The following is a 461,373-nucleotide window of genomic DNA, read 5'->3' as shown; positions in this document are numbered from 1 at the left end:
CCGCGTTGTCCCACACCACCAGGGCCCGGCGCTGGCAGAGCACCGACCGGTACGCCGTGGCCCGCTCGTCGAGCCCGGCGGGGATCCGCCGCTCCGGCACACCGAGGGCGCGCAGCAGCAGGTGCAGCGCCTCGCCGGGCGGGGTGGGGACGTCGTCCATGCCGCGCAGGTCGACGAAGAAGCAGCCGTCGGGGAACTCCGGGGCCAGGTCGGCTGCGGCCCGTGCCGCGAGGCCGGTCTTGCCCACCCCGGCCGGCCCGGTGACGACGACCACGGTGGCCTGCCGCCGGTCGCCCGACGGCCGACGCGCGGCGTCGCCGAGGGTACGCAGTGCCGCCGCCCGCCCGGTGAAGTGGCACGGTGGGGCGGGTGGCTCGCAGCCGGCGGGCCGGTCGGAGGTGGCCTCGTCCAGCCGGTGGCGCACGTCGTCAGGCACGTCGAGGACGTCGCACAGGACGGTCAGGGTACGCCGCTGCGGGCGACGGACCCGGTCGCGTTCGATGTCGCTGATCGCCCGGACACTGACCCCGCAACGCTCGGCGAGCCCCTCGATCGACAGGCCCGCCGCCAGCCGGTGGGCCCGCAGCACCGCGCCCAGCGACGGCCGTTCGGGTGTGCTCGGTATCGGGTTCACCGGGCACACCCTCACAGATCGCCGACCCGCGGTGCCACACATCGACCAGTGACTTACCGCATGCCCGGGTCACCGACCATTCAGCCGCCACGTCTGGTATCCGTCGTCGGGCCGCAGCGGCACCGGGTTCCGGTTCGGAGCGTGGCCCTCGATCAGCTGCCACCGGCCGCCGTACTCCCCCCATCTCGACACACCGGCCCGACCTGCCGGTTGCGGCGCAACGGTCAGCTCCGCAGGCTCCACTGCTGGTTCTGTTGCCCGTTGCAGGCCCAGAGAACGAGTTTGGTGCCGTTGGCCGTGGCCGCGTTGGCGGCGTCCAGGCAGAGACCCGACTGCACGCCGGTGATGGTGCCGTTGGCGTTGACGTTCCACTGCTGGTTGGCACCCTCGTGACAGTCCCAGATGATCACCTTGGTGCCGTTGCCGGTGCCCTGCCCGGAGGCGTCGAGACACTTGCTGCCCGAGACCTGGAGCTGCCGGCCCGCCGTGCGGGTGAAGCGCTGCGCGGTTCCGCCCGTACAGTCCCACAGCTGGACCTGCGTGCCGTTGGTGGTGCTGCCGTTCGGCACGTCGACACAGCGACCCGACTGGGTGCCCACGAGTTGGACACTCTGCGCCGGGGTGCCGCCACCGGCCGGAGCGTATCCCGCCCCGGCGATGTTCGCCTGCACCGCGTCCTCCGTGGCCGGCGACGGGTAACCCGAGGTCAGCACGCCCTCGAAGAAGGTACCCCGGCCGGAGACGCTGTTGTCGCCGCCGATGCCGAGCAGAATCGCGCCCTCCTTCTTCATCGGGTGGTATCCGTTGGGCCGCCGCCCGTCGAAATAGGTCGTCAGGCCACCCGACTGGGCGTTGCCACCGCGGATCGCCCAGTGGTTCGGCTCGCCTTTGACCATGGCGGTCACGAAACGGTGGTTGATGGACGCGATGTTGTTGTAACCGGCGTTCACCCCGGAGAACAACCCCCACTCCAGATCGGCCATGACCCACGGGCCGGCGCCGGCACCGTATCCCCACTGCTTGTTGGCGCCGAAGTAGACCGTCTCCATGATGGCCGGCGAGTCGGCCTGGCCGTCGGTCTGCGCATTGCCGTAGTCGAAACAACACCACTGGTTGTAGTGCGTGCCGTCGACCACGGCGTAGATGCCCTCGGGCTGGTCACCGGTGGCGACGCCGTTGGTGTTGTTGTTGCGGTAGCCGGTGCCGGGCGAGACGTAGACGCCGTACGCCTTCTGGCCGCCGATCGTGATCGGGGCCGCCTTCGCGTCGGCCAGGTTGTCCCAGCCGCCCGGCGCGGGGCCGGGCCAGTAGCCGCCGGGCGCCTGGGTGAGGCGGTTGTTGCGGCCCGACTGGTCGTAGATGATCGTGATCACGCAGCTCGTGTTGGCACAGAAGGAGTCCTGGATCGCGGCGTCGACGACGCCACCCGCGCTCAGCACCCCGACGTCCCGGGTGGTGTTGTCCGACGTCCGGCGCACCTGGTACAGCGGCCCGTTGTACGCGCCGTACAGGGCGCGGGTGGTGCTGTGCGCGGCCACGCACGGTGTGCCGCCCGAGGCGTAGATGTCGCACGGGCCGGTGGTCGCGGCCTGCGCGCCCGGCGCGTCGGCCAGCACGGAGCCGCCGCTGACGACGGCGAGGGTCGCCATCGTCGCCACGGCGATCGTCATACGACTGGGCCTTCTCTTCACCTTCATCGAATCCCTCTCCGGAACGGTACGGGTGCGGTGGTGGCCGCCTCCGGCACGGCTGTGCTTCGCGTCCGAACGACCGGGGGTACGGAACCGATCCATCGGCCGTGCCTTCTCCTGACATAAAACGTCAGATCTTTAACATTAACTTCTGTCGATATATTGCGCTACCCCGCTGGCCCTGTCCGCCCCGACCTGCGCCCCACGGAACGCCGGGCATCGGCGGATTGCCCCCGGGGGTGGCCACGGAACTGTTCCTGCCCCGTGGGGAATTGCCGTACGGCTATGCTCCACGGGAAACACGACGCATTCCCGCGTCGGTGGCGGAATTCGGCGTTGAGGGCGGGCATGAACATCGGGGAGATCGCCCGGCGGGCCGGAGTGTCCCGCAGCACCGTGTCCTATGTGTTGAGCGGGAAGCGGGCGGTGTCGGCGACGACCCGGCAACGGATCCAGGCGGTCATCGACGAGCTGGGCTACCGGCCCAACGCCAGCGCCCGCGCGTTGAAGGAGGGGCGCACCCGCACCCTCGGGCTGGTGATCCCCCCGGCCAACCAGCGTCTGACCGACATGCAGCTCGGCTTCGTCGCCAGCGTCGTCGAGGCGGCGGCCCGGCACGATCTGGACGTGCTGCTGTCCCCGTCCGGCGGCGACCACGACCGGTCCTTCGAGCGGATCGTCACCGGCCGCCGGGTGGACGGGGTGGTGCTGATGGAGATCCGGCTGACCGACGAGCGGGTGACCCGGCTGGCGACGGCGGGAGTGCCGTTCGTGACGATCGGTCGGACGGCCGACCCGCACGCGATGAGCTGGATCGACGTCGACTACGCGACGTTGATCTCCCGCTGCGTACACCACCTGGCCGACCTGGGACACCGCCAGGTGGCCCTGGTGAACCGGTCCGCCGAGCTGGTCGCGGCGGGTTACGGCCCGAGCCACCGCGCCCTGGCCGGGTTCCGGGCGGCCGTCGCCGAGCGGGGCCTGACCGGTGTCGACGTCTGCTGCGGCGACGACACGCCCTCCGGTGAGGCGTGCGTGGCGCACCTGCTGGCGGCGCATCCGGAGGTCACGGCGGTGGCCACCATCAACGAGGCGGCGCTGCCCGGCATCCAGCGGGCGTTGAACGGCGCCGGCCTCTCGGTGCCTGGCGACTTCTCCGTCACCGGAGTCGCCGCCCAGCACTGGGCGGAGGATTTCCACCCCCCGCTGACCGCCGCCGACGTGCCGATGCGCCAGATGGGCGCCGAGGCGGTGGCGCTGCTGCTGGAGCTGATCGCCGCGCCCGGCGGCCCACCCCGGCACCGGCTCTACGCGCCACCCGTCTCGCTGCGTTCCAGCACGGGCCCGGTCCGATCCCGCTGACCCGGCTCCGACCTCCGGCCGGGGCGGCCGTCCCGGTCGCCGGCCGGGGCAGCCGGCACACCGCGCGCCGAACGTCCCCGCGCCGGGACCCCGCCCCGCCGGGCCCGGCGCGGGGTTCACGCGTCGCACGGCCCCGGGCCCGCCGACGCTGCCCGGCGTTCCTGCTGCGCGGCGGCCAGGATGAGATAGCTACTGGCCGTCCAGGTGTACGCCCGGTCGCGCAGGCCCGCACCGGTCTCGGCGTCGAAGTTCTCGGCGAAGCCGGACTTCTCGCACAGGGTCAGGAACCGCCTGCTGATCTCGTCGGCCAGCGCGGTGTGCCCGGCCCGGCGCAGCCCGTCCTCGACCAGCACGGTGGAGGGTGCCCAGATGGGGCCCCGCCAGTAGCCGTCGGCGAGGTAGTGCGGCGAGTCGGTCGGTTCGGTGGCCAGCCCGTGGGTCGTCAGGTGGGCCGCGACGCCCCGGGCCAGCGCACCGGCGACCGGGGCGGGCAGGTCCTCGCCGAGGATGACGGGCATCAGGTCGAGCAGGCTGCGGCTGGCCCGGCGTCGCCCGGTGTGCGGGCTGCGGGCGGTGAAGCGTTCGCCGTCCCACAGGTCGCGCAGCAGGGCGGTACGGACCCGGTCGGCCTCGGCCGACCAGCCGGCGGCGGGCCCGCCCAGTTCGGCGGCGAGGTCGGCCAGGCAACGTAGTTGGCTGACCAGGAGGGCGGCCAGGTCGGCGGTCTCCAGGACCCGGCCGTCGTCGAAGGTGGTGGCGTTGTCCCAGCCGCTGTCGTTGCCGTGCTGGTAGTGGGGCAGGTCGCTGCCGGGGGCGCGGCGTGCGTCCAGCCAGAACCGGGTCCACCGGGCCAGCCGGTCGTACGTCCGGGCCAGCACCGCCCGGTCCGGCGGGGTGGGCAGCCGGCGGCGCAGCTGGCCCAGGGCCCAGCCGTGCACGGGCGGCTTGACGAAGTTGTGCAGCACCTCGGAGTGGGTGACCGAGTCGGGCAGGGCGCCGGCGGCGTCCTGGTGGTCGAACGGCAGGTGGAACTGGTGCCAGGCCAGGTCGGGTTCGCCGGCGGCCAGGGCGATCGCGTTGAAGCAGTGGTCCCAGCTCCACACCTTGTCCATCCAGTGCTTGGACATCAGCACGGCCGGTCGGGTGACGAAACCGCCCGGCTCGACGGTGGCCGACCACAGCACGTACGCGGCCAGGTCGGCGGCGGGGGTGTCGGCGTCGCGCCAGGGGGCGACCGCGTCGACGAAGGCGGCGAACTCGGCCGTGCGCTCGCGGTACAGCTCGTCGAAGGTGCCGGTCGGCCGGTAGGGGGGCCGGGCGGTGGCGTACTCCTCGATGGCGATCTCCCAGGGCCGGTCGGCGGGGAGGTCCAGCCACCGGTCGGCGACGCCGAGCGCCTCGACGCCGACCACGTCGTGCAGCGGCGCGGACAGCCCGGTGACCCGGTAGCGGCGGCCCGTCTCGTAGGAGGTGAACACGGCCGAGCCGTCGACCGGGTCGCGGTAGAGGTAGGTCCCGCTGAACGGGGTGAGGGTACGGGCGGCGGCGGCGATCCGCAGGCCGAGCCCCCGGCCCCGCAGCCGCAGGGTGTCCGGCCCCTGGTAGCCGACGTCGATCCGGCCGTCGCCGTCGCGCCAGGTGAGCAGCGCGGGGGTGGCGACGACCGTGGCGTCGGCGTGCGGGGCCAGGCGCAGCACCGGGTGCATGCCGCTCTGGTGGGAGACCAGGTGCAGGTCGTCGGCGTACGTCTTCTCGGCCACCACCGGGGAGATGTCGAACCAGGAACCGCGGTAGCTGAACGGGACGTCCTGGAGGGAGAACTCCGGGCCGGACGGTGCGACGGTCATGTCGGGTGACGCCCTTTCGTGGTTCGGGTGGTCAGCCTTCGACGGTGCCACGTCGGCCCACCGGCGGCGGACGACGGAACCGAAGCCTCGAATCGGTTCGAACGAAGATAGGTCCGTCCGCGCCGGGTGGTCAAGGAGGACTCCTGCCGGTCCGGGCCAGCAGGCGCGACTGTCTGACCGGAACGCAGATCATCTGCGGAAACATCCCCTTCACCGGACCGTCATTACATTGACATCCTTCATCATGCCGCTCTACGATCCCTTGCGAATCGATTCGCCTGCGAAGCCCTCCCGGAGAGCGTCCCCACGCCCCACAAGGAGCCGCCGTGAACACCCCGTCCCACCGCCGCCCCGGACGAGCCCGCGCGATCGCCACCCGGATCGCCGTCGGCCTGCTCGCCGTCGCCACCACCGCCGTCGCCGCCACCCCGGCCCGGGCCGCCGACGAGTCGATCAGCGTCAACTTCGCCAGCGTCGACGGCACCCCCACCTACCGGGCCTCCGGCTGGATCTACGGCATGACCGAGAACGCCAGCGGCCCGGCCGACCACTTCTACCGGGACGTCAGGTTCCAGTACATGCGGGCCGGGGGCGCGCAACTGCCGGGCAGCGGTTGGGTCGGCGGCAACTACGACCGCCGGTGGAACTCCACGCTCGCCCAGGCCCGCCGCACCGCCGCCCTGGGCGGTCAGTTCATCATCCTGCCGCACGACCTGTGGGGCGCCGACGGCGCGGGGATCTCCCGCTTTCCCGGCGACAACGGCAACTGGACCGACTACGACAACTTCCTGACCCGGCTCATCGGCGACGTCCGGGCGGCCGGGCTGAGGGTGCAGTGGGACATCTGGAACGAACCCAACATCACCATCTTCTGGAACCGCCCGATCTCCCAGTACCTCGAACTGTGGCGGCGCACCTACCAGCGGCTGCGGGCGGAGTTCCCCGACCAGCTCATCGTCGGGCCGAGCTGCGCCTGCGTGCCGTCGACCAACCACGCGTTCTGGAACCAGTACCTGGACTTCGTCCGCTCCACCAACACGGTGCCGGACATCGTCAGCTGGCACTCGCTGCCCGGCGACCCGGTCGCCAACGTCGCCGCGGCCGACGCCACCCTCGACGCGCGCGGCATCGCCCACCCGAGGCCGTACCAGATCAACGAGTACGGCGCGTCCAACGAGCAGAACCCGGCGGACGGCGCCTGGTACGTCGCCCGGCTGGAACGGGCCCGCGCGGACGGCCTGCGGGCGAACTGGGCCAGCGCCGGCAACCTGCACAACGACCTGGGCAACCTGCTGGTGCGCAACGCCGCCGGCCAGCACCAGCCCAAGGGCGAGTGGTGGGTCTACCGCTACTACGCCGCGCAGACCGGGCAGATCGCCGCGGTGACCCCCAGCCCCTCCTACGACGCCTTCGCCACCAGGACGACCGGGACGGCGAAGGTGCTGGTCGGCGGCGGTCGGACCACCGGCAACCTGACGGTCAACCTGCAACGGCTGGACGCCACCAGCGGCATCGTGCAGAACAACCAGGTGCGGGTGCTCACCCAGCGCATCCCGTACAACAACGGCGGTGCGGTGCAGGGGCCGGTCACGGTGTCGAACACCGTGGTCACGCTGACCAACAACGCCGCCTCGGTGAGGCTGCCGTACGGCAACCAGAACGACACGTACACCGTCACCGTGCTGCCGCCCACGGAGACCGGCTTCACGTCGGTGGCGGTGGCCCAGCACTCCCAGCAGTGCCTGGACAACACCGGCTCGGGCGCCACCGACGGCAACCCCCAGCAGCAGTTCCCCTGCGAGGGCGGCGACCAGCAGCTGTGGAACTTCCGCCCGGTCGCCGGGGTGGCCGACACGTACACGGTCGTCAACCAGCAGAGCGGCAGGTGCCTGGACGTCAGCGGGGCGTCCACCGCCGACGGCGCGGCCGTCGACCAGTGGACCTGCCAGAACGGCACCAACCAGCAGTTCACCCTGCGCCGGGTGACCTACGGGGGCAACGATCCGCACGACTACCAGCTCGTCGCCCGGCACAGCAACAAGTGCGTCGACGTCAACGGGGTCTCCACCGCCGCCCAGGCGCGGATCCTGCAGTGGACGTGCAAGCCGGTCAGCCAGAGCAGCCCGCTGAACCAGACCTGGCGGCTCTAGGGCCGGTGACACCGCCGGCCCGCGCGCCGGGCCGGACCACCCCCCTTCAAATTGATTTCTGTCACTGTCTTGGGTGATCCTGGGAAGGCTGGCGAACCGATTCGCCACCACCACCCGAGGGCGGGTCCACCCGGCCCACCCCGTCGACGCACCAAGGAGCCGCCCCGTGCGTACCCCGTCCCCGAACGGACCGGTCCCCGGTCCCGTCCCCCGGTCCCGCCGCCGGCACCGGCTGACCCTGCTGGTCGGCGCGCTGGCCGGCCTCCTCGTCATCGCCGGGGCCGCCCCCGGCGTCACCTCTCCCGCCGCCGAGGCCGCTGCGGCGATGGCCGCCATCGAGCCGGGACAGAGCACCCGGATCGTCGGCACCGCCTCCGGGCGCTGCCTCGAGGTCCCCAACTCCAGCACCACCAACGGCACCCAGACGCAACTGTGGGACTGCCAGGGCGGCGCCGGACAGACCTGGACCTGGACGGCCAGCCGGCAACTCACGGTCTACGGCAACAAGTGCCTGGACGCCTCCGGTCGGGGCACCACCGCCGGCACGGCCGCGATCATCTGGGACTGCAACGGCCAGACGAACCAGCAGTGGAACGTCAACGCCAACGGCACCATCGTCGGGGTGCAGTCCGGCCTGTGCCTGGACGCGAACGGCAACGGCACCGCCAACGGCACCAAGGTCCTGCTGTGGACCTGCAACGGTCAGGCCAACCAGCAGTGGACCTCGCCGACCACCCCGCCCACCACCGCCCCGCCGACCACGCCGCCGCCGACCACTCCCCCGCCCGCCGGCGCCCTGCCGTGCGACATCTACGCCGCCGGTGGCACCCCGTGCGTGGCCGCGCACAGCACCACCCGGGCGCTCTACGCCGCCTACACCGGCAACCTCTACCAGGTACGCCGTTCCTCGGACAACACGACCCGCAACATCGGGCTGACCGGCACCGGCGGCACCGCCAACGCCGCCACGCAGGACTCGTTCTGCGCCGGCACCACCTGCGTGGTGACCGTCGTGTTCGACCAGTCCGGCCGCGGTAACGACCTGTGGTACCAGGGCTCCAGTGTGGTGCCCGGGTCGCCGCAGAGCCGGCCGGCGGTCGCGACCTCGGAGTCGCTGACGGTGGGCGGCGCGAAGGCGTACTCGCTCTACATCAACCCGGGCAACAGCTACTGGCGTGACGGTCACCTGACCGGGGTGCCGACCGGTGCCGCGCCGGAGGGCATGTACATGGTCACCAGCGGCACCCACGTCAACAACGGCTGCTGCTTCGACTACGGCAACAGCGAGACCACCCGTAAGGCCGACGCCGCCGGGGCCATGGACGCGATCAACTTCAGCAAGCAGTGCTGGTTCGGCGGCTGCTCCGGCTCCGGGCCGTGGGTGCAGGCCGACCTGGAATGGGGGCTGTTCCCCGGCGGCAGCAGCTCATGGAACCCCAACCAGCGGGCCTTCACCAGCAAGTTCGTCACCGCCACCCTGAAGAACAACGGCACCTCGCGCTTCGCCATCAAGGGCAGCGACGCCCAGTCCGGCAGCCTCTACACCCTCTACGACGGGTCGCTGCCGCCGGGCTACAGCCCGATGAAGAAGCAGGGCGCGATCATCCTGGGCAGCGGCGGGGACTGCTGCAAGCCCGACGGCGGCGCGAACCTCAGCGCCGGCACCTTCTACGAGGGCGCGATGGTCGCCGGCTACCCGTCGGACGCCACCGAGAACGCGGTGCAGGCCAACATCACCGCCGCCGGCTACCGCTGACGGATCTCCGCTGGTGCGCCGCGCCGGTCACCGTCCACGGTGGCCGGCGTGGCGGCCGTCGACGGCGGACGCCGGTCCGGCGCTACCCGGCCGGCGCGCCGAGGCGGTGGTCCAGGGCGGTGTGCCGGCGGCCCGCGCCGACGGTACGCACGGCGGCGGACAGCGCCCGGCGGGAACCGACCAGGACGACGAGTTGCCGGGCCCGGGTGACGGCGGTGTAGAGCAGGTTGCGTTGCAGCATCATCCAGGCACTGGTGGTCAGGGGTACGACCACCGCCGGGTACTCCGAGCCCTGCGAGCGGTGGATGGTCATCGCGTAGGCGTGGGCCAGCTCGTCCAGCTCGTCGAACTCGTAGTCGAGGTTCTCGTCCTCGTCGGTGCGTACGGTGAGGATCTGTTCCTCGGGGGTGATGGCGGTGACGATGCCGAGGGTGCCGTTGAAGACGCCGGCCTGGCCCTTGTCGTAGTTGTTGCGGATCTGGGTGACCTTGTCGCCGACGCGGAACACCCGCCCGCCCATCCGCCGCTCGGGTTGCCCCTCGCGGTGCGGGGTCAGGCGCTGTTGCAACAGGGTGTTGAGGGCTGCGGCACCGGCCGGTCCCCGGTGCATGGGGGCGAGGACCTGCACGTCACGGCGCGGGTCGAGGCCGAACCGGGCGGGGATCCGGGTGCAGGCGACGTCGACGGTCAGCGCGGCGGTGGCCTCGGTGTCCTCGCAGGCGAACAGGAAGAAGTCCGGCAGGCCGTCGAGCAGGGGCGGCCGGCCGGCGTTGATCCGGTGCGCGTTGGTGATCACGCCCGACTGGGCGGCCTGGCGGAACACCCGGGTCAGCCGCACCCGGGGGATGGCCGGCGCGGTGAGCAGGTCGCGCAGCACCTCCCCGGCGCCGACGCTGGGCAACTGGTCGACGTCGCCCACCAGGAGCAGGTGCGCCCCCGGCGGCACCGCCTTGACCAGCTTGTTGGCCAGGATCAGGTCGAGCATGGACGCCTCGTCGACGACGAGCAGGTCGACGTCGAGCGGGTTGTCCCGGTCGTGGACGGCCTCCCCGCCGGGACGCAGTTGCAGCAGCCGGTGCACGGTGGCGGCGGGGTGCCCGGTCAGCTCCGACAACCGTTTCGCGGCCCGCCCGGTCGGCGCGACCAGGGTGATCCGGGCCTTCTTCGCGGCGGCCAGCGCGACGATGGACCGCACGGTGAAGCTCTTGCCGCAGCCCGGCCCGCCGGTGAGCACCGCCACCTTCGCCGTCAGCGCCAGCCGGACGGCGTGCTCCTGCTCGGGGGCGAGGTCGTTGCCGGTGACCGCCCGCAGCCAGGCCAGCGCCCGGGGCCAGTCGACGTCGGTGAAGTGGGGCAGCCGGTCGGCCCGGTCGTGCAGCAGTCGCAGCAGGGAGCCGGCCAGCGACTGCTCGGCACGGTGGAACGGCACGAGGTAGACCGCCGGCACCGGCTCGCCGTCGTCGCCGGGCAGGAACTCCCGCACCACGCCCTCCTCGGCGACCAGGTCGTCCAGGCAGCGGGTGACGAGATCACCCGGGACGTCGAGGATCTTCGTGGCGTCGGCGACGAGCGCCGGGGCGGGCAGGTAGCAGTGGCCCGAGTCGGTGGCCTCGGACAGGGTGTACCGCAGACCCGCCATCACCCGCTGCGGGCTGTCGTGCGGGATGCCCACCGCCTGGGCGATGGTGTCGGCGGTCTTGAAGCCGATGCCCCACACGTCGGCCGCCAGCCGGTACGGCTCCTTCGTCACCACCTCGATCGAGGCGTCGGCGTACTGCTTGAAGATGCGCACCGCGAGTGAGGTGGACACCCCGACGCCCTGCAGGAAGACCATCACCTCCTTGATGGCCTTCTGCTCCTCCCACGCGGCGGTGATCTTCGCGGTGCGTTTCGGTCCGAGCCCGGCGACCTCGACCAGCCGGGCCGGTTCCTCCTCGATGATCCGCAGGGTGTCCAGGCCGAAGTGCGCCACGATCCGCTCGGCGAACACCGGCCCGATGCCCTTGACCAGGCCGGAGCCCAGGTAGCGCTGGATGCCCTGGATGGTCGCCGGCAGCACCGTGGTGTACGAGTCGACCTCGAACTGCCGGCCGTACTTCGGGTGCGACGACCAGCGTCCCGACAGCCGCAGGCTCTCCCCGGGCTGCGCGCCCAGCAGCGCGCCGACCACGGTCAGCAGGTCGGAGCCCCGGTCGGTGGCGACCCGGGCGACGGTGTAGCCGGTCTCCTCGTTGACGTAGGTGAGCCGTTCGAGGACCGCGTCCAGGGTGGCGAGCGGCGGGCGGGCGGGGGCGGTCACCCCCTCATCGTGCCGGGTGCCCGACGCGCCCCGTCCACCGCCCGGACGCCGACCGGCGTCCTCCCCCGCCCGGTGGGCGGGGAAGGACGCCGGGTGTCGCGGTGCGCCTGGTCAGCCGATGGTGAGGTTGCCGCCGGAGGCGGTCAGGGTGCTCTCCCGGGTCGACGCGCCGGTCCAGTCCGAGGAGAAGACCAACCGGTCACCGTCCCAGACGGTGATGCCGACCCCGTCGCGCCGGCCCGGCTCGCCCCGGTCGGTGGCGGTCACCCGCATGGTCAGCCCGGTGGCCACCGGGACCGGGTTCTGTGCGGTGGAGATGTCGTACAGGGTGACCTGGTAGCGCAGGTCGGCGACCGCTTCCCCGGCCACCGCGACACCGAACGACTCCAGCGCGGTGCTCTGGAACTTGTACCGCTTGCCGCCCGACTTGTAGCCGACCTTCGCGCTGCCGACCAGCTTCTTGCCGTTGTTGATCCGGCCGTCCAGGGTCACCTCGATGCGCCGGTCGTCGTCGAGCGGGTAACCACCGGCGGTGGCCCCGCCCTTCAGGTAGCCCGAGCCGGCGACCGTCCGGCCGTACCCTCCGGCCACCGTGACGGTGGCCGTCACGCTGCCGGTGTACGCCCCCGACACCGTGGCGGTGACCGGGTGCGCGCCGTGCGGCAGCACGGCACGGCAACTGGCCGAGCCGTCGTCCGCCGCCGCGCCGAACGGCGTCGCGACCGCCGTGCAGAGGGTCTCGTCGCCCTCGGTGAAGGTCACCGTCGCGTTGCGGACGTCACCGCCGCCACCGAGGACGGTGGCCCGCAGCAGCACGCCTGTCGTGTCGGCGTCGTCCACCGGGGCGGCCAGGGCGTCACCGGTGTAGGTGACGGTGGCCGCGCGGACCCGGGTGATGGTGAGGTCGGCGTCGCTGAGGTCGAAGAAGACGTTGCCGACCGCCTCGATCTTCAACCGGCCCCGGGCGGTGTCCACGTTCGGCAGGGTCACCGTCGCGGCGCCGGTGTTCGGCACGCTCTCGGCCAGCACGTGCGGGAAGGTCGCCCCGCCGTCGGTGGACAGCGAGATGCGCACCTCGCCCACACTGATCGGGGCGGTGTCCGTGCCGGCCACGTCCCAGGTGACGGGCATGGTGCCGCCGCCCAGGTGGGCCGTCGGCGTCGCCTGCGAGGTGACCAGGAACGGGCCGGCCGCCGGGGCGAGGGTCAACGCCACGTCGGCGCTGCCGATGCCACCGCCGCCCGGGTGGTGGTCCCGGCCGGTGAGCCGGAAGTGCAGGGTCCGGTCGTTCGTGACGCCGACCCAGTCGGCGGTGGGCAGGAACTCCGAGTAGCAGTCCACCGTCGCGGCGGGCACGTTGCTCGCCCCGCCGGTGGCCGGTGGGGCCGGCGCGGCCGGGCAGGCCCCGGTGGCGGCGTTGGTGTTGTTCGCCGCGATCTGCGCCAGGTCGGGGAAGTGCCGGGTCGGATCGGTGCTCACCGCGTTCTCCCCCGGCGAGTGGTACTCCAGGGTGTCGGTGGGGCTGACCGCCGCCGCCTCGCCGAACTGGCGGAACAGCGGCCCGTTGGTCTTGGTGTTGTTGACCAGCGCGGTGCCGGTGCTGCCGCCCCGGTCGTTCTGCTCCCACAGGTAGCTGACGGTGTCCCCGTCGGCGTCGGTGGCGCTACCGGTCAGCGCGAACGGGGTCCGCGCCGGGATGGTGTGCGCCGCCGCCGGCACGGTGACCACGGGGGCCCGGTTGCCGGTCTGCGCGGTCTGGAAACCGTTGTTGCCGGCCGCGCCGCCCCGGGCGGTCTCACCGACGAAGCCGGTCGTCCCGACGGTGTCGGTGAGACCGAGCGACGACACGTCGACCCCGGCCAGCGGGCCCGCACCGAAGGTGACCTGGAATCCGGTGTCGTTCGGGGCACCGAGCCCGCCGAAGGCCGACACGGTGACGGTGGCACCGGCCGGCCAGCCGGCGATCGCCTCGATGGCCGCCTTGATCCCGGCGGCGGTGTAGTTGCCGCCGCGCACGATCGGCACCGAGGACTGCCCCGCGTAGCTGAGGCTGAACGCGTCGCCGTCGGTGTCGAAGCCGGACAGCGAGACGGTCTGCACCTCGTTGAGCGCCGGCCGGGTGCCGGTGACGAACGTGCTGATCTCGGTGTAGCTGCGCTGCGACCAGTACGGGTCGCTGTGCGGCTGGAGGTTGTCCTGCTGGCAGATGCCCGCGTACGCCATGATCGACGAGCCGCTGCCCGGCTCGTAGGAGTTGGCGGCGCTGCGGTTGCTGCCGGAGCAGTTGTACTGGGTGCCGTTGAAGGTGTGGTTGCCGGCGAACTGGTGGCCGATCTCGTGCGCCACGTAGTCGACGGCGTAGAAGTCACCGACCGGGGTGGGCAGGCCGGTGCAGCCGCGTGCCTTGCCGTCCAGGCCGACCACGCCGAGGCCGGCCACGCCGCCACCGGGCAGGCCCAGGCCGATGTGCCCGACGTCGTAGTTGCCCGCGCCGACGAGCTGGCCGAGCACGATCCGGTTGCGGTTGAGCAGCGAGCTGGTGCACGACGAGATCTGTGTCGGGGTGTAGCAGGCCGCCGCGCCGCACGGCCCGTTCGGCTCGGTGGCCAGGGCGGCGGTGTTCAGGTTGGTCTTGTCGGTGTCGTTGACCAGCACCAACCGGATCGCCGTCTCGTCCTCGTAGATCTGGGTGACCCGGTTGATCAGGGTCACCTTCGCCGCGGTGACGTTCTCCGCGCCGAAGAAGGTGGCGTACGACGGGTCGGTGACCAGGGCCAGCCGGTAGGTGCGCAGGGTGACCGGCGGGCCCGCCGGCTCGTCCGCGGCCACCTCCGGCGACAGCGCCCCGGCCGCCGCCGCGACGTCCTCCCGCTCCACCATGGCCGGGTCGGTGTCGACCAGGTCACGGGCGTAGTAGCTGGCGTAGACGCTCTGGTCGCCGTGGTAGTACGGGTCGAGGTACCAGCTGCCGCCGGTCGACCGGACCGAGGCGTGGAAGCCCAGCGGGGTCAGGTCGGCGCGGATGGTCGCCGTCGGGTCGTCCAGGCCCCGACCGACGTACGTGCTGATCTCGGGGTGCCGGGCGGCGAGCCCCGGCTCCATCACCGGCGAGTCGACCAGGGCGAACCGCTGGAAGCCCCCGGTGGGGGTGGGCAGCGCGACGGTCAGCGCCGGCTGCGACCGTCGGGCGTTGCCGGCCCGCTCGGCCGGGGCGTCGGCCAGGGTGCCGGCCAACGCGCCCCGGTCGAGGGTGTAGGCGGCGAACCGCTCGGCGCGGATGTCGGGGGTACGCCCGTCCCGGGCGTTGGCCGACGGCTCGCTCGGCAGCTGCCGCCAGGGGCCGGAGTCGGCCGGCGCGGCGACCGCCGCGGTACCGCCGGTCAGCGGCAGCGCGGTGGCGACCAGCACCGCGGCGCACAGCCCGGCCAGTCGGCGGCGGCCGCGACCAGCGGGATCGGGGGGTGGAACCGTCATCGATTGGGCCTCACTTCACCAGGTATGGGGAACGGGCCGGATGGCGTGGCCTTCGTGGGCCACGCCGGGCTGTCCCGGGAAGCCCACGCTATGACGGGTCCCCTGTCGACAGACATCATCCGTAAAGTCGACGCGGCGACACGGCGCGGCGGTGTAGACCCTCCCCAGTGGAGTCCGGCGCGGTGGGCAGGCGACCAGGGACCGGTGCGCCGTGGTCGGACCCCGCTGAGGGTGGCGGGGTGCCACCGGCCCGCCGACTCGGGCACGGCCGGGACATTTGTCCTGGCCGGACGGGTATCGCCGGCTCTGCCCCCGGCAGCCCCGGCTGCCTAGCGTGACGGGCATGGATGACACCGCGGTACGCCTGACCGGGCTCACCCGGCGGTTCGGCCCCGTCCGGGCCGTCGACGGGATCGACCTGACCATCGCGTCGGGCAGCACGGTCGCCCTGCTCGGCCCCAACGGCGCCGGCAAGACGACCACCCTCTCGCTCCTGCTCGGCCTCGCCCCACCCGACGCCGGAACGGTGACGCTGTTCGGCCGGTCACCGGGCGAGGCGGTCCGGGCCGGCCAGGTCGGGGCGATGGTGCAGGACGCCGGTTTCGTCCCCGGTGCCACCGTGCGGGACCTGGTCGCCCTCGCCCGGGGGCTGTATCCCCGGCCGCTGGACACCGCCCGGGTGCTCGCGCTGGCCGGGCTGACCGACCTGGCCGACCGCCGGCTGGACCGGCTCTCCGCCGGCGAGACGCAGCGGGCGCGGTTCGCCTTCGCGTTGGCCGGTGACCCGGACCTGCTGGTCCTGGACGAGCCCGGCGCGGCGCTGGACGTCGCCGCCCGGCAGGCGTTCTGGACGGCGATCCGCCGGTACGCCGCCGACGGTCACACCGTCCTGTTCAGCACCCACCATCTGCACGAGGCCGACGAGCACGCCGACCGGGTGGTGCTGCTGGCCGGCGGGCGGGTGGTGGCCGACGGCCCGCCCGCCGAGATCCGGGCGGTGGCCGGCGGTCGTACGGTGGCCTTCGACCTCGCCGACGGGTCGGTGGCGGGCCTCGACCTGCTGCCCGGCGTCCGGTCGGTGCAGGTCCGGGGCGGTCGGGTGGCGCTCGCCACCGACGACGCCGACGCCACCGTGCTGGCGCTGGCCGCCGACCGGGGTTTCCGGGGCCTGGAGGTCACCGGCGTCGGGCTGGAGGCGGCCTTCCTCACCCTCACCGCCGCAGAAGGGAACCACTGACATGCGCGCCTATCTGCGCTTCGAGCTACGTCGCCTGGCCCGGGAGCCGCGGCTGGCGCTGTTCACCGTGCTGGGGCCGGTCGTCACCTACGTGATCTTCTCGGGCCTGCTTCCGGCGGGCGACCGGCTGGAGGGCGTCACCGCCGCCGCCGCGCTCATGGTCGGCCTGGCCGGCTACGGCGCGATGGCCGGGGTGCTCTCGGTGGGCTCGTCGGTGGCCCAGGAACGCGCGGTGCGCTGGCTGCACCAACTGCGGGTCACCCCGCTGTCCCCCCGCCGGGTGGTCGCGGTGAAGGCCCTGGTCAGCACCGTGAGCGGGGTGCCGTCGCTGGTCGCGGTGGGCATCGCCGGCCGCCTCCAGCACCACGTCGAGCTACCCGCCGGCAGGTGGGCGGCCCTGCTGGTGCTGATGTGGGTGGGCACGGTGCCGTTCGCGCTGCTCGGGCTCGCCATCGGGTACGGCCTCACCCCGCAGCTCGCCCAGCCGGTCAACTTCCTCGCCTTCCTCAGCCTGTCGGTGCTCGGCGGACTGCTGGTGCCGGCGGAGTACTTCCCCGACCTGCTGCGGCACCTGGCGCACACGCTGCCGACGTACCGGTTCGCCGAACTCGGCTGGCGTACGGCGGCCGGCCTGGCCCCCGAACCGACCGGACTGGCGGTGCTCGCCGGCTGGACGGTGGCCTTCGGCGTGCTCGCCGCGGTGGCGTACCGCCGGTCGACCGCGCGTCGCTGAGATCCCGCTACGGTGTCGACCATGTCCGGTGCCACGATCGCGGCTCCCGCCACCGGCCGCCGCCGACGGGGATTGCTGCTGGTGGCGTCGCACACGCTCTGGTTCTGGCTGCTGCTGCCACCGTCCACCGCGATCGCCCACGGGCAGGTACGCCCGACGGCGGTCGCGGCGGCCGGGCTGGTCACCTTCGCGCTGCTCTACCTCGCGCTGGTGGCGGTGCCGGTGGCCGACCTGGTGGTGCCGCCCGTGCTGTTCCACCTCGGCCTGTTGGTGTTCGCGGCGCTCGGGGTGGGCCTCGCGGGCGCGTACGCCGGCGGCCCGGAGGGCTGGCTGATCCTGCTGACGTACGTCGCGACGGCCGGTGCGGTCGGGCTGGTCCGGCCGAGCCGGGGGTTCGCCTGGGTCGGCGGCAGTGCCGCTGCCGTCCTGACGATCGGGCTGGCGCACCGGGTGCCGGTCGGTGACATCGCCGCCTCGGCACTGATCACGGTGCTGGCAGGCGCCATGACCCTGGCGTTCACCCGGACGGCCCGACTGGTGGCGGAGCTGCGCCGCACCCAGCAGGAGCTGGCCCGGACGGCGGTCGAGCAGGAGCGGCTACGGTTCGCCCGGGACCTGCACGATCTGCTCGGCCACACACTGTCACTCGTGGTGGTGAAGGCGGAGGTGGTGCGCCGGCTCGCCCCGGCCGATCCGGCGCGGGCAGCGGCCGAGGCCCGGGACATCGAGCGCATCGGCCGTACTGCGCTCGCCGAGGTGCGCGAGGCGGTCACCGGTTACCGGGACCGGAGCTTCGGTCGGGAACTGGACGGTGCCCGGACCGCCCTCGCCGACGGCGGAATCACCGTCACCGTGCGGCAACCCGGTCGGCCGCTGCCGGTGGAGGCGGACGACGCGTTCGGCTGGGTGCTGCGGGAAGGAGTGACGAACGTGCTGCGGCACAGCCACGCGTCGCGTTGCGAGATCGAGGTGCGCGTCGACGCCGAGGAGTCGGTGCTGACCATCGGCGACGACGGTGTCGGCGGCCGGGTCGAGCCGGGCAACGGCCTGCGGGGTCTCACCGAACGGCTCGCACGGGCGGGCGGGGAGCTGCACGTCACCTCCGTCCGTGGCGGCGGTGTGCGGCTCACCGCCCGGATTCCCACCGGCCCGGACGGGGCGGCGCGCGGATGATCCGGCTGCTGCTCGCCGAGGACCAGGGCATGATGCGCGGCGCACTGGCCCTGCTGCTCAACCTCGAACCCGACATGGAGGTGGTGGCCGAGGCCGGCACCGGCACCGCCGCGTTGGCGGCGGCCCTGCGGGTCCGCCCCGACGTGGCCCTGTTGGACATCGAGATGCCCGCCGGCAGCGGGCTGGACACCGCAGCGGCGTTGCGGCGGCAACTGCCCTCCTGCCGGGTCCTGATCCTCACCACGTTCGGGCGACCCGGCTACCTGCGCCGGGCGATGGAGGCCGGGGCGCGAGGCTTCCTGGTCAAGGACGGACCGGTGGAGGAGTTGGCGGTGGCGGTCCGGCGGGTGCTGGCCGGTGAGCGGGTGATCGATCCGGCGCTGGCGGCGGCGGCCCTGGCGACCGGCCCGAACCCGCTCACCGAACGGGAACGGGAGGTGCTCGTCGCCGCCGTGGACGGTGCCACGGTGGCTGACGTCGCCGCCCGGCTGCACCTGTCGGAGAGCACGGTCCGCAACTACCTGTCGGCTGCGATCGGCAAGACGGGCACCCGCAACCGGATCGAGGCGGCCCACACCGCCCGCGCCAACGGCTGGCTCTGACCGGCCCTGGCCCGGGGTGCCGGGGTCAGCCGGCCGGCCGATCGCCCCGGATGCGGGCGTGCAGGTGCATGTCGTGCCGACCGTCGGCGTGCACGGCGTCGCTGCGTTTGGTGCCCTCCAGCCGGAACCCGGCGCGCAGCGCGGTCCGGCAGGAGGCGACGTTGCGGGTCGAGTGGTCCAGGTGCAGCCGGTGGAAGCCCGCCCCGTCCAGCGCCCAGCCGGCCAGCGCCGTCAACGCCCGGGAGGCCACCCCCGCCCGGCGGGCGGCGGGAAGCACCCAGTACGCGCACCCGGCGACACCGTCGTCGAGATCCATGCCGGTCAGGGCGATGCGGCCGAGCACCTCGACGCCGTCGCGGGTCACCGCCCAACTGGCGCCGGTCTCCCCCGCCCAGGCCCGGCGGTAGCCCTCGAACCACTCCTGGACCTGACTCTCGGAGGCCGGATGACGGGTGTGCCAGTGCCGGATCTCCGGATCGCGGTAGGCGGCCAGGAACACCGGGGCGTCGGACGGCTCCCAGGGACGCAGGAGCAGGCCCCCCGGCGCGGCGAGGGTCGGCTGCGCACCGGTGGCGAGGGCCCCGGCGGGAATCGCCGGTGGCGTGGAGAGAGGGACCCGCACGCCTCATCCTCCCCCGGTGCCGTGGGCCGGTGTCAAACGCCGCCCGTCGACGTCGACGTCGACCCGGGCGAGGCCCCGGTGCGCGGCGAGGCGTTGCGCCTGCGCGACGATGCCGTCGTGGACGGCGGCGGACAGCCTGCGCCACGGCTGGACGGCGAGCGTCAGCGTCCGGCCGGCCTTACGGGGCCGCCAGGTGCCGACGATCTCACCGCCGGCCAGGACGGCCCCGGGGCGGCCCAGCACCGGCCACAACTGCTTGGCGTGGGCCGCGTCCGGCACCAGGGTCGCCCGGTCCCGCGCCTGCAGGAACAGGTCGAACGGGCCGAGCAGGCGCACGGCGGTGGTGTCGGCGGCACCGGCGAGCGCCGACTCGTCGGCGGCGAGCAGCGAGCGGGCCTCCCCGTCGACCCGTACCTCGACCACGTCCTGCGGCCAGCGGGCCCGCACGTCCCGGACCGGGGCGTCGAGGTAGTCGGCGACCTGCTTGGGGGTGGCCGGGCCGAGCAGCCGCAGGTAGGCGCGGACCAGGTCGAACCGGTCGCCGGGCGGGGCGGCCCGGGTGAATCCGGGGATGCGGTGCAGGACCGGTGGTGAGGTGCCGGGGCGCAGCTCCAGCCCGGCCCGCACGGCCGCCAGCCGGAACGGCATCTCGTAGAGGTGGGTGGCGGCGCAGGGACGGCAGAACCGCAGGTAGGGCTCGGGCAGCAGCTCGGCCAGCCGCCCCGAGACGTCGCCCTTGACCGTCGGGGTGGTGACCACCGCCCGCATCCGCGCCGCCACCTCGTCGAGGGCGGCCAGGTTGCCGATGCCGGCGGCCTTCAGCGGCCGGGCCGCGTCGTAGAGGCGTTTGCCCGCGTCCGCGTCGGAGTACGGCGCGACCGCCCCCGCCACCTCGGCCACGTCGGCGCGACGGTAGAGATGCGGCGCGCCGCGGACGGTCCAGAGCAGGATCAGGTCGTCCGTGACCGGTGCCGTCACCTCGACCCCGCGCAGCGCCAGGGCCCACCGGCCGCCGTCCGGGCCGGTGTCCTGCACCCCGATGTCGAGTACGGCGGTGTCCGCCGGGGTGCCCTCGGCCCGGTCGAGCTGCTGCGCCCCGACCCGGAACTGCATCACCTGACGGCGGTCGATCATCCCACCAGCCTAGGTGCCACCCCCGACAATGCCTGTCAGTCACACCCGACCTCGAGAGCTTCGGCGCGTCCGTGACGCCCCGCTCGTCGGCGGACACCGGCGGCGATCACGATCCGCACGGCAACTCCACCTCCAGTCTCGTCGGTCCGCCCGGTGGGCTGGTCAGCGTCATCCGGCCGTCGTACGCCCCGACCCGTCGACGGATGCCGGTCAGCCCCGAGCCGCCGCCCTCGTCGGCGTCGCCGTGCCCGTCGTCGGTGACGGTCACCAGCAGCCGGTCCTGCTCGCGACGGACGGTCACGTCGACCCGGCCGGCGCCGCTGTGCCGGACCACGTTGGTCAACGCCTCCGCCACCACGAAGTAGGCGGTGGCCTCCACCGAGACGGCGCAGCGGACCGGCACGTCGACGGTGAGGTGGCAGGGCACCGCGCAGCCGCCGGCCAGGCCGGCCAGGGCACCGGTGAGGCCCCGGTCGTCCAGCACGGGCGGCAGGATGCCCCGCACCACCGTACGCAGCTCACCGAGCGCCTGTTCCGCCGCGTCCTGCGCCTGCCCGAGGATCTCGTCGGCCCGGGCCGGGTCCCGCCGCACCGCCCGGCGGGCCGCCCCCAGCAGCACGCTGACCGCGACCAACCGGTTCTGGGTGCCGTCGTGCAGGGAGCGTTCGATGCGGCGCAGTTCGACCGCGTGGGCGTCCAGCGCCGCAGCCCGGGTGGCGGTCAGCTCGGCGACCCGCAGTGACAGGTCGAAGCCCGGCGGTGGGGGCAGCAGCCACCGGCCCGGCCGGGCCTGCAGGCGGGCCAGCACCGGACCGAACGCGACCGTGGCGGCCAGCCAGCCGAGACCGAGCAGGCCGACCAGCAGCGCGTCGGCCAGCCCCTCGACGCGCCACCAGACGATCCCTGGCGCGCCGGCCCCGGGCGGCAGCAGCCGGTACCACAGCGGGAACGTGAGGTCCTGCACGGCGTAGAGCGGCAGGGCCAGGCCGAGCAGTCCGCCGGTCAGCCCGGTGACCGCGTGCAGCGCGACCCAGCCGAGTTCCCGGCGGACGAACGGGTCACGCACCGCCACCCGCAGCTCGGCCGGCACCGGACCCGGAGCGGGGATCGTCGCGCCCCAGCGGGACAGCCGGGCCCGCTCCCGGTCGGCCACCGTCCGTACCGCCCGCAGCGCGCCGGGTGCCGCCGGCAGTCCCACCCAGACCAGGCAGGTCGCCGCGACGAACACCGCCCAGAGCAGCGCGGCCAACGCCAGCAGTGCGGTGCCGAGCCCACCGACCAGGTGTTCGAGGGCGTCGACCGAGGCACGGACCCGGTCCCGCAGGTGTGTCATCGGAAGACCTCCCGCGCCAACATAGGCCACCGGACGGCCGGCCCGGCACCGTCGGTGCGGAAAGTAGCGCCTGCTGTACCAGCGCCGGTCGTGCTGGCGGGATCGTGTCCGACCCACCCTCGCGCCTAGCGTCGAACTGGTCGAACACCCGCCACCGAGGAGGCAGCCATGACCGATCCGTACCGTGTCGCCGACGCCCCGGCCGACCCGACGCACCCGGCGACCGACCGGCTCCGCCCGCTGCTGTGGGTGGTGCTGGTCGTCAGCCTCGCCGCCAACGCGGCGCTGACGACCGTGCTGGACAACCAGTGGGCCGGCTCCGCCTGCGGCCTGCTGGCGGTGCTCTGCGCCGGGACGCTGGTCGCCCGGCACCGCCGCGCCCGGTGACCGACGCCCGGGACGCCGGGCCGGGGAGGGGCCACCGGTCGGCCCGCCCCCGGCCGGCGTTCAGCGGCCGTCGGGGGCGGTGCGCAGGGTGAGCAGGTAGCGCGCGGTGAGCGCGACGGCCCGGTCGTCGTCCCCGGTCAGCCCGGCCAGGCCCCGGGACGTCGTGTCCCCCGGGATACCCGCGAGCGCCTGGACCAGCCGGCCGCGCGCCGACGCCCCGGCGTCGCCCCCGGTGAGCAGCTCGATCAGGCGGGCGGCGATCCGGTCCGCCGTGGCGGGATCGGTCGCCAGCACGCTGAGCGCGTCGGCGGCGTCGACGTCGTTCACCTGGGCGACGATCATGTCGATGAGGATCGGCACGGCGGCGGGCTCGCCACGACTGCCCAGCGCCAGCGCCGCGCACCTGCCGACCACGGGGTCCGGATGGCGCAGGGCGTCGCGGAGCAGCGCGGTGGCATCCCCACCCGGGATCTCGACGACGGCCCGGACGGCACGTTCCCGCACCTCGGCCGCGGGTGCGCCGAGCCCCTCCGCCAGCAGGGGCAGGGCGTCGACGCCCGCGCGGGCCAGCGCCCAGCGCAGCGCCCCGGCGACGTTCGGGTCGGCCTCGTCCAGCGCCGCCGCGACCAGCGCCTCCACCGGCACCGGCACCTCACCGACCGAGGCCAGCGCCGCACGCTGACGCTGGTCCGCGCGCGGTGAGCCCAGGTCCCGCAGGAGCGCGACCACCTGCAGGACGTCCTGCCAGTCGGCGGGTCCGGCCGCGTCGATCCGCCGCAGGCGGGTGAGCAGCTCCCGCTCCGCGGCGATCCGCGCCCGCGTCTGCCGGATGAGGTCGTCGACGAGTTCCGCAGGGGTGAAGGCGGGGTCGTCGAGCGCCCGTCCCACCGCCCGCAGCGGCAACCCCAGCGAGCGCAGGCTCTCGATGTGGAAGATCCGTCGAAGGTCCGCGTCGGAGTAGTCGCGGTAGCCGACGCCGGTACGACCGGTCGGTCGGAGCAGTCCGAGCGACTCGTAGTGCCTGAGCATCCGGACGCTGACGCCGCAGCGCCGTGACACCTCGCCGATCAGCACCGCCTCACCCCGGCCCGCCGGTCCCGCCGAGAGCCACGACGCGCGTCGCCTCCCCGAGGGAGAATTCGAATCCGGCGTCCGGGTCGCGCACCAGCCGCCGCGTGGCGGCGGCGTGGGCGCGTACCCGGGGGTCCGGGTGCGTCCCGGCGGCATGCAGGACCGTCGTGCCGGCCTCGCCGAGGGTGGCCAACGCCCGGCTGAGGCTCAGCCACGTCGCCTGGTCACCCCGCCCGAGCTGGGTGGCCAGCACCTCGGCCAGTCCGGACTCCGCACCCTCGGGCACCAGGGCGACCGCCGCCCGCCAGGCGCTGCGCGCCACCTCGTCGTCGGGATCGGTCAACAGGGCCCGGGTGACCGCCGGCCAGGCCCGCCGGTCCCCGATCTTGGACAGCGTGTGCAACGCCTGGCTGCGGGCCTGTGCCCGGGTCGACCCCAGGGCGGCGACGAGCCGGGGCACCGTCGCCTCCGGCGGGTGACGGGTGAGCGCCCAGGTCAGCATCTCGCGGACGGAGAAGTCCGGTTCGGTCGCGCAGCGGGCGACGAGCGGGTCGACGAACGCCGGGTCGGGGGTGGTGCCGATCGCCAGCGCCGCCCGCAGCCGCACCGACGGGTCCCCACCCGCCAGCCCCCGCAGTGCCCGCGTCATGTCCGCATCCGACCTGGTCATCCGGACCACCTCCCCGACGCAGTGTCGACCCTGACACCGTGTCAGGGTCAACCGGCGGCCCGCCGTGTCCGCCCGACCGGTGGGGTCACCGGGTGCGCAGGGCGGCAGGTGCACCGAACCGGACCGGCACGCCGGGTGAGTACAGCACGCTGACCGGCGGGCCGGTCGGCGTCGGCAGCCCGGCGGCGGTGACCAGTTCGTCGTCCAGGTGCAGCAGCTCGGCCCGGTGCAACGGCCACTGCGGATGCCAGTTCGGCACGTGCCGGGTGCGCCCGTACGCCCGGGTGTGCAGGCCCCACCGGGCGGTGAGGAAATGCTCCACCGGGGTCGGCCGGCGGATCGGCGCGCCCACCCGGACCACCATCTCGCTGGTCGTCCCGACCGGCCCCGGCCAGCGCCGACGACACCGGTAGCTGCGCAGGTCACCGTCGTGGTCCACCCGCATCGCCGACCACAGGTACGGCAGCCCCAGGGTGAGCCGGGCGACCAGCACCGGGATCAGCCGGGACGCGTCGAGGGAACGGAACACCACGGCCCGCCGACCGGTGGGGTCGACCGAGTAGAGCCGCACGTTGGTCTCCCGGAACGTCCCCAGGTACGGCAGGGCCGGCCCCCTGCCGAAACCGAGGCCGACCATCCGGAAGCCGATCAGTCCGACGTAGGTGGTTCCGTCGAGGGTGTCCGGACGGGTGCCGGCCGGCAGCAGCGGCGCGACGAGTTCCGGGGCGACCGCCCAGTGCAGGAACGTCAGGTCCGCCCACCGCTGGCGCAGCAGCGTACGGCGGAACGTCGGGGCGGGCGCGGGGGCGACGGGCTCGATCGGCACGCACCCATCCTGCTGCGCCGCCGCCAGCCGGTCAGGTGGTCGGCCTGTCGGGCCGTTCCCCCGGCGGCGGGGGACGCCGGATCCACCCCGTCCAGAAAGAGGGATCCGCCTGTCCAGGAAAAATGGCTTGCCCCGTCGGCGGACGGCACCAGCCGACGCCACGGGCACCTCACCGCACGTCCACCCGCGACAGCCTGGGCGCCGGACCGGTCCGGCGCGTCGATGTCCGACCGGGGAACGGGCGGTCGGGGATGTCGGGTAGTTGACGCGGCGTAGTCGGGTGCCCGCTAGAGGCGGGTGCGGGGTGAGCGGAGTGTGACATCAGCCGACCCGCCACTGCGAGACGAGGTAGTCATGCCCGTCACCCCGACCTATCCCGGCGTGTACATCGAGGAAGTCGCGAGTTCCGTCCGCCCCGTGATCGGCGTGGCGACCGGGGTGACCGCCTTCGTCGGGTACGTGCGGACCGGACCGGAGCACCGTGCCGTCCGGGTCAACACCTTCGGCGAGTTCGAACGCCGGTTCGGCGGGGTCGACCGCGACTCCGAACTCAGCCTGGCCGTGCAACAGTTCTTCCGCAACGGCGGGGCCGCCGCCCTGGTCGTGCGGGTGCCCCGCGCCGACGCCCGGGCCGCCTCGGTGACCCTGCTGGACAAGGTCGGCGCCGGGGCGAAGTCCGCGCTGCTGCTGGACGCGACGAGCACCGGCGCGTGGGGCAGCGGCCTGCTCGTCGACGTCGACCACGACGGCGTCACCGACGCCAAGTCGTTCAACCTCACCGTCACCGACACCGCCACCGGCGACACCGAACGGTTCACCGGACTGTCCGCCGACCCGGCCAGCGCCGCGTACGCGGTGGCCCTGCTCAACGACCCGGACCGGGGTTCGGCGCTGGTCCGGGCGCGCGCCGGGGCCTCCGGGGCGGGCCGGCCGGTGCCCAGCGGCACGGTCGGCACCGCTCTCGGCACCCCCACCGTCGACGCGGCGAAGAACTACCGGCTCACCGTGCAGCCTGACCGGCCCACCAAGCCGGACCCGAACGACCCGGCCAAGACCGTGCCGGCGGTCGCCCCGGTGACCGTGACCGTGCTGGACAAGGGCGAGCGGTTGCCGTCCTCCCCCGCCGGGGTGGCCGCGCTGCTGCAACGGAAGGTCAACACCGCGCTGGGCGCCGCCGACGGCGCGGCCGGCCTGCGGGTACGGGTGGTCCCCACCGCCGCCGGCGGGTTGCGCGTCCTCGGTGACGTCGACGCGGTGGTCGCCCCGGCGGCGGTCGACGCGGCCTTCACCGTCGCGGGTGTCTCCCCCTCCGGTGACGTCGCCGACGGCGCTGCCCTGCTGGGCCTGGCCGGGACGACCGCCAACGTCGGCCGGTTCAGCCCGCTGGGCGTCAAGCGGCTCGGTCAGGGCGACCTGGTCACCGGCTCCGACGGCACCACCCTGCCCGGCACCGGCGCGCTGATCGGCAGCGAGGCCGCCTACACCGGCATCTACGCGCTGCTCAAGACCGACCTGTTCAACCTGCTCTGCATCCCCGACGCCACCCGCGCCCGGCACGGCGACCCCGCCGCCATCGACAACGGGCTGGACCCGGAGGCCGTCTGGTCGGCCGCCTACGACCTCTGCGAGCGCCGCCGGGCGGTCCTGCTGGTCGACCCGCCGCCCGGGGTGGACGACCCGGAGCGCGCCCTGGACTGGATCAACCAACTCGGGGTCAAGGGCCCCAACGCGGTGGCCCACTTCCCCCGGCTGCGTATCCCCGACCCGACCGACGGCTTCCAGCCCCGCACCGTCGCCCCCGGCGGCACCCTCGCCGGCCTGTACGCCCGGCAGGACACCGAGCGGGGCGTGTGGAAGGCGCCGGCCGGCACCGAGGCGCAGCTGCGCGGGGTGACCAACCTGGTCTATCCGCTGACCGACGCCGAGAACGGGGTGCTCAACCCGTTGGGGCTCAACTGCCTGCGCACCTTCCCGGTGACCGGCACGGTCAACTGGGGGGCCCGCACCACCGCCGGCGCGGACGCGCTGGCCAGCCAGTGGAAGTACACGCCGGTGCGCCGGCTCGCCCTGTTCATCGAGGAGAGCGTCTACCGGGGCACCCAGTGGGCGGTCTTCGAGCCCAACGACGAACCGCTCTGGTCGCAGCTACGGCTGAACCTGACGTCGTTCATGCAGGACCTGTTCCGCAAGGGCGCGTTCGCCGGGCGGACGCCCCGGGAGGCGTACCTGGTGCGGTGCGACGCGGAGACCACCACCAGCGACGACCGGGACCGCGGCGTGGTCAACGTGGTCGTCGGTTTCGCCCCGCTCAAACCCGCCGAGTTCGTCATCGTGCGGATCCAGCAGCTCGCCGGCCAGAGCCCGTCCTGAGAGGTGTGAGTCATGGTGCAGTTCGCGGTCAACCCCACGCGCTTCGACCCGTACAAGAACTTCAAGTTCCGGGTGAAGTGGGACGGCCGCTACGTGGCCGGGGTCAGCAAGGTCAGCGCGTTGAAGCGGACCACCGAGGTGGTCAAGCACCGCGACGGCGGCAACCCGTCGACCAGTCACAAGTCGCCGGGGCGGACCGAGTTCGAGGCGGTCACCCTGGAACGGGGGCTCACCCACGACGCCGAGTTCGCCCAGTGGGCGGGCCGGATCTGGGCGCTGCACGCCGGGGCCGGCGCGGAGGTGTCCCTGGCCGACTTCCGCCGGGACATCACCATCGAGCTGCTCAACGAGGCCGGGCAGGTCGCCCAGTCGTACCGGTTGTTCCGCTGCTGGGTGTCGGAGTACCAGGCGCTGCCGGAGCTGGACGCCAACGCCAACGCGGTGGCGATCGAGCACCTCAAGCTGGAGAACGAGGGCTGGGAGCGCGACGAGGCGGTCACCGAACCGGCCGAACCCCGGCTCGGGTCGTGACCGTCGCGGGCCCGCCGTCGACCGAGGTGGCGCTGGTCCACGCCTGGGACGACGCGCTCGGTCAGCCCGCGCCGCGCCGGGGGTTGCTGCTGCTCGGCCGGCCCGACGCCGACCGGCTGCCGGTGGGCGAGGTGACGGCGCTGCTGCTCGCCACGGCCGGTGGCTGGACGGGCGGCCGGGTGGCGACCACGGTGGACTGTCCGGCCTGCCCGGAACAGCTGGAGGTGACCCTCACCGTCGCCGACCTGCTGGCCGCCGCGCCGCAGCGGGCCGACCGGACCGCCGGCCCGTTCACCCTGCACTGGCGGGGGCACCTGCTCACCCTGCGGCTGCCCACCCCCGCCGACCTGGCCGGGGCGGCGCGGGCCGGCGACGCGGCGGCGGCCGAGCGGTGGCTGCTCGACGCCTGCCTGCTCGACGCCGATCCACCGCTGACCGACCCGTCCGCCGCGCTGCCGGCGGTGTCCGCCGCGATGGCCGGGCGTGACCCGCTCGGCGTCGTCGCGGTCGCGCTGACCTGCCCGGGCTGCGGCGGCGACACCGAGGCGCTGCTGGACGTCCCGGCCTGGGCGTGGCACGCCGCCGACGTCCGGGTGCGTCGGCTGCTCGACGAGGTGCACCGGCTGGCCCGCGCGTACGGCTGGTCCGAGGCGGAGGTGCTGGCGCTGGGTCCGCACCGCCGGGCGGCGTACCTGGAGCGGGTCCCGTGAGCGGCTACCTGGCCGCGCTGGCCGCCCTGGCCGTCGGGACCGCGCCCCGACTGCGCCCCCGCCCCCTCGGCCGGTTCGAGCCACAGGAGCCGGAACCGGACGGCTTCGCGGCCGAAGAGGCACAGTGGCCGGCCGTCCCGCCGCCGCCCGACCAGCCGGCTGACCCGCCGCCGTCGCCGGAGTCGCCGGCACCGCCGCCGCTGCCGCCGTCGCCGGGTGCGCCGTCGGTCGTTGCGGCGGCACCGGCCGTGCCGGTGGCGACGCCGCCCGCGCCGCCGGCCGGGGCACCGGTCCCCGGGCCGCCCCGCCCGCTGCCTCGACCCGGCACCCGCGCCCCGGCCGTGACCGGGCCGGGCCGGGCGATGGTGGTTCCGGCGGAGGCGACCCGACCGGACCCGCCCGCGCCCGCGCCGGCGCCCCGGGAGGCCCCGCCCCGACCGCCGGTCACCCGGACCACGCCGGCCGCGCCGGCAGGGACACCGGCGCGTCGCCGGGACGACCCGGACGATCCGCCGCCCCGGCCGGTCGCCCCGCCGCCCAGCGTGCCCGCCCCGGTCGCCGCACCGGTCCCCGCCGGGCCGGTGGCCCGCGTCGCGCCGACCGTTCCGCCCGCCCACCGGACGCCGGTCACCCGGGCCGACGCGCGGGCACCGGAGCCGGTCGCCGTGCACGTGCACATCGGCCGGATCGAGGTCCGGCTCACCCCGCAGCGGAATCCGGCGACGCCCCCGCCGGTCACCGCACCGACTGTCGCCCCGGCACCCGCCGTCGCCCCGGGTCCGGCACCGGAACTGGAGTCGTACCTGCGTGGAGCGGGGGCGTCGCGATGAGCACCGGGTACGCCCTCGCCGCCGTCACCGCCGTGCTGCGCGGGCAGTTGATGGCGTACCTGCGGGCCACCGGCGCGTCGTCGGCGGTCGGCGGGGTGTCCGTCTCCGCCGGCCCGCCCGACCGGGTGACCGTCGGCAACCAGGAGGGCAACCAGGTCAACCTGTTCCTGAGCCGGGTGACCCGCAATCCCACCTGGGCCAACCTGGGGCCGCCGCCGCGCAGCACCGGTGGGGACGACGTCGCCGCGCCGCCGCTCGGTGTCGACCTGCACTACGTGGCCAGCGTCTACGGTCACGACCCGCTGACCGGGGAGATCCTGCTCGGGCACCTGCTGGCGATGCTGCACGAGACGCCGGTGCTGACCCGGGCGGCGATCCGCCGCTCGCTCGCCCCCGACCCGCCGGACCCGACGCTGCCCGCCCCGGTGGCCGACTCCCGCCTCGCCGAGCAGGTCGAGCAGTTGCGGGTGAGCGTCACCAACAGCCCCGGCGGGGAGGAGAGCTTCCGGCTCTGGTCGGCGTTCAGCGCGCCGTACCGCAGCAGTGTCTTCTTCGACGTGTCGGTGGTGCTGATCGACCCGCTGCGCGGCGCGCGGGAACCGCTGCCGGTCCGCGCGGTCAGCGCCGGCACGATCGACGTCGACGGCCCCGAGGTCGACCAGGTCCGCGCCGACGGGCCGACCGGCACCCCGGTCACGGCCGGTGCGACCCTGGTGGTGACCGGCCGTAACCTCGCCGGGCCGGACGTGCGGGTGCGGATCGGGGCGGCGGCGGCCAGCCCCGCCACCGTCACCGCCGGTGAGCTGCGGCTGCCGCTGACCGCGTTCGACCGGCCCGTCGCCGCCGGCATCCGGGGTCTGGTCGTCACCCACGCGGTGGCGCTGGGCGACCCGCCCACACCCCGGCCGGCGGTCAGCTCCGACGCGGTGCCGGTCACCTACCGGCCGACGGTCACCGTCGCCCCCGCCGACGTGGTGGTCGAGTCCAGCCGCACGGTCGACGGGGTGGCACTGCGCACCGGCACGGTCACCGTCGACGTCGTCCCCGAGGTCGAGACCGGCCAGCAGGTCACCCTCGCGCTGACCGGGGCGGGTGGCACGGTGCTCGCCGCGCCCGCCGGCAACGGGGTGCCGCCCGGCGGGGAGCGCACCGGGCGGATCGGTTTCGCCTTCCGCGACCTGCCGGCCGGCACGTACCTGGCCCGGTTGCGGGTCGACGGGGTGGACAGTCCGCTGCACGCCGACCCGACCGGCCGGTACGACGGCCCGGCCGTGGTGCTGTGATGCCCGCCCCACGCCCGGCCGCCCGCTGGCCCGCCCCGCCCCCGGTCACCGTCGGCGGCGACGGGCTGGCCGGCGAGCTGGACCGCATCCGCCTGCTGCTCAAGGGGGAACCGGCGGCCGACGCCCCGACCGGCGGCTCCCCGCTGGACCGGATCGGCACCGGGTTCGGGCTGACCGGCTTCGAACGTGACGTGCTGGCCGCCACGGTCGCCGGGGAGCTAGGCCTGCTGGACCGGCCACCGACGTTCGCCTGGTGCCTGGACGCCCTGCCCGACGGGCACTGGGACGCCCTCGCCGCCGACCGTCCACTGCGCGCGGCCCGGCTGGTGGAGCTGGGCGAGGGCGCGTTGCCGCACGCCCCGCTGCGGGTCGACGAGCGGGTCCTGCACGAGCTGCACGGCGTCGGCCGGCTCGACGAACGGCTCCGGCCCTACCTGGTGGCGCTGCCTCCGCCGCCGGCCACCCTGCCGGCCAGCCGTCGTCGGGCCGTACGGCAGCTCTGCGCCACCTGGCAGGCCGGGCGACGCCCGCTGCGGGTGTGCGGGCCCGACCACGACGACCGGCTCGACGTGGTGGCGGCGGCCTGCGCGGCGGTGCGTCGGACCGGGCACCGGGTGGCCGCCGCCGAGCTGCCCCGGGCGGTGACCGACCGGGACGCCTTCGCCCGGCTGTGGAACCGGGAGGTGGTGCTCGCCGACCCGGTGCTGGTCGTCGAGCTGGCCGGCGACGAACCGCCGGAGACGCGGGCCGCCGTGGCGCAGCTGCTGGCCCGGCTCGTCGGTGACGTGGTGGTCAGCACGCCCCGCGCGGTCGCCCTCGACGGGGTGACCCCGGGGCCGACGGTGGACCGGCCGACCCGGGACGAGCAGCGGGCGCTGTGGCGGGAGCTGCTGCCCAGCCCCGCCGCGTCGGCCGCCGCCGGGCTGGCCCGGGAGTTCGACCTGGGGCACCGGGACATTCTCGACTCCGCGACCCCCGCCGTCGGGTCGGGCGGCGACCCGGTCACCCGGGCCCGGGAGCTGGTCCGTGAGCGGGTCCGCCGCGACCTGGACGGGTTGGCCGAGCGGATCGACGTGCGGGCCGGTTGGGACGACCTGGTGCTGCCCGCCCCCGCCCTGGCCCAGTTGCGGCAGTTGGCCGCCGCCGCGGCCGGTCGGGCGCTGCTGGTCGAGCAGGGTTTCGCCGGCCGGACCGGTCGGGGCCTCGGGGTGGGCGCGCTGTTCGCCGGGCCCAGCGGCACCGGCAAGACCCTCGCCGCCGAGGTGGTCGCCGGGGTGCTCGGGCTGGACCTGCACCGGGTGGACCTGGCGACCGTGGTGAGCAAGTGGATCGGGGAGACCGAGAAGCAGCTCCGGCGGATCTTCGACGCCGCCGAACGGGGTGGCACGGTGCTGCTGTTCGACGAGGCCGACGCGCTGTTCGGCCGCCGTTCCGAGGTCCGCGACAGCCACGACCGGTACGCCAACATCGAGGTGTCGTACCTGCTGCAACGGATGGAGCGGTACCGGGGCGTGGCGGTGCTGACCACGAACATGCGCACCGCCATCGACCCGGCTTTCCTGCGCCGGCTGCGGGTGGTGGTGCCGTTCGGGCACCCCGGTCCCGCCGAGCGGGCCGGGCTGTGGCGGCGGGCCTTCCCGCCCGGGGCCGCCACCGCCGACCTGGACCTGCCCCGGCTGGCCGAACTGGACCTCACCGGCGGGGACATCCACACCGTCGCGTTGCGTGCCGCGCTCGTCGCCGCCGGGGAGGGCGGCCCGGTCGGGATGCGGCACGTGCTCGACGCGGTCGCCGCCGAGTACGCCAAGCACGACCGGCCGGCCGACCCGGGGTTGTGGTCGTGAACGCCGACGTCACGACCGTCGAGGTCGACATCCGCCGGCTGGTCGTCACCGGCGTCGACGCGCCGGTCGACGCCACCCTGGCGGCCGAGGTGGGTGCGCGGCTGACCCGGCTGCTGGCCGAGCGGGGGCTGCCGTCGACAGTGACCCCGGTGACCGACGCGCCGGCCACCGCCGACCTGCCGACCGCGCTGGCCGAGGCGATCTGGGTCCGGCTGCGCCTGCCCGGGTGGCCCCGGTGACCGCCCCCGGCCCGGCCGCGCGGCGGGCCCCGCTCCCGGCGACGGAACCCGTCGCGGCACGGGACGACGCCCTCGCCACGCTGACCCGGGACCTGGTCGACAGGTATGCCCCGGCGCTGGGGCTGCGCCCCGACGCGGTGCGGGTACGCCTCGGCGGGGAGGGTCGCCGGGCCGCCAACCACGGCGCACGGGGCCTGCTGGCCGACCAGGTGGTGCACCTGGCCCCGGGTTTCGACCCGTCCCGGGCCGCCGGGCGGGCCCTGCTCGTGCACGAGCTGGGGCACCTGGCGCAGGCGGGCGGCACCACGGCGTACCCGGGGCGGCAGGTGGCCGACCCGGAGGCCGAGGCGCGGGCGCTGGCCGACGCGGCGGCGGCCGGGCGGGCCCTGTGGCGGCCGGTGGCGTGGCTGCCGGCCGGGGCGGTCGCCGCCGACACCGGTGCCGTGGCCACCCCGCCACGCCCGGCCACCCCGCCGGCCCCGGACCGCGCGCCGGCCGAGGAGGCCACGACCGGGCCGCTGGAGGCGGAGCTGGGCGCGCTGGTGGACCGCCGGTACCGGGCGGAACGGGCCCGGATGGTCGACCTGCTCGACGGGCTGTGGGTCTCCGGCGACGACGTGCGGGGCTGCCTGCGCATCCTGGACACCCTGCCGTTCGTGGTCGCCCGCAGCCTGGTGCACAGCCTGCCGGCGCCCCGGCGCACCGACCTGGCCGGCAACCTCGACGACGACCACCACCGCGCCTACCCCCGGGCCGCGCTGGCCGCCCTCGGTGGGCAGACCCCCTACCTGCTGCGGGTGCTGGAAGCCGACAACGTGCACGGGTTGGACACCGACGGGCTCGACCCGGTGCAGCGGCGCACCGCGCTGACCGTGCTGCGGGCCCTGCGGACCAGCGTGCTGCGGGAGCTGCTGGCCGGTGACCGCAAGGCGCACTTCCGGGCGTTGCTGGCCGAGCGGCCCCCGGCGGGCGACGACGCCGAGGCCCTGCGCGAGCAGGTCACCGCGCTGGGCGGGGCGTCGGCCGACGACGCCCGCCTCGACCGGGACACCGACCTGGCCGCCCGGCTGCGCCAGGTGCGCCTGTCGATCGACGACCGCCGGGCCGACGAGGCGCTGCGCCAGCTCGCCGATCTGGCCCCCGCCGCACCGACCGCCGGCACCCCGGCCACCGCCGCGCCGGCCGCCGCCGGGCCGCCCGAGCCGGGGCCCCGGCTGCGGTACGCGGTCCGCCAGCTCGACGACGGCGGCCACCTCGACACCCTGCTCGACCAGGTGCCGTGGGAGGAGAAGCGGGTCGACGCGCCGCTCGGTCCCCGGCTGTTGGTCGTCCTGGCCGCCCGCGCGGAGCACCGGATCCTGGCCCGGGTGGAGGGGCTGCTGTCGTACGGGCTGTTCGACTGGGCGATCCGCGACCACGAGGCCCGCTTCGCGTACCTGCTGCTGCGTAGCCTGCCGCTGGCCGCCCAGGACCGGTGGCGGCAGCTCGACCGGGGCAGCTGGTTCGACCGGTTGGAGGAGAACATCCCCGCTGCCGACGTGCTCGGCGGCAGCTACACCGGCGTCGGCACCCTCGCCGAGCCGCTGCAACGGCGGCGGCGCAGCGCCGGGCAGGTCGACGCCGACCGGCTCGTCGCCGACATCCACCGGATCGTGCAGGGCGGCCTGGACGGGGTGAACGCCGTCGAGCTGGTCCGCCGGCTGATCGGCTACGACCGGCCGACTGGCGCGACCGCCGGCCCGCAGGCCCAGGGGCGGGAGGCGCTGCGGACCGCCGTGCACCGGTTGGACGCCCTGCGCGATCTGGACCGCATCCTCGCCGCGCTGCCGGACGCGTACCTGACCCACGAGATGTGGCGGGCCGAGCTGCTGGACCTGCTCGCCCTGCGCGACCCGGCGCACCTGCAACGGCAGGCCCGCGGCCTGCTCGCGATCGGGCTGACCGACTGGGCGGTGAACCCCCGGGAGGCGTGGCTGGCCTTCCAGCTGGTGCGCAGCCTGCCGGTGGCCGACCAGACCCGGCTGGCCGCCGAGGACCCGGACCGGTGGGCCCGGATGCAGTCCGGGATGACCCCGCAGATGCGCGCCTCGCTCGCCGTCACCGCGATCTCCGGGCCGCGCCGCGTCGAGGCCCGCGACCAGTTGCGGGACCGGCTGCGGGACGACCGGCTCTGGCGGGCCGGGCGGGTCACCGAGCTGCGCTCGCTGATCATCCAGGCGTACGCGCTTGACGACCGGCGGTGGGTGTTCCTGCGGTCCCGGGAGGTCCGCGCGGATCTGCTGCCCGCCCTGGCGACGCTGGTGGCGGAGCTGCGGCTCTACCACGCGACCCGCAGGCCCTCGTTCGACCCGGAGTCGTTGCGCACCGACGGCACGCCGACGGTGGTGGGTGACCTGGCCCGGCTGGTCGCGGTGGGGCTGAAGCTGCTGTTCCTCAGCCGTACCGGGCTGAGTCTGTTCACCGACGAGGTCACCGTCGACGAGTTCGACCTGCACGACGCCCAGTGGATCAGCGGCGACCTGGGTGGCGCCCGGTTGCGCGACACCGACCGGGAACGCACCAACCGGCTGTCGCTGTCGCTGGACGCCCGGCAGGGGGTGCTGCGGATCAGGCTGCCCCGGCTGGAGCTCGACGGGGTGAACCGCACCTTCACCGGCAGTTCGCTGCGGACCGGCCGGATCACCCTGACCGACCTGGATATCGTCGCCTCGTTCTCCGACCGGGGCTACGAGCGGCCGGTCGGCGCGCAGGCCGGGATGGGCGCGTTGAGCGTCTCCGACGTGGTGTACGCCAGCGACGGGCTGCCCGGCGGGCTGCTCGGCCTGACCCGGTTCGGGCTGTCCACGCTGGCGTTGCGGGCCGGGGCGACCGGGCAGGAGAACCTGACCGAGCCGGGCCGGCACGGCTGGGTCGGCATCCCGATCATCGATCCGCTGATCCACCTGCTGCACAACGTCATCTCGTTCTACGGCGGGCTGCCGTTCCTGTCCAAGATCAGCGATGCGTTGCTGGCCCCGTACACGGCCGGCGCGCCGTTCCTCGCCCAGCAGTTCACCTCGCTGACCGCCGGGGAGATCTTCACCCCGCTGGCCAACGCGACGATCGGACTGCTCACCGACGGGGTGTTCCGTCCACCGAGGACGGTCGGCGAACGGGTCACCGACGCGGTGGAGATGATGCGCTCGCTGCGGGTCAGCTTCTCCAGCGCCACCGCCGAGGGGCTCTCCTTCGCCGGCCTGCAACAGGTCGGCCGGATCGAGGTCGGTCGCACCCTGATCGGGGTGGCCACCAGCCTGCCGGCCCGCCTGCGCGCCGAGCGGGAGTCGCTGCGGCTGCGCCGTGACACCGCCACCGGATCGCAACGCGCCGCCCTGGACGAGCGGCTGCGCGCCGTCGACAGCCAGCTCACCACGCTGGAGCCGGCGGAGCGGGAACTGGACCGGTTGGAGGCCCGGCACCGCTGGCACGCCGAGTCGCTGTCCGAGGCCGAACGTCGCCGGCTGGTGGAGCTGTCCGACCAGCTCCGCCAGTCCGTCGGCGGGGCGATCGACGTCGGCGGCATCCGGGTCACCGGGCTGACCGGCCGGGTCGAGGCCGCCGGTGTGGAGATCGACCCGATCCACGCCGAGGCGTCCCTGCCGTCGCGCGCCGGGGAGTACCTGCCCGACGACGAGCTGATCACCAGGTTCCGGCGCGACCGCGTGCCCGCCGACGCGGCGACGACGGCCCGGGGCAGCACCGGGTCGGCCACCGTCGCCGGGGTACGGCTGCTGCCCGGCCCGGCCGGCGCACCGGCGCTGCGGCTGACCGCCGGGGACCTACCCACCCGCGCCGACGTCACCGCCCAGCTCGCCGCACTGCCCGCCGAACCGCGCTGGGCGGACCGGCGGGCCGAGCTGACCCGCTGGCTGACCGACCTGGACCGGTTGCGGGAGTTGGAGTCCCTTTCCGCCGAGCCGGTCGACCCGGCCGGCCGCTACCTGCCGGGGCACCGCACCCGGGCCCAGGAGCAGGAACTCCAGCTGCTACGGGAGCGGGCCCGGCGGTACTTCGGTGTCACCGTCGGCGGGCTGACCGTCGGCGGGCTCGACGTCACCCTGGACCCGGCCACCCTCGGGGTGCAGGTGCGGCTGGCCGAACTGACCGCCACCGACGTCCGCGCCGGGGCCACCGCCGTGGAACGGCTGGCGGCGTCCCGGCTGCGGGTGCGCGCCGACCTCGACGCCGTCGGCGGCGGTCGACTCCCCGCCGAGCTGGCCGGCCCGGCCGCCGCCGCCGGCTTGCCGGTCGGCCGGGCGGCCGTCGGTTTCGGCGTCGGCGAGCTGGCGGTGACCGGGGTGACCGGGCCGGGCGTCGAGGCCCGACGGATCGCGTTCACCGCCCCGGCCCGCGCCGACGGCACGCCCGGTGAGGCGATCCACGGCCGGGTGCTGCCCGACGGCGACGGCCTGCGCCTGCCCGACCTGGTGGTGGAGCAGACCGAGCTGACCGGGCTGGCGCTGAACTCCCCCGGCCGCAGCGTCTACGCCCGGGGCAGCACCCGGATCGGCCGGATGAGCCTCGACGTGCGGGTCCGCACCGGCGTGACGGCCACCGGCCGGCAGGTCCGTGGCGCGCTGGTGCGCAACCTGGTCATCGAGCGGATCGACGCCGACCGGATCGGGATGGACGTCACCGACCCGGCACCGGGGATGAGCATCGAGGTGGTCTCCGGCGCGCTGATCGGGGTGCGGCTGCGGGACCTCACGGTGGACCTCACCGACGAGGGGCTGGCCTACGACGGGCGGCTGACCGTCGGCCAGCTCGACCGGCTGCGGTTCGCCCTGGTCTCCCGCGCGGTGCAGGGCGGCCCCACCACGATCACCGGCACCGTGGGTGGCCGGCCGGCCGTCCCGGACGCCGCCTCGGTCACCGTGGACCTGATCCGGTCCGGGCCGCACCAGGTCGACCCGCTGACCGGCCGGATCCTCAGCGACCCCACCGACAGCCAGCGCGTCCAGCTCGACGGGCTCACCCTCACCGACACCACCCTGCGGACCCCGGACGGCGCGGTCACCGTACGCCGGGCGGGACTGGGTGGCCGGCTGGTCACCGAGCGGGCCGGCGGGCTGCGCTTCGAGGACGTCGGCCCGGCCCGCATCGAGCTGGGCGCGATCGACTGGCGGGCCGGCGACGGGCGGATCGTCTCCCGGGGGCCGACCGTGCTGGACGGGCTGACCGCCAGCGGGCGCTGGGACAGCACGCCGGAGCAGCGCGACGCCGCCGGCCGGGTCGTCCCGGCCACCGCCGCGCTGCACCTGGAACGGCTGCACATCGCCCGGATCACCGGACGGGACCTGCGCTACCGCGACGGGGTGCTCGACGTCGGCCTCGGCCGGCCCGAACCGGTCCCGGCCGGGGAGCCGGACCGGCCGCCGCTGGAGATCCTCGACGTGGACCTGCGCGGCCTGCGCTGGTCGGCGGCGGCGGGGGTGACCGCCGGACGGCTCACCACCGGGGTGACCCGGGTGGAGATCGCCGGCCGGATCGACGCCGCGCTGCACGTCGACGGCTCGTTGTGGGCGGCCCAGCTCACCCTCGCCTTCGGTCGGGGCGGCCGGATCCAGGCCCGGGTGGTCGGCGGTGAGGCTCAGCTCGGCGTCGGACCCCGGCCGGGCGAGCACGACCAGCACGTCAGCATCCAGGGGCTGGACACCGGGGTGGTCAGCGTCGGCCCGGACCACATCGAGATCGGCCCGGACGGGCAGCCGGGGCTGAGCCTGGCGACCATCTCGGTGGACGCGCTGAACTGGCAGGGCGCGGCGCTCGGCCTGCGCATCCCGTCGGGCGCGGGGGCGATCACCCTGCTCGGCATCAGCGCGCGGGCCCGGGTCGACCTGTGGCCGGCGGGCACCCCCGGCGGCCGGTTCCGCCGGTTGCTGCTGCGGGAGCTGGTGGTGCAGCAGACCCGGGCCAGCGGGCTGCTGGTGGACCTGCACGACGGCGTCACCATCCGGCTCAACCCGGACGTCGAGGCGGTGCTCGGGGAGCTGCGGCTGGTGCCGGCGGCCGGGCAGGACGGCTTCCTGGTGGAGGCGACCCGCACGACGGAGGGGATGCGGATCCTCGGCGGCCTGCGGATCGGGGCGATCGAGGCGGCCCGGGTCGGCTTCGACATCGGCACGTTCCTGTCCGGCGGCACGGCCGACTTCGCCGCCGGTGGGCTCAGCGTCGACTTCCTCGACCACGGCGGGCTGCGGCTCAACCTGGCGCAGCCCACGCTGACCGCGATCAGCGCCCAGGTCACCGCCGACCCGCGTCGGCAACTGCTGTTCCTCGGCGCACCGACCGGCCGCCCCGAGTACGGGCTGCGGTTCACCTCGATCGGCTACGAGCAGGACCCGGCCGGGCCGGACGGCACGGCGGCCCCCGGCCGGCGGATCGCCGTACGCGGTGGCGAGGTGACCGGGCTGAGCTTCGCCGACAGCGGGCTCGGGTTGTACGTCTTCGTCGAGCAGGGGCTGCTCGGCGACCTCACCCACGACCTGACCAGCGGCTCGGGTGAGCTGCCGTCGCTGGACATCCGCAACGCCCGGTTCGTGCTGGACCTGGCCACCATGCTCGGCGGCGGCTCCCCGATCCCGGCCCCGCCGGCCCGGACCACCAGCGCGCAGCGGCGGGCGGCGCTGGCCGGGAAGTGGGACGCGCTGGTGCGGGTGCTGGACGCCTACCGCATCGGCGAGGTGCTGGACAGCCTCAACGGGCACATCGACTTCGACGTCACCCACGACGGGTTCCTGTGGGGCGAGCGCAGCTGGGAGGTGCGCCTGGCGTTGCGCGACGGGGCGGTGGACTACCGCCGGCTCACCGGCGCGCTGCCGTGGTGGACCCCGGGCCGGTTCCTGGTCGAGGGCGACGACCTGGTCTACCGGGTGCACCTGCCCAGCATCGGGCCGGAGGGCGCTCCCCCGCCGGACAACGACGTCGACGTCCTGCGGTGGCAGCTCGACACCGGCGAGGTCAGCCAGGCGCGCACCGCGCACCTGGTACGCCTCAACCGGCTGCTGCGACCGACCGCCGCCTCCCGTGACGACCTGCTGCACACCATCGCCGACGTGCAGAGCGACGAACCGTCGACCGACCCGCCCGGCAGGTTGGCGATCGGCAACGTCGACGTGGACCTGTCGGTCAACAACCCCCGGGAGATCACCCTGCCGCTGGGCGGCGGCAACGAGATCGTGCTGGCCCCCGACGCGCTGGTGCACCTCGCCGTCGGCGGTGGGGTACGCCGGGCCGCCGGTGGGGGCGGCCTGCCGGGCCGGCTGCGGCCGGTGTCGTTGCAGAGCGCCACGGTGGCCCGGGTGAACCTGCTCTTCGACGGGCTCGGCCTGTCCACCGGGCAGATCCGGATCACCGAGCTGACCGACTGCACCGTCGACTTCAGCGGGTTGGACCCGCTGCTGATGCAGGGCCGGATCACCCGGGCCGTGGCGGAGCGGATCCGCTGGCGGCGTCCCACCTCTGGAGGCACCCCGTGACCAGTCCCCTCAGCCCCCGACTGCTGCGCGCCGGCCTGGTCGTGCTCGACCCGGACAGCGGGCGCAGCCGCCGGGTGATCACCCTGCAGTACAACCCGGACGCGCTGACCCGCGGTTTCCAGCTCAAGACGGCCGGGGCCGAGGGTGGGGCCCGGGGCGAGGCGCTGCGGATCACCGGCCCCCCGGTGCAGACGCTCACCCTGGAGGCCGACCTCGACGCCGCCGACCAGCTCGCCGACCCGCAGACGGTGGAGCTGGGGCTGACCGCGCAGCTGGCCGCCCTGGAGTCGCTGGCCTACCCCAGCCTGGCCGCCGTGCAGGACGCGGCGGCGCTGCTGGCCGCCGGAACCCTGGAGGTGGTGCCGCCGCCGGCGCCACTGGTGCTGCTGGCCTTCGGACGACGCCGGCTCTGGCCGGTACGGATCACCGAGTTGACCATCACCGAGGAGGCGTTCGACCCGATGCTGAACCCGATCCGCGCCAAGATCCGGCTGGGTCTGCGGGTGCTGACCGTCAACGACGTGGGCACCGACGGCCGGGCCGGCGGCCTGGCCATGGCCGCCCACCAGCAGCTCGAACAGCTCGCCGGTCGGGCGCGCGGCGGGCGGCTGGCCGACCTCGGCATCGACCGGCTGCCATGAGCGACCCGACCGACACCGACCCGGCCCTGGTGGCCGCGCAGAGCCGGGTCGCGGAGACCCTCTTCGCCGCCACCGGCGCCACCGGCGGCCAGCCGACGCCCGGGGCGCTCGCGCCGGACAGCCGGTACGCCGCCGTGGGCACCACGGTCACCGTCGACCCGGAGACCGGCGAGGAGATCGTGCACCTGCGTCGCCGGTTCGTGCCGCCCGCCGAGCGGCTCGCCACCGCCGGCTGGGAACCCGTCGCCGACGGGGACCGGGTCGACCTGCTGGCCGCCCGTACGGTCGGCGACCCCACCGCGTTCTGGCAGCTCTGCGACGCCAACGGGGTGTTCGACCCGGCGGAGCTGATCCGCCCCGGCCAGGTGGTCCGGGTGGCCCTGCCGGAGGGGTTCCCGGGGAGCCTCGATGCCTAGCGGGGTGCGGTTGCAGGTGCTGGTCGGGCCGCTGACCTTCCGGCCGGCCCCGATGGAGCTGGTGGCGGCGGTGCAGGAGGCGCAGGTCACCCAGAACGCCGGGCAGCGCTCCGGGTTCCAGCTGCGGCTCGCGCTGGGCCGGGGGTCGCTGGTGGAGCGGATGCTCGCCGACGGCAGCCTGGACCCGCCGACCCGGGTGCTGCTGGTGCTGCACCTCGACGGGCGGCCGCAGGTGCTCTCCGACGGGGTGGTGACCCGGCACGACGTGGCCCGCAGCAACGACGCGGGTGCGTCGACGCTCACCCTCACCGGGGTGGACGTCAGCCAGATGATGGACCTGATCGACCTGTCGGACCTGCCGATGCCGATGCCGGCGGAGGCCCGGGTGCTGACCCTGCTCGCCCCGTTCGCCGCGTACGGGGTGGTGCCGATGGTGGTGCCCAGTGTGCTGGTGTTCGCGCCGAACCCGGTGCAGCGGATCCCGGCGGTACGCGGCACCACCTTCGCGTACGTGTCGCAGCTCGCCGACGAGGTGGGTTACACGTTCTACCTGGAGCCGGGGCCGACCCCGGGGATGAACACCGCGTACTGGGGGCCGGAGGTGCGGGCCGGTCAGCCCCAGCCGGCGTTGACGGTCAACGCCGACGCGGGCTCCAACGTGGAGTCGTTGTCGTTCTCCTTCGACGGGGTGCAGAAGACCGTCTACCTGCTCACCGCGTTCCCCGAGCAGGTACGGGTGCCGATTCCGCTGCCGGTGCCCGACGTCAGCCCGCTCAACCCGCCGCTGGGCCGCAAGATCCCGATTCCGCTGTCGTACCGGCGGATGAACGTCGGGCGGTCCAACCCCGACGGTACCGACGACGCCACCGCCCGGATGGACGTCGTGCAGACCCTCGCCCGGGGCCTGGCCCGGGCCGCCCAGTCGGCCAACGTGATCACCGGGTCCGGCTCGCTGGACGTGCTGCGCTACGGCCGGCTGCTGCGCTGCCGCCGGCTGGTCGGGGTGCGCGGGGCGGGCCGCGCCTACGACGGCGAGTACGTGGTGCGCAGCGTGACCACCACGGTCAAGGCGGGCGAGGTCAAGCAGCGGTTCACCCTCGGCCGCAACGCCCAGGTCTCCACCTCCGGAAGGGCACAGCCATGACGACGAGGTACTACGGCAAGTATCGCGGCACGGTGGTCAACCACCTCGACCCGTTGCAGCAGGGCCGCATCCAGGTGACCGTCCCGGACGTCACGCTCCCCCCGTCGAGCTGGGCGATGCCCTGCTTCCCGCTCGCCGGCATCCAGGCGGGCATGTTCGCCGTGCCGTTGCCGGGCACCGGGGTGTGGGTGGAGTTCGAGCAGGGCGACGCCGACCATCCGATCTGGACGGGCTGCTGGTACGGCTCGAAGGCGGAGATCCCGGCGCTGGTGTCGTCGGCCCCGCCGCCCACCCCACCGATCGTGTTGCAGACCCCCGGCCAGGCCACCCTGATGATCTCCGACGCTCCGGGCCCGACCGGTGGCATCCTGCTCAAGACACTGACCGGGGCGATGATCTCGATCAACGACACCGGGATCATCATCTCCAACGGCAAGGGCGCCTCGATCACCCTGGTCGGCCCGACGGTGGCGGTCAACCAGACCGCGTTGACGGTGACCTGATGCCCGGCCCGTTGCTGCACGTCGGTGCCGTGCTGACCTGCCCGCACACCGGCCCGGTCACCCCGCAGACCGGCAACGCGCGGGTGCTGGTCGGCGGCCTGCCGGTGGTCACCGCCACCGACGCGTACCCGGTCACCGGGTGCACCTTCCAGGTGCCGGTGGGTGCCGGCACGAAACCGCAGCCCTGCGTCCAGCTCCAGTGGACCACCCCGGCGGCCCGGGTGCTGGTCAACGGGCAGCCGCCGCTGCTCGGCACCAGCGTCGGGCTCGGCGTCAGCGCGGAGGGCATTCCGCAGGGGCCGCCGACGGTGGCCGGCGTGCAGGTCCGGGCGGTGGCGTCATGACGTACCCGGCGTTTCCGTGGCGGCCCGACAACCGGGGCCGCTCCGGGCTGGCCGGCCCGGAACGGCACGTCGCCGACCTGGTGGAGGCGGTGCTGTTCACCGCGCCCGGGGAGCGGGTCAACCGGCCCGACTTCGGCGCCGGCCTCGGCCAACTGCTGTTCGCCCCGGTCGACGACGCGGTGGTGGGCACCGCCGAGTTGCAGGCCCGCAGCGCGTTGCAGCGGTGGCTCGGTGAGCTGATCGAGGTCGACGACGTCCGCGTCGACCTGGCCGAGGCGGCGGTGCGGGTGCACGTCGCCTACCGGCTGCGGGCCACCGGCCGACCGGCACAGGTGTCGGTGGAGAGGGGTGCGGGATGAGCGTGCGGTGCGACGACGACGAGCGGCGGGCCGAGGTGGCCCGGCCGGGCAGCGCCTTCAACGGCATCGACTGGGTCGAGGTGGACGCCGCCGACCAGCGGCTGCTGCACGTGGGTTTCCTGCACCCGCTGCCCGGCCAGACCGGCGGGGTGCCCGCCGGTGCGCCGTTGGCCGTCGGCAACGTGGTGGTCGACGGCGGGGTCCGGATCACCGGCGTGCGGGTGCTCAGCGTCGCCGCCGCCGGGGCGGAGCTGACCGTCCGGGTGGACCGGGCCGGTGACTTCTCCCCGTACACCCTGCGGTTGGTGCGCTCGGCGGTGGACGACCGGGTGCCGCCGGGCTTCGACCCGGTGCTGTCGGCGCAGGACTTCTCGTTCAAGGCCAACTGCCCCAGCGACCTGGACCCGGCGCCGGCCGCCCCGCCGGTGCCGCCACCACCGGCGACCACCGCGCCGGCCGACTACCTGGCCAAGGACTACGCCGGGTTCCGGCGGCTGATGCTCGACCGGCTCGCCGCCCTGCCCGGCGGTGCCGACCGGCACCCGGCCGACCCGCTGGTCACGGTGGTGGAGGCGCTGGCCCACGTGGCCGACCGGCTGTCCTACCGGCAGGACGCCGCCGGCACCGAGGCCTACCTGGGCACCGCCCGCAGCCGGATCTCGGTACGCCGGCACGCCCGGCTGCTGGACTACGCGGTGCACGACGGCTGCGCGGCCCGCGCCTGGCTCAGCGTGCGGGTGGCCGCCGGGTCGGACGTGGAGAGCCGGGGCCTGCCCGCCGGGACGCCGGTGCTGGCCGCCGACCGGGCCACCCCGGCGGTACGCCCCGCCGACGCGACGGCGCTGTTGGCCGGCGGCGCGACCGGGTTCGAGACGTTGACCCCGCTCGCCCCCCGGGCCTCCCGCAACGAGATCGCCCTGTACGTGTGGGGTGGCCGGGACTGCGGCCTGCCCGCCGGGGCGACCCGGGCCACCCTGGTCGACCTGCCCGCCACCGGCCTGGCCGCCGGTGACCTGCTGCTGCTGGAGGAGGTGCTCTCCCCGCGCACGGGTCGCCGCGCCGACGCCGACCCCACCCACCGGCAGGTGGTCCGGCTGGTGTCGGTGCGTCCCACCACCGACCCGGTGACCGGGGTGGCCGTGCTGGAGGTCGGGTGGAGCGCCGCCGACCGGCTGGCCTTCCCGCTGACCGTCACCGCCTCCGTCGCCGGCACGGGCACCGACCATCTGGTGACCTGTGCGGTGGCCCGCGCCAACCTGGTGGCCGTGCAGCACGCCAGCGCGGTGTCCGGGCAACTCCCGCCGGCCGCCGAGCACCGGTGGCGGCCGGTGCTGACCGACGAACCGGTCGCCGCGGCGGTGCCGTTCACCACCGACACCCCGGCCAGCCAGGCCCTCGACCAGGACCCGCGGGCCGCGGTGCCGCTGATCCGGTTGGAGACCACCGAGGGCAGTTGGCGGCCCCGCCGGGACCTGCTCAACGCCGACCGTTTCGACCAGGGTTTCGTCCCGGAACGCGAGCGCGACGGCCGGGTGAGCCTGCGCTTCGGCGACGACGTGTCGGGGCGACGACCACCGGCCGGGACGGTCTTCCAGGTCGCCTGGTGGCGCGGCGGCGGAGCGGCCGGCAACCTCGGCCACGACGCGCTGACCACCCTGGTCACCGACCGGATCGGGCTGCTCGCCGCGACCAACCCGCTGCCCGCCGTCGGCGGCACCGACCCGGAGGACGTCGAGCACGCCCGGCAGCACGCCCCGGTCGCCTTCGCCATCCAGGAACGGGCGGTCACCACCGCCGACTGGGTGGCGGCGGCACGACGGCTGCCCGAGGTGGCCAACGCCACCGCCCGGGTCCGCTGGACCGGTTCCTGGTGGACGGTGTTCCTCACCCTCGACCTGACCGGCGGGCAACGGCTGGCCGACGAGCCGGAACTGGCCCGCCGGCTGGCCGGGCGGCTCGACCGGTTCCGGGTCGCCGGGTACGACCTGCAACTGCGCGACCCGGTGGACCTGCCGGTGGAGCTGCGGCTGTGGGTGTGCGTCACCGGCGGCGCGTTCCGCTCGGACGTGCGCCGGGCCCTGCTGGACCTCTTCTCCGCCCGGGACCTGCCGGGCGGGGCGCGCGGGTTCTTCCACCCCGACCGGTTCAGCTTCGGCACCCCGCTCTACGTCAGCCAGCTGCTGGCCGCCGCGGTCGCCGTCCCCGGGGTCACCGACGTACGGGTGACCGAGCTGCACCCGGTGGGGGTGGCCGCCGGCGGGGAACTGGACGCCCGGGTGCTGCGGGCCGGCGACACCGAGGTGATCCGCCTCGACAACGATCCCAGCGTGCCGGAGCACGGCATCCTGCACCTCGACCTGGTGGGTGGACTGTGACGTCACGAGTGGGACGGGAACCCAATCCGCCCGGCCGGTCCGCCGTCGGGTACCGGCTGGGCCGGCAAGCGGATTTCGCCGCCGAGCTGGTCGACCGGCTCTCCGGCCGGCCGGAGCTGGCCGGGCTGACCACCCGGGAGGTCGACGACCCGGCGGTGGCGCTGCTGCACGCCTGGGCGACCACCCTGGACGTGCTCGCCTTCTACCAGGAGCGGATCGCCAACGAGGGTTTCCTCGGCACCGCCACCGAACGCGGTTCGGTGCTGATGCTGGCCCGCGCGATCGGCTACGAGCTGCGCCCCGGGGTGGCCGCGACGACGTGGCTGTCGTTCACCGTCACCGCCACCCCCGGCGCCCCGGACGGGGTGCCGATCCCGGTGGGTAGCCAGGCGCAGAGCGTGCCCGGCCCCGGCGAGCTGCCGCAGGTCTTCGAGACGGTGGCCCCGCTGCTGGCCCGCCCGGAGCTGAACGCGGTGGGGCTGCGGGTCACCGCGCCCCGCGCGCCCCGACCCGGTGACGACACCCTGCACCTGGCCGGCGTCGACACGGTGCTCACCCCGGGCACCGCGCTGCTGGTGCTCGGCCCCGACTGGTACGACGTGCGCCGGGTGCGCTCGGCCACCCCGGTGCTGCCGGCGGTGGTGGCCGCGTCCGACGGCGGCGCGGTGGTGCCGGCGTACACGGTGGTCGGGTTGGACGCGGCGGTGGCCGCCCAGCCGCTCGGCACGGAGCTGCGCCAGTCGGGCCGGGAGGTGCAGGTGCACCTGCTGACGCAGCGGGCGGCGCTCTTCGGTTACCAGGCGCAGCCGTGGTCGGCGTTGCCGGTGGCGCTGCGGGTCGGCGAGTTGAACCCGGGCACCAACCAGGTGCTGCCGGGCGCGTACGCCACCCGCAAGGACAGCTGGGTCGACGCCGCGCTGGGCAAGGACGAGCGGACGCTGCACCTGGACCAGTCGTACCCGGCGGTGGTGGCCGGGTCGTGGCTGGTGCTGGAGACCGCCGGGGTGGCGCAGGTGCGTCGGGTCGACGCGGTGGCGGAGCTGCCGGTCGCCGACTTCGGCATCGCCGCCCGCACCACCCGGGTCACCGTGGCCGGCGGCGACTCGAACACGTTCACCAGGCGTAGCACCACGGTGCTCGGCGGCAGCCGGCTGCTCCCGACGGCCGCCCCGCCGCTGACCGCCCCGCTGGCCGCGACCGCGACCCTGGAGCTGGCCCGGCCGACGCCCGGACTGGAGCCGGGCCGGCCGCTGGTGCTCACCGGCGTCGACCCGGACGGCGTGCCGGTCGGCGAGGTGGTGACGGTGCTGCGGGTGCGGGACGCGACCACGGTGGACCTGACCGCGAACGTGACCCGCCGCTACCGGCGCGACAGCGTCCGGGTGCTGGGCAACGTGACACCGGCGACCCACGGCGAGAGCCGGGCCGAGGTGCTGGGCAGCGGCGACGCACGGCAGGCGTTCCCCCGGTTCACGCTGCGGCACGCGCCGCTGACCCACGTGCCGGCGGCGACCGCGAGCGGCTCCCGCACCACCCTCGCGGTCTGGGTGGACGGGGTGCGCTGGCAGGAGGTGCCGGCCCTGCTCGGGCAGTCCCCCACCGCCCGGGTCTACACCGTGCGGCGGGCCGACGACGGCGTCGTGACGGTCACCTTCGGCGACGGCCTGACCGGGGCACGGCTGCCCACCGGGCGGGACAACGTGGTGGCCACCTACCGCAGCGGCGTCGGGCGGTCGGCCGACCTCGCGCCGGGACGGTTGACGATTCCGCTGTCCCGGCCGCTGGGCCTGATGGAGGTGGGCAACCCGGTGCCGGCCGCCGGGGCCGACGACCCGGAGGGGGTGGACCGGGCCCGCCGCAACGCGCCGCTGGCGGTCCGCACCCTGGGCCGGGTCGTCTCGCTGGCCGACCACGCCGACTTCGCCCGCGCCTTCGCCGGGATCGGCAAGGCCCGCGCGGACCTGGTCTGGGACGACGCCCGGCAACTCGTCCTGCTCACCGTCGCCGGCCCGGACGGGGCGGAGGTCCCGCCGGACGCGGCGGTCCGCGCCGACCTGCTGCGGGCGCTGGACGCCGCCCGCCAGCCGGCGGTGCCGGTGCGCATCCTCGGCCACCACCGCCGCCGGGTGGCGGTGACCGCCCGGCTGTTGTTGGCCCCCGGGTACCGGTTCGTGGCGGTCTCGGCCGCCGCCCGCGCGGCGCTGGTCGCCGGGTTGAGCTTCGACGTCCGCGACTACGCCCAGCCGGTGCGCGCCAGCGAGGTACAGGCGCTGCTGCACCGGGTGCCCGGCGTCGCGGCGGTCGTGCTGGAGCTGCTGTACGACGCCGAGCAGTCACCGGCCCGGCTCGACGTGATCACCGCAGCGCCGGCCCGTCGGGTCGGTGACGTGCTGCTGCCCGCCGATCTGCTCACCGTGGACGCCGGTGACGTCACCCTGCTGGAGGCATCGTGAGGGTCGAGGAGATCTGGGACCTGCTGCCGGCCGCCCTGCGCAGCCAGGACGAGGTGGCCGGCGGGATGCTGCGCGCCCTGGTGGAGGTGCTGGCCACCCAGGCCGCCGCGCTCGACGCCGACATCGACCAGCTCACCGACGACTGGTTCGTGGAGACCTGCGCCGAGTGGGTGGTGCCCTATCTCGGCGAGCTGGTGGGGGCGGGTCAGCTGCATCCGCTGGCCGACGGCGGCGGGTTGTCCGACCGGGCCCGGGTGGCCGACACGATCCGGTTCCGCCGGCGCAAGGGCACCGCCGCCGCCCTGGAGGAGCTGACCCGGGCCAACACCGGTTGGAGCGCCGCCGTCGTCGAGTTCTTCGAACGGTTGGTCGCCACCCAGCACGTCAACCACGTCCGCGACGCGCCGGCCACCGCGTCGATCCGGGCCGCCGCGCCGTTGGAGCTGGTCGGCGGGCCGTTCGAGACGGTCTGCCGGACGGTGGACGTGCGGGCGATGGACACCGGGACCGGCCGCCCCAACATCGGCCACATCGGCCTGTACGTGTGGCCGTTGCCGTCGTACCGGTTGGACCGGGCTACGGCCGCGCCGGTCGTGACGCCTCCGGACGGCAGGTGGTGGATCGACCCGGTGGGGGTCGGCCGGCAGTTGACCGGGCCGACGGTGACCGAGCCGGACATCGACCACCGGGCCGACGAGGCGAACGTGCCCGGTCCGCTGCGCCGCCGGCCGTTGCGCGACGAGTTGGCGGCGCTGGCCTCGGACAGCCCGCCGTCGGCGGAGCAGCGGCGCTGGTTCCGCGACGACGACCCGTCGTTCGTGGTGTGGATCCAGCCCACCCCGGCCGACGAGCTGCGCCCGGTGCCGCTGGACCTGCTGCGGATCTGCGACCTGGCCGGCTGGGAGCTGCCGACCGGCAGCGTGGTGCGGGTCGACCCGGTGCGCGGCCGGATCACCGTCGCCGCCGGCCGTCCGGTGCACCGCCTGGCGGTCTCCTGGTGGTACGCGTTCAGCGCCGACGTCGGCGCCGGCCCGTACCCGCGCCGGGGTGACCTGGGGGCGGCCGACGGGCCGGTGGACTGGCAGCTCGCGGTGAGCGTGACCGAGCCGCCGCGGGCCGGGGAGGTGGTCGCCTCGCTGGGTGAGGCGGTGACCGCCTGGCACGACTTCCAGGCCGCGCACCCGGGCGGCACCGGCCGGATCGTGGTGCTGGACAGCCACCGCTACCGGGAGAACCTGGCGGTGCGGGTGGGGCAGGGCAGCCGGTTGAGCGTGCTGGCCGCGCAGTGGCCCCGGCCGCCGGACCGGCCCCGCCGGCAGACCGACCTCGACCCGGTCGGGGTGCGCCCCTGCCTGCTGGGCACGCTGGCGGCCACCGGGGTCGGCGTCGGGGACCGCCCGGGTGAGCTGGTCGTCGACGGGCTGCTGGTGGCCGGGACGGTGACCGTCACCGCGCCCGCCGGGGGTGGGCCGGGCCTGGGCCTGGTCGAGCTGCGGCACTGCACCCTCGGGCCGACGGCGACCGGGCTGACCGTCACCGCCGGCAACGACCGGACCCGGGTGGTGGTGCACCGCTGCGTGACGGGGTCGCTGGCCACCACCGACGGACCGCTGACCGTGACCGACTCGCTGGTGCACGGCACGGTGGCCGCCGGCGACGCGGCGGCGGAGCTGACCGGGGTGACGGTGCTGGGCACCACCACGGCGCGGGTGCTGACCGCCACGGACTGCCTGTTCGACCAGCCGGTGACGGTGGCCCGCCGGCAGCAGGGGTACGTCCGGTTCAGCTATCTGCGGCCCGGCTCGGTCACCCCGCGCCGCTACCGCTGCCAGCCGGACCTCGCCCAGCAGGCCCGCCCCGACGACCCGGACGTGGCCACCCGGGTCGGTCCGGCGTGGGCGAGCACCCGCTACGGCGACGCGACCTACGGCCGGCTGGCCGCCACCGCCGCCGTGGAGCTGCGTACCGGTGCGGAGTCCGGGGCGGAGCTGGGGGCGTTCCGGCGTGCCCTGACCCCGCAACGTCTGCACAACCTCACCCTCGCGCTGGCGGAGTACCTGCCGCTGGGGCGGGTGGCCGCTGCCCTGCCCGTCCTGCCGACCGGAGGAACCACACCATGAAGGGCGACATCAGCCGCGTCACGTTCGACCAGCGGCGGCACGCGACGAGCGTCCGCAAGCAGCAGGGCCGGGTCGACCTGGACGCCGACTGGAACGAACAGCAGGACATCCAGGCGCACCTGCGGGCCACCGCGCTGACCGACGTGGTCGGCGTAGCGGGCGCGCCGCTGGTCGGCGGGGCGTTCGGGTTGACCGGCGGGGCCGACCTGAAGCTGTCGGCCGGCCGCTACTACCTCGACGGGGTGCTCTGCGAGAACGACACCCAGGTCTCCGTGTTCGCCCAGCCGGACCTGCCGGCGGCCGGGCCGTTCGTCCGTAGGCTCGACGGCACCTGGCTGGCCGGCGGCGCCCCGGTGCCGCCGGGGGTCTACGCGGCGTGGCTCCAGGTGTGGTCGCAGCACGTGACGGCGATCGAGGACCCGGCGCTGCGGGAGGTCGCCCTCGGCGGACCGGACACCACCACCCGGCTGCGGACCGTGTGGCAGGTGCGGCTGTTGCAGGCCGGGCCGCCGAACACCCCGGTCGGCTGCGCGGACACCCCACCCGGTTGGGCGGAGCTGACCGCCGCCTCGACCGGCACCCTCGCGGTCCGCGCCGACCCGACGGGCAGCTCCGGCGGTGACTGCGTGATCCCGACCGGGTCGCCGTACACCGGGCTGGACAACCAGTTCTACCGGGTGGAGATCCTCACCGGCGGGGCGCCCGGCACGGCCGGTTACGTCTGGTCGCGGGACAACGCCGCCACGGTGGCGACGTGGGAGAGCATCGACGTCGACGTGCTGACCGTGAAGGTCCCCGGCCGCGACGGCAGCGCCGGTTTCACCAACGGTTCCTGGGTGGAGCTGACCGACGACGGCCGGGAGCAGAACGCCCTGCCGGGCACGCTCGTGCAGGTCGACCGGGTGGAGGGGGACCGGATCGTGATCCGGCCGGGCACCGCCACCGGCAGCCTCGACCGGGCGGACTTCCCGTCCCGGCCCCGGGTGCGCCGCTGGGACGGCCGGGGCACCGTGCCGGCCGGCGGCGTCGAGGTGGACCTGGAACTCGGCATCAAGATCCGGTTCTCGGCGGCGGGCAGCTTCCGCACCGGCGACTGGTGGTCGTTCCCCGCCCGCTCGGCGGTGCACGACGTGCAGTGGCCCCGGGTCGGCACCACGCCCGTCGCGCAGACCCCGCACGGGCCGCGCCGGGCGCACGGCCGGATCGGCGTCGTGAGCTGGGACGGCAGCCAGTGGAGCGTGCTGCGCGACTGCCGGCCGGTGTTCGCCCCGTTGACCGGGCAGGCCACGCTGAGCCTGCTCGGCGGGGACGGTCAGGAGGCGGTGCCGGTGCCGGGCAGCCCGGCGACCCTGGTGCCGCTGGGGCACGACCTGGTCACCGGGGTGGCCATGGGTGGCCAGCCGGTCGCCAAGGCCCGGGTCCGGTTCACCGTCACCGGCGGGGCGGGGCGGGTCACCGCCGGGGCGGTCACCGCCAGCACCGTCACGGTGGAGACCGGCACCGACGGGCGGGCCCGGTGCGCCTGGCAGCTCGACTCCGCCGCCGCCACCCAGGAGGTCACCGCCCAGCTCCTCGACGAGGCCGGCCAGCCGGTCCACCTGCCGGTGACGTTCACCGGCGCGCTGTCGCGTGCCGACCGGGTGTCGTACGACCCGACCGGGCGGCCGTCGCTGTCCGGGGCGACCACCGTGCAGGCCGCCATCAACCAGCTAGCCGCGTCCGCCACCGGCGGCTGGGCGACGATCACCATCCGGCCCGGCATCGACTGGGTGCAGGCGCTCACCACGCTGCCCGCCGGGGACGTGCTGATCTGCTTCGCCCCCGGCCTCTACACCAGCACCGTGCCGGTCACCTTCACCGGCCGGGCCAACATCCGGCTGCTGGGCAGCGGGCCGGCCAGCCGGATCCGGGTGCAGGGGCAGGAGTACGCGCTGATGTTCGTCAACTGTGGCACCGTGTCGGTGGCGCAGCTGGCGGTGGAGACCCCCGGCCCGGCCAACGTGCCGGGCCGGCTCGGACCGGTCTCGGCGATCAACTGCGCCGACGTGACGATCGACCAGTGCCAGCTCACCGGGGTGGCCGGCGCGTCACCGCAGAGCACCTGCCTGACCGTCCGCAACGACCAGGGCACCCCACCGGGGAGGGTCCGGGTGCTCGACTCGGACTTCCTCGTCGGTCACGGCCAGCAGGGGGTGCTGCTGGTGAACCCGGACCACGCGGTGGTCACCCGGTGCCGGTTCTCCTGCCCGCCCCGGCCGGCCTCGCTGACCCTGGCCGAGCTGGTCAAGGACGAGATGTTCCGGGGCCAGCTCGCCACCCAGCTGGTGGGCAGGCTCGTCCTGGACCGCGACGACCGGCTGGAGACGGGCGAGTGGAACACCTCGCTGCGGGTCGGCCGGTGGGGCGTCCGGATGAACTCGATGGTCCCGCAGAGCGAGTGGAAGACCCTGTCCACGCTGCGCCCGCCGACCACCGAGGAGCTGCGCACCGCGCAGGGCGCCGGGGCGTACGTGCTGCGGCTGGCCGACGTGGCCACCGAGGATCCGGCCCAGCTGCCCTCGTACAAGCGGCAACTGGCCTCGCTCAAGGGGCGGCTCGGGCAGAACGCCGGGCGGATCTTCGACACCGACGAGGGTCGCAAGACGCTGCGGGACTACCTCGTCGGTGAGGGGATCGACGTGCAGGAGGCCGACGACATCGCCCGCGACCGGCGGGAGGTGGCGTTGCCGGTGCCGGGGGCGAACCTGCGCTTCGACTCGGCGTTGAGCCAGGGGGCCTGGGAGGCGGCGGTGGCGGCGTCACCGCCGTCGCGTCCGGTGCAGACCCCGTCGGCGGCGGCCAGGCACCTGCGCAGCGTCGCCGACCGGATCCTGCTGGAGCCGGCCTTCGGTGAGAAGTACGCCGGTGGGTACCGGCGGGACCTGACCGCCGCGGCGGAGGTGTCGGTGGGGGCCTGCGCGGTGGTGATCGGCGGCGGCACGGCGGTCGGTGACGTCGAGGTCTCCGACTGCCGCATCGACCAGATCGCCGAGGGCGTGCACATCGGGGTGTCCTACCACAAGGGACCGCCGGTCCAGGCGCGCACGATCCGGGTCACCGGCAACGACATCCACCTCTACAAGGCGTGGTGGCGCGACGCGAGCACGATCCGGGGCATCAAGATCGGCAGCGTCCGCAACGTGTTCGTCTCGGACAACCGCATCTCGGTGGCCGCCGGTACGGGCGTCGGCATCTGGGCCTTCGCCGCGGGTGGCCCGATCATGGCGATCCGCGACAACCTGGTGCAGAACTGCGGCACGGCGATCCTGTGCAACCCGTCCTGGTCCGGGGCGCCGGCCAAGCGGCTGTGGTCGGTCACCGACAACGTCTCGCTCGACGGCGCCATCCAGGTGGGTGGGGGTGCGCGCAGCACCGGCAACGTCAGTTGAGCTGTCGCAAGGGCGACTGCGTCGGCCGGCGCGCGGTCCTACGCTCATGGTGACTGCCACTTAGCACGGTTGCGGATCACAGATGTGGTCTAGGGGTTCAAATCCTCTGGTAGTCGCCTACAAGCGGCGGGGCGGGCCTTCGGGCCCGCCCCGTTCGTCGCCTGCGCCCCGGCACCGGCGGGTCGGCGGGGGCACGGGGCTGCGGGTCGGACCGCCCGCGCACACCCACCGGTCGCGCCCGCCGTGACCACAACCAGGTTTATAAGCGGTGACGCGACCGTTAAATTCGCGCGGGTTCGTCGCACATAAAAGAATCGGCGGGACAAACCACTCCCGTGCGACAAACGTTTCACCACACCCGGTCACCGAGCCAGGCAGAGCCAACTGAGCTGCCAAAACGGCCGTTCACCGACCGCCAGATCGCGCAGCGCGACCGAACTATTGACCGTGCGCGATGGGTCGCATATTGTTCGCGGTGCAAGTTCCACCGGACGCGATAAACACCGCCGCAATCAGAAGCCAGCCGTCGGCAATCGACGCGGCCTTTCCGCTTCCCGCCGTGTCGGGTCAACCGCGCACGCATTCCGCCCGACCAGCAAGGAATCCCCGTGGAAATGCTCACCCCTTCCGGGCGCACCCTGGCCCTTTTCGACGGAATAGGTGGTCACCAGGGAAATCTGCTCCCCACCCTCGGGGCGCTGCACGCGCAACCGGAGAACGCGCTGTTCTTCGACCGCATGTTCCGGGCCCTCGACGACCTGCGGGAGCACGTCGGCCACGCGTCCGGTCCGGTCGTTCCCACCGGGGGCCGGCTGCGCCGGTGGTTGACCGACCCCGCCACCGCGCCGCCGACCGGCACCGACGACTCGGTCGTCGCCGGCGTCTGCGTCCACCTGATCCAGCTGTGCGACCTGCAGCCCCGGCGGGCCGCCCTCGACACCGTCACCGCCGCCATCGGGCACAGCATCGGGCTCCAGGCGGCCATCGTCGCCGGCCTGCGGCCGAAGCGCACGGACGCCTTCCTCGCCCTGGCCGAGACCTCACTCAGGCTGGTAGCGCTGAGCCTCGTCCGGGGACACCAGGCCACCACCGGCCGTCCCGTCCCCACCGAGCTGACCGAGCGGTACGCCACCTGCGGCGACCCGCGCCAGCGACCCGGCCCGATGGCGCTGGTCGACGGCCCCTCCCGGGCGGATCTCGCCGCCCTGGTCGACCGCTACCGGCGGGACACCCGACGGTCGGTCTCGGTCGGCCTGGTCAACACCCCCACCACCGGCGTGCTCAGCGGGCACACCGAGGACCTGCTGCACTTCCACGCCCACCACGAGGCGATGTTCCGCGACGGCGCGGCGACCTGGACGTTCCTCACCAACACCCTGCCGTTCCACAGTCCGTACCTGGCCGCCGCCGCCGACGAGGTACGCCGGGACCGGACCTTCGTCGGTCCCCTGCCCGCCGCCGGTGAGCTGCGGATACCGGTCTACGCGGCGGACGCCCCCCGGACCCTGCCACCCGAGGCCGACCTGCTCGACGAGTTCGTCGAGCAGGTGCTGGTGCGCCCGGTCGACTGGGCGACCGCCAGCGTCCACGCCGTCACCGACGCCGGCATCACCACCGTGCTGGACTGCGGCCCCGGCCCCGCCGCCCGCCGGTTCACCCGGGAGTGCCTCGGCGGCCGGACGCTGCGCTTCGAGTCGATCCGACGAGCCTCCCGGCGACCGTGAAAGGACACCACGTGCACTGTCTACTCTTCCCGGGCCAGGGGGTGCAGCGCCGCGGCATGGGCGCCGACCTGTTCGGCCTGTTCCCCGAGGCCACCGCCAGGGCCGACGAGATCCTCGGCTGGTCCATCGAGGAGCTGTGCACCCGGGACCCGCAGCGACGCCTGCGCGACACCCGTTACGCCCAGCCCGCGGTGTTCTTCGTCAACGCCCTGCTGGCGCAGCAGGTGATCGCCGAACGCCCCGGGCACTACCGGTACTTCGCCGGCCACAGCCTCGGTGAGTACAACGCGCTGGTCGCCGCCGGGGTGCTCGACCTCGACGTCGCCCTGCGGCTGGTCGACCGGCGGGCCGAGCTGATGTCCCAGGTCACCGGCGGGGGCATGTCGGCGGTGCAGGGCCTGCCGGTGTCGTTCGTCAGGCGGGCGTTGACCGAGACCGGCCTGCCCCGGGTGTTCGTGGCGAACCTCAACGCCGACACCCAGAGCACGATCGCCGGGGACCGCGCCGAGCTGGCCGTCGCGGCCAAGGCGATCGGCGCGCTGCCCGGGGCCCGGGTCGTCCCGCTCAACGTCAGCGGCCCCTTCCACACCCCGCTGATGGCGGCGGCGGAGCAGCGGTTCCGGGCCGTCCTGGACGGCTGCGACTTCGCCGCCGGGCACACCCCCGTGGTCTCCGGGGTCACCGGGGACGTCTTCGACACCGACCGCGCCGCCGAACTGCTCGCCCGGCAATTGTCCACCCCCGTGGAGTGGGTCCGGGCGGTCACCACCCTGCGCGCGGCCGGTGTCACCGGGTTCGACGAGGTCAACGGCAAGACCCTCAGCGCATTTCTCACCCGCATCGCGGAGAGGTGATTCACCGCATGGACACGGATATCGCGGTCGTCGGCCTGTCGGTCGAGGTGCCCGGGGCCGACGACCTCGACACCTTCTGGCAGATCATCAGTTCCGGGGCGAGCCTCACCCGACCATTTCCCACAAACCGTCGGGAAAAGCTCGCCGAATACATCAGATACCTCCGGGCGACGAGCATCGAACCGGTGAACGAGCCCGACGTCGAATACCACAACGGCTGTTTCCTCGACGAGGTCGACACCTTCGACCACACCGTTTTCGGAATGAATCCCCGGCAGGCCACGCTGACCGACCCGCACCACCGGATGGTCATGCGCGCCATGTTCCTCGCCTTCGAGGACGCCGGTTACGGTTTCGACCGGCTCCGGGGAAGCCGGACGGGGGTGTTCGTCGGTTTCGCGGTCAACCCCGGATCGACCTATCTGGACTACATCTGCCGCGTCGACCCGAACAACGGCCAGCAGGCCATCACCGGCAACATCCCGGCGATGCTGGCCAACCGGCTGTCGCACCTGCTCGACCTGCGCGGCCCGAGCCTGGTGGTGGACACCGCCTGCTCGGCCACCCTGGTCGCCGTGCACCAGGCCAAGAACGCGCTGCTCGCCGGGGACTGCGAGATGGCGGTGGTCGGCGGCGCCCGGATCGTCTTCTCCCCCGTCAGGCACCCGCACTCCACCATCGGCATCGAGTCCTCCGACGGGGTCACCCGCACCTTCGACGAGGCCGCCGACGGCACCGGCTTCGGTGAGGGGTCGGGTGCGGTCGTCCTCAAGCGGATGTCGCAGGCGGTCGCGGACGGCGACCGGATCTACGCCGTGATCAAGGGCAGCGCGGTCAACCACGACGGCAACACCGAGGGGATCACCAATCCCGATTCCGACTCGCAGGCCGACCTGCTGGACGCCGCCTGGCGCAACGCGGGCGTGCACCCGCGGACCCTCGGCTACCTGGAGGCCCACGGCACCGCCACCCGGGTCGGCGACCCGATCGAGCACGAGGGGATGAAACGCGCCTTCGCCCGGTACACCACCGACCGGGGGTTCTGCGCGGTCGGCACCGTCAAGGCCAACGTGGGGCACCTGTTCGAGGGCTCCGGCGTGATCGGCCTGATCAAGGCCATCGCGGTGCTGCGCAACCGGATGATCCCGCCGCAGGCCAACTTCAAGAACCCCAACCCGAAGCTCGACTTCGCCGCCGGGCCGCTGTACGTCTCCACCAGCCTGCGACCGTGGGAGTCCCCCGACGAGGGCCCACGGCGCTGCGGGGTCAGCGCCTTCGGCCTCGGCGGCACCAACGCCCACGTGGTGCTGGAGGAGTACGTGGCCGAGACACCGGCGGCCCCCGCCGGCCCGGGGCCGTTCCTGTTCACCCTCAGTGCGGCCACCCTGAAGTCCCTGGTCCGCCTCGGCGAGCGGTACGTGCGGTTCATCGACGCCGCCGGCCTCGACGGGGTCGACATCGCCGACGTCTGTCACACCAGCCAGGTCTCCCGCAGCGGGCACCGGCACCGGGCCGCGTTCGTCGTCCGCGACGTCGCCGACCTGCGCCGGCAACTGGTCGCCTCGCTGGCCGACGGGGCGTCGCCGCCGCCGGACGGCCCGCTGGGCGACGAGGCCCGCCGCTACCTGGCCGGCGCGCCGGTGGACTGGCGGCGGCTCTCCGACGGCCGCCGCCGGATCGTCCGCCTTCCCGGGTACGCCTTCGACACCACCCCCGCGTGGGTGCAGTTCCCCGACACCTGGCGGGCGCAGCTGTCGCTGGGCACCGTCGACGAGGACCACCCGGTCACCCACGACGTGGTGTTCGCCCCCGCCGCCGACCCGGCGCCGGCGACACCCGGGGCGCGGGTGCTGGCCCTGGTCGACCCGGACACCGACGCCGCACGGCTGCTCGCCGCGACCGGCCTGGACGACCTGCGGGTGCTGCGGCTCGGCGAGCCGGTACGCCCCGGCGGCGCGCCCTTCGACGCCCGCTCGGCGGACTCCTTCGCCGAGATCGCCCAGCTCGTCGAGGACGACGGCGTCACCCACCTGGTGCACGCGCTCGGTTTCGACGCCGTCCCCGCCGCCGACCTCGCCGGGCTCGACCTGCGGACCGGCAAGAACCTGCACAGCCTGTTCCACCTGACCAAGGCGTTGATGGCGGCGGGCGTCAAGCTGGAACTGACGGTGCTCACCCGACGCGCGGTCTGCGCCCACGACGCGGAACCCGACGTGGTGGTCGAGAACGGCGCGCTGGTCGGCTTCGGCAAGGTCATCGGCCGGGAGTACCCGTACCTCGGGGTCACCCATCTCGACGTCGACCCGGACGTGTCGCCCGACGCGGTACGGGCGGAGATCCTCTCCCCCGAACGCGGGGTGTTCCTGTGGCGCGACGGCCGACGCCTGCACGAGGTCTTCGTCGAGGTGCCGCAGGTCGACACCGACGGCCCGCAGAGCTACCTGCGGCCGGGCGGCACCTATCTGGTCACCGGCGGCACCGGCGCGCTCGGTCTCGCCGTCGCCCACGCGTTCGCCACCCGGCAGCCCGACGTGACCCTGGTGCTGCTCAGCCGGTCCGGCCTGCCGCCGCGCGCGCAGTGGCCGGACCTGCTGGCCGCACCGGCCGGCGACGCCCGCGCCGGGCGGGTGCGCGCGGTGCGGGAGCTGGAGGAACTCGGCGCGCGGGTGCGGGTGGTGGCCGCCGACGCCGGTGACCCGCAGGCGCTGGCCGCCGCGGTGGCCGACGTCCGGGGCGAGTACGGCCGCATCGACGGCATCGTGCACGCCGCCGGCCTGCCCGGTGGCAGCACCGTGATGTTCCGGGAGCTGGCCGACTTCGACGCGGTGGTGCGGGCGAAGCTGCACGCCGCTTTCCTGCTCGACCAGCTCACCCGGGCCGACCGGCCGGACTTCGTCGTGCACTTCTCGTCGGTGGCGTCGGTGTTCCCCGCCCCCGGTCAGGCCGACTACGCGGCGGCCAACTACTACCTGGACAACGTGGCCCGCAGCCGGGCCGGCGGGCCGACCCACGTGATCGCGCTGGACTGGGTCGCGTGGAAGGAGATCGGCATGGCCGTCGACCACGGCACCAGCGGCGACACCATGTTCCGGGCCCTGCCCACCCGGGTCGCGTTGGACGTCCTCGACGCGGGCCTGCGCTCCGGCCGGTCCCGGCTGTTCGCCGGGGAGCTGCACTACCGGGGGGAGCTGATCCACCTGCTGCGCTCCTACGACGTGCGGCTCTCCGCCGAGATCGACGCGAAGGTCGAGCAGGAGATGCAGGCGTTGGAACAGCGGCTGCGGCAGGCCGCCGACAAGATCCGGGCCACCGTCGACGCGGTCGACGTCGCGCTGGAGGGTCGGCCGGACGGCGGGTACACCGACGTCGAACGGTCCGTGGCGCAGTGCCTCGCCCTCGCCTTCGGCTATCCGACGCTCGACGTGGAGGCGGACTTCTTCGACCTGGGCGGCGACTCCATCATGGCCGCCTCGGTGGCCAACTCCATCGCCGTGCGGCACGGCGTGCAGTACGACGTCGCGGACCTGCTCGCCGACCGGACCGTCGCCGAGATCGCCTACCACGTCGAGGACCTCGTCGCGTTCGCCGACGCCGCCGCCTGACGACACCGATCGGAGGGTGGCATGTCGGACATGACTACGGGGCCGGCGCTGCGGCGCATCGTCGGCTTCGCCCTGCCGCTGACCGCGGCGAACCTGCTGCAACAGGGTTACCTGCTGGTCGACAGCGTCGTCGTCGGCCGGTACGTCGGGGTCGAGGGGCTGGCCGTGGTGGGTGCCTGCGGGCCCCTGTTCTATCTGCTCAACGCCATGTTCATCGGGCTGGGCACGGCGTTCACCATCCGGTTGGCCCACCTGACCGGCGGCCAGCAGGTCGACCGTCGCCGCGACGTGGTCGCCGCCCTCGCCGTCCTCACGGTCGTCTGGGCCGCCGGCTGTGTCGTGCTGGCGACGCTGCTGGTCGAGCCGGCGCTGGCGGTGATGGGCATCGACGGGCGGCTGGCCGCCGACTCGGCCCGGTTCTTCGGCACCCTGGCGCTCGGCTTTCCCGGGATCTTCGGCAGCGCCGCGGTCAGCGCCTACTTCCGTGGGCTGGGTGACTCCCGCTCGGCGATGTGGGTGCAGGGCGTCGGCAGCATCGCCAACGTCGTGCTGGTGCTGCTCTTCGTCGCCGTCCTGGACGGGGGTGTGGTCGGCGCGGCGCTGGCCACCGCCGTGGCCAGCACGATCGCCCTGGTGGTCGGGCTGGTCTGGGCGGCGCGCACCCACCCGGTGCGGCGCGACGGGCCGCGGCCGGCCCTCCGCCGGGAACTCGTCGACGCCGCCCGGCTGGGTCTGCCCCTGGCCAGCCAGCACATCGTGCTCGCCCTCGGGATCATGGTGCTGGTCGGGATCATCCAGTCCTACGGGGAGGTGGTCCTCGCCGCGTTCACGATCGTCTCCCGGATCGAGTTGTTCACCGGCATCCTGTTCCTCGACTTCTCCGGGGCGGTGACCGCCTTCGCCGCCCAGAACCTCGGCGCGGGCGACCTGGCCCGGGCCCGCGCGGGGCTGCTGCGCACGCTGCGGTTGACGGCCGTGCTGTCGGTGCTGGTCGCCGGGGTGGTGCTGGTCGCCCGTGCCCCGCTCGCCGCGCTGTTCACCGACGATCCGGCCACCCGGGAGCTGACCGGACGCTACCTGACGATCATCTATCCCTTCCTGCTCCTCTACACCGCCATGGTGGTCATCCACGGCTACCTCAACGGTGCCGGTCGGACGACCGCGCCGCTGATCTGCACGCTGATCGCCTTCGTCGCCGTGCAGATCCCCTTCGCCTGGCTGCTCAACGGGCCGTTCGGCATCGACGCCGTCATGTGGGCGGTGGTGGCCAGCTGGACCGCCGGGCTGACCTACAGCGTGTTCTGCCTGCGGCGGGTGCTGTTCGTCAGGCCCGCGCCGGCGGCGGTGCCCGCTTCGACCTGATGCCCCGTCCATCCCCCGCGCCCCGTGAGGACTACCAGTGATCAACAGTCGCACCGTCGAGGTGACGTTCCACGCGGGCCGCAGCCGGACCGCCCACCTGACCTGGGGCCAGCAGGGCACCTGGGACGTCCTGCGCCGCTGGCTGCCGGAGATGAAGCCGTTCTTCGTGCTGACCCGCTGGCTGGACGTACCCCTGCTGCTCGAGGTCGACGACGTGCTGGCGCAGCTGTCCCACCTGCTCCAGCGGCACGAGTCGCTGCGGACGCTCTTCCCGCCGGGGGTCGACGGCCAGGGCGGCCAGCACGTCCTCGGCGAGGGCGTCGTCACCGTCGAGGTCGTCGACCGGCCCGACGGTGACCCGGTCAGCTTCGCCGACATCGTCGCCGACTGTCTGGGCCGGGCCGGTGGCCGTCCGTTCGCCCACGACACCGAGCTGCCGATCCGGTTCGCGGTCGCCACCCACGAGGGCATCCCCGTGCTGCTGATGTTCGCCGTGTCCCACCTGGCGGCGGACCACCTCGGCGCGGACCTCCTGGCCGACGAGCTGGCCGCGCTGCTGCGGGCCAGGACCGACGGCGAGGCCCCACCGCCGGCCCGACCGGCGACGCAGCCGGTCGACCTGGCCGTCTTCGAACGCTCCCCGGACGGGCAACGCCTCAACGTCGACGCGCTGGCGTACCTGCGTCAGCAGCTCCGCCGGCTGCCGGCCGACCCGCTGCCCGAGCGGGTCACCCCGGTCACCCCCCGGTACTGGCGCGGTGAACTCGCCTCCGACGCCGCCGCCGTGGCCCTGCGGCTGGCCGCCCGACGGCTGCGCACCAGCACGTCGGTCACCCTGCTGGCCGTCGTCAACGCGCTGGTGCGCACGGTCTGCGCCACGCCGGTCTACCCGCTGGACATCATGCAGAGCAACCGGGTGGAACCGGAGCTGCGGTACACCGTGACCAGCCTCAACCAGGCCGTCCGTACCGCCATGGAGGTGTCCGGCGACACCGTGGGCGACCTGGTCGGGCACGCCCGTGCCGCGATGGGGGCGGCGATGCGGCACGCCCGCCACGACGGCCGGGCCGCCGCTCAGGTGGCCCGCGCCGCCGACGCCGCCGCCGGGCGGCCCCTGCCGGTCGGCGGCCAGTTCAACGACCGGTGGTCGCTGCAACCGCGACCCGCCGGCCCGGCACCGGGCCCGCAGGCGTTGGCCGGGCTGGCCGCGACGACCACCTTCGCGTGGCCGCAGCGGGCCGCCGCCGAGGCGATGCCGTTGTACGTCGACGCGGGCGGCACCGCCGAGCGGATCCACCTGTCGCTGATGGCCGACACCGCGCTGCTCGCCCCCGCCGACATCCGGGGTTTCCTGTACGCCGTGGAGCAGGTCGCCATCGAGCTGGCCCGGGACGACGTCAGCCTGCGCCGGGTGACGGAGATCTTCGACAGCCACCGGCTCTGTGAGGTCCCCGGCCACCCGGACACCCCGTGACCGGCCCGCCCCGGCCGTGAGCGGGCGGTCCGGTGCCCGGCCCGGCCGGGTCAGTGCACGACGACGACCGCCGAGGGCGGTTCCAGGTCGGCGAGCCGGGACGGACGGACCACGAGGAACAGCACCGCCAGCGCGGCCACCATGCCCCCGGCGACCACCAGCGCCATCGCCACCGCGCCGTTGCCCAGCACCCCCACCATCGGCGCGGCCACCGCGCCGACGCCGAACTGCACCGCGCCGAGCAGGGCCGAGGCGGTGCCGGCGGCCTCACCGTGGCGGGACAGCGCCAGCGCCGGGGCGTTCGGCATCGCCAGGCCGGCCGCCGCCAGCACCACCCACAGCGCCACCAGCAGGGCGGGCAGCCCACCGAACCCGGTCACGGCGAAGGCCAGCAGGGCCAGCCCGGCCAGGGTGCCGACGCTCAACGAGGTGACCAGGATGCGTTGCGGGGAGTGGCGGCGCAGCAGCCGCACGTTGTACTGGGCCGCCCCGATCAGGCCCACCGCGCCCGCCCCGAACGCCAGCCCGAACTGCTGCTCGTCGAGCCCGTACCGTTCCTGCAGGACGAACGACGAGCCGGCCACGTACGCGAACAGCGCCGCCATGGCCAGCCCGGCGACCACGACGAGCCCCACGAAGGTCCGGTCGCGCAGCAGCGCGCCGTACAGGCGCGCGGTCGACCACACGCCGCCGGGCTGGCGACGCTCGGCGGGCAGGGTCTCGGGCAGGCCGATCACGGCGACCACGACGAGCAGCACCCCGAAGACGGCCAGGGTCACGAAGACCCCCCGCCAGTCCGTCCAGCGCAGCACCCCGCCGCCGAGGGTCGGGGCGAGGACGGGGGCGGCACCCATCACCAGCAGCAGCCGGGACAGCAGGGTGGCGAAGGCGGTGCCGTTGAACAGGTCCCGCAGCACCGCCATCGCGACCACCGTGGCGGCGGCGACGCCGAGGCCCTGCACCACCCGCAGCGCGCCGAGGACGGCGATGTGCTGGGCGACGACGCAGAGCGCCGACGCCACGACGTGCAGGGCGAGGCCGGCGATGAGCGGGCCACGGCGGCCGACGGCGTCGGAGAGCGGCCCGATCAGCAGTTGGCCGAGGGCCAGCCCGGCGAGCGTGCCGGTGAGGGTCAGCTGGACCGCCGCCGAGGTGGTCATCAGGTCGGCGGCGATGGCGGGCAGCGCCGGCAGGTACATGTCGATGGTCAGCGGGCCGATGGCGATCAGCGAGCCGAGGACGAGGACGAGCCGTACCCGCTGCCGGCGGGTCATCAGGTCTCCGGGCGTCGGTGCGACCTTCGTCAGCCGGTCGGGGGCGAGATCGGTCATCGGGGAAGCTCCGCCCGGTCGTGGTGCGGCCGGGCGCGAGACGGTACGACTGTCACACCTGGCTTCAAATCCTGACCTGCTGCTCTGATTCCCGCTCCACGCAGAGGTAACGCGGGTCACAGCCGTCGGTCACGGCTCAGGCCGGGTCCACGCGCCCCAGCCGCCAGTACCCCATGAAGGCGACGGCGCGGCGGTCCACGCCCCGCTCGACGACGAGGTGCCGGCGCAGCGCGCGGATGACACCGGCCTCCCCGGCCAGCCAGGCGTAGACGGGCACGGGCGCGGTCGGGGCCGGCACCTCCCACAGCGGAGCCACGTCGACGTCGACGTCGACGACCGCCCCGGCGGGCGTCGTCCCGGTGCCCGACAGCAGCCGTTGCGCCGCCGCGGCCACGGCGGGCAGCAGCCTGCTGCCGTGGCCGCCGCCGGCGCGGGCCAGCCAGCTCACGGTGACGCCGGGCGGGGCGGCCACCGGCAGGACGTCGGCCGGGTCCGGCACCTCGAGCAGCACCTCGCCCCGGGCGTCGAGGGGCAGGCGTTCCAGGATGGCGCTGATGGCGGGCACGGCGGTCTCGTCACCGGCCAGCAGCAGCCGGCCGGCGGGCGGCGAGCGGAACTCGATGCCGCCGTGCTCGCCGTCGTGGCCGGCGTCGGGTCCGAGCAGCCCGGCCTCGTCGCCGGGGCGGACCCGCAGCGCCCACCGGCCCGCCGGGCCGTGGTCGCCGTGCAGCACCAGGTCCACGTCCACCTCGGCCAGGTGCTGCCGGACCGCCCGGACGGTGTACGTGCGGATCGGGCAGCGCTCCTGCTCGGGCAGGGCGCGCCAGTGGGTGTACCAGTCGTCGCCGCCGGGCAGGTGGACGCCGGGTCGGCCGGGCACCGGTAGCACCAGCTTGATCCGCTGGTCGTACCCGTTGTCGGCGAACCGGTCGAGGTCGGGGCCGGTGAAGGTGACCCGCAGAAACGACGGGCTGAGCCGACGCGCCGCGCGTACCTGGACGTCGAACAGCCGCCAGGGCGCGACGGGCAGGGTCCCGGTGCCGGTCGGGTGGTGCCGCTCCCCCGCCGGGCGAACTCGATCACTAAGCACGTAGGTGAGGCTAACCTAACCAACAACGTGAATGGCGACGTGGGTCACCCACCCCCCGTTCGGGGCACGTCACCCCCTGCCCGAGCGGCCCCGACCCTGGTCAACGGGCCCGGGCGGCGCGGTCGAGGAAGAGCAGCCGGGCCCGCTTCTCCGGCAGCTCGATCTCCGGACCGGGCACGAAGCCGGCCCGGACCAGCCGGTCGATGGCGCGGGCGTTGCGGGCGTCCGGTTCGGCGACGATCCGCAGCCGCGTCGGGTCGGCCAGCACGAACGCGAGGAACACGTCGAGGAGCACGCCGGTGAAGCCGGGTTCCGGGCCGTCGTCCGGCGGACCGATGAGCAGGTGGATACCGAAGTCGCCGGGGCGTACGTCGTAGCACCGCCCGACCGGGTCGGCCGCCGGCTCGTAGGTCTGGAACAGCGCCACCGGCCGGCCGTCCCGGTGGGCCAGGTAGGCGTGGTGGGTGGTCAACGAGTCGAGGTACGCGTAGATCTCGCGGACCCGCTCCCGGCTGGCCCCGCCCATGCCCCAGAACCGGGACCGCTCCCGGGTCACCCAGTCGTGGATGACCGCGACGTCCCGGTCGGGATCCACCGGCCGGAGGGACACCTCCCCGAAGCCGTCGACGCGGCACGAGGTGGAGGTCGGCGCAGTGGTCATGGCACTCCTTCCGGGCGACCGGCCCGGCGGGCCCGTCACGTTTCGCTGTCGAAACGGCACCCTCGGCGACGATTCCGCCAGACCCCATCACAACTTCGGAAAGTATGCAAACGACCACCCGGAGCAATGCCCCACCGGAGACGCCCCACACCGGCGGCGACACCGGAACGGCACACCGGAAAACCGCACCCGGTCACCGGCCGATCGGCGACCGCATCCCGGGCCGCCGACCTGTGACCCGTCAGGCACGCCATGGTATTGACTCACGTAATTAGTTCTGATAGCCGACCAGGATCCGATCGCAAAGGCGGCGATTCGCTCGGAGCGCCGAGGATCACTAATCGTGGAACAGGGGGTGACACATTGCCGTTCGTCGTTGAATAATTGCCGCTGTCGAGTGCCGGTCCCGTGCGCGCCGGTGTTCAGGAGAAGGGACAGTCGTGAAACGTGACCAGTCACCGGTACTGCCGGGCGACGGCTCCACGGACTACGCCCGTTACATGCGCACCGACGAGCTGCTCGCCCTGCAACGCCGCCCGGAGGAGATGCTCCACCGCGACGAGCTGCTCTTCCAGGTGGTGCACCAGTCCGCCGAGCTGTGGCTGAAGCTGGCCGAGGCCGAGCTGACCGCCGCCGTCGCGCGGACCGGGGCCGCCGACCCGGTCGCGGCGGCGGCGCTGCTGGCCCGCGCGACGCTCGCGGTGCGACTGGTCACCGACCAGCTGGAGATGTTCCGGCACCTGTCGCCCGTCGACTTCCAGACGATGCAACCCGCGCTGGGCAACGGTTCCGGCGCCGAGTCGCCCGGCTGGCGGCGGGCCGCGACGGTCAGCAGACAGCTCGGCCGGGTCTTCGCCGGGCACCTCGCCACCCGGGGCGGCAGGCTCGACGCGCTGGCACCGAGCGACCCGACCCGACGGCTCGCCGAGGCGATGATCGCCTGGGACGAGCAGGTCCACCAGTGGCGGGTACGCCACTACGAGGTCGCCCTGCGGGTCGGTGGGCACGCCCCCGGCGGCACCCCGGGCAGCGCGGCGAACGTGCTCGCCAAGCTCCTCGAACACCGGTTCTTTCCCGAGCTGCGCCCGCCCCGGCCGGACGCCGACGTCCCGGTGGCGGCGCATTCGGGCACCGCAGAGGCATGACGAGCCGCGCCACTCGAAAAATCGTCGGCGCTCCCTGTGACAGATACCCCCACGAGGTGCGGTTCGTGCGTGAGCTGACGAGCTGGTCGTCCGGTACGGCCGATCCCGAGCAATTCCCCTACCAGGCAGTGGTCACCGAATTTCATCGTGTCGGTAAACACTTCGTCAAAAAGGAACTCCTCGTCCAGCTGGACGCCGCGCGCGCCCGGGTGAACGCGCGGACCATCCCCGCCCGCGAGTTGTCCGCCTTCCTCGACGTGGCGCTCGACAAGTGGGACGGCCGGTACGACTACCGCAGCTACCTGGCCCTGCCCCTGCTCCCCCTGTCCACCGTCGCCCCGGAGGCCGGACCGGGCGGGCGGGCGGCCGAGGAGGTCGACAGGCCGGGGTCGGGCGGCGGGCGGCGGGAACGGGACCGGCTCCTGGTCGACCTCGTCGCCGACGCCCTCGCCTTCGAGCTGGCCGCCTCGACCGACGCCATCGACCTGCTTCCCGAGCAGCGGCCCGGACCGGCACTGTCGGCCAAGCGGTGCCGGCTCGGGGTCCGCGCCGTCGCGTCGGCCCTCACCCGGCTCGGCCTGGCCGGGGCGGTCACCGAGCGGGACCCGGTCGCGGCAGCGGTGGCGCTGCACCGGCTCGCCGTCACCGGCCGCGACCCCGCCCGGGAACGCACCCTGGCGTTGAGCATGCTGCCGGTCTACGTCTCCCACGACGAGTACCTGTTCATCCGGGTCCTCCAGGCCTACGAGTGCGTCTTCGCCGGGGTCGCCGAGGAACTGCGGGGCACCATCGCCGCGTTGGACACCGGCCGGCCCCGCCCGGCCGCCGGCCGGCTGGCGTACGCCCGGGAGCTGATCAGCGGCGCCGGGACGCTGTTCTCCCTGCTGGCCACCATGCAACCGGCGGCGTTCCGGACATTCCGCGAGTACACCGAGGGGGCCAGCGCCATCCAGTCCCGCTCGTACAAGCTCATGGAGTCGCTGTGCCGTACGCCGGAGCCGGAGCGGTTGGACTCCACCGCCTACCGGTCGGTGCCGGAGGTACGCGAGGTGGTGCGGGCCGGCCAGCCGTCGATCGACCGGGCCTACCGCGCGGCGGTCCGGGCCGGCTCGCTGCGGGGGCCCGACCTCGACCTGGTACGGCAGCAGATGGCGGCCTTCGCCGAGGCGGTGCTGACCTGGCGACGCACCCACCACCGGCTGGCGGTCCGGATGCTCGGTGCGCGCTCCGGCACCGGCTACACCGAGGGCACCCCCTACCTGGCGGCCGTCCGCGCCGTCCCGGTCTTCACCACCGTGTCCACCGACAACCGTCCACCCCGGACCGATCCGATCGGAGGCTGCTGCGAGTGAGCGCACCCGCGACCCACCCGGCGCGTTGCCTGGATGCCGCCGCACACGCCGCCCTGCGCGCCGAGTTCCCGCTGCTGGAAACCTGCGTCTACCTGGGCAACAACTCCACCGGCGCGGCGCCCCGGGGCGTCGAGGGGGTGCTCGCCGACTACTGGGCGACCCTGCGCGACTGGCGCGACGAGGTGTGGCACGGCTGGCACGTCGGCCTCGACCGGTACGCCGACTCGGTCGCCGCGCTGCTCGGCGCACCACCGGGCAGCGTGGTCACCGACGCCAACCTGAGCACCCTGCTGGTCCGGGTGCTGTCCTGCTTCGACTACCGGCCGCCGCGCGACCGGATCGTCACCACCGACCTGGAGTACCCGACGGTGCCGTTCATCGGCACCGCGTTCCGCCGCTACGGCGCGCGGCTCGACGTGGTCGGCACCGGCGGCCCCCGGTTCGACGAGGACGCCCTCGAAGCCCGCATCGACGAGCGGACGCTGCTGGTCTGCGTACCCCATGCGAGTTTCTCCTCCGGGGCCACCATCAACCTGGCCCGGCTTGTCGCCCGCGCCCACGCCGTCGGCGCCCTGGTGGTGGTGGACGCCTTCCAGACCGTCGGCGCGGTCCCGCTGGACGTGACCGCGCTCGGCGTCGACGTCGTCCTCGGCGGCGCGCACAAGTGGCTGTGCGGGGCCGGCACCGCCTTCCTCTACGTCCGCCCCGACCTGGCCGAGCGGCTGGAACCGGCGGCGACCGGGTGGCAGGCCGGCGACCGGGCGTTGACCTTCCGGGTGTCGACCGGGTGGGCGGCGGGGGCGCAACGCTTCGCCGGCGGCACGCCGTACCCGTTGACCTCACTGATCTCCCAGGTCGGCCTGGACCTGCTCGCGGGCGTCGGGATGGGGGCGATCCGGGCGCACTCGCTGGCGCTGACCCAGCGGGTCCTGGACCGGGCGGCGGCGGCCGGCGTCACCGTGGTCAGCCCCACCGACCCGGACCGCCGGGGCGGGGTGGTCTGCCTGGACGTCCCCGACGGCGAGGAGGTCAAGCGGCGGCTGGCCGCACGCAACATGATCTGCACCTGGCGGGGCTGGCTGCGGATCGGACCGCACGTCTACAACACCCTCGACGAGGTCGACGCGTTCATGGACGCGCTGGTCGAGGAGCTGGGCCGGTGAGCGTCACCCTGTCCCCCCGGGCGCTGATGAGCCTGCTCGTCAATGGTCCCAAGGCCGTCGACGTGCTGGAGACCGCGCTGGCCCTCGGCCTGCTCGACGCGCTGGAACCCGGCCCGGTCCGCCTGGACGCGCTGGCCGAGCGGTTCGCGGTGCGCCCGCTGCGGCTCTACAAGTTCCTCGACTGTCTGGAGAGCCTCGGCTGCGTCACCCGGCACGAACCCGACGACGACATCGCCGGAGCCAGCTACCGGGCGGTGCCGGGACTGCGCGACGCCGTGCTGGCGGTGGTCGGCCCGGACGCGATCGAACGGGACCGGGACCGCTACCCGTGGCGGCTGCTGCACGGCCGGCTCGCCGAGAGCCTGCGCGGCGAGGTCGGCATGAGCGACGACGACTTCGCCTGGCCGCCGAAGACCGACGCGCAGACCGCCGACTTCGAACGCAGCATGGCCGCCGGGCTCGGCCCGGTGATCGAGACGCTGCGTCGGCACGCCGACCGGCTCTGGTCGGACCGGCGACGCCTGCTGGACGTCGGCGGTGGTGACGGCACCCTCGCCGCACACGTCCTCGACACCGCCCCCGCCCTGCGGGCCGACGTGTTCAACCTGCCGGCGGTGGCACCCCTGGTGGCGGCCACCCGGGTCGACCGGGGGCACCCCGACCGGCTGGGCTTCGTCGGCGGCGACTTCCTGGCCGGGCCGCTGCCGACGGGCTACGACGCGATGGCGTTCGTCCGGGTGCTGCACGACTGGCCCAACGACGTCGCCCGCCGCCTGGTGGAGCAGGCGTACGCGGCGCTGGAGCCGGGCGGGTTGCTGCTCGTCGCCGAGGAGTTCCGCACCCCGGACCGGCTGGCCGTGCAGTTCTTCTGGAGCTACTTCCTGATCGGCGTGGACAGCTGCGTCAGCCGGCTGCGGGAGGTCGAGTTCTACACCGGGCTGCTCACCGAGGTCGGGTTCACCCGGGTGGCGGTGCTGCCCGGCGGGTGGGAACTGGTCACCGCGTACAAGCCGGGATGATTCCCCGGTGGACGCCGGGGCCGGCGGACGGTCCCGCCGGCCCCGGTGGGCCGGTCAGGGGCGGCGGGCCAGCACCGCGCCGTTCGCGCCGGGGGCCTCGAACGGCACCGTACGCACGTCGACGAAGCCGGCGTCGGTCAACCAGGCCCGGTACTCCGCGCCGGAGTAGTTCTTGCCGCCCTCGGTCTCGACGAGCATGTTCATGCCCATCAGGGCGGCCTCCGGCGGTCCGGTGCGCTCGTCGTTGAGCAGCAGTTCGGAGATGACGATCATCCCGCCGGGGGGCAACGCGGCGTGGCAGCGGGCTAGCAGCGCCCGGTTGGTCGGCTCGTCCCAGTCGTGCAGGATCATGCTGAGCAGGATCACGTCGTGCCCGTCGGGCAGGGCCGGGTCGGCGAGGAAGTCACCGGCGACCGTGCCGATCCGGTCGGTCAGGCCCGCCTCCGCGATCCGCTCCCCGGCCCGCACGCACACGTGCGGCAGGTCCAGGACCGTCGCCCGTAGCTCCGGCAGCCGCAGGCAGAACTCGATCGGGAACGCCCCCGCGCCACCGCCGACGTCGAGCAGCCGGCGGTGCGCGCCGAAGTCGTACGCGTCGGCCAGCGCGCGGGCGGTGAACCGGGAGGTGGCGAACATGGCGTCCCAGAACTGGGCCACCAGCTCCGGGTCGGTGGTGTCGAACAGGGAGTCCTGCTGCTGCGGGTCCCAGGTGAGCGGCCGGTTGCCGCGCAGCGCCTCGCCCACCCGGTGCCAGGGCAGGTAGGTACGCAGGTCGGAGTAGCGCACCTGGGCACCGAAGTAGTAGGGCCGCCCCTCGACCAGGAACTGTTCGGCCAGCGCGGAGTTGCGGTAGCCGTCACCGGCCTTGTCCAGCAGCCCCAGCGACGCGCTGGCCGACAGCAGCAGGTCGGCGGGGCGTTCGTCGAGCCCGAACTCGGCGGCGGCCTCGGCCACGGTGACGGTCCGCCCGCCGGCCAGCCTGGTGAACAGGCCGAACTCGACCCCGACGGCGAGGGTCTTGAAGCCCCAGACGCCGGCGACGAGGTGCATGAGAGGAGTGGGAGTGATCATGGGAACATAAGATCATGGAACGGTGACGCGGTGGCACGCACCCGTCACTATGGAGTAATGATTCGCTTCATCCTGAACCTGTTGTGGCTCATCCTCGGTGGCGGAATCGTGCTGGCCCTCGGCTACTTCATCGCGGCGGTGGTCTGCTTCGTGCTCATCATCACCATCCCGTTCGGGGTGGCGTCGCTGCGGCTCGCCTCGTACTCGCTGTGGCCGTTCGGCCGGACCCTGGTCACCAAGCCCGGGGCCGGCGTCCCGTCCGGGCTGGCGAACGTGCTGTGGGTGCTGCTCGCCGGCTGGTGGCTGGCGCTGTCCCACCTGCTCGCCGGGATCGCGCTCTGCGTCACGATCATCGGCATCCCGTTCGGCATCGCCAACTTCAAGCTCGTCCCGGCGGCGTTCTGGCCGCTCGGCCGGGAGGTCGTCGAGGCGCCCTGACCCGACCCCGAGGCGACGTGCGGCGCATCTGCGGCGATCCGGCGGTGTCGACGGGGTGGTCGATACCACTCGATCGGTCCATGAGCGGCCCCGCGGCGGCCGGGCCACGGGGCCGCCGGGGTCAGGGCCGCCGGTCGGCGTGCAGCCGGTCGAGGTGGGCGGCGAGTTCGTCGGTGACCAGCAGGTCGGTGCGGATCCGGTCGTGCGGGTAGCCGGCCCGGCCGATCATGTGCGCGGCGACCGGCGCGGTGGCCAACTGGAACGCGCCGACCAGCACCAGCGTGGTGACGTCCACCCCGGTCCGCAGCCGCAGCGCGCAGCCGAGCAGCACCAGCAGCAGGCCGAGCACCTGTGGCTTGGCGGCGGCGTGCATCCGCGACAGCAGGTCGGGGAAGCGGACCAGGGCGACCCCGGCGGCGAGACTGAGCAGCGCGCCGCCCAGCAGGCAGGCCGCAGCCACCACGTCCAGCACCGCGTCGACGCTCACCTGTCGTCCCGGCGGGTGGCGAAGCGGGCGACGCTGACCGAGCCGACGAAGCCGAGGATGGCCAGCACCACCAGGATCGGCAGCGCGGTCGCGTCCCGGCTGTACGCGGCCTCGGTCGCCACGGCGGCCACCACGATCGCCAGCAGCACGTCGGTGGCGACCGCCCGGTCGAGCACCGACGGCCCCCGGACGATCCGGGTGAGGGTGAGCGCGCCGGCCACCGCCAGCAGCACGGTGACGATCACGGCGACAGCGGTCATCTCGAACTCCCTTCCAGGGTGGACGGTGTGTGCTCCCGGATCAGCCGCTGCTCCTGCGCCGAGCCGATCGCCGCGATCAGCCGGCCCTCCAACTCCAGCACGCCGTCGCGGAAGCGTTCGACCTCGGCCCGGTCGCGCACCCCGAGCACGTGGACGTAGAGGATGCCGGCGTCCCGGTCGACCTCGACGATGAGGCTGCCGGGCACCAGGGACAGCGCCTCGGCGGTCAGCGTGAGGTTGAGGTCGGAGCGGACCCGCAGCCGCACCGCGATGATCGCGCCCAGCGGGGGGTGCCCGAACCGCAGCGCCAGGGCCGCGATCTGGACGCTGGCCACCACCAGGTCACGCAGGAAGCGCAGGGCGAACCGCAGCAGCGGCACCGGGTGCACCCGCCCGGCGAAGGTCACCGGGGGCAGCGGGAAGACGGTCAGCACCACCAGCCCCACGACCAGCCCACCGAGCACGTTGGCCCAGCTCAGCGTCCCCCAGAGCAGCACCCAGACGGTGACCAGGACGATCATCGCGACGGCCTGGTTGCGGCGGCGGGCAGCCCGGGTCAGCGGCCGGTCCTCCGGATGCTCCGGGGCCGGCCCACCCCCGGGAAGCGGCGGCGACGGCTCCCCGGGCGGCGGCGACCGGTCCGAGGGGCGCTGTGGTGGCGGATCGTGGCTCACGGGGTCCCCCCGGGGTAGACGGCCTCGACGTACGGGGTGCGCCGCAGCAGGTCGTCGGCGGCGTCGGAGCTGAGGTCGAACAGCGGCCCGGCCACCACGGTCAGCCCCAGCCCCAGCACCACCAGGGCGACCGTCGGCGCGATCATCAGGCGGGGCAGCATCGCGCCCGGGTGGGCGTCGCGGTCGGGCCCCCGGTAGGGCTGCTCCACCCCGTCGGTGCGGACGGTGTGCACGCTGTCCTGCGGCTCGGGCATCTCCGGGTGCGGACGACGCCAGAACGCCAGGTTCCACACCCGGGCGATGGCGTAGAGGGTGAGCAGGCTGGTCAGCAGCCCACCGGCGACCAGCACCCAGGCCAGCACGCCGCCGTCGTCCACCCCGGCCTGGACCAGCCCGAGCTTGCCCAGGAAGCCGGAGAACGGGGGGATGCCGGCCAGGTTCAACGCGGGCACGAAGAACAGCACGGCGAGCAGCGGCGACAGCCGGGCCAGCCCGCCGAGGCGGTCCAGCGCGGTGCTGCCGCCCCGGCGCTCGACCAGCCCGGCGGCGAGGAACAGGGTGGTCTGGATGGTGATGTGGTGCACCACGTAGAAGATCGCGGCGGCCAACCCGAGCGACGAGCTGAGCCCCACCCCGAACAGCATGTACCCGATGTGGCTGATCAGGGTGAACGACAGCAGTCGTTTGATGTCGGACTGGGCGACCGCGCCCAGGATGCCGACCAGCATGGTCAACGCCGCCACCACCAGCAGCAGGTCGGCGGTCCGGCCGCCGGGGAACAGCAGCGTCTCGGTGCGGATGATGGCGTACACGCCGACCTTGGTAAGCAGGCCGGCGAAGACGGCGGTGACCGGCGCGGGCGCGGTGGGGTAGCTGTCGGGCAGCCACGCCGACAGCGGGAAGACCGCCGCCTTGATGCCGAAGGCGAGCAGCAGCATGCCCTGCAGCACCAGCCGCAGGTCGTCGGGGAGCGCGTCGAGCCGGTCGACGAGCTGGGCCAGGTTGAGGGTGCCGGTGGCCGAGTAGACCAGCCCGATCGCCACCAGGAAGATCAGCGACGACAGCAGGCTGACCACGACGTACGTGGTGCCGGCGCGGATGCGGGTCTCGGTGCTGCCCAGGGTGAGCAGCACGTAGCTGGCGACCAGCAGGATCTCGAAGCCGACGTAGAGGTTGAACAGGTCGCCGGAGAGGAACGCGTTGCACACCCCGGCGGTCAGCACCAGGTAGGTGGGGTGGTAGACCGACAGCGGGGTCTCCTCGTGCCCGTCGGCCATGCCCTGCCCGATGGAGTACACCAGCACGCAGAGGGTGACGGAAGCGGAGACCACCAGCATCAGCGCGGCGAGCTGGTCGGCGACGAGCACGATGCCCAGCGGCGCGACCCAGCCGCCGACCTCGACGACGAGCGGCCCGTCGATCGAGGAGCGGACCAGCAGGGTGGCGGCCACCGCGACGGTCGCGGTGAGCACGGTGAGGCTGACCCACCGCTGCGCGCGGGGTCGGCTGGCCAGCAGCAGGGTCAGGGCCGCGCCGAGCAGCGGCATCACCACCGGCAGCGGGACGAGGTAGTTCACGCGTCCCTCCCCCGCTGGCCGGCCGCCGCCACCGAGGCCGCCGAGGGCCGCCGGCTGTCCGGATCGGGCCGGCCGTCGCCGTCGAGCTGGTCGTCGGAGTCGGGCTGGTCGGCGTCGTCGGTGCCCGGCCCCTCGTCCCGGTCGGCCAGGTCCATGATCCGGCGGTCCTCCACGTCGTCCTGCACCTCGTCGTGGCCGTTGAGGTGCCAGCTGCGGTACGACAGCGCCAGCAGGAACGCGGTCATGCCGAGGGTGATGACGATGGCGGTGAGCACCATCGCCTGGGGCAGCGGATCGCTCATCTCGGCGGCGTCGGTGGTGCCGACGATCGGCGGGCCACCGGCCCGACCCCCGGTGAGCAGCAGCAGGTTGGCGCCGTTGCCGAGCAGGATGACACCCATCAGCACCCGGGTGAGGCTGCGTTCCAGCAGCAGGGTCACCCCGGCGGCGAAGAGCACGCCGACCACCACGATGTAGGTGAGGTTGGGGGTCACACCAGCTCCTTGTCCCGTACGTCGTCGTGGGCGTCCTCCTGCTGGCGGTCCATCTCGGCGCCGAGGCTGCGCAGGATGTCCAGCACCAGGCCCACCACGATCAGGTAGACGCCGACGTCGAAGAAGACCGACGAGACGAAGTGGACCTTGCCGAGCAGGGGCAGGTGCAGGTCGAGCACCGCGCTCTGCAGGAACTCCCCGCCCAGCGGCATCGCGGCCACCCCGGTGCCCACGGCGAGGAAGAGCCCCGCGCCGAGCACCGCCCCGGCGTCGACAGGCGCGGCGGCGTTGAGTTCCCGCCGGCCACCGGCCAGGTAGCGCACGGCCAGGGCCAGGCCGGCGACCAGCCCGGCGGCGAACCCGCCCCCGGGGGCGTTGTGACCGGAGAAGAGCAGATAGACCGAGAACAGCACGATGGCGTGGAACAGCAGCCGGGTGACCACCTGGAGGATCACCGAGTGCCGGTGCGCCTCGAAGCCGGCGGTCAGCCAGCGCGGCCCGCCGGTGGCCGCCGGTCGGGGGCCGGGGACGGCGCTGCGCCGGTCCAGGTCACGGGAGCGGCGGAAGATCAGGCTGGCCACCCCGGTGGCGGCCACCACCAGCACCGCGATCTCGCCCATGGTGTCCCAGGCGCGGATGTCGACCAGGGTCACGTTGACCACGTTCTTGCCGCCGCCGTAGGAGACCGCCTCGTCGGGGAACCGCTCGGAGATCGGGGTGGCCAGCCGGCCGCTGGACGCGACCCAGGCCATCCCGGACACGACCGCGCCGACGGCGACGCCGATGGCGATCCGGCCGCGCCGGCTGCGGCGGATGGGCCGGGCCGAGAACTTCACCGGCAGCCGGCGCAGCACCAGCACGAACATGACGATGGTGACGGTTTCCACCAGGAACTGGGTCAGCGCCAGGTCCGGTGCGCCGTGCAGGACGAACATCAGCGCGGTGCCGTAGCCGGCGACACCGACCAGGATCATCGCGGTGAGCCGGCGCAGCGCGCGGGCGGCCATCACCGCGGCGACGATCACCAGGGCGGCGGCGACCGCCTGCAACGGGGTGTCCCAGGCGCGGAACTCCCGGGGCCAGGGCCCGCCGGTGAGCAGCGCGCCACCGGGCAGGACGACCAGCACCACCAGGATGATCCCGAGGTAGAACGGCAGCGAACCGCGCTGGGTGGCGCCGGTCAGCTCCACCGCGAGCCGGTCCACCCCGGCGACCAGCCGCTCGTAGCCGGCCGCGCCGTCGACCGGGGTCCACCGGGTCGCCCGCAGCCGTCGGAGGTGCAGCAGCAGGAACAGCCCGACGCCGGCCGTCACCGCGAGGGCGGACAGCCCCAGCGCGGGGGTGAGGCCGTGCCACAGCGCCAGGTGGTAGCCGGGCGCGGTCGAGGAGAAGCCGTCGGCGTACGGGGCGAGCAGCCCGTCGAACGCCGGGGCGGCGACGCCGACGGCCAGCCCCGCCACGGCGAGCAGCGCCGGGGCGGCGAGGAACGACCGGCCCGCCGGGCGCGGGTCGGTCGGCGCGACCCCCGGCTTGGCGGCGAACGCGCCCCACAGGAACCGCAGCGTGTACGCCACGGTCAGCGCCGACCCGGCCACCACCCCGGCCAGCACCAGCAGGTCGGCCGTACCCCCGTGCCGGAACGCCTCGAACGCGGCCTCCTTGGCGACGAAGCCGGCCATCGGCGGCAGCCCGGCCATCGAGGCGGCGGCCAGCACGGCGACCCCGGTCAGCACCGGCGCGCGCCGGCCGAGGCCACTGAGTTCGCGCAGGTCCCGGGTGCCGGTGGTGTGGTCGACGATCCCGACGACGAGGAACAGGGTGGCCTTGAACAGGGCGTGCGCCAGCACCATCGCCGCGCCGGCCAGCGCGGCGTCGCGGCTGCCGGCACCCAGGACCACCATCAGCAGCCCGAGCTGGCTGACCGTGCCGTAGGCGAGGAGCAGTTTCAGGTCGGTCTGGCGCAGCGCCACCCAGGCACCGAGGAAGAGGGTGGCCAGGCCGGTGCCGAGCAGCACCACCCGCCAGGCGGTGACGTCGGCGACGGCCGGGCCGAGCAGGGCGACCAGGAACACCCCGGCCTTGACCATCGCGGCGGCGTGCAGGTAGGCGCTGACCGGGGTGGGCGCGGCCATCGCGCCGGGCAGCCAGAAGCTGAACGGCACGATCGCCGACTTGCTGAGCGCGCCGAGCAGGATCAGCATCAGCGCGGTGACCAGGTAGCCGCCGCCGGGCAGGTCGGTGGCGACGACCGACCAGCGGTAGCTGCCGGCGTGCTGGCCGAGCATGACGAACCCGGCCAGCATGGCGAGCCCGCCCAGGGTGGTGACCAGCAGCGCCTGCATGGCGGCCCGGCGGCTAGCCCGCTTCGCCGGGTCGTAGCCGATCAGCAGGTACGAGAAGACGGTGGTCAGCTCCCAGAACACGTAGAGCAGCAGCAGGTCGTCGGAGACGACCAGGCCGAGCATGGAACCGGCGAAGGCGACGAAGACCGCGGCGAAACGGCCCAGTCCGGGGTCGTCGGAGCGGAAGTACCTGGCGCTGTACGCCAGCACCAGCGCGCCGACCCCGCCGACGAGCACCACCATCAGCCAGGACAGGGTGCCCATCCGCAGGGCCAGTTCCAGACCGATCCGGGGCACCCACGGCCAGGTCTCCACCACCGGTTCGCCGGCCCGGACCGCACCGGTACGGGTCAGTGCCCAGACCAGCGTGGCGGCCGGGGCGAGCGCGACGGCGTAGAGCGCACGGCGTCCGAAGCGACGTACCAGCCCCGGGGCGACCACGGCTGCCAGTGCGTGGACCGCCACCAGGACCAGCACATACCCTCCTCGAAGATCAGTGTCGGCGGCCACCGGCCCGTTCGGGGCGGTGCGGAACCGGCGGCTCGGGGACGGGCGTCCCCGGGTCGCACGGCCACCGCGGCGGTGGCGTCACCAGTGGTTGGTCGGTCGGTGATGGTGCCCGGTCAGTGACCGGCGAACACGTCCACGGCGGTCGTGGTGGTCGCCTCCGCACCCGCGACGACGACCTCGTCACCGGCGAGCAGGACGTAGTCGTCACCGGGGGTCGGCACGACCCGGCCGGCGCGGACCACCGCCAGCAGCGACAGCGGCAGGCCGGACAACGCGGTGTCCCGCCAACGCTTTCCGTCCCCGGCGCCGCCCACGGCGACGGGTATTCGCACGACGGTGACGCCGGGGAGCCGGCGTTCCAGCTCGGCGAGGTGGTCGACGGTGACCGCCTGGTTGAGCACCCCGGCGACGGCCTGCGCCTCGGACTGGTCGAGCACCAGCGTGCCGATCGCGGTGTCGGTGTCGTCGGGGTGGTATATCACGATGTCGCGGCGTCCGCCGGGGTGGGAGATGACGCTGGCCCACTGGCCGTGCGCGGTGGCGAAGCGCTGGCAGAGTCCGACCCCGTGAATGACCGTACGTTCGAACCGCACACCGACCTCCTTCGCCCAATATCGAAGGGGCGTCCGGCCGGTAACGGCCGCGCGCCCCTTCATCCCTATCATGATCAGGGCGTGATCGCCCACCTCCATCGTCCCATCATTCGGGAAACCTGGACGTCAGAGGCGGTGCCGACGGACCCTCGGCGGTCCTCGGGCCGAGGGTCGCGGTTGCGCCGACCGGCACCGGCCCGGTCAACGGCCGACACGTCCGCGGCGGGTGCCGACGCCCGTCGTCAACGGGCGTCGGTGCGTTCGGCCGACCGGTGCCGGCTCGCCGGGTCGTCCCGGTCGATGCGCAGCTCGCGTTCCAGCTCGGCGATCACCGCCCGCAGGTCGTCCAGGCGCTGGGTCAGGGCGATCCGGTCCACCTCGTCGGGCACCCCGTCGCCGTCCGCGTCGTAGCCGGGCGCCAGCCGCTCGGTCATCTCCAGCCGGCGGGCCTCCTCCATCGAGTTCACGATGACCGCGATCAGGATGTTCAGCAGCAGGTTGACCGTGATGAGCACGTAGCTGACGTAGTAGACGAGGGTCCACGGGGACAGCGCCATCCCCTGCTCCACCAGATCCGGCAGGGTCTCCAGGGACAGCAGCACGAACAGGGTCAGCAGCGACCGGCCGATGTCGCCGTACTGCTCCGGGTAGGCCCGGCCGAAGATCAGCCAGCCGGCCATGCCGTAGACGTAGAGGGTCACCATGGCCAGCGCGAGGAACCCGCCGACACCGGGCAGGCTGCGCCACAGCGCGGCCACGATGGTGCGCAGACCGGGCGAGAAACGCACCAGGCGCAGCACCCGGGCCACCCGGACGACCCGCAGCAGCGCCGAGTCGCCGTGCAGCCCGGGCAGGAAGATCGCCGCGATCACCACCAGGTCGAACACGTTCCAGCCGTGCCGCAGGAAGTCCTGCGGCCGACGCCCGTACGCCAGCACCCGGACGGCGATCTCGGCGACGAAGGCCGCCCGGAAGCTCAGCTCCAGCCAGTGCAACGCCGGTCGGGCCGCACCGAGATCCGGGTAGGTCTCCACCCCGAGGACCGCCGCGTTGGCCATGATGAGCACCACGATCGCCGCCTCGAAGGGGCGCGACCGGGCGATCCGGGCACACCACTGGGCGAGGCCGGCGGGGCCGACGGGGCCGGGATCGGCGGCACGCCGCCGGGTGGGAACAGGCACGGACGACACCGGTCACCCGGTCCCGGGGCGGTACGGGAACGCGGCGGCCATCCCGACACCCTACCGGCCACCCGGGACGATCACCGTCGGTGATGGACCGGGCACCCGACCACCGGCGATCACAGGTTCTCGTCCCGACATTGAACGACCGACGCCCCGGCTTCGTACCACCCGGTGAAGGGAGCTGCTCATGAAGCGCACGACCCCGTTGCTCACCCTGCTGACCGGGACGGGCATGGCCGCCGTCCTGTTCGCGATGAGCGCCCAGGCGGCGCCGCGTACGGTCGATGCCGGTGCGGCCGCGCCCGCGACGAGCCCGCCCGGTGCCACCGTGGCGTCGCCCGCCGCCCCCGCGGCCGAACCGGATGCCGACCCGGCCGCCGAACCGGAGGCCACCCCGGCGGCACCGGCGGGCGGCCAGCCCGGCCCGGCGCAGACCACGCCGCCGACCACGGCGCCACCGGCGAAGCAGGCCGACTCCAACTGGACCGGACGGCTCGACGGCGGTGCCACCATCGCGATCACCGTCACCGACGGCAAGGCGGTGGCGTACGTCTGCGACGGCAGGAAGCTGGAGGTGTGGCTCAACGGCACCGCCGCCGACGGCCGGATGAAGCTGACCGGCAAGAAGGGTGAGGTCCTCACCGGGTCGTTCGGCGACGGGGTCGCCTCCGGCGAGATGGTGGTCGGTCAGCGCCGGTGGAAGTTCACCGCCAAGCAGACCGGCAAGCCCGACCCGGTGCTCTACCGGGCCACCGCCCAGCAGCGCCGCGCCGGTGTCGACGGCGGCTGGATCATGCTGCCCGACGGCAGCCAGATCGGGGTGGTCACCCGCGACGGCGCGCCGGTGCCGGCCCCGCCGCTGGACCCCGCGTTCGGCACCACCATCCTCGACGGCCGGACCGTCACCGCGTCGCCGGTCGTGGCCGACCCGGGGTCCGGTGCGTGATGACGACGGCACGCCGCAGGTTCGAGACCGACGTGGGACGCGACTTCGACGACGGGCCGTCCGTCCGGGTCCTGTCCGACCCCCCACCCGCCCCGACCCCGCCCGACCCGGTCGCCGCGCCGTCCACCGGCTCCGGTGCCCCGCCCGCCTCGGTGCTCGTACCGCTGCTGGTCGGGGCGGCGGTCGCGGTGGCCCTCGGGGCGTACGGCCGGATGCACCAGCCCACCGGGATCGCGGTCAACGTGGCCGGCTTCTCCAGCCCGCAGGCGGTCAAGGTCTGGCTGGGCACCGGGGCGGCCCTCTTCGCCGTGGTACAGCTGCTCAGCGCGTTGGCGATGTGGGGCCGGCTCGGTGGCTTCTCGCCCTCCTGGGCGGGTGGGCTGCACCGGTGGAGCGGCCGGGTGGCGTTCCTGCTGACCGTTCCGGTGGCGGTGCACTGCCTCTACGCGCTGGGCTTCGCCGACTACGACCTGCGGACCCTGCTGCACTCGCTGCTCGGCTGCCTCTTCTTCGGGGTGTTCACCATGAAGATGCTGGCGCTGCCCAAGCGGGGGCTGGCCGGGTGGGTGCTGCCGGTCGTCGGCGGGTTGGTGTTCACCGTCCTGATGGGGATCTGGGTGACCTCGTCGCTGTGGTACTTCACCACCTTCGGGGTGGGGACGTGACGGGCTCGTGACACGGGAGAGGAACGACGGGCAGATGTGCGACGAGCGTGGGGCCGGTTGCGCGTCCCGACGGGCGGTGCTGGCCGGTGCCGGTGGGGTGGGCGTGACCGCCCTGCTCACCGGCTGCCAGACGTACGGCGAGCCGACCTCGCCGGCCGCGGCGCCGCAGACCGGCGGATCGGCCGCCGCGCCGGCCGACGCCTCGCCGGGCGGCAGCGCACCGGCCGGGCCGTCCGCCGGGGCGAGCGGCTCCCCCGCCGGGGGCGGCGAACAGCCGCCCGCCCCGGCGGCGCTGGCCGCGGTGGCGGACATCCCGGTCGGCGGCGGCAAGATCTTCAAGGCCGAGGGGGTGGTGGTGACCCAGCCGGCGGCCGGCACCATCAAGGCGTTCTCGGCGACCTGCACCCACCAGGGCTGCACGGTCACCTCGGTCAAGGACGGCACCATCGTCTGCGGCTGCCACAACAGCGTCTTCGGCATCGCCGACGGCGCGGTGCGCAGCGGCCCGGCCGGCAGCCCGCTGCCGCCCCGGGCGGTGACCGTCGACGGCGACGACATCCGGCTGGCCTGACCACGCCGGCACTCTCAGACCGCGAGCGCCTGGCGGACCGACCGTTCGGCGTCCCGGCCGCCGTCGCCGCTGGCGGTGACCCGGCCGGACTCCAGCACGTAATGCCGGGTCGCCACCCGCAGCGCGAAGCCGAGGTGCTGCTCCACCAGCAGCACCCGGATGCCGGCCCCGGTGGCCAACCCGACGATCCGGTCCTGGATCTCGGCGACCACCGACGGTTGGATGCCCTCCGTGGGTTCGTCGAGCAGCAGCAGCCGGGGTCGGGTGACCAGCGCGCGGGCGATGGCCAACTGCTGCCGCTGGCCGCCGGAGAGCAGGCCGGCCCGCCGCCGCAGCAGGGGACGCAGCGCCGGGAACAGGTCCAGCGCCTCGGCGGTGGCGGCGGCCCCGTCGCGCCGGCCGTCGGCCACCAGCCGCAGGTTCTCCGCCGCCGTCAGGTGCGGGAAGCACTGCTGCCCCTGCGGGACGTACGCCAGGCCCCGGGCGACCCGCTGGTGCGGGGCGAGCCGGGTGACGTCCTCCCCGTCGAGGGTGACCGTGCCGGCGCGGGGGCGCAGCAGGCCGACGGCGACCCGCAGCAGGGTGCTCTTGCCCGCGCCGTTGTGGCCGAGCACGGCGGCCACCCCGTCGGCGGGGACGGCCACGTCCACCCCGTGCAGCACCTCGCTGCGGCCGTAGCCGGCGTGTACGCCACGCAACTCCAACATCACGCCTCCGGTGCGGTGTCGACGCCGAGGTAGACCTCCTGCACCCGGGGGTCCGCCTGGACCTGGGCGACGGTGCCCTCGCTGAGCACCTTGCCGGCGTGCAGCACGGTCACGCTGCGGGCGAAGCGCCGCAGGAAGTCCATGTCGTGTTCGATGACCACCACGGTGCGGTCCCGGCTGACCGTCTCCAGCAGGGCGCCGGTGGCGTCGCGTTCCTCGTGGCTCATCCCGGCGACCGGCTCGTCGAGCAGCAGCAGCCGGGCATCGGAGACCAGCAGCATGCCGATCTCCAGCCACTGCTTCTGCCCGTGCGCCAGCGCGCCGGCCGGCTGGTCGCCCCGGTCGGCCAGCCCGATCGTCTCCAGCGCGGCGGCCACCTCGTCGGGCACCCGGTGCCGGCGGCGGGCCAGCGTCCACCAGTTCCGGGTGGCTCCGGCGGCGATGTCGAGGTTCTGCACCACGGTCAGTTCCTCGAACACCGACGCGGTCTGGAAGGTGCGGCCGATGCCGAGCCGGGCGATGCGGTACACGTCGCGGCCGAGCAGTTCCCGGTCGCCGAAGCGGGCCGAGCCGGTGGCCCGGACCAGCCCGGTCACCGCGTCGACCAGGGTGGTCTTGCCGGCCCCGTTGGGGCCGATCAGGAACCGGATGTCGCCGGGCGGCACGTCGAGGTCGACCCCGTCGACGGCGGTGAAGCCGTCGAAGGTGACCCGCAGGTCGCGTACGCACAGGCCGTCGAGCTGCGGGCCGGTCATGCCGCCGACACCTCCGTCCGGGTCTCGGCCGGGTCGACCGGCCGGCTCCGCCGCCACCACCGCGCCCCCGCCGGGTCCGACCGGCGCTGCCGGGCCAGCGCCCACAGCGACGCCAGGCCGCCCGGCAGGAACGCCACCACCAGCACGAACAGCAACCCCTGCAGGTACGTCCAGGTGCCCGGGAACCGTTCCGACAGGGCGGTCCGCGCCCAGGCCACCGCCACCGCGCCGAGCACCGGACCGAGCAGGGTGGCCCGGCCGCCGACCGCGACGCCGATGACGAACTCGATGGACGGCACGATCCCGATCAACGCGGGCGAGATGATCCCCACCGCCGGCACGAACAGCGCCCCGGCCAGGCCGGCCATGCCGGCGGCCACGACGTAGCCGACGAGCTTGACGCCGGCCGGGTCGTAGCCGAGGAAGCGGACCCTTTCCTCGCCGTCGCGGACGGCCACCAGCAACTCGCCGTACCGGCTGCGGATGAGTTGCCGGGCCAGCGCCAGCAACGCGAGCAGGCTGGCGGCGATGATGAAGTAGACCATCCGCTGGTTGACCGGGTCGTCCAGGTCGTACCCGAAGAAGCCCTGGATGTCGGTGAGGCCGTTGGTGCCGCCGGTGGTGCCCTGCTGGCCGACCAGCAGGATCACCATCGCGGCGGCGAGCGCCTGGCTGAGGATGGCGAAGTAGGCGCCACGGACCCGGCGGCGGAACACCAGCGAGCCGAGGCCGAACGCGACGGCCATCGGCAGCAGCACGGTGGCCGGCAACGCGATCCACGGGCTGGCGAACGGCCGCCACCACAGCGGCAGCTCGTCGAGCTGGCCGTAGAGCTGCATGAAGTCGGGCAGCTCGCCGGGGCCGGCGTCGGCGAGCTTGAGGTGCATGGCCATCGCGTAGCCGCCGAGGCCGAAGAACACCCCCTGGCCGAGGGTGAGCATGCCGCCCCGGCCCCAGGCGATGCCGATGCCGACCGCGACCATCGCGACGCACAGGTACTTGGCCAGCAACGACAGCCGGAAGTCCGACAGGGTCAGCGGGGCGACGGCGAACAGCAGCGCCGCGCCGAGGGCGAACCCGGCGGCGGTGCGGGCCGGGCCGTCGAACCGGCGGCCGCGCCGGCCGCCGGCCGGGGTGCCGGCCGCGCTGGCGGGATCGGTGCGGACCAGCGGCGCGGCGGTCATGCGAGGCTCCTGGTACGCAGGGTGAACAGCCCCTGGGGCCGCCACTGGAGGAACGCCACGATCGCCACGAAGACGATCACCTTGGCGACGCTGAGCGTGGTGAGGTACTCGCCGGTGGCCTGGAGCACGCCCAGCGCGAAGGCGACGATCACGCTGCCCTTGAGCTGGCCGATGCCACCGACCACGACGACCAGGAAGGCGTCGATGATGAGGTTGGTGCCCATCGTCGGGCCGATCGGCCCGAGCAGGGTCAGCGCGACCCCGGCGACGCCGGCCAGGCCGGAGCCGATGAAGAAGGTCGTCCGGTCGACCCGCGCGGTGGGGATGCCGGAGACGGCGGCGAGGTCGCGGTTCTGCACCACCGCGCGGATGCGCCGCCCGAGCGGGGTGAGCCGCAGCGCCAGGGTCAGCGCCAGCACGGCGGCCAGCGCGAGCGCCAGGATGAACAGCCGGTTGTTGGCGACGGTCAGCCCGCCGGGCAGGGACACGTTGCCGGTCAGCAGCGCCGGGGCCCGGGTCTGCACGTTGGGGCTGCCGAAGACGTCGCGGGCCAGTTGCTGCAGCATCAGCGAGACGCCCCAGGTGACCAGCAGGGTGTCCAGCGGGCGGGCGTAGAGGCGGCGGATCAGCAGCACCTCCAGCAGCACGCCCATGGTGCCGGCCACCGCGAAGGCGACCGGCAGCGCCACCAGCAGCGACCAGCCGGCGGCGGTCACGGTCTGCTGCAGGACGTAGGTGGTGTAGGCGCCGGCCATGATGAACTCGCCGTGCGCCATGTTGATCACGTTCATCTGGCCGAAGGTCAGCGCCAGGCCGAGGGCGATGAGCAGCAGCACCGCGCCGATGCTGACGCCGGTGAAGAGCTGACCGAAGAGGACTGTCACGTTCGCGCTCCGAAGTGGTGGGTCGGCCCGGGCGGGGGTGCCTCCCGCCCGGGCCGGGATCGGTCAGCTCAGGCCGCTCGCCCAGGGGTAGCTCTTCAGGTACGGGTCGGGCGTGATCGGCTTGCCCGAGTTCCACACCTCGGTGATCAGCCCGTCCGCGCCGACCTTGCCGATCCGGGCGGTCTTGGCGATGTGCTGGGTGGGGCCGTCCACCGTGACCAGGCCCTCCGGGGCGTCGTAGGTGATGCCGCCGGAGGCGGCCCGGACCTTCTCCACCTCGAAGGTGCCGGCCTTGTCGACCATCGCCTTCCACAGGTACACCGCGACGTAGGCGGCCTCCATCGGATCGCTGGTCGGCTTGTCCGCGCCGTACTTGGCCTTGTATGCGGCGACGAACTTCTGGTTGGCCGCGCCGGGGGTGGTCTGGTAGTAGTTCCAGGCGGTCAACTGGTCCTTGAGGTACTGGGTGCCGATTCCCTTGACCTCCTCCTCGGCGATCGACACCGACACCACGGGCATGCTCGCGGCGGTCAGTCCGGCGGAGGTGTACTCCTTGAAGAACGCCACGTTGCTGTCGCCGTTGAGGGTGTTGAACACGGCGTCGGCCTTCGACGAGCGGACCTTGTTGACGATGGTGCCGAACTCGGTGGAGCCGAGCGGGGCGTAGTCCTCGCCGAGCACGGTCATCCCGTTCGCCGCCGCGTACGCCTTGATGATCTTGTTGGCGGTACGCGGGAAGACGTAGTCGCTGCCGACCAGGTAGACCGACTTCTTGCCCTGCGCCTTGAGGTAGTCCAGGCCGGGCACGATCTGCTGGTTGGTGGTGGCCCCGGTGTAGAAGATGTACGGCGACTGCTCCAGCCCCTCGTACTGCACCGGGTAGAACAGCAGCGCCTTGTTCTTCTCGAAGACCGGCTTGACCGCCTTGCGGCTGGCCGAGGTCCAGCAGCCGAAGACGGCGGCGACCCGGTCCTGGGAGATCAGCTTCTCGGCCTTCTCGGCGAAGGTGGGCCAGTCGGAGGCGCCGTCCTCACCGACCGGGACGATCTTCTTGCCCAGCACGCCACCGGCGGCGTTGATCTCCTCCACGGCGAGCATGATGGAGTCCCGCACGGTGACCTCGCTGATGGCCATGGTGCCGGAGAGCGAATTGAGCAGGCCGACCTTGACGGTGTCGCCGGACACGTCGGCGCTGACCCCGGTGGTCGACTTCTCGTCGGAGGTCTTGCTGCCGCAACCGGCGAGCGCGGCGGCGGCAATCAGGGTCAAGGCGCCCGCCAGGATGCGGCGGCCCCGGAACTGTGACATTCATTCTCCCTGCGGAGCGATGTTCGCCGGATAATTTTCCGTGCCGGCCCGCACTGGCCGACAGGTATTGCTGGCAATGATTGGTAGGCGGTGCGGTCGTGGCGCAGTTCGGCGGGCTCGTCGAGCGACGTGTGGGGCGTCGCGGCGGCGGTCCGCAGTGGACCTTCGGGCAGCAAAAGCCTCTGCCCCTTTGATTGCCGCCACGTTTCCCGGCCCTTAATTGACTGTTTCCCGGACCGATCTCGACACATACGAAAAAGGCCACCGCCACAATGGACGATGACCGCTCACGACAATGCGCTACGCCTATCCGACACAGGACGGCCCATCAACCACCGAGCTCGCCCAACAATAGACGGGAATGGCGATTACTTCACGCAGGAAGCATCCTAGAACCCCCACCCACCCCCCTGTCAACACCCCGCCCCGCCGCTCCCCGCCCCGCCCGGCCCGCCCGCCCGGCCCGCGTGATCAAGAGGTTTGCGTCAGCCGTGGAGCTGGAGCTGACGCAAACCTCTTGATCACCGGGGACAACTAGGGGGCCGGAGGGGTGGGAGGGGGAGGGGAGGGTGGGGTCAGAGTTCGGCGAGGACGGTGAAGTCGAGGCCGTCGGCCTCGGCGAGGTAGATGCGTTGGCGGACGTGGCGGCGGCGCAGCTGCAACTCGCCCCGGGGGCCGTGGTAGGTGACCGCGTCCGCCGCCGCCCCGATGGCGCGGACGTCCAGCGTGCGGGCGCGGGCGATCAGGGCGGCGAGCAGCATCACGCCCTCGTAGCAGGACTCCCCCAGGCTGCCCAGCGGCGGCGCGTCCACCCCGAACCGGCGGGCGAACGCGCCGTGGAAGTCCAGGTTCTCCCGGGTGACCAGGCCGGCGAAGAACCCGGCCGTGCTGAACAGCCGGCGGGTGCCGCCGACGCCGCTGGCCAACAGCATGTTCTCGTCCATCAGGGTGCTCAACCGCAGGCACCGCTGGTCCAGACCGGACCGGCCGAAGGCCCGGTTGAACCGGACGGCGTCGGCACCGACGAGCAGCATCAGCACCGCGTCGGCCTCGGCCCGCTCGATCTCCCGCAGCACCGGTCCGAAGTCCTCGGTGCCCAGCGGCAGGAACGCCCGCCCGCACACCCGCGCCCCGTCGTCGCGGGCGTACCGCAGGGCCGCCTGCGCGGTGCGGCGCGGCCAGACGTAGTCGTTGCCGACCAGGTACCAGCGGCGGACCCCCTGCTCCCGGGCCAGCAGCCGCATCGCCGGGCGGAGCTGCGCGTCCGGCGTCTCGCTGGTCAGGAACACCCCCTCGGTACGCTCCCCGCCCTCGTACAGGGCGGTGTAGACGTACGGCACCCGGTGCGCGATCCGGGGCGCCACCGCCTGCCGGACCGAGGAGATGTGCCAGCCGGTGACCCCCTGCACCGCCCCCGTGGACACCAGCGCCTCCACCTCGGCGGCGACCTCGGCCGGGGGCGCACCGCCGTCGACCGGCACCAGCCGCAGCTCCCGGCCGAGCACCCCGCCGGCCCGGTTGACCTCCTCCACCGCCAACTGGGCACACAGCTCGCAGGTGGGGCCGAACATGCCGGCCGGGCCCCGCATCGGAAAGACCAGCGCGACACTGACCACCGACCGGTCGACGGTCAACCAGGGGGCCGCCCCGGCCGTGCCGCCCGAGCGGGGCAACGGCTCCGGCACGCCGTGGGGGCCGGGCACCGGCACGGACATGCTGACATGATTGCCGGCAACCCTGGCGGGCCACCAGACCCGACCGAAAACCGGGACGCTTCGGTAACATGGCAACCCACCGAACGGGGAGAGACATGGCCGACGATCCCACGACGCCCGTCGACCTGATGCGCGCGCTCACCCGCGCCGAACGGCTGCTCGCCCGCCGGGTCGGCGCAGTGCTCACCACCGAGGGGCTCACCGTCGAGGCGTGGCGGGTGCTCTGCCGCCTCGCCGACGGGCAGGGCCACCCGATGAGCGAGGTCTCCACCGAGGAGTCGTTGCCGCCGGGCACCCTGACGAAGCTCGTCGACCAGCTCGTCGACCAGAATCTGGTGCACCGCCGGATCGACCCGTTCGACAGGCGACGTATCCGGGCCTACCTGACCCCCCGGGGCCGCCGCGAACAGGAACGCATCGACGCCCTCGTCCGGGCCGAGCTGGCCGGGGTCCTCGACGACGCGACGCTGACCGGGCAGCTCGTCGACCTGGTCGCCCGGCTCGACCCGCGCCGGCAGCCGGTCCGGGCCGGCTGACCCCGGCCAGCTCCACCAGGGATTCCGCCCAGCGCCCGGCCGGTGGCCGCCGGTGCGGGGTGGTGGGGCCGCTAGGCGGCCGGCACCGCGTCGGCCCCGGTGCGGGTCGCGGGTCGGTGGAGACCCTCGGCTGCGCCCCCGGGCGGGGTGTTCGCGTCGACCGGGGCGGTGAGCAGGGTGCGCAGGGTGTGCGCGTCGACGGCGGTGGCGGTGAGCAGCGCCGCCGGGCCGCCCGCCAGCGGCAGCCAGGCGGCGGAGGCCCCGGGGCCGGCGGGGAGCAGCCGGCCCCGGGGTTGACCGCCACCGGCGTCCACGGTGGCCGGTCCCGACGCGGCGGCGGGACCGACCACCAGCAACGACCCGGTCGCCGTCGCCCCGCCCAGCACGGCCGGCCCGGCCCAGCCGGGTGCGGCCGGGCCGACCGCCAGGGACTGGCGCAGCAGCGGCCGGCCGCCGTGGTCGACCGAGGTGGCCACCACGACGTCGCCGGCGGGTTCGCCGTACCGGCCGCAGACCAGTTCCTCGCGCCAGAGCAGCCGGGCCCCCTCGGCGAGGGTCACCCGGGACCCGGCGACGTGGTCGCAGCCGGCCGCCGCGACCAACTGCTCCGGAAGCCAGTGCAGGGTGCCGCCGTCGTGCACGGTCGCGTCGACCCGCATCCGGGAGACCGCGCCGGGCCGGCCGGGCAGGGCCACCGAGGCCGCGACGGTACGCACCCGCACCTGCGCCCCCGGCCCCACCTCGACGCTCAACCGCAGGTCGTCACCGGCCAGCGGACCGGCCGCGCCGCCGACGACGTACACCGTGGGGACGCCGTCCTCGGCGGCGGCCTGGCGCAGCAGCAGCGGTGACTCGCCGCGCAGCTCGCGCAGCACGGTGCGGCCCCGACGGTCGGCCACCGCCACCACCCGGGCGACCGCGCGCATCAGGCGACGGCCAACCGGCCACGGTGGTGGGCCAGCTCGTGGCGGACCCAGTCGGCCACCCCGGTGGCCAGCGGATCGCCCACGATGGACAGGAACACCGTCGGCAGGTCCCCCCGCCGGGCGCGGGCGTCGCGGTCCATCACCGACAGGTCGGCCCGTACCAGCGGGGCCAGGTCGGTCTTGTTGATGACCAGCAGGTCGGCGGCGGTCACCCCGGGCCCACCCTTGCGGGGCACCTTGTCGCCACCGGCGACGTCGACCACGAAGATCTGCCTGTCGACCAGCCCCCGGCTGAAGGTGGCGGTGAGGTTGTCCCCGCCGCTCTCCACCAGCACCAGGTCCAGCGGCCCGACCCCGTCGACCAGCTCGTCGATGGCGTCGAGGTTCGCGCCGATGTCGTCGCGGATCGCGGTGTGCGGGCAGCAGCCGGTCTCCACCGCCCTGATCCGGGCCGGGTCGAGCACCCCGGCCCGGCGCAGGAAGTCGGCGTCCTCGGTGGTGTAGATGTCGTTGGTCACCACGCCCAGGCGCAGCTCGTCGGCGAAGGCCCGGCACAGCGCCGCGACCAGCGCGGTCTTGCCCGACCCGACCGGCCCGCCGATGCCGACCCGCAGTGGGCGGGCGGTGGACGGCAGCGGGGCGTGCGGGTCGACCCCCGGCTCGGGGTGGGTGTGCGGCACGGTCTCGTCGTGCGGGATCGACGCGTGCGGGGTCGGCGATACGGTTTCAGGACGCAAAGAGACGCACCTCCCAGGTGGTGTGGACTTCGGCGTGGATGTCGGTGAGCGGGGCGGCCGGGGACGGCAGCCACTCGGGCGGGTCGTCGGCGGTGGCGACCGCGCGGGCCGCCGTGGCGTCGCAGTCGACGGCCAGCGCCGCCAGCACCGCGTGCACCCGGTACGGGTCGAGGCCGAGCAGCCGGACCGCGGCGCTGGCCGGGCCGGTCACCGACCCGTACGCGGCGACGGTGGCGACCGCCACCGCGTCGAGGCCGCCGGCGGCGGCGACCAGGCCGAGCACCAGCGGCTGGTGCGGCCCGGACGGGCCGGTGGGCAGGTCGTCGAACCCGCCGCCGGGCCAGATCTCCCGGCCGGCCCGCAGCAGCGCCCGACCCTGCCGGCGGGAGACGGCCCGCAGCGCCGGGGCGGCGGTACGGGCGTCCAGTTCGGCGTCCAGCCGGGCCAGCGTCGCCCGCCGGTCGGCGGTGCCGGCGGCCCGGTGGGCCGCCACCGCGAAGGCGGCGGCGACCAGCCCACCGGTGGCCAACCGGCCGCGCAGGAACCCGGCCAGGGTGGCCGGGTCGGTGACCAGCCCGGCCGCCACCGCCGCCTCCAGGCCGCCGGAGTGGGCGTGCGCCCCGGCGGGGAACCTGCCGTCGGCCAGCAGCAGCACCATGCTCGACGGGGTCATCAGAACAGGTGGTACCGCTGGGCCATGGGCAACTCGGTGACCGGTTCCGGATCGACCACCACCCCGTCGATCCGGACGGTGAAGGTGTCCGGGTCGACCTCGATGCGCGGCAGCGCGCCGTTCTCGGGCAGGTCGGCCTTGCCCCGCGAGCGCACGTCGGCCACCGGGACCAGCGGGCGGCGCACGTCCAGCCGCAGGCCCGCCTCCAACGCGGCCGGCGCGACGAACGCCACGCTGGTCGCGGCGGGCACCACGCCGTACGCGCCGAACATCGGCCTCGGCAGCATCGGCTGCGGGGTGGGGATGGAGGCGTTCGCGTCGCCCATCTGCGCGTACGCGATCATCCCGCCCTTGATCACCAGGTGGGGCCGGACGCCGAAGAACGCCGGGTCCCAGAGCACCAGGTCGGCGAGCTTGCCCGGTTCCACCGAGCCGATCTCCCGTTCCAGCCCGTTGGCCATCGCCGCGCAGATGGTGTATTTCGCCACGTAGCGGCGGGCCCGGTGGTTGTCGGCCGGGCCGTCACCGGGCAGCGCGCCCACCCGGCGCTTCATCACGTGCGCGCTCTGCCAGGTCCGGGTGATCACCTCGCCGACCCGGCCCATCGCCTGCGAGTCGGAGCCGATGATGGAGATCGCCCCGAGGTCGTGCAGCAGGTCCTCGGCGGCCATCGTGGACGGCCGGATCCGGCTCTCGGCGAACGCCAGGTCCTCCGGCACCGACGGGTTCAGGTGGTGGCAGACCATCAGCATGTCGAGGTGCTCGGCGAGGGTGTTGCGGGTGTACGGCCGGGTCGGGTTCGTCGACGACGGCAGCACGTTCGGTTCCCCGGCCACCGTGATGATGTCCGGCGCGTGCCCGCCCCCCGCCCCCTCGGTGTGGTACGAGTGGATCGCCCGCCCGGCGATGGCGCGCAGCGTGTCGGCCACGAACCCGGCCTCGTTGAGGGTGTCGGTGTGGATGGACACCTGCACCCCGGACGCGTCGGCGACCCGCAGGCAGGCGTCGATCGCCGCCGGGGTGGTCCCCCAGTCCTCGTGCAGCTTGAAGCCACCCGCCCCGGCCCGCAACTGCTCCCACAGCGCCTCCGTGGAGACCGTGTTTCCCTTGCCCAGCAGCAGCACGTTCACCGGGAAGGCGTCCAGCGCCTCGTGCATCCGGGCCAGGTGCCAGGCGTTCGGGGTGACGGTGGTGGCCCGGGTCCCCTCGGCCGGGCCGGTGCCCCCGCCGACGAGGGTGGTGATGCCCGAGGTGAGCGCCTCGGTGACGATCTGCGGGCAGATGAAGTGCACGTGGGTGTCCACCGCCCCGGCGGTGAGGATGCGCCCGTTGCCGGCGATCACCTCGGTGGACGGGCCGATCACCAGGTCCGGGTGGACGCCGGGCATGGTGTCCGGGTTGCCGGCCCGCCCCAGCGCCACGATCCGCCCGTCGCGCAGCCCGACGTCGGCCTTCACCACCCCCCAGTGGTCCAGCACCACCGCGCCGGTGATCACCGTGTCCAGGGCGCCCTCGGCCCGGGTGGCCCGGGACTGGCCCATCGACTCGCGGATCACCTTGCCGCCGCCGAAGACCGCCTCGTCCCCGCCGACGCAGTGGTCGACCTCCACCTCGATCAGCAGGTCGGTGTCGGCCAGCCGGATGCGGTCGCCGGTGGTCGGGCCGTACAGGTCGGCGTAGCGTCGCCGGTCCACGGTGCTCATCGGCCCGCCTCCGCGTCGCGCGGGCCGGACCCGTCGGCGTCCGGCCCCGGGTCGAGGGGGCCGGCGACCTCGCCGCGCAGCCCCGGCACCACCCGGGCCCCGCCCAGCGGCACCAGGTCGACGGTGCGGTTCACGCCCGGCTCGAACCGCACCGACGTTCCCGCCGGCACGGCGAGCCGCTGGCCGTACGCGGCGACGCGGTCGAAGCGCAGCCCCGGATTGGTCTCGGCGAAGTGGTAGTGCGAGCCGACCTGGATCGGCCGGTCGGCGGTGTTGACCACCAGCAGGGTGGTCACCGGACGCCCCACGTTGATCCCGACCGGTCCGTCGCCGGGCAGGATCTCCCCCGGGATCACGGGATCGGGTGGTGCACCGTCACCAACTTGGTGCCGTCCGGGAACGTCGCCTCCACCTGCACCTCCCCCAGCATCTCCGGAATGCCGTCGAGCACGTCGTCGCGGCTGAGCACGGTTCGGCCGGCGGCCATCAGGTCGGTGACGGTCCGGCCGTCCCGGGCCCCCTCCAGCAGGAAGGCGGTGATCAGGGCGACGGCTTCGGGATAGTTGAGGCGCAGTCCGCGCTCGCGCCGGCGGCGGGCGACGTCCGCGGCGACGTGGACGAGCAGGCGGTCCTGCTCGTGGGGCGTGAGGAACACGGGATCTCCCGGGCGGCTCGGCGTGTTTCCCACCGTAACGGCCGGAACCGGGCCGGGGGCGCGGAACGGGCACGGGGCAGGAAGGACACACGGGACCGCCGTCGGGCCACCGGCAGGATGCTCCGGGGCCCCACCGGCCCCGGCCCGCCACGGGGCCACTCGGCGGTGGTGGTTGGGAAGGACCGCACCGCCAACCGCTGGACCGACCGTAGAGGATCACCCCGGGCCGTGGCAACGCCCCGGCGGGACGTCAGGCGAACAGCAGCAGCGGGTCGGTGTCGCCGCGCACCCCGACGAAACAGGCGGCGGACGTCCGGCAGCCCCGGCGCACCTCCCGCACCCCGTGCATCCGGCCCGCCTCGAACATGACCAGGTCACCCTGGCCGGGCAGCACCGTGTCGTGCGGCGGCCCGACCCGTTCCGGGTCGAGGCCGTAGTCGAACGGGTCGGCCTTGAGCGCCACGAACTCGTCCTCGCCGAGGCGTCCCCAGAAGTCGATCTCGCCGCCGTCACCGGGTGCCGGCACCTCCAGGTAGATGTTGACCCCGAGCCGTCGCCGCAGCCGGTAGGTGTCCAGCAGCGGGATCTGCCGGCGGTCGATGTGCGGGCGGCCCCGGCCGCCGGGGGTCATCCGGCGCAGCACCCCGGGGAGCATCATCCGCCCCTCGTGCCGGCCGACCGTCGCCCCGTACGGCCACATCTCGTCGAGGTCCAACCGGATCAGGTCGGTGGGCGACTGCCGTCCGGCGAACACCTCGTGCCGGATCAGCCGGGTGGTGGCCGGCGCGTCGTCGAGATACCGGCGGACGACGTCACCGCCGTTGGCGACCTGCCCCATCGAGGTGCCGACGCTGGTGAACTCCGTGGTGAGGGAGAAGTTCGCCGCCGCGACGGCGGCCACCACCCGGGGCAGGACGGCGTCGCACTCGGCCGGCGGGAAGTACTCCCGGTGCCAGATCAGGTCGATCTCCCCGGTGGCGAGGTCCCGCAGCGACCCGGGGGTCAGCCGGTCGCTGCGGCGCAGGTGTTGGCTCACGTCACTCCCTCGTCGGGCGGCTGCGGCACGGGCCGCGCTCAGCCGCCCTGTAGCTGTCGCAGGTCGGCCTCCGCCCGTACCGTGTCGGGGTGGTCGTCGCCGAGGACGCGTCGCCGGTCGGTGACCACCTTGGCCAGGACCTTCTCGGCCTCCACCCGGTCGCCGGTGGCGACCAGCGCCTCGGCCAGGGTGTGCCGGGCGGCGATCATCCCGAGGTGCTGGTCCTCCCGGCGGGCGGTGTCGGTGGCGAGGATCGCCCGCAGGTCGGTCAGGGCCTCGGCGGCCCGCCCCTCGTGCAGCAGGCACAGGGCCAGGGTGTGCCGGACGGTCAGCGTCTCCAGGTGGTCGGGGGCCCAGTGCCGCAGCCGGATCTCCAGGATCTCGGTCAGCTCGGCGCGGGCATCGGCGTACCGGCCCTGGGCGGCCACCGCGCGGGCCAGGCTGTGCCGGGCGGTCATGGTGTCCCGGTCCTCCGGGCCGCGGACCCGGAACTCCGCCCGGACGATGTCCCGCAGCTCCTGCTCGGCGTCGGCCCACCGGCCCTGCTCGAAGATGGTCCGGGCCAGCTTGTGCCGGCTGGCCAGGGTGTTGCGGTGCTCCCGGCCGAGCAGCGCCTCCCGGGCCGGGATGATCTCCCGCAGCTCGGTCTCGGCCCAGTCCAGCTGCCCCTGTTCCAACGCCGCCCGGGACCGCTCGTGGCGCAGGCTGAGCACCGCCCGCTCCCGGGGGTCGAGGCCGATCCGACGGCAGGCGGCCAGGCAGCGGTCGAGCAGGATCTCGGCCTGGCCGGGCAGGCTGACGGCCAGCAGGAAACGGGCGATCAACCGGGCCAGGTCCAGTGCGGTGGTGAGCAGTTCCGGCTCGGTACGGGGCAGCTCCCCCGCGTCGAAGAAGGCCAGCACCGCGCCGGTCGTCGGCGGGGCCAGCACGTGCCAGCTGGCCCACTTGTCGGGCTCGTCCGGGTCGAACTCCTCCTCCCGGGGCCGGTCCGGGTCCCGCAGCCGCAGCACGTCGAGCAGGGTGAGCACCAGCTCGTGGTAGGCGGGCCGGTCGGCGATCACGTCGGGGTGGTCGTGCACCAGCTCGCGTACCAGCGGGTGCAGGGTCACCACGTGCGCGACCGGCGACTGCGCGGGCAGCGACCCGATCACGCCGAGGTCGACCAGGGCGAAGTCGGCGAGCGACCGGAGCACCTCACGCAGCCGGTCCTCACCGATCTCACCGACCAGCCGGGACGCCGACAACCGGGCCGGGTCGAGCAGGATCTGGTACGGGATCGGCGCGTCCCCCAGCGAGGCCAGCAGCCGCAGCATCGGGCGGGCCTGGGCCAGCCCTCGCCCGGCGAGCAGGTCCAGCGACATCTCCCAGGACTGCACGACCGGCCGTACCGCCCGGTCGAACGCCTGCGACACGGTACGGGTCGTGCCGGCGCCGGAGCGGCGGTCCAGGGCCTCCCGGTAGCCGTCGTAGGTGCGGATGGAGACCCCGGGGCCGCCGACCGGGATGCGGTTGGCCTCGGCGAGGTAGGTGCCCGCCCCGCGCAGGGCCAACGGATGCCCCTTGAGCCGGGTGGCCAGGCTGGTGGCCTGGGCGAGGTTGCCGGGCGCGTCACCGGCGAGGTCGATCAGGACCTGGGCGGCGTCCGGTGGGGAGAGTTCCCGCACCGGGTGCATGGTCGACCAGTCACCCCAGGTCTCCTGGCGACCGTCGCGGGTGGTGACCAGGACCAGCCCGTTGCGGGTACGCGGCTGGCGGAACCACCCGGTGCCCTCGGCGACCCGGCCGTCGAGCGGGGCCAGCAGGGACGGCTCGTCGGCGTTGTCGAAGATCAGCAGCCACGGCCGGTCCGACTCGTTGAGCAGCGTCCACACCAGCTCCACCGGGCTGCGGGTCTTGCCCGCCCAGGCCAGGTCGAGCTGGCTCTCCGGGGCCTGGAGCTGGCCGGCGATCTCGCGCATGCCGGCACTGACCCGGGCCGAGTCCTTCGCCGAGATCCACCAGACCAGCCGACCGCGTGCCTCCAGCCGGCGGGCCACCTCCAGCGCGGTGGCGCTCTTGCCGCAGCCGCCCAGCCCCCAGAGGATCTGGGCGGCCTCCTCGGCCGGGCGGAGCGTGCCGGCCGGCGGCTCGGCGGCCCGCAGGATCGTCTCGACCAGTTCGTCGCGACCGCGCAGCGGCAGCCGACCGGGGCGGGGCGGGGTGATGGAGAAGCCGGCGTCCTGCGCCGCGCCGGTCATCGTCGACCGGCGCCGGGGCCGGGGGCCGGGGTGCGGCCAGGCCGGAACGTGGACGGGACACCCGGCGTCGCGTGGGGCCGGAAACGGGTCGGGGACGGGAAGGACCGCCGCGTTGCGGGCCGAGCCGCCCGGGTCTGGTGAGCGGGACCGAGGGAACTCATCTGACCTCCCGGAGGGGCGGGACGACAGGGGCCACGCCCACGGGTGGGTGCGGCCCGTGGTGGTGATCCTTCCCCCAACCCTACCCGTCCGCAGCGCCGGTATCACTGCGCGTCGACCACCGGGACCGAACGTGCGGGTCTTGTGGACGGGACGGCGGGACCGGCCGACCGGGCAGGGGAGGCCGACGGCGTGACCCCGCCGGCCGTACGGGTGCTGGCGGGCCGACGGTACCGTGCCGGCCATGTCGACTGTGGAGCTGCTGGCCTGGCTGCCCGTGCACGGGCACATCGACTGGGGATCGGTGCCGGACTGGTTCGGCGGCCTCGGCACGGTGGGCACCCTGCTCTTCGGCGTGCTCAGCCTGCGCCGGGAGATCCGGGCCCGCCGGCGTGAGGACCGGGCCGCCCGCGCCCGGCAGGCCCGCCTGGTGTCGACCTCCACCCGGATCGAGGGCGGCGGGGTGCTACGGGTGCGGGTCACCAACGACAGCGACGGACCGGTCTTCGACCTGACCGCCACCCCCCGGGTCCGGGCCGGGGGCGACGACGGGGACGTCGTCGTCGGGGTCGCGGCGGTGACCGGACCGGTGGACCGGCTCAACGGGCACCGCGACGGCGAACTGTTCGTCACCGTCGACCGCGCGGTCGACCTGACCGGTTTCGCGTCGGCCACCGTGGAGCTGTGCTTCACCGACCAGCAGGGCAACCGGTGGCGACGTCGGGGTGCGACGGAGCCGGAGCTGGACCTGGGTGTCGAGCCGTCGGGCCGCCGACTGCGGCTGCCGTGGCGGCGGGGCTGACCGGCGCTCCGCCGGCCCACCGGCCGGTACGACTCAGGTGGCCGGGGTGACCGCCGCCAGCCACTGCTGGGCCAGCACGGCGTGACCGGACGGGGTCAGGTGCACCCCGTCGTCGGTCCACACCCGGTCGTCGACGTCGGCGGTGTCGAACCGTGCCTGCACCGCGACCAGCGTCGCGTCGAACTCGACGGCCAGCTTGCGCACCGCGTCGAGCTTCGGGTCCAGGTCCTCGTGCCAGCGCCGCTGGTCGTCGTCGACCGGGAGCAGGAACGGTTCCATCAGCACCAGCCGGACGCCGGGCAGCGCGTCGCGGGTGGTGCCCAGCACGTGCCGGTAGTCGGCGGTGAACTCCTCGACGGTGGTGGCCTCGCCGCTGCTGTACCGCCGCCAGGTGTCGTTGATCCCGATCAGCACCGACACCACCTGCGGGGACAGCGCCAGGCAGTCGTCCGACCAGCGGGCCCGCAGGTCGCGTACCCGGTCGCCGCCGACGCCCCGGTTGCGGAAGGTCACCAGGTGACCCGGGTGCCGCGCGGTGAACCAGGCGGCGGCCATCATCGCCCAGCCCACCCCGAGGTCGGCGGGGTCGGTCCGGTCCCGTCCGGCGTCGGTGATGCTGTCGCCGATGAACAGCACCCGACCGTCGCGCGGTATCTCCACCGTCATCCGTCCGCTCCCCTGTCGTCGTCGGACGCCCATCATCCCCGCTGTCCGACCGGGACACCAGCGCGGAAGTCGGCGCGGCGGTGGTGTCCATCGCCGGTCCGGGCCGGCCGACCGGTACAGTGGTGCTCCGCATCCGACGCCCCAACGGGTGTCGTGCGCGAGCGTCAAGCAGCGGCGCGGTCCCCGGCCCGTCCCGGCGGCTGCACCCGCGGCCCACCGGCATGGACCGATCATCACGCGCCGCCGGCTCCGGCCGGTGGTTTCGCGCCGGTTCGCAAGGACGTCAGACGCCATGCCACAGTCACCGCTCGACCTCACCGAGGCTGTCCTCCGGTTGGGGTCCATCCGTCACGACGAGATGGGCTTGGACGCCGTCCTGTCCCGGATCACTGAGGTGGCCCTGGAGAGCATCCCGGACGCCGCCGAGGTGACGGTGACCCTGGTGCACGGCACCGAGGCGACCACCGCCGCCCACACCGGCGAGCTCGCGCTCCAGCTCGACAGGTGGCAGTTCGAACAGGGCCGTGGCCCGAGCCTGGACGCGGCCACCACCGGCACGGTGCTGATCGTGGCGGACATGACCGAGGAGCGGCGCTGGCCGGAGTGGGCGGCCCGGGCGCACGCCGTGGGGGTGTGCTCGTCGATGTCGCTGGGCCTGCCGATCCAGGAGGCGGTGGTGGGGGCTCTCAACCTGTACGCCACCCGGGTCGGCGCGTTCGGCCCGCTGGCCGCGCCGGCCCGGACGTTCGCCGACCACGCCGCGGTGGCCCTGGCCAACGCGCACCTCTACGACAGCACCGCGACGCTGGCCGGGCAGATGCAGGAGGCGATGCGCAACCGGGCGGTGATCGAGCAGGCCAAGGGCATCATCATGGGGCAGCGCCGGTGCACGGCCGACGAGGCGTTCGCGATGCTGGCCCGGGTGTCGCAGAATTCCAACCGCAAGCTGCGGGACGTGGCGGAGGCCCTGGTGCGGCAGGTCACCCGGTCGGTGCCCGGTCAGCCGACCGCCGCCGACCGCTGAGACACGGGGTTCAGCGGCTGCCGGCGGTGGCCCGACCGACGAGGGCGGCGGCGACGTCGCGCAACCGGCGGTGGGAGTCCTGGGAGAGCTTGGCGAGGATGCCGAAGGCCTCGTCGGCGGTGCACCGGCGTTGCCCCATGATGATGCCCTTGGCCTGCTCGATCACCGCCCGGCTCTCCATCGCCGAGCGCATCTGTTCGGCCAGGGTGGCGGTGCTGGCGTAGAGGTGGGCGTTGGCCAGGGCCACCGCCGCGTACGCGGCGAACGTCCGGGCCAGTTCCACCGTCTCGGCGTCGAACGTGTGCGGCCGGACGCCGTAGAGGTTGAGGGCGCCCACCACCGCCTCCTGGATCGGCAGGCCGATCGCGACCACGCTGCCGATGCCGGCGTCGGCGGCCCGCGTCGCCCAGCCCGGCCAGCGTTCCTCGGTGCCGGTGTCGGGCACGACGAGGGTGTCGCCGGTGACCGAGGCGTCCAGGCACGGGCCGTGGCCCTGCCGGTACTGCCACTCGTCGAGCTGTCGCGCGGCGTCGCCGGTGACGGCGACGCTCTGCGGGCTGCCGCCGCGCAGCAGGGTCACCGACACCTCGGACACGCCACGCAGGCTGCGGCAGGCCAGGTCGGCGATCATCCCCAACACCTCGTCCACCCCCACCTCGTCGAGGCGGATCCGGCCGAGTCGGGTCAGGGCGTCGTGCGGGGAGAGCGGGGGCGCTGCCATCACGGCTCCTTTCCGGTGGGCGTCCCCCGGGCTGCCCGTGGTGGGGCGCGTCTGCCCCGGCCCGACGGTGGGCCCGACGCACCGGGGTGCGCACAATCCGCACCATACCCGCACCCGGGGCCGACCGCCCCCGCACGCACCGCCGACGGGCTGGCCACGGCGGCCGGTCAGGCCAGGTAGGCGGGCGGCACCGCGTCGGTGAGCCACACGCCGTTGGCGCTGCGGTAGAAGGTGTGCCCGTCGCGGGCCATGGCCGCCGCGTCGACGGTCAGCACCACCACCGCGCCGCCCCGGCGGGCCCCGACCCGCCGGGCCGTCGGCACGTCCGGCGACAGGTGTACGTGGTGTCGTCCGCCCCGGTTGAGCCCGGTGGCCCGGATCGAGTCGAGGGCCGCGGCCCCGGTGCCGTGGTAGAGCAGGGCGGGTGGCGGTTGCGCGGTCAGTCCCAGGTCGACCGGGTAGGAGTGGCCCTGGCTGGCCCGGATGCGTTCCACCCCGTCGGCGTCCCGGGTCACCGCGAACCGTTGCTTGTCGTCGTCGGCGACGACGGTGTCCAGGGTGGCCCGGTCGATGCGCAGGGCGGCCAGCAGGTCGGCGACGGTCACCCACCCGCCCGGGTCGGGGGCGAGGCCGAACCGGGCGGGTCGGTGGCGCAGGGCCAGGGAGATCCGTTTGCTGGTCCGTACCCGCGTCTGGTGATCCATGTCGAGCATTGTCGGACCGGGGGCGGGCCCGCTCCACCGGTTATCCGGTGCCGCGCCCGCCCCCTGCGGTCGGCTCAGCCGGCGGCGCGCAGCGCCTCGGTGAGGGTGGTGGGACGGCGGCCGAGCAGCTTCTCCAGGTCGGCCACGGGCACGTACAGCGCGCCCCGGGCGAGGCCCCGGTCGGCGTCGGCCAGGGTGGCCGCGTACGGCTCGGGCAGCCCGGCGGAGACGAGCATCTGGGTGTACGCCGGCACCGGCAGGTCGGTGTAGCGGACGTCGCGTCCACTCTGGCGGGACACCTCGGCGGCCAGTTCGGTCATGGTGAACGCCTCGCCGCCCAGTTCGTAGACCCGACCGGCGTGGCCCTCGGTGGTGAGCACCTCGGCGGCGGCCTCGGCGTAGTCGGCCCGGGTGGCGGCGCTGACCCGGCCGTCGCCGGCCGACCCGGCGACCCCGTGGGCCAGGTAGTTGGCCAGTTGACCTGTGTAGTTCTCCAGGTACCAGCTGTTGCGCAGCAGCACGTACGGCAGGCCCGAGGCGCGCAGTTCCTCCTCGGTGGCCCGGTGTTCGGCGGCCAGCAGCAGGTCGGAGGTGTCGGCGTGGGCGATGCTGGTGTAGACGACCAGGCCGACGCCGGCCTGACGGGCGGCCTCGATCACGTTGTGGTGCTGCGGCACCCGCTGGCCGACCTCGCTGCCGGAGACGAACATCAGCTTCTCGGCGTCGGCGAAGGCGGTACGCAGCGAGTCGGGGTCGGTGTAGTCGGCCGCCCGCACCACGACGCCCCGGTCGGCGAGGTCGGCGAGCCGGTCCACGGAGCGGCCGAGGGCCACGACCTGCCCGGCGGGTACGCCCCGGCGCAGCAGGGATTCGACGATCAGGCGGCCCAGGTGGCCGGTGGCCCCGGTGACGACGACGGACATGGCGCTCTCCTTCGGGTGGCGTGCTCTTGTCGTACTCGCCAACGCGCAGGTAGGAGCCGATACTTCCCGGCAGAGAGTAGGCACCTTGAAGTTTGTGACGCACTGATGGAGAGTAAAGAGATGAGACCCGACCCGTTCCAGCGCGACTGCGGCAGCCGGCAGGTCATCGACCGGATCGGTGACCGGTGGAGCGTGCTGGTCGTGCTCACCCTCGCCGACGGCGAACGCCGCTACAGCGAACTGGCCGAGCACATCGACGGGATCAGCCAGAAGATGCTCACCCAGACCCTGCGCGGGCTGGAACGCGACGGCCTGGTCACCCGCACCGTGCACGCCAGCGTCCCGCCCCGGGTCGACTACGCCCTCACCGACCTCGGCCGCAGCCTGCTCGACCTGGTCTCCGGCCTGGAAGCCTGGGCCACCACCCACCTCGCCGAGGTGCAGGCGGCCCGGGTCCGCTACGACGCCGAGGTCCTGGGCCGCCCGACGACCACCGCGCGGGCCGGCCGCCGGTAAGGGGCGGACGTGAGGGCCGTCATAACGGGTGGACGACCGGCCGGTCGCTGCTGCTAGATTTCGGGCAGGTCATGAGCGCCAGCGTCAAGCCCCGGCTCGCTGGCCGGCAACCCTCCGCCACGGTGGGGTGCTCCGGGTGAGGACCAGGCACCGGTGAACGACCCGGTGCAAGCGTGGCCTGGTCACCCCAGGTCGACACCGATCAGGGAGAACCCGTGTCGAACCACCCACCCGGCGACGGCGTCACCGCCGTGACCCGATCCGGCGTCCGGTCCGTCGGCGTCCGGCTGGTCAGGCGGCGGCACGTCGACCTCATGCGGGTGCACAGCGACTCCTGTCGCCGCCGCTAGTCGGACCCCTCTTCCCGTGACACCCCAGCGGGATGCCCGGTGGGCATCCCGTCGGCGGCGCGCGTCCGCCGCCGCCCGACCACCTCCGGAGACACCCGTGCGATTCCTTCCTGCCCTGCCCACCCCCCGACTGTTCCGCGCCACCTGGACGCGGGTCGCCGCGCTCGGCGTCGCCGCCCTGCTCGCCGGCACCGCGCTGACCGCCTGCGGCGGCGACTCCGAGGCGGCCGACAACCCGTACGGCCTGCTCCAGCCGGGGGTGCTGCGCGCCGGCACGCTCACCGACGCCCCACCGAACGTCTACCTCAAGGACGGCACGTTCACCGGCTTCGACAACGACCTGCTCGTCGCCGTCGCCGGCAGGGTCGGGCTGAAGGTCGAGTTCGTCGGCACCGACTTCTCGGCGCTGCTGTCCCAGGTCAACAACCGCAAGTTCGACGTCGGCAGCTCCTCGATCACCGTCACCGAGGCCCGGAAGAAGACCGTCGACTTCGGCAACGGCTACGACTTCGGCTACTTCGGCCTCGACGTGCCGGCCGGCTCCCCGCTCACCGGCTTCGACCAGCTCGCCGGCAAGCGGGTGGTGGTCGTGCAGGGCACCGTGCAGGACGACTACGCCACCTCCCGCAAGCTCGACCCGGTGCGGGTGCCCGACTACAACGGGGCGATCAACCAGCTCAAGGCCGGCACCGCCGACGCCTGGATCGCCCCCGCCGAGATCGGCGAGAAGTCGGCCGCCGACAGCAACGGCAAGATCACGGTTGCGGCCACGGAGTTGAGCCCGGCCCCCACCGCGTACGCCGTCGCCAAGGGCAACGACGCGCTGCGCGAGGCGTTGGACAAGGGCCTCGACGAGGTCATCGCCGACGGCACCTGGACCCGGCTCCAGCAGCAGTACTACCCGGGTCGGCCGATCCCGGCCGGCTTCACCCCCGGCAGCGGCGACGTCACCGCCCCGGGCGCGGCGACGCCGTCGGCGTCGGCCACCTCCTGACGGTACGACCAGACCAGCGAGCGGGGCGGTAGGAGAACCATGGATCCGTTGAGCACCCTGTGGGAGACCTTCTTCGACGGGGACGCCATGCGCGAGGCGCTGCCCGAGATGCTGACCGTCGGGCTGCCCAACACGCTGATCCTGGCGGTCTCCGCCGCCCTGCTCGGCTCGGTGCTGGGCATGGCGCTGGCCGTGGCGGGCATCTCCCGTACCCGGTGGTTGCGCTGGCCGGCCCGGGTCTACACCGACGTGTTCCGGGGCCTGCCCGCCGCCGCCACCATCCTGCTGATCGGCGTCGGCCTGGCCCCGCTCGGCATGCAGGTGTGGGGCCCCAACCCGTACCCGCTGGGCATCCTGGCGCTGTCGCTGATCGCCGCCGCGTACATCGGGGAGATCTTCCGATCCGGTATCCAGAGCGTGGAGGCCGCGCAGCTGGAGGGGGCCCGCGCGCTGGGCTTCTCCTGGGGTGAGGCGATGCGCCTGGTGATCGTCCCGCAGGGCGTACGCCGGGTGCTGCCGGCCTGGGTGAACCAGCTGATCGCGCTGATCAAGGACTCCAGCCTGGTCTACTTCCTCGGCCTGCTGGCCAGCCAGCGGGAGCTGTTCCGGATCGGGCAGGACTACGCGGCCAACACCGGCAACCAGTCGGCGCTGCTGCTGGCCGGCCTGTGCTACCTGCTACTGACCGTGCCGCTGACGCACGCGGTCAACGCCATCGACCGCCGGCTGCGCCAGGGTCGGGCAGCCACCGTCGACCCTGACGACGACGGCGGGCTGGCCCTGGCCGGCGCGACCGTTCCACCACCACGCCCCACCCGGGAGGACCCCCGATGAGCACCGGCACCGCGACCACCACCTCGGTCAGCCTCGGCCTGCGCGACGTGCACCTGGCCTTCGGGACGAACCGGGTGCTGCGCGGCGTCGACCTGGACGTCGCCCGGGGCGCCACGGCCTGCGTCATCGGCCCGTCCGGCTCCGGCAAGTCCACCCTGCTGCGCACCGTGAACCGGCTGATCGAACCGGACTCCGGTGACGTCCTGCTCGACGGGCGCAGCGTGCTGCGCGACGACCCGGACGCCCTGCGGCAGCGCGTCGGGATGGTCTTCCAGCAGTTCAACCTGTTCCCGCACATGACCGTGCTGCGCAACATCACCCTGGCGTTGCGCCGGCTCAAGAAGCTGCCCGAGGAGGAGGCGGTGGCGCTGGCCCGTTCCCAGTTGGCGCTGGTCGGCCTCGCCGCCAAGGCCGACTCCCGGCCCGCCCACCTCTCCGGCGGGCAGCAGCAGCGGGTCGCGATCGCCCGCGCGCTGGCCCTGCAACCCCAGGTGATGCTCTTCGACGAGGCCACCTCGGCGCTGGACCCGGAACTGGTCAAGGGGGTGCTCGGGGTGATGGCCGACCTTGCCGCCGGGGGCATGACGATGGTGGTGGTCACCCACGAGATGGGCTTCGCCCGCTCGGTCGCCGACACCGTCGCGTTCATGGACCACGGCGTCGTGCTGGAGGCCGGCGCACCGGCGGCGGTCTTCGAGTCACCGCGGCACCCCCGGCTGCGCCGCTTCCTGTCCCAGGTGCTGTGAGCACGCCGGCCGGCGACCGGAGCACCCGCTCCGGTCGCCGGCTCGGGTCAGGGGGTGGTGAACAGCGCCATCCCGGTGGGCGCGGAGCGGGTCCCCATGTAGATCTGGGGGTTGCCGAAGCGGTCGAGGGAGGCGCTGAACTTCACCGTCATCGAGTACGAGCGCGAGCACGGGAAGCCCACCCGTGGCGTACAGGTGCTGGCTGCGATCTTGCCGGTCCAGTACCTGGTCGACGAGCCGATCGAGTCGGTCGGGATCGACACGCCGTCGATGAAGAAACCGAGGTTCTTGCCCGTCGAGTTGACCTGTGCGGTGCCGACGGAGGCGGCCCAGGCTGACGGGGCCTGATTGCTGCACGCCGTGAAGTGGAAGTCCACCTGGCCGTACCGCACGTTCGAGATGCCGGAACCCGGATAGACCGAAAAGGTCGGAGAGGTGCACGCAGCCTGCGCCGCCGCCGGGGCCACCGCTACCGCCGCCGCAACCGCAGGAACGACAGCGAGCATGCGGGCCACACGACGCCTGGACATCAGTTTTCCGTTCATGGTGACTTCCTCCGCCACTATTCGTGGACGCCATCGCCGGTTTTGCGGTCGTACGCCCTTCAGCCGGCCGGTGACGTCAAGTCCGATGGACACCAAAGGTCTATCGGTACGGCGGTCGTGGAATCTACGGCGCGATCGGACGCACACTCTGTGTGTGCCCAGGAGCAGCAGAGTCCGTCAAACCCCTGGCCCGGAACGCCGGACGCGGGGAGGGCACGGCGATAACAGCCCGCACCAGTGCCAATCGGGCAGGATTGGCGCGGCTGGCGGGGTCGGGCACGGTCCCGGTGCGCCCCACCGCGCTTGACAGGGCGCAGGCGCCCGGGTTGCATGGGGTGCACGAACGACCAGGAATGGAACTGGCGTACGTGACACATCGCGTTCACACGGGGGTTAGCGCGTGAAATTTGAATATCTTCGCGACCTGGACAAACTGTTCTCCCACCGTTGGGAGGCACTCGTTATTCTCTGCCTCGCGGATCAGCCCGCACGATTCAGCGAATTAGCGCGCGCCACTGTCGAAAAGGCCGGGGTCCGACTGCCGGACGGGAACATCACCCGCTCCCTGGACCGGCTGCGACGAAAAGGCTTGGTGGGTGTACGGATGGACGATCGGCACCGGGCCTACGAGCTGACCGGCAGCGGCCAACGGCGGGCATCCGAACTGAGGTTCTTGTTGGAGGCGATGGAGGACCGCGAACACGACGATCGGGTCGGCACCACTCCGCGCTGATCTCGCCCTACGGATCGGGCCCCCGACGGCAACACCGTCAGGGGCCCGCGACGGCTACGCCGTCAGGTCATGTCGTCGTAGCGGCGGTCGATCGGCCTGGGCGGGGCGACCGGCTCGGAGGCGTGCACCGGCTCGGACAACTCCAGCTCCGGTGTCGCCACCACCGGATCGTCGTCCAACTCCAGCGGCGACACCTCGTCGTCACTCAATCCCGCATAGGAGCCGTCGCGCCGCCTCCTGCGCCGGTCGTTGATGAACGCCACCCCGACCGCGACGAAGTACAGCAGCGACAGCGAGAGGGCCAGCAGCGTCATGCCGAACGGACCCGGGTCCGGGGTGGCGATCGCGGCGAAGGCGAAGCAGATGAAGATGACCGCCCGCCACCAGCTCAGCAGGCGCTTCGCGCTCGCCACGCCGGTGAAGTTGAGCATCAGCAGGATCAGCGGGAACTCGAACGCCACCCCGAACAGCAGGATCATGTTCGTGACGAACGAGATGTAGCGGGTCACCTCGAGCTGGGTCGACAGCCCGGTGACACCGGACTCCATCAGGAACGCGAGCCCCTTGTCCACCACCAGGTAGGCCAGGACCGCACCGGCGGCGAACAGCGGCGCCGCGATCGACACGAAGACGTACGCCCACTTGCGTTCGTGCCGGTGCAGGCCGGGCGCGATGAACGCCCACAGCTGGTAGAGCCAGACCGGCGCGCCGACGATCAGACCTATCCACAGCGCCAGCTTCAGCTTGAGGATGAAGCCGTCCGCCGGTGACAACTGGAGGAACTGCTGACACTCACCCGAACCGTCGAGGGCACCGGGCAGGCGGCAGTACGGCTCCTTGAGCAGATCGAACGCGGGCTGCGCGAGCCAGAAGCCCACGATCAGACCCACCACGATCGCCAGCGAGGCGCGGAACAGCCGGTTCCGCAGCTCACGGACATGTTCCATGAGCGTCATGGAGCCGTCGGCGGCCCGTTCGAAGGTGCTGGGGCCGCGCTTACGGAGTGCGAAGGCCACGGTTATCGGGCCCTTCGGTCAGTTGTCGCGGACGCGCTGCACCGGGTCGACCGGCGGGGCGAGCGGCTGCTGCGGAGCCTGCGGCGGCGCGTACTGCTGCTGAGGCTGCGGGGCGTACTGCTGCTGGGGCTGCGGCGCGTACGGCTGCTGCTGCACGGGCTGCTGCTGGGGCGGCAGCGGCTGGTAGCCGGCCTGCGCGTCGGCCTTCTCGGCCAGGTCGCGGTCGTCGTCGGCCAGGCTCTTGGTCTCCGCCTTGATGATCCGCAGCGAACGGCCGAGCGAGCGGGCCGCGTCGGGGAGCCGCTTCGCGCCGAACAGCAGGATCAGCACGACCACGAGTACGGCGATGTGCCACGGCTTGAGGGCACCCATGGGAAGCTCCAGTCGCTCTGTGTCGAAGGGTGTGTCGAAGCCCATCGTACGTGCGTGACGGGCTGCTGCCACCCGCCGGGCCACCGCTGATGCGGCCCGGCCGGTGAAGTCTTGACCACCTGCGAGTGTCCCGTCAACCACCTGGACGGGTGCAGAGCTGCGTGAAACGGACTCCAGACAGGCTGCGGGCGGGTCGCCCACCGACCGCTGTCGATCAACTCCCGCGCTTCGCCTTGATCAGTTCGAGCCGCTGCTGGGTCGTCTCGGTCTGCCGTTGCAACGCCTCGGCCCGTTCCTGCAACGCCTCGGCGCTGTGCCGCAGCGTCTCGGCCTCGGCCTGGCGACGCTGCAACGCCATCGCCGCCCGGCGCAGCCGGGGCAGTCGCACCAGCACCGGACGGACCGCCAGGGCCAACACGACCAGCGCGAACAGCAGCACCGCCAGAACGATCCACTTCACCACGGCGGTCAGCCTACCGGCACGGCACCGCGCCCGCCGGGCCGGCCGAGGCGGGCGTCGCGTACGCCTCCAACGCGGCGGCGGCCTGGGCGCGTACCTGGGTGGCCAGCTCGACCGGGGCGAGGACGGTGACGTCCGGGCCGAGCCCGAGCACGAAGCGGCGGGCCCAGTCGAGATCGGTCACCCGCAGCGACACCAGCCAGTGGTCGCCGTCGACCTCGACCCGCTCGCACGGGTAGTACTCGGTGATCCACCGCTCGCCCCGGCCGATCCGCAGGGTGATCAGCGGCAGGTCCGGTGACGGCTGGAACACCCCCTGCCGCAGGTCGTGCGGACGGGCCTGCGGCGGCACCACGGCCGGCTCGTCCAGCTCGACCACCGCGTCGATCCGGTCGGCCCGGAACAACCGGACCGCCTCGGCGCGGCGGCACCACGCCTCGACGTACGCGCGACCGTCGACCATCAGCATCCGCAGCGGGTCGATGACCCGGTCGGTGCTCTCGTCCCGGGCGGCGGTGTAGTAGGTGATCCGCAGCGCCCGCCGTCGCTCGACCGCGGCGCGCAGCTCCTGCACCCGCTGGCTCTCCCCGGGCAGCCGGACCGCCACCGGGGCGCCGACCAGGTCACCGGCCGCGTTCTCGATCTTGGCCAGGGCCCGTTCGACGGCCTCCCGGTTGGCCACCCCGGGGGTCTCGGCGAGCATCCGCAGCGCCACCACCAGGGCCAGCGCCTCGTCCGGGGTGAGGCGCAGCGGCCGGTCGATGCCGGCGTCGTAGGTGATGGTCACCCGGTCGCCGTCGAAGGCCATGTCGATCAGGTCACCCGGGCCGTAGCCGGGCAGCCCGCAGACCCAGAGCAGCTCCAGGTCCTCGCGCAGCTGCCGTTCGGTGACGCCCAGGTCGCCGGCCGCCTCGGCGATCTCGATGCCCGGCCGGGCCAGCAGGTAGGGCACCAGGTTCAGCAGCCGGGCCAGCCGGTCGGCGGAGGTGCGCGCGGCGGGGCGGGTCACCGGGCACCCCCGGCCACGGCCAACTCGTCGTGCCGGGCGGCGATCTCCTTGAGCCGTTGGATCACCGCGTCGCGCACCTCGGGTGGGTCCAGGACCCGGACGTCCGGGCCGTAGCCGACGAGCTGACCGGCCAGCGACTCCGGATCGGCGTACGGCAGCACCAGCCGGTCGCCGTCGGGGCCGGGCACGCTCTGCACCGCCCACCGGCGCAGCCCGGCGGCCCGCCCGGGGGTGGCCAGCACGGTGGCCCGACCGGTCCGCTCGACCGGCCCGGACCAGGTGGCCACGTGCGAGATCAGGTCGACACCGGCCGGCGGCTCGTAGCCGCCGGGCGCACCGGTGACCCGGACCGCGCCGGTCACCCGGGACAGCCGGAAGCAACGCGTCGCCGCCCGGTCCCGGTCGTGGCCCACGACGTACCAGCGGCCCCGCCAGCAGACCACGCCCCACGGCTGCAGCCGGCGGCGGGTCGGCGCGTCCCGGTCGGGCACCCGGTAGTCGAAGGTGACCTCGCGGCGGTCCCGGGCGGCGGCGGTGAGCGGGGCGAACGCCGGATCGACGGTGACCATCGGCTCCAGCCCCAGGGTGGCCTGCGGGTCGACGTCCACGCCGGCCGCGCGCAGCTTGGCCAGCCCCGAGGAGGCGGCGGCGGCCAGCCCGGCGTGCTGCCACAACCGGGCGGCGATGCCCACCGCGGCGGCCTCGTCCGGTTCGAGCGGAATGTCGGGCAGGGCGTACTCCCGGTGGGCGATCCGGTAACCGGGCTCGGCGTCGAACACGCTGGCCGTCCCGGTCTCCAGCGGCACCCCCAGCTCGCGCAGTTCCGCCTTGTCCCGCTCGAACTTGCGCTGGAACGCCTCGTGTTCCCGGGCGTCGTCCGGATCGTGTTCGTAGCCGGGTACGGTCGCGGCGATCTGCGCGGCGGTCAGGAACCGCCTGGTGGACAGCAGACAGATCACCAGGTTGACCAGGCGTTCGGTACGACTCCGCGACACGGGGTGAACGCTAGCAGCCCGGGCGCGATACCCGTGCACCCGCGCGGGGTGTGGCGTGACGGACACCCCGCCGCCCAGCGCAGGCGGCCCGGCGGACTTACGGTGACCGCATGGCGGAGGCCGAAGGCAACAGCGAGAGCGTCGGCACGGTCGTGGTGGCGGGGGCGGCGAACCTCGCCATCGCGGTGGCGAAGCTGGTCGCCGGGATCATCTCCGGCTCGGCGGCGATGCTCTCCGAGGCGGCCCACTCGGTCGCCGACACCACCACCGAGGTGCTGCTCTACCTGGCGTTGCGCCGGGGGGCCCGGCCCGCCGACGTCAGGCACCCGTTCGGGTACGGCAAGGAGAGCTACGTCTGGGCGTTCCTGGCCGCGCTGTTCACCTTCGTGGCCGGTGCCGGCTTCGCGATCACCCACGGTGTGACCACCATCCTGGTGCACGAGCACAGCGGCGACTACCTGATCTCGTACGTGGTGCTGGCGGTCTCCTTCGCCATCGAGTCGGTGTCGCTGGCCCGCGCGGTCCGCCAGGTACGCGGCGAGTCCCGCCGCTGGGGGACCACCCCGCGCCGGTTCCTGCGGCTGACCGCCGACACCACCGTCAAGGCGGTGTTCCTGGAGGACAGCGCCGCCCTGGTCGGCCTGCTCATCGCGGGGGTCGGGCTGGGCCTGTCGCAGTGGACCGGCGACGAACTGTTCGACGGCGTCGCCTCGATCCTGATCGGCCTGCTGCTGCTCGTCGTCGCCGCCATCCTGGCCAGGAGCAACATCTCGCTGCTGGTCGGCCGGGCGGTGCCCGAACGGCTGCACCACGAGATCGAACGCGAGCTGGCCGGCCTGCCGACGGTGGACCGGGTCGACACGCTGCTGACCATGCAGCTCGGCCCGGACGACATCCTGGTGGCCGCCAAGATCGACTTCCGGGACGAGGCGACCGGGGCCGACATCGAGGCCGACGCCGACGAGGCCGAACGGCGGCTCACCGACCGCTACCCGGAGATCGGGTACGTCTTCCTCGACCCCACCCGGTCCCTGCCCGGCGCCGGCCGCCACGCCCGGCGGACCCAGCAGGAGCCCGACCCGGTGCGCGACGCCCCGCCCGACACGGCGTACCCCGGCCCGGCCGCCGACGCGCGCCCGACCGACGGGCCGTCCGATCAGGAGGCCGACGGCCGACGCTGACCGCGGCCGGCCCCGCACGCGGCCGGCCGGGCCGCCGGCGATAGCGTGCCGGGCATGGTGCGATGGCGGTCCGGGACGGTCACGGCGGTACGGCGACGGTGGGCCGGCGCGGTGGAACTCGACGTCGCCCTGCCCGACGGGGCCACCATGCGCGCGCTGGCCTACCCGGAGCTGGTCGGCGACCCCGTCCCCGGCGACCGGGTGCTGCTCAACGCCGGCGCGCTGCTGATGGGCCTCGGCACCGGCGGGTACGCCCTGGTGGTCGCCCTGCCCGACCGGCTGCCCGCCGACCCGCCGCAGGCCGGCGACACCCGCGACGCCGGGCACCTGGTCAAGGCCCGGTACACCCCGTTGCAGCCGATCATGCTCGGGGTCGACGAGGAGGCGTCGCCGCACCACGCGCTGCTCGCCGCCGTCGACGACCTGGACGGGCTGCCGGTGGTCACCGCCGACCTGCACTCCGCCCTGCCGGCGATCCTGGCCGGCATCCACGCCGACGCCCCCCGGGCCCGGGTGGCGTACCTGCTCACCGACGGCGGCGCGCTGCCGGCCTGGTTCTCCCGCACCCTCGACGGGCTGCGCGACGTGCTGGTCGGCACGGTCAGCGTCGGGCAGGCGTTCGGCGGGGACCTGGAGGCGGCCACCCTGCACACCGGCCTGCTGGCCGCCCGGCACGTGCTCCGCGCCGACGTGGCAATCGTCGCGCAGGGGCCGGGCAACCTGGGCACCGGCACCCGGTGGGGGTTCTCCGGCGTCGCCGTCGGGGAGGCGGTCAACGCGGTGGCGGTGCTGGGTGGCCGGCCGGTCGGGTCGCTACGGATCTCCGACGCCGACGCCCGCCCCCGGCACCAGGGGGTGTCGCACCACAGCCTCACCGCGTACGGCCGGGTGGCGCTGGCCCCGGCGGAGCTGGTGGTGCCGGACGGACTGCCGCCGGAGCTGGCGGCCCGGGTGGACGCCGCGCTGGCCCCGCTGGCCGACCGGCACACCCTGGTCCGGGTCGACACCGACGGGCTGGACGCCGCGCTACGGGCCCTGCCGGTGCGACTGTCCACGATGGGCCGTGGTCTGGACGCCGACCACGCCTACTTCCTCGCGGCGGCAGCCGCCGGCCGGCACGCCGCCGCGCTGCTCGGCTGACCGGGCGGCACCACCCGGCAGCGCGGTCTGCGCGACCGTCACCGCTGACCCGAGGTCCCGCCGAAGCCGGTGCCGGACCGGCGTCAGCCGACCAGGAAGATCAACGCGAGCCAGCCGACCACGATGACGACCAGCGCCACGGTCAGCACCCAGGTCGGCACGGTGTACTCGCCCCGGCGGTTGCGGGCGATCTCGTCGCGGATCTTCGCCCGACGCCTGTCGATCCAGTTGAGCCGCTGGGTGTCGCCGCGCTCGCGGTCGGCGGATTCGGAATCGTTCATCGCCCCGCCAGCCTACCGGTGGGCCGGCGGCCGTCACCGACCGCCGGCCCCCTGGTCACATGCTCGCGATCAACCGCTCCACCCGCTCGTCGTACGCCCGGAACGGGTCCTTGCAGAGCACGGTGCGCTGCGCCTGGTCGTTGAGCTTCAGGTGCACCCAGTCGACGGTGAAGTCGCGCCGCTTCTCCTGGGCGTGCCTGATGAACTCGCCGCGCAGCCGGGCCCGGGTGGTCTGCGGCGGGGTCTCCTTGGCCTCGAAGATCTCCGGGTCGGTGGCCACCCGGTCCACCTGGCCGCGCCGCTCCAGCAGCCCGTACAGGCCCCGGCCCCGGCGCAGGTCGTGGTAGGCCAGGTCCATCTGCGCCACCCGGGGGTGCGACAGCGGCAGGTCGTGCTTGCGCTGGTAGCGCTCGATCAGCCGGAGCTTGCTCACCCAGTCGATCTCCCGGGCCACCGGGTCCAGGTTGCCGCTCTCCACCGCGTTCAACACCCGGCCCCACAGCTCCACCACCCGCTTGGCGGTCTGGTCGCCGCCGCGACGCTCGACGAACTCGGTGGCCCGCGCCAGGTACTCCTGCTGGATCTCCAGGGCGCTGACCTCCTTGCCGGAGGCGAGGCGTACCTTGCGCCGGCCGGTGATGTCGTGCGACACCTCCCGGATGGCCCGGATCGGGTTCTCCAGCGACAGGTCGCGCATCACCACGCCCGCCTCGATCATCCGCAGCACGATGTCGGCCGAACCGACCTTGAGCAGCGTGGTGACCTCGTTCATGTTGGAGTCGCCGACGATGACGTGCAACCGCCGGTAGCGCTCGGCGTCGGCGTGCGGCTCGTCACGGGTGTTGATGATCGGCCGGCTGCGGGTGGTCGCCGAGGAGACGCCCTCCCAGATGTGCTCGGCCCGCTGGGACAGGCAGTAGACCGCCCCGCGCGGGGTCTGCAACACCTTGCCGGCGCCGCAGATCAACTGCCTGGTGACCAGGAACGGGATGAGCACGTCGGCGAGCCGGCCGAACTCACCGTGCCGGGACACCAGGTAGTTCTCGTGGCAGCCGTACGAGTTGCCGGCCGAGTCGGTGTTGTTCTTGAACAGGTAGATCTCACCCGCGATGCCCTCGTCGTGCAGCCGCTTCTCCGCATCGACGAGCAGGCCCTCCAGGATGCGTTCACCGGCCCGGTCGTGGGCGACCAGGTCGGTGACCGAGTCGCACTCCGGAGTGGCGTACTCCGGGTGCGACCCGACGTCCAGGTAGAGCCGGGCCCCGTTGCGCAGGAACACGTTGCTCGACCGGCCCCACGACACCACCCGGCGGAACAGGTACCGGGCGACCTCGTCTGGGGACAGCCGTCGCTGCCCGCGATAGGTGCAGGTGACGCCGTACTCGGTCTCGAGGCCGAAGATTCGCCGCTCCATGATGTGACACTAGCCGCCCGGAGGGTCGGTTCGTCACTGTCACAGCACAGGTAGTGTGCTCCGGTCACTCGGATCCGGTCCGGCTATGCCGTCCCGTCCCGCCCCACGCCGGCCACGAACTCCTGGCAGGCGGCGTGGTCCGGCAGCATTCCCGCCGCCCTGGCCTGCGCGAACGTCGGTGCCGCCGCGTCCCGGGCGGACAGTTGCGGCACCTCGACCGGCCACTCGATGCCCAACTCCGGGTCGAGCGGGTGCACCGCGTGTTCCCCGGTCGGGTTGTAGGTGGTCGAACAGAGGTAGCTCAGGGTCGCGTCGTCGGTCAACGCGCAGAAGCCGTGCCCCAGCCCCTCGGCCAGGTAGACCGCCCGCCGGTCGGTGTCGTCCAGCCGGACGCCCTCCCAGCGGCCGAAGGTCGGCGAGCCGGTCCGCAGGTCCACCACCACGTCGAGCACCGCCCCGCGTACGCAGGTGACGTACTTGGCCTGGCCGGGCGGGACGTCGGCGAAGTGGATGCCACGCACCACGCCCCGGCCGGAGACCGACAGGTTGGCCTGGGCCAGCCGCAGCGGGTGACCGACCGCCTCGGCGAGGTGGTCGAACCGGTACCACTCCATGAACAGGCCGCGCGGGTCGCCGTGCTGCCGCGGGGTGACCTCCCAGGCGCCCTCGATGCTCAGCGGGCGAATCTTCACCGCACCCCCTCCGATCCCGACCGCGCCGCCCTCGGCACCGCCTCGTCGTGCCCGTCGGCCAGCAGGCCCAGCAGGTAGTCGCCGTAGCCGCTCTTGGTCAGCGGCTCGGCCAGCGCGCGGAGCCGGGCGTCGTCGATCAGGCCGGCCCGCCAGCAGACCTCCTCGACGCAGCCGATCTTCATGCCCTGCCGTTCCTCGATCACCCGGACGAACTCGCCGGCCTGCATCATCGAGGTGAACGTGCCGGTGTCCAGCCAGGCGGTGCCCCGGTCCAGCACGGTGACCGACAGCTCGCCGGCCTCCCGGTACGCCTCGTTGACCGCGGTGATCTCCAGCTCGCCCCGGGCGCTCGGGGTGAGCTTGCCGGCGATCTCGACCACCCGGTTGTCGTAGAAGTACAGTCCCGGCACCGCGTAGCGGGACTTCGGCCGGGCCGGCTTCTCCTCGATCGACAGCACCCGGCCGTCGGCGTCGAAGTCGACCACGCCGTACGCCTGCGGGTTGGCCACCGGGTAGGCGAACACCCGACCGCCGACCAGGTCGCCGTTGTCGGCCAACTGCCGGCCGAGGCCGACGCCGTGGAAGATGTTGTCACCCAGCACCAGCGCCACCGAGTCGTCGCCGATGAAGTCCGCGCCGAGCACGAACGCCTGCGCGATGCCCTCCGGGCGGGCCTGGGCGACGTACTCCAGCCGCAGCCCCCACTGGCTGCCGTCGCCGAGCAGCCGCTGGAACTGGTCCTGGTCCTCCGGGGTGGTGATCACCAGGATCTCCCGCACCCCGGACATCACCAGCGTCGACAGCGGGTAGTAGACCATCGGCTTGTCGAAGATCGGCATCAGCTGCTTGGACACCGCCCGGGTGATCGGCCACAGCCGGGACCCGGTGCCACCAGCGAGAAGGATTCCACGCACCGGGGGAGCCTACCGGGACCGACGCGAACCGGACACCGGGGTCACGGTCCCCGGAGCAGCGGGCCGGTGCGCGTACACTTCCGTCCCCGTGAGGATTCTCGTCACCGGCGGAGCCGGATTCATCGGGTCGGAGTACGTACGGATGCTGCTGGGCGTACCCGGCGGCGACGCGTCCGGGGTGCCCGCCGTCGAGCCTGCCACGGTGACCGTGCTGGACAAGCTGACCTACTCCGGCAACCTGGACAACCTCGCCCCGGTGCGTGACGACCCCCGGCTGCGGTTCGTCCGGGGCGACATCTGCGACCCGGCGACCGTCGACGAGGTCGTCGCCGGTCAGGACGTGGTCGTGCACTTCGCCGCCGAGTCGCACGTCGACCGCTCGATCGCCGGGGCCGCGCCGTTCGTCACCACCAACGTGCTGGGCACCCAGACCCTGCTGGACGCGGCGCTGCGGCACGGCACGGGCCGGTTCGTGCACGTCTCCACCGACGAGGTGTACGGCTCGATCGACTCCGGCTCCTGGACGGAGACCTGGCCGCTGGCCCCGAACTCGCCGTACTCGGCCTCGAAGGCCGGGTCCGACCTGCTGGCGCTGGCCTACCACCGGACCCACGGGATGGACGTGGTGGTCACCCGCTGCTCCAACAACTACGGGCCGTACCAGTTCCCGGAGAAGGTCGTCCCGCTGTTCGTGACCAACCTGCTCGACGGGGGCACCGTGCCGCTCTACGGTGACGGCGGCAACATCCGGGACTGGCTGCACGTGCACGACCACTGCCGGGGCATCGCGATGGTGGCGCACGCCGGGCGCTCCGGCGAGGTCTACCACATCGGCGGCGGCACCGAGCTGAGCAACAAGGAGCTGACCGGGCGGCTGCTGGAGGCGTGCGACGCCGGCTGGGACCGGGTCGTCCCGGTGGCCGACCGCAAGGGCCACGACCGCCGCTACTCGCTGGACATCAGCAAGATCAACACCGAGCTGGGGTACGCCCCGAGCATCGACCTCGACGAGGGCCTGACCCGGACCGTCGCCTGGTACCGGGACAACCGGGCCTGGTGGGAGCCGCTGAAGAAGGCGTCGGGCGCATGACCCGGGTGCTCGTCACCGGCGCGGGCGGCATGCTCGGCCGGGACCTGCTGGCGGTGCTGGCCACCCGGGGCGACCTCACGGTGACCGCCGCCACCCGCGCCGACCTCGACGTCACCGACGCCGGGGCGGTCCGGGCCGCCGTCGCCGGACACGACGTGGTGCTCAACACCGCCGCGTGGACCGACGTCGACGGCGCGGAACGCGACGAGGCGGCGGCGACCGCGGTCAACGGCGACGCGGTGGCCCACCTGGCCCGCGCCTGCGCCGAACACGGCGCACGACTGGTGCACGTCTCCACCGACTACGTCTTCGCCGGCGACGCGGACACCCCGTACGCCGAGGACGCCCCCACCGACCCGATCAACGCCTACGGCCGCAGCAAGCTCGCCGGGGAGCGGGCCGTGGTCCGATTCCTCCCCGAAACCGGCTACCTGGTGCGGACCGCCTGGCTCTACGGGGCGCACGGCCGCAACTTCGTCACCACCATGCTCGGCCTGGCCGCCACCCGGGAGCACCTCGACGTGGTCGACGACCAGCACGGCCAGCCCACCTGGTCGTACGCGCTGGCCACCCGGCTGGTGGCGCTCGTCGACGCGGCCCTGGCCGGACGCGCCCCCGCCGGGACCTACCACGGCACCTGCACCGGCCAGACCACCTGGTACGGGCTGGCCCGCGCCGCCTTCACGCTGGCCGGGCTCGACCCGGACCGGGTCCGACCCACCACCAGCGACCGGTTTCCGCGTCCGGCCGCACGACCCGCGTACAGTGTGCTAGGGCACGACCGGTGGGCCGAGGCCGGCCTGCCCCCGCTGCCGGACTGGCACGACGCGCTGTCCGACGCCTTCGCCTCCCCGACTGCACCCGCCCCGTGGAAGGTCGCATGAAGCTCACCCTCGTCACCGGTCTGACCGGCCTGATCCTGCTCGCCACCATCGTCGAGCTGCTGCGCCGCCGGCAGCTCCGCGAGAAGTACGGCATGCTCTGGCTCGGCGTACTGGTCATCGTCATCCCGTTGTCGCTGTTCCCCCGCCTGCTGGACAACGTGGCCGGCTTCTTCGGCGTGGTCTCCGGCGTCAGCCTCGTGCTCTTCCTCGGCATCGTCTTCCTGCTGCTGGTCTGTGTGCACCTGAGCTGGGAGGTCAGCGCGCTGGAGGAGGAGACCCGCACCCTGGCCGAGGACTTCGCCCTGCTCCGCGCGCAGATCGACGCCGAACGCGCCGCCCGGCTCGCCGACGGCGCGCAGGTCACCGCAGCCACCCGAGACGAACTGGTGTCCCACGATGGTTAACGGCAAGCGCGTCCTGATCATCATCCCCGCGCTCAACGAGTCCGGGTCGATCGCCGACGTGGTCGGCGAGGTCCGTGGCGAGTTGCCCGGCGTCGACGTGCTCGTGGTCGACGACGGCTCCACCGACCGGACCGCCGCGGTGGCCGCCGCCGCCGGTGCCCGGGTGGCGAAGCTGCCGTACAACCTCGGGGTGGGCGGCGCGATGCGCCTCGGCTACCGCTACGCCCGCGACAACGACTACGACGTGGCGATCCAGATCGACGCCGACGGCCAGCACGACCCCCGGTACGTGCCCAAGCTGGTCGACCTGCTCGACGACAACGACCTCGTCATCGGCGCCCGGTTCGCCGGCGAGGGCGACTACTCGGTGCGCGGACCCCGCCGCTGGGCGATGGTCATGCTGTCCGGGGTGCTCTCCCGGGTCGCGAAGACCCGGCTGACCGACACCACGTCCGGGTTCCGGGCCGCCAACCGACGGGTCATCGAGATGTTCGCCGGCTGGTACCCGGCCGAGTACCTCGGCGACACGGTGGAGACCCTGGTGCACACCGCCCGGCGTGGCTACCGCATCCGCCAGGTGCCGGTGGCGATGCGTAAGCGGATGGCGGGCACCCCCAGCCACTCCCCCGCCAAGGCGATGATCTACCTGGGCCGGGCCTTCGCGGTGCTCACGCTGGCGCTCATCCGCCGGTGATGCGGCGGCTGCTCGACCTCGTCCCGCCCGGCACCCTCGCCGTCGGAGGCGGGCTCGCCCTGCTCGGGCTCGCCTCCTACGTGCACCTCGCGGTGGCCGGGCACGCCCTCGACCTCGCCGACTACTCCTCGCTGTCGGTGCTCTGGTCGATCGTGTTCACCCTCGGCATCGGCGTGTTCATCCCCGTCGAGCAGGAGGTGGCCCGGGTCGTCGCCGCCCGCCGCAGCCAGGGGCTCCCCCCGGGGCCGGTGCTGGCCCGGGGGGCGGTCGTCGCCGCCGCCGTGCTGGCGCTGCTGGTCGTGGTCACCCTGGCCGGCCAGCAGGCGCTCACCGACCGGCTGTTCGCCGGTGACGGCACCATGGTCGCCGTGCTGATCGGCGCGCTGGTCGCGATGGCCGTCGCCTACACCACCCGGGGCGTGCTGTCCGGCCTGCAGCTCTTCCCCTGGTACGGCACCCAGCTCGGCGTCGACGGCGGGCTGCGCATCGCGCTGGTCGCCGGGCTCGGCGTCAGCGGCGTCACCGACCCCGTCTGGTACGGCGCGGTGCTGGTCGTCGCCCCGCTGCTGTCGGTGCTGGTGACCCTCCCGCCGGTGCTGCGGGCCGTCGGCGGCGGCCTCCCGGTGGCCTGGGGCACCCTGCTGCGCGGCCTCGGCCTGCTCACCGTCTCCAGCCTGCTCTCCCAGGTCGTGGTCAACGTCGGCGTGATCAACGCCCGGCTGATCGACCCGGCCGACGTGGCCACCGCCGGCGCGCTGCTCTCCGCGCTGGTGCTGGTACGCATCCCGCTGTTCGTCTTCGGCTCGATGCAGGCGTCGCTGCTGCCCGGCCTGGCCACCACCGCCACCACCGGCGACGTCGCCGGCTTCCACGGCCTGCTGCGCCGGGCGCTCGGCGTGGTCACCGCCCTCGGCGTCGCCGGCGCGATCGGCGCGGTGGCACTCGGCCCGTGGCTCGTGCACCGGCTCTTCGACGCCCCCGGCGTGCTCGGCCACGACGACTTCGCCTGGCTGGCCGTCGGCACCCTCGCCTACCTGTGGGCGATGGTGCTCGGCCAGGCCCTGCTCGCCCTCGACCGGCACCGCGCCCAGGCGGTCTCCTGGACGATCGGGGTGGCCGCCCTGCTCGCCGTCACGGTCGTCCCGGCCCCGGTCGCGCTCCGCGTCGAGCTGGCCTACGCCGTCGGGTCAGTGGTGGTGGCCGCCACCATGGCCGTCCTGCTGCTGCGCCGGGGCACCCGCCCGGCCACCCCCACCCCCGGCCGGCCGCTCGACGACGTGGTGGCCACCGGCGTCTCCGGAGGTCTGTAGATGTCCCGCCCCCAGGTGTCCGCGGTGATGCTCGCCTACGGCGCCGAGCCCTACCTGGTCGACGCGGCCCGCGCCGTGCTGGCCAGCACGGGCGTCGAGATCGAGCTGATCGTCGTGGACAACGGCTGCACCGGTGACGGCATCGACGTGGTCAAGGGCTTCGCCGGGGTACGGGTGGTCCGGCCGGAGGAGAACACCGGCTACTCCGGCGGCTGCCGGGTCGGTGCCGCCGAGGCCACCGGCGAGTGGCTGGCCTTCGTCAACTCCGACGCCGTCGTCGCCCCCGACGCGCTCGCCCGCACCGTGGCGGTGGCCGGTGAGCCCGGCGTGGGCGCGGTGATGGCCTCGATCCGGCTCGCCGAGAACCCCGACCTGATCAACACCTCCGGCAACCCGCTGCACTACATCGGGCTGTCCTGGGCCGGCGGCAACGGCCAGCCCGCCAGCGCGCACGCCCGGCGGACGACCGTGCCGTCGATCAGCGGCTGCTGCTTCGTGATCAACCGGGCGCTCTGGCGGGAGCTGGACGGCTTCGCCGCCGAATACTTCGCCTACCACGAGGACACCGAAATCAGCCTGCGGCTGTGGCAGCGCGGGCTACGCCAGGAGTACGTCCCGGACGCGGTGGTGGTGCACCACTACGAGTTCTCCCGCAACAAGCTCAAGCACTACCTGCTGGAACGCAACCGGCTGATCTCGCTGCTCACCGCGTACGAGACGCGGACGCTGGTGGTGCTCGCCCCGATGCTGCTGCTCACCGAGGCGGCGATGCTGGTGGCCGCGCTGCTCGGCGGCTGGGCGCGGGAGAAGGCGCGCGGCTGGGGTTGGCTGTGGACCAACCGGGCCTGGGTGCGGGCCCGACGCCGGCAGCTCCAGCAGGAGCGGACGGTCCCCGACGGAATCATCGCCGAGCTGATGACCGCCACGGTCGACCCGTCCAACGTCGAGTCGCCGCCCGGCATGGGCGTCTTCAACGTCATCGCCGCCGGCTACTGGGCGCTGGCGAAGCCGCTGCTGCGCACCCGCTGACCGTCGACACGACAGGGGCCGGGGTTCACACCCCGGCCCCTGTCCGCGTACGCGTCAGGCTTCCGGCTTCTCCTGGGGCTGACCCTCCAGGTCGGCCGAGCCGGCCGAGGTGGTGGGCTTGTGCGCCTCCTCCGTCGGCACCGTCGGGGTCGCGGCCCGGCCGTCGGCCGGCGCGGCGTCGCCCGCCGCGTCGCCCTCCAGCAGCGCGGTCAGCGCCGCGCCGGTGATCCGCCGGAAGGTACGCCCCACCCGGTTGCGGTCCAGGACCGCCACCTCCAGCTGGTTGGGGGCGATCGTCCGGGCCGCACCACCCTCGCCACCGACGCTGCTCAGCGCCTTCGAGGCCACCCTGACCGCTTCGCTGAGCGACATGTCGGGGCGGTGCTCGGACTTGAGCACCCCGGTGATCGCCTCGGCCTGACCGCCCATCGCCATCCGGCCCGGCTCGTCGTTGACCGAGCCGTCGTAGGTGAGCCGGTACAGCTCGTCCTCGTCGGCCGTGGCGCCGACCTGCGCCACGCAGATCTCCACCTCGAACGGCTTGGACTGCTCGGTGAAGATCGCGCCGAGGGTCTGCGCGAAGGCGTTGGCCAACGCCCGGCCGGTCACGTCGCGCCGGTCGTAGCTCAGGCCGTTGAGGTCGGCCATCCGCACCCCGGCGCGGCGCAGGTTCTCGAACTCGTTGTACCGGCCGACGGCGGCGAAGCCGATCCGGTCGTAGATCTCACTGACCTTGTGCAGGGCGCTGGAGAGGTTCTCCGCGACGAATAGCACCCCGCCGGTGTAACTCAGGACCACCGCGCTGCGCCCCCGGGCGATGCCCTTGCGGGCCAGCTCGGAGCGGTCGCGCATGATCTGCTCGGGCGAGGCGTAGAACTGCATGGCCACGGCGGCGGTTCTCCTTCTGGCGCTGTGCTGACGACTGGGGCTGGTGGGGGGGTGGGGACGGCGTCAGCCGCCCGGGTTCTCCATCCGCCCGGCGACGACGGCCTCGGCGATGGTGGCCGTCTCGGCCTCGGTGAGCCGGTGGGTGCCCTCGGCGGTCGCCGTCATCACCACCGGGTAGATCCGCCGGGTCAGATCCGGTCCGCCGGTGGCCGTGTCGTCGTCGGCGGCGTCGTAGAGCGCCTCGACGGCGAGCCGGGTCGCGTCGTCGATGGACAGGCCGGCCCGGTAACGCTTCTTCAACGCCGACTTGGCGAACAGCGAACCGGAGCCGATCGCGTCGTAGCCGGTCTCCTCGTAGGGGCCGCCGGTGACGTCGAAGCTGAAGATCCGCCCGGCCCGGGCGGGGTCCCGCGCGGCCAGGTCGAACCCGGCGAACAGCGGGACGACCGCGAGCCCCTGCATGGCGGCACCGAGGTTGCCGCGGATCATCGCGGCGAGCCGGTTGGCCTTGCCGTCGAGGGAGAGCATCGCGCCCTCGATCTTCTCGTAGTGTTCCAGCTCGACCTGGAACAGGCGCATCAGCTCGATGCCGATGCCCGCCGTGCCGGCGATGCCGACCAGCGAGTACGCGTCGGCGGGGTGCACCTTCTCGATGTCGCGCTGCGCGATCAGGTTGCCCATGGTGGCCCGGCGGTCGCCGGCCAGCACCACGCCCCCGGTGGCCGAGATGGCCACGATGGTGGTGGCGTGGGGCGCCAGGTCGGCGGCCATGCCCGGCGGCAGCGGCCGTCGGCCGGGCAGCATCTCGGGGGCCACCCTGCTCAGGAACGAGGTGAAGGAGGACGTCCCCGCGTTGGTGAACACATCTGGTAGACGCCCGGATGGATCAAAGCCCGCTGCCACGTGGTTCCTCTCAGGTACGTGATCGCCCTGGCCAGCCTCGTGGGACTGTCACGGAACTGGCCAAGACCACCGTTGCAGTTGAAGCAGAGTATCCCGCGCACCGATCCGGTGCGGTGATCGTGGTCCACATGTTGAGGATCTTCCGCGCCACAGACGGCGCAGACGCCGCCCTGCTCGGCGAGCAGCTCCTGGAACTCCTTTTCGCCGATCCCGTAGCGGCGGCGCAGGTGGTACTCGCGACTGCCGCCGTAGAGCCGCTGCCTGACTTCCCTTGTCCGGCTGTTGTGACAGGGCTTGCAGTACGTGGCATAGCCCGTACTGTCGGCCCGGTTACGGGGAAAGTCGACCACAGGCTTGACGGTTCCACAGTCGGCGCAGAAGCGATGACCTTCCGGAACTTCCCGGGTGGCCCTCACCTCTCGGCCATGCTGCTCCCTGATCCGTTTGGCGTAACTGGCTTTCGAACGGGTGTTGAAGCAAGGCTTACAGTAGCTGCCACGACCGCTGGGACGCTTGCTGCTCGCACAGAACTCAACGAGCGGCTTCCATTCCCCGCAGTCGCGGCAACGACGACGGCCGTTCTGGTCATCCAGCGGGAGCGGCATGTCCGTTTTGAGCCGATCTGTTCACTGACCTCCTTTTTGTACATAACCCCTGACAAATTCTTCGGCGTTCTCCTCCAGGACCGAGTCGATCTCGTCGAGCAGGTCGTCGACGTCCTCGGTGATCTCGGCGTGCCGCTCGGCGACCTCGGGGTTGACCTCGGTGGTGACGTCGTCGATCTCCTCGGCCTGGTGCGACTTGCCCGACTGGGTCTGGCCGCCCTCTTGTGAAGCCATCTCGCTGCCTCCTCCACGATCGTCTGCGATGAACTTACCTCGCGGAGGCGACGAAAAGCCCGCCGCGCGCCGGCAACCGACGTACGACGGGCCACCGTCACCGGTCGGGTCAGCCGCCGGTCAACGTCTCCAGCAGGTCCTTGGCGGTGTCGCACCTGTCGAACAGCGCGCCCACGTGCTTGCGGGTGCCCCGCTCCGGTTCCATCATCGGCACCCGGACCAGCGACTCCCGGCCCACGTCGAAGATCACCGAATCCCAGCTCGCCGCGACCACCTCGGAGGCGTACTGGGCCAGGCAGCGGCCCCGGAAGTAGGCCCGGGTGTCCTCCGGCGGCTCGGTCATCGCCCGGCGGGTCTGCTCGTCGTCCAGCATGGTCTTCATCGAGCCCCGGGTCACCAGCCGGTGGTAGAGGCCCTTCTCCGGCCGGACGTCGGAGTACTGGAGGTCGACCAGTTGGAGCTTGTGCGAGCCCCAGCCCAGCTTCTCCCGCTCCCGGTAGCCCTCCAGCAGCCGCAGTTTCGCCACCCAGTCCAACTCGTCGGCGCAGAGGAACACGTCCCGGCCCAGCCGGTCCAGCACCCGTTCCCAGCGCTCCAGCACGTCCAGGGTCTGCGCGTCGGCGTCCGCGCCGTACCGCTCGTCCACGAAGGAACGGGCCCGCTCGTAGTAGGCCCACTGGAGGTCCAGGGCGGTCAGTCGCCGGCCGTCACGCAGCCGCATCCGGTGGGTCAGGGACGGGTCGTGGCTGACCGCCCGCAACTCGGCGACCGGGTCCGCGATGCCCAGGTCGGCGCCGAGCGCCTTCTCCTCGATCATGGTGAGGATCAGCGCGGTGGTGCCCACCTTGAGATAGGTGGAGATCTCCGACAGGTTGGCGTCGCCGATGATGACGTGCAACCGGCGGTACTTGTCGGCGTCGGCGTGCGGCTCGTCACGGGTGTTGATGATCGGCCGCTTGAGGGTGGTCTCCAGCCCCACCTCGACCTCGAAGAAGTCCGCCCGCTGGGAGATCTGGAAGCCGCTCTGCCCGCCGTCCTGCCCGATGCCGACCCGGCCCGCACCGCAGACGATCTGCCGGGTCACGAAGAACGGCGTCAGGTACGCCACGATGTCGGCGAACGGGGTCTGCCGCCGCATCAGGTAGTTCTCGTGGGCACCGTAGCTGGCGCCCTTGTTGTCGGTGTTGTTCTTGTAGAGGTGGATCGGCTGGGTGCCGGGGATGGTGGCCGCCCGCCGGGCCGCCTCGGCCATCACCCGCTCCCCCGCCTTGTCCCACCGCACCACGTCGAGGGGGTTGGTCACCTCGGGTGTGGAGTATTCCGGGTGGGCGTGGTCGACGTAGAGCCGGGCACCGTTGGTGAGTATCACGTTGGCCAGGCCGAGATCCTCGTCGGCGAGCGCCTCCGCCGGGTCGTAGGCGGCCCCGGAGTAGGTGAACCCCCGGGCGTCGCGCAGCGGCGACTCCTCCTCGTAGTCCCAGCGGGCCCGGCCGCCCCGGTTGAGTTCCGGGCGCGCGCCGTACGCGTTGACCACCTGCGACGAGGTGACCATCGGGTTCGCTCCGGCCTGGCCGGGCACGGAGATCCCGTACTCGACCTCGGTGCCCATGATCCTTCTGACGCTCATCGACCTACCCGCTCCGCTCGCCTCACCCGGTCCGCCGTCACGTCGAGCGTAGTCCGCCTCACCGGGGAAGGGGGCATGCCGCCTCGGCCGGGTCGGGCGTCGCCGTCTCCGGGGTCGGCGGGGGCGGCTCGTCGGAGGGGGCCACGTCGCACTCGGGGACGGTCAGCGGCACCCAGCTCAACCGGTGCCGCAGCGCGGGTTCGTCGCGCAGCATCCGGTGCACCCGGCGCTCCCCCTTGGGATCGGAGGTGATGAACCGGACCGGGCCGGAAACCCGGCGCACGATGATGTCGGTGCGGTCCGGTTCGAGGAACGGCAGGCTGTAGATGCCGGGGTCGGTGGCGGCGGTGGTGCCGTGCAGCGCCGACAGGCACAGCGAGATGAGATAGGAGCGCACCGGCCCCCGGTCGATGACCAGGGTGGTGGTCCCCGGGACCTCCGGGTAGCGCTGCTGGGCGTCGGCGCACACCCAGGCCACCCGGGACGGCAGGGTGAGGTCCTGGTGGACCCAGCGCTGCGCCCAGGTCTGCTCGTCGACCACCAGCAGGCTGCGGTGCCAGCCGGTGACGCCGCACAGCGCCACCGCGACCGTCATGGTGAGGGCGGCGGCGAGCACCCCGGCGGCGGTGCTGCCGACCCCGCGCCAGCTCAGGCCGGGCCGGGGCACCGGCAGCAACCGGGCCACCGCGGCGGTGCCGACGATGAGCAGCGCGGTGGCCAGGTGGGTGCCCTTGACGAAGTAGTAGCCCGGTGCCACCCCGGCGTTGGTGTTGATCTGCGCGATGGTCAGCGGCAGGGCCACCCCGACGACGCCGACCAGCAGCCAGCGTCGCCAGGCCGGGTCGGTGCGGGCGATCTGCACGAGCAGGGCCACTCCGACGATCCCGCCGAGCCAGATCAGCGCCCGCCAGCCCTCGACGGCCTGGGACGAGCCGATGACCAGCGCCTCGGTCTGCCCGGCCCGGAGCACGCCGAGCAGCGGGGCGATCAGGGCGAGCGCGGCCCCGGCCAGGCCGACCGTCAGCACGGTGAACCAGCGGCGCAGCGCCTCCCGCCAGTGGGTGAGCACCCAGCACAGGACCAGGACGGCGGCGGCCGGCAGGAACAGGTAGTAGGTGAACCCGACGGCGGCGAGCAGGGTGCACAGCAGCACGACCTGTTCGCGGGTGCCGGGGACGGGCCGGGCGACCAGGGTGGCGATCAGGACGGTCAGGGTCAGCCCGAGCACCTCGGTGGGGTAGCCGGCGTTGAGCAGGCGGGGCAGTTGGGTGCCGAGCACCAGCGCGCCGACGACCACGGTGAGCACGGTGCGGTGCAGCAGGTGGATCGGGCCGGCCAGCCGTTGGGCCGCCCAGATCAGCACGAGGGTGAACAGTCCGAAGCCGGCGATGGTCCAGCCGAAGTAGTGGGCGACGAGGGCGTCGACGCGCGGCCCGGTGGGGGTCAGGAAGCCGTCGAGCAGGGCGGTGACCAGGTGCCAGCCCTGCGGGTAGTAGATGAGCTGGGCGGTGATCTGCTCCCGGGCGGCGGCCGGGTCGACGAAGGTGTAGCCGTCGAGGCGGCCCATGGCGTCGAACAGTGCCAGGTGCCGCCAGTTGTCCTCGCCCATGCCGAGGACGGTGAGCCGGTCGGCGAGGTCGGTGGCGCGCTGCCAGGGCTGCCGCAGGTAGACCACCATGGCGGCGGCGCCGGCCAGCGGGAACAGGTCGGCCCAGCCGGGTCGGGGCAGCCGGGGCCGGCGGCGCAGCGCGGCGGCGGCGAGGGCCAGCGCGGTGAGGGCGATCCCGGTCAGCGGCACCGGCCGCATCCCCCAGGGCCAGACCGGGAAGACCAGGCCGGCGATCGCGGTCAGGCCGAGCAGCAGGCCGAGCGCGAGCATCAACCGGTCGAGCAGGGTGCGGCCACCGCGGAGCAGGCTGGCCGTGGCGACCAGGACGATCGGCGGGAGCAGCCACTCCCGGTGCAGGGCGTGCCCGGCGAGGGGCACGACCCAGGCGGCGACGAGGGCGGCCAGCAGGAGGGGTATCCACCGCCAGCGGCGGCCCCTCGGGGCCGTCGGGACGGTGGGGGGCGTGCGATCCAGTGCCGGGGACAGCGGCGGATCGGCGACGGAGAGCTCGGGCGGCACGCGGTTCCTCGGAGTCGACTACGCGGTGGGGGAAGTCTAACGACGAGTCCGGCATTCCACCCGCCCCACGCGGGGTGGCGCGGTTAACAGTGGGTGACGCAGACGCGCGGGCCCGCGACGCGTCGCGTCGCGGGCCCGCCCGGTCGGCCGGTCAGAGGTACTGGCCGGTGTTGCTCGCGGTTTCGATGGAACGGCCGGCCTCGGTGCCCTTGCCGCCGGAGACGAGCGTGCGGATGTAGACGATCCGCTCGCCCTTCTTGCCGGAGATCCGGGCCCAGTCGTCCGGGTTGGTGGTGTTGGGCAGGTCCTCGTTCTCCCGGAACTCGTCGACGCAGGCGTCGAGGAGGTGCTGCAGCCGCAGCCCCTTGCGCCCGGAGGTGAGGAACTCCTTGATCGCCATCTTCTTGCCCCGGTCGACGATGTTCTGGATCATCGCGCCGGAGTTGAAGTCCTTGAAGTACAGGACCTCCTTGTCACCGTTGGCGTAGGTGACCTCGAGGAAGCGGTTCTCCTCGGTCTCCGAGTACATCCGCAGGACGACCGCGTCGATCATGGCCGCGACGGTGGCCTGCGGCTCGCCGCCGTGCTCGGCCAGGTCGTCGGCGTGCAGCGGCAGCCCGGCGAGGATGTACTTGGAGAAGATGTCCTTGGCCGCCTCGGCGTCCGGACGCTCGATCTTGATCTTCACGTCGAGCCGGCCGGGGCGCAGGATGGCCGGGTCGATCATGTCCTCCCGGTTGGAGGCGCCGATCACGATCACGTTCTCCAGGCCCTCGACGCCGTCGATCTCGCTCAACAGCTGCGGGACGATGGTGTTCTCCACGTCGGAGGAGACACCGGAGCCACGGGTCCGGAAGATCGAGTCCATCTCGTCGAAGAACACGATGACCGGGGTGCCCTCCCCGGCCTTCTCCCGGGCCCGCTGGAAGATCAGCCGGATGTGCCGCTCGGTCTCGCCGACGTACTTGTTGAGCAGCTCCGGGCCCTTGATGTTGAGGAAGAAGCTGGTGTGCCGGTCCTTGCCCAGCCGCTCGGCGATCTTCTTGGCCAGCGAGTTGGCCACCGCCTTGGCGATGAGCGTCTTGCCACAGCCCGGCGGGCCGTAGAGCAGGATGCCCTTCGGTGGCCGGAGCTGGTGCTCCCGGAACAGGTCGGCGTGCAGGAAGGGCAGCTCCACCGCATCGCGGATCTGCTCGATCTGCGACTGGAGGCCGCCGATGTCGGTGTAGTCGACGTCGGGCACCTCCTCCAGCACCAACTCCTCGACCTCGCTCTTCGGGATCCGCTCGTACGCGTACGCCGAACGGGGCTCGATCATGAGCGAGTCGCCGGCCCTGATCGCGGTGCCGATCAGGGTGTCGGCCAGGTGGACGATGCGCTCCTCGTCGGAGTGCGAGACCACCAGCGCCCGGTCGCCCGGAGCGCCCTCGGGACCCGCGAGGATCTCCTTGAGCATCACCACCTCACCGACCCGCTCGTAGCCGAACGCGTCGACGATGTTGAGCGCGTCGTTGAGCAGGACCTCCTGGCCGCGCCGCAACTCCTCGGCGTCCAGCGAGGGTGAGACGGCTACCCGGAGCTTGCGTCCGCCGGTGAAGATGTCCACCGTGCCGTCGTCGTGTCGCGCGAGGAAGACACCGTAGCCGGACGGCGGCTGTGCCAGCCGGTCGATCTCCTCCTTGAGCGTCACGATCTGCGCGCGAGCCTCCTTGAGGGTGCTCACGAGCCGGTCGTTGTTCTCGGTGAGCCGCGCCAACTGTGCCTGGGTGGCCGCCAGCCGCTCTTCGAGCTGCCGGACGTGTCGGGGGCTTTCGGTCAACTTGCGCCGCACCAGAGCGAGTTCCTCCTGAAGGAACGCGACCTGCGTGGAGAGATCGTGGGCCTCCTTCTCCCACCGTGCGGCGCGCGAGTCCGCGTCGTCACTGCGTGCCACGTCCCACCTCCCCGGGGGGCTTGAACGTTCTGCCCTAACACTAGCCGCTATGAGGCCGATTCGGTCCCACGCAACGCCCTCGTCACCGAACCTTGATCGCCAGGGACGCCTGAGGGGCAGGTCCGGCCGTTCGGGTACCGTCGGGGAGTGGGACGGGAGAACATGGGGGGTGCCTGGTGACCGACGTCGCTACCGACCAGTTGCAGGTCTGGGTTGACCAGGACCTCTGCACGGGTGACGGGCTCTGCGTGCAGTACGCGCCGGAGGTCTTCGAGTTCGACGTCGACGGCCTGGCGTACGTCAAGGGCGTCGACGGTGAGCTGCGGCTCGCCCCCGGCAGCCGGGTCGACGTGCCCGAACACCTGCGGCTGGAAGTGATCGACTCCGCGAAGGAGTGCCCGGGTGAGTGCATCCACGTGGTGCGCGGCAGCGACGGCGTCGAGGTCGCTGGCCCCGAGGCCGAGGACGACTGAGCCGGGGACGACCGGGCGGCCCCGGGCCGGGATCGCCCCGGCGTCGCCCCCGGCCCGGTCACGGCGTCACAGCAGCGGGCGGCCGACCACCGAGGCGACCAGCCGGGCGAACTCCTCCAGCCGGGCGATCTGGCCGGCCCCGCCGTCGTCGAGGGTCTTGCCGAAGCGCAGCGCGTCGTGCCGGGGCGCACCGACCATCTCGTCGCCGGGCGGGGCCTCGTCCAGCGAGGTGAGCAGCAGGTAGACGTCGATGCTGTCCACCCGTACCTCGCCGTTCTCGGCCCGGGTGAGCCGCCGCCGGCAACCCACCTCGGTGACCGTGGACACCGGCACCACCCGCAGCGACGACGTCATCGACCCGGGCGGGCCCTCCCCCGGCGGCACGTCCTCGCCGTGCCAGAGCACCAGCCGGCTGCCGTCGCAGACGACGACCTCCTGCCACACCCCGTTGACCTCGTTGACGAAGCGTTCCAGGGTGAAGCCGAGCACCGAGGCACCCCGCAGCACCCCGCCGAGCGCCTCCAGGGCGATGTCCGGGTCACGCAGGTAGGCCCGCGCCGCCGACTCCAGGTCCTGGTACGGCGACCAGTCGGGAAACACGGCCGGCAGCTCACCGCCGCCGAAGCCCGGCCGACTCATGCCCACTCCCCGCGGTCACACCGTCGGCCCGCACCGGCCGTCGGGTTCTGCCCGTTCACGCCCAGCCGCTCCGATCCGCCGTCACGGCAGGTCCTGCCCGTCGGCTCCGGCGGCCGACGCGGCGGCGGTGGCCTGCGCCGCCGCCTCCCGGGCCGCCGCCGCCTCCCGCAGCGCCTGCTTGCGTTCGGCGTACGCCTCCGCGCCCTTGCTGGGCTTGCGGCGGCGCGGCGGCGCGGTGACGCCCGGAGCGAGCTTACGCGCGGACACCAGGAACGCGGTGTGCGCGATCATCCGGTGGTCGGGCCGGACGGCGAGCCCCTCGGCGTGCCAGTCGCGCACCAGCGACTCCCAGGCCCGCGGCTCGGTCCAGCCGCCCCGCTCGCGCAGCGCCTCGACCAGCTCGGACAGCTGCGGGGTGGTCGCCACGTAGCCGATGAACACGCCCCCGGGCAGCAGCGCCCGCTCGACCATGTCGAGGGTCTCCCACGGGGTGAGCATGTCCAGGATGATCCGGTCGAAACCGGTCTCCGGGCAGTCGGCGACGTCGCCGACGTGCAGCCGCCAGGCCGGGTGCGGCGCGCCGAAGAACGCCTCCACGTTGCGTCGGGCGATCTGGGCGAAGTCGTCGCGCACCTCGTAGGAGTGCAGCTCACCACCGGTGCCGACGGCACGCAGCAGGGAGCAGCTCAGCGCCCCGGAGCCGGCGCCGGCCTCCAGCACCTTGGCCCCGGGGAAGATGTCGCCCATGGCGACGATCTGCGCCGAGTCCTTCGGATAGATCACCTGGGCGCCGCGCGGCATCGACAGCACGTAGTCCGACAGCAGCGGACGCAGCGCCAGGAACGCCGTCCCGCCACCTGCGGTGCTGACCACGCTGCCGTCGGGCTGCCCGATCAGCGCGTCGTGCGCCAGGATGCCGCGGTGGGTGTGGAACTCCTTGCCGTGCTCCAGGGTGACGGTGTGCATCCTCCCCTTGGGATCGGTCAACTGCACCCGGTCACCGGGACGGAAGGGGCCCCGGTGCACCGGGGGGAGTTCCGCGACGGCGGTGGACGTCGGTGTGCCGTCGGGGGCCGGGAGGGCGGGGGGATGTGCTGCGGTCACCTGTTCATCTTCCGTGTGGGTTCGAGGACCTGGGCGAGATCCGCGATGTGCAGAACGCCGACCACATCTTCGCCTGACGTCACCACGTACCGTGCGCCCGGGTGGGCCTGCACGGCCGCCATCAGCCGTTCACCGTCCAGACCGAGGGGCACCGCCGGCAGCGCGGCCAGCGGGCGGGCCACCGCGTCCACCCCCAACCAGGGCCGCCGCCCCACCGGTACGGCCTCCGCCGCCGCCGGGTCGACCAGGGCGACCGGCCGGCCCGCGCCGTCGACCACCAGCACGGCGGACCCGGGTGGTCCCTGCTCGGCGTGCCGGCGTTGCGCCTCGGAAAGCGGCGTGCCGGTGGGGACGGCGACGACCGGGCGGACCAGCCGGCCCAGGTCGAGCAGCGGCACCCGGCGGCTGATCCGGGCGTACCGGATCGACTGCCCGGCGCCCCGCCAGAGGGTGACCGCGACCAGCAGCATCAGCGGTAGCGCCAACGGCACCAGCACCCGTTGGACGGTGAGCAGCACGACCAGCCCGGCGGTGCCCACCGCGACGGCCCGCCCGACCCAGCCGGCGACCTCGGTGGCCCGGTGCCGGTCGCAGGTGATCCGCCACAGCACGGCGCGCAGCGCCCGACCGCCGTCCAGGGGCAGGCCGGGCAGCACGTTGAACACGGCGACGATGACGTTACTCAACGCCAGTTGCAGGGCGAGCTGGTGGGCCAGGGTGTGGTCGGGGGTGGCCAGGGTGGCGGCCACGGCGAGCCCGCCGAGCAGCGCCGAGACGGCCGGACCGGCCAGCGAGACCAGCAGCTCCACCCGGGGGGTGGGGGCGTCCCGGTCCATCTCGGTGTAGCCGCCGAGCAGTTCCAGGGTGATCCCGCGCACACCGATGCCGTACCGGCGGGCGGTCAGCGCGTGCCCCAGCTCGTGCAGCAGGACCGAGCCGAGCAGCGACACCACGAAGCCGAGGCCGATCAGGTAGCCGCCGAGCGGGGACAGGCCGAGCCGGTCCCGGGCGAACTCGGCGTAGGTGACGGTCACCAGCAGGGTGAGCAGCAGCATCGACACGTTGAGGTGCAGCGGCACCCCGAACACCCGGCCGACGGTCAGTCCGCTGCGGGGCCGACGCGGCGGGCGGGGACGGGACTCCACCGCCCCGATGCTACGCGCCGACCCGATCATGCCCGGTGCGGCGAGCACGACCCTGTCAGACCGGTGTCCTAACCTTCGGGGCATGACGGCGGAACCGGTGATCGACCAGCAGCATCCTCCGGCGGCGCTGCCCGCCACGGTCCGGGCCTCGCTGTCGCCGTCGCGGGCGGCCGACTTCAAGACCTGCCCGCTGCTCTACCGGTTCCGCAGCATCGACCGGCTGCCCGAGCGGCCCAGCGTCGAACAGGCCCGGGGCACCCTGGTGCACGCGGTGCTGGAACGGTTGTTCGACCTGCCGGCGGCCGGGCGCACCCCGCAGGCCGCCGGTGACCTCGTCGGCCCGCAGTGGGACCGGCTGGTCACCGGGCAGCCCGAGCTGGCCGGCCTGTTCGACCCGGGCGACGAGCCGGGCACGGCCGAGTTCCTCCGGTCGGCGGCGGCCCTGCTGGAGGGCTACTTCGCGGTGGAGGACCCGCGCCGGCTGGAGCCCGCCGAGCGGGAGAGCCTGATCTCCGCGGTGGTCGACGACGAGCTGCTCATCCGGGGTTACCTCGACCGGCTCGACGTGGCCCCCGACGGGGCGTTGCGGGTGGTCGACTACAAGACCGGCGGCGCACCGAGGGAGGCGTTCGAGGCACGGGCGCTGTTCCAGTTGAAGTTCTACGCGCTGGTGCTGTGGCGCACCCGGGGGGTGGTGCCGCGGGTGTTGCGCCTGCTCTACCTCAAGGACGCCGAGGTCTGCGACTACTCCCCCGACGCCGACGAGCTGCTGCGGTTCGAGCGTACGGTGGTGGCGCTCTGGCAGGCCATCGAGCAGGCCACCGCGCGGCAGGACTTCCGTCCCCGGCCGAGCCGGCTCTGCGACTGGTGCAACCACCAGGCGCACTGCCCGGCCTTCGGTGGCACCCCGCCGCCGTTTCCCGAGCGGGCCGGGGCGGCCGACCCGTTGCGCGACGCCCGGTCCCGTCCGGCCACCCCGGGCGCCGACGAGTAGCGCCAGCGTCCCCGGCGGGTGGAGACCGGCTCATCCGTGAGGAGGAGGCGAGGTTCACCGTCGGCGACGACCGGACGCCCCGGCGGGCGGCTAGCGTCGCGGTATGACCGAGGGACCCGAGCGGTGGTGGGTGCGCCGGCCGTTGGCCGGTGACGTCCTGTTCGCCGCCGCGCTGGTGCTGGTCGAGGTCGCCTTCGTCCTGCTCACCCCGCGCGAGTTCTGGCCCCGGCAGTTGCCGTCCATGCTGGCCTGGAGCGGGTTGTGCGCGGCCCCGGTGGCGTTGCGCCGGGTCGCGCCGTGGCCGGCGGTGGGGGCGGCGCTGGCCACCCTGGCCGTGCCGGCGGTGCTCGGGCACGCCCCGACCACGCAGAGCCTGACGTTCCTGGTCTTGACGTACACGATGGCGGTGCACCGGGCGGCGCTCGCGGCGGTGGCCGCCACGGTGCTGCTCTGGGTGCCGGTGGCCGCCCTCAACGTGCTCACCCCGCTGGACACCGGGCTCGACGTCGGTCCGGCGTACCTGGTGCTCAACAACCTGCTCACCGCGTTGCTCGCCTACGCGGTGGGGCGGGCGGTGCGGGCCCGGCGCACCTCGCTGCGGGCCCTGCGGGAGCGGGCCCGGGCGGCCGAGGACAACCAGCGGGCGCTGGCCGAGCAGGCGGTGGCCGACGAGCGGCGTCGGATCGCCCGGGAACTGCACGACGTGGTCGCCCACCACGTCAGCGTGATGGGGGTGCTGGCCACCGGGGCCCGGCGGGTGCTGCACCGGGATCTGGCCGCCGCCGACGAGGCGATCGCCACCATCGAGGACACCAGCCGGGTCACGCTGCGGGAGATGCGCCGGCTGCTGGACGTGCTGCGGACCGACGCGGAGCCCGCCGCCGACCTCACCCCGCAGCCCGGCCTGGCCGGCATCACCGCGCTGGTGGAGCAGGTACGCGAGGCGGGGCTACCGGTCGTCCTGGAGGTCGCGGACCCGGTGCCGACGGTCGACGAGGGTGTCTCGCTGACGGTGTACCGGATCACCCAGGAGGCGTTGACCAACGCGCTCAAACACGCCGGTTCGGCCACCGCGACCGTCCGGCTGGGCGTCGACGGCGGCGGTCTGACCGTGGAGATCACCGACACCGGGCGGGGTCCGGAGCCGGGACCCGACCGGATCGGGCACGGACTTGTCGGCATGCGCGAACGGGTGGCCCTCTACGGTGGAACCTTGCGGATCGGGCCACGGCCCGGCGGCGGCTTCCGGGTGTACGCGAGAATTCCGGTGGAACCGGCCGGGACGGTCCCGGCGTGACGGGGGAACGGGGACAGCAGATGGGCCAGACGTACGGCAGCCCCCCGTCGTCCGCGCCGGACGGTGGGGCCGCCGCCCGCCCGCCCGGACGGCCGGTGCGGATCCTGCTCGCCGACGATCAGCCGTTGCTGCGCACCGGGTTCCGGATGGTGCTGGGCACCGAGGACGACCTCGACATCGTCGCCGAGGCCGGGGACGGTCAGGAGGCGGTGGAGCTGTCCCGGCGGCTGCTGCCCGACGTGGTGCTGATGGACATCCGGATGCCCCGGATGGACGGGGTGGCCGCGACCCGGGCGATCGTCGAGGCACGCTTGCCGGTGCGGGTGCTCATCCTCACCACCTTCGACCTCGACGAGTACGTGGTGGGGGCGTTGCGGGCCGGGGCGAGCGGCTTCCTGGCCAAGGACGTGCCGGCCGACGACCTGGTCACCGCCATCCGGACGGTGGCCGCCGGGGAGGCGGTGGTGGCGCCGCGCATCCTCAAACGGCTGCTGGACCGGTTCGCCACCGTGCTGCCCGACCCGTCGGCGAGCCCACCGAAGGCGTTGGGCACGTTGACCGAGCGGGAACGGGAGGTGCTCGTCCAGGTGGCCCGGGGGTTGTCCAACGCGGAGATCGCCGCCGCGTTGTCGGTCAGCGAGACGACGATCAAGACGCACGTCGGGCACGTGCTGACCAAGCTACGGCTGCGCGACCGGGTGCAGGCGGTGGTGCTGGCGTACGAGTCGGGGCTGGTCCGCCCCAAGGCGTAGCCGGGCGGCACCGGGTGCCCCTCGGGGCGTACCCGGGGTGAGGCCGGTGGGGGGACGGCAGCGTTGCCGCGCTCACCTACCGTGACGAAAGGCGGCGCGGCGCGGTTGACCGTGTCGTGGCGTCAGATCCTGACGTCGGTGCCGGGGCCCCACCGCAGGGTGGGGTGGCACGACCGGTCTGCGGGTCAGGGACAACCCTGAGCCGTTCTCCGGGCCGACCCGCAGCGGGAAATCCGCGCCGGGTCAGTCCGTGGTCGGACGGATCCGCGCCGACCGGCACCGAGGATGGGATCGACCCCACCGACCAGCGGGGGCGGTGGGGGCACACACAGCCAGACGGAAGAGGTAGATGACGTGACCGCGACGGTAGGCCAGCATGCGCAGGCCGCGGCCCGGGCGAACGACGTGTGGAAGGTGTACGGCACCGGCGAGGCGCAGGTCGCCGCGCTACGGGGGGTCAGCGCCGAGTTCGAGCGGGGCAGGTTCACCGCGATCATGGGCCCGTCGGGCTCGGGCAAGTCGACGCTGATGCACTGCCTGGCCGGGTTGGACTCGGTCAGCAAGGGCACGGTGCAGATCGGCGACACCACGGTGACCGGGCTGGGTGACTCGGGCCTGACGAAGCTGCGCCGGGACAAGGTGGGCTTCATCTTCCAGCAGTTCAACCTGCTGCCCACGCTCACCGCCCAGGAGAACATCCTGCTGCCGATGTCGATCGCCGGCCGCAAGCCCGACCCGGCCTGGTACGACACGGTGATCGACACCGTCGGCCTGCGGGACCGGCTGGGGCACCGGCCGGCGCAGCTCTCCGGTGGCCAGCAGCAGCGGGTCGCCTGCGCGCGGGCACTGGTCGCCCGCCCCGAGGTGATCTTCGCCGACGAGCCGACCGGGAACCTGGACTCCCGCTCCGGCGCGGAGGTGCTCAACTTCCTGCGCAACTCGGTCCGCGAGCACGGGCAGACCATCGTGATGGTCACCCACGACCCGACCGCCGCCGCGTACGCCGACCGGGTGGTCTTCCTGGCCGACGGGCAGATCGTCTCGGAGCTGATCGAGCCGACCGCCGACACGGTGCTGGACACCATGAAGAAGCTGGACACCCTGGTCGAGGTGGCCGGCTGATGTTGCGGGCCACCCTCAAGAGTCTGCTGGCGCGCAAGGTGCGCCTGCTGCTGTCCGGCCTGGCCGTGGTGCTGGGTGTCATGTTCGTCTCGGGAGCGTTCGTGCTCACCGACACGCTGGGCCGCTCGTTCGACGCGGTCTTCGCCGACGCGTACGAGGGCATCGACGTCAACGTCGCCGGCAAGCCGAAGGTGGCGCTCAGCGAGATGCAGGGCGAGCAGGTGCCGACCACGGTGTCGGCGGCGACGGTGCAGCGGATCGCCGGGGTGCCCGGGGTGGCCGAGGCCACCGGCGTGGTCACCACCGACGGGGCCCAGTTGATCGGCAGCAACGGCAAGGTGGTCACGTCGTTCGGGCCGCCGCAGCTCGGGTCGAACTGGCAGGGCGAGAGCGACCTGGTGAAGCTGCGGGAGGGCCGGGAGCCCCGGGCCGACGACGAGATCGTCGTCAACGCGGCGCTGGCGCGGGCGGCCAAGGTGAAGGTCGGCGACCGGGTCGGGGTGCTGACCCCGCTGACGCCGAAGCAGACCTTCACCCTGGTCGGGGTCTTCGGCTACAGCGGTGACCGGGACTCGATCGGCGGGGTCAACGAGATCGCCTTCACCACCCCGGTGGCGCAGCGGCTGCTGCTGGGCGAGCGGGACGCCTTCACCAACGTCACGGTACGGGCGGACGCCGGGGTCGGCGACGCCACGTTGCGTGACGACGTGGCCCGGACGCTCGGCGACGGCTTCGAGGTCAAGACCGGCGAGCAGTTGTCGGCGGACGCCTCGGCGAGCCTGAAGGAGGGGCTGTCCTTCTTCAACAAGATCCTGCTCGGCTTCGCGGCCGTCGCGCTGCTGGTGGGCACGTTCCTCATCCTCAACACCTTCTCGATCATCGTGGCGCAGCGGACCCGGGAGCTGGCGTTGATGCGGGCGATCGGGGCCAGCGGTCGGCAGATCATCGGTTCGGTGGTGCTGGAGGCGGTGGCGATCGGCCTGATCGCCTCGGTGCTGGGGCTGGGTGCCGGCATCGGCATCGGCGCGCTGCTGGCGTACGTCTTCGGCAACCTGGCCGGCGGGTTGACGCTGGCCGGCATCGGCGTCCCGGCGTCGGCGGTGATCGGCTCGTTCGCGGTCGGCCTGCTGATCACGGTGGTGGCGGCGCTGCTGCCGGCGCTGCGGGCCGCACGCATCCCGCCGATCGCGGCGATGCAGGACGTGGCCAACCCGGACCGGCCGCTGACCCGGGTCACGGTCACCGGTGGGGTGATCACCGGGATCGGCGCGGTGCTGCTGTTCCTCGGGCTCAGCGACAACGCCGGGGACAACACGCTGGCGGTCATCCTGGGCGGGGTGCTGTTCGCCTTCATCGGGGTGGCGCTGCTGACCCCGCTGATCAGCCGCCCGGTGGTGTCCCTGCTGGGGGCGGTCTTCGCCTGGTCGGTGCCGGGCAAGCTGGGTCGGCTGAACTCCGGGCGCAACCCGCGCCGCACGGCGATCACGGCGGCGGCGCTGATGGTCGGCATCGCCCTGGTGACCGGGGTGACGGTGATCCTGGACTCGGCGAAGGGCAGCATCGGCGCGCTGGCCCAGGACACCATCAAGGCCGAGCTGGTGATCTCGGGGTCGACGACCGGTCCGCGGCCGGCGAGCTTCGACCCGGCGGTGCTGACGAAGGTGGCGGCGCTGCCCGGTGTGCAGATGGCCGACGGCGAGTACGGCGACATGGGCATGGTCGACGGGAAGGTCACCTGGCTGGCCGCGTCCAGCGACGTGACCGCGTTGCAGCGGATCTTCGGGGCCAAGACGACCGCCGGTGACATCAGCCGGCTCGGCCCGGACCAGATGCTGTTCAGCTCCGACGCCGCCAGGTCCCGCAACATCTCGGTCGGTTCGACGGTGACCGTGCAGGCATCCCGGGGCGAGCCGCGCACCTACACGGTCAGCGGCATCTACGAGAGTTCCGAGCTGACCAGCCCGGTGCAGTTGCCGCCGCAGGCGGTGAAGGACTTCGCCATCCCGAAGCCCAACCAGGGGTTCATCCAGCTGGCTCCGGGCACCCGGGTGGCCGACGTGCAGCCGCAGGTGGAGGCGCTGCTGGCCGACAGCCCGGAGGTGTCGGTGGCCGACCGGGACGCGTTCATCGAGCAGCAGACCGGCTCGCTGGACAGCCTGCTCACGATGATCCAGATCCTGTTGGCGCTGGCGATCGTGATCGCGGTGCTCGGCATCGTGAACACCCTGGCCCTGTCGGTGCTGGAGCGGACCCGCGAGCTGGGCCTGCTGCGGGCGATCGGGCTGCGCCGGGCGCAGACCATGCGGATGATCACCGTGGAGGCGGTGGTGATCTCGGTCTTCGGGGCGCTGCTCGGGATCGTGGTGGGCGTCGGCCTCGGTGCCGCGGTGGTGCGGGCGCTCAAGGACGACGGCATCACCGACCTGATCCTGCCGTGGGGTCAGATGGGGCTGTTCCTGCTGCTGGCGGCCATCATCGGCGTGGTGGCGGCGGTGCTGCCGGCGGTGCGGGCGGCCCGGATCAACGTGCTGGGCGCGATCGCGCACGACTGATCCCGTCCGCTGCGAGGGGGGTTCCGCCGACGGCGGGACCCCCCTCGTCGTGGCCGCGCGGTTCCGCCCGGCGGCTCAGCCGGGTGGCTCGCCGAGCAGCGCCGCCAGCAGCTCCAGGTCCGCCGAGGTCAGGCTCTCCACCTGGTGTACGCCGTCGGTCGGCGGCACCGGCACCTCCGCCGGGACGGCCAGCACCGCCGCACCGGCGGCGAGCGCGCTGGCCACTCCGGTCGGCGAGTCCTCGATCGCCACGCAGCGACCGATCGGCACGTCGAGCAGCCGGGCGGCGGCCAGGTACGGCTCGGGGTGCGGCTTGGCCGAGTCGACCTCGTCGCCGCAGACCACGGCGTCGAAGCTGTCCCGGCCGAGGGTGTCCAGGGCCACCTCGACCAGGGGCCGGCCGCTGGAGGTGACCAGCGCGGTGGGGATGCCGGCGGCGCGGACCGCCCGCAGCAGGGTCAACGCGCCCGGCCGCCAGCGCAGCCCGGTGCGGAACAGCTCCAGGATCCGCGCGTTGATCCACTCCGCGCTGACCTGCGGGTCCCGCTCGGGTTGGCCGAGGTCGTCGTGGAGGATGCGCATCGACGCGGCCATCGCGGTGCCGATCATCGCCCGCCGGGCCGGGCCGGTGAGCGTGCCCCCGTACTCGGCGGCCAGCTCGTGCAGGGCGACGTCCCACAGCTTCTCGCTGTCGACCAGGGTGCCGTCCATGTCGAAGAGCACGGCGGCGGGGTGTGGGCTGCTCAGCGGAATCCTCCTGGCGCTCGCGGATGGTCTCCGGGCGATCCTGCCAGCCCGGCCCGGGGCGCGTACCGCCGTACCGGCCGGACGTGACCTGCTCCTCAGCGCAGGTTGCAGGCGTCCAGGGACCGCTCGTAGCCGCGGAAGAACCAGTCGGTGCGCTGTTCGGCGGTGCCGTGCGAACCCTCGGCGAACCACGGCTGGTCGGGGTCGTCGCCGACGGCGAGCAGCCCCTCACGGAACTCGTCGAGGTCACCGGCGTCGAGTCTCAGGGTGCCGTCACGGACGGAGTCGCCGAGGTACGCCCCGGCCATGCAGTCGGCCTGCAGCTCCTGCTGGATGGTGAAGTTGGCGCGGATGCCGAGCCGGATCTGGATGCCGTGGGCGTACTCGTGGCCCAGCAGGTAGAACACGAACGCGTCACCGACCTGCCGGAACGCCGCCACCGACCAGTTGACGTCGTAGGCGATGAAGTCGCCCTGGGAGCAGTAGACGGCGTTGTTGCGGGGCAGCGCCTGACCGCCGCAGGAGATCTCGCCCTCCCGCTGGTAGGGCACGATCCGGCGGATCGGGCGGAACTCCTGGCCGGAGGCCCGGAACTGGGCGGCCCAGTAACGTTCGGCGATGGTGACCGCGTCGTCGATGTCGCTCTTGAACTCGGCCACGCTGGTGGTGCCGTCGGCGCGGGTGGTCTCCGTCTCCGACGGGGCCGGGGCCGCCGGGCGCGACGACTGCCGGGGGGCCGGTTCCCGGGGTTCCTGCGGGCCGCTCTCCCCCACCCCGCCGGCCGCGCAGCCGACCGCCACCACCAGCGCCGTCAGCGCGGCGAGCAGTGGTCCGTGCGAGCGGCGTCGCGAGCCTGCCGTCACCGTGTGCCTCCCAGGCGTGCCGGTCCTGCGATCGGTGGTACCCCGACCGTGGAACGATCATGCCCGGCCGGCGTCCCGTTGACCATGGGTGACCCGGGTCGGCCCGGCCGGACGGTCAGTGGTGCTCCTGCCCCCGGTGGATCGTGTCGTTCTGGGCGAAGTGGCGTTCCGCCTCGTACCGGTGCTGTCTGGCCTGGGCGTCCCGCCCGGCGGTGCGGTCCTCGACCCCGACGGTGCGGGCCCGGTCGCGCCAGGCGACCCAGCCGACCGTGCCGATCATCGCCAGGGCCGCCGCGCCGACCACGAGCCACATCGTCGTCATGGGACCACGGTAGGTGACCGCCACCACCCGTCCCGGGGGTTAACCTCGGGCCCGGTGTCCGGACCGGCCCGGCGGCTCCGACGTCCCGGTTGTCCGGCCGCACCCCGCGGCCGAGAGGAGAACCATGAAATACATGATCATGTTGTACGGCTCGCAGCGCGACTACGACGCCATGGCCGGCCGTCCCGGGGCGCAGCCGCCGATGACGCCGGAGCAGGTCGCCGCGATGCATGAGCACATGGCGGCGGTGCACCGGGACCTGGCCGAATCCGGCGAGCTGGTCGACGGGCAGGGGTTGACCGCGCCGGTGCACGCCCGGCGGGTACGGCTGCGACAGGGCACGCCCGTGGTCACCGACGGGCCGTACCCGGAGACGCAGGAGGTGCTGGCCGGGTTCACCGTCGTCGACTGTGTCAGCTTCGACCGGGCCACCGAGATCGCCGCCCGGTTCGTCGACCCGGACGCCGAGGGCGGGTACGTCGACGTACGACCGGTCGCCGACGGCGTCGACGACCTGGACGGCTGACCCGGTCGCCATGGGACCGTCCACCGTCGAGGACCTGCTGCGCGTGCTCGCGCCGCAGGTCCTCGGCGCGGTCGTCCGCCGGTACGGCCACTTCGACACCGCCGAGGACGCCGTCCAGGAGGCGCTGCTGGCCGCCGCGACCCGCTGGCCGGTCGACGGGCTGCCGGAGCAGCCCCGGGGCTGGCTGGTGACCGTGGCCGCCCGGCGGCTGACCGACCTGCTCCGCGCCGAGCAGGCCCGGCGACGGCGGGAGGACGACGCCGGCCGGGGGCGACGGTGGGTCGCCCCGGCGGCCGACCACCGGGAGCCGGGCGACGACAGCCTGGTGCTGCTGTTCCTGTGCTGCCATCCGGCGCTGCCGCCGGCCGCGCAGGTCGCGTTGACCCTGCGCGCCGTCGGCGGGTTGGGCACCGCCGAGGTGGCTCGGGCGTTCCTGGTGCCCGAGGCGACCATGACCCGCCGGATCACCCGCGCCAAGCAACGCATCCGCGACAGCGGGCTGCCGTTCGCGCTGCCCGGACCCGACGAGCGGGCAGTCCGGCTCGACGCCGTCCGGCAGGTGCTCTACCTGATCTTCAACGAGGGGTACGCCAGCACCACCGGCCCGCATCTGCGCCGGGTGGACCTGTCCACCGAGGCGATCCGGCTGACCCGGTTGCTGCACCGGCTGCTGCCGGACGATCCGGAGGTGACCGGTCTGCTGGCGTTGATGCTGCTCACCGACGCCCGGGGGCCGGCCCGGGTGGGCCCGGACGGTGAGCTGGTGCCGATGGCGGAGCAGGACCGCAGCCGCTGGCGGGCCGACCAGATCGCCGAGGGGGTGGCACTGGTCAGCGCGGTGCTGCCGCGCGGCGACGTCGGGCCCTACCAGCTCCAGGCGGCGATCGCGGCGGTGCACGACGAGGCGGCGAGCGCCGAGGCGACCGACTGGGCGCAGATCGAGGCCCTCTACGGGGTGCTGCTGGGGATGTCGGGCAACCCGGTGGTGGCGCTCAACCACGCGGTGGCGGTGGCGATGGCCCGGGGTCCCGCCGCCGGGCTGCGCCTGCTCGACGCGCTGGCCGACGACCCCCGCGTCGGCGACGACCCCCGGCGGCACGCGGCCCGCGCGCACCTGCTGGAACGCTGTGGCAACCTCGCCGAGGCCCGGACGGCGTACGCCCACGCGGCCCGCCGCTCGACCAGCCTGCCCCGCCAGCGCTACCTGTACGCCCGGCTGGCCCGGCTGACCGACGCCGGGGACGGTGGGTCGGGCGACGGATGACCGTCACCTGGCGACGCCGTGACGGTGCACGGGTCGCCGCCCGCGGACCGCCCGACGGGATCATGAGTCGTCGGTGAGATCCCTGCCGAGGAAGCGGACCAGTGGTTCCACGTGCCGGTCCACCCGCCGCCACTCGGCCAGCAGGTCCCCCGGCAGGTGCTGCTCGGCCACCAGTTCACCGTGGCGGTACCGCCGGAGCACCGGGTGGATGACGGTGCTGTCCCGGGCCGGTCGCCGGTCGGTGTCGGACCCGTCGGCGCGGCCCCGGCGCAGGGCCAGGGTGTAGCAGTGGGAGGAGTGGGCGAACCGGGGCACCGCGTAGTCCTCCGGCAGTTCCTCGTGGTGCCGGAAGCCCCCGGTGGCGTCGTCGCGGACGAAGACGTCGCAGAGGTACCCGGACTGGGTCCACAGCGCCGGACTCCCGTTGACCCGGTCCAGCATCACCGTGGTCAACGAGGCCGGCTCGCCCGACGTGGTGGCGGCGGGCAGCGGCACGCCGTCGTAGCGCTCCCGCAGCAGCCTGGTCAAGGTACGCAGGTTGTACCGGAATCCGTCGATGAACGGCGACGCGGCGTGCCGTACGTCCCGCGCCTGGGCGACGGTGCCGGCGAAGTACAGGTCGTCGACGTTGCTCGACTGCCAGTCGGGGCGCAGGCCCGGCAGCCGGCCGTCGCGCACCATGTCCGGCGTGCAGGAGGCGTCGAACAGGGAGGTGTCCATCCGGAAGCCGGTGCAGCGCAGCACCTCGTGGTAGTCGAGTTCGGCGGTCTCGCCGGGGGCGTGGGGGTCGGTGACCGAGACGCGGAACCCGCCGTCGACGGGCCGGATCGCGTCAATGGTGCCGTCGAGCACCGCGTGCAGCGGCGTGAACCGGTCGCTGTCGAGGATCGCGCCGTGCCGGCCCCGGACGTCGCCGGGGTGCCCGGTGTCGCGGGCCAGCCGCAGCGGCCGGCGGCTCGCCAGGTGCACCACCGACGCCCTGCCCAGGATCGACGAGGCGGTGTCGAACGCCGCGTTGCCCTTGCCGATGATCAGGACCCGCCTGCCGGCGTACCGGTCGGGGTCGACGTCCATCTCCTCGTAGCCGGTGGCGTGCTCGATGCCCGGGATGTCCGGCACGAACGGCCGACCCCAGCCGGTCGCTACGACCAGGCAGCGCGCCCGTACGACCCCCCGGTCGGTGCGGACGGTGAAGCCGTCGTCCTCCCGGGAGACCTGCTCGACGGTGGTGCCGTAGCGGACCCGGAGCTGGTGGATGCGCTGGAACTCGGCGAGGTACCGCACCAGGTCGTCGGCGGCCGGCAGGTACTCCTGGCTGAACTTCGCGAACAGCAGCTCCGGGTCGTCGTTGAGCAGCGAGTTCCCGTCGGACCGCAGTCGGATCCCGGGGTCGCTGCTGTCGGTGTGCACGGCGTTGAGCGAGTTCAGGCGGCGGTGGCGCGGGAACCGCCGGAAGAAACCCCCCGGTTCGGCGCCACGTTCGAACGTCAGGTAGTCGGCGCCCTGCTGCTGGAGGTGGTAACTCAGCTGCAGGCCGGCGGGCCCCGCTCCGACGATGACGTACGTGTGCGCGGTGTCGACCATCAGGGGAGCCCTTCGACGCGGAGGCGGTTGCTCCGACGATGAAGTGGATCACGATAGGTGTCAATGGTCGACGGCCGGCGTCGGCGGTCGGGGCCCACCGGGGAGGCGGCGCAGCGTCGGTGGCTACGAGGAGATGGTGAACGCCGCGACGACGCCGTTGTGGTCGGAGTTGGTGCCGCTGACGATGCTGTAGTCGGTCATCCACATCTCGCGGTGTTCCTCGACGCGCTTCCAGAAGTAGATGTAGTCGATGTGCCGGTTGCCGTGCGTCCCGTTCCCCTTCTCGCCGTACAGGTTGTAGCAGGACCGCAGGTTCGGCAGCTCGTTGGCCTCGAACACCTTCCAGGGGAACTTCTGGTACCCGTACGCCCGGTCGGCGCTGAAGTCGACGTTCAGGTCGCCGCTGACGATGACCTGGCCGGAGTCCTTCTTGGCGGCCGCCAGGGTCTTCAGGGCCTGGAACTGCTGCTCGGCGCAGGCGGTCCGGGGCAGGTCCTCGGGCTGGCCGTTGTTCTCGATGCTCGCGTTGGCGTGCGCGTTGAGGTGGTAGACGCTGCGCCCGGTCGCCTTGTGGCGGTAGCGGACCCAGTTGTTGTAGCGGGCCGGCGGCACCTCGCCGGGCCCGTTGGTGTCGCACACGAAGTCCGATCCCTTGTCGAGCACCTCGAACATGCTCTTGCGGGCCAGCAGCGCCTCGTTGGCCGCCTGCGTCGGTTCGGGCGCGTACAGCCACCAGCCGTTGTCCGCCGCCCAGTCCTTCAGGTACGCCTTGCGGTTGCCCACCTCGTTGAGCCCGACCAGGTCCGCCTTCGCGGTGATCAGTTCCAGGTCATGGACGAAGTCGGCCTGGTTCAGCTCGTTGAGGATGTTCAGGGTCGCCGCCTTGAAGGTGGAGTTCGCGGCGGCGGCGGGAGTGGCCGGCACCAGGCTCACCAGCAGCACCGCCGCGCCGACGAGGGCACCCGCACTCCGTACCGACCACCGTTTTCCGCCTGCCATGGCTGTCCTCTCCGGAACGCCGACGGCCGGCGCGACAGACCCGGCCGTGAAGGAAGGTTACTTTGTCAACTCCGGCACGGTAGCTTAGTTTCACCCTCCGGACAACGGAGGCGCATTGTCCGTAGTGAATTGCCTATCCCGCCGGGGAGAACCCATGCACCTCCGAAGGACCTGGCGACCGGCGCTGATCGCCGTCGCGGTGACGGTCGTCGCCGGCACCGTCGCCGCGCCCGCCGCAGCCGCCACCCCGCAACCGGTCTACGCCCCCTCGGGGGGTGTCGCCGATCCCGGCGTGGTGCGGCACAACGACAGCTTCGTCGTGTTCGCCACCGGCACCCGCGCCCCGGCCCACCGGGGTGACACCGCGTCCGGGCCGTGGAACGCCCTCGGCACGACCCTCGGGTCGGTACCGGACTGGGCCGAGAACGGCGCGGTGTGGGCCCCCGACGCCGTCCGTACCGCCACCGGGTGGGTGCTCTACTACTCGTTGCCCGCCAAGGGCAAGAACGGGCAGCGGTGCATCGGGACCGCCACCTCCGACGCCGTCGGCGGGCCGTACGCGCCGGTCGGCACCGCGCCGCTGATCTGCCCGGGTGGCGTGCACGGGGCGGACGACGTGGTGGCGGGGCGGCCGGTAGCCGCCGCCGGGGTGATCGACCCGTCCCCGTTCGAGGACGCCGACGGCAAGCGGTTCGTGCTCTACAAGACGCAGCAGACACCGTCGTCGATCCGGATGCTGCGGCTCGACGACACCGGCACCCGCTGGGTCGGCAACGCCAGTGGTGAACTGGTCCGCAACACCGGCATCATCGAGAACCCGGTGCTGCGGCAGCGGGGCTCCACGTTCGTGCTGTTCGCCTCCCGGTACGGCTACGACAACTGCAGCTACGCCACCGTCTACCTGACCTCCACCGACCGGTGGGACTTCCACGGCAGGACCGAGCACTCGTTGCTCAGCACGTCCGCCACCGGGATCTGCGGCCCGGGAGGCGCGGACCTCGTCCCCGCCCTGGTCGACGACGAGCAGCGGCTGTTCCTGCACGGATGGGTCTGCGGCGGGACCACGCCCTGCCGGCAACGGGCCGACGGCTCGCTGCCGGCCGACGCCCGCCGCGCGCTGTACGCGGCGGTCTTCCGTTGGGAGGGCGCGACACCCCGGGTCGGCGCGTTCCTCTGACCCGGCCACCTCGCCCGGCGACGACCATCCGCTCGCCGGGCGGGGCGACCCTGGGCCGGTCAGTCGTCACGCTGGCGGCCCGACCGGCGGGTGGAACGGGCGACCACGACGGCGGCGGCGAGGCTGAGCGCGGCGGCACCCAGTTGCAACAGGCCGTCGAGCAGATCGACGAGGTCGACGAGAGAGGGGAAATCCACTGTGGCCTCCGGGGGTCGGTCCCCCGCCGTCCGCGTGCTGCGGAGGCGGCCCCCCGGGCCCGGCGGTGACAACCGCGGGCGCCACCGGAATTATGGCACGGCGGTCCGAACGCCGTCACCCGGCGACCACTGCGCGTCGCACCCCGCCGGACCGGCGTGTCCCGGCCGGCGCGGGATCAGAGCTGGCCGGGGTAGAACCCGTACCGGGCCAGCGGTTCGACGATGTTCTCCTCCTCGTAGGACAGGTGGGACAGCAGGGTGTCGGTGAGCACGTCCACCGCCTGCTGCAGGCCGGTGAGCCGCCCCGGGTCCCCGATCAGTGCGACCAGGGCCCGGTCGACGCCCTCGACGACCTCGTGGATGACGACGTGCTCCTGCTCCAGCCGGTCGATCACCGGGACCAGCCCCGGATCGGCCCGTCGCAGGTGCGGGAAGATCGCGTCGTCCTCCAACCCGTGGTGCTGGGTGACCAGCGTGCAGTAGGCGGCGCAGTACGCCCCCAGCGTCCAGTTGTTCTGCCGCAGGGTCATCCGGTTGAGCACGCCCCGGGCATCGCCGGCGGAGACCACCCCCCGGCGCACCTGGTCGAGCAGGTCACGGATCTCGCCCAGTTCCCGACGCAGGTGGTCGTGCACGTCGACCAGGTGCCCACCGACGGCCTGGGCCTGCGGCGAGTAGACGTGCCCGGCCGGCGCGGGCGGGGCGACCGGCCGGGTCGACTCGTCCCAGAGCCGGTGGTCGCTGTGCCGTTCCCGGGGTGCGGGGGTGGGGGTGACCGCGAGCCCCGCGACACCCCCGGCCCGGACGGTTTCCCGTCCCTGCCGCGCCGGTCCCGCCGGCCCGCTCGGCTCCCCCGTGCCGCCCGCCGGCCCGGTCGGCTCCCCCGGTGCCGGGGCGGCCGGCGTGGGGACGGCCGAGCCGGCCCGTTCGGCGGCGACCAGTTCGCGGACCCCGGGGGCGACCTCCTGGGCGAAGAGCTGGATGCTGGCGGGGTCGTCGGCGCCGAGGACGAACCCGGAGGTGCCGTGCTCCAGCACCAGGTCGGTCAGCTCCCGCACCCACTGCCGGGGCGGGCCGTCGAGGAAGCCCGCACCGGTGCCGGTGAACCGGCCGGAGACGTTCAGCAACCGCCGCACCTCGGCGGGGTCCCGCCCGGCCGCCGCCGCGCCCTCGTCGACGAGCGCGTTGAGCCCGGCCAGGTCCGCCGGCCCGTTCGGCAGGTACGCCAGCGACGGCAGCCAGCCGTCCGCCGTCCGCCCCACCAGCCGTAGCAGCCTCGGCTTGTACGCCCCGACCCAGATCCCCACCGGGTGTGCCGGGGCGGGGCCGCGTTTCGCGCCGACCACCCGGTAGTGCTCGCCGTCGACCCGTACCCCGCCGCGCCGGTCGGCCGCCCACACCTCCCGGATGATCCGGATCGCCTCGTCGAGGGCGTCCACCGCCTGCCCGGGGGTGAACCGTCGGCCCCCGTTGGCCTCGATGGCGTCCCAGAACGCGCCGGTGCCGAGGCCGAGTTCGATCCGGCCGCCGCTGAGCAGGTCGAGGCTGGCGACGCTGCGGGCCAGCACCACCGGCTGGCGCAGCGGCAGGTTGAGCACGTTGCCGGCCAGCCTGATCCGGCTGGTCGCCGCCGCCAGGTAGGACATCAGCGTCCAGGTGTCGAGGAAACCCGGCTGGTAGGGGTGGTCCTGGAAGGTGACGAGGTCCAGGCCGGCCTGCTCGCAGAGCCGGGCGCGGGCGACGACCTGCTCCGGCTGCCGGGCGTCGGGGGTGAGGAAGCCGCCGAACAGCAGCTCGTGTCCGTGGTCGGTCATGACGCTGCCGTCACCTGGTCCCCTCGTCGCGTTCCCGGCGTCGCCCGGCGGCCCGGCACGGCCGCGACGACCGGCCCACCGTAGCGCTGACCTGCGCCGACGCGCCGGGCGGTCGCGGGTTTCGGGTCGCCCGGGGCCGGGTGCCGGCGCGGTCGGACGTCGACGGTGAGGTGCACGGCCACCGGGACGGCCACGAGTGGCACATCTTGCGGCCGCTTGCGAGGCTAGGAGCCGTGTATGACTACGACCTGTTGGTGCTGGGCTCCGGGCCCAGCGGTCAGAAGGCGGCGATCGCCGCCGCGAAGCTCGGTAGGCGGGTCGGCATCGTGGACCGCCGCGACATGATCGGTGGGGTGTGCATCAACACCGGCACCGTCCCCTCCAAGACGCTGCGGGAGGCCGTGCTCTACCTCACCGGCCTGAGCCAGCGGGACCTGTACGGCAGCAGCTACCGGGTCAAGGAGGAGATCACCGTCGGTGATCTGGCCGCCCGGACGCAGCACGTGATCAGCCGGCAGACCGACGTCATCCGCAACCAGCTCGCCCGCAACCGGGTCGCGTTGATCACCGGCACCGGCCGGTTCGCCGACCCGCACTCGATCTGGGTGGACGGCGGCTCCGGGCACGAGTCGAAGCTCACCTTCGACAAGATCGTCATCGCCGCCGGCACCCGCCCGGCCCGGCCGGACAGTGTCGACTTCGACGACCGGACGATCGTCGACTCCGACGGGGTGATCAACCTCCAGGCCGTGCCGCGCAGCATGGTGGTGGTCGGCGCGGGCGTGATCGGCATGGAGTACGCGTCCATGTTCGCCGCGCTCGGCACGAAGGTGACAGTGGTGGAACGCCGTGACGGGATGCTCGACTTCTGCGACGAGGAGATCGTCGAGTCGCTCAAGTACCACCTGCGCGACCTGTCGGTGACGTTCCGCTTCGGCGAGGAGGTCGCGGCGGTCGAGAAGCACGAGACTGCCGCGCTGTGCGTCCTCAAGAGCGGCAAGAAGATCGTCGCGGACACCGTCATGTACTCGGCCGGCCGGCAGGGGCAGACCGACGACCTGGCCCTCGACGCGGCCGGGCTGGAAGCCGACGCGCGCGGCCGGATCGCGGTGGACGAGCACTACCGCACCAGCGTCGAGCACATCTACGCGGTCGGTGACGTGATCGGCTTCCCGGCGCTGGCGTCCACGTCGATGGAGCAGGGCCGGATGGCGGCGCTGCACGCCTGCGGGGAGCCGGTGCGCGAACTCCAGGAGCTGCAGCCCATCGGGATCTACACGATCCCGGAGATCAGCTTCGTCGGCAAGACCGAGGAGGAGCTGACCAACAGCGCCACCCCGTTCGAGGTCGGCGTCGCCCGCTACCGCGAGCTGGCCCGGGGGCAGATCGTCGGCGACTCGTACGGCATGTTGAAGCTGCTCGTGTCGCCGCAGGACGGCCGGCTGCTCGGGGTGCACGTGTTCGGCACCGGCGCGACCGAGATCGTCCACATCGGGCAGACGGTGATGGGCTGCGGCGGCACGGTCGACTACCTGATCGACACGGTCTTCAACTACCCGACCCTGTCCGAGGCGTACAAGGTCGCCGCGCTGGACGCGTCCAACAAGATCCGTAACATCACCCGGATCGAGGGGTGAGCCACGGTCTGCCGTGGGCCCGACGTCGGGCCCACGGCAGACCGTGGGCACGGTCACCGGCCGGGTACGCGAGGTGGCCGGCGGTCGTCGACGCCACTACCCTCGACGGGTAGCCAACCGCCGATCGACAGGGTCCGCCGCGTGATGCCGAGAAGTCCCACCGTGGACGGGCAGTCGCCGGGTGACAGTCGCCGCCGGAGCCTCGGGGCGCTGCTGCGGCGGGTGCATCTCGGTGGCCCGGTGTCGCGGGCCGGGCTGGCCGAGTGGCTGGGTGTCAACCGCAGCACGGTCCTGGCGCTCACCACGGACCTGGTCGCGGCCGGCCTGGTACGGGAGGGCTTTCCCGAGCTGACCGGGCGGGCCGGGCGGCCGTCCCTGGTGGTCCGGCCGGCCGCCGACCGGGTGTACGTGCTCGCCTTCGACATCGCGGTGGACCGGCTGGTCGCGGCCCGGGTGGGGTTGGGCGGGTCGATCCAGGACCGCCGCGAGGCGCACCGGGCCCGCGCGGGCGCCGATCTGGACACCGTCGTGCGGGTGCTGGCCGACCTCGGGCGGCAGTTGCACGCCACGGCGGCGTCGGGGGCGACCTGCGTCGGGATCGGCGCGTCGTACTGCGGGATGATCCGGCCGGGCGACGGGATGGTCCGCTTCGGGCCGGACATGGGCTGGGTGGACCAGGCGTTCGGCGCGGAACTGGCCCGCCGGCTCGATCTCGGGTTGCCGGTCCTGGTCGGTAACGAGGCCCACCTGGGCGCGGTGGCCGAGCACCAGCGCGGGGTGGGTGTCGGGGTGGACAACCTGGTCTACCTGCACGGCGACGTCGGGGTCGGCGGCGGGATCATCGTCGGTGGCGACCTGCTCGGCGGCGACGGCGGGTACGGCTCCGAGGTCGGTCACATGCTGGTCAACCCGTACGACGGCAGACCGTGCGGGTGTGGTTCACGCGGCTGCCTGGAGGCGGAGGTCGGCGAGCGGGCGCTGCTCGACGCGGCGGGTCGGCCCGCCGACCGGATCGGCCGGGGCGCGGTCCGGGAGGTGGTCGACGCGGCGGACCGCGGCGACCCGGCCGCCCGGGAGGCGTTGCGGACCGTCGGCGACTGGCTCGGCATCGGGGTGGCGAACGTGATCAACCTGTTCAACCCCGGCATGGTGATCTTCGGCGGGATGCTGCGGGAGGTGTACCGGGGATCGGCGGCGCACGTACGGCAGCGGATCGCCGTCAACGTCCTGCCGGTCTCGCGTACCCGGGCGCAGTTGCGGGTGTCCGCCCTCGGCGACGACGCCACCCTGGTCGGCGCGGCGGAACTCGGCTTCACCAGGCTGCTCGCCGACCCGTTGGGGACACCGGTCGGCTGAGCGGCCGGGGCGAAAACCGGTTGGCGGAAGCGGTCCGGTGGGCCAGGCTGGCGGGCATGACGTACTGACGGACACCCCCGCACCCCGCACGCCCGCACCCGCACGCCCGTGCCGCGCCGCGGCACGCCGTGACGCCGTCGCGAGCCGTCGTGCCGCCGGCTGCCACCGTGCCGCCGCGTGCCGTCCGTCGTTCCCGTCACCCCGAAACGAGCGTCCGTGTTCCCACCGCACTCCCTGCCGTCCCCGTCCCCGTCCCTGACCACGGCCACGGCCACGGCCACGGCCACCGTCACCGTCTTCGCCTCCCCCGAGAGCTGGATCGAGTCCGACGCCGTCCGGCAGTGCCACCAGGTGGCCGCCCTCGACGGCATGCGGCACGTCGCCGCCATGCCCGACCTGCACCCCGGTAAGGGCGCCCCGATCGGCGCGGCGATGGCGTCGACCGTGCTCTACCCGCACCTGGTGGGCTCCGACATCGGGTGCGGCATCGCCGTGTTCCCGATCGGCCTGAAGCGGGCCGTACCCGAGCGGATCGCCGCCCGGTTCCCGGACCTGGACCGGTCGCCGGACCCCGACGACCCGGCCTGGGCCGTCGTCCCCGGCGAGCCGCCCGCCGGCCACGTCGAGGGGCTCGGCACGGTCGGACGGGGCAACCACTTCGTCGAACTGGCCCGGATCGACACCGTCCTCGAGCCGGACCACGCGGCCCGGCTCGGGCTCACCGCCGGTGACCTCGTGCTCATCGTGCACAGCGGCTCGCGGGGCCTGGGCGAGCGGATCCTGCGGGCCCACACCGGGGCGCACGGCGCGGGGCCGGCCCCGGACCCGGCGGGCTACCTGGCCCGGCACGACGAGGCTGTCCGCTGGGGCGCACTCAACCGGCGGGTGCTGGCCGCCCGGGTCGCGCACGCCCTGGGGGCCGCGCCCACCGAGCCGGTCGTGGACCAGTGCCACAACCTGGTCGAGGTCCGTGACGGCGAGTACCTGCACCGCAAGGGGGCGGCCCCGGGCGACGGCCGGGACGTGCTGGTCGCCGGCACCCGGGGCACCCCGTCGTACCTCGTGGCCGGGCACGCCGGCCCGGCGGCCAACCACTCCGTGGCGCACGGCGCGGGTCGCAAGATGTCCCGCGCCGACGCGTTGCGCCGGGGCCGGGCCAAGCACACCGTCGCGCAGTTGCGGCGTACGCCGGTGGGTTCGCTGGTGGTGTGCGGCGACCGGCAACTGCTGTTCGAGGAGGCACCGACGGCCTACAAGCGCATCGAGCAGGTGGTCGCCGACCTCGTCGCGCACGACCTGGCCACCCCGGTGGCGAGTACCCTCCCGCTGGTCACCTACAAGACGCCCGACCTCGGGCCGACCCACCGGGACGGGCGTCGGCGGGGTCGGGAGTGAGCGTCCACCTGCTCCTGTCGGCCGGGCGCGGCCCACAGGAGTGCGCCTGGGCGGTGGCCCGGCTGCTGGACCGGTTGCACGCCGACGCCGCCCGGCACGGGGTGGACAGCCGCCGGGTCGAATCCGTCGCCGGCGACCGACCGGGCACCTACCGGTCGGTCCTGGTCCGGCTCGACGGACCCGACGTGGCGGGGTTCGCCGCCGGGTGGACGGGCACCCTGTGCTGGCAGGCGGCCAGCCCGTACCGGGCGACGACCGGCCGGAAGAACTGGTACGTCACCGCCCGACCGTGCCGGGTGGACACCCCGACCACCGCGTTCGTCGAGGCCGACGTGCACGTCGTCGCCTGCCGGACCGGTGGGCCGGGGGGTCAGCGCCGGAACAAGGTGAGCACGGCGGCGCGGGCGACCCACCGCCCCTCCGGCACCGTCGTCGTGGTGGACACCGAACGGCAGTTCGGTCTCAACCGCGCCGCCGCCCTGCGGTTGCTGCGGCAGCGCCTCGCCGACGACGATGCGCGTGCCGGCCGCGCCGTCACCGCCGCCCGCCGACGCCTGCACGACGAACTCGTCCGGGGCGACGCCGTGCGGGTCGAACGTCCCCGGCCGCCCGGCGCGACCGGGGCCCGGGTCAGGAGCCGTTCCGCAGGTCGGTCAGCCGGTCGCGGGTGAAGCGGATGTCGTCGAAGACGACCCGGCAGCCGTCGCCGGTGGGCGACTGCGCCTCCAGGCCGATCCTGGCGGCGGTGGCCGCGCCGTCGACGCTGAAGTACCTGACCATCCGCCAGGTCCGTCCGTCGAGCGAGGCGTGGTACGCGAACGCGTGGTCGATCCGGGAGACCCGCAGCCAGACCGTGCGGGCGTCGACGACGAAGGCGTTGGCGTCGTCGGCGACGCCCCGGGCGACCACGGAGACGATCATCGGTTCGCCGTCGGGAGAGAGTTCGAAGCAGAGCTTGCCCCAGTGCCGCTCGTCGACCCAGAGCAGCAGCACCCCGGCGTCGTAGGTGGCCGCGAAGTCGACGGTGACCCGGGCGCTGAACTGGAAGTCGCCGTCCGGGGGCGGGCCGAGCAGGGTCGCCGCGTCGAGCGTCGACCCGGCGGCCGGGTCGCCCGCCGCCGGGTCGATGAAGATGTCGCTGCGCGGGGCCGCCGACCCGGTCACCACGCCGTCCGCCCCGGCGATCGTCCACGCCGCCTCGGGCGACGGCGACAGCGCGAACGGCAGACCCGGGACGTTCCAGGTGGTGGTCATGGCGTCCATTATCTACCGGGGCCCCCGCGCGCGTCGTCCCGGTGACGCGCGCGGGTGACGGTGCGCGACCGGGAACGGCGGGACCGGCGGACGCCGACGGTCGGCTCCCCACCGGGCCGGCACGCACCGTTGTCGGTCGGGCCGCCTAGGGTGAGGGCATGGCTGAGCGAGGTCTGACCCTGATGGCGGTGCACGCGCACCCCGACGACGAGGCGACGAGCACCGGTGGCGTGTTGGCCCGGTATGCGGCGGAGGGCATCACGACGGTGTTGGTGACCTGCACCGACGGTGGTTGCGGTGACGGCCCCGGCGGGGTCAAGCCGGGCGAGCAGGGGCACGACCCGGCCGCCGTGGTGGCGATGCGGCAGGCAGAGCTGGAGGCGAGCTGCGCGGCGTTGAAGGTCAGTCACCTGGAGACGCTCGGTTACGCCGACTCCGGGATGATGGGCTGGTCGACCAACGAGCTGCCCGGAGCGTTCTGGAACACGCCGGTGGCGGAGGCGGCGCAGCGGCTGGCGGAGCTGATCCGCCGGTACCGGCCGGACGTGGTGGTCACCTACGACGAGAACGGCTTCTACGGCCACCCGGACCACATCCAGGCCCACCGGATCACCATGGCCGCCGTCGAGATGACCGACGTCCCGGCGAAGGTCTACTGGACCACCGTGCCGCACACGGCGTTCGCGGAGTTCGGCCGGGTGATGAAGGAGCTGGGCGTCGAGTGGGCCGAGCCGGAGGAGACGCCGGGCGCGGACGGGCCGGGCCCGCAGCTCGGCCTGCCCGACGACGAGATCACCACCTGGGTGGACACCAGCAGCTACGGCAACCAGAAGTTCGACGCGCTGGCCGCCCACGCCAGCCAGACCGAGAACATCTTCTTCCTGCGGATGGGCCGGGACCGGTTCGTCGAGCTGATGGGCCGGGAGACCTTCGTCCGGGTCCGCGACACCACCGGGGCGGCGCTGCCGGAGGACGACCTGTTCGCCGGTCTGCGCTGACCGGTCCGGCGAGTGTTGCCGGGGTGTTCCAGCCGTAACCGGGACGGAACACCCCGGCGGTCATCGCCTGGGGAAGATGGACAACTCGGTATGGTTATCCATCGACAACCGTCTTCCCAGACTCTCCACGGCCGACGATGATCGCGTCATCGAAAGATGCGAAAGCATCTCGGATCGGGGAGGTCAGTTTGAGATCAGCCCTAGCGCTGGCCGGCGTCACCATGCTGGTCGGCAGTGGTCTCGTGGTCACCACCACGAGCGCGTCCGCCGCTCCGCCCGCCGCTCCGGGACCAACGCTGGTCGCCGCCGCCGACACCGCGCTCAAGGAGCACTCCCGCGACGTCAGGTCGTCGGCGAAGGACCGCTACGCCGTGCACAGCAGCAGGCGCGACGCCCAGGGCCGGGGCGCGGTCCGCTACACCCGCACCTACGACGGGCTCCGCGTCTACGGCGGGGACGTCGTCATCCGCACCGGGGCCGACGGTGACTACGCCGGCAGCTCGGTCGGCCTGGCCGCGCCGCTGAGCCTCGCCACCACCCCGAAGGTCAGCGCCGCCAAGGCCAGCAAGGCGGCGACCACCGCGTTCTCCGGCCGGATCACCGGCACCGGCGCGGCGGAGCTGTTCGTCGACGCCAGCAGCGGCACCGGCCGGCTGGCCTGGGAGACCGTGGTCACCGGCTGGGCGCCCGACGGGCAGACCCCCTCGAGGCTGCACGTGATCAGCGACGCGATCACCGGCGCCCGGATCGGCTCCTACGACGAGATCGAGTCCGTCGTCGGCACCGGCAACAGCATCTACGCCGGCCCGGTCGCGATCGACACCACCCAGTCCGGGGCCACGTACAGCATGATCGACCCGACCCGGGGCAACGGCCGCACCTGCGACATGAACAACGGCACGTCGACCTGCACCACCTTCACCGACGCCGACAACGTGTGGGGCACCGGCGCGGCCTCGAACCGGCAGTCCGCCGCCGTCGACGCCCACTTCGGCGCGGCGACGACCTTCGACTACTTCACCGAGGTGCACGGACGCAACGGCATCTTCGGCAACGGCACCGGCGTGCCGAGCCGGGTGCACTACGGCAACGCGTACGTCAACGCCTTCTGGGACGGCGCGCAGATGACCTACGGCGACGGCGCGGGCAACGCCAAGCCGCTGGTCGCCCTCGACGTGGCCGGCCACGAGATGTCCCACGGCGTCACCGAGAACGTGGTCCCCGGCGGCCTGACCTACTCCGGCGAGTCCGGCGGCCTGAACGAGGCCACCAGCGACATCTTCGGCAACATGGTGGAGTTCTACGCGAACACCCCGGTCGACCCCGGCGACTACGAGGTCGGCGAGAAGATCGACATCCGGGGCACCGGCGCGCCGCTGCGCTACATGTACAACCCGACGCTTGACGGGTCGTCGCACGGCTGCTGGTCGACCAGCACCAACAGCCTCGACGTGCACTACTCCTCGGGCGTGGCCAACCACTTCTTCTTCAACCTGGCCGAGGGCTCCGGCGTCACCCCGTACGGCACCTCGCCGCTGTGCGGGTCGGCCCCGCCGGTGACCGGGATCGGCCGGGAGAAGGCGGAGAAGATCTGGTTCCGGGCGCTGGACGCGTACTTCGTGTCGAACACCCGCTACGTGAACACCGCCCAGCCGACCAACACCGCGCGGCTGCACACCCTGTCGGCCGCCACCGACCTGTACGGCCTGTGCAGCACCGAGTACAAGGCCGTGATGGCCGCCTGGACCGCGGTGAACGTCACCGGCACCGAGTCGTGCGCCGCCAACGACTTCACCGTCGCGGTCGCCCCGGCGACGGTGACCGTCGACCCGGGCACCTCGGCCACCGCCACCGTCACCACCACGGTCATCCGGGGCACCGCCGAGACGGTCACCTTCTCGACCGGCCCGCTGCCGGCCGGGGTGAGCGTGTCGTTCTCCCCCACGTCGGTCACCGCCGGCGGGTCGACCACCGTCACGGTCACCGCCGCCGCCACCGCCGGCAGCGGCACGGTGCCGATCACGGTGGTGGGCACCGCGCCCTCGGTGGCCCGCACGACCACGCTGAACGTGACGGTGAACGGGCTGCCGGGCTGCTCCGGCAGCAACGGCACCGACGTGCCGATCGCCGACAACTCGACGGTGGAGAGCACCATCGTGATCAGCGGCTGCGCGGCGACCCCGTCGACCACGAGCAAGGTCGAGGTGCACATCGTGCACACCTACATCGGTGACCTCGTGGTCAGCCTGATCGCCCCGGACGGCAGCGTGTACACGCTGCAGAACCGCTCCGGGGGCAGCACCGACAACATCGACCAGACGTACACCGTGAACCTCTCCTCGGAGGTGGCGAACGGCGCCTGGCGGCTGCGGGTGCAGGACGCGGCGAGCCTGGACACCGGCTACCTCAACAGCTGGAGCCTGAACCTCTGACGCGTCGGTGACGCAGGCGGGCCATCCGGGTCTTTCCGGGTGGCCCGCTCGCGCGTCGGCAGCCCGATCCCACCCCGGTATAGTCATGCTCGTCTATTGGTGTCGCCGTCCCGACGCCCCCAGGTCACCCCCACCCCACCACCGAGGAGGTCCGGATGACTCCGTACCGATCCCACCTGCGGGCCTGGGCCGTCGCGTTCCTCGCGGCGGTCGCCCTGCCCGCCGCCCTGCTCGGCCCGCCGACGTCGGCGTCGGCCGCGAACACCCTGACCATGCTCGGCGCGGACGTCTCCTCCGTGCAGCGCAGCCTGGACCTCGGCGCGCGGTACTACGACGCCGCCGGCACCGCCCGCGACCCGCTCGACATCCTCAAGGGCGTCGGCGTCAACTACGTCCGGCTGCGGGTCTGGAACAACCCGGCCAGCGGCTGGAACAACAAGGCCAAGGTGCTGGCGTACGCGAGGACGGTCAAGGCCAAGGGCCTCAAGCTGATGATCGACTTCCACTACTCCGACACCTGGGCCGACCCGGGCAAGCAGTACAAGCCGGCCGCCTGGGCCAACCACGGCATCGGCCAGCTCCAGAGCGACGTCTACAACTACACCTCCGACGTGTGCACCAGCCTGCGCAACCAGGGCACCACGCCGGACAGCGTGCAGATCGGCAACGAGATCAACGTCGGCATGCTGTGGAACGACGGCAAGGTCGTCAACAACGACTTCACCAACCTCAGTCTGCTGCTCAAGGCCGGATACCAGGCCACCAAGGCGTGCAACGGCGGCACCCAGGTGATCATCCACACCGCGAACGCGGACAGCATGGACCACGCCCGCTGGTTCTACGACGGCATCCGGGCCAAGGGCGTGCAGTGGGACCTGACCGCGCTGTCGTACTACTGCATGTGGCACGGCACGCTGGCCAACCTCTACAACGTCATCACCGACGTCCGCACCCGGTACGGCAAGCCGGTGGTGCTCACCGAGACGGCGTACCCCTTCACCGCCGCGAACGCCGACAACGAGCCGAACGCGATCAACGGCACCGAACCCTGTGCGGGGCACCAGGCGAGCTGGACCGGCCAGGCCACCGAGTTCTCCTGGGTGCAGGACACCGCCCGCAACGCCGGCGCGATCGGCGTCTTCTACTGGGAGCCGACCTGGTACGCGGTGCCCGGCAACGGGTGGGACCCGGCGAACATCAACGGCACCGGCAACCAGTGGGACAACATGGCCGTCTTCAACTGGACCGGCCAGGTGAACCCGAACATCCGCTGGCGGCCGTAGCAACCCGCGTCCCGGTCGGCGGGCCACCGTCGGTGGCCCGCCGACCGGCCACTACCCTGGCGCGGTGCGATACGACGAGTGCGAAGCGGCCATCCGTGAGCTGGTCGACGCGGCCGACGAGGACGCCCTGCACGCCTTCGGGCTGGCGACGGTCACCCGCCTGCTGGAGGCCGACCTGATCGACGAGGCCGGCGGGGACGACCTGGACGAGGACGCCTGGGCGGCGCTGACCGCGGCGCGGGAGCGGATCACCACGGCCGGCGCGAGCGAGTTGCGCGCCCACCTCGACCGCGTCGACGAGGGTATCCTCGCCGACGGCGACATGGACCCCGGCCTGCTGATCGCCCTGTCGGCCCTCGAACACTGGACCAGCTACCTGGAGGAGCACCGGCGCGGCGAGCTGCACGAACTCGCCCTGCGCTCCGTCGAGGAGGTCGACTACCGGGTCTCGGCCGCGCTCGACGACTTCCTGGCCACGCCGGAGATGGCCGCCGAGTACGCGCGGATCAGGCGGTCGCTGGCCGCCTGACGGGTCGCCGGGCGGTGGGCCGGACCGACGGCGTGCCGCCACCCCGGTGGGCGGCGGCACGCCGGTGCGGACCTCGGTCCCGTGCGGTGCACCCGCGGGCCGGCGCGGCCGTGGCCTGCCGGCCGACGGTCACCGACCGCAGTTCAGCGTCAGCGCGGCCGGCGAGTTGGTCCAGACGAGCATGCCGAACGTCGTGCTGGCGCCCGGGGCCAGCGTGCCGTTCCAGGAGGCGTTGCGCACCGTGACATCGGCGCCGGAGGTGCTGAGCACGCCGTTCCAGAGGGCCGAGATGCGCTCGTCGCCGTACCACCGCCAGCTGACCTGCCAGCCGTTGAGCGTCTGCTCGGCGGTGTTGCGCACGGTGACCGTGGCGGCGAACCCGCCGGTCCAGCGGTTGTCGACGATGATCGTCGCCCGGCACGACGCCGACCCGGCCGGCAGCGTCCGGACCGGCCCGCTGATGACGTACGGGTCGTGCTTCTCCCCGGCGCTGAACCGGTACCAGTAGTCGCTGTCCGGGGTCAGCCCGGTGACCGTGATCTCCCCCTGCCGTTCCGGACCGGACACCGCCGACGCCACCGGGTTCAGCCAGGCCACCGCGTCGGCCTGGCTGGCGAAGAGGACCAGGGTCATCGGCGGGTCGTAGCCGCACGGCGGCGTCATGATCATCGAGTACCGGACGGTGATGCTCGTGGCGCTGGCCGACACGAACTGCCCGGATACCGGCAGCGCCGGGGGGCACGCGTAGGTGGGGGTGGGAAGGGGGGTGGCCGAGAGCGCCGGCTGGGCCTGGGCGCCGGTGAGCGTGCCGGCCCAACCGGCCAGGGTCAGGGTCGTGGTCGCCAGCACCACGCCGAGCGTGCGGAGCATCCGTACCTCCGAGGGGGTTGCGGGGGCACCGGCGGCCGGGACGGGCCTGGGGTGCCGGGCGGTGAGGGGTGGGGTGATCTCTGCGCGACCGATGGCTGCCGTGGGCCGGGTGGTGCCGGACGGTCCTGCCGACGGGCGGGGGCGACCGGCCGGTGGTCACCGTCACGGACTGCCCGGCGCGGGATGGCGCAGCCGCCCCGCGTGCCCCGACGGATCGACGCGCGAGTGGTCACGCTGGCTCCCGAGCGTGACGACGTCAGAACAGTCTGGCATTCGATGACTGTCGATGCAATGACCGGCCGGCCGGACTCCGGGCCAGCCCTGCCGGGCGCGGCACGCCGCCGTCCGACCGATCGCCGACGGCGGGTCGGATCAGCGGTTACGCGGTGCCGCGGCGCTGTCGCGGACGACCAGATCGGTGGCGAGTTCGATGCGTGGACTCTCGATCGTCTCGCCCCGGGCCAGCCGCAGCACGGTACGGGCGGCCAACATGCCCATCTCGGCCAGCGGTTGCCGGATCGTGGTCAGCGGCGGCGAGCACCAGCGGACCTCCGGCAGGTCGTCGAAGCCCACCACGCTGACGTCGTCGGGCACCCGCAGGCCACGCTTGCGGACCGCCTCGTAGACGCCGAGCGCCATCTGGTCGCTGGAGGCGAAGATCGCGGTGGGCGGTTCGGGCAGGCCCAGCAGGTGCATGCCGGCGGTGTAGCCGGACTCGTGGTAGAAGTTGCCGGGCCGCACCAGCCGGTCGTCGACGGCGAGGCCGGCGGCGTCGAGCGCGGCCCGGTAGCCGTCCATCCGGGCCCGGCTGCACATCAGCTGCGGCGGGCCGGCGATGAAGCCGATCCGCCGGTGACCGAGGCCGAGCAGGTACTGGTTGGCGCGCAGGCTGCCCGCCCAGTTGGTGGCGCCGATGGTGGGGGCCTCCTGGGGGGCCACCCCGGCCGGGTCGACGATGACCACCGGCAGCCGCAGCCGGCGCAGCTCGGCCTGCAACGGCGGCTCCACCATCGAGGTCACGAAGATGACCCCCTCGGTGGAGCGGGTACGCATGTTGTCCAGCCACTGCTTGGCCGACGAGGTGCGCCGGTGGATGGCCGACACGACCGTGCCGGCCCCGCTGGCCTGCGCGACGTCCTCCACCCCACGGATGATCTCCACGGCCCAGGGGCTGTCCAGGTCGTTGAAGACCAGGTCGATGAGGGCGGACTGGGTGCGTCGCGCCGCCGAGCGGGGACGGTAGCCGTGCCGGGTGAGCAGTTCCTCCACCCGTTCCCGGGTCTGCGGGGCGACGTCGGACCGGCCGTTGATCACCCGGGAGACCGTGGGCACGGAGACGCCCGCCAACCGCGCGATCATCGCGATGGTGACGTTCCTGCCGTTTTCGGAGCCCACGGTCGCCCTTTCGGTCGGGGGAACTACGGTCGCAGAAGGCTATCGCAGCAGGTCGGGGTCACCCCTTGACGCTGCCGGAGAGCCCACCGATGAGCTGACGTTCGGCGATGGCGTAGAAGCCCAGCGCCGGGATCATCGACAGCACGACGTAGGCGAGCACCTTCGCGGTGTCGTCGGAGTACTGCCCCTGGAACGCCTGGACCCCGAGGGGCAGGGTCCACCAGCTCTGATCGGTGAACACCACCAGCGGCAGCATGAAGTTGTTCCAACTGCTCACCAGGGCCAGCACCGACACGGTGGCCAGGGCGGGCCGGGCCATCGGCAGCAGCACCCGCCAGAAGAACCCGAACGGACCGCAACCGTCGAGGGTCGCCGCCTCCTCGACCTCGCCGGGAATGGTCCGGAAGAACTGCCGCAGGATGATGATGGTGATCGGCAGGCCGAAGGCGGCCTGCGGCAGGATCACCCCGAGCGGGTTGTCCAGCAGGCCCATCCCGCGCAGCAGGATGAACAGCGGCAGGATCGCCACCGCGAACGGGAACATCAGCCCGATCGCGAAGAGGGTGACCAGGAACTCCCGACCCCGGAAGGCGAAGCGGGCGAACACGAACGCGGCCATCGCCGCCGCGGCGACCACGACGAACGTGCTGGCCACGGCGATGAAGACGCTGTTGCCCACGTTGCGCCAGAACACCCCGGCGGTGAAGATCTCGACGTAGTTGCCCGGCACCCACGGGTCGGGCAGGCCGAGCGGGTTGGTGGAGAGCTGCCCGTTGTCCTTGAACCCGCCGATCACCCCGAACCAGACCGGCACCACGATGAGCGCGCCGACGGCGATGGAGATGAGGTGCAGCAGGAGGCGGCGGGCCCGCTGGGCCGGGGTCGCCGGGCTGGTCATCGCTGGTCTCCTTGGACGGTGAGGGCGCCCTCGGTGTCGCGCCGCAGGACGATGCGCTGGTAGATGAGGGCGAAGACGAGGCTCAGCAGGAACATGACGATGCTGATCGCGCTGGCGTAGCCGACCTCGAAGCGGCGGAAGCCGAACTGGAACATCGTCACGGCCATGGTTTCCGAGGCGTGGATCGGGCCGCCGCCGGTGAGCACCCAGACCATGTCGAAGAGCTGGATGGTGCCGATGACCGACAGGAACACGCTGATCCGGATGGTCGGCCCGAGCAGCGGCAGGGTGACGAGCCGGAACGCCTGCCACGCGTTGGCCCCGTCGGTGACCGCCGCCTCGTCGAGTTCCTTGGGGATGCTCTGCCGGGCGGCCAGGAAGAGGATCATGTAGAGGCCGAAGTACTTCCAGGAGACCACCAGGAAGACGGCGTACAGGACGGTGTCCGGGTCGGCGAACACGGCCCCCGCGTCGGCCCCCAGGAACCGGGAGATCGCGTCGCCGAACCCCCGGTTGGGCGAGAACACCAGGTTGAACAGGACCGCGGTGGTGACCTCGGAGAGCACGTACGGGGCGAAGAAGATCACCCGGTAGATCGCGCGTCCCCGCAGCGGCTGGTTGAGCAGCATCGCCAGACCCATCGCGACCGGCAGCTGGACGACCAGGGAGAGCACGATCAGCACGAGCCCGTGCCACAGGTCGCCCCGGAACACCGGGTCGCCGAAGGCCCGGGTGTAGTTGTCCAGCCCGATGAAGTTCTCGGGCAGACCGAAGCCGTTCCACTTATAGAGGCTGGCGTAGCCGGCCACCACGATGGGGGTCAGCACCAGCAGCAGGAACAGCAGCAGGGACGGGGTCAGGAAGACGGCCAGGGCCCGGCGACGGCCCGGCCGGGGCCGGCGGCCGGTACGGCGTACGCCGCCCGGCCCCGGCCCCGACGGTTCGGTCACTCGGCCGCCGGGTCCCGCGTTCGACAGGATCGATGGCGTGGTCATGCCTGCTCCACTCAGTTCTCGCCGGCGGCTGGTGATCGGTGGGGGTGGGACGTCACTACTGGGTCTTCGCCACCTGGGTGATGTCCTTGAGGATCTGCGCGGGTGACTTGCTGCCGGCGACCAGGGCGGCGACGCTGTCGTTGACCTGCTGGCCGACGGCCGGCGGGTACGCCTGGTCCAGGTAGAGCTGGAAGCCGGTGGCGGCGGCCAGCGTCTGCGCGACGACCTTGTTGTTCGGGTCGGCGACGGCGTCGGTGGCTTCCTTGACCGTCGGCAGCACCGCGCCGGTCTTGGTGCTGCGCCGCTGCACGTCGACGCTGAGCAGGGTCTTGAGGAAGTCCATGGTGGCCGGCGGGGCGTCCTTGCCGACGGCGAAGCCGTTGCCACCGCCGAAGACCTCGGTGGCCGAACCCTTGCCGCCGTCGACGGCCGGGAACGGGAAGAAGCCGAGCTTGTCGCCGAGCCCCTTCTTGCTGGTCGAGCTGGACGCCTGCACCGACGGCGCCCACTGCCCCATCAGCTCCAGCGCGGCACCGCCGTTACCCATGGTGGCGGCCTGGCCGTCCGGGGAGCCGTACTCGGCGCCGAGGAAGCCCTTCTGGAACGGCTGGAGGTCGATCAGCTCCTTGAACCGCTCGCCGGCGGCCACGAAGTCCGGGGTCTCGAAGTTCTTGTCCTTGGCGGCCTGCTGGAGTGCGCCCAGCCCGCCGATGCGCATGGACAGGTAGGCCCAGTAGAAGTGGGCCGGCCACTTGTCCTTGCCGGCCAGCGCCACGGGGGTGATCCCGGCGGCCTTGAGCTTGCGGACCACGTCGAGCAGCTCGGCCCAGGTGGCCGGCGGCGCGGCGATCTGCGCCTTGGCGAAGAGGTCCTTGTTGTACCAGAAGCCGACCATGCCGATGTCGAACGGCACCCCGTAGATCTTGCCGTCCACGGTGTACGGCTCCAGCGACAGCGGCAGCAGGCCGTCCTTCCACGGGGCGATGGTCTCGGTGAGGTCCTTGACCAGGCCCGCGTCGACCTGCTGCTTGAGCACCCCGCCACCCCAGGACTGGAACAGGTCCGGCGGGGAGCCGGCCTGGGTGGCGGTGGTCAGCTTGGCCTTGAACGCCTCGTTCTCCAGCGGCTGGATCTCGATCTTCACGTTGCTGTGCGCGCTCTGGTACTCCTGGGCCACCGCAGCCCAGACCGGCAGCATCGGCTCGGTGTTCTGGATGTGCCACCAGTTGATCGTCTGGGGCGCGTCCGGGTCGTCGGACGCGTCGTCGCTGCAGCCGCTGAGCAGGTAGGCGCCGGCGCCGGCGCCGACGAGGCCGAGCAGCGATCTGCGGGAGAGGTGCGCTGTCATGATCCATCCCTTCAGGGACTCACGAGGTGCTCGGGCGCCGGCCGGGCCGGCGGGTTTCGAAACGTGTATCTCCGGAACTTTCAGAGCGTCGCCGGTATTACCGATCGATGGCGGGCACGCTACGAGTTGTTTCCACGCGGGTCAAGCCCTCTGTCCTATCGCGGCGAAAACGGCTAGCGTGTGCAGGGCTTCACCGACTACGGCCCTGATTCCGAAAGTTTCGAGAGCTGCCCGAGGAGTGCACGTGTCGACCGACACCGCTGAAGTGGCGACCGCTGCCCGGTCGATCCGCAATCCCGTCCTCGCCGGGTTCCACCCGGATCCGTCGATCCTGCGGGTCGGCGACGACTACTACCTGGCCACCTCGACGTTCGAGTGGTACCCCGGGGTCCGCCTGCACCACTCGCGCGACCTGGTGCACTGGCGACCGCTCGGCGGGATCATCACCGACCGCCGCCTGCTCGACCTGCGCGGCTGCGGCGACTCCAACGGTGTGTGGGCACCCGACCTGACCTACCACGACGGGCAGTTCCACCTCGTCTACAGCGACGTGGCCAGCTTCGCCAGCGGCTACTGGGACCCGCAGAACTTCCTGATCACCGCCCCCGACATCACCGGCCCCTGGTCGGACCCGGTGAAGCTGCACGGGCGCGGCTTCGACGCCGCGCTGTTCCACGACGACGACGGCACCACCTGGCTGCTGGCCATGAGCGCCGACTGGCGGCCCGGCCGGGACCGCTTCGGCGGCATCGAGATCCAGCAGTACGACCGGGAGGCGCGCCGCCTGGTCGGCCGGCCCCGCATCCTGTTCACCGGCACCCCGGTCGGGGTCACCGAGGGCCCGCACCTCTACCGCCACGACGGCTGGTACTGGCTGATCACCGCGGAGGGCGGCACGAGTTGGGAGCACCAGGTCACCGTGGCCCGCTCCCGCGAGCTGTTCGGACCGTACGAGGTGGACCCGGACGGCCCGCTGCTGACCTCGGTCGGCCGGCCCGACCTGCGGTTGCAGAAGGCCGGCCACGGCAGCCTGGTCCGCACCCCCGACGGCGGGTGGTACCTCGCCCACCTGGTCGGTCGCCCCTACTCCCCGCTGGGCAGCTGCGTGCTGGGCCGGGAGACCGCGATCCAGCGGGTCGAGTGGCCCGCGGGGGGCTGGCCCCGGATTCCCGGCGGGGTGCCCGCCGACGAGGTCGACGCCCCCGACCTGCCGGCGCACCCGTGGCCGGCGGAACCCGACACCGACGACTTCGACGCCGACGAGCTGGGCACGGCGTGGTCGACGTTGCGCCGGCCGGCCACCCCGGACTGGATCGACCTGCGCTCCCGCCCGTCGCACCTGCGGGTCCACGGTGGGCAGTCGCCGGTGGGGCGTCAGGCCCCCAGCCTGGTCGCCCGCCGGGTCGGCGCGACCCGGTGCGCCCTGGAGACCGTCGTCGAGTTCGACCCGGTCGACCACCGTCAGCTCGCCGGGATCACCGCCTACTACAACACCCTGAACTGGCACCACCTCTACCTGACCCGCGCGGACGACGGCCGTACCGTGCTGGAGCTGCTCAGTTCCGACAACGGTCGGCGTACCGCCCACCCGGAGCTGACCGTGGACACCGGCGGCGTCACCCGGGTCGGCCTGCGCGCCGAGTTCGACGGGCCGGTGGTGCGCTTCGGCTACGACCTGGGTACCGGCTGGCAGCAGCTCCCGGTCGAGTTGGACGCGACCATCCTCTCCGACGAGCACGCCGCGCTGATCATCGACGGCGAGCCGGCCGCCTGGGGGTTCACCGGGGCGTTCCTCGGGCTCTGGGTGCAGGATCTCGGCGGCGACGGCGGGTACGCCGACTTCGACCGGGCCACCTACCGGGAGCACTGACCGGCGCAGCACGACCGACCGCACCACGACCGGCTCCGGTGGGGCCGGTCGTGGTCGTGCCCGGGTCCCGGTCGGGTCGAAACGTTGCGACGCACGACCGGCGGTGTGACCAGGAGTTCCGGAAGTATCGATGGTTGACCGGCGGGTCCCGCGCTCGTAACGTTCCAGTCGACTTCCGGAAATCGATAGTCGACTATCGGTAGCTTCCGGCGCGGCCGTCGCCCGCACACAGCGGTGGCCGCACCGCGCCCCACCCACCTCGCCGCCGTCGACCCGTCGACGCGCCTCGGGAAAGGAACGCAGATGATGCTCAGACGGTGGATGGCCGCCGGGTTGGTCGCCGTCGCGACCGCCGGTGTGTTGAACGCCGTACCGGCCGCCGCCGAACGGCCGTACGACCCGACCGCGCAGAGCCTACGTGCCCTGGGCCAGCGCCACGGCCTGTACGTCGGCACCGCGGTCGACATGGCCGCCCTCGCCGACCCCGCCGAGCCCCGCTACCGGGAGATCGTGCGCGACGAGTTCTCCACCGTCACCGCCGAGAACGTGATGAAGTGGGAGTCCCTGGAGCCGACCCGGGGCACCTACGACTGGAAGGCCGCCGACGACCTCGTCGCCACCGCCCGACGCAACGGCCAGAAGGTCCGGGGTCACGTGCTGGTGTGGCACAGCCAGCTGCCCAAGTGGCTCACCGACGGGGTGGCCGACGGCTCCATCGACAACACCGAGCTGCGGTCGATCCTGCGCAAGCACATCACCACCGTCGCCAGCCGCTACCGGGGCAGGATCTGGCAGTGGGACGTCGTCAACGAGGCCGTCAGCGACCCCTGGGACACCCCGTCCACCCTGCACTACAAGGGGTTCTGGGCCGAGCACCTCGGCCCCGGTTACGTGGCGGACGCGTTCCGCTGGGCACGCGCCGCCGACCCGACCGCCCTGCTGTTCTACAACGACTACAACATCGAGGCGTTCGGCTCCGGCAACCCGGCCAACGACAAGACCCAGTTCGTCTACGACATGGTCAAGGGCCTGCTGGCCCGGGGCGTGCCGATCGACGGGGTCGGCAGCCAGGGCCACCTGGGCACCCAGTACGGCAACTACGACACCCTCCAGGTAGCCGACGCGCTGCACCGGTTCGCCGGGCTGGGGCTGTCCACCGCGTTCACCGAGGTCGACGTGCGCAGCCGGCTGACCGACGGGGTGCAGGCCGGCGACTCGGAGGAGATCAACCCACGGCTCCAGGCGTCGGCGGCGAACTTCCACGTGCTGTTGCAGGCCTGCCTGGCCGAGCCGCGCTGCCTGTCGTTCACCGTCTGGGGCTTCACCGACCGGCACTCCTGGGTGCCCGGCACCTTCGACGACCCGCCGCAGGGCCTGGCCACCATCTACGACGAGAACTACCAGCCCAAGCGGGCGTACCAGGTGATGAAGGCCGACCTGATCTACGCCGGACCGCCGTACGTGCGGATGCGGGCGACGCCGAAGCCGCGCCGGTAGGTCGGCCGGTGGGCGCCGACATCCTCGACACGGCCCGGGGCGGCGGGCGGACGGTCAGCCTCACCTTCGACGACGGCCCGAACCCCGCCGACACCCTGCGCCTGCTCACCGTCCTGCGGCGGCACCGGATCGCGGCCGTGTTCCTCCTCTGCGGCGGGCAGGTCGAGGCCCACCCCGAGGTGGTGCGCAGGATCGTGGCCGACGGCCACCACCTGGGCAACCACAGCATGCACCACGACGACATGACCACCTGGTCGGCCGAGCGGATCGAGGCGGACCTGCGGGAGACCAACGAGGTCATCCGGCGGGCCGTGCCGGCGGCCCGGATCCGGTACTTCCGGGCCCCCTACGGGGCCTGGGGGGCGACCCCGGCGGTGGCCGCCGCACTGGGCATGCGACCGCTCGGGTGGCGGCTGGCCGTCGGGGACTGGGAGCCGCCGGGCACCGACGAGCTCGTCCGCCGGCTGCTCGACGGGGTCACCCCCGGCGCGGTGGTGCTGCTGCACGACGGCGGCGGGGACCGCAGCCAGAGCGTCGCGGCGGTCGACCGGGTCGCGCCCGTGCTGCGCGCACGACGCTGGCGGTTCACCCTGCCGGCCGATTGACCCGCTGCCGGCCCGCCCCGGCGGAGCGGGCCGGCAGACCGGCTACGGCCGGTGCGGGTGGTGGGTGGGGGGTCGGGGTGTGCCGCCCACCCACCACGCCGTCGGGGTGCCGCCGGTCCACGTCCCTGGACGCGGCGGCACCCCGACCTGGCCGGTCACGGCCGGCGTGACCTACCGGACGATCCCGGAGCCACCGCTGCTGCCGCCACCGCCGCGCCGGTGGTGGTCACGGGTACGGTCGGACACGTTGCGCCGGCTCACCGACTCGTGCGACGAGCCGCTGTCCCGGCCGCTGGTGCGGGAGGTGTGGTTGCGGGACGTGTGGTTGCGGGAGGTGACCCCGCTCCTGCGGTGCGAACTGGCGGTGTCGGCGATCTCCCCCCGGGACTCCGTGTCCTGGTGGGAGCGCCTCGGCTGCTCCCGGGGACCCCGGGTGACCATGAGCCCGGAGCCCACCCCGTGCACGATGGCTCCCGAGTTGCCGGCCGTGGTGTCCTGACCCGGCGCGTAGCCGACGCCCCAGGTGAGCGCGCCCGCGGCGGCCACCGCGCCGTAGGCGGCCCGGACCAGGTCACCCTGGCGGCCCGCGCGCAGCGAGTTGACCACCTCCTTGCCCACCACGTACGCGCCGGGGCCGGCGGCCAGGGCCAGGCCCACGCTGTTGGCCACCGCGTTGCCCCGCAGCCCGGCGGCGCCCTGCACCCCGGGCGACGCGACCATCGACACGAAGTTGACGATCTTCTCGTCGTTCTCGTAGATCCAGTTGCCGGTCGCCTTGATCAGGGTCATCACCCGGTTCCCGCTGTCCAGCGAGTGCTCGCTGGTTTCCCTCTCGTTCCACTCGACGCTGATCGAGTCCCCCGGGCCGGGGCTGCTGCGACCCGAGGAGGTCGACGTGCTGTACGGCTGACCCACGTCGGCCTGGTAGTCGGCCGCGCTGTACTGGCCGTAGCCCGACGGCACCGACGAGGTGCTCGGGGCGTCCTGGCTGTAGTTGCTGGGGGTGTAGGCGCCCGGGGGGTAACTGACCTGGCTGTAGTTGCTCGGGGTGTAGGCCCCCGGGGTGTAACTGACCTGGCTGTAGACGCTCGGCGAGTAGACGACCTGCGGCTCGGACTCGGACGGGGTGGGCGGGTAGTGGACGCTGTAGTTCTCGCTGCCGGTGGGACTTCCGGTCCCGCCCGGTGGCGGCTGATGGGGTGAGGACACCTGGGCTCCTTGATGCTCGACCAGCGGTTGACACGCTCTTTACGACCGGTTCGGCGGGCCGGTTCAGCCGGCGGCGGGGGTTTCTCGCCGGTTCGCCTGCCACGGCGTCGCGGTGGCCTTGCCGGCGGCCCGTTCGGTGATCGCCGCGACCTCCTGCCGGGCCTGTGCCGAGATCCGCCCCGCGTCCGGCTCCTTGTACCAGGGTCGCAGCGTGATCACCGCCGGTCGGATGCCGGTGGCGAGCAACAGCGCGGTCCCCTTCGGCAGGGCCCGGATCCGGTCCGGCGGCAGCACGTGCTCCTGCCGGTACGAGGTGGACCGGGACGAGCCGTCCCGGCTGCGCGAGACGCTGACCGTGCTCACGTCGTGCTGCCCGACCAGCTTGGAGACCTTCTCCACGAAGTCGGCGTCGTCGAGGCCCGCGCCGAGCAGCTTGATGGTGGCCGCGCCCCACAGCGCGTCCATCCCGGCCTCCCCCCAGACCCGTGACCCCTGCCGGTAGCTCTGCAACAGGGTGACCACGTTGATCCCCCGCGATCCCAGGTGCGAGTAGAGGTCCGGCAGGTCGGAGATCCGGCACACGTTCGCCGCCTCGTCCAGCACCGCCGTCATCGGCGGGTCGAGCCGGCCGCCCATCCGTTCGGCGGCCACCACCCCCGCCCGCAGCGTCGCGTCGGCCAGGCCGGCGATCACCCCGGCGGCCGAACCACCACCGTCCTTGGAGAGCAGGAAGAGGGTGTCCCGGCCGAGCACGTGCCGCTCCGGGCGGAACTGCGGCAGGTACGGGTCCGGGGACACCCAGGCCAGGATCTCCGGGTCGAGCAGGCACGCCACGCACTGCCGGGCCGTCTCGTAGATGCCGTCGCGGGTCTCCACCGCCCCGCGTACGGTGCCCTGGAGCTGCTCGGCCATCGCCGGCAGCCCGGCGTCGCGCAGCAGGTCGATCGGGGTGCGGTCGGCCGGGTCGGCCAGCCAGCCGAGCAGCTCGGCGACGGGTGCCCGCCCCCGGGCGGCGGCCAGGAAGAGCGCGGTCAGGGTGTTCTGCGCCGCCGAGATCCAGAAGTCCTTCTTGGCGGTGTCGTCGTTGACCGACGCCACGAAGTGCCCGGCCAGTCGGCGGGCCCCCTCGATGCTCGTGCAGTCGGCGAGGATGTCCCACCACATCCGTCGGGGCACGTGGGCGATGCCCTGCGGGTCGAACGTCCATACCGTACCGACGCGTTCCCGTTCGGCGCGGGTCACCGCGTACACGTCGGACTTGTTGGAGGTGAGCAGCACCGCCCCCCGGGCCCGCAGCACCCGGGGCACCGCGATGCCTGTGGACTTGCCGGCCCGGGGGGCCATCAGGTCCAGCTCCACGTCCTCGAAGGAGGAGCGCAGCTCCGGACCGTTGGGCGACAGGTCGCCGAGCAGGTTGCCGGTGTCGTCCGGACTGAGCTGCCGCACCCCGGCCAGCGAGGGACGCAGCTCCCGGGCGCGGGCCGCGATCCCGGCGGGGGTCAGCGGGGCCAGGTCCCGCACCCGGGCCAGCCCGACGCCGCGCCCGCGCAGGTCCAGCAGCCGGCGTCCGGCGAGCACCGCCGGCACCACCAGCAGCAGCGCCACCACCAGCATCCCGGCGTAGACCGCGTACGGCGACGCGCCGGGCCACAGCGTGCCGGTGTCGCCGGAGATCAACGCCAGGTACGCGCCGAGCGTGAACGGCGGCGGGTGCCAGCCGTGCCCGGTCACCGCGGCGCCCAGGGTGCCGCCCAGCCAGGCGACCGTGAACAGCGCCGCGTTGGCGAGGACCACCAGGCAAAACGCCCAGAAGAACAGGTCCGCCCCCCGGGGCGCGCCCGACGACGCCCGGCTCACGCCCGCCACCTCCGCTCGCCGGCGGCGACCTCGTCGGCGGCCAGTTCCGGCCGGGTGGCCAGGTTGCCCAGTTCCGCCTCGGCCTCGAAGACCGCCTGCCGGGCCGCCGCCCGCTCGGCGGCCTGCTGGGCGGCGTAGCCGTTCTGCACCCAGCGCTGGTTGGTGTCGTGCAGCCGGCGCTCGGTGTCGGTGATGGACACCCGGATCGGAATGCCGGGCCGGCCACCCACCTTGATCAGGAACCGGCCCCGCCCCGGTGGCTCCTCGTTGCTGCCGGTGCTCGCCCAGCCCGGCGGCGACGACCAGGAGGAGACCAGCTCGATCTCCCGCTTGGACAGGCCGATCACCCGGCCCAGGTCGGTCATCTCCGCCGCCGGCAGTCCGGCGCAGGCGACGATCCCGGCCCGTTCCACGAAACCGCGCGCCTTGGCCCGGTCGGCGTCGGAACCCAGCGCCTCGGCGTCCTTGAGGGTGTGGGTGATCTTGGCATCGCCGAGGCCGAGCGACCGGTTGAGCCGGGTCAGCGCGTCGATCCGGTCGACGATGCCGGAGGCCGCCCGCAGCGGCCGCCACAACTCGTCCAGGATGGTGAAGAACCAGCGGCGCGGGGCCAGGCCCGCGTCGGCCAGGGCGTGCGAGGCGGCGACCGTGCCCAGCCCCTCGGACCAGGCGGCCAGCATCGCCGCGGCGGTGAGCTGGGTGTCGGACTCGCCGATGCGGGAGATGTCGATGCACACGGCCGGCGCGTCCGGGTCGATCCGGGTGGAGGTGGTCGAGCCGAAGGTGTCGCCCAACGCCCCGTCGAGGATGCCCAGCAGCGAGCGGTGCAGCGGGTCCACCGCGTCGCGGTAGCGGCTCTCCTGGCCCCGGTCGAGGGTCACCGCGCGGACCCGGTCCGGCCCCTCCGCCAGCACCCGCAGCAGGTCCGGCAGCAGCGGGGCCCGGCCCTGCGGGGTGTGTTCACGCAGGTGCCGCAGGCAGGCCGAGAGCACCGACTGCTCGTGGTCGTCCAGGGCCCGACCGCGCACGATGGTCAGCAGCGCCGCCACCATGTTCAGCACCCGGCCGTGCGTCTCGGCGGCCAGCGCCCGGCCGGCCCGGCCGCCGATCCGCTCGGCGGCCAGCCCCATCGCCCCCGGGTCCAGCACGTTGATCCCGCCGACGCCACGCCCGATCGGGATCACCTGCCCGCCCAGGGCGCGCACGGTGTCCGCGTAGTCCGGCTTGAGGTCGCCGAGGACCAGCGGCACCACGCCGGTCGCGGCCAGGCCCACCGCCATCCGGTTGATCAGGGTCGACTTGCCCAGGCCGGGCATGCCCAACATGAACAGCGACGGGTTGGAGATGTAGCGGGCCCGGGTGAACCAGGAGATCGGATCACCGCAGACCGTGGCGCCGGTGTAGAGGTGCTGACCCAGCGGCACCCCGGACATCGGCGCCCCCGAGCCGGCCGAGAACGGCCACAGCCCGCACGCCTGCACGGTGGTGGCCCGCCACATGGTGGGCGCGTCGAGATAGCCGACCCGCCCGCCGCCGGGCCCCTCCCACCCCCGCGCCGAGGCGGGCAGCTCCCGGCGGGGCCGGGGCGGCCTGGTGTTCTTCGGCGGTACGGGGGCCCCGTCGTCCGGGTCGCCGACCAGCCCGGTCAGCGCGGTCCGCGCCCCCGAGGTCCCGGCCGGCCAGCCCGCCCCGAGCCCGTCCGCGCGGACGACAGGTGCGCCGCTCACATCGCCTCCTGGAGTTCGTGTGGCAGCACGGTCTGCTCCCACGGAAGGATTCCGGCCGGCAGGGTGCAGGTGAACGCCGCCGCCTGCATCCGGTGGGCCGGCCGCATCGCGATCCGGGTCGCCCCGGTCATGTTGCGGACCAGCACCGACGCGTCGTCGAGCTGGGACCGGTCGTCCACGGTGACGGTGAGCATCAGCGAGAACTCCACCAGCCCCGCCCCGGTGGCCTCCTCGGCGGCGGCCTGCTCGGCGGCGCGGACCTCGGCGGCGGCCCGTGCCTGCACCATGCCCCGCCCGGAGGTGGCCATGAACTGTGCCGTACGCCGGTCCGCCTCGACGATCCGGGCCGAGGTCGCCGGGTCGATCGGCCGGTAGAGCAGCGCCACCCGCTTACGGCGGGTGCCGGCGGACGCGTCGAGCATGGTGCGCAGCACACTGGAGCGCACCGTGCCCCGGGGAGCCAGGGTGAGCAGCCAGGTCCGGGAAACCCCCGAGTCGTGCTGGTAGGCGTCCACCGACTCGACCGCGGCCACCGGCCCGCAGTCGGCCCACTCCAGCCCGGTCTGCCCGTGCTCGGCCCGGACGCTGAGCACCTCGGCGGCGCACGCCGGGTCGTACGCCACCCGGACCACCTCGGCGATCTGCTCGGCCGACAGCGGCTCGGCGACACCGCCACCGGCCCCGATCAGCCCGGTCAGCAGGCTCGGCACCCGGATGGCCAGGTCGGTGACCACGTCCTCCGGATCGCGTCGCGGCCCGCCCACCGGGGCGTAGGTGAGGGTGATGTACGAGTTCATCTCCGACGACGCCGACGGGTAGTCCTCGACCACCTCCTCCAGCACCGCGCGCGCGGCGGCGGGAGCGGCGGCGTCCAGCCGGGGCAGCACCTCCGCCGCGAGCCGGGTGCCCGGGTCCGGGGCGGTCTCCACCACCACCGACGCCCCCCGCAGCCCCGGCTCGTGGGCGAGCCGGGACAGCCACTCCCCCCACAGCGACACCCACGTGTCGACCTGTTCCGGGTCGACCAGCGACCCGCCGTCGGGCTCGCACCGCAGCACGATCGTGTAGAGGTTGCGGCTCTTGTGGTGCAGCACCCCGAACGGCCTGTCGTAGGCGTCCCGGCCCTCCCGGGCGAGCACCCCGCTGAGCAGGCCGGGCGGCGGGAACCGGCCACCCGGTCGCGCCGAGAGCGGCCCGGAGACGTACAGGTGCTCCCGCCGGGACACCCGGCGCGACCAGCCGATCCGCAACGTCAGCAGCTGGTACATGTTGCGGCCGTCCTGGGTGCGGACCGCCATCGGCAGCAGCGCCACCACCAGCGGCACGCCGACCACGAACGCCGCCTGCAGCGACGCCAGCGAGGCCAGCAGCACCAGCACCAGCCCGCCGAACACCCCGACCGTGCCGACCAGGCCGAGCGGGCCCAGCCCGGCCCGGCGCGGCCGACGCCAGTTGCCGTACGTCGGTTCGATGACGGCTTCGGTCGTCATTGCCTCCCCCTCGTCTCACCCGGGCGACGACCGGCCGGCCGTCGCCCCGCTGTCAGTTGTGGCCGGCGTCGCCGTCCGCGCCCGACACGGTGCCGGCCGCCATGTTCCGGCCGGTGCGGGCCGCCCGGTGCGCCCCGTCGATCGCCGCCCCGACCGGCCCGGCCAGCCGGGCGGCGGAACCCGCGGCCGCCGCGGAGCCGGCGGAGCCACCCGCGTTACGGCCGGTCCGGCCCTCGCCGCCGGACGGTCCCTGCCGGCCGGTGTCGCCCCGGCTGCCCTGCGGCCCGCGAGCCCCGGACGGCGCGCCACCGCCGCCGCCACCTGAGGACAGGGCGGACCCGGCGACCCGCTTCGCGCCGGAGGCGACCATGCCGCCCGCGGCCGAGACGGCGGTGCCGGTCGGGTCGCCGGTGCCCAGCGCCGCCGTGGCCGGTACCACGATCTTGAGCAGCGCCGGCAGGGCGATCGCCGACAGCAGCAGCACGCCGATGCCGGCGATGCGGATGTGCGAGGAGTTCTGGGTCCGGCTGCCGACGGCGAGCATCTCCGCTCCGGAGAACATGATCAGACCGACGGCGGGCTTGTAGAGCAGCCAGGCCACCGTCCAGCCGATGTGCTTGCGCCACCAGCCGGCACCCCAGTTCGTCATCGACGCGGCGGCGGCCAGCGGCAGCGTGCCGAGCATGATGGTCATCACGCCCAGCCGCAGGTAGAGCATCAGCACGTGCACGATGGCGGCGATCAGCAGCAGGAAGGCCAGCACCAGCAGCAGGAACGACTCGATGGAGGAGCCGTTGTCCACACACGGCACACCCATGATCACCTGCATGGCCGCCGACTTGAGCAGGTGGTCGGAGAAGCCGTCGGAGAGGCTGGCCGCCCGGCCCACCACCCACGACCCGGCCCCGGCGACCAGGATGACCCGCAGGAAGCCCTGCAGGGCGGTCCGCCCGGCGGTGCCCTTGCGTTCCATCGCCATCCGGGCGGCGGCGAACAGCACCGACCCGATCGCCAGGTAGGTCACGACCCACTCGATCTGGTCGCTGATCAGGCTCGGTACGTCGTCCGGGCCGCCCTCGGTCGTGGTGCCCAGCGTCGGCACCGAGGCGCTCAGCTCGGCGAAGATCGAGATCGCGGCGGCCAGCATCAGGTTGGCGATCATCCGGACCAGGGTGCCGATCGGGTCACCGAGGAACGAGAAGAAGCCGGTGATGATGTCGAGCGGACTGGGAGGTGAGCACCCGCCCATCTACTTCCTCCAGAGTGTGTAGCCGGCGCTGCCGGTGACCGTGCCGAGCGACGCGTGCACCACACCGGCCCGCGACGGCACGACCTTCCAGTCACCGGCGTCCCAGCGCAGCGCGACCAGGGTCGCCACGTAGCCCCCGGCACCCGTCTTGACCAGCAACTGCACCTGGGCGGTGTCGGCCGCGTACCGGGCCAGGGCGAAGCCCGCGTAGCTGCCGCCGCCGCGACTGGTGACGACCCCGGCGGCGGCTCCCAGCCGGGCCACCAGCACGTCGCGGCCCGGCCCCGGCAGCACCTGCCGGTCGGCCACGGCCCGCCAGGTGGGCCCGGCCAGCTGGGTGGGCACGGCGTGTGCCGCCAGCACCGCACCGATCGGGGTGTGCGCGAAGCAGCCCAGCACCCCGTCGGCGGTGCGCGACGGTCCCTGCGTCGCGGAGACCGGCACCCGGTCGCCGCCGTCGAGGGTCCGCCACGCCACGTCGTCCGGCGGCACCGCCGCCCCCGAGGCCACCACCGGCCGGGACGGGCACCGCGCCACCGGTGCGTCGGCGGCGGTCCGGGCCACCGGGTCGACCGCCGTCTGCCGGGTCGCCCCGGACACCCAGACCCCCGCCGCCAGCAACGCCATGCCGGCGAGGAACGCGACGGACAGCAGCCAGCCGCGCTCGGCCCAGAACGGCGGGTCCGCCGGGGACCGGCCTCGCCCGCCGGTCACTGCGGCTGGCCCGCGGTGGTGCCGGCACCACCGAGGAAGAAGTTGGCCAACGGACCCGCGACGGCGACCAGGATGCAGCCACCGAGCACCAGGCCGAGGCGGGACATGTGCTCGGAGCTCTCGCCCCGCTTCACCGAGACCGCCATCATCGTTCCGGTGATCAGCACCCCGGCCACCCCGGCGGCGGTGCCGGCCCAGGCGATCAGACCCAGCAGCTTGTTCACCAGGGTGTTCAGCTGGCCCGGCGCGTTGGGGGTCGGGTTGATCCCGGCACCGCCCGGCTGCTGCGGGTCCGGGGCCATCGGGAGGCGGGCGAACAGGTAGGCCGCCGCGTACTGGGACAGGCTCGTGAACGTCATCGGAACAGCTCCTTCAGGGCAGGTGGCATCACCGGAGGCGTCGACGACGCTCCGGCGGCGACGGAGGTGGGACAGGGCCGGCAGTGCGGGGTGCGCTGCGGCCGGCGGCGACCGGCTCAGAGTCCGAGGTCGCCGAAGAACATGACGAGCGGTCCGGCGGTCGCGCCGAGCACGCAACCCATCGCGACGAACACCGCCCCGCGGAAGTGGTCGCTCATTTCCCCGGGCACGCCCCGGTTGAGTTGGATGGCCATCGAGATGCCGAGGATGAGCAGCCCGGCGACGCCCGCCGCGCTGACCCCCCAGGCGAGCAGGTTCAGCAGGTCGTCGGCCGCGCCGCCGGCCGGGTTGTACGGCGGTGGGGGCTGGAAGGCCGGCAGCGGGGAGGGCGCCGCCGCCGGACCCCGTGCCAGGAGCGCGGCGACGATCCCGTACCCGGAGGTCACGGTGTCCTCCCCTCGCCGGCCGACCCGGTCGCCACCCGCAGCCGGTCCAGGGCCTTGGGCATCCGGGCGGGCTGCTGTCCCAGCCGCCACGCCGGAATCCACGGCACCCGGTGCACCGGGGCGACCGACCGCAGCACCCGGATGCGACGGGCCAGTGCCGACGGCAGCCGGACCGGGGCGTCGGCCAGCAGCACCAGACCGACCAGCCGCATGCCGGGCGGATGACGCCCCTCCCGCAGCGCGTTGAGCGCCCGGGACATCGCCCGCATGCCCTCGGCGTTGGTCCGGGCGACCAGCATCACCGTGGCCGGCTCCGCCCGCGCGGCGTCCGGCCACCGGCAGCCGAGGTCGACGCCGCCGAAGAGCCGGGACAGCGTCGTCGTGCCGGCGCCACCGTGCGCCGCGATCCAGCCCAGCCCCGCCTCGGACAGGGACCGCCGGGACACGGCCGCCCCGGGTCCGGTCCGGACGGACGGCGGCCCCGGTGGCATCCGCGGTGCCGGGTCGGTCATCGTCGCGGACCCCATGCACCCACCTCCTGTCGAATGTCGCTCCACTTCGTCGACGTCCCGGTTGAACCACCCCGGGTCCCGACCCGTCAGTACGGCGGGCCGGGCGGTCGACGGACGCCACTACGACGGGCCCCGCCACCCGGTTCACGCCGGGGACGAACTTTTTTCCACCGCACTGGTGAGCAGCCTGGGAGGCGACATGGCAGCGTCCGACAACGACGGCGCGGAGCCGACGCAAGGGTCGAACCGGAGCAGCGCGGCGCTGATCGGCGCGGCCGTCGCGGCCGGGCTGAGCTGCCTGGCGACCCCGGTGGCCGGGGTGGTCGGGGCCGCCGCCGTCTTCGTGATCGGCGCGCTGGGCGTGCTGCTCGCCCCGCTCGTCGCGCTGATCCTGTTCTTCGGCGGCGGCGGTGGGTCGGCCGATCCGGTCAGCGCCGCCGACGACTCGCTGGCCGCCGCGCAGGGCGACGGCAAGGGCACGCTCGACCCCGACCAGGTGCCCGAGGGGCTGGCGGACAGCATCGAGGACGCGGGGAAGACCTGCACCCAGATCGGCCCCGTGGTGATCGCCGCGCAGATCGAGGTGGCCTCCGGGTGGGACCCGGCGAAGGTCGGCCCGAACGGGGAGAAGGGCATCTCCCAACTGCCGCCCGAGGTCTTCACCAGGTACGGCGAGGACACCGACGACGACGGCGACACCGACGCGGTCGACGAGGAGGACTCGATCGCCGCCCAGGCCAAGCACGTCTGCGCCCTGGCCGGGCAGGCCCAGGCCCTGCTCGACGACGGCGAGGCGATCGGTGAGGTGCTCGACCTGACGCTCGCCGCGTACGCCGTCGGCATCGACGAGGTACGCCGGGCCGGTGGCGTCCCCTCCACCAATGCCGCCCAGCTCTACCTCGCGCAGGTCCGGTCCCTGTTCGCCAAGTACCAGGGGCTCGGCGGTCCGCCGCCGTCGTTCCCGCCGACCACCTCGCCCAGCCCCGCCTCGCCCAGCCCCGGAGCCTCGGGCGACTGAACCGCACCGACCGGCGGAACCGATCCGACCGGCAGACCGATGAGGAGTGTCCATGACGGTGACGACCCCGCAGGAGCAGACCCGCGCCGACGACGCGCCGCCGGACGACCGGCCGCCCACCTCACCGTTCATCCTCTACCTGCGTGACGACGAGTACGTCGAGGAGTTGGCGCTGCTCAGCAACTGGGTCCGGCTGCTGCTCGTGCCGGTCTACGCCCGGGAGGCGTCCTCGACCGCGCCGTGGTGCGGGCAGTGGTGGCGGCACCCCGAGGCGGTGGCGCAGCTGCACGGCCTGTGGCTGGCCTGGCAGGAACTCACCGGCCCGGAGGCGGGACTGTGCGGCCCGGCCACCTGGCACCGCGACTACCTGGAACCGGTGCTGACCAGCCTGCGCAACCCGGCCGGGCCGTTCGCCGGCTGCAAGGCGGGCGCGCACCGGGCCAAGGAGATCCCGCACACCGACCCGTACTGACCACGGCGGCCCGCCCCGCCCCGGGCCGGCAGGTCCGGGTCCGGGGCCGGCACGTCGGGTCCGGGCCGGACTCGGACCTGACGTGCGCCGGGCGGGGCGGGGCCGGCCGGAGCGGCTCAGCGGGAGATCGGGGCGGTGACGATCGCGGTGCCGTCCACCAGGCCCACGGTGACGAAGGCCAGGTCCGCGACCGGCAGCGACAGTTCGCCGGTCACCTCCTGCGGCCCGGTCGAGGCGGTCCAGTCCCGCACCACGTGGGTGACGCCGTCGCGGGTCACCGCGAACAGCCGGTACCGCAGGCCCTGGCGCAGGCCGGTGGCGGTGATCCGGATGGTGGAGCCCCGCCCCTCGTCGGTGGTGATCGCGACGGAGAGGCTCACCCCCTCGGCAGGCGCCTCCCCGGTCGCGGTGAGCACCACGCCGCTGCGGTCGCCGAAGCCGGTGACCGCAGCGATCCCGCCGGCCAGGACGACGGCCACCAGCGCGGCGGCCACCCCTGCCCAGAGGACCGTCCGGCGACGCCGGGCCGGGTCGGCGGGCCGGGTGCCTCCCGGGCCGGGGGCCGTCGCGGGTCGGTCCCCGCCGGGGCGGCTGCCCGCCCCACGGCCGGTGGTACGCGGACCGGCACCCCGGCGGTCACCCCGTCGGGGTGCCGCGACCGGCGTGCCGGACTGCGGGACCGGCGCCACGTCGGCGGGCGGCCCGGTGTCGGCGGCCGGGGCGGGGGGCAGGTCCGACCCGGCGGGTGCCGGCGGGCCGCCGTCGGCGGCGGGTGTGAACGGGCCGCCGTCGGCGGCGGGTGCCGGCGGCGGGTCGGCGGGCGGACGCGCGACCGGCACCGGTGCCGCCGGCCGACCAGATCCGGTGGAAGATGGCGGGCCTGCCGGCGGCGGGTCGACCGACAACGGGCCCGGTGGCAGTCCCGGCGACGGCGGGTCGGCCGGCGTCAGGTCGGCAGGCGGCGCGGCGGCCGGTGGCAGGTCGGCAGGCGGCGCGGGGTGGGCGCGGGGGTCCGCCGGGGGGCCGAACCCGGGCGGTAGCGGAAACTCGGGCGTCAGGCCGGCGAGGTCGTCCCAGTCGGCGGCGTCCAGCCCGCCGAGGGCACTGGTCACGCCGCCCATCTCGCCCGCCGCGGCCAGGCACTCGTCACAACCGGCCAGGTGGTTCTCGAACGCGACCCGGTCGGCATCGTCGAGCGCGCCGAGCAGGTAGAGAGCCAGGGTGGCGTGCTCAGCGGTGGGATGGTCACCCCCGGTGCGCATCACGCCCCCCTTCTCGACCCGGAGACACCGGTGGCGGTGGGACGACCCCAGGAACGGCAGCCGTCCGGGAGGTCGAGCGGGAAACCGACACGTCGCGTCATCACGACGACTCGGTCGGGCCGATCGCTGCGTGCAGCGCGCGCACCGCATAGTACGTTCTGGACTTTACCGTACCCTCCGGGATTCCCAGTCGCTGCGCGGCCTCGGCGACCGAGGAGCCCTTGTAGTACATCTCGACGAGCACCTCACGGTGTTCCGGTTTGATCTGCTGCAACGCCAACCGGACGGTGTGGGTGCTGACCACCCGGTCCATCTCGTCGTCGGCCGAGGCGAGCCGGTTGAGGTCGGGGATGGCCACCTCGGGCGGTCGGGACTGCCGGGCGCGCATCGCGTCGATGGCCACGTGCCGGGCGACCGTGTAGAGCCACGGGGCGATCCGGCGTGGGTCCTCCGCCAGCGTCTCCAGGTTCCGCCAGGTGCGCAGGAACGTCTCCTGGACCAGGTCCTCGGCGAGTTCCTGCCGACCGAGGACGAGGCGGGTGAGGAACCTCAGCAGCGGTCCCCGGTACTGCTCGTGGATCCAGCGCATCAGGGCCTCGGGGGAGGCCCGTTCGGTCGCCGCGTCGCCGGTCACCCCGGGCGCTTCGTTGGGCACCGCCGACACAGAACGCCTCCCCCTGACGTACGGGTCGCCCCCGTACGGCCGCGCCGTCGTCTCGACGTCGAGCCCGCCTAGGAAGAGAGCATAACCGTGCTCATCGGACGGTCGACCGGGCCGTCGACCGGTCGACGGGTGCCGCCGGGGTGCGACGGTGGACGGCACGGCGGCCGTCCACCGGTCGGTGTCGTGCGCCGGGGCGACGAGGGTGGCCACGCTCATCGGGTGAAACGCAGCCAGCGGACGTTGACGAACTCCTCGGGTTGGCCACTGGCGAACGTGAGGTAGACGTCGTGCACCCCGGTCACCGGGGCGAGGTTCCCCGGCACGGTGACCCAGTTTTGCCAGCCTCCGGTGCCGGCCACCGCGATGCTGCCCACCGGCGGCAGGCCGGGGGCGTCGAGGCGTACCTCGATCAGGCCGGAGACGCCCTGCGGCGCGCCGGAGGCCACCCGCACCTGGAACTGGGTCGCCGGTTCGCGGCCGAAGTCGACCCCCCGGTATCCGGCCCAGTCGCCGTGGGCGAGGAAGCCCAGGTGCTCGCCGCCCTCACTGGAGGGTTCCTTCCGTACGCCCTGCTGCCGGTCGAAGCTGGCCGCCGCGATCTCCTGGCCCACGCCCCGGGCGGCGACGACGGCCGCCGGCCCCTCCACGACCACCGGTCCCTCGACGACCACCGGGCGCTCCACGACCACCGGGCGTTCGACCTCGGGTGCCGGCTGTCCGGCCGCACCCCCGCCGAACGGGGTGAGCGTGATGGTCATCTCCCGGGGCTGGACGTCCTGGATGTAGGAGGCGTCGTCGGCGACGTCGTCGAAGGGGAAGCCGTACGCCCGGCCGTCGGCGCTGTGCCGGTGCAGCACCCGGGAGTAGTGGTTGGTCACCGGATGCTGGTAGTAGGCGTCCCGGCTGGTGGTCGGCTGGTCCGGTTGGTCGAGCACCGACCGGTTCAACCCGGCCCCGAGGACCGCCGCCACCGGACCGGAGAGCCCGTCGTTGGGTGCGGCGAGCGCGCCGTCGCAGTGGAACACGTTGAGTGTCGAGGGCCGGTCGAAGGCGCGGACCCCGCCGTCGAAGGCGAACCGCCCGTCGACCACCCGGCCCCGGACGGTGCCCTCCGACCGGTGGATCCGCAGCTCGGTACGGCTGTACCGGTCCCAGATCTCGGCGATGTAGCCGTCGTAGTAGGTCGGGTCGAAGCGACCTGTCTCGATGCCCTTGCCCGGTGCGATGACGCGCAGCCCGTCGCCGACCACCAGCCGCTCGAAGCCGGGCTGGCGGGCCAGTTCGGCGAAGATCGCGTCCCGGCCACCGTCGACGAGCTTGCCGGTGGCCTGCTCCACGTCGCCGAGCAGCCGGATCGACATCGGGATGCTGAACATGTCCACGGTGGTGGTGTTGCAGAACATGCCGGAGGCGTTGTAGGTGAACTCACAGCAGTCGTGCAGGACGCCGAAGCTCGGGTCGTCGGCCACCCAGCCGACCGGGTACTGCAACGCCGGCCGCCCGTTGCCGTCGGTGACCACGGTGAACCGCAGCTCGCCGTCGATGGCGAAGTAGATCCGGCCCGACATCATCGGCAGGACGAACCGGGTCACCCCGGAACCGGCCAGCCGCACGCCGATGTCGGCGACGCCGTCCGGGCCGTTGTGCGCCGGGTCGGCCGGGGTGAACTTCCCACTCTCCCGGACGTAGCCCATCGCCCCGGTCTCCGCGTCGGTGCCGACGACGTACATCCGGATCGCCGAGTTGGCAAACCGGCCCGTGCTGTTCACCACGTTCAGCGGCAGGCCGCCCGAGGCCCGCGCCCGCGAGATCAACGGGGCCGCCACGAGCGGCACGCCGACCACGGCGGCGCCGGCGAAACCCATCCCGAGTACCCTGCGGCGAGAAAGCATCCCAAGCTCCGATCAACGACACGGCCATCGCCGCCGAGTCCCGGTGTGACGTCGGCCCGGCCCGGCGGTAGCCACGTTGACGGCCCGCCGTACCCCTCGGTTCAATGTCGACCGGACCAAAATCACCAGATCCGATTCGAGCCCGGTGAACCGGGGACATCGCGCATCCGTCACGACAGCGATGTCGCCACGCCGGAAGGGACACCTCCCGTGAAATCCGATCACCCCTCCGTACTCGCCCGACTGGGGTCGATCCCCCGTCGTACCGCAGCCTTCGTCGTCGCCGGACTCGCCGTGTTGTCCATGGTGGTGGCCGCTGTCGGCTGGGGCGCGGCCGAGGCCCGCGACGACGACCTGACCGGTCGGCCCGTCTCCAAGGAACACCTGACGACCATCCAGGCAGCCGCCCGCTCGTGCCCGACGCTCACCCCCGCCCGGCTGGCCGGCCAGCTGATGGCCGAGTCGGGGTTGGACGGTCGGGCCGACCGGACCGCCTCCGGCGGGCAGGGCATCGCCGGTCTCGACACCGCCGCGTGGAAGTCGTGGGCACCGTGGCCCGGCGCGGAGCGTTCCGATCCGGCCGCGAACATCCTCGCCCTGGCCCACCTGATGTGCGACCTCAGCGGCCAGGTGCGGCTGGCGGACGTCGCGGGGGACACCTGGCGGCTCTCGCTGGCCGCGTTCCACACCGGCCTCGACGAGGTACGCGACGCCAAGGGGGTGCCCACCGACGCGGTCGAGTACGTCGACCAGGCCAGCGGGTACGCCGCCTACTACGGCAAGCTGACCGCGTTCGGTGGTTCCGGCCAGCCCCGCCCCAGCTCCGGCGTCCAGCAGCCCAAGGCGGTGCCCGGCAACTACACGGCGCTCGTCGTCCGGGCCGGTTCGGTCTGCCCCGAGGTGACGCCGCCACTGGTCGCCGCCCAGCTGATGGCGCTGTCCGGATTCGACGCCAACCTGCTCGGCCCCGAGGGGCAGCGGGGTGTCGCGCAGTTCCGACCCGAGGTGTGGCAGGCGTACGGCCCGTCCGACGCCTCGGCGTGGGACCCGCAGGCGGCGATCCCGGCGGTCGGCACGGCCCTGTGCGCCCTGCACAAGGAGCTGTCCGGGCTGGAGGGTGACCCGTCGCTGCTGGCGTTGGCCGCGTACCGCAACGGCCCGGCCGCCGTGCGCCAGGCCGGCGGCGACCTCGACGCCGGCACGCAGGCGTTCCTACGGACCATGCGGGAGCACACCGACTACTACGCCCTGGACAACCGGCTGCGGCCGACGCCGCCGTCGGCGTCGCCGTCGCCCAGCCCGACCGTGACCCCGCCGGCGTCGCCGTCGCCCGGCCCGAAGGGCAGCTCGGCCGCCCCGCCGCCGCCCGCGAGCCCGTCGGCCAAGCCGGCGGCGGCACCGACCCGACCGGCCGGCACCAAGCAGCTCGTGGGCAAGGAGACCGGGCTGTGCGTCACCGCCGGGACCAGCGACGGGGTACGGGCGGTGCTGAACAAGTGCCGGGAGGAGCGGTCGCAGTGGTGGGACTTCCGCTCCGACGGCAGCGTCCGGGCCAACGGGCTCTGCCTCGACGTGGCCTGGGGTGAGAAGAAGGACGGCACCCCCGTGCAGGTCGCCGTGTGCAGCGGCAATCCCGCCCAGAAGTGGGAGTGGATCGAGCACAACGGCCGCACCTCCCTGTTCAACCGGGAGACCGACCGCTGCCTGGACGTCGACGGGCACGGCGTCGGCGCGCCGATGATGTCCTGGATCTGCGTGTTCAACCCGAAGCAGACCTTCACCCGGCGGTAGCAGTACCGACAGGCGGGCTCCGATGGGCAACGTGCCCACCGGAGCCCGTCGCGTCGGGACCGCCGGGGCCCGGCGGTCACCCGGGCCCGGCACCGGCGTCGGCGGCCGGGCCGGGCACGACCGGTGGAGGGCTCAGCCGGCGAACCGGCGGCGGCGCAGCCGCAGGCCGAAGACCACGGCGACACCGCAGAGCAGCGCGATGCCGAGGATGACGGCGAGCGCCGCGCCGTTGTTGCCCTGCTGCTGGCTGGCCACCTGGTTACGGTCGTCGACCGCCACCGACACCGAGGCGGCCGGGTTGATCATGCCGGAGCCGTACTTGGCGTCGGGGGCCGTGCCGATCGCGTCGGCGGTGCTGCGGATACGCTCCTTGACCTGGGCGGCGGTCAGGTCGGGCTGGGCCGCCCGGATCAGCGCCGCCTGCCCGGCGACGAACGCGACGGCGAACTCGGTGCCGGTGTTGCTGACCGCCTTGCCCCCGCCCACGCCGAGGCTCGCCACGTCCACCCCGGGCGCGACCACCTCCACCGCGCCCTGCACGTACTGCTCGGCAAGCTGGTCGCCGGCACCGACGCCTCCGGTGAACAGCAGCGCACCGCCCCCGGAGCGGCCGGCCGGGGACGGCGGCGGCACCGCTTTGGTCGGCGCACCGGCCACCAGCAGGACATCGTGGTCGAGGGCGGTGGCCACGGAGGACGCCACCGCCGGGTCGCCGAGGTCGACGTGGGAGCCGACCGCGACCACCGACGCGCCGGCGCTGACCGCCACCTCGATGGCGTTCGCCGCGTCGGCCGCCCGCGCGGCGCCCGAACCACGGACCACGCGGACGGGCAGGATGGTGGCGTCCGGCGCGATGCCCACCGGGCTGCCGTCGACGCTGCTGTCACCGGCGATGATGCCCGCCATCGCGGTGCCGCTGCCCAGGCAGTCGGTGTCCCCGCGCCCGTTGCCGACGGTCACGTCCGCGCCGACCGCCACCCGGCCGCTGAGCTGCTGCACACTCGCGTCGACGCCGGTGTCGACCACCGCCACCTTGACCCCGTTGCCACGGGTGAGGGTCCAGGCGCTGTCGGCGGCCATCCGCAGCTGCGCCCAGTCCGACCTGCTGCTCGACCCGGTGGTGGCGGTGCACTTCGGGCCGTTCGCGCCCGGTCGGGGGCTGCCGCCCGTTCGGGTGGGGCTCGGATCCGGGCTCGGGCTGACGGCCCTGGGTGTGGGGTCGACCGCGCCGGAGGGCCGGGCACTCGGGGTGGGCCGCTTGCCCGTCGGGAGCTGGCCGTACTTCACCCCCTCACCGGCCGCGTCCCAGGGCAGCACGAGCTGCCAGCCGGCCTTGAGGCTGCCCGGGTCGGTCAGCCGGGACCCGTCGGGCTGCACCCGGCCGGTGTTGAGGTGGTAGATCTCCGCGGACCGTTCGCCGCTACCGAGGAACCGCCGCGCGATCGCCGTCAGGCTCTCCGGCTGGCCCTGGTACTGCGCCGCGACCACGTAGTACTTCACGTACGGCTGCGGATCGTTGGTGGCCTTCGCCACAACCGGCCCGGTCGGCGCCATCAGCACGCAGCCGGCCATCGCCACCGCGAGCAGGCGGGCAAGGATCGAGCGCTTCGCCAGCACTGGGTGTCCCCCTTCAGTCACCATGGCCGAGCGTCACCGGCCTTCACCGTCTATTGCGGATCAGCGGCCGGTCCGTTCAAATCAATCTGAACCAGATTTCCATGATCCTCGTCATGAGGTCAGCCGAGGGTACCGGCCGCCGATGACGGGAACGTCTCCTCGGGCCGTCCCCCCGGTGGGGACGGATGACCGGCAGGCGGGCGACCCTCCACCACCGACGGTGGCGGCGAACGACCGGCCGGGCGATCAGGTGCCGGTGGAGACGAAGGTGGGGCGGCGGTGAACGGGCTCGGGCGCACGGTGGAGCCGGTGGGCGGCAACGGCTTGGACCGGGTGCCGGCCACCCGCCGTTTCGACCCGCGCCGGCACCGCCGCATCGCCGGGCTGTACGACCTCTGGCTGGCCCCGGGCGCCGGCGGACGGCTGGTGGTACCCACCGCCCCCGGCCGGCCGCTCGACGCGCGGGCCGTCGCCACCCTGGTCCGGCACGGCGCGGACGCGGCGCAGGACGTCCGGATCCTCACCGACGACGGGGCCCGGCACCTCGACCTGTTCACCGAGGTGGCCGGGCTACTCGGGCACGACGTGCTGGTCAGCCCGGACGGCTCGGACATCAGGCACGCCATCGACCGGTCGGCCACCGGCTCCGCCCGCCCGACCGCCGACAGCGGGCCACTGGACGCGGTGCCGCTGGACCGGGTGACCCGGCAGCCGATGGACTGGCTCGTGCTCCAGCCACCGGACCTCGCCACCTCCCTGCCCGGCTGGTTCGCGGTGGACGACGGGCTGGTCCGTCCCCGTACCGGGGTGGTGGGGTTGCCGCTGCCCGACGGCCTCGCCCTGGCGACCCGGGCCGACTTCGTGACCAGGCGGGCCACCGCGCACCGGCTCGGCGCGTCGACCGGGGTGGTCACCGTCGCCGTCACCGCCCGCTCCGGCGGGTTCCTCGTCGGCACCTACAGCGGCACCCAGGACGTGCACAGCGGCGGGCAGCTCGCCGCGCTCCTCGGCGACCTGCCGCTCTACGGTGCCGACCTGCGGCTCTGGCTGACCTGGCCGTCCGACGCCGACGAGCAGGCCCGGCTCGTCGCGGAGGTGGTCGAGCTGGCCGAAACGACCGGGGCCACCGTCTGGACCCCACCCGCGGGCGGCCGGGCCGAGCTGATCGACGACCGGCGCGACCTGCGGGCGTTCGACCCGACGGGCGCGGTCGCCGCGTGGCAGGCCCACCGACCGAGGTACGCCGACGGCCCGTCGACCCTGGACGCGACCCCCGAGGGGCTGCTGGTGTCCCGACGCGACCGGGAACGGATCGTGGTCGCCTCCCCCGCCGCCGGAGCCGTCGACACCGGCTCGGCCGACGGCCACCCGGGACCGGCCCGCGCCGACGACCCGGCCCCCGGACCGGACGGCACCTCCCCGCCCCGCTCGGCGGACCCGGCCGACGCGGCACCGCCGACGCCGGTCGGCGACGGCACCGGGGCGGAACAGCCGGCCGCGCCCCTCCCCCGGCCCGCCCTGGTCACCGAGAGCCGCCGCGCGGCCGACTACGGCCCGCCCTGGTTGCGGCGCGGCCAGCAGGTCAACGCCGAGACGTTCGAGGCGTACGTCCTCGTCGAGGGTGACCCGGAGCGGGCGGTCGGCGACGGGCTGCCCGGCGTCGAGTTGTTCGTACCCGCGTTCCTCGACCCCCGGTCGGCCCCGGCCGGCAGCGACCTGCTGCGGGTGCGGATCTCCCCGGGCGGCGCGATCCCGATGGCGGTGCTGCGGGCGCACGTGCCGGCACGCTTCAAGTACGTCCTGGGCAGCCCCGACACCTACCTGCTGCCGGCCGCCCGGCTGGACCGGGTCCGGCTGGTGGGCGGTTTCCGCTGCGACGGGTTCAGCCGCCTGCTGCCCACCGTGGACGCCGACGGCGAGCCCCTGCGGATCCGTGCCGCGCCCACCAGCCGTTCGGTCGCCGGGCTGCCGAACGACGTCCGCCGCTGGCCCGGCTTCGGCACCCGGCAGGCGTACGCGCTGCTGCCGGCCCGGTCCCGGGGGCTGCCCCGGGGCTGGCTGCCGCTCTACCAGCAGCGGCCGGTGGCCCGGCCGGGCCGGTTGCTGGTGGAGGTACGGGTGCCGGCGGGACGCACCGTCGACGTCGGGGCCACCCACACCATGCTGGCCGGGTTGCCCCTGGTCCGGAGCAGGGTGGACCGGCTGCACCGGGCCGGCGTGGACCTGGTCCTGGCCAGCCGCTCGTACGACCGGATCGTGGTGCAGCGCGCCTTCCGGGCGCAGGGGGGCGGGTGGCAGCGGATCGCGGAGTTCACCCCGGGGCCGCTGCCGTCCGCCGTCGCCGGCCTTCAGTCCGCCGTACCGCCCCGGGTGGACCCGCCGTCGACCGGGGACACCTGAACCGACCAGCGGCCGGCCGGCACCGGTCCGATCACCACCGGCACGCACCGCCCCCCGGTGTCCGTGGCGAGTCGCCGCGCCCCGGCCAGCTCCGCACCGGCCAGGCCGGGGGTGAACACCACGTACGGCGCGGGCGGGTCGGCGTCGGGTGCGGTCGCCGCCGGCAGCCCCGGCAGCGACCGGCACCCCGGCGGGGCCTGCCCGCCGAGCACGTCGCCCACCGTGGCCACGCCGATCCCGCCGGCCCGCAGCCGCCCGGCGAACAGGGCGGCCGTGCGCCGGCAGTCGTCGGTGTCGCCGACCAGGGTGAGCACGTCGGGTGCCCGTCCCAGGTCGACGTGCAACCGCCACGGTCCCCGGTGGCCCAGCACCAGCGGCAGGGTCGCCGGGGGCGCGGTCTCGTCCGGGCCGAGCCACGCGTACGCGGGCGCGCCCCGGCCCGCCGCGACCCCGACCAGCCGGACCCGGATCGGCCCGAGTTCGGTCTCCAGCTCGGTGCTCAGGTACGGGACCTCGTTGCCGGTCGGCACCACCGGACGCGGCAGATCCACCCCGGCCGACGCGTCGGCGGTCCCGACGGAAGCCACGCCCGCCGAGGCGGGGACAGCCCCGGGGGATGCCACGCCGACCGACGCGCCGGCGGTCCCGGCGGATGTCCCTGCGGTCGGCGCGGTGGCGGTCGGGCTCGGACCGGCCGGCGGCTGCGGTGGGTCGATCGGGGTCGGTCGGGGTGGTGCCGACTGTGGTGCCCGGGGCGGCCAGACCGGCTTCACGGGCAGCCCGCCCGTCGTCGCCGAGGGTGACGGTCGGGTACCGGGGACCACCGCCTCCGATACCGCCACCTCGGCCGCCGCTCCCGGCACGGACTCCGACACCGGCACGGAATCCGACGCCGGGACGGGTTCAGCCACCGGGGGGGCCGCCGGCTCCGGGGCGGACGCCGCAGCCGGGTCTGCGGGCAGCTCCCGCGGGGACGTCGACCCCTCGACCGGCACCGGCGCCGGTGGTGACGCTGGACCCGGTAGTGCCGCCGGGGGCGACACCGACGGGGCGGTGGGCCGGGCGGCGGTACGCGGTGCCGGCAGGACCACCGACGGCGGCGGGGGCAGGATCGGCGGGGTGACCGCCGGCGGGGCCGGTCGCCGGGCCGGTGCCGTGACCGGCCGGGTGATCGGCGGAGCCGGCGGGGGCGACGGCGGTGCCCCCGACGTCGACGCTGCGGGGGGCCGGCGGGTGACCGGGGGCGGTGCGGTGTCCACCTCGCCGGGCACCGGCACGGCGGCCAGCTCGGCGGGGGTCGGGGTGTGGTGCCGCTGCGGCGGCCACGGCCCGTCGTCCTCCAGCACCAGCCGGCGGGGTCCGCCACGACGCAACAGCAGTACAGCCACGGCGGCGAAGAAGACCGCCAGCAGCCCCGCACCGACCCGGATCAGCAGCGGGTCCAGCCCGTCGCCCACCTGCGGAGCCTCCGGCGGCCGGGCGACGGCCCGGGTGGTCGCGGCGGCTGTCCGCGCCGGACGGGAGGCCGTCGCGGAGGACGGGGCCACCGTACGAGGGGTCGAACCGGGACGGGACGGGGTCGTGGCGCGCGGGCTCGGGCTGGCCGGAGCCGGTGACCGTGGGCCCAGTTGCGGCAGCCGGCCGATCCGTACCCCCTGGCCCTGCGCGTCCCTGGGCAGCACGAGCCGCCAGCCGGGGCGCAGGACCACCCCGTCGGTGAACGTCTCGCCGTCGGGCTGGACCCGGCCGACGTTGAGGTCGACGATCTCCCGGAACCGGTTACCGTTACCGAGGGTACGCAGCGCGATGGCGTAGAGGTACTCCCGTTGCCCGTCGACGGGTGGCCCGACCACGTAGTACCTACCGGTTTCGGCCGGCACCGCGCTGACCGGCCGTACCGCACCGGGCGGTCGAGCCACGCCCACCGGCTGCGCCGCCTGTGCCGGCTGTGCCGCCACGAGCAGCGCGATCCCGGCCAGCAGCACCGTGACAAAGGCCCGCCGCATCGCCACCATCGCTTTCCCCACCCTCGGTCCCACCGACATCCTCCCGTCCCGGCCCCCTTATACGAACCGGGGTGCCGACGGTTCAACCCGAGCCGGATCGTCCTGCGTGTGGGCGGGTGCCGTCCCGTCAGGCCGGCGGCAGGCCGCCCGCGCGCACCGTGTCCGAGGGTCGTGCCAGGATGTGGCGATGTCGTACCCCCCTCAGCCGTCGTACCCGTCCGCGCCCGGCCCCGTCACGCCGCTGATCGCCTACCCGCAGCCGATTCCCCCGCCGCCGGGACACGCGGTGCTGGCCGTCTCGGTCAACCGCGGTCCGTACCTGGTGCCCGTCCCGGCCACCAGCCGTTTCAAGGTCGACGGCCGGTTGGTGTCGATCCCCGGCGAGGGCACCTGGTACGTGGCCGTGCCGGCCGGGGCACACGACATCCGCTACACGGACTTCATGGGCATCCCGATCGTCACCACCGCGCTCACCGTCCAGCCCGGACTGGTGTACCCGCTGTCGTTCCGCTTCGGCGGCTGGCGCAACCGGGTCCACGACGGGCAGGGCACCGACGTGACGAAGTTCGGCATGTGGTCGAACTACAGCCTGGTGCTCGTCATCCTGCCGGTGGTGCTGCTGCTCTGCTGCGGTGGTCTCGGCCTGATCAGCACGCTCTCGACCTCCCCCTGACCGACGGCACCGGCCGGGCCGGCACCCGGTAACGTCGCCCCGATGCCTCCTGCGGACGGACCGAGCGGCCTGACCACGACGGAACGTGCGGTCGACGCCCGCTTCCGTGCCGTCCTGGCCCGGCTGCCCCGACGCGGACCGGCCGGCTGGCTGGTCGAGTTCCTGGTCTTCGGGCTCAAGCAGGCCTGGGCGTGCGTGTTCGGCGGGGCGATGCTGGCGGTCATCCTGGCGGCCCGGCTCTGGTACCCGCAGGATGCCGCTCTCGCCCGGAACGACCTGCTGACCGTCGCCGCGGTCGTCATCCAGGCGGCCATGCTGGCCGGACGGCTGGAATCCCTGCGCGAACTACGGGTGGTGGTGCTGTTCCATCTGGTCGGGACCGCGATGGAGTTGTTCAAGACGCACGTCGGCTCGTGGTCCTACGCTCCGGACGGGGTGCTGCGGCTCGGTGCGGTGCCGCTGTTCAGTGGCTTCATGTACGCCGCGGTCGGCTCCTACCTGGTCCGGGTCAACCGGTTGTTCGACCTGCGTTTCACGCGCTACCCCCGACGCCGGGTGACGGCGCTGGTGGCGGTCGCGATCTATGCCAACTTCTTCACCAACCACTACCTGCCGGACGTCAGGTGGCTGCTCATCACCCTCGTCGCGGTGGTGTTCGGCCGTTGCGTGATGCAGTTCCGGGTCTTCCGGTTCCGGTTGCGGATGCCGCTGCTGCTGGCCTTCCTCCTGGTCGCCTTCTTCATCTGGTTGGCGGAGAACATCGCCACCTGGTCGCAGGCGTGGCTCTACCCCGGTCAGGTGGCCGGGTGGGACCCGGTGTCGCCGACGAAGCTCGCCTCGTGGTTCCTCCTCATGATCATTTCGGTGGTCCTGGTCACCTGGGTCTCGCCACCCCGCCCACCGGAAAAGCCACGACCGCCGAAGAAGTCACCCCGACCCCCGCAGCCGGGACGTGCCACCGGCGGGGGCCGGTCGGCGGCGCAGCCCGTGCCCGGGTCAGCGCAGCCGGCGGGCGGTGAACCGGGCCGGCGGGTCGGCGACGGCGTCCTGGGCGGCGACCAGTTGGATCTCCCGGGTGCCCGCCGCGAGGGTCCGCTCCAGCACGGTGAAGACCGAGGAGATGGTCCGTTCCAGCGCGGTCGCCGGTGAACCCGTCGTCCGCAGGTGGGCCAGGTAGAGCGCGGCGGTGACGTCGCCACCGCCGTTGGGGTTGATCGGCAGCAGCGGCGTGGTCACCGCCCAGGCGCCCTCGTCCGAGACGGCCACCACCTCCAGCGAGCCGGTCGGCACGTCGTCGTGCAGCACGCTGGTCACCAGCACGTCCCGGGGGCCGGTGGCGCGGACCACGTCGACGGCGTCCAGCACGGCGGGCAGCGAGGTGGTCGTCCGGCCGGCGAGGAAGTCCAACTCGAAGTGGTTCGGGGTGATGATGTCGGCGCGCGGGACCACCACGTCACGCAGGTACTCCGGAATGCCGGGCCGGACGAACATCCCCCGCCCGGTGTCGCCCATCACCGGGTCGCAGCAGTACACCGCGTCCGGGTTGGCGGCCCGCACCCGGTCGGCCGCGGCGAGGATGACCGCACCCATCGCCGGGTCGCCCTGGTAGCCCGACAGCACCGCGTCGGCGGTGCCGAGCACCCCCCGGTCGGCGATGCCCTCGATCACCTCCGCCACGTCGGCCGGGGCCAGCAGCGGCCCGCGCCACGCGCCGTACCCGGTGTGGTTGGAGAAGTGCACGGTCAGCACCGGCCAGACCTCGTGCCCGAGGCGCTGGAGGGGGAACACGGCCGCCGAGTTGCCGACGTGGCCGTAGGCGACCGAGGACTGGATGGACAGGATCTTCACCGGCTCATCATGGCCGTTCCCCCCGACACCCCGGGTACGGGCCCACCGATTCGCCCCCGCGTCGCCGACCTGCCGGGTCGGACCGGGCGGGCGGTGACGGTTCCGGCCGCCCCGGCGGTGCACGCGGGGTCGGCCGGAACCGTGCTCAGGTCAGGTCGAGGGTGTACTGCGCGGTGTGCACCGTCCCGTCGACCTGGAAGTCGAAGAACGCCCGGTAGCGGCCCGCGCTCGGGGCGGTCAGCCAGAACCGCACCGTCCCGTCCACCAGTTCCTGGTCCGGGTGGACGTGCACGTAGCCCAGGTCACCCTCACGTACCACCACCAGGTGCCCGTACGCCCCCAGGTAGCGTTCCAGGCGGGCCGGGTCGACGCCGTCGAGCCGGAAGGACAGCGGCACCGTCACCCCCACGGTGGGGGTGCCGCCCATGGTGACCGTGAACGGCCCGGCCGTGGACTGCGACGCGGCTGGCGGCAGCGGGACCGGGGTGTGCGCGCCGGGCACCTGGTGGTCGACCCCCAGCACCAGCGGGGCCGTGGTGCCGTCGGCGCCGGTCACCGAGAAGTCGGCGTAGATCCGGTAGCCGCCGGGCCGGGTCAGCGTCAGCGGGACGCTCCAGGTGCCGTCCGCCGCCATGGTCGGGTGCAGGTGCTGGTAACCGCTCAGGTCCCGCCCCACCACGACCAGGTGCAGCGGCTTGTCGTGGACGACCGCGAACCGGGTCGCCGCCTTCCCGTCCGCGCCGACGATGCGGAACCGGTAGTCGGCCCGTACGCCCGCCGGTTGGGTCCGGGCCGCCGGCTCGACGGTGTAACCCCCGGCGTTGACCGACAGCCCGGTCACCTGTGCCTGGGCCCCACCGGCGTCGCCGGGATGGGTGTGCGCCCCGGTGCCGGGCCCGTGCTGGTGCCCGTCCCCGGCCGCCAGCGCCGCACCGGTGGCCGGCGGGGCGGCGGTGGTGGTGCCGTCGGCGGGCCGGGTACCGGAACCGATCCGGCCCAGCGCGAAGCCCGCCAGCAGGGCCACCACCAGCCCTCCGACGAGCAACGCGAGACCCGTGTTGCCCAGTCGGGACCCGGGATGCGGTGCAGGGGCGGCGGATACCGGCACGCCGGTGCCGGAGTCCGTCGCGGCGGAGTCCGTCGCGCCGACGTCGGCGGACGTCGCGGCGGAGGCCGCCTCGTCGGCCCCGGAGGTCGCTCCGGCGGACCCCACCGTGGCCGTGGCCGTTCCCGCCGTGGCCGCAGCCGCCTCGGCGGGGAGTCGTTTCGCCCTGCCGGAGGCCGGGGCAGCCTGAGCCAAGGTCGGGGCCGCCCTGCCGGAGGCCGGGGCAGCCGGGGCGGCCGGGACCGCCTTGGCCGGGGCCGCGCCGGTCCTGGCGGGGGTCGTCACGGACGCGGTGACCACCTGACGGCGGGCGGCGGCCGGACGGGCCGTCTTCCTGCCGCCGCCCGTCCCCTTCGACCGGTTGACGCGGGTGCCGGAGCCGGGCCGGGCGGCCGTCCCCCCGGACCGGGGCCGACCGGCGGGCCGGGTGGCGGGCACCGGGCGACGCCGCCAGGCCGCGAAGCCGACCGCCGCCACGACCAGCACCGCACCGCCGGCCCAGGCCAGCCAGCCGAGGCCGGCCCCGTCGTCGTCTTCGGCGGCGGCCGGCGGGGCGGCCGGCGCGGCGGCGGTCACCGGGGCGGTCGGTACCGCGGAGGCCGCCGGGCCGCCGTGGCCGGAGGTGGCGTGCTGTTCGGCGGCGGCCACCAGCGCCGGATCCGGCTGGTCGACGGGGGGCTGCCAGCCGGACGGCGCGGCGGTCGGCCGTCCGGTGTAGCGGAAGGTCATGGTGCCCCGGACCGGCTCACCGTCGGAGGCTACCGACAGGTAGCTCACCGCGTACTGGCCGGCCGCCGGCAGGTGGGCCAGGGTGACCACCGCCGGGAAGCCGGTGCTGTACTCCTTCGGCTCGAACTTGCCGTCGACCAGCAGGTACTCCCGGACCGGCTTGTCCAGGGGCCGGGGGGAGCCGTGCCGCCAGCCGTTGTCGACCCGGCCACCGCCGGGCCCGGTGACGGTGAAGTACGCGTTGGCCGCGACCTGCTCGGTGAAGTACAGCTCCACCGTCGTCAGCGGCTCGGCCACCGTGGCGTTGGCCGCCGGGGTCGACATCGCCAGGGTGCCGTGCGCCTGCGCCGCCGTGGTGGGCAGCAGGACCACCGCCGCGGCGAACACGAGGGCGAGCAGGCCGGCGAGGGTACGTCCGGCGGGTCCGGTGGCTGGAGGGGGACAGCGCATCGGATCATCCTCACGAAGAGTGGACTTCAATCAATAGTTCACTAACTTTTTACGCAGATGGCAAAAGTTTTGGCTACGGCGTCCCAACCTGAGGTCGGGATGATCAAAACTCGTCCCCGGCTCCGCACCCCGTGCCCGGCCGGTCACGGTGGGCCTCCGTTTCCGACCACGGTACGGATGATCCGCCGACGCCTCCCGTCCGTACCAGTGGGCGGGGACGACGCCGGGTATGCCGTACGCTCACCCGGGACCTACTACACCTCGTCGTTACCGTTGACGGACGACGACGGAGCACGACAGACGGCAGAACCGGACACGGAGGTGGCAGGTGGGCGACGACGACGCGGAGATCACCGCGTGGGCGCTGGCCGCCGGTCGGGGTGACCGGGAGGCCGCGGCCCGCTTCATCCGGGCGACCCAGCAGCACGTACGACGGTTCGTCGCGCACCTGATCAGCCCGGCCGAGGCCGACGACCTCACCCAGGAGACGTACCTGCGGGCGATGCGCTCGCTGCCGTCGTTCGCCGCCCGTTCCTCGGCCCGCACGTGGCTGCTCGGCATCGCCCGCCGGACCGCCGTCGACCACGTCCGGGCGGCCACCTCGCGTCCGCGGACGGTGCCGCTGTCCGAGTGGCACGACACGCCGGACACCCGGGGCAGCGGCTTCGACGGCGAGGTGGTCCTCAACGACCTGCTGCTGGCCCTGGCCGCCGACCGTCGGGAGGCGTTCGTCGCCACCCAGGTCCTCGGCCTGTCCTACGCCGAGGCGGCCGAGGTGTGCGGCTGCCCGGTCGGCACCATCCGCTCCCGGGTCGCCCGGGCCCGCGAGGATCTCGTCGCGGCGGTCGAGGGGAACCCCCGGGCGATCCGCCGCCGGCCGGGAAGCGCCGCCGGCTGACCGTCGCCCCCGGGCCGCGACCGTGCCCCGGGGACCCACGGGAACCACCACACCCTGCCGGCCGACTACCCGTACATGGGGTGTGAGCAGTGGCGGGAGATCCTGTCGGCACAGTTGGACGGCGAGGAGACCCCCGCCGAGCGGATCGCGGCGGACGCGCACCTGGACGGGTGCGCGGGCTGCCGGCTGTGGTGTGACCGGGCCGCGACGGTGACCCGACGGTCCCGCCTGACGCTCTCCGCCACCGACCGCCGCGACCCGACCGTCGACCGGCCCGGCCGCCTGCGGTCGACGACCGCGGCCACGGCAGGGTCGGAGCCGGAGGGCGCGGCGGCCGACCCGGATCTCGTCGACGTCGTGCTGGCCGCGCTCCCCGCGCCCCGCCGGCTGCGGGACCGGCTGGTGCCGGTCCTGCGCACCGGGCTGGCCCTCATCGGCGCCCTGCAACTGGTGCTCGGGCTGGCCCAGGTCGGCCGGGGCCCGGCCGCCGGGCACGCCCACGGCGCGCTCGACACGCTGGCCTCCGGGCACCTGTGGCACGAGTCGGCCGCGTGGAACATCGCGGTCGGCGCGGGTTTCCTCTTCGTGGCCGCCCGGCGCGCCCCGACCGGAGGGCTGCTGCCGATGTTGAGCGCCTTCGTCGGCGCGCTCGTGCTGCTCTCGGCCAACGACCTGGTCACCGGCCGGGTGGAGCCGACCCGGCTGGTCAGTCACGGGTTCCTGGTCACCGGCTACCTGATCGTGGTCGCGCTGTCCCGGCCCCGGCTGCGGCCGGACGGCCCGGCGGGGCGGGGCCGGGCAGACCGGCCCGCCTGGCGGCTGCGTACGGACGACGTGCCCGCCGCCGCTCCGACGGTGCGCCTGCTGCCGCCGTACGCGGGCTCGGCGCGGACCCGCGACCGGTCGGCCGCCTGAGCCGGACGTCGCCCGGTCCGCCGTCCCCGCGCCCGCCGGGCGGCGGCCGACGGCGCGTCCCGCCCGGCGGGACGATCCGGTCACCCGGAAGGGCACGATCCCGACCGGCCGGAACTATCGGTGACCGGTGACCGACCAACGGGACAGAGCATCGGCACAACGGAGGAAAACCCATGCGTCCCACCGGTCCACTCGGCACGAATCGACGCGCGTCAGTCGTCTTCGCCGCCGCCACCGCCGCCCTGCTGGCCGTCGGCCCCGCCGGCTGCGGCCCGGCCGACCCGGCGTCGGGCACCCCGTCGGGCGCCTCGGCACCGGCGAGCGCGTCCGCCGGGGTGATCACCATCCGCGACCCGTGGGTGAAGGCGGCCGACAAGGGCATGACGGCGGCCTTCGGGACCCTGGTCAACGACAGCGACGCCGACGTCACGCTCACCGGCGCCACCACCGAGGTGTCCGTACTGGAACTGCACGAGATGACCACGAAGGACGGCACGATGGTCATGCGGCAGAAGCAGGGCGGCGTCGTGATCAGGGCGAAGGGCACCCACGTGTTGGAGCCCGGCGGCGACCACCTGATGTTGATGGACCTGCGCCGGCCAGTGCGGGCCGGCGACCAGGTCACCGTGACCCTCACCTTCGCCGACGGCCGGACCCAGCAGTTCACCGCCGTGGCCAAGCCGTTCACCGGGGCGCAGGAGAGCTACGCCCCCGGCCACGGCGCGCCCGAGCCGACCATGAAGGGTCAGCCGACCATGAGCGGTCAGCCGGTCCCGGGTGGACAGCCGACGAGCGGCCCGACCTCGTGACCGGACACCCGGACGTGCGTGCGGTGAGCCGGCGCGGCCTGCTCGCCGGCGGGGCGCTGGCCGCGGGCGGCGCGCTGGCCGGCGGTGCGGTGGTCGTCGCCGGGCGGGACGGGCCGACCGGCGGGCCGGCCGCGCCGCAGCCGAGTCCGGTGGCGGCCGTCGGGGGCCTGGTCGAGCCGTTCCACGGGCCCCGGCAGGCGGGGGTGACCACCGAACCGCAGGCCCACGCCGCGTTCGTCGCGTTCACCCTGCGACCGGGAACCGACCGGGCGGCGCTGGGCCGGCTGCTGCGGCTGCTCAGCGACGACGCGGCCCGGCTCACCCAGGGCCGGCCGGCGTTGGCCGACACCGAGGCCGAACTCGGACTGCTGCCGGCGCGGCTGACCGTGACCTTCGGTTTCGGACCCGGCCTGTACCGGGCCGCGGGCGTCGACGACCGGCGGCCCGCGTCGGTGGCCGACCTGCCGGCGTTGCGGATCGACCGGCTCCGACCGGCCTGGTCCGGCGGGGACCTGCTGGTGCAGATCTGCGCCGACGACGCGGTCACCGTCGCCCACGCCCAGCGGGTGCTGGTGAAGGACAGCCGGCCCTTCGCCACCGTCGCGTGGGTGCAGCAGGGCTTCCGGCGCAGCCCCGGCGTCGAGCCCGCCGGGCACACCCAACGCAACCTGTTCGGCCAGCTCGACGGCACCGCCAACCCCCGTCCCGGCAGCGCGTTGGACACCGCCGTCTGGGTGCCCGACGGACCGGACTGGCTGCGCGACAGCACCACCCTGGTGGTCCGCCGGATCAGCATGAACCTGGAGACCTGGGACCTGCTCGGCCGTACCGACCGGGAACTCGCCGTCGGCCGGCGGCTCGACACCGGCGCCCCGCTCACCGGCACCGGCGAACACGACGAACCCGACTTCGCCGCCGTCGGCGACGACGGGCTCACCGTCATCCCCGACTTCTCCCACCTCACCCGGGCCCGGGTCACCGACGACCGGTTGAAGATCCTGCGCCGCCCGTACAACTACGACGGTGTGCCCTCTCCGCAGGGGCACGCCGACAGTGGCCTGATCTTCGCCTCGTACCAGGCCGACGTCACCGCCCAGTTCCTGCCCATCCAACGTCGACTCGCCGACCGGGACCTGCTCAACGAGTGGACCACGCCGATCGGATCCGCCGTCTTCGCCGTCCCGCCCGGCTGCCCGCCCGACGGGTGGATCGGCCAGCAGGTGCTGGGCTGAGCCGGCCGATGACGACCATGTCACCCTGGCTCCGGGCCGCCGGCCGGTTCGTCGCCGTACTGCTGGCCGGCGTCCTGACCCTGATCGTCGCCGCCACGCCGGCCCGGGGGCACAACGGACTGCGGTCCGCCTCGCCGGCCCGGGACGCGACGCTGACCCGCGCACCCACCGAGATCACGCTGGAGTTCATGGCGCGGCTCGACCCGACACTCACCACCATCGTGCTCACCGACGGGACGAAACGACGTGTCCCCACCGGCGATCCGGTGGTCTCCGGCGCGACGGGAAACGTCCGGGTGACCGCTCCCCTGCCCAACGGGACGTACACCGTCGCGTACCGGGTGGTCTCCGCCGACGGGCACCCGGTACAGGGGTCGTACCCGTTCACCGTGGCGGACCCGGCCGGTCCGGCCGCCCCGCCGTCCCCCGAGCCGCCCGGCCCGTCGACCGCCGCGGTCGCGTCGGGGCGCGACGGCTGGGTCGCCGTCGTCGGCGTCGCCGGCAGCGCGTTGGTCGTCCTGCTGGGGGCGGCGGCCGTGCTACGTCGGCGACGCCGGTCGTCGCGCCCCTGAGGCCACCCGCCGCCGCTGGGCCGCAGGCGGTCGCGGCCCGCAGAACCGGTCCGGCAGGCCGCCGGGACGCCCGCTCCCCTGTGGACCGGTGACGTCGCGGCCCTGTCCGGACATGTGCCGGGAACCGCCGGGACGTCCGCTGCGACTACCTCACCGGGTGACGCCGACCGCACGGACGGCGGCCCATCAGCCAAGGCACGGGCGACCATCGGGTACCTCCCGACACATTCGATCGGATGCATATGTCTGTCACTGAGTTGTCCGACCCGCCGAGGCCGGAATCCGCGCCGTCCGCCGCCCCAGCCGCCCGCCCGGCCCGGGGCGGGTCCCCGTTCGGCGCGCTGCTGCTGCGGCTGCACTTCTACGCCGGCGTCCTGGTCGCACCGTTCCTGGTGGTCGCCGCGTTGACCGGGCTCGCCTACACGGTGGCCCCGCAGGTGGACGCGGCGCTCTACGGCGACCGGTTGACCGTGACGCAGGTGGGTGAGCGCCCCGTTCCGGTGGCCGACCAGGTCGGGGCGGCCCGCAACGCCCACCCGGAGGGCAGCGTCAGCGCGGTGCAGCCCGGCACCGGCGACCGCACCACGCGGGTGGTGTTCACCGTGCCGGAGCTGGCGGACCGGCAGCACACCGTGTACGTCGACCCGTACACCGGCCGGGTGCAGGGGCAGCTCACCACCTGGTTCGGGTCCACACCGGCCACCACCTGGCTGGACGACCTGCACCGCAACCTGCACCTGGGCGCGGTCGGCCGGCACTACTCGGAGCTGGCCGCGAGCTGGCTGTGGGTGCTCGCGCTCGGCGGGGTGGTGCTGTGGTGGCGTCGCCGCCGGGCCTCCCGGGCCACCGCGCGGCACCTGCTCGTCCCGGACCTGACCGCCGCCCGCGGGGTACGTCGGACCCGGAGCTGGCACGCCACCACCGGGATCTGGCTCACCGTCGGCCTGCTGTTCCTCTCGGCCACCGGGTTGACCTGGTCCCGGTACGCCGGGGCGAACTTCGGCGCCGGTCTCGACGCGCTCGACGCCCGCGCCCCGCAGCTGTCCACCGCCCTCGCCGCCGGACCGGTCCCGACCGACACCGGCGGCGGCCACCACGGCGCCGCCGGGGCCGGCGGGGTGGTCGAGTCGGCCGCCTTCGACCGGGTGCTGACCGCCGCCCGGACGGCCGGACTGGCCGGCCCGGTCGAGATCGCCCCCGGCGCGCCGGGCTCGGCCTGGACGGTCACCCAGGTCGACAACACCTGGCCGGTCGCCAAGGACCGCGTCGCCGTCGACCCCACCACGGGCACGGTCACCGCCCGCAGCGACTTCGCCGACTGGCCGGTGCTGGCCCAGCTCAGTGGACTCGGCATCCAGGCCCACATGGGGGTGCTCCTCGGCCCGGTCAACCAGATCCTGCTCGCCGCGCTGGCCCTCGGGCTGCTCTGCGTCATCGTCTGGGGCTACCGGATGTGGTGGCAGCGCCGGCCCACCCGGGCGGACCGGCGGGCCCGCACCGGCACCGCGCCGCCCCGGGGCGGCGTCCGGGGACTGCCCTGGTGGGCGGTGCTGGTCGGCGTACCGGTGGTGGCGGCGGTCGGCTGGGCACTGCCCCTGCTCGGGTCGAGTCTCCTCGCCTTCCTCGTCGTCGACGTCACCCTGGGCGCGGTGGCCCGACGACGCCGCCGGGGCACCGCCCCCGACTCCCCCGTGTCGGCCGGCGGATGACGTGCCGACGCCCGGCCGGCACGTCACATTCCCGGGGCGACGATTGACCGGCCGGGGGTCGCGCCGTTACGGTCGAACCACTATCTGCGGCGTCGCGAGGTAAGCCGGTGGGAATCCGGCGCGGTCGCGCCACTGTGAGCGGTTCCGTCGTCGACGGGTCCGCGAGCCAGGACGCTCGGTCGTCCGCAGCCTTGCGATGGGGACGCGTCATCCCCGGGAAGGTTCGAATCCCATGTCGAGTCCCACTCCTGCCCAGCCGCTGGTACACCCCGTCGGGTCCGCCCGTCTGTGGTGGGCGGCCCTGGCCGTCGTCGGCGTACTCCTGCTGCTCACCTACCTGGTCGCGTTCGACCAGGGTGCGGTCTCGCGCAGCGGCATGTTCCTGCACGAGCTGATGCACGACGGCCGGCACCTGCTCGGTGTCCCGTGCCACTGACCCCTGCCCACAACCCACCCACCTTCGTCACCGTCCTGATCCGCGGGCTCCTCGCCGGCCTCGTCGCCGGCCTGCTCGCGGGCGGTTTCGGCTACCTCGTCGGTGAGCCGCGCATCGACGCGGCCATCGCGATCGAGGAGGCCGCCACCCACACCGGGCCGGTGGCCGACGACCACCACGCCGAGGACCTGGTCGGCCGGGACGGGCAGCGGTTCGGCCTGTTCCTGGCCACCGGCCTGTTCGGGACGGCGATGGGCGGCCTGCTCGCGACCGCGTTCGTGCTGCTGCGCCGACGTTTCCCGGCCGCCGACGACGGCCGGTCGGCGTTGCTGCTGGCCGGCGGCGCCCTGCTCGGCGTGGTGCTCGTGCCGTTCGGGAAGTACCCGGCCAATCCCCCGGCGGTCGGCAACCCCGACACCATCGACCAGCGCACCGTCGCCTACCTGGCGTTGGTGGTGCTCGGCCTGGTGGCCGTCTGGGCGGGCACGCTCGGCTACCGGTCGGTCCGCGCCGACGCGCCGCCCTGGCAACGGTACGGCGCCGCCCTCGGCGGATTCATCCTGGTCGCCGGCGTCGGGTACGTCGTCCTGCCGTCCTTCCAGGAGGTCCCGGACGACTTCCCGGCAACGCTGCTGTGGAACTTCCGGCTGGCGTCGCTCGGCACCCAGGTGGTGCTCTGGGTCGCCGTCGGTCTGCTGTTCAGCGCCCTGATGAGCCGACGTCCCGGAGGCTCACGCCCCGACGACCGGGCCGGCGAGCCACTGTCCGGTCAGGCCACGCCGGCCCGTCGGTGACCTCGACCAGCCTGCGGCTGGTCGCCCACGCCCACACCGGCGCGCTGCGGCGGGCGGTGTTCGGCGCGGGCGACGACGACCTGGACGAGGGCGGTCGACGGGCCGCCCTCGCCCTGGCCGACCACGGGCGGACCGGGCCACTGGGCACGGTGGACACCTGCCTGACCAGCCCGGCCACCGCAGCGGTGCAGACCGCGTACGCCCTCGGGTTACGGCCCACCGTCGAGGCCGCCCTGGCCGACTGCGACTACGCCGGCTGGGCCGGACGCAGCCTGACCGACGTCGGGGCACGGGAACCCGGGGCGCTGCGCCAGTGGTGGGAGAAACCCGAGGCGGCACCGCACGGCGGGGAGTCCCTCGCCGCGCTGCGCGACCGGGTCGCCGGCTGGCTCGACGACCGGCTCGGGCCGGGCCGGCGGATCGTCGCGGTGACCCATCCGATGGTGGTCCGGGTGGCGATCGTGCACGCGCTCGACCTGCCGATGGCCGCCCTGCCCCGGCTGGACGTCACCCCCCTGGCGGTGGTGCGCCTCAGCCGCTACGGCCCCCGGTGGCAGCTCCGGTTCACCGCCCCGGTCGGGCCCGGAGACCGGCATGCACCATGACCGGCCGGTCCGCCTCCGGCGAACAAGGTGGCGGTGCGGGCCGGTGGCGGCGAGACTTGGTCCTGACCCCGACCTACCCGGGCGGCGGGGCACGGCAACCGGCTGCGGGTAGGGTCGCGCAGATGACCGGTGATCCGCTGCTGCTCGCTGCCGACGATCCGCTGGCGGTCGCGGTGACCGGGGCGATCCGCGACGGTGACCTCGCCCGGTTGCGGTCGCTGCTCGGCGCGCACCCGGGGTTGGCCGCCGGGCGCATCGTCGACCGGGTCGGCGGGGTCCGTACCCTGCTGCACGTGGTCACCGACTGGCCGGGCCGGTTCCCGCGCGGTGCCGGCACCGTCGCCGCGCTGGTCGCCGCCGGTGCCGACGTCGACGCCCGGTTCGCCGGGCCGCACCGGGAGACCCCGCTGCACTGGGCGGCCAGCTGCGACGACGTGGACGTCGTCGACGCCCTGTTGGACGCCGGTGCCGACATCGAAGCTCCCGGCAGCGTGATCGCCGGCGGCACGCCGCTTTCGAATGCGCGGGCCTTCGCCCAGTGGCGGGTGGCGTACCGGTTGGTCGTCCGGGGCGCCCGCACCACCCTCGTCGACGCGGCGACGCTCGGCCTGCACGACCGGGTGGAGCGGGCCTGCACCGGCGACGCCCCGCCGTCGACCGACGAGCTGGACTGGGCGTTCTGGGGTGCGTGCCACGGCGGGCGGCAGTCCTGCGCCGGGTACCTGTGGACGCGCGGCGCGCGGCTCAACCGGGTGCCGCCGTGGGAGCACCGCACCGCCCTGGACGCGGCCGTCCGGCGCGGTGCCACCGAACTGGTCGGCTGGTTGCGGGCGCGGGGTGCCGTCACCGCCGCCGAACTGGACCCGCGCCCGCCCGACGTCACCGGCTGACCCGGGGCCCACCCGCCACGCGTCACGGCGGGACGGCTCCGCCGGCAGGGCTACTCCCCGGCCGCCAACTGCTCCTTGGCGTCGTCGTAGCCGGCCGCCGCCGGGGCGTCGGTCGGCGCGTAGATCACCCGGATCACCCCCGTCGGGTACACCTCGGTCGTGGTCACCCGCAGGTGGTACGGGGCGTCCCCGTCGTCGAACAATCTGCGGCCCTTGCGCGCCGCCACCGGATGCACCAGCAGCCGCAGTTCGTCGACGAGCCCGGCGGCGAGCAGCTGCTGCACCACGGAGATCGAGCCGGGGATGAGGACACCGCCGACACCGGGGTCGTCGCGCAGCGCGGTGACGACGTCGACGAGATCGCCGTCGAGCACCTCGGAGTTACGCCAGGGCAGCTCCCTCGCCTGCCGCGTGACGACCACCTTACGCAGGTCGCCGAGCTGCTTGGCGAAGGGCGCGTCGTCGCCACCGGCGGCCTCCCGGTCGGGCCACGCCCCGGCGAAGCTGTCGTAGGTCTCCCGGCCGAACAGGAGCACGTCGGCGGCGTCGTAGTCCGCGCTGACGGCCCGCCCCATGTTGTCGTCGAAGTACGGGAAGTGCCAGTCGGGGTCGATCTCGGCCACGCCGTCGGCCGAGATGAACAGCGTGGAGATGACCTTTGCCATCGGAAGGGTCCCTTCGGGTCGGTAACCGGACCGGCCCAGCATCCCAAACTCCCCGATCGGACACGGCCCATCCCCGGTCACCGGTCCGGCCCGTCGTGAATAGGTCCTACCCGCGCAGCGGGAGCCGGTAGCGTCGGGTGGGGCCGAACCGGGTGTCCCCGATGCCTTCGAAGAGGCCGCCGCACCGCTCGATCGTCCGTGCGGAGGCGACGTTGTCGGTAGCGCAGACGACCAGCAGCCGTTCCCGACCGAGTAGCCGCGCCTCGTCCATCATCCGTCGTACCGCCCAGGTGGCCAGCCCCCGGCGGCGGGCGGAGGGACGGATGCCGTACCCGAGGTGGCCGGCCCAGGGTGCCTGCTCGTCGCAGTCGGGGCGCAGGGCGATCCCACCGAGCACCCGCACCCGCCCCGGCTCCCGCTCGACGATCCAGCGGTACGCGTAGGTGTCGTCGGGGGCCACGGGCCGGTCCGACGGCGGCGTCAGTCGTGCCAGCCACGCAGCGAACCCGGCCGGCGAGTCCACGTCGTCGCAGGGGTGCAGTCCGAAACCGTCCTCGTGCTGCCCCGGCCCCCACTCCGCGTGCGCTTCCTGCCAAGCGGCACGCAGCCGGGCGGTGGGGGCGACCAGGTCGGGCATCCGCCGAAGGTACTCCCGCCGGGTGAGGGATGCTGCGGTCCGGTCGCCGCTGACGAAAAAGATCGTGGCGGGTGGTGAAACCCGGGGGCGGTGCCGGACGTCCTGAGGGGTGAGTCGGGTACGGGCGGCGACCGCCGGGCCGGTACGCCGATCGCGATCCCCCACCAGAAGGAGCGGACGATGTCGACGAAACGATGGCTCGCGGGCGTCGGGTTGCTGGCCCTGGCCGGCACGATGGCGGCCTGCGCCCAGGCGCGACCCGGTGCCGACGCGCCCCCGGCCGAGCCGCAGCGCAAGCCGGCGGCCGTGGCGGTGGGGCTGTCCGCCAGCCCGCCGCAGAAGAGTTCCGCCCCGCGCGGGTTCACCGGCACCCGGCAGTACACGATCGTCCGGGTCGGTTCGTTCGAGGGCGGCCTGTCGCTGACCGACTCCGGGCGGCTGGCCGAGGTCGACGACGACCAGGGGCGGCAGCTGTTCGTGCCGACCCCGCTGGGCGGTGGGAAGTACCTGATCAAGGCGTACGCCCGGACCAGTGCCGGCCCGCTGTGCTGGCGGGTGCATAATCCCGGCAACAGCCAGCCGCTGGTGGTGCAGGCCGCCACCTGCCGGACCGACGACGCGCGCCAGCAGTTCGAGATCTTCGCGGCGGCCGGCAGCACGCCGTCGTACCTGATCAGCAGCGCCGGGGCGTTCCTGCGGACCTCCGCGCGCTCCGGCCTCATCCTCGAGGAGTTGGGTGACGCCCCGCCGACGAGCAGTTTCCGGTTCACCGACAATGGGCCGGCACCGGCCGGTCGGTGACGGTGGACCGGTCGGGTCGGTCGGGGTCGTGCCCCGGCCGACCCGACCGGAACGGGGCGTGACAGGGTCGGGCGGGGCCGGGCGGGCTGTCCGCAGGCGGGGACGGCACCAGAGGCGAGCGGGTGGGTGGAGAGCGTGATCGATGCGTGACGCCGAGGAGTTCGACGCGTTCTACGCCTCGTCGGCCCAGCGGGTGCTGGGGCAGGTGTACGCGATGGTCAGCAGCCGTACCGAGGCCGAGGACGCGGTGGCCGAGGCGTACGCCCGCGCCTGGAGCCGCTGGTCGACGGTGCGGGAGTGCGACAGCCCCGAGGCGTGGGTGCGCAAGGTGGCGTACCGGATCGCGGTGAGCGCCTGGCGCAAGACGGTGAACCGGGTGCGGGCCCACCGCCGGGAGGCGGTCGCCCAGCAGGTCGATGCCGTCTCGGTCGATCATGTCGTGCTGGTCGAGGCGTTGCGGCGCATCCCCAGCGAGCAGCGCCGGGCCATCGTGCTGCACCATCTGGTCGGCCTCAGCGTGGCCGAGATCGCCGTGGAGACCCGGGCGAATCCGAACACCGTCAAGACCCGGCTGGCCCGGGGCCGCCGGGGCCTGGCCGGGTACCTGAGCGGGGACGAACACCAGACGACGGCGGGGAGGGGCCATGGGGTCTGACGACATGCTCGACGACGCCCTGCGGGGGCTGGCCCGGCACGCCGGGCAGACCGCTCGGCTCGCCACGGTCGCCGAGGTCCGTCGGCGGGGCGACCGCAGGCGTCGACGGCGGCACGTCGCGACGGCCGCGGTGGGGGTCGTGGTGCTGGGGGCGCTGGGGGCCGGTTTCGCCGTGGCCCGCCTGGCAGGGCCGCCGCAGGCCACCCTGCCCGTCGGTCCGCCCGCCACGACGTCGGCGCCGCCCACGGCCACCCCGTCCACCGGGCCGACTCCGCGTACCCCGGCCACCGGCGGGCCGACGTCCGGGTCGACGGGTGCCACACAGGATACGACGCGGGGTTCGGCGTCCGCCGATCCGTTGCGGCTCGGGCAGCGCCGGTTCGCCCTGGTCCGGTCCGCAGCGGCGGAGGGTGCGGTGTCCCTGCTCGACGACGGCCGCCTCGGCGAGGTCGACGGCGACGAGGGCCGGTCGCTGTTCGTCTTCGTGCCCCAGGGTTCCGGCACCTACCTGGTCCGCACCGCCGAACCGGACGCCGACGGCGACCTGGCCTGCTGGCAGGTCCGGTCGTCGGGTTCCCAGCCGCTCACCGTGGCGGGGGCCCCGTGCGCGCCGACGGAGCCGCGGCAGCTGTTCTCGATCGCCGTCGACGGCACGGCGGGCGGTCAGCGGACCTACGCCATCAGCAACAACTCGGCGTACCTGCAGTACTCCAGCCGTCGCGGACTGATCCTCGAGGAGCTGGGCGACGCCCCGCTGACCACCGTGTTCCGGTTCGTCGACAACGGCCCCGCGCCGCAGGGCTGACCCCGGCAGGGGCGCGGGTGGGCCGCGCTCACCGCCGGGGCAGGCCGGCCACCCAGCGGTCCAGTTCCGTCGGGGAGTCGAAGCGCAGCACGGGTGGTCCGGTGGGATCGGCCTGCCAGGCCCGCATCCGGCGGCGGGCCCGGCCGAACGCGCCGACGTGCCAGACCAGGATCGAGTCCCGGGACAGTACGCTGCCGAGCGTCTCCCGGTTGCCGTTGCAGATCACCTCGCCGGTCACCAACCGGCTGACGGTACGGCGCAGCAACCGCCCGAAGGACCGCCAGCGCGGGTAGTCCAGGGCGACGACCAGGTCGGCGCGGGCCAGCGGTACGTCCCGCCATCCGTGGTAGGCCCCGTCGATGATCCACCGTTCGCCCCGGCAGATCTGCGTGATCCGGTCGCGTTGCTGGGCCACCGGCACCTCGACCCAGCCGGGCAGCCACAGCAGGTCGTCGACGGGGTGCCAGGGCAGTCCCAGCCGGTCGGCCAGCCGCGCGGCGAGTGTGGACTTGCCCGCGCCGTACACCCCGTAGACCAGGATGCGGGACGGTGCGCTCATCCGGGCAGCCTACGCAGCCGGTACGGGGTCCGCACGGGATGCCCGGGGCGGTCCGGCGCGACGGTCGCCCGGCGCGGGCGGCCGGTCGCCGGTCGGCACGGCAGGCGTCGATGCCTCTTGTCGGAATCTCCCGCCGTCCATTAGTTTGTTTAACATCCAGACCAACTAGCTCCACCTCCACCTGCGAATCCACCACCAGCCCTTTCCAAGGGGGGACCGATGACACCCCAGCAACCCGGCTCGAAGGCCTCGCGCCGCCACTTCCTCGGCCTGGTCGGCCTCGGCACGGCCGCCATCGCCGGCGGCCCCCTGCTCGCCGGGTGCTCCGAGAAGCCGGCCGGCTCCGGCGCCGCGCAGAACCTGGACTCCTACGCCAACCTGCTGCCGACGCGCAAGGACCTCGCCCAGAGCATCAAGCCCGACATCATCGGCACCCGCCCGGTGCCCGACGGCTACACGAAGTACCCGACCTCGCTGGTCGACGCGATCACCGAGCGGCCGGGCACCAGCGGCAAGGAGGTCACCGCGATGACCCCCGCGTGGGGTCCGGCCCCGCCCGGGGCGGCGCAGAGTGCCTACCTCCAGGCGGTGAACGCCGAGCTGGGCACCCCGGTCAACTTCACCATCCAGGACGGCAACACCTACGCCGACAAACTCAACGCGATGCTCGGCGCGCGGGACGTCCCGGAGCTGCTCTGCGTGCCGGCCTGGGAGGTGGACAAGATCCCGCGCTTCTCCGAGGCGATCAAGGTGCTCTTCGAGGACCTCACCGACCACCTCAAGGGCGACGCGGCCAACGCCTACCCGATGCTGGCCTCGTTCCCCACCGGCGCCTGGCGCAACTCGCTGTGGAACGAGCGGCTGATGGCCGTGCCCAACCCGACCGACGGGCCGTTCCCCTGGGCGTTGTTCACCCGCAAGGACCTGCTCGACGCGCGCGGGCTGGCGGTGCCGGCGTCGCTCGACGACCTGCTCACCGTGGCCAAGCAGGTCACCGACCCGGCCAAGAAGGTGTGGGCGTTCGACAACGTCTTCGACATGATCCAGATGTACCACAAGGTGCCGGCCTCCAAGCAGGGCTGGCGGCTGAAGGCCGACGGGACCCCGGAGTTCAAGTACGAGACCCCGGAGTACCGGCAGGCCGTCGAGGTGATGGCCAAGATCTACAAGGACGGTCTGGTCCACCCCGAGATCATCGCCAGCAAGGGCGCGGACAGCGCCCAACTGTTCGCCAAGAACGGCGCGATCGTCTTCACCCGCAACGGCGTGGGCTTCTGGCAGGGCGCCCAGGCCGAGCACCAGAAGGTCAACCCCAAGCTGAACATCCAGCCGGTGCCGGTCTTCTCGGCCACCGGCGGCGACCCCCTGGTCTGGGGCGACGACGAGCCGATCTCCTTCACCTTCGTCAAGAAGGGCGTCGGCAAGGAGCGGGTCGAGGAACTGCTGCGGATCATGAACTGGTGCTCCGCGCCGCTCGGCTCGCAGGAGGCGCAGCTGCGTGACTACGGAGTGGCGGGCAAGCACCACACCAGCACGCCGAACGGGCCGGTCAAGACCGACCTGGCGTTCAAGGAGATCGCCAACCAGTACTTCTTCATCAGCGGTCGCAACCCCACCATCGGCCCGTACCCGGAGACGCCGAACTACGTGCCGGACCTCCTGAACTACTCCAACGCCATGGTGAAGTACCTGGAGAAGGACCCCTGGGACGGGGTGAAGCTGGAGATGCCGGCCGCGTACAAGGCCAACCAGGTGCCCGCCGAGGACAAGATCACCGACATGCTGCGGGGCCGCCGGCCGCTGTCCGACATCGACGCCATCGTGCAGGAGTGGAAGGCCAACGGGGGCGAGGAAGCGCGGGAACTGCTCGCCAAGTCGCTGCCCAAGGCCGGGCGATGACCACTCGCGACACCACCGTCGCGGCCGGGTCCGAGCGGACCCGGCCCGACGGGCCCACCCGGGCGGGGCGCGGCCGCCGTCCCGCCCGCAGTCGCCGTCCCGCCCGCGGTCGCCGGGTGCCGTTGCGCACCCGGCTCGCCCGGGACTGGCAGCTGCTGGTCATGGTGACGCCCGGGTTCCTCGTCCTGCTGGTCTTCAGCTACCTGCCGATCCTGGGCAACGTCATCGCCTTCCAGGACTACAACCCCTACCTGGGGGACAACCCGTTGCAGGCGTTCGTGAACAGCAACTGGATCGGCTTCGGGCAGTTCCAGCTGTTGTTCGAGGACTCGGCGTTCTGGGACGCGCTGCGCAACACCCTGGCGATCACCGCGTTCCAGCTGGTCTTCTTCTTCCCGCTGCCGATCTTCCTGGCGATCATGCTGCACAACCTGCTGTCCAGCCGGTGGCGCGGCTTCGTGCAGACCGTCGTCTACCTGCCGCACTTCTTCAGCTGGGTGCTCGTGGTCAGCTTCTTCGTCGCCATGCTCGGCGGCGCCGGCCTGCTCGCGCAGACCATGCGCGACGCCGGCATGCAGCCGTGGAACGTGATGACCAACCCGGACACGTTCATCATCCTGGTCACCGCCGAGGCGGTCTGGAAGGACGTCGGCTGGGGCACGATCGTCTTCCTCGCCGCACTGTCCACCATCGACACCAGCCTCTACGAGGCGGCGGCGGCGGACGGCGCCGGCCGGTGGCGGCGGCTGTGGCACATCACCCTGCCCGGCCTGCGCCCGGTGATCGTGCTGCTGCTCATCCTGCGGCTGGGCGACGCGCTCTCGGTCGGCTTCGAGCAGTTCCTGCTGCAACGTGACGCGGTGGGCCGGCAGGCCGCCGAGGTGCTCGACACCTTCGTCTACCACTTCTCCATCGCCACCGGGAACTACGGCTACGGCGCGGCGGCCGGCCTGTTCAAGGCCGCGATCGGGCTGGGCCTGATCCTGGCCGCCAACCGGGTCGCGCACCTGCTCGGCGAACGGGGGATCTACTCGAAATGACCACGACCGTCGCACCGAGGGCCCGCGCGGAGCGCGACCGCCGGCCGGTCTGGGAGGAGCCACCGACCCGGATCGGCCAAGGGCTCAAGGCCGCCTTCCTGGGTCTGCTCGTGCTCAGCGTGCTCTTCCCGCTCTGGGTGATCCTGGTGACCAGCCTGTCCTCCCGGGAAACCCTCGCCGAGGCCGGTGGCATCGTCGTCGTCCCCCGGGGCATCGACACCGCGGCCTACGAGACGATCTTCGCCGGTGGGGCGGTCACCCGGGCGCTGTGGATCAGCACGCTGGTCACCGTCATCGGCAGCGCGCTGGCGTTGACCGTGACCGTGCTCGCCGCGTACGGGCTGTCCCAGCCGCGTTCGGTGGGCTACCGCTGGCTGCTGGTCTACTTCCTGATCCCGTTCCTGGTCTACCCGCCGCTGGTGCCGAAGTACCTGGTGGTGACCGGGCTGGGTCTCAAGGACACCATCTGGGCGCTGATCCTGCCGCCGGCGATCAGCGTGTTCAACCTGGTGGTGGTGCGGGGCTTCTTCCAGGGCATCCCGCAGGAGCTGCTGGACAGCGCCCGGGTCGACGGGGCCAGCCACTTCCGTACCCTGGTGCGGATCGTGCTGCCGCTGTCCCGGGCGGTGATCGCCGTGGTGGGGCTGTTCTACGCGGTGAGCTACTGGAACGTCTGGTTCGACGCGCTGCTGTTCATCGACCGCAACGACATGTACCCGATCCAGCGGGTGCTGCAGAGCTACCTGCTGGCCGGGCAGGCCCCGCACACCTCCGGCGGCAGCACCGGGGTGTCCATGCCACCGACCGAGGCGATCAAGATGGCGGTGGTGGTGCTCACCGTCGCCCCGATCGTCGCGGTCTACCCGTTCATCCAGCGGCACTTCATCAAGGGCGTGCTGATCGGCGCCGTGAAGGGCTGACCGTCGCGGCGGGCCGGGTCGGCAGGGGCACCGGCCCGCGTGCGACAGTAAGCGGTCGTGAGCACCCTTGCCGTACGCGGGCTGACCCGCCGGTTCGGCGCGCTGGTCGTCCTCGACGACGTGCGCTTCCAGCTCGACGCGGGTCAGGTCGCCGTCGTCGTCGGGCCCAACGGCTCCGGCAAGACCACCCTGCTGCGCTGCGTCGTCGGGGCGGACCGGCCGGACGAGGGCGAGGTCCTGCTCGACGGCCGGCGCTGCGACGAGACCGACCCCCGGGTCCGCGCGGCGGTCGCCGCCGCCCTCGACGACATCGACTTCTTTCCCGACCTGTCCGTCGCGGAACACCTCGAACTGCTCGCCTACGCCCACGGCGGCACCGCCGGACCCGTCGCGGAGGTCCTCGCCGAGCTGACTCTCGAACCGGCCCGCGACCAGCTTCCGGCGACGCTGTCCAGCGGGCAGCGTCGCCGCCTCGCCCTCGCCTCCTGCTTCGTGCGGCCGCGCCGGTTGCTCGTCCTCGACGAGCCGGAGCAGCGCCTCGACGTCCGGGGCCGGGCCTGGCTGGCGCAGCGGCTGCTGCGGGAGAAGGCGGCCGGCACCGCGGTGCTGATGGCGTCGCACGACACCGAACTGATCGACGCGGTCGCCGACCGGCGGATCGAGATCGGCGGCTGAGGTGACGTCGACCAGGACCTCCCCACCACCGGTGGTCGGGCCCACCCCGCGGCAGCTGCGGGCCCGGCTGCGACGGGCCCGCCGCCGCCACCATCCCGGTTCGCTGGGCGAGGTGCTCACCGACGCCTACGTCGTGGTCCTGTTCGTCGCCCTGTACGGCTGGTTCGCCGTCGCCGCGATCCGCGACCACCTGGCGGCCCCGCAGGTCACCCGGACCGAGCCGGGTGACAGGTACTGGATCGCCGTGGCCGCCGTGACGGCGGCGGCCGGGCTCGTCTGGTGGGGCCTGCGGCTGACCGGGCCGCTGCTGGTCACCCCGGCGGCCCAGACCTGGCTGGTCAGCTCCCCGGTGGACCGCCGGGCGTGGCTACTCCCCCGGTTCGGCGGCCTGGTCGGCGGCGGCACCGTCGGTGTCGGGCTGCTGGCGGTGGCAGCCGCGTACGCCGGTGGACGTGACCGCCCCGCCGACCTGGGCTGGGCGGCGTCGGCCGGCCTCGCCTGCGGGGCCGCCGCGACCGCCTGGGCCGTGGTCGCCCAGGGCACGGCCCCCACGCCCCGCTGGGCGGGCCGGCTCGGCGTCGGCCTGTCCGCCGCCGGGGCGACGATCGCGGTGCTGGTGGTGCTCGGGCACGCCACCGGGTGGTCCCTCCCGCTGCCGCCGGTGCCGCTGACCCCCGTCGTCGCCCTGGTGCTGCTGCCGGTGGCGCTGGCGTCGACCGTCGACGCGTACCGGCGGCTGCCCCGGGTCGACCGGGCGGCGCTGACCACGGGGGCGCAGTTCGCCAACGCCGCCACCACCGCCGCCGTGCTGCTGGACCCGTCGCTGCTCGCCGCGCTGGTGGAGAGCCGCCGGTGGCGCGCGGTCGGCCTGGTACGCCGCCGACCGTTGCGGGCCGGCGGCCGGTTCGCGGTGCTGCTGCAGGCGGAGGTACGCCGGATGTCGCGCCGCCGGGGCGCCCTCGCCGGCTGGGCCGGGGCGCTGCTGGCCATGTACGCCGTCGCGGTGGCGCTGCCGTCGGTCGCGGGTCCCGCGCACCTGGTCCTGGCGTACCTGTCGACCGGTCGGCTCACCGGCGGGCTGCGCGCGGTGAGCCGGTCGGCGGGCCTGCGGCGGTCCCTGGGCGGCAACGACACCCTGCTGCGGCTGACGCACCTCGTCGTGCCGGGCGTCGGCGCCACCGTGTGGTATCTGGCCACCCTGCCGGCGCTGCGGCCGGTGCCCGTACCGCTCGACGCGGTGCTGCTGCTCGGGGTCGTGACGGCCGCCTTCTGGGCCGGCACCCGCCCACCCATGCGGTACGGCGGGGCGATGGTCAGCACCCCGTTCGCGATGGTGCCCGTGGACCTGGTCCGTCAGGTGCTGCGCGGCCCGGACCTGGTCGCCGTGCTGGTCGTCGTCCAGCTGCTCGGCGGGTGACGGCGGCCGGGCGCTCAGCGGGCCGGCAGGCAGACCTTCCCGGTGAACGCCGGGTCGGGTTGCCGGTTGCCCGCCCAGGCCGGGTTCGCCGCGATCAGCAGCGGCGGCGCCTGCCAGGCGGCGGCGAAGCTCTGCATCAGTGGGTACTCGGCCCGGGTGTGGGCGATCGGCTTGCCGGTCAGGAAGTCGATCAACCGGTCCTGGAGCAGCCTGCGGTCCAGCAGGCCACCGTGCACGCCGGGGATCTGGTAGACCGGAATCCGGCTGTACTCCCCCGGTGGCGCCTCGGTGGCCGTGGCGGTGGGCAGGAAGGCGACCATCCGGACCCCGGGTACGGGGCACATCAGCTGGTTGCGGTAGAACGGCGCGTCGTCGAGCAGCGACCGGATGAACGGCTCGTCCGGGCCGCCGCCGACGTCGGCGAGCCCGAAGATGGCCCGCAGTTGCCAGCCGGTGACCACCCCCCACCCCTCATCGTGGTGCGGGGGCGGGTAGTAGGCCCGGCCGGCGTAGATCAGCGGGCTGAACATGACGAGGATGTCGACCGTCGGGTCGTGCCGCCGGGCCAGATAGGTGCGGGCCACCATCGCCCCCTCGCTCTCCCCGATCAGCGCCACCCGCCGCCCGGTGCGCCGGTGCAGCTGCTCCACCTGCCTGGTGAGCAGCGCCACGCTGTCCGCCATCGACCGGGTGGTGTCCGCCGACCGGTACGGCAGCGGCCTCCCGTCGGGGTCGAGACCCCGGTAGGAGAAGCGCTGCACCCGGGGGTCGGACGGCTGCTCGCCGCCGTAGGCCGAGCCGTAGCCGGTGAGCACGATCACCGCGTGGGTGACCGCGGCGGGCAGCGGTCGTTCCAGCACCGCCGCCCTGATCCACTGCTCGTTGCCCGGGGCCAGCTCGGTGACCGGCGGGATGACCAGCGGCACGGCGACGGCCAGCAGCGCCGCCAGCGGGGTCACCGGCACCCGGGCCCAGCGCACCCGTGAGGGCAGTAGCGCCGCCCGTACGGTCCGGTTCCACAGCACCCCGTTGAGCGCCCCCGCCACCCCGGCCACGGGCACCGTCCACCAGCCGGGCGTCACCCAGCACAGCGCGCCGGCCACGGTCAGCACCACGAAGTTCAGCAGTGACCAACCGACCAGCGAGATCGACGGCAGCCCCCGCCACCAGTGCTCCACCACGGCCACCCGTTGCAGGAACGGCGCGAGCAGGAACATCGGCAGCAGCGACGCCAGCAGCACCCAGGACAGGGCGACCACCGACGCCGCCACCGAGATCGCCGCCCAGGGTGCGACGAACCCGCCGACCAGCACGCCGAGCACGACGTTGCGGCGCAGCAGCCAGCCCAGTGACGGGCGGGGCACCCCGACCGGCCAGGCCAGCAGCACCAGGCCGGTGGTGAACAGGCCCCGGGCGACCAGCACGTAGGTCAGCCAGAGCGCGAACTCCCACCACGACCGGTGGTAGACGTAGAGCCACCGCAGGTCGTGGTAGGTGTCGTACGGCCACAGGGCGGTGAGCTGCGGTGGGATGCCCTGGGCGGCCCGGAATCCGAGGGCGACCAGCACGGTGGCCTCGATCATCGGCACCAGGCTGGTCACCAGCAGCAGCCCGACGAACCTTCGATTCACGACCACCCCGTTCCGCCGTGCCGTGCGCGATCGCGTCTCTCGCAGGCTCCACCGGAACGACGGCCGGCGTCGGCGAATCCGGCACATTGCCCCGGTTCGACCGACGCCGGTAGGTCGGCGACGACGCGACCGCATCGCCCGGACGGGCCGGGTGGCACGGCGGAGGCGGCCGGTCCGGGGTTCCCCGGACCGGCCCCGTCGTGGCTCACTGGACCAGGCAGACTCCCCCGTTGAACTGGAACGCGGCCGGGCGTGGGTTGCTCGCGCCGGAGGTGCCCTGGACGCCGAAGCTGACCGTGCCGCTCTGCGGCACGCTGCCGTTCCAGGCGGCGTTACGGGCGGTGACTGCGGAACCGGACTGGGTGACCTGCGCGTTCCAGGCGTTGGTGATCCGCTGGTCGGCGGCGAAGGACCAGGTCAACGTCCAGCTGGTGACCGGGAAGCCCAGGTTGGTGATGGACACCTCGGCGGTGAACCCGCCGGTCCACTGGTTGGGCTGCCAGACGACCCGGCAGGAGACGGGCGGCGGGGTGCCCGGCGTCGTGGGCGGGGGCGTGGTGGCCGGGGGCGTCGTGGGTGGGGGCGTGGTGGGTGGGGGCGTCGTCGGGGGCGGGGTGGTGGGTGGCTGGGTGGTGGGGGGCGGGGTGGTGTCCTTCGGCGGGAAGCGCAGGATGCGGTCGTCGGTCGACGCCGGGGTGCCGCGCCCGTCCCGGTTGCTGGTGGTGACCCAGAGCCAGCCGTCCGGCCCGTACTCGACGGTGCGCAGGCGGCCGTAGGCGCCGGTCAGCTCGGCGGTCGGGGTGCCGACCCCGCCGGTGCCGGTGAGCGGCACGGTCCACAGCCGGGTGCCGCGCAGGGCGGCGACGAAGAGCCTGTTGCCGGCGACCGCCGCGCCACTCGGGGACGCCTCGGCGGTCGTCCAGACCAGCAGCGGGTCCCGGAACCGGGGGTCGTTGGCCCGGCCCTCGACCGTGGGCCAGCCGTAGTTGCCGCCGGCCACGATGAGGTTGACCTCGTCCCAGGTGTTCTGCCCGAACTCGGCGGCGTAGAGCCGACCCTGGGCGTCCCAGGTCAGGCCCTGCACGTTGCGGTGCCCGAGGCTGTAGACCAGGGAGCCGGCCGTCGGGTTGTCCGCCGGCGCGGACCCGTCCGGCCGCATCCGGAGGATCTTGCCGTTGCGGCTCTGCGGGTTCTGCGCGTTGGCGGTCTGCCCCGCGTCACCGACCCCGGCGTAGAGCATCCCGTCCGGGCCGAAGGCGATCCGTCCGCCGTTGTGGATGGTGGAGCGGGCCAGGCCGGTGAGGATCGGCTCCTGGTTCTGCGGGGCGCTGAGCCGGAACCGGACGATCCGGTTGTCGGTGGTGGTGGTGAGGTAGACGTAGACGTAGCCGTCCTGGGCGTACCCCGGGGAGACCGCGAGGCCGAGCAGGCCGCCCTCACCGCTGGCGTTCACGCCGGAGACCTGCGCCACCTGCTCCGGCGCCTGCCCGGGACGGACCCGTACCACCTGGCCGGAGTTGCGCAGCGCGGTCAGGGCGCTGCCGTCGGGCAGGAAGTCCATTCCCCAGGGCACGGTCAGGCCGGTGGCGACCACCTGGGGGCGGGTGAAGTCGAAGTCGCCGACGGCCAGGGTCGTGGCGGCCGGCGCCGGGTCGGCCGGTGCGGCCCCGGCGAGCGTGGCGGTGCCGACGCCGGTGGCCGCCAGCCCCGCCACGACCGCCGCCGCCGCCATCGAACGGACTCTCACGTCAGGCACCTCCAGAGCAGTGAGTGACTTGCGTCAATATAGCCCGACCTCGGGGAAAGCCGCAGCGGTGGACGAACCCGACGCCCGTCGCCGCGCACGACGTCGTGACGTGCCACCCCGACCCGGACACCCCCGATCCGTGCCGCCGGCCGGGCCGGGGTGGGCGGGCCGCCCGCTACCGGGCCCGGCCGGCGTCGCCGGACTGGGCCCACTCCTTCGCCAGCAGCTGGTAGGACCGCACCCGGTCGGCGTGGTCGTGGGTGATCGTGGTGACCAGCAGCTCGTCGGCGCCGGTGACGTCCCGCAGGGTGCGCAGCCGCTCGGCGACCGTCTCCGGCGCGCCGACGAACCGGGTGTCCACCCGGTCGGCGACGAGCTGCCGGTCGGCGTCGGTCCACGGCAGGGCGGCGGCCTGCTCGGGGCTCGGGTACGGGATCGCGCCCGCACCGCTGCGGATGCTGCGTACCCAGTGCCCGTACGGGGTGGCCAGCCGACGCGCCTCGGCGTCGGTGTCGGCGACGACCACGTCGGCGGAGACCACCAGGTACGGCTCCGCCAGCGTCGCCGACGGCCGGAACGCCGCCCGGTACGCGCCGACCGCGTCGAGCACCGCCGCGGGGCTGACGTGGTAGTTGGCGGCGAAGGGCAGGCCCCGTGCCCCGGCGAGCTGTGCGCTCTCCCCGCCGCTGCTGCCCAGCAACCACACCTGCAGGTCAGCCCCCTCCCCCGGCACGGCGTGCGCGTCGAGGCCGTCGGCGTCCCGGTAGTCGCCGCGCAGCAGCGCGAGGATGTCGTCGAGCTGCCCGGCGAACGCCTGCGGTCGCGCGCCGGCCTGGTGCAGCAACGCGGTGGTGAGGGCGTATCGGGGTGCGGCGGCGAGGTGGGCGTAGGAGAACGGGGCGGGGATCAGCAGCCCGTCGACCACCCGGGTCCCGGCCGGCGGCGGGGCGGGTTCCCGGGTGGCGTCGGCGCGGGGCGGTCCGGACCGACCGATGCCGAGGTCGATACGGCCCGGGTGCAGGGTGGCGAGGGTGCCGAACTCCTCCACCACCGACAGGGCGGTCCGGTGCCCCACCAGCAGCGCGCCGGAGCCGACCCGCAGCACGCTGGTGGCCGCGGCGACCTGTCCGATCAGCACGGCCGGCGCGGCGCTGGCCACCCCGGCGGCCAGGTGGTGTTCGGCCACCCAGTAGCGGCGGTAGCCGAACTGCTCGACCCGGCGGGCCAGATCGACGGTGTGCCGCAGCGCGTCGGCGACGGTGCCACCGGCGGGCACCGGGGACAGGTCGAGCACGGACAGCGCGGTCGATGGCATGGGTGACCCCGTTTCTGCTCAGCGCGGTTCGGCGGCGGACGCCGGCGGACGGAAGGGACGGCTGGGGATCTCCCGGCGCAGCACCGGCGCCACCTCGGCCTGGAACAGCTCCAGGCTGCGCCGGTGCGCCCCGGCGGTCAGGCCGTCCTGGTCGGCCCGCAGGTGCATCACCTCGTGGCCGAGCTGCCCGTGCTGGCGCAGCACCTTGTCGACGATCTGCTGGGGGCTGCCCACCAGCAGGGAGCTGCGGGCCACGGCGTCCTCGATGGTGGGGAAGACCGGCTCCACGCCGAGCTGGCGGGATGCGGCGACCCGGGCGTCGAAGATCGGCCGGTACGTCTCGACCGCCTCCTGTGAGGTGCGGGCGGCGTAGAAGCCGGCGGTGCCGGCCCCGACGAGGGCGTCCGCCGGGTCGTAGCCGTGGTGCGCCCACCGTTGCCGGTAGTACCGGACCAGCTCCGCGTACGGCTCGATCGGGTTGACGACGTTGGCGGAGAAGATCGGATCGCCGTGGCGGGCGGCCAGGTCGACCGACTCCCGGCTGGTGGCGCTGCCGTGCCAGATCCGGATGGTCTCCTGCAACGGGCGGGGCCAGGTCTCGGCCTCGGTCAACGCCGGCCGGTACCGGCCCGACCAGGTGACCCGCTCCTCCCGCCAGAGCCGGCGGAACAGCTCGTAGCCCTCCCGGCTGCGGTCCCACTGGTCCTCGGCGGTGACGCCGAAGAGCCGGGCCTGGGTGGCGCCGTTGCCCTTGCCGATGATCAGTTCCAGCCGGCCGTCGGAGAGGTGGTCGAGGGTGGCGTAGTCCTCGTAGGCGCGGACCGGGTCGAGCAGGCTCAGCGTGGTGACCGCGGTGAACAGCCGGATGGTGCGGGTCCGGGCCGCGATGTGGCTGAGCACCACAGGCGGTGCGGAGGAGATGAAGGGGCGTTCGTGGCGTTCGCCGACGCCGAAGCCGTCGAAACCGAGTTCCTCGGCGAGCACGGCGGTGTCGACCACCTCCCGGAACCGTCCGGTGGTGCTCCGCCGTCGCCCGGTGACCGGGTCGGGCAGGTGGGTGATCAGCGTGACCAGCAGGACCTTCATGCCGGAACCGGGGCCTTGCCTCGGGTGCCGGGCCGGATCACCAGCGCGAAGCACCGGGAGTAGGGCAACGCGTCGTACGGCGGGAAGACCGCGATCGGCCGGTAGCCGGCGCGCTCGTAGCGGCGGACCGCGTCGGGCTGCCGGTCGCCGGTCTGCAGGATGATCCGACCCACGCCGAGCTGCCCGGCGGCCTCCCGGGCGGCGTCCAGGAGCAGCTCGGCGACGCCCCTGCCCCGGTGGGCGGGCACCACGTACATCCGTTTGAGTTCCAGGTCGCAGCCGTGCCAGCGCAACGCGGCGTGCCCGACCGGGGTGGCGTCGGCGGTGTAGGCCACCCCCGTCCAGGCCACCGAGCCCGGCGCGAACACCCGTGCCGGGGGCAGGTGGATCGGGTCGTGCGGGCGGTCGGCGTACCGCTGGCGCAGTTCCCCGGTCATCGCGGCCCGCAGGGTCACCGCGTCCGGGTCGTCGGGGCGCAGCCGGCAGACGGTGACCGGCGTCGACGCGCGCGGGCCGGTCATGCCGCACCGACCGGGGTGACCGGGCGGGCGGCCCGCAGGCCGAGGTGCTCCCGCAGGGTGGTGCCGGTGTACCCGGTGCGGAACACGCCGCGTTCCTGCAGCAGCGGGACGACCCGGTCGACGAACTCGTCGAGCCCGCCCGGGGTCAGGTGCGGCACCAGGATGAACCCGTCGGCGGCGTCGGACTGCACGAAGTGGTCCATCTGCTCGGCGACCCGCTGCGGGGTGCCGACGAACGACTGCCGGCCGGTGACCTCGATGATCAGATCGCGGATGCCGAGCCGCTTCTCCTGCGCCAGCGCCCGCCAGCGCCGGGCGGTGCCGACCGGGTCCGGGTACATGCCGGCCCGGCCCCGGCTGACCGCGGCGGCGTCGGTGGCCGGGTCCTCGGCCGGCAGCGGGCCGTCCGGGTCGTACCCGGACAGGTCCCGGTTCCACAGCTGTTCCAGCAGCAGGATCGCGGTCTGTGGGCTGACCTGCTGGCGGCGGATGTGGTGGGCGCGTTCCCGGGCCTCGGCGTCGGTGTCGCCGAGCACGAAGGTCACCCCCGGAATGATCTTCAAGTCGTCCGGGGTACGGCCGTACCGGGCCAGCCGGGCCTTCACGTCCCGGTAGAACTCCCGCCCCTCGGCCAGGGTGCCGTGTCGGGAGAAGATCGCGTCGGCGCTGGACGCGGCGAACTCCCGGCCCTCGGGCGAGTCGCCGGCCTGCAGGATCACCGGGTGCAGTTGCGGGCTGCGCGGCACGGTGAAGTGCCCGGCGATGTCGAACTGGTCACCGTGGTGGGCGAAGGCCCCCGGGTCGGCCTCGCGGACGTACCTGCCGGTGGCACGGTCACCGACGACGGCGTCCGCCGGCCACGACTCCCACAACCGGCGGGCGACCCGGACGAACTCGGCGGCCCGCTCGTAGCGCAGCGACCGGTCGAGGTAGCCGCCCCGGCGGAAGTTCTCGCCGGTGAACGCGTCGGAGGTGGTGACCACGTTCCAGGCGGCCCGTCCGGCGCTGAGGTGGTCCAGGGTGGCCAACTGCCGGGCCAGCTCGTACGGCTCCCGGAAGGTGGTGTTCAGGGTGCCGGCCAGCCCCAGGTGGGTGGTGACGGCGGCGAGCGCGGCCAGCACGGTGAGGGTGTCCGGCCGGCCCACCACGTCCAGGTCGTGGATCCGGCCGCGCTGTTCCCGCAGCCGCAGCCCCTCGGCCAGGAAGAAGAAGTCGAACAGGCCGCGTTCGGCGGTGCGGGCGAGGTGGACGAAGGAGGCGAAGTCGATGTGGCTGCCGGAGGCCGGGTCGCTCCACACGGTGGTGTTGTTCACGCCGGGGAAGTGCGCGGCCAGGATGATCTGCTTGGGCATCGGGTTCTCTCCGGGGGTCAGCGGGGGCCCGCGACGGCGTACCGGTTGGCCGGTCGGGGCAGGCCGAGCAGGTCGCGCAGCGTGCCACCGGGGTAGCCGGCGCGGAACAGGCCCCGGTCCCGCAGCGCGGGCACCACCGCCCGGGTGATCGTGGTCAGGTCGTCGGGCAGCACGGCGGGACGCAGCCGGAACCCGTCCACCCCGGCCCGTCGCCACGCGGCGAGCAGGTCGGCGAGCTGCGCCGGGCTGCCGGTGAAGGTGGCCGCGTCACAGGTGTGCCCCGTCCCGTGCAGCTCGTCCAGCCGGTCCCGACGCCGTCGGGCCGCCGCCGGGGTGTCGTCGAGCAGCACCTGCAGGTCGGCGAGGATGCGCAGGGGTGGCCCGCCACGGCCGACGGTCTCCTCCACGGCCCGGACCTCGGCGACGACGGTCTCGGCGTGTGCGGCGTCGGTGGGGGTGACGAAGACGACGTCGGCGTGCCGGGCGGCGAACTCGTACGGGACCGTCGCGTGGGCCAGCACGGCGACCACCGGCTGCCCCTGCGGTGGCCGGGGCACGATCGACGGACCCTTGACCGAGAACCACCGGCCGGTGAAGTCGGTGTAGTGCAGCCGGTCCCGGTCGACGAACCGCCCGGTCGGGGCGTCCCTGATCTCCGCGTCGTCCTGCCAGCTGTCCCAGAGCCGGCGGACCACCTCGACGGCGTCGGCGGCCTCGGAGAACAGGTCACCCACGAGTCGTGCCCGCTGCGGTTCGGCCGGTCGGGTCGGGTCCAGCGGGGGCAGTTCCCGCCGACCGAAGTGCCCGGCCTCGGTGCGGCGGACGGAGATCCGGGGTCGCCAGCCGGCCCGGCCGCCGCTGACGTGGTCGAGGGTGGCCACCGCGGTCGAGACGTGGAACGGCTCGGTGTGGGTGACGCTGGTGGTCGCAACCAGCCCGATGTGCCGGGTCAGCGGGGCGATCCGGGCCGCGACCAGCAGCGCGTCGAGCCGACCCCGGAGCTGGTCGACCCGGCCGTCCGGCCCGTCGGGCAGGGACGACTGGAGGTCCAGCGAGTCCTCGATGGTGACCAGGTCCAGGGCGGCCTGTTCGGCCTGCCCGACCAGCGCCGCCCACCAGCGGGGGAACAGCGGTGCCGCCGGGTCGGCGTGGGACAGCTGCCAGGCGGCGGGATGCCAGCCGAGGCCGTCGAGGGCGACGGCCAGGTGCAGGGTGGGTTCGGGCATGGGTTCTCCTCCTCGGTCAGCCGGCGGTGACCAGCGTGGGCAGCGCGTCGAGCAGGGACCGGGTGTGGTCGTGTCGGGGATAGCTGAAGACGTCACCGACGGGGCCCTGCTCGACCACCGCGCCGTCGTGCAGCACCAGCACCCGGTCGGCGAGGTGGTGCACCACACCGAGGTCGTGGGAGATGAACAGCAGGGCGGTGCCGTCGGTGGCCCGCAGGTCGGCCAGCAGGTCCAGGACCTGGGCCTGGACGCAGACATCGAGGGCGGAGACGGGTTCGTCGCAGATGATCAGGCTGGGTCGGGGGGCGACGGCGCGGGCGATGGCGACCCGTTGCCGTTGCCCACCGGACAGCGACCGGGGGTGCCGGTCGAGCAGGTCGGGGCCGAGGCCGACCCGGCGCAGCAGGGCGACCACCCGCTCGGTGCGCTCCGGCCCCGGGTCGAGGTTCTCGGCGACGAGCCGGCCGACGGTGTACCGGGGGTCGAAGGAGCCCAGCGGGTCCTGGGAGATCAGTTGCAGCCGGCGGCGCAGCGGGCGGCGGGCCCGCTCCGGCACCCCGGACCACCGGGTCGACTCGAAGGTGACGGTGCCGGCGTCGGCGGCGAGCAGGCCGGCGACGAGCCGGGCGACGGTGCTCTTGCCGGAGCCGGACTCACCGACCAGCCCCAGCGTCTCGCCCCGGGCCACGCTGAACGAGACGTCCCGCACGACGGTGTGCGGGCCGTACCGTCGGGTCAGGCCGACCGCGTCGAGCACGGTGTCGTCCGGGCTGGTGGCGGGCCGCGCCGGCAGCGGGGTCCGGGCCAGCGCCGGCACCGCGCAGCCGTCGCGGACCCGGGCCGGTTCGCTGAGCCGACGTCCCCGGGACGAGGCCGACGGCACCGCCGCGAGCAACTGCCTGGTGTACGGGTGCTGCGGCGCCTGCAACAGCCGGGCGGTCGGCCCTTCCTCGACGATCCGGCCGTCCCGCATCACCAGGACCCGGTCGGCCACCTGGGCGACCACCGCCAGGTCATGGCTGATCAGCAGCAGCCCGACCCCGGTGGCCCGGCGTTCGGCGAGCAGCCGCAGGATCTGCGCCTGCACGGTGACGTCCAGCGCGGTGGTCGGTTCGTCGGCGACGAGCAGCACGGGTTCCCCGGCGATCGCCGAGGCGATCAGGGCCCGCTGCCGCAACCCGCCGGAGAGCTGGTGCGGGTACTGTCGGGCCCGCCGGGCGGGTTCGGGCACGTGCACCTGGTCGAGCAGGTGGGTGACCCGGCCGGCGCGTTCCCGCCAACCGACGATGTCGTGCGCGGCGAGCACCTCGCCGATCTCCGCGCCGACGGTACGCAGCGGGTCGAGGGAGACCAGCGCGTCCTGTGCCACCAGCCCGGCGAGCCGGCCGCGCACCCGCCGCCAGTCCCGTGGTCGGTAGCCCCGCACGTCCCGGCCGGCGAGGTCGAGCCGGCCGGCGCGGACGCGGGCGTCGACACCGGCCAGACCGACCAGGGCGCGGGCGGTGACACTCTTGCCCGAGCCGGACTCCCCCACGAGGGCGACGCACTCGCCGGCCCCGACGGTGAGGTCGATGCCCCGGACCGCCGCCACCGGGCCGGTCGGGGTGTCGAAGGTGACGTGCAGGTCCTCGACGACGAGCAGCGGGCCCATCAGGGACGCCGCCCGTCGAAGCGGGCCTGCCAGTGCCGGCCGACGACAGTCAGCGCGACCACCGTCGCGGTGACCGCGGCACCCGGCAGCACCGTCATCCACCAGGCCACCTGGAGGTAGTTGCGGCCCTCGGAGAGCATCGCGCCCCACTCCGGCGCGGGTGGTTGCGGGCCGAGGCCGAGGAAGCTGAGCCCGGCGGCGGCCAGCACCGCCTCGCCGAGCCCGATCACGGCGAGCACCGGCACCGGGCCGAGCACGTTGGGCAGCACGTGCCGCCACACCAGCCGGGGTCGGGACAGGCCGAAGCTGACCGCCTGTTCGACGTAGCCGGCCCGGCGGACCAGCAGGGTCTGCCCGCGGACCACCCGGGCGTGGTGCGGGAGGGTGGCGACGCCGATGGCGACGACCAGGCTGGCGGTGCCGGGGCCGGTGACCGTGATGAGCAGCAACGCCAACAGCAGCAGCGGGAACGCCGACAACGCGTCGAAGGAGCGGCTGAGCGTCTCGTCGGCGAACCGGTGGGCCAGTCCGGCGAGCAGCCCGAGCAGCACCCCGCCGGTGACCGCGATCCCGGTCGCGGCGAGGCCGATGGTCAGCGAGTGCCCCGCGCCGTGCACCACCCGGGTCCACACGTCCCGGCCGAGCTGGTCGGTGCCGAACCAGTGCGCCGCGTCGGGTGCGGCGAGCACGGCGCGTGGGTCGGCGGCGAGCGGGTCGCCGGGGGCCGGCAGCGCCGGGAGGACCGCCGCGACGACCAGCAGGATCAGGTACGCCCCGGCGGCGAGCAGGCCGGGGCGCGGCCGGCTGCGGCGTGGGCGGGCGGGGGTGGGCGGGTCGGTGGCGAGCGGGACCGCCGCGGCGGCGGTGGGCGTGGGCCCCAGGGTGACGGTCATCGTCAGCTCCTTCGCAGGCGCGGGTCGACGAGCAGGTAGGTCAGGTCGGCGGCGGTGTTGACCACCACGTACACGGCGGCGGAGAGCGTCACCACGGCCAGCACCACCGGCATGTCCTTGCTGGTCACCGCGCTCAGGGTGACCTGGCCGAGGCCGGGGCGGCCGAACACCTGCTCGACGATGACCGCGCCGCCGAGCAGGATGCCGAACAGCCAACCGGCGAGGGTGACCGCCGGCAGCAGCGCGTGCCGCAGGGCGTGGCGCAACAGCACCGCCCGTTCGCGTACGCCCCGGGCCCGGGCGGTCAGCACGAACGGCTCGTCCAGCGCCCGGTCCAGGCCGTCGCGCAGCACTTGGGCGAGCAGGCCGGCGATGGGCAGGGCGAGGGTGACCGCCGGCAGCACCAGGGCGGCGGACCCCCGGTCGCCGGCGACGGGGAACAGCCCGTACCGGAAGGAGAGCACGCTGAGCAGCACGATGCCGATCAGGAACGGCGGGGTCGAGACCAGCAGCAGCTCGGCTGCGGAGCTGATCCGGCGCGGCCACCGGCGACGACGGCCGGCGGTGCCGACCGCCACCACCACGGCCAGCAGCACCCCGAGTCCGGCGGCGGCGACGGCGAGCGTCGCGGTGGGGGCGAGCTGCTCGCCGATCACCTCGGCGACCGGGCGTTGCAGCAGGTAGGAGCGGCCCAGGTCACCCCCGGCCAGCCGCCACAGGTAGTCGAGGTACTGCACGACCGGCGGCCGGTCCAGGCCCCACTCGGCGATGATCTGGGCGCGGATCTGCGGGGTGTCCGCGCCGTCGCCGACGATACTGTCCACGGTGTTCCCGGGCGCGGCCAGCAGCGCCAGGTAGGCCGCGGTGGCGGCGGTCCACAGCACCACGAGTCCGGCGGCGACCCGACGGGCCACCGCCCGCAGCAGGCTCACCGCGCGATCCACAGGTCGTAGGCGCTGGCCGGCACCCCGGCGGTGGGCTCGAACCGCACCCCGCCGACGGCGGTGCTGGCGGCGATCTGGTCGGCCGGGGCGTAGAGCGGCAGGGCCAGCGCCTGGGTGGTCACGACCCGCTGTTGCAGTGCGGCGTAGCTCTCGGCCCGCCGGGCGGGGTCGGTGGCGGCCTGCCCGGCCGCCAGGAGCCGGTCGAGCTGCGGATCGGCGACGCGGGTGCGGTTGATGCCGCCTCCGGAGTGCAGCAGCAGGTTCAGCGCCGCCCCGGCGTCGGTGTCGGCGCGGGAGTTGTCGAAGACCTCGTACTCGTTGCGGTCGAACGCCTGCTGGGCGGTGCCCTGGTCGACCACGGAGACCTTCAGGTCGATGCCGGCGCTCTGTTTCACCGCCGCCTGCACTGCCTGGGCGAGCACGTCGCGGCGGTCCCGCACGTACGGGGCGGACTGCACCAGCCGTACGGTGAGCCGCCGGCCGTCGCGGGTGCGGTAGCCGTCGGCGTCGCGGCCGGTCCAGCCGGCCTGGTCGAGCAGGCGGTTGGCCTCGGCGGTGTCACCGCCGTAGCTGCCCTCGAGCCGCTTGTCGTAGAGCGGGCTGGACGGGCTGACCACGCTCCACGCCCGGGTCGCGGTGTCGCGGTAGACCGAGGCCAGCACGGTGTCGACGTCGAGGGCTTCCCGGAACGCCTGCCGGACCCGCAGGTCGTCGAAGGGGGCGTGGGAGACGTTGAGGTAGTACGTGTAGGCGGAGCCGGAGTTCAGCTCCCGGGTCAGGCGCAGCCGGGGGTTGCCGGTGATCGACGGTTGGTCGGTGGCGGGCACGCCCTCGATGAGCTGCACCTGGTTGGCGGTGAGGGCGCCGATCCGGACGGCGGACTCCCTGAGGAACCGGTAGGTGATCTCGTCAAGGTGGGCCGGGCCGGTGTGGGTGGCGGTGGGTGGGGCCCAGTCGTATCCGGGGTTGCGCCGGTAGTGCAGTTCCTGACCGGGGACGTAGCGGTCGAGTACGAACGGTCCGGTGCCGACGACGTCGACGCCCCCGGCCTTGAGGTTTCTGGCCTCCCGTAGCGATCTCGGGGACACCTGGGCGCCCTGCGGGGAGGCGAGGAAGTCGAGGATGAGCACGTCGGGGGCGGTCAGGGTGAGCCGTACGGTGTGCGGGTCGACGACCTCGACGGCCCTGAGGTGGCGCAGTTGCACGGCGGCGACGGCCGGGGCGTACCCGGGCTCGCGGAGTTTGTCGAGGTTGGCCTTGACGGCGGCGGCGTCGAACGGGGTGCCGTCGGTGAAGGTCACTCCGGCGCGCAGCGGGAGGGTGTAGGTCAGGCCGTCGGGGGTGGTCTGCCAGCCGGTGGCCAGCCAGGGCACGGGCCGGCCCTGCGCGTCGTAGGTGAGCAGCGACTCGAAGCTGTTCCAGACCAGCAGGCGGGCCTTGGCCTGTGCGTACTGGTGCGGGTTGAGGGTGATCGGTTCGGTCTCGACAGCCCAGGTGAGCGCGCCGCCGGGGCGGGGCTGCCCGGCGGCCTCGACGGCCGGGGCGGTGGCGGTGGCGCAGCCGGCGAGGGCGAGCACGGCGGCGACGGCGAGGGTCCGCAGGGGGCGGACGGGCATGGCGGGTTCTCCTGTCCAGGCAGGCGATCGGGTACGCCGACACCCGGCCGGGCGGGGTGCGCGGGCCGGTGCGGTGTCGGGAAGGGTGCGGCGGTCAGCTCGGCGGTGAGCCCCACTGCGACGGGCCGGGTCGGCGCGTCGGGTCCGGGTGTGGGTGCCGGGTCAGGCCAGACAGGAACTCGACCACACCCGACCGAAGTCGATGTGGCCGCGGGTCGTCAGCCGCAGCTCGCTGGACATGGGTCGAGTCCACCTCCGGGATGCCGGTGGTGTCAACGGAACGCGCGACAGATGTCGGCTATCGCACCGATGGATGTCGATCCGTTGACGCAATATCTACTAAAGCTATAGACTTTATGGGTATTGCGTCCGTCAGGCGGCGGGGCGGCGGGTGACGCCCTCCGGGCCGCCGGCCAGGCCGGCGTAGCGGCCCCGGTGGTAGAGCAACGGCGATCCCACGTCGGCGTGCCGGACCAGCTCCGGCTCGGCGAGCACGATCGCGTGGTCGCCCACGGGCACCCGCTCGACCACCCGGCAGAGCAGCCAGGCCAGGGTGTCGTCGAGGATCGGCACCCCCTCCGGCCCGGCCTGCCACCGGGTCGGCGCGGCGAACCGGTCGATCCCGCTGGTCGCGAAGGTGCGCGCCAGGTCCTGCTGGTGGTGGGCGAGCAGGTGCACCGCCACGTGCCGGCTGCGGGCCACCGTCGGCCAGCTCGACGCCCCGAGGTGCAGGCAGAACGAGACGATCGGCGGGGCCAGCGACACCGAGGTGAACGAGGTGGCGGTGAAGCCGACGGCCGGGGCACCGGGGGCGGTGACCACCACGACCGTGCTGGCCTGGTGGCGCAGCAGCGTACGCAGGGTGTCGGCGTCGGCCTCGACCGGCGGTGGACGATGGTCGGACTCGGTCATCGCAGGGGCCTCCCGCACGGGTTGAAGGGTCACGGCGGCACGGCGGACGCCGCGCGGGCCTACGGGATCCGCCCTACCGGCGGCGATGGCGGTCGGCGCTGTGGCGCGGCGACCGCAGCCGGTCAGGCGGCGGGGGACGGCCCGGGACACCGCTGGGCGGCGACCCGCATCAGGTCGACGACCCGGCGGGAGGTGAACAGCCGGACGAGCAGCACCGGACCAGTTTCCTATCGAATCGATAGGATTTCAAGCCCCGTCCCACGCCGGCCCCTCCCCCACTGATCCACGGGTCAGGACCGACCGGCCGGCGGCGGGCGGCCCGCCGCCGACCGGCACCGGTCACCGGCGCAGGGTGAGGGAGACCGCGCCGGTGGCCGCGCCCGACGGGTCCACCACGACGGTGTAGTCGCCGGTGCCCGGCAGGACGGTCGCGCCGATACCACCGCCGCCGGCGACCAGGCAGCCGGTGGCCACCGTCGCCCCGTCGGCGTCGCGCAGGGTCAACGGGGAGCACTGGTCGGGCAGGGTGACGTCGCTGGCCGTCACGGTCACCGACGTGCCGGCCGTGCCGGTGAACCGGTAGCTGAGCACCGCCCCCGGCCGGTCGACGGTGGCGACGACCGGCGGGCCGTCGAGGGTGATCGCGCCGACCCGGTCGGCGGAGACGGCCAGCCGCAGCGCCACGGTGCCGACGCCACGGTCCACCGGGTCCACCAGCACGGTGTACGTCCCGTCGGCGGGCAGCAGCGTGCCGTCGACCTCGCCGACGCCGTTGACGACGCAGCCGCCGTTGAGCCGTTGCCCGTCCGGGTCGAGCAGTTCCAGCGGGGAACACTGGTCGGGCAGGGTGCTCTGCGGAACCTCGACGAAGACCCGCTGGCCGGCCCGGCCGGTGAACCGGTACCGGGCCCGGCTGCCCGGCGCGTCGAGCGTCGCGGTGACCGCCGGCGCGTCCGGTCGCAGGGTGCCTGTGGTGTCCCGGGCCGCGTAGACCCGCACGGTGGCCCGCCCGGTGCCGGCACCGGCGTCGACCGCCACCGTGTACCTGCCGTCGCGGACGAGGTCGGTGCGGTCGACGTGGCCGAGGCCGCCGACGGTGCAGCCGCTGGCCACCTCCGTCCCGCTCGGGTCGAGCAGCCGCAACGGGGAACAGCCGTCGGCCAGGCCGGGCGCGGTGACATCGACGAACACGGCGTCCCCGGCCCGGGCGGTGAAGGTCAGCGGCGTACCACCCGGGGTCAGCGAGCCGGTGGCGAGCGGGGTCGCGGCGATCGGCGCGGGGGCCGGCCTGACGATCCGCTCGGTGCCGACGCCGCTGACCGCGAACTCGGGACGGCCGGTCACCCCGACGTCGAGGACGCACTCGGCGAGCTGCCGGGCGTCGGTGATGCCGGCCCACCGGCACACCTGCTCGGCGCGGGCCCGTCGGGCCGGGTCGAGGTCGTCGACGGTCACCTCCCGCTGCGGGAACTCCCGGTCGGTGAACGCGCCGGTGTCCTGCCCGTCGGCGTAGCTGAACAGGGAGGTGTCCCCGGTGACCCGCCAACCGTCGGCATAGGACGGGTAGAGCTGTTCGAACGGCACGGGCTGGCGCAGGGCGGCCCCGGAGGGGGCGGCGACGTCGTCGGCCGGGTCGCCGTCGAAGTCGCCGAGCAGCCCGTGGACCTTCCCGGCCCGGCCCGCCACCAGCTTCACCAGCACCCGGTAGCCGTACGGGCCGATCGGGTCGACGGCGGCGGCGGAGCCGTCGGGCCAGCGCAGGTCGTAGCCGTCGGCGGCACCGGTGTCGGAGTCGCGGCGGGTGAGCCGGCCCCCGCCGGGCAGAGCCGTCGCGCCCGGCGGCACGTCCCGGGCCGTGCCGTCGACGCGGACCTCGGTGTGGCCGTCGACCAGGGTGAGGGCGACCCGGTGTGTGCCGGTGCGGAACGCGACGGCGGAGTTGACCGACACCGTCCGCGAGTCACCCATCGGTGTCTGCCGGACCTGCACCGCCAGCGGGTCACCCGAGGTGGACGCGACCAGTACGAACTCGCCGACGGCCTGGAAGTCGTAGTAGTGCCGGTCGAAGGTGACCAGGTGCGGGTCGCCGTTGGTGCCGCCGCAGTCGCCCCCGTCCTCGCACAGTTTCACCGGCCCCTTGGGCGGCGGGGTCTTCTTCGTGGGCTTCCTGCACTCGTCGAGGCTCCTGGGCAGGGTCCTGCCGGCGTACTCGGTGCGCGGCGGCAGGCCCTTGGCCGCCCGGTACCTGTTCTCCGCCAGGGTCGCCTTCACCTCGGCGGTCTTGATCCCGGTGCCCCCGCACTCGCCCGGCGGCACCGCGTTGCGGGAGATGTCGTCGGAGTGGTTCAGCTCGTGGTAAAGCGCCGCGCACGGGTCCCGGGCGACCCCGTCGCCGTACGGCTCGACCGAGGTCGGGTTCCAGGTCACCGTGGAGGAACCCTTGCCGTCCTTGCTGTCCGGGGTCTCGAACGAGCCCGACCCGCCCGGGGTGGGGATGATCCGCACCCGGGGGGTCGTGGCGTCCCGCAGCCGGGCCAGGATGCCCGCCGGGTCGCCGCCGGCGGCGGCGAACCCCTGGAGGCAGCCGTCGACGGCGGCCTGGAAGTCGACGCCGGGGACCGGCACGCCGGCACCGGGGTCGACCTGGTAGTCGGCGCGTGCCGGCCGGGCGGTCCCGCCGACGACCGCGCCGGCGGCGACCACCAGCAGCGCGACGGCGGCGGCCGGGCGACCGCGGGTCCGCCGCAGGAGCAGCAGCGCCAACCCACCGACCACCACCGTCAGCAGCACCGCCCCGCCGAGCAACCAGCGCCACCACCCCGGCCCGGCGGTGCCGCCGCCGACGGTGAAACCGACGGTGCGCAGTGCCGTCGTCCCCGTGCAGGGGTCGGCCAGGCCGGTCACCGGCAGCGCCGTCCAGCTCGCCGTCACCTCGTAGCGTCCGGCCGCCCCGACCGGCCACCGGGTGTCCAACCCGCCGCCGTCCGGGGTCGCCGTCACCGACCGCAGCACCACGGCGTCGTCGCCGTCGCCGTCGTGCACCCGCACGCCGACCAGTGGCACGGTCACGCTCTGCCCGGGTGCCAGGGTGACCGTGCCGGCGGTGGCGGCGGCACCGATGCCGTCGCCGTAGAAGCTGCGGCCCAGGGCCGGAGTCAGCTCCCGCCCGTCCCGACGGACCGAGGTCACCTGCACGGTGCCGTCGGCCACGGTGGCCAGCGCGCAGGCCGTACCGGTGTCGTTGGTGACGGCGAGCGTCAACCGGACCGGCTCGCCCGGGGCGTACCGGGGGGTGCCGGTCCGCAGGTCCAGCCCGAGGCCCCCGCCGGGCAGCGCGGCCCCGGCCGGCACCGGCCCCGCCGCGAGCGCCGCCACGAGGACGGCGCACCCGCCGACGAGTCGCACGATCAGCGTCATGCGCGGCACTCTAGGGCCGCGACGCCCGCGCCCCGCGGGACTGTCGCGCATCGGTCGGCACCACCGCGACCGTCCCCGGTACGCGGGCCAGCCCCGGCCGGTCGCCGTCACCCCACCGTCACCCGGCGATGACCTCCCGCAACCGGACGGCGAAGCCGGCCGGGTCGTCGGCGAAGCCGAGGTGCCCCCCGGGGAACATGGTGGGCGGCACCCCCAGGGCGGCGGCCAGCGCGCGGGAGCTGCGGTCGCACAGCTCCCCGGCCGACTCCGCACCGAGACCGACCAGCACCCGGGTCGGGCCGTCGCGCAGGGCGGCCACGTCCGGCTGGTAGCGGGTGGTGCCGCGCAGGGTGTGCAGGTACTGGTAGCGCTCGTCGGCGGCGTCCTGCGGGTCGGGTTCCTGGCCGAACATGCCCTGGATCATCTCCTCGGGCATGACGATGTTGGCGATGGCGAGGAACTTCCGCCACGCGCCCAGCCGGTCCCCCCGCCGGTAGGTGGCGACCATGTCGTCCTCCCGGGCGAGCAGTTCGGCACGGTCGTCGAGCAGCAGCACCAGCGGCGGCTCGTGGGCGATCACGGTGTGCGCCACCTGCGGGTGCGCGTGGGCGAGCGCCAGGACGGTGACCGCGCCGCCGCTGGAGCCGAGCACCGCCGCCGGGCCGGCGTCGAGGTGGGCCAGCAGCCGGGCCAGGTCGTCGGCGCGCAGTTCGGGCGTGGAATCCTGCTCGGGGTCGTGCAGCCGGCTGCGGCGGATGCCCCGTGGGTCGGTGGTGAGCACCGTGTGGTCGGTGGCGAGCAGGTCGGCCAGCGGGGCGAACGCCCGGGCGTCCATCGGGGCGGCGACCAGCGCCACCAGGGGCCCCTGGCCGCGTACCTCGAAGTGCAGGGTCCCGTCGGGGACGGCCAGGGTGGCGGTGGTCACCGGGACGGTGGTGGAGCTGCTCATGTTCGGGTCCTCCGGGTCGTGACGTGCGGCTCTTACCCGGTACAGACTTCCGACGTGGGGCAGAATCGTCGGTCGTGAGCAGGATTCTTGCCGAGATCACGGACGACGACCACGACGCGACGCTGACCCGCGCCCGGGGCGGGGACGACGCCGCGTTCACCGCGCTGGTCGCGCCGCTGCGGCCGGAACTGCACGCGCACTGCTACCGGATGCTCGGCTCCCCGCACGACGCCGACGATGCGTTGCAGGAGGCCCTGCTGCGGGCCTGGCGGGCGCTGCCCCGCTTCGAGGGGCGCAGCTCCCTGCGGACCTGGCTCTACACCGTCGCCACCCGCACCTGCCTGGACCTGGCCACCGGGCGGGGGCGGCGGGCGTTGCCCGTCGACCTGGGGCCGGCCAGCGAGCACGCCGTGCCGGGCGGCGTCGCCGCCGACCACGTACGGTGGCTCGGCCCCTACCCCGACGCCGCCCTGGCCGCCGGCCCGGCCGCGCCAGACGCCCGCTACGAGCAGCGGGAGGCCGTCGAGCTGGCGTTCGTCGCCGCGCTACAGCACCTGCCCGGCAACCAGCGGGCCGCGCTGCTGCTGTTCGACGTGCTCGGCTTCACCGCCGCCGAGATCGCCGCCATGACGGGCACCTCCGTCGGGTCGGTCAACTCGGCGCTGGCGCGGGCCCGTCGGCTCGTCGCCGAGCGGGTGCCCGCCCGCAGCCAGCAGCAGGCACTGCGGACCCTCGGTGACGCCCGGCTGCGGGAGGTCGCCACCGGGTACGCCACCGCGCTGGAGAACGGCGACGCCGACGCCCTGGTCGCCCTGCTCACCGAGGACGTCACCTGGTCGATGCCGCCGCTACCGCACTGGTACGCCGGCCTCGACGCGGTGCTGGACTTCGCGCGGGCGATGCCGTTGGGCAGCTGCGGCGGCTGGCGGCACGTGCCGGTGGCCGCCAACGGTCAGCCGGCGGTGGCCAACTACCTGCGCGCGGGCGACACCGGCCCGTACCTGCCCTGGTCGATCACGGTGCTGACGGTGCGCGACGGCCGGATCGCCGAACTCGTCTCGTTCCTCGACGACACCCTGTTCCCGACGTTCGGCCTGCCGGCCACCCGCTGACGGCCGGTGGGCGGGCCTCCCGCCCACCGGCCGACGCGTCGATCCGCTCAGGCCAGCGGCGCGGTGAGGGTGTACGAGGCGTCCCCGGCGAAGGTGCTGCCGGCGGCGTACGGGTCGACCCGCAGCACGTAGTCGTAGTGGCGCAGGTAGCGGCCGGGGTGGTTCCACGACTCGAACGAGTAGCTGCCGCCCCCGGCCAGCCCGGTCCGGCTGCAGAAGGTGGCGTCCCCGGCGAAGACGGCACTGCCGTCGTTGCCGGCGAGCCGGATCGTGAAGTCCCAGTGCCGCAGGTAGGAGCCGTTGACCGCGCGGAACGAGTAGCAGGCGGAGTTGGCCAGGCCGGGAACGATCTGGAAGGTGGCGTCCTGCCGGTCGCCAAGCGGGCTGCCGCTGCCCAGTACGTCGATGCGGGCCACGTTGTCACGGTGGCGGACGTAGCGGTCGGGGAAGTTCGCCGAGCGCAGCGAGCGGTTGCCGGTGGGCGGGGCGGAGGAGTCCCCGACACTCTCCCGCAGCACGGTGAAGTGGCGCACCGTGCCGGACAGCCCGGCCAGTTCGGTCTTGCCGGTGAAGCCGTACAGGTCGCTGCTGTCGGCGGAGTAGTAGCGGCCGGCGCCGTACTGGTCGAAGTAGATGCGCCACCGGTTGTCGGGCAGCCGGACCAGGGCGGGGCCTTCCAGGCCGGAACCCCAGCCGGCCCAGTTGCCGGTGCCGACCCAGCTCCACGGGCCGGTCAACGCGGGGGCGGTGGCGTGCTCGATGTACTTGGTGGTCTCGTTCTTCATGAAGTTGTGGTAGGTGTTGCCGACCTTGACGATGAAGCTGTCGATGTGGTTGGTGCCGATGCCGGCGAGCGCCACCGGGGCGCTCCACGCCGACAGCGCGGAGTTCGTCGCGGTGATCCGGTAGGGCTGGAACTGCCCGGCGGTGCCGGTCTGCGAGACGGAGACGACGATGTGCACACTGCCGTCGCTGTCGACGAACCACTCGGGTGCCCAGGTGCTGCCGTTGGCCGGCGCGACACCGACGGTGACGTTGCGCTGGAAGGTCCAGCTCAGGTAGTCGGAGCTGCGGGCGATGCCGATGGTGTTGCCGGTCCAGCCGGTGGTGTAGACGAGGTAGTAGTAGCCGTCGGTGTGCCGGATGACGCTCGGGTCGCGGACCAGCCCGGAGGGCGGAGTGTAGGCGTTGGCCCGTTGGAGGGTGAACCGGGTGGCGTCGGCCGAGTCGTAGACGTACATGTTGGATTCGCTGCTGTTGGTGAACGCGGTCATCAGATAGTGCGGGACCGGCCCGGCGGCGTTGGCCCGCGCCGGCCCGGCGACCAGCAGGCCACCGAGCACGCAGAGCACCGCCGCCAGGGCGCCGTAACGGAGACGTCCCATCGACACACCTCTCTCTATAAATAGATGGTTGTCATCCTGCACTATTGCCAATGGTTTTCGTAAGTGTTGCGATAAGCGCCATGGCCCGGACCTCCCGCGACATCCGTTCCGCCAACCGGCTCACCGTCGTCCAGCAGGTCGTCGCCGCCGGCACCACCAGCCGGCAACGCCTCGCCGTCGACACCGGGCTCAGCCTCGGCACCGTCGCCACCCTGGTCGCCGAACTCACCGACCTCGGTCTGCTCACCGAGGCCGGCCAGGAGGACTCCGGCGGCGGGCGGCCCCGCGGTCTGGTCGCCGCCGACCCGCACGGCGGCCTGCTCGTCGGCGTCGACGTCGCCGAGACGTACGTGCACGTCGACCTCTTCGACACCACGCTGACCCGGCTGACCGGAGCCGAGGAGGCGCTACGCCCCCTGGAACGCCGCCCCCACCAGGTGGTCCGGCACATCGTCAGCGGCATCGGCACCGTCCTGGCCGGCACCGGGGCCCGGGTGCTCGGCGTCGGGGTCAGCGTCCCCGGGCAGGTCGACCGGGAGGGCGGCGTGTCGGTGTTCGCGCCCAACTGGAACTGGCACGACGTACCGCTGCGGGACCTGCTCGCCGACCATCTGCCGCTGCCGCTGCACCTGGACAACCCGCTGCGCGCGGCCGTGCTCGCCGAACTGTGGGCCGGGGCCGCCCGGGGCCGCGACGACGTCGCCGTGATCAACCTGGGCACCGGCGTCGGCGCGGGCCTCGCCTTCGGCGGCACCCTCTACCGGGGCAGCAGCAACAGCGCCGGCGAGTGGGGGCACACCACCCTGGTCCTCGACGGCCGGCTCTGCCGGTGCGGCAGCCGGGGCTGCGTCGAGGCGTACGTCGGCGCGCCCGGCATCATGCAGACCCTGCGCGACCTGGCCCCGACCAGCCCGCTGCTGCACCCCGAGGACCAGACCGCCACCCTCGACGCCCTCGCCGCCGCACTGGCCGCCGACGACCCCACCGCCGCGAAGGTGGTCGCCGAGACCGCCCGCTACCTCGGCGTCGCCGTCGCCGACCTGGTCAACCTGCTCAACCCGGAGATCATCGTGCTCAGCAGCTGGGTCGCCGACCGGCTCGGCGACCGGCTGCGCGACGAGGTCCGCGCGGTGGTCGCCCAGCACGCGCTGCGCCGCCCGCTCGCCGCCACCGGGATCGTCCGCTCCCCCGTCGCCGGCAACCCGGTCAGCCTCGGCGCGGCCACCCTCGCCCTGGAAGGCTTCCTCACCCAGGGACGCTGAGCCCGCCCCGTCCGCCCCCGCCGCGCCCGGCCCCGGCCCCGCCTGATCGGCGATGTCGGCGATCCAGCGGTATCGGAGCGCTCGGATACCGCCTGATCGCCGATACAGGTCGTGCCGGACCGGGACCTCAGTCCAGGATCGCCGTCGCCTCGACCTCGACGAGAACGTCCGGCTCGAAGAGGTAGTCCACGCCGATGAGAGACGAGGGCGGCAACGGCTGCGGCAGGCCGAGTTCCGCCGCGACGTCCTGCACCCCGGCCATGAAGTCACCGATCCGCTCCGGCGACCAGTTCGTCACGTAGAACGTCAGGCGGACGACGTCGGCGAAGGCCGCGCCGGCTCCGGCCAGCCCGTACCCCGTGTTGCGCAGCGCCTGGGCGACCTGACCCCGCAGGTCGCCGGCGGCGACGGGGCGGCCGGCCTCGTCCCGGCTGATCTGACCGGCCACGTGGACGTGGCGCGACCCCGACGCGACCGCGACGTGGTGGTAGGGCACGGGCTGCGTCATGCCCGGCGCGGAGAAGAGCTGGACACCCATCTGACTTCCTTTCCTCGTTGGTATCTCATGGATACCTGGTGTACCGAGGCAACTTCAACGAGACTAGGTGTCATGCCCGAAACCACACCCCTGCCGGAGGAAGCCCTCCGGATCACCCCGCCACACCGCGAACTGCTCGACCAGGTCCTCGACAAGTGGTCACTGGAGGTGCTCAACCAACTCTGCGAACGACCCTGCCGGTTCAACGAGCTGCGCCACGCCATCCCCACCGTGTCCCAGAAGTCACTGAGCGCAACCCTGCGTCGGCTCGAACGCAACGGCATCGTCGCGCGGCACGTCCTGTCGTCGCGGCCGGTCGCCGTCGAATACCGCATCACCCCGCTGGGCAAGACCCTCCGGCACCCGGTCGACGTCCTTCTCGACTGGGCCGGGCGGCACCTGCCCGCCATCGAGGCCGCCCGCCGTTCGTACGACGAGACCAGCTGACGCCCCCCGGGGCGACACTCAGACGAAGCGCTGGAGGCGTACCTTCGGGTGCTGCCGTCCTTCGCCGCCCTGTGCGAGCGATACGAGGAGAGCAACACCGTCATCCGCGCCGCGATGCTCATCCTCAAAGCCGAAGGGTTGATCGACGGCAGGCAGGGCAAGGGTGTCTACGTCGCAACGCCGCTCCCCCGCCAGCCTCGGTCATTCAGCGGGGAACGGCTTCGGCGCACCACACCGACGGTCGACCCGGAAATGCAGCGTCATACCGTCGAGCACGCACGACGTGTCAGGGCTTTCGGCCACTCATCCCCGCACGAGTCGATTTGGAACGTCCCTTTGCAGTGCATTCAGGGGCCCCACCGGAAAGACGCCAGGCTGACGCCGCAGCCACCTGCGATTCTGGTCCACCACCGCCCACCACCCCGCCAGGCGCTTGGTGTTGATCGCCATATAGCATCGGCTCGTGGCTCCAACCAGCACGAACTCGACTGGCGAGCGGCTACCTCGACGCCTCTCACCGGGAGTCAATATCGCAAGCGCGCTGTTGACCCTCCAGGCATCCCTGCTAATATTCGCGGCGATTTCCGTAATATATACCCAAGGGGACATCAACGCTGCCATAAACGACGCAGCGAACCGCTCCGGCACACCGATAGACAGCAGTTCGATCGCACTCAAGGCGTCCTACTTCCATTTCGAAGCCCGGATTACTCTGTGGTATGCGTTCTTCTTCGCACCGACATTGGCCGGCGTTGCCCTGTGGGTCAGGACGGGCCACGAGGCCGCAAGGGTGGTCACCCTCACAACGAGCCTGCTCAGCGTGGTCTGCTGCTACGGTTCCGGATGGCGACTATGGCTATCCGACGAACCGACAGAGTTTGATGACGCACTTCCCGCAGCATTCGCCAAGATTTATCCGACATGGGTTGAGGTTGGCAGAATCGGGCTGGTGGCATCCTTTGTGCCTGCCATTATCGCAGCAACCATCCTCGCCTTCAGCGGGCGTGCCGCTGTCCGCAACTTCCCAGGATCGAACTCATGACCTCTACGCATCGGGCACGCTGTGGGAACGGAAGGCTGAGCGCCTACGCCGATGCTCATGGAAGGCATCGGGGCTGGGGCCATGTTGCTGTGCGGCGCGCTGAGTTGCCTGTTCGCCTGCCTCATGCTCTGCGCCGCCGCTGCTGCATGGGCCGCTCGGCCCGAACGTAGGCGCTGACCCTACAGCTCGACCGCTATGCGCGAAGGACCTTCCCGGCCGGCCGGGCCAGCCCCGATGCGAACGGTGACCTGCAGAAAGGGTTTTCCAGCGTCCACGGTAGTCCGGCGATGCGCGTACCGGCCGTCACTCGGTTGGCCACTCAGGTCCGGACACTCCGGGCTGTCTCGGCGGGAGCGCCGTCACCGTTCGACGGTCCATCCGAGCGCCGCAAGGCGGTCAATCAATCGGTCGACACTACGGGTCCGAAAGATCCACAACTCATCACAATCACTGACCTCGAACTCCAACCCGGTGCTTCGCCATCGTCGGATCGCAACCAGATTGTCGGCGGTGATCATCAGAGTTCCGGCCCAGATCTCCCTCAACGTGATGAAGTTCGGATCCGCTCGAAGCCTCGCCATCGGCCAGCCAGAATCGGCGCGAAAACCGCCCCCAACTCTAGGAACCACCCGGATACCGCCGCGTAACGAGTACCCCTCCACGCCCGCCAACCTTCGATCCTCCGCGCCAAGGGGGCATCAGTAGCTGAGGCCGTCAGACCGACACTCGGCCCACTGATCATGCCAGCACCGTCCGAGTCCTCGACGACGTGGTCGGTGTCGGAGTAGACGCCCACCATCCCGGTCACCTCGACACCGTTACCGGTCTCCTCGCGGGTCTCCCGGACTGCTACGAACGAGCCGGGACAGCACCCGTCCGGTGATCATCGTCCCTTCGCAGCACGGCCCCCACCCCCGGCCCGGGGGCCCAGCGGGGAGGGGCCGTGCTGTCCGCAGGTTTCAGTGCCGTCGAGGTGATGACGTCACTTGGCGTTGAAGTAGTTGGCCTCCGGGTGGTGCACCACGATCGCGTCGGTGGCCTGCTCCGGCACCAGCTGGAACTCCTCCGACAACTGCACGCCGATCCGCTCCGCCCCCAGCAGCTCCACCATCTTCGCCCGGTCCTCCAGGTCCGGGCAGGCCGGGTAGCCGAACGCGTACCGGCAACCCCGGTAGTCGTTGCGCAGCAGGCCGGCCAGGTCGGTCGGGTCGCCGGTGGCGACCGTGCCGCCGCCCGGCAGGGTCAGCTCGGAGCGGATACGTCGGTGCCAGTACTCGGCGAGCGCCTCGGTGAGCTGCACGGACAACCCGTGCACCTCCAGGTAGTCGCGGTACTCGTTGGCGGCGAACATCTTCGCGGTGTACTCGCTGATCGGCTGCCCGACGGTGACCAGCTGCAACGCCACCACATCCAGCCCGTCGTCCTTCGGACGGAAGAAGTCGGCCAGGCAGAGCCGCCGCTCCTGCCGCTGTCGGGGGAACGAGAACCGGGCCCGCTCGCTGTTGCCGTTCTCGTCGAGCACCACCAGGTCGTTGCCCTCGGAGTACGCCGGGAAGTAGCCGTACACCACGGCCGCCTCCAGCACCTGGTCGGCGATGAGCCGGTCCAGCCAGTACCGCAGCCGGGGCCGCCCCTCGGTCTCCACCAGTTCCTCGTACGACGGGCCCTGACCGCCCCGCGACCCGCGCAGCCCCCACTGGCCGAGGAACGTCGCCCGCTCGTCGAGCAGCGCCGCGTAGTCGGCCAGCGGCACCCCCTTGACCACCCGGGTGCCGAAGAACGGCGGGGTGGGCACCGCCACGTCGGTGGCCACGTCGGAGCGGACCGAGGAGTCGTTCAGCTCCGGCAGCGCCTCGGTGACCATGGTGCGCTGCTTCTCCCGACGGGCCCGTCGGGCCGCGAGGGCCGCCTCCCGCTCCGGGTCGATCACGGGTGCGCCGCCCCGCTTGGCGGTCATCACCCGGTCCATCAGGGCCAGCCCCTCGAAGGCGTCCCGCGCGTAGTGCACCTGGCCGGGGAACATCGCCCGCAGGTCGTCCTCGACGTACGCGCGGGTCAGCGCCGCCCCGCCCAGCAGCACCGGCCACCGCTCGGCGACCCCGCGCGACGCCATCTCGGCGAGGTTCTCCTTCATGATGACCGTGCTCTTGACCAGCAGCCCGGACATGCCGATCGCGTCGGCCCGGTGCTGCTCGGCGGCGTCGAGGATCGCGTTGATCGGCTGCTTGATGCCGATGTTGACGACCTCGTAGCCGTTGTTGGACAGGATGATGTCGACCAGGTTCTTGCCGATGTCGTGCACGTCGCCGCGCACGGTGGCCAGCACGATCCGGCCCTTGCCGCCGTCCTCGACGGCCTCCATGTGCGGTTCCAGGTAGGCCACCGCCGTCTTCATCACCTCGGCGGACTGGAGCACGAACGGCAACTGCATCTGCCCGGAGCCGAACAGCTCGCCGACGACCTTCATCCCGTCCAGCAGGATGTCGTTGATGATGGACAGCGGGGACCGGCCCTGCGCCATCGCGGCGTCCAGGTCGGCCTCCAGGCCGTTACGCTCGCCGTCGATGATCCGCCGCTTGAGCCGCTCGTCCAGCGGCAGCCCCGCCAACTCCTCGGCCCGGGTGGCCCGCGCCGAGGCGGCGTCGACGCCCTCGAACGCCTCGATGAACCGCTGCACCGGGTCGTAGCCCTCGCGCCGCCGGTCGTAGATCAGGTCGAGGGCGACCTCGCGCTGCGCCTCGGGGATCTTGGACATCGGCAGGATCTTGCTGGCGTGCACGATCGCTGAGGTCAGCCCGGCCTGCACGCACTCGTGCAGGAACACCGAGTTGAGCACCTGCCGGGCCGCCGGGTTGAGCCCGAACGAGACGTTCGAGATGCCGAGGGTGAAGTTGACCCCGGGGTAGCGGGCGGCGATCTCCCGGATCGCCTCGATCGTCTCGATGCCGTCGCGCCGGGTCTCCTCCTGGCCGGTGGCGATCGGGAAGGTCAGCGCGTCGATGAGGATGTCCGACCGGTCCATCCCCCAGCGGCCGGTCAGGTCGTCGATCAGCCGGGCCGCCACCCGGACCTTCCACTCCCGGGTACGGGCCTGCCCCTCCTCGTCGATGAGCAGCGCCACCACGGCCGCACCGTGCTCGGCGATCACCGGCATCACCCGCGCGTAGCGGGAGTCGGGGCCGTCACCGTCCTCGAAGTTGACCGAGTTGACGACGCACCGCCCGCCGAGCATCTCCAACCCGGCCTCGATCACCGCCGGCTCGGTGGAGTCCAGCATGATCGGCAGGGTGGACGCGGTGGCGAACCGGCCGGCCAGCTCCCGCATGTCCTGCGTGCCGTCCCGGCCGACGTAGTCGACGCACAGGTCCAGCAGGTGCGAGCCGTCGCGGGCCTGGCTGCGGGCCACCTCGACGCACGCCTGCCAGTCGGCGGCGAGCATCGACTCGCGGAACGCCTTGGAGCCGTTGGCGTTGGTCCGCTCCCCCACCATCAGCACCGAGGCGTCCTGGGCGAACGGCACCGGGTGGTAGATCGACGAGACGCCCGCCTCGTGCCGGGGCTCCCGGGCCGCCGGGGTCGCGCCGTGCAACCGCTCGGCCAGCGCCCGGATGTGCTCCGGGGTGGTGCCGCAGCAGCCGCCGATCAGCCCGACGCCGTAGTCGGCGACGAACCGTTCCAGGGCGTCGGCCAGCTCGGCGGGGCTCAGCGGGAAGTACGCCCCGTCGGCGGTCAGCACCGGCAGGCCGGCGTTCGGCATCACCGACAGCGGGATCCGCGAGTGCTGCGACAGGTAGCGCAGGTGCTCACCCATCTCGGCCGGGCCGGTGGAGCAGTTGAGCCCGATCAGGTCCACCCCCAGCGGCTCGATGGCCGCCAGCGCCGCCCCGATCTCGCTGCCCACCAGCATGGTGCCGGTGGTCTCCACCGCCACGTGACAGATGATCGGCACCTGCTGGCCCAGTTCGGCCATCGCCCGCTTCGACCCGACCACGGCCGCCTTGACCTGGAGCAGGTCCTGGCAGGTCTCGATGATCAGCGCGTCCGACCCGCCGGCGATCAGCCCGGCCGCGTTCTCCTGGTAGGCGTCCCGCAACGTCGCGTACGGGGCGTGGCCGAGGGTGGGCAGCTTGGTGCCGGGGCCGATCGAGCCGAGCACGAACCGGGGCCGCTCCGCCGTGGCGTACGCGTCGGCCGCCTCCCGGGCGATCCGCGCGCCGGCCTCGGACAGCTCCCCGATGCGCTGCGGGATGTCGTACTCGGCGAGGTTGGCGAGGTTCGCGCCGAACGTGTTCGTCTCGACACAGTCCGCGCCGGCCGCCAGGTAGGCCTCGTGCACGCCGCGCACCACGTCGGGCCGGGTCACGTTGAGGATCTCGTTGCAGCCCTCCAGCCCCTCGAAGTCGTCGAGGCTCAGGTCGGCAGCCTGGAGCATCGTCCCCATCGCGCCGTCGGCGATGAGAATCCGGTCGGCCAGCACATCCCGCAACGAAGTCCGCACCACATCAGGTTAGTGCGGTCGATCCGGTGACTGTCGACGCCCGGGGTCGTCCCACTATGTGTCCGCCCGCTCCGCGTCCCGGTTCGTACCGGTTCGGGGGTGGGGTGGGCCGGCGTCCCGGCGCGGCCGACGGGCCACGCGCCGCGCCGGGACGTAGGCTTGCGGACGTGAAGGACATCAGGGACGCCACCGTGCACGGCGGGCGGGTGACCGGGCCGACCCCCGGCACCGTCGGCGACGAGCGGGGCGAGGTGACGGCGTGACCGAGTTCGACGGGCTGCCGGTGCTGCGGTCCCCGGTGGCGATCGCCGCCTTCGAGGGCTGGAACGACGCCGCGGACGCCTCCACCGCCGCCGTGGAACACCTGGAACAGGTCTGGCAGGCCCGCCAGATCACCGAGATCGACCCGGAGGAGTTCTACGACTTCCAGGTCAGCCGCCCGACGATCACGATGTCCGACGGTGAGACCCGCCGGGTGGAGTGGCCCACCACGAAGTTCGTGGTGGCCAGCCCCGAGGGCACCGACCGGGACGTGGTGCTGATCCGGGGCATCGAGCCGAGCATGCGCTGGCGCACGTTCTGCGAGCAGGTGCTGGAGATCTGCCACAGCCTGGAGGTCGAACGGGTGGTGCTGCTCGGCGCGTTGCTGGCCGACGTGCCGTACACCAGGCCGCTGCCGATCAGCGGCAGCGCCTCCGACGCCCAGGCCGCCCAGCGTTACCAGCTCACCCCCACCCGCTACGACGGGCCCACCGGCATCGTCGGCGTGCTCCAGGACGCCTGCACCCGGGCCGAGGTCGACGCGGTGTCGTTCTGGGTGCACGTGCCGCACTACGCCAACAACCCGCCCTGCCCCAAGGCCACCCTCGCGCTGCTGCACCGGGTCGAGGAGGTGCTCGACCTGCCGGTGCCGATGGCCGACCTGGCCGAGGAGGCCGCCGAGTGGGAGCAGCGGGTACGCGGCGCCGCCGAGCAGGACGCCGAGCTGGGTGAGTACGTGCGGGAGCTGGAGGAACGTGTCGGCGACGCGGGCATCACCCCGTTGACCGGTGACGAGATCGCCCAGGAGTTCGAGAAGTACCTGCGCCGCCGGGGCGGTTCCGCCGGCCCCACCGCCGGCTCCTGGTAGTCGTTCCCGCAGGGCCCCGGGCGTCGCGGCGTCCGGGGCCCTGCGGCGTGTCCGGGTTCGGGGGTTCTGGCGTGTCCGGGGTGGCGCCGTCACCCCGTCTAGGGCATCCTAGGAACCTAGCTGTCAGGAGGAGGCGGGCGTGCAGATCAACCCGGGAGCCGCCGAGTTCCCGCACCGGCAGATCGCCGCGCAGCTCAAGGCCCAGGTGCGTCGGGGCGACTGGGGTCCTGGCGAACGGCTGCCGTCCATCCCGGCCATCGCCGAGATGTTCGGGGTGGCGAAGCAGACCGTGCAACGCGCCGTCGACCAGCTGCGGGTCGAGGGCATCCTGATCACCAAACCCGGCTCCGGTACGTACGTGCGGGGCACCCGGCGGCGGCTCAACCGGCTCTCCCGGGGCCGGTACGGCGGCTTCCGCGGTTACCACGCCGACCTCGCCGCGCGGTACCGCCAGCAGCTCGTCTCGGTCGGCCGGGCACCCGCCCCGCCCGAGGTGGCCGACGCGTTCGGGGTCGCCGACGGCACCGAACTGCTCTGCCGCCGGCACCTGGTACGCACCGACGACTCCCCGGTGGAGGTGGGCGCGTCCTGGTTCCTGCCGAAGGACACCGCCGGCACCTCGCTGGAGCGGGCCGAGGCGTTCGGCCGGCCGCTCTACCAGGAGGCCGAGGAGGCGACCGGCCGGCGGTACACCACCGCCGCCGACACCATCAGCGCCCGCCAGCCCAGCCGGGAGGAGGCCGAGACGCTCCAGATCCGCCCCGACACGCCGGTGCTGCACCTGCTGCACGTGGCCTACGACGCCCACCGCAAGCCGATCGAGGTCGCCCAGGCCACCTGGCCCGGCCCGATGACCACGCTGACCGAGGAGTACCAGGTCCCCGCCCCCGCACCGGACCCCGACCCCGATCCCGGCCTGGTCCTCGGCTGATCCCGGTCGGGCACCGCCCCCCGTCCCGGTCCGGCCCCGTCCCGGTCCGGCTGCCGTCCCGGTCCGGCCTCCGCACAGGGGCTGGGCCGCACCGTACAACGGCGGCGGCATGGCCGGTGGGACGGCACCGGGCGCAAGGGGGTCGGCCGTGCCTCAGGTGAGCGCGGTGACCACGATGACGGTCGCTCCGAGCGCGACGACGATCAGGGAGGCGACCACTCCGAGCAGGTCGGCGACCCGTACCGGGACGGTGGCACCGAGGGCAGCGCCGATCGTGGCGAGCCCGGTCTGCCAGAGCAGGGAGGCCAGCCCGGCGGCGACGACGAACACCCCGGGCCCCGTCCAGCTGCCCGGCACGGCGTTCACCGTCCCGGCCAGGGCGAAGAAGTACACCAGGGTCAACGGGTTGACCGCGGTGAGGAGCACGAAGCGGACGTAGACCGGCCCGGCGGGCTGGGCCGGACGCTCCCCGCCGGTGCCGTCCCGCTGGGGTCCGGCGGTGCTGTCCCGCCGGGGTCCGCCGGTGCCGTCCCGCCGGGGTCCGCCGGTGCCGCCCCGCTCGGCTCCGCCGGTCCCGTCCGGCTGGGGTCCGCCGGTGCTGTCCCGCTGGGGTCCGGAGCCGGCAGGGCCGGCCCCGGCGGGGCGTGCCGGGGCTCGGCGCAGGGTGACCAGTTGGTGGCAGCCCAGCCCGACGATCACCAGCCCGGACAGGTAGCGGGGAGCGTCCCCCCACGAGGCGATCACCGGCGCGAGCGCCGCCCCGGTCAGCAGCGCGCCGAGGCAGTAGAGGGTGTCGACGGTGGCGACGCCGAATGCTGCGGCCAGGCCGCTGCGGTGACCGCCCAGCATCCCCTCCCGGACGATCAGCACCCCGATCGCCCCCAGGGGCATCGCCACCCCCAGCCCGGCGGCGAACCCGGCGACCGCCAGGAACACGATTCCATCAGCCATCCGCCGAGTTTGGGTCACCCCGACGGGCACGACCGACAGATGAGTGGTGCCGGCGTACGATTATCGGTGTGGACCAACTGGACGAGCAGATTCTCGGCATCCTGCAGGAGAATGCGAGGTGTTCGTTCAGTGAGATCGGTCGACGGGTCGGCCTGAGCACGAACGCCACCGCCGCCCGGGTCCGCCGGTTGGAAGCCGACGGCGTCATCCTCGGGTACACGGTCGTCACCGGTCACGACGCGCCGCAGCTCCGGGGCGGGTTGGAGGTGTTCATCGACGTACGCCTCGACGCCGGGACCGACTACGAGACGTTCGTCGACGCCATCGCCCCGATCGAGCAGATCGTCGACGCGGTGCACATGACCGGGCCGTACGACTACCTGCTGCGGGCCCGGCTGCGGGACACCGCCGCCCTGGACGCGTTGCTGCGTCGGCTCAAGAAGAGCTGCGGCGTGGTGCAGACCCAGACCCGGGTCGCCCTACGCCAACCCACCCCACACCCCCGCCCCCGCTAACCCCCGAGCCACCACACCCCCACCACCCGCCCCGACACGCCCCCTGCGTCGATCATGGAGTTATGGGGCTCCGCACACGTCGCAAATGGGGGCTCAACCCCCACCACAACTCCATGATCGACGGGCCGGCGGGGGGGGGTGCCGGGCCGGCCGGGGGCGGGGCGGGGGGATGGGGTGGGGGTTAGAGGTGGATGCCGAGGAGGGCGTCTATGGTGCTGGTGAACAGGGCGGGGGCCTGCGGGTCGTCGCCGGTGCCGGTCAGGGTCGCCTCGGCCCAGTCGTCGGCCAGGGCGAGGGCACCAGGGGTGTCCAGGTCGTCGCCGAGGCGCTCGCGTACCCCGGCCAGGAAGGCCGCGCCGGACGGCCCGGACGGCGCGGCGGCGGCCCGCCGCCAACGGTCCAGCCGCTGCTGCGCGGCGGTCAGCACGTCGTCGGTCCACGCCCGGTCGTCCCGGTAGTGGCCGGACATCAGGCCGAGCCGGACGGCCATCGGGTCCACCCGGTCGGCGCGCAGCCGGGAGACGAAGACCAGGTTGCCCTTGGACTTCGACATCTTCTCGCCGTCCAGGCCGATCATGCCGGCGTGCACGTAGTGGTCGGCGAAGGGGGCCGTGCCGGTGAGCCGCTCGGCGTGCGCGGCGGAGCACTCGTGGTGCGGGAAGATCAGGTCGTTGCCGCCACCCTGCACGTCGAGCCGGTCGCCGAGCAGGTTCAGCGCGATCACGGTGCACTCGATGTGCCAGCCGGGCCGCCCGGGGCCTAGCTCGCCCCCCGGCCAGGACGGCTCGCCGTCGCGGGCGCCGCGCCACAGCAGCGGGTCGAGCGGGTCGCGCTTGCCGGCCCGCTGCGGGTCGCCACCGCGCTCGGGGAAGATCTCCAGCATCTGCTCCCGGGTCAGGTTCGACTCGTAGCCGAACGCCGGGGCGGCGGCGACGTCGAAGTAGACGTCGCCGGTGCCGTCGTCGAGCCGGTAGGCGGCACCGTCCTTGAGCAGTTCCTGCACCCGGTCGGCGATGTGCGGGATCGACTCCACCGCGCCCACGTAGTGCGCCGGCGGGATGATCCGCAGCGCCTCCATGTCCTCGCGGAACAGCGCCGTCTCCCGCATCGCCAGGACCTTCCAGTCCTCACCGTCGCGCTCGGCGCGTTCCAGCAGCGGGTCGTCGATGTCGGTGACGTTCTGCACGTACTGCACGGTCAGGCCGGCGTCGCGCCACATCCGCTGCACCAGATCAAAGGTGATCATGGTGGCGGCGTGGCCCAGGTGGGTGGCGTCGTACGGGGTGATGCCGCAGACGTACATGGTGGCGGGGCCGGCGGGACGGCTCGGGTGGACACCGCGCCGCGCCGAGTCGTACAAGCTCAGCGGCCCGCCGTCACCCGGCAGCCGTGGCACCTCGTGTCCCGCCCAAGACTCCATGACCGCCAGCCTAACGAGCCGCCCGGCCGCCGGGAGGAACCGCCCGGGTGATCAACACGACAACGGCTCAGATCGGCGGCCACGGCATCGCCGGCCAGTCCTGCGGCGGCAGCGGGTACCGGCCGGTGTCGCGCAGCCGCCGTACCCGGGCGGCCACCTCGGCGACCTCGCCGAGGGTCAGGTGCTCGGCCAACTCCTCCCCCAGGTCACCGGTGAGCTGGCCGTCGAGGGCGTCGAGCACCTGCACCGCGTCCGGGGGGAGCTGCCGGCCGGCCCAGCCCCACAGCACGGTCCGCAGTTTCTCCTCGACGTGGAAGCAGACCCCGTGGTCCACCCCGTAGATCCGGTCGTCCGCGCCGGCCAGCACGTGCCCGCCCTTGCGGTCGGCGTTGTTGATGACCGCGTCCAGCACGGCCAGCCGGGCCAGCCGGGGGTCGTCGGCGTGGGCCAGGGCGTACGCCGCGCCGTCGTCGTCGCGGGCGGCGGCCACCGGGAACCAGCGTGGTGGCACCGCCTCGGCCGGCACGAACCCGACCAGCGGCTCGACGTCGTCCGGTTCGTCGATCCAGAGTTGGCACGAACCGGGCCCGAGCGGCCCGTCGCGCAGCACCGTCGGCGGGACCAGGTCCCAGCCGGTGGCCCGGGAGACCAGGTAGGCCGAGACCTCCCGGCCGGCGAGGGTGCCGTCGGGGAAGTCCCAGAGCGGGCGCTCGCCGCGCACCGGCTTGTAGACGCACCGGGCGGTACGGCCGTCGAGGGTCAGCGTGGCCCGCAGGGTGGTGTTGGAGGCGTCGACGAGCCGACCCTCCAGCTCCAGTTCACCCTCGCACAGCAGCCGGAGCGCGGCGCTGGCATCCTGGCGCTGCACCTCCGACGACGTCACCGGTGGTAGCCGTTGTGCCGGGGGCAGAGGTGCCCGGCCGGGTCGAGCGGCTGGCCGCACAGCGGGCAGGGCGGACGGCCGGCGTTGACCACCCGGCGGGCCCGCTCGATGAACTCGCGGGTCGCCTCGGGGGTCAGCCGCACCCGGAGCCGGTCGAGGTCCTCGTCCGGTTCGTCATCCTCGTCGTCCTCGTCGACCTCGTCGTCGCCCAGCTCGACCTCGGCCTCCGCCTCACCGGCGGCGATCGCCTCGATCACCACGGTGGCGGAGTCCACGTCGAAGGCCAGCCCGAGGGTGCCGACCCGGAACTCCTCGTCGACCGGATTGTCCAGCGGGTCGTTGTCGCCGACGGACACCGGCGACTCCGGCAGCTCGACGCCGAAGCGGCGCTGCGCCTCGGAGAGCAGTTCCTCCAGCTTCTCGGCGAGCAGGGACACCTGCACCTTCTCCAGCGCGACGCTGACCAGCCGGCCACCACCGCGGGCCTGGAGGAAGAACGTGCGCTCCCCGGGCGGCCCGACGGTCCCGGCGACGAACCGCTCGGGCGGCTCGAAGGCGTGCACCTGGTGGGTCATACCCACGACCCTATCCGGAGCGTGGAACGGTCGCGCAAGGCACCGACGCCGAATCAGCCGAGGGCGAAACGGTGTGGCCCGCGCCCGGCGGCCGACGTGCCCCGGCGGGCCGGCTCAGCCGGTGGTGCCCGCGCCCCCGCCGACGGCCGCGTCGGAGTCGGCCGGCCGGGTCGCCCGACGCCGCCGCCTGGCCGGTGGCGGCACCAGGGAGGCCAGGTCACCGCCGGTGTCGTTGAGCCGGACCAGGAACGGCCGCAGCGGGGTGTAGCGGATCGCGGTGACCGAGGCCGGGTCGGCGACGATGCGTTGGAACAGGTCGAGGTGCACGCCGAGGGCGTCGGCGACGATGGCCTTGATCACATCGCCGTGGCTGCACGCCAGCCAGACCGCCTCCGGTCCGTGGTCGGCGGTGATCCGGGCGTCCCAGGCGCGTACCGCGGCGACCGCGCGGGCCGACATCTGCGCCATCGACTCCCCGTCGGGGAAGACCGCGGCGCTGGGGTGCTGCTGCACCACCGGCCAGAGCTTCTCCTTGGCCAGCTTCTTCAGCGGCTGCCCCTCCCAGGCGCCGTAGCCGCACTCGATCAACCCGTCCTCGACCACCGGGGTGGCCTGCGGAAGCGCCAGCTGGAGGGTCTGCCGGCAGCGGATCAGCGGACTGGTCACCACCGCCGAAAGCGGCAGGCCGCGCAGCCGCTGACCGACCGCCTCCGCCTGGGCCCGCCCGGTGTCGTCCAGCTCGACCGGCTGGCGGCCGGCCAGCCCGCCGTCGGCGTTCGCGGTCGTCCGGCCGTGTCGCAGAAGCAGAAGGGTCGCCACGCCACCACCCTAGGGGCAGCCGGACCGCAGCCGGCCCCCGACACCTCGGGTGGTGTCGGGGGCCGGCGGCCGGCGTGCGGTCAGGTGGCGCTGATCGTGCCGGTGAGCAGCAACGCCAGCACCAGGGTGCCGAGCGCCACCCGGTAGAGCACGAAGACGTACAGGGTGTGGTGTGCCACGTAGCGCAGCAGCCAGGCGATGGCCGCGTAGCCGATGCCGAACGCGATGATCGTGGCGACCACCATCTGCGCCACCGAGGGCACCGAGGTGCCCGGGGCGGCCGGCTCGAAGACGTCCCCGACGCTGAAGATGCCGGACATCACCACCGCCGGGATGGCCAGCAGGAACGAGTACCGGGCGGCGGCCTCCCGGGTCAGGTTGAGCAGCAGGCCGGCGGTGAGCGTGCCGCCGGAGCGGGACACCCCGGGGACCAGCGCCATCGCCTGGGCGAAGCCCATCACGATGCCGTCGCGCATCCGGAAGTTCACCAGGGTGCGGGTCTGCCGCCCCCAGTACTCGGCGAAGGCCAGCACGAAGGCGAACACGATGAGGGTGGTGGAGACCACCCACAGGTTGCGCCCGGCGGTGCGGATCTGGTCCTTGAACAGGAAACCGAACAGCCCGATCGGGATCGAGCCGACGATCACGTACCAGCCCATCCGGTAGTCGAGGCTGGAGCGCACCGAGCGGTCCCGCAACCCCACCAGCCAGGTACGGGTGATCCGCCAGATGTCCTTGGCGAAGTAGATGAGCACGGCCGCCTCGGTGCCCAGCTGGGTGACCGCGGTGAAGGACGCGCCCGCGTCCCGGTCGAAGAAGATCGCCGAGGTGATCCGCAGATGCCCCGACGAACTCACCGGAAGGAACTCGGTGAGCCCCTGGACGATGCCCAGGACGATGGCCTCGACCCAGGTCACTCGCCGACTCCCGAGAGGTCGAGGGCCTCGGCGACGGTCCGCAGGGTCTGCACGCCGCTGTCCCGGTCGGCCACGAACAGGGTGACCGACAGGGTGGTCACCCCGGCGGCCGCGTACTCCCGCATCCGCTCGGCGATGCGTTCCTTGGGGCCGAGCAGCGAGGTGCGGTCGATGAACTCCATCGGCACCGCGGCGGCGGCGTCGCGCTGCCGCTTGGCGAGGTAGAGGTCCTGCACCTCGCGGGCGGCGTCGGCGTAGCCCATCCGGGTGGCGAGCTGGTTGTAGAAGTTCTGCTGCCGGCTGCCCATGCCGCCGACGTAGAGGGCGGCGTACCAGCGGACCAGCTCGGCGCAGGTGGCGATGTCGTCACCGACCACCACCGGCACCGAGGGCACCACGTCGAACCCGGCCAGTTCCTTGCCGGCCCTCGCCCTGCCGGCACTGACGGAGGCGAGCTGCTCGTCGGCGAACTCGGGGGCGTAGAACACGGCGAGCCAGCCGTCGGCGATCTCGCCGGCCAGCTCCAGGTTCTTCGGGCCGACGGCGGCCAGGTAGATGGGGATGTGCTCGCGCGGCGGGTGGAAGCCCAGCCGCAGCGCCTTGCCGGGGCCGTCGGGCAGCGGCAGAGTGTAGTGCTCGCCGGCGTAGGCGACCTCCTTGCGGGCCACCGCCAACTTGACGATGTCGACGTACTCGCGGGTGCGGGCGAGCGGCTTGGCGAACCGGACGCCGTGCCAGCCCTCGGAGACCTGCGGGCCGGAGACGCCCAGGCCGAGCCGGAACCGGCCGCCGGAGAGCGCGTCGATGGTGGCAGCGGTCATCGCGGTCATCGCCGGGGTACGGGCGGGGATCTGCATCACCGCGCTACCCACGTCGATCCGTTCGGTCTGCCCGGCCATCCAGGCGAGCATGCTCGGGGAGTCCGAGCCGTACGCCTCCGCCGCCCACACCACCGAGTAGCCGAGGCGGTCCGCCTCCTGGGCAAGCGCCAGGTGGTCCGCCGGCGTACTCCACGCCGTCTGATATCCGAGGCTGAGCCCGAGTCGCACTGATCCTCCCCATCCCGCACCACAGGTCGCATCAGGTTACGCAATGGCCCGGGGCCGGCCGCCCACCGGCTCGCCACCGGGGGCCGTCCGTCCGGACGCCGGGCGGGGTGGGTGGTCGGGCCGCGCCCGAGCGGGTGGACAGCCAGCGACCGGACCGGCGCATCCGGTGCACGCCGTGGCGTCGCGGGCGCCGGTGACGGTCGGATCGGCGACGCGACAGGCAGAGATGCCGGGAGCGAGGATATCGGTTGCGCCGCGTTCGAAATAAGGTTCACCCATGCAACAGCGACCGCTCGGCCGAAGCGGGCTGGCGGTTTCCCGGCTCGCGCTCGGCACCATGACCTGGGGCCGGGACACCGACGCCGACGACGCGGCGGCCCAGCTGAAGAGTTTCCTGGACGCGGGCGGCAACCTGGTCGACACCGCCGACGTGTTCGCCGACGGCGACGCCGAGTCGGTGCTCGGGTCGCTGCTGGGCACCCTGGTCCCCCGCGAGGACGTGCTGATCGCCACGAAGGCGGGGCTGCGGCCGGGCAGCGGCCGGCGGCGGGACGGCTCACGCGGGCACCTGCTGCGGACGTTGGACGCCTCGCTGCGCCGGCTCGGCACCGACCACGTCGACCTGTGGCAGGTGCACGGCTACGACCCGGACACCCCGCTGGAGGAGACGTTGGCCGCGCTGGACCACGCGGTCGCCTCGGGCCGGGTCCGCTACGTCGGGGTGTCGAACTTCTCCGGCTGGCAGACCGCCCGCGCCGCCGCCTGGCAGGCCGCCTGGCCGGGGCGGGCCCCGGTGGTCGCCACCCAGGTCGAGTACTCGTTGCTGGAGCGGGGGGTGGAGCGGGAGGTGCTGCCGGCCTGCGCCGCGTTGGGCCTGGGCGTGCTGCCCTGGTCGCCGCTGGGGCGGGGGGTGCTGACCGGCAAGTACCGCAACGGCCGCCCGGCGGACTCGCGGGCCGCCTCGGCCCACTTCGAGGCGTTCGTCGCCACCTACCTGGAGCCGCGCTGCTCCAGCATCGTCGAGGCGGTGAGCATCGCCGCCGGCGGGTTGGGCGTGTCGCCGCTGGAGGTGGCGCTGGCCTGGATCAGGGACCGGCCGGGGGTGACCGCGCCGGTGCTGGGCGCCCGCACGGTGGGGCAGCTGCTCGGCGCGTTGCAGGTGGAACGGATGACCCTGCCGGAGGAGATCACCACGGCGCTGGACGACGTGTCCGCCGTGCCGGTCGGCTACCCGGAGCGCGAGGGCTGATCCCGCCGCCGGCGCACAAGGTGGCGGACCGGACCAAAAGCACACCGGTGCGTGTCAATTCCACCGATCGTCCTTTACCAACTGCCACTCCCCCATAATTGGTTCAGGCCGCTTGCGTTGTTCCGTCCGAATAGGTGGCTTAGAACCCCCTGGTGTTGTTGGCCCGGGTTTCGGCGTCCGCTTTTCGGTGGGCCTGTCCGGAAAGAGATTCGGCCCGGCGAAAACCGTCTGATCCGGCCGCCGCAAACATTGTGGCGGACCAATGACGGTGCTCTAATGATTGCGGCGCGAGCGACCCCCGCCGCGCCGTTTCTCCCATTTCGTTGGAGGACCCGTGGACCGTAAGACCGACGTCAAGCGCAAGCCCGCCAAGGTCGTCGTGCGCAAGCTCGAGCGGCTCGAGACCACCGTCGCCATCATCAGCGAGCCGGGCTGCCGCAACGACGTCTGCGGCTGACCCACCCCGTTTCGGCCGGGGCGCGGCGTGCCGCGCCCCGGCCGGCCATTCTCCAGGAGGTCTTCGCCCGATGCAGCGGCCCCGGATCAAGGGCATCCACAAGCCGGTACGGCTCCACCCGACCCTGATCAACATCGGTGGTAGGCAGCTGGGTATCGGCGCGGAGATCGACGACGAGGACGGCAGCCTCTGGGAGCTGCTGCGCCTGATGGACGGCACCCGCACCCGGGCGGAGATCGTCGCCGCGCTGCTCGCCGTACGCCCGGAGATGGCCGCGCAGGACGCGACCGACGCGATGCAGACGATCATCGACGCCGGGTACGTCGAGGACGCCGCCGCGCCGCCCCCGCCCGAGTTGAGCCCCGCCGAGGTCGACCGGTACGACCGGGCGTTGACGTACCACGCGTGGGTGGACCTGACCCCGCGCACCTCCCGCTACGAGGTGCAGGCCCGGCTCAAGGCGGGCCGGGTCGTCGTGCTGGGGCTCGGCGGCTCCGGGTCGGCGGTGGCCGCCTCCCTGGTGGCCGCCGGGGTCGGCACGGTGCACTGCGTCGACTTCGACGTGGTCGAGGCGGGCAACCTGACCCGGCAACTGCTCTACACCGAGGACGACATCGGCACCGCCAAGGTGGACGCCGCGGTGGCCCGGCTGCGCCGGATGAACTCCCACGTCACGGTCACCGGCGAGGAGGCCCGGGTCGACTCGACGGCGGACGTGGCGGCGTTGATGCGCGACCACGACCTGCTGGTGCTCTGCGCCGACCAGCCCCGGCACGCCATCCGGGAGTGGACCAACCGGGCCTCCCTGGCCACCGGCACGGCCTGGATGCTCGCCCAGTACGCCGGCCCGATGGCGGTGATCGGCCTGTTCGTGCCCGGTCAGACCTGTTGCGAGGCGTGCCTGCCGAGCGTCACCGACCGGCTGCGCGAGGAGTACGGCAGCGAGCCGGAGGAGCTGTTCGGATTCACCGGGCACGCGGTGATCGCCCCCACCGCCAACCTCACCGGGCACCTGGCCGCCCTCGACGTCGTCTACCACCTCGCCGGCATCCCGACGACCACCCGGGGCCGGATGTTCCACCTGAGCCTGACCGACCTGACCTACCACTACGTGGTGGAGCCCCGGCCCGGCGTGAAGTGCGACACCTGCGGCTGGTTCCAGGAGGAACGGTGACCGTGCTCGGGTTGGACAGCCGCCCCGCGGTGGCGCACCTGGTGGTCCGCCAGGAGGAGGACGACGAGTACGTAGTCGGCGACCTGGCCAGCGGAAACTTCGTGGTGGTGCCCGAGGTGGGGGCGCGGCTGGTCGCGTTGTTCGCGGCCGGTCGCAGCGTCGCCGAGGCCGCCGACGAGGTGGAACGTGAGACCGGTGAACCGGTCGACGCGCTGGACTTCGTCGAGGTGCTCGTCGAGGCGGGCATCATCCGGCCACAGTCCGACACCGGGCCACCGCCGGTGCAGGCCCGCCCCTGGTCGGTGTCCCGCATCCCGGCCCGGCTGGTCCGGCCGCTGTTCGGCCGGGTGGCCTGGACGGTGTACGTCGGCGCGCTGGTCGCCACGCTGGCGATGTTCGTCGCCGAACCGTCCCTGCTGCCGACCTACGAGGACACCTTCATCTTCCCGGACGTGGTGCTCAGCCTGCTGATCACCAACGTCACGGTGGCCCTGCTCACGGTGGTGCACGAGGCGTGGCACGCGTTCGCCGGGGCGGCCGTCGGCGTCCGGTCGCAGCTGCGGCTGGAACGCCGGGGGATCTTCCCGGTGCTGGAGACCGACCTGACCGGGCTCTGGGCGCTGCCGCCGGAACGCCGCTACGGCCCCTTCCTCGCCGGCATGGCCATCGACGGGATCCTGCTGTTCGCCGCCGTCGCACCACGTTTCGCCTGGTCACGGGGCTGGTTGGAGCTGCCGCCGGAAATGGTGCGGTTCCTCGCCATGGTGGTGTTCAGCCAGGCCGTCAAGCTGGCCTTCCAGACGCTGGCCTACCTGCGTACCGACATGTACCTGGTGATGGCCACGGCGACCGGCTGCCGCAACCTGCACGAGGTGACCCGGCTCAGCCTCAAGAAATGGGTTCGCCGGCTGACCCCGGCCGAACGTGCCGTGCTGCGTGACGCGCACGCCCGGGATCTGCGGGTGTCCCGCTGGTACCGATTGTTGTATGTCGCCGGGGTCATCTGGATGGTCTGGTTCGCCATCCATTTTCTGCTACCGGGGGCGAAAGTGACCCTGGGGTGGGCTGCGGGAGTGCTGACCGGCGCACCGTTCGGCAGTGCCTACTGGTGGGAGGGAATTGCGCTGGCCGCATTTGCCTCGCTCAACATCCTGCTTCCACTCGGGGTGATCGTCCGTAATCGTTACCGCGCCGGAAGGTTGGCCACGTGAACCGCAGATGGCTCGGCCCGGTGGTCAGTGTGGTGGTCACCGTGCTCAGTGTGGCGACCATGTCAAGCCTCGGGGTGGGGGTGCTGGTCAACCTGCTCGGCGGGGACACCGCGCTGCCCTGCGACCGGCTGCCCGGCACGGCGCAACCGTTCGAGGGCGACCGGCACATCGCGTACGAGGGGGCGCCGCACGAGCCGTACCGGACGGTGCCGCCCACGTCGGGCCCGCACTCCCCCCGGGTCGTCGTGCCCGGCGTCTACCGCGACGCGGTGCCCGAGGAACTCCAGGTGCACGCCCTGGAACACGGGCACGTGCTGGTGCAGTACGCCCCGGACGTGCCGCCTGGCGACGTCGAGAAGCTGGAGCGGATCGGCCGCCGCCATCCCCGGGACGTGGTGGTGGCCCCCTATCCGGCGTTGGGCCACGGCATCGGGTTGACCGCCTGGCAGCGGCTGGACCGGTTGGACTCCCTCGACGAGCGGGCGGTCGAGGAGTTCGTCGAACGGCTCGCCGGCCGCTACGACCACTCCTGGCAGCACGGGGCGACCGACTGCGCGGCGGTCTGACCGGCGGTGCCGGGGTGGCGCGGCGCACCGGCCAAAGGGTGGCGCGGGGCCGTCGGGCTGGGCAGCATAGGTGCCATGGACTACGAATACGCGCCGCTGCGGTTGCCGCCGAACGTCGACAGGTTGACCGCCGCGGCGCAGCTGGCGATCCAGGCGGAGTTCTCCGGGTGGGAGTTGGCCCGGGTGCAGCTGTTCCGGGACGGCACCCGCAAGGTGGTGCTGCGCCGCCGCCGGGTCAACCAACCCCAACCGGGCCTGTCCTACTGACCCCAGGCGGCGGCACCGGCCGTCGCCCGGGGAGTGCCCCGGGTGGTCCGGGGCCGCCGGCCGGCCCGCACCGGGCGACCCCGGTGGTGCCGCCGGGCGACCCCGGCCGCTGCCTAGTGCTGGTGCCCGGCGTGGTCGTGGTCGTCCTCGTCGAGGAAAGGATGCTCGTCGAGCCGGCCCACCAGCCGGTCGTCGGCGGCCGGGGTGAACGGGCCCACCGGGTCGTCGTCGTCGAACGACTCCAGATCGACCGGGGTGCCGACCTCGCTGACCATCACCACCCCGTCCAGCGGCTCCAGCTCCGGCACGTCCAGGGCGGACAGCGAACCGTCGCCGCTCTGCAACAGCTCCAGCACCGCCTCGCCGACCCCCTCGACCGGCGCCGGTTCGTCGTCCTCGGGGGTGCCCTCGCGGCGGGCCACCTCGGCGACCCGCAGCAGCGCCGAGACGCTGGGCACCCGGTAGTCGCGGCGCTGGCGCACCGAGATGACCTGCGGGTGCGGGTCGGTGGCCGCGGCGTCCCCGGCCGCCCCGCCGAACCGCTCGTCGGCCTCGTCCGGGTCGATCGACTCGACGTCCCAGGGCGTGACCTCGCCGAACGCGTCGAGCAGCTGCTCGTCGTAGGCGAAGGAGGCGTTGTTCAACGCCACGTACGCCTGCCACACGTCGTCGTCGTCGATCCGACCCTGCGCGGCCCGCACGGCCGTCAGGTGGGCGCGGGCCGCGTCGATCACGCGTTCCAGGGCGGCGTCCAGCTCACCGTGCTGGTCGGTCATGAGGCTGTCCCTTCAAGACATGGGGGGAGGTGCGGCACCGGGTCCGGTCAGCAGTTGCGGAGGAACCGGTCGAGCACCCGCACGCCGAACTGTAGTCCGTCCACCGGTACCCGCTCGTCGATGCCGTGGAACAACGCCGAGAAGTTGAGATCCGCCGGCAGCCGCAGCGGGGCGAAACCGAAGCACCGCATGCCGAGCTGCGCGAACGCCTTGGCGTCGGTGCCGCCGGAGAGCATGTACGGCACCGGGCGGGCACCCGGGTCCTCGGCCCGCAACGCCGCCGACATGGCGTCGACCAGGTCGCCGTCGAAGGTCGTCTCCAGGGCGGGCTGGCGCTGGATGTACTCGATCTCGATGTCCGGGCCGACCAGCTCACGTAGCTGCCGTTCCAGCAGCTCGGACTGGCCGGGCAGGCTGCGGCAGTCGATGGTGGCGGTGGCCCGGCCGGGGATGACGTTGTCCTTGTAGCCGGCGGCCAGCCGGGTCGGGTTGGCGGTGCTGCGGACGGTCGCGCCGATGATGTTGGCGATCGGGCCGAGCTTGGCGATGGCGGTCTCCGGGTCGTCCGGGTCCAGCTCGACGCCGAGCACGTCGGACAGCTCGGTCAGGAACGCCCGGACGGTCGGGGTGACGGTGAGGGGGAACCGGTGCCGCCCGATCCGGGCCACCGCCTCCGCCAGCGCGGTGACCGCGTTGTCGTCGTGGACGAACGAGCCGTGCCCGGGGCGGCCCTTGGCGTGCAGCCGCACCCAGTCCAGCCCCTTCTCGGCCGTCTCGATCAGGTAGAGCCGCTGGGCGTCGCTGATCGAGTAGGAGAAGCCACCGACCTCGCCGACCGCCTCGGTGCAGCCGTCGAAGAGGTCCCGGTGCTGCTGGACGAGGAAGTGCGCGCCGTAGTCGCTGCCCGCCTCCTCGTCGGCGGTGTAGGCCAGCACGATGTCGCGGGGCGGGCGGACGCCGGTGCGCTGCCAGTGCCGTACCACCGCCAGCACCATCGCGTCGAAGTCCTTCATGTCGATCGCGCCCCGGCCCCACAGGTAGCCGTCGCGGACCTCCCCGGAGAACGGGTGCACCGACCACTCGTCGGCGTCGGCGGGCACCACGTCCAGGTGGCCGTGCACGAGCAGGGCGTCGCGGCCGGGGTCGGTGCCGGGGATGCGGGCGATCAGGTTGGCCCGGCCCGGCGCGGACTCGTGGATCTCGGCGGTCACGCCGACCTCGGCGAGCTTCTCCGCGACGTACTCGGCGGCCCGACGCTCGCCCGCGCTGGTGTCGTTGTCGCCGGTGTTGGTGGTGTCGATGCGCAGCAGGTCACGGCAGAGGTCGACGACCTCGGCGGTGGGGTCGGGCGCGGCGGAGGCGGCATCGCTCGTCATCGCCTCTTTCTACCAGTCGCCGGCCCGGCCGCGAACGGCCCGGCCGCCCCGGCGGCGACCACCCGGTGCCGCCCGGCGGCGGGGTGCCGGCCGACCGGGCCGTGGGCGGCGCGAACGCCGTCGCGGTTTGCCGATCACCGGGTACGGGTACCGGCGCTGACGTCCCCGTTCCGCCCGTCGCACCGGCCGGCGACCCGCGCCGGCCCCCGCCGAGGAGGACGTCATGTCCGCCGTTCCCCTGCCGCCGCTGCCGCCGTCCGCCGACGACGCCTACCGTCCGGGTGGGCGGAGCATGGCCGACCTCGCCGACACCGAACACCGGCAGCTGCTCGCCCTGGTCGACGAGGTCACCGACGCCACGGTGGCGCCCGACCGGCGGCGCGAGGTGCTCCAGGTGCTCACCGCCATGGTGTCGCGGCACCTGTCGGCCGAGGAGCAGTACCTGCTGCCCACGGTCCGCGCGGCGCTGCCCGACGCCACCGCCCGGGTGGAGCGGGAGATCGCGGCGGACGCGGCGCTGCTGACCGCGCTGAAGGCCCTCGGCGGGCCGGACGACCCGACGCTCGCCGACGTCGCCGCCCAGGTCCGTCGGCACGTCACCGCGGTGGCCGAGCTGGTCACCCCGCTGCGCGAGGTGGCCTCCGACGCGGAGCTGATCCGACTGGGCAACCGGTGGGAGATCGCCGAGGAGGCGGCGCCGACCCGGCCGCATCCGGGCACCCCGGCCACCCCGCCGTGGAACCGGATCGTCGAACCGGCCGTCGGCGTGGTGGACAAGCTGCGCGACGCGGTGACCGGTCGGCGTACCCAGTTGGCCGACCTGAACCGCCGCCCGCGACAGTGACCGACCGACCCCGATCCGTCAGGTTCACCGGCCCGGTTCGGTCCGGGGCCTTCCGTCTATCGACGTGTGGCCATACCGTCACCATATGAATCTGGAGCTGCGTCACCTCCGGGTGGTCTGCGCTATCGCCGAGACGGGCAGCGTGACGAAGGCCGCGTCCACCCTCGGCCTGGCCCAGCCGGCCCTGACCGCCCAGCTTCAGCGCATCGAGCGGGCGCTGGGCGGTCCGCTGTTCGAACGCGACAGGCGGGGTGCCCGGCCGACCGCGCTGGGTGAGTTGGTGCTGTCCCGGGCCCGGGTGCTGCTGCCGGCGATGAAGGGCCTGCAGGACGAGGCGGCCCGGCTGGCGGGGGCCGACGACGCCCTCGGCCGGTACCGGTTCGGCGGGGTGAACAGCCCGATCCTGGGCCGGCTGGTGCACCGGCTCGCCGCCGAGCAGCCGCACGCGCAGATCACCACGTACGCGTCGTGGTCGGCCGACGAGCTGGCCGCGCTGGTCGCCGGTGGCCGGCTGGACTTCGCGCTGACCGGCGTGTGCGGCGACGCCACCCCGCCGGCGGAGTTCGGGCTGGCCTGGCGGGAGGTGGCCGTCGATCCGGTGCTGGTGCTGCTGCCGTCCGCCCACCCGTTGGCCGACCGCGACGAGGTCGGCCTGGCCGACCTGCGCCACGAGCAGTGGGTGGCCGCCCCGGGCGACGGCTGCTTCGGCGACTGCTTCGCCGCCGCCTGCGCCCGCGCCGGGTTCACCCCCCGCAAGGTGTACGAGACCGACGTGCGCGGCTGCATGGACCTGGTCGACGCCGGCGAGGCGGTGGCGTTGTGCCAGGCCACCTTCCGCCCCGTCGCCGGCCTGGTGACGCGGCGGCTGGCCGGTACCCCGCTGCGCTGGCGGCTGCTGCTCGGCTGGCACCCGGAATCCCCGGCGGCCCGGGTCGCCGAGGCGGTCCTGGACGACGCGGTCGCCGCGTACTCCGACTCGCTGGCCGCGCACCCGGACTACCTGGCCTGGTTGCTGCGGCATCCCGAGTTCGGGGCCCGGGACACCGGCACGGCCCGCCCGGCCCCACGGGTGCGAACGGCGTGACGGCGGGTATCAGCCCTGCATGACCGATCCCTACCCGGCCGCCGACCAGCGGGAGCTGCTGCGTCGGGCGGCCGCCGCGCACACCGCCGCCGCCCGCGACGTCGAGGCGTTCCTGCGCCGGCTGCCCGAGGTGCCCGACCCGGCCGACATCACCGAGTACGCGACGCTGCTCACCCGGGAGGAGCAGACCCGTACCGAGCGGCAGGACGCGGCCGACGCCGCCGGCCTGCGGCTGCCCAGCCTGGAGTCCGAGTAGCCGCACCGACGCGCCGGGCACCCGGGACGGACGTCCCGGGTGCCCGGCACCGTGTCGGTCCGGTTCGGGTCGGTCCCGGTCCGGTCGACGGGTCAGCGTTCGACGAGGACGTCGTGGCCCAGGTCGAGCAGGGCGTGCCGCCACTCGTCGTCGGCGTTGCCGTCGCCGGGCTTCTCGTCCACCAGCGACCGGATCCGGTCGATCGCCGCCCGCATCACCGCGACGTCGGCCGGGGTGAGGTCGACCTTGCGTTTGCGCAGCACCGCCAGGATCTGCCGGCCGGGTTCGGGCAGGTCGAGGTCGGGGTCGGGGCCGAACGCCTCCTCGCCCGACCCCCGGGTCAGCAGCCACTGCCGCAGCTGTTCGGAGGGGACGTTCACCTCGGCGTGGAAGTCCTCCCAGATCAGCTCGACCTCGGGATCGAGTCGCTGTTCGCGTGCCATCACGCCTCCTCTTCCGGTGGCCCGGTTGGTGCCGGGTCCCCGTCGTCGGTCCACTGCCCCGGGCCCTCCGGCGGCACCTGCACCCGGGCCGGGTTCGCCGTCGGGGGCGCGAGGATGGGTGCGGTCCGCTCGGCGTATTCCTCGGTCTCCTCGGGTTCGGTCATCGCGGCCCTCCGGTCATCGCGGCTCTCCGGTCATCGCGGCCCTCCGGTCATCGGGGATGCGAGGTGGTGGCCGGGGCGTAGTCGCGGTCGCCGGCGGACACGTCGAAGGTGAGCTGTCCGTCCCGCGCGTCGACGGTGACCTTCTGCCCCGGGGAGAGCTGGTTCTCCAGCAGCATCCGGGACAGCCGGTTGTCCACCTCCCGCTGGATCACCCGGCGCAGTGGCCGGGCCCCGAACTCCGGCTGGTAGCCGTGTTCGGCCAGCCAGTCGGTGCCGGCCGGGGTGACGTCGACCTGGATGTCCTGGGCGTGCAGCCGGCGGCGGGTCTCCTCCAGCAGCAGCCCGGTGATCTGGCGTAGCTGCTCGGCCTCCAGCCGCTGGAAGATGATCGTCTCGTCGATCCGGTTGAGGAACTCCGGGCGGAAGTTCTCCTGGAGCCGGCGCATCAGCCGCTCCCGCAGTTCGTCGGCCTCCTGCCGGTCGCCCTGCGCGCCGACCCCGAACCCGACCGTGCGCTGGGCCCCGGTGATCAGTTCCGAGCCCAGGTTGCTCGTCATGATCAGCACGGTGTTCTTGAAGTTGACAGTGCGGCCCTGGCTGTCGGTGAGCCGGCCGTCGTCGAGCACCTGCAGCAGGATGTTGAACACGTCCGGGTGGGCCTTCTCGATCTCGTCGAGCAGCACCACCGCGTACGGGCGGCGGCGGACCGCCTCGGTGAGCTGGCCGGCCTCCTCGTAGCCGACGTAGCCGGGGGGCGCGCCGACCAGCCGGGCCACGGTGTGCCGTTCCTGGAACTCGCTCATGTCCACCCGCACCATCCGGTCGGCCTCGCCGAACAGCGCCTCGGCCAGGGCGCGGGCCAGTTCGGTCTTGCCGACGCCGGTCGGGCCGAGGAACAGGAAGCTGCCCATCGGCCGGTTCGGGTCGGCCAGCCCGGTACGGGAGCGGCGGACCGCCTCGGCGATGGCGTTGACCGCGTCGTCCTGGCCGATCACCTTCTGGTGCAGGTGGCCCTCCAGGCGCAGCAGCCGGTCGCGTTCCTCCTCGGTGAGCTGACTGATCGGGATGCCGGTGGACCGGGAGACCACCTCGGCGATCTCGGTGGTGCCGACCGAGGGCACCTGGGTGTCCCCGCCGTCGCCCCGGGCCCGCCCGATCTGCGCCTCCAGCTCGGCGAGCCGGTCGCGCAGCGCGGACGCCTTCTCGTACTGCTCGTCGGCGACCGCCTGTTCCTTGTCCCGGCGGACGTCCTCCAGTTGCTGTTCCAGTTCCCGCACGTCGGAGGCGGGGGTCCGGGTGCGCAGCCGGACCCGCGCGCCGGCCTGGTCGATCAGGTCGATCGCCTTGTCCGGCAGGAACCGGTCGGTGACGTACCGGTCGGACAGTTCGGCGGCGGCGACCAACGCCTCGTCGGTGAACCGGACCTGGTGGTGGGCCTCGTAGCGGTCCCGCAGGCCGCGCAGGATGGCCACGGTGTCCTCGACGTCGGGCTCGGGCACCAGCACCGGCTGGAACCGGCGGGCCAGGGCGGCGTCCTTCTCGATGCTGCGCCGGTACTCGTCCAGCGTGGTCGCCCCGATCACCCGCAACTCGCCCCGCGCCAGGGCCGGCTTGAGCATGTTGGACGCGTCCATGCCGCCCTCGCTGCCGGCGCCGCCCGCGCCGACCAGGGTATGGATCTCGTCCAGGAAGATGATCAGCTCGTCCCGGTGGGCCCGGATCTCGTCGATCACCTTCTTGAGCCGCTCCTCGAAGTCGCCCCGGTAACGGGTGCCGGCGACCAGGCCGGCCAGGTCGAGTTGGACGACCCGCTTGCCGAGCAGCGTCTGCGGCACGTCACCGTCGCAGATCCGCTCGGCAAGGCCCTCCACGATGGCGGTCTTGCCGACGCCGGCCTCGCCGATGAGCACCGGGTTGTTCTTGGTCCGCCGGGACAGGATCTCGACCGCCTGCTCGATCTCGTCGGCGCGGCCGATCACCGGGTCGATCTGGTCGTTGCGGGCCAGGTCGGTGAGGTCCTGGCCGTACTGGTCGAGGGTGGGCGTACCCCGGTCCGGTTTCGGCCCGGCCGTCGCCCCGCGTTCGGCCCCCGCCGCCTGCAACGACTCGGGCTGGATCCGGCCGGCGGCGAGCATCCGACCGGCGGGCGACTCGGGGTTGAGCGGCAACGCCATCAGGATGTGCTCGGGGCCGATGTAGTTCGCCCCCATCGCCCGGGAGAGCTGGTGGGCGTCGAGCAACGCCCGTTTCGCCGCCGGGGTGAGGGAGAGGTTCGGCGGCACCTCGCCGCGCGGGGCGCCGTCGGCGCGGCCACCGAGCGCGTTGACCAGGGTGTCCGGGTCGGCGCCGGCGCGGCGTACCAGGTCGCGCAGCGGCTCGCGCTGCAACGCCGCCCAGAGCAGGTGGTCGGTGTCCAGGTCGGTGCTGTGTTTCTGGGCGGCCCGTCGGGCGGCGTCGGCCAGCATCTCCCGGGCGTCGGCGGTCATCAGCCGGGTGATGTCGACCCGATGGGCCGGCCGGCGTCCGCCCTCACCCCGACCGAAGTACCGGGCCAGGAACTCGTCCCACGGGTCGGAGCCGAAGTCACCGGGTCCCATCATGTCTGTCCTCCGCTCCTCGGGCGCGGCCGGGCCGCCGGGGGCGACACGCAGGCGCGACACGATCGCCGGTGGCTACCCGACGGTCGCCCCGACAAACGCCGGCAGGTGGCAGGGTGGGGGCATGGACACCCATCCGCTGCTGATCGTCGACGGTGCGAACGTGGTCGGCTCCCGGCCGGACGGCTGGTGGCACGACCGGGCCGGTGCGGCGGCCCGGCTGCGCGACCGGCTGGTCCCGGTGGCCGACACGGGCGTGCCCCCGGAGCTGCCGGCGCCCGTCGAGGTGGTGCTGGTGGTGGAGGGCGCGGCCCGCGACGTGCCGGGCGTGGCCGGGGTACGCACCGTCGCGGCCCCCGGTTCGGGCGACGACACCATCGTCGACCTGGTCCGCGAGTCGGCGGACCGGCGGCGGCTGGTGGTCACCGCCGACCGGGAGCTGCGCGGCCGGGTGGGCGAGCTGGGTGCCGAGGTGTACGGTCCGCGCTGGTTGCCCTCCTGACCTCCGTCCGCCGCGCAGACGGGTGGCGCGGCACCCCGCCGGGGCGGTCCCGTCGACAGGATTCGGTGTCCCGCTGTCGGGACCGGGTCGGCGGCTTCCCGCACGTCAGGGCGGTAACCGGACGACGGGGCGGCAACACCGCCAGGGCGGATGTTCTCTCCCCGTCGGGTATACGTTGTAATGGAGATCTCCCCGCCCCCAGGAGGTCACCCGTGGCGAGCGTCGCCGAGCTGAAGGCCGCGATCGACATCGCCCTCCAACAGATCGGTGACGGGCAGAGCGCCGTCCAGGCCGCCGGGGAGAAACTCGCCGAGGCGCAGCAGACCCTCGCCGGGGCGCTGGAGGGCAGCGGGCACGAGACCGTCGAGGCCGCCCAGGCCTCCCTCACCCAGGCCGGCCAGGAGCTGGAGGAATGTCTCGCCGCGACGCTCGTCGCGGTGGAACAGGCGCAGCTCTACGTGTCGTCGCTGTAGCGGAGCGCCGTGTCGATCGTCGAGGACGTCGGAGCCCAGGTACGGGCCGCCGCCGAGGAGTTCCCCCTGGCCCAGCTCGCCCTGGCCCTGGAGAAGTTCGGCCAGGCCACCGAGCGGTTGCGCTGGGTACGCCAGGAGTCGGCCAACCCGATGGGGGTGCCGGAACTCGCCGCCGCCACCGAGCACGCCGAGTCGGCCGGGCACGCCCTGCGGGTCGCCCAGGAGCAGCTCTCCGGCTACCTCGCCGCGATCGGGCTGGCCCCCGACGGCCCGCCCCCGGCCCGCGCCGACGGTCCCGCGCCACGCCACGACGGGCCCCGGGGCGACACCACCGCGCCGCCGGCCGCCCCGGCACCGGCCGCCGACGAGGACCCCACCGTCAAGCGGTGGTGGGCGGTCCGGGTCGCCGAGCTGACCGGCGGCCGGGAGGGCCCGCCCGAGCAGCAGCCGGACGAGCGGGTCACCGACTCCCGGGAACTGCTGCACCGGGTCGTCGCCGGCATCCGCTCCGGCGACCGGGACCGGCTGCACCGGGAGCTGCGTGCCGCGCACGCCGACGTCGGCCTCGGGCTGGCCGCGATCGCCCCGCCGCTGCTGCGCGACCTCGCCGGGGAACTGCTCGGGCATCCGCCCCGCGCCGACGACCTGCCCCGGCTGCGCCGGGAACTGGACGGCCGGGTCCGCGACCTGCTGCCCGGTCTGCCACCACCGGTGCTGCACACCCTGCTCACCCGGGTCTGCCGGATGCCCCCGCCGCGCCGGGGCGAGGACGGGCAGGAGCAGCCGCACGCCGCCGACCCGGCCGTCACCGCCGGGGTGCTGACCGGCGTGCTGCTGGCCCGGCTCGGCCGCGACCTGCCCCGCGAGGACCGCGACCCGCAGCGGGAGCAGGTGCCGCAGCGGGCACCGGAACCCGACCGGTCGTCGCCCCGACCGCCTGCCGACCGGCACGCCGAGCCCCGTCCGCCGCGCCGGCCCGAGCCGACCCCGCACCGCCGGCCCGAGCCGACGCCCCCGCCGCCGCCCGCCGGGTCGGCCCCGCCCCGCCCGAGGAGCCCGTGGGCGGACGGTGGGCCCCGTGGCTGATCTGCGGGCCCAACTGGCGACGCGGGTACGCGGAATGCTCTCCGAGGCGCTCGGCGTCACCCGGACCCGGGTCGCCACGGCCGAGTCGGAGCTGGCCGCCGCCCGGGACCGGCTCGCCCGGGTCCGGCGGGCCGCCGCCGAGGTGCCGGAGCGGGTGGGCGTCGAACGCGACAGGCGGCTGGCCGAGATCGACAGGCGGCACGCCGCGCGGCTCGCCGAACTCGCCCGCCGGGCCGCCGACGCGGCCCGCCGGGAGGCCCCCGGCGCGGCCAGCGCCCCCTGGTCCCACTGGCAGGTCACCCCGGCCGGACGCGGCGAGAGTCCCGGCCCGCTGCGGGTCGGCACCCTGCGGGTCGCCGACGCCGAACCGGTCCCGGCGCTGGTGCCGCTGCTCGACGCCGGTCACGTGCAGCTGCACGGCGACGACCGGGAGGGTGCCGAGGCGGTGGTCTCGGCGCTGCTGCTGCGCGGCGTCGGCCGGACCGACCCGGGCACGGTCCGGCTCTACGGGTACGACCCCGAACACCTCGGCGGCGGGCTCGCCGGCTTCGCCCCGCTGGGCACCGCCGGGCTGCTGACCTTCGTCGGGCCGGGCGGGTTGGCCCGACTCCTCGACGACCTGGTCGAACAGATCCGCCGGATCAACGAGACGGTGCTGGCCGGCGAGTACGGCTCGCTGCGGGCCCTGGCCGCGGCCACCGGACGGCGGCCCGAGCCGTGGCGGGTCGCGGTGCTGCTGGGCGGCGACGAGCTGTCCCGGCACGAGCGCGGCCAGCTCGACCGGGTGGTCCGCACCGGCGCGGCCTGCGGGGTGCACCTGGTGGTACGCGGCATCGAGCTGCCCGACGACCCCGGCCTGACCCGGGTCCGCACCGGCGCGGACGGGACCCGGATCGGCACCCCGCCCGGTCCCCCGGTACGCCTCGACCCGCCCCCGCCGGCCACCCTGGTCACCGAGACCTGCCGCGAGATCGCCGCCCGGGTCAACGCCGGCCCGCCGCCGACCCCCTTCACCGACCTGCTGCCGCCGCCGGAGCAGATGTGGAAGGAGGACTCGGCGCACGGGCTGACCGCCCCGATCGGGGAGGGACCACACGGCCGGCCGGTGCTGCTGACCCTCGGCGACTATCCCCCGCACGCGCTGATCGGCGGGCCCTCGGGCACCGGCAAGACCAACCTCATCTTCGCCTGGATCGGCGCGTTGGCCGCCCGCTACTCCCCCGCCGAGCTGGAGTTCTATCTGCTCGACTTCAAGGAGGGGGTGTCCTTCGCCCGGTTCGCCCAGGGCCGGCGCGACCCGAGCTGGTTGCCGCACATGCGGCTGGTCGGCATCAACGTCAACACCGACCGGGAGTTCGGCCTGGCGCTGCTGCGGTTCCTCGCCGAGGAGCTGCGCCGCCGGGCCGACGCGGCCAAGAAACACGAGGTCACCAAGCTGTCCGAGCTGCGGGCGGTGGACCCGGCCGGGCACTGGCCCCGGATCGTCGCGGTGGTCGACGAGTTCCAGGCGCTGCTCGCCGGCCGGGACGTGGTGGCCCGGGAGGCCGCCGACCTGCTGGAGGACCTCGCCCGGCGGGGCCGCTCGCAGGGCATCCACCTGGTGCTCGCCTCGCAGGACGTGCGGGGCATCGAGGCGCTGTGGGGCCGGCCCGCGCTGGTCGCCCAGTTCACCCTGCGGATCGCGCTGCCCAAGGCGCTGCGCATCCTGGCCGAACGCAACGACGCCGCGCAGGCGCTGCCCCGCTACCACGCGGTGGTCAACGCCGAGTCGGGCCTGACCGAGGGCAACGAGGTGGCCCGCATCCCGTCGGCCAGCGACTGGGAGACGTGGAGCGAGTTGCAGCACCGGCTGTGGCGGATGCGGCCGGCCGACGCCGCCCCGGCGCGGCTCTTCGACGGTGACGCCATCCCCCGCCTCACCGAGGCCCCCGACTTCCGGGCCCTCACCCCGCCGCCGGGCGACGCCGCACCGCGCGGCCCGGTCGCGGTGCTCGGGGAGATCATCGACGTGCAGGCCCGGTCGGCGGTGCTGCGGCTGCCCCGGGCGCCGGGCCGTAACCTCGCGGTCCTCGGCACCCGGGTCGACGAGGCGTGCGCGGTGCTCGACGCCGCCGCCCGCTCGCTGGCCCGCCAGCACCGCCCCGGCACCGCCCGGTTCTCCATCGCCTGCCTCGACCCGGACGCCGACCCGGCGGCCCGCGCCCTCTACGAGGACCTCGCCGACGACGCCGCCTGGTACGACGAGGAGACCGTCGCCGAGCTGATGGCCGAGACGGCCACCGCGCTGACCCGCCCCGGCACCCCGGGCACCCCGCACTACCTGCTGTTGTTCGCCGTCGACGCGGCGGCCGGGGCGTTGGCGACCGGCTCGCCGGGGTCGACCGGCCTGGACCGGCTGCGCCGCATCCTGCACGACGGGCCGGAACGGCGTACCCACGTGTTGGCCTGGTGGCGCGGGGTGGCCCGGATGCGGGCGGACCTGGGGGGGCCGGCCGCCCGCACCGACCAGATCGGCGCCTGGGTGGCCCTGGACGTGCAGGGTGGCGAGCTGGGCTCGGCGCTCTACCCGGGTTCCGGCGGGCCGGACTGGTACCCGCGTCCGTGGCGGGGGCTCTTCTTCGACCGGGCGGTGCACCGCACCGGACAGGTGATCATCCCTTATGGTCCGTCCCGATGAACGAACCGGTCCCCAGTGACACCTACGCAGCCCACGTGCGCCGGCTCGCCGAGCTGACCGGCCGGGTGGCCGCCCAGCGGGCCGAGGCGCAGGCCTGGCACGACCAGCAGTGCGCCGCCGCCGAGCGGGCCGTCACGCAGGCCACCACCCAGCTCCGCGACGCCGAACAGGAGGTCGTCGACGCCCGGTCGATGCTGGAGCGGGTCGACGCCGAGGTGGGGCACCTCTGGGCCGAGCTACGGTCCCGGCTGGGCACCCGGCGGCCCGGTGACCCGCCGGGGCCGGCCAGGGACGTCGCCGGCGACCCGGTGCCGCTGCTGCGCGGGGTCCGCGAGCTGCTGGACCGGGCCGGCCAGCGCGGTGAGCTGCCGGGGTCGGTGAACCCGCTGCTCGCCCTCTGCGGGGTGGCCGGCGCGGTCGTCGCGTACGCCCTGGGGGCCGCCGCCCGCGCGGTGGGCGAGCGTTACGGCGGCGACCTGGCGGTGGGCATGCCGGTGCTGGCGCTGGTGGTGACGTTGCTCGGCCCGGTGGCCGGGCTGGCTCCGGCGAAACGGTTGGCGGACCGCCGGCACGCCCTGCTCGGCCCCCGACCGCTGGCGATCGTGCTGGCCGCCGGGGTGCTGACCACGGTGTTGCTGCTGGTGTCGGCCCGCTGACCGCCCCGGGCGTGGCCCGGGGCGGTCCGGGTGGCACCCGCCACGGCGACCGGTGACCTCACGTTGGGACGGCGACAGCGGCTCACGCCGGGACGGCGACAGCGGCTCACGCCGGGACGGCAACAGCGGCTCACGCCGGGACGGCAACTGCGACTCACGCCGGGACGGCAACTGCGGCTCACGCCGGGACGGCGACAGCCTCCCGCAGCAGCCGGCGGGCCAGCACCAGCCGGTCGGCGTCGTCGTCCAGGCCGGGCAGGTCGCCCACCCGCAGCCCGGTGGAGCCGAGCAGGGCGTGCAGGGCCGGTGCGCACTGCTCGGGCAGGGTGACGGTGCGGTCGACCAGCCGCAGTGACACCCGGCCGTCGGCGGCCGGGCTGAGCTGCCAGCGCACCCCCGGGCGGGGGGCGATCCGGCTGTCGGCGGTGAGCGCGGTGAGCGCGGCGGCCTGCGCCAGCGGCCGGATCGGGGCCGGCCGGGCGGCCGGCCAGGCCCGGCTGCGCAGCCGGGCGGCCACGGCGGCCGGGTCGGCCCGCAGCAGCCAGTCGCGCAGCGCCTCCACCGTCTCGGTCAGCTCGGGCTCGATGGCGTCCGGGTCGGCCACGTCGGTACCGAACGGCAGCCCGGCGCGCAGCCGGGGATCCTCGGCGGCCAGCGCCAGCAACTCCTCGACCAGGGCGTACCGGGTCAACGCGCGGATGCCGACGGTCAGGTGCAGCGAGCTGGTCTCCTGCGCCTGGGCGCTGTGCAGCCAGCCGCGCGGCAGGTAGAGCGCGTCACCCGGTTCGAGGACCACGTCCAACGCCGCGGGCCCGTCGGCGGTGGCGGACACCTCGTCGGCCCGGCCGCCCCAGGGCTGCTTCTCCAGCGGGTCGATCAGCACCGGCGGGTGGATCCGCCAGTGCTTGCGGCCGTCGACCTGCAGCACGAAGACGTCGTGGGTGTCGTAGTGGGTGGCGAAACCCTGGTTGCCCGGTGGGGTGAGGTAGGCGTTGACCTGCAACGGCTGGGTCAGCGCGGTGCCCAGGTCACGGGCGAAGTCGATCAGGGCGGGCCAGAGCCGGTGCAGCCCCTGCAGCACCAGGGTCGCGCCCCCGGCGTACAGCTCCAGGATCCGTTCGTCGAGGACCTGGTCGCCGATCTCGGCGCCCGCGCCGCCGCCGCCGGTGAACCGGGCCGCCGGCACCAACTGGCCGTCGCGGGCCACCCGCAGGAACGGGGTACGCAGCCCGCGCCGGCTGAGCAGCTCGTCGGCGTCGTCCGGGCTGAGCAGGTCGGTGAAACCGTCGGGGTTGGGCAGCTCGGCGGCCCGCGACAGCAGTGGCGCGCGGCCCCAGTGGGCGGCGGCGAACTTGGCCGGTTCGACGCTGACGCAGCGCTCCAGCGCCCGCGTCGCGGCCGACGGGACCGCCGGGCGGCGGTGGCCGCCCGGCGGGTCGATGGTCGTCATGGGTGTGGGTCAGCGGGCGCTGCCGTCGGCGCCACCGTCGTGCTGACCGGGCGTCGCGCCACCGTCGGCCGGGCCTTCCGCGCTGCCGTCCGCACCACCGTCGTGCTGACCCGGGGTCGCCCCGCCGTCGGCCGGACCCTCCGCGCTGCCGTCCGCACCACCGTCGTGCTGACCCGGGGTCGCCCCGCCGTCGGCCGGACCCTCCGCGCTGCCGTCCGCACCACCGTCGTGCTGACCCGGGGTCGCGCCACCGTCGGCCGGACCCTCCAGGCCGCCGCCGCTGGTGGTCTGCATGTCGTCGTCGTTCAGTGCCATGGGTGCTCCCTCGGGTGTGCCGCCCCGCCGCAGGGCGGGGTCTGTCGTACGCGGGTGGTACCCCCCACACGATCTTCTCTAACCACACCGTAGACGGCCCGTCCGACGCGCGGGACCGATCGCCGGCCCTGGGCCGCACGGGCTCGCCCGTCCAGGGCCGGTCGGTTCAGGGAATCAACCGTTGCAGGTCACGGGGCATGCCGGCCTTCACGTCCTGCCACTCGCCCTGGGTGACGTGCCGGCGCAGGGCGTCCAGCACCACCCGGGTCACCCGCTCGGGGCCGCCCTCGACGTCGTAGGGGAAGCCCTGCCGGACCTCGTAGAGGAAGTCGTCCCGGTTGAGTTTGACCGGCACGTCCTCGGGCCGCCACCCGTCGAAGTAGATGCCCCGGACGAGCACCGGGAGCTGGGCGGAGAACTCCGCGCACTCCTGCACGGTCATCCGGTCGCGCAGCAGATGCAGCACCGTGCGCAGTGCCGCGTACGACTGGTTGCGTCGTGTCCGGGGCCACCCGTACGCGTCCTCGATGTCCTTGAGGATCAGGTTGGTCTTGTCCACCGAGGACTCGAACGCCGACATCAGCTGCTCGGCCATCGGGTCACCCCCCGTCCTTCGGTTCGCCGCCCCAACGCCGGTCGTCGGCGCGTCGGGGTGGCCCCGACGGGCCCCTACCCTGCCGGGCCGGGCTGCCGAACCGTCCGGGCCGCTCCGGTCGACGGGTGTCGCCACCCGTGCCGACGACGTGCAGCACCGCACCACGTCGGGGATCCGCCACCACCCGTGCCGTCATCTCGGTCACCTCCGTACCCGTGCCCGGTCGTCCCGACCGCTGCCCGCCGGACCGTCGGCCCGACCGGGTCTGCTCCGACCGCGGGTGCGGCCGGCACCGTCGAGGCTGCCCGCCGGTGGGGTGAGTCGTCCTCACCCGACCGGGGTGAAGCGCGGGCCGGGTGATCGGGCGTCGTGCCGGTGCGGCATCGTCCTGCCCCGTCCCGCTGACCGGCTCCAAGGAGCCGGTCAGCGGGACGGGGCAGGGGGAACCGCCACGTTCTCGGCTCCCTGGCGGCCGATCAGCGGGGGGTGGGGCAGGTCACGTCGACCGGTCGACGCCCGGTGGGCGGCGTGGGCCGGTGTCCGGGTGGTGGTGGCGGTGCCGCAGGCTCAGGCGGCCCGCCGCTCCCGGGTCTGCTTGCAGCCGACGCAGGAGGTGGCGGACGGGAAGATCTCCAGCCGCTCCACCGGGATGGGCGCGGTGCAGCCCTCGCAGAAGCCGTAGGTGCCCTCGTCCAGCCGGGACAGGGCGTGTTCGAACTGGGCCCGCCGGTCGAGGATGGTGCGCAGCAGGGACTGGGCGGTGTCCCGCTCGGCGGTCTTGGTGCCGCTGTCGGCCTGGTCGTCGCCGGCGGTGTCACCGACCTCCACCAGCCGCAGCACCTGGCTCTGCGCGACCGCCTGCTCGTACTCCGCGGACAGCTCGTCGTAGCGGGCCCGCAGGGAGGCCCGGATCTGGTCGGCCTCCGCCGTGGTGCGGGCGGTACCGACGGTGTCGTGGACGAGCATCGCTGCCTGCCTTTCCTGGGACCGGTGCGGCCTGAGGGCACACTCCGGGCTCGGTGGGCACGGTGAGATCATCCGTACCGTGTGAGTGCGGCGATTACCCACCGCGCCGTCCCGCCAAACCACCGGTTTCCGCCGTCGTCACGACGGATCGGGCTGTCGCGCCGCCCGGTGCGACCCGCCGGGACGGCAGGGCCTCAGCCGGCCCCGTCGGCCCGCTGCACCCAGGCCGGGTGCCGGGGGTCGTCGACGCGCAGGACCACGTCGGCGAAGGACTGCGGGGCGACCTCGTCGGCGTACCGGGCGAGGGCGGGCAGGGTCCACCGCTGCGCCGGGTCGGTACGCCGGGCCAACGCGGCCGGCGAGAGCACCAGGTGCACGGCGACGTCGAACGGCAGTCCCCCGCCGAGCAGCAGCGCCCCGCTGACCAGCAGCACCGTGCCGGGCGACAGCTCCTGGTAGGCCGCCCGGCTGGCCCGGTCGGTCCGGGCGTCCCAGAGAGAGGGCAGCACCCGCCCGGTGCCGCCGGGGCCGGCCGGGTCGAGCACCTCCCGGCGCAGGCCGGCCTCGTCGATCCAGCCCTCGTAGTAGGCGTCCGGGTTGGTCCGGCCGAACTCGAAGCGGACGGAGGCGGGCCGCAGGAAGTCCCCGGCGTGCAGGTGCAGCGCCGGGCGTCCCCCGGCACGCAGCGGGTCGATCAGCGCGTCGGCGAGCCGGTCCGGGGCGGCGGCGGGGGGACCGTCCACCGCGACCCGGAGGTGGGCCGGCGGTGCGGACCCGTCGGCGGTCGGCCCGGACGCGACCGTGAGGAGCCGTTCGGTCAGCTCGGTGACGAGCCGTTCGGGTGAGATCGGACGGACACGCATCCGACCATCGTGCCCGGTGGGCCGGCGACCGATCCGACGGCCCGCGCACCGGGCGGTGGTGGCGTCCGTCCCCGCCCCCGGACACGCCGGTCGGGTCACCACGGCGGGTCCGGCGTCGACCCGGCAGCGGGACCCGGCGGCACCTGACCGCGGGTCCGGTAGACGGGACTCGGAGCGACGAAATTTTTGCCGACGGCAACCTCGGGGATCGGGTGGTTCAGGCCGTTCGCCGGATTCGGTCGGCGGCGCGACACCATGGAGGCGGCCCGGTGGGCCGCACGCGACGGTGGCCGCCGGGCGGTGGGGCCGCCGGGCGGTGGGGCCGCCACGCGACGGTGGCCGCCGGGCGGTGGCAGCGGTCCGGCCGGGACCGTTCAGCCGGTGCGGTCGACGGTGACCCGGGCGTCGTCGGCGAGCCGGTAGCCCACCCCGTAGACGGTGGTGACCAGCGGGACGTCGACGCCGACCTTGCCGCGCAGCCGACGCACGTGCACGTCCACCGTGCGCACCCCGGCGTGCTCGTAGCCCCAGACGGCGTTGAGAAGTTGCAGCCGGGTGAACACCCGGCGGGGGTGGGCCACCAGGTGCAGCAGCAGGTCGAACTCCAGCCGGGTCAGCGGCAGCGGCTCGCCGTCGCGCAGCACCGAGCGGGAGGAGGCCAGGATGTGCAGCATCGGGATGGTGGCGGCGAGGGAACGCCCCGCCGAGCGGCCGGCCGGGACCTGCTCGGGTCGCCGTTCGGCGGGAACGCCGGTGGTGGCGATGGTGCACTCGCCGCGTTCCAGCATCTCCCGGGCCGCCTCCAGCAACCGGCGGGCCGGCGGGGTGAGCGACTCCTCGTTGGCCAACGGAATGGAGAGGGTCACGGTGAGCACCGGGGTGGCGGCGTTGGCGGGGCGACGCTGACCACCCGGAGGCCGACCCGGAACCGAGGGCTGGGACGTATGCCATCCGGCGCGCGACGATGCGGGGCTGACCGACATGGTCCTCCTTGGGCTGGTCCGGGTATCTCCCCACGGCCCGGGACGCCGCTGCATCGATGCTTCCCGGCCCCTGGACGAGGGTCAAGGGGCGACCGCGTTGCATGAATGTGACAATTGACGAACACTTCGCAGCCGATCCCTCGCTCTGCGTACGAGCCAGATGATTACAGCAGAAGCGTCGACGCGCCCGGGTACGGGGGTGCCCGCCGGTCGGATCACGGTCGGCACGCGGCGACGCACCCGGCTCGGGGGGAGCCGGGTGCGTCGGGGAATGGTCGACGGGGTCAGCGGAACCGGTCGACCCGCACCCTCGCCTCGTCGGCGAGCCGGTAGCCCACCCCGTACACGGTGGTCACCAGGGGGGTGTCCGCGCCGAGCTTGGCGCGCAGCCGCCTGATGTGCACGTCCACGGTACGGGCGACGGCGTGTTCGTACCCCCAGACGTTGGCGAGCAGTTGCAGCCGGGTGAAGACCTGGTGCGGGTGTTCGGCCAGGAACAGCAGCAGGTCGAACTCGATGCGGGTGAGCGGGATCTCCCGGTCGCCCTGACGCACCACCCGGGTGCCGGCGAAGATCCGTAGGGTCTCCGGGTGGTCGTCGGTCGGCGCGGGCTCCCCGACCACCGACCTCGGACGCGGGGCCGGCAGCGACGACAGCAGGCGCGGCGCGGACGACTCGCTCAGCCGGACCACCCCCTCCCCCGCCTCGGCCAGTTCGCCGAGCAGGTCGACCAGGCGGGCCAGCCGGGGCGTCAGCGGCCCGGCGGTCAGGTCGAGGGTGATGGTCAGCGAGGGCGTGGAGCGGGGCCGACCCGGAATCACCCGGTCGGGACGGCCCGGCGGGTGCGGACGCGCGGTGAGGGCGACGAGGGACATCAGAGCCTCCTGTGTGGCGGTGCGTCCGCCACGCCCGGTGGGGCGCGACGGTCAGTGCGGCGTCCGGCCGGCGGTCACCGGCGGCGCGAAGGACGGGGTACGGTGCGTCGGGCCCAGGGCCGGCAACCCGGCGATCCGCCAGGCGACGAAGCCGCCCACCACGTCGGTCGCCCGGTGCAGGCCGATGTCCTGCAACGCGGCGGCGGCCAGCGACGAGGTGTAGCCCTCCTGGCAGATCACCAGCACCTGCAGGTCGTAGTCGACCGCCTCGGGCAGCCGGGCCGGGCAGCGCGGATCGAGCCGCCATTCCAGGACGTTGCGCTCGATCACCAGTGCGCCCGGCACGGTGCCGTGGGCGGCCCGCTGGGCGGCCGGCCGGATGTCGACCATGATCGCCCCGCCCCGGCAGGCCAGGTGCGCCTGTTCGGGGTCGAGCCGACGCAGTCGGGTGCGGGCTTCGGCGAGGATCTCGTCGATGCCGCGCGAACCCGGTGGTGGGGCCGGACAGCTCTTGGTGAGGGTGGCGTGTTGCGGCATCGTCGCGGTCCTTCCAGGGGCGAGCCGACAGGTGGGGGAAACGGCGGGCGGCGTCACCAGGAGACGCCGGCGTGGGCGATCTCGGCGACCCGGAGCCGCCCGTCGACGAGGTGGTAGCGGGTCATGTGACGCAGCGCGGGGAGGTAGACGTGCACGCTGACCGCCGGTTGGTCGCCACGGTTGGTCACCACGTGCACGTGCCGGGGGCCGAACCGGCGACCGGAGCCGGCGGTGAGGCGGTGCGGGCGCAACCGCCCACCGGAGACCGTCTGCTCGGTCAGCTCGCCGGCGACGACCAGGAAGGCTCCCGAGGAACCGCCGTGGTCGTGCAGGTCGGTGCCCTGCCCGGGCAGCCAGCTCAACGCCCAGACCTCGTGGTCGTCGGCCGAGGCGAGCCGGGCGTACCACCGCTCGGCGCGGTCGAACCGCAGCGGCACCGCCCAGGTGGTCGGGTCGGCGTACCGGGCGGCGACGGTGAGCAGGTCGGTGGCGTGGATGCTGGTCATGGCTTCTCCCGTGTGATGCGTCCCCCGACACTCTAGACTGTAAAGCCTATAGGTTTAGTAGGTAATACCGAATGTTGGGACGCGCCGGGCGGGCCGGCTCCCGTCACCGGCGGTCACCGGGCCCGGGCCTCTAGGCTGAACCGATGACCGAGGAGTTCGACGCCGAGACGCTGGCCTTCGCCCACCGCATGTTCGACCTGGCCCGCGCGGGCGAGGCCACGGAACTCGGTGGCCACGTCGACGCCGGGCTGCCGGTCAACCTGACCAACGACAAGGGCGACACGCTGCTCATCCTGGCCGCCTACCACGCCCGTCCGGAGACCGTCACGGCCCTGCTGACCCGGGGTGCCGACCACACCCGGGTCAACGACCGGGGGCAGACCGCACTCGCCGCGGCGGTGTTCCGGCGCAACGCCGAGACGGTACGCGCCCTGCTCGACGCCGGAGCCGACCCCGACCACGGGACCCCCTCGGCGGTCGAGACGGCCCGCTTCTTCGACCTGCCGGAGATGCTGACGATGCTCACCACCCGGCGGACCTGATCAACCCGTCGGGGCCGACGGTGCGCCGTGCCCGCGCCGGCAGGCCGCACCATCGCACATCATGATCGGACCTTCAGGCGGGCCCGTCGGTCGGCTTGACGGCCTCGATCAGGAAGCGCCGGGAGTGGGCCACGAAGGCGCCCTCGGCGCGGATGGTGGCGTGCAGCCGTTCGAGCTGCGGCCGGTACCGGTCGACGTCGAAGTCCGGCACGGTCCAGACCACCTTGCGCAGGAACCAGACCACCGCGCCGACGTCGTGGAACACCGCCCGCAGGGTGGCCCGTTCCAGCCGTACCACGTGCAGGCCGGCGGCCCGGGCGGCGGCCACCGCCGGGGCGGTGTGCCGGGTGGCCGGCGGCGGCAACGGGCCCAGCACCGCCTCGCTCAGCTCCCGCATGGTGCCGGCGCCGATCTGCTGGGACAGGAAGCACCCGCCGGGGCGCAGCACCCGGGCGACCTCCGCCCATCCGGTGTCCACCGGGTGCCGGCTGGTCACCAGGTCGAAGGCGGCCTCCCGGAACGGCAGCCGGGACCCGGGAGCGAGCTGCACCACCCGGCCGCCGACCCGCCGCAGCGTACGCCGGGCGAGGGCGACGTTGGGCGGCCACGCCTCGGTGGCGACCAGCAGCGGCGGCGGTTGGGGCAGCTCGGCGAGCACCTCTCCCCCGCCGGTGTCGATGTCCAGCGCGGTCGTGACCGTCGCCATCCGCGCGGCCACCTGTCGGGCGTAGCCCCACGGTGGACGCTCCTCGGTGGCCCGTCCGTCCAGCCAGCCGAAGCCCCAGCCGTCGACGGGCGCGGCAGCGGCCTCGGCGATCAACTCCGCACAGCTCGGCTCGACCATGCGCCCACCCTCGGGCAGCTCCGCACGGTCGGCAACCGGATTACCGGGGTCGGCGCGGACCTCCGTGACCCCGGCCAGACGCCGCGACGGCGATCAGGGGGCGGGGACGCGATCAGGGGGCGGGGTGGAGGATCTCCACGGTGGAGCCGGCGGGGACACCGTCGAGGGTGTCGAACCCGGTGGGCTCGCGGCGACCGGACTCGAACTGCCGCATCAGCCGGGTGCCCAACCCGACGCCGACCGCACCGACGAGCAGCGCGACCAGCTCCGTCACCAGCAGCACCCCGCTCGCACCGCGCTGCGGGGCATCCGCCCGGACCAGGCAGGACAGCAGGAAGAGCGCGGCCATGCCGGCGTTGACCATGTTGAAGGTGACCATGGTGCGACGGTGCGGCCCCGGCCGTACGTCCCACAGGTCGATCATGCCGGCGACGGCGGCGAGCCCGGCGGCCACCAGCGCGGCGATCGCCGTCCAGTAGCCGACCTCGCCGAGGAACGCCGGGCCGCCCGCGACGTCGGCGAGATCGAACACGGTGGCACTGACGAAGAGCCCGAACGGGAACGTCACCAGCATCGGTTGGATGGGATGCCCCTGCACCCTCAGGCGGCTCTCCATCGTTTCCTCCCCGGGGTCGGCTCAGCTCACCGGTCCAGGGTGCTACCCGCGGGTCGCTTCGACGAAACGGTCGGGCCGTGATTCGCGGGTCCGGAGAGAAACGACACCGTCGGCCGAGGTCGTACCGGGATCAGGGTCGGCGACGTAGCGGCATCGCCACACGCCGATGCCGGTGCGTGGGTCCCGGTGCGTGGATCGACCGAACCGCGCGGTCGTCAGGACTCGCGGGGGCGGGAGACGGTGGTGACCAGCCGTTCGGCCACCTCCCGCAGCGGGATGTCCAGCGAGGACGCCGCGCTGCGCAGCACGTCGAGGGCCTCCGGCGCCGGGCAGCCCCGTTGGGTCATGATCACCCCGACGGCCTGGCCGACGACGTTCTCCCCGAGCAGCGCGCCATCGCGTTCGCTGTCCCGCTCGGCCCGCCTGGCCCGGTCCCGTACGGCGGCCAGCAGCAGTCCCGCGTGCTCGGCGAGCAGCATCGCGGTGAGCTGGTGCCGGGTGCCCAGCGTGCCGTGCCGGCCGGCGTACAGGTTGATCGAGCCGATCGCCCGCTCGTCCACGTCCACCGGGGCGGAGATCACCCCGTACACGCCGAGCCGGCGGGCGCGGTCGGTCCAGGCCACCCACCGGTCCTCGGCGGTCAGATCCGTCGCGATGATCATCTCGCGGCGGCGGATGGCGTCCATCGCTGGTGACTCCGCACCGTGCCCCAGGTCGTCCAGCTCGGCCAGCCGGGGGTCCGACGCGGCCACCCCGGCGGGCTCGCCGGCCCGTAGCGCGGTGAAGCCGCACCAGAGCACCCCCGGGACGGCGTCCGCGGCGATCCGGACCAGCTCGGTCAGCGCCTCGTCGAAGTCGTCGACCGCGATCAGCCCCGCGGTCAGCTCCCGCAGCAGGGCGGCCGTCTCCAGTACCCCGAGCGTGTCGATGGTCAGCTCCCGCATGTCCACGTTCACCGGCCCGCGGGCTCCGTCGTACACCTGCCGCCCGGCACCGGCGTCGTTGCCTGTGTCATCGTGATGATCTCTCTCCCGAGTCGTGGGCCCCGGGCTACTACCCTGGCAAAACCGGATCGAAACCGCGTAAAGGAACCCCTCCGGCGCATTTCGCGCCGGAGGGGTTCCCGGGCCGCTCAGCGGGCGGCGGCGAGCCGCCGGCCGACGGAGGCGATCAGCCGGTCCAGTTCCGAACCGAACGGGTTGTCGTGCACCAGGTACGTCCAGGTGGCGCTGGGCCGTACCAGCTTGGCGGCGTCCGGCTCCCAGTCCTCGGCGAACTCGGTCTCCTCGAAGGTCGCCAGGGTCCGCGTCTCGATCTCGGGGATGAGGTTGGTGAACGCCGGCACCGCCGCCCGGTGGAACTCGTCGAGCGGGTCGAGCCGGCCCAGCGCCCGCAGGTGCACGCCCTCGCGGACCTCGGACAGCTCGGCCAGGTGCTCCGCCCAGAGCCGGTCGGTGTGGTAGAGCGCGATGGAGCGCGCCACCCGGGCCAGCAGGTCCTCGTCCATCTCGCCGGCCTTCTCGGGCATCCGGTCGAGCAGCATCAGCGCGGCCACGTCCGAGGTGAGCAGCCGCTCCCGACGCTCGGCGAGGGCGATCCGCTGCTGCTCGATGACCACGCTGTAGCGCCAGGTGTTGCGGTGGATCTCGTGGTTGACGCCCTCGGCGACCCGCTGGGCGTGCTCCACCGCGTAGTCGACCTGCTCGTCGGTGACCAGGCCGTCGGCGTTCATCCGGGGCGAGGCCGGAACGGTGTCGCCGGCGTGCCGCACGACCAGGTCGTCCTCCAGGCTGACGAAGAAGACCGAACCGCCCGGGTCACCCTGCCGGCCGGCCCGACCACGCAGCTGGTCGTCGACCCGGCGGCTGTCGTGCCGGCCGCTGCCGATCACGTAGAGGCCGCCGAGTTCGGCCACCCGCTCCTGGTCGACCTGCTCGCTGCCGCCGAGCCGGATGTCCACGCCCCGGCCGGCCATCTGGGTGGAGACGGTCACCGCGCCGTACGCGCCGGCCTCGGCGATGATCGCCGCCTCCTCGTCGTCGTTCTTGGCGTTGAGCACCACGCACGGCACCCCGGCGGCGTGCAGACCGGCGGCGAGCCCCTCGGACTCCTTCACGTCGAGGGTGCCGACCAGCACCGGGCGGCCGGCCTCGTGGCAGCGCCGGATCTCGTCGATCAGCGCCTCCTCCTTCTCGGCCCGGGTCGCGTAGATCCGGTCCGGCTCGTCCTCGCGGACGCAGGGGGTGTTCGGCGGGATCACCGCGACCTCAAGGCCGAAGAACTCGCGGAGCTGGTCGCCGACCAGCACCGCGGTCGCCGTCATGCCGCACAGCTTGGGGTAGAGCGCGATGTACGCCTGCACGGCGATGGTGCCCAGCACCTCGCCCTCGGCGGTGGCGTCCAGCCCCTCCTTCGCCTCCACGGCGGCCTGCAGGCCGTCGGGCCAGCGGCGGCGCTGGGCGACCCGGCCGCGCATCTCGTCGATCAGCTCCACCGATCCGTCGCGGACGATGTAGTCGACGTCGCGGTGCAGCAGGGCGTGCGCGTGCAGCGCCACGTTCACCGCGGAGAGCTGGCCGACGTGCTCGGTGTCGTACAGGTCGATACCGCCCAGCTTGGCCTCGACGGCGGCCAGCCCCTCGGTGGTGAAGGCGACGCTGCGGCCGTCCTCGGCGACCGTGTAGTGCCGGCCCTTGCGCAGGCCGCGCACGAGCGCGGCGGAGGCGTGCACCGGGTCCTGCTCGCCGGTGGTCGAGCCGGCCAGCACCATCGGCACCCGGGCCTCGTCGATCAGGATCGAGTCGGCCTCGTCGACGATGGCGGTGGCCAGCGGCGGCTGGACCCGGTCGGCGATGTCGGTGACGAGCTGGTCGCGCAGGAAGTCGAAGCCGGCCTCGCTGACCGAGACGTAGGTGACGTCGCAGCCGTACGCGGCCCGCCGCTCGGCCGGGGTGGAGGCCTCGTTGACCCAGCCCACGGTCAGCCCGAGCAGCCGGTAGACCGGCGTCATCCACTCGGCGTCCCGGCGGGCCAGGTAGTCGTTGACGGTGAGCACGTGCACCGGCCCGTTGCCCAGCCGGACGTGCCCGTAGGCGGCGATGGTGGCGGTGAGCGTCTTGCCCTCACCGGTGGCCATCTCGGCGACCTTGCCGGACAGCAGCGCCATCGCGCCGAGCAGCTGCACGTCGTACGGCCGCTGGTCGAGGCCCCGGCGGGCGGCCTCGCGGCCGACGGCGCAGATGTCCACGTACTCCGTGGCGGCACCGGCGGCCTCGGTCAGCGCGTCGTCGTCGAGCGCCGACAGCTCTTCCTCACGCGCGGCGACCCGCGGCAGCAGCTTCTCCAGCGGAGCCAGGTCGACCGTCGTCCCCGGGCGCTGGAGGAACCGGCGGAACCTGCTCTTCAACCGTTGCGACACACCCATGAGCGGCAACGGTACGCGAATTCGGCCGCGAACGGCTGCCCGGTCCGCACGTTGCGATCCCGCTGTCCGATTCCCGGCCCATCCGGGCAGGTCAGCGAGGTGTGCCGGCGGCCCACCGGCAGGTGGCGGGCAGCTGGTCGACCGGGACGCAGGCTGACGGTCGTCGATGATCAGCGAGGCCGGCCCCGCGTGCGCGGCGACGCAGGCGATCGCGCCGCCGGTCGGTGCCCGGCGGGCCGTCACCCCCCGCGTGCGCGGCGACGCAGGCCTTACTGAGCTGGGGCGCTATAGATCAACTTCCTGGTTGCGGTTCACTCTGCCGCACGAGCCGACGCCGCCCGACTCGCGAAGTCGACGAAGCCACGCCACGCCGCCGGGGCGAACGTGAGCACCCCGCCGTCCCGGTCCTTGCTGTCCCGCACCAGGACGACACCGGGAAGGTTGCCCGCGACCTCGACACAGTTGCCGCCGTTGCCGCCGCTCTTCGTAGGTCGAGGCGGAACAGCACCTGACCTCACTCGACAGTGGCCGCCAGACCGACCTGACCCGCCGTTTCCTGGCCTGGCCGCCCCCACCAGCCGCCCCTTTACCCCGGTGATCAAGAGGTTTACGTCAAGAATCCGTTCCACCATGACGCAAACCTCTTGATCACCGGGGCAGGGCAGCGAGGGCTAGGCGGGCGAGGCAGGGCGGCGGTGCGGGGTGGTCAGGGGGTGAGGACGACCTGGAGTTCGTGGCGGCGACGGCAGGCCAGGTCGGTGAAGAGCGCCGGGGCGTCCACGAACGGGACCACGGCCGAGATCAGGTGCGCGCGGACCAGGTCGCCGTGTCGGCGCAGCAGGTCGATCGTCTCGGCGGAGAGCCGTTCCCGGTCCCAGGTCGGGGCGAGACCGCGCGGCACCCGGCCGATCTGGGCGCAGCGCAGCGTCAGCCCGTTGTGGTGGAACTCCTCGCCGAGCCGGACGGCGTCCGCGCCGCCCGGATAGAAGGCCAGGTCGACCACCGTGCCCTGGGGGCGCAGCAGGCGCAGCGCCAGGTGCAGCGCGTGGTCCTGGCCCCGGCACTGGAACACCACGTCGGCGCCCCGGTCCCCGACGCCGTGGTTCCACCGGGTCTTGAGCACCACCGCCGGGTCGTCGGCGGTCGGGTCCAGGGTTTCCAGCCCGAGGGCCTCGGCGACCTGCCGGCGCTGCGACGTGGGGTCGACCACCACCACCGAGGCGGCTCCGTGCCGGCGGGCGAACAGGGCGGTGAGCAGGGCGACCACGCCACCGCCGACGACCGCCACCCGTCGGCCGCGCACCCCGTCGCCGAGGGTGCGCACACCGGCGCCGTACAGGTCGGCGGCGGCGTGCAGCAGCCCGTTGGCGCAGATCGGGCCCATGTGCGCCACGTAGACGCCGAGCATCGGGTCGAGGTCGTCGGGCAGCGGCACGAACCGTTCGGCGAGCGGGTCGGCGACGTACCCGGTGCGGTGGCCGTACGTCATCGCGCCGACGGTGCCGACGGTGATCGCCGGGGTGCGGCTCTGCACCACCTCGGCGACCTGCATGTAGCCGAGCCGGGTGACCGGGTACGGGGTGCCGGCGGCGCCCGGCCGGAACAGGCCGAGCGCGGGGTCGAGGGTGACGGTGAGGTGGGGGTTGGTGCCCTTGACGAAGCTCAGCTCCGTCCCGGCGGAGACCCCGCTGTAGCGGGTCCGCACCCGGATCATGCCCTCGCCCAGCTCACCGGCGTCCTGCTCGGCCAGCGCGACGCGCCCCGGGCCGTCGACCACGACCACCGTGTCACGCATCGACGCCCGCCCCCGTGGGCGCGCCGGGCCGGCCGTCGGTGGTCGGCGTGAGCGCGGCCGGGCCGGTGGGCAGGCTGACGCCGCGGCCGGTGCGGGCGCTCCGGGCGAGCGCGACCGCCAGTCGTTGGGTGCGCAGCGCCTCCGCGTACGGCACCCGGATGTCGTCGCCGACGCCGGTCACCGCGTCGACGAAGGCCCGGTCGACGGCGACCCGGGCGGCGTCGGGGTCGGCCGGGAGGTGGCGTTCCCCGTCGGCGTCCCGGACGGTCAGACCGTCCTCGGTCAGCGAGAGGGCCAGCCCGTCGGCGAGGATCTCCAGTCCGGCCCGGTGCTTCCAGCCGAGCACGCAGGCGGCGGCGAGGGTGCCCACCGCGCCGGAGGCGAAGCGCAGCGTGGCGGCGGTCACCGAGTCGATGTCGGCGTCGTCCACCGGGGGTGGGTTGCCGTCGCCATAGGCGGTCACCTCGACGGCCTCGCCGACCAGCACCCGGGTCAGGTCCAGGACGTGGGCGGCCTGCTCGACCACCGGGCCGCCGGAGCGGTCCCGCACCGCCCACCAGGCCACCGGGGGCACCTTGTCCAGCCAGGCCCCGTTGACCATCCGCACCGGACGGTCGGCGAGCAGTTCCCGGGCCCGCGCCACCACGTGCAGGTAGCGCCAGTGGTGCCCGACGGCGGTGAGCAGTCGCCGCTGCTCGACCAGGGCGGCGATCCGTTCGGCGGTGTCCAGGTCGACCGCGACCGGCTTCTCCACGAACATCGGCACCCCGGCGGCGACGACGGCCTCCTCCACCGGCCCGTGGGCGAACGGCGGCACGCAGACGTAGACCGCGTCGGGGCCGGCGGCCAACAGGTCGTCGACGTCGGCGAAGGCCCGGGTCGAGTGGGTGTCGGCCAGCCGGGCGGCGGCGGACCGGGTCACGTCGGTGACCCCGACCAGTTCGACGTCGGCGAAACTCCCCAGCACGCGGGCGTGACGTTGCGCCACCCCACCGGCCCCGACCAGCCCCACCCGGCACGTACGCATACCCTCGGCCCTCCCGACGCGGTCACCACTACCGCGCACAGCACTGCCCCGGCGCGGCGGGGCGAAACCCCGGCGGTCACCGCAACACAGCGTTCATCTGCCGGGAACCGGCAGGTGGAGCCGCCGTGATCAAGTTGTTAGGGAATATCCAGTTAACGAATGTGCAGAGACGGGAAAACCAAGTCTGCGTTTTCCGCCATGGATCTGGGGGTTTGCCAGTGCGGGACACAGAACCGATCGTCTCCCCTGTCGTGGAGGCATGGGCCACCTACCGGACGACGTCGGCGCAGGACTGGCCCACGCGACGGCTGATCAGAGCCAAGGGGGAGAACCGGGTCAGCGTGGTGCTGCCCGCCCGCAACGAGGAAGCCACCGTCGGGGCGATCGTCTCGACGATCCGGGAACACCTGATGGACCGCGTCCCCCTGGTCGACGAGTTGATCGTGGTCGACTCGCGGTCGACCGACCGGACCGCGCAGGTGGCCCGGGCCGCCGGCGCGGAGGTGGTCGGCCAGGACGAGATGACCCGGGGCCTGCCCCGGCTGACCGGCAAGGGCGACGCGCTCTGGGCCGGCCTGGCCGCCGCCGAGGGCGACGTCGTCGCGTTCGTCGACGCCGACCTGCGGGAGTTCCGGCCGCACTTCGTGACCGGGCTGATCGGCCCGCTGCTGGTCGACCCGTCGGTGGAGTTCGTGAAGGGCTTCTACCACCGGCCGCTGGTCGGCACGACCAGCGTGGAGACCGACGGCGGCGGGCGGGTGACGGAGCTGATGGCCCGGCCGCTGCTGAACCTGTTCTGGCCGGAGCTGGCCGGTTTCGTGCAGCCCCTCGCGGGCGAGTACGCCGGCCGGCGCGAGGTGCTGGAGCGGGTGCCGTTCGTCACCGGTTACGGGGTCGAGACGGCCATGCTGATCGACCTGCTGGAACTGGTCGGCCTGGACGCGCTGGCCCAGGTCGACCTGGGCGAGCGCAAGCACCGGCACCAGGACACCGCGGCCCTGGGCCGGATGTCCGCGCAGATCATGCACACCGCCTGGGCGCGGTTGCAGCGGCGGGGCTGGGCCGCCCCGGGCACCAGCCCGGGTGCCGTGCTCACCCAGTTCCGTCGGGGCGGCTCGGAGGCGCTGCCGAATCTCGACCGGGAGGTCGTCGTCAACGACGTCTCGGTGCAGGAACGCCCGCCCCTGGCCGAGCTGCGGCCCCGGCTGCCACGCCGGCGGGTCGCCGCGTGACGACGCGTCGCGCCGGCGGCTGCGCCACCCGACGCGCGGGGTCGAGACCCGCCCGGGACCCCGTCCGTCCCGAGAGGAAATCCCGACCATGAGCCTCACCGTGCTGATGAACGCCGGCCCGTGGCTGTCCGTGCCGCCACCCGGCTACGGCGGCATCGAGAACGTCGTCGCCACCCTGGTGCCGGAGCTGCGCCGGCTCGGGGTGCGGGTGGTGCTCGCCTCGGTGGGGTCGAGCACCCTGCCGGTGGACGAGAAGTTCTCGGTCTTCGACGACGGGCAGTTCGCGGCGCTGCAACGGCCGTACAACCAGGTGTGCGGGGTGTCCCAGGCGCACCTGGCCGGGGTGGTCCGGCAGCTGCACGGCCGCGACGACGTCGACCTGGTGCACGACCACGTGGAGGCGGTCGGGCTGGCCACCCTGGCGGCGATGGGGCCGGACGCCCCACCGGTGCTGCACACCCTGCACTGGGACCTGGCCAAGCACCCCGAGCTGTACGGCACCCTCGACGGCGGGGCACGGGTACGGGTCAACGGCGTCTCCGCCGCCCAGTTGGCCCGCGCGCCCCGGGCGCTGCGGGAGCACGCGGTCGGGCACGTGCACCTGGCGACCCCGCTGGCGGTGCACGCCGACCGGGCGCCCCGGCCGGTGAAGGGCGACCACACGGTCATCCTGGGCCGGATCAACCCGGGCAAGGGGCAGGACGTCGGGGCCCGGCTGGCCCGGCGCACCGGGGTGCCGCTGGTGCTCGCCGGCCCGGTCGGGCCCTACCACCGGCCGGCGGACCTGGCGGCGGCGGGCGACGGGGCCCGGCAGAACCCGGACGTGCGGTTCTTCTACGACGAGGTCGCCCCGCACGTCGACGGGGAGCTGGTCCGCTGGGTCGGCACGGTGGCCGGTCGGGAACGCGACGACCTGCTGGCCGGGGCGCGGGCGGCGCTGTTCCCGCTGCGGTGGGAGGAGCCCGGCGGGACGGCCGTGGTGGAGTCGCTGGCGCTGGGCACGCCGGTGGTGGCGACCGCCCGGGGCTGCCTGCCCGAGTTGGTCGACCACGGGCGGACCGGACTGCTCACCGACGACGAGGACGAACTGGGTGAGCTGCTGCTGGCGGCGCGGCGGCTCGACCCCGACGAGTGCCGCCGGGAGGCCGCCGCCCGGTTCACCCCGGCGGTGATGGCGCAGCGCTACGTCGCCCTCTACGAGACGGTCCGCGCCGCCGCCCGGGTGCCCGAGCTGCGGGCCGCCTGAGCCGGCCGGGCCCGGGGACGGCTCGCACCGGGGCCGTGGGCGACGCCGCCCACGGCCCCGGTTTCGTCCCGCCGGACCCCGGGTACCTGGCGGTTCTCCCCAGCACCACGAACGGAATCGAGGGGCCGATGGTCAGCCGGATCACCTGCGAGGTCAGCGACGCGTCACCGGTGACCGTCGTACGCCTCGCCGGCGCGCTCGACCTGGGCACCATGCGCGCCGTGCACACCGTGTTGGACCGCTGCCTGACCACGCTGCCGGACGCGCTGGTGGTCGACCTGGGCGGGGTGACCGTCGCCGACCGGCTGGCGCTGTCGGTGTTCGCCGCCACCGCCCGGCAGGCCGCCGACTGGCCGGCCGTGCCGATGGTGCTCTGCTCTCCCCCGCCCGACGCCGCGGCCTGGTTGGCCACCTCCACCACCTGCCGGGTGGTGCCGGTACGGCAGGACTGCGCGGAGGCGACCCGGTGGGCCGGGGCGACCGCCGCACCCCGGTTGCGGGCCCGGTTGGAGCCGGTGGCGGGGGCCTGCCGGCGGGCCCGTGAGCTGGTCGGCGACGCGTGTTCCCGGTGGAACGTGCCGCACCTGGTGGAACCGGCGTCGCTGGTGCTCAGCGAGCTGGTCGGCAACGTGGTCCGGCACGCCCACACCCCGATGCGGATCACGTTGACCCTGCACCAGCCGTACCTGCGGGTGGCCGTGGCCGACGGCAGCCGGACGGCGGCCCGCGCGGCCAGCCCGGACCTGTCCGCCGAGGGCGGCCGGGGGCTGCTGCTGATCCGGGAGATGGCGCAGCGCTGGGGCAGCTCCCCGCTGGCCGACGGCAAGGTGGTGTGGGCACTCCTGCCGGCGAATTGACCGAAATTCCCCCTGTCGCCTGGTTACATGGGCGGAGGGCGGGTAGTCGCGCCCGTCCTTTCTGTCGTCACGACGGGGTGAGAGAGCCATGCCCAGACGGGTAACCACGGAGCCCGCACGAGACCGGGGGCCGGCCATCCTCGCCCCGGCCCGGTTCGGCGGCTTTCCCGGGCCGGTCCGCCCGGCGCTGCCCGGCAACAAGCTGCTCCGGCTGCTCGGCACCACCGACGCCAAGCAGATCGGCCTGCTCTACCTGGCCACGTCGTTCGTGTTCTTCCTGATCGGCGGGGTGCTGGCCCTGCTCATCCGGGCCGAGCTGGCCCGGCCGGGGATGCAGTTCCTCTCCCCCGAGCAGTACAACCAGGCGTTCACCATGCACGGCACGATCATGCTGCTGCTCTTCGCCACCCCGCTGGTGTTCGCCTTCGGCAACTACATCGTCCCGTTGCAGATCGGCGCCCCGGACGTGGCGTTCCCCCGGCTCAACGCGTTCGCGTACTGGCTGTACCTGTTCGGCGGGACCATGGTCGTCGGCGGCTACCTCACCCCCGGCGGCGCGGCCGACTTCGGCTGGACGGCGTACAACCCGCTCAGCGACGCGACGAACTCCCCGGGCATCGGGGCGAACCTGTGGGTGGTCGGCCTGGTCGTCTCCGGGCTGGGCACCATCCTGGGCGCGGTCAACCTGATCACCACCACGCTGACCCTGCGCGCGCCCGGCATGACCATGTTCCGGATGCCGATCTTCACGTGGAACATGCTGCTCACCGCCGTCCTGGTGATCCTGGTCTTCCCGCTGCTGGCCGCCGCGCTGCTGGCGCTGGGGGCGGACCGGCTGCTCGACGCGCACGTCTACGACGCGGGCACCGGCGGGCCGATGCTGTGGCAGCACCTGTTCTGGTTCTTCGGCCATCCCGAGGTCTACATCGTGGCGCTGCCGTTCTTCGGCATCATCACCGAGATCATCCCCGTGTTCAGCCGCAAGCCGATCTTCGGCTACACCGGGCTGGTGCTGGCCACGGTCGCGATCACCGTGCTGTCGATGACCGTGTGGGCGCACCACATGTTCGCCACCGGCCAGGTGCTGCTGCCGTTCTTCAGCTTCCTCAGCTACCTGATCGCGGTGCCCACCGGGGTGAAGTTCTTCAACTGGATCGGCACCATGTGGAAGGGGCAGCTCACCTTCGAGACGCCGATGCTGTTCGCCATCGGGTTCCTGGTGACCTTCCTGCTCGGCGGCCTCACCGGGGTGCTGCTGGCCAGCCCGCCGGTGGACTTCCACGTCACCGACTCGTACTTCGTGGTGGCGCACTTCCACTACGTGCTGTTCGGCACGATCGTGTTCGCCGCGTTCGGCGGGGTCTACTTCTGGTTTCCCAAGATGACCGGCCGGCTGCTCGACGAGCGGCTCGGCAAGCTGCACTTCTGGACCATGTTCATCGGCTTCCACGCCACCTTCCTGGTGCAGCACTGGCTGGGCGACGAGGGGATGCCCCGCCGGTACGCCGACTACCTGCCCGGCGACGGCTTCACCACGCTCAACATGATCTCCACGGTCGGCTCGTTCGTGCTCGGCGCGTCCACCCTGTTCTTCCTCTACAACGTGTGGAAGTCCTGGCGGTACGGCGCGCTGGTGACCGTCGACGACCCGTGGGGTTTCGGCAACTCCCTGGAGTGGGCCACCACCTGCCCGCCGCCGCTGCGCAACTTCGACCGGATGCCCCGGATCCGCTCCGAACGCCCCGCCTTCGACGCCAAGTACGGCCCGCTCGTCGCCGACCTCGGCCGGGACCTGCCGCAACGCACCACCCGGCCACCACAGGAGTTGCACGACGAGCTGCGCCACGAACGGCACGTCCCCGAGTCGCCTGCGGCCGAGGGCGCGCACGGGGCCCGGGAGGCGGTGGAGTACCAACCCGCCCCGCAGTCGGGTGCCCGCCCGGTGGTGGTGCCCGAACCGGAGCAGGTCCGCCGCCCCGGCTTCGCGCACTCCGACGCCCCGCAGGACGACGACCCGGGCGGTGCGAACCCCGACACCCCCGAACGGTGGCGGCACCCGCACGGCACAGACGACGACGACCCCGGACGGCGCTGACCCGCAACGGTCCTCGGGCCGGCGCCCCCGCGCGGGGGTGCCGGCCCGACGTTCGTCCTCCCGCCGACCGGAGCCGGGGTCAGGCGTCCACGGTGGCGGGCAGGCCGGCGGCGGCCAGCGAACGGCGTACCGCCGGCTGGACCCGGGTCAGCCGCAACGGCACCCCGGTGCGCAGGGCGGCGTCCCGGCCGGCCACCAGCGCGGCGATGCCACCGGCGTCCACCCCGCCCGCGCCGTCCAGGTCCACCACCAGTTCGCGGGGCTGCCCGGCGACCGCCTCCAGCATCATCCGGCGCAACTGGTCCGCACCGTCGCGGTCGATCTCGCCCCCGACCTCGACGACCGTCCGTTCCGCGGTGCGTTTGACCGCGATCCGGTTCCGGCCGGTGTCCGCCTCGGCGGAGCCGTTGCACCACGGCGGCGGGGTGTCGGCGAGCATCGCCTGACGCAGCCAGGTCAATGCCCGCGACAGCAACCGGGACACGTGCATCTGGGAGATGCCGAACCGGGCGGCGATCTCCGCCTGGGTCTGGTTGCCGTAGAAGCGCATCGCCAGGATGCGCCGCTCCCGCCAGGGCAGCCGGTGCAGCAGCCCGCTGACCGTCACCCGGTCGTCCACCGACTCCAACGCGTTGTCCGACTCGCCGACCAGGTCACCGAACTCGGCGGAACTCTCCCCGCCGACGGGCGCGTTGAGCGAGGCGGGGCTGTAGCCGGCCGCCGACTCCAGGGCGGCGAGGATCTCCTCCTCCGGCGTCTCCAGCCGGGCCGCCAGCTCGGCCACGCTCGGCGCGCGGGACAGCTCACTGGTCAACGCCGAGGTGGCCTGCCCGACCTCCAGGATCAGGTCCCGCAGCCGGCGGGGCACGTGCACCCCCCAGGTGCGGTCGCGGAAGTGCCGCTTGATCTCCCCGACGATGGTGATCGCCGCGTACGCGGTGAACGAACCCCGCTCGGGGTCGTACCGGTCGACGGCGTTGACCAGGCCGAGCCGGGCCACCTGCTCCAGGTCCTCCAACGGTTCACCCCGCCCCCGGTAGCGGCGGGCCAGCCGGCCGGCGAACGGCAGGGCGAACCGGACCAGGTCCTCACGGGCCTCCCCCCGGCGCTCCGGGGGCAGGCCGGCGATGCGCGCGGCGTACGCCAGCGCGGCGGCGTCCAGGTCCTCCAGGCCCCGCTCGGTCGGAGGTGGTGTGGTCGTGGTGGTCTGTCCGAACATCCGCGCCTCCCTCAGGAAGGTCCCCCGCCCGGATCGGGCCGGTCGGGCGCGTGGTGGCACCACGCACCGGGTCGGAAGTGGGGTTTCACGTGCCGCGCCGGGATCACCGGACGCGGGCGGGCGACGACCGGCCGCCACGCGACGGACCGTCGCGGCGGGCGGTCTTCCCGCTCCCCAGGTACTCAATCACGCGTCCCCGGGTTCGCGAGGATGTTTCGGCGTGCCGGGTCCGGCCGGGCGGCGCGGACACCCCGGGCGTCCCCTTTCCGGGCGACCGACCGGCCGTCCCGGGCCGGCCCGCGCTGCGGGCCGGGGGCGGTCAGGACACGGTGAGACCCAGTGGCGCGCCCGCCTCACGGAGCCCGGCCAGCGCGTCACCGACGCTCAGCGGCGGCGGCGTCGGCAGGTCGTACGGCTGGCCGCGCAGCACCTCGGTGGCCCGCCGGGTGGCCACCGACGCCACCGGGTAGCCCCGGGCGGCGGTCCGGTCCAGGGCCCGCCGGCGACGGCCGAAGCCCGCCACCGCCAGCCACTGCGGCAGCCCCGCCACGGCCGGCGACCGCAGTCCCGGCGACTCGGGCAGCACGTCCACCGAACTGAACGGCTCGCTGCCGGCGAGCCACCACTCCACCTCCTCGACGCTGCGCCGGGTCGCGTTCTCGCACCAGTACGGCACCAGCCCCGCCCGCACCACCTGCCACGGATCGAACACCCGGCCGCACTCCACCACCAGCCGGTCGCCCGTCTTGCCGGCCCGGCGCAGCCACCGGCGGTACAGGTCGGCGGTGGCCGCGCTGAGCGCCCCCGGGTGCGGCACCCGCACCTGACGCAGCTCGTGGCCCCGACCACCGGCCCAGTGCCCCAGCGCCCGGACGAACCCCGGCTCCACCCCGTGTTCGGCGGACTCCCCGGCGGCGGTGACCGGCGGCGGTTCCCACCCGTCCCCGGTCGCCCCGGCGGCCCGCAACACCTGACGCAGGGCGGGCGAGTCCGGGTGGAAGTCCACCGGTCGCAGGCCACTGGCCGGGCAGCCGACCTGGAAGCTGTGCCCCTGCCCGGAGTCGGACACCGGCCAGCGGCGCACGTCGTCGACCAGCAGCAGCGCCGCCCGGTCGGCCAGCCGGTCGGCCAGGAACCGGGCGTACGCCACCGGCAGCGCCCGGAAGCGGCCCACCAGGGTGATCGCCGTACCGGCCAGCGCGCCCCGGCTCGCCGGGCAGTGCACCTGACGGACGTGCAGCCCGGGGTTGCCGGCGAGGATCCGGGCGGCGAACGCGGCCCCCTGGTCGAGCGCGGCGGCGGGACGGTCCACCGCGCCGTGCGTCCAGTGGGCGGTCATCTCGAAGCCGGTGGGCAACCAGGGCACCCCGAGCGCCACGGCCAGGTGCACGGCGGCGGCGTGCGGCGCACCCAGCACCACCGCCGGGTACCGCTCCCGGGGGTACTGGTCGACGATCCAACCGGCCACCCGTTCCCCGTCCACCTCGGCGGCCTGGGCGGCGGTGAGCGCCACCCGGCCGGCGTTGCGCGCCACGGTGAACGGCGACGGTGACGGGGCATGCCCCAGGTCGGCGCAGTCCACCCCGCGCAGCGCGCGGGCGGTCGCGGCGACCAGCACCCGCGCGGTGCTGCCGGCCGTGACGACCCGGTCGCCGGCCAGTCCGGCCCCCCGGGCCGTCGGCCCGGCCGGTGCCGTCCGCACCGGTTCCACCCCGCCTCGTTCGCTCACCACGCGGCCCGGCTTCCCGCCCCTTCGGGGTCTAAACGGGGCATCGCGTCCCGACGGGGGCGATCCCGCCTCGCCCGCCGGTAGGCCGTAGCGGTGCCCGCCGGTCGGTGACCGCCCAGCCGGGCCGGTGCGGGCCGGTGCGGGTTTCACGGGGACCGGGCGGGGCACATCCGGACGATGAGCGCCGAGCCCGAACAGACCGCCGACGCGGCGGCCACCATCACCGCCTACCCGGACGGCCCGCTGCTGGTCCGGGGCGACTTCGCGCTGGTGACCCCCGACGGGCGGGCCATCGAGACCCGCCGGGGCGCGGTGGCGCTATGCCGCTGCGGGCGTTCGGGTCGCAAACCGTTCTGCGACGGCACCCACCGGGCCGTCGGTTTCCGTTCGGAGGCGTAGCGAGGACGTGCCGGCGGCCCAACTGTCCAGCAGGTGGGCGGCGAAGAGCCGGTCGGTGGCCAGCGCGGCGGCGGCCCCGAACAGGACGTCGCCGGCGAGGGCCGGTTCGGTACGGACCAGGCCGCCGCACAGGTCGTGCGCGGCGATCTGCTCGTGCACCGCGTCGGCCTCCACGTGCTCGTCGTAGAAGCGGGTGGCCGCCGCGTCGAGACCCAGCCGGCGCAGCCCGTTGCCGTAGCGGCGGTTGGGCAGCGAGGAGGTCATCTCGTAGGCGGCCAGGTGGCCCAGCAGCGCGCCGCGCAGCCGCCGGTGCAGGCCGAACAGCGAGATCAGGTTGTTGACGGCCAACGTGACCGCCGGTACCCGGTCCAGGTGGGCGGCGTAGTCGGTGTCCAGGCCGAGCCGTCCCAGGGTCACCCGGAACAGTTCGGCGTGCATCAGGTCGCACCGGCCGTTGCCGTACTCGTCCATCTGGATCTCGACCAGGGCGGCCTTGGCCGGTCCGCCGAGGCGGGGCAGCGCCCAGCTGTGCGGGTCGGCCTCGCGCAGGTGGTAGATCGAGCGGTGGGTGACGAACTCACGGAACTGGGCGAGGGTGGCCTGCCGGTGCAGGGTCCGGGCCAGCGACGGTCCGTCGTCGGCGGCGACCAGGGCGGCCAGGGCGGCGGGCACGCCGGCCGGCAGCACCGTCGGCTGCGGGCCGACCAGGCGGCGCACCGCCGCCTCGAACGGCCGTTCGGCCACGGCGCGCAGCGCCAGCAGGGACGGCTGCCACTCCCAGTCCTCGTCGACCCCGGCCCAGCCCCGGTAGTGCAGTTCATAGCAGAGGAAGAGGGTGAGCTGCCGGTCCTCGTCGGTCAGCGGGTCCGGACGGCCGCCACCGACGTCGCCGGCCAGCGCCTCGCCGAGTCCGGCCGGCAGGTCGTGCGGCGGCCGGTGCAACGCCGCCACCAGCGCGCCGGAGACCGGGCCGCGGGGCGTCGGCAGCGATGCCGGACCGTAACGGCGGTCGGTGGGTACGGACATCGCGCCTCCCTGGTGAATGCTGAGCTCAGGGATGCCCTGGGGCTGGGGCGCTAAACGAGGTCCTCGGCCTCGACGATCTGCCGCTCGGTTGCCATCATCCGGTCCCGGATGCGTCGGGTGGCGTCCCCGTCGGCGAAGAGACTCCGCAGGTCGGCCAGGGCCGGCTCCGGCGCGGTCGGGAACACCGCCGGGTCCACCACCGCCTCCAGCACGCACGGCCGGTCGGCGGCCAGCGCCTCGTCCCAGGCGGCGCCGACCAGCTCCGGCCGGTCCACCCGGACGCCGTGCAGGCCGAGCAGCCGGGCCCAGCCGGCGTACGGCACGTCGGCGTGCCGGCCGGCCACGCCCGGCGTCCAGCGGCCGTCGCCGAGCCCGGAGTGGTCCCGGTTGTTGAGCACCAGCACCACCAGCCGGGGATCGGCCCAGTCCTGCCAGCGGTGGGCCACGGTGATCAGCTCGGCGAGCCCGTTGAGCTGCATCGCGGCGTCACCGAGCAGGGCGAGCACCGGCACGTCCGGGCGGGCGAGCTTCGCGGCGAGCGCGTACGGCAGGGCGCAGCCGAGTGAGCCGAGGGCGCCGCAGAGCTGCGCGTCGACCCCGGGCGGCAGTTGCAGGTGGCGGGCGTACCAGGAGAGCACCGAACCGACGTCGACGGCGACCGACCCGGCGTGCGGCAACCGGGCGGACAGTTCCCGCAGGACCAGTTGCGGGTTGACCGGTTCGGCCGGTACGGCGGCGTGCGCGGCGGCCTCCGTGCGCCACCTGTCGACGGCGCCCTCGACGGTGGCCCGCCACTGCCGGTCGGGGCGGTCGGCGACCTGGCCCAGCAGCGCGCGCAGGGTCTCGGTGGCGTCACCGACCAGCGGCACGTCCACCGGGTACCGGGTGCCGATGCGTCGCCCGTCGATGTCGATCTGGATGGTGCGGGCCTGGCCGGGCATCGGGAGGTAGTCGGTCCACGGGTCGTTCGTGCCCACCAGCAGCAGGGTGTCCGCGCCGCCCATGAGCTGCGCGGCGGCCGTGGAGCCGACCTCGCCGAGCACCCCGGTGTGGAACGGCAGCCGCTCGTCGAGCACCGGCTTGCCCAGCAGCGAGGCGGCCACCCCGGCGCCCAGCCGGTCGGCCAGCGCGACGATCTGCTCCGCCGCGCCCCGGCCGCCCTGCCCGACCAGGATCGCCACCCGGTGCCCGACGGTGAGCAGTGCCGCGGCGGCGTCCAGGTCCGCCTGGTGCGGCAGCACCCGGGCCAGCGGTTCGCCGGGCGTCGCGGTGAGCACCCCGGCCGCGTGCGGTTGCAGCTGCGGCACGACGGCCTCCTGCAACGCCCGGGGCAGCACCACACAGGTCGGGCTACGGGTCGCCGCGGCCGTCCGGAACGCCTGGTCGAGCAGGGCCGGCAGCTGTTCCGGGGTACGCCCGTAGCGGACGAACTGGTGGCACACGTCGCCGAAGAGCCGGGTCAGTCCGATCTCCTCGTGCACCTCGCCGAGCGGCCCGGTGACGTCCTCGCCGACGATCGCCACCACCGGTCTGCTGTCCAGCTTCGCGTCGTACAGGCCGTTGAGCAGGTGCACCGCGCTGGGGCCCTGGGTGGCCAGGCAGACCCCGATGCCGCCGGTGAACTTGGCGTGCCCGGTCGCCATGAAGGCGGCGCTCTCCTCGTGCCGGGCGGGGACGAACTCCGGGTCCCCGCCCGCCGCGTCCAGCGCCTCGACCACGGGGGCGATCGCCTCCCCGGGGCAGCCGAAGGCGCGGGGCACCCGCCAGGCCCGTAGCCGGTCCACCACCAGATGCGCGACCGTGCGGTCAGCCACGGTCGCGTCCCGGGGTGGCCGGGTCGACGTAGCGCAGCACCGCACCGACGCCGTCGGCCAGGTCGGGAGCCTCGTCGGGACCGAGGACGGTCAGGTCGGCGTCGGTGCCGACCAGCGCCCGGACCAGTGCCGCGTCGGCCCGGACCCGTTGCGGGTCGGCCACGGCGGCGAGTCGGTCGGGTGCGGTGGCGATGTCGGTGGCCCGGGGTCCGATCCACAGCTCGCCGACGGCCGACGGGTCGTCGACCAGCAGCATGGTGTCGACCTGGTTGCGTTGCAGGGCGGCCACCACGGCGTCCAGCCCGGCGCCCACGTCCTCCTGGGTGCCGAACCGGTCGAGCGTGGCGGTGACGTGCTGGTCGGCGACCTCGGCGATGGTCTGCACGGTGACGTCGTCCATCGCCGCCGGGTCGGCGCCGCCGGCCCGGGAGCCGGCGTCGGTGCGGACCACCACGTCCTGCCAGCGGGCCGGCAGCTGGGCGGCGATCATCCCGGTGGCCCGGACGTCCCCGGCGACCACGACCACGTCCGCGCCGACCCGGTCGGCCAGTTCGGCGGTGGCCGCGGCGGCGTCCCCGGCGTTGTGGTGCCAGGCCTCCATCGCGGCCCGCTGGTAGCGGGACTGGGACCAGCCGCCGGGTTGCACCCGGCGCAGCGGGTAGCTCTGCCGGCCGGTGACGTGGGCCCGTCGGGGCACCCCGCCGGCGCTGACCGCGACCGCGTCCGCGCCGGTGCGGTCGGCGAGCACCCGGACCCAGGCGACCTGTTCCCCGCGTTGGGCGAGCAACGGCATGACGTGCGGCAGCGGGGCGTACGCGGCCAGGTCACGCAGGGGCGGCGCGGCGAGGTACTCGGCGAGCACCACCCGGCCCTGGTTGGCGAACGCGGCGAGTCCGTAGTCGCCCGGCAGCGGGTCGTGGCCGCGCACGACGCGGTCCAGCGCCGCGATGGTCGGCTCGTCCGCGCCGTCGGCGGCGAGTTGCCCGGCCAGGGCCCGCCAGCGCAGGTCCAGCGCCGGGCGCGCGTCCTGGGTGTCCCGGGAGGCGTCCAGGTAGACCGAGCACCACGGCCCGGGACGGTCGTAGAGCTGGTGCAGGAAGGACAGCTGCATGCTCGACCCCTTTCCGGCTCGGCCGCCCGCTTACCCGCGCCGCCGGGGATGTCACCTCGGCCGGGCCGGGTGACGTGACCGCCGGTTCATTCATGTCATTCGACCCGGAAGACGGATACCATCAGTGAACGGAACGGGACTCTCGGTGGTGAACATGGACAGCGATCTCCGCAATCGGGTGATACGCCCCACGCAGCGGATATTCACCGGGCGGGTGGTCCGGTTCATGGACGGCTACACCCGCGAGGTCAGGATCGGCCAGCCGGTGCTGGTGGCGGTGCTGACCGCGGCGAGCGTGGCCGGTCTGCTGGTGCTGCTGGTGCGCGCGGCGCTCTCGCAGGCCGGCGGCGGCACCCGGCGCACGTGGAAGGACCTGAAGAAGGGGCCGGAGTTCCTGGTCACCCCGGTCCGGCTGCGCGACGACAACGGCCAGCTCTACGAGGTGGAGCTGCACGGGCACCTGGCGCAGAGCGCCGTGCACCCGTCCGACTGGGTGCAGCTCACCCTGCGCCCGCAGGACGTCGACCTGCCGCCACGCATCGAACGGATCGTCAACCTGACCACCGCGCAGGTGCTCACCCCGCGTACCGCCACGGTGTGGAGCCACCTCGGCCCGCCGCTGCTGATCCAGGCGGTGCTGGGCGCGGTGCTGGTGCTGCTGGTCGCCGCCGCCGTGGTGCTCACCTGACGCCACCCGACCGGCTCCCGCCCGATCCGACGGTCCGGGGCCGGACCGGCGGCGGGCGGCCGTGGGCCATCCGGGGCGGTCAGCCGACCGGGGTCAGCGGACGCTGCGGCGCGGTGCTGCGCAGCAGGCCCCGGCGGGCCGCCCAACGTTCGAAGAGCAGGGTGGCGAACGGCGGCACCGCGCAGACCAGGGCCACGAAGGTGACCCCGGGCGACCACCGGTGCAGCCGGGCCACGGCGAGCACCAGCAGGCCGTACGCGACGAAGAGCGCGCCGTGGACCGGCCCGAAGACCTGCACGCCGATCTCGTTGCCCGGCGGGCCGTACTTGACCGCCATGCCGACCAGCAGGGCCAGCCAGGAGCAGGCCTCGGCGATCGCCGCCGCCACGAACAGCCGGGTCGTCTTCTCGCGCATCGCGCCATGCTATCCAGCCGCCGTCGCCCTCCGGCCCGTGACGGGTGGCGGGCGACGGGGATCACCCGGGTCGCCGGTGGGTACGTAAGGGGTCCTTCGGGTCTTCCCGGTCCGCCGGGGACGTGCGAGGTTTGTCGGGACCAACGGTGACAGGGCGGTGGCCATGGGCGAGGAAGTCGGAGCGCGCACGTTCAGTCGGGAGGACCGGGCCCGCTACCGGGAGAAGGTCCGCCGGTGTCTGGACGTCTTCGCCGAGATGCTGCGTGAGTCCCGGTTCGACGTGGAGCGGCCGATGACCGGTCTGGAGATCGAGCTGAACCTGGTCGACGACGACTCCCGGCCGACGATGCGCAACGCCGACGTGCTCGCCGCCGTCGCCGATCCCAGTTTCCAGACCGAGCTGGGCCAGTTCAACGTGGAGATCAACGTCGCGCCCCGGCGGCTCGTCGGCACCGGCACGGCCGAGTTCGAGTCCCACGTACGGGCCAGTCTGAACGCCGCGGAGGAGAAGGCCCGCACGGTCGACGCCCACATGGTGATGATCGGGATCCTGCCCACCCTGGAGCCGGGGCACCTGACCGCCGGGGCGCTGTCGGCGAACCCGCGCTACGCGCTGCTCAACGAGCAGATCTTCGCCGCCCGGGGCGAGGACCTGCGGATCGCGATCAGCGGGGTGGAGCGGCTGGCGACCACGGCCGACACCATCACCCCGGAGGCGGCCTGCACCAGCACCCAGTTCCACCTCCAGGTCAGCCCGGCCGACTTCGCCGGCTACTGGAACGCCGCCCAGGCGATCGCCGGGGTCCAGGTGGCGTTGGGCGCGAACTCGCCGTTGTTCTTCGGCCGGGAGCTGTGGCGCGAGACCCGGGTGCCGCTGTTCCAGCAGGCCACCGACACCCGCTCCGAGGAGATCAAGGCCCAGGGGGTACGCCCACGGGTCTGGTTCGGGGAACGGTGGATCACCAGCGTGTTCGACCTGTTCGAGGAGAACGTGCGCTACTTCCCGGCTCTGCTGCCGGTGTGCGACCCGGAGGATCCGGCGCAGACGCTCGCCGCCGGTGGCGTGCCCCGGCTGGCCGAGCTGCGGTTGCACAACGGCACCATCTACCGCTGGAACCGCCCGGTGTACGACGTGTGGAAGGGCCGCCCGCACCTGCGGGTGGAGAACCGGGTGCTGCCGGCCGGGCCGACGGTGGTGGACACGATCGCCAACGGCGCGTTCTATTTCGGGCTGGTCCGGGCGCTGGCCGAGTCCGACCGGCCACTGTGGTCGCAGATGTCGTTCAGCGCAGCGGAGGAGAACTTCACCAGCGGCGCCCGGCACGGCATCGACGCACAGATGTACTGGCCGGGGCTGGGCTACCTGCCGGCGACGGAGCTGGTGCTGCGCCGGTTGCTGCCGTTGGCCCACCAGGGGTTGGACCGGTGGGGGGTGGACCCGGCCGAACGTGACCGGCTGCTGGGCATCATCGAGCAGCGCTGCCTGACCGGGCGCAACGGCGCGAGCTGGCAGGTGGCGACGTTGCACCGGCTGGAGTCGGCCGACCATCTCGACCGGCCGGAGGCGTTGCGCGAGGTGGTCCGCCAGTACGTCGAGCTGATGCACAGCAACCTACCGGTCCACGAGTGGCCGGTAACCGATTGACTTTCGATAGGTTGCGAGCGATAGTCGATACATGACGACGGCACGCTGGGCGGTCACCGCCCTCAGAGTCTTTCTCGTGGTCCTGTTCGCGGTGCTGGTGCTGTTCCAGACCATGTCGCTGCCCGGCCAGTTCGCCCACCTCGCCCGGGAGTCGCCCGAGCAGGCCTACCTGCGCTGGCCGGCCACCGCCGTGACGGTGTTCTGGGTGCTCTGCGTCCAGGTGGTGATCGTCGCCACCTGGCGGCTGCTCACCCTGGTCCGCGACGACCGGATCTTCAGCGAACCCGCGCTGGTCTGGGTGGACGCCATCGTCTGGGCGATCGCCGCCGGCTGGCTGACCCTGGTGGGCGTGTTCCTCTACGTCGGGTTCCACGCCGACGACCCCGGCCTGCCGATGCTGCTGTTCCTGCTGTCCGTCGGGGCGACCGTGCTCGGACTGCTGATGGTGGTGATGCGGGCGCTGCTGCGCCAGGCCACCACGCTGCGCTCCGACATGGAAGCGGTGATCTGATGCCCATCGTCGTACGCATCGACGTCGAGCTGGCCAAACGCAAGATGAGTGTCGGTGAGTTCGCCGAGCGGGTCGGGCTGACCCCGGCGAACGTGGCCGTACTGAAGAACGGCCGGGCCAAGGCGGTGCGGTTCAGCACCCTGGAGGCGATCTGCCGGGTGCTCGAGTGCCAGCCGGGCGACCTGCTCGAATTCGTCGACGACGGGGAGCCGACGCCGTGAGGTACCTGCTCGCCCTCGCCGCCGCCGCGCTCCTGGCCGCCGGGGTGGCCGGCGTCGTGCTCGGCGAGTCCGACGACTCCCCCGGGCTCCAGTTCCTGGGCGGACTGCTGGTCATCGGCGCGGTCGCCATCGGCGTCCGGGTCGCCCGCCGCCCACGCTGACGCCACCACGCCCGACCCGGGCGGGCGTGGTGGCGACGGCGGTCAGGGCGTCGGCCAGTGGCGCAGCAGGGCGTCGAGGGCGTCGAGGACCCGGGGCCAGGTCTGCCCGGTGTCGGGGGCGCTGTGGTCGAAGCTGCCGCCCAGTTCGAGGTTGACGTAGCCGTTGAAGACGCTGCCGAGCAGCCGGACCGCGTGGGTCTGGTCGGGTTCGGGCAGGTCGTAGCCGCGCAGGATGGCCCGGGTCAGCTCGGCGTGCCGGCCTCCGGCGCTGGCGGCGGCGGTGGCCGGGTCGAGCCTGAGCTGGGCGGCGGCCCACCGGCCCGGGTGCGCTCGGGCGTAGTCGCGGTAGACGCCGCCGAGGGCGGCCAGCGCGTCCCGGCCGGCCCGCCCGGCGAGCGCGTCGGCGGCCCGGACGGCCAGCTCGTCGAGGGCGAGCAGGGCGATCCGGGTGCGCAGGTCCCCGGAGTTGCGCACGTGCGCGTAGAGGCTCGCGACCTGCACGTCGAAGCGGCGGGCGAGCGCGGAGAGGGTCACCCGGTCGAAGCCGACCTCGTCGGCCAGCTCCGCGCCGGCCCGGGTGAGACGCTCGGTGGTCAAGCCCGCACGTGCCATAACTCATTATGGGTTTGCCTAAAGGTTTTAGGCAAATTACCGTTGCCGTCATGGAACCACTGACCGAGCAGGAGATCCGGTCCGCGTTCGTCAACTGCACCAAGGGCGAGAGCAGGCGGCTGTACGTCCCCCGCGACCTGGCCGAGCGCCCCTGGCCCGAGCTGGACTACCTCGGCTGGCGCGACCCCCGCGCCCCCGACCGCGCCTACCTGGTCACCGAGGTGGACGGCCGGCGGACCGCCCTGGTGCTGCGCTGCCCCACCCCGACCACCAGGCAGCCACCGCGCGGCCTGTGCGCCATCTGCCTGACCTCACCCGCCGGTGGCGTCAGCCTCATGGTCGCGCCGAGGGCCGGCAAAGCGGGACAGCAGGGCAACTCGGTCGGCACCTACCTCTGCACCGACCTCGCCTGCCCGCTCTACGTACGCGGACGCAAGGACCCCGGCCCCGGCGCCCGGATGCAGGAGTCGCTCACCACGGCCGAGAAGGTCCAGCGGCTGACGACGAACGTCGCCGCGTTCGTCGCCCGGGTGACCGGCTGACCGGCTGACCCGACCGTCCGGGGCGGCGGGACCGCGCGACACCGTCTCCGGTGCGCACCGGGCCGCGCGGCGACGCTCACCCTGCGGGTGACACCGCCCCGTCGAGCACCGTCCCGGCCCGCCCCGCCAGCTCGCCGAGGACCTCGCGCACGCCGCGCCGACCGTCGAGGCGCGCCCCGGCGAAGCTGACCGGACCGTGGAACGACGCCCGCCCGTCGCCGCCGCCGAGCTGGAAGACCGCCCCGGTGAATACGCTCCCCGCGAACCCGGTGTCGCCGTGGAACTGGACGCCGGTGAAATCGGCGTGGCCGACGTGGCAACCGCCGAGGTCGAGGTCGACCAGGGTGGCCCCGCAGAGCATGAGGTCCATCCCCGGCCAGTGCGGCGGCCCGCCCGGGGCGTCCGTCGACGGACGCAGCCGCGCCGCGAGCAGCCGCTGGGCGGTGCGCCGCAGCTCCAGTTCGGCGGCCCGCCCGTCGGTGCGGACGTCGGCCAGGTCGAACGACAGCGGCATCCGCAGGTAGCCGCAGACCGTGTCCACTACCCGCTGCCGCAGCTCCGGCCGGGCGTCGCCGAGGTCGGCGAGGACCGCCAGCCCGGCCCGGCGCACGTCCGGGTCGGCGTCGGCGAGCTGGCCCGCGTACGGCCGGACGGAGTCGTCGGGCACCAGCTGCGCCCCGTCCGGCCCGGCCGGTGCCGGCGTCCAGCCCAGCGGCCAGCACACCGGGCCGTCGTCGGCAGTGGCGGCCCAGGTCGCGCCGCCGAGGTCCACGGTGGGCTGGTCGAGGTGGACCGGACCGGCGAACCGGGCCAGCCGGAACGACGCGGCGGCGGCGAACCGCGCCTTGAAGAACCAGGCCGGACCGGCGAACCGGGCCTGCCGGAACGACACCGGCCCGACGAACCGGGCACCGTCGCCGCCCTCGCTCCACTCCTGATAGTCGCCCATCAACACGGCGACCGGCCAGTGCGGGTCGTCCTCGTTCGGCTCGTCCCAGGGGGCGGGCGAGGTCTCCTCGATGGTCTCCCAGGCCGGGTCGTCCTCCCACAGCTCGTCCTCGCCCCGGCCGAACCAGGCGAACGCGGCGAACCGGGCCCCGGTGAAGTCGGCGTCGGCACGGAACCGGGCCCGACCGAAGGTGGCATCGTCGAGGAACCGGGCCCGGGTGAACCGGGCCGGACCGTGCCAGACGGTACGGGCGAAGTCGGCGACACCGGTGAACCGGACGTCGACGAACGAGGTGGCCCCGAGGAACCTGGCGTCGGCGAACCGGGCCGCGCCCAGCACCGCGCCTGCGAGGTCGAGATCCACCAGGGTGGCCGCCCGCAGGTCCAGATCGACGGCGGGCGGTGGTTCCGGGTCGACGTCCGGGTCCGTCGACCCGGCCGGGGCCTGCGCCGCCGGGCGCAGCAGCGTGGCCAGCACCCGGCCCGCCTCCCGCCGGGCGTCGGCGTCCCACCCGTCGGCCGCCACCGGCGCCCGCAGCCCGTCGGCGAGCGCCGCGACCGCCCGGGGCCGCAGCCCGGGACGCCCGGCCACCAGCTCACCGAGGCCACGCAGGGCGGCGATCCGGCCCGCGCCCGTCTCCTGCGCCACCGCGCGGACGGCTCCCTGAAACGCCACCGGGTCCGACTCCCCGACCGTCACCCCGACCTCCCCACCCGAGCCCGCCGGGGACGCCCCGGCGTCGCGCAGGATAGCCGGGCCGACCGACACCGGCCCCGGGCGGGCGGCGCGGTCGACCATCACGGGTGTGCGCCGGTCAGCCGCCCCGGGCGAACAGCGCCAGGCGCACCCGGTTCGGGCTGTCCGTCTTGGTCATCAGGCTGGTGATGTGGGTCTTGACCGTGGTCACGCCGATGTGCAGCCGGTCGGCGATCTCGGTGTTCGACAGCCCCTCGGCCACCAGGGTGAGCACGTCCTGTTCGCGGGCGGTCAGCCCGGCCACCGGCCGGGACGGCTCGGCGCGGGCGTGCACCGCCCGTCGGACCAGCCGCTGCAGCACCTCCTCGCTGAACGGGCTGCCCCCGGCGGCGGCCCGGCGCACCCCGTCGACCAGGTCGCCGGGCGGGGCGTCCTTGAGCAGGAACCCGCAGGCCCCGGCGGTGAGCGCGGGATAGAGGTGCTCGTCGTCGCCGAAGGTGGTCAACACCAGCACCCGCGTCGCCGGCCGGTCGGCGAGGATGCGGCCGGTCGCGGTGATCCCGTCGACGCCGGGCATCCGCAGGTCCATCACCACCACGTCGGGGACGAGCCGGGCGGCCAGGGTCACCGCGTCGCGGCCGTTGTCGGCCTCGCCGACCACCTCGATGTCCGGCTGCGCGTCACACAGCATGCGCAGGCCCGCGCGGATGAGGTGCTGGTCGTCGACCAGCAGCACCCGGATCACGACCGCCGCGCCGGGTACGGGCCGCCCGAACCGGGCGGCGGGGTGGTCGTCCCGCGCGGGGGTGGGCCGGCGGCCGGGGACGGGCCGGCGTCGGTCGACGCCACGGCGGGCAGCACCGTGCGGACCCGCCACCCGGTGCCGAAGGGGCCGGCGTCCAGCCGCCCGCCGAGCACCTCGACCCGTTCCCGCATGCCGGTGAGACCGTGTCCCCCACCGGGCGGCACCGCCGTCGGCGCCCAGCCCCGCCCGTCGTCGGCCACCTCCCAGTGCACGGCGTCGTCGACCACCGACACGGTCAGCCGCGCCCGCGCGGACGTTCCGGCGTGCTTCACCACGTTGGTCAGCGCCTCCTGGGTCAACCGCAGCACCGCCAGTCCGCGTACCGCGTCGAGGGTGCCCACCGCCGGGGCGACGTCCGCCTCCACCGTCACCCCGGTCTGCCGGGCCCGGTCGACCGCCGCCCCGAGCGCGGCCGGCAGCGCCGACGGCTCGATCGCGGTCAACGTCGCGTCGCCGTGCGCCACCTCGGGATCCCGCAGCACCGCGACCAGCCCACGCAGGTCCGCCAGCGCCGCCGTCCCGGTGGCGTGCACGTCGTCGAAGACGGCACCCACCCGGGGGTCGAGGTCGGTGAGGACGTGCCGGGCCACGCCGACGCGCAGCACCATCGAGGCCACGTGGTGGGCCACCACGTCGTGCAGCTCCCGGGCGATGGCGCTGCGTTCGTCGGCGCGCGCCGCCCGCTGCTCCGACTCGCGGTGCAGGTGCTCGGCCCGGTCCCGTTCGTCGGCCTGCCGGCCGAGTTCCCGGTTGGTCCGCACCACGGTGCCGATCAGCAGCGGCAGGCCGACGTCCACCAGCAGCCCGAACACCGTGCCGGCGACCCCCCGGCCGGTGTGCCCGGACGGGTCGAACGCCGCGACCACGGTCAATCCCACGGCCGCCCACCAGCCGGTACGGGGACGTCGGGACCGCATGGTCAGTTCGAGCAGCGCCCAACTCGCCCCGACCTGGTTGATCGTGGTGTCGTCGAGGACGACGATCGCCGTGGCCAGGAGCGCCGTCTGCGCCGTCAGGTTGAGCAGCGGCCGGCGGTGGGCCAGCAGCGCGACGGCGAAGGCGGCCACCGCGAGCGCCCACTGCCGGCCCGTCGGCGGCTGACCGGTCTTGCTGCCGAAGAGGAGGTAGCACAGGCCGCTGAGGTCGAGCAGGACCATCCGTACCAGGGTGTCCCGCGTGTCGAACAGCCGTCCCAGCCAGGCCACGCCGATCAGCCTACGGAACGGGGGCCGGCGCCGGGCCCGCCGGGTGGGTGGTGGTCACGCGGCCAGCGCCAGTTCCGGGCGACGCCGGGACGCCACCACCGCCGCCACGGCGAGCGCGGTCGCGGCCAGCAGGGCGGCCAGCGCGGCCAGCGTGGTCAGGTCCGGCCGCAGCAGCGGCTGCCCGCGCAGCGCCTGCCAGGTCAACAGCAGCGTGAGTACGCCGTACCCGGTGCCCGCGACGGCCAGCAGCCGGACCCGGTCCCGCTCGTCGAGCCACCGGCCCAGGTAGCGGCGCAGCAGGAAGGCCAGGATCGGCAGCGCCTGCAGGGCGTGCAGCCCGACGAAGTGCCCGATCCGCAGGTCACCCCCGGTGGTGCTCCAGCCGAGGATCGGCAGCCCCGGCCCGCCGTCGGGCACCCCGACGCTGTGTGCCCCGCTGATCCCGGCGTCGGCCGGTGCCTGGCCGGGCTGGGTCATCGGCACCGCCACCAGCATGCCCAGCGCGGACACGCCGAGTCCGAACCCCATCGCCCACCGGGTGGCCCGGTCCCCGGCCCGCCGCACCAGCAGGGTGACGGCGACGACGACGTGCGCGACGAACAGCACCATGACGGCCGCGCCCATCACCTGCCAGAGCGCGGCGTTGAACGGGCTGGTCTCGTTGTAGTGGCTGGTCGTGCCGCGCAGCACCTGTCCGACGATCACCACCATCTCGATCAGGGCGGTGGCCACCACCGCGCCGGCCGCCCACTCCGCGGCCCGGCTGCGGCGGGGCAGTTGGGCCAGCATCCAGGCGAGGGTGGCCGCGTAGAGCACGAACGACACCGAGAACTTGAACGGCTTGAGCCAGATCGGCGCGCCGGTGAGCATCCGTGGATCGGCGAGCGTGCCGACGGCGGTGACCACGGCGAGCACCGCCATCGCGGCGGTGAGCAGAACCAGGGGGCGGTGCCGTCGGGCCGCCCGGGACATCAGGTCAGTCATGCCTGTAGACGTTCGTCGGCGGGTGGCCCGACCGCGTCCGACCGGGGGCCCCGGTCGTGGCCGCCGGTCGGAGGCCGCCTCCTCCCCAGGGTGGAGGCGGACCGCCGCCCGATTGACGGCATCGAGAACGGTCAGTACCGTGGCAAGAAAGCGCTTACCTGCTCGTACTGACTGGTCAGCGCGTCGGGTACGGCCCCGGTCGTCCCGCCGGCACCACCTCGCGTCCGACGATCCGGGCTGATCCGGCGCGAGCGATCCCTGACGGGACGGGCCTGTAGGGCGGGCCCGCCCGCCCCGCCCCCGCCGGGCACCGGTGTCGCCGATCCTGCGCGCGGGCCCCCTCACCACATCCACAGGAGAGAACCATGATCCTTCGCCAGCGCCGTACGGCGTGGTGGATCTCCGCGGTCGCCGCGACGGCGCTCACCACCGCCGGCGCGGTGGTCACCGCGAACGCGGCCCAGGCCGCCGCCGGCTGCCGGGTCGACTACACGGTGGCCAGCCAGTGGTCCGGCGGCTTCACCGCGAGCGTCACCCTCACCAACCTCGGTGACCCGATCAGCTCCTGGGCGGCCACCTGGTCGTTCACCGCCGGGCAACGCGTCGACCAGGGCTGGAACGCCACGTTCAGCCAGAGCGGCGACACCGTCAGCGCGGCGAACGCCGACTACAACGGCACCGTCGGCACCAACGGCACGGTCACGTTCGGCTTCAACGGCACCTGGACCGGCAGCAACCCGACCCCGACGGGTTTCGCGGTCAACGGGGTGGCCTGCGGCGGCACCACCCCCACCACCGCACCCCCGACGACGCCGCCGCCCACCACGCCGCCCCCGACCACCGCACCCCCGACCACCCCGCCGCCCACCACGCCCCCGCCGACCACCCCGCCCCCCACGACCCCACCGCCACCCACCACGCCCCCGCCGAGCGGCAGCACCCTGTACGTGGCGACCAACGGCAGCGCCGGCGCGGCCGGCACCCAGGCGAACCCGACCACCCTCGCCGCCGCCATCATCCGCGTCCCCGCCGGTGGGACGATCTACGTGCGGGCCGGGACCTACCAGCTCGCGCAGACCGTCACCGTCGAACCGGGCAACAACGGCACCGCCAGCGCCCGCAAGAAGCTGTTCGCCTACCCGGGCGAGAAGCCGGTGCTGAACTTCTCGGCGATGAGCGAGGACCCGGCCAACCGGGGGCTCGCCCTCAACGGGTCGTACTGGCACGTCCAGGGCCTGATCGTGGAGCGGGCGGGCGACAACGGGATCTTCGTCGGCGGCAGCAACAACATCATCGAACGGACGGTGACCCGGTTCAACCGGGACAGCGGCCTCCAGCTCTCCCGGATCGCCTCCAGCACCCCCCGCGACCAGTGGCCGTCGAACAACCTGGTGCTCAGCGCCGAGTCGCACGACAACGCCGACTCCGACGGTGAGGACGCCGACGGCTTCGCCGCGAAACTCACCGTCGGCACCGGCAACATCTTCCGGTACGCGGTGTCCCACAACAACATCGACGACGGCTGGGACCTCTACACCAAGACCGACACCGGCCCGATCGGCCCGGTGACCATCGAGGACTCCCTGGCCTACAACAACGGGACGCTCAGCAACGGCACCCAGAACGGCAACGGTGACCGCAACGGCTACAAGCTCGGCGGCGAGGACATCGGGGTCAACCACATCGTGCGGCGCAACATCGCCTTCCGCAACGGCAAGCACGGCTTCACCTACAACCGCAACCTCGGCTCGATGACCGTCTCGAACAACCTCGGCATCGACAACACCGAGCGCAACTTCTCGTTCGACGGCGGCAGCTCGGTGTTCCGGAACAACACCTCGTGCCGCAGCGGCAGCGGGTCCAACGACAAGATCGTCGGCAACAGCGACAGCTCCAACCAGTTCTGGACCGGCAGCAACGGCTCGCGCTGCGCGTCGTACACCGGGGCCATCGGGTGGTCCTTCGCCTCCGACGGACGGCTCGTGGTGACCCTCGGCGGCCGGCAGGTCACCCTGTAACCGCCGGTTCCCGCAGGGTGGCCCGGCCGGTCGGACCGGCCGGGCCACCTCCGCAGGCAGCCCCGGTCACCGGGTGGTGAGGCCGACCAGCGTGGCCAGTCGCGCGACGCCGGCCGCCGTCGGCCGCCCCCCGGGCCAGCTCGGCGATCACCGTACGGGCCATCGGCCGGCACCGCACCTCGCCCGGCGCGATGCCGTCTGCCTCGGTCAGCACCCGACCGGCCCCGAACAGGTCGCCGACCTGGAGGTACGCCCGCGCGGCATCGACCAGGTAGGCAGCGCGGTATTCGGCCGGCAGGAGCCGCCAACCCTCCCGACGGACCATCTGCTCGTGCCGGTGGACCGCCTCGCCGGCATCGCCCACCTCGATCGCCGCCACCACCCGGGCCAACTCGACGGCGACCGGCCCGAAATCACCGTGGTGCAGGTCGCCGCCGGCCCCGACCCGGGTGGCGATACCGGCAGCCAGGTCGATCAACTCGTCGGCCCGACGGGGGTCACCGTGCTCGGCGGCGGCCAGGGCGGCCTGGAGCAGCAACGTTCCGCAGAGGGCCTGCCGCCCGGGCGGGGCGTCGCGTACCGGCCTCGGGGCGACGCGGCGCGCGGCGGCCACCGTCACCGCGAGCGCCAACCGCCCACGGCCCAGCGCGCGCAGCGCCTGCCCCACCGCCACCGCCGCCGTTCCCGCCAGTGCCGGATCGGCACCGGCCACGGCCACCGCCCGGTCGGCGGCCAACCACCCGAGGTCGGCCGCACCGAGCTTCACCAGCACCGCCGAGGTGAGCCGGTACGTCCGCACCAGCAGTTCCGCCGCCCCCTCGGGCGCTGTCGCGTGCCGGCTGCGGGCGGCGTCGAGCAACCCCGGCAGCGCCCGCACCACCTGCGCGTAGTGTGCGTGCTGGTAGGTCATCCAGGCGTGTGCGACGTGCCGCTCCAGTTCTGCCGCCGACACCGCCCCCGCCGTGAGGTCGTAGCGGGCGAGGGCGGCGCGCAGCCCGTCCACCCCGTCCAGTTCGTCGGTCCGGCCCGACGACGGCAGCCGGGTGCCGAGCAGCAGCGCCGGATCGACCCGCAGCACCTCGGCGATCTCCTGGATCACCGAGTACCGGTCCAGTGTGCGGACCCCGCGTTCGACCTTGTCCACCCAACTCTTCGACTTGCCGAGCCGGTCGGCCAAGACCTGCTGGCTCATCCGACGGCGCACCCGCCAGCGCGCCACCCGCCGCCCGACCGGAAGGTCGTCACCGTTCACGCCGCCACCGCCGATCCGGCACGGCGCGGGTCGTGTCCGCCACGGGTATCCGCTCCGCCTCGGCCTGCGCGAGAATGCGCCGCTTGGCAGCCTCGTGCTCAGCAGCCTCGATCTGCTCTCCCCGACTCACGACCGGATCGCTCCCCTGCTCCCGCATGCCCACCTCCGTCGATAGCGCCGGCTTCTCTGATGGGCTTCAGCGAAGTCGATCGCTGGTCGACGGACCAGATGACGAGTCTTGTGCGCGATTGCGCTGCCCGTACCTCGGGTTGTGCGGGCTTGCGTGGCTCCCTGCCGCGGCAACTCCCCCTCTAAGCTCGTAGCTTTAGGTAGCCAGTTGATCCCCGGGAGTAAATGAATGGTGCGGTCGGTGACCAATAAGGCCCTGGACACGCTGCTGTCCGCTGCTGGCTACGGCGGCGCTCATGCAGCATTCGCCCGGCAGGTCAACCATGCGGGCCGAGCTCAGGGCAGTTGGCGTTACGACGCGGCCAGCGTCTACTGGTGGCTTCGTGGACGTCGGCCGGCTGAGCATGTGCAGTTGGCCATGGCAGAGACGATCGCGCGGAGACTCGGCCGCCCCGTCAACATCACGGAACTCGGGTTCGTCGGCACCGACCTTGGGGACGCAACCTACCCTCCGACTATCCGCGATGCCATCGAGGCTGCCGGAGGGTTGTGGACGTTACTCGCCCAACGGATCAGCTCACCGACCGAAAACCAATTCCACAGCGGAGCAGCCCTACAGGCCGCGCTCGCCTGGCGATACGACCTTCCCGACACCAGGGTGACCCGCCAAGGGGAGCCGTCGCTCACGGTTGCTGACATTCAACCGCTGCACCTCCTCGCTGAGCATTTCGCCGACCTCGACCGACGCCACGGTGGAGGCTCCCCATACACCCGCGCGCTCATGGCCGATCTCCTCGCCCGACAGGTACTTCCTATGCTGAACGGGGCGTACGCGGATACTGTCGGACGCGACCTCATGCGTGCCAGTGCAACGCTCTGCGGTCAACTCGCCTTCATGTCCTACGACGCGGGTGAACACGGCGTCGCCCAACACCACGTCACCATCGCCCTACGGCTTGCCAGAGCCGCAGGTGACCGCCTTTACGGCGCGCATCTCCTCGCAAACCTCGCCACTCAGGCCATCTACCTCGGGCACACCCGAGACGCCACCCGACTCGCCGAGGCAGCCCTCGACGGGGCGGGACGCGCCCCCGCAGCAATCCGCGCCAGGCTTTACGCCACAGCCGCCAGCGCGTACGGCCGCTCTGGGGATAGGAGGGCCTGTCGAACAGCGCTGGTAAAGGCAGAGCAGGCTGTCGATCGAATGTGTAAGGAGGATCGGCCCCACTGGGTCAGTTACTTCAGCCCGGCCCACCTCGCTGGCACTGCCCTGAAGTGTCTCAGTGATCTACGTCTGCACCGGCAGGCGCTGCGGCACGCGTCCGACGCGATCACCCTCGCCAGCCCGAATGCCCGAACGCGCGTCTTACACAGCACCCTGATCGCACTGGCCCATGCTCAGGCCGGAGACATCGACGCTGCCTGCAACTGGGGCCGGGAGACAGCACGACACGCGCCGCAGGTCTGCTCCGCCCGGGTGACGCAGCGCGTCCAGGAACTAACCGCCGCGTTAAGCCCTCACCGAGCGGCAGCCGACGTCCACGACCTACTCCGCACACTCGCACCAACGCCGCAGTCGCACCCGCACTCGGGCCCCCGCTGAGGTAAAGCAAGCTCACCTCGACGCCTCCGGCTAACGTCACACAGGTGACGTGGACGGAGCCCAGCACCTGGTACGCGAAACTCCCCGCTTTCCATGCCGCCACGGCTGCCTTTATCACCGACGCGGTGGGCGACGTCCTCCTGGTCAAGCCCACCTACCGCGATCACTGGGCCTTCCCGGGTGGCTACGTGGAACAGGATGAGTATCCGCACCAGGCATGCGCCCGCGAAGCCCGAGAGGAACTCGGCATCACGGTGGAGGTGGGAGAGCTGTTGGTCGTAGATTGGGCATCGCCCGCCGGGCAACGGCCGCGTGCCCTCGTCCACTTCACCTTCGACGGCGGGACCATCACCCGGCACCGCGGTTTCACCCTGCCGGAGCAGGAGATCGAGAGTGCCGGCTTCTTCGCACCTGATGACGCCACACAACGCCTACCCGACAACGTCGCTCCACGGGTGAGAGCCGCTATTCGCGCGCGCACTCGTCGCATCCCGATCTATCTGGCCGACGGCGTAACCGCCTCGTAGGCGTACTGCCCGCCCAGAGTTTCTGGAGGCTCCTGAGCGGCCCGCCTATGCGGCGGTGCCCCGGGTGCCTGCGCGCGGACGGATACGAGGTCGGGCCCGGGGAGTACATGTTTGCACTCGGGCTTATGACACACAGGCATAAACATGACGGACAGGAATATCCCTCACCCACACTACCGTCCGCCGCACCAGTGACCCAGCGTGACGGTCGGTCGCGGGACAGGCACCGTCCCGCTCCCCGCCGAAGCGGCCGCGGCAGCGACCCATCGCGAGGCCGGCTCAGGCACCGGACGCCAGGCCGAACACCACGCGCGCCCCACTCGGGACCGGGCCGCACGCCGGCGCGGTCAGAGCGCCACGATCGCCGCCGTCTCCGCCGGCAACTCCACCCGGTCGCGCATCACGGTGACGCCCTCCCCGGTGGTGAGCAGCACCCGACGGGCCACCCCGGGCAGGGTGACCCGCTGCGGCCGGCCGGCGAGGTTCGCCACCACCAGGCACCCGCCCCGGCGGATCACCAGGAACTGGTCGCCGTGGCGTACCTCCATCCGGTGCAGCCGGGGGTCGGACAGGTCGGCCCGGCTCTTGCGCAGCGCGATCAGCCGCCGGTAGAACTCGTACATCTCGCGGTGTTCGGGCTTGTCCAGCTCGGCCCAGTCGAGCCGGGACCGGAGGAAGGTCTGCGGGTCCTGCGGGTCGGGCACGTCACCGGGCGGCCAGCCGTGCGCGGCGAACTCGCGCCGCCGGCCGGTGGCGACCGCCGCCGCCAGCTCCGGCTCCGGGTGGCTGGTGAAGAACTGCCACGGGGTGCTGGCCGCCCACTCCTCCCCCATGAACAGCATCGGGGTGAACGGCGCGGTCAGCAGCAGCATCGCCCCGACCCGCAGCAGCGCGGGCGACAACCCGGCGGAGATCCGGTCGCCGGTGGCGCGGTTGCCGACCTGGTCGTGGTTCTGCAGGTACGCCACGAACCGGTGCCCGGGGACGGTGTGCCGGTCCACCGGGCGGCCGTGGGTGCGGTTGCGGAAGCTGGACCAGGTGCCGGCGTGGAAGAACGCCCCGGTCAGCACGTCGGTCAGGCACTCCAGCGAACCGAAGTCGCCGTAGTAGCCCTGCCGTTCCCCGGTGAGCAGGGTGTGCAGGGCGTGGTGGGCGTCGTCGTTCCACTGCGCGTGCAGGCCGTAGCCGCCCGCCTCCCGGGCGGTGATCAGCCGGGGGTCGTTGAGGTCGGACTCGGCGATCAGCGACAACGGCCGGCCCAGGTGGGTGGCAAGCGACTCCACCTCGACCGCCAGCTGCTCCAGCACGTGGGTGGCCCGGGAGTCGGGCATCGCGTGCACGGCGTCGAGCCGCAGGCCGTCGACGTGGTAGTCGCGCAGCCACATCAGCACCGAGTCGATGATGTAGCGGCGTACCCCGTCGGAGTGCGGGCCGTCAAGGTTGACCGTGCGGCCCCACGGGTTGCTCTGCTCGCTCAGATAGGGCGCGAAGCTCGGCGCGTAGGCCCCGGAGGGCCCGAAATGGTTGTAGACGACGTCGAGGATCACCCCCAGGCCCTTGGCGTGGGCGGCGTCGACCAGCCGTTTCAGCCCGTCCGGCCCGCCGTAGGGTTCGTGCGGGGCGAACCAGCAGACCCCGTCGTAGCCCCAGTTGTGCTCGCCGTTGAAGGCGTTGACCGGAAGCAGCTCGATCAGGTCGACACCGAGGTCGACCAGGTGGTCGAGGCGGGCGATCGCCGCGTCGAAGGTGCCCTCCGGGGTGAACGTGCCGACGTGCAGCTCGTAGAGGATGCTGCCGGGCAGTTGCCGGCCCGTCCAGCCCTGGTCGGTCCAGGTGAAGGCGGCGTGGTCGTAGCGCCGGCTCGGCCCGTGCACCCCGGCGGGCTGCCACGCCGAGCGCGGGTCGGGCAGCGGGGTGTCCTCGTCGTCGAGCAGGAACGCGTAGTCGGTGCCGGGGCCGGCGTCGGGCACCTCGACCCGCCACCACCCGTTCGGCCCGGCCCGCATGTCGTGGTCGGCGACGCCGGGCAGGCGCAGCCGGAGCCGGGCGACGTCGGGCGCCCAGACGGTGAACTCGGTCATGCGGCAGCCTCCACGGGGTCGGTGGGAGCCAGCAGGGCGGTGGGCGCGAGCAGAGCCACCGGATAGGTCTTCAGCAGATCATGAAGGAGCAGCTCAGACCCACTGTAGACCTGTCCGGTGAACACGTCGGTAACACTGTTGCCGGGCAACGACAGGCGGGTGTCGCGCCAGCCGCCGGCGCGGGCCAGCCCCACCGGCAGCCGGGTGGCCACCGCGATCGCACCACCCCGGTCGAAGGCGACCACGTGCGCGGCGGCGGGCCCGTGCGCGGCCACCGGCCGGTAACCGGCGAACAGCTCCGGGTGGTCGCGGCACAGCCGCAGCGTGCGGGAGACCACCAGCAGCTTGGCCGCGCCGTCGGCGGCCACCGCCGGCTGCCAACCGGCATCGATCCGGGCCAGCAGCTCCCGGCGTACGGCGAAGTCGACCGGGCGGCGGTTGTCCGGGTCGACCAGGGAGTTCTCCCACAACTCGGTGCCCTGGTAGGTGTCAGGCACCCCGGGCATGGCGAGCTGCACCAGCTTCTGCCCGAGCGCGTTGGACCAGCCGGCCGGGGTGATCCCGTCGACGAACCCGGTGATCTCGGCGTGCAACTGCGGGTCGTCGTACATCCGGTCGACCAGGGCGTGCAGGTCGCGTTCGAAGGTCGGGTCGGGGTCGGCCCAGCTCGTCGACACCGACGCCTCCCGGGCCGCCTTCTCCACGTACGCGTGCAGCCGCTCCCGGTCGATCGGCCAGGCGCCCACGGCGGTCTGCCACACCAAGTGGGCGAACGCCGGGTCGGACAGCGGCGCACGGGCCGTCCAGTCGCCGACCTGCTCCGCCCAGCGGGCCGGCAGCTCGGCGAGCACGGCGAGCCGGGCCCGGACGTCCTCACCGCGCTTGGTGTCGTGGGTCGACAGCGTGGTCATGCTGGCCGGCCACCGGACCTGCCGGGCGGCGGCGAACCGGTGGAACTCCGCCGGCGGCACCCCGAAGTGGGCCGGTGAGCCACCGACCTCGTTCAGCGCGACGAACCGGCTCCACCGGTAGTAGGCGGTGTCCTCCACCCCCTTGGCCATCACCGCGCCGGTGAGCTGCGGGAACCGGGCGGCCAGCTCGTGCTCGGGACGCCGCAGCAGGGCGGTCACCGCGTCGAGGGTGGCGGTGAGGTCGGGCCGGCGACGACCCGCCTCGGCGCGGGCGGCGGCCAGGTGCCGGGCCCCGTGCGGCGGGTAACCCCGGTAGACCGGGAAGCAGGCGGCCAACTCCGCCAGGGCCGCCCGGGTGGCGTCCCGGTCGAGCTCGGGGGCGAGGGCGGCGAGCCGGCCCAGCTCGGCGGCGAGCAGCCGGGTGGCCGCTTCCAGCTTGGTGGCGTGGGTGAGGTCCTGCCACGAGGTGTGCCGGCCGGTGAGCCGGGCGTCGAGGGCGGTGAAGTCGCCCTCGGCGCGCCCGTCGACGAACAGCCCGCAGACCGCGGCCAGCGCGTCGTAGCCGGTGGTGCCGTCGACCGGCCAGTCCGGCAGCTCCTCGCCGTACTCCAGGATCTTCTCCACCACCAGCCAGGCGTGCGGGGCGGCGGCGCGCAGCCGGGCCAGGTAGCCGGCCGGGTCGCGCAGGCCGTCGGGGTGGTCGACCCGGATGCCGTCGACCTCGCCGGCGGCCACCCAGCGCAGCACCTCGGCGTGGGTGGCGTCGAAGACCGCCGGATCCTCCACCCGCAGCCCGGCCAGGTCGGACACGGCGAAGAACCGGCGGTACGTCAGCTCGGTGTCGCCACGCCGCCAGGAGACCAGCTCGTAGTGCTGCCGGTCGTGCACCTCGCGGGGGCTGCCGTCGGCGGTGCCGTCGGCGACCGGGAACCGGTGCTCGTGGTAGCGCAGCTCCCCGTCGACCAGCTTGAGGTCGTCGACGGCGTCGGGGCTGTCGGCGAGCACCGGCAGCAGCAGCCGGCCCCGCTCCCAGTCGATGTCGAACCAGTCGGCGTACGCCGACGCCCGGCCCCGGCGCAACACGTCCCACCAGGCCGGGTTGGCCGCCGGTTGGGCGACCCCGGCGTGGTTGGGCACGATGTCGACGACGAGGCCGAGCCCGGCCGCCCGCAACGCCCGGACCAGCCGCTGCCGGCCGGCCTCCCCGCCCAGTTCGGGGTTGGCCGCGCGGTGGTCGACCACGTCGTAGCCGTGCGCGGAGCCGGGGGCGGCGGTGAGCAGCGGCGCGGTGTAGAGGTGGGTGACGCCCAGGTCGGCGAGCCAGTCGGCCAGCGCGGCGGTGGTGTCGAGGTCGAAGCCGGGTCGGACCTGGACGCGGTAGGTCGACCCGATCGTCGCCGTCGAGTCGGGTCGGGGCTGTGCGGGCATGTCAGACCGTCCTCTCCAGGACCACCAGGGAGCGGTCCGGCACGCAGACCGCGCCGCCCGCCTCGACCACCGTCGGCTTCTCCGGTTGCGGTTCCGCGGTGCTGATCACCAACTCCCAGCGCTGGCCGAACTCCTCGCCGGGCAGGGTGAAGTCCAGCGGCGCGTCGTGGGCGTTGAAGCAGAGCAGGAACGAGGAGTCGCGGTGCCGTTGACCGTACTGGCCGCGTTCGGGGATGCCGTCGCCGTTGACGAACAGGGCCACCGAGCGGCCGAAGTCGTTGCCCCAGTCCTCGCCGGTCATCTCCCGACCGTCGGGGGTGTACCAGGCCAGGTCGGGCAGCCCCGCCTCGGCGGTGCGGCCGGCCACCGGCAGGCCGGTGAAGAACCGGCGGCGGCGGAACACCTGGTGCCGGTTGCGGAAGTCGGTGAGCCGCCTGACGAAGTCGAGCAGCTCGTCGTCGGCGTGCTCCCAGTCCACCCAGGCCAGCTCGCTGTCCTGGCAGTAGGCGTTGTTGTTACCGCGTTGGGTGCGGCCCAGCTCGTCGCCGTGGCCGAGCATCGGCACGCCCTGGGAGAGCATCAGGGTGGCCAGGAAGTTGCGTCGTTGCCGGGCCCGCAGCGCGGTGACGCCGGGGTCGTCGGTCTCCCCCTCGACGCCGCAGTTCCACGACCGGTTGTGGCCCTCGCCGTCGCGGTTCTCCTCGCCGTTGGCCTCGTTGTGCTTGTCGTTGTACGAAACGAGGTCGTTGAGGGTGAACCCGTCGTGGCAGGTGACGAAGTTGATGCTGTGGAAGGGGCGGCGGCCGTCGTCCTGGTAGAGGTCGGCCGAACCGGAGATGCGGGAGGCGAACTCGGCCAGGGTGGCCGGCTCGCCGCGCCAGAAGTCGCGCACCGTGTCGCGGTACTTGCCGTTCCACTCCGTCCACAGGGGCGGGAAGTTGCCGACCTGGTAGCCGCCGGGGCCGACGTCCCACGGCTCGGCGATCAGCTTGACCTGGCTGACCACCGGGTCCTGCTGCACCACCTCGAAGAAGGTGGACAGCCGGTCGACCTCGTAGAACTCGCGGGCCAGGGTGGCGGCGAGGTCGAAGCGGAACCCGTCGACGTGCATCTCGGTCACCCAGTAGCGCAGCGAATCCATGATCAGTTGGAGGGAGTGCGGGCTGCGCACGTTGAGGCTGTTGCCGGTGCCGGTGTAGTCGACGAAGTAGCGACGGTCCTCTTCGGACAGCCGGTAGTAGCTGGGCGCGTCGACGCCCTTGAAGCTCAGCGTGGGGCCCAGGTGGTTGCCCTCGGCGGTGTGGTTGTAGACCACGTCGAGGATGACTTCGATGCCGGCGGCGTGCAGCGCCTTGACCATGCCCCGGAACTCCTGCACCTGCTGGCCGAGGCGGCCCAGCGCCGAGTAGCCGTGGTGCGGGGCGAAGAAGCCGATGCTGTTATAGCCCCAGTAGTTGCGCAGGCCCAGGTCGGCCAGCCGGTGGTCGTGCACGAACTCGTGCACCGGCATCAGCTCGATCGCGGTCACCCCGAGCTGCCGGAAGTAGTCGATCATCACCGGGGAGGCGATCGCCGCGTAGGTGCCGCGCAGCTCCTCCGGGATGCCGGGGTGACGCATGGTCAGCCCGCGCACGTGCGCCTCGTAGATCACCGAGTGGTGGTACGGGGTGCGCGGCGGCCGGTCGTTGCCCCAGTCGAAGTAGGGGTTCACCACCACCGACTTGGGCATGAACGGAGCCGAGTCGGTGGCCGACATCCGGTCCGGGTCACCGCCCAGCTCGTAGTCGTAGACCGCCGGGTCCCAGGCGACCTCCCCGTCGACCGCCTTGGCGTACGGGTCGAGCAGCAGCTTGTGCGGGTTGCAGCGCAGTCCCTCGGCCGGGTTCCACGGCCCGTGCACCCGGAAGCCGTAGCGCTGGCCGGGCTCGACGCCGGGGATGTAGGCGTGCCAGACGTAGGCGTCGACCTCGCGCAGCTCCACCCGGCGCTCGGTGCCGATGTCCCACTCGTCGAAGAGGCACAACTCGATCTTCTCGGCGACCTCCGAGAAGATCGCGAAGTTGGTGCCCATCCCGTCATAGGTGGCGCCCAGGGGGTAACGCTCACCCGGCCAGACCTGCATGTCGCTCCTTCGGCCCATGATCATGAGCACACCGGCCGGGTCGGCAGACCACCGGTGCGCACGCCGCTAATGCCCCGCGGCCGGTCCGGCCAACCCACCCGTTCGGACGACGCCCGACAACCGCCCGTCCGAGGGGTCACGCACCGTCGGGTGTCGTCCGTCACGATAGGCCCTTTCGAGATGCGCCGGGCCGCGTGATGCCCTTTGCTAGACGCGACGCGCCCGCGCGGGCACGTCGCCACTGGGCCCTCGGCCACCCCACCACCGCCCCCTCCCGCCGTCACCGTTGCCGGCGTGATCGCGTGCGCATGGACGGAGATTGATGTGACCACCCTGCGGGTCAGCGACCAGCTCGCGACCGCTGTGGACCGGACCTGCCGGCCCACCCCCACCTTCCGGCCCCAGCTTCCCCAGCAGGGCGGCGACTCCGGCGTGCCCCCGCGCACCCGACGCATCCTGATGCTGTCCTGGGAGTATCCGCCGGTGCTGGTGGGCGGGCTCGGCCGGCACGTGCACGCCCTGTCGGTGGCGCTGGCCGCCGCCGGGCACGAGGTCACCGTGGTCACCCGGCACACCGACGGCGCGCCGCTGGAGGAGTACGCCGACGGCGTGCGGATCGTCCGGGCCGCCGAGGACCCGGTGACCTTCCCGCTGGCCACCGAGTCGTTGCTGGCCTGGACGATGGCGTTCAACCACACCCTGACCCGGGCCGCCCTGCGGGCCACCGAGTCCGGCGCGTACGACGTGATCCACGCCCACGACTGGCTCGTCGCGCACACCGCCATGACGCTGCGCGCGCACCTGGACGTGCCGCTGGTCAGCACCATCCACGCCACCGAGGCCGGCCGGCACCAGGGCTGGCTGCCGGGCGAGATGAACCGCACCATCCACGGGGTGGAGCAGTGGCTGGCGGCCGAGTCCGGTCGGGTGATCGTCTGCTCCGGGTACATGCGCGACGAGGTCAACGCGCTGTTCGACGTGCCGATCGGCCGGGTCGACGTGGTGCCCAACGGGGTCGAGCCGCACCGGTGGAAGGTGCCCGCCTCGGCGGTCACCTCGGCCCGCGCCCGGTTCGCCGGGGACGGGCCGCTGGTCACCTTCGCCGGCCGGCTGGTCTACGAGAAGGGCGTCCAGCACCTGCTCGCCGGCCTGCCCCGGTTGCGCGAGCGGCACCCCGGCCTGCGCGCCGTGATCGTCGGCGACGGGCCGTACAAGGCCCAACTGGAGGCCGAGGTGCACCGGCTCGGGCTGGGCGACACGGTCGCCATGCCGGGCTTCCTCGGCGGCACCGACCTGCCGGCCGTGATGGCCGCCTCGGACTGCTTCGCGGTGCCCAGCATCTACGAGCCGTTCGGGATGGTCGCCCTGGAGGGGGCGGCGGCCGGCGCGCCGCTCGCGGTCGCCGAGACCGGCGGGCTGGCCGAGATCGTCGAGCCGGGGGTGACCGGGGTGACCTTCGCCCCGGAGGACCCGGCCGACCTCACCGAGGCCGTGCACGCGGTGCTGTCCGACCGGGAGCGGGCCCGGGTGCTCGCCCGCCGGGCCCGCGCCATGGTCCACGAGCAGTACGGCTGGTCGGCGATCGCCGCGCGCACGGCGACGGCGTACGCCTCGGCGATCGCCGGGGACGCCGCGTTCACCGCGCAGCGCGCCGAGCAGCGGATGGCCACCGGCCGGGTCACCGCCCCGATCCCGGCCGGCAATCTGCTCGTCGCCGCCGGCCTGCGCTGAGCCCGCAGCATCAACGACGAAGGCCGCCGACCCCCAGCGGGTTCGGCGGCCTTCGTCGTGACCGGGGTCAGCGCTGCGCGATCGCGGTGAACTCCCGCTCGGGCGCACCGGTGTAGATCTGCCGGGGGCGGCCGATCTTCGTCTCCGGGTCGCTGATCATCTCGCGCCACTGGGCGATCCAGCCGGGCAGCCGGCCGAGCGCGAACAGCACCGTGAACATCTTCGTGGGGAAGCCCATGGCCTTGTAGATCAGGCCGGTGTAGAAGTCCACGTTCGGGTAGAGCCGGCGGGACACGAAGAAGTCGTCGGCGAGCGCGATCTCCTCCAGCTGCATGGCCAGGTCCAGCAGCGGGTCCGGCTTGGCCATCCGGTTGAGCACGTCCTGGGCGGCCTTCTTGACGATGGCGGCCCGCGGGTCGTAGTTCTTGTAGACCCGGTGGCCGAAGCCCATCAGCTTCACGCCGTCCTGCTTGTCCTTGACCTTGCGGACGAAGGACGCGACGTCGCCGCCGTCGGCGTCGATCTTCTCCAGCATCTCCAGCACGGCCTGGTTCGCCCCGCCGTGCAGCGGGCCGAACAGGGCGTTCACCCCGGCCGAGACCGAGGCGAAGAGGTTGGCGTTGCTGGAGCCGACCAGCCGGACGGTGGAGGTCGAACAGTTCTGCTCGTGGTCGGCGTGCAGGACGAACAGCATGTCCAGCACCCGGGCCACCACCGGGTCGACCTCGTACGGCTCGGCGGGCACGCCGAAGGTCATCCGCAGGAAGTTGTCCACGTAGCCCAGCGAGTTGTCCGGGTACAGCAGCGGCTGACCGATGGACTTCTTGTAGGCGTACGAGGCGATGGTGGGGACCTTCGCCATCAGCCGGACCGTCGACATCTCCACGTGCTCGGAGTCGAACGGGTCCAGGCTGTCCTGGTAGAAGGTGGAGATGGCGCTGACCGCCGAGGAGAGCACGGCCATCGGGTGGGCGTCCCGGGGGAAGCCGTCGAAGAACCGGCGCATCTCCTCGTGCAGCAGGGAGTGTCGCCGGATCCGCTCGCTGAACTCGGCCAGCTGCTGCTGGGTCGGCAGCTCACCGTAGATGAGCAGGTACGAGACCTCCAGGAAGGAGGATTTCTCGGCCAGCTGGTCGATCGGGTAACCGCGGTACCTCAGGATGCCCGCGTCACCGTCGATGTAGGTGATCGCGGAAGAGCAGGAGGCGGTGTTCACGAAACCGGGGTCGTACGTTGTCATTCCGGTTTCCTTGAGCAACTTACCGACCCCGATGCCCGCAGGGCCCTCGACCGCGCCCTGCACCGGCATCGAAAGCTGCCCACCGGGGTGGTCGAGCTTCACTTCCGTCATGTGGTTCCTCGCTTCGCCGGCGAATCTTCGTTGAATTGCCTTCGCTTTTACCGTAATCGCGGTCGCGGGGATACCGCCCGCCGTGGTTCTGCGGTGAGGTATGCGTCACCCGTTTCCCGGCCCGGCGGCGCGGAAACCCGTGCCGGGGCGGGCGGGTCACCCGCGACCGGACACCGGGAACGGTGCGACATTAAGCGGCGAAGTCTGACAAAAGCCTAGGAAAGGGTCAACCGGCGCAGCGTGTCGCCGGGACCCACCCGGTAGATGTCCAACCGGTTCGCGCCGGCCCGGAACAGATGGTCGTCGGGGAGGAACGCGGCGAACCGCCGGCCCCCCTTGTCCTGCGGCACCACCGGGACGACGGCGCCGATCCGGCCGTTGACGGCGACGGCGAGCAGCGTGCCGTCCGGCACCTGCGGGGGCACGGAACCCCACACCAGGGCCGGTAGCTCCCCCGCCGCCGGATCGACGTGGTCGAACGCGCCCAGGTGCGCCACCGACGCGGTGCCACCCGACGGCTTCTCCCCCACCGTCGTGCCGACCAGCGGATGGGGGGCGGGCGGCACGGGCCGGGCGGGCACCCCGCCGGGAAGGACCACCCGCTCACCGGGCCGGTCGTAGAAGTACTTCTCGGTCCGTTCCCGGGGCGGCTGCTGCGCCGAGCGCCCGTCGAGCCGCCACGGGACCCGCACGTGCACCTCGTCGGCGATGGTGGGCAGCAGGTCCACGTGCTCCCAGTTGCGGTCGTCGACCCGGCCGGCGCGCTGGCCGGGCTGCTTGACGAACAGCGGCACCCAGGCCACCTCGCCGGGCGCGTGCGTGATCGCGTCCATCCCCCGGCCCTGCCAGTCCCGGGTGAAGCTCACCCCGTGGTCGGCGGTGAGCACGACCAGCGACCTGTCGTACAGGCCGGTGGCGCGCAGCGTACGCAGCGTCTCGCCGACCAGCCGGTCGGTGTACCGCAGTTGGGCCAGGTGCCGGGCCCGGGCCAGCTCCACCCAGCCGGCACCGTCGTTGGGCAGGTCGTCCGGCGCGTCGTAGCGCGCACCCGACGGCAGGTACGCCCACGGCGGGTGCGGCATCAGCAGGTGCAGGAAGTGCAGGGTCGGCCGGTCGGACGGGCGCAGCCCGGCCAGGAAACCGGTGAACCGCGCCGGCTGGTTGTCGTTCAGGCTGTCCCACCGGAACGTCGGGTCGGCCGGAACCGGCTCGGCGGCGTCCAGGCCCACCTCGGCGGCGGTCTGCTCCCGGTACGACTCCTGCGGGTCGATGCGGCTGTCCACCGGGGCGGCGATCCGGCCCAGCAGCGCGCCGCTCTCCCGTACCAGCACGCCGAGCCCCTGCTCGGGGGCGACCGGCTGGTCGCACCGGCTGGGCGGGCAGAGCCGGGTGATGCTCTCCTGGGCGCGGATGTCGTACAGGCCGCCGAGGGCGGTGAAGAGGTTGTCCGGGTACTGCGAGTAGTGCGGGGCGGACGGGTTCGACGGGTACCGTCCGGTCAGCATCGCCGGCAGCGCGTACGGCGTCCACCCGCTGACCCCGGTGGCGTTGCGGTACCAGGTCGACCCGCCGGCCAGCTCGGCGAAGTTCGGGTAGCGGGTCGCGTCGATCCGCCCGTCCGGGCCGAGCAGCGAGACCAGCGGCAACTCGTCCAGGACGATCATGACGACCGGCGGGTGGGAACCCGGCCCGGCCTCCCCGGCGACGCCCTCGTGCGCACGGGGCAGCACCACCGCCGAGGCCGGCGAGGCGAACAGGAACAACCCGACGAAGACCAGCGGTCCGAGGGCCGCCACCCGCAACACCCGGCCGAGCACCGACCAGCGCCGGTACGCCGCCGCCCCACCCGCCCCGACCAGCGCCGCCACCACCAGCAGCGGTACGCCCCGCAGCGGCGTCGCCTGCCGGCCCACCTGCACCGCCAACGCGGCCAGCAGCAGCCCGAGGACCACCGTGTGGACACCCGCCCGGACCCGGACGCCGGCCAGCCGGGTCGCCGCCCCGAGCAGCACCACCGCCGCACCGGGTACCAACGCGACCACCGCCACCAGCGTGAGGACGTCCCCGCTGGTGGCCCGGTGGAACAGGAAGAAGTCGGGGCTGCGCCCGAGCACGTCGAGCAGGGGCTGGGTGACCACCAGGCCGACCAGGGCCACCACCTCGTACGCCCGGCGCAGCTCCACCCGCCAGCCGGCCGGGCCGGGCGTGCGGTCCGGCACCGGCGGCGTGGTGGGCGTCGGCCGCCGCAGCGCGGTGCCCGTCGGGACAGGCTCAGCCACCCACCACCGCCTGGTAGAGCGTCCGGGTGCCGCAGGGCAGTTCCTGCTGGCGCTCCACGCGGCAGCGGGCGGCGAGCAGCCGGGCGAACTCGTCGCGGTGGTAGTCGGGGAAGAGCCCGGCCGGCTTGTTCGCCAACAGCCGCCGCGCCATCGGGTCCTGCGGGTGGACGAACTCCACCACCAGCCGTCCGCCGGGTCGGACGTAGCCGGCCAGTTGCCCGATCACCTCGGCCAGCGGCACGTTGCGGCCGATCGCCAGGTGGTGCACCACGGCGAGGGCGAGCACCACGTCGGCGTGGGCGCGGTCGGCGAACCCGGCCCGTTCCACCCCCCGCCAGCCGCCGCCGGGCGACGGGTCGGCGAGGTCCATCACCAGCGGCAGGATGCGCTGGTCGCCCTCGGCCCGCAGCGCCCGGTAGAGGGCGTCCACCACGGCCGGGTCCTGCTCGACGGCGACCACCTGGGCGGCGTGCCGGGCGGCTGTCCGCGCGTACCGGCCGTCGTTGGCGCCGAGGTCGAGCACCAGGCCGGCGGCGACGTCGGCCACCGCCGCCTCGACGAAGCTCTCCTTGACCGCCCGGTCCGCCGTGGTGTACCCGCAGGTGCGCTGGTAGTCGACCCAGTGGCCGCCGTCGACCCGACGGTCCAGCCGGCGCACCAACCGCGCCAACCGGCGTACGGTGGCCAGCGCCAGGTCCCGCGAGTAGCCGGCGTCGCGCAGCTGGGCGGCGACGGCGCTGCTGCTGGCCCCGGCGTGCCGGGCCTGCATCGCGCCGTGCAGGTGAACGTGCGTCGGCACCCCGGGCAGCAGCCGGCGGACGCCCCGGAACAGTGGGCGCAGCTGGTCTGCCTCGATGCCGTCGACCCGGGCCCGCAGCCAGGGCTGGAAGTTCACGCCGAGGTGGGCCTGGAGCAGCAGCGGGTAGAGCATCGTCTGGCAGAACTGCCGGTAGCCGGCCCACGGTTCGCCCCCGGTCAGCGGCGCGAACGAGCCGACGTCGATGAAGACCGGGGTGGCACCGCGCCACTGGAGGTTGTAGGCCGACCCGTCCTTGGTGGTGAACCCCGCCTCGAGGGCCCGGCCCAGGATCTCCAGGTGCAGCAGGGCGGCGTCGCGCAGCATGCCGAACGACCACTCGTAGGGGTGCGAGACGAACGGGATGCGCTCGTGCCGCAGCACCGTCGTCCATCCGGTGTCCGGCAGCGTCGCCGGGTCGACCGGGGCGGTGCCGCAGACCTTGCCCTCGGCGAGCAGCGCGGCGAAGAAATCGCTGCCGGCGAGGGCCCGCCAGTCGGCGGCACCCTGCGGGCCGAGGCCACGCAGCACCTGGTCGCCCAGGTGGAAGACCCGGTTGGCGGGGTCGCGGAAGGAGCCGGGTTCCGGCCGGATGCGCAGGTCGGCGGCGGTCATCGGTACGCCCCCGGTCAGTTGCCGGCCGGCTGGCGCGGCTGCCGGTCGGCCCGGGCCGCCTCGGCCGGTGTCGTGGCGGGCCGGTCGGTCACGGTGGCGGACTGGTCGGTCACGGTGGTGCCGGGCTGGCCGGACGCGGGGGCCTCGGTGGGCTCGGCGGACCCGCGCCGGAACCGGGCCGCCACCCGCCGCCAGTAAAGCTTCGCGGCGACCGCCGCGCCCGCTGTTCCGCCGACCACCGCCTGCACGATCAGGCTGCCGGACCCCGCGTCCAGGTAGGCCAGGTGCATCATCGGCCCGCTCCCTTCCTTCGCCGTCATGGACCGCCGCCAGGTACGACGGATGAGGCATTTACACCTTAAAGACGGTTTGCTCCCCTGACACCGTACGTCGTCCGGTCCTGCCGCGAGGGGGACATGGTTTCCTCGGCCCGGTCCGTTCCGTTCAAGACCCCGCGGCGACGTCCGCCCTACCCTGGCCATATGACGCCCCGCTTCGACCTCATCGGCACCGCGGTCAACGACATGGCCCGCACCCTGGACTTCTACCGCCGGCTCGGGCTGGACATCCCCGCCGGGGCCGACCACGAGGACCACGTCGAGGTCACCCTGCCCGGTGGGCTGCGGCTGGCCTGGGACACCGTGACGATGCTGCGCGGCTTCCACCCCGACTGGACGCCACCCAGCGGCAGCCCACGCGCCAGCCTCGCCTTCCTGTGTGCCGACCCGGCCGAGGTGGACCGGTACTGGACCGCGCTCACCGAGGCGGGTTTCCACGGCGAGGTCGCCCCGTGGGACGCGGTCTGGGGCCAGCGGTACGCGATCCTGCACGACCCGGACGGCAACGGCGTGGACCTCTTCGCGCCCCTCGACACCGCACCCCTCGACACCGCACCCCTCGATGCCCCGCGCCCCGCCGGCACGCCCGACTCCGCATCCCCCGGACCGAGCTGACCCACCTGGCCGCCCCTTCCCGGTACGGACCCGGCCGCCCCTTCCCGGTACGGACCCGGCCGACCCACCCGGGCGCGGCGTCAGCTCCCCGCCCCGCTGGAAGCGGCCCCGTCCGGTGGCGCCCGCCGCTACCCGCAGGCGCGGCGCGCCGCCCCGGGCGGGCCGCAGTGGACCCGCCAGGTGCGGACGGGTGACGGCTGCTCGGCCCGGGACAGGGGTGTCAGGATCAGGAGCCAGTGGTGGGTGCGGACCCTTTCGAGCTGATGACGCCAACGGTTCACGGCGACGTCGACGCGGACCGGTCCGGGCTCCCGTGGCACGGGACACCAAGGAGCGGAGGACGGCCGCCTCCGGACCGGACGCGAGGCGACCGACGTCAAGGTGGCCGGCGACGGCCGCCGCCGGACCGGACGCGAGGCGACCGACGTCAAGGTGGCCGGCATCGAAACAACCGGCACGAAGCAAACCGGCACGAAGCAACCGGCATCGGGACGGCCAGCATCGGAACAACCGGCACGAAGCAACCAGTGTCCAGACAGTCAGCGTCGAACGGCCAGCGTCGAAGTGACCTCGGAGGAGCCGCATCGATCCGGGTAGCGCACCCACCCTGCGGTGAGGACCGGCGGACTCCCGGCCGGCCACGTGCGGGCGCGATTCGTTGACGTCATCAGCTCGAAAGGGCCCACGGTGCACAACCGCACCCCCTCGCCACGCCCATCGTGACGGGCAACGGGTGGGGTGGACCGAGGTGGCCGGGGTCGGCCCGACGGTCACGTCGACACGCGGTCGGCGGCGGATCTCAGGACCACCGCCGTGAGCCCCAGGACCACCGCCGTGAACCTCAGGACCACCGCCGCGACCCGGGACCAGCCGGGACGGTCCGGAAGAGCACCACGGGCGCCCCTCGGGGCCGTTACCGCGGCGCGGTCCGCACCCGCCACCGAACCGCCGGCACCACCGGGCCGCCGACCACGACCTGTCCGCCGTGCTCGGGTTGACCACCATCGCCCAACCCGCCGCCGAGCAGGCCGGCACCACCGGGCCGCCGGCACCACCGCCCGCCGGCACCACCGGACCGCCGGACGCCGGCACCGCTGAAACGCCGGCACCGCGCCCGGCGGGCCCGGTCGCGAAGGCTCGGGAACCCGGGCGCCCGGGGTGATGCAGGTGGTCAGCGGCCGAGCAGGGTGGTCGGTGGAACGCCGGCCAGGTCCCGGACGTCGCGGGTGAGGTGGGCCTGGTCGGCGTAACCGGCACGGGCGGCCACCTCGGCCAGTCCGACGCCGAGACGGGCCAGCGCCAGGGCGCGGTGCAGCCGCAGGATCCGGGCGAGGGTCTTGGGGCCGTACCCGAAGAGGGCCCGGCTGCGCCGGTGCAGGGCGCGCGGGCCGAGGCCGACCTCGGCGGCGGTCGCGGTGATCGTGGCGCCGGCGGCGAGCAGCGCGGCCACCCGGGGGCCGAGTGGGTCGACGCCGCCTCCCCGGGCGAGCCGGTCGACGGCGATCGCGGCCAGCGCGGCGGCGGTGGGCGACGCGCCGAGCTGCTCGGTGAGCCGGACGGCGTCGCGCCCCCAGAGGGCGTCGAGAGGCACCCGGCGGTCCCGCAGTTCGTCGGCGGGGACGCCGAAGACGGCCGGGCCCACCCCGGGTGGCAGCCGGACCCCGCGCCACCGTTCCCCGGGTGCCGACACGCTGAGCTGCGCGGTGCGGTCCGGGCCGGCGACCAGCAGCCCCGAGCGGCTGGACCAGAGCAGGTCGAGACAGCCGTCGGGCAGCACCCGGGTCGGCGGGGCGTCCGGGCGGCTCTCGCTGGCCCAGAGCACCGCTGCGTCGATCACCCCGGCGGGTCGTTCCCGGTACACGGTCCCAGCCTGCCACGCCGCCGGCCGCCCGCCGCGACGCGACACCGTGGCGACCCGGGAACCGGACGGCGACGGACACCGCAACAGGCCCGACATCCGTACGTCATCGACCAGGCAACCAATCCATAACTTCCACGGATTCACGTTCTCGCAGCTCTTGTGCAGGGCGAACGTTTGTGCAACTGTCATCACCTCGATTGAGCAATCGTTTGCGCAAAGGGGGTGTGGCCGGTGCGGATCGCGGTTCTGGCAACCGGTGGGACGATCGCGTCGCGGTGGGACCCCGACGAGGGCCTGGCCGTGACCGACTCCGTCACGGACCTGCTGAAGAACGTCCCCGGCACGACCGACGCGGAGATCCACGGATTCGACCTGTCCTGCCGGCCGAGCTTCACGCTCTCCCTGGACGACATGCTGACCACCGTCCGGGCGGTACGGGCCAAGCTCGACGACGGGTTCTCCGGCGTGGTCGTCACCCACGGCACCGACACGCTGGAGGAGGCCGCCTACCTGACCGGGCAGTTCACCGGCCCCGACGCCCGGGTCGTGCTGACCGGGGCCCAGCGCGGCGCCGACGAGCCCGACTCCGACGCCGGGCGCAACCTCGCCGACGCGATCCGGGTGGTCACCGCACCCCGGCCGCTCGGCGCGGCGACGGTCATGGGCGGCGTCGCGTACGCCGCGGTGGAGAGCCGCAAGGTGCACACCTCGGCGGTGTCGGCGTTCTCCGGCGGCACCGCCGGCGTGCTGGCCCTGGTCGACCCGGACGGCGTGCTGCGGGTCTCCACCGCCGCCCGGGGCGGGCACTACGCGCACCTGCCGATCCCCGCCCGGCTGCCCCGGGTGGACCTGGTCAAACTCGTCGCGGGCGCGGACGGCACCCACCTGCGCGCGTCGCTGCACGCCGGTGCCGCCGGCATCGTGGTCGAGGCGTTCGGCGCGGGCAACGCCCCGCCCGCGGTCGCCGAGGCCATCGCGGAGGCCGGCCGACGCGGCGTACCCGTGGTCATCACCAGCCGGACCGGGGCGGGCCGGGTCCGCCCGGTCTACGCCGGCGGCGGGGCGACCCTCGCCCGCGCCGGCGCGCTCTTCGCCGGTGACCTCACCGGCACCCAGGCCCGGGTCGCGTTGGCCCTCGCCCTGGCCGTCGAAGAACCCGGCGCCGTGCCGGAAGCCCTGCGCACCATGGTGGAAGGACGTCGCTCGTGAAGACCGAAGCAGTGACCATGAACGGGTACGGCGGCCCCGAGACGCTCACCCTCACCGAGGTCGACCTACCGGACCCCGGCCCCGACGAGGTCCTGCTGCGGGTGCTCGCGGTCGCCGTCAACCACCTCGACGCCGACCTGCGCAGCGGGGTGTCCCGGATGCCGCTGCGGCTGCCGCACGTGCTCGGCCGCGAGGTCGTCGGCGTGGTGGAACGGCTCGGCTCCCGGGTCACCGGCCGGGCCCCGGGCGACCGCGTGCTGGTGCTGCCCAACACGCCCTGCGGGAGCTGCCCCCGCTGCCTGACCGGGCGGGCCAACCTCTGCCCGAACGCCGACATGCCCGGCATCACCAGGTGGGGCGGGTACGCCCGGCACGCAGTGGCCCCGGCGCGCGGCCTGCTGGACATCGGCGACCTCGACCCGGTGGTCGCCGCCGCCACCCCGATCTCCTTCGGCACCGCCTGGCGCACCCTGTACTCCATCGGTCGGCTCGCCCCCGGCGAGTGGGTCCTCGCCCCGGGCGCAGCCGGTGGGCTCGGACACGCGGTGGTGCAGCTCGCCAAGCTCGGCGGCGCCCGGGTGGTCGGCCTCATCGGCGACCCGGCGAAGGCCGACTTCGTCTCCTCGCTCGGTGCGGACGCGGTGCTGAGCACCCGCGACCCGGACTGGGCCGCCGAGGCCCGGAAGATCACCGGGGGCGCGGGTTTCGACGTGATCGTCGAACACATCGGCGGCGACGTCTTCGAGGCCGCGCTGGGCACCCTCGCCCCCACCGGCCGGCTGATCGTCAGCGGCGGCCACGCCGGGGAGCATCCGCACCTCGACCTCATCGAGACCTTCCGCAACGAGTACGAGCTGCGCGGCTCACGCAGCCAGCGTCCCGACGAGATCGCCCGGGTGCTGGGCCTGGTCGCGGCGGGACAGCTCACCCCCCGGGTCGACGCGGTCCTGTCGTTGGCCGACGCCGGCCGGGCCCACCAGGCGCTCGCCGACCGGCGGGTGCTCGGCAAGCAGGTGATCACGCCGTGACCGGTCACCGGCGGTCCGACGCCCACGACGACGTGCTGGCCACGCTCGTCGCCGGTGCCGTAGAGGCCGCCGACACGCTGCTGGCCACCGGCGGCGGGCAGGTGCTGGTGCGGCAGGTGGCGGCCCGGCTGACCGCCAACGCCGTCGCGGCCCACGGGCACCTGCCCGCCGGGCTGGACACCGCCGGCGACCCGGACGGCCCGTGCAGCCTGCTGGCCGCGCCGGGCGGGACGGACCAGCCGGCGCGGGCCGCCGCGGTGACGGCGGCGGCGATCACCGTCAGCCAGTGCGACGAGGGGCTGCGCGAATCCCGGGGGCACCCGGGACTGCACGCGTACGCCGCCGCCCTGGCCGCCGCCGAGGCCGAGGACCGCAGCCTGCGGGTGTTCCTGCGGGCGCTGGCGGTCGGCTGGGAGGTGGGTGCCCGGCTCGGGCTGCTGCTGGGCGCGCCCCGCCCCGGGGTGCACCCGCACGGTGGGTGGGGCGTCGGCGCGGCGGCGGCCGCCGCCGGGACCGTCGCCGGGCAGGACGCCGCCGGACTGGCCGCGACGGTGAACCTGGCACTGACCGTGGCGCTGGCCGGGCCGGAGGCCGACACCCGGCGGGGGCACGCCGCCCACTACCTGCTGCCCGCCCTGGGCACCGCCAACGGGCTGACCGTCGCCCGGCTCGCCGACGCCGGGTTCCCGGCCACCGGCCCGGTGCTGCCCCACCTCGGCCGGACCGTCCACCAGGGCAGCACCGACCGGCCGGTGGACGCCGCGCTGCTGCCCCGACCGCTGCTGCCCGACATCTACTTCAAGCCGGTCGGGGTGTGCGCGCACACCCTGACCGCCTGGACGGTGGCCCGCGCGATGACCCGGGACCTCACCGCCGACGAGGTCGCGGCGGTGACCGTGCACACCTACGCGGGGGCGGCCCTGCTCGCCGAACGGCGTCCGGCCGGTCGGCTGGCCCGCCAGTTCAGCATCCCGTGGGTGGTGGCCTGCGGGCTGCTCGGCACCGACCCGGGTGCCCCGGACGGGCCGGACGACCGGCGGGCCCACGCCGCCCGGCTCGCCGAGCGGGTGACCGTACGCCACGACCCCGGGCTGGACCAGGGGTATCCGGCGGGCCGGCCGGCGGTGGTGGAGGTGACGACCCACGGCGGTGCCCGGCTGACCGGGCGGGCCCGGTTCCACCACGGCGACCGGGAGGACCCGATGACGGCCGACGACCTGGCCGCCGTCGACGCCGCGCTGCTGCGCACCCCGGGGGTGCCGGCGGGGGCGGCCGAGCTGCTGTACGGGCTGGCCCGCGCGCCCGGGGCGACCCGACTGCGAGACCTCACCGCGCTGGTGCGCGGTGGGGCACCGAATCCGAACGGCGGTCCGCCGCCGGTTCCCGCTGGGGCCGGCCCATCCGGCAGAAAGGACACGACGACATGGTGATCAGAGTCGAACCCGGCACCGAGCGGGACTTCATCGGCTACGGCGGGGACCTGCCCCGCGTCGAGTGGCCAGGTGGCGCCCGGGTGGCGGTGAGCCTGTGCCTCAACTACGAGGAGGGTGCCGAACACAGCCTCCTCGACGGCGACAGCGTCAACGAGTGGGTCGGCGAGATCTCGTACACGCCGACCAGCGCCGAGCACCGGGACCTGTCCCAGGAGTCGGTCTACGAGTACGGCAGCCGGGCCGGGGCGTGGCGGCTGCTGCGGTTGTTCGACCGGACGCAGACCCCGGTGACCGTGTACGGCTGCGCCGAGGCGCTGGCCCGTAACCGGCCGCTGACCAGGGCGTTCGTCGACGCCGGGCACGAGATCTGCTCGCACGGCCTGCGCTGGCGGGAGCCGTCGGGGATGACCGAGGACGAGGAACGCGCCGAGATCCGGCAGGCGGTGGCGACGATCACCGAGCTGTGCGGGGAACGCCCGGTCGGCTGGTACTCCCGGTACGCCCCGTCGGACCGCACGCGGCGGCTGCTGGTCGAGGAGGGCGGCTTCCGGTACGACTCCAACGCCTACAACGACGACCTGCCGTACTGGGTGCAGGTGGCGGGACAGCGGCATCTGGTGGTGCCGTACACGCACACGTACAACGACGGCCGGTTCGCCTTCAGCCCCGGCTACGGCAACCCGACCGACTTCTTCGAGAACTGCCGGCGGGGCATCGAGTACCTGTGGGAGGAGGGCGAGACCTCCCCCAAGATGATCTCGATCGGGCTGCACGCCCGGCTGATCGGCCAGGCCGGGCGGGCCTCCGCGCTGCGTGACCTCATCGCCTGGGCGCAGGACCTGCCCGGCGTCTGGTTCGCCAGGCGGCGCGACATCGCCGACTGGTGGCACCACCACTACTCCGACCTGCCGGCCCACGGAGGGCAGTGACCATGCGCATCGAGATCGACAACGTGGCCAAGGGGTATCCCCGGGCCGACGGGAGCCGACTGTCGGTGGTCGGCAGCCTCAGCACCACGATCGAGGCGCAGGAGTTCATCTGCGTCATCGGGCCGAGCGGATGCGGCAAGTCGACGCTGCTCGGCCTGCTGGGCGGGCTGCGCCGGCCGGACGACGGGGAGATCCGGTTCGTCGGCGAACGCACCGCCGCCGGTCCGCTCACCTCGATCGTCTGGCAGGACTACGCGCTGATCCCGTGGCGCTCCATCGCCGAGAACGTCGCGTTCGGGCTGGAACTGCGCGGGGTGCCCGCCGCCCGGCGGCGGGAGGTGGCCCGGGAGCACCTGACGATGATGGGCATCGAGGCGTTCGCCGACAACAAGCCGCACGAGCTGTCCGGCGGGATGCGCCAGCGGGCCGGGATCGCCCGCGCGCTGGCCAGCGACCCCGAGGTCCTGCTGATGGACGAGCCGTTCGCGGCGGTGGACGCCCAGACCCGCACGCTGCTGCAGGACGAGCTGCTCCAGGTCTGGTCTAGGCACCGCAAGACGGTCCTGTTCATCACGCACAGCATCGAGGAGGCGCTGCTGCTGGCGGACCGGATCATCGTGCTCGGACCCCGGCCGACCCGGGTGGTCGAGGAGATCCGGGTGCCGTTCCCCCGGCCGCGTACCCGCGACGTCGAGTTGGACCCGCGGTTCACCGAGTTGAAGCGCCACCTGTGGGCGCAGTTGCGGGACGCCACCCTGGCGGCCGAGTGGGCGGAAGCGAAGGGGGACCGATGAGCGAGCAGAGCGTGCCGACCCGGGAGCGGGCGACCGACGAACCCGTGGTCCGCTACGCGGTGGACCCCCGCGCGGAACGCCCGCCGGGTCGCGGCTTCAAGCTGCTCAGCAGCGGGCTGGGCAGCATGGTGCCGGTGGTCGTGGTGCTGGCGCTGTGGCAGGTCGGCAGCATGGCCGGGCTGATCGACAAGACCTTCTTCCCGGCCCCGTCGGAGTGCGTGCAGGCGCTGGTCGACCTGTTCTCCTCCGGGGAGCTGCTGCCGAACATCGGGATCACCGCCCAGCGCATCCTGCTCGGTTTCCTGCTCGGCGTGATCCCGGCGACGCTGCTGGGCATCGCGATGGGGCGGTCGCGGTGGGTGCGGGTGCTGATCGATCCGCTGATCGCTATCACGTACCCGATCCCGGTGGTGGCGATCCTGCCGCTGCTGCTGGTCATCTTCGGCACCGGCGGACGGCCGATCGTGGTGCTCGCCGGCATCATCTCGTTCTTCCCGGCCGTGGTGAACGCGATGTCCGGGGTGCTCCAGGTCGACGAGCGGCTGATCCTGATGGCCCGCAACCTGGGCGCCGGCCGGCAGCAGATCCTGTGGAAGATCGTCCTGCCGGGTGCCCTGCCGTCCATCTTCGCCGGTATCCGGCTGGCCGCGGGGCTCGCCCTGCTGGGCACGATCGCCGGTGAGTTCCTCGCCGCCAGTGACGGCGTCGGGTCGATGACCTGGCGGTACTGGCAGATCTATCAGATCGACAACATGTACGCCACGCTCGCGGTGATCGCGGCGATGGGCTTTTTCCTCACCACGGTGACGCTGCGCGTGCAGCGGCGCTTCTTCAGCTGGACGGAGGGCCAATCATGACAATCAAGAACAAGGGTGTCATCGCCGCGCTGTTGGGGGCGAGCCTGCTGCTCGGCACCGCGGCCTGCGGGAACGACGCGGAGTCGACGGGGGCCGGCGGCACCGACAAGGTGACGGTCAACTCGCTGGAGATCCTCTCGCTGGCACCGATGATGGTGGCGGACGCGAAGGGTTTCTTCGGCAAGCACCAGGTCGAGGTGGAGTTCAGCAACGCCGACATCTACTCCCGGCTCGCGGTGCAGGGTCAGGGCAAGCTGGACGTGAACATCCCGGGCACCGGTGGCGCGCTGTTCAACGCGGTCAACCAGGGGCTGCGGGTGCGGGCGGTGGCCGACCGGCAGCAGTACCGGTGCGCCTCGGACAACCTCCTGCTGGCCCGGACCCAGGCCTTCGACGGCGGCCTGAAGAGCGTGGCCGACCTCAAGGGCAAGAAGGTCGCCATCCTGGCCAAGGGTTCGACCACCGAGTACTGGCTGGACCGGGCACTGGGTGAGGTCGGGCTCAAGCAGTCCGACCTGGGGCAGATCGTCACCCTGAGCTACCCGGACACGGCCAACGCGCTCAAGAGCGGTGCGGTGGACGCCGGCTTCGTGGTGCAGCCGCTGGCGTACCAGCTCATCACCGACGGGCAGGCCAAGCGGGTGCTGGCGATGAACGAGGTGGCCCCGAACCAGGAGCAGGGCCTGATCACCATGTCGCAGGACTTCATCAGCAAGCGGCCCGAGGTCGCGGCCCGGTGGATGGCCGGCTGGCTGGAGGGCGTGCGCTACTACCAGGACCCGGCCAACAAGGACGACGTCATCAAGATCGTGGCCGAGCGGACCAAGGTGCCGGCGGCGACGATCACCAAGCTGTACGGCACCGACCAGTGGCCGTACATGGACCCGAACGGTCGGGTGGACACCGCCACGGTGACCGCCGAGGACGGCAAGTGGCTGCTCGACAACAAGATCATCGAGAAGCTGCCCGAGGTCGGCGAGTGGCACGACGGCTCCGTCGTCGACGCCGCCCTGAAGATCGTCGGCGAGGTGCCGGCCAACCGCGACTGCGGCGGCGTGCAGAAGCTGGAGTCCTGATGTTTCCCCGTCCGAGCCGGCTGGCCGAGGTGCTGCGCGACGGTGGCGTCGCCCTCGGCAGCCTGACCCTGCTCCAGGAACCGGCGATCGGCGAGATCCTCGGCGCCCTCGGCTACGACTTCCTGGTCGTCGACACCGAGCACGCCGCCGCCGACGAGCAGAGCGTGCTGGCGATGGTCCGGGCGGCCGGCTCGGCGGGGACCACCCCGCTGGTCCGGCTGCGCCGGATCGAGGAGAAGGACCTGCTCTGGTCCCTGGACAGCGGCGCCGGCGGGGTGGTGCTGCCGCTGGTGGAGACCGGCGCGCAGGCCGTCGAGGCGGCCCGGCTGACCCACTACCCGCCGGTCGGTGACCGGACGCTGTGCTCGGCGGCGCGGGCCGCCGGGCACGGCACCGCCCGGGGCGACTTCGACCGCTACCTGACCTGGGCCGGGCAGAACACCACGGTCGTCGCCCTCGTCGAGACCCCGGCCGGGCTGGCCAACCTGGACGACATCCTCGCCGCCGACCTCGACGTGCTGATGCTCGGCCGGGCCGACCTGTCGGTCAAGCTGGGTCTGGGCTACCAGCCCACCCACCCGGAGGTGGAGAAGCACGCGGTCGACTTCGTCGAGCGGGTGGTCGCCGCCGGCCGGGTCGCCGGCATGCTGGCCTACTCCGCCGAGGAGGCCCGCCGCTGGATCGACCGGGGCGTCCGCTTCGTCGTCTACTCCCAGCCGGAGATGCTGCTCTCCGACGCCTACCGGCGGGCCCGCGACGAGATCCTCGGCGGTACGTCGTGAGCCTGCTGGTGACCGGCGGGGCCAGCGGCATCGGCGCGGCGGTGGTCGCCACCGCCCGCGCCCGGGGCGAGACGGTGCACGTGCTGGACGTCACCACCGGCGTGGACGCCGCCGACCCGGTCGCGGTGGGCGAGTTCGTCGACGCGATCGGCACCCCACGCCGGGTGGCCCACCTGGCCGGGGTGGTCAGCGCCGGTGGCATCGAGCAGACCAGCCTCACCGAGTGGGAACGCACCCTGCGGAACAACCTCACCGCCGCGTTCGTCGTCTCCCAGGCCGTGGTGCCCCGGATGGCGGCGGCCGGCGGGGGGTCGCTGGTGCTGATGAGCAGCCTCAACGCCCGCGACGGCGGCACCCGGCTGTCGGGCACGGCGTACGCGGCGGCGAAGGCGGGGGTGCTGGGCCTGATGCGGCACCTGGCCGTCGACTTCGGACCGCGGGCGGTACGGGTCAACGCCGTCGCGCCCGGCCCGGTGGCCACCCCGATGCACGACCGGCTCACCGCCGAACAGAAGGCGGGGCTGCGGGCCCGGATGCCCCTGGGCCGGGTCTCCTCGGCGCAGGAGATCGCCGACATCGTGCTGTTCCTGCTCTCCGATTCCTGCGCCACGGTCACCGGCATGACCTTCGATGTGAACGGGGGCAGTCATCTCAGCTAGGTTGCCGGGTACGGGTACCGGTCCGGCACGGGAGGCACAGTGAACAAGCGGGTGACCCTGCGCGACGTCGCCGGCCACACCGGGGTGCACGTCTCCACGGTCTCCCGGGTGCTGCGCGGCGACGACGTCCGGGTCGCCCCGGCGACCGCGGCCCGGATCGTGGCCGCCGCCCGGGAGCTGGGTTTCCACCGGGACCGTTGGGCGGCGAGCCTGCGCAGCGGCAAGACCGGGGTGATCGGCGTGCTGGTCCCCCGGATCACCGATATCGTGCTGGCCACCGTCTTCGAGGGCATCGACGCCGCCGCTGCCGCCGCCGGCTACCAGGCGGTGGTCAGCAGCAGCTGGGACGACGACGAGGCGCGGGCGCTGCGCATCCAGCGGTTGATCGGGGAACGGGTGGACGGGCTGATCATCGGTGACGCCCGCCGCAACGATCCGATGCTGGCCCGGCTGGCCGCCGACGGGGTACCGTTCGTGCTGGTCAGTCGGGCCTCGCGGGGTTTCCCGTCGGTGACCGGCCGGGACCGCCTCGGTGGTCGGCTCGCCGCCGAGCACCTGATCGACGTGGGCTGCCGGCGGCTGGCGGTGATCGCCGGTCCCGGGCACGCCAGCACCGCCGCCGACCGGGTCGCGGGCTTCCTCGCCGCGGCGAAGGCCCGGGGCGTGCCGGTCGACCCCCGGTGGGTCGCACCGTCCACCTTCGACGTCGCCGGTGGGGCCTCGGCGATGGCCGGGCTGCTGGACACCGGCCGTCCCGACGGGGTCTTCGCGGTGAACGACTTCGCCGCGATCGGGGCGATGGGCACCCTGCGTGACCACGGCCTGCGGGTCGGTCGGGAGGTGGCGGTGGTCGGGTACAACGACATCGACGTGGACGCCCAGCTCCTGGTGCCGCTCACCTCGATCCGTACCCCGCTGCGGGACATGGGCTCGCAGGCGCTGCACGCCCTGCTCACCCTGCTCGGCTCGGGCAGCACCACGTCGGTACGGCTGGACCCGGAACTGATCGTCCGGGCGACCACCGCCGACTTCTCCCCCGGGGTCACGGAGGCGGTGGCGCGGACCGTCGCGCTGCCGGAGGTGCCCCACGGGGAACACCTACGAGGGCATTCCGCAGGCGCGGCGGTCACCCCGGTGAACTGACGCCCGCCCGGCCGACCCGGTCCTCCGGGCCCCACGCCGTACGGCCCGCGCCGGCTGCCCGGCGGTGCGCGGGGCCCGGAGGTGGCCACGCGCCACCGCCCGGCCGGTCAGGCCCGGCGGTGGTGCATCGCCAGGCGCAGCAGCAGGAACCGCAGCGCCGTCGCGGCCAGGTTCGCGACCACCAGCACGGCCAGTTCGACCGGCCGGGCCGGGGTGCCGACCGCGTGCAGGGCGGCGAGCGCTCCGCTGGTCAACGCCAGACCGAGGGCGAAGGCGAGCAACCCCTGCAGGTGGTGCCGGCCGGCGGCCCGCCGGCCGGTGATGCCGAAGGTGAGCCGACGGTTCGCCGCCGTGTTGCCCACCGCCGTCACCAGCAGCGCCAGCAGGTTCGCCGGTTGCGCGCCGAGCATCCCCCGGGTTGCCACGAACAGCACCAGGTACGCCACCGTGCTGACCACGCCGACCAGGGCGAACCGGGCCAACTGACCGGGCAGCCCGGCCGGCACCCGCGCCGGTGCGGCGGCCAGCGGCGCCCGGCCCCACTGGGCGCGCAGCGCGGCCAGCGGCAACGCCCCGGTGACCAGGGCCCGCCCCAGCCGGCCGATGCCGCGCAGGTCGGCCAGGGCGGTGGCCACGATGTCGACCCGGCTGTCCGGATCGTCGACCCAGTCCACCGGCACCTCGTGGATACGCAGTCCGGCGCGCTGGGCGAGCACCAGCAGCTCGGTGTCGAAGAACCAACCGGTGTCCTGCACCAGCGGCAGCAGCTCCCGGGCCACGTCGGCGCGGATCGCCTTGAAGCCGCACTGCGCGTCGGAGAACCGGGCGGCGAGAGCGCCGCGCAGCAGCAGGTTGTAGGCCCGGGATATCACCTCCCGTTTGGCGCCCCGCACCACCCGGGAGGTCCGGGCCAGCCGGGTGCCGATGGCGAGGTCCGAGTGGCCGGAGATGAGCGGGGCGACCAGCGGCAGCAACGCGGCCAGGTCGGTCGACAGGTCCACGTCCATGTACGCCAGCACCGGGGCGTCCGACGCCGACCAGGCGACCCGCAGCGCCCGGCCGCGTCCCTTGGCGCTCAGGTGCCGTACCTCGACGTGCGGGAGTTCGGCGGCGAGCGCCTCGGCCACGGCGAGGGTGCCGTCGACGCTGGCGTTGTCCGCCACGGTGATCCGGAACGGGTACGGGAAGTGCGCACTGAGGTGCTGGTGCAGCCGACGTACGCAGGGACCGAGGTCGGCCTCCTCGTTGTAGACCGGCACCACCACGTCGAGCACGGCGGTCGGGGTGCCGGTCCGGGTCTGTACGGCGGGCCGGGGGCTGCCGGTCGTGGTCATCCCTGTGCCTCCTGTCCGGCGCTGGTCAGGTCGTAGACGGTGACCCCGTCGACGGTCTGCGCGGTGAAGTTCTCGGTGACCCAGGTAGCGATCTCCTGGGAGGCGGAGCTGCCGCCGTTGGCCCGGAAACCGCCCCCGCCGACGAAGTAGTGGATCTTCCCGGCGGCCACGTACTCCTGGAACCGGGCCAGCGTGGGTGACGGATCGCTGCCGTTGAAGCCGCCGACCGCCATCACCGGCCGGCCGGTGGCGAGCTGGTAGCCGGAGGCGTTGTTGGAGCCGACGGTCGCCGCCACCCAGGTGTAGTCGTCGGCGTCGGCCGTCAGCAGCGCCTTCAGCGCGGCGCTCGGCTCCCGGGAGTCGAGCAGGCCGCCCATCCCGCCGGCCATGCGCCCCTGGCCACCCCCGGTGCGCCCACCGTCCTGACCGGTGCCGCCGTTCGGACCGGCGCCACCGTCCTGACCGGTGCCGCCGTTCTGACCGGCGCCGTCGGGGAAGCCGGGGAACTGGCCGGTGCCACCGTTGGCGGTACCGCCGGGGAAGCCGGGGAACTGGCCGTTCTGGCCGGTGCCGCCGTCCCGGTTGCCGCCCGGGAAGCCGCCACCACCGGGGAAACCGCCGCCACCGGGGAACTCCATGCCGCCGCCCATCCGGCTGCCGGGCCCGCCACGACCCGGTCCGAAGCCGCCCTGCACGGCCGGGCCGGCGCTCGGGATGGACCCGGTGTGCGGGGTGCCGGCGGTCTGCGCCGCGTACGCCGCCGGGCCGGCCAGCGCGGCCGACGCGCCGAGCGCCAGCACCACCGGCACCAGTCGCCGGGGCAGCCGCCGGGCGAGCAGGATCAACACCGCCACGGCGAGCCCGGCGACCAGCACCACCGACCGTAGCCAGGGCTGGAAGTCGACGCTGCGGCCGAGCAGCCGCCAGGACCACCAGGCGGTCACCGCCAGGGTGACGGCCAGGGCGACGGTGGCGAACCACCCCCGCCACCGCAGGGACCGGCCGCCACCGGTCGCCGACGCGGGCGCGGGGTCGACACCGGAAGCCGGCCCGGCGGTGGCCGTGGGGTCGGCAGCGGGGCCCGTCCCGGCGTCGATACCCGGGGCGGCGATCGGCCCGGCGGGCACCGCGGAACCGGTGACCCGGGCGACGGGTGCCGCTGCGGCCCGGCGTTCCCGCCAGAGCAGGACGGTGCCGATGCCGACCAACGCGCCGACCGCCGGCGCCAGGGCCACCGTGTAGTAGGCGTGGAAGATGCCGGACATGAAGCTGAAGATCAGCCCGGTGACCAGCAGCCAGCCGCCCCACAGCAGCAGCCCGGCGCGACGGTGGTCGGTGCGCGCCGCCCGGCCGGCCAGCACCAGGCCGGCGACGAGCAGGATCAGCGCGGCCGGCAGCAGCCAGGAGATCTGGCCGCCGACCTCGGTGTCGAACATCCGCAGCCAGCCGGTCTGCCCGGAGAACGGCCCACCGCCGCCGCCCATCCGGGCACCACCGCCGACGCTGCCCTCCTCGTCACCGGTGATCCGGCCGAGGCCGTTGTAGCCGAGGGTCAGCTCCAGGATGCTGTTGGTCTGCGACCCGCCGACGTACGGCCGGGCGCTGGCCGGGACCAGTTCCACGGTGGCCACCCACCAGCCGGCGGCGACGACCAGCCCCAGGCCGGCCAGCAGCAACTGCCGGATCCGTCGCCAGAAGCCGGTCGGCGCGGCCAGCAGGTAGACCCCGGCGAAGACCGGGACCACCAGGAACGCCTGGAGCATCTTGGTGAGGAAGCCGAAGCCGACCAGCACCCCGACCAGCACGATCCACCGGGTGCCGGCCGTCTCCACCGCCCGCACGGTGGCGTAGGCCCCGAGCACCAGCAGCAGCACCAGCAGCGCGTCCGGGTTGTTGAACCGGAACATCAGGGTGGCGACCGGGGTGAGCGCCAGGACCGTCCCGGCGATCAGCCCGGCGGCCGGGCCGTACCAGCGGCGGACGGTGGCGTACAGGACGCCGACCGAGGCGACGCCGAGCAACGCCTGCGGCACCAGGATCGCCCAGCTGTTCAGCCCGAAGATGCGTACCGACAGGGCCATCAGCCACAGCGCGGCCGGCGTCTTGTCGACGGTGATCGAGTTGGCCGCGTCGGAGGAGCCGTAGAAGAACGCCTTCCAGCTCTCGGAGCCGGCCTGCACCGCCGCCGAGTAGAACGAGTTCGCCCAGCCGGACTCCCCCAGACCCCACAGGTAGAGCAGACCGGTGCCGAGCAGCAGCACGGCCAGCGCGGGCCTGACCCAGCGCGGGTCGCGGCGGGACGCGTCGCCGCCGTCCGGGTGGGCCGCCGCCGAGCGGTCCGGCGGTGCGGTCGCGGCGGCGGGCGGACCCGACGGGGGTGCGGTCGCGGTGTCGTCCGGTGGGGTGGCCGGCGTCCTCAGCAGGCTCTCGGTTCTGTCCATGCGGCAAGCCTCGAACAGCGGGTTGGGGCCGCCCCGTGACCGAGCTATGCGTGAGCTGTGGAATCCGGCGGCGGCGACGCGACCGGTTGCGGGGGCGCGGGCGCGGCGCTGTCCGGGGGCGTCGGGGTGGCCGGCAGCCGGACGGTGAAGACCGTGCGGCCCGGTCGGCTCTCCAGCTCGACGCCGCCGTGGTGGGCCTCCACCACGGCGGCCACGATGGCCAGGCCGAGGCCGGTGCTGCCGTGCTGCCGGGACCGGGAGCTGTCGCCCCGGGCGAACCGTTCGAAGACCTCGTCGCGCAGCTCCGGGGGCACCCCGGGGCCGTCGTCGGTGACGCTGAGTTCCACCGCACCGGGCACCTGGGTGATGCGGGTGGTGACGGTGGTTCCGGGCGGGGTGTGCACCCGCGCGTTGGCGAGCAGGTTCGCCACCACCTGGTGCAGCCGGACGGCGTCGCCGGGCACCTCCACCGCCTCGTCGGGCAGGTCGAGCTGCCAGCGGTGTCCGTCGCCGGCCACGTGCGCGTCGCTGACCGCGTCGACCACCAGGGCGGTCAGGTCGACCGGCCCGGTGGCCAGCGGCCGTCCGGAGTCCAGCCGGGCCAGCAGCAGCAGGTCGTCGACGAGGCTGGTCATCCGGGTGCTGGCGGATTCGACCCGGCGCAGCGCGTGGGCCACGTCCGGGGGCACCCGGTCGCGGCCCCGCCGGGCCACCTCGGCGTAGCCCCGGATCGCGGCCAGCGGGGTACGCAGCTCGTGCGAGGCGTCGGCGACGAACTGGCGTACCCGGGTCTCGCTGGCCTGCCGGGCGGCGAGCGCGGCGGCGACGTGGCCCAGCATCCGGTTCAGCGCCGCGCCCACCTGCCCCACCTCGGTGCGCGGGTCGGTGTCGACGGCGGGCACCCGCACCGACAGCGCCACCTCGCCCCGGTCCAGGGGCAGTTCGGCGACCCGCCCGGCGGTGGCCGCGACCCGGTGCAGCGGGCGCAGCGTGGCCCGGACGATCAGCGCGCCCAGGCTGCCCGCGACGAGCAGGCCGGCGGTGGCGACGCCGGCCTGGGCGACGACCATCCACCAGACGGTCTCCTGCACGGAACGCAGCGGGATGGCGAAGACCAGGGTGTCGCCGCCGGGAACCCGGCGGGCCACCGCCCGGTAGTCGCCGCGCTCGCCGAGGTCGACGGTGTGCGGCCTGCTGTCGGCGGGTAACGCGGCCAGCGGGGCGACGTCGGCGGCGGTGAGCGCCTCGGTCGCGCCGGAGGCGCTGCGGATGCGGGCCGACGACTGCTCCTGCGGGATGATCCGCATCCCGATCGAGCCGACCGGGTACGTCGGTGGCGGGTCGGGTTGCCCCTGCCGGCCGGCGGTCTGGTCGAGGGGGCGGGGCTGGCCCGGGGTCCGGTCCCAGGGCAGCCGGGTGTCGAAGCGGCGGTTGTCCCCGACGAGTTGGGTGTCGACCTGGGTGATCAGGAAGTGCCGCAGCGCGACGGTGGTCAGCCCGCCGATGCCGATGCTGACCACCGCCAGCAGCGCGACCACGGTGAGCACCAGCCGGCGACGCAGCGACCAGCCCGCCAACCGGTGACGCCGCTGGCCGCCGGCCAGCCGGCGGCGGAGGCGACCGACCGGGTCACGGCGCGGGCTTGAGGACATAGCCGGCGCCGCGCAGGGTGTGGATCATCGGCGCGCGTCCCACGTCGATCTTCTTGCGCAGGTACGAGATGTACAGCTCGACCACGTTGGCCTGCCCGCCGAAGTCGTAGTTCCACACCCGGTCGAGGATCTGCGCCTTGCTGAGCACCCGGCGCGGGTTGCGCATCAGGTAGCGCAGCAGTTCGAACTCGGTGGCGGTCAGGGTGATCAGGTCGTCGCCCCGGCGTACCTCGTGGCTGTCCTCGTCGAGGGTGAGGTCGCCGACGGTGAGCACGGCCTCCTCCCGGGCGGTCACCGCGAAGCCGGTACGCCGCAGCAGGGCGCGCAGCCGGGCGATGACCTCCTCCAGGCTGAACGGCTTGGTGACGTAGTCGTCGCCGCCGACGGTGAGCCCGGCGATCCGTTCCTCGACCGCGTCGCGGGCGGTCAGGAAGAGCACCGGCACGGTCGGGGTCTGCTCGCGCAGCCGGCGCAGCACCTGGAAGCCGTCCAGGTCGGGGAGCATCACGTCGAGCACCACGGCGTCGGGCTGGAACTGGCGGGCCGCGCTCAGCGCCGCCATTCCGTTGCCCGCGCTGCGCACCTGCCACCCCTCGTAGCGCAGCGCCATCGACAGCAGGTCGGTCAGGGTGGGTTCGTCGTCGACCACGAGTACCCGGACGGGTTCGCCGTCGGGGCGGCGCAACTCGATCCGGTGCGGTGCGGTCTGCCCCTCGGTCACCATGCCCCCATCGTGGGACCGGTTACTGGCGCTGCCCTGTGCCCATCCTGTGCGCCCGCTGTGCGCGCGGCCCCGCTCGACCGTACCGGGCCGGGCGGCGTCGGGGGGCGGTTCCCCGGATCGCGCCCGACCACCGACGGGCCGGTTCGGCGTGCGGCTACTGGCTCATGCCGGTCGGGTAGGTGTGCACGAAGGACATCGTCCAGTGGTCGTCGCCGGCCGGCTGGTCCCGCTGGTAGAGGTGGTCGGGGCCGCCCCCGCCGGGAGCCGGTGGGGCGTCCGGGTGGCGCAGCACCCAGCGGACGGGCGGCGCCCCCGCCGGGTCGGCCGGCAGGACACGGACCAGGTCGTGGGCCGGCCCACCGACGAAGCGTACGGTCACCTCGCCCATCGGGGCCTCCCTCCGGCGGCCGGCGGTCGCGGGCCACTGACGGCAAGCTACCGCACCCGGGGCCGGGTCGGGGTGGCTCGACCGGGTCCACCGGAGTGGGACCGGGCCCGCTGGGCGGGGCGGGCACGGTTTGCCCAGCGCAGCGGCCGGGTACCGGCTCGACAGCGCCATCGCCACCCCGGCGACGCGGTCGGCGTGGACAGGAGCGGGTCGATGAGGACGCTGGCCGGGCGTTACCAGCTCGAACAGCGCATCGGCATGGGTGGGATGTCGGAGGTCTGGCGGGCCCACGACATCGTCTTGGACCGGCCGGTCGCGGTGAAGCTGATGTCCCCCGCCCACCGGGGGGAGCAGACCTCGGTCGAGCGGATCAGGGCCGAGGCCCGCTCCGCCGCCCGGCTGGTGCACCCCAACGTCGCCGGCGTCCACGACTTCGGCACCTCGACGACCCTGCCCGGCCGGGAGATGCCGTACATCGTGATGGAGCTGGTGGAGGGCGAGACCCTCGCCGCGCACCTGCGGGCCGGGCCGTTGGACTGGCGGATCGCGGTCCGGGTCTGCGCCGAGGTGGCCGCCGCACTCGCCGCGGCGCACGCCCACGGGATCGTGCACCGCGACGTCAAACCGGCCAACGTGATGCTCACCCCGTCGGGGGCGAAGGTGCTCGACTTCGGTATCGCGACCCCGGCCGGCGCACCCGACCACAGCCCGGAGGGCATGCTGGTGGGGACTCCGGCGTACCTGGCCCCGGAGCAGTTCGACAGGCAGCCGGCCACCCCCGCCGCCGACATGTACGCCGTCGGTGTCCTGCTCTACTACTGCCTCACCGCACGGCTGCCGTACGCGGCGGGGACCACCGCCACCCAGCTGGTCGGGTCCCGCCGGAAGATCACGCCGGAGCCGTTGCCGCCGGTCGCGGGACTCCCGCCCGAGGTGGCCGACCTGTGCCGACGCTGTCTCGCCGACGACCCGCGCGAGCGGCCCAGCAGTCTGGTGGCGGCGCTGGAGCTGGCGGAGGTGGTCGACGCCCGGGTCTACGTGCCGATGCTGGCCTCGGTGCCCCGGCCCCGCACCGCACCGGTGTCGCCGTGGACCGAACGGGCGGCCGCCGAGGAGACCGAGGCGGTGGCGTTGCACGACTGGTCCCGGACCGGACCGGTCTGATCCCGGCCGTCGGCGCGCCGGGCCGGGCGTTTCACCCGTTCGTGGCCGGGAACCCGGCCGACGGATGAGGGGGGAACGCGATGCCGGATCCGAGTTCCTGGCTGCACGAGGCCAGCGCGACCGCCACGGGCGGGCACGTACGCACCGACGACGGTGGGCTCTCCACCGCGCTGGCGTCACCGCTCGCGCCGCACTGCACCGGGTTGACCCCGGAGCAACTGCTCGCCGCCGCCTTCGCCTCCTGCCTGCACCACGCGGCGGTCGAGGCGGCCGGGGAGATCACCGACGAGGCGCACACGGTGCAGGTGACCGCCGAGGCGAAGCTCGGGCGCGACGACGACGGCCGGTACCGGGCCGACGTGCACGCCAGCATCTCGTCGGCCGGGTTGAGCCGGGAGCAGTTGGCCGAACTGGTCGCGTACGCCGACCGGCTGTGGCCGTTCTCCAGTGACGACAGCAGCCGGCACCGGCTGACGGTGAGCGCGGCCGAGAACGGCCGACACTGAGCCGTCGACGGCCCGCCGCGTCCGGGGGAGGCGACCCGAGCCGTCCCGGCGGGGTCGCCTCCGCCGTTCGGTCGAGCCTCGACCGACGTCCCGCGACTCCCGCTGCCCGTCCTATTCATCACGGCAAGAGCGGTATAGTCGACAAAAGCGCCGTGTACGGTTCACGGCTTTGAGAGACCGATACGGGGAATATCCGGGCGGATTCGGGCCGATTGTGGCGTAGGCCACCCATACCGCCGCCAGTTTCCCGCCGAAACCTCTCTAACCTCGTCGGGTGCACCCCGACGAGACCGCCGCGCAGCAGCCGGCCCGGAACCGCCCGGCCACCCGTTCGACCCCGGTGGCCTCGGACGAACGGAGGATCGGCCGGCACCGCGCGCCGGAACCACCCAGGCGGGGCATCGGTGCCGCGCTCGCCTCGACCCCCGCCCGGATCGCCCTCGCCGGTGGCGTGACCTGCTGCCTGGGGCTCGTCGCGCTGGCCGGGACCCACCGGGTCGACAGGCAACCCCGGCCGGTGCAGGAGGTGCTGGCCGACCGGGCCGCCGACGAGCAGCGGGCCTCCCGGGCCCGGGAGCGGACCGTCCTGCCGGCCAGCCCCCTGCCGGCCAGCCCCCACCCGTCGGCCACCCCCGGCGCCGCCCGGCCGAAGCCGACGACGAAACCGGTCCGGCCCCGCCCGGTCGCCGGGCTCACCCGGGTGCAGATGGACAACGCCCAGGTGATCGTCGCGGTCGGCGTCGACCTGGGAGTGCCGCGCCGGGGGCTGGTGGTCGCCGTCGCCACCGCCATGCAGGAGAGCGACCTGCACAACCTCGCCAGCGACGTGCTGCCCGAGTCGTACGACCACCCGCACCAGGGCAGCGGCTCGGACCACGACTCGGTGGGCCTGTTCCAGCAGCGCCCGAGCAGCGGTTGGGGCACGGTGGCCCAGCTGATGCGCCCCGCCTACGCGGCGCGGGCGTTCTACTCCGCGCTGGCCGAGGTTCCCGGCTGGCGGCAGCTCAGCATCACCGCCGCCGCGCAGGCCGTGCAGATCTCCGCCTACCCCGGCGCGTACGCGCGGCACGAGGACCGGGCCGCCGCCGTGGTCGACGCGCTGCTCTGAACCGGCCCTGCCGCCACCGCGCGACGGGCGGCGGCGGACCGGTAGGGCCCCCGGGTCAGGCGACCCGGGTGCCCGGCTCGGGCTGGTCGACCGTCACCTCGTCGGTGCCGGTGGCGACCCGGGTGGCCGGGACACCCCCGGCGGCGGCGGTCGGGGTGTCGACCGGCACGGTCTCGACGGTCAGCCCGGTCAGGAGCTGGTCGACCCGGGCCGCCCGGTGCCGCCGTTCGTGCAGTGACGCCTCGAACTCGCGGCGGGCCTGCACCGCCTCGGCGTACACCCGTTCGCGCAACTGCCGGGCCTCCTCCCGGGCGGCGTCCAGCTCGGCGCGGGCCCGGGCCAGCAGCTCGTCGGCCGTACGCGGGGCCGCCGGCCGGGCCGCGCCCCCGTCGGCGGCGGCCCGCCGCCGGTCGACCATCGCCAGGAGCAGGGTGGTCTCCTGGCGGATCTGGTCCCACTCCCGCCCCGCGCCGGCGATCACCTCCGCCCGCGCGGCGAGCCGGGTCAACCGGACTCCGAGCTCGTCCAGGCAGGAATCGACCTGCCGCCGGTCGTAGCCGGACTCAACGACGGAGAACCTCATACGTGTCGCCCCCCAGGAAGCTGGTACGTCTGTCCCAGCTCGATCCTCGCGGCAGCCGACGGCCCCCGGGGCGGTTCGAGAAAAATGTTCAGCAATTGCGGGGCGGGTCCCGGAGCCGACGACCGGGGCGGACCCGACGCGTCGGGGCGCGCCGGGACGCCCCGGGCGGTCAGGAACGCTTGGGCAGCACCACGACCCGGCCGAAGAACTCGTCGATGCGGCGCACCACGTCGTTGAAGTCGTCCAGGTCGATCGGCTTGGTGACGTAGGCGTTGGCCTGGAGGCTGTAGCTGCCCACGATGTCGGTGTCCGCGTTGGACGTGGTCAGCACCACGATCGGGATGGTGCGCAGGTCGTCGTCCTGCTTGACCTCGCCGAGCACCTGCCGGCCGTCCATCCGCGGCATGTTCAGGTCGAGCAGGATCACGTCGGGTCGGCGGGCGTCGACGTGCCGGCCCTCCTGCCGCAGGAACTCCATCGCCTCCTGACCGTCACCGACCACGTCGATGACCTTGGCGATGCCGGAGTCCGCCAGGGCTTCCTCGATCATCAGCACGTCACCCGGGTCGTCGTCGACCACCAGGATGCGGACGGGGTTCGTGGCGCCTCGGTCCATGGGTCCAACCTGTCTGTGTCGGCGAGCGGGGACGACGGTCTCGGTACCCCGTTGGCGGTATGACCGAACACGGTCACCCGCGGAGCGGGAAACCGCGCGGTCACCCGCTGGCGGGGAAATTTAGCCCATCACCGGGCCGACGGCGACCGCGGGTCGGCGGTGTCGGGCTGATAGCGCAGCACGTCGGCCAGGCCGGTGATCTGCAGGACCCGGTCCACCCGGCCGGTCGCCCCGTACAGCCGCAGCCAGCCACCCTGCGCGGCGGCGAGGTTGTCCCCACGGACGAACGCCGCGATGCCGGTGGAGTCGCAGAAGGTCAGCCCGGTGAGGTCGAGCAGCAGGTGCCGCTCGCCACCCGCGGCGAGCCGGTCGATCTCGGTGTTGAGTGCCCCGGCCGAGCTGAGGTCCAACTCGCCCGTGAGTCGCAGACACACGCCGCCACCGTCCCGCCCGGCATGCGTCACGCTGAAGGTCAACGTCGTCCCTCTCGCTCCCACCACAGGCAGACCCTTGCAGTGCAGCAAGTATACGCAGCGCTCCCCCGGTGGCCCGCGCGGCGCGTCAGTGCCGCACCCCGCCGGACGCGACGGTCGCCGCCGCGCCGAGCGCCAGGAACCGCCCCGCCCGGGGGAAGTCCCGCAGGACGCGCCCGTAGTGGCCCAGGGTGGCGGCGACCGCCCCGGCCGGCACCCCCCGGCTGGTCAGGATCGCCACCAGCCACGTCACGAAATCGGTGAACAGCTCCGCGTCGTCGACGTAGACGGCGGCGGCCAGGAAGTCCACCGTGTACCCCAGGTCCGCGGTGGTGGCGTCCCACTGCGCCGAGGTGTAATCCGCCACCGACGGCACCCGGGCCCGCAGGTCCGCCACCGCCGAGTCGATCAGCTCGCCGCGTCGCTTCACCAGGCTGGCGTACTCGTCGTCGGCGAGGTGGGACAGGTCCGCCGGGGGCACCCGGCGCAGCGCCCGCTCGTCGGCGACCAGGTCGGCCGCGCCCGGGGCGTCCGGGGCCCAGGCGACCCCGAGCCGCCGCGCCCACCGGCCGTCCACGCCGAACCCACGCCCGCCGACGACCACTGGCACGTCCGAACGCCGGCACGCCTCGACCATCCGGTGCGCCTGCGGCAACCGCATCGGCAGCGCGCAGGCCAACGCGACCGCGTGCGCGTCGTGCCGGTGCAGGTACGACACGAGGTGTGCGGCCGGCACGCTGGCGCCCAGGAACGTCACCTGCCAGCCGCGCAGCCGCAGCACCTCGGCGACCAGTCGGGGTGGCAGGGCGTGCCACTCACCGTCCATGCAGGCCACCACGATCCGTCCCCGGGTCGGCCGGGGGTCGGCGTACCCGGCGACCGCCGCCACCGCCCGTTCGCTGATGTGCGTCGCGGCGTGCTCCTGCGCCACGCTCCACTCGTTGCGGGCCCACCGCTCGCCGACCTCGGACTGGGCCGGGGCGACCAGGTCGAGCAGCACCCGTTCCGCCGGGACGCCGGCGTCGAGCAGCCCGGTGACCACCTCGATCGCGCCGTACTCGTCGGCCTCCTCCAGGCAGGCGAGGAAGTCACCGAAGGCCCGGTACGTGTCGGCCGGGGCGGTCATGATCGGGACGTCCTCTCCTCGGCCGGGTCCGGCACGGCCGGCACGGAGTGCAGGTGCCGCCGGGGGCGGCCACCGGGTCCGGTGGCCCGCAGGGCGAGCACCGCGATGTCGTCGTGGTCGCCGTGCGCCAGCCAGTCGCAGGTGACCTGCTCGACCCGCTCGGCGAGCGCCGGGGCGGGCATCCGGTGGCAGCCGGTGACGGCGTGGACCAGCCGGTCCTGCCCGAACTGCTCGTCGCCGCGCCGGCCGCCCCGGGCCTCGGTCACCCCGTCGCTGTAGAGCAGGCAGGTCTCCCCGACGGCCAGCCGGACGGTGACCTCGCCGATGCGCGGGTCGGGCACCACACCGATCAGCATCCCGCTCAGCGGCACCGTCTCCACCTCGCCGCCGTCGCGCAGCACCAGCGGCGGCAGGTGCCCGCCACCGGCCAGGGTCAGCGACAGGCCACCGTCGCGGTGCGGGCGCACCACCCCGAGCACCATGGTGGCGAAACGGCCCTGCCCGTGCGCCTGGGTGGTCTCCAGCAGGGCGTCGTTGAGCAGCTTCAGCAGCCGGCCGGGCCGGGACTCGACCCGGTAGAGCGCCTGGAGGCACTGGCGGAGCTGGCCGGTGAAGACCGCCGCCTCCACCCCCTTGCCGGAGACGTCGCCGAGGAAGAACACCGCACCGCCGTCGGCCAGCCGGTGCGCGCCGTAGAAGTCGCCACCGATGCGCAGGCTCGCCTGGGAGGGCCGGTACGCCGTGCCCCACTGCACCCCCGCCACACCTGCCGGTTCCACCGGCACCAGGCTGGCCTGGAGGGTGTCGGCCACCTCGGCCTGGTTGCGGTAGAGGACCGCGGTGGTGAGCGCCGCGCCGGCCCGGGCGGCGAAGGCCCGGACGAGGTCCACGTCGGCGTCGTCGTACCAGCGGGTCCGCCGGGCGACCAGGAGCACACCCGCCGGGGCGTCCCGGCCGGGCAGCGGGACCACCCGGGCGGTCACCTCGCGGGCGTTCAACCCCGGCAGCCAGCCGGCCTCGACCGCCTGGTCGACCAGCCAGTCCACCGCGTGCGGCTCCACCCCGGACAGCCCCTCGACGATGGCCGGAGGCAGCGCGGCGGCGGGCAGCACGCCGCTGTCCACCGTGGGTGACTCGTCGTCGACCCGGGTCGCCCGCCACCACCGGGCCCGCCCGGAGCGGGGGGCGAGCACCAGCACCGCCACCTCGGCCAGGGTGGGCACGGTGAGCCGGACCACGGCGGCGGCGGCCCGGTCCGGGTGCAGCGGGTTGCCCAGCTTCTCGCCGACCACGGCGAGGAAGGCCGACCGGGCCCGCTCGGCGAGCAGGGCGTCGGCCCGGGAGACGCTGTCGGTGACGTCCTCGACGTACAGACAGCTGCGGGAGCCGGACAGCGGCACCCGGCGGATGCGCAGTCGCCGGCCGTGATGACCGAACCCGTCGGGCTCGACGGCGGCCCCGGTCAGCACGGCGAGACCGGCGGCGGCCAGGGGACGGCCGGGCGACACCTCGGGCAGCAGCCGCTCGGCCACCGGGCTGACGTGCCGGACCACGCCGTCGGCGTCGCAGACGACCAGGCCCTCCCGGAAGTGTTCGAGGACCTCGGACCAGGCCGGGTCGACCCGGTCCGGGTCGGGTCGGGCGGGATCGGGGCCGGCCCGGTCGGGGGCCAACGGCGGCAGGCCGGGAGGCGCGCCGACGGACCGCGCCGCAGCCCGACCGGCACTCGGCGTGGAGATCCGTCCGTCGCCCGGGTCGAAGCCCCTGACGTCGGCAGCACCCACCAGCTGAGCCCCACTCCCTTGTCGCCATCCGGCACATCCCGGATGTAGGCCGTATGTTCCAATCTGTTCCGCTCAGCCTACGCCGGAACGCGGGCACCGCCACCGCACGGCGTCCTGCGTGCGGTTGCGCACCCCTGCGGGCCCACCGGCGGGTTGTTACGATCCGGCGTAGTCCGGCCCGACCGTCGGCCCTGCGGAAAGGCGTGCTGTGGTGCCCCCTGGAAGGAAGACCGAGACCGCCCCGTTGACCCTGTCGGTGGACCACTCCGACCCTTCGGCGCCGATCCTGTCGGTCGGCGGTGAGCTGGCCTACGCCACCTCCCGCCCGGTGCGGGTGGAGGTCGACCGGCTGCTGGCGGAGCGCCCTGCGGTGGTCGTCTTCGACTTCTCCGGGCTGACCTTCATCGACAGCACCGGCCTGTCGGTCATCGTGCACGCCTGGCGGGAGGGGCAACGGGTCGGGACGCTGGTCCGGCTGCGGGCCGTACCCCGCTTCCTGACCACCATCCTCGACATGACCGGGGTCACCGGCCTGCTGGCCCGTCAGTTGCCGCAGCGGTCCACCCCCGCGCCGCAGCGCCCAGCCAGGTCCGCCTGAACCCGGCCGCCTGAACCCGGTCACCGGGTCGGCCGAACCCCGACGTTTCCCGATCATCTGTTGCTGGGAACATGGGGGCATGCGCCCGCAGCTGTTGACCATCGAGGTGACCCGGCTCGACGCCGGCACCGCCCGGCTGCGGCTCACCGGCGACCTCGACTTCGACACCGCCCCGGAGCTGATCGAGGCGGCGGCCGGGGTCCGCGCGGACGGCCACCGCACGCTGATCGTCGACCTGGGCGGGGTCGGTCTGTGCGACTCGTCGGGGCTGAGCGCGTTCGTGGTGCTCAGCCAGGGCGGGGCCGGTCCGGTCCGGTTGACCGGGGTCAGCACCCGGCTCCAGCAGTTGCTCGACCGCACCGGCCTGGCCGAGTTGCTGGCGGTGGAGGAACAGCCGGCGGCCGGGGCCGACGACGACGTCCGCGAGGTGGGCTGAGGCATCCGATCGGGGTGACCCCCGACCCTGGGACCAGGGGCCGGGGGCCGGGAGGAGGGCCCGGGCGGGGGTTCGCGCCGTCAGACGCTGACGACGGTCCCCTGCGTCTCGACGGCGGGCTGCCGGCGTGGCCCGGTCGACCGGGGCGCGGCGGACGACGGGGGTTCGGCGTCCGCCGGAGGACCCGAATCCGGCAGTTGGAACAGGTACCGGACGAATCCCCCGCCCGACTCGTTGTCCTCCGCGCCGGGCCACTGCCCGGCGCAGTCCATGCCCACCACCTCACGGCCCGATCCGTCGGCCTCCTCCACCAGGGCCCAGAGGCTCACCGGGTAGCACCTGGTCACCTCGGGGCCGACCTGCCAGCGGGAGTACCAGCCGGGACGGGCCGGGACGATCTCCACGATCCTCTTCATGACGACCTACCCTTCCGCGTTCCTCGGAAGACCTCCGGTCGTCCCGATGGTCCGTCCCGCGCGGGTGAGCACCCCTCACCCCGCGGGAGTGAAGCCGGGGGCAGGTCCGGGTGAAGCCGGGACGCAGGTCGTCACCGGCGCCCGCCCGTGTCCCCTGCCACCGGTTCAGCGGGTGTGCACCGGCACCTCGGGTGACGAACTCTCCAACGGCACGGCGTGGGCCGGAACCAGACCGAGCTGCGTCGCCGGGCGGGGCAGCGCGGCGTCGAGCACCCAGTCGGCGCTCACCCGCGCCCGGTTGCCGGGCATCGCCAGCAGGTGGTAGCCCCGGGTGACCGCCTTGGCGGCCAGCCCCGACAGCGACAGCTTCAGCGGGTTCGCCGCCGCGTCCCTTCCCCCCAGGTCGACCACCCAGCCCAGGTCGTGGTGCCGGTACGGACGACGCCTGCCGTGCCCGTAGGAGGCGGCGATGTTGTGCGCCGCGAGCTTGCCCTGCCGTTGCGCGTGCTGGGCGGTCATCGTGCAGAGCTGCCCGGGGCGGGTCAGGTCCGGCACGGCGGCGGCGTCGCCGCAGGCGTACACCTCGGGGAAGCCGGGGACGTTGAGGTACTCGTCTACCACCAGCCGGCCCTTCTCGGTACGCAGGCCCAACTCGGCCACGAACGGGTCGGGGCGTACCCCGACGCACCAGGCCAGCGTGCAGGTCGGGACGTACTCGCCGTCGGTGAGGTGCACCCCGTCGGCGGTGGCCTCGGCGACCGAGGTGCCCATCCGCACGTCGACCCCCCGGCGGCGCAGCACCCGGTCGGCGGTGGCCGACATCCGCTCGTCCAGCTCCGGCAGCACCCGGGCGGCGACGTCCAGGAGCATCCACCGGGGCCGGACGGTCAACCGGGGGCGTTGGGCGTGCAGCGCGTCGGTGAACAGTTGCCCGTGCGCGGCGACCTCGGTGCCGGTGTAGCCCGCGCCCACCACGACGAAGGTGGCCCGGGCCTGCTGCTCGGCCGGGTCCTGCGCCTGCTCGGCCAGCTCGATCTGGCGGACCACGTGGTCGTGCAGGTAGACCGCCTCGGGCAGGCCCCGGAAACCGTGGGCGTACTCGGTCACGCCGGGGATGGGCAGCAGTTTGTTGACGCTGCCGACGCAGAGCACCAGCCGGTCGTATGCGAGCTGGCCCCGCTCCCCCTCCGGGTTGGTGAAACCGACCCAGCGGTGGCGCAGGTCGACCCGGTCGGCCTCGCCGACGACCACCCGGACGCCGGGCAGCGTGCCGGTCAGCGGGACCGAGATGCGGGTGGGTTCGACCACCCCGGCGGCCACCTCGGGCAACAGCGGCAGGTAGAGGAAGTAGTCGGTCGAGTTCAGCAGCACGATCTCGGCCCGTCCGCCGGCCAGCCGACGCAACGTCTTCGCCGCGTGGTAACCGGCGAAACCGGCGCCCACGATCACCACACGAGGTTTCGTCATGTCCGCTCCCTTCCCGGCGGTCAGCACGACAAACGTGTCGGGTCGCCCCGGCACCGCCGGGCCGGAGCGGGGCGGCGGACGAGGGCGCAGCGGGCCGTTTGATACATCAGTGACGGGCTCCCGACTGTAGTCACACCGGGTAGACGACACCGTTGCTTTAGGCGCGCCCTCCGCTCACGCTGAGTTTCTGTTCGACCACCACCAATCGGAGGGACAGATGAGAGTTCGCCGTGTCGTCGCCGTCGCGCTGGCCGCCCTGCTGGCGGCCGTGGGGCTCGCGCCGACCGCACCCGCCGCGGCGGCCACCGCGGACCGTTGGGGCTTCGCCTACGTCGACAACCCCAGCGTCACCAGCTGGACCGTGCTGGACACCACCCGGCAGTGGGGGACCTGGAAGACCGCCTTCCCGGCCGCCTGGGCCACCGGCGTCAAAGTGGCCCCGGGCCGGTTCCAGGTGCGCTTCCCGCAGATCGGGGCCGGTACGCGCGGGGTGCCGCACGTGACCCCGGTCGACCGGGCCGGGCACTACTGCACCGTGGTGCGCTGGTTCCAGTCGGGCACCGACGAGATCGTCGACGTGCAGTGCTTCGCCCCCGGCGGCACCCGCGACGACAGCCGGTTCACCGTGCTGTGGACCGCCAGCTCCGGGGTGCTGCCGGCCGGCACCGCACACGCCTACGTCCAGGGCGGGGTCAGCGGTCTGGTCCAGTCGTACGTGTCCACCGGGGCCCCCGCCGCGCTGGCCCCGCTGGGGGTCGGGCAGTGGTCGGTGAAGCTGCCCGGGGTCGGGCTGGCCGGGGTGCTGGCCGGCAACGTGCAGGCCACCGCGATCCAGCCGAACGCCGGTCAGCGCCGGTGCACCGTCGCCCGCTGGGGCGCCTCCGGCACCGACGTGCTGGTCTACGTGTTCTGCTTCGACCAGGCCGGTGCGCCGGTGAACACCGACTTCACCCTCTCCTACCACCGGGGACGCTCGGTGGTCGGGTCGCTGGCCCCGCCGAAGTTCTTCGGTCACCTGGCCAGCGCGGCGGGCGGTCCCACCAACGACAACTCCCAGCTCGGGGTGGGCGTCAACACCATCGCGCCGCTCGCGCCGGTCGGCCGCTACCTGGTCACCTTCAAGCAGCTCGGGCAGAAGGAGACGCACGCCCAGGTCACCGCGCAGGGCACCGGGCCGAACTACTGCAACCTGACCCAGCCGTGGTCGTACGCGGTGGACGCCCCGGTGGACGTGATCTGCTTCGACAACACCGGCACTCCCGCGCCGAACCAGGTGCTGGTCGCCTTCACCTCCCGGATCTGAGCCGGGCGGCACCGCCCGCCGGGCCGACCGGCGGGCGGTGCCTGGTGGGTGATCCGGACCGCCGTCCGGCGACCCGTCGGCACCGCCGGGCGACCATCCCGTGCGCGGGACCCTTCGTGATCTCCAGCGGTGGATACGGTCGGCTAGCGTTGTCGGACCGTCGTGCCCGACGGCCGAGACACGAGCGACACGAAGGTGAACCGATGGGTCCGAAGGCAAGCATCCGGGACGTCGCCGCCGCCGCGGGTGTCTCGGTGACCACCGTGTCCCACGTGTTGAACAACAAGTCCGGCACCCGGGTCAGCGCCCAGACCCGGGAACGGGTCGAGACGGTGGCCCGTCAGCTCGGCTACGCGGCGAACGGGCTGGCCCGCGGGCTGCGGCTGCAACGGTCGTACGCCCTGGGGTTGCTCGGTGACGTCGTCGCCGCCACCGGCCAGGCCGGGCGGCTCGTCCTGGGCGCGCAGGAGACCGCGTCGGCGCGCGGATGGGTGCTCCTGCTCACCACCGGCCGTGACCCCGAGGCGGAACGGCGGGAGATCCGGGCCCTGGCGCGGCACCGGGTCGACGGCGTGCTCTACGCGACCACCGACCACCGGGTGGTGCACGTCCCCGACGAGCTGCGCCCGATGCCGGTGGTGCTGCTCAACGCCCGCAGTGCCGACGCCACGCTCCCCTCCGTGGTGCCGGACGAGCGTGGCGGTGCCGCCACAGCGGTACGGGAGCTGCTCGCCCACGGGCACCGGCGGATCGGTTTCGTCACCACCGCCGACGACGTCCCCGCCGCCCGGGGTCGGCTGCTCGGCTACCGGGAGGCGCTGTGGGCGGCCGGGGTGCCGTACCGGCCGGAGCTGGTGCGTGCCGACGTCGGCGATCCCGCCGGTGGGCACCGCGCGGCGCGCGCCCTGCTCGGCTCGGCCGACCGGCCGACGGCGCTGTTCTGTTTCACCGACGCGATGGCGATGGGCGTCTACCGGGCGGCGACCGAACTCGGCCTGCGGGTCCCGCAGGACCTCTCGGTGGTCGGCTGCGCCAACCAGGAGGTCATCGCCGACGGGCTGTTCCCCGCCCTGACCAGCGTGGCGTTGCCGCACCACGGGATGGGCACGTGGGCGGTCGAGACCATGGTGGAGCTGCTCGACCGGCCCAAGGGCGCCCGCCGTCGGGTGGCCCGGCACGTCGCCCTGCCGTGCCCGCTGGTGCGCCGGGCGTCGGTCGCCGCCGCACCGCACTGATCAGATCAGCGCAGGGACGGCGGCCCGGCCGGCGGCATCGGCACCTGGAGGTAGGTGGCGCCGCGCAGGTCCAGCCACGCCCGGTCGGGGGCCCGGACCAGCCGGAGCATCACCTCGGCGCAGGCCGGGCAGCGACCCACCAGCCCGGGGGCGTGGGCGTAGACGCGCAGGCCGGCCATCGGGCCGACCATGCCGCAGGACGCGCACCGCCCGGTCGCCGCGCTCAGGTCCACGGCCAGCAGCTCGCGCAGCGGCCCGTCGAGCATGTTGCCGTCCAGGTAGGACATCTCGGTCATCGGTTCTCCTCGCCGGTCAGCCGGTGGGCCCGAACCGTTCGGTGCGGACCCGCCGGGTCGGGTGGCCCAGCCCCACCAGCAGGTCCGCGACGGTCTCCACGAAGCCGGTCGGGCCGCAGACGTAACAGAGCGGTTCGAGGTCGGCCGGCCAGCCGTGGGTGTTCACGTCGGCCAGGCCGATCCGGTGCGGCTCGCCCCGCCAGCCGTCGGGGGCCTCGCGGGTGTAGACGTGGGTGACGTCCAGGCCGAGGTCGTCGCGGGCGCGGGTGCGCAGCTCGTCGGCGTAGATCACGTCCGCCGGGGTACGGACCGAGTAGATCAGCCGGAACGGCGCGCGGTTGCCGGCGGCCCGGCGGGCCCGCACCATCGCCATCAGCGGCACCACCCCGGAGCCGCCGGCGACCAGCAGCACCGGCGCGGTCTGCTCGGGTCGCCAGACGAACCAGCCGCCGACCGGGCCGCGCACCTCCACCGGGTCGCCCTCGGCCCAGGTGTCGGTGAGGTACGGCGACACCTCGCCGTCGGGCACCCGCTGCACGGTCAGCGCGATCCGGTCGCCGTCGGCCGGGGCGGCGAGCGAGTACGAGCGGGCCGCCTGGTAGCCGTCGGGGGCGGTGAGCCGGACGTCGACGTGCTGCCCCGGCAGGTGCCCCGGCCAGCCGGGCACCGACAGCACGAGGGTCTGTGCGGTGGGCGTCTCGACACGGCGCTGCGCCAGGCGGGCCACCCGCCAGTCCAGCGGCCGCGCCAGCCGACCACCGGCCGCGGTCACCTCAGTCGCCCTGGTAGCGCTGCTCGCGCCACGGGTCACCGTAGTCGTGGTAGCCGGCGGTCTCCCAGAAACCGGGTTCGTCCTCGACGGTCAGCCGCAGCCCGCGTACCCACTTGGCGGACTTCCAGAAATAGAGGTGCGGCACCAGCAGCCGGGCCGGGCCGCCGTGCTCGGCGGGCAGCGGTTCGCCGTCGTATCCGTGCACCACCCAGGCCTGCCCGTCGCGCAGGTCGTCCAGCGGCAGGTTGGTGGTGTAGCCGCCGTACGAGTGGGCCTGGGCGTAGTCGGCAGCGGTGTCCACGCCGTCGAGCAGCACGTCCAGCGAGACGCCCTGCCAGCTGGTGCCGAACTTCGACCACCGGGTGACGCAGTGGATGTCGACCGTGGGGGTTTCCTGGGGCAGGTCCATCAGCTCCGCCCAGGACCAGCGGACCTCGTCGCCGGTCTCGGTGCTGAGCACGAACTCCCACCGGTCCAGCGGGACCCGGGGGGTCGGCCCGGCGGACAGCACCGGGAAGTCCTCGGTCAGGTACTGCCCCGGCGGCAGGGCCGGGTCGGTCGTTCGACGGCGGCCCTGGAAGCCCGGTGACACGATTCCCACCCGTCAGTCCTACCACCGCGGCGGGCGTGGGCGGGAGGGTTCCGGCGGACCGGGCCGCGACCGGCGGCGGCCCCGTCGCGGGCCGCCGCCGGTCGCGCACGGTCAGTGCTTGTCGACGACCACCTCGGCGTCGCCGGGTTCCCGGTCGCGGGTCGCCCGCAGGCTGGTGAGGGTGACCACGACCAGGACGCCGATGATGACCCCGAGCGAGGCCAGCGTGGGGATCTCCGGCACGCCCGACCAGATGCCGTGCGCCCAGTGCAGGCCGAGCTTGACGCCGATGAAGGCCAGGATGATCGCCAGGCCGTAGCTGAGGTGCACCAGGCGGCTCAGCGCGGCGTGCAGCACGAAGTAGAGCGCCCGCAGCCCGAGCAGGGCGAAGGCGTTGGTGGCGAAGACGAGGTAGGGGTCCTCGGTGATGCCGTAGACGGCGGGCACCGAGTCGACCGCGAAGACGATGTCGGTGGCGAGCACCGCGACCACCACCAGGGCGAACGGGGTGAGTGCCCGTCGGCCGTGCTGCCGGATCGTCATCCGGGTGCCGTGGTACTCCTCGACCACCGGCATGAACCGGCGCAGCAGCCGCACCGACCGCATCTTGTTGATGTCCACCTCCTGCTCGTGCCCGGAGAGGGCGTCGCGCAGCAGCTTGACGGCGGTGGCGATGAGGATGACGGCGAAGATCAGGAAGGCGAAGTCGAGGGTCTGCAACGCCGCCGCGCCGAGGGCGATGAAGACCGCCCGCAGCACCAGCGCGCCGGCGATGCCGTAGAGCAGCACCCGCTGGGCGAGCACGGCGGGCACCGCGAAGGCGGCCAGCAGCAGCATGAACACGAAGAGGTTGTCGACCGACAGCGACTTCTCGACCAGGTAGCCGGTCAGGTACTCGACGCCCTGCTGGGAGCCGAAGCGGTACCAGACCCAGCCGCCGAAGGCCAACGGCAGCGCGATGTAGAACGCCGACCAGCCCAGCGCCTCCCGGATCGACACCTCGTGCGGGCGTCGGGTGACCAGGAAGTCGAGCACCAGCAGGGCGAGCACGCCGACGATGGTCACCGCCCACAGGGTGGGGGTGCCGACCGACGACAACCCACCGGCAGCAAAGTACGACAGATCGGTCATGGAGCCTCCTCGAACACCGTGCCATGTTCGAGGTCTCCTTCACCCACGTTCGTCGTGGGCAACCACCCGAGGCGAGCCCGGAGCCCGCCGTACTGACCGGAATGGTTCGTGGGAAGTACTCCCCTCGTGCGGACCAGGTTAGGCCAGGTCCGGACGACTCGCCAAGTCAGGGCGACTCTCGTTCCGGGCATGGTTGCCCTGGTCAACGGCTGGGTGCCCCGACCCGCCGTGCCCCGTGCCGGCCGGTGGGTCAGGCCCGGCGCCCGGCGGCCGTGCCGGGGGCGAGCGCGGGCTCCACCAGGTCGCGGTAGTCGCGCGGCAGCCGGGTCACCAGACCGTCGAACTCGCCACCGCTGACCGCCTCGTGGACGACGCCGAAGACCACCCGCACCACGTCCCGGGCGGCCGGCTCGTCCAGCTCGGCCCGCCGCGCCACCCGGGCGACGAACTCGGCCGCGCCGAACTGCTCGGCCGCCTCCGTGCCGGGGCCGGGCCGCAGCGCCAGCCGCAACGGCGCGGGCAGCTGCGTCGCCAGGTCGAGCACCTCACCGCCGGTCAACCGTTCGGCGAGGGTCGCCAGCGTCGCGTGGACCAGCACCACCGCCCGCTCGGGGTCGGTACGGACCCGCCGGGCCACCTGGTCGACGAAGGTGTCGTAGTTCATGCGGGGCTCCCTTCGACATGAGGCGGCCCGGTTACCCGCCGGGCCGCGCCGGAAACGGCGCCACCCGCCCCGCTTTTCCCCGCCGGCTGCGCGTGACCGGCCGCCGGACGGGTAACCGCCGCCGATCGTGACCGGATCAAGGCGGCGAGGAGGCCCACCGATGGCCAGTCGGACCGAAGTCCTGCGGTACCTGTCCAGCCTGGACTACCCGGCGGCGAAGGACGCCGTGGTGCGCCAGGCCGAACGGGAGGGCGCACCGCCGGACGTGCTGCGGGCGTTGCGGGCGCTGCCGCCGGTGGACTACGCCAACGACGCGGAGGTGGCCCGCTCGGCCCGGATCGACCCCGCCCCGGAGATCGACCCCGCCCGGCGGGCACAGCAGGCGAGGGAGAAGCAGCACCAGCGGGTCGCCCAGCACCTGCGGAGCATCTGACCCCGGACAGGCGGGCGCCCCGGGTCACGAACCGCGACCTGGGGCGCACGCGTGCCTGTTCACCGGCGAACCGCCGGGTGGCCACCCGAACCGGGTGGGCATCGCTGCCACGATCAGCATAGGTCACGCCATCACCCGTACGGCTGATTTTGGCGAGACTGTGGGCGAGCACACCACGGGCCGGGTCACCCGTGCAGGTCACCCCGGCGGTCGCGGGCCTTCAACCGGACGGTCGGCAGTTCCGGGGCGGGCAGCGGCGGGGCCGGGTCGTCGGTGACCCGCCCGAACCGGTCCCGGCCGGCCATCCAGTCCGCCCGGGCGGCGGCCACCTCCTCGTGCGAGCGGCCGACGAAGTTCCACCACATGACCAGGGGCTCGTCGAACGGCTCGCCGCCGAGCAGCATCAGCCGGCTGCCCGGCTCGGCGGTCAGCTCCAATCCGTCCCGCCCGGTGCCGAGGTAGAGCAGCGCGCCGGGCTCCAGCGACACACCGTCCACCCGGGCCCGACCGGACATCGCCAGTAGGGCGTACTCGAAGCGGGGTCGCAGTCGCGCCGTCGCCGGGGCGGGGCCGTGCGCCGCCAGTTGCACGCCGAGCAGGGGGGTGTGCACCACCGCCGGGGACGCCTCGCCCGCCAGCTCCCCGACGAGCAGGGTGTGCTCCCAGTCGCCGGAGCGCCAGCGGGGCAGGTCGGCGTGGTGGGCGAAGCCGGCGGCACCGGCGCGCGCCGGGTCGGGCAGCGCCACCCACAGCTGCACACCGTGCATCAGCGGTGGATGGTTGGCCGGGGACCGCTCGGAGTGGGCGATGCCGTGCCCGGAGGTCATCACGTTGAGCTGGCCGGGGCGGATCGGCTGGACGTTGCCGAGGCTGTCCCGGTGCACGATCTCGCCGTCGAGCAGCCAGGTCACCGTCTGCAGGCCGGTGTGCGGGTGCGGGGGCACCTCCATGCCGGGACGCCGCGCCACGTCGTCCGGGCCGAAATGGTCGACGAAGCACCACGCCCCGACCATCCGGCGGGCCCGCTGCGGCAGCAGCCGGCGCACGGTGGTGTACCGGCCCAGTGGCACGTCGTGGCCGGGCAGCAGCACACTGCCCGGGTCCTCGGCGGCGACGCCGGGTGGTCGGGTCTGCGCCGGCAACGATTCGGTACGGTCCACCACCCGACTCTATGCCGGCCGGCCCGCCACCGGTCCGGCCCCGGACGGTTCAGTCCTCGACGACGGTGACGGTGTTCGCCCCGGCGACCAGGTCGAGGTAGAGCCGGTCGGGTGACCGGTCCCAGTTCGGCGAGCCGACCGTCGCCCCCCGGGCCAACCCGTCGCGCCGGTCGCCGTACCAGACGACGCTGCCCGCGCCGGAGGTGGCGCGGACCCGGACCGGGGGTCCGCCGGGCGCGTGGACGACGAACTGGTTGACCCCGCCGGTCATCCGGACCGTGCGGGTGCCGGTGGTCGGCGGCAGCCGCAGGTCGATCCGGGCCGCGCCGCCGATCAGCTCCACCCCGGACACCCGCGCGCCGGTGAGGTCGAGAACGTGGTCGCTGACCCCGCCGACCAGCCGCAGCCGCCAGGTCAGCCGCGCGTTGAGCGTCACGTCGACGACGCCCCGGCCGGGCCGGTCCCGGCGGGTCACCCGCAGCTGAACCCGGTCGCCTGCGACCTGGGGCCGGGGGGTGAGTCCGGCGTCGGCCGGGCTGCTGATCCGGTACAGGTCGGCGCCGAGGTCGGCGGTGCGCAGTCGGAACGAGGTCACCCCGTCCAGCAGCTCGAAGGTGGCCCGGCGCAGCCCGTCGACAGGCGCGGTCAGGGTCCGCTCGGCGGCCTCGGCGGCACCCGCGCCGCCGGGATCGGCGGTCGCCCGCGCCGGGGGCGCGGCGCGGTCGCCGGAGGAGACGATCCCCAGCCGCTCGGGGTTCGCCATGGTCACCACCACCGCGACCGCACCGAGCGCGACCACCAGCACCGCGGCGGCGGCCAGCAGCCGCGCGCCGCGGGGCCAGGGTGAGCGGTACGCCGGTTCCCCCGCCGCCTCGACCGGTTCCCCGGTCACCTCGATCACCGGCTCGAAGACCGGTCGCCGTTCCTCCGTCGTCGGACGGTGCTCCTGCCCCGGCTCCGCCATCGTGCCTCCCCTGTCCCGGTCCCCGCACAGCAGTACGGTCCGGCCGCCGCAACGGATCATTCCGGCCGGCCCGGGACCGCGCGCCGGCCCCGGGGCACCGTCGGGCGGGGACGGCCGGCGGGTCCCGGGTGTTCGGCGCAGGGCCGTTCGCCAGGTCGGTGTGCCCGGCCCGCCACCCGGCCGCCGCGACGGGTCAGTCGGTGTCGCGTCCCCAGAGTCCGCCCCGGTAGACGGTCCCCCGGTAGGGCGTGCCGTCGGCGACGTCCGGCTGCCGCGCGACGTCACCTGCGGGTGCGGCGTCGGCGGCCGGGCGGGCGTCGGCGGACCAGGCGTCGGTGGCCGGGGCGGCGGCGCGGGCGGCACGCGCCCGGCGGACCCGGCTCAGCACGAACCAGCCGGCGGCGGCGACGCAGACCACGATGACGACCTTCTGGAACGACCCGACGTACTCCTCGACGACGTGCCAGTTGTCGCCGAGCAGGAACCCCGCCATCACGAAGGTGGTGTTCCAGATCAGGCTGCCCAGCGTGGTGTAGAGCAGGAACGTCGTGATCGGCATCCGCTCCACCCCCGCCGGGATGGAGATCAGGCTGCGGAAGATGGGGATCATCCGGCCGAAGAACACCGCCTTGACGCCGTGCTTGAGGAACCACGCCTCGGTACGGTCCACGTCGCTCAGCTTCACCAGCGGCAGACGGGCCGCGATCGCCCGCATCCGGTCCCGCCCCAGCGCCGCGCCGATGCCGTAGAGCACCCACGCGCCGACCACGGACCCGAGGGTCGTCCAGAGGATCGCCGAGACCAGGCTGATCCGCCCCTGGGCGGCGGCGAAGCCGGCCAGCGGCAGGATCACCTCGCTGGGGATCGGCGGGAAGAGGTTCTCCAGCGCCACCGCCAGCCCCGCGCCGGGCCCGCCGAGCCGCTCCACCAGACCGGTGACGAACCCCACCGGCCCGTCCGAGGGAGGCTCGGCGGAGACGACCGTACGGGGGCTGAGCGCCAGGGAGCGTGGGATCATCCGACAAAGTTACGAGCCGGACGACGAATCGACCACGCGCAGCGGCGACAGCCACCGGTACGCTGGGCCGGTGCCCGGACGACTGACCGAACTGTGGCGGTATCCGGTCAAGTCGATGCTGGGCGAGGCGCTGCAGCACGCCACGGTGGACGGTCGGGGCGTGGCCGGGGACCGCCGGCTCGCCGTGCTCGACCACGACACCGGTCGGGTGGGCAGCGCGAAGCGGCCCCGACGGTGGGCGGCCCTGCTCGGCGTCCGCGCCACCGGCGACGCCCCCGACCGGGTACGCCTCACCCTCCCCGACGGCACCGTCCTCGACCATCCCGACGCCGGCCTGGACGCCGCACTGTCCCGGCTGCTCGGCCGGGACGTCACGCTGACCGACGCGGTGCCCGCCGACGCCCTGCTGGACCGGGCCGACCCGGACGCGGTGCTGGCCGACGGGATCGACGCGGACGTGCCGGTGACCGGCAACCCGCTCGGTGGCGTCGCCCCGCCGGGCAGCCTGGTCGACTTCGCGCCGGTGCACCTGGTCACCACGGCCAGCCTGGACGCGCTCGACCTGCCCCGGGACGCGGTGCCGCGCTACCGGCCCAATCTGGTCGTCGCGACCGACGCCCGGGGTTTCGTGGAGAACGACTGGGTGGGTCGGGAACTGCGGATCGGCGCGGAGGTGCTGCTGCGGGTGCTCGCGCCGACCCCCCGCTGTGCGGTGCCCACCCTGGCCCACGGCCCGCTCCCCCGTGCCCCGCAGGCGTTGCGCCGGCCGGCGCGACGCAACCGGGTGGTCCCGCTGCCGGGCCTGGGGCCGCAGCCCTGCGTCGGGGCGTACGCGGTGGTGGTGCGGGGCGGCCGGGTGGCCGTCGGGGACCGGGTCGAGCCGGCCTGAGCGCACGCACGGGTGCCCGGCCGCGCACGGACGGCCGGGCTCCGCCTCAGGGCTTGCGGCCGACCGCGCCGTACACGCTGACCTCGTCGACCGTGGGCCGGGGCTGCGGTTCGGCCTCGGCCCGCCACTGCGCCACCGAGACGACGCCGGGGTCGACGAGGTCGAGGCCGTCGAAGAAGCGGGCGAACTCGTCCCGGCTGCGCAGGTTGATCATCCCCGGTGGGGTGCCGTTGCGGTTGCCCGCCCGGGCCTCCTCGGCCACGGCGGGCGGCAGGTAGTCGTAGGTGGCGTGTGACGCGGCCAGGTAGCTACCCGGCGGCAGCGCCGCGAGCAACCGGCCGACCACCCCGTACGGGTCCTCGGTCTCCGTCACGAAGTGCAGGATGGCCACCAGCATCAGGGCGACCGGCTGGTCCAGGTCGAGGGTGCGGCGCAGTTCCGGGTGGTACAGGATCTTCTCGGGTTCACGCAGGTCGGCGTCGATGTAGGCGGTGGCGCCCTGGGCCGAGCTGGTCAGCAGCGCCCGGGCGTGGGCCAGCACGATCGGGTCGTTGTCGACGTAGACCACCCGGGCCTGCGGGGTGATCGCCTGGGCCACGTCGTGGGTGTTGTCGGCCGTGGGGATGCCGGTGCCGATGTCCAGGAACTGCCGTACGCCGGCCTCGCCGGCCAGGTAGGCGACCGCGCGTCGCAGGAACCGGCGGTTCTCCAGGGCGGCGGTACGCACGGTCGGGAAGGCCGCCGCCATCGCGTCGCCGGAGTCCCGGTCGGCCTGGAAGTTGTCCTTGCCACCCAGCCAGTAGTTGTAGCGGCGGGCCGGGTGGGCGACCGAGGTGTCGATCCGGTCGCTGGGGTGCGGGGCGGCGCCCGTCGGGGCATCGGCGGTCACAGGGTCCTCCATGACTCCGCGCCATCCGGTCGTCGATGGCGTCCGTCCACTGTCTCCGGTCGATCATCGTAGTGGCCGCCCTGGTGGAGCCGACGACCCGGTGCGGCCGTCACTGCGGGTACAGCTCGTCACGCAGTCGGGTGAGCACCTCGGGGGTCTGCTCCGGCGGGGTGGCCTCGACGCAGAGCCGCTCCATCGCGGCGGCGTAGTAGTCCAGGTCCTCCCGCTTGTCGAGGTAGAGGGCGCTGGTCAACTGCTCGATGTAGACGATGTCGGGCAGGTCGTCGTCGCCGAAGCGCAGGATGGTGAAGGCCCCGCCGGCGGCGGCGTGGCCACCGGCGTCGAACGGGATGATCTGCAGTCGGACGTGCGACGAGCGGGTCGCCTCGATCAGCGCGGTCAACTGCCCGTGCATCACCTGCGGGCCGCCGATCGGCCGGCGCAGGGCGGCCTCGTCGATCACCGCCCACAATTGCGGCGGGTCGGCCCGGTCCAGCACCTGCTGGCGCTGGATGCGCAACTCGACCCGCCGGTCGACCTCCTCGACGGCGGCGCCCCGGTGTCCGAGCAGGACCACCGACCGGGCGTACTCCGGGGTCTGGAGCAGGCCGGGCACGAACTGCACCTCGTAGCTGCGGATCAGCGCGGCGGCGGCCTCCAGGCCCAGGTAGGACTGGAACCAGCCGGGCAGCACGTCGCCGTAGCGGTGCCACCAGCCGGGACTGTTGGCGTCGCGGGCCAGCTTGAGCAGCGCCTCGCGTTCCTGCACGTCGGTCACCCCGTAGAGGGTGAGCAGGTCGGCGACGTCGCGCTCCTTGAAGCCGACCCGGCCCAGCTCCATCCGGCTGATCTTCGACTCCGAGGAGCGGATCTCCCAGCCTGCGCCCTCCCGCGTGACACCCTTGGCCTCCCGCAGCCGACGCAACTGCGCGCCGAGCAGCATCCGCAACACCGTGGGGCCGGTGGCCGGTCCCCCCTCGGCGGCAACCATCGTCACGTGCCCCGCCCCTCCACGCATGCCCCTGTACCCGATCACGGTCCCTGGCCCCCGCCCGACCGACGAGTAAGCATGCCATGAACCGACGGTGAGGTGAACATCCTCCGGACGGATACGGTCCCGTGGGCGGGACCGTCGGGCGTCAGCCGATCAGATGGTCGAAGTCGCCGTCGCGGGCACCGAGGACGAAGGCCGTTATCTCGTCCACCGTGTAGATCAGGGCGGGCCCCTCGGGATGGCGCGAGTTGCGCACGGCGATGCCGGCCCCACCGGGCAGTTCGGCCAACTCGACGCAGTTGCCGCTGGGGTTGCTGCGGCGGCTCTTCTCCCACCTCAGCGGGGGCAACTGGGTGGTGGGGACGCCGTTCTCAGGCTGCTGCATGGATGTCTTTCTGTCGGGGTGCGGAACCACTGTCGCGAGAGGACGTTGCGGTGTCGAAGGAGCGGTGCGACATCGAATCCGGCCGTGCTGCACGTGCATCTGCTATTGCATCTGCTTCGGACAGCGAGCATGATAACGCACGTGGCCGGTACTTATCCGTTCACTTTGGGTTACCAGGCTCAGGGCTTCACCTGGGCAAACGACGACCCGGCGGGGCACGACGGCGCCGCCGCACGGGCCGTGCGCCGACACTGCGAGGGAGGACCCGTGCCGGATCCGTTGACCGTCGCGTCCGGCGTTTCCGCGGCCGGAGCCCTGGTCTCGGTGTGGCAGCTACGCCGCCGGGCCCTGCAGGCCGAGGCGGAACTGGAGCAGCTGCAGGCCGAACTGGCCGCGGAACGGCACGCCGCCAGCCACGACCCGCTCACCGGGCTGCCCAACCGACGGGCCTTCTACCGGCTGGCCGCCACGCTGCTCACCGACGCCGGCGGGCAGCCCCTCATCGCGGTGGTCCTCGACCTCAACGACTTCAAGCAGGTCAACGACCGCTACGGGCACGCGGCCGGCGACCAGGTGCTGATCAGCGTCGCCCAGCGGCTGGCCGCCTTCGCCGGCGACAACCTGGTCGCCCGGCTCGGCGGCGACGAGTTCGCCGGCCTGCTGGCCAGCCCCTCGGTCGACCGACGCTGGATCGACCACGCCACCCGGCGGCTCTGCGAGGCGATGGCCGCCCCCATCCCGCTGGGCGCGTGCAGCGTCCGGGTCACCGCCTCGGTCGGGCTCGCCCCGGTCACCGGCCCCACCCAGCTCGCCGACGCGCTCTGCCGGGCCGACGCCGCGATGTACCGGGCGAAGGGCGTCACCAGCCGGCAGTCACCCCGGCAACTGCTCGACGCCGCCCGCCTCGCCGAGTGCTGAGCCGCCGCCCCGGCCGGGGCGACCCCACGCGGCGACGACGGTGGCGGTGGGTCAGCGCCAGCCGTACCCGGAACGCAGCGCCTGCCCGACCCGGTCGAAGCGCCCCCGGTCCAGCACCGCGCCCTCCCGGCGGATGCCGTCCTCACGCATGGTGAGCACCCGGTCCAGCCGTACCCAGCTCGGGCGGGCCTCGCGGTCCCACTCACCCGGGCCCAGCGCCAGCCAGTGCCGCTGGCCGTCCCGCTCGCTCTGGCTGGACAGCATCAGCCCGAACAGGGTGCGGCTGGCCCGGCCGACCACCAGCACCGGACGGTCCTTGCCCTGCTTCGGGTCGTCCTCGTAGGGCACCCAGGTCCAGACGATCTCGCCCGGGTCGGCCTGACCGTCCGGCTCCGGGGCGTACGACAGCTCCCGCCGTTGCAGGGCGCTGACCTGACGCCGCCGGGCCACCTGCGCCGGGATCGGACCGGGGGTGGCGCGCTGCGCGCCGGTCACCCGGCCGAGCCGGGACGCCACGTTCCTCAACAGACCTGCCACGGCGGGCAGCCTACCGCCAGCCGGGCCGGCTCACCCGTCGAGGTCGCCGGCCCGGCGCAGCAGCACCGCCCGTTCCCGCACGTTGCGGCACAGCCTGGCGGCGAACTCCAACTCGGCGCGCGCCTCGACGGTCCGGCCGAGCCGGGCGAGCAGCTCACCCCGGACGCTCGGCAGCAGGTGCGACCCGGCGAGGCGGCCGGTGGCGGCGACCTCGTCCACCACGGCCAGCGCCGGCTGCGGCCCGTCGGCCATCGCCACGGCCACGGCCCGGTTCAGCTCGACGACCGGCGACGGCGCCACCCGGCCGAGCGCCTCGTAGAGCAGCACCACCCGGGACCAGTCGGTCTGGGCCACCGACGGGGCACCGGCGTGGCAGGCGGCGATCGCCGCCTGCAACCCGTACGGCCCGAGGCCGCGCCCCGCCGCCACGGCCCGGCGCAGCGCCGCCATCCCCCGGCGGATCGCCGACCGGTCCCACCGCCGCCGGTCCTGGTCCGCCAGCAGTACCGCCTCGCCGTCGGCGTCAACCCGGGCCGGGAAGCGCGCGGCGGTCAGCTCACACAGGGCGAGCAGGCCGTGCACCTCCGGCTCGGCGGGCAGCAGCGCGGCCAGCGTCCGGGCCAACCGGATCGCCTCGTACGCCAGGTCGGGGCGGAGCAGGTCGGTGCCGGCCGTCGCCGTCGACCCCTCGGTGAAGATCACATAGAGCACGCCCAGCACCGCACCGAGACGTTCCCGCCGCTGCGGTGGCTCCGGCAGGGCGAACGGCACCCCCGCGGCGGCGATCGTCTTCTTGGCCCGGGTGATCCGTGCCTGCACGGCGGGCACCGGCACCAGCAGCGCCCGCGCGATCTCCTCGCTGGACAGGCCGCCGACCACCCGCAGCGTCAACGCCAGCCGGGCCGGCGGCGGGAGCACCGGATGACAGGCCACGAACATCAACGCCAGCACGTCGTCGTCGACCCGGTCCGGGTCCCAGGGCAGGTCCGCGTCTCCGGACCCGCCGGCCGGCTCGGCGAGCCGGCCAGCGAGCACCGCGTAGCGGTCGTCGAGCGCGGCCCGGCGGCGGAACGCGTCGACCGCCCGCCGCCGGGCGGTGGTGAGCAGCCAGCCCACCGGGTTCGCCGGCACCCCGTCGCGCGCCCAGCCGACCAGGGCCTGCGCCACCGCCTCCTGGGCGACGTCCTCGGCGAGCGCGAAGTCGCCGGTGTACCGGGCCAGCGCGCCGACGATCCGGGCCGACTCGATGCGCCAGAGCGCCTCGACGGCCCGCCGGGCCGACTCGGCGTCCGGCGGGTCGTCGGTGGGCACCGTGCTCAGAGCTGGCCGGTCCGCTCGCGCCACTCCCGCTCCCTGACGATGAACTCGTTGTCCTGCGGGAACTCGTCGATGCCGGGGACCCGGCGCACCTCGCACCTGCTGCCGGGCAGCGCCGGCATCCGCCGGGCCCACTCGACGGCCTCCTCCTTCGACGCCACGTCGAGCAGGTAGAAGCCGCCGAACAGCTCCTTCGTCTCGCCGTACGGGCCGTCGGTGACGACCGGGGTCTCCCCGCTGTAGTCGACCACCACGCCCTGCGCCGGGTCCTCCAGGCCCTCGGCGGCCACCAGCACGCCCGCGCGGATCAACTCGTCGTTGAACCGCCCCATCGTCTCCAGCATCTCCTCAAGCGGGATCTTCATCATCGTCGCCAGGGACTCGTCCGTGTTCCGCATGATCAGCATGTACTTGGCCATCGTCGCTCCTCGTCGTCGGGTCGCCGTTCGACCCGCTCACCCTCTGGTCGAACGGGGACCGGGCCGGATCGACACGACCGTCCGGTGAATTTTCGTCAGGCCGGCCGTCGGGCCAGCACCAGGGTGGTCCGCAGGTCGAGGGTGACGGTGCCGCCGAAGCCGTCGACGGCGGCCCCGATCGCCGCGAGGACCCGCTCCCGCTGCTGCGGTGGGCGGCGCAACTGCGGCGAGAAGGTGCCGACGAGTCGCTGGTACCGCGCCGTGGTCAGCGGCACCGGCCGGCGGAACGCCGACGACCGGACGTCGGTGAACAGCCCGCTGCCGGTGACGTCGGTGTGGAACCAGTCCTCCGGCTGGTCGTGGTGCGGCACCGGGTCGACCGACTCGAACGCCGCCCGGATCGCCGCCGACTGGGCCGGGTCGACGTAGTCGTACCGGTGGGCGAAGACGGCCAGGGTGCCGCCGGGGGTCAGCGCGTCGTGGGCCCGCCGGTTGCGGGTGGCCGGGTCGAGCCAGTGCCAGGCCAACGCGCAGGCCAGCAGGGGCACCCCGGCCGGCGGTGGCGACCACTGCTCGAACCGGGCGAGGACCACCTCGACGTCGGGGAACCGGGCGGCCAGCACCGCCGCCATCCGCGCGTCCGGCTCGACGCAGGTCACCCGCGCCGGGGCGGCCCCGGCCGCCGCCGGGCGCGGGTGGGCCGGCCCGTCGGGGTGGGCGAGGTCACGCAGCAGCGCGGTGGCCAGGCCGGTGCCCGCGCCGACCTCGACCAGCCGGGCGGGGGGTCCACCGTGATAGGCGAGGATGGTGTCGGCGAGGGCGGCCGGATAGCCCGGCCGGATCTCGTCGTAGTCGTCCGCCACCTCGCCGAAGAGCTCCACCATGATCACCATCGTCGCACCGTCGCCGCCCCGGCGGTGCCCCGTCGAGGGAGGCCCATGACCGAACTGCCCCGGGACCTGCCGGTGATCGAACGCACCGCCGTGCGGCTGGTGGTCCGCGACACCGACGGCCTGATCCTGCTGTTCCACACCCGCGACCCGGAACACCCCCGGCTGGGCACCTGGTGGGAGCTGCCCGGCGGGGGCGTCGACCCCGGTGAGACGTACCCGCAGACCGCCCTGCGGGAACTGCGCGAGGAGACCGGCTTCGTGGTCACCGCCGCGCAGCTCGGCCCGCCGACCTGGCGACGGCGGGCCAGTTTCATCCACCGCCGGTTGCGCCACGTCCAGGACGAGGTGGTGCTGACCGTACGCCTCGACGCCGCCGCGCCGGACGTCGACGGGGCGGACCGCCTCGACTACGAGGTGGAGGACTACTTCGGGTTCCGCTGGTGGCCGGTCGAGGAGATCGTGACCAGCACCGCCCGGTTCTACCCGGGTCGGCTGCCCGCGCTGCTCCCCGCGTTCCTGGCCGGCGAGCGGATCGACGAACCGTTCGAACTCTGGTCCTGACCGGGGTGCCGGCGGCCCGTGCGGTGGGCACAGTGGAGGGCATGACGACGATCCCGTACGACCCGCTGGCCCGGTACGCCGCCCGGCTGCACGCCGACCTCGGCGCCCGGCACCACGTCGCCTCCCCGCTCGGGGCCTGGCTGCTGCTGGCGCTCGCCGCACCGGCCGCCACCGGCGCGGTCCGGGACGAACTGGCCGACGTGCTCGGCGTCGACGGGGAGACCGCGGCGGCGGCGGCCACCGCGCTGCTGGACCGGCCGCACCCGCTCGTGCCGTCGGCCACCGCCGTCTGGCACCGGCCCGGCACCGCCCCCGACCGGCTGGCCGGCTGGTGGGACGGGCTGCCCCGGAGCACCGCCACCGGCCCGCTGCCCGACCGGGCGGGCCTGGATGCCTGGGCCCGTGAGCACACCCTCGGCCTGGTCGACCGGTTCCCGCTGACCGTCTCCCCCCGGGTGCTGCTGGCGCTGGCGAGTGCGCTGGCCACCCGGATCTCCTGGGCCATCCCGTTCGACCTGGTGCCCGGCGCGGCGCTCGGCCCCGACGACCCGCGCGACGCGACCCGGCCGGACGACGGACCCGCCCACCCGACGGGCGCGGGGCACGGACCGGACCGGGGGCACGGGCACGGACCAGACGGGGAGCACGGGCACGGACCCGACCGGGGGCACGGGACGGCCGGGCCGGGCGGCGGCTGGGCGGGGCGGCTGTCCCGGGTGTTGCGCAGCCCGGAACACGGGCACCGCGCCTGGATCGCGGCGACGGGCCCGGCCGGCGACGTCGCCGTGCACGCCGCCGCGGCGGTGGAGCGCGACGGGGCCGGGCTGGTGGTGCTCTCGGTGCTCGCCGACCCGGCGGTCCCCGCGGCCGACGTCCTCGCCGCCGGCTACGCGCTGGCCGGTGCGGCGGTGGACGGCGAACCGGCCCGCCGGTCGCTGTTCGACCTGCCGCTGGGCCCGGGTCCCCTCGGCACGCTGCGCGAGGAGCCGGTGCGCACCGCCGCCCGCGACGGCCGGGAGGAACGCCACCGGGCGGTGCTGCCCTGCTGGTCGGCCCACGACGAGCACGACCTGACCGCCCCCGGGCTGGGGTTCGCGGCGGTGGGGCGGGCGCTGGGTGGGCTGCTCGGCGTCGACGTGGGCGTCGAGGCCCGGCAGGCGACGGTGGCGCACTACGGCCGGTACGGCTTCGAGGCCGCCGCCGTGACCGGGGCGTTCGCCCTGACCAGCCTCCCGCCGGAGGGCGTACGCCGCAGCGCCGAGTTGCGGTTCGGGCACCCGTACGCGGTGCTGGCGGTGGCCACCGACCACCGGGACGGCGAACCCGGGCCGTGGCACGGGCTGCCGGTCTTCTCCGCCTGGGTGGCCGAGCCCCGGGAACCGGTGGACACCGACCTCGTCGACCCGGTCGAGTCCTGGTGACCGGGGTCCACCGGCCCTGACCGGCGTCGGCGCTGACCGGCGTCGGCGCTGACCGGCGTCGGCGCTGACCGGCGTCGGCGCTGCCGAGGTCCGGGCGGCGACGACCAGGCCCGACCGCGACGTTCGCCCCCGAGGCGGCACCGTCCCCGGGGGACCCGCCGCGGTCGGGGGTCCCGCGCCCGCGCGGGCACGACGGGTGTCGCCATGCCCGCGCGAGCGCTCAGCCGGCCACCGACGCCGGCTCCGGGCGGGCCTTCGCCCGCTCGGCGAGCCGCCGCTGCCGCTCCTGCGCCCCGATCAGGTCGTCGGGGAGCGAGTCGGGCACCTCGATGTCGAACCGGCGCAGCATCCGGATCGCGAACCCGCCGAGCGTGATCAGCACCAGGGCCAGCCCGAAGCAGACGTACGCGAAGCCGATGCCCCGACCCGGACCGGTGCCGATCACCGCGCCCACCGAACCGGCCAGTGCCCCGCCGTCGGCGAGCATCGGCTCGAACAGCGCGGTCGCGCCCGGGGCGAGCAGCGCGAAGCCGATCGGCAGGGTCGACCAGGAGATCGTCTGGTTCAGGCTGAACACCCGGCCGTGGAACCGCTGCGGGACCTTCACCTGGACGATCGTGGCGTAGATCGACTGGGCGGTGGTCATCGCCATGGCCAGCCAGAACGCCCCGAAGGCGATCATGACCACGGAGGCGTCCAGACCGATCAGCACACAGCCGACGGCGGTGCCCAGGTTGCCGATCAGCACCCCGATCATCCGCCGCTGCCGGGGCCCGCCCCACAGCGACATCAGCACCCCTCCGGCCACCGCGCCGATCGCCTCGGCCAGCGCCACCTGCGCCACCTGGGTGGCGGTGCCGAACGACAGCACCAGCGGGGTGGTGAGCACCAGCGCCGGGGCGAGGAAGACGTTGCCCAGCGCGAAGTAGCCGAGCATCAGCCGGAAGCCCTTGTGCCGCCACGAGTAGCGCAGACCGTTGGCGATCGCCACCAGCAGCCGTTCCCGGGGCCGCCAGCCGAGCAGGTCGGGGAAGCGGACCACGGCCAGCGTCAGCACCGCCACCAGGTAGCTCGCCACGTCGATCAACAGGATGCCCTTGAGGCCGATCGCGGCGAGCAGACCGGCCGCGAAGACCGGCATCAGGAGCATCGCGAAACCGCTGGAGAGCTGGGTGATACCCATCGCGTGCCCCAGGTAGCGCTTCGGCACCAGCTGCGGCACCGCCGACTGGAAGGCGATCCGCTGGAACGACCCGGCCACCTGACTCAGCGCCACCAGCCCGTAGATGTGCCACAGGGCGAGGTTGTCGGTCCAGAGCAGGGCGGCGAGGACGAGCTGGATGGAACCGGACACGCAGCTCGCGATCATCATGATCCGTCGCCGGCTGACCCGGTCGGTGAGCGCGCCGGCCACCGGGAGCATCAGCACCCCGCAGATCAGCGCCAACGCCCACAGCAGGCCCAGGTCGGCCACCGACCCGGTCCGGGTGAACAGCCAGATCGGCAGGGCGAACGCGGTCAACGCCGAGCCGGTGGTGGAGACGAGCTGCCCGGCGGTGACCGCGACGAAGCGGGCCATGCTCGGTTTCACCACCGCCGGGGCCGGCCGGTCGGCGTCGCCGACGCGCAGGTGGTCGGCGACCACCCAGCCGGCGTCCTCGCCCCGGGCCGCCGGGCCGAGCGCCGAGACGTCCCCGGCCCGCACGGCCGGGTGCACCTGGGTGACGATCTCGGCCAGCTCGTCGGCCCGGTACTTGAGGAAGAAGTGGCCGGCCTGGTCAAGCACCACCAGGCCGAGGGTGTCGCTGAGGAACTGCCACTCCGCGTACCGCTCGGTGTGGTAGTCGGTCACCGGGTCCTCGGAGCCGACCACCGAGACGATCGGCGCCCGCAGCTTCGCCGCGCCCCGGTCGAGCAGCCCGGTGAAGTACTCCTCCGACGCGCGGGAGTCGGCCCGCATGTTGCTGATGATCCGGTCGGCCTGCTCCGGCTCCAGCTCGTCGGTGTCCACCCCCATGCTCTTGAGCCAGCTCGCGTAGTGCCGGTTGCTGCTCAACTGCTCCAGCCGGTTACGCAACGCCGCGAAGGCGCCCTTCGGCCGGGCGAACGGGAACATCGCCCCGATGTAGACGACCTCCAGCTCCCGCCCGGCGGCCTCCACCTTGCGCGCGACCTCGGCGATGATCGCGCTGCCCACCCCGCAGTGACCGTAGAGGGCCAGCGGGCCCTCGATCCGCTCCACGATCTCGGCGGCCACCCGGCTGGTCAGCTCGTCGAACGGCAGGGCGTCCTCGGTCAGCCCGACGTCGTGGCCGGGGATGGCCAGCGACCACAGCGCGTGCCCGGCGGGCAGCGCGTCGGCCAGCGGCTGGTAGACGATGGCGCTGCCGCCGCCGTACGGGACGCAGACGTAGCTGAGCACCCGCCTGCCGGCCGGGATCGGCTTGGTCAGCTCGTAGAGCAGTCGACGCGGACCGGCCGCCTCGGCGTCGCCGGTCATGAACGCGGCCAGCTCGCGGATGGTGCGCTGCTGGAACAGGTCCATCACGCCGACCGCCCGGCCGCCGTGCTCGGCCCGGCGGATCTTCGCCACCACCTGGGTGGCGAGCATCGAGTGCCCGCCCAGGTCGAAGAAGTCGTCGTCGATGCCGAGCGTCGGCACGCCCAGCACCTCCGACCAGATCCCGGCGAGCAGCCGCTCGGTGTCGTCGCGCGGCTCCACCAGGGCCACCGACGCCTCGCGGGTGACCACCGGCGCGGGCAGCGCCCGACGGTCGAGCTTGCCGTTCGGGGTCAGCGGCAACGCGTCCAGGGTGACGAACGCGGCCGGCACCATGTACTCCGGCAGGGTCTCCTTCAGCGCCGTCTTCAGCGCGGCGTGCTCGGCCCCACCCACCAGGTACGCGGTGAGCCGCTTGTCGCCGGGGCTGTCCTCGCGGACGATCACCGCCGCCTCGGCCACCCCGGGCTGCTCGCGCAGGGCGCTCTCGATCTCGCCCAGCTCGATGCGCAGGCCGCGCAGCTTGACCTGGTGGTCGATCCGGCCCAGGAACTCGATCACCCCGGCCGGGTCGGCCCCGGTCGTCGTCCCCGCCGGGTCGGGCACCCAACGGGCCAGGTCACCGGTGCGGTACAACCGGGCGCCCGGCTCGCCGGAGAACGGGTCCGGCACGAACCGTTCGGCGGTCAGCGCCGGCCGCAGGTGGTAGCCACGGGCCAGGCCCACCCCACCGATGTGCAGCTCACCGGCCACCCCTACCGGGCACTCCCGACCGGCCGGGTCGAGCACGTGCAGCCGCAGGTTGGCGATCGGCCCACCGATCGGCACGCCGGTCAGCCCGGCCAGCAGCGCCGGGTCGCAGTGCCAGGCGCTGACGTCGATCGCCGCCTCGGTCGGGCCGTACAGGTTGTGCAGTGCGCAGTGCGGCAGCCGGGCGGTGAAGTCCACCGCCGAGGCCAGCGGCAGCTCCTCGCCGGAGCAGATCACCCGCCGCAGCGCGGTGGCCGCCTCCACCCCCTCCTCGGCCAGGAACACCGTCAGCATCGACGGCACGAAGTGGGCGGTGGTGACCCGCTCGGCCACCAGCACGTCGCGCAGGTAGCCGGCGTCCTTGTGGCCACCGGGCCTGGCCAGCACCAGCCGGGCACCGGTACGCAGCGGCCAGAAGAACTCCCACACCGACACGTCGAAGCTGGCCGGGGTCTTCTGCAGCACCGCGTCGTCGGCGTCGAGCCGGTAGGTCTTCTGCATCCAGTCGAGCCGGTTGACGATGCCCCGGTGGGTGTTCGGCACCCCCTTCGGGCGACCCGTCGACCCCGACGTGTAGATCACGTACGCCAGGTGGTCCGGGCCGGCCAGCGGGGTCGGGTCGGTAGGCGGCTGGTCGGCCCAGACCGCCGGGTCGTCCAGGGCCAGCACCGTCGCGTCGACGGTGGGCAGCACGTCACGCAACTGCTCCTGCACCAGCACCACCGGCGCGGCGGCGTCGGTCAGCATGAAGGCCAACCGGTCGGCCGGGTACTCCGGGTCCAGCGGCAGGTACGCCCCACCGGCCTTGAGCACCCCGAGCAGGCCGGCGACCAGCTCCACGGAGCGTTCCGCGCAGACCCCGACCAGGGTCTCCGGGCCGACGCCGGCCGCCCGCAGCCGGTGCGCCACCCGGTTCGCCGCCGCGTTGAGCTGCGCGTACGTCGTCGACACGCCCTCGATGGTGACCGCCACCGCGTCCGGGGTGGCCGCCGCCGCCGCCTCGATCGGGCCGTGCAGCGTCTCGGCCGTCGGGAAGTCGGCGGTGGTGTCGTTCCAGGACGCCAGCAGCGCCCGTTCCCCGGCGGGGAGCAGGTCCAGCGCCGACACCGCCACGTCCGGGGCGGCCACGACCGCGCGCAGCAGGGCGCACCAGCGGTCGGCCATCCGGGTCACCGTGTCCCGGTCGAACAGGTCGGTGTTGAAGACCAGCTTGCCCCAGAGCCCGTCGACGGTCTCCACGGCGTGCAGCTCGAAGTCGAACCGGGTGGCCCGCAGCTCCATCGGGGTCCAGTCGAACGTCACGTCGGTGGCGTCGGAGACCTCGGTGAACCGGCCCATCTCGTAGTTCTGCAGCACGAACATCGCCTGGAACACCGGCGAGCGGCTGACGTCGCGGGGCAGGCCCAGTTCGTGGACCACCTTCGCGAACGGCACCTCGGCGTGCTCGAAGCCGTCCAGCACGCTGCGCCGGGTGCGTTCCAGCAGCTCGGTGAAGGTCGGGTCACCGGCCAGCTCGGCGCGCAACGGCAGCATGTTGATGAACATGCCGACGATGTTCTCCAGCTCCGGGGCGGACCGGCCGGCCACCGACGCGCCGACCGCGAAGTCCTCCTGACCGGCGTGCCGGGCCAGGAAGACCTGGTAGGCGGCGAGCAGCGTCATGAACAGGGTGCCGCCGGACTCCCGGGTCAGCGCCGTCAGGCGTCCCGTCTCGGCCGGGTCGAGCCGGAACTCGACGAAGTCGCCCCGGTAGGTCTGGGTGGCCGGGCGGGGCCGGTCCAGCGGCAGCTCCAGCGGGGTGATCCCGGCCAGCCGGGACTTCCACCAGTCCAGGTGCGACCGGGCCGCCGGGCCGCCAAGCTCCTGGGCCTCCCAGACGGCGAAGTCGCCGTACTGCACCGGCAGGGTGGGCAGCTCGCCGCCCCGGTAGGCGGTGATCAGGTCACGCAGCAGCACGTCGACCGACCAGCCGTCACCGACGATGTGGTGCTTGCTGAGGAACAGCACGTGGTCGTCGGCGGCCAGCCGGATCAGCAACGCCCGCAGCAGCGGCCCGGCCGCCAGGTCGAACGGCGCGAGCGAGGCCGCCTCCACCAGCTCCTGCGCGGCCCGCTCGTCCGGGGCGTCGACCACGGTCAGCGGCACCTCGACCGCGTCGGCGATCACCACGGTCGGCTTGCCGTCGGCGTCGGCGGGGAACCGGCTGCGCAGCGACTCGTGCCGGGCGGTCAGCGCGGCGAGGGCGGCGCGCAGCGCCGTGACGTCGAGCGGGCCACGCACCCGCAGCGGCACCGCGATGTGGTACGCCGCCTCGCCCGGGGCGAGCTGGTCCATGAACCAGACCCGCTCCTGGGCGTACGACAGCGGCACCTCGACGTCGTCGGGCCGTGGCGTGATGCGGGCGGCGGGGGTGGCCTGCCGTCGGCGCAACCGTTGGGCGATCAACGCCGCCCGGGCGGCCTCCCGGGAATCCTTCAGGTCCGTCATGCGGGGGTGTCCTTCTCCGCCGCCAGCAACGCGGCGACCTCGGTCTCGGAAAGGTCGTCCAGCTCGGCGGCGATCTGAGCCTCGATCTGGGCGGCCAGGTCGGCCACCACGGGGCTGCCGAACAGCGCCCGCATCGGCAGGTCGACGTCCACCTCGGCCCGGATCCGGGCCATCGCCCGCATGCCGCGCAGCGAGTTGCCGCCGAGGGCGAAGAAGTCGTCGAGCGCGCCGACCTTCTCCACCTGCAGGATGTCGGCGTACACCTCGGCGACCAGGGTCTCGGCGTCGGTGCGGGGCGGGACGTAACCGTCGCCGGCCACCGACTCCGGCGGTGCGGGCAGCGCGGCCCGGTCCAGCTTGCCGTTCGGGGTCAACGGCAACGCGTCGAGCCGGACGAACGCGGCCGGCACCAGGTGCGCCGGCAGCTCCCGGGCCAGCTCGGCGGCGAGTTGCGCCTCCTCGGCGGTGCCGACGTGGTAACCGACCAGGGTCGGCTCCCCCGAGTCGGTGCGTACGGCCACCGCCGCCTGGTGCACCTCGGGGTGCTCCCGCATCGCCGCCTCGATCTCGCCCAGCTCGATCCGCATCCCCCGCACCTTCACCTGGTCGTCGCGGCGACCCAGGTAGTCGAGGGTGCCGTCGGTCCGCCACCGGGCCAGGTCACCGGTGCGGTACATCCGCTGCCCCGGCGGGCCGTACGGGCAGGGCAGGAACCGCTCGGCGGTCAGGCCGGGCCGACCCAGGTAGCCCCGGGCGAGCTGGTCACCGGCGACGTACAGCTCACCGACCACCCCCGGCGGGACCGGCTGGAACGCGGCGTCGAGCAGGTACACCCGGCTGGTGGCGGTGGGCCGGCCGATCGGCACCGGGCCGGCGGGCACCTGCTGCCCGGGGGCGAGCCGGGCGGCGACACAGCCGACGGTGGCCTCGGTGGGGCCGTACTCGTTGACCACCGCCACGTCCGGGTGCGCGGACCGCCAGTCGGCGAGCTGCTCCCCGGTGAGCGCCTCGCCGCCGATCACCAGGTCGGTGGTGGGCGACAGCGCCTCCTCCAGCAGCGGCAGGTGGCTCGGGGTGACCTTGAGGAACGTCGGCCGTCCACCCACCCGGGCCGCCGGGGAGTCGATCCCGGCCAGCCGGACGGTGCCCCCGGCGGTGAGCGGGCCGAGCAGCCCGGTCACCGTCAGGTCGAACGAGACAGGCGAGTGCAGCAGGGCGGTGCCGGACAGCCCCGGGTAGGTGTCCCGGGCCCAGGCCAGGTACGCGACGATCGCCCGGTGCTCCACCACCACGCCCTTGGGGCGGCCGGTCGAGCCGGAGGTGTAGAGCACGTAGCCGGGGTGCTCCGGGCGCAACGGGGCGACCCGGTCGGCGTCGGTGAGGTCCGCGCCGTCAGCGTCATCGGCGGGACCGGCGGCACCGTCGACCAGCAGCGCGTCGCCCGGCACCAGGGTGGCGGTCTCCGCCACGGCCAGCACCAGCGCCGGCGCGGCGTCGGCGAGCAGGTAGCCGATCCGGCCCGCCGGATAGCCGGTGTCCACCGGCACGTACGCGGCCCCCGCCTTGAGTACGGCGAGGATCGCCACCAGCAGCTCCGGGCCGCGCGGCAGAGCCAGCGCCACCCGGGTCTCCGGGCCGACGCCCCGGCCCACCAGCACCCGGGCCAGCCGGTTCGCGGCGGCGTTGAGCTGCGCGTACGTCAGCGTGACGTCCTCGCAGACCAGGGCGGTGGCGTCCGGGGTGGCCGCCACCTGCCGCTGCACCTCGTCGACGACGGTGGCCGACGGTCCGGCCACGGCCACCCCGGCCCACCCGCCGAGGACCAGGTCCCGTTCGGCGTCGGCGAGCAGCGGCAGCGCGGAGACCGGCTGCCGCGGGTCGGCCACGGCCGCGTCGAGCAGCCGGACGTAGCGGGCCACGACCGCCTCGGCGGTGGACCTGTCGAACAGGTCGGTCCGGTAGACCAGCCGGCTCTCGCCGGTGGTGATGTCGAAGGCCAGGTCGTCCTTGGTGGTGCCCAGCTCCACCGGGTCCAGCCCCGAGTCGGGGATGAAGTTCAGCGCGGTCTGGAAGATCGGCTGCACCGACGGGTCCCGCTCCGGGGCGACCGCCTCGACGATCGCCTGGAACGGGGTCTGCCCGTGCTCCAGGGCGTCGACCAGCCCGTCGCGGACCCGGCCGAGCAGGTCGGTGAAGCGCGGGTCGCCGCCGACGTCGCAGCGCAGCGCCACCGGGTTGACGAACATGCCGATCAGCGGGGTCAGCTCGGCGGTCTCCCGGCCGGCGGTGGAGACCCCGACCACCACGTCGGTGTCGCCGGAGATCCGCGACAACAGCGCCGCGAAACCGGCCAGCAGCACCATGTACGGGGTGACCGCCGACCCGGCGGCCAGCCGGGTGACCCGGTCGAGCAGCCCGTCGGGCAGGTCGAAACGCACCTCGTCACCGGCGAAGCCGAGCTGCGCGGGGCGGGGCCGGTCCAGCGGCAGGCCGGTGGCCTTCGGGGCGCCGGCCAGGTGACCGGTCCAGAAGGCGAGCTGCCGGTCCCGTTCCGCGCCGGTGAGCTGGTCGCGTTGCCACACCGCGAAGTCGGCGTACTGGATGGGCAGCTCCGGCACGGCGGCCGGCACGCCGGTCGACGCGGTCCGCGCGAACGCGGCGATCTCGGCGCCGAACAGCACCGCCGAGTGGCTGTCGAAGACGGCGTGGTGCACCACCAGCAGCAGCGTCCACCCGTCGTCGAAGCGGATCAGCCGGGCCCGCCACAGCGGCGGCGCGTCCAACGGGATCGGGGTCCGGGCCAGCTCGACGCGCAGCGCGTCGGACCGCCGCAGGCGCTCCGGATCGGGCAGCCCACGCAGGTCGTCGACGGGCAGCCGGGGCGGCTCGTACTCCCGGACCACCTGCACCAGGGTGCCGTCGTCGACCCGCAGGTGGGTGCGCAGCGCCTCGTGCCGGGCGACGACCTGACCGAACACCTCGGTCGCCGTCTCGGCGTCCAGGTCGGCGGGCAGCCGGCACGGCACCGACACGTTGTAGACCGGGGAGGACGGGTCGAGCTGGTTGGCGATCCAGACCCGTTCCTGGGCGAACGAGGCGGGGAAGGTCCACTCGCGGGTCATGCCGTCTGCTCCCGTACCGAACGCGGGCGCATGTCGGTCCAGACCTCGTCGACGTGGGCCAGGCACTCCTCGCGGCTGCCGGTGAAGCCCGCGTCGTGCCAGCCGGCGGGCAGGTCGCGGTCGGCCGCCCAGATCGAGTACTGCTCCTCGTCGTTGCGCACGACCAGGAATCGGGTGTCGGCCATCAGTTCGCTCCAGCGGTGTCGGGGGTGTGCGGTTCGGCCATCGCGACGGCGATCTTGCGGGGTCCGGTGAACGGCTCCCGTCCGTGCGCGGCGGTCATGTTGTCGACCACCAGCACGTCGTCGCGCCGGTAGTCGAAGCGGACGCTGGCCGCCCGGTACGCGGCCCGCAGGTGGTCCATCACGTCGGCGGGGATCTCGCCGCCGTCGCCGTAGTAGGTGTTCGCCGGCAGCCCCTCGGGGCCGAACATCGCCAGCAGCCCCTCCTGGTAGTCCTTCGGCAGGGTGCTCAGGTGGAAGAAGGTGGCGTGGTTGAACCAGCGCGGGGTGTCCGAACCGGGCCGGTGGTGCACCACGTCGCGCACCGCCCGGGTGCGCAGCCCGTCCTTGCCCACCCACTCCAGTTCGATCCGGTTCGCCGCCGCGTACGCCTGCACCTGCGCCCGGTCGTCGGTACCGAAGACGTCCTGCCAGCGGGTGCCGAAGTCGGCGTGGAAGTTGCGCACCAGCAGCCAGCGCCGCCTGACGAACTCCTCGCGGACCGCCGGGTCGATCTCGGCGTACACCCGGCGCACGTCGGCCAGCGGGGTCGCGCCGAGGGTCTGCGGCGCGGTCAGGCAGTAGAAGAACAGCGTCAGCGGCCAGCGCGCCTGGTAGGAGTTCTCGTTGTGCAGGAAGATCTCCTCGTCCGGCGGGTAGTCGGTCGAGGTGTAGACCTTCCCCTTGATGGCGTGCCGGGGCGAGGACCGCTCGGTGTAGGTCAGCGGTTCGCCGGAGAACGCCCGCACCACCGCGTCGAAGCCGTCCACCCCGCCCACGTCGAAGCCGCGGAACAGCAGCCCGCCGTGCGCGACGAGGGTGGCGCGCAGCTCGGCCCGGCGTCGGTCGATCAGCTCGGTCAGGGCGGTGCCGTCGTTCTCGACGACGACCGGCAGCGTGGCGATCGTGTCGCTCATTGCGTGGTCTCCTGTTTTCTCGACGTCAGGCGCGGGGTAGCCGCGGGATGGCGGGGATGGTGGCCGGCGCGGCCGGTTCGTCGGCGGCGGCGGCCCGCAGCTGGGCGATGCGTTCGGCCAGGCCGGCCACGGTCGGGGTCTCGAAGAGGCTGCGCATCGGCAGCCGGACCCCGGTCGCCTTGCGCATCGCGGCGATCAGCTGCACCGCGACCAGCGAGTTGCCGCCGAGGGCGAAGAAGTCGTCGTCCACCCCGACCTCGGCCACCCCCAGCCCGTCCCGCCACACCCCGGCGATGGTGATCTCCAGCTCGGTACGCGGGGCCGCCGAGCCGCCGCCGGTCGCCGTCGCGGCGGCCGTCGACGGCTCCGGGTCCTGCGCCAGGGCGTCGGTGGTGACCCGGGAGGCCCGCCGCCTGATGTCCGCCACCGTCCGGGTGGCGATCACCACCTGCGGGCCGAGGCCGGCGGTGAGGCTGCGCCGGAACGCCTCCGCGCCGTCGACCGGGCGGATGTCCTCGGTGGCCGCCCCGACCGCCGGATCGGCCGGGGCCGCGTCGACGGCACCGGTCAACCCGCCGGTGACCGCGCCCTGGTCGACCCGGCGCAGCACGAAGTCGCCGATCGCGACGAGTTCCCGGCCCTCGGTGTCGGTCAGCGACAGGTCGGCGGCGACCACCTCGTCGGTGGCGCTGGCCCGGTGCCGCAGGTGGCTGTGGAACACCGCCGGCAGCGGCCCGCGCACCACGATCCGCCCGTACGACAGCGGCAGGTAGGTGCCGTCGCCCTGACCCCGACCGAACGCGGTGGCCACGTCCAGCAGCGCCGGGTGCAGCCCCCACGCCGGCAGGTCGGCCCGGACCGGCTCCGGGGCCTCGACCCGGGCGAGTTCCTCGCCGTCGCCGAGCCGGTGCTCGGCCAGCGACGCCCAGCGCGGGCCGAAGGTCAGCATGCTGGTACGGCCCCGACCGAACGAGGCGTCGTCGTCGACCCGCCGGCCGTCGACCACCGGCACCCGGGCCGGCGGGGCGGCCTCCACGGTCCAGCCGGCCGACCCGCGCACGTGGGTGCGGAGCTGGCCGGCGGCCAGGCTGCGGACGGCGAAGTCGACGCCGTCCTCGGCAGCGGTCAGCTCCACCCGGTACTGGGCGACGGTGCCCTGCGGCACCGCGAACGGCTCCAGGAACACCACGTCGCGCAGCTCCACCGCGGCCTGCGGCGCGGGGCACGGCACGGCGGCGACCACCGCGGCCCGCACCGACTCCAGGTGGGCGGTGCCGGGCACCACCGGCACCCCGCCGATGCGGTGCTCGTCGAGCAGCCAGTGGGTGTCGGCGGAGACCAGCCCGTGCAGCACCGTCGCATCCGGGCCGACCACCTTCGTGGTGAGCACCGGGTGGTCCACCGGGGTGGTGACGGTGTCCCGGCCGGCGGCCCGGAACGCGGCCGGCGCGGCGGTCTCCACCGCCATGCCGACCTCCGCCCAGCCACCCCAGTTCTGCGACAGCACCGGGGCCCGGAAACCCGCGCCGGAGCGGGCGAACGCGTCGAGGAAGGCGTTCGCCGCGCAGTAGTCGACCTGACCGAAGCCGCCGATCACCGACGTGATCGAGGAGCACAGCACCACGAAGTCCAACGGCAGGTCACCGAAGACCTCGGCCAGGGCGAGGGTGCCGGTGAGCTTCGGGGCGAGCACCCGTTCGGCCTCGGCCCGCTCCTTGACCTCGGCCATCCCGCCGCCGGGCAGGCCGGCGGCGTGCACGATGCCGTCCAGCCCGCCGAACTCGGCCTCCACGGTGGCCCGGACCCGGCGCAGGTCGGCCGGGTCGGTGACGTCGGCGGCGAGCACCAGCACCGTCGCGCCGGCCGCCTCCATCCGGCGGATCGCCGCGATGGCCCGGCCGGCCCGGTCCGCGCCACCGTGCACCGCCAGGTGGTCGTCCCACCGCTCGCGCGGCGGCAGACCGGAGCGGGCCAGCAGCACCAGCTTCGCCCCCGCCCGCCTGGCGAAGTCCTCGGCGAGGGTGACGCCGATGCCGCCCAGGCCACCGGTGACCAGGTACCGGCCGCCGTCGCGCAGCGCCCCCGACCCGGTCTCGGCGGCGACGGTGACCTGCTCGTAGCCGGTCACCCAGCGGCGGGTGCCGCGCAGCGTCACCTCCGCCCGCTGCGGGTCGACCGGGCACCGCAGTTCGGCGGCGAGCGCGTCGACCCCGTCGCCGGCCGGGTCGGCGTCGATCAGCCGGACGGTCAGGCCGGGCAGTTCGGCCGGCAGCACCCGGGCCAGGCCGGCGAGGGTGGCGTGCTCGGGGCGGACCAGGTCGGTGCCGGTGACGTCGCCGACGCCCGCGGTGACCAGGTCGAGGGTGAGCGGCCGCTCCTCGGCGGTCGCCCCCGCCCCGGCGAGCGCCTGCACCAGGTGCAGGGCGTCGAAGAAGCCGCGCTGCTGGGCGTCCCAGGTGGCGGTCGGGTCGAGGCCGGCCGGCGTGCCGTCCAGGGCGAAGGCGTGTACCAGCCGGGTCGGCACGCCACCTGCGGTCAACGCCGCGACCAGCGCGTCGTGGTCCTCCCGGTGGCCGGGGCGCAACCGGTACCCGTCGTCGGTGGCGGCGAACGCCGTGCCGGGGCGTACCACGAGCGGGTCGTCGCCGGCGGCCCGCAGCGCGTCGACCAGCGCCTCGGCGCGCGGGCCGGCGGCGAGCACCAGGCAGCGGCCGTCGGGCACCGTCGCCGGGTCGGCGGCGGCCTGCCGCCACACCGGCACCGCGAACCACCGTTCCAGCGGCTGCGGGCCGGCGTCGGCCGGGGCGTCGGGCACCGCCGCCACCGGGTCCGGGTCGACCCAGTAGCGCAGCCGCTCGAACGGGTACGTGGGCAGCGGCACCCGTCGGGCGGCCGGGTCGGCGTCGAGCCGCACCCCGATCCCGACGCACCACAGGGCGGCGGCGCTGGTGAGCAGGGTGGCCAGGTCGCCGGTGGGCTCGCCGGGGCCGGGCAGGCTGCCCAGCGGGGTCAACGCCCGCTGCGCCGGGGAGCCCTTGGCGACCTGCATCCGGGCCAGGTTGGCCAGTTGCCGGCCCGGACCGCACTCCAGCAGCGCCCAGGTGCCCGCGCCGAGCAGGGTCGCCACGCAGTCACCGAACCGCACCGGCCGGCGCAGGTGCGCCGCCCAGTACGCCGGGTCGGTGGCCTGTTCGGCGGTGATCCAGGTGCCTGTCACGTTGGACAGGAACGGGACGGCCGGCGCGTGCAGCGGCACCGTCGCCATCAGCGCGGTGAACTCGGCCAGGATCGGGTCCATCATCGGCGAGTGGAACGCGTGCGAGGTGCGCAGCGGCTTGCTCCTGCTCTTACCGCCGAGGCTGTCGGCGAACGCGGCGACGGCGGCGCTCTCCCCGGCCACCACGCAGGTGCCGGGCCCGTTGACGGTGGCGATGGACAGCCCCTCGGGCAGCCGGGCGGCGACCTGCGACTCGTCGAGCGACACGGCCAGCATCGCCCCCGCCGGCAGCGACTGCATCAGCCGGCCCCGGGCGGCGACCACCCGCAGCGCGTCGGGCAGGGTCAGCACCCCGGCGACGGTGGCGGCGACGTACTCGCCGATCGAGTGGCCGATCATCGCCGCCGGGCGTACCCCGGCCCGCTGCCAGTGTAGCGCCAGGGCGTACTCGACGACGAACAGGGCCGGCTGGGTGTAGCGGGTCTCGGTGAGCTTCTCCGCCGCCTGCGGGTCCCGGCCGAGGATCAGGTCCCGCAGGTCCAGGCCCAGCTCGGGGCGGAGCAGCGCGGCGCACTCGTCGACGGTGGCGGCGAAGGCCGGCTCCTCGGCGTAGAGCTGCGCGCCCATCCCGGCGTACTGGGCGCCCTGACCGGAGAAGAGGAACGCGGTGCGCGGCGCGGCACCGTCGACCACCCCGGACTGGCGGCGGCGCGGGGTGCGCAGCGCGGTCACCGCCTCGGCCAGGTCGGTGGCGACCACGGCCACCCGGTGCGGGTACTCCTGCCGGCCCACCCGCAGCGTGTGCGCCACGTCGGCGAGCAGCTCCGGCCCGCCGTCGCTGGTCGCCGCCAGGTGGTCGGCGAGCCGGGTGACGGCGCTGTCCAGCGCCGACGCGGTCTTCGCCGACACCGTCAGCAGGTGCGCCGGGCGGACCCGTCGGTCCGCCCGGTGCGCGGCCGGGGCCTCCTCGAGCACCACGTGGGCGTTGGTGCCGCCGATACCGAACGAGCTGACCCCGGCCCGGCGCGGCCCGCCGTCGGTGTCCCACTTGGTCAGGGTGTTCGCCACGTAGAACGGGGTGTCGGCGAAGTCGATGGCCGGGTTCGGCGTCTCGTAGTTGATCGTCGGGGGGATCAGCCCGTGCTCCATCGCCAGCACCGTCTTGATCACGCTGACGATGCCGGACGGCTGGCTCAGGTGCCCGATGTTGGACTTCACCGAGCCGATGCCGCACCAGCCCCGCTCGTCGGTGTCCCGGGTGAACACCGCCGACAGGGCGGCCACCTCGATCGGGTCGCCCAGCGCGGTGCCGGTGCCATGCGCCTCGACGTAGCTGATGCTGCGCGGGTCGATCCCGGCCATCCCGACCGCCTGGGCGATCGCCTCGACCTGCCCGTCGACGCTGGGGGCGGTGAAGCCGACCTTCCCCGCGCCGTCGTTGTTGATCGCGTTGCCCAGCACCACCGCGCGGATCGAGTCGCCGTCGGCGATCGCGTCGGAGAGCCGCTTGAGCAGGGTCACCCCGACGCCGCTGCCCCAGACCGTGCCGTTGGCCCCGGCGTCGAACGGGCGGCACCGGCCGTCGGGCGAGGTGAAGCCGTCCATGCCCAGGTAGCCGACGTGCGGCAGCTCCACGTTGACCCCGCCGGCCAGCGCCATGTCGCACTCGTGGTTGCGCAGCGCCTCGCAGGCCAGGTGGAAGGCGACGAGCGAGGTCGAGCAGGCGGTGTGCACGGTCAGGCTCGGCCCGCGCAGGTCCAGCCGGTAGGACACGTTGGTCGCCACGTAGTTGGGCGAGTTGCCGGTGGCCAGCGAGACCGCGCCGTGCGGGTTGCCGCCGACCCGCTTGTTACGCAGCACGTACCGGTGCAGGTAGGTGTTGCCGCCGGTGCCGGCGTACACGCCGACCGCCCCGGGGTAGCGGGCCGGGTCGTAGCCGGCGTCCTGCAACGCGGTGTAGCAGCTCTCCAGGAACAGCCGGTGCTGCGGGTCGGTCATCTCCGCCTCGCGGCTGGTCATCCCGAACAGCCCGGCGTCGAAGGTGTCGTACCCGTCGATCAGCGGGGCCCGGCTCACCCAGCCCGGGTCGTCGACCTCGTCGGCGGTCGCACCCCGGGCGAGCTGCTCGTCGCGGCTCAGCTCGGTGACCGACTCGACGCCGTCGACCAGGTTGCGCCAGAACTCGCCGACGTCGGCGGCACCCGGCAGCCGGGCGGCGAGCCCGACGATGGCGATGGGTTCGATGCCGTCATCGGTGGGCGGCGCGGTGTCGATCTCGTTCTGCATCGGGGTCGTCCTTTGTCGCAAGGTGCCGCCCGCAGGCGGTGGGGAGGGAGGCGGCGTCACGGTTGGTGCGGTCGGCGGGGTGGCGGGGTACGACGGGTCCGGCCGCGCCGGGCGGCGGCGCGCAACGCGGCGCGGGCCAGCTCGGGTCGGTCGGCGGCCCCGTCGAGGCTGGCGGCGAGCGCCCGGACGGTGGGGTGCCGGAACAGGTCGAGCATGGTGATCGACCGGCCGGTCGCGGCGGTGAGCCGGGCGTGCACCGCCGCCAGGGCCAGCGAGTGCCCGCCGATGTCGAAGAAGTTGTCGACGACCCCGACCCGGTCACGTTCCAGCACCTGCCGCCAGATGCCGGCGATCAGCTCCTCGGTCTCGGTCAGCTCGTCCGGCCCCATCGGCACCGGCGCGACCGGGGCCGGTGCGGTGGCGGCCACGGTCATCGCGCCCAGCGCCGCCACCCGGACGGTCGGCCGGGGCAGCGCCTCGGCGACCGCGTCGGTCGGGGTGTGCGGGTCGGCGGCGAGCGCGCCGACCAGGTCGGCGAGGTCGGCCAGGAGCGCGTCGATCCGGTCGGCGTCGAACAGGTCCGGGTTGTAGACCACGTCCACCCCGCACCGGCCGTCGCGCTGCACCACGTAGACGGTGATGTCGAACGGGGAGCCGGGCTTGGGCACCGGCAGCGCCTCGGCGGTCAGCCCGGTCAGCGTCAGCCGGGGTGCGGTGAAGTTGAGCACGTTGAACAGCACCTGCACCAGGGGCGCCCGGGAGGTGTCCCGGCCGACGCCCAGGGTCTCGACGAGTTTCTCCAGCGGCGCGCCCGGGTGGGCGGTCGCCTCGTGCAGCTCGGCGGCGCACCTGTCGACCAGTTCGGCGAACCCGACCCCGCCGGTGCCGCCGGCCGTGTCGTCGCCGCCGGTGCGCAGCCGCACCGGCACGGTGTCGATGAAGAAGCCGACCACGTCGTCGAAGGCGGCCAGCCGGCGGTCGGCGACGATCGCCCCGACCACGTGGTCGTCACCGCCGGTGAGCCGGCGCAGCAGCTCGGCGAACCCGGCCAGCAGCACCGCCGCGACGGTGCTGCCGCGCCGCTCGGCCAGGTCCCGCACCGCCCGGTCGGCGGTGGCGGTCAGGGTCACCGCCGCCTCCGCCCCGGCGTACGTCTGCACGGCCGGGCGGGGACGGTCGCGGGGCAGGTCCAGCACGGTCGGTACGCCCCGCAGGTGCTCCGCCCACCAGGTGAGGTCGGCGGGGCCCTGCCGGCGGTCCCGCTCGTCGCGCCACACCGCGTAGTCGGCGTACGAGGCGGTGAGCGGCGGCAGGGTCGGCGACGTGCCGGCGACGGCGTGCGCGTACCCGGTGGCCAGGTCGGCGTAGAGGACCGCCTCGGACCAGCCGTCGAAGACCGCGTGGTGCATGGTCATCGCCAGCACGTGCTCGTCGGGGCCGAGCCGGTAGACGGTCACCTGCCAGGGCGGGCCGGTGGCCAGGTCGAAGGCGTGCGCGGCACCGGCGGCGAGCATCCCGGCCAGTTCGGCCTCGGCGTCGGCGCGGCCGGTCAGGTCGACCACCGGCACCGCCACGTCGGTCGGCTCCTCGCACACCGCGTAGGGCACCCCGGCGGTCTGCGGGATGCGCCAGCGCAGCACGTCGTGCCGGGTGGCCACGGCCCGCAGCGCCGCGCCGAGCGCCCCGGTGTGAAGTGGGCCGCGCAGCCGGTGCGCGACCGCGATGTTGTAGGGGGCGCTGGAGGGGGCGAGCTGGTCGACGAACCACAGCCGGCGCTGCGGCGGGGACAGCGTCGGCGGGTTGCCGGTGGTCAGCCCGTCGGCGTCGGCGGGCGCGGCGGCCCGCAGCCGGGCGGCCAGCGCGGCCGGGGTACGCCCGGCCAGCACGTCCCGGGTGTCGACGTGCCGGCCCAGCTCGGCGCGCAGCGCCGCGACCAGCCGCATCGCGGCGATGGAGTTGCCACCGGCGGCGAGGAAGTCGGTGTCCGGGGCGGGTGCCGCGCCGAGCAGCCGGGTCCAGACCCGCCGCACGACCCGCTCGACCGGGTCGGTCGGCTCGTCGGTCGGCGCGTCGGCGGGGGCGGCGGTCAGGGCGGCGTCGGCCAGCGCGCGCAGCGCCGGGCGGTCCAGCTTGCCGGTGATGGCGCTGACCGGCAGGTCGTCGCGGCGCAGCAGCCGCGCCGGCAGCATCGCGGCGGTCAACCGCCCCCCGGCGTACGCCCGGACGGCGTCGTCGTCGGGCGCGGTGGCCGGGGTGAGGAAGGCGACCAGTTCGGTCCCGGCCGGGCCGGGCACCGCCTCCACGGCCACCCGGTCGACGCCGGGCACGTCGGCCAGCACGGCCTCCACCTCGCCCAGCTCGATCCGCTGGCCCCGGATCTTGACCTGCCGGTCGGCCCGGCCGAGATAGACGATCCGCCCGTCCCCGGCCTGCCGGACGAGGTCGCCGGTGCGGTAGAGCCGCTCGCCGGGCAGCCCGGAGAAGGGGTCGGGGACGAACCGGTCGGCGGTCAGGCCGGGCCGGTTGAGGTAGCCGTCGGCCAGTCCCGGCCCGCCGATCAGCAGCTCACCGGTCTGCCCCGGCGGCACCGCCCGCAGCGCGTCGTCCACCACGTACGCCCGGTGGTTGGGCAGGGGCAGCCCGATCGGCACCGGGTCGGTGTCGGTGGCGGTCAGGTCGCCGCTGACCGCCAGCACGGTGGTCTCGGTGGGGCCGTAGCCGTTGAGCAGCCGTCGTCCCGGCGCCCAGCGGGCGACCAGCCCGGCGGGGACGGCCTCGCCGCCGCAGAGCACCGTCCGCCAGCCGGGCACCCGGGCCGGGTCCAGCATGGACAGCACGGTCGGGGTGATGAAACCCCAGTTCACGTCGTGGGCGACGATGAACCGGGCCAGCCGGTCCGGGTCGGACCGGTCGTCGCCGCCGAGCAGTTGCACGCTGCCACCGAGCAGCAGCGGGACGAACAGGTCGATGCTGGCCGCGTCGAAGCCGAGCGAGGCGATGCCGAGGCTGCGGACCCCGGCGTCGGCGGCGCTGAGCGCGGCGCAGCCGGTGACGAACTCCACCACGTTGCGGTGGGTGGTCAGCACCCCCTTGGGCCGGCCGGTGGAACCCGAGGTGAACAGCACGTACGCCGGGTCGCCGGCCCGCGCCGGGCAGGGCGCCAGCGGGGCCGGGCCGGTGGCGGTGACCACCTCGACGCCGGGGGTGTCGGCGAACTCGACCGCCGCCGCGTCCCCCACCACCAGCGTCACCCCGGCGTCGGCGGCGATCTCCCGCAGCCGCTGCCGGGGGCCACCGGGCTCCAGTGGCACGTAGCAGCCCCCGGCGAGCAGCACGCCGAGGACGTCGACGACGAGGTCGGGGCGGCGGTGGGCGCAGATCCCCACCCGGGTCTGCCGGCCGACGCCCCGGGTCCGCAGCGCCGCGGCCAGGCCCGCCGCCCGGCCGACCAGCTCCCGGTAGGTGAGCCGGTCGTCCCACTGGCGCACCGCCACCGCGTCCGGGCAGTGGGCCGCCCGCTCGACGATCAGGTCGGCCAGCGTGGCGTCCGGCCAGGGCAGCTCTTCCCCGGTGACGGCACTGATGGACAGGATGTCGGTCACGTCGCTCCCCGTACGGTTGCTGGTGCGGTACGCCCCACCGGGCGGACGGTGTGCCGGTTCACCGGTCGTCCCGGGCGGTGTCGTCGACCACGTGCAGGCGCAGTTCGCTGAGGTACCGGCGGCCGGCGGCGTCGGGCACCCAGGCGTCGTCCGGGCCGGGCAGCATCTCGCTGACCGTCAGGGAGACCTCGGGGCCGTCGCCCATCCGGGCCGCCCGCACCATGGCGCAGAACATGTTCGCGAAGGCCGGGCTGCTCAGGTCGGCGTAGCAGGGTTTGGTCTCGCTGCCGAGCTTGACGTAGACCTGCTCGGGCAGGTCGAGGCGGCGTCGCCAGGCCCGCACCGCGAGAAACCGGTCACGTTCCCCGGCGGCGTCGGCCAGACCGCTCTCCCCCACCGTGGTGCGCCAGGTCCGTCGGGCCACCACCAGCCGGTCGATGGTGACCCGGGGGGTGTAGGGGGCGGCGGCGACCAGCTTGAACCCGTCCACCGCGTGGGCGCTGAGCAGTTCGCCGAAGACCTCGGTCAACGGCCAGCTCTCGCCGTCGGCGGCGGTGGCGACCAGCTGGCCGTCCCGCTCGGCCACGGTGAGCGCCACCGTGGGCAGCACCCGTGCCGGGTCGGCCCCGGGCGCCGCCGCGAAGGCCAACTGCCGGTCGCTGGGCCCGGCCAGGGCTTCGGCGGTCCGGCTGGTCCGCCGTGGCCAGTCGGTGGGGTACAGCAGCCGCAGCCGACGCCCGCCCAGGTCCGTGGTGAGGGCGTCCCGCAGCCGTTGCGGGTCGGGGTGGGCCGGGATGAACACCTCGCAGTCGAAGGACGCCCACGCGGCGTGCAGTTCGCCGAGCACGACGGTGTACTCCCCGCGCGCCAACGCCGCCGCGTCCCGCGCGCAGAGTTGCAGGTCGGGGCTGTGCAGGACGGCCTTGGACCAGCGCGCCGGGGCTGCCGGGAAGACCTCGTCGACGCGGTCGGCGAGATCGGCGGCGGCGAGGCGCACCTCCCGGGTGCCCGGTGGCAGCCCGGCGAAGCCGAACAGTCCCGCCCAGCGGGCGGCGAAGTCGGCGGCGACCGCGTCGACCGGCCGGTCGCCGGCACCCCAGAACAGTCCCTGGGCGAGGTACCACAGGTCGGCCAGGGCGACGGGGGCGTCCCCGGCCTCGCCGCGCAGTTCGTCGTACAGCTCACGGAAGACCCGGTCGTACGCCTGGGCCAGGGCGGCCACCATCCACCGGGCGGCCCGCAGCAGCACGTCGAGCGGCGCGGCCAGGTCGGCCAGGAACGGGGCGCCGAGGGTGACGTCGAGATCCCGGGCGGTGTCCTCGTGGCAGAGGGTGCGGCCGGCGTACATCCGACCCTCCCGACGCCGGGGCGACCGCCCGGTCAGCTCGGTGAAGGTGGCGTCGAGGGCGTCGAGGGCGTCGCCCAGGCGGTGCGGGTCACCGGCCGCCGCGGCGACGGCGTCCCGGGCGGCGGTCAGCCGGTCCAGCCCGGACCGGGCGGCCAGTCGGGCCGCCGGATCGCCGATGGCGTCGATCCGGGCGCGCAGCACCTCCTCCGCGGCCGGGCTGACCGGCAGGGCCGCATCCCAGGTGAGCAGTTCCCGTTCGACGAGCCGGTCGAGCAGCGTGTAGCCGTCCTCGGCGCGACGCAGCCCGATGGCCGGGTCGGCGACCAGGTCGTGGGCGGGCCGGCGGCCGTCGACGGCGGCCAGCAACGCGGCCTCCACCGGGGACAGCGTCACCGGCGGTTGCCCGGGACGCAGCACGCTGCGCCCGCGCACCGCGACCTGCGGGGCCAGCACCGGCGGCCACCAGCGCCGGACGGCGAGTTCGGCACCGATGCACCCGGCGTACTCGTCGAGCGCCCACGACTCGAACCGGACCCACCGTCGCCGGGTCAGTTCCGGGCCGACCCGCAGCCGGGCGGTCTCCGGCTGCGCCGGGTCGACGGTCACCCAGCAGCTGGGGCCGAAGAAGCCGACCGTCTCGTTCTTGCCGCAGTACCGCTGCCAGTACTTGAGCAGGGCCCGCTCCCGGTCGCGGCGGCGCACGTTGCGCGGCGCGTCGGGTCCGCCCCGGACCAGACCGTCGAAGGCGACCAGCGCACCCCGGTTCTGCCAGGTCACCGCCTCGCGCACCAGCGGGTCGGCGGCGAGTTCGGTGAACCGCTGCCCGGCGGCGCGGACGGCCTCGTCGAACTCCTTGTCGAAGCGTTCGACGCCGCCGCCGGTGGCCAGCAGCTCGTCGGCGAGCGCGGCGGCGGCCGGGGCGGCGAACAGGGCGAGCCCGTCGGCCGGGAAGCCGGTGCTGCGCAGGATCGCGTCGCGCCACACCGACCAGCCGGTGTCGCCCAGCGGCACCCGGTGCTCGGGCGCACCGGCCGGGCCGGCCGCCGGCACCGGCGCGGCGGAGCCCGGGTCGCGGCCGGCACGGGCCGCGACCGCGTCGGACCGCCCGGCGTGGGGCCCGGCGGCGGTGCCCGCTTCACCGCCGGAGACCGGGCCGCCGGCCGGTGCGGGAGCCGGGGGGTCGAGGGCGGCGGTCAGGTCGGCGCGGATCAGGCCCAGCAGCTCGGGCAGCCGGTCGTGCAGGAAGAAGTGCCCACCGTCGAGTTCGTGCAGGGTGAAGCCGGCGGCGGTGTGCTCGGCCCAGGCGGCGCTCTGTTCCCGGCTGACCGCCCGGTCGTGCCGCCCGGCGAACACCACCACCGGCACCGGCAGCGGCGCCCCGGGGGCGTACCGGTAGCTGTCGACCCGGCCGAAGTCGGCGCGCAGCAACGGCAGCAGCAGCTCCACCAGCTCCGGGTGGTCCAGCAGGCCGTCGGGCAGGCCGCCGCCGGCGGCGAGCCGGCGCAGCAGTTCGTCGTCGTCCACCCGGGACAGACCGTCGAAGAAGCTCGCGTCGGTGACGTGCGGGGCACGGGCGCCGCCGACGTACAGCCGCACCGGCAGTTCCCGGCCGTCCCGGCGCAGCTCCCGCACCACCTCGAAGCCGAGCCGCCCGCCCATCGAGTGTCCGTAGATCGCGTACGGGCGGTCGGCCCGGTCGGCGATGGCGGCGGCCAGCTCCGCGACGGTGAAGTCCGGGTCGTCGCCGATCCGGTTCTCCCGGCCGGGCAGCTGCACCGGCAGCACCTCCACGTCCGGGCCGGCCTCCGGCTGCCAGCGGCGGAACGCGCTGGCTCCGCCCCCGGCGTACGGCAGGCAGAACAGCTGCACCGGTGCCTGGGGTCGGCTTCCGGGCGAGACGAACCAGTTCACCGTGCGCCTCTCTGCGGTGGGTCGATCCAGTGCCGTCGGCGCTGGAAGGGGTAGCCGGGCAGCCCGGTGCGCCGGACGGTGCCCTCGGGGTGCAGCGCGGCCCAGTCGACGTCGCGGCCGGCCACCCAGCCGGCGGCCAGGTCGCGCAACGCTCCCGGCGCGCCGGCCACGGTGGCGTCGGTGGCGAGCAGTTCGTCCAGTCCGGAGACCGCCTCGGCCAGGTCGGCGGCGACGACGGCGGCCCGCCGGGCGAAGGGCCGCCGGCCCAGCGCCAGGGTGGCGGCCACCTCGGGCAGCGCCGGTCCGACGCCGGCCAGGTGGTGCCGCAGCCGGGTCAGCGCCGCCCGCAACGCCTGCGGGGTACGCGCCGACACCGGCAGCAGCCAGGCCCGTGGGGGCGACGGCTCGGCCGGTACGGCAGGGGGCGGTTGCTCGACGACCACGTGCGCGTTGGTGCCGCCGAGCCCGAACGCGCTGACCCCGGCCACCCGGCGCGGCGCGTCCGGCCAGTCCCGCGTCTTGGTGGGCACGTAGAACGGGCCGCCGGCCAGGTCGATCTCCGGGTGCGGGCGGGTGAAGTGCAGGTTGGGCGGGATCACCCCGTGCTGGACGGCGAGCACCGTCTTGATCAGCCCGGCGATGCCGGCTCCGGCGTCGAGGTGACCGATGTTGGTCTTGACCGCGCCGAGCGCGCAGGACTCGGCGGGGGCGGCCCCGCCGTACACCTCGTGCAGGGCGGCGACCTCGATGGCGTCGCCCAGCGGCGTACCGCTGCCGTGGGCCTCGATGAAGCGGACCTCACCGGGGGCGACCTCGGCGGCGGCCAGGGCGTTCGCGACGGCGGCGGCCTGGCCGGCGGGGCCGGGCACCGCGAAGCCCGCCCGGTCGGGGCCGTCGTTGGTGACCGCCCAGCCGGGCAGGACGGCGTAGATCCGGTCCCCGTCGGCCTGGGCGTCGGCGAGCCGGCGCAGCGCGACCACGCCCACCCCGGAGCCGAAGCCGGAGCCCTCGGCGGCCTCGTCGAAGGCGCGGCACCGGCCGTCCGGGGAGGCCAGCCCGCCGGGGGTGGCCCGGTAGCGGGGCCAGGTGACGTTGACCCCGCCGGCGAGGGCGATGTCGCACTGGTAGTCGGCGAGGCTCTGGGCGGCGGTACAGACCGCGACCAGGGAGCTGGAGCAGGCGGTCTGCACGGCCACCGCCGGCCCGGTCAACCCGAGCCGGTACGCCACCTGGCCGGGCAGGTGGTCGGTGGACTGCCGGCCGATCAGCCGGGCCTCCCAGTCGTCCGGGTCGACGTCGCCGACCACTGCCGGGTTGTCCATCAGGTGGAACAGGAAGTAGCGGTTGGCGGAGGTGGCCGCGTAGACGCCGACCAGGCCGGGGAAGCGGGTCGGGTCGTGCCCGGCGTCCTCCAGGGCCTCCCACGCCGTCTCCAGGAAGAGCCGGTGCTGGGGGTCGGTCCGGGCGGCCTCCTCGTCGCCCATGGCGAAGAACTCGGCGTCGAAGTCGGTGACCCCGTCGAGCCGGCCGGTGGCCCGCACGTGCCGGGGGTCGGCGCGCAGCCGGGGCCCGATACCGAGGGCGGTCAACTCGACGTCGGAGTGGTCGTGCACCGAGTCGACGCCGGCGCAGACGTTCCACCAGAAGGTGGCGGCGTCGGGTGCGCCGGGGAACCGGCCGGCGAGGCCCACCACCACGATCTCGTCGCCGGTGTACTCGCGGGCGGCGACCGGTGGCGCGGTCGGGGTGGGCAGGATCGGCGCGGGGAGCGGGCGGGTGCGCGCCGCCGTGGCCGGCGCGGCGTCGACGCCCGGGTCGAGCAGCCGGGCCTGGGCGGCGATCGTCGGGTGGGCGAACAGCCGCACCATGGGCAGCGTCGTGCCGAACCGGTCGGCGATGCGCTGCTGCACCTGGCCGAGCAGCAGGGACTGTCCACCGGCGTCGAAGAAGCTCTCCTGCCGGCCGACGGCGTCGCGGCCGAGCACCGCGCACCAGATGTCGTGCACGGCCCGCTCGGTGTCGGTGGCCGGTTCCTGTCCGGCGGGGACCGTCCGGGGCGGGTCGGGCAGTGCCCGCTCGTCGATCTTGCCGGTGACGGTGAGCGGGAACGCGTCGAGGACCAGCACGGCGCGGGGCAGCGCGTAGTCGGGCAGCCGTCGGGCGAGGGCGGCGCGCAGCTCCGCCGGGTCGAGGTCGCCGCCGGCCGGCACGGCGTACGCGAGCAGCGCCCCGTCGCGGGCGATGGCGCGGACGCCGGCGACACCTGGCTGCGCGGCGAGGACGGCCTCGACCTCGGTCAGCTCGACCCGGAACCCACGGACCTTGACCTGGCGGTCGAGTCGGCCGAGGCAGACCAGCTCCCCACCGGGCAGCCACGCGCCCAGGTCGCCGGTGGCGTAGGTGGGCGTCCCGTCGGGGTCGACACCGAACCGGTCGCTGTGCTGGCCGAGGTAGCCGGGGGCGAGGTGCGGGCTGCGCACCACGATCTCGCCGGAGTCGGCCAACCGCAGCGTGTAGCCGGGCAGTGCCGTGCCGACCGGCAGCGGGCCGGTGCCGGTCGGGTCGGCGTCGGCCAGCGGCAGCGCGTACCGGGCGGCGAAGGTCATCTCGGTGGCGCCGTAGCCGTTGACCAGCACGCACCCCGGGGCGAACCGGTCCCGGCCCCGGGCGGCGTCGGCGTGGGTGGCCTGTTCGCCGCCGAGCAGCACCACCCGGATGCTGTCCAGCCGCCGCTCGCCGAGGGTGTCGAGCAGGAACCGGTAGACCGTCGGGGTGGAGTGGTAGACGGTGACCCGGTGCCGGGCGAGCTGTCCGACGGCGTACGCCAGGCCGTGTCGCCGCAGGTCGACCGGGACGACGGCGGCCCCGGTGAGCAGCGCCGGGTAGAGGTCGGGGATGGCCGCGTCGAAGCTGAACGAGGCGAGCAGGCTGAGCCGGTCGGCCGGGCCGATCGCCAGGGTGCGGATCTGGTTGTCGACGACGTGCCGCAGGTTGCGGTGGGTCTGCGCGACGGCCTTGGGGGTGCCGGTGGAGCCGGAGGTGAACAGCACGTACGCCGGGCTGTCGGGGTCGACCGGGAGGGGGTTCAGCGTGGCGGTGGCGGCCGGGTCGAGGACCAGCACGCGGGTGCCGGGTCGGGTGGCGCACAGGGCGTCGGCGAGGTCGCGGTGGTCGGGGGCGCAGGCGACGACGCGCACGTCGGCGGCGGCGAGCATGTGCCGGAGCCGGTCGACCGGGAACCCGGGGTCCAGCGGCACGTACACGCCACCGGCGGCGAGGGTGCCGAGGACGGCGGCGATGGTGCCGGTGCCGTGCCCGGTGAGCAGGGCGACCCGGTCGCCGGGGCGGACGCCGGCCACGGCGAGCGCGACGGCGTGCCCGCCGACGGTGGCGGCCAGGGCGGCGTAGCTGACCTCGTGGGTCTCGCCGAGGATCGCCGGGTGGTCGGTACGGGTGGCCGAGACCTCGGCGAACTGTTGGATGATCGTCGGTTGCGCCATGTCAGCGGATCGGCTCGACTCCACTGTGGGCAGGCGTGCGGGAACAGCCAATTGTGATCATGATCCCCCCCAGGACTTCACAATGGAAGCAGAATAGGACGACATCCGGCCAAGGAAAGATCATCGATCGGAGTCGGACCGAAGGGCCCACCGCCCCCTGAAGATCGGACGGCGAAAATCGGCCGATCATCCCCCTAGCGCGAAAAGGAGTTTCAGCATAAGTGTCTACCGACAAGTAATTTTGCGGTGAAAGGGCCTGCAAACCGGCTATTTTCCACCATGGACGGCACCTTAACGCCTGGTCAGGTGGGGTGCCGCAGCCGCGGGCTCCCGCCATCCTAGGGTCGCCCGACCAGCCGGGACCTCCGGCCCGTCCCGATCCGGTCCTGCGACCCTGCCCCACGCCCCACCCGGCGTCTAACGTCGGAGGCGGGACCGAGGAGGACGCCGTGCGGACGTGGCAGGTACAGGACGTGATGACGGTCGACGTGCTCACGGTGGACGAGGACACCGGGTACCGGACGATGGTGGACCTGCTCACCGCCCGGCACGTCACGGCGGTGCCGGTGGTCGACGACACCCGGCGGGTGCTCGGCGTGGTCTCCCAGGCCGACCTGCTGCACAAGGTGGAACGGCTCGGGCAGCCGCACCGGCGGCGGGTCCTCCCCGGTCGCCGCACCCGCACCGGGTGGGCCAAGGCCGCCGCGACCCTCGCCGGGGACCTGATGACCGCACCGGCGGTCACCGTCTCCCCCGGCGCACCCCTGGCACAGGCCGCCCGGACGATGGACCGACGGGGCGTCAAACGGCTGCCCGTCGTCGACGAGCGGGGCCGCCTGATCGGCATCGTCACGCGGGGCGACATGCTGCGGGTCCACCTCCGGCCAGACGCCGACATCCGCCGCGACGTCGTCACCGACGTGCTGCGCCGGGTGCTCGGGGTGCCCGACGGCACCGTCGACGTGACCGTGCACGGCGGGGTGGTCACCCTCACCGGCCAACTCGACCGGTGGTCCACCGTGCACCTGGCGCTGCGCCTCAGCGCGCAGGTCAGCGGCGTGGTCGAGGTGGTCGACGCGCTCGGCTACGCCGTCGACGACGCCCCGCTGGCCGCGCTGCGGGCCGGCGCCGTCACCCCGGCCGGCGTCGCCTGACTCCCGGCAACGGCGTCACCCGGGCCGGCGTCGCCCGACCCGGCGGGCCGCGCCGAACGGGCCACCCCGACCCGGCGGGCACCCAGGGTCGACACCCGCACCACCCTGTGTCACCAGGGCCGACCCGCCGCCCGTGGGGGCTGACGATGGCCGCCCGGGTCCGTAGCATCTGTCGGGTGTCCGCGTCGGCGCGGACACCCGACGGCCGGCGGCGTGTCCCCGCACGCGCGCCGGGTGGCGACGTTTCCGCGACGGGCAGAGAGGCCGGCGATGAGTCGAGCAGAGCAGGACACCGCGGCGGGCACCGAGGGCGAGGACTACACCCAGCGGTTGCAACGCCTCGGTGGCGCGCGCTGGAAGCAGGTGCTCGACGTGCAGGCGCCCTACCGGTGGAACCTCCAGCGGCTCGACCTGGGACGCACCCTCGACGTCGGTTGCGGCCTCGGCCGCAACCTGGCCAACCTGGGCGAGGGCGCGGTCGGGGTGGACCACAACCCCACCTCGGTGGCCCACGCGCGGGCCGCCGGGCTGGAGGCGTACACGATCGAGGAGTTCCACCAGTCCCCGCACGCCCGGCCCGGCGCCTTCGACGCGCTGCTCGCCGCCCACCTGCTGGAGCACCTGCCCGCCGACGCGGCCCTGGAGGTCATCTCCAGCTACCTGCCGTTCCTGCGATCCGGCGGCACTGCGGTCTTCATCACCCCGCAGGAGCGGGGATACGCCAGCGACGCGACCCATGTCCGGTTCGTCGGGTTCGACGAGGCCGCGCAGGCCGCCCGGGATCTCGGCATGACGGTGGTCAAGCAGTACTCCTTCCCGTTCCCCCGGTCGATGGGCAAGGTCTTCACCTACAACGAGTTCGTCACGGTGGCCCAGCTGCCCTGAGCCCCGCCGCCCACCGGGCCCGGGTCCCGCTCCGGGTCCCCGGGCCCGGTGGGCGCTGCCGTGGACGCCACGGCAGGCCGGGCCGGCCGGTTACCGTGGCGGCATGACCAACCCGACCCGGTGGGCGACCGAGACCGGCCCCGAACACTCCCAGTGGTACATCGACCGGTTCCGGCGGCTCGCCGCCGAGGGGGCCGACCTGGCCGGTGAGGCCCGCCTGGTCGACGCGGTCGTGGCCCCCGGCTCGCGCATCCTGGACGCCGGCTGCGGCACCGGTCGGGTCGGCGCCGCGCTCGCCGCGCGGGGGCACCGGGTGGTCGGGGTCGACGCCGACCCCGCCCTGGTCGAGGCGGCCCGCACCGACCACCCCGGGCCCCGCTGGCTGGTCGCCGACCTCGCCACGCTGGACCTCGCCACCGACGGCGAGGCGGAGCCGTTCGACGCCGCCGTGGTCGCCGGCAACGTGATGGCCTTCGTCGCCGCCGGCACCGAACCCGCCGTGCTGACCCGGATCGCCGCCCACCTGCGCCCGGACGGGGTGGTGCTCGTCGGTTTCGGCCTCGACCGGGGCTACCGGCTCGACCACTTCGACAGCGACCTGGCCGCCGCCGGCCTGCGGCTCGAACAGCGCTTCGCCACCTGGGACCTGCGTCCCTGGCGCGACGATGCGGACTTCGCCGTCAGCCTGCTGCGCCGCCCCACCGACTGACCGTGGTGCCCGCGTGGGCACCCGGACGGTGCTGCGGGCAAGGTTCGACCCCGGTGCACCGGCCCGGCAGCGGGCCGGTCAGGACGGGGCGGCGACCGCCCGGGCGGCGACCGGATCGAGGGTGCTGCCGGCCGGGACGAGGCTGACCAGGCCGGCGGGCAGCCGGACCGGGGTGACCTCCCGGTAGCCGAGCATGCCGAGCACCCCCTCGTCGGCGAGCACGTAGCGCCGGCCCAGGTCGGTGACCACCGACACGGCCCCACCGTCGGCGCCCGGCGCGGCCACCGACTCGACCACCGCACCGCGCCCCGGCTCGACCAGCACCTGGTCGGCGCGCACCCCACCCGCGGCGTCGGTGCTGCGGGCGGCGGTGAGATCCGGCACGACCGGGTCGACCCGAACCTCGCCGACCGTGCCGTCGTCGCCGATCCGGGCGCAGAGCGTGCCGCCGTCGACGCCGGCCAGGCGGGGCGGGACCGGTGGCGGCGCGGTCGGCCCGGTCGGCACCAGGTCGGGCAGCTTGGGCGACGCGGCGAACCGACCCAGGCTGATCGGGGTCGGCTCGTCCTGACCGGTGCGGGCCATCAGCAGGGCCGCCTGGAGTTCGGTGATGCCGGCCAGGCCGTCGCGCCCGGCGACCGCGTACTGCCGACCACCGCCGGAGTTACGGACCAGGTAGACGTCCCCGACCGTGGCGTCGGTGACCCCGGACGACGGCTCGCCCAGCCCGGCCAGCGCCGGCGGGGCCAGGTCGACGCCCGCCGGCAGGGCGTTGAGCAGGGCCGGGGCGGCGGGGACCGCGCGTTCCCGGGTGGTCGCCAGCGCGGCGAGCACCCGGGCGGTGTCACGCAGCAGGTGCCGGCGCTGGTGCCAGATCAGGTGCAGCCCGCCGTCGGGATGCCGGACCAGCACCGCCTCCTCGGTGAGCCGCCGCCCGCCGGTCGCCTCCCGGCCGATCAGCAACGCCGAACGGGGTACGGCCCGGGTCGCGTCGGCCGGCTGCCGCGAACAGACCGTCCACGGCGCGGTGGACAGCCGCCCGGCGGCCGGCAACGAGTCCGGGGCGTCGGCGATGCCCAGCGGCAGCCCGCGCGGCACCCCCTCGATGGAGCGGCGGGACACCAGCACCGTGCGGGACCGGTCCGCGCCGACGATCAGCAACGCGGAGGCGTAGTTGAGCACCGGGTGCAGCCGACCGTCGCGGTAGACGAACCGGGCACCGGACTCCTTCTCGACGATCACCGCGCCGGTGTCGCGCCACGTCGACCCGCCCCCGACGAACAGGCCGTAGAGGGCGAATCCCCCCAGCCCGATCGCCGCCACCAGGACGCTGGCCAGCCCGGCGCCGGCCAGCCGGCGAAACGGCGACCGCGCCGGGTCGGTCTCCCGCATCACCAGGGCGGCGACGGCCCGCTGCACGGTGAACTGGTAGGAGTGGAGCTGGTCCTGCCGCGACGGCATGGCGTCCCTTCCGCGAGTCCTCGGCGGACAGGATATGCGCTGCGTCGATGTCCCGTGGACCCTGCGTGGTGGTGCGACGGGACCGCCACCGCCCGGCGACGCCCGCCCGCCGCGCGCCGCTACCATCGGCGAACCGGTCGTCCCGGTAGCATCCCGGCACGACGACGGTGGAGGGACGGCCCGGTGGGCGTGCGATTCGAGGAACTGGCCTGGCGGGAGACCCCGATCGGCGCGATCAGCCTGCGCCGGCGGCGGGAACCCACGCTCGACGTCGACGTCTACGAGGTGAAGCTCGACGACGAGTACCTGATGTCCAGTCTCTTCCCGGTCGCCGAGATCGAACTCGCCCGGCTGGGGCTGGCCCCGCTGGACGACGGGCCGCTCGACGTGGTGGTCGGTGGTCTCGGCCTCGGCTACACGGCCCGTACCGCGCTGGAGGACGCGCGGGTGCGCTCGGTGCTGGTGGTGGAGACGATCGAGGACGTCATCGACTGGCACCGCCGGCAACTGCTCCCCTTCGCCGCCGGTCTCGCCCCCGACCCCCGGACCCGGTTCGTCCGGGCGGACTTCTTCGCCACGGTCGCCGACGGCACCGGTTTCGACCCGGACCAGCCGGGCCGCCGGTTCCACGCGGTGCTGCTCGACGTCGACCACTCCCCGCGTAACGTGCTGCACCCCAGCCACGCCGCCTTCTACACCGCCGAGGGACTGCGCCGGCTGGCCGACCTGCTGCTGCCCGACGGGGTGTTCGCGCTCTGGTCGGACGACCCGCCGGACGACGCGTTCGGCCTGGTGCTGGCCGAGGTGTTCACCACCTGGCAGGCCCACGTCGTCCCGTTCGCCAACCCGCTGACCGGCGGGGAGTCCGCCAACACCGTCTACGTCGCCCACCGACGGCCCGATCCGCACTGACCCCGCTCCCGGTGACGTGCGGGGCATACGGCGGCCCGGAACGGGAAGGCTGCCCGGTCAGTGAGTCACGGGAGGTGGACATGCGGGCCATGCTCTGGGTCGTCGGTGTCGTCGGCGGCGCGCTCATCCTGCTCGGGCTGCTGCTGGAGGCGGTCCGTTGGCTGGCCATCATCGGCCTCGTCGCGCTGCTGGCGGTGATCGTGCTGGCGTTCGTGCGGGGACGGCAGGTGATGCACCGGCATTCCGCCGGCCGCCGCTAGCGGTCACGCCGCAGCCGGCCACCCCCACCGGGGTGGCCGGCTCAGTGTGCCCCGCCCAGGTTGAGCACGACCACTCCCCCGATGATCAGGCCCACCCCGACCACCTTCGTCAGGCTCAGCGGCTCGCCGAGGAAGACCGCGCCGACGGCGACGATCGCGGCGGTGCCGAGCCCGGACCACATGGCGTACGCCACCCCGACCGGGATGTCCCGGACCGCCAGCGCGAGCATCCCGAAGGCCAGCAGGTAGGCCACGGCCAGACCGAGCGTGGGCCAGAGCCGGGTGAACCCCTGCGTCGCCTTGAGCAGGCTGGTGCCGGCCACCTCGGCGCTGATCGCGATCAGCAGGAACAGGTAGGCCATCGCTCTCCCTCCACCGGTCCCCCGATGATCCCGCACGGGCGGGCCTCCCGCCGCCGTCCCACCCACGGAGCGCCAGGCGCGCCGCGCGACGACGGCGGGATGCCGCGTGGCGTACGGGAAGCCGTGGCGCGGGCCGCCCGGCGTGCGGGCGGTCGCGTTTCGGACAGCGCGTAACCCGGCACCCGGCTCGCCCGTCATACAGGCGTCACCGATACCCGGTCCGCCGGGTCGGCCGCACCGCACGACCCGCCCGCGCCCCGCCCCACCGGCGGGCCGGGGCGCGGCCCCCCACCACGTCCGATCGGAGCCACCATGATCCGTCACCGTTTGCTCGCCGGGGCCGTCGTCGGCCTGCTGACCGCCGTGCCGGGCCTGCCCGGCACCGCCGCCGCCGGACCACCGCGCGGCGACGGCCTGCGCCCGTGCGCGCTGCGTCCGCTGCCCCTGCCCGCCGGGGTGGCCCACGGCCGGGCCACGGCCGTCGATCCGACCGGGCGGTACGTCGCCGGCATCGGCACCCGGATCACCGACGGGGTGTGGGAGCCTGCGCTGCTGCTCTGGCAGGGCTCCCGGGTCACCGCCGTGGACACCGCGCTGGCCGAGGAGGTGGTGGGCGTCAACAGCGCCGGGGTGGTGATCGGCAACGCCTACGTCACCGCGACGCAGCGGCCGTGGCGCTACCAGGGCGGCCGGCTGACCGACCTGCCCGTGCCGGGGAGCGTCTCGGGCGCCTGGGTCACCGGGATCAACGGGCGCGGGGACATCGTGGGGTACGGCGCGGTGGAGGAGACCGAAAGCACGATCCCGTTGCGCTGGCCGGCGGACCGACCGGGCACGGTCGCGACGATCGGCACCCCGCCCGACGGGGCCGCCCTCGCGGTGCTGGACGACGGCACCGTCGTCGGCTCCGCCCGCGCGTCGGCGGGATCGTCGTCCTACGCCGGCTGGGTGCTCCACCCCGACGGGCGGCTCGACCGGCTCACCGTGCCCGGCAGGTCGAACGCCTGGGTGCTCGCGGCCCGGGACGGATGGGCGGCCGGCGTCACCGCCGACGACCCCGACGGACAGCGGCACCCGGTGCGGTGGGAGCTGGCCACCGGGCGGGCCACCGTCGTCGACCCGGCGGTGCAGCCGGTGCAGGACGTCACCGCCGGTGGGGTGGTGCTCGGCCTGCGGGCGGTGTGGCACCCCGACGGGGTGACGCCGCTGCCGGGGGCGGTCGACGGGTTCCCCGGGGTGCAGGCGCAGGCGATCGCCGACACCGGCACGACGGTCGGCTGGACCACCACCGACCGGCTCACCCCGGTGCGCTGGACCGGCTGCTGACGGGCCACCGGCCCGCCCGGTCGGGTCCTGTGGCCCTGTCCGCGACCCGCGAGGCGGCGCAGGGTGGGGGCAGAGCGACCAGGAGGTGTCTGCGATGACCTCGCCGTCCACCCGGCCGGGCCCGGTGCCGACCGTACGCGAACTGACCGCCGCCGCCGAGCTGTCCCGGTACGCGCCGTCGGTGTTCAACACCCAACCGTGGCGCTGGCGGGTCGCCCGGGGACGGTTGACGTTGCACGCCGACCCGACGCGGCAACTGGCCAGCACCGACCCGGACGGGCGGTTGCTCACCCTGAGCTGCGGGGCGGTGTTGCACCACGCCCGGGTGGCGCTGGCCGCCGCGGGCTGGCGGGTCGAGGTCGACCGGCTGCCCGACCCGGCCGACCCGGGACTGCTGGCCCGGTTGCGGGCCACCGGGCCGGGTGGGCTGGACGTGGCCGCCGCCCGGTTGACCGAGGCGATCCCCCGGCGGCGCACCGACCGGCGGGCCTTCGGTGACCGGCCGGTGCCCGACGAGGTGCTGACCGGGTTGCGGGCGGCGGTCGAGGCCGAGGGCGCGCACCTGCACGTGGTCCGGACCGACCAGATGCCGATGCTGGCCGTGTCGACGGGCCGGGCGGCCGACGCCGAGCTGGCCGATCCCGGCTACCGGGGGGAGTTGCACCGGTGGACCCACCGGTCGGTCGGCAGCGGTGACGGGGTGCCGACGAGCACGGCGGTACGGCCGGCGCCGCGCCGGGTGCCGCTGCGCGACTACGCGCCGGGCGACGCCGCCGGGTTGGCCGCCGGCGCCGACTTCGACCGGGGCGCGGCGTACGTGATCCTGTTCGGTGACCGGGACGACCCGGCGGGGTGGTTGCGCGGCGGCGAGGCACTGTCGGCGCTGCTGCTCACCGCGACCGCGGCGGGGCTGTCCACCGCCCCGATCAGCGACACCATCGAGCTGGCCTGGCCGCGCCGGATGATGCGGGAACTGCTCGCCGACGTGGGCGAGCCGTACCTGGTGGTCCGGGTGGGGTGGGGGCCACCGGCGGCGGAGCTGCCGGTGGCGCCGCGCCGCCCGGCGGCCGAGGTGATCGAGGTCGACGGGGACGGGGACGGCTGACCGTCCGACGCCGGCCGGGCGGCGTACCGGCCGGCGTCGGGACCGGGTGAGTACCGGGGACCGGGTGGGCTCAGACGCCGGAGGTGGCGAGCACCCGGGCCGGGGGTTCGTCGGTGGCCGGCGGGGCGGTCTCCCGGTTGGGCAGCGAGAGCCGGATGACCTTCCACCAGGCGGAGGCGACCTGCTTGGGCAGCGGGCCCGTGGTGTAGGCCAGCCCGTACCTGTCGAACAGCGCCCGCACCTGCGGGGCGATCTCCTGGTAGCGCTTGCTGGGCAGATCGGGGAAGAGGTGGTGCTCGATCTGGAAGGACAGGTTGCCGGTCATGATGTGCAGCAGCCGGCTGCCGCTGATGTTGGCCGAGCCGAGCATCTGCCGCAGGTACCACTCACCCCGGGTCTCCCCCTCGATCGAGGTCTTGGAGAACGTCTCCACCCCGCTGGGGAAGTGGCCGCACATGATCACCGAGTGGCTCCACAGGTTGCGGAGCAGGTTCGCGGTGAAGGTGGCGGCCAGGGTGGTGAAGAAGGACGGGCCGGACAGCAGCGGGTGGATGACGTAGTCCTTGAGCACCTGACGGCGGATCTTGCGACCCACGGCGCGCAGCCGGGCCCTGAACTCGGGGGTCTTGTGCCGCCCCTTGCGCAGGTTACGGCCCAGCTCCAGGTCGTACGCGGCGATGCCGTACTCGAAGAAGCAGGCGTTGACGAAGTTCCACAGCGGCTGGCCGAGGTGCATCGGGTGCCACTTCTGGTCCTCGTCGACGCGCATGATGCCGTAGCCGAGGTCGTTGTCCTTGCCCAGCACGTTGGTGTACGTGTGGTGCAGCTGGTTGTGCGAGTGCTTCCACTGGTCGGCCGGGGAGACGTGGTCCCACTCCCAGGTGGTGGAGTGGATCTTCGGGTCGCGCATGAAGTCGTACTGGCCGTGCAGGATGTTGTGGCCGATCTCCATGTTCTCCAGGATCTTGGCCACCGTCAGGCCGGCGGTGCCGACCACCCAGGCCGGCGGGAAGAGCGAGAAGAGCAGCACCGCGCGGCTGCCCATCTCCAGGGTCCGCTGCGTCTTGATCACCTTGCGGATGTAGGCCGCGTCGCTCGCGCCGCGCTCGGCGAGCACCCGGTCCCGGATGGCGTCGAGTTCCTTGCCGAGCGTCTCGATGTCCTCGGCGCTCAGGTGGGCGATCGGGTTGACGGGCTTGTGCTGGATGACGGTCACGTCCGGCCTCCGGTCAGAGATCGATGTCGCAGGAGCCGGCCGCCGCCGACACGCAGGTCTGGATGAGCACGCCGTCACCGGGGACGGCGGTGGTGAGTTCCCCGGTGCGCAGGTCCCGCACCGCGCCCTGGCGCAGCGGCAGGACGCAGCCGTAGCAGATGCCCATCCGGCAGCCGGAGGGCATCAGCGCGCCGGCGGCCTCACCGGCGTCGAGGATCGGGGTGCCGCCGTCGGCGGCGAGGGTCAGGCCGGTCCGGGTGAAGGTGACGGTGCCGCCCTCGCCGGGTGCGATCACCGTCGGCCGGAACCGTTCGGTGTGCAGCCGGTCGGCCACGCCGGCCGCCGTCCAGTGCTGCTGGACGGCGTCGAGCAGGCCGACCGGGCCGCACGCCCAGGTCTCCCGGTCGAGGTGGTCGGGAACCAGGGTGGCCAGCTCGTCGACGCCGAGCAGGCCGTCGCGGTCGGTGTGCCGCTCGACCAGGCGGATGCCGCCCTGCGCGGCCAGTGCACGCAGGTGTGCGCCGAACACGACGTCGTCGGGGGTCGGCGCGGAGTGCACCACGACCACGTCGGCGCGGGTGTGCACGCCGGCGCGGAGCATGCCCATCACCGGGGTGATACCGCTGCCGGCGGTGAGGAACAGCACCCGGGCGGGGACCGGGTCGGGCAGGACGAAGTCACCGATGGCCTGGTCGAGCTGGACGACGGTGCCGACCCGGGTCCGCCGGACCAGGTGGTTGCTGACCCTGCCGTCGGGGATGGCCTTGACGGTGACGCTGATCAGGCGGTCGGGGCGGTCGGGCGCGGAGGTCAGCGAGTAGGCCCGCCACTGGCGTACCCCGTCGACGTCGACGCCGAGGCGGACGTACTGGCCGGGGGTGTGGCCGCGCCAGTCGCGGCCGGGCCGGATGGTGAGGGTCGCCGCGTCCCGGGTCTCGGGTTCGACGGCGACGATCCGCCCGCGTAGGGCGGCCCCGGCGCGCAGCGGCGCGACCAGGTCGAGGTAGTCCTCCGGCAGCAGCGGGGTGGTGACCGTCTCGGCCAGCCGCAGGAGCCGGTCCCGGACGGTGGTCTTCGCCGCAGGGTGCGGGACGGTGGTGGTCATAAACCCAGGGTCCTCGCACTTTCGCATAACATCTTGACCGAGGAAGGTGAATCGGACGCGATAACTTGTTCGAAGGGAACAACATGTCGGAAACGGAGGCGACCAGCCACCTGGGTGGCCGGCTGGAACTCGACGCAGCGGTGGCCGCCCGGTTACGCAGCCGGCTGCCGATGGTCGCCGCGCACACCGTCAGCACCATCACCGCCGAGGTCCCCGCCTACTCCGGCACGCTCACCGGCCAGATGCGCGAGAAGATCGAGAACGCGGTACGGATCGCGTTGGGCACCTTCCTGCAGCTCATCGAGCGGGCCGGCGCGGCGACCGACCCGAGCACCCCGCTGACCCGGGCGTTGGAGGCCGCGTACGCGCTGGGCGCCGGGGAGGCGCGGGTGGGGCGGAGCATGGACGCGCTGCTGGCCGCGTACCGGGTGGGGGCCCGGGTGGCCTGGCGGGAGGTCTCCACCACCACCGTACGCAGCGGGCTGTCCGCCGAGACGGTCGCCGAGTTCGCCGAACTGATGTTCGCCTACATCGACGAGCTCTCCGCCGCCAGCGTCGCCGGCCACTCCGACGAGTTGGCCAACGTCGGTCGGGCCCGGCGGCGCGACCTGGACCGGCTCACCCACCAACTGCTCGCCGGAGAACCGGAGGAGGTGCTGCGGCGCAGCGCCGAACGGGCCGAGTGGCCCCCGCCGCAGACCCTGACCGTGGTGGTGCTGCCCCGCAGCAGCCTGCGCGGGGTGCTCGCCGTGCTCCCGGCGCACACCCTGGAGAGCGGCGAGGAGCCGCCCGGGGCGCAGTGGGCCGAGGAGGGGGCGCTGCTGCTCGTACCGGACATGCACGGTGGGCGGCGGCGGCAGCTCGCCACGGCGCTGCACGGGCAGCACGCGGTGCTCGGCCCGGCCCGGCCCTGGGTCGCGGTGGCCCGGTCGTACGAGCGGGTGCTGAAGGCGCTCGCCCTCGGCGTGGCGTCACCGGCGGACGCCGCCGCGTGGGACACCGAGCAGCACCTGGCCCGGCTGGTGCTGCACACCGACCCGGAGGCGCTGGCCGACCTGCGCGCCCAGGTGCTCGCGCCGCTGGCCACGCTTCCGGCGGCGACCGCCGCGCGACTGGCCGAGACGATGCGTTCCTGGCTGCTGCACCAGGGCCGCCGCGACGACGTCGCCGCCGACCTGTTCGTGCACCCGCAGACGGTCCGGTACCGGATGGGCCGGCTGCGGGAGCTGTACGGCGACCGGCTGAACGAGCCCGGCACCGTGCTCGACCTGACCGTGGCGCTGGCGTTCCCGCCCGCCGGGGACACCGGGTCCGCCGATTCCTGAGCCGGCGCTCCGGCACCGCTGCCCCTCCCCCACATCGGACGGTCCACCGGCCGTGCAATTCCCACCGGACTCGGTCGGGGCGGTGGTCCGACATGGACGGTCGGCGGGACTGTGTCGACAGGACGACAGGAGAGCGTCCGGCGGCTGACACCGCGTGACGGCATGGGCCATGATGACGGCATGCGTCTGATCTTCTCGGTCTCGGACTCCGACGAGTCGCCGGTGCACGACCTTCGCGACGAGCTCGTGGCCGACCCGGAGCTGCGTGACGCCCGGGTCCGGCTGATCCACCGCGCACCCGAGCCGGGCACCCTCGGGGCCGCCGAGGTGCTGGAGTTCGTCGGCCAGGACGTGCTGCTGCCCGTGGTGATCCAGGCGGTGTACGACTGGTTCCAGGCCCGGCGCGGCGCCCGCCGGGGTGGCGACACCACCGTCACGGTCACCCTCACCGACAGCCCGGACGGCACCCGGGAGGTGAAGATCGAGGCCAGCGGCTCGGCCGAGGACGTCATCGCGGTGCTCCAACAGGGTCTGCGGTGACCGCTGCGCACCAACCACGGTTCGACCCGGCCCAGTCCCGTGCCGTCCTGTTGGGGGTCAGCTCCTACGCCCACCTGGGGCTGACCGTCCCCGCCGCCGAGGACAACCTCACCGCCCTGGCCGAGGCGTTCGCCGACCCCGACGTCTGGGGGCTGCCGAAGCGGCGGATCGCCGTGGTGTCCGACCCCACGGCCGACGACCTGGCCGGCTACGTCGAGGACGCGGCCCGACTCGTCGGCCGCGACGGCGTGCTGGTGGTCTACTTCGCCGGGCACGCCGTCCTGGTGGGTCGGTCGCTACGGCTCCTTCCCCACGAGGCTGCGGACACCTCCGGCAAGGAGTTCCCGGTGGAGAGGTTCGTGGAGGCGGCCAGGGGCACCGACGCCCAGCGGTGCCTGTTGATCCTCGACTGCTGCCACGCGGGGAACGCCAGCCTGGTCCTGCCGTCGGAGGCGCTGCACCTCGACGAGGACCGTGGCTGGCAGCTGATGGCGGCCGTCCGCAGCGGACCGGCGCTCGACGCCGGCCCGGACGATCTGCACACCCCGTTCACCTGGGCCCTGCTGGGGGCCCTCAAGCACGGCCGCAGGGACGCGCCCGAGTGGCTGAGCCCGGCGGAGGTGCTGCGGGAGGCCGGGGAACTCCTGGTCGGCGCGGGCTATCCCGCGCCGGCCCGCAGCCCGGTCGAGTTCGACCGGGGCTGGGTGCGTAACCCGGCGTGGAGTCCGCCGCAGCGGCGGGCGGTGCCGTTCCCCCGCCGACCGGGGGGCTCCCCCGGCGACCAGGGCGAACGGGCCGGCTTCGACAGCGCCTGGCCGGCCCGGCAGGTGCCGTTCGCCGGCCGGGTCCCGGAGCTGGCCCGGGGCGCGGCCAGCCTGCGCGTGCCGCAGGGGGCGGTGCTGCCGGTCGTCGGGCCCCGGCACGCCGGCAAGCGGTACTTCGTCGACGAGGTGCTGGCCCGCTTCGCCGAGGAGGCCGGGCGGCTCGACGAGGTGGCGCTGCTGCGGCTGGACATCCCCAACAGCAGCGCGCCCGAGCCGGTGCTCGGGGTGCTCGCCCGGGAACTCGACGTCACCATCGACGACGTCACCGACTACGGCATGGACTACGCCGAGGCGGTCCGGACGACCCTGGCCGAGGAGCTGCAACGGCAGCTGCACCGCCGCCGGCTGATCCTGTTCGTCGAGGGGTCCCGGTTGGGCACCCGCCCGGAGGCGGTCCGGGCACAGCTGGACCGGCTGCTGAAGCTGTCGGCGTTCGACCGGGCGCTGGTCATCGTCGCCACCCGGGCGGAGATCCAGCTCAGTGGCGACGGCCAGTTCCGGTACCTGCCGGTGATCCAGCTACGCGAACTCGACGAGGACGAGGCCACCGCGCTGGTCGACCAGGTGCTCTCCGACCCGCTGTACGGCGGCGGCCTGACCATCACCGGGCTCGCCGAGGGCCGGCTCTGGACGGAGCTGGACGACAAGCTGGTCCGGCTGCCCGGGGTGCTGCACAACGGGGTCGACGAACTCGCCAACGACGTGCTCAACAAGCGGATCGAGCAGCCGGGCGTCGAACACCTCGTCGACGCGCTGCTGCGCCGCTCCGCCGCCACGGTCGGCGCCGGGCTGCGGGACGTGGACTGCTTCGCGCTGTGGACCGGCGTCGACGGCAAGCGGGGCCGGCCCGGCGCGCTGGCCGTGCTGACCGCCTGGGCCATCACCGACGGGCTGTGGCTCTCCACCGAGCTGCTCGAATCGATGGGCTGCGGGCTCACCCCGCAGGCCACCCACCACCTGGTCGAGGCGCGCATCCTCACCCAGCAGGAGCACGACGGCACCCTCTGGCACGACCTGGGCCGGTCGACGCGGCACGCGCTGAGCAACGCGTTGACCGCCACCCTGCGCGGCAGCGGCGGCGACAACGTCTACGGGCGGGCGCTCGTCGACGGTGCCGAACTCACCCCCGACCAGCTCGACGAGCCGGTGGCCGAGGCGATGTTCGCCCTGATCATGGCGATGCTGCGGCAGCGGCAGCGACATCCGGCCAACTCCGACCGGCACGTCATGAAGGGCGTCGACCGGGCGATCGGCTGCCTCGACGAGGCGGTGGTGGCCGGCTACCCCCGGCTGCGGGAGACGTTGACCAAGCTCGCCGCCGCGCACTCCGGCGACGCGGCGTTCAGCCCGGTGCTGCTGGAAGCCCCGGCCGTCGTGGCCATCGACGAGCCGGTCACCGCCTCGACCGACGCCGTCGCGCCGCCGGTCGAGGCGGACGCTCCCGCCGACCGACCGGTCCGGGCCACCGGTTATCCGGTGGTCGCGGGCGCCGCCCGGCTCAACCAGGCGATGCGGGCCACCGGGCAGAGCCAGCGGGTGCGCGAGGCGTTCGTGGCCGCCGCCGACGCCGTGGCGGAGGCGATCGGGCTGGCCGAGCGCGACGCGCTGTCGCACCGGCTGCTGAAGTCGATCGACACCGCGCTGTTCATCGGTGGCCGCCGGCTGCGGGCGGGGACGAGCCTGCTGCCGGCCCGGGAGCGGGCCGCGCCGGTGCTGGCCGACTGCGCCCGGGTGGCCGGCGGCAGCCGCCCGGATCTGATCACCGTGGCGATCTCCTGGCTGCTGAACACCGTCGACCTCCAGCTCACCTCGGGCCGGGTTCCGGCCGCGCGGGACGCGCTCGGCACCGCGTTCGAGCTGTTCGAGCTGATGCCCGAGCCGGTCACCCTGCGGGACCGGTTCGCGGTGTTGCAGATGCGCCACCGGCTGCTGTGCGGCCGCGCCCGGGAGCAACGCACCCTGGCGGAGCGGGTGGCGACGCTGACCGAGGCGACGGCGGCGGTCAGCGAGGGGTTGGCCCTGTCCGGGTCGGACAGCGACCGGGGACTGTGGAGCATGCGGCTGTGCGGGGTGGCGACGCTGCTCGTCGCCGAGCAGCCCACCTTCGCCGACCAGACGGCGACGGGCCGGCGGGTGGTCGAGGAGCTGACGGCGGCCTGGGGTTCGCCGGCCCGCTGGCCGGGCGACACCCGGATGTACGTGTGGCGGCTGCTGCACGCGGTGCACCGGAACGACCCGGACGTGGTCAGCCAACTGGAGGCCGCCCGACGGACGATGGCCCTGGTGCTGACCGACGGCGAGTTCCCACTGTTCCCCGGGATCGAGGCGGAGGTGCACCTGTTCGTCGCGCACTGCCTGCGCCGCGACAACAGGTTCGCCGAGGCGACCACCGAGGCCGAGGTCGCGCTGGAGTGCGCTAAACGGGCCCACGAGGACCGACCGGGCGCCCGGTCGCTGCTGCGGGAACTGCGCATCCAGCGGGAGCTGGGCGGCTGGCGGGCCGAGATCGACGCGTCCCCGCGGGCCGGCGACGGCCCCCGGACCCGGCCCCGGGACCAGCAACTGCTGCGCCGGATCAGGGAGGTGCAGAACTGGCTGGCCGAACAGGAGCACACCACCTGGCACCACGCGGTGCTCGACCTGTGGTGCCACCGGGCCCGGTGGAGCAGCGAGGGTAACCTGCTGGCCGCGGCCACCCCGGAGGGCGTGGAGCGCCTGGAGCGCAGAAAGCGGCTGCGGCCGGAGGATCTCGTCGACATCCGCCGGGTGTACCGGGTCCGCCGGGACAAGCTCGACGGGCACCTGCGCCGGTTCAGCCACTCGATCGAGCTGCTCCAGATGGAGGTGGGGCTGGAGCGGCAGTACCGGCGCTGGCTGGGGGTGGGTGAGAAGCAGCCGGACGAGCAGGGGGTGCACCGGCGTCACGACGTCGACAACAGCGCCGTCTGGGAGCTGATCCGGGCCGCCGAGCAGCGCTGGCCGGACCATCCGGGGGTGCTGGAGGTCCGGGCGGAGTTCCACCGCTACATCTGGGAGTACCGGCAGGCGATCGAGACGTACCGGCGGCTGATCGTGACCGCGTCGGACGGTCGGGGACGGTTGCGGTACGGGCTGGCCATGGTCGAGGCCATCGTCGGGTACGCCCACTTCGGCTGGCCGCGCAACGATCCCGACCCACGCCCGCTGCTGCTGGAGGCGGGCGAACTGCTCGCCGCCGAGGAGCGGGAGGGTCCGCTGCTGGAGCAGTTGGTGATCCTGCGGACCCGGGTGGACCTGGAGCTGAACCGGGAGATCGCCTGGAGCGACGTCGAGAACGTCGCCACCGAGATCATGAGCAACGGTGGCTACACCGAGGGTGTCGCGCGGATGCTCAACCGGCGGCGCAGCGGCGATGCCGTGGTCACCAGCCTGGCCGACCGGGGGGTGTGGCGGATCGCCGAGGGCAGCGAGTTCGCCGACCAGCTCAACCGGGTCTTCCACCCCACACCCCGGGTGCGTCCGCCGGCCGACCGGGAGGTCACCGACGAGTCCCACTCGACGATCGCCGACCTCCTCCGGGAGAACTTCACCGAGGTGCAGCTCCTGCGCGGCCTCGGCGCGGTCTACCTGCGGATGGCGGAGCTGCGCCGGGACCCCGAGAAGGCGGTGAAGGCGTTCCACTTCTTCGACGGGTGCCGGGTGTTCCAGCAGGTCCACCTGGCCGGCCGGGTCACTCCGGTCACCATGTTCCTGATGGCCCGGGCGATCCTGATGGCCGCCGAGCTGACCTCCTCGGCCGATCCGATCGCCGAGCCGTGCCCGCGGGAGGGCCACAGCTGGCTGGAGTACGCCGAACGGCTGCTCCAGTCGAGCAAGGACCAGTCGGTCGGCGAGTTCGGCAAGCAGTGCAGCCACTTCCACAAGGAGGCCGGCAAACTGCTGCGTACCATCCAGGCACGGCAGGGCATGGAGAAGATGGCGAACCTGCGCCGCCGCCCCCGGTGACCGCGCCGGAGGCCCGGCCGGGCGGTCAGTCGGCGGGGCGGGTCGCTGTCCGACCGACGCCGGCCGGGGAACGTCGGGCGCAGGTCAGCGCGGCGAGCGCCGCGCCGGCCGCGAGGCCGGCCAGGCCGGTCCACAGCGCCGGGTCGGCCCGAACCCCGCCGGGGAGTTGCTGGACCAGCACGAAAGCGCCCATGACCAGGACGAACCAGCCGAACGACAGGCGCAGGGCCTCGGCCGGCACCCGGCTGGTGAGCCGCCCGCCGAGCAGGCTGCCGAGCACGGCGGCGGCGGTGACGGCGAGCGCCAGCGGCCAGTGGATGTCGACGGTCCAGAGATAGCCGGCGAGACCCGCGAACGACTTCATCGCGATCACCACCAGCGAGGTGCCGATGGCGACCGGCACCGGCAGGCCGCCCAGCAGCGCCAGCGCGGGCACCACCAGGAACCCGCCGCCGGCCCCGACGAGGCCGGTGACCAGCCCGACCACCGCCCCGTCGGCGAGCACCCGGGCCAGGGGCAGTTCGGGCGGCCCGCCGCCCCCGGCGACCCGTCGACCCCGGATCATGGCGGCGGCGGTGGCCAGCATCATCACCGCGAATCCGGTTAGCAGGAGCGTCGGCGGAAGGTGGCCGGCCAGCCGCCCGCCGACGTACGCCCCGGCCATGCCGGCGAGCCCGAAGACCAGCCCGGTACGCCAGCGGACCCGGTGCGCCCGGGCGTGCGGCAGTACCCCGACGAGGCTGGTGACGCCGACGACGAGCAGCGAGGTGGCGATGGCCTCCCGGGCCGGCAGGTCGGCGACGTAGACCAGCAGCGGCACGGCCAGGAGGGAACCGCCGCCGCCGAGCAGGCCGAGGCTGACGCCGATCAGCACGGCCAGCCCGACCGTCAACGGCAGGGTGGCGCTCACCCCTGCCGTCCGGTGCCACCGCGCAGTTGGGCGACGACACCGTCCAGGTCGCATCCGGCACCCCGATTGTAGGGCAGCCGGCCCAGCAGCATGCCCATGGCACAGGTGTCGGTGAGGGCGGCGACGGTGAGCCCGCCCCCGATCAGCGCGGCTACCCACTTCAGCCCCGGCACCAGCACCGAGCCGAGGATGCTGGCCAGCACGATCGACCCGGCGACCAGGCGTACCTGGCGTTCCAGGTCCCAGCGGGGGGTGCCCCGCCGTACGGGTGCCGACGTCTTTTCCCAGGCGAGCATGCCGCCGTCGAGGACCCGCAGGTGGGGCAGGCCGGCGGCGGCGAGCGCCCGACCGGCCTGGCCGGCCCGCGCGCCGGAGCGGCAGATCAGCACCACCTCCTCGTCGAGGTGCCGCCGCAGTTCGTCGCGGTGTTCGCGGAGCAGGTCGAGCGGGACGTTGTAGGCGCCGGGGATGTGCGCGGTCGCGAACTCGGCCGGGGTGCGGACGTCCAGCAGGCGGGGTGCCCGGCCGGAGTCGACCAGGGCACGTAGGGTGCCGGCGTCGACGGTGGCCTCGCGGGTGGGGTCGGTACGGTCCATCTCTCCTCGTTTCGGGTCCGCCGCAGCGGGGGTGTGGGGTCAGGCGGATGTGGTGAGGGTGAGGCCGGCGGGCGCGGCCCGGTCGAACCGGTCGTCGACGACGACCACCGTCCGGCCGGCGTTGGCCAGCAGGGACGCGGCGGCGCTGGCCCGGTAGCCGGAGCCGCAGTGCACCCAGATCGTCCCGGCGGGGACGTCGGCGAGCCGGGCCGGCAGGTCGGGCAGGGGGACGTGGACGGCGTCGGTGAGGTGCCCGGCCGTCCACTCGTTGGTCATCCGCACGTCGAGGACGACCTGCGGGGCGGGCAGTCCGGCGGGTGGGTTCCCGGCACGGGCGGCGGCCAGGGCCGCGAAGTCGGCGGTGGGCTGCTCGCGGAGCTGGCCGGGGTCGGCGGCCCACCGTTCGGGGCCGCCGGTGGCCTGGGCGGCGGGCCGGTCGATGCCGATGCGGGCCAGTTCCCGCTGGGCGTCGGCGATCTGTTCCGGGGTCTCGGCGAGCAGGGTGAGCGGGGTGCCCCAGTCGATCAGCCAGCCGAGCCAGGTGGACATCGGCCCGTCGAGGCCGAGGCTGACCGTGCCGGCGAGGTGCGCGGCGGCGTACGCCTTACGGTGGCGCAGGTCGACCACCCACTGCCCGGCGGCGATCCGGTCGCGCAGTTGCCCGGCGTCGGCGCGGGTGGCCGGGGTGAGGTCGATCGGCGGCGGGCCGGCGGCGTTGGCGGCTCCCATGTGCGCGTAGTACGCGGGGTGGGCGTCCAGGCCGGCGAGGATGTCGGTGACGAAGTCGTCGGCGGCGAGCCGGAGCACCGGGTTGACCTGCCGCTCCCGGCCGATGGTGGAGTCGGGGGCGTCGGCCTGGGTGGCGGAGCAGAAGCTGCCGAAGCCGTGGGTGGGCCAGATCTGGGTGCCGTCGGGCAGCAGGTCGGCCAGCCTCCGGGCGGAGGCGTGCTGGTGGTGGGCGAGTTCGTGGGCGTGCTGCTGGCCGAGCAGGTCGGTGCGGCCGGTGGTGCCGAAGAGCAGGGAGCCGCCGGTGAACACACCGACCGGCTGCCAGCCGCCGTCGGTTGCGGTGTCCAGGACGTAGGACAGGTGGTGGAAGGTGTGGCCGGGGGTGGCGACCACCCGCAGCCGCAGCGTGTCCGACACGGGCACCTCGTCGCCGTCGTCGACCGGGGTGCGGGGGAAACCGACCTGGTCGGCGGCGGCCACCAGGTATTCGGCCCCGGTGAGCCGGGCGAGTTCCCGGCCGCCGGAGACGTAGTCGTTGTGCAGGTGGGTCTCCACCACGTGGGTGATCCGGACGTCGCGCCGGCCGGCCAGGCGCAGGATGCGGTCGACGTCGCGCTGCGGGTCGACCACGACCGCCACCCGGCCGTCGGAGGCCAGGTAGCTGCGGTCGCCGAGGGAGGACGTGCTGAGCACCGATACCTCGACATTCATGACAAACCTCTCTTTTCGCTGATACCCCGGGGGGTATGTAACGGACAGACCGGTGTTCGTGTCCCGGGGTACGGAGTACCCGCCCGGAGCGCGCTCAGGCGGGCCGGGCGGGGTGCCGTTCGCGGGTCAGGCCAGCGCCAGGAAGAGCTTCTCCAGCTCGGCCTCGGTCATCTCGGGAGTCTCACCGCGCCCACGCGCCGCGTCGCAGTGCCGCATCCCGGAGGCGATGATCTTGAAACCGGCCCGGTCGATGGCCTTGGAGACCGCGGCGAGCTGGGTCAACGCCTCCCGGCAGTCCTCGCCGTTCTCCATCATCTCGATCACGGCGTTGAGCTGACCCCGGGCCCGCTTGAGCCGGGTCAGCGCGTCGCCGGTCATCTCCGGTCGCAGTTTCACGGTGCACCTCCTGCCACCAACATACCCCCAGGGGTACCTGACCCGCCACCCGCCCCCGTAAACGGCCGCGTCGGCCCGCCCCGGGGAGAGGGCGGGCCGACGCGAGGGGGTGCGGGTCAGTGCCGACGTCGGCCGTACGTGCCGGCGAGGAGGGCGACGCCGACGGCCGCGAACCCCACCTGGAGGAACAGCTCGATCCAGTCGATACCCCGGGTGTCGTCCACCCCGAGCGCGCCGGCGAGCAGGGTGCCGAGGACCGCGGCCACCACGCCGATGGCCAGGGTGAGCAGGATCGAGATCTTCTGCTTCCCGGGCACCACGAGGCGACCCAGGGCACCGATGATCAGACCGATGATGATGGCGGTGAAGAAGCCCTGTACTTCCACGTGTGTCGTCCCTCCACGAGTCGCTGTCGATCTGGACTCTGCCCCGGGTGGGCGGGCGGTGAAACCACGGCGGAACGCTGCGGGCCAAATGTCACGCGACTGTCATGCGCTCGCGTGGGGACCGTCATCCGCCCCGCCGCGTCCGGCTCGGCGCAGGGTCCGCTCCAACAGGTCGAACAGCGCCGCCCAGTGCCGCTCGGTGGCCGCCTCGTCGTACATGGCGGTGTCGGCCATCGTGAAGCCGTGCGGGGCCCCGGCGTACACCTCGGAGCGGTAGGTGACCCCGGCGGCGTCGAGTGCCCCCTCCAACGTCGCGATGTGGTCGGCGGTCATCGAGTCGTCCCGGTCGGCGTGGGCGAAGTACAGCTCACCGGTGACCGCGCCGACGCCCCGGTGCGGGCTGTCCGGCTCGTCGGTGACGACCCGGCCGGCGTGGAAGCTGGCCAGCGCCGCGATCCGGTCCGGGTGTGCCTCGATCGCGCGCAGCGCGTTGGTGCCGCCCATGCAGTACCCCACGATCGCCACCGGCCCGGCCGCGACGTCGTCGCGGCCGGCGAGGAAGTCCAGGTAGGCCCCGGCGTCCCGGGCCACCAGCTCCGGGGTGAGCGCGGTGATCAGCGGCACGATCCGGCCGAACAGCTCGCCGCGCCGCTGCGGGTCGGCCAGGTCGGCGAGGTCGACGCGCGGCATCGGGCCGGTGCGGTGGAACAGGTTCGGCACCAGCACCAGGTAACCCTGCGCGGCGATCCGCTCGGCCATCTCGGCGAGCCGGGGACGCAGCCCGAAGGCGTCCATGAAGAACAGCACCGCCGGGAACGGCCCGTCCCCGTCCGGCCGGGCCAGGTACGCATCCGCCGCGCCGTCGCTGGTCGGAACCTCCACCGTCGTCGTGCCCGCCATGGTGTCTCCTCACCCGGGTGCCGGCGCACCCACCGCGGGAACGCTACCCGCTGCCGCAGCCGCCGGCGGACCGTGGCCGGCCGCCCCCGGCCGCCGACGGGCCGGGACGACGCCTGTCACGGATCGCGGGTCCCGTCGGTCGTTGGGAGTGCAGGGCGGTGTGCACCGCCAGGGACGGACAGGGAGTGGATCGACCATGAAGATCGTCGTCATCGGGGGCAGCGGACTGATCGGCAGCAGGCTGGTGACCGTGCTCGGGCGACAGGGCCACGACGCGGTGGCCGCCTCGCCGCGGACCGGGGTCGACACGCTCACCGGCACCGGGGTGGCCGAGGCGCTCGACGGCGCCGACGTGGTGGTGGACGTGTCGAACTCGCCGTCGTTCGAGGCGGACGCGGTGCTGGCGTTCTTCGAGACGTCCACCCGTACCCTGCTGGCGGCGGAGGCGAAGGCCGGCGTACGGCACCACGTGGCACTGTCGATCGTCGGCGCCGACCGCATCCCCGACAGCGGGTACATGCGCGCCAAGGTGGCGCAGGAGGCGTTGATCGCCGCGGCGGACGTGCCGTGGACGGTGCTGCGGGCCACCCAGTTCTTCGAGTTCGTGCCGGCCATCGTCGAGTCGTCCGTGGTGGGCGACGAGGTGCGGCTGCCGTCGGCACTGATCCAACCGGTCGCCGCCGACGACGTGGTGACGGTGTTGGCCGAGATCGCCGTCGGCACGCCGGCCGACGGGATCGTGGACCTGGCCGGGCCCGAGCGGTTCCGGCTGGACGAGTTGGGTCGCGCGACGCTGGCCGCCGCCGGTGACCCCCGGCCCGTGGTCAGCGACCCGCAGGGACGCTACTTCGGGGCGCTGCTGGCCGAGCAGGCGCTGGTCCCGCTCGGCGACGCCCGCACCGGCGGCACCCGGCTGGCGCAGTGGCGCGGACGCTGACCCGACGCGCGGGCCCGGCGGGTGACGTCGGGCCCGCGCGGCGCACCGCCTACGGTAGGCGCATGACGACCGGGTCCGGGGCCACCGCCGACGCGCCGCCGGCCGTCGCACCCGCCGACCTGGCCGCGTTCCTCGACGTGCGGCCACGGCTGTTCGGGCTCGCCTACCGGATGCTGGGCAGCGTCGTCGAGGCCGAGGACGTGGTGCAGGAGGCGTGGCTGCGCTGGCAGCGCACCGACCGCAGCGGGGTGCGCAACCCGGCGGCCTTCCTCACCACCACGACCACCCGGCTGGCGGTGAACGCGGCCACCTCGGCGCGGGCCACCCGGGAGACGTACGTGGGGCCGTGGCTGCCCGAGCCGGTCGACACCCGCGCCGATCCGACCCTCGGCGCGGAACGGGCGGCGGCGCTGGACGTCGCGGTCCTGCTGCTGCTGGAGCGGCTGACCCCCGCCGAGCGGGCCGCGTACGTGCTGCGGGAGGCGTTCGACTACCCGTACCGGGAGATCGCCGGGGTGCTCGGCACGTCGGAGCCGAACGCGCGGCAGTTGGCCGGCCGGGCCCGGCGGCACCTCGCCGTCGAGGGTGCCACACCGGTCGCGCCGCAGCAGCGTCGGCGGCTGGCGCAGGCGTTCCTCGACGCGGCCCGCGACGGCGACCTGGCGACGCTTGAGCGGCTGCTCACCGCCGACGTGGTGGCCCGCTCCGACGGCGGCGGCCGGGTGCACGCGGCCCGCCGGGACGTGTGCGGGCCGGCCCGGGTGACGAACTTCCTGGACAACGTGCGGCGCAAGTACTGGCGGGCGACGACCGTCGAGCTGGTCGAGGTCAACGGCGGTCCGGGGGTGCTGGTCGCCGCCGACCGGCCGGTCACGCTGATCACGCTGGACACCTCGGCCCGGGGCATCGAACGGCTGCTGCTGGTGGTCAACCCGGACAAGCTCGGTCGGTTGCCGGTCCGGCGCTGACCGGCGAGCTACCCCACCGTCACCGGCACCTCCGGGTCGGCGACCCCACCCGGCCGGTCGAGGATCGACCCGGCGTCCCGGACCGGTGCTGTCCCGGGTGCGCGCGACGGGCCGCCGGAGGGCGTTCTCCCGGCTGTCGGGGAGCGTCCGGTCACGACGGCGGGGGCGGGCCGACGGACACCTGGTCCGTCGGCCCGCCCCCGGTGGTGTCGGGACGAACGCGGGTCAGGACGCCGACCGCGCCGGTACGGTGTCGTCCACCGGGGCGTCGTGCGGCGCGGCCGGCCGGACGCGGACCATGGTCAGCACCGCCACGGCGAGCAGGACGGTGATCACGGTGCTGATCGCGCCGATCACGTTCAGCCCGCCGGTGAACGCCTCCCGGGCGGAGGCCAGCAGCGTCGCGCCGACCTCCCCGGGCAGCCGCTCGGCGGCGGCGACGGCGGTGGCCAGCGTGTCCCCCGCGGCGGTGCCCTCGGGGACGGTGACCTGGCTGCGGTAGACGATCGCGCCGATGCTGCCCAGGATGGCGACGCCGAGCGCCATGCCCAGTTCGGTGCTGGTCTCCGAGACGGCCGAGGCGGAGCCGGCCTGCTCGGGCGGCGCCGACCCGACGACGATGTCGGTGCCGAGGGCGATCAGTGGCCCGCCCCCGGCGTAGACGAGGAGGAAGCCGACCACCAGCTGGGTCAGCCCGCCCTCGCTGCCGACCAGGGCCAGGCTCAGGTGCCCGACCGCCGAGACGGCCAGGCCGGCGGCCACCACGTGCGCCGGGGCGAAGCGCCCGGCCAGCACCGGGGAGAGCATCGAGGTGACGATCAGCGCGATCGCCGCCGGCAGCAGCCAGAGCCCGGCCCGCAGCGGGGAGAGCCCCACCACGAGCTGGAGGTACTGCGTGACGAACAGGTACGTCCCGCCGGCGATCAGCATGCTGAACAGCATCGCCACCAGGGCGGTGGTCAGCGCGCGGTTGCGGAACAGCCGCAGGTCGACCAGCGGGCTGGTGAGGCCCCGTTGCCGGCGGACGAAGAACACGCCGACGGCCAGGCCGGCGACGATCGCGAGCACCGGCAGCAGGCCCGGGTCGTCCTTGGCCAGCTCCTTGAGGCCGTAGATGACCGGCAGGATGGTGGCCAGGGACAGCGCCACGCTGGTCAGGTCGAGCCGGCCGGCGTCGGCGTCCCGGTACTCGGGCAGCAGGCGCGGGCCGGCCAGCAGCAGCACCGCCATGATCGGCACGTTCAGCAGGAAGACCGAGCCCCACCAGAAGTACTCCAGCAACGCGCCGCCGACCACCGGGCCGAGCGCGATGCCGACGGAGAACATGGTGACCCAGACGGCGATCGCGATCCCCCGCTGCTTCGCGTCCTGGAACATGTTGCTGATCAGCGCCAGGGTGGACGGCATCAGGGTGGCGCCGGCGATGCCGAGCGCGGCGCGTGCGGCGATCAGCATGGCGGCGCTGTCGGCGTACGCGGCGATCACCGAGGCGACGCCGAACGCGGCGGCGCCGATCAGCAGCAGCCGCCGCCGGCCGATGCGGTCGCCCAGCGTGCCCATGGTCACCAGCAGGCCGGCGATCATGAAGCCGTAGATGTCGATGATCCACAGCATCTGTGGCGCGCTGGGCAGCAGGCTCTCGCTGATGTGCGGCACCGCGAGGTGCAGGACGCTCATGTCGATGGAGAGCAGCAGCGTCGGTAGTGCCAGCACTGCCAGGCCCAGCCACTCCCGGGTGCTCGCCCGGTGCTGCGGTTCGCTCGTGGTGCCCAAGGTGGTTCCTCTCTGGATGGTGCGGAGTGGTCAGTGCGAGAGCATCGCACTGGGGTGCGACATTTCCTGATGTTGCGCCATATGGGGGAAACAGAGACGTAAGAGATGTTCCGCGATGGTCGCCGCGGTGTCCGGGTCGTACAGGTAGAAGTGGCCGCCGGTGAACATCAGGCGGGAGAAGGCCCCCGTCGTCTCCAGCGACCACAGGTGCAGCCGGTCGGCGACGACGACCGGGTCGTCCACCGCGCCCAGCGACAGGATCGGCACCGCCACCCCCGTCGGCGGCCGGCGGTAGGTCTCCATGGCTTCGAGATCGGCCCGGATCGCGGCCAGCGCGGGGCGCACCAGGTCCCCCCGGTGCAGCAGCTCGGGGCCGATCCCGCCGATCTCCACCAGGTGTTCCAGCAGTTCGTCGTCCGTCCGGCGGTGCGCGAACGGCGGCTCGCTGGGAAAGCACGGTGGTTGGCGGGCCGACACCGTGAGCAGCCGGGGCGGCCGACCGAGCCGTTCCATCGCCCGGGTCAGTTCGTAGCCCAGCACACTGCCGAAGCTGTGCCCGACGACCGCGTACGGCAGCGGTGGCAGCTCCGCGACGGCGCGGCTGAGGCCGTCGACGAGCGGTGCCACCCGGCGCAGCGGCGGCTCCCCGGCCCGCAGCCCCCGGCCGGGCAACTGGGCGACCAGCAGCTCGACCCCCGCCGGCAGCACCGGCCGCCAGGTGCGGAACGCCGACGGCCAGCCGCCGGCGTGCGGCAACGCGATCAGTCGCGCCCACGGCCCGCCGCGGGCCGGGCGGGCGGAGTGGGACCCGCCCTCGACCGGGTGCCGCAGGCCCGCGCCCACCCGCATCAACCAGCCGTTCATCGGCTCCGCCCTCCTCATGCCAGCATCGGGTGGTGGGCCTCGAGGTGCTCGACCACGCGGCTCTGCTGCGGTCGCAGCCGTTGCCCGGGCAGGTGCTCCAACGAGTGCAGGAAGGGATCGGGCGGGGGTGGCAGGCCGGCGATCGCCGACGCGATGGCCAACACCAGCGTCGGCTGGTACCAGGCCGAGTAGCCGCCCTCGTGGACGAAGACGATCCGCCCGCCGGTGAGTTCGTCGGCCAGCGCGCACATCGTCAGGGTCATCGCGTGGAAGGTCCGGCTGGTGCACATCATCCGACCCATCGGGTCGTGGCCGCTCGCGTCGACACCGGCCGCGACCAGGACCAGCTCCGGACGGAAGGCGCGCGCCGCCGGCACGACCAGCCGGGACAGCGCCGCCAGGTACGCCTCGTGCCCCGAACCGGCGGGCAACGGCACGTTGAGGGTGCGGCCCGCACCGGCACCCGTGCCCGTCTCGGTGACCAGCCCCGACGCGGGTGGGAACAGCCCCTCCTGGTGGATCGAGACGTAGAGCACGTCCGGGTCGGCGTAGAAGGTGCGCTGGATGCCGTTGCCGTGGTGCACGTCCCAGTCGAGCACCAGCACCCGGCGTGCCCCGTGCCGCTGCGCCGCCCGTGCGGCGACCGCCACGTTGTTGTAGAGGCACAGCGCCATCGCCCGGTCCGGCTCGGCGTGGTGCCCGGGCGGCCGGACCAGGCAGTACGCCCGGTCGAAGCGCCCGTCGAGCACGGCGGTGGCCGCCTGCGCGCCGGCCCCCGCCGCCACCCGGGCGGCCTGGGCACTGTGGTGGTTGACGTACGCGTACACCCCGGCGTCGCCCGCGCCGAGCGCGGAGGCCGCCTCGACCCGGGCGAGGTGTTCCGGCACGTGCACCAGCAGCAGGTCGTCGTCGGTGGCCGGCTCGGGGGTGACCGGGGTGTAGTGGTCCAGCACCCCGGCCAGCCGGACCAGTCCCTCGGCCCGGCGCAGGTCCGGGTCGACGGCGTGCTGGCGCAGGGGTTCGATGCCCGGACCGACGGGCAGGTAGCCCGATCCCGGTCCGGGGTCGTGCCAGAAGCAGATCTCGTGGCTGTACCAGGCGAGCTTCGACATGGGCGACGTCCTCGGCGCTCGACATCGGGCAGGGACGGGTGGCCGGGGTGCGCCACCGACGGGACCGGGTCGGTGGCGCACCCCGGACCGGACGCCGCCGGTCAGGCGGCGACGGTGGCCGGCACCCGGGTCACCCCGGACACCTCGGCGATGTACCGGTGGTAGTGCTCCCGCTCCTCGGCGGGGGTGAGCTTGGCCCGGAACGTGGCGTCCAGCCAGCCCAGCACCTGCTCGGCCTCGGCCCGGGTGAGGGCCCGGTCGCCGAGTTCCTTCTCGAACTCCCGGATCCGGGCGGTCGGCGTCAGCACCCCCTCGGCGTAGCCGGTCTCGTCGGTGCTGTGGTTGCGGGTGCAGGCGACGGCCTTCAGAACGGCACCGAAGAAGGCCCTGCTGTCGATGTCACTCACTGCGTTCTCCTCTCGACGGGGTTCCTTCGCCGGCCGCCCGGTCGGGCGGTCGGCAACACGGTTGGTCTCGGTCGGGGCGCGCCGGTCGCACTCAGGCGATGAGCCCGACCTTCCGGCCGGCCCGGGCGAAGACGGCGACGGCATGGTCGAGGTCGTCGGCGCCGTGGCTGAGGTTGACGATGGTGCGCAGCCGGGGCAGCGCCTTGGGCACGGTGGGATAGACGATGGGCTGGACGAAGATGCCCTCGGCCTGGCAGAGCCGGGCCATCTCCTGGGCCTGCCCGGCGCTGGCGCAGATGATCGGCACCACCGGCGTCTCGCTGGCGAGGGTGTCGAAGCCGAGACCGCGCAACGTCGCCCGGTACCGGTCGGTTAGGGCCCGCAGTTCCCCGGTGAGCTGCGGGGCCGCCTCCATCACCTCCACCGCGGCCCGTGCGGCGGCCACCTGCATGGGGGTGCCGGCGGCGGAGAACATCCAGCCCCGGGCGTTGTTCTTCAGGGCGAAGACCAGGTCGCTGGAGCCGGCCACGTAGCCGCCGGTGCTGGGCACCGTCTTGGACAGCGTGCCCATCTTGACCGCGACCCGGGCCGGATCGATACCGAAGTGCTCGGTGATGCCCCGGCCGGTGGCGCCCAGCACACCGAGACTGTGTGCCTCGTCGACCATCAGCGGCGCGTCGTAGCGCTCACACAGCGCCAGGATGCCGGGCAGGTCGGCGATGTCACCGTCCATGCTGAAGACCGCGTCGGTGACCACCAGCTTCCCGGCGTCACCCGCCCGGCGCAGGGCGCGTTCCAGGTCGGTCAGGTCGTTGTGCGCGTAGGTGATCACGGTCGCGCCGGACAGCCGGTAGCCGTCCAGGATGCTCGCGTGGTTGTAGACGTCGCCGATCACCACGTCGCCCGGCCCGACCAGCGCGCCGATCGTCGCCACGTTGGCCATGTAGCCGCTGGTGTAGACGATGGCGTCCTCGGCCCCGAGGAACCGGGCGATGCCCAACTCCAGCTCCCGGTGCAGGTGCAGGGTGCCGGCGAGCAGCCGCACGCCGTGCGCGCCGGTGCCGTGCCGCTCCAGGGCCCGCTGCGCCTGGTGGTTGATGTAGTCGTGGCCGATCAGCCCGAGATAGCTGTACGACGCGAAGTTCAGGAACCACCGGCCGTCGAACTTGATCCAGGCACCCTTGGACTCCTCGATGACCGGCTCGTAGAAGTAGTCGTCCTGGGCGATGACCACCCGGTCGTCCACCGACAACGCGTCGATGCGCCGGTCGAGGAAGGAGCCGCCGGGGTGGTCGCCGAGCCGGCCGGGCAGGGTGCGGCGGGGCACCGACGTGCCGACCGGGACGGTGGCACCGGGTGGCCCGGCAGGCCGCTCCCGGGTGGCCGGCGGACCCGCCGCCGGCCGGTGCCCGTTCGTCCCCGGGTTCCCCGTCGCCGGACCGGTCACCACCCGGTGGCCGGGCCGGGGCGGGTGCCGGTCGGCGGCGTCGACGTCGCGGTAGCGGTCCCAGTCCGGAACGAAGCGTGCCGCCCCCGACGCGGTCGTCGAGGCCGGCGACGCGCCACCCGACCCGGCGGGCGGGGCCGGGGCGGGCGGGACGGGGGCGGGCGGGACGGGGGCGGGCGGGACGGGGGTGGGCGGGACGGGGGTGGCGGGGGCCGGACCCGCCGGGTGGCGGGGCAGTCCTTCCAGGTGCCGGGCCAGCGCCCCGACGTCGGGGTGGTCGAACATGGCCACCGGATCGACGTCCAGCCCCTCACCGGCCAGCGCGGCGGAGACCTCGACCGCCATCATCGAGTCCAGCCCCAGCTCCAGCAGGTTGTCGTCGGGCGACACCTGGTCGACGTGCAGGGTCCGCTTCAGGATCGCCGACAACGCCGGCCACAGCCGGGTCTCGACGGGGGTCGCGGTGGTCATCTGGTCGTCCTCCGGTTCGTCGACTGCGGACACGACGTAGTTCGCGGGAGTCAGTTCGAGGGTGTGCCGCAGCAGCGCGATGCCGTCCGCGGCGGTCAGTGCCGGAATGCCGCGTGCCGCCGCGGCGTCGGCGATCCCCGCACCCATGCCAACCCGCCACAGACCCCAGCCGAGGCTGTACCACGCCTCCCCGGCGGCCCGACGGCGCGCGGCGTAGCCGTCGAGGTAGGCGTTGGCGGTCGCGTAGGAACTCTGGCCGAGGTTGCCGTGGGTCGCCGAGATGGACGAGAACAGGACGACGAACCCGGGTCGCGCGTCGGCGGGAAACGCCTCGTCGAGCGCGTGCACCCCACCGATCTTCGGCCCGAACACCTCGTCGATCCGCTCCGCCGACAGGCTGCGCGCCAACCCGTCGCGCAGCACACCCGCGGCGTGGAAGACCCCGTCGAAGGGTTCCGCGCCGCGCAGCACCTCCGGCAGCGTACGGACGTCGGCGGCGACGATCCGCAGGTCACAGGTGGTGGCGAGCCGGTCCAGCCGGGCCCTGGTCGGCCCCTCGGTGGGTACCGTGCGACCGACCAGGGTGAGGTGGGCAGCGCCCGCACCGGCCAGGAACTCCGCCACGTGCAGGCCGATGCCGCCCAGACCACCGGTGACCAGGAACCGGCCACCGGCCACCGGCCGGGCCGACCGCCCGGGTACGACCGGCACCGCCGGATGGGTGGGCGCGTACCAGGAGCCGTCCCGCCAGGCGAGTTCCGCCTCGCCGTGCCGTACCTCGTCGAGGGTCGGCGGCTCGGTGCCGCCGGCCAGGCCGATGTCGACGAGGCGGACCCGGACCTGCGGGTGCTCGATCCGCAGGGTCCGCGCGAGGCCCCACAGCGCGGCCTGTCCGGGTTCGATCGACTCACCGTCGGTGACCTGCTGGGCGGCGTTGGTGACGATGGTGAGGGCGGGCATGGGCGGCTGCGCCGCGAGCCGCCGCACCAGGGTGAAGACGCCGTGCAACAGGGCGACGGCCGCCGCCCGGTCCCGCCCGCCGCGCGGCGCCACGTAGACCACCTCGGCGGGCGGCGTCCCGGCAAGCGCCCGGTCGAGGTGGACGTCGTCCAGGTCGGCCGGGGTGAGCAGGAGGGGCCCACCCTCGTACGACTCGATGCCGGCCTCCCCCGACACCACCCAGGTGCGACCGGGGTCGGTGGCCGGTTGCGGGGTGGGAACGACCGGCCGCCAGGCCACGGCGGTGACCGACCCGGCGGGCACCCGGTGGACGGGCGTCGGACCAGCGGGAGGCGGATCGGCCTGAGGCGGATCGGTGGGTGCCGGGATGGAGCGGGTCGACGAGGGCTGCCGGTGGGGGGCCGCCGGGGCGGTGGTCGGGCCGGCCGCCTTGAGGACGATCCGGTCCAGTTCCAACAACACCTCGCCCTGCTGGTTGCAGACCGTGGCCCGCCCGCGCACCGCGCCGCCGGCCCCACCCGCCGGTTCGGTCCGCTCGACCAGGGCCAGGACCGTGCCGGTGACCGGCCGGCGGGCGGTGATCCGCCCGACGTACCAGGGCAGGCAGGCCCCCGCCGAGCCGTCGTCGAGCATGCCGAGGCACTGGAAGACGCTGTCCAGCAGCGGCGGCGGGACGAAGTGCCGGTCGGTCAGCCCGCCGGAGGTGCGGAGCACGGCCAGCATCCGGTCGGGCCCCCGGTGCGCGGCGCGGATCGCCCGGAACGTCGGGCCGTACGCGATGCCGCTGCCCCGCCGCCACTCCTCGACGGCGGCGAGCGGCACCTCGTCGGCGCAGCCGGCACGCAGCCCCGCGACGTCCCGGTAGCTCGGCGGGGCCAACGCGCTGGGGGTGGCCCGGGCCCGGCTGTGCAGGACCGGACCGGAGCCGTCCGGCTGCCACGAGGTGAGCGTGCACTCCCCGGCCGGGGTGAGCACGGTCTCGATCTCGACCGACCCGCCGGGCGCGACCGGCAGCGGCGCGAGGAACGCCACCCGGTCGAGCTGCCAGCTCCCGCCCTCCCGGGTCGCCGCGCAGGCGCTGAGCATCGCGTCGAGTTGCGCCGCCGCGGGCAGGACCGGCGTGTCGCCGATCCGGTGGTCGCGCAGCACCGGGTGGTCGGCGGCGAGCGGCGTACGGTGGCCGTTCACAGCCGGAGGTCGAATCTGTCAGTGGCCAGCACCTGACCGTTGACCTGGATGTCGACGAGGTGCTCACCGGCGTAGTAGCGCCGGGTGGAGACCTCCCGGACCGGGTGCGACTTCTCCACCGTCCGGCGTTCGCCGGGGGCGAGGTCCAGCGTGGTCAGCTTGAAGACCTTGGGGATGCGTTGGCCGTTCTTGCGGACGTGGTGCACGACGTAGTCCACGGTGACGGTGTGCCGGCGACTGTCGGTGTTCTCGACGTCGAGGCGGATCATCGTCGACTCACCGAGCGTCAGGGTGCGCGGGTGGAGCCCCATCGAGGGCACCCGGATGTGCTCACCCCCGGTGACGCCCACGATCGCCAGCGCCTCCTGGTTGCCCTTCTTGACCAGCGTGCGCAGTGCGTGCCGGACGATCCAGGTGGTCTCCGGGGTCGGGCTCTCCTGCGACCAGCGCAACGCGGTGGCCAGCGCGACGTCGGGCGAATCCTTGGAGATGTCGTTGAGGTTGTTAGCCACCGACTTGCGCACGTACTCGGAGGGGTCGCTGCGCAGCGGTTCGAGGATCTCCAGTACGGGCTGCGGGTCCCGGACGAAGGCGGTGAGCGTACGCGCCCAGGGAAGCCGGGGACGCACGCCCTCGCTCGCCATTCTCCGGACGTTGTGGCTGGGGTCGCGGGCCCAGTCGGCCATCCGCTTCATCGTCAGCTCGTGGTGCTGTTCGATGAAGGGGCGGATGGCGTACTCGGCGGTGTGCCGTTTGGTGATCTCGACGAGTGCGTCGAGGGACACCTCGGGGTGGTCCAGGCCGTACTCCTCGACGAACCGGGCCACCGGCATGAGGTACCAGCTCACGTTGAACATCCCCTCGCCCTCGGCGAGTTCGTCGCCGAGAATGGCCAGGAGGATCTTCACGCTCTCGGGATAGTCCTCGGGGAGCCGGCTGCGCAGTCCCTCCGCCAGGACGAGGACGCGGTCCTTCAGCTCCTTTCCGGGAATGCGACGCTCCACCTCGACGGCGTATTCCTCGACGTCGAAGTCCGGGTGAACCTCGCGGATCTTGCCGCCGATGAGGCGGGCGGCGTCACCGTTGAAGTGACGCTTGAGTCCGTATTCCGTAGTCATGACATCCGGTCCTTGTCGACGTGGTTTTCCCGGGCGGGCGGATAAAGGTGGATCTTATGTCTGGACAGGTGCTGTCTCCCGGAAGCCGGCCGGGCGGGGGCGCCGTTCGCCACCCCGTCCACTCCACCGTGGACCCAGAATCTCTGCCGTTGGAAGGGGTAGGTGGGGATGGTGGTGGTGCGGTGTCCCTTCCCCTGGTGGATTCCGGCCCAGTCGAGGTCGCCGTGGCCCTGGTTGTAGAACGACGTGACAGCCGTGTGGAGCTGCGCCTGGTCGTCGTGGTCCCGGCGTAGCGTCGGCAACCACGTCAGGTCGGTGTCGGTGAGCGTCGCCCGCGCCAACCCCGTCAGGACCGGATGCGCGCCGATCTCCCAGAACACCCGACCGCCGGCCGCATAGGCCGCTTCGACCGCCTGGGTGAACCGCACCGGTTGGCGAATCCCCGAACCCCACAACCCGCCGTCGGCCACCGACCGGGCGTCATGCCAACCACCCGTCACCGTCGACGCGAAACCGACCTGCGGCGCCGACACCACCGCCCGCCCGAACGCCTCGGCGAACGGGTCCACCGCCCCGGCCATCGCCGCCGAATGAAACGCGTGACTCACCGTCAACCGCTGCGTCCGCAATCCCGACCCGACACCGAACGCCTCCACCGCCTCGGCCGGGCCGGAGATCGTCACACTGCGCGGAGCGTTGAACGCCGCGATCTCCACCCCGGGGAAGGACGGCAACACCGCCTCCACCGATCCGGCATCGGCGAACACCACCGCCATCGCCCCATCCGCAGGTTGCGCCTGCATCAACCCACCCCGCACCACCGCCAACCGCAACACCTCAGGCAACCCGAAAACCCCCGCCGCCCACGCGGCCGTCAACTCCCCCACACTGTGACCCACCACCAACCCCGGCCGAACACCCCACGACTCCAACAACCGCACCAACCCCACCTGCACCGACACGATCCCCACCTGCGCGAACCGCGTCTGCACCAACTCGTCACCCCGCTCCCCGAACACCACCTCCCGCAACGGCACATCCGAACACGACGCCACCACCTCGACGCACTCATCGAACGCATCCCGGAACACCGGCTCCGCCGCATACAACCCCGCACCCATCCCCGGATACTGCGAACCCTGACCCGAAAACAGGAACACCGACGACGGAGGCTCATTCGACAACCGGGCCACCGGCCGATCCCCACCCGCCACCGCACCCAACCCAGCGGCCAACTCCGACCCGTCAACACCCTGCACCGCCACCCGGAACCGATGCGACGCACGACCCACATTCGCCGTGAAACCCACATCACCCAACACCGACGAATCCACACCCGACAACAACCGCGCATACCCGTCCGCCAACCGACGCACCCCCTCCTCACTCGCCGCAGAAACCTTCACCACAAACGACCCCTGCGGCAGGGCTTCCCGAACGGCCGGAAGCGGCGCCTCCTCCACGATCACATGCGCGTTCACCCCACCCATCCCGAACGCCGACACCGCCCCCCGACGCGGCACACCCGCCACCCGAGGCCACGACACCGGCTTGTCCGCCACAAAGAACGGCGTCTCCTCGAACCGGATATGGTCATTCGGCCGCACCACATGCAACGTCGCCGGCACCACCCCGTGCTCCAACGACAACAACACCTTCACCAACCCCGCCAAACCCGCCGCCGGCTCCAAATGACCAATATTCGACTTGAGTGAACCGATCGCACAGAACTGCGTCCGCGACGTAAACCCCCGCCACGCCCGCGTCAAACCCTCCACCTCGATCGGATCACCCAACGACGTCCCCGTCCCATGCGCCTCCACCATCCCGATCCCATCGGGACCAACACCCGCATCCCGCAACGCCGCCACAATCACCTCCCGCTGGCCGACGGGGCTCGGAGCGGAGTACCTGGTGGTCCGGCCACCGTGGTTCACCGCCACTCCCTTGATCAGACCCCGGATACGGTCGGCGTCACGTTCCGCGTCCGCGCGGCGGCGGAGCACGATCGCCACCGCCCCCTCACCGGGCACGAACCCGTCGGCCTGGACGTCGAAGGCCCGGCAGCGGAAGGTGGGCGAGAGCGCCCGCAGGTCCCGCATGGAGTCGAAGTACTCGGGGCTGATCGCGGCGTGCACGCCACCGATGACGGCGGTGTCGATGTCGCCGGCCCGCAGGTGTTGCACGGCGGTGTGCAAGGCCACCAGCGACGACGAGCAGAGCGTGTTCACCACGACGCTCGGGCCGTGCCAGTCCATCAGGTACGACAGCCGGTTCGGGATCATCGCCTCCAGACCCAGCCCCCGCCCGTCGGTCACCCCGTGCCGGGACCGCTCCTCGTGGTAGTGGTCGTGGCTGTAGGCGATCCACAGGCCGATCCGGTTGTCCGGGCTCCCCTGCCCCGTCCGACCGGCGTCCTCCAGGGCCTGCCAGATGGTCTCGTAGACGATGCGGGCCTGAGGGTCGATCAGCGGTGCCTCCCGGGCGGAGATCCGGAACGGCACGGGGTCGAACTCGTCGACCCGCTCCAGGAAGGACGCCTGCGGCACCGGACCCTCCGGCGGCTGCCACCGGCCATCGGGCAGGGTGCCGACGGTGTCGCGCCCGTCGGTGAGCAGCGTCCAGAACGCGTCGAGGTCGTCGGCGGTGGGCACCCGGATCGCGGCACCCACGACGGCGATGTCACGCCCCGGGTCCGTCCCGTCGACCCCGGCGGCCGACGGCACGGCGGCAACCGACGGCACGGCGGCCGACGGCACGGTCGGCACGTCACCGGCCGGCGGCGGAGGAGGAACGCTGCCGGCCGGCAGCGGGGTGGGCACGGACCGGTCAGGCGGCGTGGCGGCGGCGGTGCCGGCGGTCGGCACCGGCCCCGGGTCGGCGGGCGGCGAGACAGGGGCAGCCGGCGACGAGACGGGGATGGAGCCGGCCGACGGTGGGGCGGCGACAGCCGGCGGGACCGGGGGCAGCGGCGCGGCCAGCGCGGCGACGAAGTCGGGCGCCTCGTCGACGAGGTGCTGGGCGAAGCTGCGGGGGGTCGGGTACTCGAAGAAGACGGTCGGGTACAGCGACAGGCCGTGCTCCCGGGACAGTCGTTCGCTGAGCCCGACCAGGCCGACGGAGTCGAAGCCGGCGGAGAGGAACTCGGCGTCGACGTGCTCGGCGTCCGTACCGGACAGGGCCAGGAACCAGGCGAGCGCCCGGGCGAACGGCGTCGCCGCGACGGGGCCGGCGGCCGGCGGCGACGCGGACCGGTCGACAGCCGGCGGCGGCGCGGACCGGTCGACAGCCGGCGGCACCCCCGGGGCAGCCCCGGCCGGCTCCGCACCGGGCCGGTGCGCCGCTGCGGGTGCGGACGCTTCCCCCCGCGCCGCAGCCGCGCTCACCACGGCGGGGTCCACCGGGACGGCGACGGCGGCGGAGGCCGGCGCGACCGCCGACCCGGGTGCCGCTCGACGTGCGGTGTCGGCCGGCGGCTCGCTGAACGCGAGGACGGGCACCCGCTTGGAGGAGATGTCCCCGAAGGTCAGCAGCGGTACGCCCCCGGCGTCGAGGACGACCTGGGTGACCCGGCACGCCTCCTCGTTCCAGAAGGACACCTCGGTGCGCACGTAGGCGGCGTCGGCCAGGGCACCGTGCACGCTCACCCGGTCGACGGAGAGCGGGATGAAGGCGGTGGCGTGGTCGGTGCCGAACACCGGGTTGTCCGGGTCGATCGCCGCGATGGTGACGCTGTCCAGCAACCCCGGGAAGAGCTGGACCTCCGGGGGGTTCAGGGCGCGTTGCCGGCCCCCCTCGATCCGGGCGAGGGTGCCGCCGCCGGGCAGGCTGGCGACCCAGGAGATGTTGCGGTAGTACCGGCCGTGCTGGTAACCGATGCGGCGCAGCCAGCGGTACACGGTGGACCCGGCGTGCACCCGGGAGCAGGTGTCGAGCAGCGCCGCGAGCGGCTGCGGCGCGGGCACCGGATCGGGGTGCGGGGCGTACCGGCCGGTGACGAAGGGGGTGCCGTCGACGTCGGCGACGGTGAACCGCCCCTCGGCGTCGACCCGGCACACCACCCGGTGCGCCCCGGTCGGGATGAGCGGGCGGTGGAAGAGCACGTCGCGTACCCCGTGGAACGGCTCGCCGCGCAGCTCGGCACCCTGGCGCAGGAAGTCGAACCAGGCGACGCCGGGGAGCATGATCCGGCGGTACACCGAGTGCTGGGCGATCGGCACCTCGCCCGGCCCGAAGACGCGGGAGAAGGCGTACCCGGCCGGGCCGGTGTCGTCGAGGGTCAGCGGGCCGCCGGGCTCGGCGGAGCGGAGCGGCTCCCGCAGGTCCAGCGCGGGGCCGCGGGCCTGGCCGACCGGCAGGAGGCGCTTGTGCCAGGCGACCGGCCCCTGGAACGTGGCCCAGTCGATGTCCGCCCCGGCCTCGTAGAGTTCCGCCGTGACGGCGGCGAGCACCCCGGCGGCCTGCCGCCCGTCGGTGGCGGCGGCGAGGCGCGCGCAGAGGTCCAGTCGGGCGTCGACGTCGTCCGGGTCGGGAGTGTCCGTGGTCGCGGCTCCGGCGGCCAGCACCGTGCTGAGCGCCTCCTCCAGGGAGGTACGTCCGTGCACGAAGTCGGCGATCGGCGCCCAGCCGGGCGGCAGGTCGACCGCCTGCTCGGGTACCCCGGTGCCGCGCAGCGCCACGGCCAGCACGACCCCCGTGCAGATCCGCAGCAGCGGACCGGAGAACGTCGTCACCGGGCTACCGACAGCGGTCTCGAACCGGCCGACGATCTCCCGTACCGCCGGCAGGTCGTGGTGGAGCGCGAGCAGCCACCGCGGCGGGGCGGACCCGGCCACCGGGCGGACGGCCACCACGGGCGGTCGTCCGGTGGGCTCCCCCAGCGGAACGTCGGCGCGCAGCAGCCGGGCGCGCAGGGCGGCGGCGAGGCCGTCGGCGTCCGGTCCGGTGACCGCGCAGCGTACGGCGCGGGCCGGGCGGCCGAGCCGGGCGGTGGCGAGCACGTCGGCGATCTCGTCGGCCGCCGAGGGGAGGAACTCCACCCACTGCGCGGCCAGCTCGCGCAGCACGTCGGGGCTGTCGGCGGAGAGGGCGAGCACCTCCGTGGGCCGCCCGGCCCCGGTGGCGGTCGGCGCGGGCCCGGTCGCCGCCTCGGCCACCACGTGTGCGTTGGTGCCGCCGAAGCCGAAGCCGCTCACGCCGGCCCGGCGGATCGGGGCCGCCGGCCAGGGTCGGGGACGCGGCGGCAGGTAGAGGGGGCCGGTGTCCAACCGGAGCCGCGGGTTGACGGTGGGCACCGGCACCCCGGGGACGACCCCGTCCCGCAGGCAGAGGACGATCTTGGCCAGGCCGGCCAGGCCGGATGCCGAGTGCAGGTGCCCGATCCGCCGTTTCAGCGAGCCGAGCGCGACGCTGCCGGGGGCGACGCCGCGCCGGCCGAACACGTCGGTGAGGGCCCGCACCTCGATCGGGTCGCCGATGGCGGTGCCGGTGCCGTGGGTCTCGACGTACTGCACCGTGGTGGGGTCGATGCGCCCGTACACCCGGTCGAGCAACGCGATCTGGGCCTCCAGGTTGGGGGTGGTCACCCCCATGGTCCGGCCGTCGTTGTTGACGCCGGTGCCGGCGATCGCGCCGAGGATCAGGTCACCGTCGGCCACCGCCGCGGCCATCGGCTTGAGCACCAGGGCGACGGCCCCCTCGCCGGGGACGTACCCGTTGGCCTTCTCGTCGAAGGTCTGGCACAGCCCGTCCGGGGAGAGCGCGCCGGTGCGGGACAGCAACACGAAGGTCAGCGGGTCGAGCAGCAGGTCCACGCCGCCGACCAGGGCGATCTCGCAGCTGCCGGCGGCGAGGCTCTGGCAGGCCAACCAGACCGCCGTCAGCGAGGACGAGCAGGCGGTGTCGACCACCAGGCTGGGGCCGGTGAGGTCGAGGCGGTCGGAGAGCCAGGCCGCGACGAAGTTCTGCGACCGGCCCCACAGTGCCGCCGGGACCGGTCGGCCGGTGCCGTCCGGCCCGGTCGGGGCCAGCCCACGGCCGTGGTCGAAGCCGTAGGAGTTCATCCGGGCACCGACGAAGACGCCCGCGTCGAGACGGCGGCGCACGGAGCGGTAGCCGGCGTCCTCCAGCGCCCGCGCGCCGACCTCCAGCATCACCCGCTGCTGCGGGTCGAGCAGGACGGCGTCACCGGCGGTCAGGCCGAACGCCTCGTGGTCGAAGGAGAACGGGTCCTGGAGGAAGGCGCCCCGGTGGTGGGTGCCCTGGTGGTCGCCGTCACCCAGGTAGTGGGCGCGGGCCCACCGGCTGGGCGGGACCTCGTCCACCTCGACCGAGTCGTGGGTCAGCAGCCAGCGCAGGTCCGCCACGTCCTCGGCACCGGGAAGCCGTACGGCCATGCCGATCACCGCGATTCGACTGTCCGTCATGTTCGCGTCGCTCCTTCCGTCACACTCGGTGGGCAGGTCAGTGGCGCGGCTGCCGGCCAGTGGCGAGCAGTGGCCGCAGCAGGGCGCTGAGGCTCGCCGTGGGCACCGGGCCGTCCGGGTCGGGCGCGGACGACACCGCACCGGCGACCGGGTCGGTCCCGGATGCCGGGGTGGATGGTGCGGCCCGGTCGGTGAGCCGGGCCGCGAGGTCGGCCATCGTGCGGGACCGCATCACCAGCGAGGGGTCGACGGTCGTCCCGCTGAGCCGCTCGATGGCGCTGGTCAGATCGGCGATGACCAACGAGTCCAGCCCCAGGTCGGGCAGGGGGCAGTCGCCCGGGTCCTCACCGAGGACGTCGACGAAGGCGTCCCGCACCAGCCGGTAGGCCACCCCCGGGTCGCCGGCCGACGGCGACCCGGCCGGTGCGGCGTCACCACCGGCGGCATCAGCCGGGAGGGGGTCGGCCGGGGTGGGCTCGGGGTGCGCGGTCGACGTATCCCGGTGGGCGGCCTGCGGCGACGCGGAGACGGTGGTCGGCTGCGGTACGGCGCTGCCGGGGAACACCACGGCACCCCCGGTGAGCAGGTACGCGTCGAAGCCGGCCAGCGCCTGGTCGAGGGTGATCGAGTGCCCGGCGGAGAACGACTCGTCCGCCGCCATGCCGATGCCGGACCAGTTCGGCCAGGCGTGCGCGGTCACCGTCGGCCCGTCGTCGCCGGCCTGCTCGGCCAGGGCCAACTGGTACGCGTTGGCCAGGGCGTAGTCCACCAGACCACGGCCGGCGTCGGGCAGGGCACCGGCGATCGAGGAGACCAGGGCGACGTGGTCGGCGCCCTCGGTGCGGGCGAGCCGGATCACGTTGTGGGAGCCGGCGACCTTCGGGGCGGTCACCCGGGCCGCCTCCGACCACTGTCGACGACGCAGCGACCCGAACTGGTTGACCCCGCCGGAGCAGTGCACGATCCCGCGCAGTCGGCCCCACCGGTGGGTGAAGGACGCGGCCGCGGCGGTCAACGCGGCCGGGTCGGCGACGTCGCACCGCTGGTAGTCCACCTCGGCTTGCGGGCGCAGCCCGCGCAGGAAGTCTTCGGCGGCCCCGTCGACAGGCGACCGGCCGAGGATGCCGATGCGTCGGGCACCGCGCGTCACCAGGTGCGTGACCAGTCGCCGGCCGACCGCGCCGAGGCCGCCGGTGACCAGGTGGTACCCGTCCCCGGCCAGGTCGGCGGGGGGTCCGGGCCGGGCCGGGGACGGGGTCGGGGTGTACCGGCTGCCACGGCGGTAGGCCACCACGGTGTCGGGACCGGTGCGCATCGCGGCGAACTCGGCGGCGACCTGCCGGGCGCGGATCTCGACCGGATCGGCCGGGTCGAGGTCGAGCACGGCGACGGTGAACCGTTTCTCGGCGGCGGCGGCGCGGACCGCGAACACCCGTGCGGCGGCCTCGGGGTCGAGTAGCGTCCGGTCCGTCTCGTCGACGGTGACCGACCGGTGTGCGACCCAGACCATCCTGCCCCGGGGCGGGACGGTGGCGGCGTAGGAGCGGAGCTGCTCCCAGAACCCGCGCAGGTCCGGTGCGGTGTCGGCGGACCCGGGGACGGCGTCGACCACCACCAGGGCGCGGGGGGTCACCCCGTCGGGGGCCAGGTCGGCGCCCTTGGCGGCGAGCGCGGCGGAGACCGCACCGCCGAGGTCCGGGTCCGCCACGACCACCCGTACGGTGGCCCCGTAGGCCGATGCGCCGGGCGGTGGGTCGGCGGGTCGCCATCGGGTGACCAGTGCTTCCGGTGCCGGCGTCGGGTTGCCGTGGTGGCCGCCGTCGGCGGGCCCGGGGTCCACCGGTGGGGTGTGCTCCGGGGGCAGGTCGACAGTGGTGACCGGGGCGGGCCCGGTCACCGTCGCGGTGGGGCGGGTGTGCCAGTAGCGGCCCCGGTCGAACGGGTAGGTGGGGAGCGCGACGCTCCGTGAGCCCGGCACGGACAGGGCGGCCCAGTCGATGTCGGCCCGGCCCTGCCGGACCTGGTCCACCACCACCGCGTGCCGCTGCGCCGGGTCGGCGGGGAGCGGGTCGGCGGGGCGGTGGCAGTCGACGCGGGCGATCGGGACCCGGCCGTCGGCGACCGCCCGGAGCTGCTCGGCGATCACCTGCCCGGTGGGGCCGCTCACCGCGGTCTGGTAGTCGAGGGAGGAGCGGCCCACGTTGGCGGTGTGGCAGAGGTCGGCGGTGGCCCGGTCGTCGGGGGCGGCCGCGAAGGAGTCGGCGTAGGCGGCGGCGAGGCGGCGTACCGCGTCCTCGGTGGCGGCGGACACCTTCACCACGAACGACCCTTGCGGCAGGGGTTCCCGGTCGGCCGGGAGCGGCGCTTCCTCGACGATGACGTGGGCGTTCACCCCACCCATCCCGAACGCCGACACCGCCGCCCGACGGGGCGCGCCCGCGACGCGGGGCCACGGCACCGGTTTGTCCGCGACGAAGAACGGCGTGTCCTCGAACCGGATATGGTCATTCGGCCGCACCACATGCAACGTCGCCGGCACCACCCCGTGCTCCAACGACAACAACACCTTCACCAACCCCGCCAAACCCGCCGCCGGCTCCAAATGACCAATATTCGACTTCAACGAACCGATCGCACAGAACTGCGTCCGCGACGTAAACCCCCGCCACGCCCGCGTCAAACCCTCCACCTCGATCGGATCACCCAACGACGTCCCCGTCCCATGCGCCTCCACCATCCCGATCCCATCGGGACCAACACCCGCATCCCGCAACGCCGCCACAATCACCTCCCGCTGCGCGGCACTACTCGGCACCGTCAACCCACTCGTCCGACCACCGTGATTCACCGCCGAACCCCGAATCACCCCCCGCACCCGATCCCCGTCCCGCACCGCATCCACCAACGGCTTCACCACCACCGTCACCACACCCTCACCCGGCACGAACCCGTCCGCCCCCGCATCGAACGCCCGCGACGCACCCGTCGCGGAGAGGGCCCGCAGGTTCCGCATCGCGGTGTAGTGCAGGGGGGACATGGCCAGCCGCACCCCGGCGACGATGGCCTGGTCGCACTCGCCGCTGCGGATGCTGCGTACCGCGGTGTGCAGAGCCACCAACGACGACGAACACAACGTGTCGATCGTCATGCTCGGCCCCGACAGATCCAGGAAATAACTCACCCGGTTCGCCAGGAACGCGTTGTGGTTGCCCAAACCGCTCGGCGCGTCCAGCTCCGGGGCGAGGTTGTAGTCCTTGTAGTGCTGGTAGCTGGCACCGACGAACACGCCGGTCGAGGCGGGTGTGGACAGCGGGGCGATCCCGGCGGACTCCAGTGCCTCCCACGCGGTGCGCAGCAGCCAGCGGACCTGCGGGTCGAGCACCTCGGCCTGCTTGGCGAAGAAGTCGAAGAAGCGGGCGTCGAACTCGTCGATCGGGCCCAGGAAACCGCCGATCGCGGCCCCGTCGCCACCCTCCGCCCAGCGGAAGGCGGGCGCGGGACCGATGCCGCTGCCCCCACGCGCCAGCAGGGACCAGAAGCCCTCCGGGTCGGTGGCGCCGGGCAGCGCGCAGGCGATCCCGATGACGGCCAGGTCGCCCCGGTCGCCGCCGTCCGACCCGGCGGGCGGCTGGTCCCGCGCGGCGGAGGCAGCCGGGGCCTGCTGGTCGGTGCCGGCACGGATGGCGGCGTCGGCGGGCTCGGCCGTCGCCGGGGTCTCCCCCGGCGCGGAAACGGCCGGGACACCTGCCGTCGGCGGGGCCTGCTCGGGCAGCACGGACGCCACCACGGCGGCCAGCGCGCGGCAGTCGGGCGCCTGCAACACCTCCACCGGGCTCAGCGTCACCCCGAGGCGTTCCTGAAGATCGGCGGCGACCATGGTGGCGAGCATCGAGTCGATGCCGGTCGCGGCGAGCGAACCGGTCGCGGTGACGTCCGGGTCCCGCAGTACCGTGCGGACCACCTCGACGACGGTCTCCTCGACGGCGAAGGCGGTCACCGGCCGCCGCCCGGCTGGGGCCGCCGCACCCACCGTCGGGGAAGCGTCCGCCGGCTGGTCGGGGTCGCCGGTCGGTGCGGCGACCGGCCGGTAGACCACGTCGGTGAGGGAGACCAGGACCCGGCCGGCGGTGTCCAGCAGCACGACGTCGGCCCGACGGCTGCCGTCGGGATCCTGACCGGTGAGCCGCAGCCGCACGTGCCGGGTGTCGACCGGGTCCGCCCAGCGCACCGCCCGGCCGATCGACACCGGCAGGTAGGTCAGTGCGGAGGCGGCCGGATCGGCCAGGGTCAGGACCGCCATGCTCTGCAGCGCCGCGTCGAGCGCGGCCACCGCGCGCACCGCCGGGTCCGCGTCGGCGTGGTCGACCCGGACGAGCACCCCGGTCGTGCCGTACGCGATGTGACCGACGACCCGCAGCGCCGCGCCGAAGTCGACCCGCTGCGCCGCGAACCACGCGTACAGGCCGGCCGGGTCGAGCGTGCGGGGGTGGGCGGCGTACTCCCGGTCCACCGGCAGCGGTGCGGGAGGTGGTCCCTGCGGCCGGACCGCGCCGGCGGTGAGATGGCCGATGACCTGGCCGCCGTAGCGGAACGTCACGGTGTCGCCGGCGGTCGTGTCCACGGTGAGCCGGTGGTGCCCGGTGCCCCGGGCGGTGAAGGCGAGCCGCTCCAGGACGGCGGCGGTGGCGAACCCCCTGGTGACGAGGAGCGCCGCCGGCACCGTCTGCCGGCCGAAGACCCGGTGGGCGTCCAGCAGCCGGTCGAGCCCGGGTTCCCGGTCCGCGTCCGCCGGGTCCGGGGCGACCGCCGGAAGCGGCGTCGACGGCTCGGGGACCGGCCGGGCGGACGCCCGGTCGGCGCGGTCCCGGAACGGGTAGGGCGGCAGGGCGAGCCGGCGCGGGCGGGTGCCGTCGTACAACGGTCGCCAGTCGACGTCCCGGCCGGCGACGTACCAGCCGGCCAGCGCGGTGAGCAGCCCGCCGTCGGGGGTACGCAGCTCGGCGGCGATCCGCTCGGCGGGCCACGGCAGGTGGCGCGCCAACCGTTCGGCGAGGTCCGGCCCGACCGGCACCTGGTCACCGGCGAGCACCGTGTCGCCGCGCAGCACCGTGCCCGGCAGCTCGGACCCGAGGCGCAGCGCCCGGCGCAGGCCCGCGCCGAGGGCCGCCCCGCTCGCCCCGAGCACGGCGACCCGGTACGGCAGGTGGACCCGCCCCACCGAGGCCGAGAAGCACAGCGCCCCGACGTCGACCGTGTCGTCCGCCTCGATCATCCGCCGTACGTCCGCGACCCGCCGGGTCAGCAGCTCGGGAGTGTGCGCCGACAGCACCAGCAGGTGCTCGCGCACCGGCCCGTCGGCGGGCCGGGCGGCCGGGGCGGGGGTGTACTCCTCGACGACGACGTGGGCGTTCGTTCCGCCCATGCCGAAGGCGCTGATGCCGGCCCGGCGTGGCCCGGTGGCCCGCCACGGCTGCGGTGCGGTCGGGATGGCCAGCCGGCCCGGGGGCAGGGTGATGTGCGCGCCGAGCGTCGCGAACCCGGCCAGCGGCGGGATCTCACCGTGTTCGAGGCAGAGCAGCACCTTGGCGAGGCCGGCCAGGCCGCTCGCCGGTTCCAGGTGACCGATGTTCGCCTTGACCGAGCCGAGCTGGCACGGTTCGGGCCGGTCGCCGTCGAAGACCTCGGCCAGGGCGGCGATCTCGATCGGGTCACCGAGCCGGGTGGCCGTGCCGTGCGTCTCGACCAGGGAGACGTCGGCCGGGGTGAGCGCCGCGTCGGCCAGCGCGGCCCGGATCACCGCGACCTGCGACTCGCTGCGCGGCACGGGCAGGGCGCTGCCGCGTCCACCGTGGTTGACCGCCGCGCCCCGGATCACGGCGTGGATGCGGTCACCGTCGCGTTCGGCGTCGTCGAGTCGTTTCAGCATGACGGCCACCGCGCCCTCGCCGGGCACGAACCCGTCGGCCCGGTCGTCGAACGGCCGGGGCCGGGTCGGCGACAGTGCGCCGAGCTGGCTGAGGCTGCGGTAGTACCAGGGCGTCAGCCCGACGTGGCAGGCGGCGACGATGGCCGCGCCGCACTGCCCGGTACGCAGGCTGACCACCGCCTGCTGGAGGGCGACCAGGGACGACGAGCAGAGCGTGTCGACGGTCTGCGAGGGGCCGGTGAGGTCCAGGGCGTAGGAGATCCGGTTGGCCAGTACGGCGTTCATCGAGCCCAGCGCGGTGTGCGGGCCGACGGCCGCCAGCCCCTGCGCGTCGCGGTGGTGGGTGTAGGTGGCCCCCACGAACACGCCGATGTCCCGCCGGCCGGCGAGCCCGCTGCCGTCCACCACCGACCAGGCGTGCTCCAGCAGCAGCTTCTGCTGCGGGTCCATCTCCTCGGCCTCCCGCACGGCGATGCCGAAGAACTTCGGGTCGAAGCGGTCGATCCCGGCGACGAACGCGCCGCTGCGGCAGTAGGTGCCCGTCATGTCGGGGCCGCGCTGCTGGTAGTGGTCGTCGATGTTCCAGCGGTCCGGCGGGATCTCGGTGAAGGCGTCCGCGCCGGCGCGCAGCATCGGCCACAGGTCGGCCAGGTCGCGTCCGCCGGGCAGGTCGCCGGAGACGGCCACCACGGCGATGTCGCCGGCCCGCCGTTGCGCCGGCCCGGCGGCATCGGCCGGGGAGGCGACACCGACCGGGGAGGGCCCGGCGGTGGCCGGCGGGGACGCCGCGGTGGCCGGTGCCGGTTGCGGGGCGGGTGGCCGGGCGCCGTACCGGGTGGCGAGCGCCCCGGCCAGCTCGGCGAAGTCGCCGTACTCCAGGAAGAGGGTGGCCGGGAGGGCGACCGCCCACCGCCGGGACAGCTCCTCGGCCAGCTCGACGCTCAGGATCGAGTTGATGCCGTAGTCGGTCAGCGGGGCGGTCCGGTCGAGGTCGTCGAGGCCCAGCCGCTCCGCGAGGAAGTCGGCGAGCCCGTCCTCGGTGCGCCCGGCGTCGGTGTCGGCGCTGCCGGACGAACCGCCCGGGGACGCACCCGGCCCGGCGGCGGTCGGTGCCGGTCGGGCGGGGGCCGGCGGTGCGGGGGGCGTGCCGGCACCCGGGGTCTCCCCGCTGCCGACGGACCCGCCGGCCGGTGCGGCGTCGGGGTGGGCGATGACGACCTGCCGGACGTCGTCGCGCAGGACGGTCATCAACGCGTCGAGCGCCTCGACGGTGCCCAGCGGCCGGACGCCACGACGCCTGAGCTGTTCGGCGACGGCCGTGCCCATGCCCACCTCGCCCCACAGCCCCCAGTCCACACTGGTCCACGGGTTGCCCCGGGCGTGGGCGAACGCGTCGAGGTAGGCGTTGGCGGCGGCGTACCCGCCCTGGCCGAGGTTGCCGAAGGTGCCGGAGACCGAGGCGAACAGCACGGCGAAGTCCAGCGCGGTGCCGGCGACGGCGGCGGCCAGCTCGTGCGCGCCGTCGACCTTCGGGCGCAGCACCTCGGCCACGTCCGCGGCGGTGGTGCCGCGCAGCAGGCCGTCCTTCAGCGCACCGGCGGCGTGCACCACGCCGTGCAGGTCACCGAAGCGGTGGCGGATCTCCCGCACCACCTCGGCCAGGGCGCCGGGCGCGCCGACGTCGGCGGCGAACGAGACCACCTGACAGCCGTACGACTCGATGCCGGCCAGGACTGTCCCGTCGGTGCCGGTGCCGCCGGACCGGCTGACCAGGGCGATCAGGCCGGCGCCGTCGGTGGCGAAGCGGCGGGCCACCGCCAGGCCCAGTCCGCCGTGACCGCCGAGGATCAGGTACCGGCCGCCCGGCCGGACCGGCGGCCGACCACCGTCGGACGCGCCCAGGGGTACGCGGACCGGCACGTGCCGTACCCCGGTGCGGTAGCCGGTCTCCACCGGCCCCCCGTCGCCCAACTCGGCCGGCAGGGCGGCGGCCGAGGCGGGGTCGAGGTCGACGAGGCGGGGCCGCAGCCCCGGGTACTCGATGGCGGCGGTGCGGACGAGGCCCCACAGCGCGGCGCGGGCCGGCACCGGGGTGTCGCCGTCGGCCACCGGTTGGCCGCGTTCCGTGCCGACCAGGAAGTGCCCGGAGCGTTGCCGCTGGCCGAGGGTCTTCAGGGCGGCGAGGCAGGAGTAGAGGCCCAGGCGCAGTTCGGTGGCTTCTCCTCGGGTCGGGCCGGTGTTCCACAGGTGCACCACCCCGGCGATCGGGTCCGCCAGCTCCGCCCAGAGCTGCTCGAACGCCGGCTCGTCGGGCTCCGGGACGACCCGCTGGTCGGCTCCGGGGCCCGACGCCGGTGGCTCGGGCAGCACCTCGACGACCCGGGCCCCGCCGGCACGCAGGGCCCGTACGGTGGCCGCTCCCGGGCCGTCCTGCTCGCCGTGGTGCATGACCACCCAGGTGCCGGCCGCCGGCCCTGCGGGGGCGGGGGCGTCGGCGGGGGCCCAGTCGATCCGGGTGAGCAGCTGCCCGGTCGCCGGACGCGGGGCCGGCAACCGGCGCATCCGCACCCCGGTGAGTTCGGCGACGACCCGGCCTGCGGCGTCGAGCAGGATGGCGTCCGCGGCGGACCAGGCGTCCCGCACGGCGGTACGGCGGGCCCGGACGGTCACCCCGGTGCTGAGCGGGGACAGCTCGGTGTGCAGGGCGAGGCGGGCCACCCCGATCGGGAGCATCGGCCCCGGCGGGTCGCCACCGGTGAGGTCCTGGAGGGCGCAGCTGACCACCTGGAAGACGCCGTCGACCAGCAGCGGGTGGGAGTACCACGGCAGTGGCTGGGCCACCGTCTCCAGGGTCGCCTCGGCGGTGCCCGTGCCGACGGCGAGCCGGCGTACGGTGCGGAAGTCCGGACCGTAGACCAGTCCGGCGGCCGACCAGCCGGCGTAGACGCGTTCCGGCGGGACCGGCACGGGGCAACTCACCGCCCAGGCGGCCGGCGGGTGGGTGTCGGACGGGATCGGCCCGCCCGACCCGGTGGAGACCGTCCGGTGCCCCGCGGGGGTCGCCGCACCCAGCTCGAACCGGGCCCGCTCCCCGAGGGTCACGTCGAGGCGGCCGGTGACCTGCTCGCCGTCGGCGACCGTGAACGGCCTGATGAAGGCGACGTCGACGAGTTCGAGCGGGCGGAACGCCCGACGCTGGGCGACCCCCAGCAGGGCCATCTCCAGTTGCACGGCGGCGGGCAGGATGCCGAGACCGCCGGAGCGGTGCTGGGCGATGAACGGCTCGTGGGCGGCGAAGGTCTTCTCGTAGGTTTCGACCCGGTACGTCACGGTCCCTCGCTCAGTGCTCGTAGTGACGGTCGAACAACGGGTGGCCGACTGCCCCACCACCTGCTGCGGGTACGGAAGCCTCCGGCTCCGGTCGACGTCGCGCGGCGGAACCGGGGAACCGGGGCGCGCTCAACTCCCGGCGCTCGAAGGGGTAGGTGGGGATGGTGGTGGTGCGGTGTCCCTTCCCGTGATGCACCCCGGCCCAGTCGAGGTCGCCGTGGCCCTGGTTGTAGAACGACGTGACAGCCGTGTGAAGCTGCGCCTGGTCGTCGTGGTCCCGGCGTAGCGTCGGCAACCACGTCAGGTCGGTGTCGGTGAGCGTCGCCCGCGCCAACCCGGTCAACACCGGATGCGCACCGACCTCCCAGAACACCCGACCGCCGGCCGCATAGACCGCCTCGACCGCCTGAGCGAACCGCACCGGTCGGCGAATCCCCGAACCCCACAACCCGCCGTCGGCCACCGACCGGGCGTCATGCCAACCACCCGTCACCGTCGACGCGAAACCGACCTGCGGCGCCGACACCACCGCCCGCCCGAACGCCTCAGCGAACGGGTCCACCGCCCCCGCCATCGCCGCCGAATGAAACGCATGACTCACCGTCAACCGCTGCGTCCGCAACCCCGACCCGACACCGAACGCCTCCACCGCCCCGACCGGACCAGAAATCGTCACACTGCGCGGAGCATTCAACGCCGCGATCTCCACCCCCGGGAACGACGGCAACACCGCCTCCACCGACCCCGCATCGGCGAACACCACCGCCATCGCCCCATCCGCAGGTTGCGCCTGCATCAACCCACCCCGCACCACCGCCAACCGCAACACCTCAGGCAACCCGAAAACCCCCGCCGCCCACGCGGCCGTCAACTCCCCCACACTGTGACCCACCACCAACCCCGGCCGAACACCCCACGACTCCAACAACCGCACCAACCCCACCTGCACCGACACGATCCCCACCTGCGCAAACCGCGTCTGCACCAACTCACCACCCCGCTCCCCGAACACCACCTCCCGCAACGGCACATCCGAACACGACGCCACCACCTCGACGCACTCATCGAACGCATCCCGGAACACCGGCTCCGCCGCATACAACCCCGCACCCATCCCCGGATACTGCGAACCCTGACCCGAAAACAGAAACACCGACACCGGAGGCTCATTCGACAACCGGGCCACCGGCCGATCCCCACCCGCCACCGCACCCAACCCAGCGGCCAACTCCGACCCGTCAACACCCTGCACCGCCACCCGGAACCGATGCGACGCACGACCCACATTCGCCGTGAAACCCACATCACCCAACACCGACGAATCCACACCCGACAACAACCGCGCATACCCGTCCGCCAACCGACGCACCCCCTCCTCACTCGCCGCAGAAACCTTCACCACAAACGACCCCTGCGGCAGGGCTTCCCGAACGGCCGGAAGCGGCGCCTCCTCCACGATCACATGGGCGTTCACCCCACCCATCCCGAACGCCGACACCGCCGCCCGACGGGGCGCGCCCGCGACGCGGGGCCACGGCACCGGCTTGTCCGCCACGAAGAACGGCGTGTCCTCGAACCGGATATGGTCATTCGGCCGCACCACATGCAACGTCGCCGGCACCACCCCGTGCTCCAACGACAACAACACCTTCACCAACCCCGCCAAACCCGCCGCCGGCTCCAAATGACCAATATTCGACTTGAGTGAACCGATCGCACAGAACTGCGTCCGCGACGTAAACCCCCGCCACGCCCGCGTCAAACCCTCCACCTCGATCGGATCACCCAACGACGTCCCCGTCCCATGCGCCTCCACCATCCCGATCCCATCGGGACCAACACCCGCATCCCGCAACGCCGCCACAATCACCTCCCGCTGCGCGGCACTACTCGGCACCGTCAACCCACTCGTCCGACCACCGTGATTCACCGCCGAACCCCGAATCACCCCCCGCACCCGATCCCCGTCCCGCACCGCATCGGCCAACGGCTTCACCACCACCGTCACCACACCCTCACCCGGCACGAACCCATCCGCCCCCGCATCGAACGCCCGCGACGCACCCGTCGCGGAGAACGAGCGCAGGCGGGAGCCGAGCTGGAAGTACTGCGGGGACATGGCCAGGTGGACTCCGGCGACGATGGCCTGGTCGCACTCGCCGTTACGGATGCTGCGTACCGCGGTGTGCAGAGCCACCAACGACGACGAACACAACGTGTCGATCGTCATGCTCGGCCCCGACAGATCCAGGAAATAACTCACCCGGTTCGCCAGGATCGCGTTGTGGTTGCCCAGCCCGGCGGCGGTCTGCACCACGTCCCCGACGACCATGTCCCGGTAGTGCTGGTAGCTCGCGCCGACGAACACGCCTGTCGACCGGCCGGCCGTACGACCCGACAGGCCGGCGTCCTCCAGCGCGCGCCAGGCCGACTGGATGAGGTGGCGCTGCTGCGGGTCGATCCACTGGGCCTCGGCCGGTGAGATCCGGAAGAACGGCGCGTCGAAGTCGGTCAGGTCGTCGACGAAGCCTGCCCGGCGCAGGTAGACGGTGCCGGGCTCCGCCGCGTCGGAGTAGTAGTCGTCGATGTCCCAGCGGGACTTCGGGACCTCGCGGAGGCAGTCCTCGCCCCTGGTGAGCACCTCCCACAGCTCGTCGAGGTTGCTGGCGTTGGGGAAGACGCCGTCGATGCCGACGATGGCGATGTCGTGCCGGTCCGGAGCCGTCGAGGTCGCCACCGCGACCGGTGTCACCGCAGCCGGACCCACCGGGTCCTGAGCCGGGGCGAGCTGAGCCGGGGCGGGAGCCGGAGCCGCCGGAGCCGCCGTCGTGGGCAGGTCGACCGGGGGTAGGTCGGCCGTCGGCGCGACCGGCACCTCGGCGGGAGAACCGTCGCCCGGGACGGGTGGCACCGCGCCGGGCGTCGACGCGGCACCGGGTACGGCGGTGACGCCGTACGAGTCGCGCAGTTCCCGGGCGAGGTTCTCCACCGTCCCCACCTCGAACAGCAGGGTGACCGGGATGTCCACGCCGAGCCGGGTGCGGATGTCCTGGGCGAGCGAGACGGCCAGCATCGAGTCGAGTCCCTGGGCCTCCAACGGGCGGTCCAGTTCGAGGGTCTCGACGTCGGTCTCCAGGCCCTCGGCGATCCACCGGGCCAGCGTCCGGCCGAGGTCGCCGGCACCGCCGGCACCGTTGACGGGCAGGGGGACCGCGGTGCCGTTGACGGGCAGGGGGGCCGCTGCGGCGGTGCCGGGTCCGGACGCGGCCGGGACCCGACCGTTGCCGCCGGCACCGTGGACCGGGGCGGACCCGGGCGGGGTGCCACGGTGCCCGGGGACGCCGGTCGGGGCGGTGCCGTCGAACCGGGCCCGGTCGTGCGCACCCGCCCCGGCGGGCGGGGTGGGCGGCGGGGCCGGGGAGATCCGACGCCAGGTGACGCCCCGGGCGGTGAGCACCGGCCGGTCGCCGTCGAGTATCACCAGACTGGCGGTGAGCAGCCCGGCGTCGGGCGCACTGCCCCGGTCCCGGCGGGCGTGCACGCGTACCTCGCCGGTGAGCGGGCCCCACACGGTCAGCCGGGAGACGGTGAACGGCACGTAGAGGCCCTGTGCCCCGCAGGCGGCGAGGGCCACCTGGAAGGCGCCGTCGAGCAGCCGGGCGTCCACCGGGCCGGCGTCGGTTCCGGCGTCGACCCGCAGGGTGCCGGTCGCCACACCGTCCGCCGTGGACAGTTGGCGTACGCAGCGGAAGCTCGGACCGTACCGCAGGCCGTTGCGGTCGAAGTCGCGGTACATGCCGTCGGGGTCGACCGGGGTGAGCCCGACGGTGGCAGCCGGTGGGGTGGGCGTCGGATCGACCGGTTCGGGGTCGGCCACCTCCAGGTCGCAGACGACGGCGGTGGTGCCGTCGCGGAAGGTGACCCGGGTGCCGTGCCGCTCGGCGGTCAGCGTCGCCGGCGGCCGTACGGTGGCCCGGAAGGTGAGGTCCCGCAGGGTGAAGGCGTCCCGGCCGAGCAGCTCGGCGACCTTGCCGGGGTAGCCGGCGCCGGGCAGCGTCGGGTCGCCCAGCACCACGTGTTCCCGGGCCTCCGGGTGTTCGGTCCACGTCCCGGGTGGCGTGGTCGCCGGGGCACCGGCCACCGGGAGCCGCGCCGGCGTCGACGCGGGCGCCAACCACAGGTGCTTCTCCTCGTGCGGGGCGGTGGGGAAGCGCACCGGGGCGCGTTCCTCGGCCACCAGGCCGTCGCCGGCCACGAAGCGGCGGGCCGCCGTGTCGAGGGCGTCCCGTCCGGGCGCGTCGCCCAGCGGGGGCAGGGTCCGCCCCGACGGGGTGGGGACGACCCCGGTGTAGAGGTTCCGGGTGCCCTCGGCGCGGGCGAGGAACAGCATCAGCTTGTCGTCGAGCTGTTCGACGGTGTCCACCACGCAGGCGAGCCGGTACGTCGCCGCCGGCCGCTGCCGGCTGGCCACGCAGATCCAGGCCAGCGGCGGGCAGTACGGCGACCGGAGCAGGTGCACGAGCCGCTCGGCGAGGGTACGCAGCCCTTCCTCGGAGCCCGCCGAGAGGGTGAGCAGGCCGGTGCCGGTCCGGGCGGGCACCCGGGTCGGCGACGGGGCCGCCGCGAGGACGGCGTGCGCGTTGACCCCGCCGAAGCCGAAGCTGCTGACCCCGGCGACCCGGGGCCCGACCCACGGGACGAGCCGGTCCGGGACGAACAGCGGCGAGTTCTCGAAGCGGAACGCCCGGTTCGGGAAGGTGAGGTGGGCCGAGGGCGGAATCCGGTCCGCCTGGAGCGCGAGGATCGTCTTGATCAGGCCGGCGATCCCGGCGGCCGGTTCGAGGTGACCGATGTTCGTCTTCACCGAGCCGACCGCCACCGTGCCGGGTCGCGCCGCGCCCAGGGCCGCCTGCAACGCCTCCAACTCGATCAGGTCACCGAGCTGCGTGCCGGTGCCGTGCGCCTCGATGTAGCCGACCCCGTCCGCCTCGACGCCGGCCCGCCGCATGGCGCTGCGGATCACCGCCTGCTGGGCGGTGCTACTCGGCGCGGTCAGGAATCCGGCGGCACCGGTGTGGTTCACCGCGGACCCACGGACCACCGCGAGGACCGGGTCGCCGTCGCGTTCGGCGTCGGCGAGCCGCTTGAGGACGACGACCCCGCAGCCCTCGCCGCGGACGTACCCGTCGGCGTCGTCGTCGAAGGCGCGGCACACGCCGGTCGGGGAGAGCATGCCGTTGCGGAGGAAGGACCGGGTCTTGGTGGGGGTCAGCACCAGGTTGGCCGCGCCGACGACGGCCGCGTCCACCTCCCCGGCGCGCAGGTGCATGGCCGCCTGGTGCAGGGCGACCAGCGAGGACGAGCAGGCCGTGTCGACGGCGAAGCTCGGCCCCGACCAGTTGAAGGCGTGCGAGAGCCGGTTGGCGACCATCGACACCGCCGTGCCGGTGGCCACGTGCGGGTCGCCGGCCCCGATGCTGCCCGCCACCAGTTCGGGGAAGTCGCTGGCGATGGTGCCGACGAAGACACCGGTGGCGGTGCCGAGGGAGGCGGCGGTGTGGCCGCAGCTCTCCAGGGCCTCGTCGGTGACGCTGAGCAGCAGCCGCTGCAACGGATCCAGCCGTCGGGCCTCGCGGTCGGTGAGCTGGAACCGGGCGGCGTCGAAGTGTTCGACCCGGTCGATCCAGCCGGTCGGCACCTCGTCGGTGGCGGACCAGAGGTGACCCCAGCCCCGGTGTCCGGTCGGCGCGTCGCCGACACTGGACATCCCCTCGGCGAGGTTGGCCCAGAACTCGTCGGGGGTGGCCGCGCCGGGGAACCGGCAGGCCAACCCGATGACGGCGAGCGGCTCCTCGACGGTGTCGGGTGCCGGGGTCCCGGAGGCGTTCGCCGGGGCGTGCCGGCGGGACGGGTCCTTTCGTACGGTGCCGGGTGCGGCCGGGTCGCCGGTGGTGGCCTGCGGTCCGCGGGTCGTACCGGCCGGGGCGGGGTGCGCCGGGTCCGGTGCGGCGTCGCCGGTACGGTCGACGGCCGTGTCGGTGGTGGCTGCACGGGCGGCGACGACCGCCTCGGCGGCAGCGACGACGGCCTGCTCGGGGGTCGCCCCGGTGGTGTCGGGGCGGGAGCGTGCGGGCGTGCCGGCCGCGGGCTGGAGCAGTTCGGCGAGCCGTTCGGGGGTGCCGGTGGCGAAGATGGCCGGTGGGCTCACCGCGACGCCGAACTCCTCGGTGAGCGCCAGCGCCGCGCGGGTGACGTTGGCCGAGTCCCCACCGAGGTCGAAGAAGTTGTCGGTGACCAGGAACTCGTCGTGACCGAGCACGGCGGCGAACACCCGCGCGATGCGCTGCTCCGGCGCGACGGTCGGCTCCGGGACGACGGCGGGCTCGGACGCGACGGTCCGCTCCGGCGCGGTCGGCTCCGGCCCGACGGCCGGTTCGGGGGTGGCTGCGGTGACGGCCGGGGGCGCGGCGGGCGCGACGGAGGGGACGCCGGTGCGGATGATGGTGTGCCGGTCCGGCTGGGGCAGCCGGTTGCGGGCGATCTTGCCGTTGTCGGTCAACGGCATCGCGTCGAGCCGCACGTAGGCGTCCGGCACCATGTACTCGGGCAGCCGCCCGCCGACGAAGGCGTCCAGCTCCGCCTTGACCAGGGTCCGCTCGCCGACGAGGTACGCGGTCAGCCGCGGTTCGCCCCGGCCCTCGAAGGCGACGGCGATGACGGCGGCGGCGGTGACGCCGGGGTACTCCGCCAGGACGCGTTCGATCTCGGCCGGTTCGATCCGGTTGCCCCGCACCTTGACCTGCGAGTCGGCCCGGCCCAGCCACTCGATCGCGCCGTCGGCGTGCCGCCGGACGGTGTCCCCGGTGCGGTAGAGCCGCTGACCGGTGACCGGGTGGGTGAGGAACACCTCGGCGGTCCGGTCCGGACGGTTGACGTAGCCCCGGGCCAGGCCGACACCGGACAGGTACAGCTCGCCGGTGTCGGCGGGCTCCAGGTCGGTGTCGAGCACGTGCAGGGCGAGGTTGGGCAGCGGTTCGCCCAGCGGCAGGAACGCGCCGACCGACTCGACCCGGTGGGCCGACGCCCAGATCGTCGCCTCGGTGGGGCCGTAGAGGTTCCACAGGGCGCGGGCGGTGCCGTGCAGTTGCTGGGCGGTCGCCGGCACTAGGGCCTCGCCGCCGGACAGGACGGTGAGCCGGGACGTCGGCGTCCAGCCGGTCTCCAGCAGCAGCCGCCACATGCTCGGGGTGGCCTGGGCGACGGTGACCTCGCCGATCAGGTCGGCGAGCCGGTGCGGGTCGCGGGCCACCGCCCGGGACGCCAGAGTCACGGTCGCGCCGACGGTCAGCGGCAGCAGCAGTTCCAGCAGGGAGATGTCGAAGGCGACGGTGGTGTGCGCGAGCACGGTGTCGGTCCCGGTGACGTCGAGCCGTTCCCCGATGCCGGTCAGGAAGTTCGCCAGGGCCGCGTGCCCGATCTCCACCCCCTTCGGCTCCCCGGTCGACCCGCTGGTGAACAGCACGTAGGCGAGGTCCGCGCCGGTGACGGTGGGCGGCACGGCCAGCGCGGAGCCGTCCGGGCCGGGGATCGGCAGCACCGGCCCGACCGCCTCGCCGCACGCGAGGCTGTGTTCGTCGGCGAGGATCAGGTCGCACTCGGCGACCTGCGCGTAGCGGCGCAGCCGTTCCACCGGGTAGTTCGGGTCGAGCGGCAGGAACGCCGCCCCGACCCGGAGGATGCCGAGCATGGCCGGGACCAGGTCGGGGCCGCGCTCGGTCAGCAGGCCGACGACGGACCCGGCGCCGAGCCCCTGGTCGTACAGGTGGGCGGCGATGGCGTCGGCCCAGGCGTCCAGGGTGGCGTAGTCGATCCGGCGGGACCCGCTGCGGATCGCGACGGCGTCCGGTCGGGCGGCCACGGTCGCCGCGACCAGGTCCAGCACGGTGGGTACGGGGACGACGGGCTCCGGCGCGTGCTCCGGGTACGTCGCGACGTCGGGCGGGGCGGCGGCGAGCGGATCGGCGGTCGGGGCTGGCGCGGACCCGTCGGTCGGCGCGGGTCCGGCCGTCGTCGGCGCGTCGTCGTCGGCGGGGACCGGTGCCGGGGCGGGGGCGGGCATCGGCGCGGCGGTGCCGAGGAGCATGGCCCCGAGGGCGAGGTCCTCGACCCGCTCGGCGAACTCCAGCGCCTCGTCGGCGGACATGGCGGTTTCCCGGACGAAGACCGTGGGCGGGCCGTCGTGCAGGCAGAGCAGGGCGATCTCGGTGTCCGGCTCGGTGGCCGCCTCGTCGTCGGGGTGCCGCTGGAGGACGGCGATCCGGGTGAAGGTCGGCCCGTCGGAGCCGACCGGGCGGAACGCCAGGCCGAGGCGTACCTCCAGGTCGGTGGCGTACCCGTGGCGGGCGGTCGCCTCGTCGAGCCGGGCGGCCAGCTCGTCGGCGGCGGCGGCGTCGAAACGGACCGGGACGCGGGCGACGGCGAGCCCGTGGGTCGCCT

The 461,373-nt window shown here is 74.0% G+C and carries 382 protein-coding genes, 6 pseudogenes and 2 riboswitches (2 of these 390 cut by a window edge); of the genes and pseudogenes, 172 read left to right on the top strand and 216 right to left on the bottom strand.

Going from position 1 to position 461,373, the window contains the following annotated elements:
• Both ACN268_RS05085 and ACN268_RS05080 read right to left on the bottom strand, forming a co-directional pair.
• Positions 1–634: the 5' portion of an ATP-binding protein gene (locus ACN268_RS05085; protein ID WP_421481963.1), read on the bottom strand. The gene continues 1,604 nt to the left of window position 1, outside the view; only the first 634 of its 2,238 coding nucleotides appear in the window; the start codon lies at positions 632–634; the stop codon falls past the left edge of the window.
• A gap of 224 nt (positions 635–858) precedes the next feature.
• Entirely contained in the window at positions 859–2,304 is a 1,446-nt protein-coding gene (locus ACN268_RS05080) for an arabinofuranosidase catalytic domain-containing protein (RefSeq protein ID WP_421481962.1), read from the bottom strand.
• A 369-nt stretch (positions 2,305–2,673) separates the two neighbouring features.
• Between ACN268_RS05080 and ACN268_RS05075 the strand changes: the two genes are divergently transcribed.
• Positions 2,674–3,687, top strand: coding sequence for a LacI family DNA-binding transcriptional regulator (locus ACN268_RS05075; RefSeq protein ID WP_421481961.1), 1,014 nt, complete (start codon positions 2,674–2,676; stop codon positions 3,685–3,687).
• A gap of 116 nt (positions 3,688–3,803) precedes the next feature.
• On the opposite strand, the gene ACN268_RS05070 is transcribed toward ACN268_RS05075, so the two are convergent.
• Complete coding sequence (locus ACN268_RS05070) at positions 3,804–5,534, bottom strand: amylo-alpha-1,6-glucosidase (protein ID WP_421481960.1); 1,731 nt, start codon at positions 5,532–5,534, stop codon at positions 3,804–3,806.
• Positions 5,535–5,860: 326 nt separating this feature from the next.
• On the opposite strand from ACN268_RS05070, the gene ACN268_RS05065 reads away from it, so the two are divergent.
• Together ACN268_RS05065 and ACN268_RS05060 are read left to right on the top strand one after the other, a co-directional pair.
• Complete coding sequence (locus ACN268_RS05065) at positions 5,861–7,684, top strand: RICIN domain-containing protein (RefSeq protein WP_421481959.1); 1,824 nt, start codon at positions 5,861–5,863, stop codon at positions 7,682–7,684.
• A 166-nt stretch (positions 7,685–7,850) separates the two neighbouring features.
• Entirely contained in the window at positions 7,851–9,440 is a 1,590-nt protein-coding gene (locus ACN268_RS05060) for an arabinofuranosidase catalytic domain-containing protein (RefSeq protein ID WP_421481958.1), read from the top strand.
• Between the two features lie 82 nt (positions 9,441–9,522).
• On the opposite strand, the gene ACN268_RS05055 is transcribed toward ACN268_RS05060, so the two are convergent.
• Entirely contained in the window at positions 9,523–11,739 is a 2,217-nt protein-coding gene (locus tag ACN268_RS05055) for an ATP-dependent RecD-like DNA helicase (RefSeq protein WP_421481957.1), read from the bottom strand.
• A 111-nt stretch (positions 11,740–11,850) separates the two neighbouring features.
• Positions 11,851–15,213, bottom strand: coding sequence for a M12 family metallo-peptidase (locus ACN268_RS05050; protein WP_421481956.1), 3,363 nt, complete (start codon positions 15,211–15,213; stop codon positions 11,851–11,853).
• A 343-nt stretch (positions 15,214–15,556) separates the two neighbouring features.
• Here ACN268_RS05050 and ACN268_RS05045 point away from each other — a divergent pair, with 343 nt between their 5' ends.
• The 4 genes from ACN268_RS05045 to ACN268_RS05030 are packed head-to-tail and all read left to right on the top strand — an operon-like array spanning position 15,557 to position 18,958.
• On the top strand, positions 15,557–16,450 hold the full coding sequence (locus tag ACN268_RS05045; RefSeq protein WP_421481955.1) for an ABC transporter ATP-binding protein: 894 nt from the start codon (positions 15,557–15,559) through the stop codon (positions 16,448–16,450).
• A gap of 1 nt (position 16,451) precedes the next feature.
• Positions 16,452–17,183 carry an ABC transporter permease gene (locus ACN268_RS05040; protein ID WP_421481954.1) on the top strand — a complete coding sequence of 244 codons (732 nt, stop codon included), beginning with the start codon at positions 16,452–16,454 and terminating at the stop codon, positions 17,181–17,183.
• Between the two features lie 21 nt (positions 17,184–17,204).
• Entirely contained in the window at positions 17,205–18,356 is a 1,152-nt protein-coding gene (locus tag ACN268_RS05035; RefSeq protein ID WP_421481953.1) for a sensor histidine kinase, read from the top strand.
• The gene (locus ACN268_RS05030; RefSeq protein ID WP_421481952.1) at positions 18,353–18,958 is read left to right on the top strand and encodes a response regulator transcription factor; all 606 of its coding nucleotides are present in this window, start codon (positions 18,353–18,355) and stop codon (positions 18,956–18,958) included. Before ACN268_RS05035 ends, ACN268_RS05030 begins: the two co-directional genes overlap by 4 nt.
• A 25-nt stretch (positions 18,959–18,983) precedes the next feature.
• Here ACN268_RS05030 and ACN268_RS05025 read toward each other — a convergent pair whose 3' ends face one another.
• From ACN268_RS05025 to ACN268_RS05015, 3 genes are all read right to left on the bottom strand, one after another.
• Complete coding sequence (locus ACN268_RS05025) at positions 18,984–19,580, bottom strand: GNAT family N-acetyltransferase (RefSeq protein WP_421481951.1); 597 nt, start codon at positions 19,578–19,580, stop codon at positions 18,984–18,986.
• 3 nt (positions 19,581–19,583) lie between these two features.
• Positions 19,584–20,714 carry a winged helix DNA-binding domain-containing protein gene (locus tag ACN268_RS05020; RefSeq protein WP_421481950.1) on the bottom strand — a complete coding sequence of 377 codons (1,131 nt, stop codon included), beginning with the start codon at positions 20,712–20,714 and terminating at the stop codon, positions 19,584–19,586.
• Between the two features lie 106 nt (positions 20,715–20,820).
• Positions 20,821–22,047, bottom strand: coding sequence for a sensor histidine kinase (locus tag ACN268_RS05015; protein ID WP_421481949.1), 1,227 nt, complete (start codon positions 22,045–22,047; stop codon positions 20,821–20,823).
• Positions 22,048–22,215: 168 nt separating this feature from the next.
• Between ACN268_RS05015 and ACN268_RS05010 the strand changes: the two genes are divergently transcribed.
• On the top strand, positions 22,216–22,434 hold the full coding sequence (locus tag ACN268_RS05010; RefSeq protein WP_204924325.1) for a hypothetical protein: 219 nt from the start codon (positions 22,216–22,218) through the stop codon (positions 22,432–22,434).
• Positions 22,435–22,494: 60 nt separating this feature from the next.
• On the opposite strand, the gene ACN268_RS05005 is transcribed toward ACN268_RS05010, so the two are convergent.
• From ACN268_RS05005 to ACN268_RS04995, 3 genes are all read right to left on the bottom strand, one after another.
• Positions 22,495–23,508, bottom strand: coding sequence for a MerR family transcriptional regulator (locus ACN268_RS05005; RefSeq protein WP_421481948.1), 1,014 nt, complete (start codon positions 23,506–23,508; stop codon positions 22,495–22,497).
• Positions 23,509–23,512: 4 nt separating this feature from the next.
• Positions 23,513–24,175, bottom strand: coding sequence for a HEAT repeat domain-containing protein (locus ACN268_RS05000; protein WP_421481946.1), 663 nt, complete (start codon positions 24,173–24,175; stop codon positions 23,513–23,515).
• A gap of 85 nt (positions 24,176–24,260) precedes the next feature.
• Entirely contained in the window at positions 24,261–25,001 is a 741-nt protein-coding gene (locus tag ACN268_RS04995) for a YqjF family protein (protein WP_421481945.1), read from the bottom strand.
• A 354-nt stretch (positions 25,002–25,355) separates the two neighbouring features.
• Between ACN268_RS04995 and ACN268_RS04990 the strand changes: the two genes are divergently transcribed.
• From ACN268_RS04990 to ACN268_RS04880, 23 genes are all read left to right on the top strand, one after another.
• Positions 25,356–27,371, top strand: a complete 2,016-nt coding sequence (locus tag ACN268_RS04990; protein ID WP_421481944.1) for a phage tail sheath family protein — start codon at positions 25,356–25,358, stop codon at positions 27,369–27,371.
• A gap of 12 nt (positions 27,372–27,383) precedes the next feature.
• On the top strand, positions 27,384–27,902 hold the full coding sequence (locus ACN268_RS04985; RefSeq protein ID WP_204924330.1) for a phage tail protein: 519 nt from the start codon (positions 27,384–27,386) through the stop codon (positions 27,900–27,902).
• Positions 27,899–28,612 carry a hypothetical protein gene (locus tag ACN268_RS04980; RefSeq protein WP_421481943.1) on the top strand — a complete coding sequence of 238 codons (714 nt, stop codon included), beginning with the start codon at positions 27,899–27,901 and terminating at the stop codon, positions 28,610–28,612. Before ACN268_RS04985 ends, ACN268_RS04980 begins: the two co-directional genes overlap by 4 nt.
• Positions 28,609–29,442 (top strand): hypothetical protein, encoded by an 834-nt coding sequence (locus ACN268_RS04975; RefSeq protein WP_421481942.1) that lies wholly within the window; start codon positions 28,609–28,611, stop codon positions 29,440–29,442. Before ACN268_RS04980 ends, ACN268_RS04975 begins: the two co-directional genes overlap by 4 nt.
• Positions 29,439–30,725: a DUF4255 domain-containing protein gene (locus ACN268_RS04970; RefSeq protein ID WP_421481941.1), complete on the top strand. Its 1,287-nt coding sequence runs from the start codon at positions 29,439–29,441 to the stop codon at positions 30,723–30,725. The genes ACN268_RS04975 and ACN268_RS04970 overlap by 4 nt, the downstream gene beginning before the upstream one ends.
• A complete protein-coding gene (locus tag ACN268_RS04965; protein WP_421481940.1) occupies positions 30,725–32,569 on the top strand; it encodes an ATP-binding protein in 1,845 nt (614 codons plus the stop codon). Before ACN268_RS04970 ends, ACN268_RS04965 begins: the two co-directional genes overlap by 1 nt.
• On the top strand, positions 32,566–32,808 hold the full coding sequence (locus tag ACN268_RS04960; RefSeq protein WP_421481939.1) for a hypothetical protein: 243 nt from the start codon (positions 32,566–32,568) through the stop codon (positions 32,806–32,808). The genes ACN268_RS04965 and ACN268_RS04960 overlap by 4 nt, the downstream gene beginning before the upstream one ends.
• Positions 32,805–40,325, top strand: coding sequence for an eCIS core domain-containing protein (locus ACN268_RS04955; protein WP_421481938.1), 7,521 nt, complete (start codon positions 32,805–32,807; stop codon positions 40,323–40,325). Before ACN268_RS04960 ends, ACN268_RS04955 begins: the two co-directional genes overlap by 4 nt.
• Positions 40,322–40,966 (top strand): hypothetical protein, encoded by a 645-nt coding sequence (locus ACN268_RS04950; RefSeq protein ID WP_363794604.1) that lies wholly within the window; start codon positions 40,322–40,324, stop codon positions 40,964–40,966. The genes ACN268_RS04955 and ACN268_RS04950 overlap by 4 nt, the downstream gene beginning before the upstream one ends.
• Positions 40,963–41,382 carry a hypothetical protein gene (locus ACN268_RS04945; protein WP_421481937.1) on the top strand — a complete coding sequence of 140 codons (420 nt, stop codon included), beginning with the start codon at positions 40,963–40,965 and terminating at the stop codon, positions 41,380–41,382. The genes ACN268_RS04950 and ACN268_RS04945 overlap by 4 nt, the downstream gene beginning before the upstream one ends.
• On the top strand, positions 41,375–42,526 hold the full coding sequence (locus ACN268_RS04940; RefSeq protein ID WP_421481936.1) for a hypothetical protein: 1,152 nt from the start codon (positions 41,375–41,377) through the stop codon (positions 42,524–42,526). Before ACN268_RS04945 ends, ACN268_RS04940 begins: the two co-directional genes overlap by 8 nt.
• On the top strand, positions 42,523–43,029 hold the full coding sequence (locus tag ACN268_RS04935; RefSeq protein WP_067303923.1) for a phage baseplate assembly protein V: 507 nt from the start codon (positions 42,523–42,525) through the stop codon (positions 43,027–43,029). The genes ACN268_RS04940 and ACN268_RS04935 overlap by 4 nt, the downstream gene beginning before the upstream one ends.
• Positions 43,029–43,373: a hypothetical protein gene (locus ACN268_RS04930; protein WP_421481935.1), complete on the top strand. Its 345-nt coding sequence runs from the start codon at positions 43,029–43,031 to the stop codon at positions 43,371–43,373. The genes ACN268_RS04935 and ACN268_RS04930 overlap by 1 nt, the downstream gene beginning before the upstream one ends.
• Positions 43,370–43,732, top strand: coding sequence for a GPW/gp25 family protein (locus ACN268_RS04925; protein WP_363655134.1), 363 nt, complete (start codon positions 43,370–43,372; stop codon positions 43,730–43,732). Before ACN268_RS04930 ends, ACN268_RS04925 begins: the two co-directional genes overlap by 4 nt.
• Positions 43,729–46,107, top strand: coding sequence for a baseplate J/gp47 family protein (locus tag ACN268_RS04920; protein WP_421481934.1), 2,379 nt, complete (start codon positions 43,729–43,731; stop codon positions 46,105–46,107). The genes ACN268_RS04925 and ACN268_RS04920 overlap by 4 nt, the downstream gene beginning before the upstream one ends.
• On the top strand, positions 46,104–48,560 hold the full coding sequence (locus ACN268_RS04915) for a putative baseplate assembly protein (protein WP_421481933.1): 2,457 nt from the start codon (positions 46,104–46,106) through the stop codon (positions 48,558–48,560). The genes ACN268_RS04920 and ACN268_RS04915 overlap by 4 nt, the downstream gene beginning before the upstream one ends.
• The gene (locus ACN268_RS04910) at positions 48,557–50,680 is read left to right on the top strand and encodes a hypothetical protein (protein ID WP_421481932.1); all 2,124 of its coding nucleotides are present in this window, start codon (positions 48,557–48,559) and stop codon (positions 50,678–50,680) included. The genes ACN268_RS04915 and ACN268_RS04910 overlap by 4 nt, the downstream gene beginning before the upstream one ends.
• Positions 50,677–54,108, top strand: a complete 3,432-nt coding sequence (locus ACN268_RS04905) for a DUF6519 domain-containing protein (protein WP_421481931.1) — start codon at positions 50,677–50,679, stop codon at positions 54,106–54,108. Before ACN268_RS04910 ends, ACN268_RS04905 begins: the two co-directional genes overlap by 4 nt.
• 614 nt (positions 54,109–54,722) lie before the next feature.
• Positions 54,723–55,832 (top strand): hypothetical protein, encoded by a 1,110-nt coding sequence (locus tag ACN268_RS04900; RefSeq protein WP_421481930.1) that lies wholly within the window; start codon positions 54,723–54,725, stop codon positions 55,830–55,832.
• 11 nt (positions 55,833–55,843) lie between these two features.
• On the top strand, positions 55,844–56,686 hold the full coding sequence (locus ACN268_RS04895; protein ID WP_421481929.1) for an ACP S-malonyltransferase: 843 nt from the start codon (positions 55,844–55,846) through the stop codon (positions 56,684–56,686).
• An 8-nt stretch (positions 56,687–56,694) separates the two neighbouring features.
• The gene (locus ACN268_RS04890) at positions 56,695–60,288 is read left to right on the top strand and encodes an SDR family NAD(P)-dependent oxidoreductase (protein WP_421481928.1); all 3,594 of its coding nucleotides are present in this window, start codon (positions 56,695–56,697) and stop codon (positions 60,286–60,288) included.
• 30 nt (positions 60,289–60,318) lie between these two features.
• Positions 60,319–61,650, top strand: a complete 1,332-nt coding sequence (locus tag ACN268_RS04885; RefSeq protein ID WP_421481927.1) for an MATE family efflux transporter — start codon at positions 60,319–60,321, stop codon at positions 61,648–61,650.
• Positions 61,651–61,687: 37 nt separating this feature from the next.
• Positions 61,688–63,124 carry a condensation domain-containing protein gene (locus ACN268_RS04880; protein WP_421481926.1) on the top strand — a complete coding sequence of 479 codons (1,437 nt, stop codon included), beginning with the start codon at positions 61,688–61,690 and terminating at the stop codon, positions 63,122–63,124.
• A 50-nt stretch (positions 63,125–63,174) separates the two neighbouring features.
• Here ACN268_RS04880 and ACN268_RS04875 read toward each other — a convergent pair whose 3' ends face one another.
• The 3 genes from ACN268_RS04875 to ACN268_RS04865 all read right to left on the bottom strand — a co-directional run bounded on the left by ACN268_RS04875 (position 63,175) and on the right by ACN268_RS04865 (position 66,206).
• The gene (locus tag ACN268_RS04875; RefSeq protein ID WP_204924640.1) at positions 63,175–64,398 is read right to left on the bottom strand and encodes a multidrug effflux MFS transporter; all 1,224 of its coding nucleotides are present in this window, start codon (positions 64,396–64,398) and stop codon (positions 63,175–63,177) included.
• 193 nt (positions 64,399–64,591) lie between these two features.
• Entirely contained in the window at positions 64,592–65,545 is a 954-nt protein-coding gene (locus tag ACN268_RS04870) for a siderophore-interacting protein (RefSeq protein ID WP_421481925.1), read from the bottom strand.
• Between the two features lie 100 nt (positions 65,546–65,645).
• Entirely contained in the window at positions 65,646–66,206 is a 561-nt protein-coding gene (locus ACN268_RS04865; RefSeq protein WP_421481924.1) for a GNAT family N-acetyltransferase, read from the bottom strand.
• A gap of 440 nt (positions 66,207–66,646) precedes the next feature.
• On the opposite strand from ACN268_RS04865, the gene ACN268_RS04860 reads away from it, so the two are divergent.
• Genes ACN268_RS04860 through ACN268_RS04845 form a run of 4 tightly spaced genes read left to right on the top strand, consistent with a single transcriptional unit; the run spans position 66,647 to position 70,885 of the window.
• Entirely contained in the window at positions 66,647–67,351 is a 705-nt protein-coding gene (locus ACN268_RS04860; protein WP_421481923.1) for a tryptophan 2,3-dioxygenase family protein, read from the top strand.
• A gap of 56 nt (positions 67,352–67,407) precedes the next feature.
• A complete protein-coding gene (locus tag ACN268_RS04855; RefSeq protein ID WP_421481922.1) occupies positions 67,408–68,703 on the top strand; it encodes a tryptophan 2,3-dioxygenase family protein in 1,296 nt (431 codons plus the stop codon).
• Positions 68,700–69,866, top strand: a complete 1,167-nt coding sequence (locus ACN268_RS04850) for an aminotransferase class V-fold PLP-dependent enzyme (RefSeq protein ID WP_421481921.1) — start codon at positions 68,700–68,702, stop codon at positions 69,864–69,866. Before ACN268_RS04855 ends, ACN268_RS04850 begins: the two co-directional genes overlap by 4 nt.
• Positions 69,863–70,885, top strand: a complete 1,023-nt coding sequence (locus ACN268_RS04845; protein WP_421481919.1) for a methyltransferase — start codon at positions 69,863–69,865, stop codon at positions 70,883–70,885. The genes ACN268_RS04850 and ACN268_RS04845 overlap by 4 nt, the downstream gene beginning before the upstream one ends.
• Before the next feature lie 54 nt (positions 70,886–70,939).
• Here the strand turns inward: ACN268_RS04845 and ACN268_RS04840 are convergent, their stop codons facing one another.
• Positions 70,940–71,956, bottom strand: coding sequence for a methyltransferase (locus ACN268_RS04840; RefSeq protein ID WP_421481918.1), 1,017 nt, complete (start codon positions 71,954–71,956; stop codon positions 70,940–70,942).
• Between the two features lie 57 nt (positions 71,957–72,013).
• Here ACN268_RS04840 and ACN268_RS04835 point away from each other — a divergent pair, with 57 nt between their 5' ends.
• Positions 72,014–72,394, top strand: a complete 381-nt coding sequence (locus tag ACN268_RS04835) for a YccF domain-containing protein (protein WP_421481917.1) — start codon at positions 72,014–72,016, stop codon at positions 72,392–72,394.
• Between the two features lie 121 nt (positions 72,395–72,515).
• Here the strand turns inward: ACN268_RS04835 and mnhG are convergent, their stop codons facing one another.
• From mnhG to ACN268_RS04795, 8 genes are all read right to left on the bottom strand, one after another.
• Positions 72,516–72,881 (bottom strand): monovalent cation/H(+) antiporter subunit G, encoded by a 366-nt coding sequence (gene mnhG / locus ACN268_RS04830; protein WP_145920159.1) that lies wholly within the window; start codon positions 72,879–72,881, stop codon positions 72,516–72,518.
• Positions 72,878–73,141, bottom strand: a complete 264-nt coding sequence (locus tag ACN268_RS04825) for a monovalent cation/H+ antiporter complex subunit F (RefSeq protein ID WP_088645903.1) — start codon at positions 73,139–73,141, stop codon at positions 72,878–72,880. The genes mnhG and ACN268_RS04825 overlap by 4 nt, the downstream gene beginning before the upstream one ends.
• Positions 73,138–73,701: a Na+/H+ antiporter subunit E gene (locus ACN268_RS04820; RefSeq protein ID WP_421486809.1), complete on the bottom strand. Its 564-nt coding sequence runs from the start codon at positions 73,699–73,701 to the stop codon at positions 73,138–73,140. Before ACN268_RS04820 ends, ACN268_RS04825 begins: the two co-directional genes overlap by 4 nt.
• Before the next feature lie 110 nt (positions 73,702–73,811).
• Complete coding sequence (locus ACN268_RS04815; protein WP_421481916.1) at positions 73,812–75,392, bottom strand: Na+/H+ antiporter subunit D; 1,581 nt, start codon at positions 75,390–75,392, stop codon at positions 73,812–73,814.
• A complete protein-coding gene (locus ACN268_RS04810) occupies positions 75,389–75,886 on the bottom strand; it encodes a Na(+)/H(+) antiporter subunit C (RefSeq protein ID WP_421481914.1) in 498 nt (165 codons plus the stop codon). The genes ACN268_RS04815 and ACN268_RS04810 overlap by 4 nt, the downstream gene beginning before the upstream one ends.
• Positions 75,883–78,705 (bottom strand): Na+/H+ antiporter subunit A, encoded by a 2,823-nt coding sequence (locus ACN268_RS04805; protein ID WP_421481913.1) that lies wholly within the window; start codon positions 78,703–78,705, stop codon positions 75,883–75,885. The genes ACN268_RS04810 and ACN268_RS04805 overlap by 4 nt, the downstream gene beginning before the upstream one ends.
• 146 nt (positions 78,706–78,851) lie before the next feature.
• On the bottom strand, positions 78,852–79,331 hold the full coding sequence (locus tag ACN268_RS04800) for a hypothetical protein (RefSeq protein ID WP_421481912.1): 480 nt from the start codon (positions 79,329–79,331) through the stop codon (positions 78,852–78,854).
• 242 nt (positions 79,332–79,573) lie between these two features.
• The gene (locus tag ACN268_RS04795; protein WP_421481911.1) at positions 79,574–80,512 is read right to left on the bottom strand and encodes an ion transporter; all 939 of its coding nucleotides are present in this window, start codon (positions 80,510–80,512) and stop codon (positions 79,574–79,576) included.
• A gap of 190 nt (positions 80,513–80,702) precedes the next feature.
• Here ACN268_RS04795 and ACN268_RS04790 point away from each other — a divergent pair, with 190 nt between their 5' ends.
• The 3 genes from ACN268_RS04790 to ACN268_RS04780 are packed head-to-tail and all read left to right on the top strand — an operon-like array spanning position 80,703 to position 82,697.
• Complete coding sequence (locus ACN268_RS04790) at positions 80,703–81,461, top strand: hypothetical protein (RefSeq protein WP_421481910.1); 759 nt, start codon at positions 80,703–80,705, stop codon at positions 81,459–81,461.
• Entirely contained in the window at positions 81,461–82,126 is a 666-nt protein-coding gene (locus ACN268_RS04785) for a DUF6529 family protein (protein WP_421481909.1), read from the top strand. The genes ACN268_RS04790 and ACN268_RS04785 overlap by 1 nt, the downstream gene beginning before the upstream one ends.
• 7 nt (positions 82,127–82,133) lie before the next feature.
• A complete protein-coding gene (locus tag ACN268_RS04780; RefSeq protein ID WP_421481908.1) occupies positions 82,134–82,697 on the top strand; it encodes a Rieske (2Fe-2S) protein in 564 nt (187 codons plus the stop codon).
• A gap of 14 nt (positions 82,698–82,711) precedes the next feature.
• Here ACN268_RS04780 and urtE read toward each other — a convergent pair whose 3' ends face one another.
• The 6 genes from urtE to ACN268_RS04750 all read right to left on the bottom strand — a co-directional run bounded on the left by urtE (position 82,712) and on the right by ACN268_RS04750 (position 89,250).
• Complete coding sequence (gene urtE / locus ACN268_RS04775) at positions 82,712–83,404, bottom strand: urea ABC transporter ATP-binding subunit UrtE (protein ID WP_421481907.1); 693 nt, start codon at positions 83,402–83,404, stop codon at positions 82,712–82,714.
• Entirely contained in the window at positions 83,404–84,159 is a 756-nt protein-coding gene (gene urtD, locus ACN268_RS04770; protein WP_421481906.1) for an urea ABC transporter ATP-binding protein UrtD, read from the bottom strand. The genes urtE and urtD overlap by 1 nt, the downstream gene beginning before the upstream one ends.
• Positions 84,156–85,343: an urea ABC transporter permease subunit UrtC gene (gene urtC, locus ACN268_RS04765; RefSeq protein WP_421481905.1), complete on the bottom strand. Its 1,188-nt coding sequence runs from the start codon at positions 85,341–85,343 to the stop codon at positions 84,156–84,158. The genes urtD and urtC overlap by 4 nt, the downstream gene beginning before the upstream one ends.
• A complete protein-coding gene (gene urtB / locus ACN268_RS04760; RefSeq protein WP_421481904.1) occupies positions 85,340–86,227 on the bottom strand; it encodes an urea ABC transporter permease subunit UrtB in 888 nt (295 codons plus the stop codon). The genes urtC and urtB overlap by 4 nt, the downstream gene beginning before the upstream one ends.
• Before the next feature lie 63 nt (positions 86,228–86,290).
• Complete coding sequence (gene urtA, locus ACN268_RS04755; RefSeq protein WP_421481902.1) at positions 86,291–87,535, bottom strand: urea ABC transporter substrate-binding protein; 1,245 nt, start codon at positions 87,533–87,535, stop codon at positions 86,291–86,293.
• A 575-nt stretch (positions 87,536–88,110) separates the two neighbouring features.
• On the bottom strand, positions 88,111–89,250 hold the full coding sequence (locus tag ACN268_RS04750) for a substrate-binding domain-containing protein (protein ID WP_421481901.1): 1,140 nt from the start codon (positions 89,248–89,250) through the stop codon (positions 88,111–88,113).
• 95 nt (positions 89,251–89,345) lie between these two features.
• Between ACN268_RS04750 and ACN268_RS04745 the strand changes: the two genes are divergently transcribed.
• Positions 89,346–89,786, top strand: coding sequence for a MarR family winged helix-turn-helix transcriptional regulator (locus tag ACN268_RS04745; RefSeq protein WP_204924370.1), 441 nt, complete (start codon positions 89,346–89,348; stop codon positions 89,784–89,786).
• A gap of 71 nt (positions 89,787–89,857) precedes the next feature.
• Here the strand turns inward: ACN268_RS04745 and ACN268_RS04740 are convergent, their stop codons facing one another.
• The 8 genes from ACN268_RS04740 to ACN268_RS04705 all read right to left on the bottom strand — a co-directional run bounded on the left by ACN268_RS04740 (position 89,858) and on the right by ACN268_RS04705 (position 97,753).
• Positions 89,858–90,712 carry an urease accessory protein UreD gene (locus ACN268_RS04740; RefSeq protein ID WP_421481900.1) on the bottom strand — a complete coding sequence of 285 codons (855 nt, stop codon included), beginning with the start codon at positions 90,710–90,712 and terminating at the stop codon, positions 89,858–89,860.
• The gene (gene ureG, locus ACN268_RS04735; RefSeq protein WP_421481899.1) at positions 90,712–91,449 is read right to left on the bottom strand and encodes an urease accessory protein UreG; all 738 of its coding nucleotides are present in this window, start codon (positions 91,447–91,449) and stop codon (positions 90,712–90,714) included. Before ureG ends, ACN268_RS04740 begins: the two co-directional genes overlap by 1 nt.
• Entirely contained in the window at positions 91,439–92,122 is a 684-nt protein-coding gene (locus ACN268_RS04730) for an urease accessory protein UreF (RefSeq protein WP_421481898.1), read from the bottom strand. The genes ureG and ACN268_RS04730 overlap by 11 nt, the downstream gene beginning before the upstream one ends.
• The gene (locus ACN268_RS04725; RefSeq protein ID WP_421481897.1) at positions 92,122–93,825 is read right to left on the bottom strand and encodes an urease subunit alpha; all 1,704 of its coding nucleotides are present in this window, start codon (positions 93,823–93,825) and stop codon (positions 92,122–92,124) included. Before ACN268_RS04725 ends, ACN268_RS04730 begins: the two co-directional genes overlap by 1 nt.
• Complete coding sequence (locus ACN268_RS04720; protein ID WP_421481896.1) at positions 93,822–94,181, bottom strand: urease subunit beta; 360 nt, start codon at positions 94,179–94,181, stop codon at positions 93,822–93,824. The genes ACN268_RS04725 and ACN268_RS04720 overlap by 4 nt, the downstream gene beginning before the upstream one ends.
• Positions 94,178–94,480: an urease subunit gamma gene (locus ACN268_RS04715; RefSeq protein ID WP_088646841.1), complete on the bottom strand. Its 303-nt coding sequence runs from the start codon at positions 94,478–94,480 to the stop codon at positions 94,178–94,180. Before ACN268_RS04715 ends, ACN268_RS04720 begins: the two co-directional genes overlap by 4 nt.
• A 250-nt stretch (positions 94,481–94,730) precedes the next feature.
• Positions 94,731–95,516, bottom strand: a complete 786-nt coding sequence (locus ACN268_RS04710; protein ID WP_421481895.1) for a 2OG-Fe(II) oxygenase — start codon at positions 95,514–95,516, stop codon at positions 94,731–94,733.
• 38 nt (positions 95,517–95,554) lie between these two features.
• Positions 95,555–97,753 carry a tetratricopeptide repeat protein gene (locus ACN268_RS04705; RefSeq protein WP_421481894.1) on the bottom strand — a complete coding sequence of 733 codons (2,199 nt, stop codon included), beginning with the start codon at positions 97,751–97,753 and terminating at the stop codon, positions 95,555–95,557.
• A gap of 403 nt (positions 97,754–98,156) precedes the next feature.
• Between ACN268_RS04705 and ACN268_RS04700 the strand changes: the two genes are divergently transcribed.
• A complete protein-coding gene (locus ACN268_RS04700) occupies positions 98,157–98,714 on the top strand; it encodes a hypothetical protein (protein WP_421481893.1) in 558 nt (185 codons plus the stop codon).
• A 33-nt stretch (positions 98,715–98,747) separates the two neighbouring features.
• Here the strand turns inward: ACN268_RS04700 and ACN268_RS04695 are convergent, their stop codons facing one another.
• Positions 98,748–99,380 carry an SGNH/GDSL hydrolase family protein gene (locus ACN268_RS04695; RefSeq protein ID WP_421481892.1) on the bottom strand — a complete coding sequence of 211 codons (633 nt, stop codon included), beginning with the start codon at positions 99,378–99,380 and terminating at the stop codon, positions 98,748–98,750.
• A 292-nt stretch (positions 99,381–99,672) separates the two neighbouring features.
• On the opposite strand from ACN268_RS04695, the gene ACN268_RS04690 reads away from it, so the two are divergent.
• Positions 99,673–100,404 carry an ANTAR domain-containing protein gene (locus tag ACN268_RS04690; protein WP_421481891.1) on the top strand — a complete coding sequence of 244 codons (732 nt, stop codon included), beginning with the start codon at positions 99,673–99,675 and terminating at the stop codon, positions 100,402–100,404.
• A 10-nt stretch (positions 100,405–100,414) separates the two neighbouring features.
• On the opposite strand, the gene ACN268_RS04685 is transcribed toward ACN268_RS04690, so the two are convergent.
• The 3 genes from ACN268_RS04685 to ACN268_RS04675 all read right to left on the bottom strand — a co-directional run bounded on the left by ACN268_RS04685 (position 100,415) and on the right by ACN268_RS04675 (position 102,752).
• The gene (locus ACN268_RS04685) at positions 100,415–101,125 is read right to left on the bottom strand and encodes a GAF and ANTAR domain-containing protein (RefSeq protein WP_421481890.1); all 711 of its coding nucleotides are present in this window, start codon (positions 101,123–101,125) and stop codon (positions 100,415–100,417) included.
• A gap of 167 nt (positions 101,126–101,292) precedes the next feature.
• Positions 101,293–101,829, bottom strand: a complete 537-nt coding sequence (locus ACN268_RS04680) for an RNA 2'-phosphotransferase (protein WP_421481889.1) — start codon at positions 101,827–101,829, stop codon at positions 101,293–101,295.
• A gap of 74 nt (positions 101,830–101,903) precedes the next feature.
• Positions 101,904–102,752: an SDR family oxidoreductase gene (locus tag ACN268_RS04675; RefSeq protein WP_421481888.1), complete on the bottom strand. Its 849-nt coding sequence runs from the start codon at positions 102,750–102,752 to the stop codon at positions 101,904–101,906.
• A gap of 120 nt (positions 102,753–102,872) precedes the next feature.
• Between ACN268_RS04675 and ACN268_RS04670 the strand changes: the two genes are divergently transcribed.
• From ACN268_RS04670 to ACN268_RS04655, 4 genes are all read left to right on the top strand, one after another.
• Positions 102,873–103,268: a winged helix-turn-helix transcriptional regulator gene (locus ACN268_RS04670; RefSeq protein ID WP_421481887.1), complete on the top strand. Its 396-nt coding sequence runs from the start codon at positions 102,873–102,875 to the stop codon at positions 103,266–103,268.
• A 67-nt stretch (positions 103,269–103,335) separates the two neighbouring features.
• Positions 103,336–103,448, top strand: a riboswitch (SAM riboswitch).
• Between the two features lie 267 nt (positions 103,449–103,715).
• Complete coding sequence (locus ACN268_RS04665; protein WP_421481886.1) at positions 103,716–104,612, top strand: ABC transporter substrate-binding protein; 897 nt, start codon at positions 103,716–103,718, stop codon at positions 104,610–104,612.
• Between the two features lie 39 nt (positions 104,613–104,651).
• Entirely contained in the window at positions 104,652–105,446 is a 795-nt protein-coding gene (locus ACN268_RS04660; RefSeq protein WP_421481885.1) for an amino acid ABC transporter permease, read from the top strand.
• Positions 105,443–106,192 (top strand): amino acid ABC transporter ATP-binding protein, encoded by a 750-nt coding sequence (locus ACN268_RS04655; RefSeq protein ID WP_421481884.1) that lies wholly within the window; start codon positions 105,443–105,445, stop codon positions 106,190–106,192. Before ACN268_RS04660 ends, ACN268_RS04655 begins: the two co-directional genes overlap by 4 nt.
• A gap of 47 nt (positions 106,193–106,239) precedes the next feature.
• Here ACN268_RS04655 and ACN268_RS04650 read toward each other — a convergent pair whose 3' ends face one another.
• Positions 106,240–106,737, bottom strand: coding sequence for a hypothetical protein (locus ACN268_RS04650; protein ID WP_421481883.1), 498 nt, complete (start codon positions 106,735–106,737; stop codon positions 106,240–106,242).
• Between the two features lie 400 nt (positions 106,738–107,137).
• On the opposite strand from ACN268_RS04650, the gene ACN268_RS04645 reads away from it, so the two are divergent.
• On the top strand, positions 107,138–107,470 hold the full coding sequence (locus ACN268_RS04645) for a hypothetical protein (RefSeq protein ID WP_421481881.1): 333 nt from the start codon (positions 107,138–107,140) through the stop codon (positions 107,468–107,470).
• A gap of 62 nt (positions 107,471–107,532) precedes the next feature.
• On the opposite strand, the gene tatC is transcribed toward ACN268_RS04645, so the two are convergent.
• The 5 genes from tatC to ACN268_RS04620 all read right to left on the bottom strand — a co-directional run bounded on the left by tatC (position 107,533) and on the right by ACN268_RS04620 (position 111,322).
• Positions 107,533–108,486, bottom strand: coding sequence for a twin-arginine translocase subunit TatC (gene tatC / locus ACN268_RS04640; protein ID WP_421481880.1), 954 nt, complete (start codon positions 108,484–108,486; stop codon positions 107,533–107,535).
• Positions 108,487–108,504: 18 nt separating this feature from the next.
• A complete protein-coding gene (gene tatA, locus ACN268_RS04635) occupies positions 108,505–108,858 on the bottom strand; it encodes a Sec-independent protein translocase subunit TatA (protein WP_363655222.1) in 354 nt (117 codons plus the stop codon).
• Between the two features lie 214 nt (positions 108,859–109,072).
• The gene (locus ACN268_RS04630; protein ID WP_421481879.1) at positions 109,073–109,318 is read right to left on the bottom strand and encodes a hypothetical protein; all 246 of its coding nucleotides are present in this window, start codon (positions 109,316–109,318) and stop codon (positions 109,073–109,075) included.
• Positions 109,319–109,331: 13 nt separating this feature from the next.
• A complete protein-coding gene (locus ACN268_RS04625; RefSeq protein WP_421481878.1) occupies positions 109,332–110,327 on the bottom strand; it encodes a helix-turn-helix transcriptional regulator in 996 nt (331 codons plus the stop codon).
• Positions 110,324–111,322, bottom strand: a complete 999-nt coding sequence (locus tag ACN268_RS04620; RefSeq protein ID WP_421481877.1) for a helix-turn-helix transcriptional regulator — start codon at positions 111,320–111,322, stop codon at positions 110,324–110,326. Before ACN268_RS04620 ends, ACN268_RS04625 begins: the two co-directional genes overlap by 4 nt.
• Positions 111,323–111,432: 110 nt before the next feature.
• Here ACN268_RS04620 and ACN268_RS04615 point away from each other — a divergent pair, with 110 nt between their 5' ends.
• A complete protein-coding gene (locus ACN268_RS04615; RefSeq protein ID WP_421481876.1) occupies positions 111,433–112,503 on the top strand; it encodes a cation diffusion facilitator family transporter in 1,071 nt (356 codons plus the stop codon).
• Positions 112,504–112,557: 54 nt separating this feature from the next.
• Entirely contained in the window at positions 112,558–113,643 is a 1,086-nt protein-coding gene (locus tag ACN268_RS04610) for a DUF3866 family protein (protein ID WP_421481875.1), read from the top strand.
• A gap of 83 nt (positions 113,644–113,726) precedes the next feature.
• On the opposite strand, the gene ACN268_RS04605 is transcribed toward ACN268_RS04610, so the two are convergent.
• The 4 genes from ACN268_RS04605 to rfbA all read right to left on the bottom strand — a co-directional run bounded on the left by ACN268_RS04605 (position 113,727) and on the right by rfbA (position 116,944).
• A complete protein-coding gene (locus ACN268_RS04605; protein WP_088646859.1) occupies positions 113,727–113,924 on the bottom strand; it encodes a hypothetical protein in 198 nt (65 codons plus the stop codon).
• A gap of 55 nt (positions 113,925–113,979) precedes the next feature.
• Positions 113,980–115,338: a Pup--protein ligase gene (pafA, locus tag ACN268_RS04600; protein ID WP_088646860.1), complete on the bottom strand. Its 1,359-nt coding sequence runs from the start codon at positions 115,336–115,338 to the stop codon at positions 113,980–113,982.
• An 83-nt stretch (positions 115,339–115,421) separates the two neighbouring features.
• Positions 115,422–116,030, bottom strand: a complete 609-nt coding sequence (gene rfbC, locus ACN268_RS04595; protein WP_421481874.1) for a dTDP-4-dehydrorhamnose 3,5-epimerase — start codon at positions 116,028–116,030, stop codon at positions 115,422–115,424.
• Positions 116,027–116,944: a glucose-1-phosphate thymidylyltransferase RfbA gene (rfbA, locus tag ACN268_RS04590; RefSeq protein ID WP_421481873.1), complete on the bottom strand. Its 918-nt coding sequence runs from the start codon at positions 116,942–116,944 to the stop codon at positions 116,027–116,029. Before rfbA ends, rfbC begins: the two co-directional genes overlap by 4 nt.
• 88 nt (positions 116,945–117,032) lie before the next feature.
• Between rfbA and rfbB the strand changes: the two genes are divergently transcribed.
• The 6 genes from rfbB to ACN268_RS04560 are packed head-to-tail and all read left to right on the top strand — an operon-like array spanning position 117,033 to position 122,355.
• Complete coding sequence (gene rfbB, locus ACN268_RS04585) at positions 117,033–118,034, top strand: dTDP-glucose 4,6-dehydratase (protein ID WP_421481872.1); 1,002 nt, start codon at positions 117,033–117,035, stop codon at positions 118,032–118,034.
• Positions 118,031–118,918: a dTDP-4-dehydrorhamnose reductase gene (rfbD, locus tag ACN268_RS04580; protein WP_421481871.1), complete on the top strand. Its 888-nt coding sequence runs from the start codon at positions 118,031–118,033 to the stop codon at positions 118,916–118,918. The genes rfbB and rfbD overlap by 4 nt, the downstream gene beginning before the upstream one ends.
• Positions 118,915–119,322, top strand: a complete 408-nt coding sequence (locus ACN268_RS04575) for a DUF2304 domain-containing protein (RefSeq protein WP_145920204.1) — start codon at positions 118,915–118,917, stop codon at positions 119,320–119,322. Before rfbD ends, ACN268_RS04575 begins: the two co-directional genes overlap by 4 nt.
• Positions 119,315–120,016, top strand: a complete 702-nt coding sequence (locus ACN268_RS04570; RefSeq protein ID WP_145920205.1) for a glycosyltransferase family 2 protein — start codon at positions 119,315–119,317, stop codon at positions 120,014–120,016. The genes ACN268_RS04575 and ACN268_RS04570 overlap by 8 nt, the downstream gene beginning before the upstream one ends.
• A complete protein-coding gene (locus ACN268_RS04565) occupies positions 120,016–121,326 on the top strand; it encodes a lipopolysaccharide biosynthesis protein (protein WP_421486808.1) in 1,311 nt (436 codons plus the stop codon). The genes ACN268_RS04570 and ACN268_RS04565 overlap by 1 nt, the downstream gene beginning before the upstream one ends.
• A complete protein-coding gene (locus ACN268_RS04560; RefSeq protein ID WP_421481870.1) occupies positions 121,327–122,355 on the top strand; it encodes a glycosyltransferase family 2 protein in 1,029 nt (342 codons plus the stop codon).
• Positions 122,356–122,409: 54 nt separating this feature from the next.
• Here the strand turns inward: ACN268_RS04560 and prcA are convergent, their stop codons facing one another.
• From prcA to arc, 7 genes are all read right to left on the bottom strand, one after another.
• Entirely contained in the window at positions 122,410–123,243 is an 834-nt protein-coding gene (prcA, locus tag ACN268_RS04555) for a proteasome subunit alpha (RefSeq protein WP_088646869.1), read from the bottom strand.
• Between the two features lie 63 nt (positions 123,244–123,306).
• Positions 123,307–124,146: a proteasome subunit beta gene (prcB, locus tag ACN268_RS04550; protein WP_204960155.1), complete on the bottom strand. Its 840-nt coding sequence runs from the start codon at positions 124,144–124,146 to the stop codon at positions 123,307–123,309.
• Positions 124,065–124,751 carry an endonuclease VII domain-containing protein gene (locus tag ACN268_RS04545; RefSeq protein ID WP_421481869.1) on the bottom strand — a complete coding sequence of 229 codons (687 nt, stop codon included), beginning with the start codon at positions 124,749–124,751 and terminating at the stop codon, positions 124,065–124,067. The genes prcB and ACN268_RS04545 overlap by 82 nt, the downstream gene beginning before the upstream one ends.
• A 21-nt stretch (positions 124,752–124,772) precedes the next feature.
• Positions 124,773–124,985: a ubiquitin-like protein Pup gene (locus tag ACN268_RS04540; protein ID WP_302743503.1), complete on the bottom strand. Its 213-nt coding sequence runs from the start codon at positions 124,983–124,985 to the stop codon at positions 124,773–124,775.
• 109 nt (positions 124,986–125,094) lie between these two features.
• Complete coding sequence (gene dop, locus ACN268_RS04535) at positions 125,095–126,612, bottom strand: depupylase/deamidase Dop (protein ID WP_363655246.1); 1,518 nt, start codon at positions 126,610–126,612, stop codon at positions 125,095–125,097.
• Positions 126,613–126,670: 58 nt separating this feature from the next.
• Positions 126,671–128,740 carry a hypothetical protein gene (locus tag ACN268_RS04530; RefSeq protein WP_421481868.1) on the bottom strand — a complete coding sequence of 690 codons (2,070 nt, stop codon included), beginning with the start codon at positions 128,738–128,740 and terminating at the stop codon, positions 126,671–126,673.
• Between the two features lie 151 nt (positions 128,741–128,891).
• A complete protein-coding gene (gene arc, locus ACN268_RS04525; RefSeq protein WP_088646667.1) occupies positions 128,892–130,673 on the bottom strand; it encodes a proteasome ATPase in 1,782 nt (593 codons plus the stop codon).
• A 176-nt stretch (positions 130,674–130,849) separates the two neighbouring features.
• Between arc and ACN268_RS04520 the strand changes: the two genes are divergently transcribed.
• Complete coding sequence (locus tag ACN268_RS04520; protein WP_088646668.1) at positions 130,850–131,146, top strand: ferredoxin; 297 nt, start codon at positions 130,850–130,852, stop codon at positions 131,144–131,146.
• A 66-nt stretch (positions 131,147–131,212) separates the two neighbouring features.
• Here the strand turns inward: ACN268_RS04520 and ACN268_RS04515 are convergent, their stop codons facing one another.
• The 3 genes from ACN268_RS04515 to ACN268_RS04505 form a co-directional block, all read right to left on the bottom strand.
• A complete protein-coding gene (locus ACN268_RS04515) occupies positions 131,213–131,785 on the bottom strand; it encodes a hypothetical protein (protein WP_088646669.1) in 573 nt (190 codons plus the stop codon).
• A gap of 81 nt (positions 131,786–131,866) precedes the next feature.
• Positions 131,867–132,811, bottom strand: a complete 945-nt coding sequence (locus ACN268_RS04510; protein ID WP_421486807.1) for a tRNA (adenine-N1)-methyltransferase — start codon at positions 132,809–132,811, stop codon at positions 131,867–131,869.
• A 74-nt stretch (positions 132,812–132,885) separates the two neighbouring features.
• Complete coding sequence (locus ACN268_RS04505) at positions 132,886–133,977, bottom strand: site-2 protease family protein (RefSeq protein ID WP_421486806.1); 1,092 nt, start codon at positions 133,975–133,977, stop codon at positions 132,886–132,888.
• 139 nt (positions 133,978–134,116) lie between these two features.
• Between ACN268_RS04505 and ACN268_RS04500 the strand changes: the two genes are divergently transcribed.
• From ACN268_RS04500 to ACN268_RS04480, 5 genes are all read left to right on the top strand, one after another.
• On the top strand, positions 134,117–135,028 hold the full coding sequence (locus ACN268_RS04500; protein WP_421481867.1) for a RecB family exonuclease: 912 nt from the start codon (positions 134,117–134,119) through the stop codon (positions 135,026–135,028).
• Positions 135,029–135,131: 103 nt separating this feature from the next.
• On the top strand, positions 135,132–136,325 hold the full coding sequence (locus tag ACN268_RS04495) for a sensor histidine kinase (RefSeq protein WP_363795341.1): 1,194 nt from the start codon (positions 135,132–135,134) through the stop codon (positions 136,323–136,325).
• 20 nt (positions 136,326–136,345) lie between these two features.
• A complete protein-coding gene (locus ACN268_RS04490; protein WP_421486805.1) occupies positions 136,346–137,077 on the top strand; it encodes a response regulator in 732 nt (243 codons plus the stop codon).
• A 354-nt stretch (positions 137,078–137,431) separates the two neighbouring features.
• Positions 137,432–138,199, top strand: coding sequence for an ABC transporter ATP-binding protein (locus ACN268_RS04485; protein WP_204924410.1), 768 nt, complete (start codon positions 137,432–137,434; stop codon positions 138,197–138,199).
• Positions 138,199–140,751 (top strand): ABC transporter permease, encoded by a 2,553-nt coding sequence (locus ACN268_RS04480; RefSeq protein ID WP_421481866.1) that lies wholly within the window; start codon positions 138,199–138,201, stop codon positions 140,749–140,751. The genes ACN268_RS04485 and ACN268_RS04480 overlap by 1 nt, the downstream gene beginning before the upstream one ends.
• Positions 140,752–140,826: 75 nt before the next feature.
• Here the strand turns inward: ACN268_RS04480 and ACN268_RS04475 are convergent, their stop codons facing one another.
• The 3 genes from ACN268_RS04475 to ACN268_RS04465 all read right to left on the bottom strand — a co-directional run bounded on the left by ACN268_RS04475 (position 140,827) and on the right by ACN268_RS04465 (position 142,683).
• Entirely contained in the window at positions 140,827–141,474 is a 648-nt protein-coding gene (locus ACN268_RS04475) for an HAD family hydrolase (protein WP_421481865.1), read from the bottom strand.
• A 119-nt stretch (positions 141,475–141,593) separates the two neighbouring features.
• The gene (locus ACN268_RS04470) at positions 141,594–142,361 is read right to left on the bottom strand and encodes a neutral zinc metallopeptidase (RefSeq protein ID WP_421481864.1); all 768 of its coding nucleotides are present in this window, start codon (positions 142,359–142,361) and stop codon (positions 141,594–141,596) included.
• A 115-nt stretch (positions 142,362–142,476) separates the two neighbouring features.
• Positions 142,477–142,683 (bottom strand): hypothetical protein, encoded by a 207-nt coding sequence (locus ACN268_RS04465; protein WP_421481863.1) that lies wholly within the window; start codon positions 142,681–142,683, stop codon positions 142,477–142,479.
• Between the two features lie 124 nt (positions 142,684–142,807).
• On the opposite strand from ACN268_RS04465, the gene ACN268_RS04460 reads away from it, so the two are divergent.
• On the top strand, positions 142,808–143,209 hold the full coding sequence (locus tag ACN268_RS04460) for a YciI family protein (protein ID WP_421481861.1): 402 nt from the start codon (positions 142,808–142,810) through the stop codon (positions 143,207–143,209).
• 10 nt (positions 143,210–143,219) lie between these two features.
• Positions 143,220–144,473, top strand: a complete 1,254-nt coding sequence (locus tag ACN268_RS04455) for an RNA polymerase sigma factor (protein ID WP_421481860.1) — start codon at positions 143,220–143,222, stop codon at positions 144,471–144,473.
• 60 nt (positions 144,474–144,533) lie between these two features.
• Here ACN268_RS04455 and ACN268_RS04450 read toward each other — a convergent pair whose 3' ends face one another.
• Together ACN268_RS04450 and ACN268_RS04445 are read right to left on the bottom strand one after the other, a co-directional pair.
• The gene (locus ACN268_RS04450) at positions 144,534–146,057 is read right to left on the bottom strand and encodes an NAD(P)-binding domain-containing protein (protein ID WP_421481859.1); all 1,524 of its coding nucleotides are present in this window, start codon (positions 146,055–146,057) and stop codon (positions 144,534–144,536) included.
• Positions 146,058–146,180: 123 nt separating this feature from the next.
• Positions 146,181–147,056, bottom strand: a complete 876-nt coding sequence (locus tag ACN268_RS04445) for an endonuclease/exonuclease/phosphatase family protein (RefSeq protein ID WP_421481858.1) — start codon at positions 147,054–147,056, stop codon at positions 146,181–146,183.
• 154 nt (positions 147,057–147,210) lie between these two features.
• Between ACN268_RS04445 and ACN268_RS04440 the strand changes: the two genes are divergently transcribed.
• Positions 147,211–148,233: a family 43 glycosylhydrolase gene (locus ACN268_RS04440; RefSeq protein ID WP_421481857.1), complete on the top strand. Its 1,023-nt coding sequence runs from the start codon at positions 147,211–147,213 to the stop codon at positions 148,231–148,233.
• Positions 148,234–148,292: 59 nt separating this feature from the next.
• On the opposite strand, the gene ACN268_RS04435 is transcribed toward ACN268_RS04440, so the two are convergent.
• Both ACN268_RS04435 and ACN268_RS04430 read right to left on the bottom strand, forming a co-directional pair.
• Positions 148,293–148,430: a hypothetical protein gene (locus tag ACN268_RS04435; protein WP_421481856.1), complete on the bottom strand. Its 138-nt coding sequence runs from the start codon at positions 148,428–148,430 to the stop codon at positions 148,293–148,295.
• Between the two features lie 176 nt (positions 148,431–148,606).
• Positions 148,607–150,244: an LLM class flavin-dependent oxidoreductase gene (locus ACN268_RS04430; protein ID WP_421481855.1), complete on the bottom strand. Its 1,638-nt coding sequence runs from the start codon at positions 150,242–150,244 to the stop codon at positions 148,607–148,609.
• Between the two features lie 233 nt (positions 150,245–150,477).
• On the opposite strand from ACN268_RS04430, the gene sthA reads away from it, so the two are divergent.
• The 4 genes from sthA (at position 150,478) to prfH (ending at position 155,303) form a co-directional block, all read left to right on the top strand.
• On the top strand, positions 150,478–151,881 hold the full coding sequence (sthA, locus tag ACN268_RS04425) for a Si-specific NAD(P)(+) transhydrogenase (protein ID WP_421481854.1): 1,404 nt from the start codon (positions 150,478–150,480) through the stop codon (positions 151,879–151,881).
• Positions 151,882–152,025: 144 nt separating this feature from the next.
• Positions 152,026–153,237 (top strand): ROK family protein, encoded by a 1,212-nt coding sequence (locus tag ACN268_RS04420; protein ID WP_421481853.1) that lies wholly within the window; start codon positions 152,026–152,028, stop codon positions 153,235–153,237.
• 234 nt (positions 153,238–153,471) lie between these two features.
• Positions 153,472–154,632: an RNA ligase RtcB family protein gene (locus ACN268_RS04415; RefSeq protein WP_421486804.1), complete on the top strand. Its 1,161-nt coding sequence runs from the start codon at positions 153,472–153,474 to the stop codon at positions 154,630–154,632.
• On the top strand, positions 154,629–155,303 hold the full coding sequence (gene prfH / locus ACN268_RS04410) for a peptide chain release factor H (protein WP_421481851.1): 675 nt from the start codon (positions 154,629–154,631) through the stop codon (positions 155,301–155,303). Before ACN268_RS04415 ends, prfH begins: the two co-directional genes overlap by 4 nt.
• Here prfH and ACN268_RS04405 read toward each other — a convergent pair.
• Positions 155,263–155,886 carry a DUF1349 domain-containing protein gene (locus ACN268_RS04405; RefSeq protein WP_421481849.1) on the bottom strand — a complete coding sequence of 208 codons (624 nt, stop codon included), beginning with the start codon at positions 155,884–155,886 and terminating at the stop codon, positions 155,263–155,265. The genes prfH and ACN268_RS04405 overlap by 41 nt on opposite strands.
• Positions 155,887–156,044: 158 nt before the next feature.
• On the opposite strand from ACN268_RS04405, the gene ACN268_RS04400 reads away from it, so the two are divergent.
• From ACN268_RS04400 to ACN268_RS04385, 4 genes are all read left to right on the top strand, one after another.
• Entirely contained in the window at positions 156,045–156,884 is an 840-nt protein-coding gene (locus tag ACN268_RS04400) for a PIG-L family deacetylase (protein WP_421481848.1), read from the top strand.
• 188 nt (positions 156,885–157,072) lie between these two features.
• Positions 157,073–159,316, top strand: a complete 2,244-nt coding sequence (locus ACN268_RS04395; protein WP_421481847.1) for a M4 family metallopeptidase — start codon at positions 157,073–157,075, stop codon at positions 159,314–159,316.
• 155 nt (positions 159,317–159,471) lie between these two features.
• A complete protein-coding gene (locus ACN268_RS04390) occupies positions 159,472–160,599 on the top strand; it encodes a glycoside hydrolase family 53 protein (RefSeq protein ID WP_421481846.1) in 1,128 nt (375 codons plus the stop codon).
• Positions 160,600–160,663: 64 nt separating this feature from the next.
• A complete protein-coding gene (locus ACN268_RS04385; protein ID WP_421481845.1) occupies positions 160,664–161,128 on the top strand; it encodes a hypothetical protein in 465 nt (154 codons plus the stop codon).
• Positions 161,129–161,257: 129 nt separating this feature from the next.
• Here ACN268_RS04385 and ACN268_RS04380 read toward each other — a convergent pair whose 3' ends face one another.
• From ACN268_RS04380 to ACN268_RS04360, 5 genes are all read right to left on the bottom strand, one after another.
• On the bottom strand, positions 161,258–161,998 hold the full coding sequence (locus tag ACN268_RS04380; RefSeq protein WP_421481844.1) for a cellulose binding domain-containing protein: 741 nt from the start codon (positions 161,996–161,998) through the stop codon (positions 161,258–161,260).
• 372 nt (positions 161,999–162,370) lie between these two features.
• Entirely contained in the window at positions 162,371–163,357 is a 987-nt protein-coding gene (locus tag ACN268_RS04375; protein WP_363793472.1) for a LacI family DNA-binding transcriptional regulator, read from the bottom strand.
• Between the two features lie 94 nt (positions 163,358–163,451).
• On the bottom strand, positions 163,452–164,291 hold the full coding sequence (locus ACN268_RS04370) for a carbohydrate ABC transporter permease (protein WP_421481842.1): 840 nt from the start codon (positions 164,289–164,291) through the stop codon (positions 163,452–163,454).
• The gene (locus tag ACN268_RS04365) at positions 164,288–165,286 is read right to left on the bottom strand and encodes a carbohydrate ABC transporter permease (RefSeq protein ID WP_363655293.1); all 999 of its coding nucleotides are present in this window, start codon (positions 165,284–165,286) and stop codon (positions 164,288–164,290) included. Before ACN268_RS04365 ends, ACN268_RS04370 begins: the two co-directional genes overlap by 4 nt.
• A gap of 55 nt (positions 165,287–165,341) precedes the next feature.
• Positions 165,342–166,634 (bottom strand): extracellular solute-binding protein, encoded by a 1,293-nt coding sequence (locus tag ACN268_RS04360; RefSeq protein ID WP_421481841.1) that lies wholly within the window; start codon positions 166,632–166,634, stop codon positions 165,342–165,344.
• A gap of 244 nt (positions 166,635–166,878) precedes the next feature.
• On the opposite strand from ACN268_RS04360, the gene ACN268_RS04355 reads away from it, so the two are divergent.
• The 3 genes from ACN268_RS04355 (at position 166,879) to ACN268_RS04345 (ending at position 170,606) form a co-directional block, all read left to right on the top strand.
• The gene (locus ACN268_RS04355) at positions 166,879–168,504 is read left to right on the top strand and encodes a glycoside hydrolase family 43 protein (RefSeq protein WP_421481840.1); all 1,626 of its coding nucleotides are present in this window, start codon (positions 166,879–166,881) and stop codon (positions 168,502–168,504) included.
• Positions 168,505–168,807: 303 nt separating this feature from the next.
• Positions 168,808–170,001, top strand: coding sequence for an endo-1,4-beta-xylanase (locus ACN268_RS04350; RefSeq protein ID WP_421481839.1), 1,194 nt, complete (start codon positions 168,808–168,810; stop codon positions 169,999–170,001).
• Positions 170,002–170,009: 8 nt separating this feature from the next.
• Positions 170,010–170,606, top strand: coding sequence for a polysaccharide deacetylase family protein (locus ACN268_RS04345; RefSeq protein ID WP_421481838.1), 597 nt, complete (start codon positions 170,010–170,012; stop codon positions 170,604–170,606).
• Positions 170,607–170,777: 171 nt separating this feature from the next.
• Here the strand turns inward: ACN268_RS04345 and ACN268_RS04340 are convergent, their stop codons facing one another.
• The 9 genes from ACN268_RS04340 to ACN268_RS04300 form a co-directional block, all read right to left on the bottom strand.
• Entirely contained in the window at positions 170,778–171,815 is a 1,038-nt protein-coding gene (locus ACN268_RS04340; RefSeq protein ID WP_421481837.1) for a hypothetical protein, read from the bottom strand.
• 63 nt (positions 171,816–171,878) lie between these two features.
• Positions 171,879–173,672: a type IV secretory system conjugative DNA transfer family protein gene (locus ACN268_RS04335; RefSeq protein ID WP_421481836.1), complete on the bottom strand. Its 1,794-nt coding sequence runs from the start codon at positions 173,670–173,672 to the stop codon at positions 171,879–171,881.
• Positions 173,669–175,399: an ATP/GTP-binding protein gene (locus tag ACN268_RS04330; protein WP_421481835.1), complete on the bottom strand. Its 1,731-nt coding sequence runs from the start codon at positions 175,397–175,399 to the stop codon at positions 173,669–173,671. Before ACN268_RS04330 ends, ACN268_RS04335 begins: the two co-directional genes overlap by 4 nt.
• Positions 175,396–176,889 carry an SCO6880 family protein gene (locus ACN268_RS04325; protein ID WP_421481834.1) on the bottom strand — a complete coding sequence of 498 codons (1,494 nt, stop codon included), beginning with the start codon at positions 176,887–176,889 and terminating at the stop codon, positions 175,396–175,398. Before ACN268_RS04325 ends, ACN268_RS04330 begins: the two co-directional genes overlap by 4 nt.
• A gap of 52 nt (positions 176,890–176,941) precedes the next feature.
• Positions 176,942–178,138, bottom strand: a complete 1,197-nt coding sequence (locus tag ACN268_RS04320; RefSeq protein ID WP_421481833.1) for a hypothetical protein — start codon at positions 178,136–178,138, stop codon at positions 176,942–176,944.
• On the bottom strand, positions 178,139–178,852 hold the full coding sequence (locus tag ACN268_RS04315; protein ID WP_421481832.1) for a hypothetical protein: 714 nt from the start codon (positions 178,850–178,852) through the stop codon (positions 178,139–178,141).
• The gene (locus ACN268_RS04310) at positions 178,849–179,211 is read right to left on the bottom strand and encodes a hypothetical protein (RefSeq protein ID WP_363658128.1); all 363 of its coding nucleotides are present in this window, start codon (positions 179,209–179,211) and stop codon (positions 178,849–178,851) included. Before ACN268_RS04310 ends, ACN268_RS04315 begins: the two co-directional genes overlap by 4 nt.
• A gap of 116 nt (positions 179,212–179,327) precedes the next feature.
• Positions 179,328–179,657 carry a hypothetical protein gene (locus ACN268_RS04305; protein WP_421481831.1) on the bottom strand — a complete coding sequence of 110 codons (330 nt, stop codon included), beginning with the start codon at positions 179,655–179,657 and terminating at the stop codon, positions 179,328–179,330.
• On the bottom strand, positions 179,654–180,103 hold the full coding sequence (locus ACN268_RS04300; RefSeq protein ID WP_421481830.1) for a hypothetical protein: 450 nt from the start codon (positions 180,101–180,103) through the stop codon (positions 179,654–179,656). The genes ACN268_RS04305 and ACN268_RS04300 overlap by 4 nt, the downstream gene beginning before the upstream one ends.
• A gap of 265 nt (positions 180,104–180,368) precedes the next feature.
• Here ACN268_RS04300 and ACN268_RS04295 point away from each other — a divergent pair, with 265 nt between their 5' ends.
• Complete coding sequence (locus ACN268_RS04295; protein WP_421481829.1) at positions 180,369–181,187, top strand: transglycosylase SLT domain-containing protein; 819 nt, start codon at positions 180,369–180,371, stop codon at positions 181,185–181,187.
• Between the two features lie 52 nt (positions 181,188–181,239).
• Positions 181,240–181,659, top strand: a complete 420-nt coding sequence (locus tag ACN268_RS04290; RefSeq protein ID WP_421481828.1) for a DUF4913 domain-containing protein — start codon at positions 181,240–181,242, stop codon at positions 181,657–181,659.
• Between the two features lie 116 nt (positions 181,660–181,775).
• Here the strand turns inward: ACN268_RS04290 and ACN268_RS04285 are convergent, their stop codons facing one another.
• From ACN268_RS04285 to ACN268_RS04275, 3 genes are all read right to left on the bottom strand, one after another.
• Positions 181,776–182,921, bottom strand: a complete 1,146-nt coding sequence (locus ACN268_RS04285; RefSeq protein WP_421486803.1) for a zf-HC2 domain-containing protein — start codon at positions 182,919–182,921, stop codon at positions 181,776–181,778.
• A 100-nt stretch (positions 182,922–183,021) separates the two neighbouring features.
• Positions 183,022–183,576, bottom strand: a complete 555-nt coding sequence (locus ACN268_RS04280; protein WP_145920254.1) for a sigma-70 family RNA polymerase sigma factor — start codon at positions 183,574–183,576, stop codon at positions 183,022–183,024.
• A 221-nt stretch (positions 183,577–183,797) separates the two neighbouring features.
• Entirely contained in the window at positions 183,798–185,450 is a 1,653-nt protein-coding gene (locus ACN268_RS04275) for a beta-1,3-glucanase family protein (protein WP_421481827.1), read from the bottom strand.
• Between the two features lie 237 nt (positions 185,451–185,687).
• Between ACN268_RS04275 and ACN268_RS04270 the strand changes: the two genes are divergently transcribed.
• Positions 185,688–187,268, top strand: coding sequence for a ricin-type beta-trefoil lectin domain protein (locus ACN268_RS04270; protein WP_421481826.1), 1,581 nt, complete (start codon positions 185,688–185,690; stop codon positions 187,266–187,268).
• 132 nt (positions 187,269–187,400) lie between these two features.
• Here ACN268_RS04270 and ACN268_RS04265 read toward each other — a convergent pair whose 3' ends face one another.
• The gene (locus ACN268_RS04265; protein ID WP_421481825.1) at positions 187,401–188,885 is read right to left on the bottom strand and encodes a S8 family serine peptidase; all 1,485 of its coding nucleotides are present in this window, start codon (positions 188,883–188,885) and stop codon (positions 187,401–187,403) included.
• A gap of 279 nt (positions 188,886–189,164) precedes the next feature.
• Between ACN268_RS04265 and ACN268_RS04260 the strand changes: the two genes are divergently transcribed.
• Positions 189,165–191,285 carry a hypothetical protein gene (locus tag ACN268_RS04260; protein WP_421481824.1) on the top strand — a complete coding sequence of 707 codons (2,121 nt, stop codon included), beginning with the start codon at positions 189,165–189,167 and terminating at the stop codon, positions 191,283–191,285.
• Here ACN268_RS04260 and ACN268_RS04255 read toward each other — a convergent pair.
• Positions 191,234–193,312, bottom strand: a complete 2,079-nt coding sequence (locus ACN268_RS04255) for a hypothetical protein (RefSeq protein WP_421481823.1) — start codon at positions 193,310–193,312, stop codon at positions 191,234–191,236. The two genes, ACN268_RS04260 and ACN268_RS04255, sit on opposite strands and share 52 nt — an antisense overlap.
• Before the next feature lie 166 nt (positions 193,313–193,478).
• Here ACN268_RS04255 and ACN268_RS04250 point away from each other — a divergent pair, with 166 nt between their 5' ends.
• Positions 193,479–193,964: a hypothetical protein gene (locus ACN268_RS04250; protein WP_204924450.1), complete on the top strand. Its 486-nt coding sequence runs from the start codon at positions 193,479–193,481 to the stop codon at positions 193,962–193,964.
• 42 nt (positions 193,965–194,006) lie between these two features.
• Positions 194,007–194,864: pseudogene (locus ACN268_RS04245) on the top strand (DUF817 domain-containing protein); the annotation flags it as partial.
• Positions 194,865–194,960: 96 nt separating this feature from the next.
• Here the strand turns inward: ACN268_RS04245 and pdxY are convergent.
• Both pdxY and ACN268_RS04235 read right to left on the bottom strand, forming a co-directional pair.
• Positions 194,961–195,812 carry a pyridoxal kinase PdxY gene (gene pdxY / locus ACN268_RS04240; protein WP_421481822.1) on the bottom strand — a complete coding sequence of 284 codons (852 nt, stop codon included), beginning with the start codon at positions 195,810–195,812 and terminating at the stop codon, positions 194,961–194,963.
• A gap of 145 nt (positions 195,813–195,957) precedes the next feature.
• The gene (locus ACN268_RS04235) at positions 195,958–198,096 is read right to left on the bottom strand and encodes a copper resistance protein CopC (protein ID WP_421481821.1); all 2,139 of its coding nucleotides are present in this window, start codon (positions 198,094–198,096) and stop codon (positions 195,958–195,960) included.
• A 328-nt stretch (positions 198,097–198,424) separates the two neighbouring features.
• Between ACN268_RS04235 and ACN268_RS04230 the strand changes: the two genes are divergently transcribed.
• From ACN268_RS04230 to ACN268_RS04185, 10 genes are all read left to right on the top strand, one after another.
• Positions 198,425–198,994, top strand: coding sequence for a sigma-70 family RNA polymerase sigma factor (locus ACN268_RS04230; RefSeq protein ID WP_421481820.1), 570 nt, complete (start codon positions 198,425–198,427; stop codon positions 198,992–198,994).
• 75 nt (positions 198,995–199,069) lie between these two features.
• Positions 199,070–199,909, top strand: a complete 840-nt coding sequence (locus ACN268_RS04225) for a zf-HC2 domain-containing protein (RefSeq protein ID WP_421481819.1) — start codon at positions 199,070–199,072, stop codon at positions 199,907–199,909.
• A gap of 173 nt (positions 199,910–200,082) precedes the next feature.
• On the top strand, positions 200,083–200,718 hold the full coding sequence (locus tag ACN268_RS04220) for a copper chaperone PCu(A)C (protein ID WP_421481818.1): 636 nt from the start codon (positions 200,083–200,085) through the stop codon (positions 200,716–200,718).
• 23 nt (positions 200,719–200,741) lie between these two features.
• Positions 200,742–201,950, top strand: a complete 1,209-nt coding sequence (locus ACN268_RS04215; protein WP_421481816.1) for a Dyp-type peroxidase — start codon at positions 200,742–200,744, stop codon at positions 201,948–201,950.
• A gap of 17 nt (positions 201,951–201,967) precedes the next feature.
• Positions 201,968–202,522 (top strand): copper resistance CopC family protein, encoded by a 555-nt coding sequence (locus tag ACN268_RS04210; RefSeq protein ID WP_421486802.1) that lies wholly within the window; start codon positions 201,968–201,970, stop codon positions 202,520–202,522.
• Between the two features lie 236 nt (positions 202,523–202,758).
• Positions 202,759–204,231, top strand: a complete 1,473-nt coding sequence (locus ACN268_RS04205; protein ID WP_421481815.1) for a PepSY-associated TM helix domain-containing protein — start codon at positions 202,759–202,761, stop codon at positions 204,229–204,231.
• Between the two features lie 103 nt (positions 204,232–204,334).
• Positions 204,335–204,403, top strand: a riboswitch (cobalamin riboswitch).
• A gap of 60 nt (positions 204,404–204,463) precedes the next feature.
• Positions 204,464–204,667: a CbtB domain-containing protein gene (locus ACN268_RS04200; RefSeq protein ID WP_088644932.1), complete on the top strand. Its 204-nt coding sequence runs from the start codon at positions 204,464–204,466 to the stop codon at positions 204,665–204,667.
• Positions 204,658–205,461, top strand: coding sequence for a CbtA family protein (locus ACN268_RS04195; RefSeq protein WP_421481814.1), 804 nt, complete (start codon positions 204,658–204,660; stop codon positions 205,459–205,461). The genes ACN268_RS04200 and ACN268_RS04195 overlap by 10 nt, the downstream gene beginning before the upstream one ends.
• Positions 205,458–206,066, top strand: coding sequence for a histidine phosphatase family protein (locus ACN268_RS04190; protein WP_421481813.1), 609 nt, complete (start codon positions 205,458–205,460; stop codon positions 206,064–206,066). The genes ACN268_RS04195 and ACN268_RS04190 overlap by 4 nt, the downstream gene beginning before the upstream one ends.
• 122 nt (positions 206,067–206,188) lie before the next feature.
• Positions 206,189–206,956, top strand: coding sequence for an ankyrin repeat domain-containing protein (locus ACN268_RS04185; protein ID WP_421481812.1), 768 nt, complete (start codon positions 206,189–206,191; stop codon positions 206,954–206,956).
• Between the two features lie 50 nt (positions 206,957–207,006).
• On the opposite strand, the gene ACN268_RS04180 is transcribed toward ACN268_RS04185, so the two are convergent.
• On the bottom strand, positions 207,007–207,621 hold the full coding sequence (locus tag ACN268_RS04180) for a dihydrofolate reductase family protein (RefSeq protein WP_421481811.1): 615 nt from the start codon (positions 207,619–207,621) through the stop codon (positions 207,007–207,009).
• 106 nt (positions 207,622–207,727) lie between these two features.
• On the bottom strand, positions 207,728–208,258 hold the full coding sequence (locus ACN268_RS04175; protein WP_421481810.1) for a GNAT family N-acetyltransferase: 531 nt from the start codon (positions 208,256–208,258) through the stop codon (positions 207,728–207,730).
• A gap of 180 nt (positions 208,259–208,438) precedes the next feature.
• On the opposite strand from ACN268_RS04175, the gene ACN268_RS04170 reads away from it, so the two are divergent.
• The 3 genes from ACN268_RS04170 to ACN268_RS04160 all read left to right on the top strand — a co-directional run bounded on the left by ACN268_RS04170 (position 208,439) and on the right by ACN268_RS04160 (position 210,519).
• A complete protein-coding gene (locus ACN268_RS04170; protein ID WP_421481809.1) occupies positions 208,439–209,059 on the top strand; it encodes a hypothetical protein in 621 nt (206 codons plus the stop codon).
• A 142-nt stretch (positions 209,060–209,201) separates the two neighbouring features.
• A complete protein-coding gene (locus ACN268_RS04165) occupies positions 209,202–209,714 on the top strand; it encodes an RNA polymerase sigma factor (protein ID WP_421481808.1) in 513 nt (170 codons plus the stop codon).
• Positions 209,704–210,519, top strand: coding sequence for a hypothetical protein (locus tag ACN268_RS04160; protein WP_421481807.1), 816 nt, complete (start codon positions 209,704–209,706; stop codon positions 210,517–210,519). Before ACN268_RS04165 ends, ACN268_RS04160 begins: the two co-directional genes overlap by 11 nt.
• Positions 210,520–210,547: 28 nt before the next feature.
• Here ACN268_RS04160 and ACN268_RS04155 read toward each other — a convergent pair whose 3' ends face one another.
• Positions 210,548–211,078 carry an adenylate kinase gene (locus tag ACN268_RS04155; RefSeq protein ID WP_421481806.1) on the bottom strand — a complete coding sequence of 177 codons (531 nt, stop codon included), beginning with the start codon at positions 211,076–211,078 and terminating at the stop codon, positions 210,548–210,550.
• Positions 211,079–211,297: 219 nt separating this feature from the next.
• Here ACN268_RS04155 and ACN268_RS04150 point away from each other — a divergent pair, with 219 nt between their 5' ends.
• The 5 genes from ACN268_RS04150 to ACN268_RS04130 are packed head-to-tail and all read left to right on the top strand — an operon-like array spanning position 211,298 to position 217,029.
• Positions 211,298–212,977, top strand: coding sequence for an extracellular solute-binding protein (locus ACN268_RS04150; RefSeq protein WP_421481805.1), 1,680 nt, complete (start codon positions 211,298–211,300; stop codon positions 212,975–212,977).
• Positions 212,974–214,017, top strand: coding sequence for an ABC transporter permease (locus ACN268_RS04145; RefSeq protein ID WP_421481804.1), 1,044 nt, complete (start codon positions 212,974–212,976; stop codon positions 214,015–214,017). Before ACN268_RS04150 ends, ACN268_RS04145 begins: the two co-directional genes overlap by 4 nt.
• The gene (locus tag ACN268_RS04140) at positions 214,014–214,937 is read left to right on the top strand and encodes a carbohydrate ABC transporter permease (RefSeq protein ID WP_421481803.1); all 924 of its coding nucleotides are present in this window, start codon (positions 214,014–214,016) and stop codon (positions 214,935–214,937) included. The genes ACN268_RS04145 and ACN268_RS04140 overlap by 4 nt, the downstream gene beginning before the upstream one ends.
• A 57-nt stretch (positions 214,938–214,994) precedes the next feature.
• Entirely contained in the window at positions 214,995–215,612 is a 618-nt protein-coding gene (locus ACN268_RS04135) for an ABC transporter ATP-binding protein (RefSeq protein WP_421481801.1), read from the top strand.
• Between the two features lies 1 nt (position 215,613).
• Positions 215,614–217,029 carry a DUF6297 family protein gene (locus ACN268_RS04130; protein WP_421481800.1) on the top strand — a complete coding sequence of 472 codons (1,416 nt, stop codon included), beginning with the start codon at positions 215,614–215,616 and terminating at the stop codon, positions 217,027–217,029.
• A gap of 14 nt (positions 217,030–217,043) precedes the next feature.
• Here ACN268_RS04130 and ACN268_RS04125 read toward each other — a convergent pair whose 3' ends face one another.
• The 15 genes and pseudogenes from ACN268_RS04125 to ACN268_RS04055 all read right to left on the bottom strand — a co-directional run bounded on the left by ACN268_RS04125 (position 217,044) and on the right by ACN268_RS04055 (position 236,289).
• Positions 217,044–218,747, bottom strand: coding sequence for a hypothetical protein (locus tag ACN268_RS04125; protein ID WP_421481799.1), 1,704 nt, complete (start codon positions 218,745–218,747; stop codon positions 217,044–217,046).
• 118 nt (positions 218,748–218,865) lie between these two features.
• On the bottom strand, positions 218,866–219,330 hold the full coding sequence (locus tag ACN268_RS04120) for a cellulose binding domain-containing protein (protein WP_421486801.1): 465 nt from the start codon (positions 219,328–219,330) through the stop codon (positions 218,866–218,868).
• Positions 219,325–220,392: pseudogene (locus tag ACN268_RS04115) on the bottom strand (PQQ-dependent sugar dehydrogenase); the annotation flags it as partial. The pseudogene ACN268_RS04115 and the gene ACN268_RS04120, both read right to left, overlap by 6 nt.
• Positions 220,393–220,582: 190 nt before the next feature.
• Entirely contained in the window at positions 220,583–221,722 is a 1,140-nt protein-coding gene (locus ACN268_RS04110; RefSeq protein WP_421481798.1) for an MsnO8 family LLM class oxidoreductase, read from the bottom strand.
• 18 nt (positions 221,723–221,740) lie between these two features.
• Complete coding sequence (locus tag ACN268_RS04105) at positions 221,741–222,808, bottom strand: LLM class flavin-dependent oxidoreductase (protein WP_421481797.1); 1,068 nt, start codon at positions 222,806–222,808, stop codon at positions 221,741–221,743.
• Entirely contained in the window at positions 222,805–223,329 is a 525-nt protein-coding gene (locus ACN268_RS04100; protein WP_421481796.1) for a GNAT family N-acetyltransferase, read from the bottom strand. Before ACN268_RS04100 ends, ACN268_RS04105 begins: the two co-directional genes overlap by 4 nt.
• Positions 223,326–224,681 carry an NtaA/DmoA family FMN-dependent monooxygenase gene (locus ACN268_RS04095; protein WP_421481795.1) on the bottom strand — a complete coding sequence of 452 codons (1,356 nt, stop codon included), beginning with the start codon at positions 224,679–224,681 and terminating at the stop codon, positions 223,326–223,328. Before ACN268_RS04095 ends, ACN268_RS04100 begins: the two co-directional genes overlap by 4 nt.
• Positions 224,682–224,698: 17 nt before the next feature.
• Positions 224,699–225,907, bottom strand: coding sequence for an LLM class flavin-dependent oxidoreductase (locus ACN268_RS04090; RefSeq protein ID WP_421481794.1), 1,209 nt, complete (start codon positions 225,905–225,907; stop codon positions 224,699–224,701).
• A gap of 16 nt (positions 225,908–225,923) precedes the next feature.
• Positions 225,924–227,558, bottom strand: a complete 1,635-nt coding sequence (locus ACN268_RS04085; protein WP_421481793.1) for a dipeptide ABC transporter ATP-binding protein — start codon at positions 227,556–227,558, stop codon at positions 225,924–225,926.
• Positions 227,558–228,451: an ABC transporter permease gene (locus ACN268_RS04080; RefSeq protein ID WP_421481791.1), complete on the bottom strand. Its 894-nt coding sequence runs from the start codon at positions 228,449–228,451 to the stop codon at positions 227,558–227,560. Before ACN268_RS04080 ends, ACN268_RS04085 begins: the two co-directional genes overlap by 1 nt.
• Before the next feature lie 2 nt (positions 228,452–228,453).
• The gene (locus ACN268_RS04075; protein ID WP_421481789.1) at positions 228,454–229,383 is read right to left on the bottom strand and encodes an ABC transporter permease; all 930 of its coding nucleotides are present in this window, start codon (positions 229,381–229,383) and stop codon (positions 228,454–228,456) included.
• A complete protein-coding gene (locus ACN268_RS04070; protein ID WP_421481787.1) occupies positions 229,380–231,011 on the bottom strand; it encodes an ABC transporter substrate-binding protein in 1,632 nt (543 codons plus the stop codon). Before ACN268_RS04070 ends, ACN268_RS04075 begins: the two co-directional genes overlap by 4 nt.
• Positions 231,012–231,383: 372 nt before the next feature.
• Positions 231,384–231,923 carry a flavin reductase family protein gene (locus ACN268_RS04065; RefSeq protein WP_421486800.1) on the bottom strand — a complete coding sequence of 180 codons (540 nt, stop codon included), beginning with the start codon at positions 231,921–231,923 and terminating at the stop codon, positions 231,384–231,386.
• Between the two features lie 339 nt (positions 231,924–232,262).
• Positions 232,263–235,340, bottom strand: coding sequence for a VWD domain-containing protein (locus tag ACN268_RS04060; RefSeq protein ID WP_421481786.1), 3,078 nt, complete (start codon positions 235,338–235,340; stop codon positions 232,263–232,265).
• A 118-nt stretch (positions 235,341–235,458) separates the two neighbouring features.
• Positions 235,459–236,289, bottom strand: a complete 831-nt coding sequence (locus tag ACN268_RS04055; RefSeq protein WP_421481784.1) for an alpha/beta fold hydrolase — start codon at positions 236,287–236,289, stop codon at positions 235,459–235,461.
• Positions 236,290–236,363: 74 nt separating this feature from the next.
• Here ACN268_RS04055 and ACN268_RS04050 point away from each other — a divergent pair, with 74 nt between their 5' ends.
• A complete protein-coding gene (locus tag ACN268_RS04050) occupies positions 236,364–237,401 on the top strand; it encodes a sigma-70 family RNA polymerase sigma factor (protein ID WP_421481782.1) in 1,038 nt (345 codons plus the stop codon).
• Between the two features lie 47 nt (positions 237,402–237,448).
• Here ACN268_RS04050 and ACN268_RS04045 read toward each other — a convergent pair whose 3' ends face one another.
• Positions 237,449–238,786 carry a glycoside hydrolase family 43 protein gene (locus ACN268_RS04045; RefSeq protein ID WP_421481780.1) on the bottom strand — a complete coding sequence of 446 codons (1,338 nt, stop codon included), beginning with the start codon at positions 238,784–238,786 and terminating at the stop codon, positions 237,449–237,451.
• 80 nt (positions 238,787–238,866) lie between these two features.
• Here ACN268_RS04045 and ACN268_RS04040 point away from each other — a divergent pair, with 80 nt between their 5' ends.
• Positions 238,867–240,048 carry an ROK family protein gene (locus tag ACN268_RS04040; protein WP_421481779.1) on the top strand — a complete coding sequence of 394 codons (1,182 nt, stop codon included), beginning with the start codon at positions 238,867–238,869 and terminating at the stop codon, positions 240,046–240,048.
• A 127-nt stretch (positions 240,049–240,175) separates the two neighbouring features.
• Here ACN268_RS04040 and ACN268_RS04035 read toward each other — a convergent pair whose 3' ends face one another.
• Positions 240,176–240,586, bottom strand: a complete 411-nt coding sequence (locus ACN268_RS04035; protein ID WP_421481778.1) for a RidA family protein — start codon at positions 240,584–240,586, stop codon at positions 240,176–240,178.
• A 72-nt stretch (positions 240,587–240,658) separates the two neighbouring features.
• Between ACN268_RS04035 and ACN268_RS04030 the strand changes: the two genes are divergently transcribed.
• The 3 genes and pseudogenes from ACN268_RS04030 to ACN268_RS04020 all read left to right on the top strand — a co-directional run bounded on the left by ACN268_RS04030 (position 240,659) and on the right by ACN268_RS04020 (position 242,075).
• Positions 240,659–241,033, top strand: coding sequence for a winged helix-turn-helix transcriptional regulator (locus ACN268_RS04030; protein WP_357926726.1), 375 nt, complete (start codon positions 240,659–240,661; stop codon positions 241,031–241,033).
• 51 nt (positions 241,034–241,084) lie between these two features.
• A pseudogene (locus tag ACN268_RS04025) lies at positions 241,085–241,225 on the top strand (GntR family transcriptional regulator); the annotation flags it as partial.
• Positions 241,226–241,496: 271 nt separating this feature from the next.
• A complete protein-coding gene (locus ACN268_RS04020; RefSeq protein WP_421487062.1) occupies positions 241,497–242,075 on the top strand; it encodes a hypothetical protein in 579 nt (192 codons plus the stop codon).
• A 359-nt stretch (positions 242,076–242,434) separates the two neighbouring features.
• Here ACN268_RS04020 and ACN268_RS04015 read toward each other — a convergent pair whose 3' ends face one another.
• The 3 genes and pseudogenes from ACN268_RS04015 to metH all read right to left on the bottom strand — a co-directional run bounded on the left by ACN268_RS04015 (position 242,435) and on the right by metH (position 246,561).
• Positions 242,435–242,737, bottom strand: a complete 303-nt coding sequence (locus ACN268_RS04015) for a hypothetical protein (protein ID WP_377683406.1) — start codon at positions 242,735–242,737, stop codon at positions 242,435–242,437.
• Positions 242,738–242,823: 86 nt separating this feature from the next.
• A pseudogene (locus ACN268_RS04010) lies at positions 242,824–242,925 on the bottom strand (NUDIX hydrolase); the annotation flags it as partial.
• 132 nt (positions 242,926–243,057) lie between these two features.
• On the bottom strand, positions 243,058–246,561 hold the full coding sequence (gene metH / locus ACN268_RS04005; protein WP_421486799.1) for a methionine synthase: 3,504 nt from the start codon (positions 246,559–246,561) through the stop codon (positions 243,058–243,060).
• Positions 246,562–246,832: 271 nt separating this feature from the next.
• On the opposite strand from metH, the gene ACN268_RS04000 reads away from it, so the two are divergent.
• Positions 246,833–247,702 carry a PAC2 family protein gene (locus tag ACN268_RS04000; RefSeq protein WP_204924493.1) on the top strand — a complete coding sequence of 290 codons (870 nt, stop codon included), beginning with the start codon at positions 246,833–246,835 and terminating at the stop codon, positions 247,700–247,702.
• Positions 247,703–247,841: 139 nt separating this feature from the next.
• Positions 247,842–248,633: a GntR family transcriptional regulator gene (locus tag ACN268_RS03995; RefSeq protein ID WP_204924494.1), complete on the top strand. Its 792-nt coding sequence runs from the start codon at positions 247,842–247,844 to the stop codon at positions 248,631–248,633.
• A 153-nt stretch (positions 248,634–248,786) separates the two neighbouring features.
• On the opposite strand, the gene ACN268_RS03990 is transcribed toward ACN268_RS03995, so the two are convergent.
• Complete coding sequence (locus ACN268_RS03990) at positions 248,787–249,584, bottom strand: LysE family transporter (RefSeq protein WP_421481776.1); 798 nt, start codon at positions 249,582–249,584, stop codon at positions 248,787–248,789.
• Positions 249,585–249,652: 68 nt separating this feature from the next.
• Here ACN268_RS03990 and ACN268_RS03985 point away from each other — a divergent pair, with 68 nt between their 5' ends.
• Complete coding sequence (locus ACN268_RS03985) at positions 249,653–250,099, top strand: Lrp/AsnC family transcriptional regulator (RefSeq protein WP_421481775.1); 447 nt, start codon at positions 249,653–249,655, stop codon at positions 250,097–250,099.
• Positions 250,100–250,280: 181 nt separating this feature from the next.
• On the opposite strand, the gene mshC is transcribed toward ACN268_RS03985, so the two are convergent.
• The 6 genes from mshC to ACN268_RS03955 form a co-directional block, all read right to left on the bottom strand.
• Positions 250,281–251,519, bottom strand: a complete 1,239-nt coding sequence (gene mshC / locus ACN268_RS03980) for a cysteine--1-D-myo-inosityl 2-amino-2-deoxy-alpha-D-glucopyranoside ligase (protein WP_421481773.1) — start codon at positions 251,517–251,519, stop codon at positions 250,281–250,283.
• A gap of 67 nt (positions 251,520–251,586) precedes the next feature.
• Complete coding sequence (locus ACN268_RS03975; protein WP_421481772.1) at positions 251,587–252,402, bottom strand: SCO1664 family protein; 816 nt, start codon at positions 252,400–252,402, stop codon at positions 251,587–251,589.
• Positions 252,399–252,977: a DUF3090 domain-containing protein gene (locus tag ACN268_RS03970; protein WP_421481771.1), complete on the bottom strand. Its 579-nt coding sequence runs from the start codon at positions 252,975–252,977 to the stop codon at positions 252,399–252,401. Before ACN268_RS03970 ends, ACN268_RS03975 begins: the two co-directional genes overlap by 4 nt.
• Before the next feature lie 114 nt (positions 252,978–253,091).
• Positions 253,092–253,796, bottom strand: a complete 705-nt coding sequence (locus tag ACN268_RS03965; RefSeq protein WP_421481770.1) for a histidine phosphatase family protein — start codon at positions 253,794–253,796, stop codon at positions 253,092–253,094.
• An 80-nt stretch (positions 253,797–253,876) separates the two neighbouring features.
• Complete coding sequence (locus ACN268_RS03960) at positions 253,877–254,713, bottom strand: undecaprenyl-diphosphate phosphatase (protein WP_194822007.1); 837 nt, start codon at positions 254,711–254,713, stop codon at positions 253,877–253,879.
• The gene (locus ACN268_RS03955; protein ID WP_421481769.1) at positions 254,710–255,762 is read right to left on the bottom strand and encodes an LLM class F420-dependent oxidoreductase; all 1,053 of its coding nucleotides are present in this window, start codon (positions 255,760–255,762) and stop codon (positions 254,710–254,712) included. Before ACN268_RS03955 ends, ACN268_RS03960 begins: the two co-directional genes overlap by 4 nt.
• Positions 255,763–256,039: 277 nt before the next feature.
• Between ACN268_RS03955 and ACN268_RS03950 the strand changes: the two genes are divergently transcribed.
• The 6 genes from ACN268_RS03950 (at position 256,040) to ACN268_RS03925 (ending at position 260,686) form a co-directional block, all read left to right on the top strand.
• Positions 256,040–257,011 carry an aldo/keto reductase gene (locus ACN268_RS03950; protein ID WP_363654298.1) on the top strand — a complete coding sequence of 324 codons (972 nt, stop codon included), beginning with the start codon at positions 256,040–256,042 and terminating at the stop codon, positions 257,009–257,011.
• A 334-nt stretch (positions 257,012–257,345) separates the two neighbouring features.
• The gene (locus tag ACN268_RS03945; RefSeq protein ID WP_255470009.1) at positions 257,346–257,468 is read left to right on the top strand and encodes a hypothetical protein; all 123 of its coding nucleotides are present in this window, start codon (positions 257,346–257,348) and stop codon (positions 257,466–257,468) included.
• A gap of 70 nt (positions 257,469–257,538) precedes the next feature.
• Positions 257,539–258,642 carry a ThiF family adenylyltransferase gene (locus ACN268_RS03940; RefSeq protein ID WP_421481768.1) on the top strand — a complete coding sequence of 368 codons (1,104 nt, stop codon included), beginning with the start codon at positions 257,539–257,541 and terminating at the stop codon, positions 258,640–258,642.
• Complete coding sequence (locus ACN268_RS03935) at positions 258,639–259,853, top strand: hypothetical protein (protein ID WP_421481767.1); 1,215 nt, start codon at positions 258,639–258,641, stop codon at positions 259,851–259,853. The genes ACN268_RS03940 and ACN268_RS03935 overlap by 4 nt, the downstream gene beginning before the upstream one ends.
• Positions 259,850–260,419, top strand: coding sequence for a DUF3105 domain-containing protein (locus ACN268_RS03930; RefSeq protein WP_421481766.1), 570 nt, complete (start codon positions 259,850–259,852; stop codon positions 260,417–260,419). Before ACN268_RS03935 ends, ACN268_RS03930 begins: the two co-directional genes overlap by 4 nt.
• Before the next feature lie 75 nt (positions 260,420–260,494).
• Entirely contained in the window at positions 260,495–260,686 is a 192-nt protein-coding gene (locus ACN268_RS03925; protein ID WP_088646215.1) for a DUF5703 family protein, read from the top strand.
• 113 nt (positions 260,687–260,799) lie between these two features.
• Here the strand turns inward: ACN268_RS03925 and ACN268_RS03920 are convergent, their stop codons facing one another.
• Together ACN268_RS03920 and ACN268_RS03915 are read right to left on the bottom strand one after the other, a co-directional pair.
• Positions 260,800–261,462 (bottom strand): hypothetical protein, encoded by a 663-nt coding sequence (locus tag ACN268_RS03920; protein ID WP_302743412.1) that lies wholly within the window; start codon positions 261,460–261,462, stop codon positions 260,800–260,802.
• A gap of 47 nt (positions 261,463–261,509) precedes the next feature.
• Positions 261,510–262,838 (bottom strand): M20/M25/M40 family metallo-hydrolase, encoded by a 1,329-nt coding sequence (locus tag ACN268_RS03915; RefSeq protein ID WP_421481765.1) that lies wholly within the window; start codon positions 262,836–262,838, stop codon positions 261,510–261,512.
• 223 nt (positions 262,839–263,061) lie between these two features.
• On the opposite strand from ACN268_RS03915, the gene ACN268_RS03910 reads away from it, so the two are divergent.
• The 3 genes from ACN268_RS03910 to ACN268_RS03900 all read left to right on the top strand — a co-directional run bounded on the left by ACN268_RS03910 (position 263,062) and on the right by ACN268_RS03900 (position 265,022).
• Positions 263,062–263,682 carry a hemerythrin domain-containing protein gene (locus ACN268_RS03910; RefSeq protein ID WP_421481764.1) on the top strand — a complete coding sequence of 207 codons (621 nt, stop codon included), beginning with the start codon at positions 263,062–263,064 and terminating at the stop codon, positions 263,680–263,682.
• 85 nt (positions 263,683–263,767) lie between these two features.
• Positions 263,768–264,766 (top strand): LysR family transcriptional regulator, encoded by a 999-nt coding sequence (locus ACN268_RS03905; protein ID WP_204924509.1) that lies wholly within the window; start codon positions 263,768–263,770, stop codon positions 264,764–264,766.
• A gap of 19 nt (positions 264,767–264,785) precedes the next feature.
• Complete coding sequence (locus tag ACN268_RS03900) at positions 264,786–265,022, top strand: hypothetical protein (RefSeq protein ID WP_421481763.1); 237 nt, start codon at positions 264,786–264,788, stop codon at positions 265,020–265,022.
• A 92-nt stretch (positions 265,023–265,114) separates the two neighbouring features.
• On the opposite strand, the gene ACN268_RS03895 is transcribed toward ACN268_RS03900, so the two are convergent.
• From ACN268_RS03895 to ACN268_RS03885, 3 genes are read right to left on the bottom strand one after another with little or no spacing between them, the layout of a single operon-like run.
• The gene (locus ACN268_RS03895) at positions 265,115–265,465 is read right to left on the bottom strand and encodes a DUF3140 domain-containing protein (RefSeq protein ID WP_088646221.1); all 351 of its coding nucleotides are present in this window, start codon (positions 265,463–265,465) and stop codon (positions 265,115–265,117) included.
• Complete coding sequence (locus ACN268_RS03890) at positions 265,465–265,629, bottom strand: hypothetical protein (RefSeq protein ID WP_421481762.1); 165 nt, start codon at positions 265,627–265,629, stop codon at positions 265,465–265,467. Before ACN268_RS03890 ends, ACN268_RS03895 begins: the two co-directional genes overlap by 1 nt.
• A 47-nt stretch (positions 265,630–265,676) precedes the next feature.
• Entirely contained in the window at positions 265,677–268,229 is a 2,553-nt protein-coding gene (locus ACN268_RS03885) for an ATP-dependent Clp protease ATP-binding subunit (RefSeq protein ID WP_421481761.1), read from the bottom strand.
• 121 nt (positions 268,230–268,350) lie between these two features.
• Between ACN268_RS03885 and ACN268_RS03880 the strand changes: the two genes are divergently transcribed.
• From ACN268_RS03880 to ACN268_RS03860, 5 genes are all read left to right on the top strand, one after another.
• Positions 268,351–268,728, top strand: coding sequence for a hypothetical protein (locus ACN268_RS03880; RefSeq protein ID WP_204924512.1), 378 nt, complete (start codon positions 268,351–268,353; stop codon positions 268,726–268,728).
• Between the two features lie 212 nt (positions 268,729–268,940).
• Positions 268,941–269,201, top strand: coding sequence for a hypothetical protein (locus tag ACN268_RS03875; RefSeq protein ID WP_088646224.1), 261 nt, complete (start codon positions 268,941–268,943; stop codon positions 269,199–269,201).
• A gap of 9 nt (positions 269,202–269,210) precedes the next feature.
• The gene (locus tag ACN268_RS03870) at positions 269,211–270,287 is read left to right on the top strand and encodes a hypothetical protein (RefSeq protein ID WP_421481760.1); all 1,077 of its coding nucleotides are present in this window, start codon (positions 269,211–269,213) and stop codon (positions 270,285–270,287) included.
• The gene (locus tag ACN268_RS03865) at positions 270,280–272,964 is read left to right on the top strand and encodes an FtsK/SpoIIIE domain-containing protein (RefSeq protein WP_421481759.1); all 2,685 of its coding nucleotides are present in this window, start codon (positions 270,280–270,282) and stop codon (positions 272,962–272,964) included. The genes ACN268_RS03870 and ACN268_RS03865 overlap by 8 nt, the downstream gene beginning before the upstream one ends.
• Complete coding sequence (locus tag ACN268_RS03860) at positions 272,961–273,620, top strand: hypothetical protein (RefSeq protein ID WP_421481758.1); 660 nt, start codon at positions 272,961–272,963, stop codon at positions 273,618–273,620. The genes ACN268_RS03865 and ACN268_RS03860 overlap by 4 nt, the downstream gene beginning before the upstream one ends.
• 178 nt (positions 273,621–273,798) lie before the next feature.
• On the opposite strand, the gene ACN268_RS03855 is transcribed toward ACN268_RS03860, so the two are convergent.
• From ACN268_RS03855 to ACN268_RS03815, 9 genes are all read right to left on the bottom strand, one after another.
• Positions 273,799–275,070 carry a cupin domain-containing protein gene (locus ACN268_RS03855; RefSeq protein ID WP_421481757.1) on the bottom strand — a complete coding sequence of 424 codons (1,272 nt, stop codon included), beginning with the start codon at positions 275,068–275,070 and terminating at the stop codon, positions 273,799–273,801.
• 9 nt (positions 275,071–275,079) lie between these two features.
• Positions 275,080–275,385, bottom strand: a complete 306-nt coding sequence (locus ACN268_RS03850) for a hypothetical protein (RefSeq protein ID WP_145920322.1) — start codon at positions 275,383–275,385, stop codon at positions 275,080–275,082.
• Between the two features lie 166 nt (positions 275,386–275,551).
• Complete coding sequence (locus ACN268_RS03845; RefSeq protein WP_421481756.1) at positions 275,552–275,980, bottom strand: DUF2267 domain-containing protein; 429 nt, start codon at positions 275,978–275,980, stop codon at positions 275,552–275,554.
• A gap of 567 nt (positions 275,981–276,547) precedes the next feature.
• On the bottom strand, positions 276,548–276,946 hold the full coding sequence (locus ACN268_RS03840; RefSeq protein ID WP_421481755.1) for a TraR/DksA family transcriptional regulator: 399 nt from the start codon (positions 276,944–276,946) through the stop codon (positions 276,548–276,550).
• Between the two features lie 194 nt (positions 276,947–277,140).
• Complete coding sequence (locus ACN268_RS03835; protein ID WP_421481754.1) at positions 277,141–277,809, bottom strand: uridine kinase; 669 nt, start codon at positions 277,807–277,809, stop codon at positions 277,141–277,143.
• 374 nt (positions 277,810–278,183) lie between these two features.
• Positions 278,184–278,792, bottom strand: a complete 609-nt coding sequence (locus ACN268_RS03830) for a winged helix-turn-helix domain-containing protein (RefSeq protein ID WP_421481753.1) — start codon at positions 278,790–278,792, stop codon at positions 278,184–278,186.
• A gap of 284 nt (positions 278,793–279,076) precedes the next feature.
• Positions 279,077–279,667, bottom strand: coding sequence for a winged helix-turn-helix domain-containing protein (locus tag ACN268_RS03825; protein ID WP_421481752.1), 591 nt, complete (start codon positions 279,665–279,667; stop codon positions 279,077–279,079).
• Positions 279,668–279,718: 51 nt separating this feature from the next.
• Positions 279,719–280,204 (bottom strand): rhodanese-like domain-containing protein, encoded by a 486-nt coding sequence (locus tag ACN268_RS03820; RefSeq protein WP_421481751.1) that lies wholly within the window; start codon positions 280,202–280,204, stop codon positions 279,719–279,721.
• Between the two features lie 53 nt (positions 280,205–280,257).
• The gene (locus tag ACN268_RS03815) at positions 280,258–280,710 is read right to left on the bottom strand and encodes a cysteine dioxygenase (RefSeq protein WP_421481750.1); all 453 of its coding nucleotides are present in this window, start codon (positions 280,708–280,710) and stop codon (positions 280,258–280,260) included.
• A gap of 143 nt (positions 280,711–280,853) precedes the next feature.
• Between ACN268_RS03815 and ACN268_RS03810 the strand changes: the two genes are divergently transcribed.
• Entirely contained in the window at positions 280,854–281,252 is a 399-nt protein-coding gene (locus ACN268_RS03810; RefSeq protein ID WP_421481749.1) for an ankyrin repeat domain-containing protein, read from the top strand.
• A 73-nt stretch (positions 281,253–281,325) separates the two neighbouring features.
• Here the strand turns inward: ACN268_RS03810 and ACN268_RS03805 are convergent, their stop codons facing one another.
• The 7 genes from ACN268_RS03805 to ACN268_RS03775 all read right to left on the bottom strand — a co-directional run bounded on the left by ACN268_RS03805 (position 281,326) and on the right by ACN268_RS03775 (position 288,958).
• Positions 281,326–282,096, bottom strand: a complete 771-nt coding sequence (locus tag ACN268_RS03805) for a class I SAM-dependent methyltransferase (protein ID WP_421481748.1) — start codon at positions 282,094–282,096, stop codon at positions 281,326–281,328.
• 112 nt (positions 282,097–282,208) lie between these two features.
• Positions 282,209–282,712 carry a DUF2231 domain-containing protein gene (locus ACN268_RS03800; RefSeq protein ID WP_421481746.1) on the bottom strand — a complete coding sequence of 168 codons (504 nt, stop codon included), beginning with the start codon at positions 282,710–282,712 and terminating at the stop codon, positions 282,209–282,211.
• Between the two features lie 215 nt (positions 282,713–282,927).
• Positions 282,928–283,668 (bottom strand): GAF and ANTAR domain-containing protein, encoded by a 741-nt coding sequence (locus tag ACN268_RS03795; RefSeq protein WP_421481745.1) that lies wholly within the window; start codon positions 283,666–283,668, stop codon positions 282,928–282,930.
• Positions 283,669–283,844: 176 nt separating this feature from the next.
• Positions 283,845–286,136, bottom strand: coding sequence for an accessory Sec system translocase SecA2 (gene secA2, locus ACN268_RS03790; protein WP_421481744.1), 2,292 nt, complete (start codon positions 286,134–286,136; stop codon positions 283,845–283,847).
• A 311-nt stretch (positions 286,137–286,447) separates the two neighbouring features.
• Positions 286,448–286,654, bottom strand: a complete 207-nt coding sequence (locus tag ACN268_RS03785; RefSeq protein WP_421481743.1) for a DUF397 domain-containing protein — start codon at positions 286,652–286,654, stop codon at positions 286,448–286,450.
• A gap of 188 nt (positions 286,655–286,842) precedes the next feature.
• Positions 286,843–287,931, bottom strand: a complete 1,089-nt coding sequence (locus ACN268_RS03780; RefSeq protein ID WP_421481742.1) for a zinc-binding dehydrogenase — start codon at positions 287,929–287,931, stop codon at positions 286,843–286,845.
• Complete coding sequence (locus ACN268_RS03775) at positions 287,924–288,958, bottom strand: Gfo/Idh/MocA family protein (RefSeq protein WP_421481741.1); 1,035 nt, start codon at positions 288,956–288,958, stop codon at positions 287,924–287,926. The genes ACN268_RS03780 and ACN268_RS03775 overlap by 8 nt, the downstream gene beginning before the upstream one ends.
• Before the next feature lie 251 nt (positions 288,959–289,209).
• Between ACN268_RS03775 and ACN268_RS03770 the strand changes: the two genes are divergently transcribed.
• From ACN268_RS03770 to ctaD, 4 genes are all read left to right on the top strand, one after another.
• On the top strand, positions 289,210–290,190 hold the full coding sequence (locus ACN268_RS03770; RefSeq protein WP_363654533.1) for a glucosyl-3-phosphoglycerate synthase: 981 nt from the start codon (positions 289,210–289,212) through the stop codon (positions 290,188–290,190).
• Between the two features lie 88 nt (positions 290,191–290,278).
• Positions 290,279–291,436, top strand: coding sequence for a glycosyltransferase (locus ACN268_RS03765; RefSeq protein WP_421481740.1), 1,158 nt, complete (start codon positions 290,279–290,281; stop codon positions 291,434–291,436).
• A 128-nt stretch (positions 291,437–291,564) separates the two neighbouring features.
• A complete protein-coding gene (locus tag ACN268_RS03760) occupies positions 291,565–292,293 on the top strand; it encodes an ATP-binding protein (RefSeq protein ID WP_402897916.1) in 729 nt (242 codons plus the stop codon).
• An 88-nt stretch (positions 292,294–292,381) separates the two neighbouring features.
• Positions 292,382–294,388 (top strand): cytochrome c oxidase subunit I, encoded by a 2,007-nt coding sequence (ctaD, locus tag ACN268_RS03755; RefSeq protein WP_421481739.1) that lies wholly within the window; start codon positions 292,382–292,384, stop codon positions 294,386–294,388.
• A gap of 79 nt (positions 294,389–294,467) precedes the next feature.
• On the opposite strand, the gene ACN268_RS03750 is transcribed toward ctaD, so the two are convergent.
• Both ACN268_RS03750 and ACN268_RS03745 read right to left on the bottom strand, forming a co-directional pair.
• Positions 294,468–295,607 (bottom strand): SigB/SigF/SigG family RNA polymerase sigma factor, encoded by a 1,140-nt coding sequence (locus ACN268_RS03750; RefSeq protein ID WP_421481738.1) that lies wholly within the window; start codon positions 295,605–295,607, stop codon positions 294,468–294,470.
• A 319-nt stretch (positions 295,608–295,926) separates the two neighbouring features.
• Positions 295,927–297,339 (bottom strand): hypothetical protein, encoded by a 1,413-nt coding sequence (locus tag ACN268_RS03745; RefSeq protein ID WP_421481737.1) that lies wholly within the window; start codon positions 297,337–297,339, stop codon positions 295,927–295,929.
• Positions 297,340–297,513: 174 nt separating this feature from the next.
• Here ACN268_RS03745 and ACN268_RS03740 point away from each other — a divergent pair, with 174 nt between their 5' ends.
• Positions 297,514–297,735, top strand: a complete 222-nt coding sequence (locus tag ACN268_RS03740; protein WP_421481736.1) for a CDGSH iron-sulfur domain-containing protein — start codon at positions 297,514–297,516, stop codon at positions 297,733–297,735.
• Here the strand turns inward: ACN268_RS03740 and ACN268_RS03735 are convergent.
• From ACN268_RS03735 to ACN268_RS03725, 3 genes are read right to left on the bottom strand one after another with little or no spacing between them, the layout of a single operon-like run.
• Complete coding sequence (locus tag ACN268_RS03735; RefSeq protein ID WP_421481735.1) at positions 297,655–298,761, bottom strand: iron-containing redox enzyme family protein; 1,107 nt, start codon at positions 298,759–298,761, stop codon at positions 297,655–297,657. The genes ACN268_RS03740 and ACN268_RS03735 overlap by 81 nt on opposite strands.
• Before the next feature lie 50 nt (positions 298,762–298,811).
• Positions 298,812–300,575, bottom strand: a complete 1,764-nt coding sequence (locus ACN268_RS03730; RefSeq protein ID WP_421481733.1) for a thiamine pyrophosphate-binding protein — start codon at positions 300,573–300,575, stop codon at positions 298,812–298,814.
• Positions 300,568–301,686: a Vms1/Ankzf1 family peptidyl-tRNA hydrolase gene (locus tag ACN268_RS03725; RefSeq protein ID WP_421481732.1), complete on the bottom strand. Its 1,119-nt coding sequence runs from the start codon at positions 301,684–301,686 to the stop codon at positions 300,568–300,570. The genes ACN268_RS03730 and ACN268_RS03725 overlap by 8 nt, the downstream gene beginning before the upstream one ends.
• Before the next feature lie 145 nt (positions 301,687–301,831).
• Between ACN268_RS03725 and ACN268_RS03720 the strand changes: the two genes are divergently transcribed.
• Positions 301,832–302,374 carry a hypothetical protein gene (locus tag ACN268_RS03720; protein ID WP_421411507.1) on the top strand — a complete coding sequence of 181 codons (543 nt, stop codon included), beginning with the start codon at positions 301,832–301,834 and terminating at the stop codon, positions 302,372–302,374.
• Positions 302,375–302,453: 79 nt separating this feature from the next.
• Here ACN268_RS03720 and ACN268_RS03715 read toward each other — a convergent pair whose 3' ends face one another.
• Positions 302,454–302,789, bottom strand: coding sequence for a DUF3817 domain-containing protein (locus ACN268_RS03715; RefSeq protein WP_421481730.1), 336 nt, complete (start codon positions 302,787–302,789; stop codon positions 302,454–302,456).
• 163 nt (positions 302,790–302,952) lie between these two features.
• Here ACN268_RS03715 and ACN268_RS03710 point away from each other — a divergent pair, with 163 nt between their 5' ends.
• The 4 genes from ACN268_RS03710 to ACN268_RS03695 are packed head-to-tail and all read left to right on the top strand — an operon-like array spanning position 302,953 to position 305,327.
• A complete protein-coding gene (locus ACN268_RS03710; protein ID WP_421481729.1) occupies positions 302,953–304,434 on the top strand; it encodes a glutamate--cysteine ligase in 1,482 nt (493 codons plus the stop codon).
• A 31-nt stretch (positions 304,435–304,465) separates the two neighbouring features.
• The gene (locus tag ACN268_RS03705; RefSeq protein ID WP_421481728.1) at positions 304,466–304,945 is read left to right on the top strand and encodes a DUF2975 domain-containing protein; all 480 of its coding nucleotides are present in this window, start codon (positions 304,466–304,468) and stop codon (positions 304,943–304,945) included.
• On the top strand, positions 304,945–305,166 hold the full coding sequence (locus tag ACN268_RS03700) for a helix-turn-helix domain-containing protein (protein ID WP_363654372.1): 222 nt from the start codon (positions 304,945–304,947) through the stop codon (positions 305,164–305,166). Before ACN268_RS03705 ends, ACN268_RS03700 begins: the two co-directional genes overlap by 1 nt.
• Positions 305,163–305,327: a hypothetical protein gene (locus ACN268_RS03695; RefSeq protein ID WP_421481727.1), complete on the top strand. Its 165-nt coding sequence runs from the start codon at positions 305,163–305,165 to the stop codon at positions 305,325–305,327. Before ACN268_RS03700 ends, ACN268_RS03695 begins: the two co-directional genes overlap by 4 nt.
• 42 nt (positions 305,328–305,369) lie before the next feature.
• Here ACN268_RS03695 and ACN268_RS03690 read toward each other — a convergent pair whose 3' ends face one another.
• Positions 305,370–305,924, bottom strand: coding sequence for a TetR/AcrR family transcriptional regulator (locus ACN268_RS03690; protein WP_421481726.1), 555 nt, complete (start codon positions 305,922–305,924; stop codon positions 305,370–305,372).
• A 65-nt stretch (positions 305,925–305,989) separates the two neighbouring features.
• Between ACN268_RS03690 and ACN268_RS03685 the strand changes: the two genes are divergently transcribed.
• Positions 305,990–306,481, top strand: a complete 492-nt coding sequence (locus ACN268_RS03685; protein WP_421481725.1) for an FBP domain-containing protein — start codon at positions 305,990–305,992, stop codon at positions 306,479–306,481.
• 76 nt (positions 306,482–306,557) lie between these two features.
• Here the strand turns inward: ACN268_RS03685 and ACN268_RS03680 are convergent, their stop codons facing one another.
• From ACN268_RS03680 to ACN268_RS03665, 4 genes are all read right to left on the bottom strand, one after another.
• Positions 306,558–308,105: a pentapeptide repeat-containing protein gene (locus ACN268_RS03680; protein ID WP_421481724.1), complete on the bottom strand. Its 1,548-nt coding sequence runs from the start codon at positions 308,103–308,105 to the stop codon at positions 306,558–306,560.
• 139 nt (positions 308,106–308,244) lie between these two features.
• Positions 308,245–308,871, bottom strand: coding sequence for a response regulator (locus tag ACN268_RS03675; protein ID WP_421481723.1), 627 nt, complete (start codon positions 308,869–308,871; stop codon positions 308,245–308,247).
• Positions 308,868–310,136 (bottom strand): sensor histidine kinase, encoded by a 1,269-nt coding sequence (locus tag ACN268_RS03670; protein WP_421481722.1) that lies wholly within the window; start codon positions 310,134–310,136, stop codon positions 308,868–308,870. Before ACN268_RS03670 ends, ACN268_RS03675 begins: the two co-directional genes overlap by 4 nt.
• A gap of 54 nt (positions 310,137–310,190) precedes the next feature.
• On the bottom strand, positions 310,191–311,120 hold the full coding sequence (locus tag ACN268_RS03665; RefSeq protein ID WP_421481720.1) for a hypothetical protein: 930 nt from the start codon (positions 311,118–311,120) through the stop codon (positions 310,191–310,193).
• A 365-nt stretch (positions 311,121–311,485) separates the two neighbouring features.
• On the opposite strand from ACN268_RS03665, the gene ACN268_RS03660 reads away from it, so the two are divergent.
• A complete protein-coding gene (locus ACN268_RS03660; protein ID WP_421481719.1) occupies positions 311,486–313,138 on the top strand; it encodes a cellulose-binding domain-containing protein in 1,653 nt (550 codons plus the stop codon).
• Here ACN268_RS03660 and ACN268_RS03655 read toward each other — a convergent pair.
• Complete coding sequence (locus tag ACN268_RS03655; protein WP_421481717.1) at positions 313,128–314,390, bottom strand: helix-turn-helix domain-containing protein; 1,263 nt, start codon at positions 314,388–314,390, stop codon at positions 313,128–313,130. The two genes, ACN268_RS03660 and ACN268_RS03655, sit on opposite strands and share 11 nt — an antisense overlap.
• Positions 314,380–314,547 carry a hypothetical protein gene (locus ACN268_RS03650; RefSeq protein WP_421481716.1) on the bottom strand — a complete coding sequence of 56 codons (168 nt, stop codon included), beginning with the start codon at positions 314,545–314,547 and terminating at the stop codon, positions 314,380–314,382. Before ACN268_RS03650 ends, ACN268_RS03655 begins: the two co-directional genes overlap by 11 nt.
• Before the next feature lie 213 nt (positions 314,548–314,760).
• Here ACN268_RS03650 and ACN268_RS03645 point away from each other — a divergent pair, with 213 nt between their 5' ends.
• Both ACN268_RS03645 and ACN268_RS03640 read left to right on the top strand, forming a co-directional pair.
• Positions 314,761–316,122, top strand: a complete 1,362-nt coding sequence (locus ACN268_RS03645) for a hypothetical protein (protein WP_421481715.1) — start codon at positions 314,761–314,763, stop codon at positions 316,120–316,122.
• Between the two features lie 44 nt (positions 316,123–316,166).
• Positions 316,167–316,649: an NUDIX domain-containing protein gene (locus ACN268_RS03640; RefSeq protein ID WP_421481713.1), complete on the top strand. Its 483-nt coding sequence runs from the start codon at positions 316,167–316,169 to the stop codon at positions 316,647–316,649.
• Between the two features lie 347 nt (positions 316,650–316,996).
• On the opposite strand, the gene treZ is transcribed toward ACN268_RS03640, so the two are convergent.
• Genes treZ through glgX form a run of 3 tightly spaced genes read right to left on the bottom strand, consistent with a single transcriptional unit; the run spans position 316,997 to position 323,191 of the window.
• Entirely contained in the window at positions 316,997–318,730 is a 1,734-nt protein-coding gene (treZ, locus tag ACN268_RS03635; protein ID WP_421481712.1) for a malto-oligosyltrehalose trehalohydrolase, read from the bottom strand.
• Positions 318,727–321,069 carry a malto-oligosyltrehalose synthase gene (gene treY / locus ACN268_RS03630; protein WP_421481711.1) on the bottom strand — a complete coding sequence of 781 codons (2,343 nt, stop codon included), beginning with the start codon at positions 321,067–321,069 and terminating at the stop codon, positions 318,727–318,729. Before treY ends, treZ begins: the two co-directional genes overlap by 4 nt.
• A gap of 1 nt (position 321,070) precedes the next feature.
• Positions 321,071–323,191, bottom strand: coding sequence for a glycogen debranching protein GlgX (glgX, locus tag ACN268_RS03625; RefSeq protein WP_421481710.1), 2,121 nt, complete (start codon positions 323,189–323,191; stop codon positions 321,071–321,073).
• A 324-nt stretch (positions 323,192–323,515) separates the two neighbouring features.
• Between glgX and ACN268_RS03620 the strand changes: the two genes are divergently transcribed.
• Positions 323,516–324,922, top strand: coding sequence for a glycosyltransferase family 4 protein (locus ACN268_RS03620; protein ID WP_421486798.1), 1,407 nt, complete (start codon positions 323,516–323,518; stop codon positions 324,920–324,922).
• Positions 324,923–324,989: 67 nt separating this feature from the next.
• Here the strand turns inward: ACN268_RS03620 and ACN268_RS03615 are convergent, their stop codons facing one another.
• The 4 genes from ACN268_RS03615 to ACN268_RS03600 all read right to left on the bottom strand — a co-directional run bounded on the left by ACN268_RS03615 (position 324,990) and on the right by ACN268_RS03600 (position 330,256).
• The gene (locus tag ACN268_RS03615) at positions 324,990–326,273 is read right to left on the bottom strand and encodes a citrate synthase (protein WP_421481709.1); all 1,284 of its coding nucleotides are present in this window, start codon (positions 326,271–326,273) and stop codon (positions 324,990–324,992) included.
• Positions 326,274–326,488: 215 nt separating this feature from the next.
• Positions 326,489–328,522 carry a sulfatase-like hydrolase/transferase gene (locus ACN268_RS03610; protein ID WP_421486797.1) on the bottom strand — a complete coding sequence of 678 codons (2,034 nt, stop codon included), beginning with the start codon at positions 328,520–328,522 and terminating at the stop codon, positions 326,489–326,491.
• A gap of 22 nt (positions 328,523–328,544) precedes the next feature.
• Positions 328,545–329,963 carry a class I SAM-dependent methyltransferase gene (locus tag ACN268_RS03605; protein WP_421481707.1) on the bottom strand — a complete coding sequence of 473 codons (1,419 nt, stop codon included), beginning with the start codon at positions 329,961–329,963 and terminating at the stop codon, positions 328,545–328,547.
• A 14-nt stretch (positions 329,964–329,977) separates the two neighbouring features.
• Positions 329,978–330,256 (bottom strand): hypothetical protein, encoded by a 279-nt coding sequence (locus tag ACN268_RS03600; RefSeq protein ID WP_421487061.1) that lies wholly within the window; start codon positions 330,254–330,256, stop codon positions 329,978–329,980.
• 189 nt (positions 330,257–330,445) lie between these two features.
• Between ACN268_RS03600 and ACN268_RS03595 the strand changes: the two are divergent.
• Positions 330,446–330,844 (top strand): annotated as a pseudogene (locus tag ACN268_RS03595) (VOC family protein); the annotation flags it as partial.
• 1,243 nt (positions 330,845–332,087) lie between these two features.
• On the opposite strand, the gene ACN268_RS03590 reads toward ACN268_RS03595, so the two are convergent.
• Positions 332,088–332,777: a helix-turn-helix domain-containing protein gene (locus ACN268_RS03590; protein WP_421481706.1), complete on the bottom strand. Its 690-nt coding sequence runs from the start codon at positions 332,775–332,777 to the stop codon at positions 332,088–332,090.
• A 231-nt stretch (positions 332,778–333,008) separates the two neighbouring features.
• Between ACN268_RS03590 and ACN268_RS03585 the strand changes: the two genes are divergently transcribed.
• From ACN268_RS03585 to ACN268_RS03540, 10 genes are read left to right on the top strand one after another with little or no spacing between them, the layout of a single operon-like run.
• The gene (locus tag ACN268_RS03585) at positions 333,009–333,986 is read left to right on the top strand and encodes an asparaginase (RefSeq protein WP_421481705.1); all 978 of its coding nucleotides are present in this window, start codon (positions 333,009–333,011) and stop codon (positions 333,984–333,986) included.
• Positions 333,983–335,014 carry a quinone oxidoreductase family protein gene (locus ACN268_RS03580; protein WP_421481704.1) on the top strand — a complete coding sequence of 344 codons (1,032 nt, stop codon included), beginning with the start codon at positions 333,983–333,985 and terminating at the stop codon, positions 335,012–335,014. The genes ACN268_RS03585 and ACN268_RS03580 overlap by 4 nt, the downstream gene beginning before the upstream one ends.
• On the top strand, positions 335,011–336,444 hold the full coding sequence (locus tag ACN268_RS03575; protein WP_421481703.1) for an MmgE/PrpD family protein: 1,434 nt from the start codon (positions 335,011–335,013) through the stop codon (positions 336,442–336,444). The genes ACN268_RS03580 and ACN268_RS03575 overlap by 4 nt, the downstream gene beginning before the upstream one ends.
• On the top strand, positions 336,438–337,376 hold the full coding sequence (locus ACN268_RS03570; RefSeq protein ID WP_421481701.1) for a polysaccharide deacetylase family protein: 939 nt from the start codon (positions 336,438–336,440) through the stop codon (positions 337,374–337,376). Before ACN268_RS03575 ends, ACN268_RS03570 begins: the two co-directional genes overlap by 7 nt.
• 2 nt (positions 337,377–337,378) lie before the next feature.
• The gene (locus tag ACN268_RS03565) at positions 337,379–338,170 is read left to right on the top strand and encodes an ABC transporter ATP-binding protein (protein WP_421481700.1); all 792 of its coding nucleotides are present in this window, start codon (positions 337,379–337,381) and stop codon (positions 338,168–338,170) included.
• The gene (locus ACN268_RS03560) at positions 338,167–339,027 is read left to right on the top strand and encodes an ABC transporter permease (protein WP_421481699.1); all 861 of its coding nucleotides are present in this window, start codon (positions 338,167–338,169) and stop codon (positions 339,025–339,027) included. Before ACN268_RS03565 ends, ACN268_RS03560 begins: the two co-directional genes overlap by 4 nt.
• A complete protein-coding gene (locus tag ACN268_RS03555) occupies positions 339,024–340,103 on the top strand; it encodes an ABC transporter substrate-binding protein (protein ID WP_421481698.1) in 1,080 nt (359 codons plus the stop codon). Before ACN268_RS03560 ends, ACN268_RS03555 begins: the two co-directional genes overlap by 4 nt.
• Positions 340,103–340,885: an HpcH/HpaI aldolase family protein gene (locus tag ACN268_RS03550; RefSeq protein WP_363654411.1), complete on the top strand. Its 783-nt coding sequence runs from the start codon at positions 340,103–340,105 to the stop codon at positions 340,883–340,885. The genes ACN268_RS03555 and ACN268_RS03550 overlap by 1 nt, the downstream gene beginning before the upstream one ends.
• Positions 340,882–341,544: an SDR family NAD(P)-dependent oxidoreductase gene (locus ACN268_RS03545; protein WP_421481696.1), complete on the top strand. Its 663-nt coding sequence runs from the start codon at positions 340,882–340,884 to the stop codon at positions 341,542–341,544. The genes ACN268_RS03550 and ACN268_RS03545 overlap by 4 nt, the downstream gene beginning before the upstream one ends.
• A 39-nt stretch (positions 341,545–341,583) precedes the next feature.
• The gene (locus tag ACN268_RS03540) at positions 341,584–342,687 is read left to right on the top strand and encodes a LacI family DNA-binding transcriptional regulator (RefSeq protein ID WP_421481695.1); all 1,104 of its coding nucleotides are present in this window, start codon (positions 341,584–341,586) and stop codon (positions 342,685–342,687) included.
• 107 nt (positions 342,688–342,794) lie between these two features.
• Here ACN268_RS03540 and ACN268_RS03535 read toward each other — a convergent pair whose 3' ends face one another.
• The 5 genes and pseudogenes from ACN268_RS03535 to ACN268_RS03515 form a co-directional block, all read right to left on the bottom strand.
• Positions 342,795–344,021, bottom strand: a complete 1,227-nt coding sequence (locus ACN268_RS03535; protein ID WP_421481694.1) for a glycosyltransferase — start codon at positions 344,019–344,021, stop codon at positions 342,795–342,797.
• Positions 344,018–346,462: a glycosyltransferase family 39 protein gene (locus ACN268_RS03530; protein WP_421481693.1), complete on the bottom strand. Its 2,445-nt coding sequence runs from the start codon at positions 346,460–346,462 to the stop codon at positions 344,018–344,020. The genes ACN268_RS03535 and ACN268_RS03530 overlap by 4 nt, the downstream gene beginning before the upstream one ends.
• A 131-nt stretch (positions 346,463–346,593) precedes the next feature.
• Positions 346,594–348,039: pseudogene (locus tag ACN268_RS03525) on the bottom strand (HAMP domain-containing sensor histidine kinase); the annotation flags it as partial.
• Positions 348,040–348,091: 52 nt separating this feature from the next.
• Positions 348,092–348,838 carry a response regulator transcription factor gene (locus ACN268_RS03520; protein ID WP_204924579.1) on the bottom strand — a complete coding sequence of 249 codons (747 nt, stop codon included), beginning with the start codon at positions 348,836–348,838 and terminating at the stop codon, positions 348,092–348,094.
• A gap of 154 nt (positions 348,839–348,992) precedes the next feature.
• Positions 348,993–349,226 (bottom strand): hypothetical protein, encoded by a 234-nt coding sequence (locus ACN268_RS03515; RefSeq protein ID WP_421481692.1) that lies wholly within the window; start codon positions 349,224–349,226, stop codon positions 348,993–348,995.
• A gap of 213 nt (positions 349,227–349,439) precedes the next feature.
• Between ACN268_RS03515 and ACN268_RS03510 the strand changes: the two genes are divergently transcribed.
• The 3 genes from ACN268_RS03510 to ACN268_RS03500 all read left to right on the top strand — a co-directional run bounded on the left by ACN268_RS03510 (position 349,440) and on the right by ACN268_RS03500 (position 352,004).
• Positions 349,440–350,390: a serine/threonine-protein kinase gene (locus ACN268_RS03510; protein ID WP_421481691.1), complete on the top strand. Its 951-nt coding sequence runs from the start codon at positions 349,440–349,442 to the stop codon at positions 350,388–350,390.
• 80 nt (positions 350,391–350,470) lie between these two features.
• Positions 350,471–350,896 (top strand): OsmC family protein, encoded by a 426-nt coding sequence (locus ACN268_RS03505; RefSeq protein ID WP_204924582.1) that lies wholly within the window; start codon positions 350,471–350,473, stop codon positions 350,894–350,896.
• 274 nt (positions 350,897–351,170) lie between these two features.
• Positions 351,171–352,004 carry a hypothetical protein gene (locus tag ACN268_RS03500; RefSeq protein WP_421481690.1) on the top strand — a complete coding sequence of 278 codons (834 nt, stop codon included), beginning with the start codon at positions 351,171–351,173 and terminating at the stop codon, positions 352,002–352,004.
• Positions 352,005–352,059: 55 nt separating this feature from the next.
• On the opposite strand, the gene ACN268_RS03495 is transcribed toward ACN268_RS03500, so the two are convergent.
• From ACN268_RS03495 to ACN268_RS03475, 5 genes are all read right to left on the bottom strand, one after another.
• Positions 352,060–352,587, bottom strand: coding sequence for an ATPase (locus tag ACN268_RS03495; protein ID WP_421481689.1), 528 nt, complete (start codon positions 352,585–352,587; stop codon positions 352,060–352,062).
• A 169-nt stretch (positions 352,588–352,756) separates the two neighbouring features.
• Positions 352,757–353,203: a response regulator gene (locus ACN268_RS03490; RefSeq protein WP_088645276.1), complete on the bottom strand. Its 447-nt coding sequence runs from the start codon at positions 353,201–353,203 to the stop codon at positions 352,757–352,759.
• 128 nt (positions 353,204–353,331) lie between these two features.
• Complete coding sequence (locus tag ACN268_RS03485) at positions 353,332–353,637, bottom strand: STAS domain-containing protein (protein WP_421481688.1); 306 nt, start codon at positions 353,635–353,637, stop codon at positions 353,332–353,334.
• A gap of 127 nt (positions 353,638–353,764) precedes the next feature.
• Positions 353,765–354,802, bottom strand: coding sequence for a cobalamin B12-binding domain-containing protein (locus ACN268_RS03480; protein WP_421481687.1), 1,038 nt, complete (start codon positions 354,800–354,802; stop codon positions 353,765–353,767).
• Complete coding sequence (locus ACN268_RS03475) at positions 354,799–356,586, bottom strand: SpoIIE family protein phosphatase (RefSeq protein WP_421481686.1); 1,788 nt, start codon at positions 356,584–356,586, stop codon at positions 354,799–354,801. Before ACN268_RS03475 ends, ACN268_RS03480 begins: the two co-directional genes overlap by 4 nt.
• Positions 356,587–356,797: 211 nt before the next feature.
• Here ACN268_RS03475 and ACN268_RS03470 point away from each other — a divergent pair, with 211 nt between their 5' ends.
• Together ACN268_RS03470 and ACN268_RS03465 are read left to right on the top strand one after the other, a co-directional pair.
• The gene (locus tag ACN268_RS03470) at positions 356,798–357,184 is read left to right on the top strand and encodes an STAS domain-containing protein (protein ID WP_421481685.1); all 387 of its coding nucleotides are present in this window, start codon (positions 356,798–356,800) and stop codon (positions 357,182–357,184) included.
• A gap of 79 nt (positions 357,185–357,263) precedes the next feature.
• Positions 357,264–357,620 (top strand): STAS domain-containing protein, encoded by a 357-nt coding sequence (locus tag ACN268_RS03465; RefSeq protein WP_421481684.1) that lies wholly within the window; start codon positions 357,264–357,266, stop codon positions 357,618–357,620.
• Between the two features lie 80 nt (positions 357,621–357,700).
• On the opposite strand, the gene ACN268_RS03460 is transcribed toward ACN268_RS03465, so the two are convergent.
• Together ACN268_RS03460 and ACN268_RS03455 are read right to left on the bottom strand one after the other, a co-directional pair.
• The gene (locus ACN268_RS03460; protein WP_421481683.1) at positions 357,701–358,036 is read right to left on the bottom strand and encodes a hypothetical protein; all 336 of its coding nucleotides are present in this window, start codon (positions 358,034–358,036) and stop codon (positions 357,701–357,703) included.
• Positions 358,037–358,201: 165 nt separating this feature from the next.
• A complete protein-coding gene (locus ACN268_RS03455) occupies positions 358,202–359,503 on the bottom strand; it encodes an NAD(P)/FAD-dependent oxidoreductase (protein WP_421481682.1) in 1,302 nt (433 codons plus the stop codon).
• A 217-nt stretch (positions 359,504–359,720) separates the two neighbouring features.
• Between ACN268_RS03455 and ACN268_RS03450 the strand changes: the two genes are divergently transcribed.
• On the top strand, positions 359,721–360,806 hold the full coding sequence (locus tag ACN268_RS03450; RefSeq protein WP_421481681.1) for a hypothetical protein: 1,086 nt from the start codon (positions 359,721–359,723) through the stop codon (positions 360,804–360,806).
• Between the two features lie 203 nt (positions 360,807–361,009).
• Positions 361,010–362,041, top strand: a complete 1,032-nt coding sequence (locus ACN268_RS03445) for a LacI family DNA-binding transcriptional regulator (RefSeq protein ID WP_421481680.1) — start codon at positions 361,010–361,012, stop codon at positions 362,039–362,041.
• A gap of 5 nt (positions 362,042–362,046) precedes the next feature.
• Here the strand turns inward: ACN268_RS03445 and ACN268_RS03440 are convergent, their stop codons facing one another.
• The 5 genes from ACN268_RS03440 to ACN268_RS03420 all read right to left on the bottom strand — a co-directional run bounded on the left by ACN268_RS03440 (position 362,047) and on the right by ACN268_RS03420 (position 365,496).
• A complete protein-coding gene (locus ACN268_RS03440; RefSeq protein ID WP_421481679.1) occupies positions 362,047–362,337 on the bottom strand; it encodes a DUF6510 family protein in 291 nt (96 codons plus the stop codon).
• Positions 362,338–362,353: 16 nt separating this feature from the next.
• Complete coding sequence (locus tag ACN268_RS03435) at positions 362,354–363,109, bottom strand: ferredoxin reductase (RefSeq protein WP_421481678.1); 756 nt, start codon at positions 363,107–363,109, stop codon at positions 362,354–362,356.
• A 1-nt stretch (position 363,110) separates the two neighbouring features.
• Positions 363,111–363,710, bottom strand: coding sequence for a sulfite oxidase-like oxidoreductase (locus tag ACN268_RS03430; protein WP_421481677.1), 600 nt, complete (start codon positions 363,708–363,710; stop codon positions 363,111–363,113).
• A 102-nt stretch (positions 363,711–363,812) separates the two neighbouring features.
• Entirely contained in the window at positions 363,813–364,832 is a 1,020-nt protein-coding gene (locus ACN268_RS03425) for a TerC/Alx family metal homeostasis membrane protein (protein WP_421481676.1), read from the bottom strand.
• Positions 364,833–365,082: 250 nt separating this feature from the next.
• Complete coding sequence (locus tag ACN268_RS03420; protein WP_421481675.1) at positions 365,083–365,496, bottom strand: DUF2267 domain-containing protein; 414 nt, start codon at positions 365,494–365,496, stop codon at positions 365,083–365,085.
• A gap of 160 nt (positions 365,497–365,656) precedes the next feature.
• Here ACN268_RS03420 and ACN268_RS03415 point away from each other — a divergent pair, with 160 nt between their 5' ends.
• Positions 365,657–365,929, top strand: coding sequence for a DUF2795 domain-containing protein (locus ACN268_RS03415; protein ID WP_421481674.1), 273 nt, complete (start codon positions 365,657–365,659; stop codon positions 365,927–365,929).
• 185 nt (positions 365,930–366,114) lie between these two features.
• On the opposite strand, the gene ACN268_RS03410 is transcribed toward ACN268_RS03415, so the two are convergent.
• The 3 genes from ACN268_RS03410 to ACN268_RS03400 all read right to left on the bottom strand — a co-directional run bounded on the left by ACN268_RS03410 (position 366,115) and on the right by ACN268_RS03400 (position 369,071).
• Positions 366,115–367,089: a pirin family protein gene (locus tag ACN268_RS03410; protein ID WP_421481673.1), complete on the bottom strand. Its 975-nt coding sequence runs from the start codon at positions 367,087–367,089 to the stop codon at positions 366,115–366,117.
• Positions 367,090–367,138: 49 nt separating this feature from the next.
• Positions 367,139–368,053 carry a hypothetical protein gene (locus ACN268_RS03405; protein ID WP_421481672.1) on the bottom strand — a complete coding sequence of 305 codons (915 nt, stop codon included), beginning with the start codon at positions 368,051–368,053 and terminating at the stop codon, positions 367,139–367,141.
• A 193-nt stretch (positions 368,054–368,246) separates the two neighbouring features.
• Positions 368,247–369,071 (bottom strand): DedA family protein, encoded by an 825-nt coding sequence (locus tag ACN268_RS03400; protein WP_421481671.1) that lies wholly within the window; start codon positions 369,069–369,071, stop codon positions 368,247–368,249.
• A 70-nt stretch (positions 369,072–369,141) separates the two neighbouring features.
• On the opposite strand from ACN268_RS03400, the gene ACN268_RS03395 reads away from it, so the two are divergent.
• Positions 369,142–369,960: an MOSC domain-containing protein gene (locus ACN268_RS03395; RefSeq protein WP_421481670.1), complete on the top strand. Its 819-nt coding sequence runs from the start codon at positions 369,142–369,144 to the stop codon at positions 369,958–369,960.
• A 46-nt stretch (positions 369,961–370,006) separates the two neighbouring features.
• On the opposite strand, the gene ACN268_RS03390 is transcribed toward ACN268_RS03395, so the two are convergent.
• The 3 genes from ACN268_RS03390 to ACN268_RS03380 all read right to left on the bottom strand — a co-directional run bounded on the left by ACN268_RS03390 (position 370,007) and on the right by ACN268_RS03380 (position 372,228).
• On the bottom strand, positions 370,007–370,861 hold the full coding sequence (locus ACN268_RS03390; protein ID WP_421481669.1) for an SAM-dependent methyltransferase: 855 nt from the start codon (positions 370,859–370,861) through the stop codon (positions 370,007–370,009).
• Between the two features lie 97 nt (positions 370,862–370,958).
• On the bottom strand, positions 370,959–371,840 hold the full coding sequence (locus ACN268_RS03385) for a helix-turn-helix domain-containing protein (RefSeq protein WP_377684638.1): 882 nt from the start codon (positions 371,838–371,840) through the stop codon (positions 370,959–370,961).
• Positions 371,841–371,988: 148 nt separating this feature from the next.
• Positions 371,989–372,228, bottom strand: a complete 240-nt coding sequence (locus ACN268_RS03380) for a DUF397 domain-containing protein (RefSeq protein ID WP_088645293.1) — start codon at positions 372,226–372,228, stop codon at positions 371,989–371,991.
• 267 nt (positions 372,229–372,495) lie between these two features.
• On the opposite strand from ACN268_RS03380, the gene ACN268_RS03375 reads away from it, so the two are divergent.
• The gene (locus ACN268_RS03375) at positions 372,496–373,146 is read left to right on the top strand and encodes a GGDEF domain-containing protein (RefSeq protein ID WP_204924602.1); all 651 of its coding nucleotides are present in this window, start codon (positions 372,496–372,498) and stop codon (positions 373,144–373,146) included.
• 51 nt (positions 373,147–373,197) lie between these two features.
• Here the strand turns inward: ACN268_RS03375 and ACN268_RS03370 are convergent, their stop codons facing one another.
• From ACN268_RS03370 to ACN268_RS03355, 4 genes are all read right to left on the bottom strand, one after another.
• Positions 373,198–373,683 (bottom strand): type II toxin-antitoxin system PemK/MazF family toxin, encoded by a 486-nt coding sequence (locus tag ACN268_RS03370; RefSeq protein ID WP_421481668.1) that lies wholly within the window; start codon positions 373,681–373,683, stop codon positions 373,198–373,200.
• Between the two features lie 30 nt (positions 373,684–373,713).
• Positions 373,714–374,994, bottom strand: a complete 1,281-nt coding sequence (locus tag ACN268_RS03365) for an RNA polymerase sigma factor (RefSeq protein ID WP_421486796.1) — start codon at positions 374,992–374,994, stop codon at positions 373,714–373,716.
• Between the two features lie 5 nt (positions 374,995–374,999).
• On the bottom strand, positions 375,000–375,419 hold the full coding sequence (locus tag ACN268_RS03360) for a YciI family protein (RefSeq protein ID WP_204924603.1): 420 nt from the start codon (positions 375,417–375,419) through the stop codon (positions 375,000–375,002).
• A 95-nt stretch (positions 375,420–375,514) separates the two neighbouring features.
• A complete protein-coding gene (locus ACN268_RS03355; protein WP_421481667.1) occupies positions 375,515–376,303 on the bottom strand; it encodes a class I SAM-dependent methyltransferase in 789 nt (262 codons plus the stop codon).
• Between the two features lie 54 nt (positions 376,304–376,357).
• Between ACN268_RS03355 and ACN268_RS03350 the strand changes: the two genes are divergently transcribed.
• Together ACN268_RS03350 and ACN268_RS03345 are read left to right on the top strand one after the other, a co-directional pair.
• Positions 376,358–376,873 (top strand): NUDIX hydrolase, encoded by a 516-nt coding sequence (locus ACN268_RS03350; protein ID WP_421481666.1) that lies wholly within the window; start codon positions 376,358–376,360, stop codon positions 376,871–376,873.
• A 41-nt stretch (positions 376,874–376,914) separates the two neighbouring features.
• Positions 376,915–378,294: a hypothetical protein gene (locus tag ACN268_RS03345; protein ID WP_421481665.1), complete on the top strand. Its 1,380-nt coding sequence runs from the start codon at positions 376,915–376,917 to the stop codon at positions 378,292–378,294.
• 220 nt (positions 378,295–378,514) lie between these two features.
• On the opposite strand, the gene ACN268_RS03340 is transcribed toward ACN268_RS03345, so the two are convergent.
• From ACN268_RS03340 to ACN268_RS03305, 8 genes are read right to left on the bottom strand one after another with little or no spacing between them, the layout of a single operon-like run.
• The gene (locus ACN268_RS03340) at positions 378,515–384,031 is read right to left on the bottom strand and encodes an amino acid adenylation domain-containing protein (RefSeq protein ID WP_421481664.1); all 5,517 of its coding nucleotides are present in this window, start codon (positions 384,029–384,031) and stop codon (positions 378,515–378,517) included.
• Positions 384,028–387,153 (bottom strand): non-ribosomal peptide synthetase, encoded by a 3,126-nt coding sequence (locus tag ACN268_RS03335; RefSeq protein ID WP_421481663.1) that lies wholly within the window; start codon positions 387,151–387,153, stop codon positions 384,028–384,030. Before ACN268_RS03335 ends, ACN268_RS03340 begins: the two co-directional genes overlap by 4 nt.
• Positions 387,150–387,338, bottom strand: a complete 189-nt coding sequence (locus tag ACN268_RS03330) for an MbtH family protein (protein WP_088646413.1) — start codon at positions 387,336–387,338, stop codon at positions 387,150–387,152. The genes ACN268_RS03335 and ACN268_RS03330 overlap by 4 nt, the downstream gene beginning before the upstream one ends.
• Entirely contained in the window at positions 387,338–388,291 is a 954-nt protein-coding gene (locus ACN268_RS03325; protein WP_420118879.1) for a TauD/TfdA family dioxygenase, read from the bottom strand. Before ACN268_RS03325 ends, ACN268_RS03330 begins: the two co-directional genes overlap by 1 nt.
• Before the next feature lie 25 nt (positions 388,292–388,316).
• On the bottom strand, positions 388,317–393,794 hold the full coding sequence (locus tag ACN268_RS03320; RefSeq protein ID WP_421481662.1) for an SDR family NAD(P)-dependent oxidoreductase: 5,478 nt from the start codon (positions 393,792–393,794) through the stop codon (positions 388,317–388,319).
• Positions 393,795–393,850: 56 nt separating this feature from the next.
• The gene (locus ACN268_RS03315) at positions 393,851–397,396 is read right to left on the bottom strand and encodes an amino acid adenylation domain-containing protein (RefSeq protein WP_421481661.1); all 3,546 of its coding nucleotides are present in this window, start codon (positions 397,394–397,396) and stop codon (positions 393,851–393,853) included.
• 58 nt (positions 397,397–397,454) lie between these two features.
• Positions 397,455–400,655, bottom strand: coding sequence for a thioesterase domain-containing protein (locus ACN268_RS03310; RefSeq protein WP_421481660.1), 3,201 nt, complete (start codon positions 400,653–400,655; stop codon positions 397,455–397,457).
• On the bottom strand, positions 400,652–404,155 hold the full coding sequence (locus tag ACN268_RS03305) for an AMP-binding protein (protein WP_421481659.1): 3,504 nt from the start codon (positions 404,153–404,155) through the stop codon (positions 400,652–400,654). The genes ACN268_RS03310 and ACN268_RS03305 overlap by 4 nt, the downstream gene beginning before the upstream one ends.
• A gap of 449 nt (positions 404,156–404,604) precedes the next feature.
• On the opposite strand from ACN268_RS03305, the gene ACN268_RS03300 reads away from it, so the two are divergent.
• The 3 genes from ACN268_RS03300 to ACN268_RS03290 all read left to right on the top strand — a co-directional run bounded on the left by ACN268_RS03300 (position 404,605) and on the right by ACN268_RS03290 (position 406,903).
• On the top strand, positions 404,605–405,309 hold the full coding sequence (locus tag ACN268_RS03300) for a CBS domain-containing protein (RefSeq protein ID WP_421481658.1): 705 nt from the start codon (positions 404,605–404,607) through the stop codon (positions 405,307–405,309).
• A gap of 270 nt (positions 405,310–405,579) precedes the next feature.
• Entirely contained in the window at positions 405,580–406,194 is a 615-nt protein-coding gene (locus ACN268_RS03295) for a methyltransferase domain-containing protein (RefSeq protein WP_204961079.1), read from the top strand.
• A 103-nt stretch (positions 406,195–406,297) separates the two neighbouring features.
• On the top strand, positions 406,298–406,903 hold the full coding sequence (locus tag ACN268_RS03290; RefSeq protein WP_204924616.1) for a class I SAM-dependent methyltransferase: 606 nt from the start codon (positions 406,298–406,300) through the stop codon (positions 406,901–406,903).
• Positions 406,904–406,981: 78 nt separating this feature from the next.
• Here ACN268_RS03290 and eccB read toward each other — a convergent pair whose 3' ends face one another.
• Positions 406,982–408,364 carry a type VII secretion protein EccB gene (gene eccB / locus ACN268_RS03285; protein ID WP_421481657.1) on the bottom strand — a complete coding sequence of 461 codons (1,383 nt, stop codon included), beginning with the start codon at positions 408,362–408,364 and terminating at the stop codon, positions 406,982–406,984.
• Between the two features lie 183 nt (positions 408,365–408,547).
• Between eccB and ACN268_RS03280 the strand changes: the two genes are divergently transcribed.
• The gene (locus ACN268_RS03280; RefSeq protein ID WP_421481656.1) at positions 408,548–409,276 is read left to right on the top strand and encodes a spermidine synthase; all 729 of its coding nucleotides are present in this window, start codon (positions 408,548–408,550) and stop codon (positions 409,274–409,276) included.
• Between the two features lie 80 nt (positions 409,277–409,356).
• Positions 409,357–409,536, top strand: coding sequence for a hypothetical protein (locus ACN268_RS03275; protein WP_088646401.1), 180 nt, complete (start codon positions 409,357–409,359; stop codon positions 409,534–409,536).
• Between the two features lie 41 nt (positions 409,537–409,577).
• On the opposite strand, the gene ACN268_RS03270 is transcribed toward ACN268_RS03275, so the two are convergent.
• Positions 409,578–409,898 carry a DMT family transporter gene (locus tag ACN268_RS03270; RefSeq protein WP_421481655.1) on the bottom strand — a complete coding sequence of 107 codons (321 nt, stop codon included), beginning with the start codon at positions 409,896–409,898 and terminating at the stop codon, positions 409,578–409,580.
• A 312-nt stretch (positions 409,899–410,210) separates the two neighbouring features.
• On the opposite strand from ACN268_RS03270, the gene ACN268_RS03265 reads away from it, so the two are divergent.
• Positions 410,211–411,224, top strand: a complete 1,014-nt coding sequence (locus ACN268_RS03265) for a hypothetical protein (RefSeq protein ID WP_421481654.1) — start codon at positions 410,211–410,213, stop codon at positions 411,222–411,224.
• A 94-nt stretch (positions 411,225–411,318) separates the two neighbouring features.
• Complete coding sequence (locus ACN268_RS03260; RefSeq protein ID WP_421481653.1) at positions 411,319–412,329, top strand: Acg family FMN-binding oxidoreductase; 1,011 nt, start codon at positions 411,319–411,321, stop codon at positions 412,327–412,329.
• Positions 412,330–412,399: 70 nt separating this feature from the next.
• Here ACN268_RS03260 and ACN268_RS03255 read toward each other — a convergent pair whose 3' ends face one another.
• Together ACN268_RS03255 and ACN268_RS03250 are read right to left on the bottom strand one after the other, a co-directional pair.
• Positions 412,400–413,545, bottom strand: coding sequence for a fatty acid desaturase family protein (locus ACN268_RS03255; protein ID WP_421481652.1), 1,146 nt, complete (start codon positions 413,543–413,545; stop codon positions 412,400–412,402).
• 13 nt (positions 413,546–413,558) lie between these two features.
• Complete coding sequence (locus ACN268_RS03250; protein WP_421481651.1) at positions 413,559–414,650, bottom strand: ferredoxin reductase; 1,092 nt, start codon at positions 414,648–414,650, stop codon at positions 413,559–413,561.
• Between the two features lie 83 nt (positions 414,651–414,733).
• Here ACN268_RS03250 and ACN268_RS03245 point away from each other — a divergent pair, with 83 nt between their 5' ends.
• The 3 genes from ACN268_RS03245 (at position 414,734) to ACN268_RS03235 (ending at position 421,323) form a co-directional block, all read left to right on the top strand.
• Entirely contained in the window at positions 414,734–415,975 is a 1,242-nt protein-coding gene (locus ACN268_RS03245; RefSeq protein ID WP_421481650.1) for a PucR family transcriptional regulator, read from the top strand.
• A gap of 180 nt (positions 415,976–416,155) precedes the next feature.
• On the top strand, positions 416,156–416,515 hold the full coding sequence (locus ACN268_RS03240) for an effector-associated constant component EACC1 (protein WP_357927004.1): 360 nt from the start codon (positions 416,156–416,158) through the stop codon (positions 416,513–416,515).
• Positions 416,512–421,323: a hypothetical protein gene (locus tag ACN268_RS03235; protein WP_421481649.1), complete on the top strand. Its 4,812-nt coding sequence runs from the start codon at positions 416,512–416,514 to the stop codon at positions 421,321–421,323. The genes ACN268_RS03240 and ACN268_RS03235 overlap by 4 nt, the downstream gene beginning before the upstream one ends.
• A gap of 25 nt (positions 421,324–421,348) precedes the next feature.
• On the opposite strand, the gene ACN268_RS03230 is transcribed toward ACN268_RS03235, so the two are convergent.
• From ACN268_RS03230 to ACN268_RS03205, 6 genes are all read right to left on the bottom strand, one after another.
• Positions 421,349–422,233 carry a sulfite exporter TauE/SafE family protein gene (locus ACN268_RS03230; RefSeq protein WP_421481648.1) on the bottom strand — a complete coding sequence of 295 codons (885 nt, stop codon included), beginning with the start codon at positions 422,231–422,233 and terminating at the stop codon, positions 421,349–421,351.
• The gene (locus tag ACN268_RS03225; RefSeq protein ID WP_421481647.1) at positions 422,230–422,829 is read right to left on the bottom strand and encodes a rhodanese-like domain-containing protein; all 600 of its coding nucleotides are present in this window, start codon (positions 422,827–422,829) and stop codon (positions 422,230–422,232) included. The genes ACN268_RS03230 and ACN268_RS03225 overlap by 4 nt, the downstream gene beginning before the upstream one ends.
• A 39-nt stretch (positions 422,830–422,868) precedes the next feature.
• On the bottom strand, positions 422,869–424,269 hold the full coding sequence (locus tag ACN268_RS03220; protein ID WP_421481646.1) for a rhodanese-like domain-containing protein: 1,401 nt from the start codon (positions 424,267–424,269) through the stop codon (positions 422,869–422,871).
• Positions 424,270–424,395: 126 nt separating this feature from the next.
• Positions 424,396–424,665 (bottom strand): metal-sensitive transcriptional regulator, encoded by a 270-nt coding sequence (locus ACN268_RS03215; protein WP_204926517.1) that lies wholly within the window; start codon positions 424,663–424,665, stop codon positions 424,396–424,398.
• A 116-nt stretch (positions 424,666–424,781) separates the two neighbouring features.
• Positions 424,782–425,051: a GlsB/YeaQ/YmgE family stress response membrane protein gene (locus tag ACN268_RS03210; RefSeq protein WP_421481645.1), complete on the bottom strand. Its 270-nt coding sequence runs from the start codon at positions 425,049–425,051 to the stop codon at positions 424,782–424,784.
• 102 nt (positions 425,052–425,153) lie between these two features.
• Entirely contained in the window at positions 425,154–425,951 is a 798-nt protein-coding gene (locus ACN268_RS03205; protein ID WP_421481644.1) for a dienelactone hydrolase family protein, read from the bottom strand.
• 196 nt (positions 425,952–426,147) lie between these two features.
• On the opposite strand from ACN268_RS03205, the gene ACN268_RS03200 reads away from it, so the two are divergent.
• Together ACN268_RS03200 and ACN268_RS03195 are read left to right on the top strand one after the other, a co-directional pair.
• The gene (locus ACN268_RS03200) at positions 426,148–426,888 is read left to right on the top strand and encodes an SDR family oxidoreductase (protein ID WP_421481643.1); all 741 of its coding nucleotides are present in this window, start codon (positions 426,148–426,150) and stop codon (positions 426,886–426,888) included.
• A gap of 62 nt (positions 426,889–426,950) precedes the next feature.
• Positions 426,951–427,856, top strand: a complete 906-nt coding sequence (locus tag ACN268_RS03195; protein ID WP_421481642.1) for an RNA polymerase sigma-70 factor — start codon at positions 426,951–426,953, stop codon at positions 427,854–427,856.
• Between the two features lie 225 nt (positions 427,857–428,081).
• Here ACN268_RS03195 and ACN268_RS03190 read toward each other — a convergent pair whose 3' ends face one another.
• The 9 genes from ACN268_RS03190 to ACN268_RS03150 all read right to left on the bottom strand — a co-directional run.
• Entirely contained in the window at positions 428,082–429,647 is a 1,566-nt protein-coding gene (locus ACN268_RS03190; RefSeq protein WP_421486795.1) for an MFS transporter, read from the bottom strand.
• Between the two features lie 12 nt (positions 429,648–429,659).
• Positions 429,660–430,493, bottom strand: coding sequence for a thioesterase II family protein (locus tag ACN268_RS03185; RefSeq protein WP_421481641.1), 834 nt, complete (start codon positions 430,491–430,493; stop codon positions 429,660–429,662).
• Between the two features lie 14 nt (positions 430,494–430,507).
• Positions 430,508–431,605: a class II histone deacetylase gene (locus ACN268_RS03180; RefSeq protein ID WP_421481640.1), complete on the bottom strand. Its 1,098-nt coding sequence runs from the start codon at positions 431,603–431,605 to the stop codon at positions 430,508–430,510.
• 101 nt (positions 431,606–431,706) lie between these two features.
• The gene (locus ACN268_RS03175; RefSeq protein WP_421481639.1) at positions 431,707–432,012 is read right to left on the bottom strand and encodes a hypothetical protein; all 306 of its coding nucleotides are present in this window, start codon (positions 432,010–432,012) and stop codon (positions 431,707–431,709) included.
• Between the two features lie 91 nt (positions 432,013–432,103).
• Entirely contained in the window at positions 432,104–436,078 is a 3,975-nt protein-coding gene (locus tag ACN268_RS03170) for an aminotransferase class I/II-fold pyridoxal phosphate-dependent enzyme (RefSeq protein ID WP_421481638.1), read from the bottom strand.
• Positions 436,075–437,196, bottom strand: coding sequence for a DNA alkylation repair protein (locus ACN268_RS03165; RefSeq protein ID WP_421481637.1), 1,122 nt, complete (start codon positions 437,194–437,196; stop codon positions 436,075–436,077). The genes ACN268_RS03170 and ACN268_RS03165 overlap by 4 nt, the downstream gene beginning before the upstream one ends.
• A complete protein-coding gene (locus ACN268_RS03160) occupies positions 437,193–443,621 on the bottom strand; it encodes a beta-ketoacyl synthase N-terminal-like domain-containing protein (protein WP_421481636.1) in 6,429 nt (2,142 codons plus the stop codon). The genes ACN268_RS03165 and ACN268_RS03160 overlap by 4 nt, the downstream gene beginning before the upstream one ends.
• 37 nt (positions 443,622–443,658) lie before the next feature.
• Positions 443,659–452,877 (bottom strand): SDR family NAD(P)-dependent oxidoreductase, encoded by a 9,219-nt coding sequence (locus tag ACN268_RS03155; protein WP_421481635.1) that lies wholly within the window; start codon positions 452,875–452,877, stop codon positions 443,659–443,661.
• Positions 452,878–452,887: 10 nt separating this feature from the next.
• Positions 452,888–461,373, bottom strand: the 3' portion of a protein-coding gene (locus tag ACN268_RS03150) for an amino acid adenylation domain-containing protein (RefSeq protein WP_421481634.1). The gene runs 1,207 nt beyond the window's last position; only the last 8,486 of its 9,693 coding nucleotides appear in the window; its start codon lies beyond the right edge, outside the window — the gene reads right to left on this strand; its stop codon occupies positions 452,888–452,890.

Source organism: Micromonospora sp. WMMD735 (assembly GCF_049178995.1).
GTDB classification, from domain to species: Bacteria; Actinomycetota; Actinomycetes; order Mycobacteriales; family Micromonosporaceae; genus Micromonospora; species Micromonospora wenchangensis.
The sequence above is the reverse complement of the archived record's forward strand: the minus strand, read 5'-3'. Positions and strand labels throughout refer to the sequence as shown.

Excerpts from the sequence above, each read along its gene's own strand:
- ACN268_RS05080 (WP_421481962.1), bottom strand. The coding sequence starts at position 2,304 with ATGACGATCGCCGTGGCGACGATGGCGACCCTCGCCGTCGTCAGCGGC.
- ACN268_RS05075 (WP_421481961.1), top strand. The coding sequence starts at position 2,674 with ATGAACATCGGGGAGATCGCCCGGCGGGCCGGAGTGTCCCGCAGCACC.
- ACN268_RS05070 (WP_421481960.1), bottom strand. The coding sequence starts at position 5,534 with ATGACCGTCGCACCGTCCGGCCCGGAGTTCTCCCTCCAGGACGTCCCG.
- ACN268_RS05050 (WP_421481956.1), bottom strand. The coding sequence starts at position 15,213 with ATGACGGTTCCACCCCCCGATCCCGCTGGTCGCGGCCGCCGCCGACTG.
- ACN268_RS05045 (WP_421481955.1), top strand. The coding sequence starts at position 15,557 with ATGGATGACACCGCGGTACGCCTGACCGGGCTCACCCGGCGGTTCGGC.
- ACN268_RS05040 (WP_421481954.1), top strand. The coding sequence starts at position 16,452 with ATGCGCGCCTATCTGCGCTTCGAGCTACGTCGCCTGGCCCGGGAGCCG.
- ACN268_RS05035 (WP_421481953.1), top strand. The coding sequence starts at position 17,205 with ATGTCCGGTGCCACGATCGCGGCTCCCGCCACCGGCCGCCGCCGACGG.
- ACN268_RS05030 (WP_421481952.1), top strand. The coding sequence starts at position 18,353 with ATGATCCGGCTGCTGCTCGCCGAGGACCAGGGCATGATGCGCGGCGCA.
- ACN268_RS05020 (WP_421481950.1), bottom strand. The coding sequence starts at position 20,714 with ATGATCGACCGCCGTCAGGTGATGCAGTTCCGGGTCGGGGCGCAGCAG.
- ACN268_RS05015 (WP_421481949.1), bottom strand. The coding sequence starts at position 22,047 with ATGACACACCTGCGGGACCGGGTCCGTGCCTCGGTCGACGCCCTCGAA.
- ACN268_RS05010 (WP_204924325.1), top strand. The coding sequence starts at position 22,216 with ATGACCGATCCGTACCGTGTCGCCGACGCCCCGGCCGACCCGACGCAC.
- ACN268_RS05000 (WP_421481946.1), bottom strand. The coding sequence starts at position 24,175 with ATGACCAGGTCGGATGCGGACATGACGCGGGCACTGCGGGGGCTGGCG.
- ACN268_RS04990 (WP_421481944.1), top strand. The coding sequence starts at position 25,356 with ATGCCCGTCACCCCGACCTATCCCGGCGTGTACATCGAGGAAGTCGCG.
- ACN268_RS04985 (WP_204924330.1), top strand. The coding sequence starts at position 27,384 with ATGGTGCAGTTCGCGGTCAACCCCACGCGCTTCGACCCGTACAAGAAC.
- ACN268_RS04970 (WP_421481941.1), top strand. The coding sequence starts at position 29,439 with ATGAGCACCGGGTACGCCCTCGCCGCCGTCACCGCCGTGCTGCGCGGG.
- ACN268_RS04965 (WP_421481940.1), top strand. The coding sequence starts at position 30,725 with ATGCCCGCCCCACGCCCGGCCGCCCGCTGGCCCGCCCCGCCCCCGGTC.
- ACN268_RS04945 (WP_421481937.1), top strand. The coding sequence starts at position 40,963 with ATGAGCGACCCGACCGACACCGACCCGGCCCTGGTGGCCGCGCAGAGC.
- ACN268_RS04940 (WP_421481936.1), top strand. The coding sequence starts at position 41,375 with ATGCCTAGCGGGGTGCGGTTGCAGGTGCTGGTCGGGCCGCTGACCTTC.
- ACN268_RS04935 (WP_067303923.1), top strand. The coding sequence starts at position 42,523 with ATGACGACGAGGTACTACGGCAAGTATCGCGGCACGGTGGTCAACCAC.
- ACN268_RS04930 (WP_421481935.1), top strand. The coding sequence starts at position 43,029 with ATGCCCGGCCCGTTGCTGCACGTCGGTGCCGTGCTGACCTGCCCGCAC.
- ACN268_RS04925 (WP_363655134.1), top strand. The coding sequence starts at position 43,370 with ATGACGTACCCGGCGTTTCCGTGGCGGCCCGACAACCGGGGCCGCTCC.
- ACN268_RS04920 (WP_421481934.1), top strand. The coding sequence starts at position 43,729 with ATGAGCGTGCGGTGCGACGACGACGAGCGGCGGGCCGAGGTGGCCCGG.
- ACN268_RS04905 (WP_421481931.1), top strand. The coding sequence starts at position 50,677 with ATGAAGGGCGACATCAGCCGCGTCACGTTCGACCAGCGGCGGCACGCG.
- ACN268_RS04900 (WP_421481930.1), top strand. The coding sequence starts at position 54,723 with ATGCTCACCCCTTCCGGGCGCACCCTGGCCCTTTTCGACGGAATAGGT.
- ACN268_RS04890 (WP_421481928.1), top strand. The coding sequence starts at position 56,695 with ATGGACACGGATATCGCGGTCGTCGGCCTGTCGGTCGAGGTGCCCGGG.
- ACN268_RS04885 (WP_421481927.1), top strand. The coding sequence starts at position 60,319 with ATGACTACGGGGCCGGCGCTGCGGCGCATCGTCGGCTTCGCCCTGCCG.
- ACN268_RS04875 (WP_204924640.1), bottom strand. The coding sequence starts at position 64,398 with ATGACCCGCCGGCAGCGGGTACGGCTCGTCCTCGTCCTCGGCTCGCTG.
- ACN268_RS04865 (WP_421481924.1), bottom strand. The coding sequence starts at position 66,206 with ATGACCACTGCGCCGACCTCCACCTCGTGCCGCGTCGACGGCTTCGGG.
- ACN268_RS04840 (WP_421481918.1), bottom strand. The coding sequence starts at position 71,956 with ATGATCACTCCCACTCCTCTCATGCACCTCGTCGCCGGCGTCTGGGGC.
- ACN268_RS04835 (WP_421481917.1), top strand. The coding sequence starts at position 72,014 with ATGATTCGCTTCATCCTGAACCTGTTGTGGCTCATCCTCGGTGGCGGA.
- ACN268_RS04825 (WP_088645903.1), bottom strand. The coding sequence starts at position 73,141 with ATGACCGCTGTCGCCGTGATCGTCACCGTGCTGCTGGCGGTGGCCGGC.
- ACN268_RS04790 (WP_421481910.1), top strand. The coding sequence starts at position 80,703 with ATGAAGCGCACGACCCCGTTGCTCACCCTGCTGACCGGGACGGGCATG.
- ACN268_RS04785 (WP_421481909.1), top strand. The coding sequence starts at position 81,461 with ATGACGACGGCACGCCGCAGGTTCGAGACCGACGTGGGACGCGACTTC.
- urtE (WP_421481907.1), bottom strand. The coding sequence starts at position 83,404 with ATGTTGGAGTTGCGTGGCGTACACGCCGGCTACGGCCGCAGCGAGGTG.
- urtD (WP_421481906.1), bottom strand. The coding sequence starts at position 84,159 with ATGACCGGCCCGCAGCTCGACGGCCTGTGCGTACGCGACCTGCGGGTC.
- urtC (WP_421481905.1), bottom strand. The coding sequence starts at position 85,343 with ATGACCGCCGCGCCGCTGGTCCGCACCGATCCCGCCAGCGCGGCCGGC.
- urtA (WP_421481902.1), bottom strand. The coding sequence starts at position 87,535 with ATGTCACAGTTCCGGGGCCGCCGCATCCTGGCGGGCGCCTTGACCCTG.
- ACN268_RS04750 (WP_421481901.1), bottom strand. The coding sequence starts at position 89,250 with ATGTCCGTGCCGGTGCCCGGCCCCCACGGCGTGCCGGAGCCGTTGCCC.
- ACN268_RS04745 (WP_204924370.1), top strand. The coding sequence starts at position 89,346 with ATGGCCGACGATCCCACGACGCCCGTCGACCTGATGCGCGCGCTCACC.
- ACN268_RS04740 (WP_421481900.1), bottom strand. The coding sequence starts at position 90,712 with ATGCGCGCGGTCGCCCGGGTGGTGGCGGTGGCCGACCGTCGGGGCCGC.
- ACN268_RS04730 (WP_421481898.1), bottom strand. The coding sequence starts at position 92,122 with ATGACCCCGTCGAGCATGGTGCTGCTGCTGGCCGACGGCAGGTTCCCC.
- ACN268_RS04725 (WP_421481897.1), bottom strand. The coding sequence starts at position 93,825 with ATGAGCACCGTGGACCGGCGACGCTACGCCGACCTGTACGGCCCGACC.
- ACN268_RS04705 (WP_421481894.1), bottom strand. The coding sequence starts at position 97,753 with ATGACCGGCGCGGCGCAGGACGCCGGCTTCTCCATCACCCCGCCCCGC.
- ACN268_RS04700 (WP_421481893.1), top strand. The coding sequence starts at position 98,157 with ATGTCGACTGTGGAGCTGCTGGCCTGGCTGCCCGTGCACGGGCACATC.
- ACN268_RS04695 (WP_421481892.1), bottom strand. The coding sequence starts at position 99,380 with ATGACGGTGGAGATACCGCGCGACGGTCGGGTGCTGTTCATCGGCGAC.
- ACN268_RS04690 (WP_421481891.1), top strand. The coding sequence starts at position 99,673 with ATGCCACAGTCACCGCTCGACCTCACCGAGGCTGTCCTCCGGTTGGGG.
- ACN268_RS04685 (WP_421481890.1), bottom strand. The coding sequence starts at position 101,125 with ATGGCAGCGCCCCCGCTCTCCCCGCACGACGCCCTGACCCGACTCGGC.
- ACN268_RS04680 (WP_421481889.1), bottom strand. The coding sequence starts at position 101,829 with ATGGATCACCAGACGCGGGTACGGACCAGCAAACGGATCTCCCTGGCC.
- ACN268_RS04675 (WP_421481888.1), bottom strand. The coding sequence starts at position 102,752 with ATGTCCGTCGTCGTCACCGGGGCCACCGGCCACCTGGGCCGCCTGATC.
- ACN268_RS04670 (WP_421481887.1), top strand. The coding sequence starts at position 102,873 with ATGAGACCCGACCCGTTCCAGCGCGACTGCGGCAGCCGGCAGGTCATC.
- ACN268_RS04660 (WP_421481885.1), top strand. The coding sequence starts at position 104,652 with ATGGATCCGTTGAGCACCCTGTGGGAGACCTTCTTCGACGGGGACGCC.
- ACN268_RS04655 (WP_421481884.1), top strand. The coding sequence starts at position 105,443 with ATGAGCACCGGCACCGCGACCACCACCTCGGTCAGCCTCGGCCTGCGC.
- ACN268_RS04650 (WP_421481883.1), bottom strand. The coding sequence starts at position 106,737 with ATGAACGGAAAACTGATGTCCAGGCGTCGTGTGGCCCGCATGCTCGCT.
- tatA (WP_363655222.1), bottom strand. The coding sequence starts at position 108,858 with ATGGGTGCCCTCAAGCCGTGGCACATCGCCGTACTCGTGGTCGTGCTG.
- ACN268_RS04615 (WP_421481876.1), top strand. The coding sequence starts at position 111,433 with ATGGCGGAGGCCGAAGGCAACAGCGAGAGCGTCGGCACGGTCGTGGTG.
- ACN268_RS04610 (WP_421481875.1), top strand. The coding sequence starts at position 112,558 with ATGGTGCGATGGCGGTCCGGGACGGTCACGGCGGTACGGCGACGGTGG.
- ACN268_RS04605 (WP_088646859.1), bottom strand. The coding sequence starts at position 113,924 with ATGAACGATTCCGAATCCGCCGACCGCGAGCGCGGCGACACCCAGCGG.
- pafA (WP_088646860.1), bottom strand. The coding sequence starts at position 115,338 with ATGGAGCGGCGAATCTTCGGCCTCGAGACCGAGTACGGCGTCACCTGC.
- rfbD (WP_421481871.1), top strand. The coding sequence starts at position 118,031 with ATGACCCGGGTGCTCGTCACCGGCGCGGGCGGCATGCTCGGCCGGGAC.
- ACN268_RS04575 (WP_145920204.1), top strand. The coding sequence starts at position 118,915 with ATGAAGCTCACCCTCGTCACCGGTCTGACCGGCCTGATCCTGCTCGCC.
- ACN268_RS04570 (WP_145920205.1), top strand. The coding sequence starts at position 119,315 with ATGGTTAACGGCAAGCGCGTCCTGATCATCATCCCCGCGCTCAACGAG.
- ACN268_RS04565 (WP_421486808.1), top strand. The coding sequence starts at position 120,016 with ATGCGGCGGCTGCTCGACCTCGTCCCGCCCGGCACCCTCGCCGTCGGA.
- ACN268_RS04560 (WP_421481870.1), top strand. The coding sequence starts at position 121,327 with ATGTCCCGCCCCCAGGTGTCCGCGGTGATGCTCGCCTACGGCGCCGAG.
- ACN268_RS04545 (WP_421481869.1), bottom strand. The coding sequence starts at position 124,751 with ATGCCGCTCCCGCTGGATGACCAGAACGGCCGTCGTCGTTGCCGCGAC.
- ACN268_RS04540 (WP_302743503.1), bottom strand. The coding sequence starts at position 124,985 with ATGGCTTCACAAGAGGGCGGCCAGACCCAGTCGGGCAAGTCGCACCAG.
- dop (WP_363655246.1), bottom strand. The coding sequence starts at position 126,612 with ATGAGCGTCAGAAGGATCATGGGCACCGAGGTCGAGTACGGGATCTCC.
- ACN268_RS04515 (WP_088646669.1), bottom strand. The coding sequence starts at position 131,785 with ATGAGTCGGCCGGGCTTCGGCGGCGGTGAGCTGCCGGCCGTGTTTCCC.
- ACN268_RS04500 (WP_421481867.1), top strand. The coding sequence starts at position 134,117 with ATGACGGCGGAACCGGTGATCGACCAGCAGCATCCTCCGGCGGCGCTG.
- ACN268_RS04495 (WP_363795341.1), top strand. The coding sequence starts at position 135,132 with ATGACCGAGGGACCCGAGCGGTGGTGGGTGCGCCGGCCGTTGGCCGGT.
- ACN268_RS04490 (WP_421486805.1), top strand. The coding sequence starts at position 136,346 with ATGGGCCAGACGTACGGCAGCCCCCCGTCGTCCGCGCCGGACGGTGGG.
- ACN268_RS04480 (WP_421481866.1), top strand. The coding sequence starts at position 138,199 with ATGTTGCGGGCCACCCTCAAGAGTCTGCTGGCGCGCAAGGTGCGCCTG.
- ACN268_RS04465 (WP_421481863.1), bottom strand. The coding sequence starts at position 142,683 with ATGACGACGATGTGGCTCGTGGTCGGCGCGGCGGCCCTGGCGATGATC.
- ACN268_RS04460 (WP_421481861.1), top strand. The coding sequence starts at position 142,808 with ATGAAATACATGATCATGTTGTACGGCTCGCAGCGCGACTACGACGCC.
- ACN268_RS04455 (WP_421481860.1), top strand. The coding sequence starts at position 143,220 with ATGGGACCGTCCACCGTCGAGGACCTGCTGCGCGTGCTCGCGCCGCAG.
- ACN268_RS04450 (WP_421481859.1), bottom strand. The coding sequence starts at position 146,057 with ATGGTCGACACCGCGCACACGTACGTCATCGTCGGAGCGGGGCCCGCC.
- ACN268_RS04445 (WP_421481858.1), bottom strand. The coding sequence starts at position 147,056 with ATGGCAGGCGGAAAACGGTGGTCGGTACGGAGTGCGGGTGCCCTCGTC.
- ACN268_RS04440 (WP_421481857.1), top strand. The coding sequence starts at position 147,211 with ATGCACCTCCGAAGGACCTGGCGACCGGCGCTGATCGCCGTCGCGGTG.
- ACN268_RS04430 (WP_421481855.1), bottom strand. The coding sequence starts at position 150,244 with ATGACCGACCACGGACACGAGCTGCTGTTCGGCGGCTTCCTCACCCCC.
- ACN268_RS04420 (WP_421481853.1), top strand. The coding sequence starts at position 152,026 with ATGCCGAGAAGTCCCACCGTGGACGGGCAGTCGCCGGGTGACAGTCGC.
- ACN268_RS04405 (WP_421481849.1), bottom strand. The coding sequence starts at position 155,886 with ATGACCACCACCTGGAACGTCCCGGGTCTGCCGTTCGCGCTGTCGCCG.
- ACN268_RS04400 (WP_421481848.1), top strand. The coding sequence starts at position 156,045 with ATGGCTGAGCGAGGTCTGACCCTGATGGCGGTGCACGCGCACCCCGAC.
- ACN268_RS04390 (WP_421481846.1), top strand. The coding sequence starts at position 159,472 with ATGACTCCGTACCGATCCCACCTGCGGGCCTGGGCCGTCGCGTTCCTC.
- ACN268_RS04380 (WP_421481844.1), bottom strand. The coding sequence starts at position 161,998 with ATGCTCCGCACGCTCGGCGTGGTGCTGGCGACCACGACCCTGACCCTG.
- ACN268_RS04375 (WP_363793472.1), bottom strand. The coding sequence starts at position 163,357 with ATGATCGCGCGGTTGGCGGGCGTCTCCGTGCCCACGGTCTCCCGGGTG.
- ACN268_RS04370 (WP_421481842.1), bottom strand. The coding sequence starts at position 164,291 with ATGACCAGCCCGGCGACCCCGGCCCAGCGGGCCCGCCGCCTCCTGCTG.
- ACN268_RS04365 (WP_363655293.1), bottom strand. The coding sequence starts at position 165,286 with ATGACCACGCCATCGATCCTGTCGAACGCGGGACCCGGCGGCCGAGTG.
- ACN268_RS04360 (WP_421481841.1), bottom strand. The coding sequence starts at position 166,634 with ATGACAGCGCACCTCTCCCGCAGATCGCTGCTCGGCCTCGTCGGCGCC.
- ACN268_RS04350 (WP_421481839.1), top strand. The coding sequence starts at position 168,808 with ATGATGCTCAGACGGTGGATGGCCGCCGGGTTGGTCGCCGTCGCGACC.
- ACN268_RS04325 (WP_421481834.1), bottom strand. The coding sequence starts at position 176,889 with ATGACGACCGAAGCCGTCATCGAACCGACGTACGGCAACTGGCGTCGG.
- ACN268_RS04320 (WP_421481833.1), bottom strand. The coding sequence starts at position 178,138 with ATGGGCGGGTGCTCACCTCCCAGTCCGCTCGACATCATCACCGGCTTC.
- ACN268_RS04310 (WP_363658128.1), bottom strand. The coding sequence starts at position 179,211 with ATGACGTTCACGAGCCTGTCCCAGTACGCGGCGGCCTACCTGTTCGCC.
- ACN268_RS04295 (WP_421481829.1), top strand. The coding sequence starts at position 180,369 with ATGGCAGCGTCCGACAACGACGGCGCGGAGCCGACGCAAGGGTCGAAC.
- ACN268_RS04290 (WP_421481828.1), top strand. The coding sequence starts at position 181,240 with ATGACGGTGACGACCCCGCAGGAGCAGACCCGCGCCGACGACGCGCCG.
- ACN268_RS04285 (WP_421486803.1), bottom strand. The coding sequence starts at position 182,921 with ATGCGCACCGGGGGTGACCATCCCACCGCTGAGCACGCCACCCTGGCT.
- ACN268_RS04275 (WP_421481827.1), bottom strand. The coding sequence starts at position 185,450 with ATGGGTTTCGCCGGCGCCGCCGTGGTCGGCGTGCCGCTCGTGGCGGCC.
- ACN268_RS04250 (WP_204924450.1), top strand. The coding sequence starts at position 193,479 with ATGTCGTACCCCCCTCAGCCGTCGTACCCGTCCGCGCCCGGCCCCGTC.
- ACN268_RS04235 (WP_421481821.1), bottom strand. The coding sequence starts at position 198,096 with ATGCGCTGTCCCCCTCCAGCCACCGGACCCGCCGGACGTACCCTCGCC.
- ACN268_RS04225 (WP_421481819.1), top strand. The coding sequence starts at position 199,070 with ATGGGGTGTGAGCAGTGGCGGGAGATCCTGTCGGCACAGTTGGACGGC.
- ACN268_RS04220 (WP_421481818.1), top strand. The coding sequence starts at position 200,083 with ATGCGTCCCACCGGTCCACTCGGCACGAATCGACGCGCGTCAGTCGTC.
- ACN268_RS04210 (WP_421486802.1), top strand. The coding sequence starts at position 201,968 with ATGTCACCCTGGCTCCGGGCCGCCGGCCGGTTCGTCGCCGTACTGCTG.
- ACN268_RS04205 (WP_421481815.1), top strand. The coding sequence starts at position 202,759 with ATGCATATGTCTGTCACTGAGTTGTCCGACCCGCCGAGGCCGGAATCC.
- ACN268_RS04200 (WP_088644932.1), top strand. The coding sequence starts at position 204,464 with ATGTCGAGTCCCACTCCTGCCCAGCCGCTGGTACACCCCGTCGGGTCC.
- ACN268_RS04185 (WP_421481812.1), top strand. The coding sequence starts at position 206,189 with ATGACCGGTGATCCGCTGCTGCTCGCTGCCGACGATCCGCTGGCGGTC.
- ACN268_RS04180 (WP_421481811.1), bottom strand. The coding sequence starts at position 207,621 with ATGGCAAAGGTCATCTCCACGCTGTTCATCTCGGCCGACGGCGTGGCC.
- ACN268_RS04175 (WP_421481810.1), bottom strand. The coding sequence starts at position 208,258 with ATGCCCGACCTGGTCGCCCCCACCGCCCGGCTGCGTGCCGCTTGGCAG.
- ACN268_RS04170 (WP_421481809.1), top strand. The coding sequence starts at position 208,439 with ATGTCGACGAAACGATGGCTCGCGGGCGTCGGGTTGCTGGCCCTGGCC.
- ACN268_RS04165 (WP_421481808.1), top strand. The coding sequence starts at position 209,202 with ATGCGTGACGCCGAGGAGTTCGACGCGTTCTACGCCTCGTCGGCCCAG.
- ACN268_RS04160 (WP_421481807.1), top strand. The coding sequence starts at position 209,704 with ATGGGGTCTGACGACATGCTCGACGACGCCCTGCGGGGGCTGGCCCGG.
- ACN268_RS04155 (WP_421481806.1), bottom strand. The coding sequence starts at position 211,078 with ATGAGCGCACCGTCCCGCATCCTGGTCTACGGGGTGTACGGCGCGGGC.
- ACN268_RS04150 (WP_421481805.1), top strand. The coding sequence starts at position 211,298 with ATGACACCCCAGCAACCCGGCTCGAAGGCCTCGCGCCGCCACTTCCTC.
- ACN268_RS04145 (WP_421481804.1), top strand. The coding sequence starts at position 212,974 with ATGACCACTCGCGACACCACCGTCGCGGCCGGGTCCGAGCGGACCCGG.
- ACN268_RS04140 (WP_421481803.1), top strand. The coding sequence starts at position 214,014 with ATGACCACGACCGTCGCACCGAGGGCCCGCGCGGAGCGCGACCGCCGG.
- ACN268_RS04125 (WP_421481799.1), bottom strand. The coding sequence starts at position 218,747 with ATGTGCCGGATTCGCCGACGCCGGCCGTCGTTCCGGTGGAGCCTGCGA.
- ACN268_RS04110 (WP_421481798.1), bottom strand. The coding sequence starts at position 221,722 with ATGCCATCGACCGCGCTGTCCGTGCTCGACCTGTCCCCGGTGCCCGCC.
- ACN268_RS04105 (WP_421481797.1), bottom strand. The coding sequence starts at position 222,808 with ATGAAGGTCCTGCTGGTCACGCTGATCACCCACCTGCCCGACCCGGTC.
- ACN268_RS04100 (WP_421481796.1), bottom strand. The coding sequence starts at position 223,329 with ATGACCGGCCCGCGCGCGTCGACGCCGGTCACCGTCTGCCGGCTGCGC.
- ACN268_RS04095 (WP_421481795.1), bottom strand. The coding sequence starts at position 224,681 with ATGCCCAAGCAGATCATCCTGGCCGCGCACTTCCCCGGCGTGAACAAC.
- ACN268_RS04090 (WP_421481794.1), bottom strand. The coding sequence starts at position 225,907 with ATGCCCGAACCCACCCTGCACCTGGCCGTCGCCCTCGACGGCCTCGGC.
- ACN268_RS04085 (WP_421481793.1), bottom strand. The coding sequence starts at position 227,558 with ATGGGCCCGCTGCTCGTCGTCGAGGACCTGCACGTCACCTTCGACACC.
- ACN268_RS04080 (WP_421481791.1), bottom strand. The coding sequence starts at position 228,451 with ATGACCGTCACCCTGGGGCCCACGCCCACCGCCGCCGCGGCGGTCCCG.
- ACN268_RS04070 (WP_421481787.1), bottom strand. The coding sequence starts at position 231,011 with ATGCCCGTCCGCCCCCTGCGGACCCTCGCCGTCGCCGCCGTGCTCGCC.
- ACN268_RS04065 (WP_421486800.1), bottom strand. The coding sequence starts at position 231,923 with ATGACCGAGTCCGACCATCGTCCACCGCCGGTCGAGGCCGACGCCGAC.
- ACN268_RS04060 (WP_421481786.1), bottom strand. The coding sequence starts at position 235,340 with ATGACGCTGATCGTGCGACTCGTCGGCGGGTGCGCCGTCCTCGTGGCG.
- ACN268_RS04055 (WP_421481784.1), bottom strand. The coding sequence starts at position 236,289 with ATGAGCAGCTCCACCACCGTCCCGGTGACCACCGCCACCCTGGCCGTC.
- ACN268_RS04045 (WP_421481780.1), bottom strand. The coding sequence starts at position 238,786 with ATGGGACGTCTCCGTTACGGCGCCCTGGCGGCGGTGCTCTGCGTGCTC.
- ACN268_RS04040 (WP_421481779.1), top strand. The coding sequence starts at position 238,867 with ATGGCCCGGACCTCCCGCGACATCCGTTCCGCCAACCGGCTCACCGTC.
- ACN268_RS04035 (WP_421481778.1), bottom strand. The coding sequence starts at position 240,586 with ATGGGTGTCCAGCTCTTCTCCGCGCCGGGCATGACGCAGCCCGTGCCC.
- ACN268_RS04030 (WP_357926726.1), top strand. The coding sequence starts at position 240,659 with ATGCCCGAAACCACACCCCTGCCGGAGGAAGCCCTCCGGATCACCCCG.
- ACN268_RS03990 (WP_421481776.1), bottom strand. The coding sequence starts at position 249,584 with ATGGCTGATGGAATCGTGTTCCTGGCGGTCGCCGGGTTCGCCGCCGGG.
- mshC (WP_421481773.1), bottom strand. The coding sequence starts at position 251,519 with ATGGAGTCTTGGGCGGGACACGAGGTGCCACGGCTGCCGGGTGACGGC.
- ACN268_RS03970 (WP_421481771.1), bottom strand. The coding sequence starts at position 252,977 with ATGACCCACCAGGTGCACGCCTTCGAGCCGCCCGAGCGGTTCGTCGCC.
- ACN268_RS03950 (WP_363654298.1), top strand. The coding sequence starts at position 256,040 with ATGCAACAGCGACCGCTCGGCCGAAGCGGGCTGGCGGTTTCCCGGCTC.
- ACN268_RS03940 (WP_421481768.1), top strand. The coding sequence starts at position 257,539 with ATGCAGCGGCCCCGGATCAAGGGCATCCACAAGCCGGTACGGCTCCAC.
- ACN268_RS03925 (WP_088646215.1), top strand. The coding sequence starts at position 260,495 with ATGGACTACGAATACGCGCCGCTGCGGTTGCCGCCGAACGTCGACAGG.
- ACN268_RS03920 (WP_302743412.1), bottom strand. The coding sequence starts at position 261,462 with ATGACCGACCAGCACGGTGAGCTGGACGCCGCCCTGGAACGCGTGATC.
- ACN268_RS03915 (WP_421481765.1), bottom strand. The coding sequence starts at position 262,838 with ATGACGAGCGATGCCGCCTCCGCCGCGCCCGACCCCACCGCCGAGGTC.
- ACN268_RS03910 (WP_421481764.1), top strand. The coding sequence starts at position 263,062 with ATGTCCGCCGTTCCCCTGCCGCCGCTGCCGCCGTCCGCCGACGACGCC.
- ACN268_RS03905 (WP_204924509.1), top strand. The coding sequence starts at position 263,768 with ATGAATCTGGAGCTGCGTCACCTCCGGGTGGTCTGCGCTATCGCCGAG.
- ACN268_RS03900 (WP_421481763.1), top strand. The coding sequence starts at position 264,786 with ATGACCGATCCCTACCCGGCCGCCGACCAGCGGGAGCTGCTGCGTCGG.
- ACN268_RS03895 (WP_088646221.1), bottom strand. The coding sequence starts at position 265,465 with ATGGCACGCGAACAGCGACTCGATCCCGAGGTCGAGCTGATCTGGGAG.
- ACN268_RS03890 (WP_421481762.1), bottom strand. The coding sequence starts at position 265,629 with ATGACCGAACCCGAGGAGACCGAGGAATACGCCGAGCGGACCGCACCC.
- ACN268_RS03885 (WP_421481761.1), bottom strand. The coding sequence starts at position 268,229 with ATGATGGGACCCGGTGACTTCGGCTCCGACCCGTGGGACGAGTTCCTG.
- ACN268_RS03880 (WP_204924512.1), top strand. The coding sequence starts at position 268,351 with ATGGACACCCATCCGCTGCTGATCGTCGACGGTGCGAACGTGGTCGGC.
- ACN268_RS03860 (WP_421481758.1), top strand. The coding sequence starts at position 272,961 with ATGAACGAACCGGTCCCCAGTGACACCTACGCAGCCCACGTGCGCCGG.
- ACN268_RS03855 (WP_421481757.1), bottom strand. The coding sequence starts at position 275,070 with ATGACGACCATCGACCCGCCGGGCGGCCACCGCCGCCCGGCGGTCCCG.
- ACN268_RS03850 (WP_145920322.1), bottom strand. The coding sequence starts at position 275,385 with ATGGCACTGAACGACGACGACATGCAGACCACCAGCGGCGGCGGCCTG.
- ACN268_RS03845 (WP_421481756.1), bottom strand. The coding sequence starts at position 275,980 with ATGGCCGAGCAGCTGATGTCGGCGTTCGAGTCCTCGGTGGACAAGACC.
- ACN268_RS03840 (WP_421481755.1), bottom strand. The coding sequence starts at position 276,946 with ATGCTCGTCCACGACACCGTCGGTACCGCCCGCACCACGGCGGAGGCC.
- ACN268_RS03835 (WP_421481754.1), bottom strand. The coding sequence starts at position 277,809 with ATGCGTGTCCGTCCGATCTCACCCGAACGGCTCGTCACCGAGCTGACC.
- ACN268_RS03830 (WP_421481753.1), bottom strand. The coding sequence starts at position 278,792 with ATGTCGGTCAGCCCCGCATCGTCGCGCGCCGGATGGCATACGTCCCAG.
- ACN268_RS03825 (WP_421481752.1), bottom strand. The coding sequence starts at position 279,667 with ATGTCCCTCGTCGCCCTCACCGCGCGTCCGCACCCGCCGGGCCGTCCC.
- ACN268_RS03820 (WP_421481751.1), bottom strand. The coding sequence starts at position 280,204 with ATGCCGCAACACGCCACCCTCACCAAGAGCTGTCCGGCCCCACCACCG.
- ACN268_RS03815 (WP_421481750.1), bottom strand. The coding sequence starts at position 280,710 with ATGACCAGCATCCACGCCACCGACCTGCTCACCGTCGCCGCCCGGTAC.
- ACN268_RS03810 (WP_421481749.1), top strand. The coding sequence starts at position 280,854 with ATGACCGAGGAGTTCGACGCCGAGACGCTGGCCTTCGCCCACCGCATG.
- ACN268_RS03805 (WP_421481748.1), bottom strand. The coding sequence starts at position 282,096 with ATGGTCGAGCCGAGCTGTGCGGAGTTGATCGCCGAGGCCGCTGCCGCG.
- ACN268_RS03800 (WP_421481746.1), bottom strand. The coding sequence starts at position 282,712 with ATGGAGAGCCGCCTGAGGGTGCAGGGGCATCCCATCCAACCGATGCTG.
- secA2 (WP_421481744.1), bottom strand. The coding sequence starts at position 286,136 with ATGGGTGTGTCGCAACGGTTGAAGAGCAGGTTCCGCCGGTTCCTCCAG.
- ACN268_RS03780 (WP_421481742.1), bottom strand. The coding sequence starts at position 287,931 with ATGCGTGACACGGTGGTCGTGGTCGACGGCCCGGGGCGCGTCGCGCTG.
- ACN268_RS03775 (WP_421481741.1), bottom strand. The coding sequence starts at position 288,958 with ATGCGTACGTGCCGGGTGGGGCTGGTCGGGGCCGGTGGGGTGGCGCAA.
- ACN268_RS03765 (WP_421481740.1), top strand. The coding sequence starts at position 290,279 with ATGAGCCTCACCGTGCTGATGAACGCCGGCCCGTGGCTGTCCGTGCCG.
- ACN268_RS03760 (WP_402897916.1), top strand. The coding sequence starts at position 291,565 with ATGGTCAGCCGGATCACCTGCGAGGTCAGCGACGCGTCACCGGTGACC.
- ctaD (WP_421481739.1), top strand. The coding sequence starts at position 292,382 with ATGCCCAGACGGGTAACCACGGAGCCCGCACGAGACCGGGGGCCGGCC.
- ACN268_RS03750 (WP_421481738.1), bottom strand. The coding sequence starts at position 295,607 with ATGTTCGGACAGACCACCACGACCACACCACCTCCGACCGAGCGGGGC.
- ACN268_RS03740 (WP_421481736.1), top strand. The coding sequence starts at position 297,514 with ATGAGCGCCGAGCCCGAACAGACCGCCGACGCGGCGGCCACCATCACC.
- ACN268_RS03735 (WP_421481735.1), bottom strand. The coding sequence starts at position 298,761 with ATGTCCGTACCCACCGACCGCCGTTACGGTCCGGCATCGCTGCCGACG.
- ACN268_RS03725 (WP_421481732.1), bottom strand. The coding sequence starts at position 301,686 with ATGCAGCTGTCCTTCCTGCACCAGCTCTACGACCGTCCCGGGCCGTGG.
- ACN268_RS03715 (WP_421481730.1), bottom strand. The coding sequence starts at position 302,789 with ATGCGCGAGAAGACGACCCGGCTGTTCGTGGCGGCGGCGATCGCCGAG.
- ACN268_RS03710 (WP_421481729.1), top strand. The coding sequence starts at position 302,953 with ATGGGCGAGGAAGTCGGAGCGCGCACGTTCAGTCGGGAGGACCGGGCC.
- ACN268_RS03705 (WP_421481728.1), top strand. The coding sequence starts at position 304,466 with ATGACGACGGCACGCTGGGCGGTCACCGCCCTCAGAGTCTTTCTCGTG.
- ACN268_RS03700 (WP_363654372.1), top strand. The coding sequence starts at position 304,945 with ATGCCCATCGTCGTACGCATCGACGTCGAGCTGGCCAAACGCAAGATG.
- ACN268_RS03685 (WP_421481725.1), top strand. The coding sequence starts at position 305,990 with ATGGAACCACTGACCGAGCAGGAGATCCGGTCCGCGTTCGTCAACTGC.
- ACN268_RS03665 (WP_421481720.1), bottom strand. The coding sequence starts at position 311,120 with ATGACTGACCTGATGTCCCGGGCGGCCCGACGGCACCGCCCCCTGGTT.
- ACN268_RS03660 (WP_421481719.1), top strand. The coding sequence starts at position 311,486 with ATGATCCTTCGCCAGCGCCGTACGGCGTGGTGGATCTCCGCGGTCGCC.
- ACN268_RS03650 (WP_421481716.1), bottom strand. The coding sequence starts at position 314,547 with ATGCGGGAGCAGGGGAGCGATCCGGTCGTGAGTCGGGGAGAGCAGATC.
- treZ (WP_421481712.1), bottom strand. The coding sequence starts at position 318,730 with ATGACCGAGTTCACCGTCTGGGCGCCCGACGTCGCCCGGCTCCGGCTG.
- treY (WP_421481711.1), bottom strand. The coding sequence starts at position 321,069 with ATGCCCGCACAGCCCCGACCCGACTCGACGGCGACGATCGGGTCGACC.
- glgX (WP_421481710.1), bottom strand. The coding sequence starts at position 323,191 with ATGCAGGTCTGGCCGGGTGAGCGTTACCCCCTGGGCGCCACCTATGAC.
- ACN268_RS03615 (WP_421481709.1), bottom strand. The coding sequence starts at position 326,273 with ATGACGGAAGTGAAGCTCGACCACCCCGGTGGGCAGCTTTCGATGCCG.
- ACN268_RS03605 (WP_421481707.1), bottom strand. The coding sequence starts at position 329,963 with ATGACCGCCGCCGACCTGCGCATCCGGCCGGAACCCGGCTCCTTCCGC.
- ACN268_RS03600 (WP_421487061.1), bottom strand. The coding sequence starts at position 330,256 with ATGATGCACCTGGCCTACCTGGACGCGGGGTCCGGCAGCCTGATCGTG.
- ACN268_RS03570 (WP_421481701.1), top strand. The coding sequence starts at position 336,438 with ATGGTGATCAGAGTCGAACCCGGCACCGAGCGGGACTTCATCGGCTAC.
- ACN268_RS03565 (WP_421481700.1), top strand. The coding sequence starts at position 337,379 with ATGCGCATCGAGATCGACAACGTGGCCAAGGGGTATCCCCGGGCCGAC.
- ACN268_RS03560 (WP_421481699.1), top strand. The coding sequence starts at position 338,167 with ATGAGCGAGCAGAGCGTGCCGACCCGGGAGCGGGCGACCGACGAACCC.
- ACN268_RS03555 (WP_421481698.1), top strand. The coding sequence starts at position 339,024 with ATGACAATCAAGAACAAGGGTGTCATCGCCGCGCTGTTGGGGGCGAGC.
- ACN268_RS03550 (WP_363654411.1), top strand. The coding sequence starts at position 340,103 with ATGTTTCCCCGTCCGAGCCGGCTGGCCGAGGTGCTGCGCGACGGTGGC.
- ACN268_RS03535 (WP_421481694.1), bottom strand. The coding sequence starts at position 344,021 with ATGACCACGACCGGCAGCCCCCGGCCCGCCGTACAGACCCGGACCGGC.
- ACN268_RS03530 (WP_421481693.1), bottom strand. The coding sequence starts at position 346,462 with ATGGACAGAACCGAGAGCCTGCTGAGGACGCCGGCCACCCCACCGGAC.
- ACN268_RS03520 (WP_204924579.1), bottom strand. The coding sequence starts at position 348,838 with ATGGTGACCGAGGGGCAGACCGCACCGCACCGGATCGAGTTGCGCCGC.
- ACN268_RS03515 (WP_421481692.1), bottom strand. The coding sequence starts at position 349,226 with ATGGGCGAGGTGACCGTACGCTTCGTCGGTGGGCCGGCCCACGACCTG.
- ACN268_RS03510 (WP_421481691.1), top strand. The coding sequence starts at position 349,440 with ATGAGGACGCTGGCCGGGCGTTACCAGCTCGAACAGCGCATCGGCATG.
- ACN268_RS03505 (WP_204924582.1), top strand. The coding sequence starts at position 350,471 with ATGCCGGATCCGAGTTCCTGGCTGCACGAGGCCAGCGCGACCGCCACG.
- ACN268_RS03495 (WP_421481689.1), bottom strand. The coding sequence starts at position 352,587 with ATGAGGTTCTCCGTCGTTGAGTCCGGCTACGACCGGCGGCAGGTCGAT.
- ACN268_RS03490 (WP_088645276.1), bottom strand. The coding sequence starts at position 353,203 with ATGGACCGAGGCGCCACGAACCCCGTCCGCATCCTGGTGGTCGACGAC.
- ACN268_RS03480 (WP_421481687.1), bottom strand. The coding sequence starts at position 354,802 with ATGACCGCCCCGGCCGACACGTACCGGGCCTTCGGTGACTTCCTCGCC.
- ACN268_RS03465 (WP_421481684.1), top strand. The coding sequence starts at position 357,264 with ATGCGCCCGCAGCTGTTGACCATCGAGGTGACCCGGCTCGACGCCGGC.
- ACN268_RS03460 (WP_421481683.1), bottom strand. The coding sequence starts at position 358,036 with ATGAAGAGGATCGTGGAGATCGTCCCGGCCCGTCCCGGCTGGTACTCC.
- ACN268_RS03455 (WP_421481682.1), bottom strand. The coding sequence starts at position 359,503 with ATGACGAAACCTCGTGTGGTGATCGTGGGCGCCGGTTTCGCCGGTTAC.
- ACN268_RS03450 (WP_421481681.1), top strand. The coding sequence starts at position 359,721 with ATGAGAGTTCGCCGTGTCGTCGCCGTCGCGCTGGCCGCCCTGCTGGCG.
- ACN268_RS03445 (WP_421481680.1), top strand. The coding sequence starts at position 361,010 with ATGGGTCCGAAGGCAAGCATCCGGGACGTCGCCGCCGCCGCGGGTGTC.
- ACN268_RS03440 (WP_421481679.1), bottom strand. The coding sequence starts at position 362,337 with ATGACCGAGATGTCCTACCTGGACGGCAACATGCTCGACGGGCCGCTG.
- ACN268_RS03425 (WP_421481676.1), bottom strand. The coding sequence starts at position 364,832 with ATGACCGATCTGTCGTACTTTGCTGCCGGTGGGTTGTCGTCGGTCGGC.
- ACN268_RS03420 (WP_421481675.1), bottom strand. The coding sequence starts at position 365,496 with ATGAACTACGACACCTTCGTCGACCAGGTGGCCCGGCGGGTCCGTACC.
- ACN268_RS03415 (WP_421481674.1), top strand. The coding sequence starts at position 365,657 with ATGGCCAGTCGGACCGAAGTCCTGCGGTACCTGTCCAGCCTGGACTAC.
- ACN268_RS03405 (WP_421481672.1), bottom strand. The coding sequence starts at position 368,053 with ATGGCGGAGCCGGGGCAGGAGCACCGTCCGACGACGGAGGAACGGCGA.
- ACN268_RS03400 (WP_421481671.1), bottom strand. The coding sequence starts at position 369,071 with ATGATCCCACGCTCCCTGGCGCTCAGCCCCCGTACGGTCGTCTCCGCC.
- ACN268_RS03390 (WP_421481669.1), bottom strand. The coding sequence starts at position 370,861 with ATGGAGGACCCTGTGACCGCCGATGCCCCGACGGGCGCCGCCCCGCAC.
- ACN268_RS03385 (WP_377684638.1), bottom strand. The coding sequence starts at position 371,840 with ATGGTTGCCGCCGAGGGGGGACCGGCCACCGGCCCCACGGTGTTGCGG.
- ACN268_RS03380 (WP_088645293.1), bottom strand. The coding sequence starts at position 372,228 with ATGCAGCAGCCTGAGAACGGCGTCCCCACCACCCAGTTGCCCCCGCTG.
- ACN268_RS03360 (WP_204924603.1), bottom strand. The coding sequence starts at position 375,419 with ATGGCCAAGTACATGCTGATCATGCGGAACACGGACGAGTCCCTGGCG.
- ACN268_RS03355 (WP_421481667.1), bottom strand. The coding sequence starts at position 376,303 with ATGGTGGAGCTCTTCGGCGAGGTGGCGGACGACTACGACGAGATCCGG.
- ACN268_RS03350 (WP_421481666.1), top strand. The coding sequence starts at position 376,358 with ATGACCGAACTGCCCCGGGACCTGCCGGTGATCGAACGCACCGCCGTG.
- ACN268_RS03345 (WP_421481665.1), top strand. The coding sequence starts at position 376,915 with ATGACGACGATCCCGTACGACCCGCTGGCCCGGTACGCCGCCCGGCTG.
- ACN268_RS03340 (WP_421481664.1), bottom strand. The coding sequence starts at position 384,031 with ATGACGGACCTGAAGGATTCCCGGGAGGCCGCCCGGGCGGCGTTGATC.
- ACN268_RS03335 (WP_421481663.1), bottom strand. The coding sequence starts at position 387,153 with ATGACCCGCGAGTGGACCTTCCCCGCCTCGTTCGCCCAGGAACGGGTC.
- ACN268_RS03330 (WP_088646413.1), bottom strand. The coding sequence starts at position 387,338 with ATGGCCGACACCCGATTCCTGGTCGTGCGCAACGACGAGGAGCAGTAC.
- ACN268_RS03325 (WP_420118879.1), bottom strand. The coding sequence starts at position 388,291 with ATGAGCGACACGATCGCCACGCTGCCGGTCGTCGTCGAGAACGACGGC.
- ACN268_RS03320 (WP_421481662.1), bottom strand. The coding sequence starts at position 393,794 with ATGCAGAACGAGATCGACACCGCGCCGCCCACCGATGACGGCATCGAA.
- ACN268_RS03305 (WP_421481659.1), bottom strand. The coding sequence starts at position 404,155 with ATGGCGCAACCGACGATCATCCAACAGTTCGCCGAGGTCTCGGCCACC.
- ACN268_RS03295 (WP_204961079.1), top strand. The coding sequence starts at position 405,580 with ATGAGTCGAGCAGAGCAGGACACCGCGGCGGGCACCGAGGGCGAGGAC.
- ACN268_RS03290 (WP_204924616.1), top strand. The coding sequence starts at position 406,298 with ATGACCAACCCGACCCGGTGGGCGACCGAGACCGGCCCCGAACACTCC.
- eccB (WP_421481657.1), bottom strand. The coding sequence starts at position 408,364 with ATGCCGTCGCGGCAGGACCAGCTCCACTCCTACCAGTTCACCGTGCAG.
- ACN268_RS03275 (WP_088646401.1), top strand. The coding sequence starts at position 409,357 with ATGCGGGCCATGCTCTGGGTCGTCGGTGTCGTCGGCGGCGCGCTCATC.
- ACN268_RS03270 (WP_421481655.1), bottom strand. The coding sequence starts at position 409,898 with ATGGCCTACCTGTTCCTGCTGATCGCGATCAGCGCCGAGGTGGCCGGC.
- ACN268_RS03265 (WP_421481654.1), top strand. The coding sequence starts at position 410,211 with ATGATCCGTCACCGTTTGCTCGCCGGGGCCGTCGTCGGCCTGCTGACC.
- ACN268_RS03260 (WP_421481653.1), top strand. The coding sequence starts at position 411,319 with ATGACCTCGCCGTCCACCCGGCCGGGCCCGGTGCCGACCGTACGCGAA.
- ACN268_RS03250 (WP_421481651.1), bottom strand. The coding sequence starts at position 414,650 with ATGACCACCACCGTCCCGCACCCTGCGGCGAAGACCACCGTCCGGGAC.
- ACN268_RS03245 (WP_421481650.1), top strand. The coding sequence starts at position 414,734 with ATGTCGGAAACGGAGGCGACCAGCCACCTGGGTGGCCGGCTGGAACTC.
- ACN268_RS03240 (WP_357927004.1), top strand. The coding sequence starts at position 416,156 with ATGCGTCTGATCTTCTCGGTCTCGGACTCCGACGAGTCGCCGGTGCAC.
- ACN268_RS03225 (WP_421481647.1), bottom strand. The coding sequence starts at position 422,829 with ATGGACCGTACCGACCCCACCCGCGAGGCCACCGTCGACGCCGGCACC.
- ACN268_RS03220 (WP_421481646.1), bottom strand. The coding sequence starts at position 424,269 with ATGAATGTCGAGGTATCGGTGCTCAGCACGTCCTCCCTCGGCGACCGC.
- ACN268_RS03205 (WP_421481644.1), bottom strand. The coding sequence starts at position 425,951 with ATGGCGGGCACGACGACGGTGGAGGTTCCGACCAGCGACGGCGCGGCG.
- ACN268_RS03200 (WP_421481643.1), top strand. The coding sequence starts at position 426,148 with ATGAAGATCGTCGTCATCGGGGGCAGCGGACTGATCGGCAGCAGGCTG.
- ACN268_RS03195 (WP_421481642.1), top strand. The coding sequence starts at position 426,951 with ATGACGACCGGGTCCGGGGCCACCGCCGACGCGCCGCCGGCCGTCGCA.
- ACN268_RS03185 (WP_421481641.1), bottom strand. The coding sequence starts at position 430,493 with ATGAACGGCTGGTTGATGCGGGTGGGCGCGGGCCTGCGGCACCCGGTC.
- ACN268_RS03180 (WP_421481640.1), bottom strand. The coding sequence starts at position 431,605 with ATGTCGAAGCTCGCCTGGTACAGCCACGAGATCTGCTTCTGGCACGAC.
- ACN268_RS03165 (WP_421481637.1), bottom strand. The coding sequence starts at position 437,196 with ATGACTACGGAATACGGACTCAAGCGTCACTTCAACGGTGACGCCGCC.
- ACN268_RS03160 (WP_421481636.1), bottom strand. The coding sequence starts at position 443,621 with ATGACGGACAGTCGAATCGCGGTGATCGGCATGGCCGTACGGCTTCCC.